Genomic DNA, 451,162 nt, shown 5'->3' on the forward strand with positions numbered 1-451,162 from the left:
CACGCCTTCGACGCCGGCACGCCCATAGACGAGGTGCTGTCGACGCTCGATGTCCTCGTCCGCGACGGCAAGCTTCGCTATGTCGGCGTCTCGAATTTCTCCGGCTGGCAACTGATGAAGTCGCTGGCCCTTGCCGACCGGCACGGCTGGCCCCGCTACGTGGCGCACCAGGTCTACTATTCGCTCGTCGGCCGCGACTATGAATGGGAACTGATGCCGCTGGGGCTCGACCAGGGCGTCGGCGCACTGGTGTGGAGCCCGCTCGGCTGGGGCCGCCTTACCGGCAAGATCAGGCGCGGCCAGCCGCTGCCCGAGGGCAGCAGGCTTCACGACACCGCAAGCTTCGGGCCGCCGGTCGACGACGAGCAGCTCTACAGAATCGTCGACGTGATCGACGCGATATCCAAGGAAACCGGCAAGACGGTGCCGCAGATCGCGCTCAACTGGCTGCTCCAGCGCCCGACCGTATCTTCCGTCATCATTGGCGCGCGCAACGAGGAGCAGCTACGGCAGAACCTGGGAGCCATCGGGTGGTCGCTCACGAAGGAGCAGGTCGCACGCCTTGACGCGGCAAGCGAGGTCACCGCGCCCTATCCCTATTCTCCCTACCGGCGCCAGGAGGGATTTGCGCGGCTTAATCCGCCCGCCGTCTGATCGCAGCCCAGCGGAAACCGAAGCACATGAGAAAGGCCGGGATCTCTCCCGGCCTTTGCATCCAACATTCCGCCTCGACCAGCGCGACGAGGGCCTTGCGGTAACGCTCTGGGTCACAGGCTCGCAAATGCTGGCCCATCTGGAAACGAAACGATCCGTTCCTATTTGTTCGAAGTCAAAGACTTTCAGCAACTGGAAGCTTCCGGAGTCCTCCCATGCGATACAAGCAACTCGGCAATACGGGCCTGTTCGTCTCCGAACTGTGCCTGGGAACCATGACCTTCGGCCAGGCCGGGCAGAATGCCCAGTGGGGCCAGATCGCCAGCCTCGACCAGAAGGGCGTCGACGCGATCGTCCAGCGCTCGCTCGCTGCCGGCGTCAATTTCATCGACACCGCCGATGTCTATTCCTTCGGCCAGTCCGAGCACTTGCTCGGCCAGTCGCTGAAGAACCTCGGCATCGCCCGTGAGGAAGTCGTCATCGCCACCAAGGTACACGGCGCCATGGGCAACGGCCCCAATCAGCGCGGCTCCTCGCGCGGCCACATCATGGATTCGATCGACGGCAGCCTGAAGCGTCTGCAGACCGACCACATCGACCTCTACCAGCTGCACGGCACCGACACCGTGACGCCGATCGAGGAAACCCTGCGTGCGCTCGACGATCTCGTCGCCAGCGGCAAGGTCCGCTATGTCGGCGTGTCCAACTGGCAGGCCTGGCGCATCGCCAAGGCGCTGGGCGTCTCCGAGCGGCGCGGCTTTGCCCGCTTCGAAACTGTGCAGTCCTACTACTCGATCGGCGGCCGCGACCTCGAGCGCGAAATCGTGCCTCTGCTTCAGGAGGAAAAGCTCGGCCTCATGGTGTGGTCGCCGCTTGCCGGCGGCCTGCTGTCGGGCAAATACGGCCCCGGCGCGCCCGGCAACGGAGAGGGCCGTCGCGCCAGCTTCAATTTCCCGCCGGTCAACGAGGACCGCGCCTGGGCGGCTGTCGCGGCGATGCGCGAGATCGCCGCCAAGCACAATGTCTCGGTCGCCACGGTTGCGCTCGGCTATGTGCTGGCAAAGCCCTTCGTGATGAGCGTCATCATCGGCGCATCGAGCCTGGCGCAGCTCGACCAGAACCTCGCCTCGACCGATCTTGCGCTCGATGAAAGCGACATCGCCCGCCTCGATGAGGTCAGCGCCTTGCCTTCGGAATATCCGGGCTGGATGCTGGAGCGCCAGGATGCCGGCCGCCGCCCTGCGCCATTCTCGGCCAGGGCCTAAAAGCAAAAGGGCCGGAGTCTCTTCCGGCCCTTTCCAATCACGCTTCGAAGAACTCAGTCCGCCGAGACGATCTTGCCGCCTTCCCATTTGAACAGCGAGAAGCTCGGCGAGGACAGGTCGCCATTTTCGCCGTAGGTCAGCTTGCCGATTGCCGTCTGGATCGGCTCGCCCGACTTGATCGCGGTTGCGACAGCGGCCGGATCGTCGGCCTTGCCGGCCTTTTCGATGCCCGCCTTGAGAACCTGCACGGCGGCATAGGCGTTCAGCGTGAAGGCTTCCGGCGGAATGCCCTTGTCCTTCAGCACCTGCACGGCTTCGGCCGAATCCGAATTCTTCAGCGCGTCGGTGGCGTTGGTGAAGAGCGTGCCGGCAGCGGCCTCATTGCCGATGGCCCAATACTCGGTGTTGGAAAGACCTTCGCCGCCGATGATCTGCGCCTTCACGCCGCCATCAGCGAGCTGGCGGGCAAGCAGGCCGCCCTCAGGGTGGTAGCCGCCGAAATAGATGACCTCCGCACCGTCCTTCTTCAGACGGCCGACGAGCGCGGTATAGTCCTTGTCGCCGGGCGTCAGGCCTTCATAGAGCACCTCGGTCACACCGCCGGCATTGAGGCCCGCCTTGAACGCATTGGCCAGGCCCATGCCGTAGGTGCCCTTGTCGTGAATGATCGCAACCTTCTTGTCCTTCAGATGCTCGAGGACGTATTTGGCGGCGACTTCGGCCTGCTGGTCGTCGCGGCCGCAGGTGCGCAGTATGTTGGTCAGGCCGCGATTGGTGAGATCGGGCGCGGTCGCGGTCGGGGTCACCATCAGCACGCCGTTCTCGGCGAGGACGTCAGAAGCGGGGATCGCCACGCCCGACGTCACCGGGCCGACGACATAGTGCACGTCATTGCCGACCAGATTGTTGGCGGCCGACACGCCCTGCTTGGGATCGCCCGCGTCGTCGGCGAGCTTCAGCACGACCTTTTCGCCAAGGATGCCGCCATTCTTGTTGATGGTGTCGACGGCGGCTTCCGCGCCGTTCTTGACCTGATCGCCATAGGCAGCCACGGGGCCGGTGAGCGGCGCAATCAGGCCGATCGTGATATCGGCGCGGGCCGATGCAGCGACGACCAGGGACGCGGCGAAAGCAACGCCGGCAAGTAATTTCTTCGTGTTCACGTCAATCCTCCTCAAGCGAACCTCGGGAACTCCAAGTAGAAACCTTCGGATTCGACCGAAAGCCTGACTCGGCGCATAGCCATTGATTGCCGCCTTGGCAATCGGCCAGACAAGACAAGCTGATTGGCTCGCCAGGCAGTCTAGCATGAACTGAGCGAAGACGTTCCCGGCGCCAAGTAAATTTGACCCAGCGTCAATACAACACATGGAAAACGGAGCCCGCGCACCCAATCTCCGGTAAAGCACCCACGCGACGGACGGGCCGCCTTTGCGATGCGAAGGAGGGCATCATGAACAAATACCCTGTCCACACGACGGACCGCCTCCACCCCTTCGTCTATGCCGCCCTGGTTGCGCTCGCGGCCTTCTATGTCATGGCGGCATGGATCGGCTTTGGCGCGGGCGAAAACACCGACTATCTGCTCGCCGTCATGACGGCCTTCTTCGTCATGATCGTGGTGCTGCCGACCATCGTCTGGCACACCTGGCGCGCACAACGCCGGCGCCGCGCACCGCATGAGAAGATACCGACATTTTCGGAATGGGCCTCCGAGCAATTCTACACCAGCCGGGACCATATGAGCGGTACGTCGGCTGCCATCCAGGTATTGCTGCCCATAGCCGCGGTTGCCTTCGGCATGCTCGCCTTCGCCATTGTCGCGCGGCTGTCTGGCTGAAAACGCCGTCAGTGCAGCACGAACTCGCCCTTCACATTGCGCCATTCGTTCGGCGCGATCAGCAGCCTGTGCGTGTAGCGCACCGAATGCAGCGGCCCGTCCAGCCGGCTCGTCCAGAACCTGATGAATTTGAACAGGCCCGGGAATTCCGGCGCCAGGTCGTAATCCTGCCAGACGAAGGTCTGCAACAGATGGGGATGATCGGGCATGTGGTAGAAAAACTGCGCCGTGGTCAGCCCGTACCCCTTCAGCATCAGTTCCAGTTCGGAAACGTCGCGCATGGCTCTCACCCGCTTACAACCGTCCCCTCTAATATAATCAGTCTTGTGCCAGGATGCTTAACCCGACATGAACGCCAGAGCACCGACGGATCAATTTTCGCTCACAAAATCAGGAGCTTGGCAGCACTCAGCGCATTGAGTGCCAGCGCCCATGCGTGAGGCCCATCGCTACCGCCTTTTGTTCGAAGCCGGGCAAATCCAAGGTCTAATATTGTCCCCCACGGCGGAATGATATTAATTCGAACCGAACATCTGTGCGCCCACCTGCGCAGCGGGCCCCTTTCAGGCGGTCCGACACTTCTGGGGAGAAAAAATGTCCGACGAGAAAGTCTACCGCGTTCAGCCGGCGTGGAAGAAAAATGCGCTGATCGACAATGACACCTATCTCAAATGGTATGCCGACAGCATCAAGAATCCGGACAAGTTCTGGGGCAAGCACGGCAAGCGGATCGACTGGTTCAAGCCCTTCACCAAGGTCAAGAACGCCTCCTTCACCGGCAAGGTATCGATCAAGTGGTTCGAGGACGGCGTCACCAACGTCTCCTACAACTGCATCGACCGGCACCTGAAGAAGCGCGGCGACCAGACCGCCATCATCTGGGAAGGCGACAACCCCTACGACGACAAGAAGATCACCTATAACGAGCTTCACGAGCGCGTCTGCCGCCTCGCCAATGTGCTGAAGAAGCACGGCGTCAAGAAGGGCGACCGCGTCACCATCTACATGCCGATGATCCCCGAGGCGGCCTATGCGATGCTCGCCTGCACGCGCATCGGCGCCATCCATTCGGTGGTCTTCGGCGGCTTCTCGCCCGACGCGCTGGCCGGCCGCATCGTCGACTGCGAATCGACCTTCGTCATCACCGCCGACGAGGGCCTGCGCGGCGGCAAGGCCGTTCCGCTGAAGGAAAACACCGACAAGGCCATCGACATCGCCGGCCGCCAGGGCGTGATCGTCAAGAACGTTCTGGTGGTGCGCCGCACCGCCGGCAAGATCGCCTGGTTCGCCAATCGCGACCGCTGGTACCACGAGGAGACCGCCTCGGTTAAGCCGGACTGCAAGCCCGAAAAGATGAAGGCGGAGGACCCGCTGTTCATCCTCTACACCTCCGGCTCGACCGGCAAGCCCAAGGGCGTGCTGCACACCACCGGCGGCTATCTCGTCTACGCGTCGATGACCCACCAGTACGTCTTCGACTACCATGACGGCGACGTCTACTGGTGCACGGCCGATGTCGGCTGGGTCACCGGCCACAGCTATATCCTCTATGGTCCGCTCGCCAACGGCGCCACCACGCTGATGTTCGAGGGCGTGCCGAACTATCCGTCGGCCTCGCGCTTCTGGGACGTGGTCGACAAGCACCAGGTCAACATCTTCTACACCGCCCCCACCGCCATCCGCGCGCTGATGGGCGCGGGCGACGACCACGTCAAGAAGACCTCGCGCAAGAGCCTGCGCGTGCTCGGCTCGGTGGGTGAGCCGATCAATCCCGAGGCCTGGGAGTGGTACTTCAACGTCGTCGGCGAGAAGAAGATACCGATCGTCGACACCTGGTGGCAGACCGAGACCGGCGGCATCCTGATCACCCCGCTGCCAGGCGCCACCGACCTCAAGCCCGGCTCGGCGACGCGTCCGTTCTTCGGCGTCGTGCCGCAGCTGGTCGACAATGAGGGCAAGGTGCTGGAGGGCGCGGCCGACGGCAATCTCTGCATCACCGAATCCTGGCCGGGCCAGATGCGGACGGTCTATGGCGACCACGAGCGCTTCATCCAGACCTACTTCTCCAACTACAAGGGCAAGTATTTCACCGGCGACGGCTGCCGCCGCGACGCCGACGGCTACTTCTGGATCACCGGCCGCGTCGACGACGTCATCAACGTCTCGGGCCACCGCATGGGCACGGCCGAGGTCGAGTCGGCGCTGGTCAGCCACGACAAGGTGTCCGAGGCCGCCGTCGTTGGCTATCCGCACGACATCAAGGGCCAGGGCATCTACAGCTATGTCACGCTGATGGCCGGCGTCGAAGCCACCGAGGACCTGCGCAAGGAACTCGTAGCCCATGTGCGCAAGGAGATCGGTCCGATCGCCTCGCCCGACAAGATCCAGTTCGCGCCCGGCCTGCCCAAGACGCGTTCCGGCAAGATCATGCGCCGCATCCTGCGCAAGATCGCCGAGGACGATTTCGGCTCGCTGGGCGACACCTCGACGCTTGCCGATCCGGCGGTGGTCGACGACCTGATCGAGCACCGGCAGAACAAGAAGGGCTGATCCAGCTTCCGATCCTGTCAAGGCGCCTCGCTCGATCCGAGCCGGGCGCCTTATTCATGTCGCCCACCGCGAAATGAACCCTTGACTTAGAGTGTACTCGAAGCCCTAGCTTGCCTGGCGTCGAGACGAAACAGGGTTGTTCATGAAGATCGGCGAACTGGCAAAACGCAGTGGGCTGACGGCATACACGATCCGCTATTACGAGCGGATCGGGCTGTTGCCTTATGCGGATCGCGACCGCTCGAGCCAGCGCGACTACGACGCATCCATCCTGACCTGGATCGAATTTCTCGGCCGCCTCAAGGCGACCGGGATGCCGATCCGCGAAATGCTGCGCTACGCGGCGCTGCGTGAACAAGGCGCGGCAACCGAAGCCGAACGCCGCGCACTTCTGGAAAAGCACCGCGACCGGGTTTACGCCAACCTGACGGAACTTCAGGCCAATCTCCTCGTCCTCGACAACAAGATCGCCGGCTATGCCGCAGCAGAACAGAGGATAGAAAATGGTCACTCTCACAGAAAAGCCCGATAGCGAAACCCGGTACGACCGCGGCTTGCGCGCGCTGGCTGAAATCGACGGCCATGGCGGCCAGCAGGTGGTGGACGCGCTTGCCGACATCGCCCCCGACTTCGGCCGTTATCTCATCGAGTTCCCCTTCGGCGACATCTATTCGCGCCCCGGCCTCGATCTGAGGTCGCGCGAGATCGCCACCATCGCGGCGCTCACCGCGCTCGGCACCGCCCAACCGCAGCTGAAGGTCCATATCCAGGCCGGACTCAACGTCGGCTTGAGCCGCGTCGAGATCGTAGAGACGATCATGCAGATGGCCGTCTATGCCGGGTTCCCGGCAGCACTCAACGGCCTGTTTGCAGCCAGGGAGGTCTTTGCCGCAAACGAAGCGGCCTGACGACTGCTGCAATTTGTCTCTTGCCAAGCCGCAACGGTGTTCCCACATTGGGCCGCATGTGCAACCAATTGAAAGGAGGTGATCCGATGTCGAGTGATTTCGTTTTCCAGCGTGAGGTCTCGGCGGATTGCCTTCGCGGGGAGCAGCCTCTCCGTTGAAGTGCATGACGTGCGGCAGGCCAGCCCTCACGGGCCCTTGCTGACGACCGCACGCCGGACGAAAGAACGGGGCCGCCAGCTTCGCAAGAAGCGGCGGCCTTTTCTTTTGCGCGAAAGGTTTCCGATCAGCCGCACCAGCCGTCGCGGTGGCCGCCCCAATAGGGCCGCGCCAACCCGAGATGGAGCATGATCGGCCCCACCTGCTCGCCGTCGCGCGTGACGACGTCGGCCAGCACGCGGCCGTAATATTTGGCGCTGCCTATATTGGAGATCGACACCTCGCCGCCCTGCAGCAGCTCGGCCAGCACATCCCGCGCCTCGAGCGCGGCTGAATGCTCGGTGGCGCAGCGGCTCTTCATCTCCGGCGCGTCGATGCCCCGTATGCGGATATTCATGCGGATCGTCTGGCCCGGCCAGACATGGGCGTCCGCGACAAATGTGTCGCCGTCCAGAACCTCGACGACGCTAGCCGCCACCGGCCCCGCAAAGTCCTTGCCAGCCAAAGCGGGCATCATGCCAAGGCCGGACGCCGCCAGCAGGCTGGCGGGCAGCACGCGCATCACCTTGGCGAATCGTCGCGATTCCATGCCAAGGCATTTATTCCTATTTCAATGATAGCGCAACGCAGGGCGGCCGCCCCGGCGCGCCCGCCCTCAAAAATCGGCGGCGATGCCCTTGATCTCCCAGTCGCCGTAGCGCACCGGCTCCTTGCCGCCGCGTCCGCCCAATTCGCGCGGCACGGCCGCCTCCTGTTCGAGATAGGCCTTGCGGCGGGCTTCGGCCTCCTTCAGCGCGCGTTCGGCCGCCGGCGTCAGTTTCTTCGGTTCGGGCGTGGCCTCGGCGGCCTCCGTTTCGACCCCTTTTGTGAGCTGTTCGGCCATGGAAACTCCTGGCTATGTGATTGAAACCTGACGGGTTGCTACCCATCATATAGCGAAACATGGAGCGGGGATCGACCCGTTCCGCCGGCCCCCGAAAGGAGACCTCGATGAACATTATCCGCACCGCCATGCTGCTGGCCTTCATGACCGCACTGTTCATGGCGGTCGGCTATCTGATCGGCGGCGCTCACGGCATGTTGATCGCCTTCCTGGTCGCCGCCGCAATGAACCTCTTCAGCTACTGGAATGCTGACAAGATGGTTCTGCGCATGAACAACGCGGTCGAGGTCGACGAGCGCAGCGCCCCCGAATACTACGCCATCGTGCGCGAGCTGGCTCGCCGCGCCGGCCTGCCGATGCCCAAGGTCTATCTCATCGACAACCCGCAGCCCAATGCATTCGCCACCGGCCGCAATCCGCAGAACGCCGCGGTTGCCGCCAGCACCGGCCTGCTTGAGCGCCTGTCGCATGAGGAGGTGGCGGGTGTCATGGCGCATGAGCTTGCCCATGTGCAGCACCGCGACACGTTGACCATGACGATCACCGCCACGATTGCCGGCGCCATCTCCATGCTCGCCAATTTCGCCTTCTTCCTCGGCGGCGGCAACCGCGAAAACAACAACCCGCTCGGCATGGTGGGCATGCTGGTGGCGGTGCTCGTTGCCCCGTTTGCCGCCATGCTGGTGCAGATGGCGATCAGCCGCACGCGCGAATATTCCGCCGACCAGCGCGGCGCCGAGATCTGCGGCCAGCCGCTCTGGCTGGCTTCTGCCCTTGACAAGATCGCTCGCAACGTCGAACGCATCCCCAATCCCGAAGCAGAGCGCAATCCCGCAATGGCGCCTCTCTTCATCATCAATCCGCTATCCGGCGAGCGTATGGACAATCTGTTTTCCACCCATCCCAACACCGAAAACCGCATTGCCGCGCTCGAAGAGATGGCGCGCAAGGGCATGGGCAGCGGCGGCATGACCAGCCGCGATGTCAATGCTCGGCCGAGCGCCGCACGCGACACCACTCCGCGCGGCGAAAGCGGGCCCTGGGGCGCATCGAAGCCTTCCGAGCCCGATTCGGGACCGTGGGGACGTAAACCCACCGGGCCGAAGGGTCCCTGGTCGTGAGCGTGGACGAGCGGCGGCGCACGAAACCGAAGAAGTCATTTTCCAAACCGGCCGCTTCCGACCGCGAGGACGGCAACGGTACGCCCGGCCTTGCCGCGCGCAAGGCGGCGGCCAAGCTGCTGGCTGCGGTCATCGACGCGCATACCTCGCTTGACGGGCTGACCGACCATGACCACGGCCATCCGCAGTTCCGCGCGCTCGACATGCGCGATCGCGGGCTGGTACGCGCCATTCTGGTCACGGCGCTGCGCTATCGTCGCACCATCGGCAACCTGATCGCAGCGCGGCTGGAGCGGCCGCTGCCGACCAATGCCACGGCACTTTCGCACATCCTCAATGTGGCGGCTGCCCAGATCCTGTTCCTCGACATTCCCGACAGCGCCGCCGTCGACCTTGCCGTCACCCACGCCAAGGCCGACCCGCGCACGGCCCGCTTTTCCGGCCTGGTCAACGGCGTGCTGCGCGCAATCGCCCGCGGCAAGGAGGCAGAGCTTCCGGCCATGCTGGCGCGCACGCAGGATGCGCCCGACTGGTTCGCCGGTCGCCTCGTCGACGCCTATGGCGCGGACACCGCCGCGCGTATCCTCGACATCCAGCGCATCGAGGCCCCGGTCGATTTCACCGTGAAATCCGACCCCGAGGGCTGGGCGCAAAAGTTCGGCGGCATCGTGCTGCCCACGGGCTCTGTGCGCGTTTCCCGGCTTCCCGCCGACGTGCCCGACCTGCCCGGTTTTACCGAAGGCGCCTGGTGGGTGCAGGATGCCGCAGCCGCCCTGCCCGCGCGCCTGTTCGGCGATGTCGCGGGCCTGCATGTCGCCGACCTCTGCGCCGCCCCCGGCGGCAAGACGGCTCAGCTTCTCGCTGCCGGCGCACGTGTCACGGCAATCGACAGCTCGAAGAACCGTCTGGCGCGGCTGGAACAGAACCTCGCGCGCCTAGGCTATTCGGCCAAGACCGTGCAGGCCGACATTCTGCGCTTCGAGCCGGAAGAACTGTTCGACGCGGTGCTGCTCGACGCGCCCTGCTCGTCCACCGGCACCGTTCGCCGGCACCCCGACGTGCCCTGGACCAAGACGCCCGAGGACATCGCCAAGCTCGCCGACCTGCAAAGCCGGCTGCTTGCGCGCGCCGTCTCGCTGGTCAAGCCCGGCGGCCGCATCATCTTTTCCAACTGCTCGCTCGACCCGCTGGAGGGCGAGGAGATGCACGCCGCCTTCCTCGCCACGCCGGGTGTCGCGGACGATCCCATCCGGCCCGGCGAGATCGCGGGCGTTGACGCATTCCTGACGCCGAAGGGGCAGCTCCGCACCACGCCGGCCGACATGGACATGGGGTCGCAGGACCTTTCAGGACTGGACGGATTCTTCGCCGCCCGGCTACAACGCGTGTCCTGATTCGAAACAACAGCACGACGTGCCCAAGGCCGGAAACGATCGTTTCCGGCGCTGAGGCCTTGCAACTATAGAAATATCGGCAGTTGTAGCCAGTCGACTAATTTCACCTTCGCAGATAACTTTGAATCGTATACTTCTAATTATTTGCGGACTTTCATTCTGGAGGGACTACTTGTCGATTGCTGCAGGCAACACGACAGGCCTTTGGGCGCTGGTCGCAATGGAGCTCTGGCGCAAGACGCGCCGGCGGCTGCGCGCCGGCCCGGTCTATCGCTGGCGCTTTACCGGCCGCACGCCCGAGCGCGTACTGATCGCGCCGCCTGACCTGCGCCTCGCCGACCAGCAGATCGCCCTCGAAATCTATTACGGCCGCTATCCCTTCGCCGGTCATCTGGTCGAGACCGGCGGCAAGTCGCCCTTCCAGATCGCGGATGCAAATCGCCGCTGGCAGCGCTCGCTTCATGGCTTCCGCTGGCTGCGCCACATGCGCGCCGCCGGCACCGAGCTTGCTGCCGCCAATGCCCGCGCCCTCGTCGGCGACTGGATCGCCACCCATGGCAGCCGCATCAACGGCGTGGCCTGGGAGCCGGCGATTACCGCCCGCCGCATCATTGCCTGGCTGCAGCACTCGTCCGTCGTGCTGCAGGGCGCCGAGTTCCCCTTCTATCGCGGCTACCTGAAGTCGCTGGCGATCCAGATCCGCTACCTGCGCTCGATGGCGCGCGAAATGCCCGATGGCGAGGAAAAGCTGCGGGCGCGCATCGCGCTTGCCTTTGCCGCGCTCTCGCTGCCCGCGCCGGCCTCGGCGCTGCGCAGTGCCACGCGTAACCTCAGCGAGGAGCTCGACCGCCAGATCCTGCCCGACGGCGGCCACATCTCGCGCAACCCGATCGCCGTGCTGGAGCTTTTGGCCGACCTTCTGCCGATGCGCCAGACCTATGCCAACCAGGCCGAGTCGCCGCCCGAGGCGCTGATCGGCGCTGTGGAGCGCATGCTGCCGGCGCTGCGCTTCTTCCGCCACCAGGACGGCTCCATCGCCCGCTTCAACGGCATGGGCGTCACCATTCCCGACCGCATCGCCTCCGTAATGCGCCATGACGACACCGTCGGCGCGCCGCTGCTGCATGCGCCCCATTCGGGCTACCAGCGTTTGTGCATGGGCGGCACAACGGTCATCGCTGACACCGGCGCGCCGCCGCCGAGCCAGGCCTCTTACAAGGCGCATGCCGGCTGCCTGTCCTTCGAGATGTCGGCCGGCCGGCAGCACTTCGTCGTCAATGCCGGAGTCGACGCCTATGGCGCGGAAGAGTTCCGGCCGCTGTCGCGCGCCACCGCCGCCCATTCGACCGCAGCCCTCAACGACACCTCGTCTGCCCGCTTCAGCCATTCGCCGCGCGTCAACGACCTGCTCGGCTCGCCGCTGATCGCGGGCCCCAAGAACGTGTCCAGCCGGCGCACCGATACGCACGGCATGCAGGGCTTCGTCGCCAGCCATGACAGCTACGTGCCGCGCTTCGGCATCTACCACGAGCGCGAGATGGCGTTGTCCGGCGAGGGCGCGGTGCTCAGCGGCGCCGACCGCTTCTTCCGCAATGGCGGCGCCCGCGCGCCCGACGACGGCCGCGACCACGTCACCATCCGCTTCCACCTGCACCCGGATGTCGAGCTGTTTCAAGCCGACAAGGGCCGGCTGGTGCTGGCGGCACCGAATGCCGACCGCTGGGTTTTTTCCTGCCGCGAGGTGGCGCCGCAGGTGGAGGAGTCGATCTTCTTCGCCGGCCTCGGCGGCCCGCGCCGCAGCCGCCAGATCGTGCTTGCCTTCAAGGCCTCGCACCTGCCCGAGGTGCACTGGCAATTGACCAAGGCAAGCAGCTGAGATCCGCTCGCGGCCGCAAAATTGACAATGCAGCGCGGCAGCGTCTAGAGCCGTCTTGAAAGGGCTCTCTCATGGACAACAGCGACAAGAAGGCCGCGATTGCGGCCTACAAGAACCGCGAGGCGAACGCCGGCGTATATGCGCTGCGTTGCGCCCAATCCGGCCAGCAATGGGTCGGCTATACGCCGGATTTCGACGCGATCATGAATCGTGTTACCTTTTCGCTCCGTCTTGGAAACCATGTTTCACGGACCCTCCAGGCCGCGTGGAACCAGCATGGCCAGGACTGCCTCGTTCTTGAGCAAGTCGAACGGTTCGATCCGAAGATGATCCCCACCGGCGAGGCGCTGAAGGCAAGGCTCGCTCACTGGCAACAGAAGCTGGACGCCTTGCCACTCTGACGGTTAAGCGGGGCGTCGGCGCTTGATTTCCGGCCCTCATGTGGTAGGGCCGGGCCTTGCTCACCCAGCCGCAGAAAGGCCCGCTCCCATGGCCGTCGCCTCCAAGAAAATCCCCGCCCCAGACCTGGTTCCCGTTCGCCGCGCGCTGTTGTCGGTTTCCGACAAGACCGGCCTGATCGACTTCGCCGCCGCCCTTGCCAAGGCAGGCGTCGAGCTGGTCTCCACCGGCGGCACCGCCAAGGCCATCGCCGCCGCCGACATCGCCGTGCGTGACGTCTCCGAACTCACCGGCTTCCCCGAGATCATGGACGGCCGCGTGAAGACGCTGCACCCGTCGGTGCACGGCGCGCTGCTTGGCGTGCGGGACGACCCCGAACATGCCGAGGCCATGCTGGCCCACAACATCCAGCCCATCGACCTCGTGGTGGTGAACCTCTACCCGTTCGAGGAAGTCCGCCAGTCTGGTGCGGACTACGCCTCGATCGTGGAAAACATCGACATCGGCGGCCCGGCCATGGTGCGCGCCTCGGCCAAGAACCACGCCTATGTCACCATCGTCACCGACCCGGAAGACTATGCCGCCGTCCTGAACGCACTCGAGCTGAACACCGGCAGCCTCTCCTACGAGTTCCGCCAGAAGCTGGCAGCCAAGGCATTCGCCCGCACCGCAGCCTATGACGCGGCGATCTCGGGCTGGTTTGCCGATGCGCTGGCAATCGAGCACCCCACCTGGCGCGCCTTCGGCGGCAAGCTCGAAAACGTCATGCGCTATGGCGAGAACCCGCACCAGCAGGCCGGCTTCTACGTCAACGGCGAGAAGCGTCCCGGCGTTGCCACGGCAAAGCAGTTGCAGGGCAAGCAGCTCTCCTACAACAACATCAACGACACCGACGCCGCCTTCGAGCTGGTCGGCGAGTTCGACCCGGCCCGCTCGGCCGCGGTCGCCATCATCAAGCACGCCAATCCCTGCGGCGTCGGCGAGGGCGCGAACCTGAAGGACGCCTATCTCAAGGCGCTCGCCTGCGACCCTGTCTCCGCCTTCGGCGGCATCGTCGCCGTGAACCGGCTGCTCGACGCGGAAGCGGCGGAAGAAATCGTAAAAACCTTCACCGAGGTCATCATCGCGCCCGAGGCCAGCGAGGAAGCGCAGGCCATCATCGCCGCCAAGAAGAACCTGCGCCTTCTGGTGACCGGCGGCCTGCCCGACCCGCGCGCGCCCGGTATGGCGGTCAAGTCTGTGGCCGGCGGCCTGCTCGTCCAGTCGCGCGACAATGCGGTGGTCGACGATTTCGAGCTGAGGGTGGTGACCAAGCGCGCGCCGACCGAGCGCGAGATGGAAGACCTGCGCTTTGCCTTCCGCGTCGCGAAGCATGTGAAGTCCAACGCCATCGTCTATGTGAAGGACGGCGCCACCGTCGGCATCGGCGCCGGCCAGATGAGCCGCGTCGACTCTTCGCGAATCGCCGCCCGCAAGGCGCTGGATGCGACCGAAGCCGCCGGCATAGCCGAGCCGCTGACCAAGGGCTCAGTGGTGGCGTCCGACGCCTTCTTCCCCTTCGCCGACGGCCTTCTGTCGGCCATCGAGGCGGGCGCCACGGCTGTCATCCAGCCGGGCGGCTCGATGCGCGACGACGAGGTGATCGCCGCCGCCGACGCTCACGGCATCGCCATGGTGTTCACCGGCATCCGGCATTTCAGGCACTGAGGTCGTACCCTCCCGCTAGAGGGCGCCGGCGCCCACCTCCCCCTTGAGGGGAGGTCGCATCCGAGCATAGCGAGGGATGCGGGTGGGGTCGTCGCGGCAGTGCGCGGCATGAACCGCCCCCTCCCGGCCCTTCGGAACCTGCCCTCCGCCATGGCTCCGGGCGTTCGTCATTCGAAAAGCCAAATCGTTGGCTTTTCGTGCCCTTCGGCCACCACTCCTCACCCCCACTCAAGGGGGAAGGATATCCCTCACTTCGCCCGATCCGCCGGATAGGGCGTCGGCAACAGCAGCGCCATGCCCACTACCAGGAACACGATGATCACCGTCATGCCCAGCCGCGGCGAGCCGGTCACTGCCGTGATCGTGGCGTAGAGGAACGGCGCCAAAAAGCTGGTGGCGCGGCCGGCCAGCGCATAGATGCCGAAATAGCGCCCGGCCTCGGCGGGCGTCACGCTGCGCGCCAGATAGGAGCGCGACGAGGCCTGCACCGGCCCGAAGGCCACGCCGATCAGCAAGCCGTAGAGGATGTAGGCCTTTTCCGCGGGCGTGGCGAAGAAGCCGCCGGTATCGGCGCCATCGAGCTGCAGCGCGCCGAACAGCGTGTAGCCCGGCCCGGTGGACAGGATGCCAAGCGTCGCCACGATCAGCAGGGTCAGCGCGATCATCACCACCTTCTTGGAACCGAGCGACGTGTCGAGACGGCTCGCCGCGAGACAGCCGAAGATCGCCACCACATTGAGGATGATGCCAAACAGGCCGATCTCGGTGATCGACCAGCCGAACATCGCCGCCGCGAACACGCCGCCCAGCGCCAACAGCGCGTTGACGCCGTCCTGATAGATCATGCGGGCAATCAGGAAGCGGAGGATGCCGCTGCGCCGGCGCACTTCGCCGAGCGTCGACTTGAGCTCCGAGAGGCCGTCGCGCACCGCGGGTCCAAGCGCCTTGCCCTTGGCGCTGTCGGGCGTGAACAGGAACATCGGCAGGATGAATACGAGGTACCACAGCGCCGAAAGCGGCCCGGTGGCGCGCGCATCCTCGCCGAGCTTCGGATCGAGGCCGAACAGCGGCTCGGTGCCGATCAGCGTCAAGCCTGTCTCCGGCGAGCCGGCCAGCAACAGGATCACGAACAGCAGCGCGATCATGCCTCCGACATAGCCGAGCCCCCAGGCGATGTTGGAGATGCTGCCGATCTCGGCCTTTGGCACCAGGCGCGGCATCATGGAATCGTTGAAGACGATGGAGAATTCCGCCGCCACCGAGGCGAGCGAGAAGAACAGGATCGTCGGCACAAGCGGCGAGCCGGGCGCCGCATACCAGAGCATGCAGAGGCTGAAAATCTTGATCACAGCGAAGAAGGCGATCCACGGCTTGCGCTGGCCGGTGTGGTCGGCGATCGAACCGAGCACCGGCGAGAGGATAGCGATGACGAAGCCGGCCGCGGCGATGCCATAGCCCCAGGCCGCCTGCCCCACCGCCGGGTCGGTCGCCATGCGCGAGACGACATAGGGGCCGAAGATGAAGGTGGTGACCACGGTGAAGAAGGGCTGCGCCGCCCAGTCGAAGAACATCCAGCCCAAGATGCCGGCGCGCGACGCCCTCGTGCTCTCCATGCTTGCCTCGGCCATGTCCCCTCCTGTCCGCTTTGTCCTGCTTGCGGTTCGCGCCATGTCTGCATGTTTTTGGGGGCGGCGCAAAGGGGGAGATCTGCGGACGCTCGGCCACACTGGGGAAGAAATGCAATTTACGTTCCGTTTACCATGGCCTACACCGCAGCCCGGTTGGTAGGACTATCTGTGAACTGAGTCGCCCCCCAATGCAGAATAAGTCCATACGCTTTCGCGCCCGATCATTCGTCGCCTTCGCGCTCGTGCCAGAAGCGCCGCTGGAAGAGTGGCTGCAGGACCTCGACCGCTGGGTCGAGAACTCGCCTGGCTTCTTCGCGGGCCGCCCCGTCGTGCTCGACCTCAAGGCGCTGAAGCCCGAGCCGGCCGAGATCGCCGGTCTGGTTTCGCAGCTCGCCGAGCGCGGGATAAGGGTCTACGCACTCGAATCGAAGGACATCGACGCCCTCGGCCCAGAGCTGCCCCCGCTTCTCAAGGGCGCCAAGGAAACGACGATCGAGGAAGCGGCCGAAGAGGAAGCCTCGCCGGCCCATGCCGAAGAGACGAGGCAATCGAACACGCTGATCATCGAATCGCCGATCCGCTCGGGCCAATCGATCAATCACCCGGATGGTGACGTGATCATCCTCGGCTCGGCGAGCTCGGGTTCCGAGATCCTCGCCGGCGGGTCCATCCACGTCTACGGAACCTTGCGCGGGCGCGCCTTTGCCGGCGCATGGGGAGATCGCACCGCGCGCATCTTCTGCCGCAAGAACGAGGCGGAGCTTCTGGCGATCGACGGCTGGTATCGCACTGCGGAGGACATGGAGCCTTCCACGCGCGGCAGGCCGATACAGGCCTACCTCGACGAAGGCGTAATTCTGGTCGCGCCCCTCAAATGACAATTGGAGACAAGAACATGGGCAAGGTAGTGGTCGTCACATCTGGCAAGGGCGGCGTCGGCAAGACGACCTCGACTGCCGCCCTCGGAGCCGTTCTAGCCCAGACCGGCAAGAAGGTGGTGCTCATCGACTTCGACGTCGGCCTGCGCAACCTCGACCTGGTCATGGGGGCAGAGCGGCGCGTGGTGTTCGACCTCGTCAACGTCACCCAAGGCGTGGCCAAGCTTTCGCAGGCGCTGATCCGCGACAAGCGCGTGGAGACGCTGTTCCTGCTGCCCGCGTCGCAGACGCGCGACAAGGACGCCCTGACCGAAGAAGGCGTGGCCAGCGTCGTCGGGATACTGCGCGAAAAATTCGACTACGTTCTATGCGACAGCCCGGCCGGCATCGAGCGCGGTGCCCAGCTTGCCATGCGCTTTGCCGACGAGGCGGTCATCGTCACCAATCCGGAGGTGAGCTCGGTCCGCGATTCGGACCGCATCATCGGCCTGCTCGATTCCAAGACCTTGAAGGCAGAGCAGGGCGAGAGCGTCACCAAGCATGTCCTCGTTACCCGCTATGATCCGGCCAGGGCCGCGCGCGGCGAGATGCTGAGCATCGACGACGTCCTGGAAATCCTCTCCACGCCGCTGCTCGGCATCATCCCCGAGAGCCAGGGCGTATTGCGCGCCTCCAATGTCGGCTCGCCGGTGACGCTGAACGAACCCACCAACGCTGCCGCCCGCGCCTATGCGGACGCCGCCAAACGCCTGCAGGGCGAAGACGTGCCGATGGTCCTGCCGGTCGAAAAGAAAGGTCTCCTTAACCGTCTTCTGGGAAGGAGAGTGGCATGAGCCTATTAGACATCTTCAAACGTCGCGCCAGTGCGCCTGTGGCCCGCGAACGCCTGCAGGTCCTGCTGGCCTATGAGCGCAACAACCGCAACCAGCCAGATCTCGTCGCCATACTGCGCGAGGAGATCATGGCCGTGATCGCCAAGCACGTCCAGGTCAGCCAGGACGACGTCAAGATCACCATGGAACGCGGCAAGACAACGTCGACGCTGGAGATCGACATTCATATTCCCAACGGGGGAGCAGCCGCCTCGCCCGCGTTCTGACGGGGCCGTGGCGGTTCAAGTCCCGTTTTTCCACTAACGCGGAACTTGAACTGCCTTCGCCGGACCAAAGACACGGAGCCCTGTCCGCTCGCGATGAACTGCGGCGTCGATTCCGGGGCGAGCCCGTTCCTCCACATTGACCCGCCGCTTGCGCATGCTATCGTTGCCGGGCATGGGCTCGACTTCACGATCCGCCGACATCTTCTGACAGCCCATCCATCAGCGTCGTTTCACTGCATCAATTCCTGACCTGCGGCACGTTTCCGAACTGGCCGGTTGCGTATTCGGAAAACCCGAATGGGATTTGAGGGATGGAAGGCGCTCAAGACTGGGGCCCGATCCGTGACAGATCAATGCCAAGATGCCCTGCCTCGCCCCGTCCTGAGCTCGACTTCGGCGCAGTTGTTCGTCGCCGACATCGGGGCCTCGTGTGATTTTTTCGCCGCCAAACTCGGCTTCACGGTCGACTTTGTGTATGGGGACCCGCCATTCTATGGACAGGTGATCCGCGACAAGGCGCGACTCGGCTTAAGAATGGTGTGCGAGCCGGTGTTCGTTGGCGATATACGAAAGCGCGAACACTTGCTTTCCGCCTCGATCACCGTCGACACCGCAGACGAGATCAAGCAGCTCTTCCTGAGTTTTCAGGCTAAGGGGGTACCCTTCCATCAAGCCCTTAGGAAAGAACCTTGGGGCGCTAGAAACTTCATTGTTCTAGATCCAGATGGAAATCTCATCTTGTTTGCTGGCCCAGCCGACTGAGCTGTCGCCACTTAATCCCGATCCCAAAGGACAATGCCGGTCTGCCCGGCATGGTCTTGGTCCGCAACGGGTCGTCGCCGACCGGATTAAGCAGTACCCCTCAAGCGCTCTTGCCGTTCGAAGCGAGGCGCATGGTTTCCTGGCCGCCGTTCGGCACAACGATGATCTGCTTGACCTTGCCCTGCTTGAACGCCGCGAGGAAACGCTTGTAGTCCTTGAAGGCGACGCAACCGTGCGACTGCGCCTGGCGGCCGCGCAGCAGGTAGCTGTGGGTGAGGAAGCCGTCGCGACCGTACTTGTTCTTGCCGTCGGCGGGCAGCATGCGGATCGCCTCGACGCCATGGAAGCGCGCTTCACGCATCTTGAGGTTATAGGTGTGCGGCGGCGTCGGTCCGTTCATCTTGACGTTCACATAGCGCGGGTCGTCGGCCATCTTGCCGACGCCGGAATGCGCCTCGAGCACGCTGCCGTCGGGCATGTAGACCTTGGCGGCACTGATATCGTAGACGGCCACGCCATGTCCGGGCTTGGTGGTGCCGCCGAACATGTTGCGCAGCCTCTGGCCGATGCCACCGCCGGTCGACCTGTCCTCCGGATAGTCCGGACGCGCATAGGCAAGCTGCTGCTGCTTCTTCGGCGCATCGGCTTCATCGGCCTTCTTGGCGTCGTCGCTCTTCGGAGCTGCTGCCTGCTCTTCGGGCTGCCGAGCGACCGGCTTCTCCGCCTCAGCGGCTTTCTTGGGGGCCTGGTCGCCCTGGGGCCGAAGCTGCGGCAGCGGGGCGTCGGACGGCGTGTCTTCAAAGCCGGGTAAGCCAGCTGCGGCATCGTCCATGTCGAGTTCCTGCTTCTGCGAAGCGAGGTCTTCGGTCGACGGCGCGGCCAGCAGGGCCGACAGCGCGGCGCCGGCTGCGCCGCCCGGGTTGGGATCGGCATAGGCGAGCACGTGCTGCGACTGGTTGGCCGGGGCGGCCGCCAGCGACGCGACCCGTTCCTTCGTGGGCGCGCCGGCCTTTGCGACAACCGGGCCATGCGACTTGCTGGAACCGGAGCCGGAACTGGTGAACAGGCCGGCAAGTTTTTCGGGCGTCAGCGCGGCCTTTTTCACGACTTCGTCGAAGCGTGCTCCGGCGCCGCCTGCATCGGCGGTTCCCAGAATATCGGAATAAAGGGCGGAATCCGTTTCGGCGGAGGCCAGCTTCGCGGCCACGTAGGCACGCGCTGCCGCGGCGGGCAGTCTAGGCGCCTTGCCGATCTTGGCCTGGTCATCGGAGAGCCGCGCCTGCATGCTCTTGGCCGAGTAGAACTGCGGCTTGGGCAGGAAGGGGCTCGAGCCGAGGGCAACGGAGCTGCTGCCTACCGCCACCATGCCGGTCACCGACCACAGGGTCATGCCGGCAAAAGCGGTTCCAAAGCAGGTAATCAGCAGCGGGCGCACGAGACGGCGCAAGGACTGTGTACGAATGGTTTTACTCACTAACGCGTATCCAAACCGGCATCCCCGCAAAGGGCTCAAGGTCGGCGTGCGACCTCAAATGCGAGACTTTCGGCTTGTCCCCATCTTGAACGAGTGATGGAGAAAGGATGGACAATTATGGTTAAATTTTGCTTTCGATCCGACATGGAAAGTCACATGCCGGCGCCAAAACTTGAATTTCGCGCTCTGAAATCTTGGATATAGGACGGCAGATCAAAGACTTAGCGATAGCTAGGCAAAACTGCTTCCAAAGCGCTTTGGATGAGCATTTTTAGCAGAAGCAGCACCGACCGGATGCCCGCCAGAGACACGGAATTGTTGCAGATAAAACGAGGAAGCTCGCATGGCTTGCAAAAATAGTGAGGGCGACGGCCGGGCCTCAAGGGCGGCGATGAGCGCTAGGCCTTGGCCAGCCCAGTCGATCATCGGGCTCTATTCAAGGTCATCACGGCACGGATGAGCGCGCTGAAGGCGCCATCCATCTCGTCGCCCTCAAGTCGATGGCACGCCCGATTGATGACCGGATTTGAACAGACTGAGGAGCCCGAGCGAGGCGCCCTTGGCGAAAGTCAGCCTCACGACGCCTGCCAGGTTTCCCAGGTGCAGGTGCATTCCCGACCGCTCGACGTTCGCCTGATTGAAAAAAAGGAACGGCGGACATGGACGAGCATCTCGCCCATCCAGTCCGCCGTTCCTTCGTAAGCCGCTCAGGCGGGCTAAGACACGTTCAGTGTCTCATGCCCCCGTCAGATCGCTCATCAGCCCGGAAGCCACCGAAAGCCGCGACACGGTGATGTCGCCGCCCTCGGTCAGTCCCTGCAGCCGCTCGCGGATGCGCGTGACGCGCCCGCCGCCGGCTTCCAGCCATGCCGCAACCGGATCGGCCGCCTTGCCGAAGCCGGTCAGTGCCGCCACCGCAATGCCGCGCCGTGCGACATCGATGGTGTCGGTGGCGCGCGAAAGCGCCAGCTCGTCATAGTAGTCGGACGGCATGATGGTCCGGGCCGCATCCTCGATGCGCGCGATGCGGAAGACATCGCTGACCGCGAAGAAGGCCTTGGCCGCCGTTGCGATGTCGGACTTGGCGGCCTGTGCCACCAGCGAGATATCCGGGATCAGCTCGGCGACATCGGCCAGCGCCAGCCGCTCGGCCAGCCCTTCGGGCGCACCGGCGGCGACGAAGCCGTCGCGGCGGTCGGCCAGGCGTGCCTTGTTGAAGGCCGGCAGAAGCTCGGCCAGCTTAGGCTCCAGCGCCCGGCGGGCTTCGGAGAGTGCGGCGATCTCCTGGTCGATCGGGGCTTCGCCAGCGGCATTGCGCAGATACCAGTTGGTTGCGACGAAGATCAGCCGGCCGACCGACTGATAGAGGTCGATCTGAACCTGTCCGTCGATGCGGTTGTCGAGCGCGTCGATTTCACGATAGAGCGCCGGCAGTTCGAAGCCCGCCCGCACCGCCACGAAGGCGCGCACCACGTCAGCCGCGCTGCGGCCGGTGGCTTCCTGTAGGCGGTTGACGAAGGAAGGACCGCCGCGATTGACCACGTCGTTGGCCAGCACGCGCGCGATGATCTCGCGGCGCAGCCGGTGGCCCTTGATCTCGTCGGCATATTTCTTCGCCATCTTTTCGGGGAAGTACCCCATCAGATCGCGCTCGAAATGCGGATCGTCCAGGAGGTCGCTGCCGACGATGTCGGAGAACAGCACGATCTTCGCATAGGCAAGCAGCACGCCGAGCTCGGCCCGGGTGAGCGGCTCGCCGCGCGCCTCGCGTTCGGCCAGAGCTGCCGCCGAAGGTAGGAACTCGACCGCACGGTCGAGCAGCCCGCGCGTCTCCAGCGCGTTCATGAACCGGCCCTGGTGGGCGATGTCGGCCAGGCCGCGCTTTTGCTGCAAGGACAGCGCCAGCGGCTGCTGGTAGTTGTTCGACAGCACCAGCTCGGCCACCTCGTCCGTCATCTCGGCGAGCAGCTTGTTGCGGGCGGGCCGGGTCAGCGCACCCTTACGCATGGCCGACGCCAGCGCGATCTTGATGTTGACCTCGACGTCCGACGAATTCACGCCGGCCGAGTTGTCGATGGCGTCGGAGTTGCAGCGCCCGCCCAGCAGGCCGAACTCGATGCGCGCGCGCTGGGTGACGCCAAGGTTTGCGCCCTCGCCGATCACCTTGGCACGCGCTTCCGCGGCCGTGATGCGGATCGCGTCGTTGGCGCGGTCGCCGACTTCCTGGTTGGTTTCGCCGGTGCCGCGCAGATAGGTGCCGATGCCGCCGAACCAGAGCAGGTCGACATCCGCCTTGAGGATGGCCTTGATGACCTCGGTGGGCGAAGCGGTGGTCTTGGCAAGGCCGATGGCCTTGGCCGCCGCAGCCGGCAGCGTCACCGACTTCTGGTTGCGCGAGACGATGATGCCGCCCGCCGACAGTTTTGTCTGGTCATAGTCCTGCCAGCTGGAGCGCGGCAGCGCGAACAGCCTTTTGCGCTCGGCGAAGGAAGCCGCGGCATCCGGATCTGGATCGATGAAGATGTCGCGATGGTCGAAGGCAGCGATCAGCTTGGTCTGCTCGGAAAGCAGCATGCCGTTGCCGAACACGTCGCCCGACATGTCGCCTACGCCCACGGTCGTGAAGGGCGAGGTCTGGATGTCGCGGTTCATTTCGCGGAAGTGCCGCTTCACGGCCTCCCAGGCGCCGCGCGCGGTGATGCCCATCTTCTTGTGGTCGTAGCCGGCCGAGCCGCCGGAAGCGAAGGCGTCGTCCAGCCAGAAGCCATGCGCCTCGCTGATGGAGTTGGCGGTGTCGGAGAAGGTGGCCGTGCCCTTGTCGGCAGCAACGACGAAATAGGGATCGTCGCCGTCGCGGCGCGTCACGCCCGCCGGCGGCACGACATGATCGCCCTCGATGTTGTCGGTCACCGAAAGCATGCTGGAGATGAAGTTGATGTAGGCGGCCTTGCCGGCCTCGAACACCGCGTCACGGCTGCCGCCCACGGGCAGGCGCTTGGGATAGAAGCCGCCTTTGGCGCCCACCGGCACGATCACCGCGTTCTTCACCTGCTGCGCCTTCACCAGGCCCAGCACCTCGGTGCGGTAGTCCTGCGCACGATCCGACCAGCGCAAGCCCCCGCGCGCGACGGAGCCGAAGCGCAGATGCACGCCCTCGACCTCAGGCCCGTAGACGAAGATCTCGCGCCACGGCCTCGGCTCGGGCAGGCCTTCGATGGCCCGCGAGTCGAGCTTGATCGCCAGCGACTGGCCCTTCTCCTTCGTGTCGGCCACGAAATGATTGGTGCGAACCGAGGCCTCGATGAGGTTGAGGTAGCGCCGGATGATGGTGTCGTCGTCGATGTTCGGCACCTGCTCCAGCGCATCCTTGATCGACGCCTTGAGGTGCATCGCCGTCACCTCGCCGTCCTTCACGGCCGGGTCGAAGCGGGCGACGAACAGCTCGAACAGCGCGCGCGCGATCTGCGGATAGCGGTTCAGCGCAGCCGCGATGAAATCCTGGCTCTGCGGAATGCCGGCCTGCTGCAGATAGCGGCCATAGGCGCGCAGGATGCCGATTGCAGAGGACGTCAGCGCGGCGGTCTGCGCCAGCGCATTATAGCCGTCATTGTCGGCATCGCCACGCCACACCGACAGGAACACCTCGTCGAACAGCGCACCGTCGTCGGAAAGGTCGATCGGCTTGTTGAAGCCGTTCTCCAGCTCCATGTCGTGGATGAAGATCGAGCCTGCCGCTCCGTCACGCACTTCGAAGGTGCGCTCGCTGATGACGCGGAAGCCCGCGTTTTCCAGGATCGGCACGCGCCGCGACAGCGCCACCGGCGCGCCGTGGTGATAGATCTTCAGCGAAGCCTGCTCGGCCGTCTGGCCGTGATCGCGGTAGAAATCGATGGCGATCGGGTTCTCGGCACTGATCGTTGCGAGCTGGCCGGCATCGACCAGTGCCTGCTCGGGCGTGAAGCTGTTGCGATAGCTGTCGGGGAAGCGGCCGGCGATCTTGGCAAGGCCGACATCGGCGCCGGATGCCGCTTCGGCTTCCGCCAGCGCGTCCTCCCAGGTCCGCACGATGTCGCGGATGGCCGCCTCGATCGTGGCCTGCTCGACCTCGGGCGTCTTACCTCCCGAACGGCCGATGATGAAGTGAATGCGGGTCAGCCCGCCTTCGGGGAAGGCCGGGTAGTAGGCCGACAGCCGCCCCTCGAACACGGTCTTCAGATAGGTGCCGATCTTCTCGCGCACGTCCGAATCGTAACGGTCGCGCGGCACGAAGACGAGCACCGAGACGAAGCGGTCGAACTGGTCGACGCGCACCAGCGCGCGCACGCGCGGCCGCTCGATCAGGCCAAGGATGGCCTCGGCGTTCTTGCTCAGCGTCGGGATCGAGGTCTGGAACAGCTCGTCGCGCGGATAGCCTTCCAGCACGTTGATCAGCGCCTTGCCGGAATGGTCGGCGCGGTCGAAGCCGGAAGCGTCGAGCACGGTCTGCGCCTTGGAGCGCAGATAGGGGATCTTCATCACCGAGCGCGTGTAGGCGGTGGAGGTGAACAGGCCCACGATGCGCAGCTCGCCGGCCAGCCGCCCCTTCTCGTCATAGGTCTTGACGCCGATGTAGTCGAGATAGGCGCGCCGGTGCACCACCGACTTGCCGTTCGCCTTGGTGACGATCAGCGGCTCGGGCCCGTGCAGGAAGGCACGGATTTCGGGCGTGGTGATGTTGTCGCCGTCGGCGTCGCGCCGCAGCACCAGCACGTCGGAGCTGGCGAGGATGCCGAGGCCGGGCTTGCCGGCGCGGTCGAGCGTTCCGGTCTTCTCGCCGCCGGTGTAGTGGAACTCGCGCATGCCGAGGAAAGTGAAATTGTCGTCGCGCAGCCATTCGAGGAAGGCGATAGCCTCGGCCACCGCATCCTTCTCCAGCGGAATCTCGCCATAGCGGAATTGCGAGATCGCCTGGTCGAGCCGGGCCAGCATCGGCTTCCAGTCGGCAACGGCCAAATGCACTTGCGCCAGTACGTTGCGCAGCCGCTCCTCGAGGCCGGCTGCCTGCTCGTCGCTCAGCGCACGGATATGCACGTGCACGACGCTCAGCCGATCGGCGCCGCGCTCGTCTTCCTTGTGCGGGCCGCTTTCGCCCAGCACTTCCTCGACCCCGTCCTTGCCATGGCGCACCAGCACCACCGGGTGGGTGACCAGCGAGGCCTCGCCGACGCTGTCGTTGATCTCGCCGAGGATCGAATCGAACAGGAAGGGCATGTTGTCATTGACGACGGTGACCGCCGTCAGCTGGCGCCCGTCGAGCTTGATCTCCGGATCGCGGTCGATGGCGATCACGGTCTCGCCCTTATGGTGGCCGGCGACGGCGCGTTCGGCCAGTTCCGCCGACCGCTTCAGAACGGATGCGTCATAGGCGGCGACGTCCTCGGACGGCGCCCGCGCCAGTAGATAGTCGGCAAGCCTGCCCGGCCGTTCGACGGCCTTTGCTGTCGGAGATGACTTATTGGTGGCGGTGGTGGCTTTGGTTGCCATGGTGCTGAAACTCTCCCCAACCCATGCAGTGGCTACGACTATCGTAGCAGATGACGCCTCTTTAGCGACACGCTGTTCGCGGGCAAGCGATAATTGCTTTGCTGCGGCGTAGCTTGTCGCTAATTCATTACTACGACCCGAAGATGACGCCTTCCAAGCGACGGAATTGCGGCATCACATTCAGGCGAAATGCCATATCCCCAGGCTGCTTGCCGAAGGCCTAACGCGCGGCGATTGCCGCGGCGGCGCCGGCCATGGTGGTGGCGCTCAGGCGGTTGGCAATACGCATGGCGTGCGGGCTCCGGAGCAGTCGCCGCGCCTGAGCGGCGGCAATCACCCAGGCGATATCGATGGCGATCAGCACGATCGCCATTGTCGCCGTGAGTTCCATCCAGCCGATCACGCTGACGCTTGCAAGGTCGATGATGGTAGGCAGAAGCGCCAGGTAGAACATCATGATCTTCGGATTGCCGAGCGTCACGGCCATACCGGCGAAGAAGAGCTTTGCGGGGGAATCGGCCCGCGGCATCTCCTCGGCACCGGTCGCCACCGGCGCGGTCCACATCTTCCAGGCCAGGAAGGCGAGATAGGCAACGCCCAGCCACTTCACGATCACGAAGGCAAGATGGAATGTCTGCGCCACGAAGGCCAGGCCGAAAACGGCAAGCGTCAACCAGATCGCCTCGCCGATCCACATGGCGGCGAGGAATGGCAGGACATCCCGGAACCCCTTTGTGATTACGCGGGCCACCAGAGCGGCGATGCTCGGCCCGGGCGATCCCGCCGCGACCAGCAGTGCACCGGCAAAGATGAGAAGCGAGGTTAGCTCCATGCCCGATCTCCCGAACCGCAGTTGCCTCAAGACATTAGGCCCATCGCCGGCCGATGCAATGGGCGCGGGCGCGTAGTCATCGGGCGGGCAGCGCGTCCACCGCCGGGAAATGTGGATGGATTTGGCGGAGTTCGGCGGACCGAGTGCCGCAAACCATTGAAATTGTTGTCTCCGGGAGAAAATCTCAGCTTCTTTTCTCCCCCACCTTTTCACCTCCCGCATAATCACCCGCATCGGCCTCACCGGGAACACGGGTCATGAACCGGATGAACGTGGAGGGCGACGATGTCCGGGCTGGTGGCGCTAACGGTGGCGCTGCTGGGTGATGAACCCCCAAGTCCGGGCCCAGGGTGTGGCTGGCCGCGCGAATGCGGAGGCGAACAAACCCAGGCAAGCGCATCGAACGGGCGGTCGAAGGACCGCAAGATTTACCTAAACGAGCGCGTCCGACGACCGCCCGTCTTCCCAGGTTCTTTGAAATGGCCAGACGGTGAAAACCGGGCGTGGCAATGAATAGGTGCGTTCTTCGAGGCTCGCCCTCCGGGCGAGCACCTCAGCATGAGGAAGCTTGGCGCGGCGATAGCCCTCATGGTGAGGGTGAGGAATGGTGCGCGGAGCGCACGAAAAGCCAACGATTTGGCTTTTCGAATGACGAACGCCCGGAGCCATCCCCAAATGAAAAGGGCGGGGAATTCCCCGCCCTTAAAGACTTACGCAGCGCCGAGCGTCGTCTTGGCCTTTTCGAACCGCTTGCGATCGTTCGGGTCGAGATGAAGCTTGCGCAGGCGGATCGACTTCGGCGTCACCTCGACCAGCTCGTCGTCCTGGATCCAGGACAGCGCGCGCTCCAGCGTCATGCGGATCGGCGGGGTCAGCTTCACCGCCTCGTCCTTGCCGGCGGCGCGGATGTTGGTGAGCTTCTTGCCCTTGAGCACATTCACCTCGAGGTCGTTATCGCGGGAGTGAATGCCGATGATCATGCCCTGGTAGACCTTCACGCCGGCGTCGATGACCATCGGGCCGCGGTCTTCCAGGTTGAACAGCGCATAGGCCACCGCTTCGCCCTGGTCGTTGGAGATCAGAACGCCGTTGATGCGGCCCGGCAGCTCGCCCTTGTAGGGCTGGTAGGCGTGGAACAGGCGGTTCATCACCGCCGTGCCGCGCGTGTCGGTGAGCAGCTCGGACTGGTAGCCGATGAGGCCGCGCGTCGGCGCATGGAACACGAGGCGCTGACGGTTGCCGCCCGAGGGGCGCAGCTCGGTCATGTCGGCCTTGCGCTCCGACATCTTCTGCACGACGACGCCGGCATGTTCCTCGTCCACGTCGATGACGACTTCTTCGATCGGCTCGAGCAGCTGGCCGTTCTCGTCCTTCTGCATGACGACGCGCGGACGCGACACGGCAAGTTCAAAGCCTTCGCGGCGCATGGTCTCGATGAGAACCGCAAGCTGCAGTTCGCCGCGGCCGGAAACGTAGAAGGAATCCTTGTCGGCCGATTCCTCGATCTTCAGCGCAACGTTGCCCTCGGCCTCCTTGAGCAGGCGGTCGCGGATGACGCGGCTGGTGACCTTGTCGCCTTCGGTGCCGGCGAGCGGCGAGTCGTTGACCAGGAAGGACATGGTGACGGTGGGCGGATCGATCGGCTGGGCGGCCATGGCTGCCGAGACGCTCGGGTCGCAGAAGGTGTCGGCGACGGTGCCCTTGGAAAGGCCGGCAATGGCGACGATGTCACCCGCCTGCGCTTCCTCGATGGGCTGGCGATCGATGCCGCGGAAGGCGAGGATCTTGGAGACGCGGCCATTTTCCAGCAGCGTGCCGTCATGGTGCAGAACCTTGACCGGCTGGTTGGGCTTCAGCGTGCCGGCCTCGATGCGGCCGGTGATGATGCGGCCGAGGAACGGATTGGCTTCCAGGATGGTGCCGATCATGCGGAACGGGCCTTCGGCGACCTTGGGCTCCGGCACATGGTCGAGCACCAGATCGAACAGCGGCGCCAGGGCCTGGTCCTTCGGGCCTTCCGGGTTAGCGGCCATCCAGCCGTCGCGGCCCGAGCCGTAGAGGATCGGGAAGTCGAGCTGTTCGTCGGTGGCGTCGAGGGCTGCGAAGAGGTCGAACACCTCGTTGATGACTTCCTGGTGACGGGCGTCCGGACGGTCGATCTTGTTGATCGCAACGATGGGCTTGAGGCCGACCTTGAGCGCCTTGCCGACCACGAACTTGGTCTGCGGCATCGGGCCCTCGGCGGCGTCGACCAGCACGATGGCGCCGTCGACCATGTTGAGGATGCGCTCGACCTCACCGCCGAAGTCGGCGTGGCCGGGGGTATCGACGATATTGATGCGGGTGTCTTTCCATTCGACCGAAGTGGCCTTGGCCAGAATGGTGATGCCGCGTTCCTTTTCGATATCGCCCGAGTCCATCACGCGTTCTGCCACGCGCTGGTTCTCGCGCACGGAGCCGGATTGCTTCAGGAGCGCATCGACCAGGGTCGTCTTGCCATGGTCGACGTGCGCGATGATCGCGATATTACGGAGTTTCATATGGGTTCCGAGGAGGTTTGGCAGGACCAGCCGTCGGCACGCCCCGCGTTTGACTTGCGCGCGCTCTTACATGGTTTTTCGCAAATGCGAAAGGGGCACGGGCAAAACGGCCCGCAGAAACGGGCCGCCGACCGTCAAAGAATATCGTCAGGGCAAATGGAGTCGGCGGAGCCCTCAGACCAGCCCGCGCTTTTCCATCATCGCGTCCGGCGTCGGCATCTTGCCCCGGAAATGCGTGTAGAGCTCTTCCGGGTCGGCCGAACCGCCCGCCGAATAGATGTATTTGCGCAGCCGCTCGGCCATGGCCGGGTCGAAGGCATTGCCGGTTTCCTCGAAGGCGGAGAATGCGTCGGCATCGAGCACCTCCGACCACATGTAGGAGTAATAGCCGGCCGAATAGCCCTCGCCCGAGAACACGTGCTGGAAATGCGGCGTGCGGTGGCGCATGGCAATCGTGTCGGGCATGTTGAGCGCCTTGAGCGTCTCCGCCTCGAAGGCGAGCGGCTCCTTCGGAGCATCAGCGCGTGCGTGATAGGCCATGTCGACCAGCGCGGATGCGGCGAACTCGACCGTGGCAAAGCCCGCGCCAAAGGTCTTGGCCGCCAGCATCTTGTCGAGCAGCTCCTTGGGCATCGGCTCGCCGGTCTTGAAGTGCAGCGCATGCTTTTCCAGCACCTGCGGCACAGTCAGCCAGTGCTCGTAAAGCTGCGAGGGCAGTTCGACGAAGTCACGCGACACGGAAGTGCCCGAGACCGACGGCCAGGTGACATTGGTCAGCATGCCGTGCAGCGCATGGCCGAACTCGTGGAACAGCGTCTTGGCCTCGTCGAGCGAAAGCAGAGCGGGCTCGCCCTCCGCCGGCTTCGCAAAGTTCATGATGTTGTAGATGATCGGGCTGGAGCCCTTGCCCAGCTTGTAGCCGGATTGCAGCGAGCTCATCCACGCGCCCGAACGCTTAGAGGCCCGCGCGAAATAATCGGCCAGGAACAGGGCGCGGTGGCTGCCGTCGGCGTTCTTCACTTCGAAGACCCGCACATCAGGATGCCAGGCCGGTATGCCCTTTTTCTCGACGAAGCTGACGCCGAACAGCCGGTTGGCGACGTCGAAGCAAGCATCGATGACGCGCTCGAGCTGGAGATACGGCTTCAGCTCCGCCTCATCGAAGGCATATTTTTCGGCGCGCAGCTTTTCCTGATAGTAGCGCCAGTCCCAGGCAGCGAGCTTGTCGTTGGAGCCGGAGGCGGCGGCGATGCGCTGCAGCTCGGCCTCGTCGGCTGTCGCCTTCTCGCGTGCCTTGTCCCAGACGGGTTCCAGAAGCGCCATCACGGCGGACGGCGTCTTGGCCATGGTGTCATCGAGCTTCAGCGCCGCATAGCTTTCGTAGCCGAGCAGCTTTGCCTTTTCGGCGCGCAGCGCCAATGTCTTGCGAACGATCTCCGCGTTGTCGGTGGCGCCGCCATTCTCGCCGCGCATGATGAAGGCCCTGTAGGCCTTTTCGCGCAGGTCGCGGCGCTCGGAGAAGGTTGTAAAGGGCTCGTAGATCGAGCGCGACAGCGTCACCGCATAGCGCCCCTTCTGGCCGCGCGACTCGGCTGCCTGGGCCATAGCGCTCTTCACGAATTCCGGCAGGCCGGCGAGGTCGTCCTCGTCAAGGAACATCGCCCAGTCCGCCTCGTCGGCCAGCACATTCTGCCCGAAATGCGCGCCGAGACCGGCAAGCTCTTCGTTGATCGACGCCAGCCGCTTCTTGCCTTCCTCGTCGAGCCTCGCGCCGGCGCGAACAAAGCCCTTCCAGGTCTTTTCCAGAACCCGCAGCGTCTCGGCATCGAGGCCGAGCGTGTCGCGGCGCTGGTAGAGATCGTCTATGCGGGCAAAGAGTTTTGCGTTCATCGAGATCGCCGAATAGTGCCGCGCCATCTTCGGCGAGATATCGCGCTCCAGCGCCTGGATGGTCTTGTTGGTGTGGGCCCCTGCCCGGCACCAGAAGATCGCCGAGACACGGTCCAGCGCATCGCCCGAAAGCTCCAGCGCGGCAAGCGTGTTTTCGATCTTCGGCTTTTCAGGGTTTTCGGCGATCGCCTTGATCTCGGCGTCATGCGCCTTGAGCGCCACCTCGAAAACCGGAGCGAAATCGCCATCGCCGATGCGCGAAAAGTCCGGCAGGCCGAGCGGCCCGCTCCACAGCGTCAGCGGATTGCTTTTCAGGTCGACGGCGGTTTCGGAAGACATCGGCAGCTCTCTCTCATGGCGAATGGTCTGGCGGGTCGGATGCCGTTGCAAACAGGCAACCTCGACCGATGTAAGGCGGCGACCTGCCCGGTGCAACTCTTGACGCCGCCAAGACCATTTCCTAAGGACACCTGATAATAAGGGAGTCTTACTATTATGCCCTACAAGGTGAACCCGGACAGCTTTGGCTTCCTCGTCACCGACGTGTCGCGGCTGATTCGTGCCGAGATGGATCGGCGCATCGGCGAAGCCGGGCTTGGCCTGACGGCCGCCGAAGGCCGCACGCTCTCGCATGCCGCCCGCGCCGGCGTGGTGCGCCAGAACGTGCTGGCCGAGCGCATGGGCGTCGAGGCGATGACACTGAGCGCGACGCTCGATCGTCTCGAGGCACAAGGGCTGATCGAGCGGCAGCCCGACCCCACCGACCGCCGCGCCAAGCTCGTGCACATCACCGGGAAGGCGGACGAAATTCTGGAGCGCATGGCGCCCATAAGTGCCGCGCTGCGCGCCGACGCCTCACTCGGCATGGCCCCGGACGACTGGGACCGCCTGCTCGACCTTCTCAAGACCGTGCGCGCCACGCTGTCGGCCGCGAAATCCGAACTGGCCGCCAAGGAAAGCACGCCTGAATGAACATGCAGTCCACCCTCGCGCCGGCTCCGGTCATGAGCGAGCGCCGCGTTGCGCTGATCGGCGGCCTGATGGCTGCCATCGGCCCCATTTCCATGGCGCTGTTCACGCCCGCAATGCCCCAGATCGTGCATGCCTTCGGCACGACGCCCGCGGCGGTGAAGATGACCTTGTCGCTCTATTTCGGCGGCTTCGCCTTCGCCCAGCTCGTCTGCGGCCCGCTGTCGGACGCGTTCGGCAGGCGGCCGGTGACGATCGCCTTCATGGCCATTTATCTGGCCGGCAGCATCTTCGCGCTGCTTTCACCGACCATCGAGCTGCTGATCGCGGCGCGCTTCCTGCAGGGCGCGGGTGCTGCGGTAGGCGTTGCCGTATCGCGCGCTTTGGTGCGCGATCTCTTCACCCATGAGCGCTCGGCGCGCATCATGAACCTCATCGGCATCATCCTTGCCATCGGCCCCGCCGTCTCGCCCACGCTCGGCGGTTTCACCATGCAGCTTTTCGGCTGGCACGCCATCTTCCTGCTGATGGTGGGCATGGGCGGCCTGATCGTGCTAGTGGCCCTGTTCGTCATGCGCGAAACAGTGCTGCGCGATCCGTCGCGCCTGCAGCCGCGCGCGCTGCTGCGCAGCTACGGCACGATCCTTTCCACCCCCTATTTCACGCTGGCGAGCCTTGCGATCGCCGGTTCCGCCGGCGCGATCTATGCGCAGGCAAGCGTGTTGCCCTTCATCCTGATGGAACGCGTCGGGCTGACGCCGCCCCAATTCGGCGCGGCGATGCTGATTCAGTCCCTGAGTTATCTCGGCGGCGCGGTGGCAGTGCGTACCGTCATCGGCCGCTTCGGCGCTTTCCGACTGGTTCCCGCTGGCCTGATTTGCATCGGCATCGCGAGCCTGGCGCTGGCGCTGGGGTTGCGGGTCCTCGAGCCGAGCTTCCTGGGCGTGATGCTGCCGGTCGGCGTCTATGCCTTCGGCATCGCCTTCGTCATGCCGGCGATGAGCACGGCAGCGATGGCTCCCTTCCCCAAGAATGCCGGGGCCGCCTCGGCCATGATGGGCTTTTTCCAGATGGGGGCAGGCCTGCTCGGCGGCGCATGCGCAGCGCTTATCGGCGATCCCGTCACCGCCATGGCGACAATCATCCCGACGATGGGTCTGATCGCCATCACGTCATGGGTGATCTGGCGTCGCCTGCCCGAACCGGCGATCCTGGTGACGCGGCACAGTTAGGAATCAAAGGGCCTCGGGGCGCTCGAAGTCGCCCGTTTCCTTGTTCATGACCCAGAGTTCGCCGGTCGAGATGTCGAACCAGGCGCCGTAGAGGGTCAACCGCCCCTTGTCCTCGAGGATTTTCACGCAAGGGAACGTCCTGAGATTGGCGAGGGAGTAGCGGATCGAGATGCGCTCGAGCGAGGTCTGGCGCTCCACGGGCGTCATCATCGTGTTGTTGACCACGGCCTCGGTGGCGGGCGACAGAAGACTCATCCAGCGGCCGATGAAATCGCCCGGCGACAGCGGCGCGGCCTCGGTGTCGAGGGCTGCCTTGATGCCGCCGCAGCGGCCATGGCCCATGACGACGATGTTCTTGACCTTGAGCGCCTGCACCGCGAATTCGAGCGCGGCCGAAGTCGCATGAAACTCGCCGTCAGGCGCATAGGGCGGCACGAGGTTGGCAACGTTGCGCACCACGAACAGCTCGCCCGGTCCGGAATCGAAGATGGTTTCGGGCGCGGCGCGCGAATCGCAGCAGGCGATGACGAGCGTTTCCGGCGACTGCCCCTCGCGCGCCAGCTGTTTGTAGCGATCGGTCTGGGCCTGGAATTGGCCACTCATGAAGTTGCGATAACCGTCGAGCAGCTTTTCGGGCAGATGGGTCATGACCCATCGCAATAAGGCCAAAGCCGCCTTCGATCAACGAAATTGCAAAAGGCCGCTGCGGTCACGCCCAAATTGCGACTGGCAAGCCGTGCGCATCGGTGCCCGGAGGATCGGGAAAACACACAGCCTCGCCGCGCGAAAAACGCTCCGCGACCAGCATGACGGCCGCCGCATCGAGAAAGTCATCCTCCGCCGCACCGCGTGGCGGCGCGCAGTCTAGGAAGCTGCGCGGCAAGCCACGATCAGCCAGAAGCGCCTTGCGCTCGGCCATGCCGGCCGGATTGACGCGCCCCTTGATCTTCTTGGGCAAGACCATCGCGCGACGGCCGTTCAGCGCCCAGAACGCAACTTCGGGATGAGACTCCATGATGCGACTGCGCAGTTCCTCTCGCTCTCGCAGCAATCCGTCCAATTCGCGGATCTTGGAAAAGATGCCGAAGGCTTGAATCGAGATAGCGCGCGGCGGATTGGAGGAGGCGCGCGCCACCTCGCTTGCCTTGCGATGCGCCTCATACCAGGCATCGAGCGTGGTGAACTCGGCCGTCTCGGCATAGAGCGCCGCGCGTGAGGGTATGGAAAAGACACTCGACTGCCGCTCGCCCAGCAGCGGGCGCACCAGCGCTTCCGGCCCGCGCCCGCCATGCCCCGAAAATTCCGGCAGGCCGATGGGCATGTCCACGGCAATCACTGCATCCGCCGGCAGGAAGGCGACCAGCTCGGCAAAGCTCGCGAAAACACCGGTCTGGGGCACTTCGCCGGGATGACGCCACACCGCGATCCATCCGGCTCTGCAGCCGTCGGCGCCGGCAACCGTGCGCGCGGCGTGCCGCTCTCTCACGCCCGCTTGTCTCGCCCCGGCCGCAACAGACGGCGCATGTGAACCATGGCCATGGGGTTCGACAGGCTTTGCGCGTCGGTCTCGAGCTGAAGCTCATCGCCACCGCGCTTGGAGGTGCGGGCAAGGATTTCGAACACCGCCGCCGTGGTGGATTGCAGCGCAGCCTCCATCGGCTGGCCCGAAAGCAGCCGCGCGAGGAACACCGCGCCGGTGAGATCGCCCAGCCCGTTGGGCGGGCGCTCGACTGTTCGGTGTTCGGCCAGGAAGGCGGCTGTCGGCGTCACCAGCAGGTTGGCGGTGCTGCCGGCCATCATCGCCGGGGCTGACGTGATAAGCATGTTGGGCGGACCGGCGCGCATGGCTGCCTCCATCACCGCGCGCTGGTCGTCGAGCCCTTTCTGGCCGACGATCCATTCCAGCTCATAGCGGTTGGGGGTGGCGATATCGGCCAGCGGCAGCAGCGTGTCGCGTAGCGCCACCGCAAGCTCTTCGGGGACGTAAAGCCCGCCGAGATCGCCCATCACCGGATCGCAGACATAGAGCGCGTCGGGGTTCTTCGCCCGCACCGCCTTCACCAGTGAAGCAACGGCGGCCGCCTGGCTGGCGTTGCCCAGATAGCCCGACAGCACGCCGGCGACTTCGCCCAGCCAGGGCGCATTTTCGAGATCCTTCATCAGGGCCGAAAACTGCTCCTGATCCGGCACGATGCGCGTGGCGCGGCCATGGCCGGGATGCCAGGGCAGGATGACGGTCGGCACCGCCCACACGGGATAGCCGAGCGTTTCCAGTGCAAACACCGCAGCGCGATTGCCCACCGAGCCACGCGCGACATGGCTGGAGATGACGATGACCGCACGCGGCGAGTCAGGATTTTCGGAAGTCATGGGATTTAAGCGCCCCGCAGCAAGAACATCACCAGCCAGACGAGAAGTCCGACACAGATAGCAAGTCCGAGCACGCGGCCGATCCGCGTGCCCCATTGTTCGATCCAGTCATCCTGGTCGGCGTCCGTCGCCGACACATGGTTGCGGGCCCGTTTTGTGGCGCGCGACACCAGCGACGCACCGCCTGTATCTGCCTCGCGCGATATGCGCTCCAAGATGCGCCGCGATTCGGCGGCTTTATCCCTGTCGCGATCGACCAAGATCCGGCCCTCGTTTCACACGCAAGTCTAATGGCTCGATCGGCGCAATGACAGCGCAAACGGCGCCGGCCGGCACTGCCCATTTCCTTGACGTGAGACTGTGCTACTTATCAATCGTTCATCAATGAACCAGGGGAATTTAAATGTCCGCCCAGCGCACCCTCCCGTTTCCCTCCCTTCGCCTGCTGCCGGCTTTCCTGCTGATGGCGCTTGCCCTGCCGCTTCTGGCCGCTTGCGGCTACAACACCATTCCGACGCAAGAGGAACAGGCCAAGGCGGCATGGAGCGAGGTGCTGAACCAGTACCAGCGCCGCGCCGACCTGATCCCCAACCTGGTCGAGACGGTCAAGGGCTACGCCAGCCACGAAAAGGAAACGCTCGATGCCGTGGTCGAGGCGCGTGCCAAGGCGACGCAGACGACGCTGCCGGCGGACATCCTCAACGATCCGGCAAAATTCAAGGCGTTTCAGGACAGCCAGGCCAATCTTACCAGCACACTTTCGCGCCTGCTGGCCGTGGTCGAAAACTATCCCGACCTGAAGGCCAACCAGAACTTCCTCGCCCTTCAGGCGCAGCTCGAGGGCACCGAAAACCGCATTGCGGTCGCCCGGCGCGACTATATCGAGGCGGTCAGGGTCTACAACACCACGCTCAAAACCTTCCCCTCGATCCTCTGGGCGAAATTGTGGTTCACCGACGCCCAGCCGCTGCCGAACTTCACCGTGGCCGAAGACAAGCTCCAAGCGCCCAAGGTGAATTTCAACTAGGTTTGACTTGGGGTGCACTGTTTGGCTTAGGATGCGCGGGGGAAACGCAGAGAGGCGACGCTTGAACAGGATTGCGCAGCCATCTTTGACCGGCGGCCTAAAGAGCATCATGCGCCTTGCCGGAGTGCTCCTGTTCGCGCTCGTTGCATCCGTGGCCTTGGCCGCGGAGCTGCCGGCGCTGACGGGCCGTGTGGTCGACAATGCCGGAATGATGACCCCGTCCGAGCGGGCAGCGCTTGAACAGAAGCTGGCCGACTACGAGAAAAAATCCTCCGACCAGATCGTCGTTGCCACCATAAACAGCCTCGACGGGGAGGCAATCGAACCCTACGCCAACCGCCTGTTCCGCGCCTGGAAGCTGGGACAGACCAGCGAGAACAATGGCATCCTGCTGCTTGTGGCCAAGGACGACCGCAAGATGCGCATCGAGGTGGGCTACGGCCTCGAAGGCACGCTGACGGACCTCCATTCGCGCCTGATCATCGAAAACGACATGGTGCCGGCATTTCGAGCCGGCGACTTTTCGGGCGGCATCACCAAGGCCGTCGACGACATCATCATGGTGCTGAACGGCAATGCGGCGGAGCTGGAAGCCCGCGCCAAGCGCAACCAGCGGAACGAATCCGAGCCGATCGACTACATCCCCCTGTTGTTCTTCCTCCTCTGGGCTTCGCTGTTCTTCGGCGGCTTCGCTACGGCTGTCCTGCCGCGCATGTTCGGCCGCAAGATCGCCCCCGGCCGCTATCATTGGCTCGGCATGGACTTCAATTACAACAACCGCGGTTCCGGCGGCGGCTGGATGGGCGGTGGCGGCGGCTGGTCCGGCGGCGGCGGTGGCTGGTCTGGCGGTGGCGGCTTCTCCGGCGGAGGCGGCTCCTCCGGCGGCGGCGGATCTTCGGGGAGCTGGTGAATGGCGAAGCCTCCACAGGGCATGAAACCCGAGGAACATGAACGCATCGCCACCGCAATCCGCGAGGCCGAAAGCAAGACTTCAGGCGAAATCTACTGCGTCGTTGCCCGATCGAGCGGCAGCTACTTTTTTCCGGCGACCTGTTTCGTGCTGGGCGCGATCCTGCTTCTCAGCCTGCCGGTGGCGCTGGCCCTTGAATATTGGTGGATCAGCCTGCGCTTGCCCGTCTTCGTCGCCGCGCAACTTCTGGCCGCGCTGGCCGCGCTTGCCCTGCTCTGGCTGGTGCCTGCGTCGCGCCTGTGGTTCGTGCCGCGCCGGCTGCGCTATCGCCGTGCCCACGACAATGCTCTGAAGCAATTCATCGCCCGCAACGTCCACATTACCGCCAACCGCACCGGCGTGCTGATCTTCGTTTCGCTGGCTGAGCGCTACGCTTCCGTGGTCGCCGACAGCGGCATCAACCAGCATGTGCCGCAGCACGCATGGGACGGCGTGATTCGCGACCTCATCGCGCACGCCAGCCAGGATCGGCTGGCCGACGGCTTCGTCGTTGCGATCGGTTCGGTCGGCGAGCTCTTGGCCACGCATTTCCCGGCCAAACCGGACAATGTCAACGAGCTCGACGACCACGTCGTGGAGATCTGAGCGTCGGTCAAATGCTCGCGAGCCGCCATCGGCTTCTTGCCATGACCACGGCACGGAGTTTATGGTTAATGAACCATGAACACGTTGACAATCGACATACGCAGGGCCGTGCCGCGCGACGCCGAGCAGATCGCCGACGTCCACCACCTGGCTTGGCAAGGCGCCTATTCGGGCATCATCCCGCATCGGGCGTTGACTGCGATGATCAACCGGCGTGGCAGCGCGTGGTGGGCCAATGCGATCCAACGCGCAGCGACGGTTCTGGTCGTGGAGATCGGCGGAAAGATCGCCGGCTATGCCACTGTCGGCAGGAACCGCGCGCGCGAACTGCCGCAGCAGGGCGAAATCTACGAGCTCTATCTGCGGCCCGAATATCAGGGCGTTGGCCTGGGCAGCCGCCTGTTTGCCGCCGCGCGCGAAAAGCTGGCCGCTCACGGGTTGAAGGGGCTGGTTGTCTGGGCCCTAGAGGAAAACGAAAATGCGTTGGCCTTCTATGCCGGCGCCGGCGGACGCGATGTCGCTGAAGGCGTGGAGGTCTTCGACCAGAAGGCGTTGCGCAAGATCGCCTTCGTCTGGGACTGAACTCACCGGAAATATCGGTAAAAACGCAATAGTTGAGGCGCCGGGACAGCTTGCCGCTGTTGCGTGATGCGCCTGCGGCGGCTATTTCCTGCGCCGAAAAGGAGACCTTGCGGACATGCGCATCGAAGCAATACCCACGGGCAAGAACCCGCCCGAAGACGTCAACGTCATCATCGAGGTTCCGGTCGGCGGCGAGCCGATCAAGTATGAGATGGACAAGGAAGCCGGCACGCTCTTCGTCGACCGCTTCCTCTACACGCCGATGCGCTATCCCGGCAATTACGGCTTCGTTCCCCACACCCTATCAGGCGATGGCGACCCGATCGACGTGCTGGTCTGCAACACGCGCGCACTGGTTCCCGGCTGCGTCATCAGCGTGCGCCCGATCGGCGTTCTGGTGATGGAAGACAATGCCGGCGAGGACGAAAAGGTGATCGCTGTGCCGTCGGCCCACATCACCCGTCGCTACGAGAACGTCACCGAATACAACCAGCTGCCGGAAATCACCCTGCAGCAGGTGCAGCACTTCTTCGAGCACTACAAGGACCTCGAGCCCGGCAAGTGGGTGAAGATTGGCGGCTGGAAGGATTCGGCCCACGCCAAGAAGATGATCCTGGATGCCATCGAGCGCTACAACGCGCAGCAGGGCTGATACACTCGGATCGTCAGGATATAGGGCCGTCTCCCCGGAGACGGCCTTTTTCTTTGCCGGGCAAGCCGGCGTGGCCTATCAGCCCCGCGCTTGCCTTACCAACTCGTCGAGCCTGACAGACAGCTCGGCCCCGCTGCCCGCCACTCGCACCGTCTTCAACCGCGAGGTGCCGCCGGCGACCACCGAGACATCGCTGCGTGCGACGCCGAGCCAGCCGGCCAGCAGCTTTTCCAGTGCCGTATTGGCCGCCCCCTTTTCCGGAACGGCGCGCACCCGGGCGGCGAGATGGCTGCGCCCGTCGGACGAGGTTTCGACGCCTTCGACCGCATCCTTCGACGAGCGCGGCGTCAGCCGCACATGGATATCGACGCCCTTGTCATGGGCCCGATGGAAGCCGCTCACGAAGCAGTCGTCAGAGGACGAGCTGCACCACTGTCGTCAGCAGGAACTGGCGCAGGAAGAAGATGATCAGCAAAACGATGATGGGCGAAATGTCGATGCCGCCGAGGTCGGGCAAGACGCGGCGGATGGGCGCCAGGACCGGCTCGGTGGCCCGGAAGAGAAAGTTGCCGATCGCGCCGACGAGCTGGTTGCGCGAGTTGACCACGTTGAACGCATAGAGCCACGAGAAGATGGCTGCGCCGATGATAATCCACCAGTAGATATCCAGCGCCAGAACCAGGGTCTGAATGAGCGCGATCATGCCATTCTCCGTTGAATTGGCGACATGTAGCGGCTGGACGCGCACGCGGCAAGTCCCGGCCGCTCGCGGCTTCATCACTCCCTTGACAGGAAACGGCCGCAACAATAAATACGGCCCATCCGCTGACTGGGGCTGTAGCTCAGCTGGGAGAGCGCGTCGTTCGCAATGACGAGGTCAGGAGTTCGATCCTCCTCAGCTCCACCAGCGGATCAATTCTTCCCATAAATTTCGTATGACTTGGCGTCGGAAGCAAATTCCGCGATCGCATAAAGTCTTGTCGCCGCCATTCACATTGTATTCACGTAGCGTCAGCATATAACCGTCCGGCTCAATTTCGGGCCGGGAGCAGGGGAATATTATGGGTTTTTGGAAGTTTGCCGCGGTTTTTGCAGCGGCGGGTTTTGTTTCGGCGGGCAGCGCTAGCGCGGACGATCTGGTTTTCACGCTGAAGAACGGGACGAATTCCGTCATGACGCGTTTCTACACCTCCCCGGTCAGCGTGAACGAATGGGAAGAGGACGTTCTCGGCCAGGACGTGCTGAAGCCCGGCGAAACCGTGCGCGTCACGATCGCCGACGGCCGCCGGACCTGCAAGTATGACATGAAGTTCGAGTTCACCGAGGATTCGGATCTGGACACGACCACCGACACGCAGGATCTCTGCGAACTCGGCGAATACACCATCACGGAATAACAAATCAGTTCATTGGACTGACCAAAAGGGCTGCCCAGGGAGCCCTTTTTTCTTGAACCTGCCGGTTCGCGGACTGCCAGTCACTCCAGCGCAAACCGTATCACGAACAGCACCGCCACAATCCAGGTTGCCGGATGAACCTGGGCCGGACGGCCAGTCAGCGTCTTCAGCACGGCGTAGCTGATGAAGCCGAAGGCGAGGCCGTTGGCGATCGAATAGGTGAAGGGCATCATCAGCGCGGTGAGCGCGGCCGGGGTCGCCTCCGTCACGTCGGCCCACTCCACATCGACCACTTCGCGCAGCATGAGGCACGCCACATAGAGCAGTGCCGGCGCGGTGGCATAGACCGGCACGGCGCCGGCCAGCGGCGAGACGAACAGGGCCGCGATGAACAGGACCGCCACCACCAAGGCTGTGAGCCCGGTGCGGCCGCCTGCCTGCACGCCTGAAGCGCTTTCGACATAGGCCGTCGTGCTGCTGGTGCCGAGCAGCGAGCCGGCGACGATCGCGGTACTGTCGGCAAGTAGCGCACGGCCGAGGCGGTTGGGCTTGCCCTCCGGGATCAGCCCCGCGCGCTTGGCGACGCCGATCAGCGTGCCGGTGGCATCGAACACCTCGACCAGCACGAAGACCAGGATGACATGCGCGAGCCCGCTGTGCAGGGCGCCGGGGATGTCGAGTTGCAGAAAGGTCGGCGCGATGCTCGGCGGCATGGAGACGATCCCCCCGAACTTGCTGACGCCGAGTGCGATCGACAAGGCGGTAATCACGAGGATGCCGATGAGGATGGCCCCCCTCACCCTGAGCCCGTCCAGCGCCGCAATGACGAAAAAGCCGAGTATGGCCAGGAGTGGCCCGGTCTTCGTGAGATCGCCCAGCGCCACATAGGTGGCTTCGCTGGCAACAACGATGCCAGAACTCTTCAGCGCGACGATGGCAAGGAAAAGACCGATACCGGCTGCAACGGCGCTGCGCATCGAGTGCGGTATGCCGGCGATCAGCCAGCTTCGTATGCCGCTGATCGTCAGGATGAGGAAGATGACGCCCGAAATAAAGACGCAGCCCAGAGCCTGCTGCCAGGTGAAGCCCATGACGCCGACAACTGTGTAGGCGAAGAAGGCGTTGAGCCCCATGCCCGGAGCCATGGCGATCGGCCATCTCGGCAACAGCGCCATGATCAGGGAGCCCAGAGAAGCGGCAAGGCAGGTGGCGACGAAGACCGCGTTGCGATCCATCCCCGTCGACGACAGGATCTCGGGGTTGACGAAAATGATGTAGGACATCGTGAGGAACGTGGTGATGCCGGCAAGCACCTCGATGCGGACTGACGTCCCTTGTTGCTTGAGGCCGAAAAAGTCTTCCAGCACTGGCTTCTCCTCCCTGCAGCGCCCACCACCTGCGGCAGCGTGTTGACGGGGATCATCGCCCTGCAGCCGCAAGTCTCGGCAGCGGAACTTGGTCGCCTGCGATCGGTGGCACCCCGGGGAAGCCCTCTACGGCCGGCTGCAACCGATCGATCGGCACACAACGATAGCGTTAGCTTCCGCCCATTGCCGTGCCGGCACAAGGCCGCAAATAGGGCACCCTTGCTTTCCGATCTGATCGACAACCCTGGACATGACGCTTGGGAACCCTAGGGCGGTTCGCGCCTTATCCACTCGATACCGCCGATGGCTATCGCGGATTCTTCATCCGGCCATCGCTCTGCAGGCGCCCTTTGGCGCCTGCTTTTCAAACCCGCAAATCGCAAGAGCAAGAGGAGGAGTTAAGCGATGCGAGTCTTTTTTCAGGCCCTGGTCGCCCATGCTCTCAGCCGCATTGTGGAGGAGAACAGCACCGTCCCGGCAAGCGGACGTGCAATGCACTTTGGGTCTTCCGAGCCCCCGCGTCGGAGCCAAAGGTCATGAGCGCGCTGAAATTCACTCTGTGCCTGGCGATTTGCTCACTCGTCGGATTGATCATCGGCATAGCGAGCGGCAACGCGCCCATGGGATTCACGATCGGGCTGGCCGCAGGAGCGGCAATCGCCAGCGTGCTGATCGCGCTGGCGGACGAACCGACGTGACGAAGAAAGATTTGCTGTAGCCACATCGCCTGAAGGCCCCGACCGGCAGCGAACGCGTGCGCGCCTAAAGCGGGCTTTTGTTTTTGGGGCATGATCTTGTCCGAAAAGTCTGCAACTTTTCGGGATCATTCCCAAGTCAGCCGCGCGCCGGCTGCCCAAAGACGTGGTGCAGAAAATCGACCAGCCACCGCTTGAGGTGCATGTCCCAGATCAGCCGGCCACCGAGATGGTCGCGGCCGGGCTGAGCGCCGGGCAGCTCGAAGCGATGGGCGCCATGCACCACCCAGCGGTGCATCATCAAGCGCGTCAGTTCGGCATGGAACTGGATGCCCCACGCGTTATCGCCATAGCGAAACGCCTGATTGGGATAGGTCTCGGCAGTAGCAAGCAGGGTCGCGTCCGAGGGCAGCGAAAACCCCTCGCGATGGAACTGGTAGACCATTTCCGGCCAGTGCATCATCTTCTTGCCGGCCTCGGTTGCCTTGAGCGGATACCAGCCGATCTCGACCTTGCCCTCGCCATGGCCGGCGACCTTGCCGCCGAGATGATTGACCAGCATCTGCGCGCCCAGGCAGATGCCGAGGAAGGGCCGGTTTTCCTTGAGCGGCACCGACAGCCAGTCCGTTTCGCGGCGAACGAATTCGTCGCTGTCATTGGCGCTCATCGGGCCTCCGAAGACCACCGCGCCGGCATAGTGCTCCAATGTTTCCGGTAGCGGGTCGCCGAGCGGCGGCCGACGTATGTCGAGGTCGAAACCGGTTTCCAAAAGCAGATGGCCGACGCGGCCGGGGCTGGACGTTTCCTGATGCAGAACGACGAGAATTTTCGGCCGGTGGGCTGGCGACATGGACGGCATCAGCCCCTATTCATCGGAAGATTTGTCGGCTTCGTGGCTCGCCCGCCGGGCGACCTCCTGGCGCATGGCAATGCGGTCGCGCCTATCCACGCCCAGCAATTCGGCAACGCGCCATATCGTGTTCTCCTCGAGCTCATGCGCCTGGTCGTCGGCGTAGACGACCTCCCACATCAGCCGGATGAACTCGATCCGTCCTGCCTCGTCGAGGTGACGCATGAGGACGCTGGTGAAGGCATAGAGATCGATCGCCTCGCTGTCGGCCTTCTCCCCGGCAGCCAAAAGCGCAGCGAGTTCGGCGCCGCTTACGCCATAGGCCTCGGAGACGACCTGCTTCAGCCGCTCCCATTCGACGTCCTGGCGCATGCCGTCGGCACCCATGACATGGTAGAGCAGCGCGGTGGCGGCCACCCGCGGATCATCGGCACTCAGCGCGCCTGACGAGATGCAGGGCAGATCCCTCAGAAAAGCAAGAACGCGTTCGAACATCGCTGTTTCCTTCGAATCGGCAAGCTACTTCCGCCGTGCCGCACCTGTCCATTGCGGCACGGCGGACCAAGATGGAAATCTCTGTTGGTACAGTTTCCTGTGCGCCGCCTGTCAGAACAAACGGAAGCGTCGTTGCGTTTGTTCCGCCTGCTCTTCGGGCGTCACGCCCGGATCGTCGGGCAGCCGCGCGGGATTTTTGTCCTCGCCCTCTGCCACGGCGTCGGCCACCGGCGCAGCAGCGATTCCCTCTTTCTTCGGCTTTGACGAGGGTTCGGAGGGAGCGGCGCCAACCGGCTCGGGCGCGATCTCGACGATCTCTTCCGCCTCTTCGACCGCAGGCCTTGCCGGCGCCTCGATTGCCGGCCGCAGGGAGACGGAAAGCTCTTCGTCCTGCTCGATCAGCTGGCCTAGCCGCTCGACGGGCACACGCCACTCGAACGCATCGATCTTGCCGGTGACCGGCGAGGCAGGCGCCCAACGCTCGGACGCGAAACCGTCGGCAACCCAGGCCGGATCGCGCGGCGCGCGCATTGCCTTGCCGAGAAGCTGGCGCACCTTGCCCTGATCGCCCGTCTCGACCTCCTCGATGTCGGCGAGCACCAGATAGGCGCTCTCGCTCGGCCGCATGCGGATGGCAGCCTCCGCCTCCTCACGCGCGCGCTTGAATTCGCGGGCATCGAGCGCCGCACGCGCCACGGCGAGAGAGGATTCGGGATTGTTCTGCTTGAGCGACTGCAGCCGCTCGGCACGCGCCAGACGATCCAGCGGCGCATCGGCTGACCGGGCACGGACATAAAGCTCGGCGAGTTCAGGATGCGGCTCGGCCTTCCAGGCCGTTTCAAGGATCTTGGAGCCCTTGCGGATATCGTCCTGGCGGAAAAGGGCGCGCGCGGCAACCGCAGCAGCCGGCGCAAAGCCTGGCGCCAGCCGGTCCGCCTCGATCGCGGCCTGTTTGGCGGCGGGAAGATCGGTGTCGAAAATGGACATCGCTTTAGCCGTCAGCAGCACGGCGCGGCGGCGGTTCGCGGCGGCCGGCTCCATTTGGCGCGTCGACTTCTGCGTCTCGACGATCTTCAGCGCGCCGTCCCAGTCGCCCTGCTCGACCTTTTCCTCAAGCGTCGATTCGGACGCCCAGCCAAGCTGCGGCGCGACATCGGCCGCGCGGCTCGCATAGTGGCGGGCGGCCTCGCGATGGCCGAGGCGCTCGGCTTCGAGATAGAGCCCGCGCAGGCCAAGCAACCGCATCTCGGGGTCGTCCAGCATCTCCTCGAACTTGGTGCGTGCCGCCTCGTGGTCGCCCTCGAGCAACGAGGCCTGCGCGTCGAGCAGCTGGATCAGCGGCTCCTGATCGGAGCGGATCAGCTTGGCCGCCTGCTTGTTCATCTTGCGCGCAAGCGCGGCGTCCCCGGCACCGGCGGCGATCATGCCGGTCGACAGTGCCTGATAGCCGCGGTCGCGCCGGCGCACGCGGAAATAGCGCGCGATCGTGTAAGGGCTGTTCCAGATCGACTTGGTCAGCCACCAGAGCAGCATGACTGCCGCCGCAATTGCGGTGACGGCAACGGCTGCGGTGATGAGCTTCACCTCATATTCATAGCCGTTGAAGGTCACCACCATGTCGCCGGGGCGGTCGGCCAGCCAGGCAAAGCCGAGCCCGAGCAGGAAGACGACGAGCAGGAAGAAAAGGATGCGGATCATCGGCCTTTTCTCCCCCTCAAGCCTTCATTGCTTCAGCCACGGCCTGATCGACCAGTTTCTGCGCTTCGACGCGGGCGCGAATCTTGTCGGCGAACTCGCTGCCTGCCGCCTTGGCCGCTTCGGGAAGCGTGTCATATTCGGCCAGTGCCTTTTCGAGGTCGCCCGACTTGATCTCGAATTCCATGCGCGCCGTGGTTTCCGGCACGCCGGAACCCTCGACCGGCCCGACCGGGCGCACCGACACAAGCGACTGCGCGCTGGAAACCAGCCTGTCGAGCACGCCCGCCTTCTCGTCGACCGGCTTGGCGGCGGCAATCATCGCCTGGATGGCGGGCTTGGTCTCAGCCTGGATGTCGGCAAGCGTGGGAACGCCCTTTTCCGCATAGGTCCGCAGTTGGGCGATGCCAGGTGCATTGGGCGCAATGGCCGCGAAGGTCTCGATCTCGGCTTGGAAGGGTGCACCACGCTCGACGGCCGATTTCAGCGCCGAGGCCGCGATCGCCAGCGCCACCTTGGGCTGGCCGGCCTGTGCTTCCACCTTGCCGGACAGATCGTTCACCTTCTGCTCCAGGGCGGAAAGTTTGCCGTTCGCGGCGGTGACGGCGTCGCCGCTGCTCTTGGCCAGCGCCTCGACGCCGGCAACCCGCTCGACAAGCGCTGCAAGATCACCGGAAGCGGTCTGGTTTGCGCCCTGCTGTTCGCGCAAGGCTGCAACTGAAGTCTCAAGCTCCTTGAGGCGGCCATCGAGCGCCTGCAGGCCGGCCTGGTCGCCGGAGGCAGACGCAACGCTCTGGCGGAGACTGCCCAGGTCGGTTTTCACCTCGTCGAGCGACTTGGTGACCGACTCGACCTGCCCGGCAAGCTGCGTATCGGGCTGGCCGCTGGCGTTCTTCAACGCCAAAATGTCCTGCTGCATGCCGGAAAGCTCGGCGCGCAGCGAATCGACCTCCGTCATCGCTGCGCCGGCGTTCGAGCCGGGAGCAGGCAGCAGGCCGGCAAATTGCAGCGCGCCCGCGCCGGCAAGCGCGATTACCCCACCAACGATGCCAGCAGCCAAGGGCGAAAAACCATTGCGCCGGGACTGCGGCTCAGGTGCGGGAGCCGGCTTCGGCGACTGACGCTCGGGCGCGGCCTGGGAGGACTGTGATTTCGGCGCTTCCCGGGAAGTGCCGGGGGCAGCGCTTTCCGGCTTCGGCGCTGCGTCGGGTTTTGCGGCGGTCTTGGTCTGTTCGGCTGCCTTGGGCTGCTCATCTGGCTTGGCCGAAGCGGATGGCGTCTCAGTGGTCTTCCCGGTCATTGCGGATTCCTGCGGCTTGGACGTCTCGGCGGTGGCTTGAGCTTCGGCCTGTTCGGACGACCTCTTTTTCGGGTCCGAAATGCGCGAGACCTCGCCCGGCTGCAACTCGATCGTCACCGGTTCCCGATGTGTCTTTGAGTGCCGCGTGCTCGGCGTCTTGACCATGTGAGAACTCCGCAATGAGTGTCGATGTAAAAAGGAATTCCTGAAAGGGAACCGCCTACAGGATCAGTATCACACCAGCATGATGTGAAAAGGGGCGCGGTCATGGCGCGGGCGGACAGACCTCCGTCAACAGCGCCATCAGCGCGTCTTCCGTCGGCTCAGCCGACACGAAAACCCTTTCGTGTTCAATATGTTGCAAGCTCCCGGCAACCCGTTCGGACAAGCAGATGCAGCAGGCATCGGCCAAAAAGGGATTTCCGTCCGTGAGCTGCGAAAAGGCCTGCGCGGCCTTGGCCGAATAGAGCAGCACCGCGTCGAGCGGGCCATCCGGCAGGGTGGCATCAGTAACGAAAACGGTGTCGTAGGTTTCAATGACGGAAAGCCGGTGGCCCGACGAAGCCAGGCTCCGTTCGAAGTCCGGCAGCCGGACCCGCCCCGTCAGATAGACAAGCATCGCGTTTTCGGGAAGTTCGGCCGACACCAGCTGCGCGAGCCCAACGGCTTCGCCCGGTCCCTCGACCACGTCGCTGAAGCCAGCATTGCGCGCGGCAATCGCCGTCTTCCGGCCAACCGCAAAGCACCGTTTGCCGGCAAGCTTTGCGATCAGTTCAAGCGACGCATGCCGGATCGCATTGGCGCTGGTGACGGCGACCGCGCCGACAGATTCGGGGACGACTGAAAGGTCAACGCGAAGTGCCTGCGTCTGCGAAAGCGGCAGGACGACCGACTCGAAACCCGCATCCCGGAGCCTGGACGCCGTGGCGGATGCGCCCGGCTCCGGCCTTGTCACCAGGACGCGGCGGGCCATTCAGCCCCAACCCTCGAAGAACTTCGTGCCGGCCTTGGCCCGCACCTCTTCGCCGGCAGCGTGGCCGATGGCTTCGGCGTCCACCGCCTTGCCCTCGCGCTCCACCTCATACGCCTCCTGCCCGTCGAGCGACAGGATGATGCCCTTGAAGAACAGCCTGTCGCCCTCGACCACGGCGTGGCCGGCGATGGGCGTGCGGCAGGAGCCATCCAGCACGCGCAGATAGGCGCGCTCGCAAGCAAGCGCATAGCCTGTAGGCGCGTCGTGAATGGCCGACAGCATGTCCCTGATCGACTTGTCGGCCGAGCGCATCTCGATGCCGATGGCGCCCTGCCCCGGTGCCGGCGGGAAGATGTCGAGCGGCATCAGGTCGGTGATGATGTGGGTGAGGCCCAGCCGGCGCAGCCCGGCATTGGCGAGAATGGTGCCTGCTGCAATGCCCTCCTCCAGCTTGCGCAGGCGCGTCTGCACATTGCCGCGGAAGATGATCACTTCCAGGTCGGGCCGCATGCGACGGATCAGCGCCTGCCTACGCAGCGACGACGAGCCAACGGTCGCGCCATGCGGCAGTTCGGCGATCGAGGGCGCCAGCTTGCCGATGAAGGCGTCACGCACGTCCTCGCGCGGCAAGAAGGTGGTGACCTCCAGCCCCTCGGGCAGCGTGGTCGCCATATCCTTGGAGGAATGGACGGCGATGTCGATGCGACCATCGAACAGCGCCTCCTCCAGCTCCTTGGTGAAAAGCCCCTTGCCGCCCACCTCGGAGAGCGGGCGGTCGAGGATGCGGTCGCCACTGGTCGTGAGCGGTACGATCTCGAAAGCGTCTTCGCTGAGCCCATGCGCGGCCATCAGCCGATCGCGCGTTTCATGGGCCTGAGCCAGCGCCAGCGGGCTGCCGCGCGTTCCGATTTTCAAGGCTTTTGTTTGCATGGCGCTCCGTCCGTGATACCCACCCGGCGAACGGGGTATTCTCCCCTATCCTCCTATCGAGGAAAAGACGGCCGGGCAATGGAACGAAATGACGCCATGATCCGCATACTCGGGATCGAGACAAGTTGCGACGAGACCGCCGCCAGCGTGGTTGCGCTGGGCGAGGGCGAGCCGCAAATCCTGTCGAGCGTCGTGCTGAGCCAGATCGAGGAGCACGCGGCCTTCGGCGGCGTGGTGCCGGAAATCGCCGCGCGCGCCCATGTCGAAGCGCTCGATGGCATCGTGGAAGCAGCCCTTGCCGATGCCGGCACCTCGCTTGCCGAGATCGATGCGGTAGCCGCCACCGCCGGGCCGGGCCTGGTGGGTGGGCTGATCGTCGGGCTGATGACGGCCAAGGCAATCGCGGCGGCCGCGCACAAGCCACTGATCGCGGTCAACCATCTCGAAGGCCATGCGCTGACCGCGCGGCTCACCGACGGCCTTTCCTTCCCCTACCTGCTGCTGCTCGTCTCCGGCGGCCATACGCAGATTCTTCTGGTGCGCGGTGTTGGCGACTATCAGCGCTGGGCGACGACGATCGACGACGCGCTCGGCGAAGCCTTCGACAAGACCGCAAAAATGCTCGGCCTGCCCTACCCGGGCGGCCCAAGCGTGGAAAAAGCAGCGGCCAGCGGCGACGCCACCCGTTTTGCGTTCCCACGCCCGATGAAGGGCGAGGCACGACCGGACTTTTCCTTCTCAGGGCTGAAGACCGCCGTGCGCCAGGCCGCGACGGAGATTGCGCCGCTGAGCGAACAGGACGTGGCCGATATCTGCGCCTCCTTCCAGGCGGCGGTGTCAGATGCGCTCGGCGACCGCGTGGCGCGCGCGCTTGCCCGTTTTCGCGGAGAATATCCTAACGTGAAGACGCCAGCGCTGGTGGTGGCCGGCGGCGTCGCAGCCAACAAGACGATCCGCGCCACGCTGGAAGCGCTCTGCCGCGACAACGGATTTGACTTCGTCGCGCCGCCGCACGCGCTTTGCACCGACAATGCGGCGATGATCGCCTGGGCAGGCATCGAGCGCATGCGCGCCGGGCTGGTCGAGCCTGACGCGATGGATTTCGTGCCGCGCTCGCGCTGGCCGCTCGACAGCGTCTCAGCGCCGGTCGTCGGCTCGGGCAGAAGGGGAGCAAAGGCATGAGCGCCTATCGTGTAACCATTCTGGGCGGCGGCGCCTGGGGCACCGCCCTTGCACTGACAGCAGCGCGCGCAGGCAACGACGTGCGCATATGGGCACGCGACCCCGAAATGGTTGAAGCGCTGAAGCAGGGCAAGAACCCGCGCTACCTGCCGGGCATCACTCTTGAACCGGCGCTCAACGCGACGGCCGACCTTGCCGCCGCGCTCGACGGAGCGGACTGCGTACTGGTCGTCACGCCTGCGCAGGTGCTGCGGCAGGTTCTGGCCGAAGCAAAGCCGCACTTGCCAGCCGACGTTCCGCTGGTGCTCTGCGCTAAGGGCATCGAGCGTGAGACCGGCACGCTGCTTTCCGAGATCGCCGAGGAGATCGTGCCGGATCATCCCGTTGCCGCGCTTTCCGGCCCGAGCTTTGCCTCGGACGTCTCGCGCGGCCTGCCGACGGCGGTGGTGATCGCCGCGCGCGAGGAAGAGCTTGCCGCCGAACTGGCGCAGCGCTTTTCCACGGAGAGCTTCCGCTGCTACTCGACCGACGACCTGATCGGCGTCGAGATCGGCGGCGCGCTGAAGAACGTCTTCGCCATCGCCGCGGGCGCCGTCATCGGCGCCGGTCTGGGCGCAAGCGCGCAGGCCGCCACCGTCACGCGCGGCTTTGCCGAGCTGCGGCGCATCGGCGCCGACTTCGGCGCGCGGCCCGAAACGCTGATGGGCCTTTCCGGCTTCGGCGACCTGATGCTGACCTGCTCGTCTTCGCAATCGCGCAATTTTTCCTATGGGCTGGCGCTGGGACGCGGCGAGTCGCTGGAGGGCAGGCCGCTGGCCGAGGGCGTGGCCACCGCTGCGATTGCCGCCCGGATCGCGCAGGAGCGCGGCATCCGCGCGCCGATCATCACCACGGTTTCGCAGATACTTGGCCGCGCGATCACCCTTCAGGAAGCAGTAACGGCGCTGATGACGCGCCCGCTGCGCCACGAGGCGGAATAGAGACTTTTTCAGACAGGAGGGGAATGCCAATGCTGTTTGCGTTCATCTGCAAGGACAAGACAGACCACCTGCAACTTCGGCTGGATGTTCGGCCCGATCACGTCACTTTCCTCAACGGGCTGAACGCCGAGGGCACGCTGAAATTCGCCGGCCCCTTCCTCGATAACGACGGCAAGCCTTGCGGCAGCCTGGTCGTAGTCGAGGCAGCAGACAAAAAGGCCGCAGCCGATCTCGCGGCAAAGGACCCTTACGCGAAAGCAGGGCTGTTCGAATCCGTCGAGATCCGCCCCTGGAACTGGGTGTTCAACAATCCGGCAAGCGCCTGAGGACGCACGACATGAACTACTGGCTGTTCAAATCCGAGCCGTTCAAGTTCTCTTTCGACATGCTGAAGGCGCTTGGAGACAAGGGCACGCAGTGGGACGGCGTGCGCAACTATCTGGCGCGCAACAACATGCGCGCCATGCAGATCGGCGACCTCGGCTTCTTCTACCATTCCAATGAAGGCCTTGAGGTCGTGGGCATTTGCGAGGTCTGCGCGCTTGCTCATCACGACACCACGACCGAAGACCCGCGCTGGGAATGCGTCGATGTGCGCGCTGTCCGCGACATGCCGCGCCCGGTGACGCTTGTCGAAGTGAAGGCCAATCCGAAACTCGAGAAGATGTCGCTGGTCACCTCGATGCGCCTTTCCGTACAGCCGGTGACGCCGGACGAGTGGAAGGAAGTCTGCCGCATGGGCGGGCTCGACCCCGCGCCGTGACACCCGAAGACGCAAAGCGCTTCATCCGCGCCAACACGGGCCTGATGGCGCCGCCGCATGTGCCTGAAATCCGGCTGCATCTGGCCGACGAAGCGCATGAGCTTTGGGAGAAGACGGAGGAAGAGCTGGCCGAGATCGGCCTGCCGCCGCCCTTCTGGGCCTTCGCCTGGGCAGGCGGGCAGGGACTTGCCCGCTATATCCTCGACAACCCAGACACCGTGCGCGGCAAGCGCGTGCTCGATTTCGCCTCCGGCTCCGGCATGGTCGCGATTGCCGCGGCGATGGCCGGCGCGCGCGAAGTGATCGCCGCCGACATCGACCGCTTCTGCGAAGCGGCTGTCACGCTGAACGGCGAGGCCAATGGTGTTTTGCCGCTTTTCGTCGGTACCGACACGATCGGCACAGACGACGACTGGGACATCGTGCTGGCCGGTGACGTGTTTTATCAGAAGGATTTTGCCGAGAGGCTGATCAACTGGTTTTCCGGTCTGCGCCAACGCGGGGCCGACATTATCGTCGGCGATCCCGGCCGTTCCTACCTGCCCAAGGAAAGGCTGTCCCCGCTGGCTGTCTACGAGGTGCCGGTCACGCGCGCCCTGGAGGATGCCGAGGTCAAGCGCACCACCGTGTGGCGATTTGGTTGAGCCTCCAACCGTTCAGCGCACCACCTTCAGCACCGTCCGGTCGTTGAGATAGGGCACCAGCCGCTCCACGTTGATGAAGCCTTGCGCGGGTGGCCGGGACGCTGGCGGACGGTCAATATCCGCAAGCTTTTACTGTTTTTTGCAACCGTCCCGTTGCGTTGACGTTTTTTGGAGTATGATTGCATTGGAACAAATCACCGTGATCGGCTTTTCTGGAGATCAGCTTCCTCATAAACCTGCACCGGTCAACAGAAGAACGCATGTAAAACAACGGATTGATCCATGAGCTCACGCACCATCCTGATCGTCGACGACGACGAAGACCTGCGTTCAACGCTTGTCGAGCAACTTTCCCTCTATGAAGAGTTCGACGTGCTGCAGGAAGCCTCTGCTTCCAAGGGCGTGGCGATTGCACGCGGCGGCCTCGTGGACCTCCTCATCATGGATGTCGGCCTGCCTGACATGGACGGCCGCGAAGCGGTGAAGATCCTGCGCAAGGGCGGCTACAAGGCCCCTATCATCATGCTGACGGGGCATGACACTGATTCGGACACGATCCTTGGCCTCGAGGCGGGCGCCAACGACTATGTCACCAAGCCTTTCCGTTTCGCAGTGCTGCTTGCCCGCATCCGCGCCCAGCTGCGCCAGCACGAGCAGAGCGAGGACGCGACCTTCTCGGTGGGACCCTATACGTTCAAGCCGAGCCAAAAACTCCTGCTCGACCAGCGCGGCGCCAAGGTCCGCCTGACCGAGAAGGAAGCATCGATCATCAAATATCTGTACCGCGCCGACCAGAAGGTCGTTACCCGCGACGTGCTGCTCGAAGAGGTCTGGGGCTACAACTCAGGCGTCACGACGCACACGCTGGAGACGCATGTCTATCGGCTGCGCCAGAAGATCGAGCGTGATCCTTCCAATGCTGAAATTCTTGTGACAGAAAGCGGCGGATACAAGCTGGTTCCCTGACGGGTCTGCGGTCCGAGCGCGGACCGCCTCCGGGGGAACTCCAGGCCAGGCATTTCGGGGACACTATGGCGCTGGATGACGACATCCGCATTCTGTCCGGCGTGAAGCTTTTCGAGGGCTTCAGCCAGGAACAACTGCGCCTGCTCGCCTTCGGCACCGAGTCGATGCGGCTGCCGGCAAGTCGTAAGCTCTATCTCGAGGACGACGAGGCCGACTCGGCCTATGTCGTCATCAGCGGCAGCATCGTCCTGTATCACGAAAGTGACCAAAATCGGACCCCGATCGCTTCGGTAAAGCCCGGAGAAATCCTCGGCGAGCTAGCGCTGATCGCCGACACCAGGCGGCTGACCAGCGCGGCTGCGGAAACCGATTCGGAAGTGCTGCGCCTGAACCGGAAGATGTTCCACCGCATACTCGAGGAATATCCCGAGCTGGCCGTTCACCTGCACCGGCGCGTCACCGAAGAGTTGCAGGCGCTCATTCGGCGGATAGAGGCACTGGCCTCGCGCTTCACGCCCTGAACTGCGCGCCGCGTCCCGCGGCGTGCCGACCTATTCCAGATCGAAGCGTGCGATCACCGGCACATGGTCGGAAGGCCGGTCCCAGCCGCGCGCCTCACGAAGGATTTCGTAGCCGGTGAAGCTCGAAGCCAGGTTCTGCGACGACCAGACATGGTCGAGCCGTCGGCCGCGATCCGAGCTTTCCCAATCCTGGGCGCGGTAGCTCCACCAGGTGTAGATCTTCTGCTCGTAGGGCACGTTGAGGCGCATGAGGTCGACCCAATCGCCGGCCTTGCGCATCGCCTCGAAATTTTCCGTCTCGACCGGCGTGTGACTGACCACTTTCAGAAGCTGCTTGTGCGACCAGACATCGTGCTCCAGCGGGGCAATGTTGAGATCGCCGACCAGGACCGAACCGGAAGTCGCGTCATGGTCCGCGCGGATCGCGTTCATTTCGGCCACGAAGTCGAGCTTGTGGCGGAACTTCGGATTGATCCCCGGATCCGGCTCGTCGCCGCCCGCCGGGACGTAGAAATTGTGCAGCAGAACCTTCTTGTCGCCTGCCGTGACCCGCACCGACAGATGGCGGCAATCGCCCATGGTGCAGAAGTCACGCTTCTCGACCAGTTCGATCGGCCGCCGGGCAACGGTGGCCACGCCGTGATAGCCCTTCTGGCCGCTTATGACGATGTGCTGATAGCCGAGCTTGCGGAATGCCGTCGACGGAAACTGGTCGTCAGGGCACTTGGTCTCCTGCAGGCAAAGCACGTCCGGGGCTTTCTCGAGCAGGAACCGCTCGACAAGCGGCATGCGCAGCCGCACGGAGTTGATGTTCCAGGTAGCGATCGAAAAAGACATGGGAAATTCCGGCGCAGAAAAGGACGACCGGAAATTGGCAGGCAAGACCGGCAATTACAAGCGCGGGCACCCCTGGGGGCGCCGCGTCTTACTCTGTCCACAGATTGAAAAGCCCAAAGGCAGCGTCACTGCCTGCCTTTGCGGTTGACCTCGATGTTGCGGCGGTAGTCGATCTTGAACAGGCTGGGATCGAGCTTCACTCCCTCCTGTACGTTGAAGACCATGACGGTCGTGTCCTTGCCCTGCGCATCCGTGATGGTCCACTGGCGCAGTTCGTAGGTCTTCGGATCGAACATCATGGTGATGCGCGAACTGCCGAACACGGACCTGTCGGCAAGCTGGATCGTGGTCAGGTCGTCATCTTCCTTGACGCTCTTGACCTTGTCGCCCGACAGATCGATGCGCGTGTCGAGCAGCAGCTTGAGCGGCGTCTTCGACAACGGATAAAGATCCATCGTGTTCATTTTCTTGTTGTCGAGGACAACAGATTCGCCATCGGAAATTACCTTGAAGCCGGAGCCACCCTCGTAGTTGAAGCGGATCTTGCCTGGCCGTTCAATGTAGAACTTGCCGCCGGTCTGTTCTCCGCGCGGACCGAATTGCACGAACTCGCCGGTCATCGTGCGTACGCCGGCAAAATGGTCGGCGATCTTCTGTGCGGCCTCACTGGGGGCAGCCTGGGCAAAAGCATCAAAACCTGGAAGCGTCGGCATCGCCGATAGGCCGAAAGCGGCAATAGCAATGCCAATGAACCGCTTGCGTGCCCTGTATGTCCAGGTCGGGGTCAAAGCGTCTTGGGTCATGCTGGGTTACCTTTGATTGAAATTTCGTTCGACGAGCAGATAGGGAGGTAGTTGGGCTGAAGTTTGGCCTTGGCAAGAGCAACCGAGATCAAACTCGCGTCACTGTTCCACCTCAGAACTTATCCTCTTCTGTCGGAACGAGGATTTCGCGTTTGCCCGCATGGTTTGCCGGTCCAACAATGCCTTCGTTTTCCATTCGCTCGATGATCGAGGCTGCACGATTATAGCCGATACCAAGGCGGCGCTGGATGTAGCTGGTCGAAGCCTTGCCATCGCGCAGCACGACGGCCACGGCCTGATCGTAAGGATCATCCGAGTCTTCGAAGTTGCCGCCACCGCCCTTCGACGACGAGGAATCGGCTTCGTCCTCGCCATCGTCTTCGGTGATGGCGTCGAGATATTGAGGCACGCCCTGCAGCTTGAGGTGCGCCACCACCTGCTCGACCTCGTCGTCGGAGACGAAGGGCCCGTGCACGCGCTGGATACGGCCGCCGCCGGCCATATAGAGCATGTCGCCCATGCCAAGCAGTTGCTCGGCGCCCTGCTCGCCCAGAATGGTGCGGCTGTCGATCTTCGAGGTGACCTGGAAGGAGATACGGGTCGGGAAGTTGGCCTTGATGGTGCCGGTGATGACGTCCACCGACGGGCGCTGCGTTGCCATGATGACATGGATGCCGGCAGCACGTGCCATCTGCGCCAGGCGCTGCACGGCGCCTTCGATATCCTTGCCGGCGACCATCATCAGGTCTGCCATCTCGTCGATGATGACGACGATGTAGGGCAGCGGCTCGAGATCCAGTTCCTCGGTCTCGTAGACTGCCTCGCCGGTCTGGCGGTCGAAGCCGGTCTGCACCGTGCGCTGGATCTGCTCGCCCTTCTTCTTGGCCTGCGCGACGCGGGCGTTAAAGCCGTCGATGTTGCGCACGCCGACCTTGGACATCTTGCGATAGCGGTCTTCCATCTCCCGTACCGTCCATTTCAGCGCCACCACGGCCTTCTTCGGATCGGTCACAACGGGGGTGAGCAGATGCGGGATGCCGTCATAGACCGACAGTTCCAGCATCTTCGGATCGATCATGATCAGGCGGCACTCTTCCGGCGTCATGCGGTAGAGCAGCGACAGAATCATGGTGTTGATGGCGACCGACTTGCCCGAACCGGTAGTGCCGGCCACCAGAACGTGAGGCATCTTGGCGATGTCGACGATGACGGCCTCGCCGTTGATCGTCTTGCCGAGCGCCAGCGCCAGCTTGGCCTTGGTCTGCTCGAAATCGCGGCTGGCCAGGATTTCACGGAGATAGACGGTCTCGCGTTTCGTATTCGGCAGCTCGATGCCGATCGCGTTGCGCCCCGGCACCACGGCGACGCGCGCGGCGATCGCGCTCATCGAGCGGGCAATGTCGTCTGCAAGGCCAATGACGCGCGAAGACTTGATGCCCGGCGCGGGCTCCAGTTCGTAAAGCGTGACCACTGGACCGGGGCGGACGTGGATGATCTCGCCCTTGACGCCGAAATCCTCCAGAACGCCCTCCAGGAGGCGCGCATTCTGCTCGAGCGAATCCTGCGACAGGCTGGGATCGCGCGAGATGTTCTTTGGCTCGGCGAGAAAGTGCAGCGACGGCATCTCGAATGCATTGGAACCGATAAGCGACGTTTGCGCTTCGCGCTGGACGCGCGCGCCCTGCACCGGGCGCGGCGCAGGGCCTTCCACACGCGCGCTTGGCGCGACGGCCGGCGTGCCGGCAGGCGAGCGGAAGTTCTGCACCCTCGTCGGCCGTGGCGCAGGGTCGGCAATGATGCCGTCCGGAACGAAGTCGAGCTCGTCCTCGTCTTCGTCTTCGTCCTCATCGATCCCCCGCCGGGCTGCGGCGTTGCGGCCCTCGGCAACCATGCTGGCAAAGAACTCGGGTTCAACGCGAGCACGGCCCTGCGGACTGACGCGCGCCTCGGCCATTTCAGCGACTTCGACCCTCTCGGCGGCACGGCGCCAGGCGCTTGCCGGCCGCGCTTCGAGATCGCCATAGTCTTCGTGCTTGCGACGGCGCGCCATCTTCCGATGCAGGAAAGCCCTGAACGACAGCCACCAATGCGCAATCGCGCCCAGCGCCAGGTTGCCGTCGTCCTCATCGTCCTCGTCGAAGATCGCGGCCAGGTCCTGCTCGCGCATATCCTTCTCGAGCTGATCGTCGACGGAACCGCTGTTCCGCAACAGGAGGCCAGAGCCGTAGCCGAAAAGCCAGAGCGCTGGAGCGGCGAGGGCTGCGATCACGCCACTGGCGACAAAGCCTTTCGGGTAGCCGCCGGTGAGCATGCCCGGGATCTTCAGCACCATGTCGCCGAAAACGCCGCCGAGGCCGGTCGGCAGCGGCCAGGTCTGCGGCGGCGTGGCGCAACCGGCGATAGCCGCGAAAAGAAGCGAGGCGCCAAACCAGGCGAACGCCCGGCGCGGCATCCTGGTGACGCCGCGCGCGGTGGCGAAGAAAAAGCCCCAGATCACGGCAGGTACCAGCGCTGCCACCGAGGAAAGACCATAGAATTGCATGGCAAGGTCGGAGAAGACTGCGCCGGGATAGCCCATGGCATTGGTGACCGGATTCTCGGTCGCGTGGCTGAAGCTTGGGTCGGCGACATTCCATGTGCCAAGGCTCGCCAGCGCAAAAACAACGAAGCCGAACATGGCCAAGCCGGCCAGACGCGCGGCCTGCTTCCTGGCAAAATCCTTCAATCCATGGCTCGTATCGGTGAGCGCGAGCTGTGTGGCTGAGCGCATGCTGCTTCCCCGTCCGCAATCAGGTTGCCCGGAGCGCGAACGCATCTCGGGCAGAGTCGGACATCAAATTAGCGGCGGGAAGGTTAAGGCGGCATTAACCATGAGCGAAAACGAATTCCAAACGTGCGGACCGTCGCGGAATCCACAAAACGTCAGTTCGAAACTGCCGAGAAAGTCGCCGCAGCTCCCTTGCATGGCATTGCCGCAAACAAAAAAACCCGGCGGTTGCCCGCCGGGTTTCTCAAATCGACCGTTGAGCCGATTAGAACGAACGCTGGAAGCGAACCATGCCGCCGAAGCCGTCGCGGATCTTTTCCTTGGTAACGTCGGTGTGGACCGAGTTCCAGGCAACTTCCGGGGTGATCGTGAAGCCAGGAACCAGCGTGTAGGCAACGTTGGCAACCACGGCGACGTCCTTGTTCTGCGACCAGGAAGCCTGGACGTTGAGAGCAGCCTTCTCGTTGACCTTGAAGGTACCGCCGCCCCAGACGGCCCAGTGACCGCCCCAGCCCTTGTAGAAGCTGCGGGTGATGTTCTTCTCGGTGCCGTAGCCGGCCATCACGAACAGCGCCAGCTGGTCGTTGACGTTGACGTCGAGGCGAGCCTTGCCAGCCCACTCTTCCCAGACCGAGTCGTAGCCGACGACGCCGGACACGCCGCCCCAGCCCTGCGTGAAGGCAGCACCGGCAACCACGTGCGGAGCGTAGGAGTCGATCGTGTAGAGCTTCCCAGCGCCATCTTCGACGGCGACTGCGGCCGAGAAGCCATTGCCGCCCGTGAAGGTGTAGGCGATCTGGTGCGTACCGTAGTCGGCGTCAGCGCCGCCAGCGTACGAAATCAGGTCGTCCTCGATCACGTTGCCAGCATAGCCGGTGAACGTGGCGAACAGCGAGTCGGTCTTGCCAACGCGGAAGCCGCCGAGCTCGATGAAGGCGTGCTCGATGCCATACGTGTCGGAGGTGGAGGTCGCCGCGCCGACGACGTCCTTGTTCGCGTCGACGACGTCAACAGTGCCCGTGGCGAAGTTGAAGTCGACGTGCATGTAGCCGCGCAGGGTGCCGAGTTCGGTTTCCGAACGGGCGTCGAGCTGCACAGCGGCGCGGGCGCGCTGGTAGTAGGTGTCATGACGGCGAGCTGCTGCAGCAGCGTCCGTAACACTAAGACCGTCAGCGATACCCTGAGCAAAGTCCTTCTTGTCGATCACGTCGTTCAGGCCGCCGTAGCCGCCCTTGCCGCCGCGGACGTCGTAGCGGAGGTAGCCGCCGACGCGGAGGCAGGTCTCGGTGCCCGGGATGTAGTAGAAGCCGGCGCCGTAGACGTCGCAAACGCGGACGTATTCAACGGGTTCGGGCTCAGCAACGACGACAGCGTCGGCAGCGCGAGCGCCCGAAACTGCTGCCAGCGCAGCAGCGGAGCCGAGAAGAAGGCTCTTGATGTTCATTTCTGACCTCCAGTCAAAAAAGCATTTCAAAAATGGGTCTGGGTTTTCTTTGCTGAAGGACAGCAGTTCCTCGACCGGTTCCGAGGAGTGGCCCGGGGGCGTCCTTCCTCGCGCTTTGGATCACCCAGAGCGCCGGCCCTTCTCAACCCTTGAATGCGTTTTTAGCCGCCACATAAGAGGCCTATCTGAGGCAACTGTGGCAGATATGTCATAATCGGAGGGCCTGACTAAATTAGTCATTTTTTCCATACTTAGGTAGTCATTTTTTCCATACCAGCAAGCCAAACAGCCCAGAGAACGCCGAATCGGCAGGCGATTCGTTTCGCCGGGTAAAGACCGCCGATTCGGTCACATTCCGAATAAAAAGGAGGCCCGGACGAACCGGGCCTCAAGCGCGTGACACGGTTCCTTCAATCCGGTCACGACGGGATCAGTTTCCGGCGGTCGCGCCGCCGGATGAAGCTCAAGCGTGGTAGGCAACCTCGCCATGCGAGGTGAGGTCGAGACCCTGGGATTCGGCTTCCGCGGTCGGGCGCAGGCCGACGATCATGTCCACGATCTTGTAAAGGATGAACGAGCCGATGCCGCACCACACAATGGTGACGAGCACCGCGATGACCTGAGTCCGCACCTGGCCGGCCATGGTCACGCCATCGGCATAGCCGACGCCGCCAAGCGCCGTAGAGGCAAAGACACCGGTGCCGATCGCGCCGATCATGCCGCCGATGCCATGCACGCCGAACACGTCGAGCGAGTCGTCATAGCCGGCCCGGATCTTCACGACCGTTACGAAGTAGTAGCAGACGACGCTGGCAATTGCGCCGAGGACAATGGCCCCGACCGGCCCGACATAGCCGGCGGCCGGCGTGACGGCGACGAGGCCGGCGATCATGCCGGATGCCGCGCCCAGCATCGAAGCCTTCTTGCGGGCCAGCGATTCGACCACCACCCAGGCGATGATCGCGCCGGCCGTCGCGGTGAAGGTGTTGATCATGGCAAGTGCCGCGCCGCCATTGGCCTCGAGGTTCGAGCCGGCATTGAAGCCGAACCAGCCCACCCACAGGATCGAGGCGCCGACCATGGTCAGTGCCATCGAATTCGGCGCCATGTTGTCACGCCCATAGCCTTTGCGCTTGCCGACAAGGAGCGCGCCGACGAGGCCAGCGATACCGGCATTGATGTGGACGACGGTGCCGCCGGCGAAGTCCAGCGCGCCCCAGTTGAACAGCAAGCCATGCGAATCCCAGACCATGTGGGCGATGGGGAAATAGACGAAGGTCACCCACAGGATCACGAACAGGATCACCGCCGAAAACCTGACGCGCTCGGCGAAGGCACCGATGATGAGAGCCGGCGTGATGCAGGCGAAGGTCATCTGGAAACAGATGTAGACGAGTTCGGGAATCACCACGCCATTGGTGAAGGTGGCCGCGGTGCTGTGTGGGGTCACGCCGGCAAGGAAGAGCTTGCCTAGCCCACCCCAGAAGGGGCTGGTGCCGCCGCCGAAGGCGAAGGAATAGCCGTAGAGCACCCAGATAATGATAACGACGGCGACGATCATCGTGCACTGCATGAGAACCGAAAGCATGTTCTTGGCCCGCACCAGCCCGCCATAAAAGAGCGCAAGCCCCGGCAGCGCCATGAACAGCACCAGCAGGCTCGACACCAGCATCCAGGCAGTGTCGCCCTTGTCGGGCACGGAAGTCGCTGCAGCCGCGCCCGCGGCAGCCGGCGCTGCCTCCTGCGCGAAGGCCGAAAGCGTGCCCAGGGCACCGAGCGCGAGCGCGAGCGCGCTTAAAAGAACATTGCGCGCCGTTGGCACAAGGAGGGTCGGAATCTTCATCGAAATCTCCATCGGATGTGGGTTGTCCGTCTGCGGCGCTTTTCGTGGCTTGAAAGCTGCGGGTGTCGCGAAGGCGCCTGACCCCGAAAATTCAGAGCGCGTCGGCATCGGTTTCGCCGGTGCGAATGCGCACGGCCTGGTCGATTCCGAAAACGAAGATCTTTCCGTCGCCGATCTGGCCGGTCTTGGCTACGGCAATGATTGCCTCGACGGTCTTCTCCGCCATCTCGGAGGGCACGGCGACCTCGATCTTCACCTTGGGCAGGAAGCTCACCGCGTATTCGGCCCCGCGATAGATCTCCGTATGTCCCTTCTGGCGCCCGTATCCCTTGACCTCGGTGACGGTCAGCCCCTCGACGCCGACGGCGGTGAGCGCTTGCCGCACCTCCTCCAGCTTGAACGGCTTGATGATTGCCATCACGATTTTCATCAGGTTCACCCCTTGCTGGTGCGGTATCCCGCGCTTGCACGACGTCGCCGGCGCGCATGGGTGCCGCCGGAGAGCGTTTAGGGTAAATCAAGCTCCGTGCCAGTTTGGCCGAAGGCTTTTAAGACATTGAAAACAAAATAATATTTTCCGAGAGGCGAGCCTATCGGATCAAGGAAAAGCACTCTGCCTGATTATTAATTAGGCAGTTACAAAGAACTGCCTATTCTGTGGGCGAATGCCGAAGCCGGATAAGACCTTCCTGGGCTACGGAGGCAATCAACGTGCCGTCCTGCGCATAGAGCGCGCCGCGCGTAAAGCCGCGCGCGCCTGAGGTCGAGGGGCTGTCCTGCGTGTAGAGCAGCCACCCGTCAAGCGGATGCGTGCGATGGAACCACATGGCGTGGTCGAGGCTGGCCGCCTGGATGTCGCGATCGAAGATCGCTCGGCCATGCGCGAAGGTCGAGGTGTCGAGCAGCGTCATGTCGGATAGATAGGCCAGCACCGCTGCCTGCGTGGCCCGGTCGGACGGCACCGGCCCGGTCGTGCGAATCCAGATCTTCTGTTCCGGCGCAAGCTTCTCGCGGCTCGTATAGTGCTTCAGCATCACCGGCTTCATTTCGATGGGCCGGTCGCGTTCCCAATAACGACGAATGCCCTCGGGCACGGCGTCGCCGAATCTGGCGATCAGGTCCTGCTGCGTACCAAGCGTCTCCGGCGCGGGCACGTTGAGAGGCATCGGCAATTGGTGGTCGAGACCGTCTTCATCCACCTGGAAGGATGCCTCCAGCGAAAAGATGGCCTTGCCATGCTGGATCGCGACCACCCGGCGCGTGGTAAAACTGCCGCCATCGCGGATGCGGTCGACCTCGTAGACGATCGGCACCTTGGTGTCGCCGGGGCGCATGAAATAGCCGTGCAGCGAGTGTACATGCCGATCTGGCGACACCGTGCGCTGGGCAGCCACCAGAGCCTGGGCGATGGTCTGTCCACCGAACACGCGCTGCCAATCGGACTGGGGGCTGCGACCACGATAGAGGTTGTGTTCCAGCTCCTCGAGGTCGAGAATGGCGAGAAGCTCTTGCATGGCCGCCGTCATGTTTCGCACCTTTCAATGCAACGCGAACAGTGACGGTTTCGGACAGAACGTTCGGCCGAGTCAAGGCGACTGACAGAATTGAAGATGCGAGACCCGGAGGACAGGGCGATGGGCGAAACAGAAACCGCGACCGGAATGCACCCGACACTCGACGTGCTGATTGCCGGCGCCGGCTATGTCGGGCTTGCCGCCGCGGTGTCACTGAAGCAGGCGCGGCCCAATCTTGCGGTCGCAATCGTCGACGCAGCCCCCAAGGACGCATGGAAGCGCGACACCCGGGCCTCGGCCGTGGCCGCCGCCGCCTGCCGCATGCTCAGCCAACTCGGCTGCTGGAACGAGATTCTGCCCGAGGCGCAACCCATCACCGACATGGTGATCACCGATTCGCGTACCGCCGATCCGGTCCGGCCGGTCTATCTGACCTTCGACGGCGAGGTCGCGCCTGGCGAGCCCTTCGCCCACATGGTCGCGAACAAGGTTATGAACGGTACGCTGCGCCGTCGCGCTGCCGAACTCGGCATCGACATCATCGAAGGCGTTGCGGTTCAGGCCTTTGAAACCGGCATCGCCAGCGTGACCATCCACCTTGCCGACAGCACCTCGCTCAACGCCAGGCTTCTGGTCGCGGCGGACGGCGTCAACTCCCGCCTGCGCGACATGGCCGGCATCAAGGCGGTCAGATGGGAATATGGCCAGTCGGGCATCGTCTGCACCGTCGCCCACGAGCGCCCGCACAATGGCCGCGCCGAAGAGCATTTCCTGCCAGCCGGCCCCTTCGCCATCCTGCCGCTCAAGGGCAACCGCTCTTCCATTGTCTGGACGGAGCGCACAGAGGACGCCGAACGGCTGGTCAACAGCGATGAACTGGTATTCGAAACCGAACTGGAACATCGCTTCGGCCTGCAACTGGGCGAGCTGCGCGTGGAAGACAAGCCGCGCGCCTGGCCGCTCGGCCTGACGCTGGCGCGCGATTTCGTGGCGCCGCGCTTCGCGCTCGCGGGCGACGCTGCCCACGGCATCCATCCGATTGCCGGACAGGGGCTCAATCTCGGCTTCAAGGATGTCGCCGCACTTGCCGAGACCCTCGTGGAAGCAGACCGGCTTGGCCAGGACATCGGCGCACTCGACGTCCTGCAGCGCTACCAGATCTGGCGGCGTTTCGACACGGTGCAGATGGGCGTGACCACGGACGTGCTCAACCGGCTTTTCTCCAACGATTTCGGTCCGGTGCGGGCAATGCGCGATTTCGGGCTCGGCCTGGTCGACCGCATGCCGCGCCTGAAATCCTATTTCATCCGCCAGGCATCCGGCCTCGAGGGAGACATGCCCAGGCTTCTCAGGGGCGAGGCGATCTAAAGCATGATCCCGAAAAGCTGCAGACTTTTCGGACAAGATCATGCTTTAAAAACAAAATCTTAGCGCGAGATTAGGGGCTCTGGGATAAGTTGCCTCGCGCTGGCGCCTGCCGATAAGGCTGCGTTTGCCAAAATCCCCGTAGCCCGCCGCGTTCCAGGCCCTATATTCGCCAAATCGCCGGATCGATTGCCGGCGCCATCATGAGCCAGGAGGAACGCGCCATGCATCGCCAAGCAACCGCTATCTGGAAAGGAACGCTGACCGAGGGAGGCGGCACGCTGGATACGCAAAGCGGCGCCTTGTCCAAGGTACCGTACTCGTTCAAGGGACGCTTCCAGGACGAGAGCGGCAAGTCGGGCACCAACCCGGAGGAGCTGATCGCCGCTGCCCACGCCGGCTGCTTCGCCATGCAGCTGTCGTACTTCCTTGCCGAGAACGGGACGCCCGCCGAAAATCTCGACGCGACGGCGGTGGTGACCTATGGCCCGGCCGCCGATGGCGGCTTCGAAATCACCGAAAGCGCAATCACGTTGGTCGGCACCGTGCCGGGCATCGATGCGGCAAAGTTCAAGGAATTGGCCGAAACGGCGAAGGCGGGCTGCCCGGTTTCCAAGGCACTCGGGGCGATCAAGGTTTCGCTCGACGCCAGGCTCGCTTGAATCGCGCCTGAAGACACGGGTGCGCCGGCTTGCGCCGGTCGCCCTTAATCCCAAATCTGGCAGCCGCAGTATTCGGTTGCCTAAAAATGCCAACGGCCCGCTACGAAGCGGGCCGTCTTTGTTTCGCAAACAAGCATTACTGCGCGGGCACCGCCGGTGCGGGTTGTGCCGGTGCGGCCGGGGCCGCTGGCTGCGCAGGGGCCGGAGCGGTTGGGGCCGGCGCATTTGATTGCGGTGCTGGCGCTGCCGGTGCGGGTTGTGCCGGGGCAGCCGGCGTCGCAGGCTGGGCAGGCGCCGGAGCGGCATGGGTCGTAGCCTGGGGCGCGGGAGCTGCGGGAGCTGCGGGAGCAGCTGGCGTCTGTGCCTGAGGCGCCGGGGCTGGAGTTGGGGCGGCAGGTGCCGCCGGCGTCTGTGCCTGGGGCGCCGCCGGAGCAGGAGCCGGAGCAGCGGGCGCTGCCGGAGTTTTGGTCTCCGGCGCGGGCGTGGCCGGAGCGGCGGGAGCCGCCGGCGTTTTGGCTTCCGGCGCTGGCGCGGCTGGAGCAGCGGGTGCCGCCGGAGTTTTGGCTTCCGGCGCCGGTGCAGCCGGAGCCGCAGGGGCCGCCGGGGTCTTGGCCTCGGGCGCTGGAGCAGCCGGCTGGGTCGTGGTGGGCTGGCCCGTCGTCTCGACTGGCGTCTGCGACCGCGGGAAGAAGATGAAATAGGCGATCACGGCCAGGACGAGCACGATTGCCGCGATGAGAATGCTGCTGCCGCCGCTGACTGTCTGCGACTGATCCTCCGCGTTCGCCGCACTCCTTGACCTGCGCGGCGTGGAGTGAGAGGCATCGGCCGTATGTGGATCCGCAGCCTTGGCCATGATCGGGCTCCGTCAGTTGCGCGGCAACTTAACGAACATAAACGAACAAGGCCTTGTTTGGTTTCATTTGCCGCAAGAGGCTAACCAAATGAAAGTTGGCCGACTGCTCAGTTTACGGCAGTGACCGTGTAGCCGTCCTTGCGCAGCAACTCGACGAGGCCGTCCGAGCCGGGCAGATGCATGGCGCCGACCGCGATGAAGGCATTGCCCTTGGCAAGGATCGGTTCGGCCCGCTCGGCCATTACGTGGTTGCGCGACTTGACCATTGCCTCGTCGAAGGCGGCATAGCCTTCGTCGCCGCCCGATTCATCCGGCAGCACGGCGCGGAACAGCGGCCAGAACATGCCGGTATCGCCCCGCTGGTAGAGCACGATCATCGTTTCGACCACATCGTCCATGCGGTCGCCGAGCTTCAGCGTGTCGACCAGGCCCCTCACGTGAAAATCCATCGGCAGCGAAGCCATGGCGCGAAGCTGGTCGGCAACGGTCTCCAGCCCGTCGATCTCCTTGCCCTCGGACTTGCCGTCCTGCGCCAGCTTGATGTCGAGCACCGGCTCGCCCTCGGACTTGCGGGCGAGTTCGCAGGCCGGCAGCGCGACCATGGCCGAAAGCATCCACGGCTTCATCTTGGCAACGCTTGCCAGCGAAATGCCGCGGTCGGTAAGCGCCTTGTCGACGATGGCCGCATCCTCCGGCGACAGCAGCGACGCCAGCGTCGTGCTGTCGGTGAACATCGTCAGCTCCGGTTCCTTCATGATGGCGGCGACCATCTTGGACTGGTCGAGGATTTCCGTCGTCTCGATCACCACCGTGCCCGACACGTCGAAGGCTTTTTGCGCGGCGGGCGGCAAGGCGGTCACGCGCGGGTCGGTCATGTGCATGGTGCCGAAGAGGAAGGACGGCGTCTCGCCTGCCTTTTCGATCTTCCACAAGAGGCCCCTGCCATTCGGCGTCGCGGCCGCCTCGGCTTTGATCTTGTCGAGCAGCGCCGGATCGCTCTTCTGCAAGGCGGCCAGCATGTCCGTGCCCTTGCAGGCCTCGGCCCCGGCGTGCGCCTCGCCCATGGCGAGCACGGTCATGATGAGGAAGGAAATGAAAAACAGCACGTTGAGCGCCGCGAGCAGCAGCAGGGCCTTGTGCGCGGTACGGTCAGCAATGGCGATAGCGCGTTTCATGCCTTAATCGTTAAACGCAAAAAACGGCCAAACCGTTAACTGCTGCGGCCAAATTGTCGCGTTGCGATCATGCTCGCGGATGCGCTGCCTCATAGATGTCGAGCAGCCGGGAGGTGTCGACGCCGGTATAGATCTGGGTGGTCGACAGGCTGGCGTGGCCGAGCAGTTCCTGGATCGTGCGCAGATCGCCCCCACGGCCGAGCAGATGAGTGGCGAAGGAATGGCGCAACGCATGCGGCGTGGCGGTGTCCGGCAGGTTCAGCGCCGAACGCAGCTTTTGCATCTCGCGCTGGAGGATAGCCGGATTGAGCGGGCCGCCCCGCGCGCCGCGAAACAGCGGCGCCTCGGGCCCGAGATGAAACGGGCAGAGTTTTCGATATTCGGCAACCGCCGCCAGCGCCGCCGGCAGCACCGGCACCAGCCGCGTCTTGCCACCCTTGCCGGTGATGCGCAGCACCCTGTCTTCGGACGAGGCGAGTTCGGCGCCATTGAGCCCGAGCGCCTCGGAAATGCGCAGGCCGCAGCCATAAAGCAGGGTCAGGACTGCCGCATTGCGGGCCGCGATCCAGGGCTCTTCGGCAAGCTGCTCCTGTGCTGAGACGACGCGCTTGGCATCCGATGCGGTCAAGGGCTTGGGCAGCGATTTCGGCTGCTTGGGAGCCCGCAAAGCCGCTGCACCCGCGGCATTGGCAAGGCCGCCGCGCTCGAGAAAACGCAGGAAAGAGCGTACGCCCGCAAGGCCGCGCCCCAGCGTGCGCGCGCCGACACCATCGCCACGCCGTGCCGCAAGAAAGGCGCGCAGATCGGCGGGCCGCAGTTCCTTGATGTCGGCAATGCCTGGCGCTCCACCGCAATGCCCGGTCAGGAACTGGAAGAATTGGCGCGTGTCGCGCTCATAGGCTTCCACCGTCAGCGCCGATAGCCGCCGCTCGCCGGCGAGCGCCTTCAGCCAGCTTTCGCGGGCCTCACGAAGGTCGGGGCGGGCGTTGATCAGAAATTCCTGCTGCATGGTCCGTCTGTGATTTGCCTCCGTCGCATGCTGAGGCCTGCCGGTTAGCAACGGGTGAAGGCATCGTTGAAATCGGCGAACGGCGGGGATAGAGACGGGCAAAGGACAAAACACCATGCCAAAGCTTGAAAATCCCATCCAGATGGCCGTGATCGGCGCTCCGCACGGCGTGCGCGGCGAACTGCGCGTCAAAACCTTCACCGGCGATCCGCTGGCGCTCGGAGATTACGGGCCGCTCTTCGCCTCGGATGGACGCGCCTTCGAGATCGTCGACATCAGGTCGGCGAAGACCGTCGTGGTCGTGCGCTTCAAGAATGTGAACGACCGCGGCGCGGCCGAGGCACTGAATGGCACAGAGCTCTTCATCGACCGCTCGGCGCTTCCCGACGATGGCGAGGAGGACGAGTTCTACCACGCCGACCTGATCGGGCTCGCTGTGAAGGACGAGACCGGCGCATCGGTCGGCAAGGTGACGGCCGTGCAGAATTTCGGTGGCGGCGACATTCTCGAAATCATCCATGCCGGTAAGAAGGGCGTGCTCGTGCCCTTCACCGAAGCGGCCGTGCCCGAGATCGACATCAAGGCCGGTTTCCTGCGCATCGACACGCTGGCCGCCGGGCTTGTGGAGGAGCCTGAAGAGGACTCCGACGAAGAAGCGACGCGCGACCAGAAGGAAGCCGGAGGCGACCGGTGAGTGGCTTTCGCGCCTCCGTCCTGACGCTCTACCCGGAAATGTTTCCGGGCGCGCTTGGGCTGTCGCTGGCCGGGCGCGCGCTTGAACGGGGCGACTGGTCGCTCGAAGCGGTTCAGATTCGCGACTTCGCCACCGATCGCCACAGGACCGTGGACGACACGCCCGCCGGCGGCGGTGCCGGCATGGTCATGCGCGCCGACATCCTTGCCAAGGCGATAGACGCCACCGCCCCTGCCGATGACCCGCGCCCGAAGCTTCTGATGAGTCCGCGCGGAAAGCCGCTGACGCAAGCGCGGGTGCGCGAGCTGGCGGCGGGACCGGGCGTGATGATTCTGTGCGGACGCTTCGAGGGCGTCGACCAGCGCATCATCGAGGCGCGCGGCCTGGAGGAAGTGTCGATCGGCGATTTCATCCTGTCGGGCGGTGAGCCGGCGGCGCTCGTTCTGCTCGATGCCGTGGTGCGCTTGCTGCCGGGCGTCATGGGCAACGACACGTCGGGCGACGAGGAGAGCTTTGAGAACGGCCTGCTTGAGCACCCGCATTATACGCGGCCGCAGGAATTCGAGGGCCGACCGATTCCCGAAGTGCTGGTGTCGGGCAATCACGCAAAAATCGCCGCCTGGCGGCGCGAGCAGGCCGAGAGATTGACCAAGGAGCGGCGCCCCGACCTGTTTGCGGCCTACGAATTGAGCGAAAGCGCCAAAAAACCAGCACCCAAGAGGTGACAATGCACGCGGAAGCGTGTATGTGCGCCCCGCAACTGGGAGTATGATGCTCCTTTAGCCCGTCAACAAAGACGGTGAAATCGCCCCTGCCTCGGCTTCTCGGCGAGAAGTAAAGGCATAGCCAAGCGGTCTTCGAACTGGGTGGCAAGTGCCGGGCGCTCTGGCTGTTGAGAACGAAGAAGAGGTTATTGCGATGGACATCATCCGTCAGCTCGAGGCCGAACAGGCCGCCAAGATCGAAGCAAAGCGCAAGCTCCCCGAATTCCAGCCGGGCGACACCGTCCGCGTCCTGGTCCGCGTCACCGAAGGTTCGCGCACCCGCGTTCAGGCCTATGAAGGCGTCGTGATCGCGCGCTCGGGCTCGGGCTTCCAGGAAAACTTCACCGTCCGCAAGATCTCCTACGGCGAAGGCGTGGAACGCGTGTTCCCGGTCTACTCGCCGATGGTCGAGGGCGTCGAGATCGTCCGCCGCGGTAAGGTTCGCCGCGCCAAGCTCTATTACCTGCGTGATCGTCGCGGCAAGTCGGCCCGTATTTCGGAGAACACCGGCGTGCGCGCCCGCAAGCTGAACGATGCCGAGCGCGACGCGCTGAACGCCGAGAAGGCGCGTATCGAAGCCGAGAAGATCGCTGCTGCCGAAGCCCTCGCCGCCGAGAAGGCTGCGCAGGAAGCCGCCGAGAAGAAGGCTGCTGCCGAGGCTGAAAAGGCCGCCGAATAGTTTTCCCCGCACAGGGATAGCTTTCGAAAAGGCGGCTTCGGCCGCCTTTTTGTTTTTGCGATGTCGGGAGGGGATCATGGACGAATTCACAGAGGCCAATCAGCGGAACTGGAACAACCGCGCCGAGCTTCACTCCACGGATACCACCGGCAGCTACCGCATCGCCGAGGTGCTGGCCGGCGGATCGTCCCTGCATGCGCTCGAAGCGGGCGAGATCGGCGATATCCGCGGCAAGGATATCGTCCATCTGCAGTGCCATATCGGTCTCGACACGCTGAGCCTGAAGCATCTCGGGGCGAAGAGCGTCACTGGTCTCGATTTTTCCTCCAAGGCGATTGCGGCCGCTCGGGACTTTGCCGTCCGGGCCGGCACCGAGGCCCGGTTCGTCGAGGCTTCGGTCTACGACGCACCGCAGGCGCTGGGCGACACCTACGACATGGTTTTCGTCACCTGGGGCGCGATCAACTGGCTCGACGACATCTATCGCTGGGCCCGCGTGGTTGCCGCGCTGCTGCGCCCCGGCGGCAGGCTTTATCTGCTCGAAGGGCACCCGCAGCTGAACCAGCTCGAAGCAAGCGATGGCGCGTTCAGAGTGCACTATGGCTGGCGCACGCCCAAGGACAGCCCGCTGACGTGGGACAACAGCCAGACCTACACCGGCGACGAGCGGCAACTGACAGACACCCGCCACTATGAGTGGGTTCACCCGCTGAGCGACATCGTCAATGCGCTGATCAAGGCGGGCCTGAACATCGATTTTCTCAACGAACATGAGATCGTCGTCTGGCGCGCCTTTCCCGATCTCGTCGAGCTTGGAGGGAACCAGTTCGCGCTGCCGGATTCCTATCCGAAATTCCCGCTATCCTTCTCCATCGGCGCCACGAAACCACCGAAGTAGACGCGCGGTCGCGCTTGCAGCCGGCGGCAGGGCCTATTTTTTGTTGTGACCGGCCTCGGGCAGCATGCCCGTCTCTTGCAAGCCGGCGGCAGTTGGCTAATCTTGCGCGCAATTCTTCCCTTTAGACCCAAGATATTTCCTGAACTGGAGCGCCTCATGAACAGGTTCAAACTCGTACTGGCCGGCCTGCTGGCTTGCGTCCTTTCGCCGACGCTGGCGTCCGCCGACACGCTGCCTGATCTGGGCGGAAAGACCGTGACGGTGGTGACCGAGAATGCCTATCCGCCGCTGCAGTTCATCGACCCCAAGACCGGCGAGCAGATCGGCTGGGAATATGACGCCATGAACGAGATGGCCAAGCGCCTGAACTTCAAGGTCGAGTACCAGAACACCTCCTGGGACGCGATGATTCAGGCCGTGTCCGACGGCCAGTACAACATCGGCATGACCGGCATCACCATCAAGGATGACCGCAAGGAGAAGGTCGACTTCTCCGATCCTTACATGCGTTCGCAGCAGTTCATGCTGGTGCGCAGCGACGAGAGCCGCTTCACCGACGCCAAGAGCTTCGGCGCCTTCAAGGACGGCCTGATCGCGGCGCAGCCGGGCACCTCGCCCTTCTACACCGCCGTCTACGAAATCCTCGACGGCAACGAGCAGAACCCGCGCATCAAGCTGTTCGAGACCTTCGGCGCGACCGTTCAGGCGCTGAAGTCGGGCGACGTCGACCTGGTTCTGACCGACAGCGTGGCGGCAAAGGGCTATGTCGATTCCTCGAACGGCGCGCTCAAGGTAGTGGGCGAGCCGCTCGGCACCGAGGATTTCGGCTTCATCTTCAAGAAGGGCTCCGACCTCGTTGCGCCGATCAATGCCGCCATCGCCTCGATGAAGGCTGACGGCACCTTCGATACCCTGAACAAGAAGTGGTTCCTCGACTACAAGATGGGCGAGTGACGGACCCAGTGAAGGCCGGGCGGTTTCGGCAAAAACGCCGAACCTCCCGGCCTTCGCATGTTCAGATGCTGCTTCTTCCCACGACTTCGTCCGACAAGAAGGAATTTCCCTGGTGGCTGGCCGTCGCGATCGCGATTGCCGTCGCCGTGGCAATCTTTATCGTCAGCAACGACATCTACAGCCAAGTCTTCCAGACGGTTGCCAAGGGTATCGGCATAACCGTCTTCGTTACGCTGGTCGGCTTCTCCCTCGCCTCTCTCCTTGGCCTCGGCATCGCGCTGATGGGCCTGTCGAATTCGGTCTGGCTGCGCCAGGTCGCACGCTTCTACGTCGAGATCATCCGCGGCATCCCGATCCTGGTGCTCCTGTTCTGGATCGCCTTCGTCGGCGCGCCCGCCTTCGTGGCCGGCTGGAATGCGCTGACCGCGCCGCTGCAGGACGCCGGCCTCATCTCGCCGCTGCAGGTGCGCGACGTCTCCCTGCTCTGGCGCGCCATCATGGCGCTCACCATCGGCTACTCGGCCTTCATCTCCGAAGTGTTCCGGGCCGGCATCCAGTCGGTCGATGCGGGACAGATCGAGGCCGCCAAGGCACTCGGCCTGACGCGCTACCAGCGCTTTCGCCTCGTCATCCTGCCTCAGGCTATCCGCACCATCCTGCCGCCGCTCGGCAACGACTTCGTCGCCATGGTCAAGGACTCCTCGCTGGTTTCGGTGCTGGGCGTGGCCGACATCACCCAGATGGGCAAGGTTTACGCTTCAGGCTCGTTCCGCTTCTTCGAGACCTACTCGATGGTGGCCTATATCTACCTGATCCTCACCGTCGGCCTGTCGCTGGCGCTTCGGGGCCTGGAACGGAAGCTGCGCCGCCAGCACGCCTGACGGGCCCCTCTAACGCTTCGGCCGAAACGGGATCGAAGGCCCACGCCGTCCTGGCCGATTGCCGATCCGACAAAAGATTGCTATTTAGCGGGCATGGAAGAACTTTTCGGCGATCCGGCCTACAAGGGTTTCGTGCTGCAGGACAAGAAGCGCCTGCCGGCCCGTTTCTTCGCGCGGATTTCCGGCGCACGGACCAGCCGACTTATCTAGCCGCCCTTGCCTGCTCGCGCCTCTGGCCGGCAGGATTTTCGGCATGGCCGGCCCCTTTCCATTCCTTACATCGACGGATTTACGCAAATGAGCGCACCGCGCACCCTCTACGACAAGATTTTCGATGATCACGTTGTCGACCGCCAGGACGACGGCACCTGCCTGCTCTACATCGACCGCCACCTCGTCCACGAAGTGACGAGCCCGCAGGCCTTCGAGGGCCTGCGCATGTCCGGCCGCCAGGTTCGCCACCCCGAGAAGACGCTCGCCGTCGTCGACCATAACGTGCCGACGTCGCCCGACCGCAAATTGGGGATCAAGAACGAGGAAAGCCGCATCCAGGTCGAGGCGCTGGCCAAGAACGCCGCCGATTTCGGCGTGGAGTATTACTCGGAGAACGACGTCCGCCAGGGCATCGTCCACATCGTCGGCCCCGAGCAGGGCTTTACCCTTCCGGGCATGACCATCGTCTGCGGTGACAGCCATACCTCGACGCATGGAGCCTTCGGTGCGCTGGCCCACGGCATCGGCACCTCTGAGGTGGAGCACGTTCTGGCTACCCAGACGCTGATCCAGAAAAAGGCCAAGAACATGCTGGTGCGTGTCGACGGCCAACTGCCCGAGGGCGTGACCGCCAAGGACATCGTACTCGCCATCATCGGCGAGATCGGCACCGCCGGCGGCACCGGCTACGTCATCGAATATGCCGGCGAAGCGATCCGCGCGCTGTCGATGGAAGGCCGCATGACCATCTGCAACATGTCGATCGAAGGCGGTGCCCGCGCCGGCCTGATAGCGCCGGACGAGACGACTTTCGCCTACGTCAAGGACAAGCCGCGCGCCCCGAAGGACAAGGCCTGGGAAATGGCGCTCGACTACTGGAAGACGCTGCACACGGACGAAGGCGCGCATTTCGACAAGGTGGTCATGCTCGACGCCGCCAAGCTGCCGCCCATCGTCACCTGGGGCTCCTCGCCTGAGGACGTCGTTTCGGTTACCGGCGTGGTGCCGAACCCGGAAGAGATCGCCGACGAAAACAAGCGCAACTCGAAGAAGCGCGCGCTCGAATATATGGGGCTGGCCGCCGGCACCAAGATCACCGACATCGCGATTGACCGCGTCTTCATCGGCTCCTGCACCAACGGCCGCATCGAAGACTTGCGTGCGGTTGCCAAGGTGGTCGAGGGCAAGAAGGTGGCTTCGACCGTTTCAGCCATGATCGTGCCTGGCTCCGGTCTGGTGAAGGAACAGGCCGAGGCCGAGGGTCTCGACAAGATCTTCATCGAAGCCGGCTTCGACTGGCGCGAGCCGGGCTGCTCGATGTGCCTGGCCATGAACGACGACCGCCTCAAGCCGGGCGAGCGCTGCGCCTCGACCTCGAACCGTAACTTCGAAGGCCGCCAGGGCTTTAAGGGCCGCACCCATCTGGTGTCGCCGGCCATGGCCGCTGCCGCCGCGATCGCCGGCCATTTCGTCGACATTCGCGACTGGCACTAATCCAGATTTCCGGGCCGGGCGTCATCATTCGCGCGGCTCGGGTCTCCTGACGATTTCGTGGAATTCGTCACGCACGCCCGGCCGGTCCACCGGCACGACCAGCGCAAGATGACGCTTGTCGAAGAGCTTGAACCACTCATCCCAATCGATCAATTCGATGGCTCCGGTCGCCTCGGTTCGTTCAGGCTGGTCTTCGTCCTCATAGGCGATCTGGCCGAACATGATGCGCAGAACCGGCTCGTCGCCCGCCGAGGTCGCCTCTTGAAGCGCCGGGCTTCCGGCACGGGCCGCAACCCAGTCTCGAATGGCTTCATGGTCGACGAGCATGATGGTTTTCGTCATGACAAGCTCTCCCTGTGTCGCTCGCCGCGCAACGCGGAGAAGACATGGGAGTTCCCAACATTTTGATGAACGGACCGTGTGCGTTTCCCCCAACCTCCCGCTGCGTTAACGGCTTTTTCGTCTAACGCTGCTTTAATGCACCCCAGCCGCATTTCACGGACGGGCTGAACCGGCCGACGAAATGCGCAAATTCACGCCACGCGCTTCCTTCCGTGTGGGAACGAAGCGCGCCGGGGAGCACAACCGAATGAGCGGGGCGGTAGCTGTCCTTGTAATCAACCTGGTCGTCGCCGGGCTGCTTTCGGCGTCCTTTGCCATGGTTGCCGCCTATGACCGCAAGCAGGTCGCCGCCTCCTGGCTGGCCTTCGCATACGGCCTCGGCGCCGTTTACTATTCCATCGAGTTCGGCATTTCGACCATCGGCGCCCCGCGCCCGGCGGTCGTCGTCTCCTTTGCCGTCGTTCTGGCCGCCATGTTGCTCTTCAATGTGGGCGTCGCGCGCAAGTTCGAAGTGCCTGTGCCTTGGCGGTTGCTCAGCATCGTCTTCGTCATTTCGACGGTGGCATGCGACATCATCCAGGACATGCCGCGCGAATCCTTCACGCGAATGATGATCTACCAGACCCCCTATTTCGTCATGCAGGCGCTTGGCGCATGGATCCTGTGGTCGGCGCGATCGCGGAGGTGGCTGGACACGATCCTGATGTGGCTACTCGCGGCAAGTTCGCTGCAATTCCTGAGCAAGCCATTTCTTTCGTACAGTTTGGGCGGCACCGGCGCCACGCCGCAACACTATCTCCAGACGCAATACGCACTGATCTCGCAGTCGATGGGGACGATCTTCGCAGTCGCCATCGCGCTGCTGTTCCTCGTCATTCTGGCGCGCGACGTCATCGCGGACGTCACCAAGCTGTCGAATACAGATGCGCTGTCCGGCCTGCTCAATCGTGGCGGCTTCGAACGTCACGCCACGGCCGTTCTGCAAGCCGAACGACACAAAGGCCGGTCGCTGGCGTTGGTCATCTGCGACCTCGACCACTTCAAGGCGATCAACGACACTTTCGGCCACGCTTCGGGCGATAAGGTCATCAAGACCTTTGCCGGCTTCCTGAGGACGATTGCCGTGGGCGAATATTTCGCCGGCCGCATCGGCGGCGAGGAATTTGCCATCATCCTGCCCGGCAGCAACCTCGTGGCGGGGCGTCTCTTTGCCGAAACCGCGCGCAGCGCATTTTCGGGCTTGCCGGTTGATGGGTTGCCGGAGGACCTGCGTTTCACCGCCAGCTTCGGCGTCGCCGAACTCGTTTCAGGCGAAGACCTCTCGGAACTGCTCTCGCGTGCCGACAAGGCCCTTTATGAGGCCAAGGAGAACGGCCGCGACTGCGTTCGCACCGCATTGCCGACTTTCGACGGCATGCGTGCCTTCCGATCCTTCTGAGCGGACGCAGCTTTAGCGGCAGGGGGCGCCCAGCAGCGGCATTGCCCCCCTGGTAGAAGCCGTACATGTAGCTGCGCCCTTTGACGTAATAAGGCTGATAACAGTCCGAAAAGCCATTTCCGCCGGAATAGGCCATCTTTGACTGCTTGGGATGCATGTAGTTCGACAGCTTGCGCGCGTTATGCCCCTGGCCGACGATGATGCGCTTGTAGCCGGCTGCACTGTTTACGATGAGATTGCCGAAGGAGTCAGCATAGACATCGTCCTGGGTGTAGCCGTCGGCGACAGCGGGCAGACCTGCCCCGGCAAATAGACAAGCCAAAAGCACAGGCAGCGGGCGAATTTTCGATCTGTTCTTCTGCATGACGCATTCTCCTCTGCCGGGACGCTGCTTCGCCTAGATCGAAAATTAATCAATTCTTAATCTTTGTTAAGAGCAGGTGCGCCAAAAAAATTGACTGGCATGATTGTTGAACGCTAATGCGCGGAACAAGTTGCTGCTGTGTTCCCGTTGATCTGGTCGTGCCGAAGCAGATAGCCTGCATCGATGATACAACCTCGACCTAACAGCCGCGCACGCATCGGCGCAGCGCTAGCCCTTTTCCCGCTTCTGCTGGCGGCCTCCTGCGTGTCGGAGAGCAATGCCGGCGGCGCGGCAACGACGCTGGCCACAGGAGCGGTAAAGCCCGCCGCGCTCGCCACGGCCGAATTCGGCGCGCCGCAGCCGGCCCACGCCACCTATAGCTGTGGCCAGCGCGGCTCCCTGACCATCGACAATTTCCGAACTTCCGTGCGGCTCGTCGACCCCGAAGGCGACAATGTCGAACTGCCCGCCGCACCCGCTACCCAACAGTCACGCTACGGACAGGCACCCTATGCGCTGGTGCTCGACGGCAACGAGGCGCTCTACATGAAGAACGGCAAGGAACCCGTGACCTGCAACCGCTGATTCGGCCGACGCTGCGCTGCAACATGGCAGATGGCGGGCAAAGGCAAATGCCGCATTTCCGCCGTTGCTTGCGAGCTTCCCGCCAGCTTCAATCGATTGAAGCGGAAACAATGGCTTGACCGCTCCTGCCGCAGGAGCAAATTGCCATCACGAAACCATCATCCGGCTTTGACGCGGTGCAAAAAGCGCATTAGAACGCCGCTTGTCCAAGTCGCATTCCGAGAAGGGCACGCCGTTTTTGCGCATCGGAATGTCCGGCGCCGGAAAGGGGAGCCATGAGCAAGATACCAGCCACCCAGGCAAGGCCGCTGTCGCCGCACCTGACGATTTACAAGCCGCCGATCACGATGACGACGTCGATCCTGCATCGGATCACCGGCGGCGCACTATATTTCGGCACGCTACTCGTCGCCTGGTGGCTGATCGCGGCGGCGACGACCGAAAGTCACTTCAATTTCGTCAACTGGATCTTTGGCTCCTGGATAGGCCGTCTCGTCCTGTTCGGCTACACCTGGGCACTGATGCTCCATATGCTGGGCGGCATCCGTCACCTCATCTGGGACACGGGCGCAGGCCTTGAGAAGCACACGGCTTCCAAGATCGCCTGGGCCACCGTCGTCGGGTCGGTCGTGTTGACCTTGGCGATCTGGATCGTCGGCTACATGGTGCGGGGAGCCTGATCATGACGGACATGCGTACGCCTTTGAAGAAGGTCCGCGGCCTGGGTTCGGCCCATGAAGGCACCGACCATTTCTGGCGCCAGCGCCTGACGGCGATCGCCAACGTGCCGCTCACGCTCTTTTTCGTTGGGCTTCTGGTTTCGCTGAATGGCGCCGACTACGCGCAGGTGCGCGCGGTGCTCGCCAATCCCTTCGTGGCGTTGATCCTGATCGCGATGCTTTTGTCGGCGCTCTACCACATGCGGCTCGGCATGCAGGTCATCATCGAGGACTATGTCCATGGCGAGGGCGGCAAGCTGGTGCTGCTCATGCTCAACACATTCTTCACGATCGCGGTTGGCGTTGCTTCGGTTTTCGCCCTGCTCAAACTAGCATTCGGGGGCTGACCAGTGGCCAAGGACAACAAAGGCACGGCATCGGCAGGCAAGGGCTATACCTTTGTCGACCACAAATTCGACGTGGTCGTCGTGGGCGCGGGCGGCTCTGGCCTGCGCGCAACGCTCGGCATGGCCGAGCAAGGGCTGAAGACGGCCTGCATCACCAAGGTTTTCCCGACCCGCTCGCACACGGTTGCGGCACAGGGCGGCATCGCCGCCTCGCTTTCCAACATGGGCCCCGACAACTGGCAGTGGCACATGTACGACACCGTCAAGGGGTCGGACTGGCTCGGCGACGTCGACGCCATGGAATATATGGTGCGTCAGGCGCCGGCCGCCGTCTACGAGCTCGAGCACTACGGCGTACCCTTCTCGCGCACCGAGCAAGGCAAGATCTATCAGCGCCCCTTCGGCGGCCACATGCAGAATTTCGGCGACGGCCCGCCCGTGCAGCGCACCTGCGCGGCTGCCGACCGTACCGGCCACGCCATCCTGCACACGCTCTATGGCCAGTCGCTCAAGAACAACGCGCAGTTCTTCATCGAGTATTTCGCGCTCGACCTGATCATGACCGACGGCGTCTGCACCGGCGTCGTGGCCTGGAACCTCGATGACGGCACCATCCACCGCTTCGCGGCCAAGATGGTCGTGCTTGCGACCGGCGGCTATGGCCGCGCCTATTTCTCGGCGACCTCCGCCCACACCTGCACCGGCGACGGTGGCGGCATGGTGGCGCGCGCTGGCCTGCCGCTGCAGGACATGGAATTCGTGCAGTTCCACCCGACCGGCATCTACGGCTCGGGCTGCCTGATCACCGAAGGCGCCCGCGGCGAAGGCGGATATCTCGTCAACTCCGAAGGCGAGCGCTTCATGGAGCGCTATGCGCCGTCGGCCAAGGACCTTGCCTCGCGCGACGTGGTTTCGCGGTGCATGACGCTGGAGATCCGCGAGGGCCGCGGCGTCGGCAAGAACAAGGACCACATCTACCTGCACCTCGACCATCTCGACCCGGCCGTTCTGCATGAGCGCCTGCCGGGCATCTCGGAGAGCGCGAAGATCTTCGCCGGCGTCGACGTGACCCGCGAGCCGATCCCGGTTCTGCCGACCGTGCACTACAACATGGGCGGCGTTCCCACGAACTACTGGGGCGAGGTGCTGAACCCGACCGCGGACAATCCCGATCGCGTCCAGCCCGGCCTGATGGCCGTGGGCGAAGCCGGTTGCGCCTCGGTTCACGGCGCCAACCGCCTGGGCTCCAACTCGCTGATCGACCTGGTCGTGTTCGGCCGCGCCGCCGCCATCCGCGCCGGCGAGGTGATCGACCGCGCAGCGCCCATTCCGGCGATCAACGAACAGGCCGTCGAGAAGATCATGGATCGCTTCGACCGTCTGCGGAACGCCAATGGCGGTACGCCGACGGCCGTGCTTCGCGAGAAGATGCAGCGCACCATGCAGGAAGACGCCGCCGTGTTCCGCACCCAGGAGTCCCTGGAGCAGGGCTGCCAGCGCATGTCGGCTCTGTGGGGCGAACTGAAGGACATCAAGGTCACCGACCGCTCGATGATCTGGAACTCGGATCTGGTCGAGACGCTCGAGCTCGAAAACCTCATGGCCAACGCGCTGCCGACCGTCTATGGCGCCGAGGCCCGCAAGGAGAGCCGCGGCGCGCATGCCCGCGAGGACTTCCCCTCGCGCGACGACGCGAACTGGCGCCAGCACACGCTGGCCCATGTCTCCGAGGACGGCAAGGTGACGCTGAACTACCGCCCGGTGCACACCGAGACGCTGCTGCCGGAATCGGAAGGCGGCATCAGCCTCGCCAAGATCGCGCCCAAGGCGCGCGTGTACTGATCGAGGGAGATCGAGATGGTTGAACTGGCTCTTCCCAAGAACTCCCAGATCAAGCAGGGCAAGACCTGGCCGAAGCCCGAGGGCGCGACCAACCTGCGTGAGTTCCACATCTACCGCTGGTCGCCGGACGATGGCGAGAACCCGAGCATCGACACCTATTTCGTCGACATGGACGATTGCGGGCCGATGGTTCTCGACGCGCTTCTGTGGATCAAGAACAAGATCGACCCGACGCTGACGCTGCGCCGCTCCTGCCGCGAAGGCATCTGCGGCTCCTGCGCCATGAACATCGACGGCTCGAACACGCTGGCCTGCACCAAGGGCTGCGACGACATCTCCGGGTCGGTCAAGATCTACCCGCTGCCGCACATGCCGGTGGTGAAGGATCTGGTGCCCGACCTCACCAACTTCTACGCCCAGCACCGCTCGATCGAGCCGTGGCTGAAGACGGTGTCGCCGGAACCGGCCAAGGAATGGCTGCAGAGCCACGAGGACCGCGCCAAGCTGGACGGCCTCTACGAGTGCATCCTGTGCGCCTGCTGCTCGACATCCTGCCCGAGCTACTGGTGGAACGGCGACCGTTATCTCGGCCCGGCCACGCTGCTGCAGGCCTATCGCTGGCTGATCGACAGCCGCGACGAAGCCACCGGCGAGCGCCTCGACAACCTCGAGGATCCGTTCCGCCTTTATCGCTGCCATACCATCATGAACTGCGCGCAGACCTGCCCGAAGGGACTTAATCCCGCCAAGGCGATTGCCGAGATCAAGAAGATGATGGTGGAGCGCCGGGTCTAAGACCCTCGCCTCCATTCCGCGCGAGCGGAGCAGGCTTGAACAACTGGAGCGCGATGACCAGGCGTCATCGCGCTTTATTTTTGGCCGAGCACGATCCTTTCCGATGGCCGTAGGTTCTTGTCCGGTTTGCGAGAACATTGTTGCCAAGGCCGTTTTGTGCCAATAGCTGCAGCATGGAATCCACGACAGACCTCCCCATCCTCACCCCTATCGAAGCCCGCGTGCTTGGCTGCCTGATCGAGAAGAAGGAGCTGACGCCGGACGTCTATCCGCTCACGCTCAATGCAGCCCACGCCGCCGCCAACCAGAAGACGGCGCGAGAGCCGGTCATGGCGCTTGAGCAGGTGGAGGTGCACCGCGCCCTGAAGACGCTTGAGCAGAAGGGCCTGGTGCGCCAGGTCTTCGGCTCGCGCGTCGAGCGCTACGAGCATCTTACCGCACAGCGCTTTTCGCTGACCTCGCCGCAGATCGCCATTTTAGGCCTGCTCCTGCTGCGCGGGCCGCAAACAGCCGGCGAGTTGATGGCGCGCAGCGAGCGCATGGCGCGTTTCCAGTCGATGGAAGACCTGCGCCAAGAACTCGACATGCTGATCGGCAAGCGCCCGCCGCTGGTGCAGGAAATCGGTCGCGGCCCCGGCCAGCGCGAGGACCGCTATGCCCATCTCCTGAGCGGACCTATCGATGTTGCCGCGCTTGCAGCGCAGCGCGGCCCGTCGGCCATGCCTGCGTCGGATCTCGAGGCGCGGCTGCAGGCGCTCGAGGAAGAGGTCGCCGCCCTGCGCGTCCGTCTCGACGCGCTGGGTGCCTGATCAGGCGGGCCCTGACGCACTCAACCGCCGAAAGAGAAGCCGCACGGGTCGCCCGAGCGGCTTTTTTCTTGGGCGTTTCATCACATCAGCGTGTCCAGGCTTGATTTCAAAGCCCGGTGCTATTCCCATAAACATGCGGCAGGAGGAGTTCGCATGTTCCGCTATATCCTGACCTTTAGCATGGCTACTCTCGGCTTGGCGGCATTGTCCAGCAGCGCCCAGGCGGGCACGCAGACGGCGATCTTTGCCGGTGGCTGCTTCTGGTGTGTGGAAAGCGACTTCGACCATGTGCCGGGCGTAGTCTCGACCACCTCCGGCTATATCGGTGGCAGCAACGACCATCCGACCTATGAGAACCACACCGCCGCCGGCCACCGCGAGGCGGTGAAGATCGAATTCGACGACAGCAAGACCAGCTATGCCAAGCTGCTCGACGCCTTCTGGCATTCGGTCGACCCGACGGACGGCGGCGGCCAGTTCTGCGACCGGGGCCACAGCTACACGACAGCTATCTACGCGGTGAACAAGGACCAGCTCACCGAAGCCGAGAAATCGAAGGCGGCGATCGAGGCCGCACTCAAGAAGCCTATCGCCACCGAGATCGTCATGGCGCCGACCTTCTGGCCGGCGGAGGAATATCACCAGAAATATTACAAGAAAAACCCGATCCGCTACCGCTACTACCGCTACGCCTGCGGCCGAGACGCGCGCGTGGAGGAGGTATGGGGCAAGGCAGCCCATCAGGGCATTGCAGCGCACTGACCCACCAAATGAAAACGGGCGCCCGCGAGGCGCCCGTTTCGATTTGTGTGAAGCTGCGACCGATCAGATGTGGATCGGCTTGAAGAAGGCCCCCAGCGCCGCTTCCTTGACCGCTTCCGACATGGTCGGGTGCGCGTGGCAGGTGCGGCCAAGGTCTTCGGCCGAGCCGCCGAATTCCATCAGCACCGCCGCTTCGTGGATCATCTCGCCGGCGCCGAAGCCGACGATATGGGCTCCAAGCACCTTGTCAGTCGCCTTGTCGGCCAGGATCTTCACGAAACCGTCCGTGTGCAGCATGGCGCGCCCGCGGCCATTGGCGGTGAAGGGGAACTTGCCGACCTTGTATTCGATGCCGGCCTTCTTCAACTCCTCCTCGGTCTTGCCGACGGAAGCCACTTCCGGGCTCGTATAGACCACGCCCGGAATGACGTCGTAGTTCACATGGCCGGCCTGGCCGGCGATGATTTCGGCGACCGCCACGCCCTCGTCCTCGGCCTTGTGCGCCAGCATCGGTCCGTCGATGACGTCACCGATGGCGTAGATGCCCGGCACGTTGGTGCGCAGGTGGCCGTCGACCTTCACGCGGCCGCGCGCGTCCATCTCCACGCCCGCTTCCTTGAGGCCGAGGCCTTCGGTGTAGGGGCTGCGGCCGGTGGCCACCAGCACGACATCGGCCTCGATGGTCTCGGCATCGCCGCCCTTGACCGGCTCGAAGGTTACGCTCGCGCCCTTGGCCGTCTTGGCAACGCTCGTCACCTTGGAGCCGAGCTTGAAGGTGAGACCTTGCTTGGCCAGCATGCGCTGGACTTGCTTGGCCACCTCGCCGTCCATGCCGCCGAGGATGGTGTCGAGATATTCCACCACGGTGACCTTGGCGCCGAGACGCGCCCAGACCGAGCCGAGCTCGAGCCCGATGACGCCGCCGCCGACCACGATCAGGTTCTCCGGCACCTTGGGCAGCGACAGCGCGCCGGTGGAGGACACGATGACCTGCTCGTCGAATTCGACCTTCACACCCGGGATACCGGCAACGTCCGAACCGGTGGCGATGACGATGTTCTTCGCCTCGATCTCCTGCACGCTGCCGTCATCGGCGGTCACGGAAACCTTGCCGGCCGAGACGACCCGACCGGTGCCGCGGAAGCTATCGATCTTGTTCTTCTTGAACAGGAAGGCCACGCCGTTGACGTTGGAGGTGACGGTGGCGTCCTTGTGCGCCATCATCTTTCCAAGATTGAGCTTCGGCTCCACCTCGACGCCCAGCGTGTCGAAGGAATGCTGCGCCTCGGCGAGCATTTCCGAAGCATGCAGCAGCGCCTTGGAGGGGATGCAGCCGATATTGAGGCAGGTGCCGCCAAAGGTCTCGCGCTTCTCGACCACGGCCGTCTTCAGGCCGAGCTGAGCAGCCTTGATGGCGCACACATAGCCGCCAGGTCCCGATCCAATCACCACCACATCATATGCCATTTCTTGTTCCTTCAGCTGATGTCAGCGTCCGCCGCTTACGTTCAAAATTCCGCCCGTCGTGTAGGATGCCTCGTCCGAGAGCAGCCACAGCACGGCATTGGCGACCTCGTCTGCCTTGCCTTCACGCTTCATCGGCACGAAGCCGCGTATCGCCGCTATGCGATCCGGCTGGCCGCCCGACGCGTGGATTTCGGTGTCGATGATGCCCGGCCGCACGGCGTTGACGCGCACGCCCTCGGTGGCAACCTCGCGGGCAAGGCCGATGGTGAAAGTGTCGATCGCGCCCTTGGAGGCCGCGTAGTCGACATATTCGCCCGGCGAGCCGAGCTGTGAGGCAGCCGAGGAGATGTTGACGATCGCCCCGCCCTCCCCGCCACGCAGCGTCGACATGCGCTTCACCGCCTCGCGGGCGCAGAGCATGGAGCCGATGACGTTGATGCGCATCATGCGCTCCAGGCGCGCCGCGCTCATCTCGTCCACGCGCGCCTTGGCGTCGACCACGCCGGCATTGTTCACAAGCGCATCCAGCCTGCTGAAGCGCGCATCCACGGCCGCGAACATGGCGAGCACATCGGCCTCGCTGCCGACGTCGCCCTTGATCGCAATCGCCTCGCCGCCGCCGGCTTCGATCTCCGCAACGAGTGCGGCAGCTGCCGCTTCGTTGGAAGCGTAGTTGATCGCAACGCTATAGCCGGTCTTCGCAGCCTGCCGGCAGATGGCCGCGCCAATCCCGCGTCCACCGCCCGTGACCAAAAGAACCTTTTTGTCCCCGCTCATTCCTGGCACCCCTGCAGACCGGTCATTGCGTCCTCAAGGCTGCTGCTGCACGGCAAGCTTGATGCCGAGCCCGATGAAGACGAGTCCGGTGAAGCGGTCGAACCAGCGGCCCAACGCGACGAAACGGTCGCGCACCGACTTCATCGTGAAGAAGATCGATACGATCACGAACCAGGAGATCAGGAACGCGGCCATAAGCAGACCGTAGACGCCCTGGACCAGCACCGGCGTTTCGTAGCTGACGAGCGCCGAGAACAGCGACAGGAAGAAAAGCACTGCCTTGGGGTTCAAAGCGTTGGTCACAAAACCCATCAGGAAGTTCTTGAAATCGGTGCGGCGCGACGAGACCGGCATTTCGGCCGGCTTGTCCTCCTCAACGGTCAGGGTGCCGCCGGTGCTGCGCAGCGCCTTGATACCGAGATAGAGCAGATAGGCCGCACCTGCCCATTTGAGGATACCGAACAGGAACAGCGACTTTGAAACGATAAGGCCGATGCCGAGGACGGTGTAGGTGATGTGGAACATCAGCGACGTGCCGATGCCGACGCTGGCGGCGATCGCCGCGCGACGGCCGCGCGTGATGCTCTGGCGCACGACCAGCGCGAAATCCGCCCCCGGCGCAACCGCCAGCAGCGAAAACACCGCCATCAGGCCGGCGAATTCCCAGACGTAGTTCATTCCGGCTGCTTCTCCAGCGGCGCGTTGAAGGCCCAGACATGGCCGAAGGGATCGGTGATCTTGGCGTAGCGCGCACCCCAGAACATGTCGGCTGCCGGCATGGTCACGGTCGCGCCCGCGCTCACCGCCTGCTCGACCGCGCGATCGACGTCGCCGGGCTTCGGCAGGTTGATGTTTATGGTCAGGCTCGCCCCACCCCGACTCGTCGGCGACAGCACATCGCCGCCGAATTCCGGAAACTCGTCATGCAGCATGACTTCGGAGCCGAACATGGAGAGATTGGCGTGCAGCACGCGCTCGCCGTCCTCGGCCATCTGCTCATAGGTTTCGACCGCGTCGAAAGCCTTTTCGTAGAAGGCGATCGCCTCGCGGCCGCCCTTGACGCACAGATGCACCTGGATGGGGGGAATGTTCGGTTCGAAGGCCATGTCTTCAGCCCGGGATGTTGTTGTCGACTATCCAGACAGCTGCGAGGAAGTAGTCAATCTCAAAGACTACATTCCTTTCCCCACTGACCGGCAGCGTTTGGAGCTCATATCTCAATTCCACCTCACGCGAGCCATTCAATAGCCTGACGGAAATGTCCCGCTCCTGACCACCTCCCATTGGCCCAGTCAAACCCGCTTCGTGGAAAAACCTCAACGCTCGCGGGAGTGTATGTATTTCGATAGGCTCGCTCCCGGCGAATGTCGCAGGGTGTCGGCCGATCCGCAAGTCGAGGCCACCATTCCAAGTCATCATCAATCCTCCGAGACCAAAGGTCGGCAGATGGGGAATGATCTTGATGTGCCTGAGAAGAAAATCCGGACTGAAAAAGAACTCGCAGTTTTCGCCATAGATGCACCACGGCGAATCCACGTCGTGATGAACATAGTGGTTATCGGCGCGCAGATCATCAGGATCGATCAGGTCGCGGACGACCTGCCGACCACTTTTGCCAAGTTCTATCGGGCCCGATCGACCCGTCTTGAGCAACTCGACGAGATCTATCGGTTCGACCTGCGCGCCCACTTGCTTAGAGGTCCAGCACCAGGCGTTCCGGATCCTCGAGGCTTTCCTTGACGCGCACCAGGAAGGTCACGGCTTCCTTGCCGTCAACGATGCGGTGGTCGTAGGAGAGCGCCAGATACATCATCGGGCGGATGACGATCTGACCGCCGACCACCATCGGCCGCTCCTGGATCTTGTGCATGCCGAGGATACCCGACTGCGGCGCGTTCAGGATCGGCGTCGACATCAGCGAGCCATAGACGCCGCCATTGGAGATGGTGAAGGTGCCGCCCTGCATGTCGGCGACCGACAGCTTGCCGTCGCGCGCGGCGATGCCGAGGCGGCCGATTTCCTTCTCGATCTCGGCGATCGACATCTGGTCGGCATCACGCACCACCGGCACCACCAGGCCCTTCTCGGTGCCCACTGCCACGCCGATATGGGCGTAGTTCTTGTAGATGATGTCGGTGCCGTCGATCTCGGCGTTGACCGCCGGGATTTCCTTCAGCGCGTGCGTCACGGCCTTGGTGAAGAAGCCCATGAAGCCGAGCTTCACGCCGTGCTTCTTCTCGAACACGTCCTTGTACTTGGAACGCAGATCCATCACCGCCTTCATGTCCACCTCGTTGAAGGTGGTGAGCATGGCTGCGGTGCTCTGCGCGTCCTTCAGCCGGCGCGCGATGGTCTGGCGCAGCTTGGTCATGCGCACGCGCTCTTCACGGGCTTCGTCGCTCGGAGCAGAAGGCGCACGGGCGGTGACCGGCGCCGGCGCAGGAGCGGCGGCCGGAACAAGCGAGATGCCGCGTGCGACGGCTTCCAGCACGTCACCCTTCAGCACCTGGCCGCGCTTTCCCGAACCAGCTATCTGGTCCACCGAGAGATTGGCCTCGGCGATCAGCTTGGCGGCAGAGGGCGCCGGCGGCATCTTGCGCTCTTCGATCGGCGACGAGCCGGCAATCGCGGCGGTCTTGGCCACGGCTTCCTTGACGGACGCAGCGCCGGCAGCACCCGCCGCCTGGGCCACAGCCTCGGGCTTGGTGGCCGGCTTGGCGGCAACTGCGCCGCCTTCGGAAAGAGTGCCTAGGATCGCGCCGACGCCGACGCTCTCGCCTTCCTGGGCGGTGATCTCGGCCAGCGTGCCGGCGGCCGGCGCCGGCACTTCGATCGTCACCTTGTCGGTTTCAAGCTCGACCAGCGGCTCATCGGCAGCGATCGCATCGCCGACCTTCTTGAACCACTTGCCGATGGTCGCCTCGCTGACGGATTCGCCAAGGGTCGGGACGCGGATTTCGGTAGCCATCTTTTGCCTATCCGTTTTCTTCTGAACTGTGGAACTATTCGCCGAGCGCGTCGTCGAGGAACGCCTGGAGCTGCGCCAGGTGCTTCGACATCAGGCCGGTCGCGGGCGACGCGGCCGCCGGACGGCCGGTGTAACGCACGCGCTGATGCTTGGCGTCGATATGAGCGAGCACCCATTCCAGGTAGGGGTCGATGAACGACCAGGCGCCCATGTTCTTGGGCTCCTCCTGGCACCACACCATCTCCGCGCCGCGGAAGCGCGACAGCTCGGTGATGAGCGCCTTGGCCGGGAACGGGTAGAGCTGCTCGACGCGCAGCAGGTAGATGTCGTTGATGCCGCGCTTTTCGCGCTCCTCGTAGAGGTCGTAATAGACCTTGCCAGAGCAGAGCACGACGCGACGGATCTTCGAGTCCTTGACCAGCTTGATCGGCTGGTCGGGCAGCAGCTGGGCATCGTCCCACAGCAGGCGGTGGAACGAGCTTTCGCCCGACAGTTCCGCCAGCGTCGAGACGGCGCGCTTATGGCGCAGCAACGACTTCGGCGTCATCAGGATCAGCGGCTTGCGGAAGTCGCGCTTCAACTGACGGCGCAGGATGTGGAAGTAGTTAGCCGGCGTCGTGCAGTAGGCGACCTGCATGTTGTCTTCCGCGCAGAGCTGCAGGAAGCGCTCCAGGCGAGCCGATGAGTGCTCCGGCCCCTGCCCTTCATAGCCATGCGGCAGCAGGCAGACGAGGCCCGACATGCGCAGCCACTTGCGCTCGCCCGACGAGATGAACTGGTCGAACACCACCTGCGCGCCGTTGGCGAAGTCGCCGAACTGGGCTTCCCACAGCGTCAGCGCCTTGGGGTCGGCAAGGCTGTAGCCATATTCGAAGCCAAGCACCGCCTCTTCCGAAAGCATCGAGTTGATGACTTCGTAATTGGCCTGTGCGGGCGAGAGGTTGTTGAGCGGGATGTAGCGGTTCTCGTCGCGCTGATCGTAGAGCACCGAATGGCGCTGCGAGAAGGTGCCGCGCTCCGAATCCTGGCCCGAAAGGCGGATCGGATTGCCGTCGAGCAGGATCGAGCCGAAGGCCAGCGCCTCGGCGGTCGACCAGTCGAGCCCCTCGCCCGATTCGATCATCTTGCGACGTGCATCGAGGAAGCGGCCGATGGTCTTGTGGACCTCGAAGCCGGACGGAACCTCGGTCAGCTTCTTGCCGACCTCCTTCAGGATCTTCACCGGCACGGCGGTCTTGCCGCGGCGCAACTCGTCCTGATTGTCAGCCGCGCGCAGACCCGACCATGCGCCGTCCAGCCAGTCGGCCTTGTTGGGCTTGTAGGACTGGCCAGCTTCGAACTCGGCCTCGAGATGAGCGCGCCAGTCGGCCTTCATCTGCTCGAACTCGGCTTCGGTCACCAGCCCTTCGCCGATCAGCTTGTCGGCGTAGAGCTGCACCGTCGTCTTATGGACGCGAATGTTGCGATACATGATCGGCTGCGTGAACGCCGGCTCGTCGCCCTCGTTGTGGCCGAAGCGGCGGTAGCAGAACATGTCCACAACCACCGGCTTGTGGAACTTCATGCGGAATTCGGTCGCCACCTTTGCCGCGAAGACCACGGCTTCCGGATCGTCGCCATTCACGTGGAAGATCGGGGCCTCGATCATCTTGGCCACGTCCGACGGATAGGGCGACGAGCGCGAGAAACGCGGATTGGTCGTGAAACCGATCTGGTTGTTGATGATGACGTGCAGCGTGCCGGCGACGCGATGGCCGCGCAGGCCCGACAGCCCGAGGATTTCGGCGATCACGCCCTGGCCGGCAAAAGCGGCGTCGCCATGGATGAGCAACGGCAACACCTGCGCACGCACCTCCAGCGGCACGATCTCGTGGCGCGGATTGCGGCCGTAGAACTGGTCCTGCTTCGCACGCGCCTTGCCCATCACGACGGGATCGACGATTTCGAGATGCGAGGGGTTTGCGGTCAGCGACAGGTGCACCTTGTTGCCGTCGAATTCGCGATCCGACGAAGCGCCCAGATGGTACTTCACGTCGCCCGAACCCTCGACGTCGTCGGGTGCGTAGGAGCCGCCCTTGAACTCGTGGAAGATGGCGCGGTGCGGCTTGGCCATCACCTGCGACAGCACGTTGAGGCGGCCGCGATGGGCCATGCCGAGCACGATCTCCTTCATGCCGAGCGAGCCACCGCGCTTGACGATCTGCTCCAGCGCCGGGATCAGCGACTCGCCGCCGTCAAGGCCGAAGCGCTTGGTGCCCTTGTACTTGACGTCGATGAACTGCTCGAAGCCTTCTGCTTCGACGAGCTTGTGGAGGATCGCCTTCTTGCCCTCGGCGGTGAAGGCAATGCCCTTGTCCGGCCCCTCGATGCGCTCCTGGATCCAGGCCTTCTCCTCGGGGTCGGAGATGTGCATGAACTCGACGCCGATCGTCGAGCAGTAGGTGCGCGTCAGGATGTCGAGCATCTGACGGATGGTCGCGTATTCCAGCCCGAGCACATGGTCGATGAAGATCTTGCGGTCGTAGTCGGCTTCGGTGAAGCCGTAGGAAGCCGGTGAGAGCTCGTTGTAGTCCTCGATCGGCTTGGCAATGCCCAGCGGGTCGAGCTGGGCATGCAGATGGCCACGCATGCGATAAGCGCGGATCATCATGATGGCGCGCACCGAGTCACGGGTCGCCTGAAGAACATCGGTTTCGGACAGGACCTCGCCCTTGGCGACGGCCTTTTCCTTGACCTTCTTCTCGATTGTCTTTTCGACGAGGCCCCAATTGCCATCCAGCGCGGAGACCAGCTCGCCATTGGCCTGAAGCGGCCAGCTCGGCTTCGACCAGGAGGCGCCTCGCGCGTTCTTGCGCACGTCGTCGGCGCTGTCCTTCAGCGAAGCGAAGAAATCCTGCCACTGCGGATCGACCGAGGAGGGATCCTCCTCATAGGCCGCGTAGAGGGCATCAATGTAGTCGGCGTTACCGCCGTAAAGAAACGAAGTGAGGGAAAATTGGTCGTTGGCCTGATCTTGTCGCGCCATTTTTACTCTCGGAGCCTCGGCTCCGTCTCCTTGTCTTGACTGCGGCCGTGCCGCACTCGAACGGTTTCCCGTACCTTTTCCCCTCCAATGTGCCGGACCTGTGACGGTCTGGCACATTGCCGGGCGATCAGCCCTTGATCGCCTCGACGAGCGTGGTGCCGAGCCGCGCCGGCGACGGCGACACGCGGATGCCCGCGGCTTCCATTGCCGCGATCTTGTCTTCCGCGCCGCCCTTGCCGCCGGAAATCACGGCGCCGGCGTGGCCCATGGTGCGGCCGGCCGGTGCGGTGCGGCCCGCGATGAAGCCGGCCATCGGCTTCTTGCGGCCGCGCTTGGCCTCGTCGATCAGGAACTGGGCGGCGTCCTCTTCAGCTGAACCGCCGATCTCGCCGATCATGATGATCGACTTAGTCTCGTCGTCGGCGAGGAACATTTCGAGCATGTCGATGAATTCAGTCCCCTTGACCGGATCGCCGCCGATGCCGACTGCCGTCGACTGGCCGAGCCCGGCATTCGTGGTCTGGAATACCGCCTCATATGTAAGCGTGCCGGAGCGCGAAACAACGCCGACAGAGCCCTTGCGAAAGATGTTGCCCGGCATGATGCCGATCTTGCATTCGTCCGGCGTGACGATGCCGGGGCAGTTCGGTCCGATCAGGCGGGACTTCGACTTTTCCAGCCGGGCCTTGACCTTGATCATGTCGGTGACCGGAATGCCTTCGGTGATGCAGACGATCAGCGGGATCTCAGCCTCGATGGCCTCGATGATCGCTTCGGCAGCGCCTGCCGGCGGCACATAGACGACCGATGCGTTGGCGCCGGTCTTTTCCTTGCCCTCGGCAACGCTGGCGAAAATCGGCAGCGTCTCGCCCTTGGAGCCGGTCCAGTTCTCGCCACCCTTCTTGGGATGGATGCCGCCGACCATCTTGGTGCCGTGATAGGCCAGCGCCTGTTCGGTGTGGAACGTGCCGGTCTTGCCGGTCAGGCCCTGCACCAGGATCTTGGTGTTCTTGTCGATGAGAATGGACATGAATTAGTTCCCCTTCACCGCAGCGACGATCTTCTTTGCCGCGTCGTCGAGGTCGTCGGCCGAGATGACGTTCAGCCCGCTCTCGTTGATGATCTTCTTGCCAAGCTCGACATTGGTACCCTCGAGACGGACAACCAGCGGAACCTTGAGGCCCACTTCCTTGACCGCTGCGATGACGCCCTCGGCAATGACATCGCACTTCATGATGCCGCCGAAGATGTTGACGAGGATGCCTTCGACCGCCGGATCGGCGGTGATGATCTTGAAAGCCGCCGTCACCTTCTCCTTGGAGGCGCCACCGCCCACGTCGAGGAAGTTGGCAGGCTCGGCACCGTAGAGCTTGATGATGTCCATCGTGGCCATTGCCAGGCCCGCGCCGTTGACCATGCAGCCAATGTTGCCGTCGAGCGCCACATAGGCGAGGTCATACTTCGATGCCTCGATTTCCTTGGCGTCCTCTTCGGTGGTGTCGCGCAACTCGAGAATATCGGCGTGGCGGAACAGCGCGTTGTTGTCGAACGACACCTTGGCGTCGAGCACGCGCAGGCGGCCGTTGGTCATGACGATCAGCGGGTTGACCTCGAGCAGGCTCATGTCCTTCTCGATGAAGGCCTTGTAGAGGACCGGGAACAGCTTTTCGCCGTCCTTGGCCGCTTCGCCCGAAAGCTGCAGCGCCTCGTTGAGCTTGGTCACGTCGGCGGCGGTGACGCCCGTGTCGGGATCGATCGCAACCGTGATGATCTTTTCGGGCGTGTCATGCGCCACCTGCTCGATGTCCATGCCGCCTTCGGTCGAAACCACGAAAGCCACACGGCCCACGGTGCGATCGACCAGGATCGACAGATACAGCTCGCGATCGATGTCGGCGCCATCCTCGATGTAGAGGCGGTTGACCTGCTTGCCGGCCGGGCCGGTCTGCTTGGTCACCAGCGTATTGCCGAGCATTTCCTTGGCAAAGGCCACGACCTCGTCGATCGACTTGGCGAGCCGAACACCGCCCTTGGCATCAGCGGGCAGCTCTTTGAACTTGCCCTTGCCGCGCCCGCCGGCGTGGATCTGGCTCTTCACCACATAAAGCGGCCCGGGCAGCGACTTGGCAGCAGCTTCCGCCTCGCCTGCGTTGAAGATGGCAACGCCACCGGCCACCGGCGCGCCGAATTCCTTCAGCAGCGCCTTGGCTTGATATTCATGGATATTCATCGGTCGATGACCTTTACTTGTTGCCGAGGTTCGGAGCGATGGCCACGCAGGCTTCGCAGAGCGCCTTCACGGCATCGACCGACTTCTCGAACATCTTCTCTTCGGTCTTGTTGAAGTCGAGCTCGATGATGCGCTCGACGCCGCCGGCACCGATCACGACCGGAACGCCGACATACATGTCCTTGAGTCCATACTGGCCGCTGAGATAGGCCGCGCAGGGCAGCACGCGCTTCTTGTCCTTGAGGTAGCTCTCGGCCATGGCGACTGCCGAGGCAGCCGGGGCGTAGTAGGCCGAGCCGGTCTTGAGCAGGCTGACGATCTCGCCGCCGCCCTTGCGCGTGCGCTCGACGATGGCGTCAAGCTTCTCCTGGCTGGTCCAGCCCATCTTGACCAGATCCGGCAGCGGGATGCCGGCAACGGTGGAGTAGCGCACCATCGGTACCATGTCGTCGCCGTGGCCGCCGAGCGTCATGGCGCTGACGTCCTCGACCGAAACCTTGAACTCTTCGGCCAGGAAGTAGCGGAAGCGCGCGGAGTCCAGCACGCCGGCCATGCCGACGACGTGGCTCTTGGGCAGGCCCGAGAACTTCTGCAGCGCCCAGACCATGGCGTCGAGCGGGTTGGTGATGCAGATCACGAAAGCATTGGGAGCATACTTCTTGATGCCGGCGCCGACCTGCTCCATGACCTTGAGGTTGATGCCCAGGAGGTCGTCGCGGCTCATGCCGGGCTTGCGCGGCACGCCAGCGGTGACGATGCACACATCCGCACCCTCAATGCCGGCATAGTCATTCACGCCGACATAACGGGTGTCGAAACCGTCGACGGGCGAGGACTCGGCAATGTCCAGCCCTTTACCCTGAGGAATGCCTTCCGCGATGTCGAACAGGACGACATCGCCAAGTTCCTTGAGACCGATCATGTGGGCGAGCGTGCCGCCGATCATGCCGGAACCGATGAGGGCGATCTTGTTGCGTGCCATGTGAGGATATTTCCCTTTGCTGTGGCCCGGCGGGGTGATGCCGGAGGAGAGCTTTTAGGCCAGAATGAGCGTGCGTATGCAGCCAGAATTCCGCAGGTGAGATAGCGCCAAGACTGTGGAAATTCAACCGATTATTTTGACCCCAAATATTTCAATCGGTTAGAAATGATGGGATTTACGTAAACGTCAAAATTTTGCAGCAAAACGCTTTCAAACGGACATTGTTTTGCCGACTTCGAGTGAAGCTCGCTTCCCATGACGCTCCGTCCAGCCGTCGAGCCAATCCCGGCTCTGCATCTCCATCAATCTGGAGACTGTTCGGTCGAATTCAAATGCCTCGACGCCGCGCTTGCCGGTATACAGCGCCTGGGGCGGGGCCGCGGCACTGACGACCAGCCTGATCTGATGGTCATATAGAGTGTCGATCAGCAGGATGAAGCGCTTGGCCTCATTTCGCTTGCCTTCGGCCAGCACAGGAACGTGATCGATAAAGACAGTCGAGTAACGCGCGGCAATAGCCAAGAAATCGCGCGCGCCATGCGGCTGCTCGCAGAGATCGGCGAAGGTGAAGCGCGCCGTGTCTTCCGTCGCCAGCGGCACCGTGATGTGGCGGCCCTTGAGCGAAAGCGTTGCCGGCGCGGCCGGACGCCCAGCGGTCACGGCCTGCCAGGCCTCGTCCATCTGCCGGTCGGCATCGGGCCCCAGCGGGCTCATATAGACCGGGAGACGGTTCAGCTTCTCAAGGCGATAGTCCTTGTCGGCATCGAGGTCGAGCACATCGACATGGCGCTTCAGCACATCGACGAAAGGCAGGAAAAGACCGCGATTGAGGCCGTCCCGGTAGAGGTCATCGGGCGCCACATTGGAGGTGGCCACCAGCACCACGCCATTGGCGAACAGCGCCGAGAAAAGCCGCGACAGGATCATCGCGTCGGCGATATCGGTCACGGTGAATTCGTCGAAGCAAAGTACCCAGGCCTCTTCTGCCAACGCCGCCGCCACCGGCGGGATCGGATCGTCGTCCTTCGTCTCGCCGTTCTTGCGCGCCAGCCGGTGCTTCTGGATGCGGTCCTGCGCGTCGGCCATGAAGTCGTTGAAATGCATGCGCCGCTTGCGTTTCACTGGCACCAGTTCGAAGAACATGTCCATCAACATGGTCTTCCCGCGGCCGACATCGCCATGGATGTAGAGGCCTTTAACCGGAGCGCTCCGCTCGCGCTTCTTGCCGAACAGCCAGCCGAGCGCGCTGGATTTCTTCGCCAGCCGCTTTTGGGAAATATCGTCGATGAGATGGTCGAGTGCGGCGACGATGGGTTCCTGCGCGGGGTCGCGCGCGATCGCCTTGGTCTCGACCAGATGGTCGTAGCGCTGCCTGACCGTCACACGCGTCTGAATACCTTCACGCAGATGCATCGGCCATGTCTCTGGAAAGTCTGTCGTTCATCCTAGCCGCGGCCAGCGCCCCCTTGGACTTGCCGGCCGCGCGGGACCACTGCCGTCAGCGGCTGAGCGAAACCGGAACACCGCTCTCGGTCTGACCAGAGAATTTCTCCGGACCCGACGAGGAGAGCCGTGCCAGCGGGCTGCCGTTCTCATCATAGAGGGTAAGTTGGCTTCCGGCGACGCTCCAGGATTTTACCGCATCGATCGGCGACGGGCAGCGCAGCGGGCCGGCGCGGTAGCCCTGGCCGAACTTGGTCTGCGGCGTCGCCACGCGGCAGTTCTGACCGCCCACGGACGCATTCCAGACGCCGGCGACGCTGCCGGCCGTAATGGCCGGCCCATTGGCGGCCGGTCCGGATGCCGGCGGCAGCCCGGCAACCTGCGTGCCACCTGCACCAGGGGCCGCGGGGAATTGCGAGGGATCGGTGACGCCGGGAGCAACCGGCGGCGGCAACTGACCACTCGTGACCTGTCCGGTCGGCGCAGGAACCAGCGGTGCGGGCTGGGTATCCAGCGAAGATATACGCGAACTCTGGCAACCGCTTGCCGCCAATGCCATCACCGATACGGCCAACAGGCCCGTTCTCGAAAAAATCATGCCATACCTCCGTCGGAACCGGTCACCCGCCCGATCAAAATCATCGGCCCCACAAACAGGCCGATGTTGGCCAAATTTCAACCGTCTATGGTTAATATCCGGTTTGCATTGTGGCGCTGTTGCAGAAATATCGCATGCGTTTCTGGCTCGCGCAGTCAAATCCACACCCGCATCGGGCTGGATTATCGTTGGCGTTCAACCGGTTACCCGCCGATTGCCAGGCTAGGCACGAAGATATAGCCGTCCGGGCCCACTATATGGCACTCGCGCAAGCCATGCGGCTTATCGACCGCTCCAGACAGCACAATGTGGTCGTGCTTGCGAGCGAGAGCTTCGACCGTGTCGGGATCGCTGCCATAGAGCCTGATCTCCAGCCCAGCCCCGCGCACCTCGACGCCGGTCACCGTCCCGCGCATCGGATTGTCGCTATAGGAGTGGTCGGCATGCAGCATGAAAACCGATCCCAGGAGCTGCACGGCAGCAAAATCCTCGTCGGCATAGATGATCGTGGCGCCCAGCACGTCGCGGCAGAAGGCCTCCATGAGCGCAACGTCACGAACCAGAAGATTGATGCCGACACCGCGCGGCAATGAGCGGCCGAAATCGTCCGCCGCCATCCACGGCTGCTTCGTCCGTTTCATGACCATCTTCGTGCCTCCCGGTCGCCCCCGCCCGCGGGCAGGACATCGATAGATCGCGACCCTAGCAAACCCGATGAAGCGCTGTTGGCACTTGCCCCGGCAAAAGCTTGCGCCAGCCTTCCCCGTCACTATCCTTTATCTACTCCGCAACGATTGCCCAGGAGCCCGCATGGCCAGACGGCCGAAACCTGCCAATCCATATTACCGAGGACCTGTCAGCGACCACTTCGATGGCCGCGTCTTCTTCAATCCCAATGGAAAAGCGCCACGAGGCCTTTCCGCATTGCTGAGGTGGCAGTTCGGCGGCGGCCGCGCCAAATGGCCGTCGTCGTGGCCAAGCCCCTTTCCGAGAACGACGCCCGCGCAGGCCGTGTCGGACGGCAACCTCAGGGTTACGATGGTCGGCCACGCCTCGCTGCTGGTGCAGATCGAAGGGATAAATATCCTCACCGACCCGGTCTGGTCGGCACGGGTCTCACCCCTGCCCTTCGCCGGGCCGAAGCGCGTCAACCCGCCCGGGATTTCGTTTGAGGAGCTGCCGCGGATCCACATCGTCCTGCTCAGCCACAACCATTACGACCACCTCGACCTGGCGACGCTGAAGCGGCTGCAGGCGGCACATGACCCGCTCATCATAACGCCCCTGGGCAACGACACGATCGTTCGAAGCCGCGCCCCGGAAATGCGGATCGTGACCGGCGACTGGGGCGACCGCTTCGAGTTCGACAGCATCGCCGTGCATATCGAACCGGCGCACCATTGGTCGGCCCGCGGCACCAAGGACAGACGCATGGCGCTCTGGTCGGGCTTCGTCATCGACTCGCCATCCGGCAAGATCTATTTCGCCGGAGATACCGGCTTTCACGGGGGCGAAAACTACCGGCTGATGGCCGAGAAGCATGGCGGATTCCGCCTCGCCATCCTGCCGATCGGCGCCTATGAGCCGCGCTGGTTCATGGCCCCGCAACACCAGGATCCGGACGAGGCGGTGCGTGGCATGCGGCTTTGCAACGCCGCCTTCGCCGCCGGCTGCCACTGGGGCACCTTCCATCTTACCAACGAGCCGATCGAAGAACCGCGCGCCAAGCTCGAGCAGGCGCTGGATGACCAAGGGATCGCACGAGAACGTTTTCGCGCGATGCTGGCGGGAGAAGTCTGGGACGTCCCGAAGCAGGCAAGCGAATAAATCAGGCGCCCGGCAGGCCAAACCGCGGCGCTTTTGGGAACGGAGTTCGACGGTCTGCATTTCTGAATGGCAACGCACACCATGAGGGAGCTCTATCATGCCGGACACCAGCACCGCCGCCAAAGCCCATCGCAAGGCGCCTCTCACCACACCGACCGGGCTTGGCGACAATGCGCGCCGCGACATCACGGCCGCGCTCAACGCACTCCTGGCCGACGTTTTTGCGCTTTATCTGAAGACCAAGAATTTCCACTGGCACATGAGTGGTCCACACTTCCGCGACTACCATTTGCTGCTCGACGAACATGGGGACCAGATCTTCGATATGACCGATGTGCTGGCCGAACGGGCCCGCAAGCTCGGCGGTATCACGCTGCATTCCATTGGCCAGATTTCCCGGCTGCAGCGTATCCAGGACAACGATGCCGATTTCGTCACGCCGGAGGACATGCTGAGCGAATTGCGCGAGGACAACGAGGCGCTGATCGCGTCCATGCGCGAGGTGCACGACACCTGCGAAGAAGAAAATGACGTCGCCACGGCGAGCATTCTGGAAAACTATATCGACGAGGCCGAGCGCCGCGCCTGGTTCCTGTTCGAGTCGACCCGGAAGATGTGAAGCTTCCCGTTGGAGAACCGCTGCGGGAAACCGGGGCCGTGGCGCAATAGCCGCACGGCCCTTCTCTATACTGGTAATTCGCCGGCGTTTCCGCCATATAGGCCGGATGAGCATGACTGCGCCTTTCGCCAAGATGAATGGGCTCGGCAACGAGATCATCGTTGCCGACATGCGTGGGCGCGCGGATCGCGTGACCCCGGCAGCGGCGATCGCGCTCAATGCCGATCCGGCCACCAAGTTCGACCAGATCATGGCCATCCATGATCCGCGTACCGCCGGCACGGTCAACTATATCGAGATCATCAATTCCGACGGCAGCCAGGCACAGGCCTGCGGCAACGGCACCCGCTGCGTGGTTCAGGCGCTGGCCGCCGAGACCGGGCAGAAGGTTTTTACTTTCGAGACGGTCGCCGGCATCCTGAATGCCCAGGAACATGAAGACGGGCTGATCTCCGTCGACATGGGCATCCCCCGTTTCGGCTGGCAGGAGATTCCGCTCGCCGAGGAATTTCGCGACACGCGCATGATCGAATTGCAGATCGGACCGATCGACGCGCCAGTGCTGCACTCGCCTTCCGTCGCTTCGATGGGCAACCCGCACGCCATCTTCTGGGTCGACCGCGACGTCTGGTCCTATGAGCTGGAGCGCTTCGGCCCGATGCTCGAGAACCACCCGATCTTCCCCGAGCGCGCCAACATTTCCATCGCGCAGGTCACCGCGCGAGACGCCATCACACTACGCACATGGGAACGCGGCGCGGGCCTGACGCGTGCCTGCGGCTCGGCCGCCTGCGCGGCTGCCGTTTGCGGAGCGCGCACGCGCCGCACCGACCGCAAGGTCACCGTCACCGTGCCCGGCGGTCCGCTGGTGATCGAATGGCGCGACGATGATCACGTCGTCATGACCGGCCCCGCTGAGTGGGAATTCTCGGGCAGCTTCAACCCCGCCACCGGCGTATGGCAGCGCGACCAGCAGGACGTCGCCTGATGGGTATCGACATCGTCACATTTGGCTGCCGGCTCAACACCTATGAGTCGGAAGTGATGCGCCGCGAGGCGGAAGCCGCCGGCCTTGGCGCGCTGAAGAACGGCGCGGTGATCTTCAATACCTGCGCCGTCACCGCCGAGGCGGTGCGTCAGGCCAAGCAGTCGATCCGCAAGGCCCGGCGCGAAAACCCTGACGCGCGCATCATCGTCACCGGCTGCGCCGCCCAGACCGACCCGGACGCCTTCGCCGCCATGGGCGAGGTCGACCTCGTGCTCGGCAATGAGGAAAAGCTGAAGGCGCACAATTATCGCGCGCTGCCCGATTTTGGCGTCAACGACACCGAGAAGGCGCGCGTCAACGACATTTTTTCCGTGCGCGAGACGGCTGGCCATCTGGTGGATGCGATCGAAGGGCGTGCGCGCGCTTTCGTGCAGGTGCAGAACGGCTGCGACCATCGCTGCACCTTCTGCATCATCCCCTACGGGCGTGGTAATTCTCGCTCGGTGCCGATGGGCGCGGTGGTCGAGCAGATCAAGCGGCTGACCGGCAATGGCTATGCCGAAGTGGTGCTGAGCGGCGTCGACATGACCAGCTATGGCGCCGACCTGCCTGGCGCGCCGAAACTCGGCAAGCTGGTTAAGACCATTTTGCGGCAGGTGCCCGAGGTACAGCGGCTCAGGCTGTCGTCCATCGATTCCATCGAGGCCGACGACGACCTCATGGACGCGATCGCCACCGAGAAGCGGCTGATGCCGCATCTGCATCTGTCGCTGCAGTCTGGCGACGACATGATCCTGAAGCGCATGAAGCGGCGTCATCTGCGCGACGATTCCATCCGCTTCTGCGAGGAAGTGCGCAGCCTGCGCCCCGACATCGTCTTCGGCGCAGACATCATCGCCGGCTTCCCCACTGAGACCGAGGCGATGTTCGAGAACTCGCTGAAGATCGTGGAAGAGTGTGGCCTGACCCATCTCCACGTCTTCCCGTTCAGCCCGCGCGAGGGCACGCCTGCCGCACGCATGCCGCCGGTGAACGGCCGCGCCATCAAGGAGCGCGCCGCGAGGTTGCGTGCTGCGGGCGAAGCGGCCTATCGCCGGCATCTCGAAAGACTGGTGGGCACCAGCCAGTCGATCCTGATCGAGCGCGACGGGCTCGGTCGCACCGAAGGTTTTACGCTTGCGGCCATTGAAGGCGGCGCCCCGGGCAGCATCGTTGCCGCCACCATTACCGGCCAGGACGGCGCCCGGCTGATCGCCGCGCCTGCCGCCATGGCCGCGGCCTGAGTAGAGACAGCATGGCATTCGGCTTCATCAAGAAAGTCTTCTCCTTCGGCAAGAAACCGGCCGAGGAAGCCGCTCCGGAGACGGAAGCTCCAGTAACACCAGTTCTGGAGCAGCAAGCGCACGAAACTGAGGCGCCGGCCGCCTCGCCCGTGAGCGAAGAATCGATCGAAGCTGTCGATCGGGTCGCCGAAGCGTCGAGCGCGGTCGAAGCCGCTGATGTCACCGAGGCTTCTGTCGTTGCGCAAGCGCCGGCGACGGTTGAACCGATCCCCTCCGGCCCTGCGGACCACCTTCCCCTTGCGAAGGAACAAGAGCCGAGTCCGCAGGAACCCACCCCCCTGCCCGATGAGCCGGCGCCCGCTCCGACTCCTGCCGAGCCTACTCCGGCTCCATCGGAGGTTCCGCCCGAAGTTCCTTCGGAGGTTCCGGAAGAGCCAGCGGAGCAGCCCGAAGAGCTGCCGGTCGAAATTCCGGAGCCCACGCCCGGTCCCGGCGAACCCACATCCGAAACGGCCGAGCCTATAGTCGCTCCGCCGGCGCCGGCCCGAGAGCCTGCGATCGAATTGCCGGTTGCGGAGGTGCTGCCGCCGCTTCGCCAGCCCTCGCCCGTGGAAGTCGATCCGCTGCGCGACGAGGTGGCGCCTGAAATCACGCCGATAGAAACGATCGCGGAAGCCGAAACTGCTGCACCCGCGAAGGAGGCATCGCACTCTGCCCCGGTTGCAGTGGCGGAAACCGCCGCTACACCCGTGCCGTCTACGCCGCTTGCCCCCGCCCCTGCGGGCAAGGTGACGGTGTCCAAAAAAGTCGAGCAGAAGGCCGAGCCGGTCGCCCCCACCGCGCCAGCGCCAAGACTAACCTGGTTCCAGCGCCTGAGGCAGGGCCTATCCCGGTCCTCGAAGGAGCTGTCCGGCAGCATCGCCGGCGTCTTCACCAAGCGCAAGCTGGACGAGGACACGCTGCAGGAACTGGAGGACGTGCTGATCCGCGCCGATCTCGGCATGGAGACGGCGATCCGCATCACCGATGCGCTGTCGTCCAGCCGCTACGGCAAGGATGTTTCCGACACGGAAGTGCGCGCCGTCATGGCCGAGCAGGTCGAGAAAGTGCTGAAGCCGGTCGCCATGCCGCTCGAGCTCGACCTGTCGCACAAGCCGCATGTCATTCTGGTGGTCGGCGTCAACGGCACCGGCAAGACCACGACCATCGGCAAGCTCGCCGCCAAGCTCACCGAGGGCGGGCTTTCGGTCATGCTTGCTGCCGGCGACACTTTCCGCGCCGCGGCGATCGAGCAGCTCAAGATCTGGGGCGAGCGTACCGGCTCGCCCGTGGTCTCCTCGAAACTTGGTGCCGACGCAGCGGGTCTTGCCTATGACGCCTTCGAGAAGGCCAAGGCCGCCGGCTCCGACGTGCTGATCATCGACACCGCCGGCCGCCTCCAGAACAAGGCCGAGCTGATGGCGGAACTGGAGAAGATCGTGCGCGTTCTGGGCAAGCTCGATCCCGAAGCCCCGCATACCGTGCTGCAGACCGTGGACGCCACCACCGGCCAGAACGCGCTGAACCAGGTTGAGATTTTCCGCAACGTGGCCGGCGTCAACGGTCTGGTAATGACCAAGCTCGACGGCACCGCGCGCGGCGGCATTCTGGTCGCCATCGCCGCCAAGCACCGACTGCCGGTCTATTTCATCGGCGTCGGCGAGCAGGTCGACGACCTCGAACCATTTTCCGCAGGCGATTTCGCAAAAGCGATCGCTGGAGTAGCCTAGGCATGATCCCAAGGAGTCGCGCACTCTTTGGTCAAGATTATGCGCAAGAAAGAGACCATGAACGCACCAGTCTTTGAACGCGACCCGGCCGATCCGAAGAAAAAGGAAATCAACCCGCTGCTGAAGCTTGTGCTTGAGCTTGGGCCGTTGCTCGTCTTCTTCTTCGCCAATGCCCGCGGCACATGGCTGGTCGAGAAATTCCCGGTCCTCAGCGACTTCGGCGGCCCGATCTTCATCGCCACCGGCCTGTTCATGATCGCCACCGCGATTGCGCTTATCGTCTCATGGCTGGTGATGCGCAGCCTGCCGATCATGCCGCTGGTGTCGGGCGTCGTGGTTTTCGTGTTCGGCGCGCTGACGCTGTGGCTGCAGGACGATGTCTTCATCAAGATGAAGCCGACCATCGTCAACACGCTGTTCGGCGTCACCCTGCTCGGTGGCCTTTTGTTCGGCAAGTCGCTGCTCGGCTACGTCTTCGACAGCGCTTTCAGGCTCGACGAGGAGGGCTGGAAGATCCTGACCCTGCGCTGGGGGTTCTTCTTCCTGTTCCTGGCCATCGCCAATGAGGTCGTGTGGCGGAACTTTTCGACCGACACCTGGGTCGCCTTCAAGGTCTGGGGCATCATGCCCATCACATTGCTTTTCACCTTCAGCCAGATGCCGCTGATCATGCGGCACTCGCTGGACGAGCGGTTCAAGAAGTAGGTTTTTAGGGGGAAGGTGCCGTGGAGTTCGTCGAAACGCGCGCGGCCTCGATAACCCCGAAGCGACAGGGCCGCCCGCGATGAGACTGCTCTGCATCTGCGGCAGCCTGCGCGCGACCTCGACCAACATGGCGCTGCTGCACGCCTTGCGGGACACCGCGCCGCCGGGATTCGAGCTTGCCATCTATGACGGGCTCGGAGAGCTACCTATTTTCAGCCCGGATGACGAAGGCGAGCGCACTCCGCCACAGGTGTCACGCCTGACCGAGGCGGTCGCCAACGCCGATGGCCTGATCATCGCCTGCCCGGAATATGCCCATGGCGTGCCGGGCGGGCTCAAGAATGCGCTCGACTGGCTGGTTTCTGGAGAGGCGCCGATCGGCAAGCCGGCCATGCTGGTTCACGCCTCGCCGCGGTCGATGTTCGCTCGCGCGGCCCTGCGCGAGATCCTGAAGACCATGTCTCTGACGGTTTTCGACGGCGCGGAACTGGAAGTGTCTCTGATCGGCAAGAAGCCTCCCGACTTCGAGCCGATCCTGCATGATCCGGTGATCCGCGACATGATGCGGGCAAGCCTGGTCGAGTTCGGCCGATTCATCAACCGTTAACCCGGCATGCAATCGTCGCATTGCTGCGATGCAGCGATGCTTGTTGCACCGCAGCATGACTGTGGCAGACTTTGCTTGTGATCAGGGAGGATCCGAACCGTCGCCGGAATGCGTCGGCCCAGAAGGAGAACTCGCCATGATCTTTGCAAACGCCGTCGCGGTCGCCAAGGACGCCATTGCCAAGCGCCGCCGCTACAATGCGCTCGTAGCCGAAATCCAGAGCCTGACCTCGCGCGATCTTGCCGATATCAACGGCAACCGCAGCGAGATGCTCTACCACGCCTATCGTCAGGTCTACGGTTGATCCAATTCTGCGCGGCGTCTCGCAATCGAGGCGCCGCGCTTCCGGCAATGGGAGTGCTGGAAACTACTGCCACTCGATCCAGCGGCCGTGATAGTCGCATTTGGCGAGATGTCTGGTCTCGCCGCCCGGCCATTGGGTCAGGCTGAGCGTCGCATAGGGGTCGCTGGTCGACAGCGGCTCCATGCGCAGCCAGGCAATGGGTGCATCGCCGGAAGCTTCCTTTCCCGCTTCTTCCAATGCCTCAGTAATCGCGTTTCGCGTCGACCGCGGCATGTATTGCCACATGATCGAATGGAAGAGCACGAAGACCGAACCAGCCTGACGCGATTCCAATTCCGCACGCACGAAGTCGGCCGCATCGGCCTTCTCAAGCCTGAAAGCGGTGCTCGCCGCAAGGTCGATGGCAGCATCGAGACGTTCGAGCCGCAGCGCCTGATCGGCCCAGATGTAGGAGCGCAGGCGCAAGCGATCCGCCGCCTTGCCGATATCGACCGGCGCGACATCGCAGCCACGGCGAGACGCGACGGTTATCTTCCCCTCCAGCGGCGGCAGCTTTCCGCGCAATTCCGGCGCCAGCCGAACCGGGGAGGCGGCATCGCCCCATTCGGCTTCGCCGTAGCGATAGAGGAATCGGTCGAACTGTAGATTGAGCGCCGCGCTCGAGCCGATCTCGTGCAGGGCAAAGGGCAGTCCGGTTTCACGCGCAATGGTCAAAAAGCCGGGGAGCAGCATGCCCGAGCGGGCGATCTCGTTGGTTTGCGGCGCGTTGTCGAGCGCCGTAAAGAGCGCTTCGTCGTTACGCTGGATCGCCTCTTTCAGCACCAGTCGCATCGTCTCGCCGCCGACCTGTTGCGGCGGATAGATGGCGGCGAGCTGTCGATCCGAGCCCGAAAGAACGAGGGCATGCAAGCCGCCGCAAAGCCTCAGCGCCAGGGCATCGTCGCGTGGATTGCCCGGCCACTGCAAGAGACGCCGGCCGGTCCGCGTGCCTTCGTCAAGCAGGCCGGCAAGTGAGCGGCACAGCCTTGCGGTAAAGGGAGAGCCAAGCCCATCGCAGGCCCTGGCCTGCATTTCAAAGTGGTCCCGGATGACCGGAGCAGCAGTCGAAGAAATTTCGTTCATGCAACACTCCGGATTTGAAGACTGCAGCCTCAGGATGTCGGTGCAGCCAGCGCCTTCTCGATTTCGGGCAACAGCACCTTCTGCGCCGACTCGGCCGTGATCGGGCCGACATGCTTGAAGGCCACCTTGCCGTCACGGCCGATCACGAAGGTTTCGGGCACGCCATAGACGCCCCAGTCGATCGCGGTGCGGCCGGCCTCGTCGGCGCCGATGGCCCGATAGGGATTGCCGAGATCGCCCAGGAAACGGCGGGCATTCTCAGGCTTATCCTTGTAGTTCATTCCGACGAGATCGAAGCGCTTGTCCTGCGACAGCGCCATCAGCACCGGATGCTCCTCGCGGCATGGGGCGCACCAGGAGGCAAAGACATTCACAAGCGTGACCTTGCCGGCAAAGGCGGAGGAATCGAGCCCCGGCAATGCGATACCGTCGAGCGGCGGCAGCTTGGTTTCGGGAGCCGTGCGGCCGATCAAGGCCGAGGGCACGGCCGAGATATCGCGCCCCGATAGAAGCTGGGACAGGAACACGGCAGCCAGAACGAGGAAGATCGCCAGCGGCAGCAGCACCAGCAGCTTGCGGCGCGGTTTGGGCTGTTCGCTCTGGATGCTCATGCTGCGGGCCCTTTGCGGTCGGAGCGGCGGCGCGCACCGCTGGCCTCAAGCTCGGCCATCTCCCGTCGCCGCGCGCGCTGGTCGACGAATATCCACGCCACCAGCCCGGCGAGTACCAAGGCTGAAATCCCATAGGCGGCGGAAACGTAAAGCGCATGCACGGTCATAGAGGTCTCCTGCCCGGCAGCCCGGGGGCGAGGCGTTCTGCGCTGTGAGAACCTGTCTTGCTCATGGCCGTTACATAACCGCGCCGCTCAAGCTCCGCAATCGAATCGCCCTGCGACGAATTCGGGATGACCCGATCGTGATGCCCTAGTCCGCGCCGGAACGCAGGGCCAGCGCCGCGGCCACCGGACCGATGACGGCCAGGAACAGGGTCAGCGCGCAGAGGATGAGAAAGGGCTGCAGAAAGGGATTTGGATGGTTCACCGCGCCATAGCTGGCCGAAACGCCGAAGATCAGCACCGGAATAACCAGCGGCAACACCAGCACCGACACCAGCAGTCCGCCGCGCGGCAGTGACACCGCGACCGCCGCACCCGCCGCACCGATGAAGGTGATGGCGGGCGTGCCAACCAGCAAGGTCAGCGCGGTCGCACCGATGCCGACCGGCTCCATGTTCATGAACAAGCCAAGCAACGGGGCCGCCACAACCAGCGGCAGCACGCTCGCCGTCCAGTGCGCCAGGCATTTGACGAACACGGTCAGCGCCAGCAGGTGGCGATCGTGGTTCAGCACCATCAGGTCCAGCGAGCCATCCTCGCGTTCGGCCTGGAACAGCCGGTCGAGGCCAAGCAGCGAGGCCAGCAGCGCGCCGATCCAGAGAATGGCCGGGCCGATGCGCGCAAGCAGGTTGAGATCCGGCCCGACGCCAAAGGGAATCGTGACGATGACGGCAAGGAAGAACAGCACGCCGGTCAGCGCGCCGCCGCCGGCGCGGATGCCAAGCCTGACATCGCGGAGATAGAGGGCCAGCATCAATGTCCCCCCATCCTAAGCTCCTGCACGCCTTCCAGTCCGAGCGGCAGGTGAGTAGCGGCAACGATCATGCCGCCCCCGAGAAGATGCATCCGCATCAGTTCGGAAAACTGCGCCTCCGAGTGCTTGTCGAGACCCGAGGTCGGCTCGTCGAGCAGCCAGACCGGGCGATGGCTGACCATGAGCTTGGCGATCGAGACGCGCCGCCGCTGCCCGGTCGACAGATAGCCGAAGGGCAGGTGGCCGATCGTTTCCAGCCCGACCATCTCGAGCGCCTCGAGGATCGAAAGATGCGGCCTCCCGAAGAACGACTGCCAGAAGGCGAGGTTTTCCGAAACGGTCAGCGCGGTCTTCATCGCATTGTCGGGCCCGAGATAGTGGCAGGCTGATTCGACCGAAGGAAAGTCCTCGCCTCCATCTTCGAATTCGAGCCGACCATGGGCCAGCGGCAAAAGGCCCGCCACCACGCGCAGCAAGGTCGATTTGCCGGCTCCATTCGGACCGGTGACGATCAGGCCATCCCCCTCGCCGAGCGTAAAGCCAATGCCCGAGAAGATAGTCTCGCCGGCGCGCCGCCCTTCAATTTCTTCGGCGATCAGCCGCATCCTATCCCCTTCGCCAAGCCGCGCCCCACGACCGATGTGCGTTGCAGCAAATTTGCTTTTATCGCTCTAGAACTATTCCAGGAAATTCTCTATATCCCAGCCAACCATGCCAGCGGTCGGCGTGGTAACACTTTTAGCGCCGAACCAGCGCGCGCGCCGCCTTGAACGGCCGGGACGCATGGAAGCGGACAGCGGAAATGGCCGTACCCGCACCTTTGCGCGTGATTGCATGCACTGGCGTCCGTTTCCCAAATCGGCAACCGACAGTTAGGGATCGCACGTGTCCAAATCTCTCGACAGCTTCAATTGCCGCAGAACCCTCAAGGTAGGGGATGCGGAATATGTCTATTACAGCCTGCCGGAGGCCGAAAAGAACGGCCTGACTGGCGTCGCCCAGCTGCCCTACTCGATGAAGGTGCTGCTGGAAAACCTTCTGCGCAACGAGGACGGCCGCTCGGTCACCAAGGAGAGCATCCAGGCGATCGCCGGCTGGCTCGTCGACCGCGGCACCGCCGGCGTCGAGATCGCCTATCGCCCGGCGCGCGTTCTGATGCAGGACTTCACCGGCGTTCCGGCCGTGGTCGACCTTGCCGCCATGCGCGATGGCATCAAGAACCTCGGCGGCGACCCCGAGAAGATCAACCCGCTGGTGCCCGTCGACCTGGTCATCGACCACTCGGTCATCGTCGACGAATTCGGCAGCCCGCGCGCCTTTGCCCGCAATGTCGAGCTCGAATACCAGCGCAATGAAGAGCGCTACAAGTTCCTCAAGTGGGGCCAGCAGGCGTTCCGCAACTTCCGCGTGGTGCCGCCCGGCACCGGCATCTGCCACCAAGTCAACCTCGAATATCTCGCCCAGACGGTGTGGACCAACGCCGAAGACGGCGTGACCACGGCCTACCCGGACACCTGCGTCGGCACCGATTCGCACACCACCATGGTCAATGGCCTGGGCGTTCTGGGCTGGGGCGTGGGCGGCATCGAAGCCGAGGCGGCCATGCTCGGCCAGCCGGTTTCCATGCTGCTGCCGGAAGTCATCGGCTTCCGCCTCACCGGCAAGCTCAAGGAAGGCGTCACCGCCACCGACCTCGTGCTCACCGTCACCCAGATGCTGCGCAAGAAGGGCGTCGTCGGCAAGTTCGTCGAGTTCTTCGGCCCCGGCCTCTCCAACATGACGCTGGCCGACCGCGCAACAATCGGCAACATGGCGCCGGAATACGGCGCGACCTGCGGCTTCTTCCCGGTCGATTCGGAAACCGTCCGCTACCTCACCATTTCCGGCCGCGCCGAGAACCGCATTGCGCTCGTCGAGGAATACAGCAAGGCGCAGGGCATGTGGCGTACGGTCGATTCGGCCGATCCGGTCTTCACTGACACGCTCGAGCTCGACCTCGGCGACGTCGTGCCGTCCATGGCCGGCCCGAAGCGCCCCGAAGGCCGCGCCGCGCTCGAAACCATCCCGGCCGGCTTCGCCAAGGCGATGGAGACCGAGTACAAGAAGACCGTCGACGTGGCCAAGCGTTACGCCGTCGAAGGCACCGACCACGATCTCGGCCACGGCGACGTGGTGATCGCGGCGATCACGTCGTGCACCAACACCTCGAACCCGAGCGTGCTGATCGGCGCGGGCCTGCTGGCGCGCAACGCCAATCGCCTTGGCCTCAAGCAGAAACCTTGGGTGAAGACCTCGCTCGCCCCCGGCAGCCAGGTCGTGGCCGAATATCTGGAGAAGTCGGGCCTGCAGAAGGAGCTCGACCAGATCGGCTTCAACCTCGTCGGTTTCGGCTGCACCACCTGCATCGGCAATTCCGGCCCGCTGCCGGCGCCGATCTCCAAGACCATCAACGACAAGGGCCTGATCGGCGCGGCGGTGCTTTCCGGCAACCGCAACTTCGAAGGCCGCGTGTCGCCTGATGTCCAGGCCAACTATCTCGCCTCGCCGCCGCTGGTCGTCGCCTATGCACTGGCCGGCACGGTCACCAAGGACCTCACCACCGAGCCGATCGGCGAGGACAAGGACGGCAAGCCGGTGTTCCTCAAGGACATCTGGCCTTCGACCCAGGAGATCGACGAGTTCATCGCCAAGAACGTCACGCGCGAGCTGTTTGCCCGCAAATATGCCGACGTCTTCAAGGGCGACGAGAACTGGCAAAAGGTGCAGGCCCCGAGCGGCCAGACCTACACCTGGGACGACGCCTCGACCTATGTGCAGAACCCGCCTTACTTCGTCGGCATGGGCGCAAAGCCCGGCGCGATCGGCAAGATCGAGGGCGCACGCGTGCTCGGCCTGTTCGGCGACAAGATCACCACCGACCACATCTCGCCGGCCGGTTCGATCAAGGCTGCTTCGCCTGCGGGCAAGTACCTCACCGACCATGGCGTGGGCGTTGCCGACTTCAACCAGTACGGCACGCGTCGCGGCAACCATGAGGTGATGATGCGCGGCACCTTCGCCAACATCCGCATTCGCAACCACATGCTGGGCGAAAACGGACGCGAAGGCGGCTACACCATCCACTACCCGTCCAAGGAAGAGATGCCGATCTACGATGCGGCCATGCAGTATCGCGCCGAAGGCGTGCCGCTGGTTATCTTCGCCGGCATCGAATACGGCAACGGCTCCTCGCGCGACTGGGCTGCCAAGGGCACCAACCTGCTCGGCGTGCGCGCCGTGATCGCCCAGTCCTTCGAGCGCATCCACCGCTCGAACCTGGTCGGCATGGGCATCGTCCCCTTCGTGTTCGAGGAAGGCACATCCTGGGCCTCGCTCGGCCTCAAGGGCGACGAGACCGTGACGATCGAAGGCCTGGAGACCATCCGTCCGCGCCAGAAGATGATCGCCAAGGTCACCTTCGCCGACGGCACGGTGAAGGACGTGCCGATCCTCTGCCGCATCGACACCGTCGACGAGCTCGACTACTTCAAGAACGGCGGCATCCTGCAATACGTGCTGCGCGATCTGGCTGCCTGAGCCAGTCGCCTCGGCTAGCTCTTTGAAGACCGCCGGCGTTCGCGCCGGCGGTTTTTTCATGGCCCCGCGGTAGAAAATTGCGGATTTGCGGCGCGATTTGTCTAAACTTTGCGCTTGCCGTCCCCAGTTGTCACCGCAACGTGACTTCACCTTGATGTCTGCATCTGGCTATTGTTTCAGAAACGAGAACGGGCCGGCATAACCGGCCGGCATCTTTTGGAACGGTCATGAAATCGCGTTTGGGTTTACGGCTAGCGGTGTTGGCGCTGGCATTGCCGATTTTCGCGGCTACGGCTGGCGCAGGGACGCGTCCTGGCGGCGTGATTGAACTGTTCACCAGCCAGGGCTGCAGCACTTGTCCGCCCGCCGACAAGCTTTTTGAGGAATTCGCGACCAACAGCGACCTGGTGGCGCTGGCCTACCATGTCGATTACTGGGACTATCTCGGCTGGCGCGACACGCTAAGCAACCCGGACAGCACCGATCGCCAATATGCCTATTCGCGCTCCTTCGGCACTCGCTCCGTCTATACCCCTCAGGCGGTGATCAACGGCCGGATCCACGTCAACGGAGCCAAGCGCGCCGACATTGCCGATGCGTTCGACGAGCTCAACAAGGCCGGCCAGGGACTGAGCGTCGACGTGTCGGTCCAGCAGGTCGGCGACAGCCTCATGATCGAGACCGGCGGCGCCAATGGCGCGGCCCCGCGCAAGGCGCATGTGGTGCTGGTTTTCTTCGCGCCCCCTCAGCGCGTGGACATGAAGAAGGGCGAGAATGAAGGTCGCTCGATCACCTATTGGAACTCGGTGACCGATGTGAAGACGGCCGGCGTGTGGCGCGGCGAAGCTGCCAAATACGAATTCCCGGCCAGCAAGATCGCCGAGAACGGCGGCTGCGCAGTGCTGCTGCAGGCGGTTGGAAAGGACGGCGTGCCCGGCCCGATCCTGGGTGCCGCGATCTTTCGCAAGACGGACGAGCAGCAGTCCCTGAAATAATCAGGCAATAAAAAAACCGGCGCCCAATTCGATGCCGGCACCGGTTAGTTGGTTTGGGATCGTCGCACTCGGCTTCTTACGGAAAAGCCGAGGTTGGTTCGATCCGACCCAGACCCGTGGGCGGGGGGCTTGGGGTTTACAGGCCAGTGCCGGACCGAACCGTCTCAGGCAACGCGTACAAACTCGTCTGACAATGGGGCGCGAACGCGGATAAAAAGCGGCAGAAATATGGCGCGGAATCACCAATGAAAACAGGATGTACGCGTTCGTGAGCACCCCGCCAGGAACGCAAATCCCCTTTTGATTGAGGGGCATTCGATTTATGGATTACCCCTGGTTGTATACTCGATGGTTCCAGGGCTTGCAATTCGCAAATGAAAGCGCGACCCTTCTTGTCACTCAGTTGTCATGGAAGGCACATCCGGATGATCGATCGCGGAAAGGCAGGGGAGGGTGGGGAGGAATCGGCAATATTGATTCCGCTTCATGAGGCAAGACGCGAAAGACAGAACGCCTTGGTTTCCTTCGACCGGCGCGAATTGGACCAGATCCTCAGGGTGTATGGACGCATGGTGGCCGCCAATGAATGGCGCGACTATGCCATCGACCATCTCTCCGACCGCGCCGTGTTCTCCGTCTTCCGCCGCGCCTCGGAGACCCCCCTGTTCCAGATCGTCAAGGACCCGAAGCTGGCCAAGAAGCAGGGCGCCTTCAGCGTCATCGCCGCCGGCGGACTGATCCTCAAGCGCGGGCATGAACTCGCCCGCGTCCTGGGCATCTTCGACAAGAAGCTCAAGCTGGTCCACCAGGCCTGAGCCGCCGGTTATCAGGCGCGGAAGCTAGCCGCGGCTGGCCACAAAATTCCGCTCCGGCAGCGATTCGGGATCCGGCGCGACGCTCGTACCGCCATTCATCTCATACTGCATGAACACGGTGTCCAGCCATCGGCCGTGCTTGTAGCCGGAGCCGACGAGCACGCCGGTATGACGGAAGCCGGCTCGCTCGTGCAGGCGCACGGAAGGGCTCTGCGGCGAGCCGTCGCCGATCACTGCAATCATCTGGCGGAAGCCGAGCGCAGTCGCCTCCGCCAGCAGGCGCTCGAGAAGCCGCCGGCCGACGCCCTGTCCCTTGGCGCTCGGCGCAACATAGATCGAATTCTCGACGATGAACCGATAGGCCGGCCGGCTCCTGAACGGGCCGGCATAGGCATAGCCGACGACCGAACCGTCACGCTCGGCGACGAAATAGGGATAGCTTTCCAACTGCAGCGCCGCGAAACGTTCCGCCATCTCTGCGCGGGACGGCGGCTCGAGCTCGTAGCTTGCGGTGCCGTGCACAACTGCATCTTCGTAGATCGAAGTGATCGCGTCGAGATCGCTCAGCACAGCCGGCCGAATGATAATACTGCTCATTATTTAGGCACCTCTGAATTGTGCCCGAATTCAAGCAGGTTGCGCGCCAAAAGAAAAGGGGCGACCCAAGGGCCGCCCCGATCTTGTTGCTGCTCCAGTCGCAGCCGTCAGGCTGCGAGGTTCCGCTTACTCGCGGTTGCCGAGGAACTGCAGCAGGAAGGTGAACAGGTTGATGAAGTCGAGGTAGAGCCTCAGCGCGCCCATGATCGCCTTGCGGCCGGCGACCATAACGTCGTCGTCCTCGAAATACATCTCCTTGATGCTCTGCGTGTCGTAGGCGGTCAGGCCGGCGAACACCAGCACGCCGATCGACGAGATCGCGAACTGCAGCGCCGAAGACTGCAGGAAGATGTTAACGACCATCGCGATGATCAGGCCGAACACGCCCATCACCAGGAAGGTGCCCATGCCGCTCAGGTCACGACGGGTCGTGTAGCCCCACAGCGACAGCGCGCCGAAGGCGGCGGCCGTGATGAAGAAGGTCTGGACGATGCTCTGCGCCGTGTAGACCAGGAAGATCGACGACAGCGACAGGCCCATCAGGCCCGCGAAGACCCAGAAAGCGGTCTGCGCACCGGAGACGGTCACGGTCTGGATGCGGGCGCTCAGAAAAAACACCATGCCGAGCGGCGCGAGCATGACCACCCACTTCAGCGGCGAGCCGTAAAGCGCCACACCGGCGCTGGTCAGCATCTTGCCGTTGGCGAGCGTGGCGACAGCGGTCGCCGGATCATTCGTCGTGGCCAGCATCATGGTGGCCAGTGCGGCCACGCCGGTAATTGCGAGGCCGAGCGCCATCAGGTTGTAAACCTTTAGCATGTAGGCGCGCAGGCCCTCGTCGATGACGGCGCCGGCGCGGGCGCCCGCAGGCGCGACGCGCGTCTGATAGTTGCGAAGGTCAGCCATTGATTTCCTCTATTGCTTCTGCCCCGTCCGGTGTCGGATTCATTAAAACCCAGGCGCCGCTGGCGGGACTCCAGCATGCCTGCGGCAAATATGATGATTCTTTCCGGCGAGAACAAGACCCGTTACAGACCGAAACGAGGCGTGATTGTCCTGAAAAGCTTAGAAAAAACGCTTCATTAACGAGATTTAATGCTTTTTGACCGGCGGATGCCTCGCCGCCGGTCTCCCCTTTCTAGAGGTTTCGCAGCACCGGCGCCGCCTTGTGCCCAAGCACCCGCCAGGTGCCGAGCAGCCCGATGCCGACCGTAACGGTGAGCGCAATCAGTAGCGTCGCCACCGCCACCTCCGGCAGGAAGACCGCCGGAAGCTTCATGATACGAGCGACAACGAACCACGCAGCAGCCCCGCCCGCGGCGAGCGCGAAGATAGCCGTCGCCAGTCCGATCAGCATGTATTCGAGCGAGAAGGCGGCAATCAGCGTGCGCCTCGTCGCGCCAAGCGTCTTCAGCACGACGGCATCGTGGATGCGGGCTCTGTTGCCGGCGGCAAGCGCGCCCGCCAGCACCAGCACCGAGGCGATCAGCGCGACGCTTGCCGCGACGCGGATTGCCGTGCCGAGCTGGCCGACCAGATGGTTCACCACTTCCAACGCGTCCTTGACGCGCACGCTCGTGACCGCCGGAAAAGTCTTGGTGACGGAATTGAGAATGCGCGCCTCCTCGCTGATGGGCGCATCCGGGATCGACAGCGTCGCCAGCCAGGAATGCGGCGCGCCGGCGAATGTGTTGGGCGAAAACACCATCACGAAGTTGATGCCCATCGATTCCCACTTCACCTCCCGGAAATTAGCGATCTTTGCCGTGACGTTGCGGCCAAGCACATTGACCGTCACCGTGTCCCCGAGCTTGAGCCCGAGCTCGTTGCCTTCCTCAGCGGAGAATGAGACCAGCGGCTCGCCCTGATAGTCCTGCGGCCACCAGGTGCCGGCCGACAGCGTCGAGTTTTCAGGCTGGTTCTTGGCATAGGTCAGGCCGCGATCGCCGCGCAGCACCCAGGCGCCGGCGGGCGGCACCTTCAGCTTCTGCACTTCCACCCCGTTGAGCGCCATCACACGGCCGCGCAGCATCGGCACCCGCACCAGCTTGCCCTCGGGCGCCTCCTTTTCGATCAGCGCGGAAAACGCGTCGAGGTCGCTCGCCTGGATATCGACGAAGAAGAAGTTCGGCGCCTGCTCCGGCAGGCTGCCGGCAATCTGCCGACGCAAGTTGCCGTCGATCAGCGCCAGCGTCACAAGAAGTGTCAGCCCCAGCCCGAGCGAGAGCACGACCGACGGCGTCAGCGCGCCGGGGCGATGGATGTTGCCGATGGCGAGCCTCAGCGCGGTCGAGCGAACGCGCGGACTTTTGCGCGCAAGCCACTGCACGCCGAAACCGACCGCGCGCAGCACCACAAAGGCGAAGATCGTCGCGCCGACAAAGATCAAGGCGATGCGCCGGTCGCTGGAGAACCAGATCGACAGGGCCGCAAGCAGCACTGCGAGGCCTGCGGCCACCGCAACGTAGCGCAAGGGCGCGAGACCGCCGCCGCCAAAACCCATTTCGCGAAACAGCGCCGTTGCCGGCACATTGCGGGCCCGTCCGAGCGGCAGCAGCGCGAAAGCCAGCGTCACCAGGAAGCCGAACAGGGCGGCCATGGCGAGCGCGCCGGGATAGATGCCGCCCTGCGCAGGCACCGGTATGACACTCGCCAGCGCGGCCGCCGCGGCATAGGGCATCAGCGCGCCAAGCACGAGGCCGATCGCCACGCCGATCGCCGCGATCATCATGATCTGCACCAGATAGACGGTGAAGACGAAACCGCCGGAGGCGCCAAGGCTCTTGAAGGTGGCGATCACGCCACGCTTGCCGTCGAGATAGGCGCGCACGGCATTGGCGACGCCGACGCCGCCGACGATCAGTGCCGTCAGCCCGACCAGTGTCAGGAATTGTGAAAACCGTTCGATATTGGCAGAAAGTGCAGGCGCGGCATTGGTGCGGGTGCGGATGCTCCAGCCCGCCTGCGGGAATTGTTGCCCCGCCTGCTTGCGGATTGCGGAAGTCTGGGCCTCGGTCGCACCCTCGGGCAGCCGCACCTTGTAGGCGTGTTCGACCAGGCTGCCCGGCTGAACCAGGCCCGATGCGGCAAGCCCGGCGCTGGACACCATAAGGCGCGGCGCAAAGCCAAAGCCTTCGGAAATGGCGTCCGGCTCGGTGATGATCTTTGCCCGCAGCTCGAAGGTGGCATTGCCCAGCTTGACCCGATCGCCAACCTTCAGCCCGAGGCGTTCGAACAGCAGGTCAGCCGCAGCCGCTCCAAAAACGCCGGCCTTTTCGCCAAGCAGTTCCTCGCGCGGAAGGGCCGGATCCGTAACCAGTGTGCCGAACAGCGGGTAGGCGCCGTCGACCGCCTTGACCTCGGCCAGCGACTGGTCGGAACCATCCTCCAGCCGCACCATCGAGCGCATGTTCGAACTTTCGGACAGCGTTCCAAGGCCCTTCAGAAACGCAAGTTCGTCAGGGTTCGCTTCGCGCTGGTTGAGCTGGAAGCGCACGTCGCCCCCGAGCAGCACCTGGCCCTGATTGGCAACGCCGGCGGTGATCGAGCGTGCCACCGAATTGACGCCGCCAATCGCCGCAACGCCAAGCGTGATGCAGGTGAGGAAGATCAGGAAGCCGCGCAAGCCGCCGCGCATTTCGCGTAGCGAGAAGCGGACGGCAAGCTTGAGCGTCTGCGAGAAGGGCATGAGCGGCCGCCTCACGCCGAAACGACGGCGAGCGACGGTTCGGCCTCGATCCGACCCGAACGCATCGCAACCTGGCGCGTGCAGCGAGCGGCAAGCGCCGGATCATGCGTGACCAGCACCAGCGTCATGCCGCGCTCCTTCGCCTTGGCGAAGAGCAGGTCGGCGATCTGCCGCCCCGTGGCCTGGTCGAGATTACCCGTCGGCTCGTCGGCAATCAGGATTCGCGGCTCGGGCGCCAGCGCGCGGGCTATCGCCACGCGCTGCTGCTCGCCGCCCGACAGCTCGCCCGGATAGTGCGTCACCCGATCGGCGAGACCTACGGCCGCAAGCTCGCGCTCGGCGACCGCAAAGGCGTCGCGGTGACCGGCAAGCTCGAGCGGCACCGCAACGTTTTCCAGCGCGGTCATGTTGGGAATGAGGTGGAAGGACTGGAAGACGATGCCGACATTGCGGCCGCGAAACGCGGCGATCTGGTCTTCGGTCTTGCCGTTCAGCAGCTCACCGGCGATCCGCACCGTTCCCGCATCGACCCCTTCGAGCCCGGCCAGAACCATCAGCAGAGTCGACTTGCCCGAGCCGGACGGCCCGACAATGCCCGTGGCCTCACCCGCAGTCACCGAAAGGCTTACCCCTTTCAGCACATGTACGGCGGAAGCACCGTGGCCCAGCGTCAGGGATACATCCTTCAGGTCGATGACGGCTTCTGTCACGGCGTTGCGGTCCTATATGAGAGGGGATAGGCAGAATTTTTCGTCATATGGGTTTTGCGTCATGGCATTCAAACATTTGATTTCCCCGCTTTTTGCCGCATTTTTCGCCCTTCTTATGCTCGCGCCGGCATACGCCGATCCCTTTCGCATCGTCGGTTTCGGCGACAGCCTGATGGCGGGCTATGGTCTCGATGCCGGCCAGAGCTTCCCTGAAAAGTTGGAGGCCGCGCTACGCAAGAATGGTCACGATGTCGTGATCTCCAATGCGGGCGTTTCCGGCGACACAACGAGCGGCGGCCTGGCGCGGCTCGACTGGTCGGTGCCGGACGGCACGCAACTGGTGATCCTCGAACTCGGCGCCAACGACATGCTGCGCGGCGTTTCGCCGGAGATCGCCGAGAAGAATCTCGACGCCATGATCGCCAAGCTGAAGGCGCGCAACATCCCCGTGCTGATCGCAGGCATGCTGGCCGCGCCCAATCTCGGCGATGGCTACGCCAAGGCGTTCGACGCGATCTATCCGACGCTGGCCGAGAAGTATGGCGCGCCGCTCTATCCGTTCTTCCTCGACGGCGTGGCGGCCGACAAGACCGCGCTGCTGGACGACGGCATGCACCCCAATGCCGCCGGCGTCGACCGCATGGTCGAGCGCATGCTGCCGCTTGTCGAGAAGACGCTTGCCGCTCACCAGGGCAATTCCTAGGGAGCATCTGAAAATCGACATCAATGCATGTTGAGTGGAAAGGGCGAATTACAGCTTGCCCAGGCGGGTGATCGATGATTCGCTAGGTACACGAATTCGATTCGGGGAGGCAGCGATGCCACGACTGTTTACCGCCCTCGAAATTCCGCGAGACGCAGCACTTTCCTTATCATTGCTGCGCGGAGGTCTCCCGGGAGCCCGTTGGATCGATGTCGAAAACTACCATCTGACCCTGCGCTTCATCGGTGACATCGAAGGCCACCTGGCCGACGAGATCGCTGGCGCGCTCGACCGCGTGCAGCGCCCGGCGTTTCAACTCCAGCTTTCCGGCGTCGGCGCCTTCGGCTCCAAGAAGCCGCATGCGGTGTGGGCCGGCGTGGCGCCCTCGCCAGACCTGCTCGCACTCCAGGCCGAGATCGAGCGCATCTGCCAGCGCCTCGGCGTTCCGGCCGATCCGCGCAAATTCTCGCCGCATGTCACGCTGGCACGGCTGCGCAATCCAAGCGCGCACGATGTGGCAAAGTATCTGTCGGCGCATGGCAGCTTCTCGGCCGTGCCGTTCAAGGTCGGCCGCTTCGTGCTGATGTCCTCGCGCGATTCCGTGGGCGGCGGCCCTTATGTGATCGAGGAGGCCTGGCCGCTCTCCGGCGCCGGCTCGCGCTCCAACAACCTGTCCGCCAGCGCTTCGGACGCGCTGCGGATCATGCGGTAGACCTCGGCAAACCCCTCCGGCCCGCCATAATAGGGGTCCGGAACATCCGCCCGCCTACCGGTGGCGTATTCCAGGAACAGGTGGATCTTTTGCCGCGCCTCCGCTGGCGCGATCCGCCGCAGATCCTCGACATTGGAGCGATCCATGCCGAGGATGAGATCGAAGCGATCAAAATCCTCGGCCACCACCTTGCGCGCCCGCTGCCCAGAAATATCCACGCCATGATGCGCGGCAATAGCGATCGAGCGCGGATCGGGCGAGGAACCTGCATGCCATCCTCCGGTGCCGGCCGAATCGAGCAGGAAGGCGCCTTCCACCTCTTGCTCGGCACAGACCGCCCGGAACACACCCTCCGCCAGTGGCGAGCGGCAGATATTGCCGAGGCAGACGAAGAGGACGGACATTTCGGGCTTTGCGGACATGACCGGGACGCTATGATCGAGGCAACTCAAGCCCGATAGCACGGATGCACCTATGACGAGACAGAAACTTGACACGGCGGCAGTCGAAACGGCGCTTGCCGCACTCGATAACTGGACGCTCGACCGCGACGGCACCGCGATTTCAAAGAAATTCGTCTTCGGCGATTTCAGCGAAGCCTTTGCCTTCATGACGCGCACGGCGATGGCCGCCGAGACGCTGGACCATCACCCGGAATGGTCGAATGTCTACAAGACCGTCGACGTTACGCTCACCACCCACGCGACGGGCGGCCTCAGCCGTCTCGACTTCGAGCTTGCCGGCAGGATGGACGGCTTCGCCCGTCCCTGAAATCTTGCGTTCGGCCTTGGATCTTCCCACATGTCGCCGCGACAGGAGAGACCGAATGGCCAAGGCCGGAAATTTCGACAGCCGCGATTTTGCGCGCGACGAAAAGAACGTGCGCAACAAATTCTGGAGCACCGCAAGGCGTGCAGCCAGCCACATCCCCTTCATGGAGGAAGTGGTCGCGGGCTATTATTGCGCCATGGACAAGCAGACGCCGCTGAAGGCGAAAGGCATATTGCTGGCCGCGCTCGCCTATTTCGTCATGCCGTTCGATGCCATTCCGGACGTCTTCCTCGGCATCGGCTTCACCGACGACATTGCGGTGTTGGCAGCCGCGCTGGCAGCCGTCCGCACCAACATTACGCCGGCTCATCGCCTGGCCGCCAGGGAAGCGCTGGCCGGGCTTGAATGAACCTTCCCGCACGGTCGGCAAACTCTGCCGCGCTCGTGCCGCCACGTCAGTTGGCATGAACATTGCACACTCGCACAATCAGTCAAATTCTTGCCGTTTTCCTGCCGTTCAACCTCAACAGGGACGGTGCTTTCCTCTATTTCAGGGGTTTGCGAATGGCGGCGATACCATGGCGAAAATGAACCCTTTTCAGATCCATTCACGCTTTGGTAACCCAGATTAAATCAAAATGAACCAACCGGGCAGCGCGAATCTGCCCGCTCCCCGCATACTGCAAAGAACAGGGAACCAAAAAACAATGCGCCCATTCATTGCTCTCGCTTCGAGCCTGTTTCTGGTTGCCAGCGCCGCCCCCTCGCTTGCCCAGTCGGCCACCAAGATCGGCCAGCACAATGCATGGGGCACCTACAGCTATCAGGCCAACACCGGCAAGGTCTGCTACGTGCTGACGGTTCCGACCGACAAGCAGCCGCCCAGCCTCGACCACGGCGACATCTTCTTTTTCGTCAGCCAGCGCCCCGGGCAGTCGGTCTCCTACGAGCCGCAGTTCATCGCCTCCTACGACCTGCAGGCCAATTCCAAGGTGACGGTCACGGTCGGCGACAAGAGCTTCACCATGTTCACGCGCGGCAAGTCGGCCTGGGTGGAAAACGCCGCCGAGGAGCCGCTGCTGATCGCCGCCATGAAGAACGGCGCCGACATGAAGATTTCGGCAAAGTCCGGCCGCGGCAACCCCACCAGCTACACCTTCTCGCTGAAGGGCATTTCGGCAGCGCTGCAGTCGATCGCGGCCTGCAAGTAATCGCAAGCTTCCCTGATTTTTCGAAGGCCGGATCAGCCGATCCGGCCTTTTTTCGTTTCAGGCGGGCTGCGCGGCGGCCTCGGCACGCCGGCGCCTGACCGCGTCGGCTATGAAGACGCGCGACAGGGCGTGATAGAGCGGCTCGCGCGAGATTATCCGCGCCGTGCCATAGCCGAGCATGGAGGCCAGCATCAACGGAATGACGTTGTCGTGGTTGCCGGTCATTTCGAGGATGATGACGAAGGCGGTCATCGGCGCCTGCACGACGCCGGCGAAATAGCCGGCCATGCCAAGCACGGAAGCCAGCGCGACATTGGACCCGAACAGCAGGCCAAGCGAACTGCCAAGCCCCGCGCCAACGGCAAGCGACGGCGCGAAAATGCCGCCGGGGATGCCCGACACCATCGAAAGCAGGCCGGCCAGGAATTTCACCAGGAAAAAGAACCAGGGCAGGGGCGTTCCCTCGACGGCGCCCCGCGCCTGCTCGTAGCCGGTGCCGAAGGTGAGCCCGCCGGACGCCAGGCCGATGGCCGCCACCGCCAGCCCGCAGCCTGCGGCCAAAAGCAGCGTGCGGGCGAGCGGCGAGGGCGCCAGCCAACGGCGCACGCGGGGCGACGCCTTCAAAGCAAACAGGCTGAAGCATGCGCCGAAGGCGCCGCCGACCACGCCGCAAGCGACGATCAGCGGCCAGTCGTAAGGGAAGGCGGCGGTGACATCGGTGACGCCGAAATAGGTGTAATTGCCCAGCAGGCCGAGCGAGGCGAGGCCTGCCAGGATGACGGCCGAAAGCACCAGCCCGTTGGTGCGGGCCTGATAGGCCCGGCCCATTTCTTCGATGGCAAAGACGATGCCGGCGAGCGGGGTGTTGAAGGCGGCCGCGATGCCGGCGGCCGAACCGGCGAGGATCAAGCCCCTTGCCTGCGCCATGCCGCCCCAACGCGCGGCCTGCAGCATAAGCGACGCGCCCACCTGCACGGTCGGGCCCTCTCGCCCGATCGAGGCGCCGCAAAACAGGCCGACGAGCGTGAGCAGGATTTTGCCTGCCGCAAGCCGCAGCGAAAGCAGGCGGCTGCGTTCTTCGTTGTCGCGCAGATGTCGTGCTGCAATTGCCTGCGGAATGCCGCTTCCCTGCGAGCCGGGAAACAACACGAAGGCCGCCCAGGCGCAGGCGACGAAACCCAGCGGGGTGACGACGATCGGCAACCAGGCGTTCCAGCCCTCGCCCGCCGTCATCAGCTTGAACAGGTGTTGCGCGGCATCCGCCAGCTTGGCGAACAGCACGCTGACCAGCCCGATGGCGATCGCGCCGGCCCAGAACACCAGGCGTGGCTGCCAGACACGACGCGAGGCGAACATCGCCCGCGAGCGCCGGAGCATCGGAATTTGCTTCTTGCTGCGAGCCAAAGTCGGTGTCCTCTCGCGCGGTTTCGAGCGCCATGAACAGGAGGCGCATTTTGCCTGTCAACCATTGCTCGAACACAGCTAAATGATTGCGCACTTGGAATGGCATTCCGACAACACCATCTCACAGGCCGTGACGCGGGCGCCAAGTCGTGATATGTGCGCCTTTCGGACCGCTTGAGGCGGCTGCCCAAACTCCAGAAATTCCGACACCATGGCCTTTTCGCTCGATCTCACTGCCGACAGCACACGCAACGCATTGCGCCCCAGCGCCGCGCCCGAGAAGCCCTCGCTGATCGGCCTGACGCGCGCCGAGATGGCCGAGGCGCTGGTCAGTTCCGGCATCGTGCCGGAAAGACAGGCCAAGATGCGCGTGCAGCAGCTCTGGCACTGGCTCTATGTGCGCGGCGTGTCCGATTTCGCGCATATGTTCAACATCTCCAAGGATCTGCGCGGGGCGCTTGCCGAGCATTTTGCCATTTCGCGGCCGGAAATCGTCGAGGAGCAGATTTCCAACGACGGTACGCGCAAGTGGCTGTTCCGCTTCCCGCCGCGCGGCGCGGGCCGCCCGGTCGAGATCGAAACTGTCTACATTCCCGAGGAAGGCCGCGGGACGCTGTGCATTTCCAGCCAGGTCGGCTGCACGCTAACCTGCTCCTTCTGCCACACCGGCACGCAGAAGCTGGTGCGCAACCTCACCGCCGAGGAAATCCTCGCCCAGCTTCTGTCCGCCCGTGACCGGCTGGGCGACTTCCCCGACCGCGACACGCCAGCCGGCGCCATCGTGCCGTCGGAAGGACGCAAGGTGTCCAACATCGTCATGATGGGCATGGGCGAGCCGCTCTACAATTTCGACGCGGTGAAGAAGGCGCTGCTGATCGCCTCCGATGGCGACGGGCTTGCACTGTCGAAGCGACGCATCACCCTTTCCACCTCTGGCGTCGTGCCGGAAATCTACCGCACCGGCGAGGACATCGGCGTCATGCTGGCGATCTCGCTGCATGCCACCAATGACGACCTGCGCGACCTGCTCGTGCCGATCAACAAGAAGTTCCCGCTGAAGGAGCTGATGAAGGCTTGCCGGGAATATCCGGGCCTCTCCAATGCGCGCCGCATCACCTTCGAATATGTGATGCTGAAGGACGTCAACGACAGCCTCGAAGACGCCAAGGCGCTGGTGCAGCTGCTCAAGGGCATTCCGGCCAAGATCAACCTGATCCCGTTCAACCCCTGGCCCGGCAGCAACTACCAGTGCTCGGACTGGGAGCAGATCGAAAAGTTCGCCGACTACATCAACGCGGCCGGCTACGCCTCGCCGATCCGCACGCCGCGCGGCCGCGACATCCTTGCCGCCTGCGGCCAGCTCAAGTCGGAATCGGAGCGCCTGAAGAAGTCCGAGCGCCTGGCGCTCGAAGCCATGATGATCGCGGGGCACGGCGAAGCGTGAGCAAGGTGCTGGCCCTCATCTTCCGGCTGGCAGTCATCCTTCTCGGCTATATCGGCGCGTCGCTTGCCGCGAGCGCCTTCATCAACATCCTGGCGCTCGGCGCACTGGGGGCCGAGCCGAGCGATCCGGTCGCCACCGCCTCGCTGGTCTTCACCATTCCATTCACGGCGCTGTTCGTCGCCTATTACGCGTTCTTTCCGGCCGTGGTGGCGATCTTCATCACCGAATATCTCGGCAAGAGCGACTGGCTCACTCATGCGCTGGGCGGCGGCGCCGCGGCGCTGGTGGTGGTCGGGGCGCTGCTTGCAAACGGCAATTTCTGGCTGGGCCGGTTCGAAACGGACGACTTCGAGGCCTACTGGCCGCCATTCGAGGAGCCGCGCACGGCTCTGCTGCTCCTGGGCGCCGGGCTGATCGGCGGCATCGTCTACTGGCTGATCGCCGGCCGCTCTGCCGGAAGCTGGCAGCAGGACGCCCGGCAGCTACCCTAAATCCTAGCGCGCCTGCGCTGTAAGGATCTTCAGCGCGAAGGCGGAAAAGACGCCGGCGAACAGATAGTCGACGACGCGCGTCACCCGCGGGCTCTTCTTGAGCAGGCGCGCGAACTTGTCGGCCGCGATCACCATGGGTGCCGTCAGCGGCAGCGACAGCGGGATGAACAGCATGCCGAGGAAGAACAGCTTGCCCGGCGCATGCGGATCATGCGCCGAGACGAACTGCGGCAGGAAGGTCATGAAAAACAGGATGATCTTCGGATTGAGCAGGTTGATGCCGAGCCCAGTCGCCCAATTCTGGAACAGCGAGCGCGGTGCGCGCTGAACCGTCTCCGGCGAGAAGGCGGAGCCGTTGCGGATCGCGTTCCAGGCGAGCCACACCAGATAGCCGGCGCCGCCGACCTTGAGCGCCATGAAGGCCTGCGGCGACGCCACGATCAGCGCCGACAGGCCGAGCGCCACCAGCGAGGTGTGGATGACGATGCCGGTGAAGGCGCCGAACATGCAGGCAAAGCCGGCGGTGCGTCCCTCCGAAAGCGCGCGCCCGACAAACAGCGTCATGTCCGGTCCCGGCGTGATGGCGATGATGAAGGTGGCGACTGCGAATTGCAGGATGATAGCGGCTTCGGGAACGAAGGACATTTTCTTGCAGGCTCGGCTGAGGACGGTGCAAAATAGTTGAAACGCCGCATCCGCACCAGCACTAAAGCAGGGGCGGACAAAGCTTGCCCGCATCGCGGTTCCTGCATAAAAGTGCCGCGGAAGCGCGGTGCCGCAAGGGCGGCGCGCGGCAACGGGAACCGGATCGACTATGTCCAAGTGGAAAGACGTGAAAAAGGTCGTGCTCGCCTATTCCGGCGGCCTCGACACCTCCATCATCCTGAAGTGGCTGCAGACTGAGCTGGGCGCGGAGGTCGTGACCTTCACCGCCGACCTCGGCCAGGGCGAGGAGCTCGAGCCGGCTCGCAAGAAAGCCGAAATGCTCGGCATCAAGGAAATCTTCATCGAGGACGTGCGCGAGGAATTCGTGTGCGATTTCGTCTTCCCGATGTTCCGCGCCAATGCCGTCTATGAGGGCGTCTACCTGCTCGGCACCTCGATCGCCCGTCCGCTGATCTCCAAGCACCTGATCGACATCGCCAAAAAGACCGGCGCCGACGCCATCGCACATGGCGCCACCGGCAAGGGCAACGACCAGGTCCGCTTCGAGCTGTCGGCCTATGCGCTGAACCCCGACATCAAGATCATCGCCCCGTGGCGCGACTGGTCGTTCAAGAGCCGCACGCACCTGCTCGAGTTCGCGGAACAGCACCAGATCCCGGTGGCCAAGGACAAGAAGGGCGAGGCTCCCTTCTCCGTCGACGCCAACCTGCTGCACTCCTCCTCCGAGGGCAAGGTGCTGGAAGACCCGGCGCAGGAAGCGCCGGAATATGTGCATATGCGCACCATTTCGCCGGAAGCCGCGCCCGACAAGGCGACGATCATCAAGATCGGCTTCGAGAAAGGCGACGCCGTCTCGATCAACGGCGAGCGCATGAGCCCGGCGACGCTGCTTGCCAAGCTCAACGACTACGGCCGCGACAACGGCATCGGCCGCCTCGACCTGGTGGAGAACCGCTTCGTCGGCATGAAGAGCCGCGGCGTCTACGAGACCCCGGGCGGCACGATCCTGCTGGCCGCGCACCGGGCAATCGAGTCGATCACGCTCGACCGGGGTGCCGCGCACCTCAAGGACGAGCTGATGCCGCGCTATGCCGAGCTGATCTACTACGGCTTCTGGTTCTCGCCGGAGCGCGAGATGCTGCAGGCGGCGATCGACCTCAGCCAAAAGAACGTCGAAGGCGAAGTGACGCTCAAGCTCTACAAGGGCAATGTCATGGTCATCGGCCGCGAGAGCGCAAAATCGCTCTACTCGGACAAGCTGGTCACCTTCGAGGACGACCAGGGCGCCTACGACCAGAAGGACGCCGCCGGCTTCATCAAGCTCAACGCGCTGCGCCTCAGGACGCTGGCGGCCCGCGACCGCCGCTAAGCCTTCACAGGCCGCTCAAAGAAAAACCCGGCGCAAGACGCCGGGTTTTTTTTATTGTCCGCCGAACGCATACCCGCAAGGAACATGCGCGGGGAGAAATTCGTCAGATCAGTGCGCGATCTGGGTGGCGAACCTGGACAGCGCCTGCTGGTAGATCGTGGCGCGGTTCCATTCGTTCCAGATGCGGTAGTTGGGCTCGCCGGGGCCGTAGCCTGCACCGGCCTGCCAGCCGTGACCCTTGAGGAAGTTGGCCGTCGACGCGAGCACGTCGCCCGTCGAATGGATCAGGTCGCGGCGGCCGTCGCCGTCGAAGTCGACCGCGTACTGCAGGTATTTTGACGGCAGGAACTGGGTCTGGCCGAGTTCGCCGAAGCCGGCGCCCTTCATCTGGCTGGCCGAGATATAGCCCTTCTGGGCAATCTCGAGCGCCGAATCGAGCTCGTTGGTGAAATAGGCCGAGCGGCGGCAGTCATAGGCCAGCGTCGCCAGCGGCTGGAACACGCTCTTGTTGCCCGAATTAGCGCCAAAACCGGTCTCCATGCCCCAGATCGCCAGCAGGACCTCGGGCTGCACGCCGTAGCGCTGCTCGATCTTGGCGAACGTGCCGGCATTGGCCTTCCACAGCGACTTGGCCCGCTTGACGTAGGAGGCAGGCGCGCGGCGCGCCATGAACTGATCCAGCGTGCCCTTGAAGGCGCCGTGCTGGTTGCGGTCGATGTGGATCACGCCCGTGTCGTATTTGACGCCGGCCAGCGGCGCGGTGTCGATGCCGCGCGCCTTGGCTTCCGCCTTGTAGCTTTCCAGCCACGTCGCAAAACCGCCGGCATCGTTGCCGCACTGCGGCGCGGCATACGCGCTGCCCGCGGTCAGACCGAGCATGGCGAGAGCGGCGGCCGCAAAAATCTGTCCTTTGGCAATAAGTGCCATGCTGTTCTCCTCGTTGCCTAAATCATAACGCAAATCGCCAGCGGAACGCTTGGCGTATCATGGTTAAGATGCAGTTTACGTTTGTCTATTCGGTGTGTGGGGGCCAAATTCCCTACGATCAAGGGCATAATGTGGCAAGTCAGGTTTTTACCTGCTGCGATCGGCCAAATGAAGTAAGCCTCCGGCGCACTTCATACCGCCCTCGTGGTTCGAGGCTCGCCCTGCGGGCTTCGGCCCTCCGCTATGGCTCCGGGCGTTCGTCATTCGAAAAGCCAAATCTTTGGCTTTTCGCGCGCTCCGCGCACCATTCCTCACCCTCACCATGAGGGCTACTGTCTGCGCCAACCTGCCCCACTGAGGTTTGAGCGGCGCCAGCCTCCCTCATCCTGAGGTGCGAGCCCGCAGGGTGAGCCTCGAAGGACGCACCTATTCATCGCCACGCCCGCTTTCGCGTCTGGCCATTGTCATCCTTCGACAAGCTCAGGATGAGGAGCTGGGAAGACGGGCGGTCGTTGGACGCGCTCGTTTAGGTAAATCTTGCGGCCCTTCGACCGCCCGTTCGATGCTCTTGCCCCGCTCAGTCGCCTCCACATTCGCGTGGCCAGCCGCCGCAAAGGCCCGGACTTGGGGATTCATCATCCAGCAGCGCCACCGTTGCACCACCAGCCCGGACACCGTCGCCCTCCACGCTCATCCGGTTCATGACCCGTGTTCCCGGTGAGGCCGATGCGGGTGATTATGCGGGAGGCGGAAATGTGGGGGAGAAAAGAAACTGAGATTTTCTTTCGACGCAAATGATTTCAGGGAGTTAGATCGGGTCAACCTTGGAATTCTCAGGAATCCATCCCCGTTTCCTGGCCGCCGCCCCCCCGTCGCGCTTCGCGCACCACCATTCCGGGGCGAGCCACGGGTCTCGCCCGTCCTTCGGACCCCCCGCTTTGCGGGGGCGAGGAACCCAAGTTCTGAGAGGTCGCGACTTTGGCGGGTGCCGGTTCCTCGCCCCGCTTGCGGGGAGAGGTGGCTCGGGTGAAGCCCGAGACGGAGAGGGGGCGACGCCGTGCGTCACCCCGGCTCAAGCCGAGGATGACGAAGGTGGGGCAGCCGGGCGTTTGCTTCGCCTTCGGCCGATTGGCGAACGCCCCCTCGCACCCTGCCGTTCTTGATGGTTCCCTGTACGGCGTATAGGATCGCGCCATCATGAGCCAAACCACCACCGCCCAGAGTCGCCGGGAGCGCCACAAGGCCGAGCTGCGCGCCGATCTTCTGCGCGCCGCCCATGAGCTCATCAAGGAAGAGGGCTATGAGGGCCTGACGATCCGTAGTCTCGCCAAGCGGGTCGGCTATGCGCCGATGTCGGTCTATTCCTATTTCGCCGACAAGCACGCCATTCTTCTGGCGCTGGCGGAAGACGCCTTCGAAACGCTGGCACAGCGCATGGAACGCGACGCGCCGGCCGACCCGCTGGCGGCGCTACGCAAGGTCATGGATGAATATGCGACCTTCGCGCTGGAGAACCCCAACGAATACCGGACCGTGTTCATGTCGCGCGACCACGCCAACCGCGCGCCACGCGAGGTTGCCGAGGTCGAAGAGGTCGAGGGCAAGAACCCGGCGCTGCGCATCCTGCTGAAGCGCGTGCAGGCCTGCATCGACGCCGGCATATTCAAGGGCGACGCCCACGCGATTTCAACGCTTGTGTGGAGCTTCGGCCACGGCGCGATCTCGCTGCAGATCACCTTCCCCTACTATCCGTTCGGCGAGCCGAGGAAATATCTCGAAGCTTCGATGGAAGTGGTCCTGGCCGGGCTGATGGCCCGACAGGTGGACGCCCTGGTGCCACCGTCGGAACGCTGCTAGAGCATGATCCCGAAAAGTTGCAGACTTTTCGGACAAGATCATGCTCAAAAAAAGAGCCACTTTTTCCAAAATCCCTAGCTCGACATCGCTGCATTGCGTGGCCGGATGGCGCTGTCGTCCGGTCTGCTGCCCGTATGCGCCTTTCAACTATTCGTGATCGAGACGGATTTCGTACATGTACGAAATCTCCTTGCGGGCACGCACATCAACTCGTATATGTACATCATATCGTACACGTACAGAATTTGATGACCTGGAGAATGATCATGAAGAAGACGCTTGTCAGCCTCGCCGCGCTCATTGCCCTGTCCGGAACCGCTTTCGCCGGCGACTTCGCCAACACGCTGCAGTACCCGGCTTCGCCGCGTGTCGAAGGCGCGGCCGCACTCGACTATTCCGGCACCGCGTCGATCAAGGCCGGCAACCATGAGCAGCGCCAGAGCACACAGGCGACGTCGGCGCGCCAGGGCGACAGCGCCGCTCCCGTGATGCTGCCAATGGGCAACGCGCGCTAACACCCCCTCCCAAGACAAGCCCAAACGAACAGGGCGGCGGAGTTTTTTTGCTCCGCCGCCCTGTTCGTTTCAAAAGCCCTTGTGGCTCGCCCTGCTCAGGCGACCTGGCTCGGGCGCTCGAAAAAGGCGTCGATGATGTCGCCGACCTTGGCGCTCGCCACCGGCGGGCTGAACAGAAAGCCCTGCAACTCGCCGCAATTTTCCTGCCGCAGTGCATTGAGCTGTTCCACCGTCTCGACGCCTTCGGCCGTGGTGTCGATGCCCAGGCTGGTGCCGAGACCAATGATGGCGCGCACGATGGCCAGCGATTCGGGGCTGCCGCCGATCTCGCGGATGAAGGAGCGGTCGATCTTCAGCCGGCTGAACGGGAAGCGGCGCAGATAGCTCATGCTCGAATAGCCGGTGCCGAAATCGTCGAGCGCAATGCGCGCGCCGAGCTCGCGGATGCGGCGCAGGATCGCCAGATTGGCCTCGGTGTCGGCCAGCAGCACCGATTCGGTGACCTCGATTTCCAGCCGCGTCGGCGTCAGCCGCGAGCGGGCCAGCGCCTCACCGATATTGGTGACCAGATCGCCGCGGCGGAACTGCACCGGCGAGACGTTGACGGCCACCACCAGCCGCTCGGGCCAGCCGGCCGCCTGGCGGCAGGCCTCCGCGACCACCCAGCGGCCGAGCTCGTGGATCATGCCGGTTTCCTCGGCGAGCGGGATGAAGACGGCGGGTGAAACCATGCCGCGCTTCGGGCTGTTCCAGCGCAGCAGCGCCTCGAAACCGCGCAGCTGGCCGGTCTGGACGGCGAAGATCGGCTGGAAATGCAGCTCGAACTCCTTTTCGATGTCGGCGCCGCGCAGCTCCATTTCCAGCGCGCGGCGTTCGCGCACCTGGCTGTCCATCTCGGGCTCGAAGAAGCGAAGCTGGCCCTTGCTGCTGTTCTTGGCGCGGTAGAGCGCAAGGTCCGCGCATTTGAGCAGGCTTTCGGTGCCGGACGCGTCATTGGGCGACAGCGCCGCGCCCACGCTGGCGGTGATCGAAACCTCGGCACCGTCGATGGTACGGATTTTTGCGATGTCGCCGATCAGCCGCGAGGCGAGCCGGTCGATCACCGTACGCGACGCGGCACCGGGCAGCAGCACTGCAAACTCGTCGCCGCCGAGACGGGCGACGATGTCGGAACCTCGCAGGATTTTTCGCAGGCGGGTGGTGACTTCGATCAGCAGCGCATCGCCGGCCGCATGGCCGAGCGTGTCGTTGACCACCTTGAAGTCGTCGAGATCGAGGAGCAGCACCGCAAACGGGTTGCCCTGGCCTGCCGCCCGCTCGAGCTCCCGCGTGAACAAGGTGCGGTTGGCAACGCCCGTCAGCGGGTCGTGGAGCGCAAGGTAGGTGACATGTTCCTCGGCGCGCTTGCGCTCGGTCACGTCGACGATGGTCGACAGCGTGGCGGGGGCGTTATCGACCACGATATCGCGCGTATATTCGACGACGTCGAGCACCCGGCCATCGGCCGCGACGTGGCGGCAGCTCGTCTCGCCGGAGGGCTGGCGCGTGACGTCCGCATCCAGGCGGAGCCCGGCGAGGCCGCGAGCGAAGAAGGCGTCGCGGTCGAAGCCGTAGAGGCGCAGGGCGGCCTCGTTGACGTTGAGAAAGTTCTCGCCGCTGGCGTCGCGCACATACATCGGCACCGGGTTCTCGTCGAACAGCGAGCGGAACAGCGTCTCGCGCGCCTTCAGCTCGCCGATGTCGGTAAGCGTGACGGCGAGGATGTCGTCGGCGACCGCCACGCCGACCTGCAGCGATACGCGCCGGTCCTCGATGCCGTATTCGAGCTCGAAGGTCGTGGTGCGCCGCTTCTGCGCGGCCTCGCGGAAATGCGCCAGCGCCGGCGACAGGCCGGGCTGCGCCAGCGCCTCGGACAGGAGCGTGAACTGCAGCTGGTCGGCGCGCGAGCCCAGATGCTGGGCGGCGGCGTCGTTGATGCTGAGGATGGAGAAGTCGCGGATGGCGCCGTTTCGCTCGATGGCGCTGAGCGCGATGATGCCTTCATGCGTGGCATTGATGAGCAGGCGTGCCAGGTTGAGCTGGCTGCGCCGCGGACGCAGGAACAGCAGGAAATAATCGCCCGACCAGCGGCAGGCCAGCGGCAGCGCCAGCGTCTCGACGGTGGAGACCATGCCGTCGACCAGCGCCCGGCTCAGCACCATGGCGGGGCTGGCGGCCTCGCAGGCCGCCTCCAGCGCCTCGCCTACGGAGATCGCATGCACCGCGGTGAGGGAGGACGTGGTGCGGCCGATGCAGGCCGTGCCGACGATCGCCTCGAAGCGGGGACCGGCGCGCAGGATTGTGGGCTGGCCGCCCTCCAGCCGCCGCACCACCGCCAGCTCGTCGGCGAAACGGCCGATGCTGCCGAGCGCGATCTCCTCATATTGCGGCAAGCCTCCCGATGCGGGACGCATCGAGTGCCAGCGGCGCAGGATGAGCCTGACGTCGTCGAATTCGGTTTCTATGCGGAAGGGATCCCGTTCGATGCCATCGCCCTCGGGCGTGAGGCTGGCGCTTTCCGGTGCGCTGTCGTCGACATGTAGCAGCCGCGGTCTCATCGGCATGGGAACTCCAGGATCTGTCATTTCCAAGCCGACCGCGCACAGGAGCAGGATCGCCGTCGCACGCAAGCGCCGGACAACTGCCGCTGTCGAGGATCGATTGGATTGCATACCGGGCGCGGCCGGTCCAGAAGCGCGGCATCATGCCTCCGCGCCGGATCCTGCGCGGGCTGTCCTACTGCATCCTAGAAAGGGCCACTTACCATTCGATTAAGCGCGATGTCACACTTGCGTCATAGTTCGAAATGCAACACGCATGACGACGCGCGCCGTCGCAGATCGTGCTATCCGGCCGCGTCGGGATCGCCATGATGCGAGCGGTTCGAGGCCATGCTGTCTCGAGGGCTGCGAGAGGGGAGCCAAAAAAACGATGATCGTTCGTCCGCGCCCGGGGCTGCTAAAACTGTTTTTCGTCATGCGCGGCTCGATCGTGCCGCGCATCATGCCGCAGATCATCGGTTTCGGCATCTATGCGGCGGTGGTCGTCGGCGTGATCAAGGCGCTGGGGCTCGATTTCGGCAATTACGGCCTGGCGCCCTTCGGCCTGCTGGGTGTCACGCTGTCGCTCTATCTCGGCTTCCGCAACAACGCCGCCTACGACCGCTGGTGGGAGGCGCGCAAACTGTGGGGACAGCTGGTCTATGACATGCGCAACCTTTCTCGCGCGGCGCTGGCGCTGGTGCCGGCCGATAGCGGCCAGGCCCGGCCGCTCCTGATGGAGGCGCTGGCCTTCTGCCATCTGCTGCGCGGCCAGCTGCGCAATGTCGACGCAACGGCGGAGGCGAGAACCTTCATCGGCGCCGAGGCCGACACGCTTTCCAGCGTGGTCAACAAACCCGATGCGATGGTGCGCCGCATGGGCCGGCGCATCGGCGCGCTCAAGACCTCGGGCGCGATCGAGGTGATGGACTTTCGCATCCTCGACGAGCGGCTCGCCTCGCTTGCCGCGCTGGAGGCCGGCTGCGAGCGCATCGCCGGCACGCCGCTGCCCTTTGCCTATACGCTTTTGCTGCAGCGCTCGGCCTATATCTTCTGCCTGCTCTTGCCCTTCGGCCTCGCCTTTTCGGCCGGCTGGGCCACACCGCTGTTCACGGCGCTGATCGCCTATTCCTTCTTCGGCCTCGACGCGCTCTCGGAAGAGCTGGAAGACCCGTTCGGCACACAGGCCAACGACCTGGCGCTCGATGCGCTCTGCCGCGTCTGCGAGATTTCCGTCTTCGAGGCGCTGGGCGAAGCCGCCCCGAAAATGACCGCGCCGAAACGTTATTATTATTCGTAAAGCCGCCGAATAGCCGGCTAACCCGGCTCAATCGACAACAGACGCGCCGGCAAGCCGGTGGCCGGCCGCCGGGATGTTCATGGCCCGTGCATAGCCATGCGGCGCAAAGCGCAGCGAAAGCACCGCGACCAGCAAGGCGCAGCCAAGATGCATGATCCATCCCGCGGCAAAGCTGCCGGTCAGGTCTTGCAGCACCGCGACGATCCAAGGCGGGATGGCGGCGATGAGAAAGCCGCCGCCCTGCATCAGCGCCGACAGCGCGCCGGCATTGGCCGCGTCCTCGATATGGTCGAGCGCCACCACCATGGACAGGGCAAAGCAGCCGCCCAGACCCGCCCCGACGAGGGCCGCCGAAACAGCCGGCGCGGCCTCGGGCCAAAGCGCAAGGCTTGCGAAGCCGGCAACCTGCATGGAGAGCGTGAGCCAGATCCAGGGGCGGCGGTCCTTCGACCGCGCGGCAAGCACGGGGATGGATAGCGCCGAGATCGCCTGGCTGGTGGCCATCGTTGCCAAGAGGCTGCCGCTCGCGGCGGTCGACCAGCCGAGCGTCTGATAATAGGGCGCGAGCCAGGCGATGATGGATGAATAGCCGCCATTCACGAGGCCAAAGCAGGCCATCAGCAGCCAGGTGCGCGGCCGGCTGAGAAGGACGGCTATCGGCAGCGCTCCCGCCGGCCGTGACCCGGCTCGCGGCAGCGCGAATGCACGGCCAGCCAGCCAAGGCCCGCATTCCAGCTTCCGGTCGCGTTGGCGACGAGAGGCGCAAGCTGTGCCCCGAGCGCTCCGCCACCCATGAGCATCGACGAATAGAGCCCCATGACGACCGGCACGCGGCCCGGGAAATGTTCCTTGATGATGCCCGGGAAAACGGCCTGCACGACGGCGACGCCCAGGCCGCACAGCGCAGCCGTCCCTATCAAGTCAACACCGTTCGACGTGAACAGCCGCAAGGCGCAGCCCAGCGCAAGAACGATAAGCGCCCCGATCACGGCGCGCCGCGCACCGACGAAGCGCTGCAGCAGCGGGCCGGCAAAGGCGCAGACCCCCATCAGCAGCATCGGCACGAGGGTGAAGAGCGACATGCTCTGATAGTCGAGCCCGGTCGTCTCCCTGATGCTCGTGGCAAGCGGGCCGATCGCCGCGAGAAACGGCCTGAGATTGAGGCCGACCATTGCCACGACCGCGAGAAGCAGCAGCCGGGAAGGGGAGAGACTGTCCGTCCGCATGCCGCCCTAAGCCTGCTTGGCCTGTCTGTTCTTCCACTGATCATAAAGATCGGGGCCGGGTTCCGGGCGGACCGGCACATAGCTGATCTTCATCGACTGTTCGGAAAGGGGTTTTGCCAGGTCGGCATAGATGGCTGCCGTGGAAAGGCCGTAGGGCGCGCCATCGTCGTTGGAATAGGCGTAATACACCTCGCCGACACCGGCGAGGCGCATTGCGGCCATGCACATGGGGCAGGGGTGGCCGCTGGCATAGACGGCACAGCCTTCGAGATTCGGCGAGCCGAGCTTCTGGCTCGCCGACCGAACCGCCATCATCTCAGCGTGTGCTGTGGGGTCGTTGGTGCCGACGATCTCGTTGACGCCGGTTGCGACGACCTCGCCGTCCCTGACGATAACCGCTCCGAAGGGCCGGCCGCCGCCTTCGAGATTGGTCCGCGCGAGCTCGATCGCCTGGCAAAGATAGCGTTCGGTATTGCTCATTCGTCGTCTCCTTCAGTGCGCGCCGGCCGCCACCAGCATCTGCTCGATCTCGGAATAGCCACGGCTGCGGGCATGCTGGAGCGGCCTGACGCCGTCGCGGTCGGCAAGGTTCACATCCGCTTTCGCATCCAACAGCAACCGCACGATCTGCTGATGCCTTTCGCCACCATCGCTCAGGATGATCGCCTCCAGCAGGGCGGTCCAGCCGAGCTTGTTGACGTGATCGATATTCACGCCCGCCTCGATCAGCGTGCGGACGGTTTCGACATGGCCGCGCTCGGAAGCCGGAATAAGTGCGATGCCGCCATAGCGGTTCGTGCTTTTCAGGTCGGCGCCGTGCTCGAGCGTCAGCTTGAGAATTTCAAGATGACCGCGCGCACCGGCATAGAGATAGGGGCTGTCGTTGATGTTGTCCTTGGCGTTGACGTCGGCGCCCGCCTCGATCAGCGCCCGGGCAGCGTCGATCCTGTTGCCATGGGTGGCAACCAGAAGGGCGGTGCGGCCTTCGCCGTCGCGCGCGTCGATCGCCGCGCCACTGGCGAGAAGCTGGGTGATGGCTGCGTCGTCACCGTTTGCGGCGGCTGCATGTAGTCGGGTGTCGGTCATGTCTTGTCCAGATGCAACGAAGGGCAATGACGCCAGGGTGAATATAAGGAACGCGAGGATCGCCGCAGGTCTAAGCATTTTTTCGGGTCCGCAAATCACTCGGCAAGGCGCAACGCCTTCTGATTCGGCTCGCCCTCGGCTTTGCATGCCGGCCTGAGCCAAGGCGGTCGGCTCCCATTCCGAACCATCCCGAAGATAGGCGCGAACGCCTTCATCTGGAAATTAAATGTTCTGATAAATATCAGTGCGAATGTGAATGATGCGCAATCGATGCGGGTCTATAATGGCGCGATGCTCGATCCACGCCTTCTCCGCTCTTTCGTGGCCATTGCCGACACCGGAAGCTTCACCCAGGCCGCCGAACGGCTCAACATGACTCAATCGACCATCAGCCAGCAGCTTGGCCGGCTGGAGGAAGCAGTCGGCCGCGACCTCATCGACCGCGCCGCGCGGCCGGTTCGGGCAACGGCTTCGGGCGAGCGCCTGCTGGGCTATGCGCGTCGAATCCTGAGCCTGCAGCACGAAGCCGAGAGCATGCTTGCCGACCCGGCCGGCACGGCATCCATTCGCATCGGCGTTCCGGAGGATATCGTCAGCGGGGCTATGGCAAAGGTTTTTGCCGGCTTCGCGAAACAGCACCGGGAAATCCGGCTGGATGTCATCGCGGGGCTGAGCCGCGACCTGACCAAGCGGTACCGCGCAGGCGAGTTCGATATCGTCATCGTCAAGGAACCCGCTGCCAGTTCGGACTTTCGGGCGACGTTCCCGGAAGCGATGGGCTGGTTCGAGAGCGCCGACCGGGTCGAGGATTGGCCCGATCCCATCCCGCTGGTCGCCTTTCCACCCGGCGGGCTTTATCGCGATGCCATGTTCGAGCGAATCGAGCGCGAGCGCCGCCGCTGGTATGTCGCGTTCTCGGGCAGCAGCCTGCACAACGTGCTTGTCGCGGTCGAAGCCGGGCTTGGGCTGTCGCTTCTGCCCATAGGCACGACGGCCGGCCGTCGCGTCCGGCAATACGCGCCCTTCGGCACGGAGCCTTCGATGGTGGTGTCGGTCTATTCCTGGGAGAACAGCGGGCCGGTGGCGGCCCTGGTCGAAAGCATGAGCGCTGTGCTAGCCGACAGGTGTTTTGTCCCCGGCAAGTCGTGAGTCTGAATTTTGGGACGGCGTCCGTTTATCGAATCGGTCGCAGATTGCCACACGGGGGCTCTGCGATTCGACAGCCGCAAAAGCAAAAGGCCGCCCGAAGGCGGCCTGTTTGTTTGCTTAGCTTCCCGAAGGAAAACTGGAGCGGGTGAAGCGATTCGAACGCTCGACCCCAACCTTGGCAAGGTTGTGCTCTACCCCTGAGCTACACCCGCTCGCCGGTCTGTCTCGACCGAAGCGACGCCTATATGGCCGAAGCGCTGGCGGATTGCAACAGGGAAAATCGCGCTTTTTGCAACTTATGTGGACGCGCCCGGCAAACCCTTTACGGACGTTGGGTCATCTGGCGCGTCACGACAAATGCAGCTGGGGGATTGTCTCGCGCGCCGCCTTGGCCAATAACCGGCCGATACCGACAATCAGCCCGGAAACGCCGTTTCATGCCCAAAACCCCCGACGAACTTTTCGCTTTTCTCGATTCGCTGGGAATCACCGTGACCACGAAAACGCACGCGCCGCTGTTCACGGTCGCCGATTCGCAATCGCTGCGCGGCGAGATCGCCGGCGGCCACACCAAGAATCTGTTCCTCAAGGACAAGAAGGACAATTTCTTCCTCGTGACGGTGGATGAGGAGGCTGAGGTCGACCTCAAGCAGATCCATCATCTGATCGGGGCCTCGAGCCGCGTGTCCTTCGGCAAGCCGGAGGCGCTGATGGAGATGCTGGGCGTGGTGCCGGGTTCGGTGACGGTGTTCGGCCTGATCAATGATACCGACAAGCGCGTAAAGCTGGTGATCGACGCCCCGCTGATGGAAAATGAGATCGTCAATGCGCATCCGCTGAGCAACGAGGCGACGACTTCGATCGCCAGCGGCGATCTCCTGACCTTCGTGAAGGCGACTGGACACGAGCCGCTCGTCTTGAAAGTCTCGGCATGATCGCCACATGGATGACGAAACGCGGCTTGGCCGGTAGTCTCGGCAGCAAATAGGTTGGAACGCGCCGCTGCGGCGGCCGGAAGGGCAGTTATGAGCAACAATTCATTCGGCGGTGCCGGCAATTCCTATACGACCAATGTGACCTATGGCGGGGCGCAGCCGCAGGGCGATGGCGCAGCCGCCGGCGCGGAGGCATCCGTCGTCAAGGACACGACCACGGCGAGCTTTGCGGCGGACGTTCTGCAGGAATCGCGGCGCCAGCCGGTTCTGGTCGACTTCTGGGCGCCCTGGTGCGGCCCCTGCAAGCAGCTGGCGCCGGCGCTGGAAAAGGCGGTCCAGGCGGCCGGCGGCAAGGTCAAGTTGGTCAAGATGAACATCGACGACCACCCGGCCGTGGCCGGTCAGCTCGGCATCCAGTCGATCCCGGCGGTCATCGCCTTCAAGGACGGCCAGCCGGTGGACGGCTTCATGGGCGCCGTTCCTGAAAGCCAGATCCGCGAATTCATCGACCGCGTCGGCGGCAAGGGCGGCGGCCCGCAGATCGAGGAGGCGCTTGCCGCCGCAGCCGAGGCGCGCGCGGCCGGCGACGTCCAGGCCGCAGCCGGCATCTTCGATGCGGTGCTGCAGCAGACGCCCGACAATATCGACGCCATCGCCGGTCTGGCCGAGGTGCTGTTCGAGGCGGGCGACACCGCCGGCGCCGAAGAGGTTCTGGCGCGTGCGCCGGCCGACAAGGCCGAGGCACCGGCGCTGGCCGGGGTGCGCGCCAAGCTCGCCCTTGCCGCCCAGGCCGCCTCGCTCGGCAATCCGGCGGAGCTGCAGGCGCGGCTGGCGACCAATCCGAACGACCACCAGGCCCGTTATGATCTTGCCATGATCCAGAATGCGCTTGGCAATCGCGCGGAAGCCGCCGACAATCTTTTGACGATCGTGAAGGCGGATCGCAGCTGGAATGACGACGGCGCCCGTGCCAAGCTGCTGCAGCTGTTCGAGGCCTGGGGCATGACCGACGAGGTGACGCTGGCGAGCCGGCGCAAGCTGTCGTCGCTTTTGTTTTCCTGATCGCCTGACGGCGGCGAAGCGCGCCGGTCGCCCTTGTACTGGTCGACCGGCGCACCAGATGACTAGGCAATGTCCGGGGGCGCCCGCCAGCGGGAAACGCAGCGTTTCAAGCTGATCGGGCCGCTTCAGGGATGGAGCGGGGAGGAGAAATTGCAGGCGGGAAACGCGTACTATCGATTCGGTAAGGACATCCCGGCGACGATACCGGTGTTTCCGCTGGTCGGCGCACTTCTCCTGCCGGGTGGGCGCATGCCGCTCAACATTTTCGAACCGCGCTACCTCCAGATGGTCGATGAGACGATCGGCGGATCGCGGCTGATCGGCGTCGTCCAGCCTGCGCTCGACGGTTCGCTGCGCATGGACGGCGAGCCGGAACTTTCGAGCATCGGCTGCATCGGGCGAATAACCTCCTTTTCCGAGACCGGCGACGGTCGCTACCTGATTTCTCTGCAAGGCGTCTGCCGGTTCCGCCTCGCGCAGGAACTGACGGTGAAATCGCCGTACCGCCAGTGCCGCATCATGCCTTTCGCGACGGACCTTTCCGATGATCCGACCGGCGAAGAGGTGAACCGGCTGGCGCTTTTGAAGGCGTTTCGCGCCTATCTCGAGGCCAACGAGTTGCAGGCCGACTGGGACAGCGTCAGCCGCGCCGACAACGCGATGCTGGTCAATGCGCTGTCGATGATGGCGCCCTATGGCGCGGCCGAGAAGCAGGCGCTGCTGGAGGCGCCGGACCTGAAGACCCGCGCCGACACGCTGATCGCCATCACCGAAATGGTGCTGGCGCGCGAAAACGACGATTTCGGCTCTGGCCTGCAATGAGAGACGAGCGGCGATGAGACAGGAAAAGCCCGCGCCCGCCGTGGACGTGAAAATGCTGGAGCTCCTGGTCTGCCCGCTGACCAAGGGAACGCTGGTGTGGGACGAGACGCGGCAGGAACTGATATCGCGGTTGGCAAAGCTCGCCTATCCGGTCCGCGACGGCATTCCCGTCATGCTGCCGTCCGAAGCGCGCACGCTCGATCCGACCGACGAAATCCGGCCATCCACTGGACTGCAGGCGGGCGGACGCGGCTGACAAGCTCGACTGCAACATCGGTTCCGCTGCACGCACCCGCCGATCTTGCCACATCTTTTCCCATGACGGCGCCTGTGGCGCCCTACTGAAAATTGCGCCCCTTGGGCATGACGTCGTGCGTCTCGCGGGATAGGGCCTCGCGGTCGCGCGCGGCAATCGGCGAGGCGTTTGGGGGCTGCCGTCCCGAAAGCCGGGAATCCGGACGCGCGGCCGCAGCCTGTGCTTCCTCGGAAAGTGCGGCCAGCCACAGTGACAGATCCTCGATCTTGTCGGCGACTATGTGGATCACTCCGGATTCCGACTGCAGCTTGCCGCTGACGCGGATGAAGCGTGCGCCCATGATGACCGGACGAAAGCGGTCGAACACCCTTGTCCAGATGATGACATTGGCAATGGCCTTTTCATCCTCGAGGGTAAGGAAGATGGCTTTGCCATTTCCGGGCCGCTGCCGCACCAGCACCAGGCCGGCGACCGAAACGCGCCGCCCATCCGGAATTTTGGGCAGCAGCCAGTTCGGCGTGATGCCGACGCGGTCCAGCCTTTCGCGCAGGAAGGAGACGGGATGCGCCTTTAGCGAAAGGCCGAGCGAGCGATAGTCGTGAACGACGTGCTCGCCCATCGGCATCTGCGGCAGTTCGGTCTCGGGCTCCATGTCCGCCAAGCGGATTTCCGGACGGTCGAACAGCGGCAGGCGCTCGACTGCCCTGCTGCCAAGCGCACGCACCGCCCATAGCGCCTCGCGCCGGTCTAGCCCCAGCGAACGGAAGGCATCGGCCCCAGCCAGCCGTTCAAGCGCATCGACGCGCAGCCCTGAGCGCAGCCAGACGTCGCGCACCGAATCGTAGCCCGCCCCACGCGCGGCGACGAAGGCGCGCATGTCGTCTTCGCTCAGTCCCTTGATCTGGCGGAAGCCGAGCCGCACCGCGCGCGCCGTCTGGATCACGCCACGCATCTCGGCGTGACGCGCGATGATCCGCTTGGGATCGAAGGAGGCTTCTTCCAGCGTACAGTCCCAGTCCGAGGCGTTGATGTCGATGGGCCTGACCTCGACGCCATGGTCCTGCGCATCGCGCACCAGCTGGGCGGGCCGGTAAAACCCCATGGGCTGCGAGTTCAGGATCGCGGCGCAGAAGACATCCGGATAAAAAGTCTTGAACCAGCAGGAGGCATAGACCAGCAGCGCGAATGAGGCGGCGTGGCTTTCGGGGAAACCGTACTCGCCGAAACCCTCGATCTGCTTGAAGCAGCGTTCGGCGAAATCCTTCGGATAGCCCCTCTCGACCATGCCTTGGATCATGCGGTCGCGATAATTGCCGATCGTACCATTGCGCCGGAACGTGGCCATGGCCCGGCGCAGCTGGTCGGCCTCGCCCGGCGAGAAGCCGCCGGCTTCGATGGCGATGGCCATGGCCTGCTCCTGGAACAGCGGCACGCCGAGCGTGCGTTTCAGGATCTTTTCCAGTTCAGGCTTGTGATACTCCACCTTTTCCTTGCCCATGCGCCGGCGCAGATAGGGATGCACCATGTCGCCCTGGATCGGGCCGGGGCGCACGATCGCCACCTCGATGACGAGATCGTAGAACTCTCTTGGGCGCAGGCGCGGCAGCATCGACATCTGAGCGCGCGATTCGATCTGGAAAACGCCGAGCGTATCGGCCCGGCAGATCATGTCGTAGACGGGTTTTTCTTCCGCCGGGATAGTGGCCAGCGTCAGCCGCCGGCCATAAGGGTCGCGGACGCGATAATGATCCTCCAGCAGATCGAGGGCGCGCTTGAGGCAGGACAGCATGCCGAGCGCGAGGATGTCGACCTTGAGGATGCTCACCGCATCGAGGTCGTCCTTGTCCCATTCGACCATCTTGCGCTCGTCCATCGCCGTCTTCATGATCGGCACGATCTCGTCGAGCCGGTCCCGGGTGATGACGAAGCCGCCGACATGCTGCGACAGGTGACGCGGAAAGCCGAGGATCTCGTTGGAGCGGGCGATCACATGTTTTGCGGAAGGGTCCGATTTGTCGAGGCCGCCCGCCATGGCTTCCTTCTCGCCCAGCTCGCTGGACGACCAGCCCCAGATCGAGCTCGACAGTGCGCCGCGCACGTCGTCCGAAAGCCCCATCGCCTTGGCGACTTCGCGGAGCGCCGAACGCCCCCGATAACTGACCACCGCGGCAGCGAGCGCGGTGCGCTTCTGGCTGTATTTTTCGTAGATGTAGGCGATGATTTTCTCACGTTTCTCATGCTCGAAATCGACGTCGATGTCCGGCGGCTCGTCGCGCTCGGTCGAGACAAAACGCTCGAAGAGGACCTGCACCCCCATGCGCTCGGGATCGACCTCGGTGATGCCGAGGCAATAGCAGATCACCGAATTGGCGGCCGAGCCGCGCCCCTGGCAGAGCACGTTGCATTCCTCCGAGCGGGCAAAGCGGACGATGTCGTTAACGGTGAGGAAGTAGCGCGCGTATTTCTTCCCGGCGACGATTGCGAGCTCGTGCCGGATCAGGCCCTGCACCTTTTCGGGAACGCCTTCCGGATAGCGGTTCGCCGCGCCCACCCAGGTCAGCCTTTCCAATTCGTCCTGAGGGTCGACGCCTTCTTCCGTCGTTTCCTCGGGATAGTTGTGCTTCAGTTCGTTCAGCGAAAAGCTCAGGCTTTCGGCAAAACGCAGCGTCTCGGCCAGCGCCTGCGGATAGGCGCGGAAAAGCCGCGCCATCTCGACTGGATGCTTCATGTGGCGTTCGGCATTGGCGGCAAGCTCGAAACCCGCCTCGCCGACCGGCCTGTTCAGCCGGACAGCGGTGAGCACGTCCTGCAGCGGACGCCGGTCGACCGCATGGTAGAGCACATCGTTGGTCGCCATCAGCGGCACGCCCGCGGCATCAGCCATCGCAGCGGCCTGCGCGATGCGGAAACGGTCGTCGCCGAGATAATGAGGCGCGACGCCAAGGCGCAGGTTCCTGCCAAAACGGTCCTTCAGCTGACGGACGAGGGCAAGCTGGTCCGCACCCGCTGCCTCCGAAAGGTCCGGCAGCAAGGCAAGCGACATGAGATCGCCCCATTCGAGAAGGTCTTCGCGCCTCAGAAGCGTGGCGCCCTTTTCGGTTTCGGGCCGCAGATTGGCTTCGGTGAGCATGCGGCACAGATGCCCCCAGCCCTCGCGGGTTTGCGGATAGGCGAGCACATCGGGCGTGCCGTCGTTGAACACCAGCCGGCAGCCGGGATGGTAGGCGAGCCGCACGGGCTCGGCATCTTTCGACAGCCTGATGCATTTCGACTGGGTCCAGGCGCGCACGACACCGGCCACCGTATTGCGGTCGGCAAGGCCCATGCCGGCATGACCCAGGAGGCAGGCGGCCACCACCAGTTCCTGCGGCTGGGAGGCGCCGCGCAGGAAGGAAAAGTTCGACTGCGTGCCGAACTCGACATAGCCCGGCGAAGCGATGGGCGCATGGGGGAACGACTCTTCTTTCATGAAAACAGCCCCTGCATGAACCAGCACGGCCCGGCTTTGTCTTCGCCATAAAAGCCTTGCCGGAACAGCCAGTAGCGGCGGCCGGCGGCATCCTCGACGCGGAAATAGTCGCGCGTGGGGCTCTCGACGTTTTCCAGCCACCACTCCGCGGCGATGCGCTCGGGTCCTTCGGCGCGCACCACATCGTAAAGCACGCGGCGCCAGCGGAAGCGGGCAGGCGGGCCCTCCGGGATCTCGGCCGCCATGACCTCGATCTGCTCGGGATGGGCGAGCAGGCGGATGGGGCGCTCTGCCGCTGCAGGCATGACGCGCAGCGCCGTGGCGCCAACCGTCATTGCATAGGATTGCCGCGCGACCGCCCGTTCCGGCAGATGGCTTTCGACGGTGACCGGCCGATGCACGGCCTCGGTGCCGAGGCGCGCCGAGATGCGGTCGACAAACAGGGCAAGGTCTTCCTCGCCTTGCAGGACATCGCCGGCAAGGTCTGTCTGCGCCATGTCGAAGGGGGCGGCGGCCAGCACCGATAGACGGACGAGATCGAAGCCGTAGCCGGCGTCGAGCACATCTTCCAGCGCCGCCAACCGCTCGTGGAACAGCCTTGCAATCTGCGCCGGTGCGCGCTGCGGTCGCGAGGTACCGACGCTGATGCGGCTGACCACGCCGTCGACCCGGAACAGCAGAAGCTGCAGGGCGCGCGCGCCCTCGCCGCGCCGCTCCAGATCGGTCTTCAGGCTCGTGGCCAGCAGAAGCACGAGCCGTTCGATGTCTTCGATGAGCCCAACCGGTTCGGCCAGATGCCGCTCCACCGAAAGGGCGGCGACCGGCAGGCGCGGCGAGATCGCTTCCTCGATGCGGCCGAGCGCCTGGTCGATGCGCGCCAGAAGGGCGGCGCCGAAACGACGCGCCAGCGGCGCGCGGGGGCTGCGCAATATGGCGCCGGCATTGCGCAGCCCCACGCTTTCGAGACCGGCGATCGTGACCGACTCGAGCCGTAGTGCTGCCAGCGGCAGCGGCTCGAGCATTTTTTCCTCGGCGCCCGGCTCGACGATGTCGGGGCTGCGGAACCGCGCCACCGCCCAGGCCGCCCCCGGCGTCGAGGCCAGCCCCGCCCGCACATCGAAGCCCTGGTGGAAGAAGCGCGCCAGCAGATCGTCGAGCAGCGCCTTTTCGCCACCGAACAGATGGGTGCAGCCGGTGATGTCGAGGAAGAGGCCGTCGGCTCCGTCTAGCGCCACCAGCGGCGTGTAGCGGTCGCACCAGTCGGCCAGTCCTTCCAAAAGGCGGCGGTCGGCGGCCGGGTCGGCCTCGACGACCTCGATGCCCGGATGCATGGCGCGCGCGTCGGCGATGCCCATGCCGGGTTTCAGCCGCAGCCGCTCAGCCTGTTCGTCGAGGGCTGCGATGCGCTGCGCGTTCTTTTCGCGATGGCTGATGACCAGCGGCGGCCGCGGCGCCTGCGGCTGCAAACGCCAGGACCGTCCCAGACGCTGGCGCAGGATGCGCTCGGTGCCGAGATAGGGAAACCACAGCGCCAGTATCCGCTGGCCCGAGGGCCTGCTTGTGTCTTTCGGCGAATGAGCGTTCATCGGCGTTCCATTCCAGGGTGAACTGTCCGGGCAGGGCAAGGCGGCTTTTGTCGATGCTGACGGCAAAGCCCGGTGGGCCGATCGATCCTGCCAGCGGACCGGCAAGGGTATGTCTGGGAGCGGCGGTCGCCGGCGAAACGACGAGCCGCACCGGCGCGGCCGTGGGCTCTGCCTGCCCGGCCTGCCGCAGCAGGAAGACCGGCCGGCCCGCGCCGAGCGCGCGCCGATGCAGCCGGCGCGTGGCGGTGAGGTCGAGTTTTTGCGGATTGCCGCGGATTTCGAGAATGACGGCCGAAAACCCTTTCAGATCGGCAGCCTCCTCGGCGATCCAAAGCGCATCCAGAAGATTGGGCGCCTCGGCGATCAGCAGTTCGTCCGGCTCGATGCCGAAGCGACTGCGCAGGCCCGGCGCATAGGGCATGCCGGCCTCGCGGAAGATCTCGGTGGTGCCGATCCAGAGGAGCGGGACCCTTCGCGCCGCCCGCGCCAGCAAAAGCCCGGCCAGTGCCAGGGCAAAGCCGCTTGCGGACCCGGCATCGCGCGTCTCGGTGCCGTGGATCTCGGTCAGCGCGGCCAGCGGCAGCCCGCCGCCAAGGGCCGCGTCGAAGCCTGCCGCACCGGTGGCAAGGCACCCGGCCGCATCCACGGCCCCGTTTCGCCGCAGCACCACCGCGCCCTCTTCCGGACGCGCCTTGGCCGGCGCAGCCAGGCGTTCCGGCAGCGTGCCCTCGATACGTGCGATTTTCTGGCGCAAGGCAAAAACAGTCGCCTGCGCCACGGCGGACGTCGCCATGACGATGTGCTTTCCGATATTTGTTCCTGTTATGTTCCTATAGATTCCAGAGCGACCCGGAAGAGTCAAGCAACTCGAAGGAGAATTTATTCCTCTCCCGAAATGTTGAACAAGCCGCGTAAAAGTGCCGGAAGGGCCATTTTCCGGGCGCCGGCGCAAAAAGCTCGAAAGGCAACCGCCAAAAGGCTATATGCGGGCAAAAGGAAACAGAATGGCCCGTATCTACAAGAACCGCTCATGGCATGAGCAGCTTTCGCCGTCGCTGGACGAGCTGGAATTCCTGGCTATCGAGGCCTATGCCCACCTGCCGGAAGAGTTTCGCAAGCTGACCGGCGAGGTCGTCATCCAGGTCACGGAATTTCCCACCGAAGAGATCATGGACGACCTGTCGCTGGAAACGCCCTTCGACCTGCTCGGCCTGTTCGAAGGGCGCGGCATTGCCGAGCGGTGGAATCCGCAGACCGGCGACGGCCCCAACAGGGTCACGCTCTATCGCCGCGCCATTCTCGACTACTGGGCCGAAAACGAGGAGACGCTGGGCGACATCGTCACCCATGTGCTGATCCACGAGATCGGCCACCATTTCGGCCTCAGCGACGACGACATGGAACGCATCGAGGAATCAACTTAGCGGCTCAATCACCGCTAGGACTGGGATTCCCTCTTTTCGTACGCTGTCCTGATGAGCGATGAGATGCGCAAGGTCTCATCCTCAACCGGGTATGAAAACTCTTCCATCACACCCTGAAATGGCCTCGCAAACCCGATATTTTCACGCATATCAGCATGGAACCGTTCGAATTTTTCAAACTTTTTCTTTTCAAACTGCGGCTCTGCCTGTCGAGCCAGCGGGAAAATATGTATCGGCTTTCCTGACATCGAAGCCTCGCAGACCATCGTCACCGTGTCTGCCGTAATGATGAAAGCGTCGGCGGCAGCAAGATAGTCGATGTAGGGATTGTCGCCGGTGCGGTCCCAAAGCATCATCCGCGGGCTATTTAGTTCCATCAGCCGAGCAAGAATTTCCGGCTCGGAGCGGCGGGACGTCGATGCGAGGACGACGTAACCTCGTTCAACCAGATCGGTCGCTGTGGCGATAATCCTTTCTATTGTCTGCCGATCGAAAGCATAGGCCCAGGTCGATCCGCCGATAAGCAAGGTTACGACAGGCTCCCCGCCAGGAGCAAAGCGGGCCCGCGCCCCCTCCCGCCGTGCCGCGAGGAGATCCGGGCTGATCCGATGCGGGACGCCGACCATCTTAAAATATTTTGGATCGTGTTCCATTGCCTCCGTCCAGTCATGACGGGAGACGAACACCATATCGAACAAGCCCGGGTCGCGCCGCGGTGGTTGCAGGTGCACCGTAAACGACCGGCCGCCATACGCCTTCTTGATATCCGCAACATAACGCTCGGAAATGCTTCCGCACGAGATGACGATGTCCGGAGCTTTTTCCGCGGCGATTTGCCGAAACGCAGAAAATATCCGCTCCGCTCGGGTTTGCTTCCTGAAAATCCTGGCAGTCGGGTTCCTGTCCAGATTTTGCGCGACGCCGAGGCACTGGGTCAGCGTTCCCGCCTTTTCCTCGCTTACAGTCCACACTCTCATGCTTATTATTGATCCCCAAGCTTCATGCCGGGATCGTATTCGACGCCATCGACATCCTTCACCACCGCCTGGCCGCATTTCATCGTCTTGGTCTCGGCATCGTAGGAATAAGTCGGCGAGCCGAACAGGTGCCAGCCCTTGTTCAGAGCCGCCGTCACCTTGTGGCAGAAGCTGGCATCGTCCGGGCCGGTCAGGAAGCGGTAGAGTTTCATGTCGTCATTCCCCGTCTTGGCACTATTGCCTTGAACGTAGTTGCGGCCGCGGTCGCGGAAAGCCTACGGCCATAATATTCTGTTTTTGAACCACTATCCGGAAGGCGGCTTCCGGGCGACCCATTCCACGCCTTTTCCGGTCACTTGGCAATCATCGCCGCCTTGGCGAGCAGCCTTTCGGCCTGCGCGCGGTGCAAGAGCTCCACCATGCGGCCATCGAGGCCGATGGCGCCCTTGCCGGCGTTTTCGGGCAGTGCGAAAGCGGCCACGATCCTTTCCGCATCGGCAAGCGCCTCGGGCGAGGGCGAGAAGGCGGCCTCGGCCGGGGCGATCTGGGCGGGATGGATCAGCGTCTTGCCGTCGAATCCCATGGCGAGGGCCTGGCCGCAGTCGGCGGCAAGGGCATCGAGGTCGCGAAAATCGTTGCTGACGCCATCGAGGATATCGAGCCCGCCGGCGCGGGCGGCCAGCACCATCTGCATCAGCCAGGGCATCAGATAGCGCCTATCAGGCGTGGCGAGCACGCCGGTCATGGCAATCAGATCATTGGTGCCGGCAACGAGGCAGGACAGGCGCGAGGCCGCATCGCGGCCGAGTTCGGCGATCGCGCCTATGTTGAGCACGGCGCGCGGCGTCTCGATCATCGCCCACAGCAAAGGCTCTTGCGGCGCATCGCTGTCTTCCAGCATGTCGGCGGCTTCCAGCACGTCGCGCGGCGTCTCCACCTTGGGCAGCAATATGCCGTCGGGCGCGCAGGTAATTGCGGCGGCAAGGTCGTCGGCACCCCATTCGCTGGAGAGGGCGTTGATGCGCACCACCACCTCGCGCACGCTGGCGGGGCGGTTGCCAAGGATGCCTGCCAGCTTTGCACGAGCGGCGGCTTTCTCGGAAGGCGCCACTGCGTCCTCGAGGTCGATCACCACCGCATCGCAGGAAAGCGAGGCAAGCTTGGCCAGCGCCTTGTCGTTGGAGGCGGGCACATAGAGCACAGAGCGGCGCAGATGGATGGGAGGCTGGATCATGCGGTCTTTCTTGCCTTTCAACCTCGTCTCTTGCAATACGTCACCCGAAAAGGCTGATAAGGCCTGCAACCAGATATCGGGAAGAGACATATGGCGCGCTACGACGTCATCATCATCGGCGGGGCAATCGTCGGCAGCTCGATCGCCTATTACCTGCGCGAAGAAGGATTTTCGGGTTCCATCGCGCTGATCGAGCGCGACCCGCAGTTCACCTACGCGTCCACGACGCTGTCCTGCGCCTCCATCCGCCAGCAGTTCTCGATCCCGGAAAACATCCGCCTGTCGCAGTTCACGCTCGGGCTGTTCCGCCGGCTGGAGCAGGAGTTCGGCGCCGGCGCCGACATCGGTTTCCGCGAGGGCGGCTATCTCATCCTTGCCGGTGAGAACGGCCAGTCGATCCTCGAGCAGAACCACGCCGCGCAGATGGCCGAGGGCGCCGATATCGTGCTTGAAGATGCGGATGCGCTGCAGAAGCGCTTCAGCTGGATCTCCACCGAAGGCATCACGGCCGGCGCCTATGGCCGCTCGGGCGAGGGCTGGTTCGACGCGCATGCCATGCTGATGCTGTTCCGCAAGGCGCTGCGCGAGAGACAAGTCGACTTCATCACCCATGCCGTCGCGGGTATCGAGCGCGAGGGCAATCGCGTCACCGCCGTGACGCTCGACAATGGCGAGCGGCTGGAGGCCGGCATCGTCTTCAACGCCGCCGGCCCCTCGGCCGGCAAGGTCGCGGCCATGGCCGGGCTGGTGCTGCCGGTGGAGCCGCGCAAGCGCAACGTCTTCGTCTTCGAGGCGCGCGACAAGTTTGCCGACATGCCGCTGATGGTCGATCCAAGCGGCATCTATGTCCGCCCCGAAGGCAGCGTCTACATCGCTGGCGGCGCGGAGGACGAGGCGGGCGAAGGCCCGGCCGATCCGAAGGATTTCGATCCCGACTGGTCGCTGTTCGAGGAGAAGATCTGGCCCGTTCTGGCCACCCGCGTGCCGGCCTTCGAGGCGATCAAGGCAACGCGCGCCTGGGCCGGGCACTACGACTACAACACGCTCGACCAGAACGCCGTGATCGGGCCGCATCCGGAGGTCGAAAACTTCATCTTCGCCAACGGCTTCTCCGGCCACGGCCTGCAGCAGGCGCCGGCGGTGGGCAAGTCGCTGGCCGAACTCTTGGTCCATGGCGGCTATCGCACCATCGACTGCTCGGCCTTCGGCTATGCCCGCATCGCCGAGAACCGCCCGTTCCGCGAACTCAATGTGATTTGATCGCTAGCGTCATCGCCGCAAGGTCGAGCGCATTGCCAAGCGCGTGACCTTGCGCGGTGTTGTCGAAGATGCACCAGACTTCTTGAGCGGCCCGCGCGGCCTCGTCCATTTGCCGCTCAATGACGCCGAGGCTTTCGGGCGGATAGTCCGAATGGTAGACGCGCGGCGATCCGTGCAGCCGGAAATAGGCAAGGCCGCGCCAGCCCGCCGGCATGTCGGCGCCGTCGAAATTCGCCGGATCGGCGGCTACCCGCGCCACAAGGTGCCGCTCCAATAGCGCCTCGGCTTCTCGCTCGAACCAACTCGCATGGCGTGGCTCCAGTGCGATTCCCGCATCACTTTGCGCGCGCAGCTCGGCAAGGAAGGCCTCCGCGATCGAGGCGTCGAAGGCGAGGCTCGGCGGCAACTGCACCAGAAGCACGCCGAGCTTTTTGCCCAGGCCGCCCACATGCGCCAGAAATTCGCCGATGAGGGCGGAAGTGTCCGCCAGCCGGTGATCGTGAGTGATGGTGTTGGGCAGTTTTACCGAAAAGCGGAAATCGGCCGGCGCGCTGTCCGCCCAGCGCTCATAGGTCTCGCGCCTGTGCGGGCGGTAGAAGCTCGAATCGATCTCGACGGCGTTGAGGCCGCGGGCATAGCGCGCAAGCTGCGTGCCCGTGCCCGGCAGCCGTGGCGCGTGGGCCGCAGCGATGCCCCAACCGGCGGTTCCGATGAAACAATGTTGCTCCGCCATGCGCACCGATGTGGCGGAGGTGCCCGTGAAATCAAGACCTAGCCGCGCGGCCTACCGGAACATGTCCCCTTTGATTCGCCGCATGCTTTGTGTAAAGCAGGTGACGAAACATTCCCCGGAACCGGATCGGGTCAGATATCATGGAAAAGTTCACCAAGCTCACCGGCGTCGCCGCCCCCCTGCCGATCGTCAATATCGACACCGATATGATCGTCCCCAAGGATTATCTGAAGACGATCAAGCGCACCGGGCTCGGCACGGGGCTTTTCGCCGAGATGCGCTACAATGAGGACGGTTCGGAAAACCCCGATTTCGTGCTCAACAAGCCGGCCTATCGCAAGGCGCAGATCCTCGTCGCCGGCGACAATTTCGGCTGCGGCTCGAGCCGTGAGCACGCGCCCTGGGCGCTGCTCGACTTCGGCGTGCGCTGCGTGATCTCGACCAGCTTCGCCGACATCTTCTACAACAACTGCTTCAAGAACGGCATCTTGCCGATCACGGTCAGCCAGGAAGACCTCGACAAGCTGATGGACGACGCCTCGCGCGGCGCCAATGCGACGATCTCGGTCGATCTCGAGGCCAAGGAAATCCACGGCCCCGATGGCGGCGTGGTCAAGTTCGACCTCGACGACTTCAAGCGCCACTGTCTGCTGAACGGCCTCGACGACATCGGCCTGACGATGGAGAAGGCTCCGGCAATCGCGACCTTCGAGCAGAAATACGCCGAGACCCGCCCCTGGGCGTAAGTCTTGCAAGCCGCTTCCGGCGGTTCTCGTTTTCGAAAGGGCCGCCTCGTGCGGCCCTTTTGCTTTTTCTGGCCCCGAACGGCGGCGCTTGCACGCGGGCGACCTCGCCTCAAGGGCTGACGCGCCCGCGGGGCTGTGGCATGGTCAGGGCATATTCACCGCCGGAAGCCTGGATTTCCGGCCGTTTTGAAACTCCCTGATTCGGAGTTGCCATGAGCCGGACCGCTTTTTCCCTCGCCGCCGCACTCTTTCTTGCCGCTGGCGCGTCAGCCTTCGCCCAGGACGAAAAACCGACCGTCATCCCCTTTGCCGGCGGCAAGCTGACCATCAAGCAGACAAAGGAGCTCGAAAAGGTCCTCGCCTTCAACGGCAAGGAACTCGCGCACAACTATGTCGTGCTCTACGACCGCACGGTCGAGCTGCAGGGCACCAAGGTGGCGCTGTTTTCGATCGGCGACGGCGGCAATGCCTGCGGGACCTCGACGGTGATCGTCTGGAAGCCCGCCGGCGACCAGCTGAAAACAGAGACGGTGGGCAAGGAATGCGGCTCGCCGCCGGCGGCCGCCACCCAGGACGGCCTCTTCTTCGTGCCCTATCTGCGTCCTGGCGAAACAGCCGAGGTGCAGAGCTGGACGCCCGACCAGGGCCTGCGCGTTTCCGGCGAGCTCGCTTATGTGCCGCAACCCAACACCAGCTGGGCCGACCTCGACCCGGCCAAGGTTACGCACCCTTACGACCTCTTCGCCAACGGCGATTTTTATGAAGCGGCCAAGAAGGTGCTGGGCGACAAGCTGCCCGATGTGGCCCTGGCGCTCTCGGTGTCGGGCGGGCTGGACAGGACCGCCACCGGCGTCTTCTACGGCAGCGGCTGCATTCCGCATTCCTGCGGCGAGGGCAACGGTTTTGTTGCCTTCGACCCGCAGGCCAAAACCGTCTATTTTGCACAGCAGACCGAAACGACGCCCGACGCCTGGCCGCCGCTCGACACCTGGCCGGCCGAAATACGCACGGCAATGACCAGATCCTTCAACCAATAGGTAGGGAGCCAATCCCATGCGCAAATTGATTTCAACCGGGTCGCCTTTTGAAAAGACCGCCGGCTATTCGCGCGCCGTCGTGCAGGGCGACTGGTGTTTTGTCTCCGGCACCACCGGCTACGACTACTCCACCATGACCATGCCGCAAAGCATAGAAGACCAGACCCGCAACTGCCTCGGCACCATCGCCAAGGCGCTGGAGGAGGGCGGCTTCTCGCTCGCCGACGTGGTGCGCGCGCACTACTACATCACCGACCAGCGCTGTGCTGACATCGTGTTCCCGATCCTCGGCGAGATCTTTGGCGAGATCCGGCCGGCGGCGACCATGATCGTCTGCCAGCTCAACAAGCCGGAAATGAAGATCGAGATCGAAGTGACGGCGCTGAAGCGAGCGTGACCCTAAGCGGAGGCAGGCCGTTATCGGCGCCCATGACCGGAGGGAGACTTCCTTAGAGCGTCGCTCCGTACGCTACCGGCATACGCATCGTGCAGACTTCTCCAGGCGGAGCCCAAGTTCCACCGGGACTTTGCGCACTCGGTGACGGTCAGGCGCCTGAGCCACATCCCAGCTTCGAGTTTGCGACAGGGATTCGGATTGGCCAGGGCGGCCTTCATCCGCAGTATTAAGCACACCACAAAAGTAGACCCTAAAGTAGTATATCCCAGAGGCATGCGCAAAAAAGGACTACTTTCAAAACTCGACCCAATAATGCAGGATTTTTCTCATCGAGAGGGGACTTTCCTTATACACTCGCAATAGAGCGATGGGGTCGAGATGCGGATAGCCTTCGTACACGAGTGGCTTGTAACCTATGCCGGTTCCGAGAAGGTATTGTCCGAGATGCTCAAGGACTTCCCGGAAGCGGACTTGTTCTGCCTGGTCGATTTTAGCAATGGGCGATTCAAGCCGCATTTCATGGGAAAGACGTTTCGGACAAGTTTCCTGCAAAAATTCAAAACGCTCTCCGGAATATACAGATATTTGTTTCCATTGATGTCCATTGCGGTCGAGCAATTCGATTTGTCCGGCTATGACATCGTCATCTCGAACAGTCACGCTGTTGCAAAAGGGGTGATCACGGGTCCGGATCAACTGCATATATGCTATTGCTATACACCGATGCGGTATGCCTGGGATCTGCAGCATCAATACCTAAGAGAACAACGTTTCAATGGCAGGCCTCGGGGGGTCGTCGCCAGGGCAGTACTGCACAGAGCCCGCATCTGGGACACAAGGACGGCAAATGGCGTTGACCATTTCATTGCCTGTTCGCAATATATCGGGCGCCGTATCTGGAAGGCCTACCGACGGAACTCGGACGTTATTTATCCCGGCGTGGATACGAACTATTTCCAGATCGGCGGAGCGAAGGGTGATTACTATTTCACCTCATCGCGCATGGTCCCTTACAAGAAGATTCCGTTGATCATCAAGGCCTTCCGGCAGATGCCGGACAAGAAGCTGGTCGTGATCGGCGACGGGCCGCAATACAAGGACGCCTTGAGGGAGGCCGGCCCCAATGTCTCCGTCCTCGGCTATCAGCCGGACGACGTTCTTCTGAAGCACATGCAGGACGCCAAGGCCTTTATTTTCATGGCGGAGGAAGATTTTGGTATCGCCCCGCTGGAAGCGCAAGCCTGCGGCACGCCTGTGCTTGCCTTCGGGCGCGGAGGGGCTTCGGAGACCGTCATCGATGGCGTGACCGGCTTTCATTTCTGGGAGCAAAGCGCTCAGGCCGTCTGCGATGTGGTCGCGAAGTTTGAAAATTCAACCATCACATTCGATCCGACGACGATTCGTCAGCATGCCGAGCGATTTTCCATCGCTCGCTTCCGGACCGAATTCAGGGATCTGGTCATGGCCAAGTGGCAGGCACATAGCCGCGCCAATGCCGGCGTGAAGGAAAGGGCGAAGTATGAAGCGGGCCTTCGTGACAGGGATAACGGGACAGGACGGAGCCTACCTCACCAAGCACCTGCTTGATAAGGGCTACCGAGTCTTCGGCGGACACCGCAGAACGAGCACGCAGAACTTCTGGCGTCTCGTTGAACTCAAGGTAGCCGATCACGAGAATTTCTCGCTCATTGAACATGATCTGACTGATCCTGGCTCGAACATCCGCGCGCTCACGGCCACTGAACCCGACGAGATTTACAATCTGGCAGGTCAGAGCCATGTCGGCGTATCCTTCAAGGAGCCGACGCTGACGGCGCAGATTTCCGCCGTTGGTGCCTTGCAGGTCCTGGAAGCGGTGCACACCGTAAATCCGAAAATTCGGGTTTATCAGGCCTCGTCGTCCGAGATGTTCGGCAAGGTCCAGTCGACCCCTCAAACGGAAGAGACGTTCTTCTACCCCAGGAGTCCCTACGGCGTCGCCAAGCTGTTCGGGCACTGGTCCGTGGTGAACTACCGGGAGTCTTACGGGATCTTTGCAAGCTCAGGCATCCTGTTCAATCACGAGTCGCCCTTGCGTGGGCCGGAATTCGTGACGCGCAAGATCAGCATCGGCGCAGCCCGCATCCGCCTTGGCCTGCAATCGAGCCTGACCTTGGGGAATCTCGACGCCAAGCGTGACTGGGGCTTTGCGGGCGAGTTCGTGGACGGCATGTGGCGCATGCTGCAGGCCGACGAGCCCGACACTTTTGTCCTTGCAACGGGTGTTGCCACGACCGTTCGGGATTTCGCCACCCAATCCTTCGCGGCGGCGGGGATCGATCTTGAGTGGATTGGCACCGGGGACAATGAAGTGGGCCGCTGTTCCGAGACCAAGCGCCATCTCATCCATATCGATCCGGCATTCCGCCGGCCCTCGGAGGTCGATCTGCTGCTGGGTAACCCTGCCAAGGCGAGGCGGATCCTGGACTGGAAGCCCACCACAACGGTGGTGCAGCTCTCTCAGATGATGGTTGCGGCCGACCTCGCCCGTGAAAAGGCGCAGGCCCAACTGGCCCATTGAGGAATCGGCAAGCCGCACGAAAAAACTTCCCTTGCTGCACCAAGCCATTCCGTCTTGCGCGTTGGCCGCGTGGGGTTTAGCAAGGCCGCGGTTCACGGCTTTCCGAAAGGTTTTCTCTGATGGCAACGCGCAAGCTCCTCCTCCTGCCGGGCGACGGCATTGGCCCCGAGGCGATGAACGAAGTCCGCAAGCTCATTGCGGCCATGAATGAAAAATTCGGCAGCGGTTTCGAAACCGAAGAAGGCCTGGTCGGCGGCTCTGCCTATGACGCCCACGGCCAGTCGATCTCCGACGCCGACATGGCGAAGGCCATGGCCGCCGATGCGGTTCTGTTCGGCGCCGTCGGCGGCCCGAAGTGGGCCGACGTGCCCTATGAAGTCCGCCCCGAGGCCGGCCTGCTGCGCCTGCGCAAGGACATGCAGCTGTTCGCCAATCTGCGTCCGGCGATCTGCTATCCGGCGCTGGCTTCGTCCTCGTCGCTCAAGCCCGAGGTGGTCGAGGGTCTCGACATCCTCATCCTGCGCGAACTGACCGGCGGCGTCTATTTCGGCGAGCCCAAGGAGATCATCGATCTCGGCAACGGCCAGAAGCGCGGCATCGACACGCAGGTCTACGACACCTACGAGATCGAGCGCATCACAGGTGTGGCCTTCGAGCTGGCGCGCACGCGCGGCAACAAGGTCACCTCGATGGAAAAGCACAATGTGATGAAGTCGGGCGTGTTGTGGAAGGAAGTGGTCACCCAGACCCACAAGGCCAAGTATGCCGACGTCCAGCTCGAGCACATGCTGGCCGACGCCGGCGGCATGCAGCTGGTGCGCTGGCCCAAGCAGTTCGACGTCATCCTCACCGACAACCTGTTCGGCGACATGCTGTCGGACGTTGCCGCCATGCTCACCGGCTCGCTCGGCATGCTGCCCTCCGCCTCGCTCGGCGCGCCGGATGCCACGACCGGCAAGCGCAAGGCGCTCTATGAGCCGGTGCACGGTTCGGCTCCGGACATCGCGGGCAAGGGCATTGCCAACCCGATCGCCATGATCGCGTCCTTTGCCATGTGCCTGCGCTATTCCTTCAACATGGTGGCCGAGGCCGACCGCCTCGAGGCGGCGATTGCCGCCGTGCTGGACGACGGCCTGCGCACAAAGGACATCATGTCCGAAGGCAAGACCGAGGTCAGCACCACCCAGATGGGCGATGCCATCGTCGCAAAGTTCCTGTCGCTGGCGGCGTGACATGGAGATCGAGGTCCGCTGGGCAACGCTTGACGACGCCCCGGACCTCGCGGTCGTTCTCTGCGAAATGGCCGTTCATTACCGGCAGCCGGAGCTTCCCTTCGAGGTGGCTCTGGCAAAGGCGCGGGGCTGGCTGGCCAGCGAAAGCCCCGCCTATCCGCATTTCGCACTGGCCCATGCCGGCGGAGAGGTCGCCGGCCTTGCCTCGGTCGCGATCGCGCATCCGGGCGTCGATCTCGAAAGGCTGCTGTTCCTGAAGGACCTGTTCGTGCGCAACGGCGCCCGCAACAGCGGGACAGGACAGGCGCTGATCCGTTTCCTTGCCCAGCATTGCCTTGCCGGGGGCATCGGCCGGATCGACCTCACCACCGAGAACTGGAACGAGGGCGCATTGCGCTTCTACGATCGTCTCGGCGCCGAGCGCCACGACCAGAAGATCTTCCTCCGTTTCGGCAGCGATGCGCTTGCAGCGCTTGCTGGCGAAGAAGAACGCTGACGGCGCTTCATTGCTCTTCGCGCTCGATTGACTATTTACGCAAAGTGCGTAAAAGCAGCGGCGAACAGGGAACCCTCCGATGCGCGGCCATTTTTCGGCTTTCTTCGCATTCGATTTCCCCGGCCATGATGCGAACCATCGGGCCGGGCGCGGAGACGCATCCCTGCTTTCGACCAAAACTACGGCCAAAAAAACGACCACTACGGTCTGATTTCCCTTGGCCTGCTCACCCTCTCCCGGGTCTGGCCCGGGGGTGAAGAGCCCGCAACGGCCGGCGGGCTTTCTCCAAGAAGCGAGCGGAGAGGGACAGGAGTAATCTCAAGATGGGTTTCAAGGTAGCGATCGCTGGCGCCACGGGCAATGTGGGCCGGGAAATGCTCAATATCCTCGAGGAACGCGGCTTTCCCGCCGATGAGGTGGTGCCGCTGGCCTCCCGCCGCAGCCAGGGCACCGAAGTGTCCTATGGCGACAAGACGCTGAAGGTGAAGGCGCTCGACACCTATGACTTCTCCGACACCGACATCTGCCTGATGTCGGCCGGCGGCAACGTCTCCAAGGAATGGTCGCCCAAGATCGGCAAGCAGGGCTGCGTCGTCATCGACAACTCCTCGGCCTGGCGCTACGACGCCGAAGTGCCGCTGATCGTGCCGGAAGTAAACCCGGATGCGATTGCCGGCTTCTCCAAGAAGAACATCATCGCCAACCCGAACTGCTCGACCGCCCAGCTCGTCGTCGCGCTGAAGCCGCTGCACGACAAGGCCAAGATCAAGCGCGTCGTGGTCTCCACCTACCAGTCCGTCTCGGGCGCCGGCAAGGAAGGCATGGACGAGCTCTTCACCCAGACCCGCGCCGTCTTCGTCGCCGATCCGGTCGAGGCCAAGAAGTTCACCAAGCGCATCGCCTTCAACGTCATCCCGCACATCGACGTGTTCATGGAAGACGGCTACACGAAGGAAGAGTGGAAGATGATGGCCGAGACCAAGAAGATGCTCGACCCCAAGATCAAGCTGACCGCCACCGCCGTTCGCGTGCCGGTGTTCATCGGCCACTCGGAAGCCGTCAACGTCGAGTTCGAAAACCCGATCACGCCGGACGAGGCGCGCGACATCCTGCGCGAGGCGCCGGGCTGCCTGGTCGTCGACAAGCATGAGAACGGCGGCTACATCACCCCGATCGACGCCGCCGGCGAAGATGCCACCTACATCTCGCGCATCCGCGAGGACGCGACCGTCGAGAACGGCCTTGCCATGTGGGTCGTCTCCGACAACCTGCGCAAGGGTGCGGCGCTGAATGCCGTGCAGATCGCCGAGCTTCTGGTCGCGCGCGGCCTGATCACGCCGAAGAAGAAGGCGGCCTGATCGCTATCCTGTACCCGCAGCGCGCCTGACCCGGCGCGCTGCTCGCTTCAAAACCGGCGATTTATTGAAGCATGGATCTTGTCCGAAAAGTCTGCAACTTTTCGGGATCATGCTCTGAAGCGCCGGTTTTCTCGTTTCCCAAGCCGCGAAATCCGTGGTTTGCCTTGACTCTGCCCTCGTTTTCCTATCTACACGCCGGCAATTCCGCGACGAGTAGATCACTCCGAGCAGCCGACCGGGACCCATAGCGGTATAGACGATCCCGGAGGTCAACACCCGGCAGCGCGATGCGCCCCCGGGTGCCATACGGCTTTGGGCATTGCTCGAATGCTTGGCTCTTGGCCGCGGAACCATTACCTCTGGCGGGGAAACCAGTCAGAGACAGAAGGAAGAACGATGTTCGATTCGCTGCAAGAGCGACTTGGCTCCATTCTCAACGGCCTGACCGGCCGTGGCGCGCTGTCGGAAGCCGACGTTTCGGCTGCCCTGCGCGAGGTGCGCCGTGCCCTCATCGAGGCCGACGTGGCGCTGGAGGTCGTTCGTTCCTTCGTCGACCGCGTGCGCGAGAAGGCCGTCGGCGCGACCGTGCTGAAGTCGATCAAACCCGGCCAGATGGTCGTCAAGATCGTCCATGACGAGCTGATCGAGATGCTGGGCGCCGAGGGCGTCGCCATAGATCTCAACGCGCCCGCCCCGGTCGTGGTCATGATGGTCGGCCTGCAGGGCTCGGGCAAGACCACTACCACCGCCAAGATCGCGAAGCGGCTGACCGAGCGCCAGGGCAAGAAAGTGCTCATGGCCTCGCTCGACACGCGCCGCCCGGCCGCGCAGGAGCAGCTGCGCCAACTCGGCGAGCAGACCAAGGTCGCCACGCTCCCCATCATCGCCGGCCAGACGCCGGTCGACATCGCCAAGCGCGCCGTGCAGGCTGCCAAGCTTGGCGGCCATGACGTCGTCATCCTCGATACCGCCGGCCGTACGCATATCGACGAGCCGCTGATGGTCGAGATGGCCGACATCAAGAAGGCCTCGAACCCGCACGAAATCCTGCTCGTCGCCGACAGCCTCACCGGTCAGGACGCCGTCAACCTCGCTAAGAACTTTGACGAGCGCGTCGGCATCAGCGGCCTGGTGCTGACCCGCATGGACGGCGACGGCCGCGGCGGTGCGGCCCTTTCCATGCGCGCCGTCACCGGCAAGCCGATCAAGCTCATCGGCACCGGCGAGAAGATGGACGGGCTGGAGGAGTTTTATCCCAAGCGCATCGCCGACCGCATCCTCGGCATGGGCGACATCGTCAGCCTCGTCGAGAAGGCCGCCGAAACCATCGACGCGGAAAAGGCCGCGGCGATGGCCAAGAAGATGCAGTCGGGCAAATTCGACCTGAACGACCTCGCCGACCAGCTCGGCCAGATGCAAAAGATGGGCGGCATGGGCGGCATCATGGGAATGATGCCCGGCATGGGCAAGATGAAGGACCAGATCGCCGCCGCCGGCTTCGACGACAAGATGTTCGGACGCCAGCTCGCCATCATCTCCTCGATGACCAAGGCCGAGCGCGCCAACCCGGACATGCTCAAGCACAGCCGCAAGAAGCGTATCGCCGCCGGCTCCGGCACCGACGCGGCCGAGATCAACAAGCTCTTGAAAATGCATCGCCAGATGGCCGACATGATGAAGGCCATGGGCGGCAAGGGCAAAGGCGGCGGCTTGATGCGCGGCCTGATGGGCGGCATGGCGCAGAAGATGGGCCTTGGCGGTCTCGCTGGTGGGATGGGCGGGATGCCCGACCTCTCCAAGATGGACCCCAAGCAGCTCGAAGCGCTTAAGAAGCAGGCAGAGGCCGCCGGCCTCGGCAAAGGCCTGCCGGGCGGTCTTCCCGGTCTCGGCAATGGCGGCGGGCTTCCAGGCCTGCCCGGCGGCATGAAGCTGCCCGGCCTTGGCGGCGGACTTCCGGGCCTGGGCAAGAAGAAGTGAATGCTGCGATGAACGAAGCCGACGTGAAAAACCTGCTTTCCCAGTATCGCGCCTCGATCGACAATATCGATGCAGCGCTGGTCCATATGCTGGCCGAGCGCTTCCGCTGCACCCAGGCGGTGGGCGTGCTGAAGGCCACCCACGGCCTGCCGCCGGCAGACCCGGCGCGTGAGCAGACCCAGATCGCACGCCTGCGCCGACTTGCCGACGAGGCGCAGCTCGACCCCGATTTCGCGGAAAAGTTTTTGAACTTCATCATCCGCGAAGTGATCCGCCATCACGAAGCGATCGCTGCTTCGTCGAACGGCACCGAGAATTCCGCCGCATCGAGCGGCGGCCAACAGACCAGCTGAACAGAACGAACCCTAGGAGAACAAAATGTCGTTGAAGATCCGTCTGGCCCGTGCGGGCTCCAAGAAGCGCCCCTACTACCACATCGTCATCGCCGACGTGCGCAGCCCGCGCGACGGCCGTTTCATCGAGACGATCGGCGCCTGGAACCCGATGCTGCCCAAGGACGGCGAGCGCGTGAAGCTCGACGCCGACCGCGCCAAGCACTGGCTGTCCAACGGCGCCCTGCCGACCGACCGCGTTGCCCGCTTCCTGGCCGACGCTGGCCTTGCCACGCGCGAAGCCCGCAGCAACCCGACCAAGGGCGAGCCGGGCAAGAAGGCGCAGGAACGCGCTGCCGCGATCAAGGCTGCCCAGGAAGCCGCTGCTGCTGCCCTGGCCGCCGCTCAGGAACCCTCGGCCGAGTAATCTCTCGGCTTCGGCTGGAATTGCAGACGGCGGGTTTTTGGCCCGCCGTTTTCATTTCCGGCATCATCGGAAACTTGTCCGGCTCCGGCGCTCGTCGCCGGTGCCCGCACGTCCACCTCCACAGCGTCTGAAATCATGATTCGCATCGAAAACGTCAGCAAGCAAAGCAGCCACCGGCTTCTGTTCATCGAGGCCTCCGCGACCCTGCAGAAGCAGGAGAAGATCGGCCTGGTCGGCCCCAACGGCGCGGGCAAGACGACGCTGTTCCGCATGATCAATGGCGAGGAACTGCCCGACGAGGGCCAGGTTTCGACCGAGCGCGGCATCACCATCGGCTATTTCAACCAGGACGTCGGCGAGATGGCCGGCCGCAGCGCGGTTGCCGAAGTGATGGAAGGTGCGGGCCCGGTAAGCGAGGTGGCCGCCGAGCTGCGTGAGCTCGAATCTGCCATGGTCGACCCCGACCGCGCCGACGAACTTGACGCGGTTATCGAACGCTATGGCGAGGTGCAGGCCCGCTACGAGGAGCTGGACGGCTATTCGCTCGACGGCCGCGCCCGCGAGGTGCTGGACGGGCTCGGCTTCAGCCAGGAGATGATGGACGGCGATGTCGGCGACCTTTCGGGCGGCTGGAAGATGCGCGTGGCGCTCGCCCGCATCCTGCTGATGCGGCCCGACGTGATGCTGCTCGACGAGCCCTCGAACCATCTCGACATCGAAAGCCTGATCTGGCTGGAGGAATTCCTGAAGGGCTATGACGGCGCGCTTTTGATGACCTCGCACGACCGCGCCTTCATGAACCGCATCGTCAACAAGATCATCGAGATCGATGGCGGCTCGCTGACCAGCTATTCCGGCGACTATGAGTTCTACGAGCAGCAGCGCCAGCTTGCCGACAAGCAGCAGCAGGCGCAGTTCGAGCGCCAGCAGGCCATGCTCGCCAAGGAGATCAAGTTCATCGAGCGCTTCAAGGCGCGCGCTTCGCATGCCTCGCAGGTGCAAAGCCGCGTGAAGAAGCTGGAGAAGATCGACCGCGTCGAGCCACCCAAGCGCCGCCAGACCGTGAGCTTCGAGTTCCAGCCGGCGCCGCGCTCGGGCGAGGACGTTGTCACGCTCAAGGATGTGCACAAGCGCTATGGCAGCAAGGTCATCTATGAGGGGCTGGACTTTCAGGTCCGCCGCAAGGAACGCTGGTGCATCATGGGCATCAACGGGGCGGGCAAGTCCACGCTTTTGAAGCTGGCCGCGGGAACCTCCGAGCCGGATCAGGGAACGGTGACGCGCGGCCCCAGCGTCAAGATGGGCTATTTCGCCCAGCACGCCATGGACCTGCTGGACGGCGACTTGACCGTGTTCGAGCAGCTGGAACACAGTTTCCCGCAGGCAGGGCAGGCGCCGCTGCGCGCGCTTGCCGGCTGCTTCGGCTTCTCCGGCGACGAGATGGAGAAGAAGTGCCGGGTGCTTTCGGGCGGCGAGAAGGCGCGCCTCGTCATGGCGATCATGCTGTTCGATCCGCCCAACCTCCTGGTGCTGGACGAGCCGACCAACCACCTCGACATCGCCACCAAGGAAATGCTGATCGAAGCGCTGTCGCGCTACGAGGGCACGATGCTCTTCGTCTCGCACGACCGCCATTTCCTGGCAGCACTTTCAAATCGCGTGCTGGAACTGACGCCCGACGGCATCCACACCTATGGCGGCGGCTATACGGAATATGTCGAGCGCACGGGTCAGGAAGCCCCCGGCCTGCGGCACTGAACGGCTTCTTTCACACGACCCAAAGTAATCGGGGACGGCATTGCCGTCCCCGCTCTGTTTCAGGTGGCCTCGCGCACTTCGATCCGAGCCGCCTTGCGCGTCGCACGGACGAAAGCGGCGATGAAGACCACCGTCAGCAGCACCACGATGGTCGGCGCAGGGGCACTGTCGATGAAGAACGACAGATAGACGCCGAAGAAGGACGCCAGCACAGCGACAACCACCGAAAGCATCAGCATCCCGCTGAAGGTCCTGGACAGCAGGAAGGCGATTGCGCCAGGGGCGATCAGCATGGCGATGGCCAGAATGATGCCGACGGCCTTGAGAGCCCCAACGATGGTGAGCGACAGGATCGACAACAGACCATAGTGCAGCAGCCGCACCGGCAGGCCGATGGCCCGTGCCTGCGCCGGATCGAAGGCGTGCAGCAACAGGTCGCGCCATTTGACGAGGAGAATGCCGACCACGAGTGCGGCGATGACGCCGGTCTCGACGATATCGCCCCAGCTCACGCCCAGCATGTCGCCGAACAGGATGTGGTCGAGATGCACGTCCGTCTCGATCTTGACGTAGAGCACCATGCCAAGCCCGAACATGCCGGAAAACACCACGCCCATGACGGTGTCCTGCTTGATGCGGCTGTTTTCCTTGAGAAAGCCCGTGGCGAGCGCGCAGGCCATGCCGGCGGCGAAGGCGCCGAGCGCCAGCGGCAGGTTGACGATATAGGCCAGCACCACGCCGGGCAGGATGGCGTGGCTGATCGCGTCTCCCATCAGCGACCAGCCCTTGAGGACGAGGAAGCAGGACAGGAGTGCGGCGGGCACGGCCACCAGCACCGAGATGATCAGCGCATTGACCATGAAGCCGAACTGGAACGGCGTGAGCAGCGCGTCGGTGAAGCTCATAGGCCGGCCTCCAGGGCTTGTGCCGCGCGCCGTCGGGCGGCGAGCATGCCGTGCTTGGGCGCGAGGAAGAAGACGACAAGGAAGATCGCCGTCTGCAGCACCACGATGACGCCGCCGGTCGCCCCGTCGAGGAAATAGCTGACATAGGCGCCGACGAAGCTGGTGACCGCCCCGATGACGACGGCGATGGCGAGCAGGCGCGGAAAGCGGTCGGTCAGCAGATAGGCGGTGGCGCCCGGCGTCACCACCATGCAGATGACCAGGAACGCGCCGACCGTCTGCAGCGCCGCCACGGTGGAGGCGGAGAGCAGCGTGAAGAACATGATTTTCAGCAGCGGCGGGTTGAGGCCGATCGAGCGCGCATGGCTCTCGTCGAAGAAGGTGACCATGAGGTCCTTCCATTTGACCAGCAGGATGGCCAGCGACGCGAAGCCGATGACGGCAAGCTGGAGCGTATCCTCCGGCGTGATCGCCAGGATGTTGCCGAGCACGATGGTCTGGATGTTCACCGAGGTGGGCGACAGCGACACCATGAACAGGCCAAGCCCGAAGAAGGACGAGAAGATCAGGCCGATGATGGCGTCTTCCTTGAGCTTGGTGCGCTGGTTGAGGAAGAGCATCGCCGCCGCGGCCATGCCGCCCGAGAAGAAGGCGCCGATGGAGAAGGGCAGGCCCAGCATGTAGGCGCCGGCCACCCCCGGCACGATTGCGTGCGAAAGCGCGTCGCCAATCAGCGACCAGCCCTTCAGCATCAGATAGGCCGACAGGAAGGCGCAGACGCCCCCGACCAACGCCGAAACCCACATGGCATTCACCATGTAGCCGTAGCCGAACGGCTCAAGCATGACGGACATCACCCCTGGCCTCCATTCGGGCCGGACACTTGCGCAACCGGCCTGTCGCCGCGCAGAACCAGCGGGCGCTCGTCGTCGGTGATCACGCCGACGGACTGAGACCTGTCCGCCTCGTTCAGCACGAAATGGCGCAGCACGCCGCCGAAGGTCCGTTCGAGATTGGCCTGGGTGAAAATCTCCTCGGTCAGACCATGGGCGAGCACGGTGCGGTTGAGCAGCACGGTGCGGTCGCAGAATTCCGGCACCGAGCCGAGATTGTGCGTGGAGACGAGCATCACGCGGCCCTCGTCGCGCAGCGAGCGCAAGAGCTTGATGATGGCGTCTTCGGTCTTGACGTCGACGCCGGTGAAGGGCTCGTCGAGCAGGATGACGCGCCCGTCCTGGGCCAGCGCGCGCGCGAGGAAGACGCGCTTCTTCTGCCCACCCGACAGCTCGCCGATCTGGCGCTTGCGGAAGTCGCTCATGTTGACGCGGGCAAGCGCGGCCGACACCGCCTCATGGTCGGCACGGCGGGGAATGCGCATCATGCCCATATGGCCGTAGCGCCCCATCATCACCACGTCCTCGACCAGAACGGGGAAATTCCAGTCGACGTCCTCGCTCTGCGGCACGTAAGCGACGAGGTTCTGCTTCAGCGCCCGGCCCACCGGCTGGCCGAGGATGGAGATTTCCCCATGTGCCAGCCGGACAAAACCCATGATGGCCTTGAACAACGTCGACTTGCCCGAGCCGTTGACGCCGACCAGCGCGGCGATAGTGCCGGTGGGGATCGCGAAGCTGGCGTCGCGCAGCGCCGTGTGGCCGTTGCGGTAGGTGACCGTCGCGTTCCTTACCGCGAGGCCTAGCCCCGCATCTTTCGATGCGGGGCTGAAGGTGGCTGCACGCACATTCATTGCGTGAGCCCCTTGGCAATCGTGCCGGAGGTCACGCGCAGAAGGTCGATATAGGTGGGCACCGGGCCGTCGGCTTCGGTAAGCGAATCGACATAGAGCACGCCGCCATATTTCGCGCCGGTCTCACGCGCCACTTGCCTGGCGGGCTTGTCGGAGATCGTGCTTTCCGAGAAGACGACGGTGATGGCGTTCTTCCTCACCGCGTCGATCACCTTGCGCACCTGCTGCGGCGTGCCCTGCTGGTCGGCGTTGATCGGCCACAGATAGAGCTCCTTCAGCTCGAAATCGCGGGCCAGATAGCTGAAGGCGCCTTCGCTCGAAACCAGCCAGCGCTTGTCCTCGGGGATGGCGGAAAGCTCGGCCCGGATCGGATCGATTGCCGCGTTGATCTTGGCCTTGTAGGCTTCGGCATTGGCCTTGTAGGTCGCGGCATTGGCCGGATCGTACTTCACGAAGGCGTCGCGGATGTTGTCGACATAGATCAGCGCCGCCGACGGCGACATCCACGCATGCGGGTTGGGCTTGCCGGTGTAGGGGCCCTCGACAATGCCCATGGGCTCGACGCCTTCGGAGACGACGGCACTCGGAACATCCTTCAGGTTCTGGAAGAACTTTTCGAACCAGAGTTCGAGGTTGAGGCCGTTCCACAGGACGAGCTGCGCGCCCTGCGCCTTCTGGATGTCGCCCGGAGTGGGCTGGTAGTTGTGGATCTCAGCATCGGGCTTGGTGATCGATTCCACGATCGCGGCATCGCCGGCCACGTTCTGCGCCATGTCGGCAATGACGGTGAAGGTCGTCACCGCCTTGAATTTTTCCTGAGCCGTTGCCGGTGCAGCCATGAGGACGGCGGCAAGGGCGCTTCCTACCATGCCGGCGAGAACCGAGCGCCTGAGCTTGTCGAACACATTTTTCTCCTTCTTGCGATTGCTTCTCAACTGCGGCTGTAAGGCACCTAGCTAAAGATTGCAATTGCAATTCGTTTGCAAAAAGACTTGACGGAAACCCCAGCTCTCATATCCTCAGCTGCAAATCGTTCGCAGGGAAGAGGACCAAAATCCGATGAAACAAGGTGCGGCCAGTTCCAGCGCTGCCGATCCCGGACCGGGCAGGCCTGAAGGCTGTTCCACAACAATCGCCTGTCACCCCATCGGATGATCCAATGCTTCTCGTTCCCGAAGAAACCCGAAAACGATTGCTAGCCGAACGCGCGTTGCCCCGCGCATCAGAGCCCGAGGTCGAGCAGAGACTGAAAGACGCCGGGTTGCGCCCCACCCGGCAGCGCGTCGCGATCGGCCGGCTGCTGTTTGGCTCCGCGCATCGCCATGTGACGGCGGACGACCTGCTCCAGGAAGCGAACTTCGCCGGCGAGATGCTGTCGCTCGCGACCATCTACAACACGCTCGGCCATTTCAGCGAAGCAGGGCTTATTCGCCGGATCAGCGTCGACGACGAGCGGGCCCATTTCGACACCGACACCGGCAACCATCATCATTTCTACATCGAGGCGGAGGGGCTGGTGCTCGACGTTGCGCCCGGCGGGATCGCGGTGGAGCGATTGCCCACTCCGCCGGAGGGTTACGAGATCACCAGGGTCGATGTCGTCGTGCGGCTGACGCAAGTGCAACCCGAGCCGCCCGCCGGGCAGGCAATGCCTGACAGCGGGCCTCGAAGTCTGCGCTGAAGCCCGCTTTGCCGGATCAGGCCTGAAAGTGAGGCGAGCCGGCGCCCTTTTCGGCCTTCAGCAGTTCGACAAAGTCACTCCTCCTTGCCGGGTCCCGCCGGTGGCGAATACACCAACAAGAACTGCCACACCGCGTAGCCGGCGAAGCAGAGAGCGATGACGCCCCAACTCGGCGCGCCGGTGACGAATTCGAGGGCGGCCCATGCAAGGCAGACGACCACCAGCGCGATACGCCGCCACAGCGGCCGGAAGAAGGGATGTTGGGAATCCTTGGTCAAATCGGGCCAGCCTCGGTGCGGGGAACTTCGGGTTACAACCGACACCTTCGACGGTTTTGCCGGTGCGATCAAGCGGCGGGAAAGCCTTGCGTCTCGAGCATCTAGGCGGCGTCGGTGGTCACTCACATCGGTTCCTGTGGCCGACCTCGGCCATCGGCAAAATCGTCGCTGATCATCAGGCGATGACGATTTCCGATGGAAAGACTCTCACCATTTCCAAATCAATCGTGGCATGAAAGATGGACGTCGAAGAACGTTGGAATGCGGCTTTCACCGGAGGGTCTAGCGAAGTGCGAAACAGAATGATTTGCGGAACCGCGTTTCATACGCCGGTGCGCGGCAAGCTCGAAATTCTGGAAGGCGTGCTGATCTCGGTCGATGGCGCCGGGCGCATCGCGGAAATCATCAGCCCCCAAAACCCTGACTTTGCGGAGGCAAAGACGCGCGCGGAGGCTGAGGGCAGGCTTCTGGAGCTGCCGGCAAACCAGGTTCTCCTGCCCGGGCTGGTGGACCTGCACATCCATGCGCCGCAATGGCCGCAGCTAGGGAAGGCGCTGGACGTTCCGCTCGAAGTCTGGCTGCAGAAATACACTTTTCCACTTGAGGCCCGTTATTCCGACCTCGGCTTCGCCCGCGAGATATATGCGGATCTGGTCGCGGGGCTTCTGGCGAACGGCACCACCACGGCGGTGTATTTTGCCACCATCCACATGGAGGCCTCGCTGGCGCTCGCCCAGACATGCCTCGAAAAGGGGCAACGGGCCTTTGTCGGCAAGGTCGCCATGGACGACCCCGACCAGTGCCCGGATTTTTATCGCGACAAGGACGCGGCCACGGCGCTGGACGAAATGCGCCGCTTCATCGACGCCGTCAGGGAGCTTTCACCGGCGAACGATCCGCTCGTGCGGCCGGTCATTACCCCGCGTTTCATCCCGAGCTGCACGGATGAGCTTCTGCAAGGGCTGGGCAAGCTCGCCGCGGAGACGGGCTGCCTCATCCAGACCCATTGTTCGGAGAGCGATTGGGAAAAGGATTTTGTCAAAGCCCGCTTCGGCAAGACCGATACGGAAGTGCTTGCCGATTTCGGCCTGCTCCGGGAGCACACGATCCTTGCCCACTCCAACTTCGTCACCGATGGCGATCTGGACCTGATCCGCGAGCGGGGGGCCGCGGTGGCGCATTGCCCGCTGTCCAACATCTATTTCGCCAATGCGGTGTTCCCGCTGCGCGCGGCGCTCGACCGCAATGTCCGCGTCGGCCTCGGCAGCGATATTTCCGGCGGGCACAGCCCGTCGATCCTCGACGGCTGCCGGCACACACTGATGGCCGCGCGGGCGCGGCAGGGTGGGGTAGACCCGGCGCTGTCGCCTGCCGACCGCGGCGTCGCTCATTCGCAGATTACGGTGGCCGAGGCGTTCTGGCTGGCCACGGCCGGCGGCGGGGAGGCGCTGGGCCTGAAGGTCGGCAAGTTCGAGCCGGGCCATCAGTTCGACGCCCTGCTGATCGACCAGGACGCTCCGGGCTCCAACATCCGGACATGGCCGGAGCTGGACAGCCCGGAAGACGTGTTCCAGAAAATCGTGCTGAACGCCATGCGCGCCAATATCAAGCGCATTTGGGTCAGCGGCGATTATGTCGGCCGATCGGACTGACCGGCCGACGGACGCGGGTACCTAACGCCGACGCAGATTGACGATAACTACGCCGCCCAGAGCCAGCACCCCGCCGATGAGGCCGAGCAGTCCCGGCACCTCGCCGAGCCACACAAAGCCGATGAGGGTCGCGACCGGCGGCACGCAGTACAGAAAGTTCGAGGCGCGCGAGGCGGGCAGGCGCGACAGCGCCACCGCCCAGCTGGCATAGGCGATCAGGCTCGGCACAATGCCGAGATAGATCGCGGCGCCCAGCGCCTGAGTGTTCGCAGTCGATGCCTGGGCAAGTGCGCTGGGCAGGGCCGGCGCCAGGCAGATCCCGCCGATCACCATGTTCCAGGCGGCGACGGTGAGGGGGCTGTGGCGCGCAAACAGCGGCTTTTGCACGACCGTGTTGATGGTAGTGCAGAGCGCCCCGCCAAGGATGAAGAGGGCGCCCTGGTTGATCTCGAAACCCTGGCCTTCGCCCAGAGCAATGATGCCCACGCCGGCAAAGGACAGGAAAGTGCCGACCCAAGCTGCGCCAGAAAAGCGCTCGCCAAGCGTGACCGTCGCTAGAATGGCGGTGAGGATCGGGCTGACATTGATGATGAAGCTGGCGGCGCCGGCCGAGACGGTCTGCTCGCCGATGTTGAGCAGCACGGTGTAGAGCGCAACGAAGAGCACGCCGCCGCAGACGAAACGCCAGGCCTCCTTGACGCGCGGCAAAGGCGGGCGCGTGACGAGCAGGAAGATCGCGGCCGGCACCGCAGCGATGCCGAAACGCATCGCGCCGAGCTCCAGCGGACCGAAGGCGGCAAGCCCCGCGCGGATGGCCGGAAAGGCGGAAGCCCAGGAAAGGACCGTGATCGCCACGGCCGCGGCGGTGACGGCGCCAGCGGGACGGCTGCTCTCTGAAACTGCTGTGTTGATGCTCATGATACGGCCTCGTCTGATACGCGTCATAAAAAGCGCCACGCGAGCTGATTGACAATCGAATAAATCGGCGTTCTGCTGTGAGTATGGATCACAGCTCGAACCCAATCCTGCCGCTTGAGACACTGCGCGCTTTCGAGGCCGCGGCGCGCACGGGCAGCTTTTCCGCCGCCGCCGACAAGCTGAACCTCACCCATGGCGCGATCAGCCGGCAGATCGCCAAGCTGGAAAACTGGCTCGGCTCGCGCCTTTTCGAGCGCGGCGCGCGCGGCGTGTCGCTGACGCCGGAGGGCCAGCGCCTCTACCTGCGCACATCCGAAGCCTTTGCGCTGATCGCCAACACCACCGAGCGCTGGAGCGAGCCGCGCGGCGCGGCCGTGGTGCGGCTGACCTCCATCCCGTCCATCGCCAGCCTCTGGCTGATGCCGCGGCTGTCGGCACTGGAACAAGGCTCGACCCAGCTGCGCATCGTGCTCGACGTGGACAACCATCAGGTCGACCTCGCCGAGGAAGGCATGGACCTGTCGGTGCGTTGCGGGCGAGGGCGCATCCCAGGCCGCGTCTCGCTGCAGCTTTTCGAGGAATGGTGCTTTCCCATCGCTTCGCCGCAGCTGGCGAAGGACATCGGGCAAGGGGCGACGGAGCGGCTGCTGGAATTTCCGTTGATCCACGATTCCGACGCATCTGGCTGGCGCGCCTGGTTCGGCGCCCAGGGGATCGACTATCGTCCGCGCGCGCAGGATCGGCGCTTTGAAGACTACAACCTGGTGCTCGATGCGGCGGCCTATGGGCTCGGCATCGCGCTGGCGCGGCCGCCGCTGACGGTGAACCAGCTTGCCAGCGGCCGGATCGTCCGGGTCGACCAGGGCGAGGTCTTGAACCCGGTGGCTTATTGGCTCGACCGCCCCACCGGCACGCCGCGGCCGGCGGCGGCCGAGCTGGCGCGACGCATCGCCCGCGAGGCGGGTGTGGAGGCCGACACAGTGGAGGCCTTCTTGCAGGCAACTGCCTGAGGCAGCCTCCGCCGAACGAACCTGCTCCTGTAACGAGCCCGCCCGGAACGGAATTTCTCATCCGCCGATGGATCGTGGCAATTCCGTCGCTGGCTTAATGCCCGGCCATATCGATAATCGCGATATTCGATTAGTCTCGTCGACAATTTCGGTCATCAGCACGTCGAATGCCGGCCCTGGAGAGGGGGCGGACGTCAACCTCAATGGAGCATGTGATGTCAGATTTCAGGATTTCCCGGCGCGGCGTTCTGGCCGGTTCTGCCTTCTTGCTTGCCTCGACCGCCCTGCCGGGCACGCTGTGGGCGCAGACGCCGACCAAGGGCGGACGGCTGATCGTGGCGTCGGATTCGGAGCCGCGCAATCTCAACCCGGCGATCGTCGCCTCCAACGGCGTGTTCTTCATCGCCAGCAAGGTGATCGAGCCGCTGGCCGAAGCTTCCTTTGACAGCAAGGACGGGCTGGAGCCGCGCCTGGCGGTCAGCTGGGAAGGCTCGGAAGACGGGCGTAGCGTCACCTTCAAGCTGCGCGAGAACGTGACCTGGCATGACGGCAAGCCCTTCACTTCGGCCGACGTCGCCTTCTCAGCACTGCAGGTGTGGAAACCGCTGCAGAATCTCGGCCGCGTCGTGTTCAAGGATCTTGAGGCAGTCGACACGCCTGACGCGCACACCGCCGTGTTCCGCTTCTCCAAGCCCACGCCCTTCCAGCTCATCCGCAATGCGCTGCCGGCGCTCACCAGCGTTGTCGCCAAGCACATCTACGAAGGCAGCGACATCGCCGAAAACCCGGCTAACACCGCACTCGTCGGCACCGGGCCGTTCAAGCTCGCCGAGCACAAGGCCGGCGAATATTACCGGCTGGAGCGCAACGACAAATATTGGGGCGAGGGCGAGCCACATCTCGACGAGATCGTCTATCGCGTGCTGCCCGACCGCGCAGCGGCCGCCGGCGCGCTGGAGGCGGAGGAAATCCACCTTGCCGCCTTCTCGGCCGTGCCGCTGGCCGACTTGGCTCGCATCTCCAAGGTGCCGGGCATCGAGGTGGTGACAAAAGGCTATGAGGGTCTCACCTACCAGCTGGTGGTCGAGATCAACCACCGCCGCAAGGAGCTGGCCGACCTCAAGGTGCGCCAGGCCATCGCGCATGCCATCGACAAGGACTTTGTCGTCAAGACGGTCTTCCTCGGCTATGCCGCGCCCGCGACCGGGCCGGTGCCGCAGAACGACAAGCAGTTCTATACCAAGGACGTACCGGCCTATGCCTTCGACCCGGCCAAGGCCAATGCGCTGCTCGACGAGGCCGGCTACAAGCGCGACGCCAACGGCACCCGTTTCAAGCTGAAGCTCCTGCCCGCGCCCTATTTCAACGAGACAAAACAGTTCGGCGACTATCTGCGCCAGGCGCTCGCCGCCATCGGCATCGACGCCCAGATCGTCAACAACGACGCGGCCGCGCATCAGAAGGCGGTCTACACCGACCACGATTTCGACCTGGCGGTCGCGCCGCCGGTGTTCCGCGGCGATCCGGCCATCTCCACCACCATCCTGGTGCAGAGCGGCATTCCGGACGGTGTGCCCTTCTCCAACCAGGGCGGCTACAAGAACGCAGAGATCGACGCGCTGATCGAGAAGGCCTCCGAAACCATCGATGCCGAAGCCCGCACCGGGCTCTACCGCGAGTTCCAGAAGAAGGTGGTGGAAGACCTGCCGCTCATCAACGTGGCCGAATGGAGCTTTATCACCGTCGCCCGCGACACGGTGAAGAACGTCTCCAACAATCCGCGCTGGGCGGTGTCGAACTGGGCGGACACCTATCTCGAAACATGACATCATCGGGCAATTCGTTTCCCGAGGATATGTGACGAGACGTGAGACGCGCCTTGCTCCTCCTGCGCCGGCGGCTGATCGGCGCCATTCCGGTGCTGCTGATCGTCGTCATCGGCACCTTCCTGCTGCTTGAGGCGGCGCCTGGCGACGCGGTCGACGCCTATGTCGGCATGACCGGCGGCGACGCCGGGCTGATCGCCGAGTTGCGCCAGACGTGGGGGCTCGACCAGCCGGCGCTGGCGCGGCTCGCGGCCTATTTCTGGTCGCTGGCGCATCTAGATCTCGGCTATTCGGTCACCTTCTCGCGGCCGATCCGCGACGTGATCCTGGAACGGCTGCCCAACACGCTGCTTCTGATGGGCAGCGCCACCGCGCTCTCCTTCGGCGTCGGCTCGTTGCTCGGCATCGCCGCCGGCGCGCGGCCGGGCAGCTTTCGCGACAGGTTTCTCTCCATCGGTCCGCTGGCGCTTTACGCCGTGCCGGGCTTCTGGCTCGGGCTGGTCCTGACCGTGCTGTTTTCGGTGCAGCTACGCTGGTTTCCTTCGAGCGGCATCGAGACCATCGCCTCGGGGAAGACCGGCGTTTCGCGCGCGCTCGACATCGCGCAGCATCTGGTGCTGCCGGTGACGGCGCTCGGCATCATCTATCTGGCGCTCTATCTGCGCGTCATGCGCGCCGGCATGGCCGAAATCTGGCGCATGGATTTTGTGCTGGCCGCGCGCGCCAAGGGCATTTCGCGCCGGCGCATCGTCTGGCGGCATGTCGCCCGCAATGCGCTTTTGCCGCTCGTCACCATTCTTGGCCTGCAATCGGCAGCCATGCTGGGCGGCAGCGTGGTGATCGAAAGCGTGTTTTCCATTCCCGGCCTCGGCCGGCTGGCGCAGGAGGCGGTCGGCTCACGCGACACGCCGCTGCTGCTCGGCATCATCCTGGTCAGCGCCGTGCTGGTCATCCTCATCAATCTCGTGGTCGACATGCTATATGCCGTGCTCGACCCGCGCGTCGGCGCAAGCGAGGAGAGCTCATGAGTTTGTTGCGCCGCTTCCTGCGCACGCCCGAGGCGGTGGCCGGCGCGCTGATCCTCGCTGCACTTGTCGCCATGGCGCTGGCGGCACCGCTGCTGTTCCCCCGCGATCCGCTTTCGATCGCTGGCCCTGCGCTTTTGCCACCCTTCCAGGACTGGTCGCTGCCGCTCGGCACCGACCGGCTCGGCCGCGACGTGCTAGCCGAACTATTTCACGGCGCGCGCACCTCGATTGCCGTCGGCCTCGCGGCAGCGGCGACCTCCATCGCCATCGGCGCGACCGTCGGCACCTTGGCCGGCTTTGCCGGCGGCCTGACCGACGAGGTGTTGATGCGCATCACCGATGCCTTCCAGACCGTGCCGGGCTTTCTGCTCGCGCTGGCCTTCGTCAGCGTCGTCGGGCCGTCGCTGGCCGTGGTGGTGATCGCGATTGCGCTCGGCGCCTGGACCGGCCCGGCGCGCGTCGCCCGCGCCGAAGTGCTGTCGATCCGCGAACGCGACTATGTCGCGAGCGCCCGCGTGATCGGCATGCATCCGCTGGAGATCGCCTTCCGCGAGGTGCTGCCCAACGCGCTGCCGCCGGTGCTAGCGCTGTCGTCCATCATCGTCGCAGCCGCCATCCTTGTCGAAGCAGCACTATCCTTCCTCGGCCTGGGCGACCCCAACCGCGTGACCTGGGGCGGCATGATCGCCGAGGGCCGCGCCGTGCTGCGCTCGGCACCCTTCCTGTCGATCATCCCCGGTATCGCACTCGTGCTCACCGTGCTCGGCGTCTATCTCGCCGGCGAAGGTTTTGTCGAAGCCTCCGCGGCAAGGAAGCGCCAGTCATGAGCGTGCGTCTCACTGTCGAAAAGCTGGGCGTCAGCTATCGCGGCGACGGCCGCGAGACCGAGGTGCTGAAGGATGTCTCCTTCGAGCTCCGGGCCGGCGAGCGGCTGGCCATCATCGGCGAAAGCGGCTCGGGCAAGAGTACACTGGCGCTCGCCATTGCCGGCCTGCTGCCGCCCGGGTCGCGCGTCGACGGCGACGTCCGCTGGCCGGAACTCGAGCGTCGGCCAGTCAATGGCCGCGACCTCGGTTTTGTCTTCCAGGACCCGTCCTCCAGCCTCAACCCGGTGCTGACCATCGGCGAGCAGATCGCCGAGGTGGCGCGCGCGCATCTCGGCAGGAGTTGGCGGGAGGCTTATGAACACGCCGAAATGCTGCTCGGTCGTGTGCACCTGCCCGATCCGGCCTCGGCGCTGAGGGCATTCCCGCACCAGCTTTCCGGCGGTCAGCGCCAGCGCGTGGCGATTGCCGAGGCGATTGCGGCACGGCCGGGCCTACTGATCGCCGACGAGGCAACCAGCGCGCTCGACACCATCGTGCAGGCCGAGATCGTGCGGCTGCTCGAGGAACTGGTGGCCGAGGACGGCATGTCGCTCCTGTTCATCAGCCACGACATCGCACTCGCCAGCCAAATCGCCGACCGGATCGCGGTGTTCCGCCATGGGCGGCTGGTCGAGATAGGCGATGCGGGGCAGATCGTCGATGCGCCGCGCGAGGCCTACACCAAAAGCCTGCTCGCCGCGCATATGGGGCTCGACACGCCGTCGCTGCTGGCGCCAGAGGCTGTCGCATGACCGCGCCGCTTCTCGCAGCCACCAACCTGCGCAAGCGCTTCGACAGCCGCGGCCGCGCCGTCGCCGCGCTGGACGATGTCAGCTTCGAGGTCGCGCCGGGCGAGACGCTGGCGCTGGTCGGCCCCTCAGGCAGCGGCAAGACCACCGCCGCGCGCGCTTTGATGCGGCTGACCGAACTCGATGGTGGCGAAATCTGCTTCGACAGCGAGGACCTTCTGGCGCTCAAGGGCGCTCGGCTCCGCGCCGTCCGCGCCCGGCTGCAAATGGTGTTCCAGGACCCGCGCGCCGCCTTCAACCCGCGCGCGACCGTCGCGCGGGTGCTGGACGATCCGCTGCGCATCCATGGCATCGTGCCGCGCGCGGAGCGGCCGGAGGCGATCGCGCAGCTTCTGCAACGCGTCGGCCTGTCGCCCGATCTCGCCACCCGCGCGATCCACGAGATTTCTGGCGGCCAGCGCCAGCGCGTTGCGATCGCCCGCGCCATTGCCACGCGTCCGCGGCTGATCGTGCTGGACGAGGCGGTGTCGGCGCTCGACGTTTCCGTGCGCGGGCAGATCCTCGAGCTGCTGCTCGACCTTCAACGCTCGCAAGACATCGCATATCTGTTCATCTCGCACGATCTCGGCGTGGTGCGCGCCATCGCCCATCGCGTCGCCATCATGGACAAGGGCCGGATCGTGGAGACAGGCAAAGCCGCCGAAGTGATCGCCAACCCGCAGTCCTCTACCGGGCGGGCGCTCGTGGCGGCTGCGCCGAAGCTCAGGCACGGCGCCTGAAGCGAGCTCTCGAAGCTTTGCGTTTTGTCCGCGCGCGCGGGCGTGCTAACCGAGAGCCATGGCACAGAAGAAAGCGCACGAAGTCGATTCCTGGCTGGCGCGGCCCGATCCCAGGGCCGTCATCGTCCTGATCTACGGGCCGGACCGCGGCCTGGTGGCCGAACGCGCTCGTGCCTTCGCCGAAAAGACCGGGCTGCCGCTGGACGATCCCTTCACCGTGGTGCGCCTCGAAGGTTCGGAGGTGGAGAAGGAGAGCGGACGCCTGCTCGACGAGGCGCATACCGTGCCGATGTTTTCGAGCCGCCGCCTGCTCTGGGTGCGCAACGCCGCCGGCCAAAAGGGGCTCGCCGACGACGTGAAAGTGCTTTCCAAGGAACCCCCGCGCGACGCCATCGTGCTGATCGAGGCCGGCGACCTGAAAAAGGGTGCGGCCCTGCGCACGGTGGTCGAAGGCTGCGACTGGGGCATGGCGCTGCCCTGCTACGCCGACGAAGCGCGCAGCATCGACCAAGTGATCGACGAGGAAATGCAAAAGGCCGGCATGTCGCTGACGATGGAAGCGCGCCAGGCCCTGCGCAAGAATCTCGGCGGCGACCGGCTCGCCTCGCGCGGCGAAATCCAGAAACTCGTGGTCTATGCCATGGGAAAGAGCCAGATCGACCTCGAGGACGTGAAGGCGATGATCGGCGACGTGTCCGGCATTTCCTTCGACGACGCCATCGACGCCGTGCTCGAGGGCAAGATCGAGGCCTTCGACACCGTCTTCACCCGTCACACGCAGACCGGCGCCCAGCCATTCCTGATGCTGGCAGCGGCGATGCGGCAGTTCCAGGCAATCCAGCTCATGCGCGGCGCGATGGAGAACGGCGGTACCCGAAACGCCGCCGCGATCGTTGCCGCCGCCCGCCCGCCGGTCTTTTTCTCGCGCCGCAAGATCGTGGAGGGTGCGGTAGAGCGCTGGACGGGTCCTGCCTTGGCTCGTGCGCTGGCTCGGCTGCAGGATGCGGTATTGCAGACGCGGCGCCGCCCCGATCTTGCTGCGGCTATCGCCCGGCAGGCGTTGCTCGGCATTGCCGTCGAAAGCGCCCGACTGCGTCAGCGACGCTGACCAATCCGGAGCGGGCCTTCTGCCGTCGCATCTAGCGTCGGAACCCGCCAACTCCCGATCCATACTGCTAGATTGGTCCCAAAAGACTTCAAGCGGACGATCGCTCGCCCGCCTGAATAAGATTCATATGAATCAATAAGTTAGATGGATAACAAAACCTGAATGTCAGGCCTTGAGGCGCCGACACAGATCGTCGAGCTGCTCGAGCGTCTTGTAGCCGATGCGAAGCTCACCGCCCTTGGCCTTGTGCGCGATGGCGACCCGCATGCCGGTCACATCGGAAAGCAGCTTTTCCAGCGCCAGCGTGTCGGCATCCTTCTCCACCGGAGCGGAAACCTTGGCTTCCTGCACCACTTCCGGCGGCAGCTGTGCCAGCATCTCCGCCTGGCGCACGGAGAGACCTTCCTCCACGATGCGCTTGGCAAGCCCAACCGGATCGGCGGCGGTGACCAGCGCGCGCGCATGGCCGGCCGACAACTGGCCATCAACCAGCATATCGCGGATCACGTCAGGCAGCTTCAACAGGCGCAGCGTGTTGGCGACGTAGCTGCGGCTCTTGCCGATCACCTGGCCAAGGTCGGCCTGGGTATAGTTGTGGTCATCAATCAGCTGCTGGTAACCGAGCGCTTCTTCGACCGGGTTGAGATCGGTGCGCTGGACGTTTTCGATAATAGCCAGTTCGAGCGCGGTTCGGTCGTTGACGTCGCGGACAATGACCGGGATCTCGGCCAGACCTGCGCGCTGCGCCGCCCGCCAGCGACGCTCGCCGGCGATGATCTCGTAGCGCCCTGCCTGCCCGGCGGTAGGGCGAACCACGACCGGCTGGACGACGCCATGCTCGCGAATGGACTGCGCCAGATCGGTCAGTTCCGCATCGCCGAAATGACGGCGCGGGTTCTTCGGATTGGGTGCGACTAACTCGATCGGCACATGTCCGTCCGAGGAAACGACCGGCTGAGCCGCAACCGCAGGCTTGTCGATTTCGCCGATCAGCGCGGCGAGGCCACGTCCGAGCCGCTTCTTGGAAATATCTTCGTTCATATCCCGTCCAGACTGTTTCGCAACCGAATCTATGCCGCCTTGAGCTTGCGTTCCTGCCGAATGACTTCGGAGGCAAGCTGCAGATAGGCCTGGCTGCCAGAGCATTTGAGATCGTAGAGGATGGCCGGCTTGCCATGCGACGGCGCTTCCGAGACGCGCACATTGCGCGGAATGATGGTGTCGTAGACCTTTTCGCCCATATGGGCCCGCACGTCCTCAACCACCTGGTTGGCGAGGTTGTTGCGGCCGTCATACATCGTCATCACGATGCCCTGGATGACCAGGTCCGGATTGATCGAGCCGCGCACCTGCTCGACCGTTTCGAGAAGCTGGCTTAGACCTTCGAGTGCGAAGAACTCGCACTGGAGCGGCACCAGCACAGAATCCGCGGCAGCCATTGAGTTCAGCGTCAGCAGATTGAGGGAAGGGGGGCAGTCGATCAGCACATAGGAATATTTGCCAACCCGCTCGGAAGAAGCGCGCACGGCATTGCGCAGGCGCAACACGCGATCGGGTGCACCGGCGATCTCCATTTCGACGCCGAGAAGATCCAGCGTTGATGGGACGATCGAAAGTCCTGGCACGGCGGTGGCCACAGCGGCATCTTCGAGCGTAATGTCGCCGGTCAGCACGTCGTAGGACGAAACCGCGCGGTCGCGCCGGTCGATGCCGAGCCCGGTGCTCGCATTGCCCTGCGGGTCAAGGTCTACGATGAGGACCTGTTCGCCGATCGCGGCGAGCGCGGTAGCCAGATTAATCGCGGTGGTGGTCTTTCCGACGCCACCCTTCTGATTTGCCACGGTGATGATACGAGGCCTGGTCATCATGATCATGCTTCTGTTGTAATCCTGTTCAACGGAACGCAATTTACACTCGACGCAGACTGGAAATTTCCAGAACAATGCTCTGCGGATCGATCAAGCTCTTATGTTCTACCAGCTCGAACGACCACAGTTTAGAGCTTTCTTCGACCTCGGCCCGGTAATCCCGTCCTTTATGGAACAGGGCCTTCGCCCCAGAGGTCAGCCACGGTGCCGAGAGCTGCAAAAGCAGGGGCAGGGGTGCCAGAGCACGCGCCGTGACCACCTCGACATCTCGAATCACTTCGTAAGTGTCCTCGATTCGCTTGGCATGAATATGGGCGGGCAGCCGGAATTCGCCGCAAACCATCTGCAGGAAGGACGTTTTTTTCCGGTTGCTTTCGACCAGATCGATGCTCGCGCCGTCGCGTTCCATGAGCAGGAAGCCAAGAACCAGCCCGGGGAAACCGCCGCCGGAACCGAGATCGACCCACCGCTTGGCCTCAGGTTCGAGGCGCGCCAGCTGCGCGCTGTCGAGAATATGGCGACGCCAAATGTCGTTCAGCGTCGAGGGTGCGGACAGGTTGATGCGTGCCGCCCACTTTGCGAACAGGCTTTCGAAGGCTCGCAACCGCTCATAAGTTTCACGTGAAACAGGACCGGCCAGGGCACAGAGTTCTTCAAATGTCTCTGCGGTCACGCTGCACCCTTACGCTGCAAGGTGGTTTCAGCATGACGAACATGCGCGACGATGATGGCCAGAGCTGCAGGCGTCATTCCATCAATGCGTTGCGCATCGGCGATCGAACGCGGCCGCCTGTCGCGCAGCTTCTGCTTCAGCTCGTTGGAAAGACCCGGAACCGAATCGAAGCTTAGATCCTGCGGGATCAACCGCTCTTCCTCACGCCGGATCTGCGCGGCATCTGCCTTTTGGCGATCGAGATAGACAGCGTAGCGAGCTTCGATTTCAAGTGCCTCCGCTGTCCGCCCATCCAATTCGTTGAACTGCGGCCAGATGGTAGCCAGTTGCTCAAGGCCGACATCCGGGTAGGAAAGCAGGTCATAGGCCGAGCGGCGTACGCCATCCATATTCACAGTCAGGCCGTGCTTGCGGGCTTCGTTCGGCGTCACTTCGATCGATCTTGCTATCTGGCGCGCCTGGTCAAGACGATCGGAAATAGCGCGGAAGCGTGCAACCCGCTCATTGCTGGCAATGCCAAGTTCGATTGCCTTTGGCGTCAGACGCTGGTCGGCATTGTCTGCCCGCAGCGACAGGCGGAACTCGGCACGCGAAGTGAACATGCGATAGGGCTCGGTGATGCCGCGGCTGGTGAGGTCGTCCACCATCACGCCGATATAGGCGTCGGTGCGGCTGAACACGATGCCGTCTCCACCACTCGCCTTGCGCGCTGCATTCAGCCCGGCCAGAAGACCCTGCGCCGCCGCCTCCTCATAGCCGGTTGTGCCATTGATTTGTCCGGCTAGGAACAGGTCGCTGACCCGACGGGTCTCCAGCGTGAGTTCCAATTCGCGCGGATCGACATGGTCATATTCGATCGCATAGCCCGGCTGCAGCATCGTCGCGCGCTCCAGACCAGGTATTGTCTTGAGCAGTTCGAGCTGGACATCTTCCGGCAACGAGGTCGAGATGCCGTTGGGGTAGACGCGGTGATCGTCGAGCCCTTCCGGCTCCAGAAATATCTGGTGGCCCTCGCGGTCGCCGAACTTGACGATCTTGTCCTCGATCGAGGGGCAGTAGCGGGGTCCGATGCCTTCGATCGAACCCGAGTACATTGCCGAGCGACCGAGATTTTGCCGGATTAGCTCATGGCTCGCCGGCGTCGTCCGGGTGATGCCGCAATCGATCTGCGGGTTGGCGATCTTGTCCGTCATCAAGGAGAAGGGGACAGGCTGCTCGTCTGCCGCCTGGCTATCCAGGCTGGCCCAATCGATGGTGCGACCATCGAGCCGCGGCGGTGTGCCGGTCTTGAGGCGACCGAGCTTGAAGCCGGCGCGAGTCATCGAGGCCGAGAGCCCGACCGACGCCTGCTCATTCATCCGGCCCGCCGGGAATTTGCGTTCGCCGATATGGATCAGACCGCGTAGGAAGGTTCCGGTGGTGAGCACCACGGCCCCGCAGGGCAGGCGGCGGCCATCGGCCAGGACGACGGCAACGACACGTCCGTCCTCGATCTCAAGATCGAAGACTTCGCCTTCAACGACGTCGAGATTTGCTTGCTCCGCAATCGCTGCCTGCATGGCTAGGCGATAGAGCTTCCGGTCAGCTTGGGTGCGAGGACCGCGCACGGCGGGACCCTTTTTGCGATTGAGCAAACGAAACTGGATGCCCCCGGCATCGGCTACACGGCCCATGAGGCCATCAAACGCGTCGATCTCGCGAACGAGATGTCCTTTGCCGAGGCCGCCGATTGCGGGGTTGCAGGACATCACGCCAATGGTGTCGGCACGCAGCGTCACGAGCGCCGCGCGCGCGCCCACGCGCGCTGCCGCGCTAGCCGCTTCACAGCCTGCATGCCCGCCACCGACAACGATGACATCGTAGTTGCCGTTCATACGCTTGCTCCGGAGTTCGGCCATTCCATGTTGCCGTTCGCCTCCGAAGTCAAGCCGAGTGTGCGCAATATTGTTTCACGTGAAACAGGGAGGGCGGGTATGCCCGTGTTTCACGTGAGTCATTTCATGTGGAGAGTGCGTTTCACGTGCGTCACCAGACGGGCGAATGTTTCACGTGAGTCATTTTCCGATGCAGAACTGCGAGAAAATGACGTCCAAGAGATCTTCCGGATCGACGGCGCCGGAAATGCGTCCAAGCCGGTCCGAAGCAAGTCTCAGATTTTCGGAGCGCAGCTCAAGCTGGTCATCGGGAAGCCCGAGGCTGCTTTCCAGAAACTCGACCGTCTTGGCGAGCAGGCTGATATGCCTTTGGCGCGACGGCAATATATCGCCAATGTTGCCAACGGCTTCGACGGCCCGGCTCGTGACGAGCTCGAGCAAGCCATCTATGCCGTCGCCGGTCGCTGTCGATATCAGAGCGTCGTAGGAGTTGACGCTCCCTCTGTGCCCATCATTGAGCAGGTCGATCTTCGTGCCGATCCGAAGCGTATCTCCCTTCACCTCACTATCCGATATCGATTGAGGGGAGGTGGTGTCCTCCAGGTTCAGGACAAGATCCGCCACCCGCGCTCTATCGAGCGCCCGACCGATGCCGATCGCTTCCACCTTACCCGGTGCTTCGCGAATGCCTGCGGTGTCAGTGAGGCGGACCTTCACCCCATCGAGGTCCAGAACGACTTCAACCAGATCGCGAGTCGTGCCAGGCTCGTCGGTGACGATCGCCACTTCCCGCCGTGCAAGCGTGTTCAACAAGCTCGACTTGCCGGCATTCGGTGCACCGAGGATGACCACGTCAAAACCGTCGCGAATGATTTCTGCGCGATGAAAGCCACGCACATGGCTTCGGATCTCATCGATCATCTTGCGGACATCCGCCCAGACGGTTGCCGAAACCGAGCCGGGTATGTCAGCCTCATCAGCGAAATCCATTTCGGCCTCGATCATCGCACGAGCATGGATCAGACGGCGGCGCCAATCCAGATAAAGCTCGCCTTGCCGGCCTTCGCCATTCAGCACGGCAAAACGGCGCTGCGCTTCGGTTTCCGCGGTGACGAGGTCCGCCAGCGATTCCGCTTCCAGCAGATCGACCTTGCCATTGAGAAAGGCGCGTCGCGTGAATTCGCCCGGTTCGGCCAAGCGCAGACCATCAAGTGAAACAATCGCTTCGGTGACCGCCTGCACGACAGCGCGACCGCCATGCACATGCAGCTCCGCCGAGTCCTCGCCGGTGAAGCTGGCAGGGCCAGGGAAGAACAAGGCGATGCCTGAATCGAGCAAAGCGCCGTCGTGCGAATGGAACTGGCTGTAGCTTGCATGACGCGACGCCGGGACCTTGCCTGCGATCGTTTCGAGGACGAATCGTGTCTGCGGGCCTGATATGCGAATGATGGCGATGCCCGATGGCAGGCGGCCGCTGGACAAGGCAACGATCGAATCCTGGAATATCATTTGCCCGCCATCCTCATGCGCTCTAAGCTTTCGTGTTTCTGTGTTCATGGGTTGTGAGATCGTGACGCTGCCAGCTGCAAACCTGCTTTCCGACGAGACCAGTCCCTATCTGCGGCAGCACAGCCACAATCCCGTGCACTGGCGCGCCTGGTCTCCGGAATCCCTGGCCGAAGCCGAAAAGACCCAGAAGCCGATCCTGCTTTCGGTCGGCTATGCCGCCTGCCATTGGTGCCATGTCATGGCCCATGAGAGCTTCGAAAGCGAAGACGTTGCCGCCGTCATGAACCGTCTGTTCGTGAATATCAAGGTCGATCGGGAGGAGCGGCCGGACATCGACCAGATCTATATGGCGGCCCTGACAGCAATGGGAGAGCAGGGCGGCTGGCCGCTCACCATGTTCCTTACGCCCGATGCCAAGCCGTTTTGGGGCGGAACCTATTTTCCCAAGGAGCCGCGCTACGGGCGCCCGGGCTTCGTTCAGGTGCTGGAAGCAGTCAACAAGGCCTGGCAGGGAAAGCGCGAAAGCCTGACCAACAGCGCCGATCAGCTTCAGGCTCATGTCTCGGCGCGCCTGGCAACAGCCCAGCCGTCGGCACAGCTAAGCGGAACTCAGCTAAAGAGCCTCGCTGAGGGCATCTACGGCATGATCGATCAAGAAGCCGGGGGCCTACGTGGCGCACCGAAGTTTCCCAACGCGCCTTTCATGCAGGCGCTTTGGCTCAACTGGCTGATCAACGGCGTCGAGCAACATCGCGAGGCCGTCGTCAACAGCCTGGAGCATATGCTGCGCGGCGGCATCTACGACCATGTCGGCGGCGGTCTTGCCCGCTATTCGACAGATGCGGAATGGCTGGTGCCGCACTTCGAAAAGATGCTTTACGACAATGCCCAGCTGCTGCGGCAGGCCAATTGGGCTTTTGCGGCAACCGGAAATGAATTGTTCCGGATACGAATCGAAGAGACAGTCGCGTGGCTCTTGCGCGAAATGCGGGTCGAAGGCGGCGGTTTCGCCTCGAGCCTCGACGCTGACAGCGAAGGCGAGGAGGGGCTTTTTTACACTTGGGACAAAGACGAGATCGGGGCCGCTCTAGGCGGCGACGCTTCCGCTTTTTTCGAAACCTTCGAGCTGGCTGCGCCAGCCAATTGGGAAGGCAAGCCGATCATTCGCCAGACACCGTCGCAAAGCCGCTTTGAGCTTGCGCATGCGGAAGAAGCTGCGCGCATGAAACAGCGCCTGCTTGCGGTTCGTGAACAGCGCGTTCGTCCTGGGCGAGACGACAAGGTGCTTGCCGACTGGAACGGTTTGCTCATCACGGCGCTGGCTGAGTGCGGCCGCACATTCGGCCGTGCCGAGTGGATTGCTGCGGCCGAACAAGCATTCAATTTTGTTGTCGCGCATGAGGATGCATCAGGCCGCCTGCCGCACTCCATTCTCGGCAGCCGCGCGCTTTATCCGGCGCTCTCCAGCGACTACGCGGCGATGGCAAATGCCTCGGTTGCGTTGTTCGAGGCTACTGGAAATGGCGCATATATAGAGCAGGGGCAGCAATTCCTTGCCGCGCTGGATCGCTGGTATTCCGATGCAGACGGTACCGGCTATTTCCTGACCGCATCCGATAGCGCCGATGTTCCCATCCGCATCCGTGGCGATGTCGACGAGGCTATTCCTTCGGCGACCAGCCAGATCATCGAAGCGATGGTGCGGCTCGCAAGCGTCGCCGGTTCAGTCGAGCTTCAGGACAAGGCCTGGAAGGTGGCCGAACACGCAGCCGGCCGCGCCGCCCACCAGCAATACGGGCAGGCCGGCATCGTCAACGCCTGCGCGCTTGTGCTGGAACCCATGAAACTCGTCATGGTGGACAATAAAAGCGCGCCGCAATTCATTCCGGTAGCGAATCGAAGCCCGGACCCGAGGCGAGTCGACATTTTTGTCCCGCTTGGCGCCGATGGCGAACTGCCGAGCTTGCCCGGCGAGGTCGTGCCATCAACGACAAAGGCCGGCGCGTATCTCTGCACCGGCCTGAGCTGTTTGCCGACGATAACCGATCCCGCCGAACTCGAGCGGGCTCTGCATCGCTGAGCCCGCTGTTCGATCGGTTCGATCAGGTGTTCATCGAATCGAAGAAATCCGAATTGGTCTTGGTCTGCTTGAGCTTGTCGATGAGGAACTCGATCGCGTCGGTCGTGCCCATCGGCGCCAGGATGCGGCGCAGAACAAAAATCTTCTGCAGGTCCTGACGCTGCACCAGCAGGTCTTCCTTACGCGTGCCGGACTTGAGGATGTCCATGGCCGGGAAGATGCGCTTGTCGGCGACCTTGCGGTCGAGCACGATTTCCGAGTTGCCGGTGCCCTTGAACTCTTCGAAGATCACTTCGTCCATGCGGCTGCCGGTGTCGATCAGCGCGGTGGCGATGATGGTGAGCGAGCCGCCTTCCTCGATGTTGCGCGCCGCGCCGAAGAAGCGCTTCGGGCGCTGCAGGGCGTTGGCGTCGACACCGCCGGTCAGCACCTTGCCGGATGACGGCACGACGGTGTTGTAGGCGCGGCCGAGGCGGGTGATCGAGTCGAGCAGGATGACCACGTCGCGGCCGTGCTCGACCAGGCGCTTGGCCTTCTCGATGACCATCTCGGCCACCTGCACGTGGCGCGCGGCCGGCTCGTCGAAGGTCGAGGACACGACTTCGCCCTTCACCGAGCGCTGCATGTCGGTGACTTCTTCCGGACGCTCGTCGATCAGGAGAACGATCAGGTAGCATTCGGGATGATTGGCGGTGATCGAATGAGCGATGTTCTGCAGCAGCACCGTCTTACCGGTGCGCGGCGGCGCCACGATCAGGCCGCGCTGGCCCTTGCCGAGAGGCGCCACCAGATCGATGACGCGGGCCGACAGATCCTTGGTGGTCGGATTGTCGGTTTCCATCTTCAGCCGCTCGTTCGGATAAAGCGGCGTCAGATTGTCGAAGTGGATTTTGTGCCGGATTTTTTCCGGGTCGTCGAAATTGATCGTGTTGACCTTGAGGAGCGCGAAATAGCGCTCGCCTTCCTTGGGACTGCGGATCGGGCCCTCGACCGTGTCGCCGGTCTTCAGCGAGAAGCGGCGGATTTGCGAAGGCGAGATATAGATGTCGTCCGGACCCGGAAGATAATTGGCATTGGCCGAGCGCAGGAACCCAAAACCGTCCTGCAGCACCTCGACGACACCGTCGCCGATGATCTCCACGTCCTGAGCCGCCAGCTTCTTCAGGATCGCGAACATCAGCTCCTGCTTGCGCATGACGCTGGCGTTCTCGACCTCCAGCGATTCGGCGAACGCGACGAGATCGGTCGGTTTCTTGTTCTTGAACTCCTGGAGTTTCATTTCCTGCATGGACGGACTCTGAATGGGGATTTGGAAAGATATCGACGAATGCGATGGGGCGCCGTGCGCGACCGGACAGTCAGCAGAAGGCGGCACGGGCGGGAAGGAAGACTTGTCTTTTATCCGCCCCAGCGGCAAAGGGCAAGGTGCCTTTTTTGCCTTGCCGATTGAGATGGGTTCATTGCCAGATGGAACCGATTTAAGGCGTCAGAACGGTTTTACAACCACCAGAATGACGATGAGGATCATAAGAACGGTGGGAATCTCGTTCACCATCCGCCAGTGACGGGCCGGCTTGGTGTTGCGGTCTTCCGCAAAGCGGCGGACCGACGCGGAAAGATAGCCGTGCACGCCCGACATCAGCACCACCAGCGCAATCTTGGCATGGAGCCAACCGCCGTGGAACGCAAATCCCTTCCACGCCAGCCACAGGCCGAAAACCCAGGTCAGGATCATTGCCGGATTGATGATGCCGCGCAGAAGACGCCGCTCCATCACCTTGAAGGTTTCCGACTGCACCGAGCCCTTCTCGGCGTCGGCGTGGTAGACGAACAGCCGCGGCAGATAGAGCATGCCGGCCATCCAGGAGATCACGGCGATCACATGGATCGCCTTGACCCAGAGATAGAGATTGTCGGGCGCGAACCAGAACAGAAGTCCTGCCAGTATGACGAGGATGCCGATGGCTGCCGCGGCACGCTGCATGGCCTTGGCGCCGCTTGTCTGAGGCGTGTTGCTCGTCGCGCTCATTTGCCCGAATAGCTCCTCACCTGGCGGATCATCGCCTCGACATGCTCGATCGGCGCTTCCGGGGTAATGCCGTGGCCGAGATTGAAGATCAGCGGCCCTTGTCCGAGCACATCCAGAATGGCGGCAACGCCTTCGCTCAGTGCCCGCCCGCCGGCCACCAGCCGCAGCGGATCGAGATTGCCCTGAACGGCACCGCCGGCCTGCAGTTCGCGCGCCTGCGCCAGTGGCACGGTCCAGTCGAGGCCAAGCCCATTCACGCCGGTGCCGGCGCGGTAGTTCTGGTAGCGGCTGCCGGCGCCCTTCGGAAAGCCGATGATCGGCACGTTGGGATGAACCGCGTGAACCTTGCGCACGATCTCGGCCACCGGCTTCACGCAGCAGGCCTCAAATGAGGCTTCGTCGAGCACGCCGGCCCAGGAGTCGAAGATCTGCAGCACATCCGCGCCCGCCTCGACCTGACGGATGAGATATTGCGCCGAATGGTCGACGAGCACCGAAAGCAGGCGCTGCATGGCCTGCGGGTTGCGATAGGCGAACAGCCGGGCCGGCGCCTGGTCGGGCGTGCCGTGGCCGGCAATCATATAGGTGGCCAGCGTCCAGGGCGCGCCGCAGAAGCCGATCAGCGTCGTCTCGGCCGGCAGCTCGGCACGTAGCCTCCTTACCGTCTCATAGACCGGCGCAAGGTGCTGGTGGAAATTCGAGCCGTCGAGCCTGTCGACGTCAGAGGCGCTCATAGGCGTCATCAGCGGACCACGACCCTCCTCGAAGCGAAGGTCGCGGCCGAGCGCATGCGGCACAACCAGGATGTCGGAGAAGAGGATCGAGGCGTCGAAGTCGAAGCGCCGGATCGGCTGCAAGGTCACTTCGACGGCGAAATCGGGATTGTAGCAAAGGTCGAGGAAACTTCCGGCCGTCTTGCGCGTTTCCCGGTACTCCGGAAGGTAGCGGCCTGCCTGGCGCATCATCCAGAGCGGCGGCGGGAAGACGGTTTCGCCCTTCAGGACATCCAGCATGGCGCGTCTTGCGGTCATGGAGCGTCGTCCTCCCCAGTTCGTCCTGAAAATATAATTTCTTAGAGAAGAGTCTTCTGATTCTTAGACTCTGTTGGAATCGAGAATTAGCACTTATCCCCGTGGGCCCTCTGCCCACCAGAAAGCATATTGTCGCGCTTTCTCCGGTGTGGATTGGACAAGTCTGGGGATTATCCGAATTGGCCGAGCAATTACAAGAGCTTGCGCGGGCCCCAATTTGAGGCCGGGAGATGGTCGTGGAAAGGCAGTCTGCCTTATCCCCATTTTCATCCCCGGCCGGATTCCGGAACTGACAGTGGGTCGAATTGTGGACAAGTCGCGATCTGATACAGTCGTGGACATCGATCGGGCGAAAAAGCCGCCCTTATCCACATTTGACCACAGACCCCGGACCAGCTTGTGAACAAACCCCAGAGCTTCTTCCATCTTCACCTGATTTCGGACGCCACGGGCGAAACGCTGCTCGCGGCGGGACGCGCCGCATCCGCGCAATACAAGGACGCGCGCGCCATCGAGCACATCTACCCGCTGATCCGCACCGAAAAGCAGCTGATGAAGGTGTTCGAGGACATCGAGGAAGAGCCCGGCATCGTGCTCTACACGGTAGTGGACCAGAACCTTGCGCGCATGATCGACAGCCGCTGCGCCATGCTGGGCCTGCCCTATGTTTCGGTGCTGGAGCCGGTGCTTTCGGTGTTTCAGTCCTATCTCGGAACGCCGGCGGGCCGCCGCGTCGGCGCCCAGCACGTGCTCGACGCCGAATATTTCCGCCGCATCGATGCGCTCAACTTCACCATGGAACATGACGACGGCCAGTTGCCGAGCGACATCGAAGACGCCGACATCGTGCTGATCGGCATTTCGCGCACGTCGAAGACGCCGACCAGCATCTATCTCGCCAATCGCGGCATCAAGACCGCCAATATCCCCATCGTTCTTGGCGTGCCGCTGCCGGAAAGCCTGACCTATGCGAAAAAGCCGCTGATCGTCGGCCTGATCGCCACGGCCGAACGCATCTCGCAGGTGCGCCAGAACCGGCTTCTCGGCACCACCGTGGGCTTCGACGCGCAGAATTACATCGACCGCGCGACGATCACGGAGGAGCTCGCCTATGCGCGTCAGATCTGCACGCGCCACAGCTGGCCGATGATCGATGTCAGCCGCCGCTCCATTGAGGAAACCGCGGCGGCCATCGTTGCCCTGCGGAACAAGACGCGATAACGCATCGTTTGGATGTCTGGGAACCGGCTTTCGCGAATAGCGCGCAGGCTGTGCGTTCCGGAGATGCCGGGCTTGCGTGTTGTCGCGGGACAGGCGCGGGTTTCGGAAAAGCAGCCGAGGGTCGCGCGATGGAAAAGATCATACTGGCGTCGGGAAGTCCGTTTCGCAAAGCGTTGCTTGCCAATGCGGGGGTGCCGTTCACGGCCGTGCCGGCAGACGTGGACGAACGCGCGGTCGAGGCGCCGCTGGAAGACAGCGGCACGACGCCGGAAGAGGTGGCGCTGATCCTCGCCGAAGCCAAGGCGCTGAATGTCAGCGAAAGATACCCCGGTGCGCTGGTGATCGGCTGCGACCAGACGCTGTCGCTCGACGACAGGATCTTTCACAAGCCGCGCGACAAGGAAGATGCGCGCCGGCATCTGCTCGACCTGTCGGGCAAGACCCATCAGCTCAACAGCGCGGTGGTGCTGGTCCGCGATGGTGAGGTGTTGTGGAGCGACGTGCCGATTGCCCGGCTGACCATACGCAAGCTCGATCCGGGCTTCATCGGCCGGCATCTGGCCGCCGTCGGCGACAAGGCGCTCGACAGCGTCGGCGCCTACCAGATCGAAGGGCAGGGCATCCAGCTGTTCGAGAAGATCGACGGCGACTATTTTACCATTGTCGGGCTGCCGCTTCTGCCGCTGCTCAAGGAATTGCGCAAACTCGGGGCCATAGATGGCTGAAACAGCAAAGAAGGCATTCGTCTGCGGTCACCCGATCGCACATTCGCGATCGCCGAAGATTCATGGCTTCTGGCTGAAGCAGTATGGCATCGAGGGCAGCTACACCGCCATCGATGTGGCGCCCGATGCCTTTGGGGACTTCCTGAAAGCCCTGGCCGCCGATGGTTTCGCTGGCGGCAACGTCACCATTCCGCACAAGGAGGCGGCTTTCCGCCTGGTCGAAAAGCGCGATGCGGCAGCCCAGGCTATAGGCGCGGTGAATACGCTGTGGTTCGAGAACGGCAGGCTGTGGGGCGGCAACACCGACGCCTATGGCTTTGCAGCCAATCTGGATGAGCGGGCGCCGGACTGGGACAAGGCGGATACAGCGCTGGTTCTTGGCGCGGGCGGCGCGGCCCGCGCCATCATCCACGCGCTCAAGGAACGCGGATTCAAGCAGATCCGCATCGTCAACCGCACGGTCGAGCGAGCGGAGGCACTCGCCGACCAGTTCGGCAAGGGCGTTTCGGCGCATCCGCTGGCGGCAAGCGGCGAGTTCCTGCCCGAAACGGGCCTGCTCATCAACACCACCTCGCTGGGCATGCACGGGAATATGGAAATTCCAGTGGACCCCTCGGCCCTGCCGGACGACGCCACCGTCACCGACATCGTCTATGTGCCGCTCGAAACGCCGCTGCTTGCCGCGGCCCGGGCGCGCGGGCTGAAGACGGTCGACGGGCTCGGCATGCTGCTGCATCAGGCGGTGCCAGGCTTCGAGCGCTGGTTCGGCGTCAAGCCGACCGTGACGCGCGAACTGCGCGACATGATCGTTGCCGATCTGGGGCCGACTGCATGATCGTCCTGGGGCTTACCGGCTCGATTGGCATGGGCAAGTCGACCGCAGCGAAGATGTTCGCCGAGGCAGGCGTTCCGGTGCATGATTCCGATGAAGCGGTCCACCGGCTCTATGCAGGTGTAGCGGCGCCGCTGGTTGAAGCGGCATTTCCGGGAACGGTGCGCGACGGCGTCGTCGACAGGGCGCTTCTCGCCGGCTACGTGCTCGGCAAGCCCGAAGCGCTGAAGAAGCTCGAGGCGATCATCCACCCGCTGGTGCGGGCGGATGCCGACGCCTTCCTGGCGCGCCACCGCGCTGCCGGCGCGCCATTGGCCGTTCTGGACATACCGCTCCTGTTTGAAACCGGCGGGCGCGACCGCGTCGACAAGGTGGTGGTGGTGAGCGCGCCGGCAGACGTGCAGCGTGAGCGTGTGCTGTCGCGGCCCGGCATGACCGAGGAGAAATTCGCCATCATCCTGTCGCGGCAGGTTCCGGATGCCGAAAAGCGCAGCCGTGCTGATTTCGTCATCGACACCGGGGGCGAACTGAGCGAAACACGGCGCGCGCTGCGCGAAGTCGTGACGGCCCTTGTCGGGGAAAAGCTCTGACCTGCTGCCAAATGTCCCTTGCGGGGCGACCCCAACGGGTATCATCATCGGCGGCGTTCCCACATTCGGGGCAGCTTTCGAAGAAATTGTCGCGAAAGCAAAAAATGCGGCGGCCTTGTGCGCATGATGCTGCACACGCCGCAAACGAGGAGTGATTCGTTGCGCGAGATCATTTTCGATACGGAAACGACAGGCCTCGACAACAAGGAAGACCGCATCATCGAAATCGGTGCGGTGGAACTGGTCAATCGTTTCCCGACCGGCAACACATTCCACGTCTTCATAAATCCGCAGGGCCGGCAGGTGCATCCCGAAGCGCTGGCCGTGCACGGCATCAGCAACGAACGGCTGGCCAACGAGCCGACATTCCCCGAGATCGTCGACCGCTTCCTGGACTTCTTTGACGGTGCCAAGCTGATCGCCCACAACGCCAATTTCGACATGGGCTTCATCAATGCCGAGCTGGCGCGGCTCGGCCAGCCAGCGCTGGATCCCGACCGCGTGGTGGACTCACTGGCGCTTGCCCGGCGCAAGCACCCGATGGGACCGAATTCGCTCGATGCGCTCTGCCGCCGCTATGGCATCAACAACAGCCACCGAACTTTTCACGGCGCGCTTCTCGACTCCCAGCTGCTGGCCGAAGTCTATATCGAGCTGATCGGCGGCAAGCAGGCGGCGCTCATTCTCGAGGCCGGCAACGAACGTGGGGCAGTCGAGACGAGCGGCGGCGCGCAGGTGGAAATCGCCATCGCGCAACGCCCGGAACTTTTGCCGTCGCGTATTAGCGAGGCCGAACGCGCCGCACATGCCAAGCTGGTCGAGGGGCTCGGTGAAAAGGCCATTTGGGCCAAGATCCTGGGTGGCCAGTCAGGCGAGGCCGAAGCGGCCGAACAGCTTCAGGCCTGAGGCATGATCCCGAACCGAAGGTCGGCGTAGCGAAAAGTTGCGGACTTTTCGGATAAGATCATGTTCCAGAAACGAAAAAACCCGGCGCCAGGCCGGGTTTTTTGTAATTCGTGATCGCGATCAGAGATTAGCTGACCTGAACCTTGGATGCAGCCTGGTCTTCGGCGATCTTCTGCTGGAACATCTGCGCGAAATCGATCGGGTCGAGCATCAGCGGCGGGAAGCCGCCATTGCGGGTCGCGTCGGCGATGATCTGGCGCGCGAAGGGGAACAGCAGGCGCGGGCACTCGATGAAGAGCAGCGGCAGCATGTGCTCCTGCGGGAAGCCTTCGATCTTGAAGACGCCGCCATAGACCAGCTCGACGTTGAACAGCACGTCCTTGTCGAAAGCAGCCTTGGCCGACAGCGTCAGGTTGACGTCGAATTCCTTGTCCGAGAGCGGATTGGCGTTGACGTTGACATTGATGTTGATGCCGGGAGCCTTGTCGCGGCCGCGCAGCGAGTTCGGTGCGCCGGGGCTTTCGAACGACAGGTCCTTCACATACTGCGCAAGCACGCTGAGCGACGGCTGCACGCCTGCGGCGTTGCCGTTCCCGTTGCCCACCGGCTGGTTCTCGTTGTTGGCCATGAGCCATGTTCCTCTTTGGTTCAGCCGCCCGGCGGCCGGCGTTGAAAACGTGCGTTGGCTAGCATGGCCTTGGAATCAAGACAAGGTTTTGCCGCGTCAGGCCCGATTTCCTCTCATTCGTCGCCGATCTGCTTCCAGGGCGAGTGCGGGTTTTGCGGGCCGGGGCGCCTCGAATAGTCCTCTTCGTCGAGGTCGATCGTCTTGCCGCGGCCAGACTTGCGCGAAAAACCGCCCATGCCGCCATAGTCGACGGTAAAATCGACGCGGCGGCGCAGGAAGTTCCAGCCAAGATCGCGAACGGGCGGCAGAAACAGCAGGATGCCGATGATGTCGGTGAAGAAACCAGGCAGCAAAAGCAGGATGCCGGCCAGCAGCACCATCACGCCATGGGCGAGCTCGCGGCTGGGGTCGCGGCCCGCCGCAACCTCGTTGCGGATGCGGGTCATCACGCCAAAACCTTGATGTTTCAGCAACATGCCGCCGGCAATGCTCGTCGCGACCGCCAGCGCCAGCGTTGGAAACACCCCGATCTGCCGCCCGACGATTATGAATCCAGCGATCTCGATGAGAGGGAGCAGCAGGATGAAGAAGGGTATGGACGAAGCGCGCACGAACCTGCCTGAGTTGGGTTGCATCAAAATGCCCAGCATCGATGCTGGCACATTGTACGTTAGATAGGTATGCAGGCCTTTGATTTGAATGATGGCCGCATGCGTTCTATATGCATGGATTGAGGCGCGGAAGGCGACGGAACGCGGAAAACGCCGGGTCGACGTAGCCGAAGAATAGAGATTGGATGGCGACAGATATGGAATTCTTCGACTTCGGCACACTGTTCTTTCTTATCGCGGCCGTGGTGATCTTCTTCCAGCTGCGCAACGTGCTCGGTCGGCGCACTGGCAACGAACGCCCGCCTTTCGATCCCTATACGGCCGGCCGGACCCAGAACAAGGATTCTGCGACCGCGAAATCCGACAACGTCGTTTCGCTGCCGCGCAAGCGCGCCGACAATGACGAGGCCTATGCGGCCATCGACACTTTCGCCCAGCCCGACACCGAGCTGAACAAGGGCCTGCGCGCGATCAAGGATGCCGATCCGAGCTTCGACCCCAAGGGCTTCGTCGAAGGCGCCAAGATGGCCTACGAGATGATCGTCATGGCCTATGCCGACGGCGACCGCAAAACCCTCAAGAACCTGCTTTCGCGCGAGGTCTATGACGGTTTCGTCGCGGCGATCTCCGAGCGCGAGGCCCGTTCGGAAAAGATCCAGTCGTCCTTCGTCGGCATCGACAAGGCCGATATCGTCTCGGCCGAGATGAAGAACAACGAGGCGCACATCACGCTGCGCATCGTCAGCGAACTTATTTCGGCCACGCGCGACAAGTCCGGCGAGGTGATCGACGGCGACCCCGAGACGGTGGCCGAGGTCAAGGACGTGTGGACCTTTGCCCGCGACGCCCGCTCGCGCGACCCCAACTGGAAGCTCGTCGCGACCGAAGAAGAAGAATGATTTTCGGGCGGGGGCCGGCCGGTGGCGCTATCGCCTGTTTTCCGCATCGTTTCATTCGATGATCTTTCCGGCTGGCGCACGGATGATCAGTCCGGCGCCTATGCGGCCTTTCGCCGTTCGGCTTTCCATGTGCTGAGCAAGCCCTACCGCACCGGTTCGCTGGGCGTAGAATTTTCCGCCTTCGTCGACGCTTATGCCGAGGCCCGCGCTTCCCAACAGCAGGATGCGCGGGCGTTTTTCGAGCGGCATTTCGTGCCGACGCTGATTGCGCCCGAAGATGGCGCTAAAGGTTTTGTCACCGGCTTCTATGAGCCGGAAGTCGAGGCGTCGCCCGTCCGCACCGACAAATTTTCTGTTCCGCTTCTGGCGCGGCCGGCCGATCTGGTCGATGTGGACGATAGCAACCGTCCCGCAGGGATGGATCCCTATCTCGCATTTGCGCGCAGCACGTCGGAAGGCCTTGTCGAATATTTCGACCGGCCGGCGATCGAGCAGGGGGCTCTGGCGGGGCAGGGGCTGGAGATTGCCTGGCTGGCGGACCCAGTCGACGCCTTTTTCGTCCACGTCCAGGGCGCGGCACGGCTCAACATGACGGATGGCTCGTTGCGGCGGATGACCTATGCCGCGAAATCCGGCCAGCGTTTCACCGGCCCGGGCGGCGTGCTCGTGGAAATGGGCGAAATCCCGTTGGAAAAGGTCACCATGCAGTCGATCCGTGCATGGTTCAAAGCCAATACGCAGCGGGTGAACGAAATTCTCTGGCGTAACCGCTCCTACATCTTCTTCCGCGAAGCGGCCGTCGAGCAGCCGGACCTCGGGCCCATCGCGGCGGCAAAAGTGCCGCTGACGCCCGGGCGCTCGGTCGCGGTCGACCGCCTGCTCCACACCTTCGGCACGCCCTTTTTTATCGACGCTCCGACGCTGACGGCATTTGACGACGCGCCTTTCCGTCGCCTGCTGATCGCGCAGGACACCGGCTCGGCAATCGTCGGATCGGCGCGCGGTGATCTGTTCGCCGGGTCCGGCTTCGCTGCGGGCGAGATTGCCGGCGTGGTGCGCAATAGGGCCGACTTTTTTGCGTTCATTCCCCGCGCCCTTGCAAACGGAGCAGGCTGGTGAGCGGTCGTTCGGAAAAGTCGCTCAGCGAGGAAGACCGCGTCCTCTGGAGCCTCGTTGCGCGCTCCGCCAAGCCGCTCAAGGGGCGTGCGGCGGTGGAATTGCCGCCCGAGCCGCCCATGACCATGGAACAGGCCATGGCGGAAAAGGTCGTCACCACACCTCCGGCCCCGACAAAGGCCAAGCCAAAGCAGACTGTTACCCAGTCCTTCGATGCGCCGACGCATGACAAGCTTGCCAAGGGGCGCCTGCCGATCGAAGGCCGGGTCGACCTGCACGGACTGACGCAGGAGGAAGCCTATTCGCTGCTCCTGTCCTTCCTCAACCGCGCCTATGCCGGCGGGGTGCGCTATGTGCTGGTGATCACCGGCAAGGGCTCGTCCTCGGGCGGGGAAGGGGTGCTGCGGCGCGCTGTGCCTGCCTGGCTGGCCACGCCGCCGTTCCGCATTCTCGTCAGCAGTCACGATCATGCCGCGCGTAATCACGGTGGGGCAGGTGCGCTTTATGTGCGGCTGCGCCGCCACCCGGTGCAGCGGCCATGACCCCGCTCGGCGAAAAGCTGCGGCAGCTGCGGCGCGAGCGCGGCGTTAGCCAGAAGGAGATGGCGGCCGCCATCGGCGTCAGCCCGGCCTATCTTTCGGCACTTGAGCATGGCCGGCGCGGCGCGCCGACCTGGCCGCTGCTGCAGAAGATCATCGGCTATTTCAACGTCATCTGGGACGACGCCGAGGAGCTTCAGCTGCTGGCGGAAACCTCGCATCCGCGCGTGGTGATCGACACCTCCGGCCTGTCGCCGGCGGCGACGGCTCTTGCGAACCGGCTTGCCGGCTGCATCGGCCGGCTGGACGAGGATGATATCAACGGCCTGATCGCGCAGCTGGACGAGGCGAAGAAGCGCCGGCGCTGAAACTGGCGAACAAGATCAGCTAAAACAGCGCCCGCAGGTCGGCCAGTTTCTCGTTGACCAGCCAACCGTAGTAATTTTCCTCGGGTAGCTTTTGCTCCTGGCCCTCGGTTTGGCGGCGCTCGTTTTCGAGCTTCAGCGCATGCGCGCGGATTTCAGGATTGCCGACATTGTAGAGCGTGGCGGTGATGCCCGGATTTTCCGAAATGTCGAAGCCGGCAATGTCGCGATAGACGTCCATGGAGGTTTTCACCGTCGCCGCCACATAGGGGATCGTCAGGTCTGGGTCCATGATCGTCTCATAGACCTGATTGGGCTGGCCGGCATCGAGCTTCGGCAGGCCGGAGATGCGGTGCACCATGTCGCTCACTTCGAGCGCGGTCAGCGGATTGAGCTGGCCGATGCCAAAAGTCTGGCCGGCATAGAGCGGCTGGAAGAAGGTGGCGCTGAAGCGGTCGTCGGGAAAGCTGGTGCCGCCCACCGTCTTGCCACGGAACTGGTGGTTCCACACCGCCTCGCGGCACGTCCAAAGATCAAAGCTGTCGGCCTTGTCGGCGCAGCCGGAGAATTCGGGCCGCTTGACGAAGTCTTGGACATTCTCGCCGCCATAGCTGAAGCTCAGCCCGCTGCCGAGATAGGAGGCAGCCTTGACGTAGTAGGTCTGCAGCCGGTCATAGGCGTCGACATTGTAGGTGTGCTCGCCGACGATGGCGCCCACGATATGCATCGGGTCGATGTGGTAGGCGGCGGCCGTCTCGATGATCTTGGCGCGCAGCTTGGCGTCGTTCTTCAGAAGCGCATAGACCTTGCGGTACTTGGCGTCGAACGTCGTGTTGCTGGCCTTGGTGCGCCGGGAGGAAGCGCCGGGAATGGCGGGCTGCTCCGCATTGCGGTTGCCTGGCGGCACGAGCGTCGTCGCGCCAGCCGGCTGGAACCAGCCCGCAAGCGTAAGGGCCAAGGTCGAGAGAATGAGTTTTTTCATGCGCTGCCGCACCCGGGGGAAAGTCATAGGGCCGGCAAACTAAAAAATGCGACCGGTGGAGTCGAGTGCATTTGTGTCACGCCCGCCGGCAACGCCGGCGGGCGTGGTCAATCCTTATCACAGGATGAAACGCGACAGATCGGTGTTGCGCGACAGATTGCCGACATGCTTCTGGACATAATCGGCGTCGATCGTGATCGTCGTGCCGAAGCGATCGGGCGCGTCGTAGGAGATCTCGTCGAGCACCCGCTCCATCACCGTCTGCAGGCGACGGGCGCCGATATTCTCGACGCTGTCGTTGAGCTCGACGGCGATGCCGGCCAGCGCGTCGATCGCGTCGTCGGTGAACTCGAGCTTGACGCCTTCGGTCTCCATCAGCGCGATGTACTGCTTGATCAGGCTCGCTTCCGTCTCGGTCAGGATGCGGCGGAAGTCGTCCTTGTCCAGCGCGCGCAGCTCGACGCGGATCGGCAGGCGGCCCTGCAACTCCGGCAACAGGTCGGAGGGCTTGGCCACATGGAACGCGCCCGAGGCGATGAACAATATGTGGTCGGTCTTCACCGGCCCATATTTGGTCGCCACAGTCGTGCCTTCGACCAGCGGCAGCAGGTCGCGCTGCACGCCCTCGCGGGAGACGCCGGCGCCTACGCCGCCGTCACGCGCCGCGATCTTGTCGATCTCGTCGAGGAAGACGATGCCGTCATCCTGCGCCGAGGCCAGCGCCCGCTGCACCACCTCTTCCTGGTCGAGCAGCTTGTCGGATTCGTCGGCGATCAAGAGCGCGTAGGAGTCCTTGACGCTCGTCTTGCGCGTCTTGGTGCGGTTGCCGCCCATCGCCTTCGACAGCATGTCGCCGATGTTCATCACGCCGATATTGGCGCCGGGCATGCCGGGGATCTCGAAACCGCCGATCGGGCCGCCCGTGTCGGCGACCTCGATCTCGATCTCCTTGTCGTCCAGCTCACCGTCGCGCAGCTTCTTGCGGAAGGAGTCGCGGGTGGCCGGGCTGGCGGTCTTGCCAACCAGCGCTTCCAGGACGCGCTCCTCGGCGTTGAGATGGGCGCGGGCCTTGACGTCCTCGCGCATCTTCTCGCGCACCAGCCCGATTGCCGCCTCGACCAGATCGCGCACGATCTGCTCGACGTCGCGGCCGACATAGCCGACCTCGGTGAACTTGGTCGCCTCGACCTTGACGAAGGGCGCGCTCGCGAGCTTGGCCAGGCGGCGCGAGATCTCGGTCTTGCCGACGCCGGTGGGGCCGATCATCAGGATGTTCTTCGGCATCACCTCTTCGCGCATCTGGCCTTCCAGCTGCTGACGGCGCCAGCGGTTGCGCAGGGCAATTGCCACGGCGCGCTTGGCTTCCTTCTGGCCGATGATGTAGCGGTCGAGTTCCGAAACGATTTCGCGTGGGGAAAAGGTACTCATGATCCTACTGCAACCCGTTTTGCCACTGCTTGATGAACTCGAACGGATGCAGCAGCATGATCACGTTGAGCGTTAGATTGTCCCGGATGATGTAGCCGACGCCAATCTCGAAAACGACGGCGAGGCTTATGATCAACCATATAGGTAGCCTTGCGGCCATCACAAACCCCAGTACCATCGCCAGCGTGTCGGACACCGAATTGACGATGCTGTCGCCGTAATAGTCGAGCGAGATCGTCCCTTCCCGGTAGCGGTTGATGATGAAGTCGCTGTTTTCCAGCACCTCCCAGGCGCCTTCGATGAACATGGCCAGCGTAAGCCTCAGCCAGATCGACCGCCCCGGCAGCACCAGCCACGCCAGCAGATAGAACAGGAAGCCGTGGATGATGTGCGAGAAGGTGTACCAGTCGGCAATGTGCTGCGAGTTCTCCGAGCTGTTGACGATGCCGTGCCAGAGTTTCACGTAGCCGCATTCGCAGATCGGCGTCCGCCCCATCAGATAGAGGATCACCGCCTGCGTGGTGATCAGCCCGGCTGCGATGGCCAGGCCCACCGGCCACGAGATCTGCCAGCTTTTGTCCGTCGCGCTCGTTGCGCTCATTCTTCGTCGTCCCCCTCCTCATTGTCGATCGCCATCAGCAGAACCTCGCCATGCTCGGTCTGCCTGCGGCCGAGCGGCTGGAAGCCGACCTTTTCATAGACCCGGATCGCGACTGCATTGGCCGGATCGGGATCGATGATGACGCGAGGCGCGCCTTCTTCGAACAGCATCTCCACGAACTCGGCGATGAGCTGAGTGCCGTGGCCCTTGCCGACCAGCACCGGCTCGCCGATGAACTGGTCGATGCCGAGCGTGCCGGTGGGCTGGTCCTGGTAGGGGTTCTCGTCCTCCAGGTGCGGATCGTAGCTCTGGATGTAGCCGATCGGGCGTCCGTCCAGCTCCATAATGAAGGGCTCGACGGAGATGCTGTCGATGCTTTCGGCGATGCCTTTCAGCTCGGTTTCCCTGTCACCCCACCAGGCCGCGACATGCGGCTCGGCGAGCCAGCGAGCGAGCAAGGGCATGTCCTTGCCCGTGAGCGGGCGGAACCCGTAGGCATGGGCCATGTTACGCGGTTTCCAGCGTTTCGATGACGAAGTTGTGGTTGGTGTAGACGCAGATGTCGGCGGCGATTTCCATCGCCTTGCGGGCGATCTCTTCGGCGTCCTTGTCGGTGTCGATCAGCGCGCGGGCCGCGGCCAGTGCATAGTTGCCGCCCGAGCCGATGGCCATCACGCCGCTCTCGGGTTCGAGCACGTCGCCATTGCCGGTCAGCGCCAGAGAGACGTTCTTGTCGGCCACCAGCATCATCGCTTCCAGCCGGCGCAGGTAACGGTCGGTACGCCAGTCCTTGGCGAGTTCGACGCAGGCGCGCGTCAGCTGGTCCGGATACTGTTCGAGCTTCGTTTCGAGGCGTTCGAGCAGGGTGAAGGCGTCAGCCGTTGCACCGGCAAAACCTGCGATCACATTGCCCTTGCCGAGGCGGCGGACCTTGCGGGCGTTGCCCTTCATGATGGTCTGGCCGAGGCTGACCTGGCCGTCGCCGGCGATCACCACCTTGCCGCCCTTGCGCACGGTCACGATCGTCGTGGCGTGCATCGTCAATTCATTGGACATATGAAGCTCCGATTTCGCGCTATCCCTTTGAGGCAATTGGCGCGGTACGAGGAATATTGGCACCATATGTATGTCCGGTCGGTGCGATTGCAAAGGGCGTGCGCCGCACCCTGTCGCAGACCCGTCACGCAACTGGAAATCGCGCGCCCATGCTGTTAGAAGGCTCGCGTTCTTAGACATCGCAAGGATCAGCTCGATGAGCGCTCGCGCCGCCGAAGTCAGCCGCAAGACCAAGGAAACCGAGATCGCCGTTTCCATCGATATCGATGGTGCCGGCCGGCCTGATATATCTACCGGCGTCGGCTTCTTCGATCATATGCTCGACCAGCTGTCGCGCCATTCGCTGATCGACATGAAGGTGCGCGCCAAGGGCGACCTGCACATCGACGACCACCACACCGTCGAGGATACCGGCATCGCGCTCGGCCAGGCGCTGGCCAAGGCACTGGGCGACCGGCGCGGCATCATGCGCTACAGCTCGATCGACCTCGCCATGGACGAGACGCTGACGCGGGCCGCCATCGACGTGTCCGGCCGTCCGTTCCTGGTCTGGAACGTCAGCTTCTCGGCGCCCAAGATCGGCACCTTCGACACCGAACTGGTGCGCGAATTCTTCCAGGCTTTCGCGCAGAACGCCGGCATCACGCTGCATGTGACAAACCATTACGGCGCCAACAATCACCACATCGCTGAGACCTGCTTCAAGGCGGTGGCGCGCGCACTACGTATGGCGCTTGAAACCGACCCGCGCCAACCCGACGCGGTCCCCTCAACCAAGGGTTCGCTGAAAGGCTGACGCCGATGGCCATCTATGTCGTGATGGAGCCGCCGCTCGGAAGCGCCAGGTCCGCAACCGAGCGCGCGGTTCTGGTGCGTGACGGCTTTTCGTTGCTCGCGTTCCTCGTGCCGCCGCTTTGGCTCCTGTGGCACCGGCTCTGGATCGAGGCTGCGCTTACGTTTGCGATCGCTCTGGCATTGACCGCGCTGGCTGAGGTTGCCGGCTTCGGCGTGACCGGTTCGCTGCTGTCATTCCTTGTCTCGCTCTATGTCGGGCTCGAAGGATCGGCGCTCCGTCTTGCGGCACTGCGCCGGCGCGGCTGGCGCGAATGGGGCGTCGTGGAAGGCCGCAATATGGGCGAGGCGGAAATCCGCTATCTGACCGAAGCCGAGCCTGCGGAGGTGGAGAAAGCGGTTCTGCCCTTTGCGGACACGTCGCGCCAGCAGCCGCCCGCAACACCCGCCAGGCAGCAAGGCCCGGCGCTTGGTCTGTTTCACTACCCAGGGAAGGCCTGAACATGCGCGTCGCCATCATCGACTACGGCTCGGGCAATCTGCGCTCGGCCACCAAGGCGTTCGAACGCGCCTCGCGTGAAAGCGGGATCAATGCCGAGATCGAGCTGACAGCCGATGCCGAACGGGTCCGCACCGCCGACCGCATCGTGCTGCCGGGCGTCGGCGCCTATGCCGACTGCCGCGCCGGCCTCGATGCCGTGCCGGGCATGGTCGAGGCGATCGAGGAGGTCGCAGTCAGGAACGGCCGTCCGTTCCTCGGCATCTGCGTCGGCATGCAGCTCATGTCCGAGCGCGGTCTTGAGAAGACGATCACGCATGGCCTCGGCTGGATTGCCGGCGACGTCAAGGAAATGCAGCCGGCCGACCCGGCGCTGAAAATCCCGCAGATCGGGTGGAACACGATTCACGTGAAACATTCGCACCCGCTGTTCGAAGGAATCCAAACGGGCGAGGGCGGTCTGCACGCCTATTTCGTGCACTCCTATCATCTTGCTGCGACCAATCCGCAGGACGTTCTGGCCGAGGCCGACTATGGCGGCCCGATCACAGCGGCGGTGGCGAAGGACAATGTCGCCGGCACGCAGTTCCATCCCGAAAAGAGCCAGGCGCTGGGCCTTGCTCTCATCGCCAATTTCCTGAGGTGGAAGCCATGACCAAGAAGGGCTACTGGATCGCGATGGTCGATATCACCGACCCGGAGGTCTATCCGCGCTATGTCGCGGCCAATGCGGTGGCCTTCGAGAAATATGGCGCGCGTTTTCTTGCGCGCGGCGGCCGGCATGACGATCCCGAAGGACCGACCGGCCAGCGCCACGTCATCATCGAGTTCGAAAGCTACGAGCAGGCGCTGGCCTGCTACAATTCACCCGAATATCAGGAAGCGCTGAAGCATCGGCTTGCCGCCTCGACCGCGCATTTTTCCATCGTCGAAGGGGTTTAGCCCAATGATTCTTTTCCCGGCCATCGACCTCAAGGACGGCCAGTGCGTGCGCCTGAAGCTCGGCGATATGGAGCAGGCGACCGTCTACAACACCGATCCCGCCGCGCAGGCGAGGGCCTTCGAGGAACAGGGTTTTGCGTGGCTGCATGTGGTCGATCTCAACGGCGCCTTTGCCGGCGAGAGCGTCAATGGCGCGGCGGTCGAGGCGATCCTGAAGGCGACGAAGAACCCGGTGCAGCTTGGCGGCGGCATCCGCACCCTCGCCCATATCGAAAACTGGCTGGAGAAGGGGCTGGCGCGCGTCATCCTCGGCACGGTCGCGGTGCGCGATCCTGAGCTGGTCAAGGAAGCCTGCCGCCTCTTCCCCGGCGAGGTCGCCGTCGGCATCGACGCCAAGAGCGGCAAGGTGGCGGTCGAGGGTTGGGCCGAAGCCTCGAGCCTCGGCGTCATCGAGCTTGCGAAAAAATTCGAGGGCGCGGGCGTCGCGGCCATCATCTACACCGACATCGACCGCGACGGCGTGCTGGCCGGCATCAACTGGAATTCCACCATCGATCTTGCCGAGGCGGTGTCCATCCCGGTCATCGCTTCGGGTGGCTTGGCCTCCATCGCCGACATCGTACGCATGACCATGCCCGATGCGCAGAAGCTGGAAGGCGCGATCTCGGGTCGCGCGCTTTATGACGGCCGCATCGATCCTGCCGAGGCGCTGGCCATTTTGCGCGGCGAGCTCAAGCCCGAACCCGCATTGTTCGAGGAACGTCCATGACCCTCAAAGCCCGCGTAATTCCGTGCCTGGACGTCAAGGACGGCCGTGTCGTCAAGGGCGTCAACTTCGTCGACCTGATCGATGCTGGCGATCCGGTCGAGGCGGCGCGGGCCTATGATGCCGCCGGCGCCGACGAGCTCTGCTTCCTCGACATCACCGCTTCGTCGGACAATCGCGAGACCATCTTCGACGTGGTCGCGCGCACGGCCGAACAATGCTTCATGCCGCTGACGGTTGGCGGCGGCGTGCGCCAGGTGTCCGACATCCGCAAGCTGCTTCTGGCTGGCGCCGACAAGGTGTCGATCAACACGGCGGCGGTGAAGAATCCGGATTTCGTTGCCGAAGCCGCCGACAAGTTCGGCAACCAGTGCATCGTCGTGGCCATCGACGCGAAGAAGGTGTCGACACCCGGCGAGGCCGACCGCTGGGAAATCTTTACGCATGGCGGCCGCGAAAAGACCGGCATCGATGCGATCGAGTTTGCTCAAAAAGTCGTCGATCTCGGCGCTGGCGAAATTTTGCTCACCTCGATGGACCGCGATGGCACCAAGGCCGGCTACGACATCGCGCTGACCCGCGCGATTTCCGACGCCGTGCGTGCGCCGGTCATCGCCTCGGGTGGCGTCGGCACGCTGGATCATCTGGTCGAGGGCATTCGCGATGGTCATGCCAGCGCGGTTCTGGCCGCCTCGATCTTCCATTTTGGCACCTACACCATTGCGCAGGCCAAGGCCTACATGGCAAAAGCAGGTCTGCCGATGCGGCTCGACAGCGCCGCGTGATTTTGACGCCGAAACGCGAAGAACGCGAATGACCGGGTTTTCCCTCAACGATCTCGAACGCATCGTTGCCGAACGCGCCCGCTCGGGCGATGCCGATTCCTGGACCGCGAAGCTTTATGCGTCCGGCATGGAGCGAGCGGCCAAGAAGCTCGGCGAGGAGGCGGTGGAAACCGTCATCGCCGCGGTCAAGGGCGATGCCAAGGAGCTCGTTTCCGAAAGCGCCGATCTTCTTTATCATTTGCTCGTCGTTTTGGCGGTCGCGGGCGTGCCCTTCTCGGACGTGCTCAAGGAGTTGGAGCGGCGGACGGCCCAATCCGGCATCGCCGAAAAGGCATCGCGCAGCCAGGGCTGATCGTGGACGAGGGTAGGCGATGGATCAACTCGCTCCGACCGTAAAATACTCACCCTACAGGTTCTTCTCGGCGGAGCGATGGGCGGGCTTTCGTGCCGACACGCCGCTGACGCTGTCGGAAGACGAAGTCCAGCGGCTGAGTTCGCTCTATGATCCAATCGATCTGGACGAAGTGCGCCGTATCTACCTGTCGATGTCCAGGCTGCTTTCGGCCCATGTCGAGGCGAGCCAGCTGCTGTATCGGCAGCGCAAGGCCTTCTTCGGCGACGAGGCGACCAAGACGCCCTATATTATCGGCATGGCCGGTTCGGTGGCGGTCGGCAAGTCGACCACGGCGCGCATCCTCAAGGAGCTTCTGGCGCGCTGGCCGTCGACGCCGAAGGTCGATTTGGTCACCACCGACGGTTTTCTTCTGCCCAACGAGGTGCTGCGCCGCGAGAACCTGATGGAGCGCAAGGGCTTTCCCGACAGCTACGATGTCGGCGCGCTGCTGCGCTTTTTGTCCGCGATCAAATCGGGCGAGCGCGACGTGCGCGCGCCGCTCTACTCACATCTCACCTATGACGTCATGCCCGGCGAATATATCACCATCGATCGGCCCGACATTCTGATCTTCGAGGGGCTCAACGTGCTGCAGCCGCGCGACTTGCCGAAGGACGGCAAGTTCGTGCCGTTCCTGTCTGATTTCTTTGATTTTTCGATCTATATCGACGCCGACGAAGAGCTCATCCACGCCTGGTATATCAAGCGTTTCATGCGGCTCCGGGAAACCGCCTTCCGCAATCCGGAATCCTTCTTCCACCGCTACTCGCAGTTGTCGGAAGAAGCCGCCCGCGCCATCGCCGAAGGGCTGTGGAGCAACATCAACCTGAAGAACCTGCGCGAAAACATTCTGCCCACGCGCCCCCGCGCCGATCTGATCCTACGCAAGGGGCCGGATCACCGCGTCGTGGAAGTGGCGCTCAGGAAGCTGTGAAGCTTAGAGATTAGGTTTCGTCACCCGCCGCAGCGTCAGATTGATCCGGCCGCCGTTCTTCAGAAGCGTCGAAGTTGCCGGATAGATGCGGTCGACGCCGTGATAGCTCAGCCGGCCTTCGCCGCCCAGGATCACCAGGTCGCCGCTTTCGAGGCGGAATGAAACGGTGGGGCCGCTGCGGCGCGTCTCGCCGACGCGGAACAGGCAGGCATCGCCCAGCGAGACAGAGACCACCGGCGCGGCGAGCTCAGCCTCGTCGCGGTCCTGGTGCAGGCCCATTTTGGCGGTGTCAGTGTAGAAATTGACCAGGCAGGCTTCCGGCGGCAGCGGATAGCCCGACACCTCATCCCAGATGCGCATCAGGGTTTCCGGGATCGGCGGCCAGGGAAGGCCGGTCTCGGGATGGGTGGGCTGGTAGCGATAGCCGCGCTCGCGGTCCGTCACCCAGCCGAGCGCGCCGCAATTGGTCATGCGCACGCTCATCTCCTTGCCGGTGCCGGGCATGGTCGGCAGATAGAGCGGAGCTGCCTGCACCACCGCGCGGATGTTCTCCACCAGTGCTTCCTGCGCGGGGCGGTCGAGATAGCCGGGAATGTGTCTGACGCCTGGCGGCAGGGCGAACATGGTCTCTTTCGATCCGGTTCCTGAAGATGATAGGTCGGCGATCGCGCCCGGCGAAATGAAATCGGCAGGCTTCGCGCCAGTCGCTATCAACCGAGGGACCGGCATGGCAGCAATGTCTCGCGGTTGCCACCCGAAACCTGTCGGGTCGTGAGTTGCCTTTGCAGCTAGTCGCTGTCGACCCGGCCGCGCAGCTTTTTCACGGTCGACCGTCCCGCCTTGGTCTTCAACCGCCTTTCGATCGCCCCCTTGGAGTGTTTTGTCTTCTTGCGCGGCGGGGGCGGCGGCTCGGCCGCCTTGGCCACCAGCGTCGTGAGGCGCGCGCGGGCATCGGCGCGGTTCTGCTCCTGCGTCCGATAGCGGCCGGCCTCGATGACGATCACACCGTCCTTTGTAGCTTTTTGGCCGGCGAGCTTGATGGTGCGCTCGCGCACGCGCTCGGGCAGGCCGGGCGCGTTTGCCGCATCGAAGCGCAATTGCACCGCCGTCGCCACCTTGTTGACGTTCTGGCCGCCGGGCCCGGAGGAGCGGATAAAGCTCTCCTCGATGTCGTCGGGGTGGATGACGACGCCATTGGCGATGATGATCTTTTCGTCCGTATTCATGGGCTAGGCATGATCCCGAAAAGTTGCAGACTTTTCGGACAAGATCATGCCCGAAAAACAGCTCTACTGATGCCGCGCGGCGCCGAAAAAGAAAAGGCCCGGCGTTTGCCGGGCCTTTCCGCGTCCGTCCCTGCCAGAATTTTATTCGGCGGCGTCCTGCATGCGCGGTGCTGCACCCAGCACGGTTGCATCGACGTGGGATTCGAACTTGCCGAAATTGTCGATGAACATGCCGACCAGCTTGCGCGCCTGGCGGTCATAGGCTTCGCGATCGGCCCAGGTCGAGCGCGGATCGAGGATTGCGGTGTCGACGCCCGGCACGGCCACCGGCACGGCAAAGCCGAAATTGGCGTCAGTGCGGAACTCGGCATCGTTCAGCGAGCCGTCGAGAGCGGCCGAAAGCAGGGCGCGCGTCGCCTTGATCGGCATGCGCTTGCCGACGCCGTAGGCGCCGCCGGTCCAGCCGGTGTTCACCAGCCAGCAGTCGACGCCGTGCTCGGCGATCAACTCGCGCAGCAGGTTACCGTATTCCGACGGATGCCGGGGCATGAAGGGTGCGCCGAAGCAGGTCGAGAAGGTGGCTTCCGGTTCGGTCACGCCACGCTCGGTGCCGGCAACCTTGGCCGTGTAGCCCGACAGGAAGTGGTACATGGCCTGCGCCGGCGTCAGCTTGGCGATCGGCGGCATCACGCCGAAGGCGTCGGCCGTCAGCATGATGATGTTCTTGGGATGCGCGGCGCGGCCGGTGGCGCTGGCGTTCGGGATATAGTGCAGCGGGTAGGCGCAGCGGGTATTTTCGGTGCGCGAGCCGTCGTCGAAATCGGGCACGCGATTTTCGTCGAGAATGACGTTCTCGAGCACCGTGCCGAAGCGCCGCGTCGTGGCGAAGATCTCGGGCTCGGCTTCGGCCGAGAGCCGGATCGTCTTGGCGTAGCAGCCGCCCTCGAAGTTGAAGATGCCGTCCGGGCCCCAGCCATGCTCGTCGTCACCGATCAGCGTGCGCTTGGGATCGGCCGAAAGCGTGGTCTTGCCGGTGCCGGAGAGGCCGAAGAAGACTGCGGCATCGCCGTCGGGGCCTTCATTGGCCGAGCAGTGCATCGGCATGACGCCCTTGGCCGGCAGGATGTAATTGAGCGCGGTGAAGACCGACTTCTTCATCTCGCCGGCATATTTCGTGCCGCCGATCAGCACGATCTTGCGCGCCAGGTCGACGGCGATCAGCGTTTCGCTGCGGCCGCCGTGACGCGCCGTGTCGGCGCGGAAGGAGGGCAGGTCGATGATCGTCATCTCGGGAACGAAGCTGGCCAGTTCGGCCGCTTCGGGGCGGATGAGCAGATTGCGGATGAACAGCGAATGCCAGGCATATTCGGTGACGACGCGCGTCGGCAGGCTAAGAGAACGATCCGCGCCGCCGATCAGGTCCTGGACGAAGAGATCTTTTTCGGCCGCATGGGCGAGGAAATCGGCATGCAGGGCATCGAACTGAGCCCGCGTCATGGCGTTGTTGTTGTCCCACCAGACATTGGCTTCGGTGTTCTCGTCACGGACGACGAACTTGTCCTTGGGCGAACGGCCGGTGTACTGGCCGGTATCGGCAACCAGCGCGCCATGGGCGGTCAGCTTGGCTTCGCCGCGACGAATTGCCTCTTCGTAGAGGTCGGCGGCGCCGAGGTTGTAATGGACCGTGCCCGAGGTTTTCAGCCCGCTCTCGTCGAGCCCATGGGTCGGATTTCGTTTGCCGATTTCACTCATTCGGCGCTTCCTCCAATATGCATTGTCGCCAGTGCCCGGACAGATCGCCGAACGTCACATGTCCTCATTATGTAGGACGAAGCCGCTCAGAACCAGAAAAGATTAGCGATTTCAAATCATTAATCGATTTAAAGATTTTATAAATTTTTTAAATCGTTTAAAACTGTTTCTGGACGGCAAGGGTTGCACAGCAAGCAGGCAATTTCCTATCTTGTGCGTGGGTGCGACGGAAGCGCCGGGCTGAACCGAAAAGTGCAGGCGCCCTGTGACAAGGGCCGGTTTCTATGCCACATTTTGTACCCAATTTGTCCTGCAATACCCCTTTCCGCCACAGGATAGGGACACAAGCCCATGAGGGAGCCGCTTGATATGGCAACAATCGCGCTTGTCGACGACGACCGCAACATTCTGACTTCAGTGTCGATAGCACTGGAATCCGAAGGCTATCGCGTCGAGACATATACCGATGGTGCCTCGGCGCTAGAGGGACTGACCGCGCGTCCGCCGAACCTGGCGATCCTCGACATCAAGATGCCGCGCATGGATGGCATGGAACTCCTGCGTCGCCTGCGCCAGAAGACCGATCTGCCGGTCATCTTCCTGACCTCGAAGGATGACGAGATCGACGAGCTGTTCGGGCTCAAGATGGGCGCCGACGATTTCATCCGCAAACCCTTCTCGCAGCGCCTGCTGGTCGAGCGCGTGAAGGCAGTGCTGCGCCGGGCGAGTGCCCGCGATGCTGCCGCGAAGACCCCCAGCCAGCAGTCCCGTTCGCTAGAACGCGGCCAGCTGGTGATGGACCAGGAGCGCCACACCTGCACCTGGAAGGGCGAGCCGGTCACGCTCACGGTCACCGAATTCCTCATCCTGCATTCCCTTGCCCAGCGCCCCGGCGTGGTGAAAAGTCGTGATGCGCTGATGGATTCGGCCTATGATGAGCAAGTTTATGTTGACGACCGCACCATCGACAGCCACATCAAGCGCCTGCGCAAGAAGTTCAAGGCAGTCGACGACGATTTCGAGATGATCGAAACCCTGTATGGTGTTGGCTACCGCTTCCGAGAGGCGTAGGCACTAGCGAGTAAGCCGGAGCCGGCCGATGCCCTCGGCGATATTGGGGCTCCAGGGGTTTGTGCCTGAATGGCCATGGAGATTGATCTGAAGAAACCGTTGGAGGCCTCGCGCAGACTGCGTGCGCCGGTTCCAGCGTTTCTGTCGAAGGTCACCGTGCCGCTCAGGCGCTTCCTGGGCCACCACGTCTTTTCGAGCCTCACGCGCCGCATCCTGTTCCTCAACCTGGCCGGGCTTGCGGTTCTGGTTGCCGGCATCCTCTATCTCAACACTTTCCGCGATGGGCTGATCGACGCCCGCGTCGAAAGCCTGATGACGCAGGGCGAGATCATCGCCGGCGCGATCGCGGGTTCGGCAACCGTCGAAACCGATTCCATCAGCATCGACCCCGAAAAGCTGCTCGAGCTGCAGGCCGGCGAGAGCCTCGGCCCAGGCTCCGATCAGCTCGACAGTCTCGATTTCCCGATCAATCCCGAGCGCGTCGCCCCCGTTCTGCGGCGGCTGATCTCTCCGACCCGCACCCGCGCGCGCATCTATGACCGCGACGCCAACCTGCTTTTGGACTCGCGCCACCTCTATTCGCGCGGCCAGATCCTCCGCTACGACCTGCCGCCGGTGGCCGAGGAAGATCCGAGCACGGTGGAGAAGATCGAGAAGTACGTCTTCGACCTGTTCCGCAGCAACGAACTGCCGGTCTACAAGGAACAGCCCGGCGGCAATGGCGCCGCATTCCCGGAAGTCATGAGCGCGCTGACGGGCAGCCCCTCCACGGTGGTGCGCATCAGCGAGCAGGGCGAGCAGATCGTTTCGGTCGCCGTTCCCATCCAGCGTTTCCGCGCCGTTCTCGGCGTGCTGATGCTGTCGACGGAAGGCGGCGACATCGACAAGATCGTCGCCGCCGAGCGCAAAGCGATCCTGCGCGTCTTCGGTATCGCGGCACTGGTGATGGCGATCCTGTCCATGTTGCTCGCCTCGACCATCGCCAATCCGTTGCGTCGGCTTTCGGCGGCGGCGGTGCGGGTGCGCCGCGGCATCAAGAACCGCGAGGAAATCCCGGACTTTTCCGATCGCCAGGACGAGATCGGCAATCTCTCTGTCGCTGTGCGCGACATGACCAATTCGCTCTATTCGCGCATCGAGGCCATCGAAAGCTTCGCCGCCGACGTCAGCCACGAGCTGAAGAACCCGCTGACTTCGCTGCGCAGCGCGGTCGAGACATTGCCGCTGGCCAAGACCGACGCTTCACGCAGCCGGCTGATGGAGATCATCCAGCACGACGTGAGGCGTCTCGACCGCCTGATCACCGACATTTCCGATGCCTCCCGCCTCGATGCCGAATTGGTTCGCGAGGATTCCACCAAGGTCGACCTGAAGAAGCTGATCGGCGATCTCGTCGCCGTGTCTCAGGACGTCGGCCGCCACAAGCGCAAGGTCGAGATCGAGTTCAGGGCCGAAAAGCTGCCGCAGGGCGCGAAGGGCTTTTACACCTCGGGCCACGATCTGCGTATCGGCCAGGTCATCACCAACCTGATCGAAAACGCGCGCTCCTTCGTGCCCGAGCACACCGGCCACATCACGATTACGCTGGAGCGGGCCGGCAAGTTCAACATCATCACCGTGGAAGACAACGGCCCGGGCATCCGCGCCGACAATATCGACCGCATCTTCGAGCGCTTCTACACCGACCGCCCGTCGAGCGAGGCCTTCGGCCAGAACTCGGGCCTCGGCCTGTCCATCAGCCGCCAGATCGTCGAGGCGCATGGCGGCACGCTGACGGCCGAGAACATCGCAGGCGTGAAGCCCGGCGACATCAAGGGCGCGCGTTTCGTCATGACCCTGCCGACCGAGAACTGACCGACGTGGCTGCGCCAAACCTGCATGGCACAGCGCTTGTGATCGGCGATCGCGGCCTTCTGATCCTCGGTCCTTCCGGTTCGGGCAAGAGCACGCTGGCGCTGGCCCTGCTGTCGCGCTTTGGCGGCGAGGGTCGCCTAGCGCGGCTGGTTGCCGACGATCAGGTGCTGGTTTCGGTGAGGAACGGCCGCCTGCTGTGCCGAGCGCCCGCCACGATAAGCGGACTTGCGGAAGTGCATGGCGTCGGGCCGAGCAAGGTCGCCTTCGAGCCAGCGGCCGTGATCGACCTCGCCGTACGGTGCATGCCCAAGCACGAAGTAGAACGCCTTCCCGACGAGGCTTTCGAGAACGTCGCCGGCTGCTCGCTGCCGCTTCTGGCCGTGCGCGAGCGCGAGGTGGAGCCGGCGCTTGCGGCAATCGCCACCCGGCTTTCTTTGCCGCCTTTCGGCTGAGACGAGTCGAGAATAGGTCACACTATGCGGCAAAATGGCCTTGGCCAAAGCGTTTTAGGGCTTGTAAACGCCACCCGCGTCGACAAGATAGCGCTCCTCTGTCCAGCAAAAGGGCAAGACGGGCGCGGGGATGCGCTCGTGAATAGGCCATGACGGGAGCCAAAGAATAATGATCGGACTCGTGCTCGTAACGCACGGTCAGCTGGCCGCGGAGTTCCGCAACGCCGTAGAGCACGTGGTCGGACCCCAGGATTATTTCGAGACCATCGCCATCGGTCCGGACGACGACATGGAACAGCGCCGCCGGGATATCGTCGAGGCGGTGGCCAGGACCGACACCGGAAGCGGCGTCGTGGTGCTCACCGACATGTTCGGCGGCACGCCCTCCAATCTCGCGATTTCGGTGATGGAAGCCGGCCGCGTCGAGGTGATCGCCGGCATGAACCTGCCGATGCTGATCAAGCTGAGCAGCGTGCGCAAGAGCGACGACATGAGCCTGGCTCTTGACGAAGCCCAGGCGGCTGGTCGCAAATATATCAATGTCGCCAGCCAGCTTCTGAGCAGCAAATGAGTGATCTCTCCGCAGACGGCACGGTCACCCGCGAACTTCGCATCATCAACCAGCGCGGCCTGCATGCGCGCGCTTCCGCCAAATTCGTCCAGGTGGCGGGCGGCTATCAGGCCTCCGTCGTGGTCGAGAAGGACGGCATGAAGGCCGGCGGCACGTCGATCATGGGGCTGATGATGCTGGCTGCCAGCCCCGGTTGCAGCATCCATGTCACGGCCAATGGCCCCGACGCCAAGGAAGTCGTCGACGCGCTCGAGGAACTGGTCGCCGACCGCTTCGGCGAGGAGATGTGACTATCCTCGCTGAGGATATGCACGAATAAAGATTTCTTTATATCCCATTGTCGTTCGGCCGGCGATCTGCTAGTCAGCCGGCATGATGGCGCAGCTCTTGTGGGGGCGCGTCCATAAACCCGCACACCGGAGCACAGCCATGTCTGGTAACAAGGACTACGTCGTCGCCGATCTTTCGCTTGCCGGCTGGGGCCGCAAGGAAATCGAAATCGCCGAAACCGAAATGCCCGGCCTGATGGCCTGCCGCGAGGAATTCGGCGAGAAGCAGCCGCTGAAGGGCGCGCGCATCACCGGCTCGCTGCACATGACCATCCAGACGGCGGTGCTCATCGAGACGCTGAAGGCGCTCGGCGCCGAGCTCCGCTGGGCCTCGTGCAACATCTTTTCGACGCAGGACCACGCCGCGGCGGCGATCGCCGAGGCCGGCATCCCGGTCTATGCCGTCAAGGGCGAAACCCTTGAGGAATACTGGCAGTACACCGACAAGATCTTCCAGTGGGCCGATGGCGGCACCTCGAACATGATCCTCGATGATGGCGGCGACGCCACCATGTACATCCTGCTCGGCGCCCGCGCCGAAGCCGGCGAGGACGTTCTGTCCAAGCCGGGCAGCGAGGAGGAAGAGATCCTGTTCGCGCAGATCAAGAAGCGCATGGCCGAAACGCCGGGCTTCTTCACCAAGCAGCGCGAGGCGATCCGCGGCGTGACCGAGGAAACCACCACCGGCGTCAACCGCCTCTACCAGCTGCAGAAGAAGGGCCTGCTTCCCTTCCCGGCGATCAACGTCAACGACAGCGTCACCAAGTCGAAGTTCGACAACAAGTATGGCTGCAAGGAATCGCTGGTCGACGGCATCCGCCGCGGCACCGACGTCATGATGGCCGGGAAGGTCGCCGTCGTCTGCGGCTATGGCGACGTCGGCAAGGGCTCGGCCGCCTCGCTCAAGGGTGCCGGCGCGCGCGTCAAGGTCACCGAAGTCGACCCGATCTGCGCCCTTCAGGCCGCCATGGACGGTTTTGAGGTCGTCACGCTCGAGGACGCTGCCCCGACCGCCGACATCGTCATCACGACGACTGGCAACAAGGATGTCGTGACCCTCGACCACATGCGGGCGATGAAGGACATGGTCATCGTCGGCAACATCGGCCACTTCGACAACGAGATCCAGGTCGCCGCGCTTCGCAATCTGAAGTGGACCAATGTCAAGCCGCAGGTCGACATGATCACCTTCCCGGGCGGCAAGCGCATGATCCTTTTGTCGGAAGGCCGCCTGCTCAACCTCGGCAACGCCACCGGCCATCCGAGCTTCGTGATGTCGGCTTCCTTCACCAACCAGGTGCTGGCCCAGATGGAGCTCTTCACCAAGGGCAACCAGTACAAGAACGAGGTCTATGTTCTGCCCAAGCACCTCGATGAAAAGGTCGCCCGCCTGCATCTCGACAAGCTCGGCGCCAAGCTGACCGAGCTTTCGAACGAACAGGCCTCCTATATCGGCGTGACGCCGCAGGGTCCGTTCAAGCCTGAGCACTACAGATACTGATCTGAACACACAAATATACTACATGTTGAGGCCGGGCGATTGATGTTTCGCCCGGCTTTCTTTTTGCCGCTGCAGCTTCTTCACGAGGATTCGACCAGGGGGTATTGTCTTCGTGATTCGCGACGTTTCGTGCTCCGGGGGCGGGACGCGAGGGGCTGACATCGAGGCGGTCTTGCATTCAGGCGGCGGCGGAGAGGAACAAGACATGCCGGGCGATAACCCGCTGCTGGTGGGAAAGGCCGTTTCCGGCGGCCACAGGGATTCGAACGAGAAAAGCCCCAAGGCGAAGGCCTGGCGGATGGGCTTTTCTGCGCGATCGCTGAAGCGGGTTCTGCTGGCTGCCACGTCTCTGGGCGGTATCAGCCTTGCAGGCCTTGCGCGGGCAGAGGAGTCCGCAATCGCTGCTTCCGCCAGCCTGCCGGTTGGTGCGGTCGATGTCATGCAGCTGGCCGTTTTCGTCGGCGTGATGGGCGCGGCCCTGCTTTCGGCCGTGGCGCTCATCCGCGAGCGTGGCCGCATTGCTGCCGAGAACATCGAGCTGCGCACCCGCATCGGCGACCTGAATGCCTCGCTGCAGCGCTCCGATGCCCTGCTCAGCCTGCGCGACCAGCGCATCGTTATCTGGGCCGACAGGCAGAAACCCGAATTGATCGGCGCGCTGCCGGCCGAAACAGCCGCGCCGGAAGACCGCGCTGCATTCCTGGCCTTTGGCCGCTGGCTGACGCCACGCTCGGCGGCAGCACTTGACCGCGCCGTGGCCGGGCTGCGCGAAAAGGGCGCCCAGTTCGATCTCGTCGTGGAGACGCACACCTCGGCGCCGCTGGAAGTGCAGGGCCGCAAGACGCCTTCGCATACGCTAGTGCGCTTCATCTCTCTATCCGATACGCAGCGCGAGCGGGCGCGCCTGAAGCTCGACAACCAGCGGCTGGCCGCCGACTACGACAACATGATCGGCCTCGTCGACGCGCTGAAGATGCCGTTCTGGCTACGCGGTTCCGATGGCCGGCTGCGCTGGGTGAACCGCGCCTATGCCGAGGCCGTAGAGGCAGCGACGCCGGAAGCAGTGCTGCGCGACGGCAAGGAGTTTTTGGGCACGCCAGCGCGCGAGACGATCGCGCAGCATCATGCAGCCCATCCGGTCTTCGAACAGACGCTGTCGACCGTGATCGGCGGCGACCGCCGCATGTTCGCGGTGAGCGATTTCGCCAGCGCCGAGGGCTCGGCCGGCATCGCCGTCGACATGAGCGGCGTGGAAGCCAGCCGCGAGGAATATGAGCGCGCCGTGCGCAGCCATGCCGACACGCTCGACCAGCTGACGACGGCGGTGGCCATCTTCGACGAGCAGCAGAAGCTGCGCTTCTTCAACCAGGCGTTCCAGAAGCTGTGGGACCTCGACGTGGGCTTCCTCGACAGCGCGCCCGACAATGCGCTGCTGCTCGACCGCCTGCGCAGCGAGAGCAAGCTGGCCGAGCAACCGGAATGGCGGCGCTGGAAGGAAAACCTGCTTGCCGCCTATCGCGCGGTCGAGTCGCAGGAGCATTGGTGGCATTTGCCCGATGGCCGCACCCTGCGCGTCATCGGCAATCCGCAGCCCAAGGGCGGCGTGACCTGGGTGTTCGAGAACCTGACCGAGCGGATCAATCTCGAAAGCCGCTACAATGCCGCCGTGCGCGTGCAGGGCGAGACGCTCGACAACCTCACCGAGGGTGTGGCCGTGTTCGGCCCGGACGGGCGCGTCCGCCTGTCCAATCCGGCCTTTGTCAGCCTTTGGGGGCTGTCGCCGGAGCTGGTGCGCGCCAATGTCCACATCTCGGTCATCCGCGCCCAGTGCGATACGCTGGCGAAGGAAAGCCCATGGGCGCATTTCGTGGCTGCCGTCACCGGCTTCGACGAGGAGCGCCGCGACGGCCGCGGTCAGACCGAGCTCAGCAACGGCACCGTGCTGCGCTACGCCGTGATCCATCTGCCGAACGGGCAGGTGATGATCACCTTTGTCGACGTCACCGACAGCGTCAATGTCGCCCGCGCGCTCAAGGACAAGAACGAGGCGCTGGAGCGTGCCGACCAGCTCAAGAACGATTTCGTCCAGCACGTTTCCTATGAACTACGTTCGCCGCTCACCAATATCATCGGCTTCACTGAGCTCTTGGCGCTGCCGACCACCGGGGCGCTGACGTCGCGCCAGCGCGAATATCTGGAGCATATCGGCTCGTCGTCCTCGGTGCTTTTGACCATCGTCAACGACATTCTCGACCTTGCTACGGTAGATGCTGGTATCATGGAGCTGGAGGTCGCCGAGGTGCGCATCGACCAGACCATAGCCGCCGCAGCCGAACTGGTCGCTGACCGGCTCGAGGAGCATGGCATCCGCCTTTCCGTCGATGCCAGCCAGGCGCCGATAAGCTTTCATGGCGACGAGATCCGCGTCCGCCAGATACTCTACAATCTGCTGAGCAACGCCGCCAACTATGCGCCGGAGGCGAGCACCATTCAGCTCACCTGCCGGCAGACGGCGCAGGGCGTCGAATTCGCCGTGCATGATGACGGCCCCGGCATGCCGCCGGAAATCCTCGACACCGTCTTCCGCCGCTTCGAGCAGCGCGCCAATGGCGGGCGGCGGCGCGGGGCGGGCCTCGGCCTGTCGGTGGTGAAGAGCTTTGTGGAGCTGCATGGCGGCTCGGTGCGTATCGAAACCGGGACGGATCGCGGCACAACCGTGATCTGCCTGTTCCCCAACACGCCGACCGGCGTTCGCCAGGCGGCGGAGTAGCGGTCTCGATGACCGAAACGGTTCTTGAGCGCTTCCTGCCCGACGAGCGGGCAACCCTCAGGCTGGGCGAGGATCTGGCGCTGGCCCTTCGCCGCGGCGACGTGCTGGCGCTGCATGGCGATCTCGGCGCCGGCAAGACCACGCTGGCACGCAGCCTGATCCGCGCGCTCGCCGGCGATCCAGAACTGGAAGTGCCGAGCCCCACATTTACACTGGTGCAGGTCTATGAGGGTCGCCTGCCGATCCAGCATTTCGATCTCTACCGTCTGTCTTCGGAAGAGGAGCTCGACGAACTCGGCTTCGACGACGCGCTGGAGCAGGGGGCTGCCCTTGTCGAATGGCCGGAAAAGGCCGGCCACCGTATGCCGCAAACCGCCATTCGCGTCGAACTGAGCGAGGAGGGCGACGGCCGCCGTGTTCGTATCGTCGCGCCGGATCCGGCCGCGGGCGCCCGTATTTCGCGTTCTTTCGCCATTCGCGATTTTCTCGAACGATCCGGCTGGGGCGAGGCATCGCGCTCACACCTCACGGGCGACGCTTCGGCGCGCTCTTACGAAATCGCTTCGCTCGAAGGCCAGGCGCCGCGCGTGTTGATGAACTCGCCCGAGCTGGTGCTGGGGCCTGCCGTCCGTGACGGCAAGGCCTATGCCGAGATCGCCCACACCGCGCGCACCGTTGCCGCCTTCGTCGCGCTGGACCATGTGCTGCATGAGGGCGGCGTCAGCGTGCCGGAGATTTATGCGCAGGACCTCAAAAACGGTTTTCTGCTGATCGAGAATCTCGGCTGGGAAGGCTTTTTGGTCGACGGCAAGCCGGTCGCTGAACGCTATGTCGCCGCCGCCGAGCTGCTGGCCATGCTGCACGGCAAATCATGGCCCGATCGCATCGAGGTTGCGCGCAGCGTCGTGCACACCGTGCCGCCTTTCGACCGCGACGCCATGCTGATCGAGGTCGAGCTGCTGCTTGACTGGTATGTGCCGGCAGCGACCGGCGAGCCGGCCGATGCCGAGCTGCGCCGGGAATATCTTCGGCTCTGGAACGAACTGATCGACCGGCTGGAGCACGCGGAAAAGAGCCTCGTGCAGCGCGATTTCCACTCGCCCAACATCATCTGGCGGGCTGAGCTGAGCGGCTTCGACCGCCTCGGCGTGATCGATTTCCAGGACGCGCTGATCGGGCCATCGGCCTACGACGTCGCCTCGCTCGCCATGGATGCGCGCGTGACCGTGCCGGAGGAGATCGAGGCGGCCACGACAAAGGCCTATGTCGCGGCCCGGCAGGCCGCCGGCGATTTCGACGCGGAAAGCTTCGCCAAGGCCTATGCCATCATGGCGGCGCAGCGGAATTCCAAGATCCTCGGCATCTTCGTGCGGCTCGACCGCCGCGACGGCAAGCCCGACTATCTGAAGCACCTGCCGCGCATCCGCGACTATCTGCGCCGGGCACTAGCCCATCCCGCCCTTGCCGAATTGCGCGATTTCTATCAGGTTCACGGCTTCACCGGGGACGTAGAACTTTGACCGAACGCATGCCTGAAACCGCCATGGTCCTTGCCGCTGGGCTGGGCAAGCGCATGCGGCCGATAACCGACACCATGCCGAAACCCCTGGTGCGCGTTGCCGGTAAGACGCTGCTGGACTGGGGGCTGGACAGCCTCGCCGAGGCCGGCGTGGCGAAGGCAGTGGTGAACGTGCACTACTTCCCGGAGCAGATCGTCGCCCATTTGGCCGGGCGTCAGCAGCCGGCCGTCACAATCTCCGATGAAAGGGAAGGGCTGCTCGATTCCGCCGGCGGAATCGTGAAGGCATTACCGCAACTCGGCGCCGACCCCTTTCTGATCATCAACGCCGATACCTTCTGGATCGACCGTGACCAGCCCAATCTCGAACGCCTGGCCCTTGCATGGGACGCGTCGAGCATGGATATTCTGCTCATGCTGGCAGATCCTCCCTCGGCCACGGGCCACAGCGGCAGCACTGATTTCCTGCTTGGCCCTGACGGCACGCTCGGCCGCGCGGCAGGCGACCCGACCGGCCTGATCTATGCCGGCGCGGCCATCATCCATCCGCGCGTCTTTGCCGGCGCCGAGGCTGTGCCGCACTCCCTCAATCTCTATTTCGACCGCGCCATCGCCGCAGGCCGGCTTTACGGCATGAAGATGGAAGGCCGCTGGATCACCGTCGGCACGCCCGACGCCATCGCGCCTGCGGAAGCGGCGGTCGCCGGCACCATGGCGCAGGACGCATGAGCGGACGCACCGTCCCACGCCTGTTTTCCATTCCGCCCGGTGCCGCCTTCTTGCCGACGCTGGCCGAAAGCCTGCTCGACGGCCGCCTGATCCCCGATTTCCGCTTCGACGGCGATCCGCTGGCGCTGGCCGATGTCACCATCTATGTGCCGACGCGCCGCGCCGCGCGCGAGCTGCGCAGCGTGTTCGTGGAGAAGGCCAAGGGTGGCTCGGCCATCCTGCCCACCATCCGGCCGCTCGGCGAATTCGACGAGGACGAGGCGCTGTTCGCGCCGGAAGGCGCAGGCGAGATCGACCTCGCGCCGCCGATCGCGGCGATTGACCGGCTGCTCCTGCTCGCGCCCCTGGTGCGCAGCTGGAAACGGCGGCTGCCGGCCCATGTCGCGAGCCTCTTCGAGGAGGAAATCGTCGTTCCGGCCTCAGCGGCAGATGCGGTGTGGCTGGCGCGCGATCTGGCCGGGCTGATGGACGAGATCGAAACCGAAGGCTCGGACTGGGCGCGCCTGCATGACCTGGTTTCCGGCGACCTCGCCAACTGGTGGCAGGTGACGCTCGATTTCCTCGAAATCGTCATGACCGCCTGGCCGAACCTTCTGGCGGAGCTCGACCGCTCCAACCCGGCCGCGCATCGCAATGCTCTGATCCGGCTGGAAGCGGAGCGGCTGCGCCAGCGGCCACCGCAGGGGCCGGTCATCGCCGCCGGCTCCACTGGCTCCATCCCCGCCACCGCCGAGCTCTTGTCGGCCATCGCGCGGTTGCCGCGCGGCGCGGTGGTGCTGCCCGGCCTCGACCGGGGCATGGACGAGCGCTCCTGGTCGATCATCTCGGCCGACGTTCAGCCCGCCGCAGTGCTTGGACATCCGCAATACGGCCTTGCCAAGTTGTTGAAAAAGGTAGGCATTTTGCGCGCGGACGTCGAGGAACTCGGCGAGGCAGCGCCGGCTTTGGCTTTGCGCGATGCGCTGGTCGCGCAGGCCTTGCTGCCGGCCGAAACCACCGATGCCTGGGCCGGCCAGAGGGCAGGGGTTTCCGAGACGGACGTTGAAAGCGCCTTTGCCGGCGTGACCCTTTTGGAAGCGGCGAGCGAGCGCGACGAGGCGGTGGCGATCGCGCTGGCCCTGCGCCAGGCGATTGCCCAGCCCGGCCACAAGGCGGCCCTCGTCACCGGCGACCGCAACCTTGCCCGGCGCGTTTCGGCCGAGCTTTTGCGCTTCGGCATCCTGGCCAACGATTCCGGCGGCACGCCGCTGGCCAACACGCCGCCCGGCGCGCTGCTGCGTCTCATGCTGCAGGCCGCGTTCCGGCCGGGCGATCCGGTCTCGGTGCTGTCGCTCCTAAAACATCCGCTGCTGTCGCTCGGCATGGAGCGACGCGCTGTCCGCCATGCCGCCGAGACCATCGAGCTCGTGGCGCTGCGCGGCGGCACCGGCAGGCCGGATGTCGCTCATCTGGGCACCCTGTTCGAGGAGCGTCTTGCGGGGCTGGCTGGCGAAACGCGAAAACCGTTCTGGGAAACGCGGCTCAGCGAAAGGCGGCTGACCGACGCGCGTGCGATGCTTGCCCGCCTCGACGAGGCGCTGGCGCCGCTGGTCGCCTTCCGGGGCGAGGGCGAGGTGGAGCTTTCGGCCATCATTCGCGCCACAGTCACGGTGCTGGAAGCACTCGGCCGCAGCGCCGATGGCAGCCTGACCGAGCTCTACAACGGTGAGGCCGGCGAAAAGCTGGCCGACCTGCTGCGCGGACTGGTTGCCGCCACCGCGCCCTTCGCATTCGCGGCCGACGAATGGCCCGATGTGGCCGAGGCGCTGGTCGCGCCGGAGGTGGTGAAGCCTGCGCATGGCGGCGATGGCCGCGTCTCTATCTGGGGCGCGCTGGAAGCCCGTTTGCTGAGCGTCGACACGCTCATCGTCGGCGCACTGAACGAGGGCGTGTGGCCGCGCAAGGCACAGGCCGATCGGTTCATGTCGCGCCTGATGAAGACCGGCATCGAGCTCGAACCGCCGGAACGGCGCATCGGCCAGTCGGCGCATGATTTCCAGATGGCGCTGGGGACGCCGCGGGCCATACTCACGCGCTCGGCGCGTTCGGGCGATGCGCCGGCCGTGCCCTCGCGCTGGCTGCAGCGCATCCTCACCTTTGCCGGGCCGGCTACGGCCGTGGCCATGCGCGTCCGCGGCGAAGAACTGCTTGGCTGGGCGCGCGCGCTGGATGCCGGCCCGCAGATCCCCTTTGCCGAACGTCCGCAGCCGAAGCCGCCGGTGGATGCCCGGCCGCGCCATTTCTCGGTCACCGAGATCGAGACGTTGCGCCGCGACCCTTATGCGGTCTACGCCAAACGCATCCTCAAGCTGATGCCGCTGGAAGAGCTGGTGCGCGATCCGGGTGCGGCCGAGCGCGGCACGCTGTTCCACGACATCATGCAGCGATTTACCGTCTCCGGCATCGGTCCGAGGGCAGACACCGCGCTCGACGTGCTGCTCGAGGCGGGCCGCGCCGCCTTCGATGAGGCCAATCTGCCGGAGGATGTGCGCGCCGTGTGGTGGCCGCGCTTCGAGAAGCTGGCCGAGAACATCATCGTCTGGGAGCGCAGCCGCGCGCTGGGAACAAAGGCCCGCCACCCGGAAGCGCGCGCCGAAAAGACGCCGGTCGGCGCTTCGGGCGTGACGCTGTCCGGCTATGCAGACCGCGTCGATCTGCTCGCCGCCGGCATGGCCGATATCATCGACTACAAGACCGGTTCCTCGCCCTCCAAGGCGCAGGCGCACACGCTGCTTGCGCCGCAGCTGGCGCTGGAAGGGGCGCTTTTGAAACGCGGCGCGTTCCACGATCTTGGATCGCTACAGCCGGCGGATCTTGCCTTCGTGCGCTTCAAGCCCAATGGCGAGGTGTTCGAGGAATCGATCCTCGATTACAACCGAAAGCCCCGGCCGGCGGGCGATCTGGCGGAGGAAGCCTGGCGGCGGCTGGAAGAATTGCTGCATCACTACAACCGTGTCCAGACCGGCTACCTGTCCCGTGCGCTGCCGTTCCGCGAGGGCGAGACGGATGGCGACTATGACCATCTGGCGCGCGTGCTGGAATGGTCGGCCGGCGGCGACAATGCGGGCGAATCCGGGGGCGACGAATGAGAAAAATCTTCTCCGTTCCCACCGAAACGATCGAGCGGCAAGCCAAGGCGGCCAACCCGCAAAACTCCGTCTGGGTGTCGGCCAATGCCGGCTCAGGCAAGACGCATGTGCTGTCGCAGCGCGTCATCCGGCTTTTGCTTGAGGGCACCGACCCGTCGAAAATCCTGTGCCTGACCTATACGCGCGCGGCCGCCGCCAACATGTCCAACCGGGTCTTCGGCAATCTGTCGAAATGGACCATGCTGGACGACGAGGCCTTGCGCGCCGAGATCGAGAAGCTGGAGGGCCGGGCGCCCAACGCCGAAAAGCTGCGCCGCGCACGCCGGCTATTTGCCGAGGCTTTGGAAACGCCGGGCGGCCTGAAAATCCAGACCATCCACGCATTCTGCGAATCCGTGCTGCACCAGTTCCCGCTGGAGGCCAACATCGCCGCCCACTTCCAGATGCTCGACCCGCTGATGGAAGAGACGCTGTTTGCCACCGCGCGCCGCGAAATGGTGACGGGTGCTGTGGCCGCCGATCATCCCGAGCTTGCCGAAGCCTTCGCCATGGTGCTCGAGCGCGGCGGCGAGGCCGGGCTTGATGCGCTGCTTTCCGAGATCGTCGCCAAGCGCGACGGCTTGCGCGCCTTCATAGACGCTATCGGCCACGATCCCGACTATCCGGCACTGTTCGAGGAATTCGGCTTTTCGCCTGACGACACTGCCGAGGGCATCGCTGACTCCATCTGGCCGCTGCCTGGCTTTCGCGCCGATGTCTTTACCGAGTTCGCGCTGGCAGCGGAGGCCGTCGATGCGCGCCGGGCGCTCGACAGCATCATTCCCGACGCCGCGCGCGCCTTCGAGGAACGCGACCCGATCGCGCGGCTGAAGCTGCTGGCAAAAGGTTTCCTGAAGTCCGACGGCGATCCCTACGACCCGGTAAAAACCTTCAAGAAGGCGCTGCACGACCGCATGCCGGACCTCGCCGAGCGCTATTCGGCGGCGGCCGCTGCTATCATCGCCACGTCCGACCGGCTGGCCATGTTCCGCATGCTCGAAGGCACGCGCGCCGCGCTCACCATCGCCGACTGGCTAATCGGCCGCTACGAGCGGCTGAAGACCGGGCGCGGCTTCCTCGATTTCAACGATCTCATCACCCGCACCGTGCGCCTGCTCGCGCGGCAGGATGCTGGCCCCTGGGTGCAATACAAGCTCGACAAGGGCATCGACCACATCCTGCTCGACGAGGCGCAGGACACCAGCCCCGACCAGTGGGAGGTGGTGAAGCGCCTGGCCGAAGAGTTTTTCGCCGGCCACAGCGCGCGCGACAATGTCCACCGCACAGTCTTTGCCGTCGGCGACGAAAAGCAGTCGATCTATTCGTTCCAGGGTGCGGCGCCGGAATCCTTTGCCCGCACCGGCCATGAATTCTCGCAGCGCGTGCGCGCCGCCAACGGCAATTTCGAGCCGGTCAAGCTCACGCTCTCCTTCCGCTCCACCGACGACGTGCTGCAGGCCGTCGACACGGTTTTTTCGAGCGAGGAGACGCGGCGCGGAATCACGCTCGACCCCGGCCCCGTGCAGCACAATGCCATCCGCGCCGGCGCGCCCGGCTATGTCGAGGTCTGGCCGTCCATCGGCGCGGACGTTGCCGAGGAGCCTGACGACTGGACGCAGGCCATCGACCACGCCCATGCGCCGGCCGTGCGCGTGGCCGAAAATGTCGCCGCCACCATCCAGAACTGGATCCGCTCGGGCGAGATCATCGAGGGCAGCGGCAAGCTTCTGTCGGCCGGCGATGTCATCGTTCTGGTGCGCAAGCGCGATCGGTTTGTCCATGCGCTGGCGCGTAGCCTGAAGAACCGGGGCATTGCGGTGGCCGGCGCCGATCGCCTCAGCCTGCCGGGCCATATCGCGGTGAAGGACCTGATGGCGCTGGGCCGCTTCCTCATCCAACCCGAGGACGATCTTTCCCTTGCCGCGATCCTCAAAAGCCCGATCTTCCGGCTGAGCGAGGAAACGCTGTTCGATCTGGCGTACGGTCGTCCCGCTGGCGTTTCGCTCTACACCTCGCTCCGCCGCAAGGCGGAGAGCGCTCCGGAACTCGCCGCGGTGACGAAACGGCTCGACGACTGGGCGACCGAGGCCGCCTACAGACCGGTTTTCGAATTCTATTCGGGCCTTCTCGGCCGCGATGGCGTGCGCAAGGCGATGATTTCGCGGCTGGGGCAGGATGCCGGCGATATTCTCGACGAGTTTTTGTCATTCTGCGTCGCCGAAGAGCGCACCGGACTGCCGGGGTTGGAGTCGTTCCTCGCGACGCTGGAAAACGCCGGGCCCGAAATCAAGCGCGAGATGGACCAGACGCGCGACGAGGTGCGCATCATGACCGCGCATGCCTCCAAGGGGCTCGAGGCGCCGGTGGTGTTCCTGGTCGATGGCGGCGCCACGCCCTTCAGCGACCAGCACCTGCCGCGCCTGATGCCCTTCGAGGCCAAAGGCGAGGAACTGCGCCGGACCAAGGGTTATCTCTGGCGCTCGGGCAGCGACGTGAAAAACCTCTATTCGCAGGCGATGTCGGACACGCTGAAGGAACGCGCCGACGACGAATATCGCCGCCTGCTCTATGTCGGCATGACGCGCGCCGAGGACCGGCTGGTCGTCTGCGGTTATCACGGCAAGCGCGCCCCGAACCCGGCCACCTGGCATGCTTTGGTCAGCAAGGCGCTGATCGCGTCGGGCAAGTGCGAGGAACGCGCCCATCCCGTCGCGCCGGACACGACCGTGCACCGCTTCCGCGTGACGCCGCTGCCGTCGGTCCAACTGATGGCCGAACCGCCGGTCGCGAAGGAAGCGGAGCAGCTGGCGGCTGTCCCGGCAGAACTGTTGGAAAAGCTGCCCGCGGTCGAGCTCCTGCCGCGCCCGCTGTCGCCTTCCGGCGCTTCAGCGCTGATCGAAGAAACGGTTGAGCCGGTGGCCTCCACGCGTTCGCCCGTGCTCGATCCGGAGGTCGAGCCCGGCTTTGCCATCGCGCGCGGCCTGGTGCTGCACAGGCTGTTGCAGATGCTGCCCGGCATGGCCGAGCAAGACCGCCGGCCGGCGGCGCTGCGCTACCTCGCCCGTGCCGGCGCGACATGGAAAGACGAGGAGCGGCAGGCGCTGGTCGACTCTGTCGAGGCGATCCTCGCCTCGGAGGAGTTTGCGCCGCTGTTCGCGCCCGGCTCGCGCGCTGAAGTGGCGATCATGGGCAGCGTCACGGTGAAGGGCAAGGAGCGCACCGTCTCCGGCAAGATCGATCGACTGGCCGTGACGCCCGACGAGGTGCTGATCGTCGACTACAAGACCAATCGGCCCGCGCCTGCCACCTTCGAGCAGGTGCCGCTCGCCTATGTTGCGCAGCTGGCGCTCTATCGCGCGCTGCTGAAATCGCTTTATCCGGGCCGGCGCGTGTCGGCCGCACTTCTGTTTACCGAAATCCCTGGACTGATCCGGATTCCTGAGGCGGCAATGGACGATGCCCTTGCTCGACTCAACGCGTCGTGACACAAACTCTGCTTGAACGCCTGCTCAACTGGCACCATATCTAGCGCGACTTCTTACTCCCGAAAGGATTTCATCATGGCCACGGTCAAGGTCGACAAGAGCAATTTCAAGTCTGACGTGCTGGACGCTGAAGGTCCGGTTGTGGTGGACTTCTGGGCCGAGTGGTGCGGCCCGTGCAAGATGATCGGCCCGTCGCTGGAAGAGATCTCCAACGAGCTCGCCGGTAAGGTCAAGATCACCAAGCTCAACATCGACGAGAATCCGGAGCTGGCCGCGCAGTATGGCGTGCGCTCCATTCCGACCCTCATGATCTTCAAGGGTGGCGAAGTGGCCGACATCAAGGTTGGCGCAGCGCCCAAGACCGCTCTTGCAAGCTGGATCGGCAACGCCGCCTGAGCCTTGCCTGAGATACCAAAAAGCCCGGCCAAGTGCCGGGCTTTTTCTTTGGCGCGTCGGTTTTCGTGCGGCTGGCTCTCGTCAGACGGCTGCCCCTACAGTCTTATGCAGTATGCATGAGAGGGATCAAAAAATGTCCGAGTCTGCCAAATCGACCGTCTTCATCGACAATGACCGCGTCGTCGTCACCGAATGGCGCTTTGCGCCGGGCGCCAGCACCGGCTGGCACCGCCACGGCCACGACTATGTCGTCGTGCCGCTGATGGACGGCAAGGTGAAGCTCCTGACCAAGGACGGCGAGTCGCTCGCCGAGATGAAGCAGGGCGTGCCCTATTACCGCCCCGAGGGCGTCGAGCACGACGTCATCAACGCCAATGACGGCGAATATGCTTTTATCGAGATCGAGCTGAAGTAGCCCGGGTCACACCGGCGGCGTGCCGTTTTCGGCCAACACCGCGCCGGCGAGATAGAGCGAGCCGCCGATCAGGATGCGCGGCGGCGGCTCGGAATGATCCCAGGTGTCGCGCAGCAGCATCAGCGCATCCGCCACCGAACTGACCGGCTCCGCCGAAAGCCCGGCGTCGGTCGCCCGCACGGCGAGCTCCGCGTTGGGGACGCTGGCGTCGCTGAAGGCCACCGGCACCGTGTAGACATGCCGGGCAATGCCCTTGAAGGCGCGGAAATAGCCGGTCTGGTCCTTGGTGTTGATCATGCCGCTGATCAAAAACAGCGGCCGCGCAAACTTTTCTTCCTGCTCAGTCAGCGCTTCGGCGATCACCATGCCGGCGCCGGGATTGTGGCCGCCGTCGAGCCAGATCTCGGCTCCGGCAGGCGCAAGCTCGGTCAGCCTGCCCTGGGGCAGGCGCTGCATACGGCCCGGCCAGCTCACGGTCGTCATCGCTTTATCCGCCGCGTGCTCGTCAAGCTCGAAGCCAGCGGCGCGCACGGCGGCGATTGCGGCTGCGGCGTTGGCGAACTGGTGGCGGCCGGGCAGGCGCGGCGGCGAAAGGTCCAGCAGGCCTTCCTGGTCCTGATAGATCAGCCGGCCGTGCTCTCCCGTCGCAATGAAATCCTGGCCGTAGACGGATAGCGGGCAGCCCAGCCGCTCCGCAGTCGAGACCAGCACCTCGCGTGCCGCGTCGCTCTCCTGCGAGCCGACGATCACGGGGCATCCCTGCTTGATGATGCCGGCCTTCTCCGCCGCGATCAGCTCGACCCGGTCGCCCAGATAGGCTTCGTGGTCGAGCGAAACCGGCATGATCACCGAAACTGCCGGGTTCTTGATGACATTGGTTGCGTCGAAGCGGCCGCCGAGGCCCACCTCGATGATCGCCGCATCGGCCGGATGCTCCGAAAACAGCAGGAAGGTGACGGCTGTGAGGATCTCGAAGACCGTGATGGTCTCGCCGCGATTGGCGTCGGCCACGCGCCCGATGGCGTCGGCCAGCACGTCGTCGGCGACGAATTTCCCGCCGCCTTCGGCCGCCAGCCGGTAGCGCTCATGCCAGTTCACCAGATGCGGCGAGGTGTGCACATGCACCTTGTAGCCCGCCGCTTCCAGCAGCGCGCGCGAGAAGGCCGCGGCCGAGCCCTTGCCGTTGGTGCCGGCAATGTGGATCACCGGCGGCAGCTTGTCCTGCGGATTGCCGAGACGCTCGAGCAGGCGCGATATGCGATCCAGCGAAAGGTCGAAACCTTTCGGATGCAACGTCATCAGATGCTCGATCTGGCGGTCGGCAAGAAGCGTGGACATGGACATAAAGAGCTCCTCCCCCGGAGCGAAAGTCACGGGACGGCGCGGCGCGCTGTCCCGTCCAGGTCAGGCCTGCGGCCGCGCCTCTGTCGGCAGCGCCACCAGCGGCATGGGCACCGCTTCGGCTTCGGCATCCACCGGCATCTTCAGCAGAATCTTCAGCAGCTGCGCGATGGTCGCCTTCATCTTGAGGCGCGAGACCACCATGTCGACCATGCCGTGATCCATCAGATATTCGGAGCGCTGGAAGCCGTCAGGCAGCTTTTCGCGGATCGTCTGCTCGATGACGCGCGGTCCGGCAAAGCCGATCAGTGCGCCGGGCTCGGCAATGTGCACGTCGCCCAGCATGGCATAGGAGGCCGTAACGCCGCCCGTGGTCGGGTTGGTCAGCACCACGATATAGGGCAGGCCGGCTTCCTTCAGCCGGTCCAGAGCCACGGTGGTGCGCGGCAGCTGCATCAGGGACAAGATGCCTTCCTGCATGCGCGCGCCGCCCGAAGCGGCAAACAGGATCAGCGGCCGGCGCCTCTCTAGCGCCGTCTCGAAGGCCTTGATGATGGCGTCGCCCGCCGCCATGCCGAGCGAGCCGCCCATGAAGGCGAAGTCCTGCACGGTGACGACCACCGGCAGGCCCTCGATCGTGCCGAGCGCACTGAGGATCGCGTCCTCCATGCTGGTCTTGGTCTTGGCGTCCTTCAGCCGGTCGACATAGCGCTTCTCGTCGCGGAATTTCAGCGGGTCGACCATGACCTTCGGGTTCTCGATGGTCTCGTACTCGCCGTCGTCGAAGAAAAATTTCAGCCGCTCGCGCGCCGAGATCTTCATGTGATGGCCGGACGAGGGGATGACGTACTGGTTGTCTTCCAGATCCTTGTGGAAGACCATCTCGCCGCTCTCCGGATCCTTGATCCAGAGGTTTTCCGGCATGTCGCGCCGGCCAAGCATCGAGTTGATCTTCGGGCGAACGAAGTTGGTGATCCAGTTCATGGCATCCAGTCCTGTGATGTCAAAGACATGGGAATATTATCAGGCAACAGCAAGGCGGGCCGAACGCACGCCGCTTGCCAGGTCTTCGACCAGCGCCGACACGGCCTGCACAGCAGCCGTCCCGCCAGCAGCATTGGCGATTGCATTGACGATCGCGGTGCCGACCACCACGCCGTCGGAGGCTGCGCCGATGAGGCGGGCCTGCTCGGCGGTCTTGACGCCGAAGCCGACGCAGATCGGCAGGTCGGTGTGGCCCTTGATGCGGGTGACAGCAGCGGCCACCTTGTCGGTGTCAGCGAGTGCGGCGCCGGTGATGCCGGTCATCGAGACATAATACACGAAGCCCGAGGTGTTCTGCAGCACCTTGGGCAGGCGGTGATCGTCGGTGGTCGGCGTCGCAAGGCGGATGAAGTTGATGCCCGCCTTCAGCGCCGGCACGCAGAGCTCTTCGTCCATTTCCGGCGGCAGGTCGACCACGATCAGGCCGTCGATGCCGGCTTCCAGCGCATCGGCAAGGAAGCGGTCGACGCCGTAGATGTAGATTGGGTTGTAATAGCCCATCAGCACGATCGGCGTGTCATTATCGCCCGAGGCGCGGAAGTCGCGCGCCATCTGCAGCGTCTTCTTCAAGGTCTGGCCGCCCCTCAGCGCGCGCAGGCCAGCCGCCTGGATCGCCGGGCCGTCGGCCATCGGGTCGGAGAAGGGCATGCCGAGCTCGATCACGTCCGCGCCTGCCTTGGGCAGTGCCTTCATGATGGCAAGCGAAGTGTCATAGTCCGGGTCGCCAGCCATGAAATAGGTGACGAGTGCCGGACGGCCTTCGGCCTTGAGCTTTTCGAAGCGACGGTCGATGCGGGTGTTGGTCATCTTCAGATCTCCATGCCCAGCATCTTGGCGACCGTGTGCACGTCCTTGTCGCCGCGGCCCGAAAGGTTGACGATCATGATCTGATCCTTGCCCATGGTCGGCGCGATCTTCATCGCATGCGCGATGGCATGGGCCGATTCCAGCGCCGGGATGATGCCTTCGACGCGCGTGGTGACCTGGAAGGCTTCGAGCGCTTCGTCGTCGAGGATCGGCACATAGTCGACGCGGCCGCTGTCGCGCAGCCAGCTGTGCTCGGGCCCGACGCCCGGATAGTCGAGGCCGGCCGAGATCGAATGGCCGTCGAGGATCTGGCCGTCGTCGTTCTGGAGCAGGTAGGTGCGGTTGCCATGCAGCACGCCGGGGCGGCCGGCGCTCATCGAGGCGCAGTGCTCGACGCCTTCGAGGCCGCGCCCACCGGCTTCGACGCCGATGATCTTGACGTTGCGGTCGTCGAGGAAGGGGTGGAACAGGCCAATCGCGTTCGAACCGCCGCCAACAGCGGCGATGATGACATCAGGCAGGCGGCCTTCCTGCTCAAGCATCTGCGCGCGCGCTTCGGTGCCGATCACCGACTGGAAGTCGCGGACGAGCTCGGGATAGGGGTGCGGGCCGGCGGCGGTGCCGATCAGGTAATAAGTGTCCTCGACATTGGTCACCCAGTCGCGCAGCGCCTCATTCATGGCGTCCTTGAGCGTGCCGTGGCCGGATTCGACCGCGCGCACCTCGGCGCCAAGAAGCTTCATGCGGAACACGTTGGGCTTCTGCCGCTCAACGTCGGTGGCGCCCATATAGACGATGCAGGGATAGCCGAAGCGCGCGGAGACCGTGGCCGAGGCCACGCCGTGCTGGCCGGCGCCGGTTTCGGCGATGATGCGCTTCTTGCCCATGCGCTTGGCGAGCAGAATCTGGCCGAGGCAGTTGTTGATCTTGTGGCTGCCCGTGTGGTTCAGGTCCTCGCGCTTGAAATAGATCTTCGCGCCGCCGAGATGCTTCGTCAGGCCTTCGGCATAATAAAGCTTCGAGGGCCGGCCGGCATAGAAGGTGGAAAGCGCGTTGAGCTCCGCGCGGAAAGCGGGATCGTTCTTGGCCGCGTTCCAGTGCTGCTCCAGGTCGAGGATCAGCGGCATCAATGTTTCGGCGACAAAACGGCCGCCGAAAATGCCGAACATGCCCTGCTCGTCGGGACCGGTGCGGAAGGAATTGGGCTCTGCCGGCTGGTTCACGGCCGCTCTCCTAAGACTGGTTCGAACACATCCGGCCGGAAACGCTTCCGCCTGCCAGACATGTCCCGGATGGATCAGGCGGCGCGGTTGTCGGTTGCTGCCCGCACGGCCCGGAAGAAATTCTCGATCAGCGCCACGTCCTTGACGCCCGGTGCGCTTTCCACGCCCGACGAGATGTCGATGGCGGGCGGATTGGCAAGCCTGAGGGCATCGCCGACATTTGCGGCGTTGAGCCCACCCGAAAGCATGTAATCGACTCCAGCGTCAAGGCCCGCCAGCACCTGCCAGTCGAAGGACACACCATTGCCGCCCGGCAGCTCCGAGCCGACGGGGGGCTTGGCGTCGAACAGGAAGCGGTCGGCAAGGCCGCGATAGGGCTCGATCGCGGCGAGATCGGCGGCCTCGCGAACGGCGAAAGCCTTTATCACCGGCAGGCCGTAGCGCTGCTTCACCGCCGCGAGGCGTTCGGGCGTTTCCTTGCCATGCAGCTGCAGCATGTCGGGCGCCATCGCGGCGACGATTGCGTCGAGTGTCGCGTCGTCGGCGTCGACGGTCACCGCCACTGCCTTGGCCCGGCCGTTTGCCGCCTGGCGCAGCCTCGCGGCTTCGTCCGGGGTGATGTGGCGCGGGCTCTTAGGAAAGAAGATGAAGCCGATATGGCTTGCGCCGCCCGAAAGCGCCGCAGCAATGGCCGCGTCGGTCTTCAGGCCGCAGATTTTGATGTCGAGTGCCATGTGTGCGGAGTGCCACGAAATGGTGGCGGAGTCGAGGAAAAGCGTCTGTTGCGGGGCGATATCCGCGGCTTACTCGAACACGATTGCCTGAAGGGCCGTGCCGTTACGCTTCAGCCAGGCCTTGCAGCGCTCGGTGTCGGGGCAAAGCTCCTCGCAGAGCTGCCAGAAGCGCGGGCCGTGGTTCATCTCGCGCAGATGCGCCACTTCATGCGCGACGAGATAGTTTATCACCGGCGGCGGCGCCATCATGATGCGCCAGGAGAATGACAGCGCTCCGTCCGAGGTGCACGATCCCCAGCGGCTCGATGTGTCGCGAAAGCGGATCGCCTTGGCCCTCCGGCCAGCCGCCGTGCAATGCTTTTCCACCAGCGCCTCGATGTCGCGCTTGGCCTCGCGCTTGAGGAAATCGGCAACGCGGCGCGGCAGATGCGAAAGCTCGCCATGCACGGTCAGCGTCGGACCGTTCGCGTCGCGGCCCATCTTGGTGGTGCCGCGCTTGTCCGGTTCGTGCACGATCATGTGCGGCACGCCGCGGATCGGCACCTTGATGCCGGGGCGCACCTGCGGGCGGTCGGGGATCTTTGCCAGCCGCTGTTCCAGCCAGCCCTGATGACGGGTGAGAAAGCGGTCGACCTCGCCGCGCGCCAGCCCCGGTGGCACGGTGATGCGCAGGCCCCGCCCGCCGGCGTCGATGCGCAGCGTCAGCCGCGTGGCGCGATCGTTCTCGACGATGCGCAAGGGCAGGGTGCGGCCGGCAACCTTGTGCTCGCGCTGCCGCACGGGCGACGGCGCGGGGCGGGACTGCAATGATCTCAGGAAACCGAACGGCATGGGGCGACAATAAGTGATTCGGCGTTGAACTCGATCCGCAACAACCCGGAAATCCGGGGGATTTCGAGGCGCGCGCGCTGGTTTCTACCGGGATATCAACGAAAACGGCGCCGCAGATAGCGGCGCCGTCGGAATGCTATGTCGGGCAGAGGCTCAGCCCTCTTCGGCTACGCCGGGGGTCGACTTGCCGCGCCGGGTAGGCGCGGTGGCGCGATTGCGGTCGGCCATGAAGCGGTCGAACTCTTCCTGGTCCTTGGCGCGGCGCAGTTCACGCATATAGTCGTCGAACTCCGTCAGCGTCTCGTCGAGTTTGCGGCGCTCTTCGGCGAGGCGTTCGAGTTCCTTCTCGCGCCAGTCGTCGAAGGCCACGTTGCCGGTGCGCGAGGTCGCGCCATAGCCGGACTTGCGGCAGCCGGCGAAAATGCCGTCGGTCGCCTTGTTGACATTGCGCTTGAAGCCGTCAAGCCGGTCGCCCCAGATGATATAGGCAAGCATGGCGAGGCCCAGCGGCCAGAACACCATGAAGCCGATCACCATCAGCGCGATGGTTGCCGGCGTCCAGGCCGGGCGGATCAAAGCAGTCGTGTTCATGTTTTTCCGGTTCCTTCGGTTCGGGCGCAGCCTTCCCGGCTGCTCCACAACGACATGGGAACGGAAAAACGGCTATTCAAGCCGGATTCAGCGAAAACCGGACAAGCGTCGGTCAGGCCGTGCGCTTTTTGAGAACCTTGGCGACGTCGAGCCCCAGCACCATCAGGCCCGCCATCAGCCCCCAGAAGGCGGCGCCGACGCCGAACATGGTGAGGCCCGAAGCGGTGACGGCGAAGGCTGTGGTGGCTGCCATGCGCTCGTGCTCGTCCTTGAGCGCAATCGTTAGCGCATTCGCCAGCGGCGCCATCAGCGCCAGTCCCGCCACCAGCACGATCAGGCTCTGCGGCAGTACGGCGAACACCGCCACCAGCGAAGCGCCGAAGAGTGCGAAGATGAGGTAGGCGAGCGAATAGAAGGGGCCGGTCTTCCAGCGTTCGGCCGGGTCGGGATGGGCGTCGGGGCCGGTGCAGATCGCCGCCGAGATCGCAGCCAGATTGGTGGTGAGCGCGCCGAATGGTGCGGACAGCAGCGAGAACAGGCCTGTCACCGAGATCAGCGGCCCCGGCTCCGGATGGTAGCCCGCGGCACGCAGCACGGCGAGGCCGGAGAGGTTCTGCGAGGCCATGGTGACGAGGTAGAGCGGCACCGCGAGCCCGATGATGCTCGAAACGGAAAAGGTGGGCGCAATCAGGGTCAGCGTCGAAAGTTCGGGGGTTGGCAGTCCGCCGACGCGCTCCGTCAGGAAGGCGAGAGCTCCGCCGCCGACCAGGACCGCCAGCACCGACAGCGCCGGATTGAAGAGACGAATGACGAAGAAGGCAGCGACTAGGGGCAGGATCAGCACCGGGTCGACCGGTATGGTCTTGGCCGCGTTGATCGCAAAGGTCACCACGACGCCGGCCAGCATGCCCGACGCCACCGAAGCGGGAATGCGCGAGATCAGCCGGGTCAGCGGCTTGAACAGGCCGGTGACGATGAGAAGCAGCGCCGCTACGATGAAGGCGCCGACCGCGTCGCTCATGGAAAAGCCGGAGCTCGCCGCCACCAGAGCCGCGCCGGGCGTCGACCAGGCGGTGATGACCGGCATTTTCGTGCGCCAGCTCAGCCAGGCGGTTTCGAGCGCCATGGCGAGACAGATCGCCGTCACCCAGCTTGCGGTCTCGGCCCGGGTGGCGCCAACGGCATCCGCCGCGGCGATGATGACGGCAAGCGTGCCGCCAAAGCCGACGATGGCCGCGACAAATGCCGAAACCGGAACCGAAAGCCGCATCGTCTACCCCCCTTGCGCGCTGATCGCCTCGACCGCGCGTATCAACATGTCGAGATCCTGCGGCCGCGACAAGCGGTGGTCGCCGTCGGGAATGAGCGAAAGCGTCACGTCGTCGGCAGGCAGCAGGCTCACCAGCCTGAGCGCATGGGCGTGCGGCACGTCCGGGTCGGCAAGGCCCTGCAGCACATGCACGGGGCAATGCGTGTCGATGGGGCCGCTCATCACGCGGTTTAGCCTGCCGTCTTCGATCAGGGCGCGCGTATAGACATAAGCCTCCGATGAGTACTCGGAAGGAACTCCGAAGAAACCTTTCTCGGCGAGGTCGCGCTTGTGCGTGGCGGTCAGCTTCGGCTCGACCAGTTCGGAGGTGAAGTCCGGCGCGGGTGCCAGCAGCACAATGCCGCCCACGCGCTCGCCTTCGCCGGCCTTGCGCAATTCCTGCACCATGCGGAGCGCGATCCACGCACCCATCGACGAGCCGACCAGGACCTGAGGCCCCTCGGTGAAGGCGCGAAACACCGCAAGGCTTTCGCCGAGCCATTTGGAGATCGTGCCTTCGACGAAATCGCCGCCGGACTCGCCATGGCCGGAATAATCGTGCCGCAGGTAAGCCCGGCCGTTGCTCTGAGCCCAGCTGCTCAGCGTCTCGGCCTTGGTGCCCAGCATGTCGGAGCGGAAGCCGCCCAGCCAGACCACGCCGGGCTGGGATCCGGCAAGCCGGCGCAGGGCGATTGCCGTGCCGTTGACGTCGAGAAATTCGGGGGGCGTGTCGGTCATGTCATTTTCCTGTCGGCTGCAGCCCTTTTGACACAGCTCGAATCAGCCGCAAAGTCCGTAGCGTTGGCCCAGCGAACCGCGCGCTTTCTCATGGATTCAGGTGATTTCTTGAATTTCATGTGCTATTGACTTGCGCCGCGCCTTACCGAAATAGGCGCAATACAGACATTGAACGTCAACGGTTCGAGGAGATAACGACCATTCGCAGACCTTTCAAAGCAGCGGCGCCCACCAAGGACGGCCCGCGCTCAAATCGCGACATCCGGGTGCCCCGGGTTCAGCTCATCGATGCAGATGGCAACAATCGCGGCGAAATTTCGATCAATGAGGCACTGTTGGCCGCCGAAGAGGCAGGCCTCGACCTCGTTGAGATATCCCCCAACGCGCAGCCGCCGGTCGTCAAGATTCTCGACCTCGGCAAACTGAAATACGCAAACCAGAAGAAGGCCGCCGAAGCACGCCGGCACCAGAAGACCATCGAGATCAAGGAGATCAAGATGCGTCCGAACATCGACATCCACGATTACGAGGTGAAGATGAAGGCTGTGCGCCGCTTCTTCGAGGAAGGTGACAAGGTCAAGCTGACGCTGCGTTTCCGTGGCCGCGAAATGGCCCATATGGAACTCGGCATGCAGCTTCTGAACCGCGTGCGCGACGAAGTGGCGACGATTGCCAAGGTCGAGGCGGAGCCCAAGCTCGAGGGTCGCCAGATGATGATGGTGCTTTCGCCGCGCTGATGCGGCGTGAGTTGCGACTGCGCCGTCGCTCCCGGGCGGCGTCCAAGACTGGTCCCGCAAAGGGCGGCGGCCCTCAGACCTTGAGAGCCGCCCCTTTTTTGTTCTCAAGGCAATCATGTCAGCATCGTCCGATCTAAGCCGCTTCCAGCATCACAGGCGCCTGGCACTCGCCGCACTCATCACTGTGGCCCTGGTGGCTCTCCTGTTCGTGCAGTCCGCGCTGCCGTCCGGCAGCAAGGCGCATGAATATGTCGAAGTCGTCGGCTTCGCGCTCATTCTGGTCGCAATCCTGGGCCGAACCTGGTGCACGCTCTATATCGGCGGGCGCAAGAGCGCCGAGATCGTCGACAAAGGCCCCTATTCGGTGACGCGCAACCCGCTCTACGTCTTCAGCGCGATCGGCGCGGCGGGCGTGGGCGCCATGGTGGGCAGCGTGACCGTGGCGGTCATCTTTGGCGTTCTCACCTATCTGTCCTTCCTTTATGTCATCCTGGTCGAGGAAGACTATCTCAGGAAGACGTTCGGCGAGGTCTATCTCAGCTACCTGAACAGGGTGCCGCGCTTCTTCCCGAACTTCAGCCTCTTCAAGGATGCCGAGATGCTCTCGGTGCGGCCGAAGACGCTCTATCGCACCTTCTCCGACGGGCTCATCTTCCTGGTGGCCTATCCCTTCTTCGAGTTCGTCGAATATCTGCAGAACATCGGCTTCCTGCCGGTCCTGTTCCACCTGTACTGAGTAGCTGGCATCGCGCGATTCAGCGGTTGCGCTTTTTCGGCGTCGTCGCTATAAGGCCGCGTCCAGAACCGTCCGGCAGGGCATGCCGTGGCGGTTCCTGTTGCTTTTCGGGCTTTGGTCGGCCCGAAGCGAAAATAGCGCAATCCAGCGCAGCAGAAAGGAAAGCAAAATGCCCAAGATGAAGACCAAATCGGCCGCCAAGAAGCGGTTCAAGATTACCGCCACTGGCAAGGTCCTGTCGGCTGCTGCCGGCAAGCGCCACGGCATGATCAAGCGCAGCAACAAGTTCATTCGCGATGCCCGCGGCACCATGGTTCTCGCAGAGCCGGATGCCAAGAAGGTCATCAAGAATTTTCTGCCGAACGGCCTCTGAGCCCGGCTAACGCGTTTTAAGGAGATCATGACATGGCACGCGTAAAGAGAGGCGTTACCGCCCACGCCAAGCACAAGAAGGTCCTGAATGCCGCCAAGGGCTTCTACGGCCGTCGCAAGAACACCATCCGCATCGCCAAGCAGGCGGTCGAGAAGTCGCTGCAGTACGCCTATCGCGACCGCAAGGTTCGCAAGCGCAATTTCCGCGCCCTCTGGGTCCAGCGCATCAACGCCGCCGTGCGCGAGCATGGCCTGACCTATGGCCGCTTCATCGACGGTCTCAACAAGGCCGGCATCGAGATCGACCGCAAGGTCCTGTCCGACATGGCCATCCACGAGCCGCAGGCTTTCGCCGCGCTCGTTGCCAAGGCCAAGGTCGCGCTGGAGTATCTGAAGAACACCACCCCGAACGCTTTTGAAAGCGCAGTCGCTTAAAGACCAGCGCTTCCCAAGCTTCGACATCACTGACTGGGAAACCCGCGCTGGCAGGGCTGGCGCGGGTTTTTCGCATGAAAAAGGCATGATGCCGGAAACGGCAGCCGGGCGACCGGCGATACCTCGGATCACAGGCCGCAATCGGCCGAAGGGATGACGATGACAGAAATTGATCAACTCGAACGATCGATCACCGAGGCCATTGCCGCGGCCTCCGACGAGCAGGCGATCGAGGCCGTGCGCGTGGCCGCACTTGGCAAGAAGGGCACGATCTCCGAAAGGCTGAAGACGCTCGGCGCCATGAGCCCCGAAGAGCGGCAGTCGATGGGCCCGGTCATCAACGGCCTCAAGAACCGTGTCACCGACGCGCTTGCCGCCCGCAAGGCCGAGCTGAAGGACGCCGCGATTGCCGTGCGCCTCGCCGCCGAGAAGGTCGACGTGACGCTCCCCGTTCGCCAGTCGCCGGCCGAGCGCGGCCGCATCCATCCCATCAGCCAGGTCATCGACGAGATCGCGGCGATCTTCGGCGACCTCGGCTTCTCGATTGCCGAAGGCCCGGACGTCGAGACCGACTACTACAACTTCACCGCGCTGAATTTCCCGGAAGGCCATCCGGCGCGCGAGATGCACGACACCTTCTTCTTCAATCCGGACGCCAATGGCGACCGCAAGGTGCTGCGTACGCACACCTCACCGGTGCAGATCCGCACCATGGAGACGCAGAAGCCGCCGATCCGCATCGTCATTCCCGGCAAGACCTACCGCCAGGATTCGGACGCCACCCACTCGCCGATGTTCCATCAGGTCGAGGGCCTGGTCATCGACAAGACGGCCAATGTCGCCAACATGAAGTGGGTGCTGGAAGAGTTCTGCAAGGCCTTCTTCGAGGTGCCGTCGGTCAAGATGCGCTTCCGCCCGAGCTTCTTCCCATTCACGGAGCCGAGCCTGGAAGTCGACATCCAGTGCGACCGCTCGCGGCCGGGCGAAGTGCGCTTCGGCGAGGGCAGCGACTGGATGGAGATCCTCGGCTGCGGCATGGTGCACCCGAATGTGCTGCGCGCCGGCGGCCTCGACCCCGACGAATACCAGGGCTTTGCCTGGGGCATGGGCATCGACCGCATCGCCATGCTGAAATACGGCATGCCGGACCTGCGCGCCTTCTTCGACGCCGATGTCCGCTGGCTGGCCCATTACGGATTCCGTCCGCTCGACATGCCGACCTTGTTCGGCGGACTGAGCAACTGATCGAGCGGCGAGGGATAGAAAAATGAAATTCACACTCTCCTGGCTGAAGGACCATCTCGAGACCGACGCGACGCTCGAAGAGATCGTCGAGCGCCTGACCTCGATCGGCCTTGAAGTCGAAGCCGTCGACGACAAGGCGGCGCTGAAGCCTTTCGTCATTGCCAAGGTTCTTACGGCCGCGCGTCACCCCGACGCCGACAAGCTGCAGGTGCTTTCGGTCGACACCGGCGCGGGCGCGCCTATCCAGGTCGTCTGCGGTGCTCCCAATGCGCGCGCCGGCCTGATCGGCGCCTTTGCAGCCCCCGGCACCTATGTGCCCGGCATCGACGTCACGCTGTCCATCGGCAAGATCCGCGGCGTCGAAAGCCACGGCATGATGTGCTCCGAGCGCGAGCTTGAGCTGTCGGACGAGCACAATGGCATCATCGAGCTGCCGGAGGATGCGCCGGTCGGCACGTCCTATGCTGCCTATGCCAAGCTCGACGACCCGCTGATCGAGATCAACCTGACGCCGAACCGCCCCGACGCCACCGGCGTCTACGGCATTGCGCGCGATCTGGCGGCCTCCGGCCTCGGCACGCTGAAGACGGCGCCGGTCGCGCCGGTTGCCGGCAAGGGCGCAACGCCGGTGAAGCTCACCATCGAGGCGCCGGAACTGTGCCCCGGCTTCGCGCTGCGCCTCGTACGCGGCGTCAAGAATGGCCCGTCGCCGAAGTGGATGCAGCAGCGGCTCATCGCCATCGGCCTGCGCCCCATCAACACGTTGGTCGACATCACCAACTACATGACCTTCGATCGCGGCCGGCCGCTGCATGTGTTCGACGCCAAGAAGGTCGCCGGCAATCTCGCCGTGCGCCGCGCCAGGGATGGCGAGAAGGTGCTGGCGCTCGATGGCCGCGAATATGAGCTGACGTCCGAGATGTGCGTGATCGCCGATGCCGAAGGCGTCGAGTCGATTGCCGGCATCATGGGCGGCGAGCATTCGGGCTGCGACGAGAACACCACCGACGTACTGATCGAGTCCGCCCTGTGGGAGCCGCTGAATGTCGCTCGCACCGGCCGCCATCTCGGCATCATCACCGATGCGCGCTACCGCTTCGAGCGCGGCGTGGACCCCGAATTCATGGTCCCCGGTCTGGAACTGGCGACCCGCATGGTGCTCGACCTCTGCGGCGGCGAGCCGGCGGAGACCGAGGTTGTCGGCTATGCCGGCCACAAGCCGAAGGTCGTGTCCTTCCCGGTGTCCGAGGTGAAGCGCCTGACCGGCATCGAGGTGCCGAAGGATGAAAGCCTCAACATCCTTTCGCGCCTCGGCTTCAAGCCGCTCGGCAATGGCGATGTGGTCGATGTCGAGGTGCCGTCCTGGCGCCCGGATGTCGACGGCAAGGCCGACCTGGTGGAAGAGGTGATGCGCATCCACGGCGTCGACGAGATCGCGCCCCAGCCGCTCGGCAGCCACGATGCGGTCAACGGCAAGATCCTCACCACGCTGCAGATCCGCAGCCGCTCGACGCGCCGTGCGCTCGCCGTGCGCGGCATGATGGAGGCCGTTACCTGGTCGTTCATCTCGGCGAAGCAGGCCGAGCTGTTCGGCGGCGGCAAGCCGGAGCTGAAGCTCGCCAATCCGATCGCGGCCGACATGTCCGACATGCGCCCCTCGCTGCTTCCGGGCCTGCTGACGGCCGCGCAGCGCAATGCCGACCGCGGGCTTGGCGACGTCGCGCTGTTCGAGGTTTCGGGCACCTATGAGGGCGACACGCCCGAGGCTCAGCACCGCGTTGCCGCCGGCGTGCGCCGCGGTACGGCCAAGCTGGACGGCGCTGGCCGCAGCTGGGCCGGCAATGCCGGCGCAGTCGGCGTGTTCGACGCCAAGGCCGATGCGCTCGCTGCCCTCGAAGCCGCCGGTGCGCCGGTGGACAAGCTGCAGGTCGAGACGGGGGCACCCTCGTGGTACCACCCGGGCCGCTCGGGTGTAATAAAACTCGGGCCCAAGACCGTGCTCGGCACTTTTGGCGAGTTCCACCCGAGGACACTGGAAGCGCTCGACGTTTCCGGCCCGGTGGCCGGCTTCGAAGTGTTCATCGACGCCATCCCCGAGCCAAAGGCCAAGCCCACCCGCACCAAGCCGAAGCTCGAGCTTTCGGCCTTCCAGGCCGTAAAGCGCGATTTCGCCTTCGTGGTCGACAAGTCGGTCGAGGCCGGCACGCTGACGCGCGCGGCGGCCGGCGCCGACAAGAAGCTGATCACCGGCGTTTCGGTCTTCGACGTGTTCGAGGGCGCTTCGCTCGGCGAGGGCAAGAAGTCGATCGCCATCGAGGTTTCGATCCAGCCGGTTGAGCGCACGCTGACCGACGAGGATTTCGAGGCACTGGCAGGCAAGATCGTCGAGAACGTCAAGAAGCAGACCGGCGGCGTGCTGCGCAGCTGACCGCTTCTCAATGGGAACACCAAAAGGGCGCCATCCGGCGCCCTTTTTGCTTGGTCTGTCATCTGGCTGTCAGTTGACCGGGGCTCTTACGCGGTGTCGACTTTGATCGATTCGTGCCGAGCGGAGCCTTCATGACCCACCTGCGCCTTTCGGGCCTGCCCTTCGAGCAGCAACGCGAGCATCTGGCCTCGATCCTGCTGGCCGATACGCTGGTCAGCGAGGCCTTGCACCGCGCCCATGTGCTGGACTTGCCGGATTGGTGGATCGTCTCGGGTGCGCTCTACAACACCGTCTGGAACCATCTGACGGGCAAGCCCTCGGGCTATGGCATCAAGGACGTGGACCTGTTCTATTTCGACGCCAGCGATCTGTCCTGGGAGGCCGAGGACGTCGTTATCCGCAAGGGTGCCGAGCTTTTCGCCGGCCTGAGCCACCCGGTCGAGATCCGTAACCAGGCGCGGGTTCATCTGTGGTTCGAAGAGCACTTTGGCCAACGTCGGGAGCCGCTCGTCTCCAGCGCCGTGTCCCTCGGCCATTTCGCCGCCAAAACGCATTCTGTCGGCGTCAGGTTAGATGCGGCTGGCAGGATGGAAGTCTGTGCGCCCTTCGGGCTGGACGACATCTTTTCCCTGCGCATGGTGCCGAACCGCGTGCTCGACAACCGTGCGACCTATGAAACCAAATCCGCACGCTCCAAGGCGATGTGGCCGGAGCTCGCAGTCGAGCCCTGGTGAGGCTTTCCTTCCGGCGCAACTGCCTTTAGCTTCTTCCTATCTTTGCAGAGGGGGGAGTAGGACAAAAATGTTTCGGTGGGGAGTTTTGTCTACGGCCAAGATCGCGCGCGAGCAGCTGCTGCCGGCGATCGCCGATGCCGAGAACGGCGTGGTTGCTGCAATCGCCAGCCGCGATGCCGGCAAGGCCCGTGCGTTGGCCGACCGTTTTGGCGCGCCGCATGCCTTCGGCTCCTATGAGGAGTTGCTGGCCTCCGATGCGATCGACGGCGTCTATATTCCGCTTCCCACCTCGCAGCATGTCGAATGGGCGGCCAAGGCGGCCGAGGCCGGCAAACATGTTCTGGTCGAGAAGCCGCTGGCGCTGAAGGCCGAAGACATCGCCCCCCTCATCGAGGTCCGTGATCGGAAAAAGGTGCTGATCAGCGAAGCCTTCATGGTGTTTTACCACCCGCAATGGCGGAAGGTGCGCGAGCTGGTCGCCGATGGCGCCATCGGGCGGCTACGGCATGTGCAGGGCGCCTTCAGCTATTTCAACGTCGATCCGGGCAACATGCGCAACCAGCCTGACCTCGGCGGCGGCGCGCTGCTCGACATCGGCGTCTATCCCACGGTGGTGACCCGGCTGGTGACCGGCCAGGAGCCGCAGCGCATCCAGACAAGGATCGAGTGGGACAGGGCCTTCGGCACGGACATCTATTCCTCGGTGAAGGCCGATTTCGGCGACTTCGAGCTCAGCTTTTATTGCTCTACCCAGATGGCACTGCGCCAATCCATGGTGTTCCACGGCGAGGCGGGTTTCATCGAGGTGCATGCGCCCTTCAATGCCGGTGACTACGACCACCACCGGATCGAGTTGCACAACCAGAAGCGCAATGAGGCGACTGTCTTCCGCTTCCCCGGAACGCGCCAGTATCGGCTGGAGGTCGAGGCTTTTGCCCGTGCCGCGCAGGGCAGCGGCGAGCCGGTTTTCTCGCTGGAGAACTCCGTACTCAACCAGAAGACGATCGATGCCATCTTCCGCGCCAGCGAACACGACGGCTGGGAAAAGGTCTGATCGATAAGGTGCACCCTAGTTACCTACAACGCTGGAACTTATTCCAGACGCCGCCAAACTCGATATTATACCTATTATGAAAGCCAGCACTATACCTGAGTACACGATCTTTCTAGTCGATCGTTTCTGAGACCAATAATTGGATGTTTTATCATTCAGTTCTACCGTTCGATACGCAGCAAACAGCGGAGCGACAAAGAGAAACGCGGATGCAATTATGAATGCTAGAAAACGATAGGTCGCTCTATCAAGCATGTCTCTGTTGTCGAACGCTCGCCTGATGGAGAAAAGATGATTGAATTCTATTCGGGTGTGGCGGCGAGTGCTGATTAGATCAGTAAAAAAATCGCGAAAATGGGATTTTGATACACGAAAAACGTGTTGATCGGTGTGATCTGTATCAATTGCTATTTCTGTTGACATATACATCCCGCACGTGTGAGCACAAAGACGTGCGAGCCCCTTACCGTTGAAGTATATTTTGTTGATAATCTATAGATCATACGTTTCTTGATAGTGCAACGCCCACACAGATTCTGGTCTTACCAGTAGACGCCGCCGCGCATCACCCGAATGCGCGGACGCCCCTTTGGCGGGTTGAGCGGCACGTCGCTGGCCGGTCGGTCGTGATCGCTGTCGGGTTCCATGGCAAAAAACGCAGGAAAATTCCCCATTCCGCCGAAATCCGGGCCCGATGACGGGCGGATATGCGGAACCAGCGAATGGCTTTTCCGGCGCGGCGACATTGCAAAGGCGTCGAGGGGCGCTTCGCCGCTCCCCGTCGACTTCAACGCCATCAGCCGAGCGATGCGGTCCTCGGTGCGGGGATGGGTGCGTAGCACTGACGGATCGGGAATGCGCCCGCCGGGCAGCAGGAGGCTCTCCCAGCGCCGGCCCTGCGCCTGTTCGAGCTTGGTCAGCGCCGAGGCAAGGCCGTCGGGGTCGCCGGTCAGGGTCGCGGCGCCAAGGTCGGCGTCGAATTCGCGGGTGCGCGACAGCGCCATCTGCAAGAGCCCGCCTATCGTCGGGGCCAAAAGCAGCACGATCACGCCCAGCCACGGCACGTGATGGCCGGTGCCGCCGACGAACCCGCCGATGTTGAAGAACAGCGAGAACAGGCCGACCGTCGACATGATCGAGGTGAAGCGGGCCACCATGTCGGCGAAGGCCATCACCTTCACGTCCTCATTGGCGATGTGGCTCATCTCATGGGCAAGAACGCCGGCCAGTTCGCGCGTCGACAGGTTGCGCGCCAGCGCGTCGGTGATGGCGATGGCCGAATCCTCGCGACGGCCGACGGCGAAGGCATTCATCATCTGCGAGGGGATGATGTGCAGCTTGGGTATGCTCGGCAGGCCGGCGCGCCGGGACAATTCGGAAACGATTCGCAGGCCCGCCGGGAAGGTTTCGGGCGATACGGGCCGGGCCTTGTACATGCTCAGCACCATCTGCGGGGTGATCCGGCGGATCGCCGCCATCGAGATCGCGCCGAAGATCAGCGCGCAGATCATTCCGGTAGGTCCGCCGAAGGCCCAGGCCGTCACTGCCAGCAGGAACAACCCAGCCGCGCCGAGCAGCCACGTATGCATCGTGTTCGCCATGCGATTGCGGCGCTGCGCAAAGAGATCGATCATCCGGTTGCGGCTCATATATCCAATATGGTGTGGCCGGATCGATTTGCCCAATATGCACCTTGGAGGGGCTCGTCTGGGCGCTTGCGCAGTGTGAGACCTCTTCTTATATACGCCCGATGATCGTCCCGATTGTCGCAACCGAGGCGGCGTCGGGTGTATTTTCTTGTGAACCAAGGAGCTGCCGCAGGAACGCCTGATGGGTCCTGGCAGCTTGCTAAGTGGAGAGAACAAAATGGCAAAAGTAATCGGTATCGACCTCGGAACGACCAATTCCTGCGTCGCCGTCATGGATGGCAAGGACGCCAAGGTCATTGAAAATGCGGAAGGCGCGCGTACGACCCCTTCCATTGTCGCCTTCACCGATAACGACGAGCGACTCGTCGGCCAGCCGGCCAAGCGCCAGGCGGTGACGAATCCCGAAAATACTGTTTTTGCGGTCAAGCGCCTGATCGGCCGTCGCTATGACGATCCGGTCACCGAAAAGGACAAGAAGCTTGTGCCGTACCACATCGTGCGCGGCGACAATGGCGATGCCTGGGTCGAAGCCGGCGGCAAGAAGTGGTCGCCCTCGCAGATCTCGGCCATGATCCTGCAGAAGATGAAGGAAACGGCGGAAGCCTATCTCGGCGAGAAGGTCGAGAAGGCCGTCATCACCGTTCCGGCCTATTTCAACGACGCCCAGCGCCAGGCCACCAAGGACGCCGGCCGCATCGCCGGCCTCGAGGTGCTGCGCATCATCAACGAGCCGACCGCGGCCGCCCTGGCCTATGGCCTCGACAAGAAGGAAGGCAAGACCATTGCCGTCTTCGACCTCGGCGGCGGCACCTTCGATATTTCCGTTCTGGAGATCGGCGACGGCGTCTTCGAAGTGAAGTCGACCAATGGCGACACCTTCCTCGGCGGTGAAGACTTCGACATGCGCCTGGTCGAGTACCTGGCCGACGAGTTCAAGAAGGAGCAGGGCATCGACCTGCGCGGCGACAAGCTTGCGCTGCAGCGCCTGAAAGAGGCTGCTGAAAAGGCGAAGATCGAGCTGTCCTCGGCTTCGCAGACCGAAATCAACCTGCCCTTCATCACGGCCGACGCCACCGGCCCGAAGCACCTGACCATGAAGCTCACGCGCGCCAAGTTCGAGAGCCTCGTGGACGACCTTGTCCAGCGCACCATCGAGCCCTGCAAGGCGGCGCTCAAGGATGCCGGCCTCAAGGCGGGCGAGATCGACGAAGTCGTGCTCGTCGGCGGCATGACCCGCATGCCCAAGGTGCAGGAAGTCGTGAAGCAGTTCTTCGGCAAGGAGCCGCACAAGGGCGTCAACCCCGATGAGGTCGTCGCGATCGGTGCTGCCATCCAGGCCGGCGTTCTGCAGGGCGACGTCAAGGACGTGCTGCTGCTCGACGTGACCCCGCTGTCGCTGGGCATCGAGACGCTGGGCGGCGTGTTCACCCGCCTGATCGAGCGCAACACCACGATCCCGACCAAGAAGAGCCAGACCTTCTCGACCGCCGAGGATTCGCAGTCGGCCGTGACCATCCGGGTCTTCCAGGGCGAGCGCGAAATGGCGGCCGACAACAAGATGCTCGGCCAGTTCGACCTGGTCGGCATTCCGCCGGCACCGCGCGGCGTGCCGCAGATCGAGGTCACCTTCGACATCGACGCCAACGGTATCGTCAACGTCTCGGCCAAGGACAAGGGCACCGGCAAGGAGCACCAGATCCGCATCCAGGCTTCGGGCGGCCTCAGCGACGCCGACATCGAGAAGATGGTCAAGGACGCCGAGGCCAATGCCGAGGCCGACAAGAAGCGCCGTGCGCTGGTCGAGGCCCGCAACCAGGCCGAGTCGCTGGTGCATTCGTCCGAGAAGTCGCTCAAGGACTATGGCGACAAGGTCTCCGAGGCCGATCGCACGGCCATTTCCGACGCGATCGCCGCGCTGAAGACGGCTGCCGAGGGCGAGGACGTGGCTGACATCGAGGCCAAGACCCAGACGCTCGCCGAAGTTTCGATGAAGCTCGGCCAGGCCATGTATGAGGCTTCGCAGAAGGAAGGCGCCGAGGCTGGCGCTGCCGGCGGCGAAGCGGCCAAGGACGGTGACGTTGTCGACGCCGATTTCGAGGAAATCAGCGAAGACGACGACAAGAAGAAGTCGGCCTGACGGGTTCGACCCAAGTCTCACCAAAAGGCCCGGCGCGGTTTGCCGGGCCTTTTTGCAACTGAGCGGAAAAATCCAACCCCTCGAAGCACTGTAACACTGGTATCGGCGCGCAAGGATTACTAAATCGGATGTTGTGCGCCGAAGATGACGGACGAAACGATGCATCAAGACATTGAAAATCCGGGTCGCGGGATACAATGAAAGCCGACTTTTACGAAACACTTGGCGTCCAGCGGGGCGCGGACGAAAAGGAGCTGAAGAGCGCCTTTCGCAAGCTCGCCATGCAGTTCCACCCCGATCGCAATCCGGGCGACGACGCTTGCGAGCACAAGTTCAAGGAAATCAACGAAGCCTATGAGTGCCTGAAGGACCCTCAGAAGCGCGCGGCCTATGATCGTTTCGGCCATGCAGCCTTCGAGAATGGCGGCATGGGCGGCGGCAACGGCTTCGCCAATGGGTTCGGAGCCGGTGGTTTCTCCGACATTTTCGAGGACATCTTCGGCGAGATGATGGGCGGCGGGCGCCGTCGCTCCTCGGGCGGCCGCGAGCGCGGCGCCGACCTGCGCTACAATATGGAGATCTCGCTGGAGGAGGCCTTCAGCGGCAAGACGGCGCAAATCCGCGTGCCGACCTCCATCTCCTGCACCGAATGCTCCGGTTCGGGCGCCAAGCCCGGCACGCAGCCGGTCACCTGCTCGATGTGCTCCGGCTCCGGCCGCGTGCGCGCCAGCCAGGGCTTCTTCTCCATCGAGCGCACCTGTCCGCAGTGTCAGGGCCGTGGCACGATGATCAAGGATCCCTGCGGCAAGTGCGCCGGCCAGGGCCGCGTCACCGAAGAGCGCACGCTGTCGGTCAACATTCCGGCCGGCATCGAGGATGGCACGCGCATTCGCCTGGCCGGCGAGGGCGAGGCGGGCTATCGTGGCGGTCCGGCAGGCGATCTCTACATCTTCCTGTCGGTCAAGCCGCATGAGTTCTTCCAGCGCGACGGCGCCGACCTTTACTGCAAGGTGCCGATCTCGATGACCACCGCCGCGCTTGGCGGCTCCTTCGAGGTGGCGACGCTGGATGGCACGCAGACACGCGTGAAGGTGCCGGAAGGCACGCAGAACGGCCGCCAGTTCCGCCTGAAGGGCAAGGGCATGCCGGTGCTGCGCCAGTCGACTATCGGCGATCTCTACATCCAGACCGTGGTCGAGACGCCGCAGAACCTGACCAAGCGCCAGCGCGAGCTGCTGGAGGAGTTCGAACAGCTCTCCTCGCAGGAGAACAGCCCGCAGTCGAGCGGCTTCTTCGCCCGCATGAAGGACTTTTTCGAATCCTTTGGCGAGTGACAGGCCCGCAACGCATTGTTGGTTTTGCGATGCGCGGCCCTATTTTACCTTGCGTGTGCTGGCTGGCTAACGCTAGGTAAGGCTTCTCGGGGGCGAGACGCAGGAGACGGTGCCGATGGCAAGTGGATCTGGTTTGCGCAAGTCGCTCGCCATGAGGTTCGACGACGAGTTGCGCTTCTTCAAGGGATGGATCGACAAGCCAAAGGCCGTCGGCTCAATCGTCCCGACAAGCTCCATCACCGCCAAGCGCATGGCATCGGTCGCCAACCCGGCCTCCGGCCTCCCGGTTCTCGAACTGGGGCCGGGCACAGGCGTCGTCACCCGCGCCATCCTGGCGCGTGGCATTGCCCCGCAGAACCTTTACGCCGTCGAATATTCCGCCGAGTTCGCCGAACATGTGCGCCGGATCTATCCGGGCGTGAACGTCATCCAGGGTGATGCCTTCGACCTCGATCGCACGCTAGGCGAGTTCGCCAACCTCAAATTCGACTGCGCCATTTCCGCCGTGCCGCTGCTCAACTTTCCGACCAGCAAGCGGGTGGACTATATCAACGGCGTGCTCGACCGGCTGCCGGTCGGCCGGCCGGTCATCCAGATCACCTACGGGCCGCTTTCGCCGGTTCCGGCGCGGCGCGGCGAATATACGGTCGAACATTTCGACTTCGTCATCCGCAACATTCCGCCGGCCCAGCTGTGGATCTACCGCCGCGTCGGCAACGCCTGAGCGAGAACCAAACCCGATCGGACGGTTGATTCGGAGGCCAGTTCGCCTATACCCGAGGGCGAACAGGAGATGCCGATGACCGTTCGAATCCTCGTCTTTGCCGGATCAATCCGTACAGGCGCCTATAGCGTCCAGACTGCCGACGCCGCCCAGCGGGAACTCGCGCTGCAAGGCGCCGAAGTCACCCGCATATCGCTGGGCGACTATCCGCTGCCGATCATGGACCAGGACCTGGAAAAGGAAAAAGGCATCCCCGAGAACGTCTTCAAGCTGGGGCATCAGATCGCGGCGCATGACGGCTTCCTCATCGCCAGCCCCGAATACAATTCCTCGATCCCGCCGCTACTGAAGAACGCCATCGACTGGGTCAGCCGCATCCACAAGGAGGGCGGCAAGCCCTTCCATCCCTATGCCGGCAAGGTGGCGGCGCTGTGCTCCTCCTCCGATGGCAATTTCGGGGGTGCGCGCGGTCTCTATCACCTGCGCTCCGTGCTGATGAACTGCCAGGTCGAGATCATAACGCCGCAATGCTCGGTGGCGCACGCCAGTGAGGCCTTCGACGAAAACGGTCAGTTCAAGGACGAGCAACTGCGCAAAAGAATGGAACTCGTCGCCGGCACCTTGATAGAGCGCGCCCGGATGCTGTCGACGCGAGTGGAGATCTGACCATGGCTGCTTCGATGCGCGACCGCCTGATCGTTGGCCTCGACGTGCCGACGGTGAAGGAAGCGGAGGCCGTGGTGCGCGACCTCGACGGCGTCGCCTCCTTCTACAAGATCGGCTATCAGCTCGCCTTTGCCGGCGGGCTCGATTTCGCCCGCGAACTGGCAAGCGGGGGCACCAAAGTGTTCCTCGACATGAAGCTGCTCGACATCGACAACACGGTCGCCAAGGGCGTCGAGAACATCGTCAAGATGGGCGTGTCGATGCTGACCTTGCATGCCTACCCCAAGGCGATGCGTGCGGCGGTGGAAGCCGCCAAGGGAAGCGACCTCTGCCTGCTCGGCGTCACGGTGCTGACCTCGATGGACGCACAGGACATGATCGACGCCGGTTATGAATATGACCCGCACACGCTTGTGCTGCGCCGCTCAGAACAGGCGCTTGCTGCGGGCATGGGCGGCATCGTCTGCTCGGCTGCGGAAGCAAGTGCGGTGCGCAAGGTCGTCGGGCCGGAGCTTGCGGTGGTGACGCCCGGCATCCGCCCCGCCGGCGCCGAGCATGGCGACCAGAAGCGCGTTGTGACGCCGGCCGACGCCCTGCGCAACGGCTCCAGCCATCTGGTGGTCGCGCGTCCCATCGTCGGCGCGGTTGACAGACGGGCGGCGGCGCAGGCTATCTTGCACGAAATGAGCGCGGCATAGGCTTGCCGTGCGTCCTTCGAGGCTCGCTTCGCTCGCACCTCAGGATGAGGGCAGCAGGTGCGCAATTCTCCCCATCCCAAGGTGCGGGATGCGGTCAGACTCGCTCTTCTTTGAGGGGCGAGCCTCGAAGGACGCACAAGACCAATGGAGGAGGAACCAATGGCGAAGGGATACTGGATCGCGCGTGTCGATATTCGCGATCCCGAGGGCTACAAGGACTACGTCGCCGCAGCCAAGCTGGCCTTCGAGCGCTTCGGCGCCAATTTCCTCGCCCGCGGCGGTGCGCATGAGGTCGTGGAAGGCCCCGGCCGCGCCCGCAATGTGGTGATCGAGTTTGCTTCGCTCCAGGCTGCCCACGACTGCTACAACTCGCCCGAGTATCAGGCCGCACGCGCCATCCGCCAGAAACACGCCGACGGCGAGATCGTTCTGGTGGAAGGCATTTGAAGCCACGCGCGCGAAACGATCGCCTCGAAAATTGCTGCAGTGCACAAAGAATTGTCGCGCCGTCGCCCTCTGACGACAACGTATTGTCAATCTTTGGACCAAACTATGTTACATGTTGCGTGACATGACATATTGCGCCGCAGCATATTCACGCTACGCTGCAGCCATCTGAAGGGACTCCCGACCGGCTCAATAGCGTTGGAGCCGGAGAAGGCATTCGATGTTCTACCAGTTCTACGAGATGAACCACGCCGCGCTGCAGCCCGCCCGGGCCTATGCGGACGCGGTGCGGATGTTCTATTCCAATCCGCTCAATCCGGCGTCGAAAACCCCTTGGGGCCGCTCTATTGCGGCCGCCGCCGAGCTCTTCGAGCGCACCACGCGCCGCTACGGCAAGCCGGCCTTCGACCTGCCACAGACCACGGTCGACGGCAATGTCGTTGCGGTCACCGAAAAGGTGGTCTGGTCGCGACCCTTCTGCAACCTGCTGCATTTCGAACGCGACCTGCCCGCCGCACGCCGGGCCGATCCCAAGCTGCTCGTCGTCGCGCCGATGTCGGGCCACTATGCCACCCTGCTGCGCGGCACAGTGGAGGCTCTGATGCCCCATGCCGACGTCTACATCACCGATTGGGCCGACGCCCGCATGGTGCCGGTTTCGGACGGCAAGTTCGACCTCGACGACTATATCGACTATGTCATCGAGATGCTGCATGCGCTCGGGCCCGACACCCACGTCATGGGCGTCTGCCAGCCTTCGGTGCCGGTGCTAGCCGCCGCCGCCATCATGGAAGCGCGCGGCGACCGTTTTGCGCCGGCAACCATGACCCTGATGGGCGGGCCCATCGACACCAGGCGCAACCCCACGGCCGTCAACCTTTTGGCCGAGGAAAAGGGCACCGACTGGTTCCGCGACAATGTCGTCATGCAGGTGCCGTGGCCCGCGCCCGGCTTCTCGCGCGACGTCTATCCGGGGTTCCTGCAGCTTTCGGGCTTCATGGGCATGAATCTCGACCGGCACATCATCGCCCACAAGGACTTCTTCATGCATCTGGTGAAGAACGACGGCGACGGTGCCGAGAAGCATCGCGACTTCTACGACGAATATCTCGCGGTGATGGACCTGACCGCCGAGTTCTACCTGCAGACGGTCGAGGCGGTGTTCGTCAAGCACGCGCTGCCCAAGGGCGAGATGACGCATCGCGGCGTGCCGGTCGATCCGGCCGCCATCCGCAATGTGGCGCTGCTGACAGTCGAGGGCGAGAACGACGACATATCCGGTCTCGGCCAGACCGAGGCCGCGCACGACCTTTGCGTCAACATTCCCGCGAGCATGCGCCAGCATTACATGCAGCCGAAAGTCGGGCACTACGGCGTGTTCAACGGCTCGCGCTTCCGCGCCGAAATCGCGCCGCGCATCGTCGATTTCATTAACCGCCACGGCAAGGAACACCGGGCCAGGCCAAAACCTCGGCTCGTCCGCTCGGCAAAGGCCTGACGCCGCAAAACGGGTTTTTGGACCTCCGAAGGCATCATGGTCGCGCGCCCAATTGTGTCGCAATTGTGCGGCGCGGCCGATCCCCCTTTGCTGCAAAGGGTCTTTAGGACCTGAGGCCCAGCCACCTCGACCATGTGCACTTCCGCCTCTGCCTGGGCGAGGCGTACTCCATCACACAACCCGTTGAAAAGTCGAACTTTCCGGCCGCGGGCGATGTCGATTTCAGGGGGGCGCACTGGCTCACCTGTTGCAGAATCGTCGCTACGCGCCGCCCTCCGGTAACCATAACTGCAATCGGCGACCCCCTCGGAATTGACATCGCCCACCCGCGGCCGTTAACCTTTCGTTAATAATAATTTACTGGGCACGGGATAGGGGATGACTTCCTCACCTTTAGCATGGCGTGCGCGCAAGCGTGCGGCCTATCTGACTTGGCTATTGATCAGTACGCTACCGGCAGGGCACGCCCTTGCTGGCGCGTCGATGGTCACTGGTGGCCTGACTTCGCAGCCCATCGGCCATTACGACTTCTGCAAGACGCATCAGGACGAATGCTCGATCCGGCCGATCGATAAAGGCCCCGAGCACATGACCAATGCGCTGCGGAAGCTGATCATGGATGTCAATCTCCATGTGAACACCACCGTCAAGCCAATGAGCGATTTCGAGAACTACGGCCAGGAAGAGTTCTGGGCCTATCCGGACAACGGCTACGGCGACTGCGAGGACTATGTGCTCGAAAAGCGCCGCGAGCTGATGCATGACGGCATTTCGCTCTCCAACCTGCTGATCACGGTGGTGCGCAAGCCCGATGGGGAGGGCCACGCCGTTCTCACCGTGCGCACCGACCAGGGCGATCTTATTCTCGACAACCTGAACGACTCCGTGCGGCAGTGGTACGAGACAGGCTATAGTTTCCTCAAGCGGCAGGCGACTGACCACACCGGCCATTGGGTGACCATACGTGAAGGCCAGGCTCCGCTCGTCAGCTCTGTGAAGTAGCGGGGCGGGCGATCAACTGCGGTTGTCCGCCTAAGCTGCTGCCTGGGCCAGCCTGTCGCCGACGATCCGGTGGGAAATCGCCTCGGCGAGGTGGATGCGCCCCACACTGTCGCTGCCGTCGAGGTCTGCGAGCGTGCGCGCGACCTTGAGCACGCGATGATAGGCGCGCGCCGAAAAGCCGAGCTTTTCGCTGGCGTCGCGCAGCAGCGCCAGCCCCGCGGCATCGGGGGCTGCGATCTTCTCGATCAGCGACGTCGTGCAATGGGCGTTGGTCATCGCAGCCATCGATCCGACGCGCGCATAGCGCTCCTGCTGGATGGCGCGCGCGGTTGCCACGCGAGCTGCCACCGTCGCGCTGCTTTCGGCCTTGCCGGGCTGGATCAGGTCGCTGGCCGAAACGGCCGGCACCTCGATGCGCAGGTCTATGCGGTCGAGCAGCGGCCCGGAAATCCGCGCCTGGTAGTCCGTCTGGCAGCGCGGCCCGCGTGCGCAGCGATAGCCGGGCTCGCCTGCCATGCCGCAACGGCACGGATTCATCGCCGCGATCAGCTGGATGCGCGCCGGATAGCTGACCCGGTGATTGGCGCGCGCGATCACGCACTCGCCGGTCTCGATGGGCTGGCGCAGCGAATCGAGCACCTGTGGCGTGAATTCGGGCAGTTCGTCCAGGAACAGCACGCCGTTATGCGCGAGCGAGACCTCGCCGGGCCTTACCCGCAAACCGCCGCCGACCATCGCCGCCATGGAGGCCGAGTGGTGTGGCGCGCGGAATGGCCGCCGGTCGGTCAGCCGGCCACCGGCCAGCTCGCCTGCAATCGATGCGACCATGGAAACTTCGAGCAGCTCTTTCGGCGCAAGCGGCGGCAAGATGGACGGCAGGCGCTGCGCCAGCATGGACTTTCCGGACCCCGGCGGCCCGACCATCAGAAGATTGTGGCCGCCGGCGGCCGCCACTTCCAGCGCGCGCTTGGCGCTCTCCTGGCCCTTGATGTCGGCGAGGTCCGGCAGGTCGGAGGCGGGCTTGTGGATGCTTGCCTCGGGCCTCGCCAGAACCTGCGTACCGCGAAAATGGTTGGCGATGGCGATCAGGCTGCGCGGCGCCAGAATGTCGATCTCCGAACCCGCCCAGGCCGCCTCCGGCCCCGAGTCGGCGGGGCAGATCAGCCCCTTGCCTTCGGCATTGGCGCCGATGGCCGCCGGCAGGGCGCCGGCCACCGCCGCGATCGTCCCGTCGAGCGACAATTCGCCGAGCACGACATAGCCGCCGAGCGCGTCGCCCGGGACCGCGCCCAGTGCGGCCATCAGCCCGAGCGCGATCGGCAGATCGTAGTGGCTGCCCTCCTTGGGCAGGTCCGCAGGCGCCAGATTGACGGTGACCTTCTTGGGCGGCATCGACAGGCCCGAGGCGTGCAGTGCTGCCTGCACCCGCTCGCGGCTTTCGGCCACCGCCTTGTCAGGTAGTCCGACGATGTGCATGCCCATCTTGCCGGGCGCGACCATCACCTGCACGTCGACAGGCACCGCCTCGATGCCCTGGAACGCAACCGTGCGCACACGCGAAACCATGCCATCCCCCAACCTGCCCGCCGGCCATGCCACACACGTCGGCTTGCAAATGACGTTAGGTCAGACAAGCATAGATTTCAGGGTAAATCAAGAACAAGTAGGGAACAAAATAGACGTCGAGGTTGTGACCCGGTAGAACCAGGTTGCAGACCCGGAACATCGGCGATTGTGCCAAGAATTCCGGGTCGCCTAAATTGGATGCTAGAGCTCAGCGGCGCTTGTCTTCCACTGCGTCCCAGAAGATTGCCGCAATGTCCGCGCCGCCAAAACGCTTCACCTCGCGCACGCCGGTGGGCGAGGTGACGTTGATCTCGGTCAGATAGTCGCCGATCACGTCGATGCCGACCAGGATAAAACCGCGTTCCTTGAGCGAAGGCCCGATGCGCGTGCAGATTTCGCGCTCGCGGGTCGTCAGCTCGGTCTTCTCGGCGCGGCCGCCGACATGCATGTTGGAGCGGGAATCGTGCTCGGCCGGCACGCGGTTGATGGCACCCACGGGTTCGCCGTCGATCAGGATGATGCGCTTGTCGCCCTTGCGCACGTCCTTGAGATAGCGCTGCACGATGAAGGGCTCGCGGAACATCTGGCCGAACATTTCCAGCAGCGCGGCAAGGTTGCGGTCGGCCTCGTGCAGGTGGAAGATGCCGGCGCCCCCATTGCCGTAGAGCGGCTTGACGATGATGTCGCCGAATTCACGCCGGAACGCCGCCACCTCCAGCGGGTCCTTGGTGATCAGCGTTTCCGGCATCAGGTCCGGAAATTCGGTGACGAAGATCTTTTCCGGGCTATTGCGTACCCAGGCCGGGTCGTTGACCACCAGCGTCTTGGGGTGGATGCGCTCCAGGATGTGCGTGGTGGTGATGTAGTTCATGTCGAAGGGCGGGTCCTGGCGCAGCAGCACCACGTCCATCTCGGTCAGCTCGGTGCGCACCGGCTCGCCGAGCGAAAAGTGATTGCCCTTCTCGTCGCGCACTTGCAGCTCTTCCAGCCAGGCAAACACCCTGTTGTCGCGCATGGAAAGCCGGTCGGGCGTGTAGTGGAACAGCCGGTGGCCGCGGCGCTGTGCTTCCAGCGCGAGCGCAAAGGAGGTGTCGCCGGCGATCGAAATCGTCGCGATATGGTCCATCTGAATAGCGATATTGAGCGGCATGCGGGTCTCCGGCAATGACAGCGTGTTGCCCCGTGGATGTATAGATTAGTCTGCCGCCTGCCAATGGTGACTTCTGGTCCGCGGCCCACGAGGACCGACTTCCCTTGGCCGCGGGGTAAGCAGGGCGCTACCGCCGTTAACAGCGTGCCAATCATTCTCGGCTAAGAACGGCCTCGACAAGTCAGAAAATGCGCAGTGATCGAGGTCGCCATGAATGCAGCCACGCCGATCCGGGCGGTTTCCGAGGTTCAACCGGAACTGACCATCCTGATGCCTTGCCTCAACGAAGCCGAAACGCTTGCGACCTGCATCGGCAAGGCGCAAAGCTTCCTGCGGGCCTCAGGCATTTTGGGCGAAGTCCTGATTGCCGACAACGGCAGCACAGACGGCTCCCAACTTATCGCAACCGGCCTCGGCGCCCGCGTCGTTAAGGTGCAGGCAAAGGGCTATGGGGCTGCACTGCAAGGCGGCATTGCGGCGGCACGTGGCCGCTACATCATCATGGGCGATGCCGACGACTCCTACGATTTCTCTGCGCTCGATGCCTTCGTTCAGCGTCTGCGTGGCGGAGCGGACCTGGTAATGGGCAATCGCTTCCAGGGCGGCATCGAGGCCGGCGCCATGCCGGTCCTGCACCGCTATCTCGGCAATCCTGTGCTTAGCTACCTGGGCAGGCTTTTCTTCCGCATCAAAGCGGGCGACTTCCATTGCGGCCTGCGCGGTTTCAATGCCGAGCGCATTCGGGGGCTGGACCTGAATACCGCCGGCATGGAGTTCGCCAGCGAAATGGTCGTGCGCAGTGCGCTTGCCGGGCTGCGCATCGAGGAGGTGCCGACCACACTCAAGCCCGACGGCCGAAGCCGCCCGCCGCATCTGCGGACCTGGCGGGACGGTTGGCGCCATCTCAAGTTTCTGCTGATGTACAATCCGCGCTGGCTGTTTTTCATTCCGGGCATGACGCTTTGCATGCTCGGCTTGGTGTTATCGGCCCTTCTTTTCCTTGGCCCGCTGCAGGTCGTCGACAATTTGTCGCTCGATCTCAACACCTTCGTCGCGGCCTGTTTCATGATCGTTGCCGGCGTCCAGCTCGTCACATTCGGCGTTCTGTCCCGATACTACGCGGACATAACCGGGATATTGCCACGCAATGCCCGCTCCGGCTGGATCGCGCGTCATGTCAGCACCGACAGGTTGGCGATCGGGGCCGGGGTTTGCATGGCCGCGGGATTGACCTTGTTCGGCTATGCCATCCTCTCATGGGCGCGGCTGAATTTTGGCCCGCTGAACGATCCCGAGATTCCACGCGTGGTGGTCTTCGGGCTGACGCTCATCGTGATTGCGCTACAGGCATTCTTTTCCGCCTTCCTGCTTGGTATCCTGGAGATTCCAGTCATGCGCCGCAAGTCCGGTGAGCCCGTGGTGGTGAGTATTCCAGCTTGATGGCCGGCTTGCTGCGATTGGCGTTTCGCCAGCGGTTGGTGCGCTTCGTCACAGTCGGCGTGGGTGCAGCCGCTCTGCTGCTCGTTCTTGCCTATCTGTTCATGTCGGTAGGGCTGCCTCCCTTTGCGGCGGGGCTGGTGGCCTATGGCGGAGCATTTTTGGCGGCATATACAGCCCAGCGCTGCTGGACGTTCGGGGCTGCACATGGTCACGGCCATGCGCTGCCGCGATACTTCGTGCTCCAGGCGGGATGCGCGCTCGCCTCAGGCGGGCTCGCCCACATCGCGATAGACCTCCTCGGCATGGCTCCGCTGACAACTTCGGTTCTCATCACAATAGTGACTAGCGCGGTCAGCTACGTGGTTTCTTCATGCTGGGTTTTCCCGAACGAGGCGGCATAGGCCGACGTGTCGGCAGTCATGGGCGAAGGGGGGCCGCTTTACCCTTTGTTGAGCGGCCCGGAATAAGCTCCCTTTCAGGCAACTGCGGGGTTCAGCCGAATGAGTGTGTTCCATTCGACAGGTGCATTGCAGGCAAGGCGCGTTTCACCGGCGCTGACAGATATTGCCTTTGCTTTGGTCGCGACCCTTCTGATGCTCGCCGTCCATGCAGCGTCCGGCTTCAGGACGCTGTCCGATTTCGGCGGCGACAATGACAGTCTGCTGCGCCTGGTCGAGGTCCGCGATCTGCTTGGCGGGCAGGGCTGGTTCGATCTCCATCAATACCGGATGGGACCGCAGGGCGGCTTCGTCATGCACTGGTCGCGCTTCGTCGATGCGCCCATCGCGGCGATCATTCTTGCCGTGACGGCACTGGGCGGAAGCATGGCCTTCGCCGAGGCAGTCGCACAGGTGGCCTGGCCGGGCTTGCTTTTCGGCCTCACCGTGTTCTGCATCCTGCGCAGCGCACGTTTGTTCGGCGGGGAGAGGGCGGTCCTGCCAGCGGCGGTCATCGGCGCTGCCGCGCTGCATTTCATCGGCATCTTCACGCCGGGCGCGCTCGATCATCACAACGTCCAGCTTCTGCTAACGCTGGCCAGCCTCTACTTGCTCCTGATCGCACCGGACAACGCCGCTGCTTCATTGTTTTCCGGTGTCTGCGCCGCCCTCATGCTCGCGGTTGGCATGGAGACGGCACCTTATGTCGCCGTGCTTGGCCTATGCGTGGGCGGCCTGTTCCTCTTCGCTGGCGAAGGCGAAAGGGTCGTAGCCCGGAATTTCGGCCTGGGGTTTGCGGGCGTTTCGGCATTCGTATTCTTCGCGACCATCCCGGCGACGGGCCGGGGCGAAGTGCAATGCGATGCCTTTTCCGTGGTTCACTTTGTGCTGGCCGTGCTGGCGGGCCTCGGGCTGGCGGGCGTGGCGTCGAGCCGATTTGTCTGCGGCAGGTTCGGGCGACGGCTGGCAGCCCTCGGCCTGCTCGGCGTCTTCATGGGGCTTGTTGCGGTCGCGGCCTTTCCGCAGTGCCTTGCGGCTCCCTATGCCGAGCTTGACCCGCGCCTCAAGGAGAACTGGCTCGACCATGTCCAGGAGGCGCGCTCGCTGTTTCAGCTTGTCAAGGAAGAACCTGCCGTCGTGGTGGCGCGCTATGTCACGCCGCTTCTCGGCCTCCTCTGGCTGCTGGGCCGCCTTCGCCGCGAGGGCTGGCGGCGGCAGGACTGGTTGGTCGGCGCGCTGCTCATTGTCGCCTTTCTGGTCAGCGTCTGGCAGGTGCGCGGCTCCACCTTCTCGATCACGCTTGCCACGATCCCGCTGTCCGCCTGGGTCGCAAACTGGCGCTCCCGGGCCGAGGCCAATCCCTCCTTCGTCGTCACGGCGAGAATGGCAGCCGTCTGGCTGGTCTCGATGAACGTGGCTTGGACGGGCGTTGCGGCCGCGGCGACCATCGCGCTCGAAGGCAAGTCCCAACAGGCTGCAGCCTCCCAAGAGGCGGCGTCGGCTTGCCAGCGTGTGGACGATTACGCCGTGCTTGCTTCGCAGCCGGATGTCACGGTGCTAGCCGTTTCCAATCTGGGGTCGCCGATCCTGGCCTATAGCCGCCACCGGGTCTTTTCCGGCCCCTATCATCGCAATATCGCCGGCAACCTCATTGCGCTGGATGCCTTCATGGGCTCGTCGGAAGAGGCTCGGCAGATCGCGGAGGCCAATGGCGTCGGTCTGGTGGCGCTTTGCCGGGGCAATGCGGAAAGCCGGCTTCTTGCCGCGCTGGCGCCCGACGGGCTGCTGGCCGATCTGATGCGCGGCACCGTGCCGGAATGGCTCGAGCCGATGCCGGAAAGTGCGCGGCAGCCGCTCGAACTCTATCGGGTGAGGCTGAATCGGTGACGTCCCGTTCGCGCCCTTCCAAGGGGCTGACAATTAGCCAGTGAAAAATTCTTTCACGATACCTTTCCTAAACGCTTTTTCGGCAACATCCCTCAAACTGCAGGGAAGAGCATAGGAATAGCGTGATGCAGGCGCCATTTGGCATGAGCCGGTCAGTCAACGAAAACAACGATCTTGCCTTTACCGATCCGCTGACCGGGCTCGGCAACCACCGGCGCTTCTTCGACAAGGTCGACCGCCTCATCAGCGACCGCGCCGACGATCCGGCGCCCTTTGCCGTCGGCATCCTCGACCTCGATGGTTTCAAGCCCATCAACGACCTGTTCGGCTATCGCGCCGGCGACGACATCCTGATCCAGGTGGGCATGCGCCTGCGCGCCGCGATGGACGGCCAGGCGACGGTCACCCGCGTCGGTGCCGACGAGTTCGCATTCCTCTATCCGATGGTGTTCTCGGAAGAAGCGGCCACCGAAAAGGCCAAGATGCTGATCGAGATCCTGTCGGCGCCCTATGACGTTGGCGAGCGCACGGCGCGCCTGTCCGCCTCGGTCGGCTGCTCGCTGTTCTATTCGGGCGACGAAACCACCGAGATCCTGCTCAGTAAGGCCGAAACCGCGCTCTACCAGGCCAAGCGTTCCGGCCGCGGCCGCGTCGTAGTCTATACGCGCGAGATGGAGGAGGCGGCCAAGCGCGTCACCCGCATCGAGCAGGCGCTACGCCGCGCTGTGTCGGCGGGCGAGGTGGAGCCGCATTTCCAGCCCATCGTCGACCTCAAGACGCGCAAGACCATCGGGTTTGAGACGCTGGCGCGCTGGACCGACCCCGATCTCGGCCACGTCTCACCGGCCGTGTTCATCCCCATCGCCGAGGAGCGCGGCATCATCGGCCCGCTGTCGCAGTTGGTGCTGCGCAAGGCTACCGAAGCCGCCCGCAGCTGGCCGCAGGACCTGTTCCTGTCGTTCAACCTGTCACCGTCGCAGCTCGTCGACCAGAACACCGGCCTGCACATCCTGTCGATCCTCAAGCGCACCGGCTTCGATCCGCGTCGGCTCGAAATCGAGATCACCGAAACCGGCCTGATGACCGATCCCGCCTCAGCCGAGAAGATCGTCAGCGACCTGCGCCGCTGTGGCATCCGCGTCTCGCTGGACGATTTCGGCACCGGCCAGTCGTCGCTTGGCCGCCTGCGCGAATTCCACTTCGACAAGCTCAAGATCGATCGCGCCTTCGTCTCCTCCATCCTGGAGGACCGGCCGTCCGAGCACATCATCCGGGCGATCCTCGCCATGTGCGAAGGGCTGGGCATGGATGTGGTGGCGGAAGGCATCGAGGAGGAGGCCCAGGCCGACCGGCTCATCGAGTTCGGCTGCGCGGGCGGACAGGGCTATCTGTTCGGCAAGCCGGCCGATGCCGATGCCACGCTCGGCTATCTGCGCGACTCCTTTCGCGGCGCGTCGCGGGTCAAAGCGATCTGAATTCGATCCCTGACGTCAGCGCAAGCGCGCGCCGCTTTCCGCATCGAACAGGAAGGCGCGGGCCGGGTCGAAGCCGGTGTCCAGCATCGTGTCTTCGCGCAGGCCCCGCACGTTCTTCTGCTCGATGACGAGCGGCGCCTCGCCGGCCGCGCGTGAATAGGCGTAGGAAACCCCGCCGAGATCCTCGACGACATCGATCTGCGTGCGGATTTTTATCGCGCCGCCGGGCTCGAAATGCTCGGGGCGTATGCCGAGCAGCAGCTCGCGCCCGGCGTCCGGCCGCTTGCCCGAAAGCCTCATCGGCACCTGCGTGCTGTCGAATTCCGGCAGCGCGACGGTGGTGACGCCGCCATTGGCGGCCACCAGCCGGGCCTTCAGGAAATTCATCTTGGGCGAGCCGATGAAGCCGGCGACGAAAAGGTTGTCGGGGTTGTCGTAGAGCTCCAGCGGCGTACCGATCTGCTCGACCCGGCCTGCTCTCAGCACCACGATCTTGTCGGCCAGCGTCATCGCCTCGACCTGGTCGTGGGTCACATAGATCATGGTCGCGCCCAGGCTCTTGTGCAGCTTGGCGATCTCCAGCCGCATCTGCACGCGCAGTTCCGCGTCAAGGTTCGAAAGCGGCTCATCGAACAGGAAAACCTTCGGCTCGCGCACGATGGCGCGGCCGATGGCAACGCGCTGGCGCTGGCCGCCCGAAAGCTGCTTGGGCTTGCGTTTCAGCAGCTCCTGCAGGTGCAGGATGTTTGCCGCTTTGGCCACGCGTTCGGCGACGACCTTCTTGTCGGTGCCGGTCATGCGCAGGCCAAAACCCATGTTTTCCTCCACCGTCATGTGCGGGTAGAGCGCATAGGACTGGAACACCATGGCCACACCCCGGTCGGCGGCATCCACGCGCGTCACGTCGCGCCCGCCGATGGCGATCTCGCCGCCGCTGGCGTCCTCCAGCCCCGCGACGAGCCTGAGCAGGGTCGATTTCCCGCAGCCTGACGGCCCGACGAAAACGACGAATTCGCCGCTCGCTACCTCGAGATCGACGCCATGGATGACATCGACGCTGCCGAAGGATTTTTTGATGCCCTTGAGTTCCAAACCGGCCATGGTTTCCTCCCTCCGGTTTTGTTCTGCTTCCCTGCTATGCCTTGGGGCCGAGCCGCGCAGCCATGTCCTCCATGATCGCGGCGGCCGTCTCCCTCACCAGCGGCCCCCAGGCCGTCAGCTGTTCCATGCTGATGCGATAGGCCGGCGCGGTGGCCGAAACACCCGCCACGAAGTCGCGATCACGCGAATGGATGGGCGCGGCCACGCAATGGATGCCGACTTCGTGTTCCTGCCGATCGAAGGCGAGGCCCGACGCCCGGATCTCGGCGATCTCGCCGCGCAATGCGGCAAGGTCCGGCAGCGTGGTCTCGGTGTGGCGCTTGAAGACGATTGCAGCAAGCCGCTTTTCCAGTTCCGCATCGGGCAGGGCCGACAGTGCTGCCTTGCCGACGCCGGTGCAGTAGACCGGCGAGGCATTGCCGATCTGCGAATACATGCGCACCGCCTGCCGGCTCTCGACCTTGTCGAGATAGATCACTTCGACGCCCCTGAGCACGCCCAGATGCACCGTCTCGCCGGTCAGTTCGTGCAGGCGTTTCAGATGCGGCTCGGCAATCGCGCGGAACTGGTTGCCCGACCAGGCACGCGAGGCGAGCTTTAGCAGCGTCAGGCCGAGTTCGTAGGAATTGTCGCGCCGGACCGACAGCAGCCCTTCCTCGATCAGGTTCGAAATCTGCCGGTGCAGCGTGCCGCGCGGCTGGTCGACGAGCTTCAGGAGGTCGGTGAAGCGCAGCGGCTCTGGCGCGGCGGCCACCGCCTCCAGCACGTCGATCGCCTTGCCGAGGGTTCCGGTCCCGACATGTTCGTTGGCTGCAGTCATTCCTAATCCGACAGGCTGATCTCTTGACAAGCCGCCAAGCTAGCCAAATAATTCTGAATAGTCAAATTGAGTTCCACATAATGGAACTTAAGAGGACTGTGCGGGCTTGCCCGTAGGGCTGGCCCGACCCGCGGAGGAGCTTCCGGCAGCCGGAGGTGCGGGGACTGCCAAACCTTGGGAGGAACCATTGCCATGAAAGTCCTGCTGAAATCCGCATTACTTGGCGCGGCCGCCGGCATGCTGCTAGCAGCGCCCGTGCTGGCCGGCGAACTGGTCATCAACACCGACACCACCGACCCCGCACCGAAGAAGGCCTTCGAAGAGCTGATCAGCGACTTCGAGGCGGCCAATCCGGGCATCAAGGTCAAGTGGAACAATTTCGACCACGAAGGCTACAAGAGCTCGATCCGCAATTTCCTGACCGCCGACGCGCCAGATCTCGCCAACTGGTATGCCGGCAACCGCATGGCGCCCTTCGTCAAGGCCGGCCTGTTCGAGGACGTTTCGGACGTCTGGAAGGAAAACGGTCTCGACGACACGCTGAAATCCGCCGCCGCTTCCATGACCATCGACGGCAAGAAATGGGGCGTGCCCTACACCTACTACCAGTGGGGCATCTATTACCGGAAGGACATCTTCGAAAAGCAGGGCATCGCCGTTCCCAAGACCTGGGACGAGCTGAAAGCGGCATGCGCCAAGCTGAAGGCCGCCGGCATCGCGCCCTTCGCCATCGGCACCAAGCCACTGTGGCCGACCGGCGGCTGGTTCGACTATATGGACCTGCGCGTCAACGGCTACGAGTTCCACATGGACCTCACCGCCGGCAAGGTGCCCTACACCGACCCGAAGGTGAAGGCGGTGTTCGCCAAGTGGGCCGAACTGGTCAAGCCTGGCTATTTCGTCAAGAACCACGCCGCGCTCGAATGGCAGGATGCCGTGCCGCTCTTCGTGCAAGGCAAGGCGGCCATGTATCTGATGGGCAATTTCGCCGTCGACGTGATGAAGAATGGCGGCCTCAAGCCCGAGCAGATCGGCTTCATGCAGTTCCCCGAAATCACGCCCGGACTGCCGATGGCCGAGGATGCGCCGACCGACACGATCCACATCCCTTCGGGCGCCAAGAACAAGGAAGACGCGAAGAAGTTTTTGGCCTTCCTCGCCAAGCCCGAGACCCAGACCAAGATGAACGCCACGCTCGGCCAGCTGCCGGTCAACAACAAGTCGGAAAAGCCGAACGACCCGTTCCTCGAGCAGGGCTTTACCATGCTGTCCAACGCCTACGCGCTCGCCCAGTTCTACGACCGCGACGCATCGGCCGAGATGGCCAAGGCCGGCATGGAAGGCTTTCAGCAATTCATGGTCAAGCCGGACAATGTCGACAAGATCCTGGACAAGCTTGAGAAGACCCGGGCACGTCTGGCGAAGTGATCCGAGTTGAACCAAGGTGTCCGGGCGGCTTGATCGGCCGCCCGGACTGACCTTGAGCCGCGAATGGAGGAACTGCGGTGGCGAATTCGGCGACGATTGCGCTTCCCGATGTCAGGACGACGACCTACTGGCGGCGCAACCAGCGCAAGCTCGCGCCGGTCCTTTTCCTGGCGCCTGGCGTGCTGATGTTCCTCGTCTATGTCATTGCGCCGATCTTCCAGTCTATCTGGATCTCCTTCTACGACTGGGACGGCATCGGCGCGAAGACATGGATCGGCATCGGCAACTATGTCGAGCTGTTCGATGACGACGCCTTCTACACCTCGCTGCAGAACAACATCCTGTGGCTGGTGCTCTACATGCTGGCCGTGCCGGCGGGGCTGTTCATCGCCATCTTCCTCAACCAGACGGTCACCGGCATCCGCATCTACAAGTCGCTGTTTTTCTTCCCCTTCGTCATCAGCCAGGTGGTGGTGGGGCTGATCTTCTCGTGGTTCTACGCGCCGGGCTTCGGCCTGTTCTACCTGTTCCTGGAAGAGGTCATCGGTACGCCCATCGCCATCCTCGCCGACGAGCGCTTCGTCACCTATGGCATCATCGCCGCCGGGCTTTGGCCGCAGATCGCCTATTGCATGATCCTCTATCTCACCGGCCTCAACAACGTCTCGCCCGACCAGATCGAGGCCGGCCGGCTCGACGGCGCCAAGGGCTGGCGCATGCTCTGGCATGTCATCCTGCCGCAATTGAAGCCGGCTACATTCATTGCCGTGGTCGTGACCGTCATCGGCGCGCTGCGCTCCTTCGACCTCGTCTCGATCATGACCGATGGCGGGCCCTATGGCTCGAGCCGCGTGCTCTCCTTCTACATGTATGAGCAGGCGCTGTCGGAATACGGCTTCCGCATGGGCTATGGCGCGGCGATCGCGGTGGTGCTCTTCGCCATCATGATGGTGTTCATCTCGGGCTTCATCTGGCGCATGGTGCGCGACGAACGGTCGGGAGGCTGAGAAAAATGTTTCCCGCCCCCGTCGAACGCGCCTCGCCGATCATCCGCTACGGCTACCAGATCGCACTGCCAGTCGCGCTGGTGCTGTGGCTCTTGCCGCTCCTCGGCGTGGCCGTGACCTCGCTGAAGCCGACCGGCGATCTCGCCGCCGGCAATTATTTCGGCCTGCCGTCGCACATCGCCTTCGAGAACTATGCCGACGTCTTCCGCAATTCGCTGATCGGCCAATACATATTGAATTCGTTCAAGGTCACGATCCCGACCGTCATCGGTGCTGTGGCGCTGTCCTGCCTCACCGGCTTTGCGCTTGCCGTCTACAATTTCCGCTCCAACCTCATCGTCTTCTTCATGTTCGTGGCCGGCAATTTCGTGCCCTTCCAGATCCTGATGGTGCCGGTGCGCGAGCTGACGCTGAGGCTCGGCATGTATGATACGACCGCCGGGCTGGTGTGCTTCCACATCGCCTTCCAGACCGGCTTCTGCACGCTCTTCATGCGCAATTTCATCAAGGCGCTGCCGCACGAGCTGATCGAGTCCGCGCGCGTCGAGGGCGTCTCGGAGTTCCGCATCTTCCGGTACATCGTGCTTCCGCTGATGCGCCCGGCGATTGCCGCACTTGCGGTGCTGATCTTCACCTTCATCTGGAACGACTATTTCTGGGCTACCGTGCTGGTGCAGGGCAGTCATGCGCTGCCAGTCACCGCCGGGCTCTATGCGCTTAACGGCCAGTGGATAGCCGCCTGGAACCTGGTTTCGGCCGGCTCCATCGTTGCAGCACTTCCGCCGGTGCTCATGTTCTTCCTGATGCAACGCCATTTCATCGCCGGCCTCACGCTCGGCGCCACCAAGGGCTGACGATATGACCAGAAACCCGAAAATCGCCTTCATCGGCGCTGGCTCCACGGTGTTCATGAAGAACATCATCGGCGACACGCTGCAGCGGCCCGCCCTTGCCGGCGCCACCGTCGCGCTGATGGACATCGACCCGGGACGGCTGCCCGAGTCCGAACTCGTGGCCAAAAAGCTCGCGCGCTCGCTCGGCGTGCCGGCGAAAATAGAAACCTATACCGACCAGCGCCGGGCGCTTGAAAAAGCCGATTTCGTCGTCGTCGCCTTCCAGATCGGCGGCTACGAGCCGGCCACCGTCATCGACTTCGAGGTGCCGAAGCGTTTCGGGCTGCGCCACACAATCGCCGACACGCTTGGCGTCGGCGGCATCATGCGGGGCCTGCGCACCGTGCCGCATCTCTGGAAGATCTGCGAGGACATGCTTGAGGTCTGCCCCAATGCGATCCTGCTGCAATATGTGAACCCGATGGCGATCAACACCTGGGCGATCGCCGAAAGATATCCGGCGATCAAACAGGTGGGGCTCTGTCATTCGGTGCAGGGCACCGCCGAGGAACTGGCGCGCGACCTCGACATCCCGGTCGGCGAAATCCGCTACCGCGCCGCCGGCATCAACCACATGGCCTTCTACCTCAACTTCGAGCACCGCCAGCCCGACGGCAGTTTTCGCGATCTCTACCCGGCGCTCAGGCGCGGCTATCTCGAAGGCCGCTTCCCCAAGCCGAGCTCGTGGAACCCGCGCTGCCCCAACAAGGTGCGCTATGAGATGCTTATGCGGCTCGGCTATTTCGTCACCGAAAGCTCGGAGCATTTCGCCGAATACACGCCCTATTTCATCAAGGAGGGCCGCGACGACCTGATCGAGAAATACGGCATCCCGCTCGACGAGTATCCAAAACGTTGCATCGAGCAGGTCGAACGCTGGCACGCCCAGGCCGAGGACTATCGCAAGGCCGAGACGATCACCGTCCAGCAGAGCCGCGAATACGCTTCCTCGATCATGAATTCGGTGTGGACCGGCGAGCCGTCGGTCATCTACGGCAATGTGCGCAACAATGGCTGCATCACGTCTTTGCCGGCTAATTGTGCGGCCGAAGTGCCCTGCCTGGTGGACGACAACGGTATCCAGCCAACCTTCGTCGGCCAGCTTCCACCCCAGCTCACCGCGCTGATGCGCACCAATATCAACGTCCAGGAGCTGACGGTCGCGGCGCTGATGACGGAGAACCCCGAGCATGTCTATCACGCCGCCATGATGGACCCGCACACCGCCGCCGAACTCGATCTCGAACAGATCTGGCAGCTTGTCGACCAGCTCATCGCCGCCCATGGCGACTGGCTGCCCGAATGGCTGCGGCCGAGCGGCAAGAGAAGGGCGGCATCGTGAAAGCGTCCCCCTTGGCCTTCTCCGCCGCGTCGTGCATTCCATGGCGCATAACAAACGATCGGAGAGGGGACCTGCCATGATGCCATCGGCGAAATTTCCAGACCTCGAGGGCGCCTCGGTGCTGATCACCGGCGGCGGCTCCGGCATCGGCGCAGCCCTCGTCGAGGGTTTTGTCCTGCAGGGCGCCAAGGTCGCCTTCATCGACATTGCCGACGCTGCAAGCCAGGCCGTGTGCGATCACGTCGAGCAGGAGACCGGTGCTCGGCCGCTGTTCCTGAAGGCCGATCTGCGCGACATTGAGGCCCTGCGCGTCGCAGTGGCGCGTGCAGCCGAAGCGCATGACCGGGTAACGGTGCTGGTCAACAATGCCGCGTTGGATGATCGCCACGCGATAGAGAACGTCACCGCCGACTTTTGGGACAACAACCAGTCGATCAATCTGCGCCCGCATTTCTTCACCGCGCAGGCGGTGGCGCCGGACATGAAGGAGGCCGGGCGCGGCTCGATCATCAACTTCACTTCCACCTCCTTCATGATCAACCATCCCAATATGCCGTCCTACACCACGGCCAAGGCGGGCATCATCGGCCTCACCAAGGGGCTGGCCGGTGAGCTCGGCCCGCACGGCATCCGCGTCAACGCGATCGCGCCGGGCTGGGTCATCACCGAGCGCCAGCGGGATCTGTGGGTCACCGACGAGTCGCTCGCCACCCATGTCTCGCGCCAATGCATCAAGGAGGTCATGCAGCCGGCGGACATGGTCGGCCCCTGCCTTTTCCTGGCGTCGGATGCCTCGCGCATGCTGACGGCGCAGACGCTGATCGTCGACGGAGGTTTTCTGTGACATTGCATACCAACCCGGCGGTCGCGGCGGTCGACTGGGGCACTTCGCATTTCAGGATCTGGCTGCTTGACGCTAACGGCACGGTGCTTGCCGAGCGGCGCAGCGCGGAGGGACTTTTGTCCGTGCCGCCGCAAGGATTTGCCGGCATTCTGGAAACGCATTTGGCAGAGTTGCAGGCGCCGCCATCGCTGCCGGTCGTCATCTGCGGCATGGCCGGCTCGCGCCAGGGCTGGGTCGAGGCACCTTATGCCTCAACGCCCGTCGCCTTGGATGCCGTGCAGGCCGGCGCGGTCGGGGTCGCGAGCACCGCGCGAAAAATCCGCATCGTGCCGGGCATCGCCCAGCACCAGCCGGACGCGCCCGACGTGATGCGCGGCGAGGAAACCCAGCTTGCCGGCATCGCAGCCCTTGCCTCAGGCAACCATCTCGTCTGCATGCCGGGCACGCATTCGAAATGGGTCGAGATGCGCGACGGCACGGTTACTGGCTTCTGCACCTGGCTCACCGGCGAGCTTTTCTCGCTGCTGTCGAGCCAGTCGATCCTGCGCCATTCGGTGATCGGCGCGGAACATGTGTCCCCCGACGCTGCACCGTTTCACAAGGCCTGCGCCGAGGCGCTGGCGCAGGGCGGCGACATTGGCGCGCAGCTTTTCCGCATCCGCGCCGCCGGCCTGCTCGCCGGACTTTCGCCGGATGACTCGGCAGCCACGCTGTCCGGCCTGCTGATCGGGGCCGAGATCGCCTCGGCCACGCGCCGCTTCGCAGCCGGGGACAAAATGCCGGTCACGCTCGTCGGCTCTGCCGCTCTGGCACCGCTCTATCGCGCGGCTTTGGAACTGGCTGGCCATGAGGTTCGCATCGCCGATGGTGATGCCGCCGTGCGCGCGGGCCTGTTCGCGGCAGCCCGACATCTCGACATGGTCGAAAGCAAGGACAGGGCAACCGCATGAGCGCCATTCCCTTTCCAAAACTGCGGCGCGGCCTTGTCGCCATCCTACGCGGGCTCAAGCCCAACGAGGCAGCGGGAATCGGCAGTGCGGTCTTCGAGGCCGGCATCGAGGCGATCGAGGTGCCGCTCAATTCGCCCGAGCCCTTTGCCTCTATCGAGACGCTGGCGCGTCTGTTGCCCGATGCGCTGGTGGGCGCCGGCACGGTGCTCACACCGCAGGATGTGGACCATCTGCACGACGCGGGCGGCCGCCTGCTGGTCAGCCCTAACATCGACGCCGAAGTGATGCAGCGCGCAAACCATCGCGGCATGGTCACCATGCCAGGCGTCTTCACGCCCACCGAGGCGCTGCTTGCGCTGCGGCTCGGCGCTTCGGCGCTGAAATTCTTTCCGGCGAGCGTGCTCGGGCCTTCCGGCATCGCCGCGATCCGCGCGGTGCTGCCGCTGGATGCGATCATCGGCGCGGTCGGCGGCGTTTCAGAGGCAAATTTTGCCGATTACAAAAGGGTCGGCGTGCGCACCTTCGGCCTCGGCTCCAGCCTGTTCAAGCCGGGCATGACCTCGGCTATGGTGCGCGAGCGCGCTGAGGCTGCGGTGCGCGCCTATGATGCGGTTTTCGGGGAGGAATGAATGGAAGTGGGCGTTTCGATCCTGTCGGATCACATCTGCCATCTGGGCGAGGGGCCGACCTACGACCCCGGCACCGACACGTTGTTCTGGTTCGACATTCTGGGCCAAAAACTGCTTGAAAAGCGGATCGGTGGCGGCGAGACGATCGTTCGCGACCTGCCCGAAATCATGAGCGCGCTGGCGGTCGTCAATGAGGGCAACCAGCTCCTGTTCGGCGAAAGCGGCCTTAGCCTGCGCGACGTGAACACCGGCGCGATCACCCCCTATTTCGCCATCGAGGCCGACAATCCCGTCACCCGCTCCAACGATGCGCGCGTGCATCCCTGCGGCGCGTTCTGGATGGGCACCATGGGCAAGAAGGCCGAGCATGGTGCGGGCTCGATCTACTGGTTCTTCAAGGGCGAGCTTCGCAAGCTGGTCTCCGATATTTCGATCCCCAATTCGATCTGCTTTTCGCCGGACGGCACGGCCGCCTATTACACCGACACGATGGTGAACCATCTCTACCGCATCCCCTGCGATCCCGAGACCGGCTTGCCGACAGGCGAGCGGCAGCTGTTCTTCGACCATAGCGGCCAGCCAGGCGGGCTCGACGGCTCGGTGGTCGATGCCGACGGCACCTTGTGGAATGCGCGCTGGGGCGCGGCCTGCCTCGATGCCTATTCGCCCGATGGCCGCCGCATCCGCACCATTCCCTTGCCCACCAGTCAGCCGTCGTGCCCGGCCTTCATTGGCGCCAATGCCGATCGGCTGGCGATCACCAGCGCCTGGGAACATATGGACGAGGCGGCGCGCAAGGCCGACCCACAGGCGGGCATGACCCTGCTGCTCGACCTGCCGGTCAAGGGACGCTTCGAGCCGCGCGTGCTGATCTAGGAAAAAACCGCCATGACCACCGGCCAGAAACTCGGCGTTTGCTACTACCCCGAACACTGGCCGCCCGAGCGCTGGGCCACCGACGCGCGGATGATGCGTGAGGCCGGCATCGCCTACGTCCGCATCGGCGAATTCGCCTGGTCGCGGCTGGAGCCGGAGCCCGGCCGCTACGATTTCGACTGGCTGGAGAAGGCCATCGACACGCTGCATGGCGAGGGGCTGCAGGTGGTGCTGGGCACCCCCACCGCCACGCCGCCGAAATGGCTGGTCGACCGGATGCCGGACATGCTGGCCGTCGATGCCGAGGGCCGCGTGCGAAAGTTCGGCTCGCGTCGGCATTATTGCTTCAGCCACCAGGGTTATAGGCGCGAATGCGCCCGCATCGTCACAGCCCTTGCCCAACGCTTCGGCGAGCACCCGGCCCTCGCCACCTGGCAGACCGACAATGAATATGGCTGCCACGATACGGTCGAGAGCTATTCGGCGGCGGCACTTGCCGGTTTTTGCGATTGGCTTTCGCAAAAATACCAGTCGCCCGATGCGCTGAACCGCGCCTGGGGCACGGTGTTCTGGTCGATGGAATATCGCTCCTTCGACGAAGTCGAGTTGCCCAATCTCACCGTCACCGAGGCCGCGCCCGCCCATCGCCTCGATTTCCAGCGCTATTCGTCGGACCAGGTGGTCAGCTTCAACCGGCTGCAGACCGACATCATCCGCAAGCATTCGCCGGGCCGCACGATCCTGCACAATTTCATGGGCTCGTTCCTTGCCTTCGACCATTTTGCCGTCTCGGCCGATCTCGATGCGGCGTCGTGGGATTCCTATCCGCTTGGGTTCCTCGGACGCGACACGACCGACCCAGAGCGCAAGCAGCGCTACATGCGCGTCGGCGACCCCGACCTCCAGGCCTTCCATCATGACCTCTACCGCGCCTGCGGCCGCGGCCGCTGGTGGGTGATGGAGCAGCAGCCCGGCCCGGTGAACTGGGCGCCGCACAATCCCGCGCCCGCGCCCGGTGCGGTGCGGCTCTGGGCCTGGGAGGCATTCGCGGCGGGCGCGGAAGTGGTCAGCTATTTCCGCTGGCGGCAGGCGCCTTTCGGGCAGGAGCAGATGCACGAGGCGCTGCTCTTGCCCGACACGACGCCCAACGAGGCCTATCACGTGGTCAGCGCCGTTTCGCGCGAGATCAAGGCCATGGGGGCGACGGTCGCCACGACCAAGGCGCCGGTGGCGATTGACTTCGACTATGAAAGCGCCTGGGCCTGGGCGATCCAGCCGCAGGGAAAATCCTTCGACTATCTGCGGCTGGTGCTTCTGTTCTATCGGGCGCTGCGCGCGCTCGGCATTTCGGTCGACATCGTGCCGCCGCAGTCCGATGCGGTACGGGGCTACGGACTGGTATTGCTCCCGGGACTGTTTTCGCTGTCCGATGATCTTGCCGAGGCGCTCGGCGCCGACGGGCAGGTGGTGCTGGCCGGCCCGCGTACAGGCTCGCGCACGCCCGATTTCCATATCCCCGACACGCTGCCGCCAGGCGCAGGCTTCCAGGCGCGCATGCATCTAAAGGTGCGGCGCTCCGAGACGCTGGCGCCGCCTTTCGCCGTAGGCATCGACGAGCCGGCCAATGTCTGTGCCTTCGAAACCTGGCGCGAGTTTTTGTCATTCGGCGACGGCGTGCGCGTCATCGACAACACCCAGGACGGCGCGGCGGCCTTCTGCTGCGACGCCACGGAAAAGTTCCACTATCTTGCCGGCCAGCCTAACGCGGCCTATGCGGCGCGCGTGGTCGAGTATCTGTGCGGCAAGGCCGGCCTGGCCGTCCACCGCCTGCCGCGCGATATCCGCATCCGCGACAACGGCCCCACGCGCTACATCTTCAACTATGGGCCCGAGCCGATCGACATCAGGCAGTGGACCGACGGGCACGCGTTGCTGCTCGGCAACGAGATCCTGGAGCCCTGCGGCGTGGCGGCTTTTGTGCGCTAGCAGAATGCGCCCGGCACGCTGCGGCCGATGTCGCTCGAACATCTGGCCGAGGTCGATTTCGCGCAAAGCCCGTTGCGGCGATGGTGCGATGCTGGTTCAGCCGGCAGAAGCCTTGGCCGGTCGAGGGGTAAGAAAAAACATGCCGGACCAGTCGCCAACGCTGCTTTTCGTCTATGAGCCCGAGCGGGCTTGCTTCGACCGACTGGTTGCCCATGGCGTTCCGCCCACTCGCGCCGCCGAAGTCGCCTCCTATCTCGCCCAATCGACCGACATTGCGCCCGAATTCGACGCCATGGCGCAGGCTTGCGCCCGACGCGGCCTTCGCTTCGAGCCAGTGGCGCTCGACGATGCGCCGCAGGCGCTTGCTGGCCGCGACCCCGAGCGGACGCTGGTCTGGACGATCAGCGACGGCATCGCCTATTTCCGCGGCAGCGCGGGGCCCGCGCTGGCGCGGCTCAACGACCTGCCGACGCTCGGCACCGACGATTCCCTCTTTGCGCTCTGCCAGGACAAGTTCCGTTCCGGTGCGGTGCTGCGCGCACTCGGATTGCCGGTGCCCGAAGCGGGCCAGGCGCGCAATGGTGCCTGGCTGGTTGAGCCGCAGGCTTCGCCGACCGGCTATTTCGTCAAGCCGAACCGGCTCGGCGCCAAGATCGGCATTTTTTCGGATTCGCGGTGCCATTCGCTGGAGCACGCGCTGGACCTTAGCCGGCGCGTCTTTGCCGCCTATCGCGACGATGTCGTGGTGCAGCCCTATGTGGCCGGGCGCAATGTGCGGGTGAGTTTTCTTGGGCTCGAGCCAGAGACGGGGATCGAGGCGCTCGGCATCTTCTTCGTCGACTCCGGCGGTGACTTCCAAACGATGGAGGACAGCCTGGCGCTCTATGGCGACACCGGTGCCGAGGCGAAGGCGACGGGCACTTATGCCGAGCCGGAACTGGTGCCGGTGGCCGCGAGCCAGCCGCGTGCCGCCGAACGCATCAGCGCCATCGCGGGCCGGCTCATGCAGGCGCTCGGCCTGCGCGACGTGTTTTCGATGGATTTCCGGGTGGAGGCGGACGACACCGTCCACCTCATCGAGTTCGAGGTCTGCCCCGGCCTGCCATGCTTCGATTTCCGCGCCTATTGCAAGGCGCAATGGGGACTTGGGCTGGCCGAGGCGATCGCCGAAACGGCGTCGAACAGGTTGAACGGTCAGCTCTCGCGGGCGAGGCAGATAGCGGTCTGACCCGAGCTGATGAAGCCGAGCTTCTGGGCTGCGCCCTTTGAAAGGTCGAGCACACGGCCTTTTACGAAAGGTCCGCGGTCATTGATGCGCACGACCACGCTGCGGCCGTTGCTCTGATTGGTGACGCGCACCTTGCTGCCGAGTGGCAGGGTGCGGTGGGCTGCGGTCATGGCCGATGGGTTCATGCGCTCGCCTGACGCCGTCTTGGAGGTGAGGGCGTACCAGGAGGCGCGGCCGCATTGGGCCGAGGCGGTTCCGGTGGAGGCGGCAATCATCAGGCCGGCCGTCACCGTGACCGCGGTGAACGCAGTCTGAAACTTCTTCATATTTCGGTTAGGCTCCGTTAATCGGTGCCGAAGCGGGTACGGGCGAAATGCGGCGGCAAATGCGGCGAACTACTGTCGGTTCCGTGGCCGGGAGACAACTTTGGAGTCACTTGGAAACAGTTTGTCAGGCGGCTGCGCGGATTCGTATCACGGCAGAACTTACGTAATTAACCTGACTTTAACCTATTAGATCATTCAGCTATGCTTGGCCGGTGACCTTGTACTGGGCTAAGCCGTCGGTCGTAGGTTGGCCCGTCCACGGTCCACGCCCACGACCGAACGACGGAGGCAAGGCGCCGTCGGTACCTCCTCCAGCCGTGCCCCGCGCCACATCAGGCGCGTTGGAAGACCCGGTAACATTTTGATTCCATGCGTAATTATTCCCGAAAATCGTCCTCGATTTCGGGTTCATGCGCCGATTGTGGGTAGGGTGGCGGCGTCGCGCGCCGCGTGTCTATCGCCGAGCCAGTTCAAAAGGCGCCCAAAATGGCGCCTCAGGACAAGGCGTCGGCCTCGCGCTTCGTGGCCTGCCGCGCCACCGCCCAGCCGAGCAGCGCCGCCAACAGGAGCACGAAAGAGGCGATCAGGAACGCCGCGCCCGGATAGGGCAGCCACGAGTTTTCCCGCAAGGTGAAGGCATAGACCGCGCCGAAGAACAGCGGCGAGACCACGCCGGCAATGCTCGCCACGCTCATATTCGCGCCCTGCAGTTGGCCCTGCTCGGATTCGGAGACGCGCTGGGTCATCAGCGATTGCAGGGTCGGCATGGCTAGGCCCCAGAGCGCGTTGGGGAACATTGCGAGCGTGAACAGCAGGCCCGTCGGCGCCAGCCCCATCCAGGCGATGCCGATGGCGCCGCCGAACAGGCCGAACACCATTGTCGTGCGATCGCCGAAACGCTTCACCATCGGCCCGACCAGCACGCCCTGAACCGTCATGTCGAGCACGCCCACCATCGCCAGCAGCACGCCCACTTCCCAGGCATGCCAGTTGAAGCGGTAGGCGGCATAGAGCACGAAGACCGCCGAGAACACGTGATGGGCGAAGTGCAGCAGGAAAGTTACCAGCGCAAGGCCCGTGAGTTCACTGTGCGAGCGCAGCAGCAGCATCGCGCCGAACGGGTTGGCGCGCTTCCATGAGAACGTCATGCGCTTTTCCGGCGCAAGCGACTCCGGCAGGATCAAAAGCCCGTAGAGGAAGGCCAGCCCGCTCATCGCCGCCGCAACCCAGAACGGCGCGCGCGGCGAAATCTCGCCCAGCACGCCGCCCAGAAGCGGCCCGGCCACGAAGCCGGCGCTGAAGGCCGCGCCGATGAGCCCGTAGCCGCGCGCGCGGTTTTCGGGCGCGGTGATGTCGGCCATATAGGCAAAGACCGTGGTGAAGCTGGACGAGGTGATGCCGGCGATGATGCGGCCGAGCGCCAGCCACCACAGGTTCGGCGCCACGGCCATCAGCACATAGTCTGCCGCCAGGCCCACCGTCGAAAGCAGGATCACCGGACGGCGGCCATATCGGTCGGACAGCGAACCGATGATCGGCGAGGCGACGAACTGCATGCCCGCCCACAGCGCCACAAACACGCCGTTGATCCAGCCGGCCTGGGCATTCGAGCCCGCGAATTCCTCGATGAGCGACGGCAGCACCGGAATGATGATGCCCATCGCCACGACGTCGAGCACCGCGGTCACGAGGATGAAGGCAATGGCCGCCTTGCGGCGGGAGCCGGATATGCTGGACATGGCGGTTGCTCGCTTCGAAAGGGAGCGGACTTATACAGGCAGTTTGTGACAGTGCAATCCCAAGACGAAAAGTATCCTGACAATCACCCGGCAGGATTGCTTGCGGCTGGTCCAGTCATTTTCCCGCCGCACCCGGTTTGAACGGCTACGTCTTCATTGCTACTTATCGGGCAACCAATCTTGTCGTAATCATCGCGGAAAGACGGGCGGCAAAGCGCTACGTCTGACAAGACTGCCGTTGCAAAGGAGAGCTTCATGCTGCGCAAGACCGATTTCTTCATCGACGGACGCTGGACCGCGCCGATCACGCCCAAGGAGCTGGAGGTCATCAATCCGGCCGACGAGCAGCCCTTCGCTGTCATCTCGCTGGGCTCGGCCGCCGATGTCGACAAGGCCGTGGCTGCCGCCCGCAAGGCCTTCGAAAGCTGGAGCCGCACCAGCCGCGAGGAGCGCGTCGAATATCTCGAAAAGCTGCTCGCCGCCTACAAGCGCCGCCTGCCCGACATGTCGCAGGCGATCTCGAGCGAAATGGGCGCGCCGATCAAGCTCGCCACCGAATCCCAGGCCTCCGTCGGCGCCTATCACATCAAGAACTTCATCCACGCGCTGAAGAATTTCGAGTTCGAGCACCAGCTCAGCGAAATCGCCCCCAACGACCGCATCGTGCATGAGCCGATCGGCGTCTGCGGCCTGATCACGCCATGGAACTGGCCGATGAACCAGGTGACGCTGAAAGTGGTGCCGGCGATCGCCGCTGGCTGCACGGTGGTGCTGAAGCCGTCCGAGATCGCGCCGATGTCGTCCATCGTCTTTGCCGAGATCATGGAAGAGGCTGGCTTCCCGGCCGGCGTGTTCAACATGGTCAATGGCGACGGCCCGACCGTGGGTGAGGCGATGTCGCGCCACCCCGGCATCGACATGATGTCGTTCACCGGCTCGACCCGCGCCGGCATCGCCGTTACCCGCGCCGCGGCCGAAACGGTCAAGCGCGTGACGCTGGAGCTGGGCGGCAAGTCGCCCAACATCGTCTTTGCCGATACCGACGTTTCGGCGGCCGTGAAGCGCGGCGTGGCGCACTGCTTCGAAAACACCGGCCAGTCCTGCAATGCGCCCACGCGCATGCTGGTCGAGCGGTCGATCTACGACCAGGCCGTCGAGGTCGCCCGCGAAGCCGCCGAGCAGACGGCGGTCGGCAACCCGGCCGAGGATGGCGACCATATCGGCCCGGTGATCTCGGCCGCCCAGTTCGACAAGATCCAGGGCCTGATCGAGGTCGGCATCAAGGAAGGCGCCCGCCTCGTCGCCGGCGGCACCGGCCGTCCGGAAGGGTTCAACCGCGGCTACTTCGTGCGCCCGACGATCTTCGCCGACGTCTCCAACGACATGCGCATCGCGCAGGAGGAAGTGTTCGGGCCCGTGCTGGCCATGATCCCCTTCGATAGCGAGGAAGAAGCGATCGCGATTGCCAACGACACGCCCTACGGCCTGTCGGGCTACATCCAGACCGATAGCCAGGAACGCGCCCACCGCGTGGCGCGCCGCCTGCGCTCGGGCATGGTGCAGCTCAACGGCGCCTCGCGCGGCCCGGGAAGCCCGTTTGGCGGCTACAAGCAGTCCGGCCTCGGCCGCGAAGGCGGCAAGTGGGGCCTCGAAGACTTTTTGGAGGTCAAGGCCATCGCCGGCTGGAACACCGGAGCATAAGCTTCGGCTGACACGCAAAAAGAAAAATGCCCCGCTTGCCGGGGCATTTTTTGTTTGAGCTACTTGGCGAGGTAGTCGTCGATGATCTCGCGCATGCGCTTTGCATCGAAGCTCGGCCCGTGCCCGCCATGGCCGATGCGGATCGGCAGCGTCTTCAGGCGCTCCATGGTGCGCCGGTAGGCGGCGTTGTCCGACCCCGGAATGTCGTCGAGCAACTCTTCGTCATAGATCGCATCGCCGCCGAAGAAGACGCCGTTCTTTTCATCGAACAGGCCGATGCCGTCGGGCGAATGGCCGGGCAGTTCCAGCACCCTAAAACTGCGGTCGCCGAGGTCGATCACGTCGCCTTCGTCCAGAATGCGGGTCAGCGGCGCTGGCATCAGCCGGTAGTCGGCTGGCACCCAGCCGGGTGAGGGGAGCCGGCTCACCGGCTCGGCGATCTCGCGATACTCATCCGCAAAGGTCAGCGCGTCGGGCATGGTGGCGAAGGCCTCGGCCGATTGGCGCGGGCCAAGCCGATGCCCGAATTCGGCAAGCCCACCGACATGGTCGAGATGGATATGCGTTGCCAGCGCCAGCACCGGCTTGCCGGGCGTCAGGTCGAGCACCGGCCGGAGCGGCCTCAAGCCCATGCCGGTATCGACGACCAGATCGACCTCCGACCCACGCACCAGCCAGATATTGGCGCTGAAATAGGAGTCGACATAGGGTTCGGTCAGCAGCGTCGTCTGCCGGTCCACCGATCTCCTTACGAACCAATCATCGGACATCGGCACCCCCAAAAAACTTGCCCTTATGCGGCTACGCCCTTTTGCGCCTCGGCAAGCGCTGCTTTCAGCGCATCGGCACCCGCCTGCACGGTCTCGGGCCGCGGCGAGAAGCCCGCGCCCAGCATCTTGCGGCCGAGCATGTGGTCGGCCGGGCGGTTGACGGACTCAATCGCGATCAGCCGGCTGCCGGCATAGTGGTAGACGGAGAACTTGTTGTCGGCCACGTCGCCGACCACGACGTTGCTGTCGCTCGCCGAGGCCAGGCCAACCATCTGCAGCTTCATGTCGCCGATATCCGACCAGAACCACGGCACGCTGTCATAGTGCCCCTCATGGCCGGTGATGATGCGCGCGGTGAGCTTGGCATGGTCGGTGGCGTTCTGCACCGATTCCAGCCGCACGTCGCTGTTGGAGAACACGTGGCGATAGCTGGCGACGTCGCCGATGGCAAAAATCTCGGGCTGCGAGCTGCGCAGCTGGCCGTCGACCCAGATGCCGTTGGCGATTTTCAGGCCCGCGGCCTGGCCAAGCTCGACATTCGGCACCACGCCGATGCCGATGATCGCCATCTGCGCCGGCAGCCGCTCGCCGTGCGAGGTGAGCGCGCCGCTCAGCTGGCCGTTCTCGCCTTCGAGCCGCTCGATCGTGGTCTGCGTCAGGATCCGGATGCCCATGGCCTCGAGCCGCTGGCGCACATGCGCTGAAATCGAAGGCGCCACCGCGCGGCCAAGCAGGCGGTCCTGCGCCTCCACCACCGTCACGCGGCGGCCGCCGAGCGTCAGGGTGGCGGCGATTTCCAGGCCGATGAAGCCGCCGCCGAGAATGACGACATCTTCAACCTTGGCGCTGAGATCGCGAATGGAACGCGCGTCCGCCACCGAGCGCAGCGACAGCACCCCGGCAAGATCCGAGCCGGCGAGCTTCAGTTCGCGCGGCCGCGATCCGGTCGCCAGGATAGCCGCGTCGAACGGAATATGGCTGCCGTCGCCGAGTTCCAGCCGCTTGCCGACAAGGTCGATGTGCTCGACCGAGCTGCCGAGTCGCAGGTCTATCTTGTTGTTGCTGTAGAAGATGTCGGCGCGCAGCATCTGCGGCTGGGCTGCCGGGTCCTTGATAAAAGTCTTCGACAGCGGCGGCTTGTGATAGGGCAGCTCGGCCTCGTCGCCGACGAGCGTGACCGGCCCGTCATAGCCTTCTTCTCGCAGGCTGGCTGCCGCCTGGACGCCGCCGTGACCCGCACCGACAATGACAACGCCGTTCTTCATGGGACCTGAACTTGCTTCTTCATAGCCAGAATAGAGCCCTGCACCGGCGGTAAGCCGTCTGGTTCCGACAGTGCGAGCGGCAATTGGGTCGCACCTTGGCCATGCCGGTGTCAAGCCAAGGTGTGCGGCGCAAGACTTTGGACACTTTGTTGCCGGCAAATAGCCATAAACTTGACGCTTGTAGTTTAGAATAATTCTAAACTATTGATTTATATAGGCTTTTCTCCAGAATCCTGTTGACTCTTGGTTTGGTCATGCCCTTTATGGCAGCGCGCCCGAGGGTGCAGCCTTTGATGTCTGGGCCTTAAACCCGTTCGATTGGAGGAATCGGTGTCCGGTTTCCAAAGTCCGCGCCCTGATGCGGCGTTCGCGCGAAAATTCGCGTCCCCTTTTGAAGTTTTCATTGCGGTCTTCATCCCGCCAGCTCGCGCACAGACGTGCGCGATGACGCCCCCCACCAAATCCTTCCCCGCGAAGATCGATCACTAACCCCAGCCAAACGGCCGAGAGAGCGCCGTCAGCCACCAGGGCAAGAAATGCTTGTATGCCACTGTAACCTGATAACCGAGAAGGAGATCGAAGAGGCGATCATCGACCTTCTGGAAGCCGATCCCTGGCACCTCATCGTGCCGGCGAAGGTCTATCATTCGCTCCAGAAGCGCGGTCGCTGTTGCGGCTGCTTTCCAAATGTGGTGGAAACAATCATTCGCGTTACCGAGCATTATCACCGCAGCTCGGCCACTAACGAGGCCGATATTGTTTCACACATGGACCGCGTGAGGGAACTGCGCGTCCAATATGGGAGCAGAAGCTATGAAGGGCGAAAAGCAGGTCATCGAGCGGCTTAATGAAGCGCTGTTTCTGGAGCTAGGCGCGGTCAACCAATATTGGCTCCACTATCGACTGCTGGAAGACTGGGGCTACAACAAGCTCGCCAAGAAAGAGCGTGAGGAATCCATCGAGGAGATGCATCACGCCGACAAGATCGTTCAGCGCATCATTTTCCTCGAAGGCCACCCCAACCTGCAGACGGTCGCGCCGCTGCGCATCGGCCAGCACGTCAAGGAAGTGCTCGAGGCCGACCTCGCCGGCGAATATGACGCCCGCACCTCCTACAAGAAATCGCGCGAGATCTGCCAGGAGCTGGGCGACTACGTGACCATGAAACTGTTCGAGGATCTGCTGAAGGACGAGGAAAGCCATATCGACTTCCTCGAAACCCAGCTCGACCTGCTCGCCCAGATCGGCGAGGAGAAATACGGCCAGCTCAACGCTGCTTCGGCCGACGACGCCGATTGATTTTTTTCCCACGCGGCGCGCAGGTTAGCTGACGCGCCGCTTTCTTTCCATAGGCCAGGATTTACCGGGACCGGCGATGGCTTGAAGCCTGAAAGGCTGTCAGCTCCGCTGGAGGGCGAGATGCACGCCGAGCCCCACCAGAACCGCCCCACCTGCGCGCTGCACCAGGCGCTGCGCGCGGCTCGAGCGCCGCAGCCGGCCGACCACGAAGCCCGCCAGAACCACGCATACTACGTCGGCGAAGGAAAACATCAGGTTGACGATGGTGCCGAGCAGCACGAATTGCAGCCACACAGGGAGTGCCGCGGACGCATCGACGAACTGCGGCAGGAACGCCATAAAGAAGATCGCCGTCTTGGGGTTCAGCACCTCGACGGTGATGCTCTCGAAAAAGGCGCGGCGCGCGGATTTCGGCCCGATGACAGCAGCCGTAGCATTGTCGCCTTGCGCCTTGGCGCGAAACAGCGAAATGCCCAGCCAGACGAGATAGGCCGCGCCGACGAACTTCACCGCCATGTAGAGCCACGGCACGGCGTGGAAGAGCATCGACAGGCCGGCTGCCGCAGCAATCACATGCGCATAGCCGCCGATATGGATGCCGAGCGTGGCCATCAGCCCCGGCCACCTGCCGCGCGCCATGGTCTGGGCGGCGGCGTAGAGCATGGCCGGGCCCGGCATGAAGGCGAAGATGGCCGCCGTGACGATGAAGGCGACGAGCAGTTCGGTGGACGGCACTTTTTTTGACTCCCCTGTCGCGGTTCGGCGGTCTTGCCGGCGAGCCATAGACGCTATCGCGCTTCACGGCGGCCTGTCCAGTGAGCGGCGACGCCATGGTTGTATATTGCCTTTGACGCAACCCTGGGATATGGCCGACGGAGCATTTTTGAGCCGCACGGAGAAGACGATGGCCAGGCTGACGATCGAAAAGTTCATCGACGGCAAGCGCGAGACGGCCTTCACCATGCCTGCCTTCGTCCTCGGCCTTGCCAGGGCCATCATGCCCAAATCCGCTCTTGCCTCGCTCGAAAGCCAGGGCCTCGACCTGCCGGGCCTGCTTGAAGCAAAGCGCGCCGGAAAACCCTGCACGAAGTCTTTTCACGTGTCCGAAAAGGGCGTGAGCAAGAAGATCGTCGTTTCGCTGGCTTAACCCAAACCGCAGCCAGCGGGAAACACCCCCGCATTGCAGATCATTGCCGGCCTTGATAGCGTCGCCGTGGCTTGAGTTTGAGCCATATGGGGCCGCTTCACTGGACAGCGTCGACATACAAAAATTCATCCGGGCAAAACTGCCGGTCGGGCCGGTGCCCGCCATTCCCGAAATACGCTTGCACAGGGCCGGCCCGTCGAGCGGGCTTTGGCGACTCGCCGAAGCGGATGACCAGGGTTTCGGCTCGCCTTACTGGGCCTATTGCTGGGCAGGCGGCCTTGCGCTGGCGCGGCACATTCTCAACCGTCCGCAAACCGTTGCCGGCCGCCGCGTGCTCGATCTTGGCGCGGGCTCCGGCATTGTCGGCATCGCCGCAACCAAGGCCGGCGCGGGCGCGGTGATGGCGGCGGAGGTCGACCGCTATGCCATCGAGGCGCTGAAGCTGAACGCCGCCGCCAATGGCGTGGCGCTGGAGGCGATCCACGCCGATCTGACCGCCGGCCCGCCGCCTGCCGTGGATATGGTGGCCGTTGGCGACCTCTTTTATGACCAGAGCCTGGCCGAGCGGGTCACCGCGTTTCTCGACCGCTGCCTCGACGCCGGCATCGAGGTGCTGATCGGCGATCCTTGGCGCGCCTGGCTGCCGCGCAGCCGGCTTCGCGTCATCGCCGAATATTCGGTGTCGGACATGGGTGTGGCCGAGACAGGCGATATCAGGCCGAGCGCGGTCTTCGCCTTCGAGCGCCTATAGCGACCGCGCTTCCAGAGTAAGTGCCGGAAAATCGGCGCTGTCGCACGCGCCGGAATCTCTATAGCCTCGCGGCTTCGAAACGGGACAGATCTATGACGTCCGAAACCTCTGGCACCACGCGCATGCTGACCGGCGGTTGCCTCTGCAGGGCCGTGAAATATGAGGTGGCGGACGCGTTCCGCTACGCAATGAACTGCCATTGCTCGAACTGCCGGCGCACCACCGGCTCGGCCTTCAAGCCCTTCGCCGGCATCGAGCGCGACCGGCTGCGCATCACGGAAGGCGAGGGGGCCGTCTCGATCTACGGCGACGAGGCCGCGCACGACGTGCATTGCAGCACCTGCGGCTCGCTACTCTATTCGGTCGTCCGCGAGGCAACGTACGTCCATGTCGCCATGGGTACGCTGATGGACGAGCCCTCCATCCGCCCTTCGATGCACATCTTCGTCGGCTCGAAGGCGAAGTGGCACGAGATCACCGACGACCTGCCCCAGTTCCAGGAATTCCCCGACTAGTTTTTGAAGCATGATCTTGTCCGAAAAGTCTGCAACTTTTCGGGATCATGCTTTAGAACCGTCCGACATCGGCAAAGGCGATGGCCTTGCGGATGATGGCGACAAGCCGCTCGCCGGCGATTTCCTTTTCCCCGCTGTTGTCGATGGTCGACACGCCCGCGCCCGAAAGCTCCACCGCGCTTGCGCGGGCGAGCCGGGCCAGCACTTCCTCGCGGGACTCGCGACCGCGTGCGGAAAGCCGTTCGGCGAGGATTTCCGGCCGCGCGGTGATCTCGACCACGGCGACGTTCTCGTAGCGCGCCCGCAGCGCGGGGATGGCGCCGCGCGAGGCGTTGGCAATCGCCACGCGCCCGTCGGCGATGGTGGCATCCACGCATGCCGGAATGCCATATCGCAGCCCGTGCGCTTCCCAGGAGAGCGCAAACGCGCCGCGCGCCTCAGCCTCGATGAAGGCTGCCTCGGCCAGCGTGTCATGATCTTCCGTGGCACCATCGGATGGGCGGGTGATCACGCGGCGCACGAACTCGACGCTGTCCTCGCTCACAAACCGCTCGCGCGCATAGGCCATGATCGTGTCCTTGCCGGCGCCGCTCGGGCCGACGACGGCAATGAACACGCCGTTGCGAACGGGAAAGGCGCTGCTTGCCTGCTCGCGTTCGATGAGGGCCGAGACCATCATGCCACGCGGCGCCCTTCGCGCCACACGGTGCGCACCACCGGCACATGCTCGTCCACCCGCACCCGTACCATGTCGGCGCGGCGGCCCGCCTCGATCACGCCGCGGTCGGTGAGGCCCACGTGCTCGGCCGGCGTCTTCGACACCATGGCCACGGCCTGCGGCAGCGAAATCGCGTCCACCACTTCGCCGAGGAAGAAGGCCGACTGGATCAGGCTGAAGGGGATGTAGTCAGAGGACAAGATGTCGAGCAGGCCGTTTTCGGCCAGCTCGCGGGCGGAAACATTGCCCGAATGCGAGCCGCCGCGCATCACATTGGGCGCGCCCATCAGCACGCCAAGCCCGGCCTGCTTGGAAGCGCGCGCCGCCTCCAGCGTGGTCGGGAATTCGGCAACGCGGATGCCCTGCGCGATCGCTTCGTCGACATGGGCGGTGGTGGCGTCGTCATGGCTTGCCAGCACGATGCCGCGCTCCTGGCAGGCGGCGGCGATCGCTTCGCGGTTCGGGGCGGAATTGGCGGCCGACTGCGCCATGCGCTTTTCGCAATAGGCGCGGAACTGCTCCTCCGTCATCTTCATCTTGCCCATGTAGTAGACAGCATAGGCTTCGAAGCTGGCGAACTGGCGCTGGCCCGGCGCATGGTCCATGAGCGAGGCGAGCCGCACGCGTTCGTCGCCCGTGAACAGCTCGAAACCGCTCTGGCAGTCCGGCGCCGAAACCTCGCAACGCAGATGGATAAAATGGTCGGCGCGCAGACGGTCGTTGCGCACGCTGTCTTCGATGGCGTCGGCCAGCTTGCGCATATCGACGGCGGTGATGTCAGAATCGATGTCCAGCCCCACGCGCAGCGCATCGAGCACGGTGGTGATGCCGGCGGTCGCAACTTGCGCATCGTGCGCCAGCACCGAGGCGATCGGGTTCCACCGCACTTTCGGGCGCGGCGCATAGTGGCCTTCGAGATGGTCGGTGTGCAGTTCCACCAGGCCGGGGATGACATAGTCGCCTTCCATGTCCTCGCCCGTCCGGACATTGCCGGCGGAGACATCGGCGATCTTGCCGTCGCGGATCAGCACCGAGCCGTCGACGATCTCGTCGGCAAGCACGATGCGGGCATTGGTCAATGTCGTTTCGGTCGTCATCTCAGGCGGTCTTTCTTTGGGTCTGGCGGCCGAGCGCATAGTGGGAATGTACCATGAAGGGGGCACCGGGCTCGCGCTCGACAAATAGGGCTAGCCCGTCCACGGCGAAGGGGCGGTCGAGTTCCTCGGCGAACATCGCGTCGATGCTCGCGCGCAGTTTCGTGCTGTCCTCGCCGTTCACGCGGCCGGTCAGCGTCATGTGGAAGCGGAAAGTGTCGAAGACGTAGGGGTAACCCCACTGGCACAGGTTCTGGAACTCGATCTGGCTCAGCGCATCGGGGTTGCGGCGCTCGATCTCCCTTTCGGTCAACGGCGCGCGGAAGCGGTCGAAGGCGGACACGATGTCGCCGGCGAATCGGTTCAGCGCCGGCGAGAATTCGCCCGGCACCAGCGCGAAGAAGCCGTCGATCTGCCCCACGACGAGGCGCGGCAGCACCACCGGCTCGAGCGTGGCGGCATAGGTGGTCAGCGCCTGGTCGAGCGAAGCTTCGGTTTCGCCCTCCGCCAGCCGGAACGGGGCCTTCAGCGTGGCGTGGAAGCCGTAGCGGCGCGGCGCAGCGGTGTGGAAGGCGATCTCGTGCGCCGACATCTGTTCGGTCGCCGGCGCCTCGTGGTGCGCGCCGGTAAAGGGGTCGCGGCCAAGCCAGTTCGCTGCGATGCGGGTCAGCGCATCGTCGGGGCCGGGGGTGAAGTAAATCGCATAACGCATGGTGTTTTCCTCGCCTGCGCCCGATGCCATAGGCGATTTGCATGACGGATTGACGAATGTCTGAATAATTTGTCGGTGTTATCAGACAAGTCATGCCAAGTCATCTGCCGCCGGGGCAGGGCGCAAGGCAGGCGGGTGGCGCCTCTGGCCCGTTTCTCACGTTGAAGTGAGCGCGGGTGGGGATGCCGCGCATTGACCGGATTTCGTGTGAAATGCTCAATCTTGCGAGCAGGGACGCCATTTTCGAAGGGGGATTTCGATGAAACGACTGCTTCTGGCTGCGATATCCTTGTGTGGGCTGACGCTTCAGGCGCTGGCCGGCAATCCTGATCCCGCGAAGTGGGACGAGGTGCTGGCTGAGGCCAGGGGCGAGACCGTCTATTTCAACGCCTGGGGCGGCTCCGAAAACATCAACGCCTATCTCGAATGGGCGGGCGGCGAGCTGCAGAAGCGCTACGGCGTCAAGCTCGTCCAGGTAAAGCTCGACGACACCGCCAATGCGGTCGCAAAGGTGGTGGCCGAGAAGGCCGCCGGTCGCAATGACAACGGCACCGTCGACCTCATCTGGATCAATGGCGAGAATTTTGCCGCCATGAAGCGGCAGGACCTTTTGATGTCGCCCGGCTGGGCCGAAAAGCTGCCCGACTGGAAATATGTCGACGTCGAAAACAAGCCGACCATTCGCACCGACTTCACGGTCCCCGTCGAGGGGCTGGAGAGCCCCTGGGGCATGGCCAAGCTGGTGTTCTTCTACGACACCGCGCGCACCGACTCGGCCAGCCTGCCGAAATCGGCCAAGGAATTGCTCGCCTGGGCGAAGGCGCATCCCGGGCGCTTCTCCTATCCGCAGCCGCCGGACTTCATGGGCCTGTCCTTCCTCAAGCAGGTGCTGTCCGAGCTGGTGGCCGACCGCTCGGTGCTGCAGAAGCCGGTCGACGAGGCCTCGTTCGATCAGGTCACGGCGCCGCTCTTTGCCTATCTCGACGAGCTCAAGCCGGTTCTTTGGCGCGCGGGCCGCGCCTATCCGCAAAACTATCCGGCAATGAAGCAGCTTCTGGCCGATGGCGAGCTCGACATCATCTTCGCCTTCAATCCCTCGGAGGCTTCGAGCGGCATCGCCAATGGCGAGCTGCCGGACACGGTGCGCTCCTTCACCTTCCCGGCCGGCACGCTTGCCAACACCCATTTCCTCGCCATTCCCTACAACGCCTCGGCCAAGGCCGGCGCGCTGGTGACGGCCAACTTCCTGCTGTCACCCGAGGCGCAGGCCCGCAAGCAGGACCCGAAAGTGTGGGGCGACCCGACCGTTCTTTCCATGACCAAGCTCGACGCCAGCGATCGGGCCCGTTTCGAGGCGCTCGATCTCGGCGTCGCCACGCTGAAGCCGGACGAACTCGGCCCGGCAATCGACGAGCCACATCCGAGCTGGATGGTCCGGCTGGAGGCGGAATGGAAGCGGCGTTACGGGGTGGGCGACTGAGGGGGCGGCAGTGCCTTTCTTTTCGTCACATTGTCTGCTGGCGGGACAGCGCCCCCCTCTGCCCTGCCGGGCATCTCCCCCACAAGGGGGGAGATTCGCAGCTTCGGCGACACCGCGCGTTCTCCGCCGCTCAAGATTGGCGAAAGCTGTGCTGAGAGCCGATCTCCCCCCTTGTGGGGGAGATGGCCGGCAGGCCAGAGGGGGGCAACGTAGAGCGCCTGTACCGGCAGGTGCAGCGCCATTGCCATGCTAGCCCGGCTTGGCCCGCCGCTGGCGATCCTGCTTTTGGCCGGCCCGATCCTTGCCGGGCTTGCCGGCACGCTGCTGCCGGCCTTTGGCTATCTGCCGGCGCTGGGCGGCGAGGCTTTTACGCTGGCGCATGTGACAAAGCTGCTTGCCCAACCCGGCCTTGCAACCTCGATGCTGCTCAGCCTCGTCCCCGGTCTGATCACCACCATTGTCTCGCTGGGCGTAGTCGCCTTCTTCATCGCCGGCTTCGCCGGGACCAAGACTTTTTCGCGCGTCCAGCATCTCGTCTCGCCGCTCTTGTCGGTGCCGCATGCGGCGGCGGCCTTCGGGTTGGCCTTCCTCATCGCGCCGTCGGGCATGATCGCGCGGCTGGTTTCGCCCGGTCTCACCGGTTGGCAACAGCCGCCCGACCTGCTGATCGTCAACGACCCGCTCGGCCTGTCGATGATGGCCGGGCTGGTCATGAAGGAAGTTCCCTTCCTGTTGCTCATCGCGCTTGCCGCCCTGCCGCAGGTCGACCTTTTTCGCACGCGCAGGCTGGCGGCCGCGCTTGGCTATGGGCGCATCGCCGGCTTTGTCTACGGCGTCTGGCCGCCGCTCTATCGCCAGATCAGGCTGGCGGTGTTCGCGGTCATCGCCTTTTCGAGTTCCGTGGTCGATGTCGCCGTCATCCTCGGCCCTACCACGCCCGCGCCGCTTGCCGTGCGGCTCCTGCGCTGGATGAACGATCCGGAACTGTCGATGCGCTTCTTCGCCTCCGCCGGCGCGCTGCTGCAGCTTGGCGTGACGGCCGCAGCCATTCTCCTCTGGATCGGCTTCGAGCGGTTGGGCGCATGGCTGCGCGACCATGCCTGCGCGCGTGGTTTGCGCTTTCGCCGCGATACTTGGGCAGGCCGCGCCGCCTTTGCTGGCATGTCCCTTGCCGCGCTGCTCACCTTCGCCGGCCTGGCCACGCTGGCGCTGTGGTCGGTCGCCGGGTTGTGGCAATTCCCCAATGTGCTGCCGGACAGTTTTACGCTGAAAAGCTGGATCGCCGCTGCGCCGCGCATTGCCGGCCCGCTTGCCAGCACGCTTCTGGTTGCCACGCTCTCGACGCTGATTGCCGTGGCGCTCACCGTGCTTTGCCTCCTCAACGAGAACCGCACCGGCCGCATCGCCGGCCGCCGCGCCATGTGGCTCATCTATCTGCCGCTGATCGTGCCGCAGGTCGCCTTCCTGTTCGGGCTGCAGCTTTTGTTCGTCTTCACCGGCACGGTGGCCAGCCTGCCGGCGCTGGTGCTGGTGCATCTCGTCTTCGTCATGCCTTATGTGTTTCTCTCGCTCGCCGACCCGTGGCGCGCCTTCGATCCGCGCTTCGAGGCCGTCGCCGCCGGGCTCGGCAAATCGCGCCTCAGCACGCTCCTTGCCATTCGCCTGCCGATGCTGCTGCGCGCCATTCTGGTCGCTGCCGCCGTCGGCTTCGCGGTGTCCATAGGGCTCTATCTGCCCACCGTGCTTATCGGCGCCGGCCGGCTGGAGACGGTCACCACCGAGGCGGTGGCGCTGGCCTCGGGCGGCAACCGCCGCATCATCGGTGTCTACGCCTTCGTGCAGATGGTCCTGCCAGCTATCGGCTTTGCGGTTGCAACAGTCGTGCCCGCGCTGATATTCCGGCACCGCCGCGCCATGCGGGTGTGACAGCCTGCGCCAGCGCGCGAGAGGACAAAAAACCGGTTGGGGTGATGGCCGAAAACGGGCTCTTCCTGGACGACGTGACGATCGCGCTGAACGGGCAAACGCTCGTTTCGGTCACGCATCGCGTCGCGCCCGGCGACGTGCTCACCGTCATGGGGCCGTCCGGCTCCGGAAAATCGACGCTGCTCGCCTATATCGGCGGTTTTTTGCCGCCGGCCTTTGAGGCGTCGGGCCGCGTCTTTTCCGGCGATATCGAGCTCACCGCCCTGCCGGCAGAGGATCGCCATGCCGGCATCCTGTTCCAAGACCCGCTGCTGTTTCCGCATATGTCGGTCGGCGGCAACCTCGTCTTCGCCATTCCTGAAGCCGTGAAGGGCAAGGCCGCGCGCGCGGCATTGGCCGAAACCGCGCTCGAAGGCGTCGGCCTCGCCGGCATGGCCGGGCGCGACCCCGACACGCTGTCGGGCGGGCAAAAGGCGCGGGTGGCGCTGGCGCGAGCGCTTCTGTCCTCGCCGCGCATGCTGCTGCTGGACGAGCCCTTTTCGAAGCTCGACGCCAATCTCCGCGGACAGATGCGCGAACTTGTGTTTTCCAAGGCACGCGACGGCAGCCTGCCGGTTCTGTTGGTGACGCATGACGAGGCCGACGCCCAAGCTGCGGGCGGCGCCGTCATCCGGATCGGGGCGGCGTAATGCCGAGTTTACCCGAGCTTCCCGTCACCGCCGTTCTGCCGTTGCTCGCCGATGCACTTGCGGCCAAGTCGAGCGCGGTGCTGGTTGCGCCGCCCGGTGCCGGCAAGACCACGTTGGTGCCGCTGGCGCTGCTCGAAGCCCCGTGGCTGGGCGATGGTAAAATCCTGCTGCTCGAGCCGCGCCGGCTGGCTGCCCGCGCCGCCGCGCGCCGCATGGCGCAGCTTCTGGGCGAGGAGCCCGGCGGCACGGTCGGCTATGCCATGCGCATGGAAAGCAAGCAGTCGGCGCGGACAAGAGTCCTGGTCGTCACCGAAGGCATTTTGGCGCGCATGATCCTCGACGACCCCGAGCTGACGGGCATCTCGGCGGTGATCTTCGACGAGTTCCACGAGCGCTCGCTGGACGGCGATTTTGGCCTGGCGCTGGCGCTCGACGTGCAGGGCGCGCTGAGGCCCGAGCTTCGCCTGCTGGTAATGTCCGCGACGCTCGACGGCGCGCGGGTGGCCAGCCTGCTGGGCGACGTGCCGGTCATCGAAAGCGAGGGCCGCAGCTTCCCCATCGACATCCGCTATCAGGAGCGGCCCGCCGGCACGCCCATCGAGGATGCGATGGCGAAGGCCGTGCGCGAGGCGCTGGCCGACGAGCCCGGCAGCGTGCTCGCCTTCCTGCCCGGCCAGCGAGAGATCGAGCGCACGCGCGAACGTCTCGAAGGCCGCGTCGGTGCCGACACCGACATCGTGCCGCTCTACGGCATGCTGGATGCGAAGACGCAGGACGCCGCGATCAAGCCTGCGCCTGCCGGCCGCCGCAAGGTGGTGCTGGCCACCGCGATTGCAGAAACCTCCATCACCATCGACGGCGTGCGGGTGGTGATCGATTCCGGCCTGTCGCGCCTGCCGCGCTACGAGCCGGCCAGCGGCCTCACCCGGCTGGAAACCGTGCGCGTCTCCCGCGCCTCCGCCGACCAGCGCGCGGGCCGCGCCGGCCGCACCGAACCGGGCGTCGCCGTCCGCCTCTGGCGCGCCGAGCAGACAACCGCACTTCCTGCCTTCACGCCGCCGGAAATCCTCGAGGCCGACCTGTCGGGCCTGATGCTCGATTGCGCCGCCTTCGGCGTCGCCGATCCGGCCAGCCTCGCCTTTCTGGACCCGCCGCCCGCGCCCGCGCTTTCGGAAGCGCGCACGCTGCTCACCGAACTCGACGCCATCGACGCGAACGGGCGCCTGACCGAGGCAGGTGCTGCCATGCGCAAGCTGGCTCTACCGGTGCGCCTCGCGCATATGGTGGCCGAGGCGGCGCGGGAAGGGCAGGGGCTCGAAGCCGCCCAGCTTGCGGTATTGCTAACCGAGCGCGGGCTTGGCGGCGACAGCGTCGACCTGGAGCGACGTCTCTCGCGCTTCATGGGCGAAAGATCGCCGCGCGCGGTGGCGGCGAAACAATTGGCCGAGCGGCTGGCACGGGCTGCAAATGGTGGCGGCCGAGCCTCGGCGCCGGAAGCGGCCGGCGCCCTTCTTCTCCGGGCCTGGCCCGACCGCGTCGCCAAGGCACGCGGCGAACGCGGCCGTTTTGTCCTTGCCAATGGCAGCGGCGCGATGCTCGATGCCGCCGATCCGCTTGCCGGCGAAACCTATCTCGTCGTGGCCGACATGCAGGGCAAGGCGCAGAATGCGCGCGTCGCCGCGGCTGCACCTGTCTCGGAAGCCGAGATACGCACAGTGCTCGGCCACCACGTGGAAAAAAGGCTGGAAAGCGCCTTCGATCCCGAAAAACGCGCGGTGCGCGTGCGCGAGATCGTTCGGCTCGGCGCCATCACCTTGTCCGAGCGCATGCTGCCGGCGCCTTCCGGTCCCGATGCCGACCGGGCAATCATCGCAGCGCTGAAGACACACGGCCTGTCCCTGCTCAACTGGGGCAAGGAAGCCGAAATCCTGCGCCATCGCCTGCAATGGCTGCACACCGGCCTCGGCGCGCCCTGGCCCGACATGTCCGACGAGGCGCTGATCGCCTCGCTCGACGACTGGCTGCTGCCCTTCCTCTCCGGCGAGGCCAGCTTTGCCCGTGTCAGTGCCGGCGTGCTGCACGATGCGCTTCTGTCTCTGGTGCCGCACGATCTGCAGCGCAAGCTGGCCTCGCTTGCGCCGACTCATTTCGACGCACCATCGGGCAGCCGCGTGCCGATCGACTATGAGGGCGAGTGGCCGGTGCTGGCCATCCGCGTCCAGGAACTTTTTGGCCTCGACAAGCATCCGTCGATCGCCGGCGGCACGGTGCCGCTCACGCTGGAACTGCTGTCGCCCGCCCACCGGCCGATCCAGACCACGCGCGACCTGCCGGGCTTCTGGCGCGGCTCCTGGGCCGATGTGCGCTCCGACATGCGCGGCCGCTATCCCAAGCATGTCTGGCCCGACGATCCCTTGTCGGCGCAGGCCACGGCGCGCGCAAAACCCCGCGTCAAATAGCGCTTGGCGCGCGGTGCCTGTCCGGCGCATAAACCCTTCCATGGTCAAGACACAGAAGATGCCCGACTTCCAGCAGAGCGCCCGCTTGCGTCTCAACACGCTGATCCGGTTGCGCTGGCTCGCCATCATCGGCCAGAGCATCGCGGTCATCGTCATCGCCTACTGGTTCAACTTCCCGATGCCGGTCAGCCTGTGCTTTGCGCTCATCGCCTGCTCGGCCTGGCTCAATCTTCTGCTCACCTTCCGCTTTCCCGCCGCGCACCGGCTGCAGCCGCTGCCGGCGCTGGGCATCCTCACCTTCGACGCGCTGCAGCTTGCCGGCCTGCTCTATATGACGGGCGGCCTGACCAACCCCTTCTCGCTGCTGATGACTGTGCCGGTGGTCATTTCCGCCACCTCGCTGCCGCTCAGCCTGACCGCGATCCTCGGCGTGTTCGTCATGGCGCTCACCACGTTGCTCGCCTTCTTCCATCTGCCGCTGCCATGGTTTGCGGGCACCGAGCTCGCCATGCCCTTCCTCTATGTCGCCGGCATGTGGATGGCGGTTTCGTCGAGCATCGCCTTCACCGCGATCTATGCGTGGCGCGTGGCGGAGGAAGCGCGGCTGCTTGCAAACGCGCTCTCGGCCACCGAGCTGGTGCTGCAGCGCGAGCAGCATCTTTCCGCGCTCGACGGGCTGGCGGCGGCTGCCGCGCATGAGCTCGGCACGCCGCTCGCAACAATCGCGCTCGTGGCCAAGGAGATGGAGCGGGCGCTCGGCAACGATCCGAAATTCCACGAGGACGTGACGCTGCTGCGCTCGCAGAGCGAACGCTGCCGCCAGATCCTGAAGCGGCTCACCAGCCTGTCCTCGGAAAGCGAGGTGCATCTGGCGCGCTTGCCGCTTACCTCGCTGGTGGAGGAGGTGATCGCGCCGCACCGCGATTTCGGCATTTCCATCAAGCTGGAGCCGGGCGAGCAGATCGGCCCCGAGCCGGTCGGCCACCGCAATGCGGGCGTCATCTACGGCCTCGGCAATCTGGTCGAGAACGCCGTCGATTTCGCCGTCGCCACGGTCGTCATCCGCTGGAAATGGAACGAGCGCACCGTCACATTCGACATCGTCGATGACGGCCCCGGCTTCCCGCCCGAAATCATCGACCGTATTGGCGAGCCCTACATGACGACGCGGCAGGGCGGCGGCGAGCAGGGCGGCGGGCTCGGGCTCGGTCTGTTCATCGCCAAGACGCTGCTAGAACGCTCCGGCGCGACGCTCACTTTCTCCAACGCCAACGAGCGCGGCAAAGGCGCGGTCGTGCAGATCGAATGGCCGCGCGAGGTGTTCCTGAACCCCATGTCGGCTGCATCGTCCATGTTCGACACCGCCTGATGCCTTCCCGCCCGGCCGTGGGTAGAAAATTGTGCCTCCGGTACTTATATTGCTGAAAAAACAATCAAGAAAAACAGATAGAACGGACCATACGATTATGAACGGCGAAGAAACAGTTGATGCCAACATCACCGGTGGCGACACGTCGCTGCTGATCGTGGATGACGACAAGCCGTTTCTGACCCGTCTGGCCCGCGCGATGGAGCAGCGCGGCTTCCAGGTGGAGACCGCCGAAAGCGTCGAGGAAGCGGTCGCCAAGGCGCGCGCCAATCCGCCGGCCTATGCGGTGGTCGACATGCGGCTCGGCGACGGCAACGGCCTCGACGTGGTCGCGGCGATCCGCGAGAAGCGTGCTGACGCGCGCACCATCATCCTCACCGGCTACGGCAACATCGCCACCGCGGTCACGGCGGTGAAGCTTGGCGCCGTCGACTACCTGTCCAAGCCCGCAGATGCGGACGACGTGTTCGCGGCGCTGACGCGCACCTCCGGCGAGCGCGCCGCGCCGCCGGAAAACCCGATGTCGGCCGACCGCGTGCGCTGGGAGCACATCCAGCGGGTCTACGAGATGTGCGAGCGCAACGTCTCCGAAACCGCGCGCCGGCTCAACATGCATCGCCGCACCTTGCAGCGTATTTTGGCCAAGCGCGCGCCGCGGTAAGCGGCAGCGTCGCGAAAATCCCCCTCTCCGTCGCGCTCCGCGCGCCACCTCTCCCCCATTTCATGGGGGCGAGGAACCCAAGTCCTGCGATGCCGCGACCTCGGCGAGTGCCGGTTCCTCGCCCCCGCAAAGCGGGGGAGAGGTGGTTTGCGAAGCAAACCGGAGAGGGGGTTGCACCAGGACTGCCTTGGCGGGAAATTCTACTCGCTCTCGCCATCCAGCACCGGCACTGAAACGCCGGCAAGCTCGGCTGCCAGCAGGCGCGAGGCACCCGCGCGCGCGATCCGCAACATCAGCGCCTTGCGCGTGGCGGCGGCCATGCGGTGCTCCGGCGCTTCGCGCAGGATTTCCGCGCCATAGCCGTCGGAGAGGATAAAACCGCACTCCTCCGGAAAAATCTCCGCCGGCACCTCGGGATGGGTGGCGAAGAAAAAACGGTCCGAATGCAGCCGGTAGTCGGGCCATTTGCGGTCGACGCGAAAATCCTCGATCGACGATTTGATCTCGATGATCCAGATGTCGCCCTGACGGGTCAGCGCAACGAGATCGGCGCGCCGGCCGGTCGCCAGCGACAGTTCCGGCAGCACATGCATGCCCATCTGCATGAGCAGGCGCTGCACGCCGCGCCGCACGACCATGGCGCGCTCGGACTGGCGCCCGTCGACGAGGGGATTGGCGGGGAGGGGGGATATGATCGGCATGGCCGCACCATGCCATGTTATGTTCTCGTTTTGAACCCGTCATGGCGGGTGCGCAGTTATTTGCCGCGCCGCGATATGAGAGCGCCGCGAGAGCCGTGGATTACCGTGTCATCCACGCCCTCGCAGCGCTGTCGACAGGCGGTCGCTGACCATCGGCAAGCACGGGCCAAAAGTCTGGTTTCGGTCGTCCTTCGGTCAGTTTCGGCGATTTTCGCTTCAGTAGTGGCTAAATCTGTTGCCAAAATACCATAGCAGGCGATCTACCCTTGCATTTGGCTCTGCTTGGTCCGTTCAAGCACTTGGCAAGCAACAAACCGCTCTCATAGAAATAACGGCGAAAATACGGCCCGAATCGGGCTGTAGATGGTCGGGATCGGAGCTGCGGATTTTCCAATGCGCATGAAGCCAATTTTTGTCGCCGCTAGTCTGATGCTCGCGACGGCCCTTGCCGGCTGTACGAGCGACGGCTCTTTCCAGATGTTCAACTCGGATTACGGCTCTGTTTCGGACGCCGGCTACCAGTTGCCGGCCGTGCCGATCTACAAGGTGGAGAGCAAATACCGCCGCCAGATCGTGAGCTACGACACGTCGGAGAGGCCCGGCACCGTAGTCGTCGATACGGCCAACAAGTTCCTCTATTTCGTCATGCCCGGGGGCAAGGCGGTGCGCTACGGCATCGGCGTCGGGCGTGAGGGATTTGAATGGCACGGCACGGCGCGCATCGCAGCCAAGCGCGAATGGCCGACCTGGACGCCGCCTTCGGCGATGATCGGCCGCCAGCCGCAACTGGCCAAGTGGCGCGGCGGCATGCCGCCCGGCCTGATGAACCCGCTCGGCGCCCGCGCCATGTATCTGTTCAACGGGAGCGGCGATTCCGGCTATCGCCTGCACGGCACGCCCGAATGGTTCTCCATCGGCAAGGCCATGTCGTCGGGCTGCATCCGCCTGATGAACCAGGACATCATCGATCTCTACAACCGCGCCGAAGTCGGCGCCAAGGTGGTCGTTATCTAGGAGCATGATCCCGAAAAGTTGCAGACTTTTCGGACAAGATCATGCCCAAACAAAAGCCCCCTGGGTCTCTCCGATCAGGGGAGGCTTGGACAGAAGGATTTATGCGAGCCGTCTCGGCAACAAGGACGTCGCAAATGAAAAACCGGGCTCAAGGCCCGGTTTTTTGTTGTCTGCTATTTGTCGGAAGGTCGCTCAGGCGATCTGTTCGACGTGCTCGACCTCGGGCACGAAATGGCGCAGCAGGTTCTGGATGCCGTGCTTCAGCGTGGCGGTCGAGGACGGGCAGCCGGAGCAGGCGCCCTTCATGTGCAGGAACACGGTGCCGTTCTCGTAGCCGCGGAAGGTGATGTCGCCGCCGTCCTGCGCCACAGCCGGGCGCACGCGAGTGTCGAGCAGCTCCTTGATGGTGGCGACGATCTCGGTGTCTTCCTCGGCGTAGAATTCGCCGCTCTCATCGTGCTGGGTGGCCGAATGGCCGCCTGCCGCCATCACCGGCGCGCCCGACATGAAGTGCTCCATGATGGCGCCGAGGATCGCCGGCTTCAGGTGCTGCCAGTCCGGGCCGTCCTTGCTGACGGTGATGAAGTCGTAGCCGAAGAACACGCCGGTCACGCCGGGAATGTCGAACAGCCGGCCGGCCAGCGGTGAGGCCTGTACTGCCGTTTCGGCGTCGCGGAAATCGGCCGTGCCCTGCGTCAGCACTTCCTTGCCGGGCAGGAATTTCAGCGTGGCGGGATTTGGGGTCGCCTCGGTCTGGATAAACATGGCCGCATCTCCGTGCGTGTCTGGGCAGTTTGGAACGGTTCTAGGTCCTGCGCCAGGAGCATTCAAGCAAAACCGACGGGCCCTGCCGGACAGATGATTTGTTCAGGCCAGACTTTCAAGGTCTTCGTCGGATAGATTCTGCGGCACCACCGTCACCGGGATGGGGAAAGCGGCCCCTTTGCCGGCGATGGAAGTCACCAGAGGGCCCGGGCCCTCTTTGCCCGCGCCTGCTGCCAGCACCAGAATGGCGATGTCCTGGTCGTCCTCGATCAGCTGATGGATCTGTTCGGCGGGCTTGCCTTCGCGCACCACCATTTCGGGCTCGATGCCGATCGTTTCGCGCACCTTCCGCGCGCTGCCGTCGAGCGCGGCACTGGCTGCGGCGATCGCCTCTTCGCGCATGATCTTCTCGACGCCGAGCCAGTGCTGGAAGTCGCCCGGCTCGATCACATAAAGCAGCACCACCCCGCCGCCCGTGTTCTTGGCGCGGTGCGAGGCATAGGCCACCGCCCGCTCGCATTCGGGGGTGTCGTCGATGATCGCCAGGAACTTTCGCCGGTGCCCGGCTTCGCGACTGAGACGCTTGGAGACCATTTGTTAACCCTGCTGGCTGTTCCGGCGCAATCTGCCACCGACGCCAGCCAACCGCAAGCTGGCCGAACCGGCAGGCGCGTTGCCTCGACGATGGAAGCAGGCACGCCATTTTCCATGCAAAGAGACAAAAGAGCCTCGATGAGTTTCCCCATCGAGGCTTTGGCTGGTTCCTAGTTGTCGAGCAGGCCGATGATGTGCCGCACGTTCTTCATCGTGCCCTCGGCGATCACGCGTGCACGGTCGCCGCCGTCGCGCAGCACGCTGTCGATATAGCCGGGATCCGCGATCAGGCGGCGCATCTCGTCGGCGATCGGCGCGAGTTTTTCCACCGCGAGGTCGGCCAGCGCCGGCTTGAACACCGAGAACTGCTGGCCGCCGAACTCCTTGAGCACGTCCTGCTTCGACATGTCGGCGAGGCCGGCATAGATGCCGACGAGGTTTTCGGCCTCGGGACGGCTGGCAAGCCCATCAAGCTCGCTCGGCAGCGCTTCCGGATCGGTCTTGGCCTTCTTGATCTTCTTCGAGATCGTGTCGGCGTCATCGGTCAGGTTGATTCGCGACAGGTCCGACGGGTCCGACTTCGACATCTTCTTGGAGCCGTCGCGCAGCGACATGATGCGCGCTGCCGGCCCGCCGATGATCGGCTCGGTAATCGGGAAGAAGCCGTTCACCGTCTCCTCGCCCATCTGCATCTCGACGCCGAGGCCGAGTTCCGCGATGCGGGCGGAGAAGTCGTTGTTGAACTTCTGGGCGATGTCGCGGGTCAGTTCCAGGTGCTGCTTCTGGTCGTCGCCGACCGGCACATGCGTGGCGCGGTAGACCAGAATGTCGGCCGCCATCAGGCTCGGATAGGCGAGCAGTCCCAGCGAGGCATTCTCGCGGTCCTTGCCGGCCTTGTCCTTGAACTGCGTCATGCGGTTCATCCAGCCGATGCGCGCAACGCAGTTGAAGATCCAGGCAAGCTCGGCATGCTGCAGCACCCGGGCCTGGTTGAAGACGATGTGCTTCTTGGGGTCGATGCCCGACGCCAGGAAGGCCGCGGTGATCGAGCGCGTCTGACCTTCTAGATCGTCATGGACGAGCTGGGCGGTCAGCGAGTGCAGGTCGACGACGCAATAGATGCAGTCGTTGGTTTCCTGCAAGGCGACGAACTTGCGGATGGCGCCGAGATAGTTGCCGAGATGGAGATTGCCCGTGGGCTGGACGCCGGAAAAGACGAGCGGCTTGAATTCGTTCATTTTGTCCTCGTGGCTTGTGGAGGGCCGTTTCGCGCGCGGCGAAAATCGATACGCGCTTATGGCCGATGGCGGGGGCGAGAGCAAGATATCAGGGGCGACAATAAAGGGGGCTCGAAGACGCCGTTGATGACTACTTATACATCGTGGTATGTAGATAGGGAGGTGTTGATATGACGATTAACATCACGAACAAGGATGCCGACAAGCTCACGCGCACTTTCGCGCAGATGGAGGGCGTCGGGCTCACCGAGGCGATCGTCATCGCCATGACCGAGGCGCTGGCGCGTCGCCGCAGCAACGAGAGCCCCGTCGAAACAGCAGCCCGGCTTCGGGCCGAATTCGGGGTCGAGTTGACAGAACGGGCGCGCAAGCCTTTGCCACGTTCCGTCTATGACGAATTGTCCGGTGACGAATGATGTTCATCGATGCCGCAGCCATCGTTGCAATTCTGAGCGATGAGGCGGAGGCCGGGCGCTGCGCCGAGGCGATAGTCGACGCCACCAATCCGTTCACCTCGGCCATTGCGGTCTGGGAAGCGGCGATGGCGCTTGCACGGCCCGAGAAGCTGGCCGCACCGGTCGAACTGACGTCTAAGATCGTCACGCGGTTTCTCGACGAGCGCGGAATTGCAGTTCGCGAACTGCCGCCGGCTGAAGAGTCCGTCTCGCTCTCCATCGAAGCGGCCTCGCGCTTTCGCAACAATGCGATCCGCCTGAACATGGCGGACTGTTTCCACTACGCCTGCGCCAGATATTACGGTGCGCCGATGCTCTCCACCGCCGACGAATTCCGGCTCACCGATCTACAGACGGTTGCCTAGGTTCGAGCGAAACCCGGATCATTCATCCGCGGTGGCATTCGCCGCCGGTGCCTGCTGCGGCTTTGCTTCGCCGCGCTTGATGTTGCGGCGGATCATGCCGAGATCGGCGCCGCCGATGCCGAACGCCACGCCGAAATAGATCACGGTGGCTCCGGCGACGAGCGCAAGAAGCGTTGCGGCCTGGGTGTGGAGCGGCGCGGAGGAGGCGAGGTAGGGCGCCAGCCTGCCGATCGCCACATGCAGCGCGCCGGCCATCACGGCGGCGGCGATCACCAGGCGGGGAATGCGGGTGAGAAGCGGAATGTCGGCGCCCCAGTGGCCGCGCCTTACCAGCACGACGAGCAGCATTGCGGCATTGACCCAGCCGGCGATGGCCGAGGCCGTGGCGATGCCCGGCGCGCCCATGACCGGAAACAGCGTCAGCGCCACCGAAATGTTCACGGCCACGGAGATGGCCGCAAAAATCATCGGCGTGCGTGTGTCCTCGCGCGCGAAATAGCCGGGGGTAAAGGCTTTGATGAGCACGAAGGCCGGCAGGCCGAGGCCGAAAATGGCGAGGATGGCGGCCACGGTCGGCGTGCTGTTGCCGGCGGCGAACTGGCCGCGCTCATAGAGCACGCGCACGATCGGCTCGGACATCACCAGCAGCGCTGCCGCCGCGGGCAGGGTCAAGAACAGCGTAAACTCGACCGAGCGGTTCTGCAGGTTGGCCGCTTCCTTCAGGTTGCCGGATTTTAGCGCACGGGCCAGTTCGGGAAGCAGCACGATGGCAACCGCCACGCCCACCACGCCGAGCGGCAGTTGGTAGACGCGATCTGCCAGCGCCAACGAGGAGACGGCGCTGTTCTGCCCGGAGGCGATTGCGGTGCCGATGAGCTGGTTGATCTGGGTGATGCCGCCGGTGATCGCCGCCGGCAGGGCGAGGATCAACAGCCGCTTGACGTTGGGCGTCATGCGCGGGCGGCGAAAGCCGATCGAAATGCCGGCATGGCGCACGGCAATCCAGACGATGGCAAGCTGCACGACGCCTGCGGCCAGCACGCCCCAGGCCAGCGCATAGCCGACGGTGAGGTTGTCATGGCCTTTGTACCAGGCATTGGCCAGCACCGCGATCAGGATGATGTTGAGGAACACCGGCGCGATCGCGGCGGCGAAATAGCGGCGCAGCGAGTTCAGCATGCCGCTCATCATCGCTGCCAGCGACATGCAGATGAGATAGGGGAACATGACCGTGGCCAGCGCCACGGTGAGATCGTATTTCTGCGGCTCGTCCACGAAACCCGGCGCGATCAGGAAACGCACCAGAAGCGGCATGGCCAGTTCCATGGCGATGGTGAGCACCAGAAGCGTGGTGAACAGCACGCCGAACACTTCTTCCGAAAAGCGCTTGGCGCCCTCGGTGCCGTTGGCCTCGATCTCCTTGGCGAAGAGCGGCACGAAGGCGGCGTTGAACGCGCCCTCGGCGAAGAGCCGTCGGAAGGTATTGGGAAACTGGAAGGCCGCATAGAAGGCATCCGCCACCGGGCCGGTGCCGATCGCCGCCGCCATCAGCATCTCGCGCACGAAGCCGAAGGCGCGGCTCATCAGCGTGCCGGATGCGACGGTGGCGAATTTCTTTATCAGGCTCATGCGTGCCGTTCCGGTTGATGCGGGCGAGGAATCATGGCGCTCACTACACCGTCGCCTTGACCTTGGCACTGCGCTGGGCGGTCTCGCCCTGCAGCGTGGCCAAAAGCCTGTCGCGGATCGCCTGCTGCCGCGTCGGGTTGTCGATTTTCTGGCCGGTGAGGTCGGTGACGTAGAATGTGTCGATCACCTTCTCGCCGAAGGTGGTGATATGGGCCGAGGCGATGTCGAGCGACAGGTCCGACAGCGCCCCGGTGATCTCGGAAAGCAGGCCCGGCCTGTCCAGGCCCGACACGTCGATGACGGTAAAACGGTTCGACAGCGTGTTGCGGATGTCGACGCGCGGCTCGCGGCGGAAAGCCTTGGCGCCGCGCTTCTGCTTGGTGCGCTTTTCGATCATCTCCGGCAGCCAGGCCCGGCCCGACAGCACGTCCTCGATGAGCTTGCCGACGCGCTCGCCGCGCCGCTGCTCGTCCTCGTCGCGGTCGAATTCGCGGTTGATCAGGATGGTGTCGAGCGCCCTGCCGTCCGAGGTGGTGAAGATCTGTGCGTCGACGATGTTGCCGCCGGCCGCCGCACAGGCGCCGGCTATCACCGACAGGAGGCGCGGATGGTCGGGCGCCAGCACCGTGATCTCGGTGACGCCTTCGAACTCGTGCGTCTTCACCATGGTCGAAAGCTTGCGCTTGTCCGCATCCGCCGCACGGATGAACTCCGCGTGGCGGACCTGGTCCTTGAGATCGACGGCGAGCAGGTAGTTTTCGTAGTGCAAATCCACCAAGCGCTGGCGTTCGGCCTCGGGCCAATCGGCAAGGGCTGCGGCAAGGCCCGCGCGCGCTTCGGCGGCGCGCTGCGCGCGCGACACTTCGGAGAAGCCGCCGGTCAGCAAGAGCTCGGTTTCGTAATAGAGCGTGCGCAAGAGCTGGCCCTTCCAGCCGTTCCACACGCCGGGGCCGACGCCGCGAATGTCGCAGACGGTGAGGATGAGCAGCAGCTTCATGCGCTCCACCGTCTGCACCACGTCGGCGAAATCCTCGATGGTCTTACGGTCATTGAGGTCGCGCGACTGCGCCACCATCGACATCACCAGATGGTTTTCGACCAGCCAGGCAACCGTCTCGGTCTCGGCGGCCGAAAGCCCCATATGCGGGCAGATGCGCCGGGCGATCTTTGCGCCGGCCTCGGAGTGGTCCTCCGGGCGGCCCTTTGCGATGTCGTGCAACAGAACGGCCACGTAAAGCGCCTCGCGCTTCTTCTTCAGCCCTGTCATCAGCGAATGCGACAGCGGATGGACCTTTTCGCCGTCGCCGCGCTCCAGCTCCGAAAGCACGCCGATGCAGCGCAGCAGATGCTCGTCCACCGTGTAGTGATGATACATGTTGAACTGCATCATGGCGACGATACGGCCGAAATCCGGGATCAGCTTGCCCAAAAGCCCGGCCTCGTTCATGCGGCGCAGGTTGAGCTCGGGGTTGCGGTCCGAGGTCAGGATGTCGAGGAACAGCCGGTTGGCTTCCTTGTTGCGGCGCAGGGTCTTGTCCACCAGCGAGAGCGAGCGCGTCAGCAGCTTCAGCGCGTCGGGGTGGAACTCCAGCCCGTGCTTGTCGGCGAACCAGAACAGGCGAAGCATGTTGACCGGGTCGCGCACGAATACCTGGTCGTCGGCCACGTTGATGCGATGGTTGTCGACGATGAAGTCGCTGGTGCCGGCAAGCTTGCGCTGGCGGCGCGAGAAGGTCAGGAAAATGCGGTCGAAGCCCGGCACATATTTCGCCTGCTCCTCCTCCAGCCCGGCGCAGAAGATGCGCGTCAGGTCGCCCACCGTCTTGGCGATCAGGAAGTAGTGCTTCATGAAGCGCTCGACGGCCGAGAGGCCGGGGTGGCTGGTGTAGCCGAGCCGCTCGGCGATATCGCGCTGGATGTCGAAATGCAGGCGTTCCTCGCCCTTGCCGGTCAGGAAGTGCATGTGGCAGCGCACGGCCCAGAGGAAATCCTCGGCCTTCAGGAACTGGTTGTATTCGGCGCGGGTGAAGACCTCCTTCTCCACCAGTTCCTCGCCGGTGCGCACCCGATAGAAGTATTTGGCGATCCAGAACAGCGTGTGCAGGTCGCGCAAGCCGCCCTTGCCGTCCTTGACGTTTGGCTCGACCAGATAGCGGCTTTCGCCGGCCTTGGCGTGGCGCTCGTCGCGCTCGGCGAGCTTTGCCTGCACGAATTCGGGGCCGGTGTGCTTCACCACGTTCTTGTCGAAGCGGACCAGCAGTTCATCGAACAGCTTTTCCTCGCCCCACAGGAAGCGGGCGTCGAGGATGGCGGTGCGGATGGTGATGTCCTCGCGCGACAGGCGCAGGCACTCGTCGATGTTGCGGGTGGCGTGGCCGACCTTCAGCCCCATGTCCCACAGCATGTAGAGCATGTATTCGACTATCTGCTCACCCCAGGGCGTCTGCTTGTAGGGCAGCAGGAACAGAAGGTCGATGTCGGAGCCCGGCGCCAGCGTGCCGCGGCCATAGCCGCCCACGGCCACCACTGCCATGCGCTCGGCCGACGAGGGATTTCGCGCGTGGTAGACGTGGGTGGCGGCAAAGTCGTAGAGCGCGCGGATGATCTCGTCCATCAGGTGGGAGATACGCGCCGCGCAGGCCGTGCCGCCGCCGTCTTCGCGCAGCATCCGCTCGGCCACCGCTCGGCCTGCCGCCCGGCGCTCCTTCAGAAGCTGCAGCACGCGGCCGCGCACCTCCATGCTCGAGCCGTCGCCGCCGGTTTCCTTGGTCAGCGCGGTGAGATCGCGGCGCAGGGCCACGCCGTCGATAAGTTCCTCGAGCTTCAGGGGTATCTTCGCCATGCCTGACTAAAAAGCCTCGCTTTCCGGGCGGCGTCTATAGCTCTTTTTTCGCCGGCTGGGTATGGGGCGCCACTTTGCGGCGCTTTTGGGTCGGATAGAAAAATTTGGCCCGCCGCCTCGACATTGCCGCGCAGCTTGTGTAACCGCACACCTCCCCCGCGCCGGGCCGTCATCTCATACGCAAGGATCCCCCATGAAACCGATCAGCGGTGGCATCGACTTTGGCACGTCCAACTCCACCGTCGGCTATATCGCTGACGGCCGCCCGAAACTTGTGCCGCTCGAAGGCGATCATGTCGCCATGCCCAGCGCCGTCTTCTACAATTTCGAGGACAACAACACCTATTTCGGCCGCCGGGCGATTGCCGACTACACCGAGAACGCCGAGGGCCGCCTGCTGCGCGCGCTGAAGAGCGTGCTCGGCTCCTCGCTGATCCATGAGAAGACGCGCATCAAGGCGCGCTATCTCGCCTTCTCCGACATCATCGGCACCTTCGTCGCCTATCTGAAGGAGCGGCTGGACAGCGAACTGGGCCAGGACATCGAGCAGGTCGTCCTCGGCCGCCCGGTGCATTTCGTCGACGAAGACGAGGCTGCCGACCGCGACGCGCAGAACCAGCTAGAAGCCGCCGCACGCGCGCAGGGTTTCAAGCACATCGCCTTCCAGTTCGAGCCGATCGCGGCCGCACTCGACTATGAGCAGAGCGTGACCCGCGAGGAGCTGGCGCTGATCATCGACATCGGCGGCGGTACCTCCGACTTCTCCATCGTCCGCGTCTCGCCCGAGCGGGCGCGCGCGGCCGACCGCAAGGACGACATCCTCGCCAGCACCGGCGTGCATATCGGCGGTACCGATTTCGACCGGCTGCTGTCGGTCGCGCATCTGATGCCCGAGCTCGGCTACAAGACCCAGACCAAGGACGGCAAGCGCAACCTGCCCGCCGGCTATTTCAACGACCTCGCCACCTGGCAGCGCATCAACATGCTCTATACGCCCAAGGCCATGACCGACCTGCGCCAGATCCGCTACGAGGCGGCAAAGCCCGAGCTGGTCGACCGCATGATCGACATCGTCGCCAACCGCCAGGGCCACGCACTGGCCGGCACGGTGGAGCGCGCCAAGATCGACCTCACCGACCGCGACGACACCTCGATGACCGTCAAGCTGACCGAGGAGACGCTGTCGCTGCCGGTCACGCGCGCCGGCCTCGACGAGGCGATCGACCTGGCGGTCGAGCGGGTTGCGAACACCGTGCAGAAGACGCTCGCCGACGCCGGCGTCGAGGCCCAGCGTATCACCACGCTCTTCCTCACCGGCGGCTCGACGGCCATTCCGATGCTCAAAAACCGCCTGCTGTCGCTTTTTCCAGGTGCAACGGTCGTGCAGGGCGATATGTTCGGCTCGGTCGGGCTCGGGCTGTCGCTCGATGCGGCCCGCAAATTCGGGACAGCTTAAGAGGCTTCATGGAACTTCCCGCAGCCCTTCGCCAGGCGGTCGACAAGGCGCTCGAAGGCGTGCCGCTGCCGGTGCTGAAGCAGGCGGCGGAGGTGCTGTCGCGTCGCTACCGCGCCGAGACGCGCGACGGGCGGCTGCACCTGTCCGACGACCTGGCGGCAAAGGCCTATTTGGCCACACGCCTGCCGGCAACCTATGCGGCGGTGCGCGCCAGCCTTGAAGCAGTGACCGAGGCGCGGGAAAATTTTGCGCCGCGCAGCCTCATCGATGTCGGCGCCGGCCCGGGCACTGTGTTTTGGGCGGCGCGCGACTGCTGGGACAGTCTTGAGGACGCAATGCTGGTCGAGACCAGCCCCGCGATCCGCGCCGTAGGCACGGATCTCGCCCGCCACGCCGAGCCCGTCACCGCGCGCTACCTTGCCGCCGATGTGTTGGGAAAATTCCCTGATTTAAAACCCGCCGATCTGGTCACGCTCGCCTATGTGCTGGACGAGCTGCCGCCTGAAAAGATCGAGCCGCTGGTCGACCGGCTGTGGGCGCTGACGGGCGACACGCTCGTCATCGTCGAACCCGGCACGCCGGCCGGCTGGCAGCGCATTTTGCGCGTCCGCACGCGACTGATCGAGGCGGGTGCGCATCTGATTGCCCCTTGCCCGCACAGCCAAGAATGCCCGCTGGTCGCGCCCGACTGGTGCCATTTCTCCCGTCGCGTCGCCCGCTCGCGCCTGCATCGGCTGGCCAAGGGCGGCGAAGTGCCGTGGGAAGACGAAAAGTTCATCTATATCGCCGCCTCGCGTCATGCGGGCGAGGCTTTTGAGGCGCGTGTTCTGGCGCCGCCGCAGGCCTCAAGCGGCATGGTGCGGCTGAAACTGTGCGATGCTGAAGGCACCGCCGGCGAACGTCTTTTGACCCGCCGCGATGGCACAGCCTTCAAGGCCGCGCGCAAGCTTGATTGGGGCGATGCGATCTATTCGGAGTAGGCGTTGCCTGCTTTGGCAGACGCTGCTGCCCCCTCTCCGTCTCGCTGCGCTCGACACCTCTCCCCCACTTCGTGGGGGCGAGGAACCGCGGCGGCGATCTTGGCGCCTTTCCTCGCCCCGCTTGCGGGGAGAGGTGTCGAGCGCAGCGAGACGGAGAGGGGTTTTGTCCAGCTAGCGATCAGGTCCGAGCGCTCGGCTAACCCCGCGCCGCCAGTTCCTTCAGCCGGTAAAGCTCTTCCATCGCCTGGCGCGGGGTCATCTCGTCGAGATTGAGCGCGGCAAGGGCGGCACCCACGACATCCACCTTCGCCGGCGCGGGCGGCTCCTTCTTCATCGCCGCCGAGAACAGCGGCAGGTCGTCGACCAGCCGGTCGGCCTTGCCGGAGGTTTCGCCAGCCTCGAGCTGATGCAGCACGTCCTTGGCGCGTTGCACCACGGCGTCCGGCAGGCCGGCCAGCCGCGCCACTTGCACGCCGTAGGAACGGTCGGCCGCGCCCTTGCCGACCTCATGCAGGAAGACCACGTCGCCTTCCCACTCTTTCACCCGCATGGTCACGTTGGAGAGGCGCTGCAGCTTCTCGGCCAGCGCCGTCATCTCGTGGAAATGGGTGGCGAAGATCGCGCGGCAGCGGTTCTTCTCGTGCAGATATTCCACCGCCGCCCAGGCGATCGACAGGCCGTCGAAGGTCGCCGTGCCGCGTCCGATCTCGTCCAATATGACCAGCGCGCGCTCGCCCGCCTGATTGAGGATCGCCGCCGTCTCCACCATCTCGACCATGAAGGTCGAGCGGCCGCGCGCCAGATCGTCCGAGGCGCCGACGCGGGAGAACAGCCGGTCGACGACGCCGATATGGGCGCTTGCCGCAGGCACGAAAGACCCCATCTGGGCGAGGATTGCGATCAGCGCGTTCTGGCGCAGGAAGGTCGATTTACCGCCCATATTGGGTCCGGTCAGCAGCCAGATGGCGCCGGCCTTGGCGCTGCCTTCGGGCGACAGGTCGCAGTCATTGGCAACGAAGGCGTTCTCGCCTGCCGCCCGCAGCGACTGCTCGACCACCGGGTGGCGGCCGCCGACGATCTCGAAGGCGAGGCTGTCGTCAACAACAGGCCGGCACCAGTTCTCGCTGGTCGCCAGCACCGCAAGTGCGGCCGACACGTCGAGCGAGGCAAGGGCCGCCGCACCGGCGCGGATCGTCTCGGCCTCGCCGACTGCCTCGGCCACCAGCCTGTCGAACGCCGCAAGCTCGATCGCCAGCGCGCGGTCGGCGGCATTGGCGATCTTGGTCTCCATCTCGGCCAGTTCGGTCGTGGTGAAGCGCATGGCGTTGGCCATGGTCTGGCGATGGATGAAGCGCGCCTTGGCCTCGTCCGAGCCATTCATGATCGCCTGATGGTTTGCCGTCACCTCGATGTAATAGCCCAGCACATTGTTGTGCCGGATTTTTAGGGACCGGATACCGGTTTCCTCGATCAGGTCGCGCTCCATGCCGGCAATCACGCGCCGCGACTCGTCGCGCAGCGCGCGCATCTCGTCGAGCTCGACATTGTATCCGGCACGCACGAAACCGCCGTCGCGCTTCAAGAGCGGCAGGTCGTCGTCCAGCGCCCCGGTCAGATGCTCGGCAAAGGCAACCGGCAGCGCGGAAATCGCTTCCAGCGCTTCGGAAACTTCCGCCGAAACTTCGACTTCGGCGAACAGCGCGCGTATCGCAAGCGCCGCCTCGAACCCCGAGCGCAGCGCGCCGAGATCGCGCGGCCCGCCGCGGTTCAGCGCCAGCCGGGTCAGCGCGCGCGGCATGTCGGACACGCCCTTCAGGCAGGCGCGCAGGGCCTCAATCAGTCGCCGCTCGGCGAGGAAGAAGGCGACCGAATCCAGCCGCTGGGCGATTGCCCTCGGGTCGGTCAGCGGCGACATCAGCCGGTCGGCCAAGAGCCGCGCGCCGGCGCCGGTCACCGTGCGGTCGATGGCCTTCAGGAGCGAGCCGTCGCGGCTGCCGCCGGTGGTGCGCAACAGTTCCAGATTGGCGCGCGTCGCCGGATCGATGAACAGGGTCGAGCCCGACTGCTCGCGCTCGGGCCGCGACAGCGGCGGCCGCTCGGCTTTTTGGGTCTTCTCCACATAGGCGATGACGCCCGAGATGGCCGACAGCTCGGCGCGCGAAAACGTGCCAAAACTGTCCGGCGTCGCCACCTCGAAGAAGCGCGCGATGCGGCCCGGCGCCGAGGCCGAGTCGAACAGGCTCGACGGCTGCGGATTGGCCACCCGCCCCACCAGATCGAACACCGGCTTCAGCTCGGCGTCGTAAAACACCGGCTCGGGCAGGACCAGCTCGCGCGGGTCGATGCGGAAAATGTCGGCCAGCAGATTGTCGGCGCTGGTCTCGGCCACGCGAAAAATGCCGGTCGACAGCTCGATCCAGGCCAAGGCATACGCATTGTCGGAGCCGCCCTTCACGCGCCCCAGCGCCATCAGGAAATTCGATTCCGCCGGCGCCAGCAGCTTGTCCTCGGTGATGGTGCCGGGGGTGACCACCCGCACCACGTCGCGCTTCACCACCGATTTCGAGCCGCGCTTCTTGGCCTCGGCCGGGTCCTCGATCTGCTCGCAGACGGCAACGCGGTGGCCGAGCCCGATCAGCTTCTGCAGATAGTCGTCCGCCGCATGGATCGGCACGCCGCACATGGGGATGTCCTGGCCCTGGTGCTTGCCGCGCTTGGTGAGCACGATGCCCAGCGCGCGGCTGGCGATCTCCGCGTCATCGAAGAACAGCTCGTAGAAATCGCCCATGCGATAGAACAGAAGCGAATCCGGATTCGCCGCCTTGATCTCGAGGAACTGTTCCATCATCGGCGTGGCGGCGCCGCTGCCCGGCAGAGGCGTGCTGGCGTCGGTGCGGATCGGCGTTTCGTCGTTCACTGTCTCGTCCAAAAAAGAGCTTCGTCCTGATTGGCGGTTTACAGGGCCGAAGTGTAGCCTTAATCCCGAACACTCCACAAAAAAGGGCTAGGGAAGGGACCCCGCGACACCATGGCATCCGGCAAGAAATCAGACAATGTAGGTCCCTCCGTCGGCGCGCAGGAGGCGTTGGAGTTCCACGCCATGGGCCGCCCCGGCAAGCTGGAGATCAGCCCCACCAAGCCAATGGCCACGCAGCGCGATCTGTCGCTCGCCTATTCGCCGGGCGTCGCGGTGCCGGTGCTCGCCATCGCGGAAGACCCGAGCCGCGCCTTCGACTACACCACGCGCGGCAACATGGTGGCCGTCATATCCAACGGCACGGCCATCCTCGGCCTCGGCAATCTCGGCGCGCTGGCCTCCAAGCCGGTGATGGAAGGCAAGGCGGTGCTGTTCAAGCGCTTCGCCGACGTCGATTCCATCGACCTCGAAGTCGACACCACCGACGTCGACGAATTCATCAACTGCGTGCGCTATCTGGGCCCCTCCTTCGGCGGCATCAACCTCGAAGACATCAAGGCGCCCGACTGCTTCATCATCGAGCAGCGCCTGCGCGAGATCATGGACATCCCCGTCTTCCACGACGACCAGCACGGCACGGCAATCATCGCCGCCGCCGGCCTCATCAACGCGCTCGAAATCACCGGCCGCGACCTCAAGACGACAAAGCTCGTCTGCAACGGCGCCGGCTCGGCCGGCATCGCCTGCATCGAGCTCATCAAGTCGATGGGCTTTGCGCCCGAAAACATCATCCTCTGCGACACCAAGGGCGTGGTCTACCAGGGCCGCACCGAAGGCATGAACCAGTGGAAGTCGGCGCACGCGGTGGTCACCGACGCCCGCAGCCTGGCCGACGCCATGGACGGCGCCGACGTGTTCTTCGGCCTTTCCGCCAAGGGCGCGCTGACCACCACCATGGTCCAGTCCATGGCCAAGAACCCGATCATCTTCGCCATGGCCAATCCCGATCCGGAGATCACGCCCGAAGAGGTCGCCGAGATCCGCACCGACGCCATCATGGCCACCGGCCGTTCGGACTATCCGAACCAGGTCAACAACGTGCTTGGCTTCCCCTACATTTTTCGCGGGGCGCTCGACGTTCGCGCCACCACCATCAACGACGAGATGAAGATCGCCGCCGCCCACGCGCTGGCCGACCTCGCCCGCAAGGACGTGCCCGACGATGTCGCCGCCGCCTACCAGGGCAACCGGCCGAAATTCGGCCCCAACTACATCATCCCGGTGCCGTTCGACCCGCGCCTCATCTCGGCCATCCCGGTCGCGGTCGCGAGAGCCGCGATGGACACCGGCGTCGCCCGCCGGCCGATCCTCGACCTCGACAAATACGCCAACGAGCTGTCGGCCCGCCGCGACCCGATCGCCTCAACGCTGCAGCGCATCTATGACCGCGTGCGCCGCCAGCCCAAGCGCATCGTCTTCACCGAAGGCGAGGAAGAGCAGATGATGCGCGCGGCCGTGTCCTATGTGAACCAGAAGCTCGGCACCGCCATCCTGCTCGGCCGCGACGACGTCATCAAGGAAAACGCCCGCAACGCCGGCGTCGACCTCGACAAGCCCGGCATCGAGATCATCAATGCGCGCCTGTCGCGCCGCAACGCCATCTATGCCGACTTCCTCTACGAGCGCCTGCAGCGCAAGGGCTTTTTGTTCCGCGACTGCCAGCGCCTGATCAACAACGACCGCAACCATTTTGCCGCCGCCATGGTGGCGCTGGGCGATGCCGACGGCATGGTCACGGGCGTCACCCGCAACTACTCCACCGCGCTGGAAGACGTGCGCCGCGCCATCGACGCAAAGCCCGGCCACCGCGTCATCGGCGTGTCGATCGCGCTCTGCCGCGGCCGCACCGTGCTGGTGGCCGACACGGCCGTGCACGACATGCCGAATGCCGAGCAGATCGCCGACATCGCCGAGGAAGCCGCCGGCTTCGCGCGCCGCATGGGCTATGAGCCGCGCATCGCCATGCTCGCCTATTCCACCTTCGGCCACCCGGCCGGCGAGCGCTCCGAGCGCATCCAGGAAGCGGTAAAAATCCTCGACAAGCGCCGCGTCGATTTCGAATATGACGGCGAAATGGCCGCCGACGTCGCGCTCAACCCGCGCCTCATGCAGCAATACCCCTTCTGCCGCCTGTCGGGCCCGGCCAATGTGCTGGTCATGCCGGCGTTCCACTCGGCCTCGATCTCGACCAAGATGCTGCAGGAACTCGGCGGCTGCACGGTCATCGGCCCGCTCCTGGTCGGCCTCAACAAGCCGGTCCAGATCGTGCCGCTCAATGCCAAGGATTCCGACATCGTCAACATGGCGGCGATCGCGGCGTTTACGGCGGGTGCTTGAAGCAGCGGTCGGCCCCGAGCTTTTGCGAGGGGCCGATCAATCGACAACGATTTGTCGATTGAAGCGCTTCAAGGCCCGGAGCCATAGCGGAGGGCATGGCGCCAGCCCTCTATACTGGCGCTCGAACAGCGATAGAGACTGTCGGGGACCGGGAGGAAAAGCCCGACCGTGCAACGGTTGACGCAAACAAAGTTTGCGTGCAACTTCCCGTTGAGAAAACGGGGGCTATGATGGCATTCAGGGCAGTCCAGTGGAAGCGAAACCTCAATAAAATCCCGCAAACGGTTACGACATCCCTCGCGGATATTAAGACTGATCTTGTCGTGGCGGCTGTCACAAAACTGATCCGGCCATCGGAAATCAGAAGTACGTATCGGCACCTAGCATTTCCTTCTCAAAAAGGTGAGGTGCAAACCTCTCTTCCGTCGCTCGACATGGGGAAGTACTCGACCCGGAACCAGCACGGTTGGGACGTTGTTCGGCGCGACCTGCCGATGATCACAAAGACCTACTATTGGGAAACGCCGAACTTTGGCGATGCGTCAACGTATGGAACTCACCTCCACTACCAAGATCGTGAGGTGTTTCAGCGCGAGTTCCATGAGCCGCGCATGTACCGGCTGACAATCGAGATGCTTCGCGATGGGGCAGGGGGGGATAACCCAAGCGCGTACCGCGTCGCTCTAGATCATCAGCTTGATCGCGGAACCCCGGCATTCGATCAGGAACTGCTCTTCATGTTGAACTTGTTGCAGGAGAACGTGGGCGCGGCGGGCGTTTTTAGCAGCGGTGCGAGTCGAGAAGATTATCTTGGCACCCTTCATCTTGATTGGCAGGTTTTCCCTCCAGGAAACCAAGCTGAGATCGTGAGAGCTATGGCAGGAGGACGGCGAGCATCGCGAGAAGAAGAAGCCATTGTTACGAACAGAGTTGCATTGTTTTCCCGCCTTCGGCCGCGAGCATTTCTCAGGGGTAGTGGCGGGCTGAGTTCCTACGTCGGCGCGCAGTATGCAGACGACTTGGTTGTGTTCGAAAACATCAAATACGGTAACGCGCTCTATATTCTGTACGATAACTGGGAAGAGGTGTCACAGCGATCCCGCCTGGAATTGCTGCGAGGTACTGACGTGAGTTTCGACCGCGTTGTTCATGCCGAAGGTTGGGAGGGTATCTTCCAAAGAATTCTTCAAAAGGAGAAACGGCGTCGCCGGATTCGGGACTAGGCGGATCGGCACCACGCCGTAGACAGTTTGCGCTGGCGGTAGCCTTCCTGGACGCCAGCGCGCTTTCCTGCAACTAAGAAAAAGTGGATAAACTCAGCCCGCTCCCCAATCCAACCATTTGAAAAGATTGAGGGATGGAAAAAATCGTCTCTGATTTTCTCCCCCACCTTTTCGCCTCCCGCATAATCCTCCGCATCGGCCTCACCGGGAACACGGGTCATGAACCGGATGAGCGTGGAGGGCGACGATGTCCGGGCTGGTGGCGCTAACGGTGGCGCTGCTGGGTGATGAACCCCCAAGTCCGGGCCCAGGGTGTGGCTGGCCGCGCGAATGCGGAGGCGAACAAACCCAGGCAAGAGCATCGAACGGGCGGTCGAAGGACCGCAAGATTTACCTAAACGAGCGTGTCCGACGACCGCCCGTCTTCCCAGTTCTTTGAAATGGCCAGACGCGAAAGCGGGCGTGGCAATGAATAGGTGCGTGCCCTGAGCTTGTCGAAGGGCGAGGCTCGCCCTGAGGGCGTGGCAAAGATGAGGTGCGTCCTTCGAGGCTCGCTACGCTCGCACCTCAGGATGAGGGAGGTTGGCGCGGCACCTCAACATGAGGGACGTCGCCGCCAAGGGTAGCCCTCAAGGTTAGCAGGGCGGGCGCCAACGGTAGCCCTCATGGTGAGGTGTGAGCCCGGAGGGCGAGCCTCGAACCACGAGGGCGGGTCAACGCCCTACAGCAACCCCGCCTGCTCGGCCTGCTCGCGCAGGTTTTGGCGCGGGCGGGGGCCGATCTGCTGGATGACGAGGCCGGCCGCCAGCGAGCCGAGCTTGCCGCAGTCTTCCAGGCTGCGCCCGGCGGTGTAGCCGAACAGGAAGCCGGCGGCGTAAAGATCGCCCGCGCCGGTGGTGTCGACCAGCTCGGCGATCTCGATGGCGTCGACGGCAACCGTCTCGTCGCCGCGCACGATGACCGAGCCGAGCTCCGAGCGGGTGACGGCGGCGAGCTTGCAGTCCCTGCGGATCAGCTCCAGCGCCTGTTCAAAAGATTCGGTCTGGTAGAGCGACTTGGCCTCGCTCTCATTGGCAAACACGATGTCCACCGTGCCCGAGCGCATGAGGTCCAAAAACTCGTCGCGGTAGCGGTCGACGCAGAACGGGTCCGACAGCGTCATCGAAACTTCGCGGCCGGCGGCATGGGCATGCGCGGCGGTGAGGCGGATGGCTTCCTTGGCCAGCGGCGGGTCCCAGAGATAGCCTTCGAAATAGGTGACCTTGGCGCCGCTCGCCTTGTCGGCCTCCACGTCCTGCGGCCCCAGCTCCACGCAGGCGCCGAGATAGGTGTTCATCGAGCGCTCGCCGTCTGGCGTGACAAAAATCATCGAGCGCGCGGTGGGCGGCGTGCCGGTCAGCGGGCTGGTGTCGAAGGCCACGCCCTGCGCCTTGATGTCGTGGGTGAAGATGCCGCCGAGATGGTCCTGGCTGACCTTGCCGAAATAGGCCGCGCGCCCGCCAAAGCTCGCCACGCCCGCCGCCGTGTTGCCCGCGCTGCCGCCGGAAGCCTCGATGGCCGGGCCCATGCGGCTGTAGAGCAGCTCGGCGCGCTCGGCGTCGATCAGGTTCATGGCGCCCTTGATGATGCGGTTCTCCACGAGGAAATCGTCGTCGCACTGGGCAATGATGTCGACAATGGCATTGCCGATGCAAAGCACGTCGTATTGGCTCATGAAGCTCTCCGCAAAAGCCGGGCAGATAGGTTTTGGCACGCAGGCCGCCGGCGGGTCTAGCCGTTCGGGCAGATTTTGCAAAGCTGCAAAAGCGCATTCTTGCGGGGGCGCCGGCGCCCGCCTATCTCTGGGCGGCAACGGCCCCGACGTGAAAGGAGACGCCGCCGATGATATTCGACGCCGCCCGTGCCGCCGCCGGCAGGCTGTTCTCGCCCGAATTCCGCGCCGTGTTTTTGAAAACGCTGGGCATCACGCTGCTCGCGCTGGTGGCGTCGTGGTTCGGGCTCTACAAGCTGTTCGACGCGCTTGCCTTGCCCTGGATCGACGCACTGCTGCCCGGCTTTCCCGCCTGGGCCGGCTGGCTCGGGCTGATCGCGGCGATCTTCGCCGGCGTCGGGCTGGCGCTCGGTCTTGCCCTGCTGATCGCGCCGGTGACGGCGCTGGTTGCGGGACTGTTCTTGGATGACATTGCCGAAGTGGTCGAGCGCACCGACTATCCCGCCGACCCGCCCGGCCGGGCTTTGCCCATCGTGCCGGCCATCGTCATGACGCTGAAATTTCTGGGCGTGGTCATCGTCGCCAACATTTTGGCGCTGTTTCTGCTTCTGGTGCCGGGCATCAACATCGGCGCGTTTTTCCTGATCAACGGCTATCTGCTCGGCCGCGAATTCTTCGAGTTCGCCGCCATGCGGTTCAGGCCTGAAGCGGAGGCCAAGGCGCTGCGGCGCAAATATGCCGGCACGGTGTTCATGGCTGGTCTGGTGATCGCCGCCTTCCTTGCGGTGCCGCTGCTCAACCTTCTGACGCCGCTCTTCGCCGCCGCCATGATGGTGCATCTGCACAAGGCCGTCTCCGCGCGCGAGCTTTCGCCGGCGCGGCCCGAGCGTGTGGCGGCGCGGGCGGGGTAGGGCTCACCGGCTAGAGAACATGTCCTGAAGCGTGCCGAAGGGAACGCCATCGCGCGAAAATTCGAAGGTGCCGTCTTCAAGCATCTCGCGCGAAGCCTTCTGCAGCATGCCGAAAGCGTAGGTCGTCAGCTTGGAGCCGAGCGAGATGCGTTTTGCGCCGGCTTCGGCAAGGGCAGCGACGCTGAAGCCCGGCACCGCCAGAATGTTGACCGGCTTCGACACGGCCGAGCAGATTTTTCGCACCGTCTCGACATCGCTGATGCCCGGCGCATAAAGCACGTCGGCGCCGGCCTTCTCGAAGGCCTGCAGCCGCTTGATGGTGTCGTCGAGATCCGGGCGGCCGTGCAAAAAATTCTCGGCGCGCGCGGTGAAGACAAAGCCGCGCCGCAGCGCGTGCGTAGCCTCGGCGGCTGCCGCCACGCGCTCGACTGCGGCGGAAAAATCGTAGATCGGCTTATCGGGGTCGCCCGAAAAATCCTCGATCGAGCAGCCGGCCAGCCCGGCGGCGCTGGCCGCAAAAATGGTTTCGGCCGCACTTTCGGGGGTGTCGCCCTTGCCCTTTTCCAGGTCGGCCGAAACCGGCAGTTCGGTGGCCGTGGCCAGTTCCTTGCAATGGGCGATCATGACCTCGAAAGGCACGCCGCCATCGGGCAGGCCGCGCGAAAAGGCAAAGCCGGCGCTGGTCGTGGCCAGCGCCTTGAAGCCGGCGGCGGCGAGAAGCTTCGCCGTGCCGATGTCCCAGGGATTGGGGATGACAAAGGCGCCAGGCGCCTCATGGAGCTTGCGAAATACCGCGCCGTTATCCATTGCACCGACCTCGAAACAGGATGGAACGGCGCGATATTAGCGGCGAGCGGGCAGGGTCGCAAACCCGATTTAATCGAGCGGAATCAATCCTGCCAATTCGCGCATGTCGTCGAACAGAATGCCGCCTGCGGCTGCCAGGCCGTCGCGATTGGTGTGCGGGTCGCCATGGTAGGAGAAGACGCGCATGCCGGCGGAAATGCCAGCCTGCGTGCCGGGCACGCTGTCCTCGATGACGATGCAATCGGCCGGGTCGAAGCCCATGGTGGCAGCCGCATGCAGGAAGAGATCCGGAAACGGCTTGGCGCGGCCCACCATGCTGGCGCTGAACAGCACGTCCTCGAAATAGGGCAGGAGCCCGGTTGTGCCGAGCGTCACATGCATCTTGGAGACCCGCGCCGAGGAGGCGACGCAATAGGGTATGTCGCGCGCCCGCACTGCCTCGATGAAGTCGCGCACATGCGGAATGGCTTCCACGCCGTGGGTGGCGAACAGATCCGGCAGGCCGGCGTTCCAGCGCTCGACGAAATCCTCGCCAAGGCTGTAGCCCTGTGCCTCGACCTCCTTCTGCACCGAAATCATGCTGCGGCCGGAGAAGGTCTTACGGCAATACTGGTAGTCGACATCCATGCCGGCCTTGCGCAGCCAGCCGGACAGCTCCTTGTTGACGGTGTTTTCGGTGTCGACCAGCACACCGTCGCAATCGAAGATGACGAGCTTGGGCTGCTTCATGCGTGCCCCGTCGAGCCGAAGCCGCCTGCGCCGCGTCCTGTCGAGTTGGCGAGGCTCTGCTCCTCGAGCTTCACCTGCGTGACCGGGGCGAAGATGATCTGCGCGATGCGCATGCCGCGCTCGACATAGAACTCCTCGTCGCCGTGGTTGATCAGCAGCACCTTCACCTCGCCGCGATAGTCGCTGTCGATGGTGCCGGGCGTGTTGAGGCAGGTGATGCCGTGCCTGAAGGCAAGACCCGAGCGTGGCCGCACCTGGCCTTCAAAGCCTTCGGGGATTTCGAAGATCAGGCCGGTCGGCACCAGCGCGCGCCGGCCGGGCAGGATGAGAAGCGGACGATCATCGGGCACTGCCGCGCGCAGGTCCATGCCGGCGGCACCAGCCGTCTCATAAGCGGGCAGGTCGAGACCCTTAGCTTCGGGAAGTCGGACGACGCCGACGATGGGGGAATTTTGGGAGGGCGTGTTCATGGCCGCGATCTATTGTCCGCTTCTCGGCTTTCGTCAATTCGCAAGCATGGCATGCGACGGATTTTGGCGGGCGTGGAATGGTCGCCCTGTTGAATAGGCCCTAGCGCTCCGATTGCGGAATCCCATGGATGGCTGCACGCTGGCGGAACTGGACCTGACTCGACCTGCGCGAGTCCGCCATCGTTTGATTCGATGCGATCAACCTAAGGTAGATGAATCCTTAGTATATTCTCGCTAAAGATGTTGCTATCGAATTGAGTTATGATAATATTCCTACGGGTGGGATTACATGACAGCGGTAAAGCCTATCAAGTATACTGCCCATGCGGAGACGGTCATATATGAGCGTCAACTCGAGAGAGCTTGGATCGAGGATGCCGTCCATATGCCGGATTGGCGAGAAGCAGATTCGTCCAGTTCAGCGGTCGAGCGGCGCTTTCGTATTATTCATGAAAGAGGCGACCGCGTCTTACGCGTGGTCTGTGTGGAAACAGCGGATGAAATCCGTATAATCTCGGCATTTCTGGATCGCCGTGCAAAAAGGCCGACATGACGCTAAAACTTGAGTACGACGCGGAAGCCAATGCTGCTTACATCCGTTTCTCGTCAGAGCCAGTCGAGGAAAGCGAGGAAGTGTCCGCAGGCATTATCCTCGATTATGATGTGCAGGGGCGGATCGTCGGAATGGAAGTGCTCGGCGCGCGCGAGCATCTTCCACCAACCGTTCTGACAAAGGCGGCATAAGCCAAAGAAACAGCAATTCGCGAACATATCGCAAAGACGTAAGATGCGGGTCGCGGTCTACTCGCGCAGTGCCGACACCAGCAAAAACATCGGGCGCTCGCGCTCTTCGGCCAATTCCGCATTGGCGGCGACCTGTGCGTCGGTCGGGCCCCATTCCTCGACATGGGTGATGGTGAAGCTGGTGCGGATCAAGAGGTTGAGCGTGGTGCCCAGGGTGCGGTGCTGCTTCACCACCCCTTCGGCCAGCCAGTTGGTCACACGCGCGCCTTCCATCTGGTAGCTGTCCACCGGCCACGTCTTGCGGCCCTGCGCGTCGACCTTCCAGCCCGGATGCATCGGCGCCATCAGGATGGGATGCTCGATCGAAAAGGTGAATTGCCCGCCTGGCACGAGCGCGCGATGAACCGTCGCCAACAGCCGAGGCAAGTCCACGATGTAGTGCAGGGCGAGCGAACTGTAGGCGAGATCGAACGACGCCTCCGGTAGGTCCAGATGCTCGAGATCCGCCCGCTCATAAATCACGGTATCGTCGGTGGTGGCGGCGCGAGCGCGGGCCAGCATGTTTTCCGACACGTCGAGGCCGAGCACTTGCGCGGCACGATTTTCGCGCGCCCAGCGACAAAACCAGCCGAAACCGCAGCCGAGGTCCACGACACGCTTGTCGGCGAGGTCAGGCAGCAGCGCCTGCAGCGACGGCCATTCGGGTGCGCCCTCCAGCCCGCGCACGGAACGGCCAAGGCGGCTGTAGCCCTCGAAGAAATCGGGATTGTCGTAGATGTTCTGTGTCACGTCCCGGTCCCTCGCTTGAGCTCTGCTGCTTGTGAAGAATTCTGCGCAATATCGCCTATATGTGGCGGACGTATATGACGAGGCTTGGGCGACAAGGGCCAGATCGTCCCATTTTCTCGACAGCGGCTCGACCTCCTGCTAGAAGCCGGCCCATCAAACAGGATCATCACGACATGGCTGAAGACATAGCCAAGGCGGTCGGACGCCGCCGCACCTTCGCGATCATTGCCCACCCGGACGCCGGCAAGACCACGCTGACCGAAAAACTCCTGCTGTTCGGCGGCGCCATCCAGCTTGCGGGCGAAGTGAAAGCGAAGAAGGACCGCATCCAGACCCGCTCGGACTGGATGAAGATCGAGCGCGAGCGCGGCATTTCGGTCGTCACCTCGGTGATGACCTTCGAATATGGCGACAACGTCTTCAACCTGCTCGACACGCCCGGCCACGAAGACTTTGCCGACGATACTTATCGGACATTGTCCGCGGTCGATAGCGCGGTCATGGTCATCGACGCCGCCAAGGGTATCGAGCCGCGCACGCTGAAACTGTTCGAAGTTTGCCGTATGCGCGACATCCCGATCGTCACCTTCGTCAACAAGATGGACCGCGAGGCCCGCGACACCTACGAGATCCTCGACGAGATCGAACAGAAGCTGGCGCTCGACACCGCGCCCATCACCTGGCCCATCGGCCAGGGCAAGACCTTTGCCGGCACCTATCACCTGGCCGAAAACGCGGTGCGCCGCAGTGACACGGAAGAAGAGCGCACGCCGGTGCACGGCCCGGACTCCAACTGGGCTGCGGGCCTGTTGCCCGACAACGACCGCCCGGCCTTCATCGAGGAGCTTGAACTGGCGCGCGAGGCCTGCCGGCCTTTCGACCTCGAGGCCTTCCGCCAGGGCCATCTGACGCCGGTCTATTTCGGCTCGGCGCTGCGCAATTTTGGCGTGCGCGACCTGATCGAGGCGCTGGGTGCCTATGGCCCGGCCCCGCGCGCGCAGGAAGCCGATACGCGCAAGGTCGAGGCGACGGAGGAGAAGATGACCTCCTTCGTCTTCAAGATCCAGGCCAACATGGACCCCAACCACCGCGACCGCATCGCTTTCGTGCGCGTCTGCTCGGGCACGCTCCAGCGTGGCATGAAGGCGAAGCTCGTGCGCACCGGCAAGCCGATGTCGCTGTCGGCGCCGCAGTTCTTTTTCGCCCGCTCGCGCATCACGGCTGACGAGGCCTATGCCGGCGACGTGGTGGGCATTCCGAACCACGGCACGCTGCGCATCGGCGACACGTTGACCGAGGGCGAGGACATCCTTTTCCGCGGCGTGCCGAACTTCGCGCCGGAAATCCTGCGCCGCGTGCGCCTGGGCGATGCCATGAAGGCCAAGAAGCTCAAGGAAGCGCTGCAGCAGATGGCCGAAGAAGGCGTGGTTCAGCTCTTCCAGCCGGAGGACGGCTCGCCGGCGATCGTCGGCGTGGTCGGCGCGCTGCAGATCGACGTGCTGAAGGAGCGCCTCAACGTCGAATATACTCTGCCGGTCGATTTCGAGATGTCGCGCTTCTCGATCTGCCGCTGGATCGATGCCGACGACAAGGCCGACCTGCAGCGCTTCGTCGAAGCCCATCGCGGGGACATTGCCCGCGACCTCGACAACGATCCGGTGTTTTTGGCCCAGCACCAATTCTCGCTGAACTACGAGGCCGAGCGCTGGAAGGCGATCCGCTTCGCCGCAATCAAGGACTATCAGGTCCGCGACAAGGCGGCTTGAGCTGACAGAGCCAAGAACAAAAAAAGGCCGGGTTGATCCCGGCCTTTCATTTTTGGCGATCGGGCAAATGTCAGCGCTCGGCTGAGCGCGCCCAAAGATTGATGTCGGCCTCGCGGGCGTACTGATCGATCTCGGCCAGTTCCGCATCGCTGAAGTCGAGATTCTTCAGCGCGCCGACGCAGTCGGTAACCTGCTCGGGACGGCTGGCGCCGATCAGCGCCGAGGTCACGCGGCCCTTGCGCAGCACCCAGGCGATGGCCATCTGCGCGAGCGTCTGGCCGCGACGTGCGGCGATCTCGTTGAGCGCGCGGATATTGGCCAGCGTCCGTTCGTTGAGGAAGTTCTGCTTGAGCGACTTGCCCTGTGCGGCGCGGCTGTCCTCGGGCACGCCCTTCAGATATTTGGTCGTCAGCATGCCCTGCGCCAGCGGCGAGAACACGATCGAGCCGACGCCGAGTCCGTCCAGCGTGTCGAGCAGACCATCGTCTTCCACCCAGCGGTTGAGCATCGAATAGCTCGGCTGGTGGATGAGGCAGGGCGTGCCGAGTTCGCGCAGGATGTGCGCGGCCTCGCGCGTGCGCTGCGAGTTGTAGGACGAGATGCCGACATAGAGCGCCTTGCCTGAACGCACCGCATGGTCCAGCGCCATCATGGTCTCTTCCAGCGGCGTTTCGGGGTCGAAGCGGTGCGAGTAGAAGATGTCGACATAGTCGACGCCCATGCGCTTCAGGCTCTGGTCGAGGCTGGCGAGCACATATTTGCGGCTGCCCCATTCGCCGTAAGGTCCGGGCCACATGTCGTAGCCGGCCTTGCTGGAGATGATCAGCTCATCGCGCAGGCCAGCGAAATCGGTGCGCAGGATCTCGCCGAAGGCGATCTCGGCCGAGCCGGGGGGCGGGCCGTAATTGTTGGCGAGGTCAAAATGGGTGATGCCGAGGTCGAAGGCCGTGCGGCAGATGGCGCGCTTGGTCTCGTGCGGCGCGTCGTCGCCGAAATTGTGCCACAGGCCGAGCGAAACCGCCGGCAGCTTCAGGCCGGAACGCCCGCAGCGGTTGTAGAGCATGTTTTCATAACGGTTTTGGGCGGGAACATAGGACATGAAATCTCCTTTAAACGGACCCCCAAACCCGGCCTGCGGCAATCCACTTCTCCCCACAGAGGGCCTCGTGGCCCGGCTCCGGGTGGTGATCGCGAAGCGACCGGATGAGGGGGCAAATCGAGGGCGACGATGGCCCATGCGGGCGCCGTTGTCGACTGCCCGCCGTGCAATTTCTGCGCTGCCAGCGGCCTTGCCGCAGGCCAAATGTCTCAGAAATTGTTCGCCGCCTCGATCGAGCGGCGCGCGAAGCGCTCGTAATCGGACGGATTGTCGTGCTCGAGCACGTAGTAGCGGGCCCGGGTGCGGTTGCGCAGCCCCTTGATGATCATCGGCCAGTTGATGGTGCCGTAGCCGACATCGGTCCAGCCATCTTCCGTCCGCGCATGGCCGGCGGCTGCCATGTCCTTGACATGGACGGCCACGATGCGGGCGCCGTGACGCTCGATCCAGTCCATCACGTCGGCGCCGGCGCGCACCACCCAGGCGACGTCGATTTCCCAGCCGATGTTCGGCGCCGCGTCGAGAACATGCGCCAGCGGCACCGAGCCGTCCGAAAGCGGTATGAATTCGAAGTCGTGATTGTGCCAGCCGAGGTGGAAACCGGCCCCGGTGGCGGTGTTGCCGATACTGGCAAGGCGCCTGCTGAACTCACGCCAGCTGGCCGCGTCATAGGGCCTGTCGCGCGCCTCGAGATAGGGGCAGATCAAGAGATCGATGCCGAGCGTTCTGGCGATGCGCTCGACACTGGCAAAGTCGCGCTCGAGCATGTCGATGGGAAAATGTCCGCTCGGCATGGAAAGGCCGTTGCGGTCGAGCTCGGCGCGCATGCCGGCGGGATCGTCATAGACCCCGCCATAGCCTTCGATCTGCCGGTAGCCCAGCCGGGCGAGCGTCTGCAGCACGTTCGGCCAAGGCTGGAAGTTGCGGGCGCTGTAGAGCTGGAAAGACCAATCCATGAACTCCTCCAACCTGGCGCCCGCTTCGTGGTTGATCCTTCAGCCGCTGTCGCCCCACGGGCCGTGGAAGGCTCCCTTGGCATCGATGCGCTCGAAACCATGCGCACCGAAGAAATCACGCTGCGCCTGGATCAGATTGGATGTGCCGCGGCCCTGGCGGTAGCTGTCGAAATAGGCCAGCGCCGAAGACATTGCCGGCATCGGCAATCCGGCCTCGGCCGCGCGCGCCAGGATGCGTCGCAGCGATGGATGCGCTTCCTTCATCATGTCGATGAATGCCGGCGCCATCAAAAGGTTCGGCAGCGTTCCGCTTTGCTGGAACGCCTCGGCCAGCGTGCCGAGGAACTGCGAGCGAATGATGCAGCCGGCCCGCCAGATCTTGGCGATGGTGGGCATTGGCAGCCGCCAGTCGAATTGCTTCGAGGCTGCGTCCATTACCGCAAAGCCCTGCGCATAGGCGGCAATCTTGCCGGCGAACAGTGCGAGTTCCAGGTCGCGCAAGATGGCCTGCCGGTCGCCCGAGAATTTCGGCAGGTCGGAGATGGCATAGGCCTTTTCGGCCGCCAGCCGCTCGTCCTTGAGCGAAGACAGGATGCGTGCCGAAACCGCCGCTTCGATCGCCGTTGCCGAGACGCCGAGCGTCTGGGCCTCGATCGCCGACCATTTGCCGGTGCCCTTCTGGCCGGCGCGGTCGAGGATCATGTCGACCATCGGCTTACCGGTCTGCGGATCGTCGGCGGCGAGCACCTTGCCGGTGATCTCGATGAGGTAGGAGTTCAGCCGGCCCTTGTTCCATTCGTCGAAGACGGCGCCGATCTCCTTGGGCTGCATACCGAGCCCGTCACGCAACACGCCGTAGATTTCGGCGATCATCTGCATGTCGGCATATTCGATGCCGTTATGGATGGTCTTCACGAAATGGCCGGCACCGTCCGGCCCAAGCCAGGCGGCGCAGGGCTCGCCCTCATACTTTGCCGAAATGTCGGTCAGCACTTTCTCGACGCGCGCATAGGCGTCGCGCGGGCCGCCGACCATGATCGAGGGACCATGGCGCGCGCCTTCCTCGCCGCCGGAAACGCCCATGCCGATGAAGGTGAGGCCTGAATCCTTCAGCTCCGAGAAGCGGCGGATCGTATCGCGGAAATTGGCGTTGCCGGCATCGATGACGATGTCGCCGTCCGAAAGCACGCTGCGCAGCGCCGCGATCTGTTCGTCGACGGCCTGGCCGGCCGCCACCATGATGATGATCGCGCGCGGCGGCCGAATCGATGCCGCCAGGTCCTGCAGTGTCGTGCAAGGCACGATCATCTCGCGCAGATTGCCTGCGGCCTCGAAGAACTCTCCGGTGCGCGAGGTGGTTCGGTTGAAGACGGCGACCGGATGGCCCTTTTCGGCTATGTTCAGCGCCAGATTGGAGCCCATCACGCCAAGGCCGATCAGGCCGATTTCGGCTTTTTCCATTACAATGTCCCGCTGAGTTGTGACTAAAATCCAATCTCCCCCCAAAGAGAGATGATTGCCCCGCACCGCGGTCGCGTCAACCTGTCGCTGTGCGATTGCCGAATAGTGATCGAGCGCAGCGGATGCCGAGGTGTCGGCGGAGATCGTTAAGGTGCCGCTCAGCTGGCCTTGCGCTTGCGACCGTAGAGTTCGAGCCGGTGATGCACGATGTCGTAGCCCAGCGCTTCGGCGATCTCGTTCTGCAGATGCTCGATGCGGTCGGACTTGAACTCGATCACGTCGCCCGTGTCGAGGTCGATCAAATGGTCGTGATGTTCGCCGCCGGCCTGCTCGAAGCGCGACGGCCCGCCTTCGAAGGCATGGCGATGGATCGCGCCCAGACCCTCCAGTACCTTCATGGTGCGATAGACCGTCGACAGTGAAATGCTGGAATCGACTTCGGCGGCGCGCCGGAAGATTTCCAGGGCATCCGGATGGTCTTCGCAGTGCGTGAGAATCTCCACGATCGCGCGGCGCGGCCGCGTGATGCGCACGCCTGCCTTGCGCAGCATCTTCTCGTAGTCCGGCTTTTGATTCTGCTGCTTTGTCATGGCCCTGAATATGCGCCAGATGACACTCAGTTGCAAAAGATTGTCTAAGGCAAACCCCAATTTTGGGGTGCCGTAAGGCGACCTTTTTCGCGCTTGGGAGAGTGCGGGTTTAGAGACGCCGCGAGCCCGGTCGCAGCGCCCTGTCGGGTGGTGTCGGAGATGCGCCGGTAAGATCAGCCGACGAAGGCGCGCTCGACCACGAAGCTGTTCGGATGGCTAAGCGAGCCTTCCTCGAAGCCCAGGCTTTCGGCCAGTTCCTTGACGTCCTTCAGCATGTGCATCGAGCCGCAGATCATGATGCGGTCGGTCTCGGGATTGAGCTTTTCGATGCCGAGGTCGCTGTAGAACTTGCCCGAGCCGATCAGCGCGGTGATGCGGCCCATATAGGTCGACTCTTCGCGCGTGGTGGTCGAATAGAGCGTCACGCGGCCATGGGTCAGCTCGCCGATCAGCGGGTCTTCAGCCAGTGCCGCCACCAGCTCCTTGCCGTAGGTCAGCTCGGCCACGTCGCGGCAGGTATGGGTGAGATAGACCTGCTCGAACTTCTCATAGGTGTCGGGGTCGCGCAGCAGGCTGGCGAAGGGCGCAATGCCGGTGCCGGTCGAGATCATGAACACCCGCTTGGCCGGGGTCAGCGCGTCGAGCACCAGCGTGCCGGTCGCCTTCGGGCGCAGCAGGATCGTGTCGCCCGGCTGGATCTTCTGCAGATGCTGGGTCAGCGGACCGTCCGGCACCTTGATGGAGAAGAATTCCAGCTCCTCGTCCCAGGCGGGGCTGGCGACGGAATAGGCGCGGAAGACCGGCTTCTCGGCATTGGGCAGGCCGATCATCACGAACTCGCCCGAGCGGAAGCGCAGCGACTGCGGCCGGGTGACGCGGAACGAAAACAGGCGGTCGGTATAATGCTTCACCGAAACCACGGTTTCGGCATGGACATTGGCCGGAATGGGGAAAGCAAGCGGCTTGGCCTCGGCAGTGTTGAGGGCTGCTGTGGTGTTCATGAAAATCCGGCCTTTCACCAGAAGCGGCGCAAAAACTTCACCCCTGGCGAAGCCGGACGATGGCGTCCAAGCGAGCTGCCGCAAATTCCGAAACGGTAGACTGTCGTGCGGCGGATTTATTAGTATGCGAAGCAGATCGGGGTCAAGGCGCCCGCATGGAACAGCCTTCCAAAGTCCCTGCGATCCTTGGTCCCACTTTCCGGTTTTCGGGCGACACCAGCAAAGATCCGGCGCATCGGCTAAATGAGCGTTACCCGGACCGCCTGGACGTCGGAATTTGGCGTCGCTTTTTCAGCAGCAGGCCAGTTGACGAGCGACCCCTTCTGGCCGAGTTTCGGCGCTCTGGTTCGGGTGGAAATGGCATGAGCGAAGAAGCACTGATCGTCATCGACGTACAAAACGACTTTTGCCCGGGCGGCAACCTGGCAGTGGCCGAAGGCGACAAGATCGTGCCGCTGATCAATGAGATGGTCGGACGCTTCGACCATGTGATCCTGACGCAGGACTGGCACCCGGCTGACCACTCCAGCTTCGCTTCAAAACATCCCGGCAAGCAGCCCTTCGAGACCGTCGAGATGCCCTATGGCACCCAGACCTTGTGGCCGGATCACTGCATCCAGGGATCGGGCGGGGCGGCGTTCCATCCGGCGCTGAAATGGACCAAGGCCGAGCTCGTTGTGCGCAAGGGGTTTCGCGCCGGTATCGACAGCTACTCGGCTTTCCATGAGAACGACCGCACGACGCCCACCGGCCTTGCCGGCTATCTGAAGGAGCGCGGCATCGGCAAGATCACGCTGGTCGGCCTCGCCACCGATTTCTGTGTCGCCTATTCGGCGTTGGACGCGGTGAAGCTTGGCTTTGACACGACGGTGCGGCTCGATGCCTGCCGCGCCATCGATCTCGGCGGCTCGCTGGAAACGATGCTGGGCAAGATGCGGGAGGCCGGCGTCAAGCTCGCGTGACGGCGGGCTCGCCGCTGCAGCCCTTGCGTGCAATCCGCCGGTCGTTATTCTCGCCGGCATGACGCTTCGCCCGACATGGCCGCTAGGCCGGACAGCCATGAAGAAGGCCCGCTGATGGGAGGCTATGTCTGTGCCGTCGATGTCGGCACCGGCAGCGCCCGCGCCGGCATTCTCGATGCATCCGGAAACCTGCTCGGTCGCGCGGACCACCGCATCGCCATGCATCAGCCCAAGCCCGGCCATGCCGAGCATGATTCGGAGGACGTCTGGCGTGCAGTCTGTGCCGCCGTGCGTGCCGCCCGCGAAAATGCCGGCGTGGCGGCCGAGGACATAGCGGGCATCGCCTTCGACGCCACCTGTTCTCTGGTGATGCGCGATGTCGAAGGCAAGCAGCTATCGGTTTCGACCAGCGGCGAGGATCGGTGGGACACGGTGGTCTGGCTCGACCATCGCGCCATCGCCGAGGCTGGCGAATGCACCGCGTCCGGGCACCGCGTGCTCGACCATGTCGGCGGCGTGATGTCGCCGGAGATGCAGATCCCCAAGCTGATGTGGCTGAAGCGCCATCTGCCGGGGCAATGGCCTAAAACCGGCTATTTCTTCGACCTGGCCGATTTCCTAGCCTGGAAGGCTTCGGGCTCGCTCGCCCGCTCGCAATGCACGCTTACCTGCAAATGGACCTATCTGGCGCATGAAGCGTCGGGCTGGCAGATGGATTTCCTCAATAAGGTAGCGCTCGGCGATCTCCTGCAGCGCGGAAACCTGCCGCAGCGCGCAAGCCCGGTCGGGACCGATCTCGGGCCGCTCTTGCCGGAGGCGGCGGCAGCGCTCGGCCTCACCACCGCCTGCCGCGTCGGTACGGGACTGATCGATGCCTATGCCGGCGCGCTGGGCGTGCTGGGCGGCTTCGTCGGCGATCTCGCTGGCATCGAGCGGCATCTGGCCCTGATCGCTGGCACGTCCAGCTGCGTCATGGCGATGTCGCTGGAACCGCGCCACTTCGTCGGCGGCTGGGGACCCTATTTCGGAGCCACCCTTGCAGATTGCTGGATGAGCGAGGGCGGCCAGTCCGCCACGGGCGCCTTGCTCGATCACATAATCCGCTGGCACGGCGCAGGCGGTGAGCCGGATGCGGCCGCACACCGCCGCATCGCCGAGCGTGTGGCGGAACTGCGTGCGACGGAAGGCGAAGCCTTTGCATCACGGCTGCATGTGCTGCCCGATTTCCACGGCAACCGTTCGCCGCGGGCCGATCCGCACGCGGTCGGCGTCATTTCGGGGCTGACGCTCGATGCCACCTTCGACAGCCTGTGTCGGCTCTATTGGCGGACGGCCGTCGGCATCGCGCTCGGCATGCGCCACATCCTCGAGACGCTGAACGACAGCGGCTATGTCATCGACACGCTGCACGTCACCGGCGGCCACACCAAAAACCCGCTTCTGATGGAGCTTTACGCCGACGCCACCGGGTGCACCGTCGTCGAGCCGGTCGTCGACGATGCGGTGCTGCTCGGCACCGGCATGGTGGCCGCGCGCGCGGCGGGCCTTTACCCCTCGCTGGCGGCCGCCTGCACAGGCATGCAGCAGACCGGACGCGCGCGCCGTCCCAATCCGGTCAGGCGCGCCAGCTTCGATCGTGACTATCGCGTTTTTCTCGAAATGCACCGCCAGCGGCAGGTGCTCGAAGCGCTGTAGAATTTTCAGAGAATGCCGACAGTATCTGTCGGCAGTGTCGTCTCTGGCTCAACCATTGGCCAAGGTGAAGACTTGTTTCACGCGAGGCTTTGGTTCAAAAAGCGCAAAAGATTCGGAAAGACCATTCCGTTTTTCCGCCAAGAACGAGATCGGCGGTGCGCCATTGTCGCCGCCCGATCCTGAAAGTTAGGAAACATGTCTGCGAATGAAGCCGGCGTCCGCGCGCCGGTAAGTCCTTGGCGCCTCGAATTTCGGGCGATGCTGGCTTTGGCCTGGCCGATGGTGCTGACCAATCTCGGCCAGACAGCCATGACTGCGACCGACGTGATGATGATGGGGCGGCTTGGCCCCGACACGCTCGCTGCCGGCGCGCTGGGCTCGAGCCTCTATTTCGCGCCGCTGATCTTCGGGCTCGGCCTGATCCTGGCGACCTCGCCGATGATCGCGACCGAGCTTGGCCGCAAGCGTCATTCGGTGCGCGACATTCGCCGCACGGTGCGCCAGGGGCTGTGGCTGGCGGTTCTGGTTTGCATCCCGATCTGGGCCGCGCTCTGGCAGGCCGAGAAACTGCTGCTTGCGATGGGGCAGGAACCCGAACTTGCCAGGCTGGCGGGTCATTATGTGCACTGGCTGCAATGGGCCTTGCTGCCCTTCTATGGCTACATCGTGCTGCGCTCCTTTATCTCGGCGTTGGAGCGGCCTGGCTGGGCGCTGGCCATCGTGTTCATTGCGGTCGGCTTCAACGTGCTGGGCAACTGGTGCTTCATGTTCGGCAATCTCGGCTTTTCGCCGATGGGCATTGCCGGTTCCGGACTGGCAACGAGCCTGTCCAGCCTGCTGATGTTCGTCGGCTTGGCGACGGTGGTGACGGTGCAGCCGAAATTCCGGCGCTACCGGCTGTTCGGACGCTTCTGGCGGCCCGACTGGCCGCGCTTCTTCGGCCTCCTCAAGCTCGGCCTGCCGATTGCCGGCATCATGGCTTTCGAGGTCACCATCTTCAACGCGGCGGCAATGTTCATGGGCATGATCGGCGCCGCTTCGCTGGCGGCACATGCGATCGCCATGCAGATCGCCTCGATCAGCTTCATGATTCCGCTGGGTCTCAGCCAGGCGGTGACCGTGCGCGTCGGCCTTTCCCATGGGGCGCGCGACAAGGAAGGCATCAGCCGCGCGGGGTGGACTGCCTTCGTGCTGGGCGTCAGCTTCATGGCGCTGGCGGCGCTATTGATGATTTGCTGGCCGCGGATGCTGATCGGCGCTTTCATCGACCTCGCCGATCCGATCAATACCACCGTGATTGGTCTGGCGGTATCGTTCCTGGTCTTTGCCGGCCTGTTCCAGATCGTCGACGGCGCCCAGGCCGTGGCCGCCGGCATGCTGCGCGGGCTGCACGACACCAAGATCCCGATGATATATGCGGCTGTCGGTTACTGGGGCATCGGCTTGCCGCTCGGCCTGCTTTTGGCATTCCCCTTCGGCATGAATGGCGTCGGCATCTGGATCGGCCTGTCCACCGGGCTGGCGGTGGTCGCGGTGCTGCTGCTCTCGCGCTGGCTGCGCCGCGACAGGCTGGATCTGGCAAGGGCGGGCACTGCCTGATCTGGCACTTTCCGTGCTCGCCGGCTGTCAGGGACGCAACCGTCTTGCCGCTGGGGAATTTTTGTCGGTCCAGCGGCGCATTGATGAGGCAAGTTAGCCGTTTCGATGTTAAGAGGCTGTCGGACAAGCGAAAAGAGGCTCGAAAGGCTCTTGTGAATGACCAAGACGGATATTGCGCGACGCGTCTACAACCATACCTGGAAGTTGGACCCGATCGTTCGCAGCCTGCTTGATACCGACTTCTACAAGCTGCTCATGCTGCAGATGATCTGGGGCATGTATCCCGATGTCGACGTCACGTTTTCGCTGATCAACCGCACCACCTCGGTCAGGCTGGCCGACGAGATCGACGAGCAGGAGCTGCGCGAGCAGCTGGACTATGCGCGTACGCTGCGCTTCACCAAGAAGGAGATGATCTGGCTGGGCGGCAACACCTTCTATGGCCGCAAGCAGATCTTCGAGCCCGAGTTCCTGGCCTGGCTGGAGGATTTCCAGCTTCCCGAATACGAGCTCACCAAGCGCGACGGGCAGTATGAGCTCGAGTTCCACGGGCCCTGGATGTACACCACGCTGTGGGAAATCCCCGCGCTCGCCATCATCAACGAATTGCGCTCGCGCTCGGCCATGCGCCCCTTCGGCCCCTTCGCGCTCGACGTGCTCTATGCGCGCGCCAAGGCCAAGCTGTGGGCCAAGACGGAACGGCTGCGCCAACTGCCGGGCCTAAAGGTTTCCGATTTCGGCACGCGCCGCCGCCACTCGTTCATGTGGCAGCGCTGGTGCGTCGAGGCGCTGAAAGAGGGCATCGGCGAAGCGTTCACCGGCACTTCCAACGTGCTTTTGGCCATGGACACCGACCTCGAGGCGCTCGGCACAAACGCGCATGAACTGCCGATGGTGCTGGCGGCTTTGGCAAACAACGACCGCGACGTGCGCCAGGCGCCCTACAGGGTCCTGCAGGAATGGCAGCGCTACTATGGCGGCAATTTGCTGATCGTCCTGCCGGACACGTTCGGCACCAGCGCGTTCCTGAGCAAGGCACCCGACTGGGTGGCCGACTGGACCGGCTTCAGGCCCGACAGCGCTCCAGCGATCGAGGCGGGCGAAAAGATCATGGCCTGGTGGCGCGAAAAGGGCGTCGACCCGCGCAACAAGCTTCTTATCTTCTCCGACGGCATGGAGGTCGACACGATCGAAGAGGCGTATCACCACTTCCGTGGCAAGGTGCGCGTGTCCTTCGGCTGGGGCACCAACCTGACCAACGACTTCGAGGGTTGTGCGCCGATGGAGACACAGGGCCTCAACGCGATCTCGCTGGTCGCCAAGGTCACCAAGGTGAACGGCCGCGAGGCGGTAAAACTCTCTGACAACCCCGCCAAGGCGACGGGCGATCCCGAGGAGATGAAGCGCTACCTGGGCATCTTCGGCGAAAAGGACCGCGTCGAACACCTCGTCAAGGTGTGAGCCGCTTCGGAATCCGACCGCCCAGTGCGCGGGGACCCCTCGTTAGCAATAGTCCGCTTCCGTTTACACAGGCGGCGCTGTTGTAAACGGAAGCGGATGCCGATCTGGCTTCAAGCTGCTACCGCGGCTGCCGCGCCGTTGCGGGCGAAGGAACTGCCGCTTTCGTTGAAGATGTGCAAATTGTCCGCATCGGCCGTCAGGCGCAGGACGGTGCCGCGCTTGACCATGGCATTGCCGGGCAACTTCGCCACCAGCGGCTGGCCGGTGTGGCCGAGTTCCAGATAGACGAGCTGGACCTCGCCGAGCTGCTCGACATAGTCGACCACGCCTTCGAACAGGAAGTCGCCGCCATTGGCGATGTAGAGGTCTTCCGGGCGCACGCCGAAGCTGATCTTCGCGCCCGCCGTGCCGGCCAGCGTGGCAATCGGAACCTCGACCTTGCGGTCACCGACATGCGAAACCGTCGTTCTCGGCCCCGCCTGTTCGATTTTCGCCGGCAAGATATTCATTGCCGGGGAGCCTATGAACTGCGCCACGAACAGATTGCCGGGGTGGCGATAGAGCTCCATGGGTGTACCGACCTGTTCGACGCGCCCGTCCTTGAGGACGACGATCCGGTCCGCCAACGTCATCGCCTCGACCTGGTCGTGGGTGACGTAGATCATCGTCGTGTTGGGCATGCTTTCCTTGAGCTTGGCGATCTCGATGCGGGTTGCAACGCGCAGTGCCGCATCGAGGTTGGACAGAGGCTCGTCGAACAGGAAGACTTTGGGGTTGCGCACGATGGCGCGACCGATGGCGACGCGCTGGCGCTGGCCGCCGGACAGCGCCTTGGGCAGGCGCTCGAGATATTTCGTCAGCTGCAGGATTTCGGCTGCCTGGCGCACGCGGCGGTCGATCTCGGCCTTGCTTTCGCGCGCGATCTTCATGCCGAAGGCCATGTTGTCGTAGACCGTCATGTGCGGATAGAGCGCATAGGACTGGAACACCATGGCGATGCCGCGCTTGGAGGGCGGCACGTCGTTCACCGTCTCGCCGGCGATCTGCAGGGTGCCGCCGGTGATGTCCTCGAGCCCGGCGATGGTGCGCAAAAGCGTCGACTTTCCGCAACCCGAAGGTCCGACGAAGACGATGAACTCGCCCGATTTGATGTCGAGGTCGATGCCGTGAAGGATGTTGAGGTTGCCATACGCCTTCTTGACGTTCCTCAGCGTGAGATCGGCCACGATTATTCTCCCCTCTGTCTTCGTGATCAGGCGCGCCGCCCGAACCAGGCACCATAGGCGCCAAGCCTGATTGTGCCTGCTTCGGCCTTGCCTGAAAAGCCGTGACCGGAGAAAGGCTGCAGCGCCGCCGATCCGCCAAGCTCGACCACGGCCGGTTGCGAGCCCAGATTGAAGGCGCAGACGATTTCTTCATTACCCTCCCGGCGCGTAAAGGCAACCGTGTCGCCGTGGCTCGGCAGGAAGGCGATGTCGCCCTTGGCCAGTGCCGGGTGCCCCCGGCGGAATGCGAGGAAGCGCCGGTAGTGCTCGAGAAGCGAGTTCTGGTCGCCCATTTGGGTGTCCACAGCCAGGGCCTTGTGCTCGGCCGGCACCGGAAGCCAGGGCTTGGCGGTCGAGAATCCGGCATTCTGTGCCTTGCTCTCCCACACCATTGGCGTGCGGCAGCCGTCGCGGCCCTTGAATTCTGGCCAGAAGCGGATGCCGTAGGGGTCCTGCAGGTCCTCGAAGGAGAGCTCGGCCTCGCCGAGGCCGAGTTCCTCGCCCTGGTAGATGCAGACCGAGCCGCGCAGCGACATCAAAAGCGCGGACAGCACCTTGAGATAGGCCGTGCGGTCGGTCTCGCCTTCGCCCCAGCGCGAGGCGTGGCGCATCACGTCATGGTTCGAAAAGGCCCAGCACGACCAGCCGTCGCTCGCCTCGCGGCCGAAGGTTTCGAGCACGTTGCGCACCTTGGGAGCGCTGATCTTCTCAGGCCCGAGGAAGTCGAAAGAGTAGCACATCTGCACCCGGTGATCGCCGGCGGTGTAGGCGGCAACGATTTCGAGCCCGCGCTGCGCGTCGCCCACTTCGCCGACCGCCGCCGCGGCCGGATATTCGTCAAGGAGTGCGCGGAACCGCTCCAGGAAGCCTAGATTGTCCGGCTGGCTCTTGTCGTAGAGATGGTCCTGGTAGTTGTAGGGATTGACCGAGGGCGCGATGGAATCGTTGCGCTGCTCTTTCGGCAGGGCCGGGTTGTTCTCCAGCCCGACCGAGTGGAAGTAGAAATTGATGGTGTCGAGGCGGAAGCCGTCGACGCCGCGCTCAAGCCAGAAGCGCGTGGCGTCCAGCACTGCGTCCTGAACCGCCGGATTGTGGAAGTTGAGATCGGGCTGCTCGGCAAGGAAATTGTGCAGGTAATATTGCAGCCGGCGCGTATCCCACTGCCAGGCCGAGCCGCCGAAGATCGACAGCCAGTTGTTGGGCGGCGTGCCATCCGGCCTGGCGTCGGCCCAGACGAACCAGTCCGCCTTGGGGTTGTCGTGCGAGGCGCGGCTTTCCTTGAACCAGGGATGCTCGTCGGAGGTGTGGGAGATGACCTGGTCGATCATCACCTTCAGCCCGAGCCGGTGCGCCTCGTCCACCAGCGCATCGAAATCGGCAAGCGTGCCGAACATCGGGTCGACGTCGCAATAGTCCGACACGTCGTAGCCGAAATCCTTCATCGGCGATTTGAAGAAGGGCGAGATCCAGATCGCGTCGGCACCGAGGGAGGCGATGTGCGGCAGGCGGCGGATGATGCCCCGGAGGTCGCCGATGCCGTCGCCATTCGAGTCCTGATAGCTGCGCGGATAGATCTGGTAGATCACCGCGCCGCGCCACCAGTCGCGGTCCACCGCCGGTTCGGGTCGTTCGATCTTGCGTGCGGCTTGCATGGCGGTCAGCCTCCTTTGACGGAGCCCGCGAGCAGGCCGCGGACGAAGTAGCGTTGCAGTGAGAAGAACACGGCAAGCGGCACCAATATGGTGACGAAGGCCGAAGTTGTCAGGATTTCCCAATTGCCGCCGCGCGAGCCGAGCAGGTTGTTGAGCCTGGCGGTCAGCACCATCTGGTCGGCATCGGTGCGCAGGAAGACCATCGCCACGAGCAGATCGTTCCAGACCCAAAGGAACTGGAAGATGGCGAAGGATGCCAGCACGGGGAACGACAGAGGCAACACGATCTTGACGAAAATCTCGAAGTCGCTGGCGCCGTCGATGCGCGCCGATTCCATGATCTCGCGCGGCAGTCCGGCGATGTAGCTCCTGAGCAGGTAGATCGCGAAGGGCAGGCCGAAGCCGGTATGCGCCAGCCAGATGCCGAGATAGGTCTTGGCCGGCACGCCGAAGAAGGCGCCGACGCCGTTGTACATCTTCAGAAGCGGGATCAGCGACATCTGCAACGGCACCACTAGCAGGCCGATGATGGTGGCGATCAGCAGCGCGCGGCCGGGAAAGCGCATCCAGGCCAGTGCATAGGCGGCGAAGGCCGCAATCAGGATCGGGATGATGGTGGCGGGCACGGTCACCGTCAGCGAATTGATGAAGGAGCGGCCGATGCCTTCGGAAAGTAGCACTGTCTTGTAGTTCTCGGCGGTGAAGTCGGGCGGGATCGACGCCGCATAGTAGATGCGCCGGGCGCGATCGCCTTCGAAGGCCACCGGCGAGGACATGACATAGGAGCCGTCGTTATTGACCTGTAGCGTCACGCCGTCGCCGAGATCGGCGACAGAGCCGGCCGGGAATTCGGCCGGCGCCTGCGCCTTGATGCCGAAGGCAGTCAGCGTGCGGCTGTCGCCGGCGCCGAACAGGTTGCCCATGATGAGGAACTTGCCGTCCTTCTCGACCTGATTGGCCGCGCCGCCGAGCCGGCCGGCATCGGTGTGGCTCGCGGTGGTCAGAGCCGTCCACCAGCCCGAGGCGACGATCTGGTCCTTCGCGCGCAGCGACGAGACCAGGATGCCGAGCGTCGGGATCGTCCAGATGATGACGAAGGCGGCAACCGCGATATGGACGCCGAAGCGGCCGAAAAAGGACTTTCCGGGCGAGCGCGCCATCTCAGTGTCCTCCGCCTTCGCGGGTTGCCTGGCGGATGTTCCAGATCATGATCGGCACCACTGCCAGCATGATGACGATGGCGATGGTGGCGCCCCGGCCGTAATCGGTGCCGCGGAACATCCAGTCGAACATCAAGTTTGCCAGCGTGTTTGTGTTCCACTGGCCGTTGGTCATGGTCAGGATGATGTCGAACACCTTCAGCACCAGTATGGTGATCGTGGTCCACACCACCGCAATGGTGCCCCAGATCTGCGGGATCATGATCTTCCAGAAGATCTGGAAGGGGCTTGCGCCATCGATCGTCGCTGCCTCGATGGTTTCTTCCGGAATGCCGCGCAGCGCCGAGGACAGGATCACCATGGCAAAGCCGGTCTGGATCCAGATCAGGATGACCATCAGGAAGAAATTGTTCCAGAACGGCGTCGAAACCCACACCTGCGGATCGCCGCCGAAAAACTGGACGAGCGCGTTGAGGATGCCGATCTGGGTCTGGCCGTCGCCGCGATATTCGTAGACGAATTTCCAGATGACGCTGGCGCCGACGAAGGAGATGGCGAGCGGCATGAAGATCAGGCTCTTGGCGATGGTGCCCCACCAGATGCGGTCGGTTAGAACCGCAATCACCAGCCCGAGGAAGGTGCAGGCGGCGGGCACGACCAGCAGCCACAGCAGATTGTTGAAGATCGCCTGACGGAATTCGCGGTCGCCCAGCGCCCATGAATAGTTGGAGAGGCCGACGAAGCTCTGGCCGCCGCGATCGTGGAACGAATAGTAGAAGGTCGCGATGGCCGGGTAGATCAGATAAACGGTGAGGATGATCAGCGCGGGGCCGACGAACAGCCAGGGCCGGATGTAGCCCTGCCTGCGCAAGTTGTCGATCGCGGCCGCACCCGACACGCCGCGCGAGGGAAAGACGAGGTCGATCAGGCGGTTGGCGCCCCAGAAATAGATCACACAGCCACCCACGCCGATGAGCACCGTTATGATCGCCGAGAGTATCTGTGCCGTCATGGGATCGTTCCCTGTTCAACGGACTGGTTCGTTACGTCACCGGAAGAAATGCCCCCTCATCCGGCCGCGGCGCCTGTCCCCGGGCTTGCCAAAGGCAGACCCCAGGGCGGCCACCCTTCTCCCCGGCGGGGAGAGGGGGGCTGAGCGCAGCGGAGGGCCGGTGAGGGGGCATGGGCGGGAGGATGCCGCCGCTACTTGATCGCGTCCCAACTCTTCTGGATGTCAGCCGCCACGTCCGCCGCCGGCTTGCCGCCGACCAGATCGATCATGCCCGTCCAGAAGGAGCCGGCGCCGATCTTGCCCGGCATCAGGTCCGAACCGTCGAAGCGGAAGGTCGAGGCCGTGGCAAGGATCTCGCCCTGCTTCTTCAGCGCGGCGCTGGCATAGGCGTCGGTGTTGACCGACTTGAACGGGGTGACGAAGCTGCCCTGCGCCATCCAGAGCTCATGCGCCAGCGGCATCTTCAGGAATTCGATGAAGGCGCGCGCCGCCTTCGAATCCTTGGTGATCATCGCCAGCGTGCCGGCGCCCTCGACTGGCGTGCCGAGTTCCGGCTTCGACGCATAGGCCGGGAAGTAGAAAAAGTCCGCGTCCTGGCCGAGCTTGGTGCCTTCGGGGAAGAAGGAGGGGATGAACGACGCCTGATGGTGCAGATAGCACTTCGGCGGCACCGCGAAGAGGCCCTTGGGGCTGTCGCGGAAGTCGGTTGCGGCCACCGCCGCAGCGCCGCCGTCGACCATCTTGTCGTCGGTCGCGATCTTGGCGAAGATTTCGAGCGCATTGACGACGCGTGCGTCGGTGAAGGGGATTTCGTTGGTGGTCCACTTGTCGTAGACATCCGCCGGCTGTGTGCGCAGCATGATGTCCTCGACCCAGTCGGTCGCGGGCCAGCCGGTGGCGCCGCCCGATCCCAGGCCGATGCACCACGGCTTGTGGCCGTCGGCGACGATTTTCTGCTCCAGCTCGGCAAGCTCTTCCTGCGTCTTCGGGACCTTGTAGCCGGCTTCCTCGAAATTGTCGGGCGAGTACCACACCAGCCCCTTCACGTCGGCCTTGTAGGGGAAGGCGAAGAAGCCGGACTTGCCGTCCTTGTCCTTGTAGGTGCCGAGATCGGCCCAGGACTGGCCGGCGGCGTAGTTCTCCTTGATCCAGGCGGCGGTATCGTCACCGAGGGGCGTCAGGAAGCCCTTGGCGGCGAGGTCCTGGATCAGGCCCGGCTGCGGCAGGATGGCGATGTTGGGCGGGCTGCCGGCCTGGGTGTCGATGACGATCTGCTGCTCGTAGTTTTCCGACGACGAGTATTTCAGGTCGACGCCGGTGGCCTCGACGAAATATTCGAGCACGCTGCGCACCAGTGCCTCGTCCTCGCCGCGCCAGGGGCCGAAGATCGTCAGCGTCTCGCCCTTCAGGTCGAACTTCTTGAGGTCGTCAAGGTTCGCCCAGTGGAAGCGGGCGTCTTCGCCCGGCTTGAACTTCAGTTCCGCATGCGCAGGCGCACTGGCGAGCGCGAGTGCGGTCAGCGCTACGCCCAGCAAAAAGCCGTTCTTCATCGATTGTCCTCCCGTTCGGTCATCTCCCCGGACGAACCTCCATTCGTCCCGCCGACACTGCCCCGGGCATTCCGCCTCAAGCGGAACTGCAGCTTCCGAAAGAACTTTCTCTCGAAAGTTTCCAAAGCGCTTTGGCTGACAATATCATCGGCTCGAAACGAGAAACGTGTCAAGCGGCATATTGTACGAATCGATTTAAATCGCGGTTTCCGGTGCATTGCAGCAAGTTTTTAGCGCTGCACCAGCAATTTCCGCTTCTGAAATGCGGCTGTCCGGCCTATTGTGATTGCTGTTAACGGGGAAGTAACTTTCCGTATTTTGAAAGCGCTTTGGGAATGCGAGGCCAGCGGTGAACCTCAAACAGCTCGCGCTCATGCTCGACCTGTCACAGACCACGGTCAGCCGGGCGCTCAATGGGTATCCGGAAGTCAGCGAGGAAACGCGCCGGCGCGTCGCGGACGCCGCCAAGCGGCATGGCTACAGGCCCAATCCGAGCGCGCGGCGGCTGGCAACGGGCAAGGCCGGGATGATCGGCTATGTCATGCCCGCCGGCGGCAGCGTCGACATCGATCCGCATTTCGTCGAGTTCCTGTCGGGTCTCGGCGACTATGCGCGGGCGCACGAACTCGATCTCGTGCTGTCTCCGGCCGAGGCGGGCGACGAGGAGACGACCTATCGGCGGGTGGTCGCCAACAAGCAGGTCGACGCCCTCTATATTTCCGCCCCGCGTCATGCCGACGGGCGCATCGTGCTCGCCCAGCAACTGGGCATCCCCTACATCGTCCACGGCCGCAGCGAAGGGCTCGACTTCGAGTATCCGTTCCTCGACATCGACAACGAGGCCGCCTTCCATTCGGCAACGCGGCTGCTGCTGCAACTCGGCCACAAACGCATCGCGCTGATAAACGGTGATGAAACGCAGACCTTTGCCATCTTCCGCGAGCGTGGCGTGCAGCGTGCGCTCGCCGCGCGCGAGCTAGCCCTACCGCCGTCGCTGGTGCGCTCGGTGGCGATGACCGAGGAGAACGGCTACCGCGCGACCCGCAGCCTTTTGGAGCAAGGCGAGGCGCCGACGGCAATCGTCTGCTCGAGCCTTATCATGGCGCTTGGCGTCGTGCGGGCTGTGCGCGATCTCGGCCTGACCATCCCCCGCGATCTGTCGCTGGTCGCCCATGACGACGTCTTCCCGTGGCTGAAGCCGGAGAGTTTCCCCGTGCCGCTGTCCACCACGCGCTCTTCGATCCGCGCGGCGGGCCAACGGATAGCCGAGCGGCTGGCCGCGCGCATTTCAGGGCTCGAAACGGGAGCGCGCGGCGAGATATGGCCGGTCGATCTCGTGGTGCGCGGCTCGATCGGCGGAGCGCGGGCCTGAGGACGAGAAAGTCCGCGCGGATTTGACTATCGACAATCGCCACGCAGGGCATTAGGGCGGTCGGAACAAAACAGTCTCGACCCTGAAAGGCCCGGACATGACCGCAAAAACCCTGATCGCCCCCTCGGTTCTGTCGGCCGATTTCTCCCGCCTCGGCGACGAGGTCGAGGCGGTCGCCGCCGCCGGCGCCGACTGGATCCATCTTGACGTGATGGACGGCCATTTCGTTCCCAACATCACCTTCGGCCCGCAGGTCATCAAGGCGATCCGCAACCGCACCGACAAGGTGTTCGACTGCCATCTGATGATCGCGCCCGCCGATCCCTATCTGGCGGCCTTTGCCGACGCCGGTTGCGACATTATCACGGTGCACGCCGAGGCCGGCCCGCATCTCGACCGCTCGCTGCAGGCGATCAGGAACCTCGGCAAGAAGGCGGGTGTCTCGCTCAACCCGTCGACGCCGGAAAACGTCATCGAATATGTGCTCGACCGGCTCGACCTGGTGCTCTTGATGACGGTCAACCCCGGCTTCGGCGGCCAGGCCTTCATTCCGGCGGTGGTGGAGAAGGTGAAGCGCGTCAAGGCGCTGATCGGCAACCGGCCGATCGACATCGAGATCGATGGCGGCGTGACGCCCGAGACCGCGCCGCTGGTCACGGCCGCCGGCGCCAATGTGCTGGTGGCGGGCTCGGCCGTGTTCAAGGGCGGTAGCGCGGACGCCTATGCCAAGAACATCGCCGCCATCCGGGCAGCCGGCGACGGCGCGCTCTGACACTTTTGGCGAGGGTTACCCCTCGCCATCAGTTTCTAGAGCGAGATGAACTTTTCGTTGAATCGCAATCTCGCTCTAAGCTTTTGTTTTTGGGGCATGATCTTGTCCGAAAAGTCTGCAACTTTTCGGGATCATGCTCTAGTTCGAAAACACTTTTGTTCCCTCGATCCAGACGCCTTGTACCGAGAGGTCGTCGGAGAGGTGGACGATGTTTGCCGCAGAACCCGTCATCAGGCGGCCCAGCCGGCCGTCCTGCCCGACAGCCTCGGCCGGATAGAGCGAGGCCATCTTGAGCGCATCTTCGAGCATGAGCCCGATCGTCTTGTGCATGAAGCGCACGGCCGAGATCATGTCGAGATCGGCGCCGGCCAGCGTGCCGTCCTCCAGCCTCAGGCTGCCGTTTTCGCGCTTGATGAGGCGGCCGTTCAGGGTGAACGACTTCATGTCGGTGCCGATGGTCGCCATGGCGTCGGTGACTAGGAAGATCTTGCCGTCGCCCTTCTTGGCCTTCATCGCGATCTGCATCGCTGCCGGATGGACGTGGATGCCATCGGCGATCAGCCCTGCGTAAAAGCTTTGCCCGTCTATCGCAGCCCCGACCACGCCCGGCTCGCGATTGCCGATCTGGCTCATCGCGTTGAAGAGATGGGTCACCATCGTGGCGCCGGCCTCGGCGAAGGCCTGCGCGGTCACATAGCCGCTGTCGGTGTGGCCAAGGCTGACCACCACATCCGCCTGCGCAAGGCGTGCGACGCGGCCCGGCTCGACGGATTCGGGCGCGATGGTCGTCAGAAGCACGGGCAACTTTTCGCGGGCTGCGACAAGTGCTGCCTCGTCGGCGTCGGTCATCGGGCGGATTAGCTTCGGATCGTGAGCGCCCTTGCGTGCGAGCGAAAGATGCGGGCCCTCGAGATGCAGGCCGAGGAAGCCCGGCACTTTCTCCCGCGCTGCTTCGGCGCCGGCGGCCACCGCCTCCGCCGTCAGTTCCGGCGTGTCGGTGATCAGCGTCGGCAAAAGTGCGGTGGTGCCGAATGGCGCATGGGCTTCGCAGATGGTGCGGATCGCCGCGACCGAAGGCGCGTCGTTGAGCATCACGCCGCCGCCGCCATTGACCTGAAGGTCGACGAAGCCCGGCGCGATCATGCCGCCGTCGAGCTCCACCACCTCCAGCCCTGCCGGCACCTCGCTGCCCGCTTCGATGCGCTCGACCACACCTTGGCGAACGATCAGGGCCGAGCGGTTGTGCCAGGCCTGGCCGTCGAAAATGCGCGCGCCGACGATGGCGAAATTCTCGGTCATATCGTCTCGGTCACCTTGTTGAGGAAGGGCGGCACGTCGGGGTTGAGGCCGCGATGCCGCGCGAAGGCCTCGACGAAACCGTAGAAGGAAACGATCAGCGCCAGCGGATCGGTCAGCGGATGGCCGGTCGGCGCAAAGGGCAGGCGCACGGCCTTGCCGGCCTTGTCCGAGGTCATGAACACCGAGGCGCCCTTGTCGGCCAGCTGGTCGCCGACCTGGGCGACGGACGCTTCCGAGGCGTCGCGCGCGGCCAGCGCCAGCACCGGGAAGCCGGGGCGGACCAGCGCCATCGGCCCGTGGATCACTTCGGCGGCGCTGTAGGATTCCGCATGCATGGAGCAGGTCTCCTTGAACTTCAGCGCCGCCTCGTTGGCGATTGCGAAGGAAGGCCCGCGCCCCAGGATGAACAAGGAGTTGGCGCCGTCGAGCGCGCCGGCAAGCTCCATCCAGTCGCAGTCCACCGCCTTGCGGAAATGCCCCGGCAGTTCGGCCAGCGCTGCAAGAAGCGCCTGATCGTCGGTGCAGTGCGCCATCAGCGCCACCGCAGCCACTGCCGAGTTCACGAAGGTCTTGGTCGCCGCCACGCTCTTCTCGACGCCGGCAAGGATGTCGATCGTGTGCTCGCAGGCCTTGGCAAGCGGCGAGCCGGGCGTGTTGGTGAGCGCAATGGTCAGCGAGCCGGCCTTGCGGGCGGCCCCTGCCATGGAAACGATGTCCGGGCTTTTGCCGGATTGCGAGATCGCCACGCAGGCCGAGCCGTTCAGCTTCAGCGGTGCGCGATAGATCGAGGCGACCGAGGGGCCGACGGAGGCAACCGCCAACCCGGCGGTCAGCTCGACCGCATATTTCAGGAACGAGGCCGCATGGTCGGAGGAACCGCGCGCGACGGTGACGACAAAGCGCGGATCGCGCTTGGCGATATCGTGGCCCGCCTCGGTGAGCGCAGCCTTGGAACCGTCGAGAAGCCGCGCCACCGCATCGGGGATTTCCTCGATTTCGCGGCGCATATGGGTCATTTCAGTCAAGTAGTGCCTCCGGATTCTTCGCCTGGACCCGCCAGCCTGAGTTCGGCGACAAAGTCATAGGCGTCGCCGCGATAGATGGAACGGGTGAATTCTATCACCTTGCCGCTGGCAAGATAGGAAATACGCTCGATGTGCAGGCAGGCCGAGCCTTCCGGCACCTCGAGCAGCCGCGCATCCGCGCCGACCAGATTGACCGCCGAGATGCGCTGCACGGCACGCGCCGGGCGGCTGCCGGTTTTATCGAGGGTGCTGTAGAGCGACGAGCCCACGGCCTCGGGATCGGGAAGCGCGGCAAGCGAAAGCGAGGCCCGCTCGATCGCCATCGGCGTTTCATTGGCGATGCGCAGCCGGCTCACGCGCGCTACCAGTTCCTTTGCCGACAGGCCGAGGATCATGATCTCGTCGGGCGAGGGCGGATAGATGCCCTTGTCCAGCCAGACGGAACTGGCCGACATGCCGCGCCGGGCCATGTCGTCGGTAAACGAAGTGAGCCGGGACAGCGATTGCTCGACGCGTTCCATGCGCGGCGCCACGAAGGTGCCGGAGCCGTGGCGCTGCACCAGTATGCCGCTTTTGACGAGATCCTGCACCGCCTTGCGCACGGTCACCCGCGAAATGTCGGCCTTGATCGCGATGTCGCGTTCCGAGGGCAGCGCATCGCCTGGCCCGATAACGCCGCGCTGAACCGCATCCTCGATGTTCTTCTTGAGCTGCAGGTAGAGCGGTGCGCCGCCCTCCGACGCCTTGACGAGCGAGAAGATGCTTTCGGCCGCCTCAGACATGCGCCGGCACTCCCGCAGTGCCGAACAGCTTGGCCGCCATGGCGACCGCACCGCCCAGCGCGTCCTGTTCCGGCGCGTGCAGCATCGGCTGGTATCTTGCCGACAGATGCGGGCCAATCAGGGCAGCCAGGCCGCCCAGCAGGCAGAGCCACTGATCTGGCGAGAGCTTTAGCGCATCCAGCGCTTCCTCGATGTCCGCCACCGCCCGGGCCAACACCTTGGCAGCCACCGCGTCGCCCTGTGCGACATACTCGAACACCATCGGCGCAAAAGTGCCGAAATCGGCCGGCTTTGAGGCGGCCGCGAATTTGACGATCTCGCGCGGGTCGCCTTCGAAGTGCTCCAGAACGGCCTGCGTCAGGGCCGAGGCGGGGTGGATGTCGTCATGGGCGAGCAGGGTTTCCTGCAGCAGGTCGCGGCCGATGCGCGCGCCGCCGCCGAGATCGCCGACCATGAAGCCCCAGCCGCCGATGGTCTGCATGGCCTTGCCCTTGCGCGACATGAAAATCGAGCCGGTGCCGATGATGGCGATGGCGCCGTCATGGTCGCCGAGTGCGCCGTTAAGCGCAATCAGCGCATCGCTTTCGACGAGGCTGCGACGGAAGGGCAAGATGTCGAGAAGCTGCTGCTTGTAGCCGCCGACATTGGTGCCGGCTAGGCCCAGCACCGCGTCTGTCTCAGGGATGAGGGCCGGGTCGCGGCCGGCGTCGACGAAGGCCAGTCGCGCTGCGTCGACGATGTTGTGACGCGCACCCTGAAGGTCGGTCATGATGTTGGCCGGACCGCTCTTGCCGCGGCCGAGGACGACGCCGGACGCAGTCGCCAATGCGGCCCTGCAGCTCGTGCCGCCGCCATCTATCCCAAGCACCAGATCCACGACTGAAATCTCCTCGCGAGCAATGATACCAATAAAATACCAATAGCCAAGGGGTTAATTTTCCCAAGGTGAGTTCCGGGCGAAGATCTGTTGAATACCAAGCATTTTAACGAGTTTTGGAGATGTGTTGCGACAAATTCGTTAACGCGGGTGGACAAGTGGTATTTTTTTGGTATCGTCACAAGCAAAGGGGGGATTTCAATGGCCGAAGCTGCGCGCTCACATCTCTACTTACGGGAAGCGCAGTCCTGCTCGGTCATGTTTCATCCTTTTGCAGTGATCGAAAAGCAGCCGTCCGCATGCGGGCGGCTGGAGCCGAATTGTCCGACGCCGCGGGGGAGCTTCCGGCGCGCGGCTTCGGAAATCCGAGGGGAGCAGCGGGCGGAAGCCTGAACTCTCAGCACAATCGAGCCTGAACGGTTCAACAGGGAGAAACGACATGAAGACCCAGGCACTGACTGCGCTTCTGATGGCATCCAGCATCCTCGGCTCGGCGGGCATGGCCCTTGCCGACACCACGCTGACCATCGAAAGCTGGCGCAACGACGACCTCTCCATCTGGCAGGAAAAGCTGATCCCGGCCTTCGAGGCCAAGAATCCCGGCATCAAGGTCGTGTTCTCGCCTTCCGCGCCGACCGAGTACAACGCAGCGCTGAACGCCAAGCTCGATGCGGGCTCCGCCGGCGACCTCATCACCTGCCGTCCGTTCGATGCCTCGCTGGAGCTCTACAACAAGGGTCATCTGGCCGACCTGACCAGCCTGGCCGGCATGGAGAACTTCTCCGACGTCGCCAAGTCCGCCTGGACCACCGACGACGGCAAGGCCAGCTTCTGCGTGCCGATGGCTTCGGTGATCCACGGCTTCATCTACAACAAGGAAGCCTTCGACAAGCTCGGCATCACGCCGCCGGCCACCGAAGCCGAGTTCTTTGCCGCTCTCGACAAGATCAAGGCCGACGGCACCTACGTCCCGATGGCCATGGGCACCAAGGACCTCTGGGAAGCCGCAACCATGGGCTACCAGAACATCGGCCCGACCTACTGGCACGGCGAGGAAGGCCGCCTGGCTCTCATCAAGGGCGAGCAGAAGCTGACCGACGCGCAGTGGGTCGAGCCCTTCGCCACGCTCGCCAAGTGGAAGGATTACCTCGGCGACGGTTTCGAGGCGCAGAGCTATCCGGACAGCCAGAACCTGTTCACGCTCGGCCGCGCTGCCATCTATCCGGCCGGTTCGTGGGAAATCTCGGTGTTCAACACCCAGGCCCAGTTCAAGATGGGCGCCTTCCCGCCGCCGGTTAAGAACGCCGGCGACACCTGCTACATCTCCGACCACAACGACATCGGCATCGGCCTCAACGCCAAGAGCAAGAACGCCGATGCGGCCAAGACCTTCCTGTCCTGGGTCGCCTCGCCGGAATTCGCCACCATCTACGCCAACGCCCTGCCGGGCTTCTTCAGCCTGAACTCGGCTGCGGTGAAGATGGAAGATCCGCTGGCGCAGGAGTTCGTCTCCTGGCGCGAGAAGTGCAAGCCGACCATCCGCTCGACCTACCAGATCCTGTCGCGCGGCACGCCGAACCTGGAGAACGAGACCTGGGTCGAGTCGGCCAATGTGATCAACGGCACCTCGACGCCCGAAGCTGCGGCCAAGAAGCTGCAGGAAGGCCTCGAGAGCTGGTACAAGCCGGCAAAGTAAACGCATAGCATGCATATGCCGGGCCGCCATCGGCGGCCCGGTTCCTTTATCCGGGGACAAGACAGCGCATGGCGGAAGAAACTGAACGCAAACGGCGACGCTGGCACATCGCCGTTTTCCTTGCGCCGGCCATCCTCGTCTATACGGCGATCATGATCCTGCCGCTGTTCGGCACGCTGCAGCTTTCGCTGTTCACAGCTGACGGCCAGTCGCGCGTCTTTGCCGGACTTGCCAATTTCCGCCAGCTCTTCCTCGATCCGCGCTGGTCGGCCAGCTTCTGGAATGCGCTGGGCAACAATGTCTGGTTCTTCATCATCCACATGCTGGTGCAGAACCCGATCGGCATTCTACTTGCCGCATTGCTTTCTAGCCCCAAGCTGCGCTTTTCGCCCTTCTACCGCACCGCGATCTTCATCCCGACCATCCTGTCCTTCGTCATCGTCGGCTTCACCTGGAAGCTGATCCTGTCGCCGCTCTGGGGCGTGGCGCCCAATCTGCTCGACCTCATCGGGCTGAAGAGCCTGTTCGTGCCGTGGCTGGGCAAGGAGCAATATGCGCTGACCACGCTCGGCCTGATCTCGGTGTGGCAGTTCATCGGCATTCCGATGATGCTGATCTATGCAGCACTGCTGTCGATCCCCGACGAGGTGATCGAGGCCGCCGAATGCGACGGCATCACCGGCATGGCGCAATTCTGGAAGATCAAGCTGCCGCTGATCCTGCCCTCCATCGGCATCATTTCGGTGCTGACCTTCGTGGGTAATTTCAACGCCTTCGACCTGATCTATTCGGCGCAAGGCGCGCTTGCGGGGCCGAACTATTCGACCGACATTCTCGGCACCTTCCTCTACCGCACTTTCTTCGGCTTCCAGCTGCAGACGGGCGATCCCTATATGGGCTCGACCATCGCCTCGATGATGTTCTTCATCATCCTCGCCGGCGTGTGCCTCTATCTCTTCGCCATCCAGACGCGCCTGCGTCGCTACCAGTTCTGAGGCGCGCGATGGCCAAGGCGACAAATTCACTCCCGCGCACCATTGCGGCCCACGCGATCCTGCTTCTTTACACGGTCATCGCGCTGGCCCCGGTGGTGGTGATCGTCATCAACTCGTTCAAGTCGCGCAACGCGATCTTCCGCACCCCGCTGGCACCGCCCACCGCCGAGACGTTCGACCTGATCGGCTACCAGACCGTGCTCGGGCAGGGCGACTTCCTGCTCTATTTCCAGAACAGTTTTATCGTCACCGTTGGCTCGCTGTTTTTGGTGCTGCTGTTCGGCGCCATGGCGGCCTTCGCGCTGGCCGAATACCGCTTCAAGGGCAACACGCTGATGGGGCTCTATCTGGCGCTGGGCATCATGATCCCGATCCGCCTCGGCACGGTCGCGATCCTGCAGCTGATGGTGGCGAGCGGCCTGGTCAATACGCTGACGGCGCTGATCCTGGTCTATACGGCGCAAGGCCTGCCGCTCTGCATCTTCATCCTGTCGGAATTCATGAAGCAGGTTTCCGACGACCTGAAGGATGCCGGCCGCATCGACGGGCTTTCCGAATACCGCATCTTCTTCCGCCTCGTGCTGCCGCTGGTACGGCCGGCCATGGCGACGGTGGCGGTGTTCACCATGATCCCGATCTGGAACGACCTCTGGTTCCCGCTGATCCTGGCGCCATCCGAGTCGACCAAGACAATCACGCTCGGCGCGCAGCTCTTCATCGGCCAGTATGTCACCAACTGGAACGCCGTGCTGGCGGCCCTGTCGCTGGCCATCCTGCCCGTGCTCATCCTTTATGTGATCTTCTCGCGGCAATTGATCCGCGGCATTACTTCCGGAGCCGTCAAGTGAGTGGAAACAACGAAAAACCCCTGCGCGTTCTCGTCGCCGGCCTCGGCAATATGGGGCGCAGCCATGCGCTGGCCTATCACCGCAACCCGGGCTTCGAGATCGCCTCGCTGGTCAATCGCTCGCAGGTGGAACTGTCGCCGGAAATGTCCGGCTACGAAATCCGCCCGTCCTTCAAGGAGGCGCTGGCCGAGCTGAAGCCGGATGTCGCCTCGATCAACACCTATTCCGACAGCCACGCCGACTATGCGGTCGCAGCACTCGAGGCCGGCTGCCACGTCTTCGTGGAAAAGCCGCTGGCAACCACCGTTGCCGACGCCGAGCGCGTCGTTGCAGCCGCCAAGGCCAATGGCCGCAAGCTGGTCATAGGCTACATCCTGCGCCACCACCCGTCCTGGGTGCGCCTGATCGCGGAAGCGCGCGATCTTGGCGGGCCTTATGTGTTCCGCATGAACCTCAATCAGCAGTCGAGCGGTCACACCTGGGAGACGCACAAGCAACTGATGAAGACGACCTCGCCGATCGTCGACTGTGGCGTGCACTACCTCGACGTCATGTGCCAGATCACCGACGCCAAGCCGGTCGAGGTGCGCGGCATGGGCCTGCGCCTGTCAGACGAGGTCGCGCCCGACATGTACAATTACGGCCACCTTCAGGTGCTGTTCGAGGATGGCTCGGTCGGCTGGTATGAGGCCGGCTGGGGCCCGATGATGTCGGAAACCGCCTTCTTCGTGAAGGACGTGATCTCGCCCAATGGCTGTGTCTCCATCGTCATGGACGAGAGGGCAAAGTCGGACGACGTCGACGCCCACACCAAGACTAATATGATCCGCCTGCATCGCGCTGCAACCGGACCGGACGGCCGCTTTGCGGCTCCGGACGAAAACCTCTCCATGACCGGCGAGCCGGGCCATCAGGAGCTGTGCGAGCTGGAGCAGGCCTTCTTGCTCAAGGCCATCCGCGAGGACATCGACCTCACCCGCCACATGAGCGACGCTGTAAAATCGCTGGCCGTGTGCCTCGCCGCGGACGAAAGCGTGCGCACCGGCAAGGCGGTGCGGCTGTGATGCGCGAAAGAGCGGTCTTTTCTATCGGGAGTAGCGCATGGGCTCGCTGAAAATCGAGAACGTCAAAAAGTCCTTCGGCAATGTCGAGGTGCTGAAAGGTATCGACCTCGAGGTCGAGGACGGCGAATTCGTCGTCTTCGTTGGCCCCTCGGGCTGCGGCAAGTCCACGCTGCTGCGCGTCATTGCGGGGCTGGAGGACGCGACCTCGGGCAATGTGCTGATCGACGGCCGCAAGGTCGATGCCGTGCCGCCGGCCGATCGCGGCATTGCCATGGTGTTCCAGACTTACGCGCTCTACCCGCACCTCACTGTGCGCAACAATATGAGCCTGGGTCTCAAGCAGGCGAAGACGCCGTCGGACGAGATCGCGCGGCGCGTGACGACAGCCTCCACCATGCTGTCGCTCGATCCCTATCTGGAGCGCCGGCCGGCCGAACTGTCGGGCGGCCAGCGCCAGCGCGTCGCCATCGGTCGCGCGGTGGTGCGCGAGCCAAAGCTCTTCCTGTTCGACGAGCCGCTTTCCAACCTCGACGCCGCGCTGCGCGTCAACACGCGGCTGGAGATCGCGCAACTGCATCGGCGCCTGTCGGCCACGATGATTTATGTCACGCACGACCAGGTCGAGGCGATGACGCTGGCCGACAAGATCGTGGTGCTGAATGGCGGCCGCATCGAGCAGATCGGCAGGCCGATGGAGCTCTACAATTCACCGGCTAATGAGTTCGTTGCCGGCTTCATCGGCTCGCCCAAGATGAATTTCATCGAGGGCGCGCGGCTGAATGAAAGCAAGGCTAAGACGGTCGGCGTACGGCCCGAGCATCTGACCGTGGATGCCAAATCCGGCACCTGGAAAGGGACGGTGGTGCACGCGGAACATCTCGGCGCCGACACCAATCTCTATCTCGACACAGAACAGGCAGGCTTGCTGACCGCCCGCATCTTCGGCGTCTACGACGCCGAGCCGGGCGCGACGCTTTATGCCACGCCGCATCCGGAAAAGACCTATCGCTTTGGAGCGGACGGCCGGACGATCTAAAACGCACCCCCAAGGCGTCCCGAAGATCGATCTTCGGAAGGCTGCCGCGTGTCAGCCCAAAAAGCGCCTCAGCGTTTCGCGGGCGCCGATCTGCCACAGCGTATTGAGGTGGCCCGCAAAGGCTGCGGCAAAAAGCGAGCTGCGGCCGACCTCGCCATAGATGTCTTCCATGGCAAGCCAGGCGGACGGGTCGTCCTTGGCGGCGTGAGCGGTGGCCTGCAAGCGGTCCCAATTCGGGTCGTTGGGCTCGATCACGGCGCCGGAATCGGTGGTGCCATGGCAATAGCGGCACCAGAGTGCGGATTCGAGCGCAAGGCCCGCGATGCCCTTGCCCGCCTTCAGGCGGTCGGCAATCGTCGGGATGATGAATTTGGGCTGGCGATTGGAGCCGTCGAGGCAGAGCCGGCGCACCGTGTCGCCGATCTTCGGATTGGAAAAGCGCTGCTGGATCAGTGTGAAATAGTCTTCGATCGCCACGCCGGGCACGGGCGGCACGGTGGGGATGATTTCGTCATGTTCCAGCTTCTTCAGGAACGCCGCGATCAGCGGCTCCTGCATCGCCTCATGGACGAAATGGATGTTCATCAGCCCTGCCGGATAGGCGATCACCGCGTGGCCGCCATTGAGGATGCGGATCTTCATCTGCTCGAAGGGTGAGACATCGTTGACGAAGGTCACGCCGACTTTTTCGAGCGCTGGCCGTCCAGCGGGAAAACGATCCTCCAGCACCCACTGCCGGAACGGCTCGCAGAACACAGGCCAGGCGTCCTCGATGCCGAATTCTTCGGTGAGGAATTTTTTCTCGCGCTCGGTGGTGGCGGGGGTGATGCGGTCGACCATGCCGTTCGGAAACGCCACGTTGTGCTGCACCCACTCGGCCAGCTCGGGATCGAACAGTCTTGCCAACCCGATGACGGCATCTGCGGTGACGCGGCCATTGTGGGGGATGTTGTCGCAGGACATGACCGTAAACGGCGGCGTGCCGACCGCCCGCCGGCGGGCGAGCCCGGCGAGCACCAGACCGAAGACCGTCTTCGGCGCTGACGGGTTCTTCGCGTCCGCGACGATCTCGGGGCTCTCCGGATTAAACTTTCCGGATGCCGGATCGATGAAATAGCCGCCCTCGGTGATGGTCATCGAGACTATGCGGATTTTTGGTTCGGCGAGCCGCGCAACGATCGCCTCGACATCGCCGGGCACGAGATAGTCGATCATCGCCGATGTCACGCGCGCCGCCACATGGCCGCTGTCCTGCTCGACCACCGTGGTCAGCCAGTCCTGCGCCTTCAGCTTTTCGCGGGCGGCGGCATCTGCCGGCAGTACGCCCGCGCCGACGATGGCCCAATCGTGGTCGAGCCCAGCATCGAACAGGTCGTCCAGATAGACCGCCTGATGCGCGCGATGGAAATTGCCGACGCCGAAATGCACGATGCCGGGTTTCAGGTCGGCCTGGCGATAGTTGGGGCGCGCAACCCTCTCGGGCAGCTTGTCGAGATTGGCGAGGGACAGTTTGACACTCATGGGAACTCATTCCTTGCGGATGCGTGGGCCGGCGGGCGCTTGCGCGGCCGGCATGGTGGACCGCAGCCCTCAGCTCATCCAGTTGCCGCCGTCGACATTGTAGGTCTGGGCGACGATGTAATCGGCCTCGGGCGTAGCGAGTAAAATCGCCATGCCGGTCAGGTCCTCGGCCCGGCCCATGCGGCCAAACGGCACTTCCTGGCCGACCAGCCGTTTCTTCTCGCCGATCGGCCGATTCTCGTATTTCGCGAACAGCGCATCGACGCCGTCCCAGTGCTCGCCGTCCACCACGCCGGGCGCGATGGCGTTCACATTGATGCCGTGCTTGATGAGGTTCAGTCCCGCCGACTGGGTAAGGCTGATGACGGCGGCCTTTGTGGCGCAATAGATGGCCACCAGCGGTTCGCCGCGCCGGCCGGCCTGGCTTGCCATGTTGATGATCTTGCCGCCCTTGCCGCGCTTGATCATCGAGCGCGCTGCCGCCTGCAGCGTGAACAGAGTGCCCGCGACATTGATGGAAAAGAGCTTGTCGTAGCTTTCGCGGGTGATCTCGATGATGGGGGCGAGGTCGAACAGCGCGGCATTGTTGATGAGTATGTCGATGCCGCCGCTCTTCTCCTCGACCGCGCTGATGGCGGCGTCGATGGAGGCCTGATCGGTCACGTCGAGCGGAACCGCATAAGCCGCCGGCCCGATCTCGGCGGCGGTCTTCTTCGCCGCCTCGAAATTGATGTCGCCAATGGCGACCGTCGCGCCCTCGCGAACATAGGCCTCGGCAAACGCCCGGCCGATGCCGCGTGCGGCGCCGGTGATGAGGGCCGATTTGCCCTTTAGTCTCTCAGTCAAAGTGCTCTCCCGTCGGCACCGAAACGGTGCAGCTTGGTTTGATCGGGGGTGAGGTAGACGGTCTCGCCATGGTCAAGGCCGACCTCGCCGTCGGCACGCACCGTCACGGGGCCAATGCCGTCGGCTTGGACATGCAGGAACGTGTCGGAGCCCAAATGCTCGGCAACGCCCACCGTTCCCTTCCAGTCGCCGGCCGTCTTCGAAACGACTATGTGCTCCGGGCGCACGCCGATGGTCTTTGCCGCCTTGGCGTCGGCTGCTGCCCCCTCGATCAGGTTCATTCGCGGCGAGCCGATGAAGCCGGCCACGAACAGGTTGGCGGGCTTGCGGTAGAGTTCGAGCGGAGAGCCGATCTGCTCGACATTGCCGCCGTTCAGCACCACGATCTTGTCGGCCAGCGTCATCGCCTCGACCTGGTCGTGGGTCACATAGATCATCGTCGTCTTCAGCTGATGATGCAGCTCGCTGATCTCCAGCCGCATCGTGCCGCGCAGGGCCGCGTCGAGATTGGAAAGCGGCTCGTCGAACAGGAAGGCGGTGGGCTGGCGCACGATGGCGCGACCAATGGCGACGCGCTGGCGCTGGCCGCCGGAAAGCTGGCCGGGCCGACGCTCGAGATAGGCGGCGAGGTTCAGCACGCGAGCGGCTTCCCGCACCTTCTTGTCGATCGTCTCCTTGCCTTCGCCCGCCATCTTCAGCGGGAAGGCGATGTTGTTGTAGACGCTCATATGCGGATAGAGTGCATAGGACTGGAACACCATCGCAAGCCCGCGCTTGGCCGGCGCCACGCGCGTCACGTCGCGCCCGTCGATGGCGATGTTGCCGCCGCTCACGTCCTCCAGCCCGGCGATTAGACGCAGCAGCGTCGACTTGCCCGACCCCGACGGGCCAACGAAGACCACGAATTCCCCGTCCTCGATCTCCAGGTCCACCTTGGGGATGATGACCGTGGCGCCGAAGGACTTTGTCACGTTTTCGAGCTTGATGGTGCCCATGGTCTTACTCCCCCTATACATCGGTCGCGCCGCGCATCATTTCACCGCCCCGAAAGTAAGGCCGCGCACGAGCTGCTTCTGGCTGAACCAGCCCATGATCAGGATCGGCGCGATGGCGAGCGTGGAAGCGGCGGACAGTTTTGCCCAGAACAGCCCCTGCGGGCTCGAAAACGAGGCGATGAAGGCCGTAAGCGGCGCGGCATTGGCCGCCGAGAGCCGGATCGTCCAGAAGGACTCGTTCCAGGCCAGAATGATGTTCAAAAGCATGGTGGAGGCGATGCCCGGCACCGCCATCGGCGTCAGCACATAGACGATCTCCTTCAGCGTGGAGGCGCCGTCCATGCGCGCGGCTTCCAGGATCTCGCCCGGAATCTCGCGGAAATAGGTGTAGAGCATCCACACCACGATCGGCAGGTTCACCAGCGTAAGCACGATGGTGAGGCCGGTTCTGGTGTCGAGCAGGCCGGTGTCGCGGAAGATGAGATACATCGGCACCAGCACGCCGACGGCCGGCATCATCTTGGTGGAGAGCATCCACATCAGGATGTCCTTGGTGCGCCGCGCTGGCGAAAAAGCCATCGACCAGGCGGCCGGAACCGAGATCAGAAGCGCGATCAGCGTCGAGCCGAGCGAGATCACCACCGAGTTGAGGAACGGCCTGAAATAGTCGCGTTGCGCCTGCACCTCGATATAGTTTTCGAACGTGCCCGACGGAATGAGGCTGATGCCGGCAATCGCCTCCGGCTCGGTCTTGAAAGAGGTGATGATGGTGTAGAGGATCGGGAAGAAGATGATCAGGGCGACCAGCCAGGCCACCACGGTCGTCACGGTCTTCCTACGGGTCGAGATTGCGCGCGCCATGATCGCCTCCTACCGCTCCAGGTTTCTGCCGACGGCGCGCATCAGGAAGATGGCGACGATGTTTGCCAGCACCACGGCGATGACGCCACCCGCCGACGCCCCGCCGATGTCGTAGGACAAGAGCGCGGTGCGGTAGATGAGGAAGGCGAGGTTGGTCGTGGCATAGCCCGGCCCGCCATTGGTGGTGACGAGGATCTCCGCATAGACTGCGAGCAGGAAGATGGTCTGGATCAGGATCACCACCGTGATCGCGCGCGCCAGATGCGGCAGTGTCAAATAGCGGAAGCGGTTGAAGAAATTGGCGCCGTCCATCTCGGCCGCCTCCTTCTGCTCCTCGTCGAGGGATTGTAGCGCGGTGAGCAGGATGAGCGTCGCGAAGGGCAGCCACTGCCAGGAGACTATGATGACGATCGACAGCAGCGGATATTGCGCGAACCAGTCGACCGGCTGCAGCCCGAGCGATCTGGCGACATCGGCCAGCACGCCATAGCCGGGGTGCATGATCATGTTTTTCCAGATCAGCGCGGCGACCGGCGGCATGACGAAGAAGGGCGAGATGACCAGGATGCGCACGATGCCCTGGCCGAAGATCGGTTGGTCGAGCAGCAGCGCCAGCAGGATGCCGCCAATGACCGTGATCAGCAGAACGCCCACCACGATGGCCAGCGTGTTGGCGATCGATTCGAAGAAGGCGGGGTCGGTGTAGAAATAGCGATAGTTGTCGAAGCCGGCAAAGCTGCGCATGACCGGATTCAGGAGATTGTAGTTCTGGAACGAGTACCACAGCGTCATCGCCAGCGGCACGATCATCCAGATGAGAAGCAGGACGACCGAGGGCGCCAACATCAGGCGGGCCAGCGATCGGGTCTGTCGGGTTGCCATGGTTGTCTCCGTGCCGAACGCAGTCGGCCTGCGGAAAAGGCGGCCGCCCGAAGGGGATCAGGCGGCCGAGGCGGGAGGAATTACTTGATGTAGCCGGCGCGGGTCATCTCGCGCACCGAGACCTGCTGGGCCTGGGCGAGCGCGTCATCGACCGACATCTGGCCTGCGACCACCGCCGAGAACAGCTGGCCGACCGTGGTGCCGAGGCCCTGGAATTCAGGGATCGCCACGAACTGGCCGCCCGTATAGGGCACCGGCTTCACCGAAGGCTTGGTGATGTCGGCCGCATTCATCGCCTCGAGCGTCGGGGCGGCGAAGGGCGCGGCCTTCTCATAGTTCTCGTTCTTGTAGAGCGAGGTGCGGGTGCCGGGCGGAACGTTGGCCCAGCCCTCCTTCTCGGCCACCAGTTCGGTGTAGTGCTTGCTGGTCGCCCAGGCGATGAACTTCTGCGCCGCTTCCGCCTTCTGGCTGCCTGCCGGCACGCCGAGGTTCCACGACCACAGCCAGTTGCCGTGGTTGTTGATGCCTTCCTTGTTCGGGAAGATCGCGTAGCCGACCTTGTCGGCGACGGTCGAGTCCTTCGGATTGGAAACAAAGGAGGCCGCGACGGTGGCGTCGATCCACATGCCGCACTTGCCCTGCTGGAACAGCGTCAGGTTCTCGTTGAAGCCGTTGGACGAGGCGCCGGAGGGGCCGGCATCCTTCAACAGCTCGGCATAGGACTGCAGCGTGTTCTTCCATTCCGGCTGGTCGAACTGCGGTTGCCACTTCTCGTCGAACCAACGCCCGCCGAACGAATTGTCCATGGCGGTCAGGAAGGCCATGTTTTCGCCCCAGCCGGCCTTGCCGCGCAGGCAGATGCCGCTGATGCCGGCATTGCGGTCGGTGATCTTGCGTGCGGCTTCGCCGATGAACTCCCAGGTCGGCTTTTCCGGCATCTTCAGCCCGGCCTTCTCGAACAGGTCGGTGCGATACATGATCATGGCGGATTCGCCATAGAAGGGCGCCGCAAAGAGCTTGCCGTCCAGGGACAGGCCGCCGCGGATCGCCGGCAGCAGGTCGTCGACATCATAGTCGGCGCCGAGATTGTTGAGTTCCAGAAGCCAGCCCTGCTTGGCCCAGATCGGCACTTCGTAGTTGCCGATGGTCATCACGTCGTACTGGCCGCCCTTCGTGGCGATGTCGGTGGTCACGCGCTCGCGCAGCACGTTTTCCTCGAGCGTGACCCACTGCAGCTGGATGTCCGGATTTTTGGCGGTGAAATCGTCCGTCAGCTTCTGCATGCGGATCATGTCGCCATTGTTGACGGTGGCGATGGTCAGCGTTTCGGCATGCGCGGCGAAGGCGAGCGCGCTCGCCGAGCACAGCCCGATAAGGAGCGTGGTCAGTTTCATCAAATTCCTCCCAAAACCAAGATGAGCATTTGCCTTGGCTGTGAGCAATTATTCATTCAGTCAGAATTATGTCAAGCTGCAAACCATGTTGCAGCGCGGCGCGCGCCACAGCCGTCCCGGCATGGAAACGCTTGGCGCCGGCATTTCGTTGCGCAGCCGGCACTCCGACAAAAGGCGTAAGCGAGGGATTATGCGCCCTGCGGGCCGAGCGAGGCGGCGAAGGCCGCGAGCAGCCAGTCGCGGAAGGCGCGGATCTTGGGCACGTTGCGCCGTGCCTCGGGATAGACCAGCCAATAGGAATTGCCGTCATTGGCAACGAGATCGAATGGCTGGATCAGGCGCCCGTCTGCGAGCTCGCTCGGGAACAATGCGCCGGTGAGGATAGCCACGCCATGTCCGGCCATGGCGGCGTTGGCTTCATAGGCCTGGGCGCCCATGCTGCTGCGCGGTCGGGCGGCCAGCGCGTCGGTCGGCACGCCCGCAGCGGTGAACCACTCCCGCCACCAGGGATCGCCGGGGTCGAGGATCGGCAACCGCAGAAGATCGGCCGGCGCCTTCACCCCGCCGATGCTCGCGGCAAGCTTGGAGCTCAGCATCGGGCTGAATTCGGCCTTGAAAAGGAAATGCTTGGCAAGGCCGGGCCAGTCGCCGCTGCCGGACCGGATTGCGACATCGACATCCTCGCGGGCAAAGTCGATCAGGCGGCTCGACGTGTCGACCCGCACCGCAAGCGAAGGGTGCTGCACCTGGAACGCACCAAGGTTGCGCGCCAGCCAGCTGGAGGCGAAGGTCAGGATGGTGCTGACGCACAAGACGCCCTCGGCGCCCGAGCGGGCCTGGGCATAGGCCTCGCCGATCAGCGAAAAGGCCTCGGTAAAGGCCGGCGCCAAGCGCTGGCCTACTTCGGTAAGCGTGACCTGGCGCGGCTTGCGCAGAAACAGCGGCGCTCCGACGCGTTCTTCCAAAACCTTGATCTGGTAGCTGACGGCCGCCTGCGTCATGCCGAGCTCCTCTGCCGCCTTCGTGAAGCTGCCATGGCGGGCGGCCGCCTCGAAGGCGCGGACGGCGGGCAGGGGCGGCAAGGGCAGGGTCATGATGGATTAATAGGCCTTATGCATGCCAATCGACGTTCGATTGGAAAATAAAGCTTTTCGCCCGCAAATAGAAGGCCAATCCATAAATCGGGAGCGGTTCTCTCCGAGAGAGGCCGATTGAGTGCGATGGCTTATGCTTGGCTTGCGTCTACCTCCAGCCGTGACGGGCTTTCTCGTCGGCGCGCGTGGTTTGCATGGCTGCTTTCCCCGCGGCGGCCCTGTCTCGATGTCCGGACGCTGTCCCGCCATCTCCAGCGCGACATCGGCTATCTGGACGGAAACGATCCGGCGGGCCGACGCGAATGAGCATCTCCGGCCCCTGATTTTTCGCGTGCGCGCCTTCTGTCCGTGATTCCGAGCGCTATTTCAGGCCGCAACGCACAACCTCAGAGGCGGGGCTGTGCGTTGCGGCTGTTTGGGGCCCCGCAAGGGGATAGCGCGGCTGCTTCATCGATCAAACTTCAACCAGGGAGTTCGCCAGATGAGCATGTTCACGACCAAGGACGGCACGAATATCTATTACAACGACTGGGGCAGCGGACAGCCGGTGGTGTTCAGCCATGGCTGGCCACTTTCCGCAGACGCCTTTGAAGACCAGATGTTCTATCTCGCCCAGCACGGCTATCGCTGCATCGCGCATGACCGGCGCGGCCACGGCCGCTCCAGCCAGCCCTGGCAGGGCAACGACATGGATACCTATGCCGACGATCTCGCGGCCCTGGTCGAGGCGCTCGATCTCAAGGACGCCGTGCATGTCGGCCATTCCACCGGGGGCGGCGAGGTTGCTCGCTATATCGGCCGGCACGGCACCAAGCGCGTCGCCAAGGCGGTGCTGATCGGCGCGGTTCCGCCGGTGATGGTCAAGTCGGACAAGAACCCCGGCGGCACGCCGATCGAAGTCTTCAACCAGATCCGCGCCAATGTCCTGGCCGACCGGTCGCAATTCTGGAAGGACCTTTCCATGCCGTTCTACGGCTACAACCGGCCCGGCGCGAAAGTGTCGGAAGGCGTCCGCGAGTCCTTCTGGCTGCAGGGCATGATGGCGGGAATGCCGGCGAGCTATTTCTGCGTAAAAGCCTTCTCCGAAACCGACATGACGGAAGACCTCAAGAAGTTCGATGTGCCGACGCTGATCATGCACGGCGACGACGACCAGATCGTTCCCTTCGCTGACGCCGGGGCTCTGTCGGCCAAAATCGTCAAGGGAGCCGAATTGAAGGTCTATAAGGGCGCCCCGCATGGCATGTGCACCACGCTGAAGGACGAGATCAGCGCCGACTTGCTGGCCTTTATCCGCGGATAATTCGGACAATTTCTAACCGGCCGGGCAAACTCGGCCGGTTAGCGTTCGACCAAGGCGCGCAGTCGCGACAGCGCGTCGTCCCACTGCCGGGAAACGCTGTCGAGATAAGCCTTTGCCTCGGCAACGGCTTCCGGCTGGAACGCAAAGCGGCTTTCGCGGCCGGTTCGGCTGGACTTCACCAGGCCGGCATTTTCGAGCACATGCAGATGCTTTGTTACGGCCTGCCGGGTCAGTTGCGTGTCGGCCGAAAGGCTCGCGATCGAGCGGCTTTGCCCGTCGCTCAGCCTGGTCAGCAGGGAGAGGCGCGTCGGATCCCCGAGGGCCGCGAAGATCGGGGCGGGATCGGTCCCGCGGGATTCAAGCAGCGACATATTCCTCTATGTTCTTCATTTGCTCGGCCCAACCGCCGTCGTTCATGCGCAGCGCATCCGGCCGGCGATGCGGGGGCAGGGCGTCGAAGCCCGATTCGGTTACCGTCAGCCGCGTGCCGCTGCCGGTCGGCGCAAGCCTGAATTCGACCAGCGTCGGGGTCTCGCCGGAATAGTCGACGTCGGGATCGACGGCATAGGGATGCCAGGTGAAGGAGAAATAGTGCGGCTCGTCCATCCGCGTGACCATGGCTTCCCAGCGCACATGTTCGTAGCCTGGATAGGTAATGTGGCCGCGCGAAATCTCGCCCGGCACGAATGGGCCATCCAGCTTCACGCGGAACCATGTGCCGAACTCGTCGTGGTCGGTCAGCGCGGTCCAGACGCGCTCGATGGGTGCCTTGAGCTCAACGCTTTTCTCGATGCGATCGGTCATGATGCAACCTCCTGGTTGCCTTTTAACATGCCAATCTTGCAGCAGATATGCAACCAAAAAGTTGCCAATTCGCCAGAGCTGTGCGGACCCTGGCAGTGTTGGCGCTTAACGAGTTTCCAGCAAAGCCGCGGCCGTGCGCTCGTCGGTGATCAGTCCGTTCACCAGCCGGCGCGTGATCGCGGCCTGTATGCCGGGCAGCTTGCGCTCGCCCATGGCCAGCGCAATCACCAGCGATTTTTCACGCGAGGGGATCGGTGCCGAGGCCACGCGCTCATTGGTGATGCCATCGATCATCCGGCCGTCGCGATCAAAGGCCCAGCCGACGATTTCGCCCACCGCGCCCGCCTTCTGTAGCGCCTTGAGTTCGGACTCGGTGATAAAACCGTCCTCGTAGAGCGGGGCCTTGGTCCCAAGGTCACCGATGCCGACGAAGGTCACATCGGCGTGTGCCGCCAGCGCCAGCGTCTGCTGGATCATCGGCTGGCCGAGCAGCATTTCGCGCTCTTCGGGCGAGGAGGCGATGACCGGCAGCGGCATGGGGAAGCTGCGCGCCTTGATCCTGTCGGCCACGGTGAAGATGACGTTGTAGAAGGCGGCGGAGCCGTCCGGCGAGATATTGCCGGTCAGCGATACGACCTTGTGCTGCGGGCATTCCATGGGCGGCAGCTGCTCGATCGCCGCCTTCAGCGTACGGCCGGTGCCGATGGCCATGACGATGGGCTCGGTCGAGCGCAGCCGCCGCTCGATTTCAGCCGCCGCCGCTTCCGCGATGCCGATTGTAGTGGAGGTCGAATCGGGATCGCTTGGTACGACTTCGACGAGATCGAGCGCAAAGCGCGATTGCAACCGCTCCGCAAGATCGAGGCAGTTGGCGATCGGATGATCGACCCGGACCCTTATCAGCCCCTCGGAAACCGCGAGCGACACCAGCCGCTGCGCTGTTTGGCGCGATACGCCGAGCTTGCCGGCGATCTGGTCCTGGGTGTTGCCGGCGACATAATAGAGCCAGCCGGCGCGCGCCGCATCGTCGAGCCGTCCGCTGCCGTGTTCCTGCCGGGTATTCATCTTCGTCCGTTCTGCAAAGGCTGTTCGGACGGCAGTGTCGCAGGCTTTTTTGCCATGCGCAATTGCTATCGCAGCTGGCAATTGTTCACAGATCGGAACGAGCAAACGCGTTTCGTTGCGGGGGCTCAAGGCTGGAACAACTGGACGAGGTTGCCGCAGGTGTCGTCCAGAATCGCCACCGGGGATAAACTTCGTCCCTCGGCCAATTCCGTCGACATTTCGCCGCTATGAACACGCAGTCGTTTCAGGTGTATCGTCGCGGCCATTGACATCGGCCGCATCGTCCTCCACGTCAGGCGCAAATGTCTTTCGCTTTTTTGCAAAGAGGCTGCCGGCAATGACCGGGTACTTTTCCTCTCCCTTCCCCCGCCGCAAATCGGTCGGCGTGGATGTCGGCGGCGTGATCGTCGGCGGCGATGCCCCGGTGGTCGTCCAGTCGATGACCAACACCGACACGGCCGATATCGACCAGACGGTAGCGCAGGTCGCAGCACTCCATCGCGCCGGCTCGGAAATCGTGCGCATCACGGTCGACCGTGACGAGAGCGCGGCCGCAGTGCCGAAGATCCGCGAGCGGCTGGAGCGGCTGGGCGTCAACGTACCGCTGGTGGGCGACTTCCACTATATCGGCCACAAGCTTTTGGCTGACCACCCGGCGTGCGCCGAAGCGCTGGCGAAGTACCGCATCAATCCCGGCAATGTCGGCTTCAAGGACAAGAAGGACAAGCAGTTCGCCGACATCGTCGAAATGGCGATAAGGCACGACAAGCCGGTGCGCATCGGCGTCAATTGGGGCTCGCTCGACCAGGAACTGCTGACGAGCCTGATGGACGAGAACCAGGCCAAGGGCTCGCCCATGACCGCGCAGGAAGTGACGCGCGAGGCGATCGTGCAGTCGGCGCTGATCTCCGCGGACCTCGCGGAAGAAATCGGCCTTGGGCGCGACAAGATCATCCTCTCGGCCAAGGTCAGCCAGGTGCAGGACCTGATCGCTGTCTACACCATGCTCGCGTCGCGCTCCGACCATGCGCTGCATCTCGGCCTTACCGAGGCGGGCATGGGCACCAAGGGCATTGTGGCGTCGTCGGCGGCCATGGGCATCCTGCTGCAGCAGGGCATTGGCGACACGATCCGCATCTCGCTGACGCCGGAGCCCGGCGGCGACCGCACCCGCGAGGTGCAGGTGGCGCAGGAACTGCTGCAGACCATGGGTTTTCGGCAGTTCATCCCCATCGTCGCGGCGTGCCCTGGCTGCGGCCGCACCACGTCGACCGTCTTCCAGGAGCTGGCACAGAACATTCAGGCCGACATCCGCAAGAACATGCCGGTGTGGCGCGAGAAATATCCGGGCGTCGAGGAACTGAAGATCGCGGTGATGGGCTGCATCGTCAATGGGCCGGGCGAGTCGAAACATGCCGATATCGGCATCTCGCTGCCCGGCACGGGCGAAACGCCGGCCGCCCCTGTCTTCATCGACGGGCGCAAGGCCACCACGCTGCGCGGGCCGCAGATCGCCCAGGAATTTGAGAAGATGGTCGCCGACTACGTCGAGCAGCGCTTCGGCCGTAGCGGCAAGCAAGCGGCCGAATAGGCCATGCGCAAACTCGCCAAAGCGGCAGTGCTGCTTTGTGCGATGGTTTGGAGCGACGTGGCATCAGCCGATCCGCCGGGGCGGTCGCTGCCGGTCACGATTGGTCGCATCTGTGATCTCATCGAGAAGGAAGCCGACCGCAACCGCGTGCCGCGCAATTTCTTCGCCCGGCTGATCTGGAAGGAAAGCCGGTTCGATGCCAATGCGCTAAGCCCTGTGGGGGCGCAGGGCATAGCCCAGTTCATGCCGGGCACGGCCAAGCTGCGCGGCCTCGGCGACCCTTTCGACATCGACCAGGCCATTCCCGCATCGGCGAAATATCTGAGCGATCTCAAGCAGAGCTTTGGCAATTTCGGGCTGGCGGCCGCCGCCTACAATGCCGGCGAGAACCGCGTCTCGCGCTGGTTGACCCTCGGCGGTTTCCTGCCGCTCGAGACGGAAAGCTACGTGCTCGACATCATGGGCGAGCCTGCAGATACCTTCACCAACCGCGACTATGCCGGCAGCTTCCCGCCGCTAAAAGCAGGCAAGCCTTTCGGGGAAGCCTGCCGCCTCCTGCCCGTGATCCGCTCTGCCACCATCCCCATGGCCGCCATCAACATAAAGCCCTGGGGTGTGCAGGTGGCCGGCAATTTCCGCCGCGCCGCGGCAGTCAACCAGTGGCAAAGAGTGCAGTCGCAGTTTCCGGCATTGCTGAAGTCCTATGAGCCGGTGGTGAGCCGGGTGCGCACGCCGATGGGGCGGGCGGGTGTCTATGCCGTGCGCATCGGCGCTGACAACCGGGCCGATGCTAACAATATCTGCAGCAAGCTGCATAGCGCCGGCGGCTTTTGCGTGGTGATGCGCAACCGCTAGGGCGGTTTCTCCGATCACGTCTGTCTAGACCGGGCTTGTAATCGGGCCCGTTCCGTATTAGATAGCGAGTAGATAATTAGCTTCCTACATGTATGGCGACTACCTAATGACGGCAATCCCGGCACGTGAGCTGCTTCTTGACGAACTCTCCAAGGTGAGCCGCAAGATGCGCACGCTTTTCGACGCTCGCGTTCGCGAACGCGGGCTGACCCTGGCCCGGGCGCGCACCCTGATGCGCATCTCCGATGGCCAGGCCGTCAATCAGAAGGAACTCGCCGAGGAACTGGAGATCGAGAACGCGACTCTCGTGCGCCTGATCGATGGCCTGGAAACGCAGGGCCTGATCGAGCGGCGCGCGGTCGACACCGATCGGCGAGCCAAGCAAGTCGCCATGACGACGGCAGGCGAGGCCGCCGCCGATCTCGTCATGGAGATGGCGCGCGGACTCAGACGCGATCTGTTGGCCGGCATCGACGATGCCGACCTCGACGTGACCCTCGATGTCCTCCGTAGGATGGCGCAGAACATTGAGGGGTCAGGCACGGCCTGACCGTGAACGCATAAGATGAACATGTCCGCGCAAATAGCAGCGACCGCTGACGCGCCCGCAGAGCCGGAGACGCCACCCGCCCAACCTGCCGAACCCGCTCAACCTGCTCCTGCATCCGCAGCGTCTCCGTCGGCGGTTCTGACGATGCCGCCCCTGCGGGCCGCGGCCTACATCGCGGCCTCCTTCCTGCTCGCCATGACGCAAGGCCTCGGCATGAACATGCTGTCGGCGAATATCCCGCAGATCCAGGGTTCGCTTGGCGCCACGAACATGGAGGCAACCTGGCTGGTGGCGGCCTATATGGCGCCGAATGTCAGCATGTCATTGGCGCTGATCAGGATTCGCACCCAATACGGCCTGCGCAATTTCGCCGAGCTCAGCATTCTCGGCTTCGTGCTGGTCTGCGTGATGCACTTCTTCGTCTCGGACCTGAACAGCGCGATCATTGTGCGCTTCTTCAGCGGCGTGGCCGCTTCGCCCATGTCGTCGCTGGCGTTCCTCTACATGCTCGAGCCGTTTGCGCCGGCCAAGAAGCTCAATTTCGGGCTCTGCCTGTCGCTCACCAACACGGCCATCGGCGCCCCTCTAGCGAGGCTGGTTTCGCCGGGTCTCTTGGATATCGGCCCCTGGCACGGGCTGTTTACCTTCGAGCTGTCCTTCGCGCTGATGGCGTTCGGCGCCATCTACCTGCTTCCGCTGACGCCGCAGCCGCGCGCCAAGGTCATCACCAAAGTCGACATCGTCAGCTACCTGTTCATTGCCTTCGGCTTCGGATCGGCGGCAGTGGTGCTGGTGATGGGACGCCTTTATTGGTGGACCGAGGCCCCCTGGCTCGGCATGCTGCTGGCGTTCTCGATCGTCTGCCTGACCATCGCGGCGGTCATCGAACTCAACCGCCAGACGCCGCTCATCGACATTCGCTGGCTGGCCAGCCCCGAGATCGTCCATTTCACAGCCGCCTTGCTGACCTTCCGCCTGGTGCTTGCCGAGCAATCCTCGGTGTCGACCGGCTTCTTCCAGGCGCTCGGGCTGCAAAATCAGCAGATGGCGATGCTCTATTGGATCATCATCGGCTCGTCCGTCGTGGCGGGATTTGCCTGCGCGCTGGTCCTGAAGCCGGGGCGTGAGCCGACGATCCACGCCGTCGCGCTCACTTTGCTGATGGTCGGCGCCTACATGGACAGCCACTCCACCAACCTCACGCGGCCGGCAGAGATGTACCTCAGCCAGGCGATGATCGCCATGGCCGGCGCCCTGTTCCTGCCCACCGCGATGGCGGCCGGCCTGATGAACGCGCTGAAGAAGGGGCCGAACTACATCCTCTCCTTCATCATCGTGTTCCTGACCACGCAGAGCATAGGCGGCCTGCTCGGCTCGGCCATCTTCACCAGCTTCGTCACGCTGCGCGAAAAGTACCATTCCAACATTCTGGTCGAGCACATCAATCTCGGCGACCCGATGGTTGCCCAGCGCGTCGCCCAGCTCACCGGCGCCTATGGCAAGGTTCTCACCGACAAGACCCTGCTCAACGCCGAGGGTCTGGCCCTGCTCAACCAGCAGGCAACGCGCGAGGCCAATGTGCTGGCCTACAACGACGCTTTCCTGATGATCTCGATCATCTCGTTCATCGCCCTCGTGGCTCTGCTTATCCACATGGCTGCGATCCATCTTGCCCCGGCTGCCGCCGGCTCCGCGCAGGAATCTCCGCAGGCCGCTTAATTCGAACCGCCAAGATTGAAAGATGTTCAAGTTTATTCGTTCCACCGCCACCGTGCTTGCTGTTGTTCTGGGTATTGCCGGCCTGTCCCTGGTTCTTTACGCTTGGCGGCTGCCACCATTCACCGGCGGCGTACAGGTCACCGAAAACGCCTATGTGCGCGGCTACGTGACGATCGTCAGCCCCCAGCTCAGCGGCTATGTCACCGAAGTTCCGGTAAGTGACTATGAGACGGTGAAGGCTGGGCAGCTGCTGGTCCAGCTCGACAAGCGCATTTTCGAGCAGAAGCTCAAGCAGGCGCAGGCAACGCTTGCCAGCCAGAAAGCGGCACTCACCGGCTCGACCCAGCAAGAGCTGTCAGCCAAGGCCAACATTCAGGTCAGTGAAGCTCAGCTTGAAAGCAGCAATGCGGCACTCAAGCGAGCCCAGGCCAACTGGAACCGCGTCGAGCCGCTGGTGAAGAAGGGCGTCTCGACCGTGAGCGATTCGGATCAGGCTCGCGCCGCGCTGGATCAGGCTCGCGCCGCGGTCAGCCAGGGTGAAGCCGCGCTTGAGGTTGCGCACCAGCAGCTGGAAACGATCCTTGTAAACCGCGGCTCGCTGCAGGCGGCAGTCGCCAGCGCCGAGGCCGCCGTCAAGCTTGCCGACATCGACCTGCAAAACACGCGGATCGTGGCGCCGCGCGACGGCCGGCTCGGCGAGGTAGCGGTTCGCATCGGCCAGTACGTATCAGCCGGAACACAGCTGATGACCATCGTGCCCAAGGACGCCTGGGTGATCGCCAATTTCAAGGAAACGCAGATCCACGGCCTGACGATCGGTCAACAGGTTACCTTCACCGTCGATGCACTGGAGAACAGGACGATGCGCGGCCATGTGGAGCGGCTGTCGCCCGCTGCCGGCTCCGAGTTCAGCGTGCTGAAGCCCGACAACGCGACCGGCAACTTCACCAAGGTGGCGCAGCGGATTTCGGTGCGCATATCGGTCGATCCCGACCAGGATCACGTTGCCGATCTGGTGCCGGGCATGTCGGTGGTGGTCAGCGCCGGCAGCTGATCGAGCCGGCGCCTAAGCCGTCCTCGCCAGTTCCGTCGTCTCGCTCAGCCACGCGCCGATCTTGCGGCCGAGCCGGTCGGGCGACACGGGCTTGGGCAGGTAGTCGTCCATGCCGGCCTCGATGCACTTTTCGCGATCGCCCTTTAGCGCATGCGCCGTGACCCCGATGATCGGGGTGTGGGTGCTGTTCTTGGCCTCGATCTGACGAATGGCCTGGGCCGCCTCATAGCCATTCATCTCGGGCATCGAGACATCCATCAGCATGAGGCGCGGCTTGAAGCTGCGATACATCTCCACAGCCGTACGTCCGTTAGCGGCGATCTTGTAGCTCAAGCCTAGTCCGTCGAGAATCTGGCCGAAAACAAGCTGGTTCACCTCATTGTCCTCGGCGACGAGGATATCGAGCGGGGTGGCGGTCGCGGCCACATGCGGGGCTTCGCGTTCGGGCGCGGCGGCGCGCAGCAGCGTCAGGGTTGAGGCAAACTCCTGCCGCTGGATCGTCGGCTGGACCGGCTGTGCGGGCTGCGCCGGCTCACGCACGAAGGCGGCCTTGCCGGCCTGCACGCGCGCCTTCTGGATAGCCCCGATGACGGTTCCGAGCAGTACGGCCGAACGCGCCGGCTTGGTGAGATGGGCGGCGATGCCGAAGTCGATGACGAGGCGGCCAAAATCGATCTGATCGACCGACGTGAGCAACACGACCGGGATGGATGATAGGCGGCTGTCCGACGACATAGCCTTGGCGACGTCCGCGCCGTTCATGCCGGGCATCTGGTAGTCGAGGATGACGCAGTCCACCCGCGCGCCGAGCTGGAAAGCACGGTCGAGGAAGGCAAGGCCCAGAGCGCCACTTTCGGCAGCGGCGCAGTCGAAGCCCCAGCTGCGCAGCTGTTCGAGCAGGATTTCGCGGTTGACCGGATTGTCGTCGATGACGAGCACGCGCGCGCCGGTGACGTCGGTCGGCACATTGTCGCTGTTGTCGGTCAAGGCATGGACCGGCAGCGGCACTGTGAACCAGAACACCGAGCCGCGCCCGACTTCGCTTTCGAGGCCGATCTTGCCGCCCATCAGATCGACCAGGCGGGCGGCGATGGCGAGCCCGAGGCCGGTGCCTTCATGGCGGCGCGTCGAGGAGCCGTCGACCTGCGCGAATTTCTCGAACACGGTCTGCAGCTTGTCGGCGGGGATGCCGATGCCGGTATCTTCGACCCGCACCCGAAGCTGCACGACATTGTCGACAGCTTCGCCGCTCACGTCGATCAGCACATGGCCTTTCTCGGTGAACTTCACCGCATTGCCCAGCATATTGGTGATGATCTGGCGGAAGCGCCCCACGTCACCGATGACGCCCGCCGGCAGGCGCGGATCGATGCGCACGATCAGCTCGAGATTCTTTTCTGCCACGCGCGCGGAGATCAGCGTGGCGACGTCCTCCACGGCTTCGGCGATGTTGAAGGGCGCCGGATCTAGGGTCAGCTGGCCTGCATTGATCTTCGAGAAATCGAGGATGTCGTTGATGATCGTCAGCAGCGCATTGCCGGATTTCACGATCACGTCGGTGAATGTCTTCTGACGGGGCGTCAGTTCGGTGCGGGCCAGCAACTCGGCCATGCCAAGCACGCCGTTCATCGGGGTGCGGATTTCATGGCTCATATTGGCCAAGAATTCCGACTTGGCGCGGTCGGCCGCTTCGGCCTGCATCAGCGCCCGTCTGGATTCGGCGAAGGCGCGGCGGATCGCCTTTTCCATCGGCCGGAAGATCCAGAAGGCGACCAGCGCCAGCACTGCGATCATCAGCACGCTTGCATAGGACAGTATCTGGTCGCTGCGCCGTTCGGCAAGCGCGCGCTCCTGGTCGAGCGCGGCGCGGGCGCGGATGAGCATGGGCTGCACGAACAGATTGTTCTGGTTGCGGATTTCGCGACTGCTCCACTCGTCGATCTTGCTGATGCCGGCGAGCAGCCCAAGGTTGCGCACCATGTCACGAGCCGACCAGAACAGGTCGCCGTTCACCGACGCGCCGTCGAGATTGTCGATGGTCGAGGCCGACAGGTCCGGCCGGATCCCGGCCAGCGCATCGCTTAGTGCCTCTATCTGCGCCGTCAGCCGCGTGGCGTGGCCGCTGGCCGCGTTGCCGAGTTCCACGCGAGTATCTTCGCGCCAGGCGCCCGTCGTCGTCTCGGCGAATGCGGTGGCGTTGTGCAGGTCACGCGCCAGGGTGGCGAGGTCGCCGCTGATGCGGTCGATCTCGTTGCGGACGGCGTTCGTGCCGCTTATCGCGTAGAGGATAATTCCAACGGATAGCGCAAAAACCAGCAAGCCCGACAGATACCGAACCCGGACTGAACGGATAAACGAGGAATAGTCGGGCACGCAGAAGCACTCCGAGCACAAAGGTACAATTTTACCGTGTCGGATTACGCTCGATTTACATTAAAAATTCGTTCAGCCTCTAAGGCTACGGAGCCGAATCTCCTACTTGCTCCGCTCGGCGATAAAACTTGCCGCCTGTCTGAGCAGATCGGCGCGCTCGCCATAGGGCTCGAGCAGCGCATGGGCCTGTGCGACCAGGCCGCGAAGCTGGGCGCGCGTCCAGTCTATGCCGTGAAGTGCTGCAAGCGTGGCCTTGCCCGCCGCGGCGTCCTTGCCCGTGGCCTTGCCCATGGTCTCGGCGTCGGCGGTAAGATCAAGCAGGTCGTCGGCAAGCTGGAAGGCAAGGCCGATGGCCGAGCCGAATTCGGCAAGCCTCTCTCGGTCCTCTTCCTGAGCCCCGGCCAGGATTGCGCCCGCCTCGCAAGCATAGCGGATCAGCGCGCCGGTCTTCATCGCCTGCAACCTGATGATCCCGGCTTCGTCGGGCGAGCTGCGTTCTGCTTCAAGGTCCAGGGCCTGGCCGCCGGCCATGCCTCCGGGGCCGGCTGCGCGGGCAAGACCCAGCACGAGCGCCAGTTTGCGCTCGGCGGGCAGAGCGGTTGCCGTGTCGGCAAGGATGTCGAAGGCGTAGGTGAGCAGGCTGTCGCCGGCCAGGATGGCGCTGGCCTCGTCAAAGGCCTTGTGCACGGTCGGCTGGCCGCGGCGCAGATCGTCGTCGTCCATCGCCGGCAGGTCGTCATGGATCAGCGAATAGCAATGCACGCATTCGAGTGCTGCCGCCACCCGCAGCGCAGCTTCCGCGTCTGCCTCGAACAGCGCCGCGCTTTCGAGCACCAGGAAAGGCCGCAGGCGCTTGCCGCCATTGAGAACGCCGTGCCGCATCGCCGAGAACAGCTGCTGCGGCCGGGCTATCTCGCCGGGCAGCAGCCTGTCGTCGAGCAGGCGCCGCAACAGGGCCTCGACTTGTTCCGCGCGAGCTTCGAGACGGGCTTCGAAAGGTATGGTGTCAGGGGCCATCATGGTCGGCACGGTTTACGTCAAACGTGGGCGGGGTCAAGCACGGCCTTGCCAAAACTCGTTTGTGATGGGGCTTAAGGAGGTGGATTGCCCCCTCAGGCGTTGCGCATCCGGCCAAGCGCTATTATGCCGAAGGGAGAGGGGACCAAGGGGCAGACGGCTTGGACGAACCGATGATCGATCCGGAAGCGCAAGGGCTCACTATGGCGCCGAGGCGAAGAACGATGTCGCTCGGTGACGCCCGTCTTTGGATTCGACGCGGCGTCGTGGCTGTCGTCTGCCTGGCGCTGGTGCCGATTGTCCTGACCTTCCTCTATCTGCCTCCCTTCGTTCATCCGGTTTCGACCCTGATGCTCAAGGACATCGTGTCGCTGCAGGGCTACGACCGGCAGTGGATTGCGATCGATGACGTTTCCCCTGTCCTCGCCCACTCGGTGATCATGTCGGAGGATGGGCAGTTCTGCTCGCACCGCGGCATCGACTGGGGCGAGCTCAAGGGCGTCATCGACGATGCGCTAGCCGGCGAGGCGACGCGAGGGGCCTCGACGATCACCATGCAGACGGTCAAGAATCTCTTCCTCTGGCCGGGCCGTTCGATGATCCGCAAGGGGCTGGAAGTGCCGCTGGCGGTGTATTTCGACGCGGTATTGCCCAAGAAGCGGATCATGGAGATCTATCTCAACATCGCCGAATGGGGGCCGGGCATCTATGGCATCGAGGCGGCGGCCCAGCACCATTTCGGCGTCTCGGCCAGCAAGCTGACGGCCCGCCAGGCGGCCTTGCTGACGGTGGCCCTGCCCAATCCCATCGACCGCAACCCGGCCAAGGCCGGCCCAGGCCTGAAGCGTGTCGCCAATGTCGTTCAGCGCCGCGCTTCGCGCGCGGGAGGCTATGTCGGCTGCGTGGAATAGCGCCTGGCCGCAAGGGTTCTCAAAGTTCGGGCGAGATTTCCCGGCGGCGTCTCGAAAAAAAATATCGGTGACGCTGGCCTTTTGCCGGATAGGTGTGTATAGCCACGCCACTTATCTCAGATTCCGGCCCGAGACGTGCGGCCCTTTCACGAGGGCAGACGGGGTCTTTACGATGGATGGAGCACTTCCATGGCTGTGCCAAAACGAAAAACCTCGCCGTCCAAGCGCGGCATGCGCCGTTCGGCCGATGCGCTGAAGGCCCCGACCTATGTCGAGGACAAGAACTCGGGCGAAATGCGCCGCCCGCACCACATCGACCTGAAGACCGGCATGTATCGCGGCCGCCAGGTTCTGACGCCGAAGGAAAGCTGAGAAGCTTCCAAGCGCGTCTAGCGAACAGAAAAAGGACCGGTCTCGCACCGGTCCTTTTTGTTTGTCTGCAGCCAAGCGGGATCGCTTGGCGTGGCACAAATGCGGCTGAAGCAACGAGATGGAGCGGATCAGGGGCATCCGTCAGGATGACCACCGCTCCAAGGTTTGTTGAGGGCTGGCGACAGCCACCTCAGCCGCCGTCAGCTTCGAAGCCAGCCGCCACGATGCCGGCAATGGCCGCAAGCTCGTCATTGTCGGACGTATCGCCGGTGATGCCGACGGCACCGATGATCTGGCCGCCCGACCGCACGAGCACGCCGCCGGGCACCGGTACCACCTTGCCGCCGCTCACGCCCGACAGGCCTTCCATGAAATGCGGGCGCTCCTTGGCGAGAAGTTCTAGCTTCCGCGAGCCCATGCCGACCGCCAGCGCGCCGTACGCCTTGCCCGACGCGATCTCGAAACGCAGCATGGACGAGCCGTCCTGCTTCTGGAAGGCGATCACATGACCGCCGGCGTCGAGCACCACGACCGACAGCGGCTTGAGGTCGGCTTCCTTGGCCTTTGCGAATGCGGCCTCGATGATTGCGTTGGCTTTTGCGAGCGTAATCGGGCTCATGAAATTCTCCAGTTGGCTTCCGTCGGCAGAATCGCTTGTCTGATGTAGCGATACACTGATCTGCGTTGAAGTTGATTGCGAATTCGCGACCGGGTTGGTCGGCGAGCCATTGCTCACGCGAGCGGACGCGAAGGCGCCGACGTTGCCTGAGGAGGAAAACGCTACGGAGATGTCGGCTTTTGGTCGGGCGCTGGCCCTGCCGGGTCCCCGCTCCCTGCGGCAGCGTCGCGGTCCGTCCCTGCCCTCCGCTATGGCTCCGGGCGTTCGTCGTTCAAAAAGCCAAACCGTTGGCTCGGCACGGCCCTGCCGGGTCCCCGCTGCCTACGGCAGCGTCCCGGCGTTCGCGCCCTTCGAAACGTCCAGCGGACGTTTCGATCCGCCCATAGGGCGGACCGGGCGCTCACCCCATCGAATCGATCTTGCGCTGCATGGCAGCGATCTGTTCCTTCAGCTCCTGAAGGTCGTCCGTCTTTTCGGGCTTCTTCTCGCTCTCGGGCTGCGCGCCTTGCGGGAAGGCGGTGAACATGCGCATGGCGTTCTGGAACATTTCCATGTTGCGGCGCGTCTGTTCTTCCAGCGCCTGCATGGGGTTGAGCTTCATCATGTCCATCGGCGTCTTGCCGAAGGCGGCCTTCATCTGCTCGCGAAACCGTTCCTGCTCCTTGGCGAAGGCGGCCATGGACTGCTCGAGGAAGCTCGGCACGATCATCTGCATCTGGTCGCCGTAGAAGGCGATCAGCTGGCGCAGGAAGGGGATGGGCAGCATGTTCTGCCCGTCCTTGTTCTCCAACTCGAAAATGATCTGGGTAAGGACCGAATGGGTGATGTCCTCGCCGGTCTTGGCATCCTGCACGCTGAACTCTTCGCCCTTCTTGACCATCTCGGCGAGGTCTTCGAGCGTCACATAGGTGCTGGTCCCCGTATTGTAGAGGCGGCGGTTGGCGTATTTCTTGATCACCACCGGATCGTCTTTTGCGGGCATCGACTTCCTCCCCGGAGACCGGTGTGCCCTGAGAAGCAGCCGGCAACGATTGTGCTTCGGGGCAGGATATGCGCAAAGCTGCTGCAATTCCAAGAAGTTTGTGCAGTGCGGGATCATTCGGGCGCGAAAGATCGTGTTGAACGGTGTCGCGAGCGGCGACCGGCCCGGTTCGGGCCATTTCCAATTTGACTCGGGTCTGGGAAAGGGCAAGAAAAGTCGACGGAGAGAACCTTGCGGCAACCCATTCTGGAGACGAAAATGTCAGCCTCGAACGCAATCGTAATTGCCAGTGCCGCCCGCACCCCGGTCGGCTCCTTCAACGGCTCCTTCGCCACCATGCCTGCCCATGAGCTTGGGGCTGTCGTGATCCGGGAAGTGCTTGGACGTGCATCGGTCGAAGCTCAGGAAGTGGACGAGGTCATCCTAGGCCAGGTGCTGCAGGCAGGGCAGGGCCAGAATCCGGCCCGGCAGGCCTCCATCGGCGCCGGCCTGCCCAAGGAGACGACCGCCTGGAGCCTCAACCAGGTCTGCGGCTCGGGCCTGCGCGCCATCGCGCTCGGCATGCAGCAGATCGCGACCGGCGACGCGAAGATCATCGTTGCCGGCGGCCAGGAATCGATGTCGCTGGCGCCGCATTGCCAGTATCTGCGCGCGGGCGTGAAGATGGGCGACTATTCGATGATCGATACGATGATCAAGGACGGTCTGTGGGACGCCTTTAACGGCTACCACATGGGCATCACCGCCGAGAACGTCGCGCGCCAGCACCAGATCACCCGCGAGGATCAGGACGCCTTCGCGCTCGCCTCGCAGAACAAGGCCGAGGCCGCGCAGAAGGCCGGCAGGTTCAAGGACGAGATCGTCCCGGTCACGGTCAAGTCGCGCAAGGGCGACACGATCGTCGAGCATGACGAATACATTCGCCACGGTGCGACGCTCGAGGCCATGCAGAAGCTCAAGCCCGCCTTCGACAAGGAAGGCACGGTGACGGCGGCCAACGCCTCCGGCATCAATGACGGCGCCGCAGCCGTTGTGCTGATGACCGAAGAAGAGGCCGCACGTCGCGGCATCAAGCCGCTCGTGCGCATCGTTTCCTGGGCGACGGCGGGCGTCGACCCGAGCATCATGGGCACCGGGCCGATCCCGGCTTCGCGCAAGGCCTTGGAGAAGGCCGGATGGAAGCCGGAGGATCTCGATCTGGTCGAGGCCAACGAGGCCTTCGCCGCCCAGGCCTGCGCCGTCAACAGGAGCATGGGCTGGAACCCGGATCTCGTAAACGTCAATGGCGGCGCGATCGCCATCGGCCACCCGATCGGCGCCTCGGGCGCACGCATCTTCAACACGCTGGTCTACGAGATGGGCCGGCGAGGGGCCAAGAAGGGGCTCGCCACCCTATGCATAGGCGGCGGCATGGGCGTGGCCATGTGTGTCGAAGCACTTTGATAGAGGGATTGACGGGCGGCTGAGGCCGCCCGTTTCGTTTTAGGCCCCAGGGAACGGGCTGTGACTGTCAACTAAAACAATGGGAAGGCAACGTCATGACCAGAACTGCAATCGTCACCGGCGGGTCGCGCGGCATAGGTGCTGCGATCTCCATTGCGTTGAAAAATGCCGGCTACAAAGTAGCGGCCAACTATGCCGGCAATGATGAAGCGGCGGCGAAGTTCAGTCAGGAGACGGGCATTCCGGTCTACAAATGGTCGGTCGCCGATTACGATGCATGCGCGGCGGGCCTCTCGAAGGTCGAGGCCGATCTCGGCCCCATCGACATTTTGGTCAACAATGCGGGCATCACCCGCGATGCCATGTTCCACAAGATGACCCGCGAGCAGTGGAACGAGGTGATCGGTACCAATCTCAACGGCGTCTTCAACATGACCCATCCCCTTTGGAGCGGCATGCGCGACCGCAGGTTCGGCCGGGTGATCACCATCTCTTCCATCAACGGGCAGAAGGGTCAGGCCGGCCAGGCCAACTACTCCGCCTCCAAGGCCGGTGATATCGGCTTCACCAAGGCGCTGGCGCAGGAGGGCGCGCGGGCGGGCATCACCGTAAACGTCATCTGCCCCGGCTATATCGGTACCGACATGGTGATGGCCGTGCCCGAGAAGGTGCGCGAGGCAATCGTTGCGCAGATCCCCGTGGGGCGCCTCGGCGAGCCAGAAGAAGTCGCGCGCTGCGTCCTGTTCCTCGCCTCCGACGAGGCCGGCTTCATCACCGGCTCGACGATTACCGCCAATGGCGGCCAGTATTTGTCGTGAGCCGGCGGCATTGGCATGTGCCCGGCATACAAGGAAAAACGGCGCCCGAGGGCGCCGTTTTTATTTGGGGCTTGGCTGCCCTCAATCTTTCTCGAACAGCGTCTTGTGCGCAATGCCCGCGAGCAGAGCGCCGACCATAGGAGCGACCCAGAACAGCCAGAGCTGCTGCAGCGCCCAGCCGCCGACGAACAGGGCCGGACCGGTCGACCGGGCCGGATTGACCGAGGTGTTGGTCACCGGGATCGAGATCAGATGGATCAGGGTCAGCGCTAGGCCGATGGCGATGCCGGCAAAGCCGGCGGGGACACGGCCGTGGGTGGCGCCGAGGATGATCATCACGAACAGGAAGGTCAGCACGACCTCCATCAGCAGCGCCGAGCTCAACGGGTAGCCGCCCGGGGAGTGCTCGCCATAGCCGTTTGCCGCAAAGCCGTTGGCGAGCGTGAAGTCTGCCTTGCCGCTGGCGATGACGTAAAGAACGGTCGAAGCAATGATCGCGCCGACCACCTGCGCGATTATGTAAGGAACCAGGTCCCGGGCCGGCAGGCGGCCGGCAACCGTCAACCCGACCGACACGGCCGGATTGAAATGGCCGCCGGAGATTCCGCCGACCGCATAGACCATCGTCAGGACTGTCAACCCGAACGCCAACGCAACGCCAGCGAACCCGATGCCGAGACCGGGGTATGCCGCGGCGAGAACGGCACTGCCGCAACCACCGAATACAAGCCAGAAAGTGCCGAGGAGTTCGGCCAACAAACGTTTGGACATTGTCTAGCCTCCTGATGCCAAGCCTTGAAAAGGAGTCATGAAATCGGCACGAAGACAATGCGGTCCAGGCCAGTGCTCGACTGCTCGAGGCAATTGTCACAATTATTTCGCTATAGAGGGCCGTGATCTTGCCGATCTTTCGATTTGTTGTGCCGAAATGAGGCGATATTGTTAACGCGACGCGACGCAGTTGTCGGTCGAGGCGGGGCGGTTCGGCGGCGATTGGTATGTGGCTCTGCCCGTGTCGCAACATGTAGCGGTGAACAAAGCGGGAAACGGCCCCTATCAGCGATTCGTCGCTGCTTCGTTCTTCCTTTGGCCGGAACGTTAACGCGGACTGCGACAGATGCCGCCTGCTGCGGCAATCTCTGCTTAATCTCCGTAAAGGATTTACTTGCGCCGGCTTGCCGGGAACTGGGTCGGAGACAGGGCCGCGCCAAAGGTTAATACCTGCGGCGAAGAAGCGGCAAAAGGGCGGTTCTCCGATTCAGCATATGGATGCGCAAATCCTGTCAAGGCGCACATCTAGTGGTGAACAAAAGGGGAAAAGATGGGAATCAGCGATTCGTCGCCGATTCGTTCCTCCTTTGGCCGATCCGTTAATGCGGATTGCGCTAAGCCTCGATGGAGGCGCTATAAAATCGTTATATTTCAATCTGTTAATGTGCTTTTCAGCTAGTGCAACGGCGAGCGGTCGATGCCGATGTCGGCGCGCTGTCCTCGCCGATTCAGCATGTGGTGTGATGGGCGCCGATTCCGCCTAGATGTGGCCGTGAACAAAAGCTGAATCTAATGGAGTCAGCGATTCGTCGCCGATTCGTTCCAGAGTCGTTCCAGCCGTCAAATTGCCGAAGATTTAGGGCTTTTGTTTCCGGGCCCAAGCCACTATCTGTCGTTATCAAAGCGACCCGATCATGAGTTCATCGTCCTCGCCTCAAGAAAGCCGCCTGTCCTGCTCCGCCGGATGCCAGCTTAACGTCGAGCCAGAAAGGCCGCCCAGCTCCCGATGAATATGCATCCGAAGCAGAATGCCCCGCTCGTCCTTTCCGGGCGTGACGTGACGGCTGTGCTGGGGCCGACCAATACCGGCAAGACGCATCTGGCGATCGAGCGCATGGTGGCGCATGAGAGCGGTGTCATCGGCCTGCCGCTCAGGCTGCTCGCGCGCGAGGTCTACACCCGCGTCTGCGAGAAAGTGGGCGCCCACAACGTTGCGCTCGTCACCGGCGAAGAGAAGATCATCCCGCCCACGGCGCGCTATTCGGTCTGCACGGTCGAGGCGATGCCACGCGAGACCAATGCCGCCTTCGTCGCCATCGACGAAGTGCAACTGGCCAACGATCTCGAGCGCGGCCACATCTTCACCGACCGCATCCTGCATCTGCGCGGCAAGCAGGAAACGCTGCTCTTGGGTGCGGCCACCATGCGCGGCATCCTGGAAAAGCTACTGAAGGGCATTTCGGTGGTGACGCGGCCGCGCCTGTCGCATCTTGCCTATGCCGGCTCCAAGAAGCTGACGCGCCTGCCGCGCCGCTCGGCCATCGTCGCCTTCTCGGCCGACGAGGTCTATGCCATCGCCGAGCTCATCCGCCGCCAGCGCGGTGGGGCAGCTGTCGTGCTGGGCGCGCTTTCGCCCCGCACCCGCAACGCCCAGGTGGCGCTCTACCAGTCCGGCGACGTCGACTATCTGGTCGCCACCGATGCCATCGGCATGGGTCTCAACCTCGATGTCGACCATGTTGCCTTCGCCCAGAACCGCAAATTCGACGGTTTCCAGTTCCGCAACCTGACAGCTTCGGAGCTTGGCCAGATCGCAGGCCGCGCCGGCCGCCACATGCGCGACGGCACCTTTGGCGTCACCGGCCAGGTCGATCCCTTCGACGAGGAGTTGGTCGAAAAAATCGAGGCGCATGATTTCGATCCGGTGAAGGTGCTGCAATGGCGCACCGCCCAGTTCGATTTCGCCAGCATCGATGCGCTCAAGCGCTCCATCGACACGATTGCACCCGTTGAGGGGCTGACGCGGGCGCTCCCGGCGGTCGACGCCCAGGCGCTCGAGCATCTGTCGCGCGATTCCGACATTACCCGGCGCGCCAGCCGCCGCGATCGCGTGGCCCTGCTGTGGGATGTCTGTGCGCTGCCGGACTACCGCCGCATCGCGCCGGCGCAGCATGCCGATCTCGTCGCCTCGATCTTCGTCGATATTGCCGATCGCGGCCATGTCGACGAGAATTACATGGCCGAACAGGTCCGCCGCGCCGATACGACGGACGGCGATATCGATACGCTGTCACACCGCATTGCCCAAATCCGCACCTGGACCTATGTGTCAAACCGCCCTGGCTGGTTGGCCGATCCGCTACATTGGCAGGAAAAGACACGGGAAATCGAAGACAGATTGTCCGATGCACTGCATGAACGGTTGACGAAACGCTTCGTAGATCGCAGGACTTCCGTCCTCATGCGCCGCCTTAGAGAAAATACAATGCTAGAAGCCGAAATCAGCTCAACCGGAACCGTCCTCGTCGAAGGCCATCACGTCGGGGAATTGCAAGGATTCCGTTTCACGGCCGACCAGAGTGCGGGCGGCGAAGACGGCAAGGCCATCCGGGCAGCCGCGCAGAAGGCGCTCGGCGCCGAGTTCGAAACGCGTGCCGAGCGTTTCTCGGCCTGCGCCAATGGCGATCTTGCGCTGGGCTCCGACGGCACGCTGCGCTGGATCGGTGCGCCGATCGGCACGCTGGTGTCGACCGAGGATGCGCTGCGTCCGCGCGTCATCCTGCTTGCCGACGAGCAACTGACCGGCCCCGCCCGCGACAAGGTCGCGGCTCGCGCCGAACGCTTCGTCAATTTCCAGATCGAGACCGCGCTGAAGCCGCTGTTCGACCTGCGCGGCGCCGAGCAGTTGACCGGCATTGCGCGCGGCATCGCCTTCCAGCTCGTCGAGAATTTCGGCCTGATCAACCGTCGCGACATCGCGGAGGAGATCAAGTCGCTCGACCAGGAGGGCCGCGCCAGCCTGCGTCGGCTGGGCGTGCGCTTCGGCGCCTACCATATCTTCGTGCCGACCCTGCTCAAGCCCGGCCCGGCCGGTCTCATTACGCTGCTATGGGCGCTGAAGAACGACGGCAAGGACAAGCCCGGCTTTGGCGACGTGGTGCATGCACTGGCCGCCGGTCGCACTTCGGTGGTGGTCGATCCCGCCTTCGACAAGGCCTTCTACAAGCTCGCCGGCTTCCGCATGCTCGGTCGCCGCGCCGTGCGCGTCGACATTCTGGAACGTCTGGCCGACCTCATCCGCCCGGCGCTGGCCTGGAAGGCCGGCATTGGCGCGCGTCCGGACGGCGCCTTTGACGGCAGCGCCTTCCTGGTGACGCCGGCCATGATGTCGATCCTCGGCGCCACCGCCGACGACATGGAAGAAATCCTCAAAGGCCTGGGCTATCGCGCCGACGCCAAGCCCGCAGCCGATGTGAAGGCCAAGCTCGAGGCGCTCGACGAGACCGCCCGTCAGGCCGCTGCCGCGGAAGCGGCACGGAAGGCGGCTGCCGAGCAGGCTGCCGCGGCTCCGGAGGGCGAGGCACCTGCGGCGGAAGGCGAAGCACCTGCGGCGGAAGCTGCAGAAGCGGCTGTGGCCGATGCCGAGCCCGCCCAGCAAGCTGCCGAGGCAGTTGTAGCCGAGCGCGACGAACAGGCCGCTGCGCCAGCTTCCGAGCCCGTTGCCGAGGCTGTCCCAGAGGCTGCGGCTGCTGCTGAAGCGACTGCAGTCGCCGCGGCTGAACCGGCTGAGGCCGCGTCCGAAGCCGGCGAAGAGCCCAAGCCGATCCTGCTGTGGCGCGTTGCGCGCTTCGAGCAGCGTCCGCGCCACCGGCACGACAATCGCCAGCGTGGCGGCCAGGCCGAAGCGCGCGGCGATAACGCCAACCGGCGCAATGAGCAGCGTGGCGACGGCCAGGCGCGCGAAGGCGGCAAGGAACGGTTCGAACGCAAGTTCAACAAGGGCAAGCCCGGCGGCCGGCCGAACGGCGAGGGCGGGCGCCCCGACCGGCGCGACGATCGCGGCGGGAAGGCCCAGGGCAAGGGCGGTTTCCAGCAAAAGCCGCGTGAGGAGCGCCCCGTCCGCATCGATCCGGATTCGCCCTTCGCCAAGCTGGCTGCGCTGCGCGACCAGCTCAAGAAGTAGGTGTAGGCGTCGATGGCTGCCGAAGGTCGCCAGCGCATCGACAAATGGCTGTTCTTCTCGCGTGCGGTGAAATCGCGGTCCCTGGGCGCCAAGATCGCCCAGATGGGCCGCGTGCGCATCAATGGCGAGAAGACGAGCCAGGCAGCGGATTCCGTTAAGCCAGGTGACGTCCTGACCATCACGCTCGACCAGCGCATCCTGGTCTACAAGGTGCTGCTGCCGGGTACCCGGCGCGGCCCGGCCGAAGAGGCGCGGCTGCTCTACGAGGATCTGTCGCCGCCTCAGGCTGCCCGCGATCCGGCCTTGCCGGACGCTCTGGTGCCCGTGCGCGACGCCGGCAGCGGCCGCCCGACCAAGCGTCAGCGCCGTCAAATCGACCGATTGCGCGACAACTGAAGATCATCGGCGCGCGTCCTGGCGGGTTTGTGAAAAGACATTCCCCGATGTCGCCCTTATGCGACATGGCCGCCCTTGCAAGACCTTCGCAAAGCGGTTACCTGACCCCCATATTATCAGGAGTGGACCAGAGTCCCGGAGCAGCACCATGACCTATGTCGTGACCGACAATTGCATCAAGTGCAAATACATGGACTGCGTCGAGGTGTGTCCGGTCGACTGCTTCTACGAAGGCGAGAACATGCTCGTCATCCATCCGGACGAGTGCATCGACTGCGGCGTCTGCGAGCCCGAATGCCCCGCCGACGCCATCAAGCCCGATACCGAGCCCGGTCTTGAGAAGTGGCTTGAGGTCAATACCGAATACGCTTCGAAGTGGCCGAACATAACGTCCAAAAAGGACGCGCCTGCCGATGCCAAGGAATTCGACGGGGTCGAAGGCAAGTTCGAGAAATTCTTCTCGCCGGAGCCCGGCGAAGGAAACTGACAACTCGCCTGCGCGCGCTTGCCCTTCGCAATCCGCGCTCTAGATCACGAGTCGACATGACGGCCCTGCATCGCGGGGCTGCGCCCGCGCATGCGGCAAAATCTTGATTCTTTCAACTTTTTGTGGTAGGAAAGGGTCAACATGCCGCTGACACGCTGTCGATTTATGGCGCAACGCCCTAATCACTGAAAGGTGAACACGAACTTCGGACCAAGGTGACTTGGGCTGGGCAAACGCAATGCATGTCGTTTGCCGGTCCCCGGCTTCTTCCCGGAGCGCGTTTGCCTGTTTTGTCTTGCGGTATCCCGACTACACGGCCAGTTCGGCCGTGCAACAGGTGTGCCGGCCGAGCCGGCGCCACAAAAGGAGTTCAGGGCGTAATGGCAACCGCAACCACGCAGAAGAAATCCGCAGCAGGCCGTCACGGCTTCAAGACCGGCGAGTACATCGTCTATCCGGCACACGGCGTTGGCCAGATCATGGCGATCGACGAGCAGGAAGTGGCCGGCCACAAGCTGGAGCTCTTCGTCATCGATTTCCAGAAGGACAAGATGCGCCTGAAGGTGCCGGTCGCCAAGGCGACGTCGATCGGCATGCGCAAGCTGTCGGAGACGGACTATGTCGATCGTGCGCTGAAGGTGCTGCAGGGCCGCGCCCGCGTGAAGCGCACCATGTGGTCGCGCCGCGCGCAGGAATACGATGCCAAGATCAACTCCGGCGACCTGATCTCGATCTCGGAAGTCGTGCGCGACCTCTATCGCGCCGAGAACCAGCCCGAGCAGTCCTATTCCGAGCGCCAGCTTTATGAAGCCGCGCTGGACCGCATGGCCCGCGAGATCGCGGCCGTCAACCGCCTGTCGGAGACCGAGGCAGTGCGCATGATCGAGACCAACCTCGCCAAGGGCCCCAAGCGCGGCTCCAAGGCCGAGGCCGACAACGAGGAAACCGAGCAGGAAGAAGCGGCATAAGCCGCGCCTGCGAAGCTTTCACGGCTTTAAGAAACCCGGCGGCGACGCCGGGTTTTTTTGTTCGTGACCTGAGCATTGACTCCTTGGGAAAGCGATAGGCATCCCACGGTGATTGATGCCGCGACGTCTTCTTTGCCTTCCGCCTGCATAGGCCTAAGATCGAAGACCTTCGCAAGACAGGAGGCCGGCCATGGACGAAGACGTCTTCAACATGTCGATCCGCAAATTCCTGAAGCAGGTCGGCGTCACCTCCCAGCGCGCCCTCGAAATGGCGGTGCGGGACGGCAAGATAAAGGGCGGCAATCTGCGTGTGCGCATGACGCTGACGGCCGAAGGCGTCGATCTTCATCACGTCGTGGATGGCGAGATCAGGCTCGACTGAGACCTCGATAGGCTGAGCAGCGGAGGCGGGTGTTCGTCAGAACCACTGCGGCTTCATCGCCAGCGTGGTGTCGTCGAGCTTGTCGAGCAGCGCGCGCTGGGTTCGTGCCTTGGGCAATTCATAAAGAAAGAAGTAGCGGCAGGTGGCCAGCTTGCCGTCGATAAAATCGGCGTCGACGCCTTCGCCCCGTTTGCGCAGCGCGGCCATGGCCTGGCGAAGCCACATCCAGGCGATGACGACATGGCCCATCATGTCGAGATAGAGGCTCGCATTGGCAAGGCCGAGCCGCGGGTCGGTGCCGACGGTGCCGGCGAGCTTGCCGGTGGTGGCCACCGCTTCGCCAAGATGCGCGGCGAGCTCCTCGGCATGGGCAGCGAGCTCGCGATGGGTATGAGCCTGGGTCACGTCCGCCATGATGCGTGCCGCCAGCACCTTCATGCCGGCACCGTTCTCCTGCATCACCTTGCGCCCGAGCAGATCGATCCCCTGGATGCCGTGCGTGCCTTCGTGGATGGAGTTGGCGCGGTTGTCGCGGTAGAGCCGCTCGACGGGATAGTCGAGGGTGTAACCATAGCCACCGAGCACCTGGATGGCGTGCTTGTTGGCTTCGAGGCAGAATTCCGACGGCCACGACTTGGCGATGGGCGTGAGCAGGTCGAGCAATAGCCGGCTGTCATGACCGGCTTCGACATTGGGTGCCGCCTTGATGGCATCGACAAGGAAGGCAGCATAGAGCAACAGCGCCAGCGCCCCCTCAACCGCCGCCTTCTGCGCCAGCAGCATGCGCTTGACGTCGGCATGCTCGATGATCGTCACTGGCGGGCTCTCCGGGTTCCAGTTGCCGGGCAGATGGCCCTGCGGTCGCTCCTTCGCATAGAGCAGCGAGGCACGGTAGCCGGCGGCACCGAGTGCGGTGGCGCCGAGCCCGACGCCGATGCGCGCTTCATTCATCATCTGGAACATGTAGCTCAGCCCCTTGTCAGGCTCGCCGACCAGATAGCCGATGCAAGGCGTGTCCTCGCCGAGATTGAGCGCGGCATTGGTGGTGCCGCGATAGCCCATCTTGCGGTTCAGCCCGGCAAGCGCCACGCCATTGCGCGCACCAAGCGAGCCGTCGTCTTCGATCAGGAATTTCGGGACGATGAAAAGCGATATGCCTTTCACTCCGGCCGGACTGTCGGGGATCTTGGCCAGCACCATGTGAATGATGTTTTCCGACATTTCGTGGTCGCCGCCGGAGATCCACATCTTGTGACCGGTCAGCTCGTAGCTGCCGTCGCTGCGCGGCTCGGCCCTAGTCGTTAATTCGGCCAGCGACGATCCGGCTTGCGGCTCCGACAGGCACATGGTGCCGAAGAAGCGCCCCTCGATCATCGGCTTCATGAACCGCTCCTTCTGCTCGTCGGTGCCGAAGCTCGCGATGAGGTGGGCCGCGCCCGCCGTCAAAAGCGGGTAGGCCGCAGTCGAAATGTTGGCCATGGAGAAGATGAAATTGACGGCGCCGAGCAGCGTCTCGGGCATCTGTGCGCCGCCCCATTCGCGATCGAAGCCGGCGCCGAAGAAGCCGGCTTCCCGGTAGACAGCAAGCGCCGCACCCACCTGCGGGTCCATGACAACCTTGCCATCCTCGAAGCGCGGTTCGTTGAGATCGAGCGCCGCCGCATGCGGCTGGAAGTGCTCCATGGCGATGCGTTCGGCCGTGTCGAGCACCTCATCCATAGCGGTTCGATCATAGTCGGCGAAGCGTGGCAAAGCGGCGAGACTCGCGGTCGGCAGCGCGTCGAAAAGCTGGAATGCGAGGTCGGCGCGGTCGACGGATATCATGGAACATTCCTTCGGTCTGGGCGTTGCAAAGCTTGTAGGGCGGGTAGGTGTCACTTCAATCCCACGCCGGAAACGGCAGCGTAAAAGAGTAGAAGCGTAATTGCGCCAGAGTTTGGGAGCGCACAGCATGACCGAAGATAAGGCTAGGCGTACCATGATCAGGGCGGCCATGCGGGCCCCCTATCTCGAGCGCGGTGAGGAGCACGAACTTGCCCTGCGCTGGAAGGAGCATCAGGATCAGGCCGCGATGCACCGCATCACCACTGCCCACATGCGACTGGTCATCTCGATGGCGGCCAAGTTCCGCCATTTCGGCCTGCCGATGGGCGATCTCATACAGGAAGGCCATGTCGGCCTCCTGGAAGCGGCAGCTCGCTTCGAGCCGGGCCGTGATGTGCGTTTCTCCACCTATGCGACCTGGTGGATCAGGGCCTCCATGCAGGACTACATACTGAAGAACTGGTCGATCGTGCGCGGCGGCACCAGCTCGGCACAGAAGGCGCTGTTCTTCAATCTTCGCCGCCTGCGCGCGCGCCTGGCGCGTGGACAGGACGTGCTGTCGAGCAGTGATCTCTACAAGGAGATTTCAACTGCGCTCGGCGTTTCGGAAGCGGATGTGGCGATGATGGATGCGCGGCTTTCCGGCCCGGATGCCTCGCTCAACGCGCCATTGATCGATGACAGCGGCGGCTCGGCCGACCGCATGGACTTCCTGGTTTCGGAAGATCCGTTGCCCGACGAGGTTGTCGGCGAGGCGATCGACGTGGAGCGCCGCCTCGACTGGCTGAAGAAGGCGCTTGGCGTGCTCAACGAGCGTGAGCTGCGCATAATCGAGGAGCGCCGGCTACAGGACGAAGGCGCAACACTGGAGGCGCTGGGCGAGACGCTCGGCATCTCCAAGGAGCGCGTTCGCCAGATCGAAAGCCGGGCGCTCGAAAAACTGAAGACGGCGCTGGTGAAGGAAAGCCCGGCGTTCCTGTCGGCCTGACTTCGCGATCGCATCCGGAAGGCTGGACCAGCCCTCCCGTGATTCAACGTTCGGCGCCCCTCGCGGGCGCCGATCTTATTTGTCCGTGACGATCTTGACCTTGTCGCCGGCCGAGACGGTCGCGCCGGGCGCAAGGCCGTTCAGCACGCGGAACAGGTCGAGCTTGCGGTCCACGCCCACCATATTGGCGGCCAGCGTGCCGATGGTCTGTCCCGGCTGCACGGTGACGATGCGGATGCGCAGCGGCTTCAGCGCTGCCTTCTCGTCCGGCGTCAGCACACGGAAACTGTCGCTGACCGAGCGCGACACCGAAGTGAGCGAGGTGCTGGCAAGCGGAGCTGCCGTGAGCAGGCGGTAGACCTGGTCGCCGGCGCGGATGACGGTGATGCCGAACTGCCAGCCGTCGGCGCGCGCGGTGGCGGTGGCCGCCTCGCTGCCGTTGATCGTCTCCGGGCGCACGCTGGTGCCGTCGAGGCCGGCCACCCAGCCGCTGCGCAGATAGTCGGGCAGCGACATCTTGCGATCGATGCTGACCCCGTCGAAACGGATGGCCATGTCGCCGGGACCGGTGGCGGTGACGGCGGCTGCCGTATTGTCGATGACGAAGCCGGTCGGCACCGAGAAGGAGACGCCAAGCCGCGGGTGCAGGAAGGTGGTGCCCCGCACATAGCCTTCTTCCGGCGTATCGCCGTAAAGCATGCCGTCGATGCCCGCGAGGAAGGAGTCGCGATCGCGCATGCCGGTGCCGAGCGGGCCGACCAGCTGGGCATGGCGCTGCGCCAGCTCGATGCGCTGCGGCGTGTTGGGATGGCTGGCCAGGAAGTCGAGGCTCGGGTCGGTCGCGCCGCTGACCGAGCGGAAGTCGCTATAGGCGGCCATGGATTGCAGGAAGCGGCCGGCGGCATAGGGGTCGAAGCCAGCCTGGCCGCTGGCCTTGATGCCGATGGCATCTGCCTCCAGTTCCTGGTTGCGCGAGAACTGGGCGAGCCGCAGCTTGCCGCGGATCAGCGCGACCCTGGCCGAAGGGCTCTCGCCGAGCACGTCGGTCACCACCTTGTTGGCCAAAACCTCCTCGGCTTCCTTCTGCTGGCGCTGGATGCCGTGATTGGCGGTCACGTGGCCCATTTCATGGGCGATGACGGCGGCAAGCTCGGAGGAATCGTTGGCGAGCGCCAGAAGGCCGCGCGTGACATAGAGATAGCCGCCCGGCAGCGCGAAGGCGTTGACGTTGGGCGAATTCAGGATGGTGATGCGGTAGGTCTGGGTCGGGTTGCCCGACACGGTGGTCAGGTTGCCCACTACCTTGGCCACCATGCGCTCCAGCTTGGGGTCGGAATATTCGCCGCCGTAGGTGGCAAGAATGCGCGGATGCTGGCTCTTGGCGAGCTCGGCCAAGCGGTCGTTGCGCGAGACGCTGTCGACCGTGATCGGATTGTTCGAAGGCTGGAACCCGGATTCCTTGAGGTCACCGCCGCTCAGCACCTGGCAACCGGCGACCAGCGACAGCAGGCCGACAGCGATCGCCCGGCGCGCGTTCACGCGCACCGGCGAGAGAGATTCTCCGGCAGGGATCAGGCAGATCGTCAGAGCCGCATTCCTTTCGTCACGTCGCGGGTCGCAAAGCATAGCGAACCGCTACTACAGGGACCTAGACATACTCCTCTTGGCAAAACAAGAATCCATGTCGGTCCCTTGGGCTGCTCTGGCCATAAATTATGTCGGCTTCCGGGCGAATTCTTGGCTTTGTGGCTCTGCGTTGCCGGTTCCGATGTAGTTTCTGAAGGCTTCCGGGCCGTTTTTGCCGAAAAATTCCTCGGTTTTGCCGGCCGCAATGACCTTTCCCTGTTCGAGAAACAGCAGGTTTCCGCCGATTCGCCTGGCGTCCTCCGGCTGGTGTGTCACGAATACAACAGTCATGCCTCGCTCTCTATGAACGGACATAACGAGATCGACCATGTCCTCCCGCAATGCGGGGCCCAGCGAGGCAAAGGGCTCGTCCAGCAACAGTACGGGCCGGTCGCGCACCAGCACGCGAGCAATCGCCACGCGCTGGCGCTCGCCGCCGGACAATTCTCGTGGAAGCCGCCTTTCCTTGCCGGCCAGGCCGGTGCGGCCAAGCGCATCGGCTATGTCAGTGCGGTCGGCCTCGGCTAGCTTCAAGGCCGGCGAGCGGCCGAGCCCGACGTTCTGCTCGACCGTCAGATGGGCAAAGAGGTTGTTCTCCTGGAATACCATCGATATCGGCCGCGCCGAAGGCGGCGCGGCGGTGACGTCGGCGCCGCCAATCAGCACGCGGCCGGAAGTTGCCGTTTCGAAGCCGGCTACGAGATTGAGGAAAGTCGACTTGCCCGCGCCGCTCGCCCCCATCACCGAGGTAATCTGGCCTGCCTCGATCGTAGCATCGAAGCGCATGCGCATGTCCTCATAGGTGAAGGTCACCTCTTCCAGCCTGATGTCGACGCCTCCGGGCCGCATGGGCGAGTTCATTGCGCGGTGTCCTTTCCGAGCCGGTCGGCAAGCGCCATCAGCGCCAGGCAGATGAGGCCGAGCAGCAGGGCAAGCCCTGCGGCATCGGCCGTGCGGTATGCACCCATGCGGGCAAGCAGCAGATAGGGCAGGGTCTGCACAGAATCGCTGCCGAACAGTGCGATGACCCCGAGATCGCCGAGCGACAGGGCCATGGCAAACGCAAAGGCCGTGGACAGCGGGCGGCGCAGCACCGGCCATTCGATCAGCCTCAGCCGGCTCCAGCCGCGGATGCCTAGTTGGGCACACAGCCGCTCGTGCCGCTCGCTGGCTGCATCATAGGCAGGGCGCACGGCGCGCAGCGCAAACGGCATCGCCATCACGGCATTGACCGTCACCACCATGACCGGCGCCAGCGCGAAGACATTGCCTGCGTGGCGCAGGAGCACGAACCAGCCCGCGCCGATGACGATGGGCGGCACGACCAGCACGAAGCCTGCGCCGGTATCGGTCATGTGCTCCAGGAAGCTCTTTTCGCCGGCGGCTTTGCGCTGCAGCTGCAATGCACGGCGCGCCATGGCGAGCGCAAGCGTCAGCATCACGCAGAGCAGGGCCGCCAGGCAGGCGAGGATCAGGCTGGTGGCGGCTGCACTTTGCACCGTTGCCTCGCCGGCGAGGCGCATAAGGTCAGACTCCAGCCCCGACAGAACGGTCGCGAGCATCGGCCCGGCGACGAAGGCGAGCCCAAGCGCGATCAGGGCAGCGTCGAGCGCGGTTTCGCCCCGGCCCGACGAAATGTAGCGGCGTGGCGCAACCGAGAGGTTGGCGTCGCCGGTGACATTGGCGCCGAGCCGCATCAGCACGGCGACCACGGCCAGGGTAAGCAGGATCTGCAGCAGCGTCAGTGCCACCGCCCGCGCCGGATCGAAGTCGAAGCGCAGCGACTGGTAGATCGCCACCTCAAGCGTCGAGGCACGCGGCCCGCCACCTAGCGTCAGCACGATGGTGAAGGAGGTGATGCAGAGCATGAAGACGAGCCCGGCCACGCCCGGCAGGCTGGCGCGCAGCGCGGGCCATTCGATCAGCCGGAAGCCGGCGCGGGCACTCATGCCGAGCTGGCTCGCCAGCCGCCACTGGTCGGTCGGCACCGCGTTCAGCGCTTCGAGAAACAGCCGCGTGGCGAGCGGCAGGTTGAAGAACACATGCGCGACCAGAATGCCCGACAGGCCGTAGATGCCCGGCCAATCTCCGCCGGAGATTTTTGTGAGCAAGCCGGCCAGATAGCCAGCGCGGCCATAGAGCGCGAGCACGCCGAGCGCGGCGACTATGGCCGGCAGCGCCAGCGGAACGGCAAAGAGCCGGAGGATCAGGCCGCGTCCCGGAAAATGCGGATGCCGTGACAGCGCGCGTGCAACGAACAGCGCCGGGACGACCGAGAACAAGGTCGACAGTGCCGCCTGCCACAGGGTGAAGCGGGCGACCCGGAACAGATAGCCGTCGAAGGCGGCAATCGCGCCGGAGAGATCATTGACACCTTCGAGGATCAGCCCGACGAATGCGCCGCCGATGAGAATGGCAATTGCCCCCAGCGCGATGACGCCCGCCGTGATGCGGGAGTCGCGCGCCTCCCTCCCCCTTGAGGGGAGGGTCCGGCCGAAGGCCGGGGGAGGGGGCGATGCGGCCGTGCTCGACTTTGGATCAAGCCCCGCGCTGCCTCCGGCACCCCCCTCCGTCGCCTGCGGCGACACCTCCCCCTCAAGGGGGGAGGATATGCTGCGGCTTCCGCTCACTTGCTCATCACGCCGAGCCACTCTTCCACCCATGCCTTGCGGTTGGCGGTGATGTCCTCGGCGCTGATGGCCAGCGTCTTGGCCGGCTTGACCAGTCTGTCGAAGGCGGGGTCGAGCGGCTTTTCGGTCTTGCCGGCTGGGAACATCCAGTTGGTCTCGGGGATGGTGTCCTGGAAACCGGGACTGACCATGAATTCCATGAATTTCTTCGCCAGCGGGTTTTCCGCGCCGGTGGTGGTGATGCCGGCGACCTCGACCTGCAGATAGTGGCCTTCCTCGAAGGGCGCGGCCTGATACTTGTCGGTTTTCTCCGCGACCATGTGATAGGCGGGCGAGGTGGTGTAGGACAGCACCATCGGCGCTTCGCCCTTGGTGAACAGGCCGTAGGACTCGCTCCAGCCCGGTGTCACCGTCAGCACGCGATTCTTCAGCTTGGCCCAGGCTTCCGGCGCCTTGTCGCCATAGACGGACTTGACCCAGAGCAGCAGGCCGAGACCCGGCGTCGAGGTGCGCGGATCCTGGATCGCGATCTTCTCGTTCGCGTCGCCGTCCACCAGTTCCTTCAGGCTTTTCGGCGGGTTCTTCAGCGTCTCGGTGTTGTAGATGACGGCGAAATAGCCATAGTCGAAAGGCACAAAGGTGTCGTCGCTCCAGCCGCCTGGTACTTTCACATTGGTGAGATCGACGCCCGAGGGTGCGAACAGGCCGGTTTCCTTGGCTTCGGCCGTCAGGTTAGTGTCGAGGCCGAGCACGATGTCGGCTTTGGTCGACTTGCCTTCGAGCTTGACGCGGTTGAGTAGCGCCACGCCGTCGGCCACCGAGACGAAATCGACTTCGCAGCCGCATTCGGCTTCAAAAGCCTTCTTCACCTGCGGGCCGGGGCCCCATTCGGAGGTGAAGCTTTCATAGGTGTAGATGGTGAGCTTGTCGGCGGCGAACGCCGGCAAAGCGGCCGCAACGGCCAGGGTCGAGACGAGCGAGAACAGCATTGTGCGCATCGGCGCATCCTTCTTCACGTGTTGAAAGGGAATTGAAGCGCCGGGCATCCGATGCGTCTAATCCCTCCGCCGGTACAAACCGGATCAGGTTCAGCGGGTTGGCCGGGTGTCCCCCTTTGCCTCTCAGCCGTTCGCGAAACCGCGTCCGGCACCCCGTTAGAGCTTTGTGAAACTAGGGCGAAGCGGGCCCGGGCGCAAGCGGGTGTTGATCGCAACTCAACGCAAAGGCGTAACGTGCGCCTTCCGTTCAGGGTGCGGGGCGTGATAGGAGGCGAGCCACCATGAGCCGATTTCTCATCCTGCTTGGCGGCGATCTCGTCCGCACCGCGCGCCTCGACGCCCAGATCGCCGGCGCCCGCGTGATCGCGGCCGACTCCGGCATCCGCCATGCCGAGACGCTGGGCGTGACGCCGGAGCTTTGGGTCGGCGATTTCGATTCCGCCGACAGCGAGCAGTCGAAGCGCTTTGAGAGCGTCGAAAGGCTGACTTTCCCGGCCGACAAGGACAAGACCGACGGTGAGCTTGCCATAGCAGTCGCGCTCGAGCGTGGCGCGACCTCGCTTGTGCTGGCAGGCGCCTTTGGCGGCTCGCGCGGCGACCATGCCTTCCTGCATCTGGCGCTGGCGCTCAAGCTGGCCGAGGCCGGCACGCCGACGCTGTTGACCAGCGGTACGCAGGAAGGGCATCCCCTGCTGCCGGGCACCACGGCTTTCGACTATGCCGACGGAACGCTGTTTTCCGTGCTCGGGTTTTCCGAACTTTCCGGCCTCACCGAAGAGGGGGCCAAATGGCCGCTCGACCGGGTCGAGGTGCCTTTCGGCTCGTCACTCACCCTTTCCAACGAGGTGCGGGGCACCTTGCGCATCTCGCTTGAGCGCGGCCGCGCCATCCTCGTTGCCCATCCCGATCCACTTTCTCAGCATTGAAGACGACATGGCGCCACCGCTTCTCAATCTCGACGGCATCAAGCTGACCTTTGGCGGCACGCCGCTGCTCGACGGAGCCTCTCTTTCGGCTGCTGCCGGCGATCGCATCGCGCTCGTCGGCCGCAACGGCTCGGGCAAGTCGACTCTGCTCAAGATCGCCGCCGACATGGTGGAGCCGCAGGACGGCGAGGTATTCCGCCAGCCCACTGCCACCATCCGCTATTTGCCGCAGATGCCGGACATGGACGGCTTTGCCAATGTGCGCGCCTATGTCGAGGCGGGTCTTGGACCGGCCGACGATCCGTACCGTGCGACCTACCTCTTGGAGCATCTCGGCCTCACCGGCGACGAGCGCCCGGACGACCTTTCCGGTGGCGAGGCGCGGCGCGCAGCACTTGCGCGCGTCATGGCGCCGGAGCCCGACATCCTGCTGCTCGACGAGCCGACCAACCATCTCGACCTGAAAACCATCGAATGGCTGGAAGACGAGCTTGTCCGTTCTTCCTCCGCGCTGATCGTGATCTCGCACGATCGCCGTTTTCTCGAGCGCGTCTCGAAAGCCACCGTCTGGCTGGATCGCGGCCAGACACGTCGGCTCGAAAGGGGCTTTGCGCATTTCGAGGAATGGCGCGACGCAGTGCTGGAGGAAGAGGAGCGCGAGCAGCACAAGCTCGGCCGTCAGATCGTGCGTGAGGAGCACTGGCTGCGCTATGGCGTCACCGCGCGGCGCAAGCGCAACATGCGCCGCCTGGGCGAGCTGCAGACCATGCGCCAGCGTTTCCGCGGCCACAAGGGTGCCGAAGGCGTGGCAACCATGGTGGCAAGCGATGCTGCCGAGTCCGGCAAGCTGGTGATCGAGGCGAAGAACATTTCGAAGAGCTTCGACGATCTGACGGTGGTGAAGGACTTTTCCACGCGCATCCAACGCGGCGACCGCATCGGTCTGGTCGGGCCGAACGGTGCCGGCAAGACGACGCTCTTGAAGATGCTGACCGGTGAAATGCAGCCCGACACCGGGTCGGTGCGTCTCGGCACCAATCTTGAGATCGCCACGCTCGACCAGAAACGCGAGTCGGTCGACCCGCAAGAGACGCTGGCGCATTATCTGACAGACGGCCGCGGCGAAAACCTCGTCATCAATGGCGAAGAGCGCCATGTCGTCTCCTACATGAAGGACTTTCTGTTCAAGCCCGAGCAGGCGCGCACGCCGGTGCGCGAGCTTTCCGGTGGCGAGCGCGCTCGGCTGCTCCTGGCGCGTGTGCTGGCACGGCCGGCGAACCTTCTGGTGCTCGACGAACCGACCAACGACCTCGACATGGAAACGCTGGAACTGCTGCAGGAACTGGTGGCGGGTTTTGCCGGCACTGTCATCCTCGTCAGCCACGACCGCGACTTCCTCGACCGCACCGTCACCAGCGTGATCGCGCCGGAAGGCGACGGGCGCTGGCTGGAATATGCCGGCGGCTATTCCGACATGCTGGCCCAGCGCGGCGGCACGCATCTGAACGATCGCCGGGATACGCGCAACAAGCAGGCGGCGGAGACGCCGCGCGCGGAAGCGGCTGCATTCACGCCCAAGGCGCCGTCCAAAAAACTGTCCTTCAAGCAGAAATTCGCGCTCGAAAACCTGCCATCGAAGATGGCGGCGGTGTCGGCTTCCATCGCGGAGCTGGAAAACCACATTGCCGATCCGGCTTTTTACGATCGCGATCCGAAGGGTTTTCAGAAGACCATCGCGGCGCTCGACAAGGAGCGCGCCTCGCTTGCCAGCATGGAAGACGAATGGCTGGAGCTCGAAATGCTGCGCGAAGAACTGGAGGGGTGAGACATGTCCGACCGTAGGTCGGCGAAAAGCCAACGATTTGGCTTTTCGAATGTCGAACGCCCGGAGCCCTAGCGGAGGGCCGGGAGGCGGTGCCAACTCGTTGGCGAGTCGACCAACCCAGATACAAAAACGGCCCCTTTCGGGGCCGTTTTCAACTTATACCTCAGCCATTTCCGTTGCCGGCGGAGGCCTGCCAGGCCTTGATCGCCTCGTCGAACACCTTCTGGCCCGGAATGCCCTTTTCCATGGTGAAGAGAGCACGGCGGCCGGATTTGTAGATGATCGGCACGTCGATCCAGCTCTGGCTGCGCAGCAGGCTCAGATTGGCTTCCATCTCCGGCTTGCCGTCGTTGAGCGCGATCAGGAAGAAGCCGTCGGCGATCTTGGCCGGAATGCCGATCAGCGGGCTGCCGGCTTCCTGCTCCGATCCCTTCATCGACACGCGCAGCACGTTTTCGATGCCGCCGCCCTCGAAGCCTTGCGGCGTCAGGAAGATCACCTCGACGATATGGCTGGCCGGCAGGGTCTGGTCCGCGTTGCGGCGGATGGTCATGCGCAGCTGCAGGTCCTTGCCCGGAATGACCGCCTCGGCGCGGATGGCCGGCTCGGGCGGCAGGTCGCCGCCTGGCGATTCCTTCACCACCGACCAGACGATGCTGCCGGGCTCGGCCGAACCTTGGGCGACGTTGGTGCGCTCCTCATAGAAGATCGCGCGCTGGCCGACGGCCACCGCAGACTGCGCGGCAGGCGTACCTGTTTGCGCCGGCGGCGTCTGGCCCGGTGCGGCTGTTCCCGTCTGGGCGGCGGGCGGTTGCGTGGCGGTCGCGACAGAGGTGCCTTCGCCAATCGAAGCGCCGCCGCCGGCCGGTCCGGGATCGATCTCGGTGCCGTCCGTATTCAGCCGCTGGGTGAGTTTCGGCTCGCCCGCCGGTGTCGAGGGTGCCGTCTGCTGCGCGTGCTCAGGCGTGGCTGGGGCAGCCGCCGTCTTGGTTTCAGGCGCGGCGCCGGAAGCAGCAGGCGTCTCGGCATGCTTGCCGGAGCCGCTGAAGAGGTTGGACAGGGCGCCCTTGCTTGCCCACACGCCATAACCGCCGCCCGCGACCACCACCAAGGCGATTGCCGCGGTAATCAGGCCGCCATAGCTGCGCTTGCCCTTGGGCTGTTGCTGATGGGCTTCCCGCGGCGCGTCGTATTCGTCGTCGTCATCCCGGTCGTTGGCCGCGTCGAAGAAGTCGTCCTTGACCGGTTCGATGGCGGGTTGCGGCTTGGGCGCAGCCGGTGCCGGCTGCAGCCAGTCATCCATCTCGGCCGCCGGGTCGGTCTTGGGCTTGTCGTCCGCGCGGGGCTGGGCCGCGGGCTTGGACGCCGGCGCGGCCGCCGGGGCCGCTGGCTTGTATGCCGCGGCTTCAGGCTTTGCCGCGGCCGTCGGCATGGTCTTCGGCGCCGTGTCGAGCCACGACGCGAAGTCTGACTTCGGTGCGGGAGCCGGCGCAGGCGCCGGGGCGGGAGCAGGCTTGGCGACAGGCTCGGGACGCGGCGCGGGGGCTACCGGCTTCGGCGGCGCGCTCTTCTGGCGTTCGATGGAGGCAAAGACGTCCTCCAGCTCCTGCAGCGGGTCGACGCCCGCTTTCGGACGTTCCTTGTCGGCATATTCCTTTTCGAGCGAGGCGATGGCGTCTTCGAGCGACTTCCTCTGGCGATCGGCGACGGCCTGGGGCGGCGGCGGGTTTATTGCCGCAAGCTTCGCCTCGATGGTCGCACGGGCCTTGTCGTACACTTTCTGGCGTAGCGGCGGCGTTGCCTCGCTAAGCCCGTCCAGCGCCTTTTTCAGAACCGCAACGAAATCTGCCATGCTTTTGTCGACCTGTGGTTTCTCTCCCGGCCGGCGTCACGCCGACCGCAGGAAGGCGCAAAATTAATCTTGGAAGGGATCGGTCACAAGGATGGTGTCGTCCCGCTCGGGGCTGGTGGAAAGCAGCGCCACCGGCGCTCCGATCAGCTCCTCGATGTGACGGACATATTTGACTGCCTGGGCAGGCAGATCGTTCCAGCTGCGGGCGCCCTGGGTCGAGCCCTTCCAGCCTTCGAGCGTCTCGTAGACCGGCTCGACGCGCGCCTGCGCGCCCTGGCTCGCCGGCAGGTAGTCGATCAGCTCGCCGTCGAGCATGTAGCCGGTGCAAACCTTGATCTCGTCCAGCCCGTCGAGCACGTCGAGCTTGGTGAGCGCGATGCCCTTGATGCCGTTGACGGCCACGGCCTGGCGCACCAGCACGGCGTCGAACCAGCCGCAGCGGCGCTTGCGCCCGGTGACGACGCCGAACTCGTGGCCCTTGGTGCCGAGGAACTCGCCGATCTCGTTCTTCTGTTCGGTAGGGAAGGGGCCTTCGCCGACGCGGGTGGTGTAGGCCTTGGTGATGCCGAGCACGTAGTTGATCGCGTTCGGTCCCATGCCCGAGCCGGGCGCGGCCTGGCCGGCCACGGTGTTGGACGAGGTGACGAAGGGATAGGTGCCGTGGTCGATGTCGAGCAGCGTGCCCTGTGCGCCTTCGAACAGGATGCGCTCGCCGGCGCGGCGGCGGTCGTCCAGGACCTTCCAGACCCGGTCCATGTAGGGCAGGATCTTGTCGGCAACGGAGGTCAGTTCCTCCATGATCGTCTCATGCGCTACTTCCGGATGGCCGAGGCCGCGGCGCAGCGCATTGTGGTGCGTCAGCAGCCGGTCCACCTTCGCGGGCAATGTGCTCAAATCTGCCAAATCCATCACCCGTACGGCGCGGCGCCCGACCTTATCTTCGTAGGCGGGGCCGATGCCCCTGCGGGTCGTGCCGATCTTGGTGCCGGAATTGGAGGCTGCATCTTCACGGAATCCGTCGAGCTCCCGGTGGAGCGACAGGATAAGCGCGGTGTTTTCGGCAATTTTCAGGCGTTCCGGGGTCACTTCGACGCCCTGGTCACGCAGCTTCTGCGCCTCGGCGACGAAGGCATGCGGGTCGAAGACCACGCCGTTGCCGATGACGGACAGCTTGCCATCGCGCACGATGCCGGACGGGAGAAGCGACAGCTTGTAGACCTTGCCGTCGACGACCAGCGTATGGCCGGCATTGTGACCGCCCTGGAACCGCACCACCACATCGGCGCGCTCCGACAGCCAGTCGACGATTTTGCCTTTGCCTTCGTCGCCCCACTGCGAACCGACGACAACCACATTGGCCATGATTTCTTCCCTTCCATGCCGCGCTAGGCGGCGCAAACCTATAGGACGACAGGCCTCTATAACGGCAAGATTCCCGAAACGCGACCATTCTTTGGGGCAAAGGGCAAGACAATTTCGTCACGCCGCAACCCTTGCCTGTGCACCTATTGCCCGGCCGCGGCCATAGTGAGGCATGCACCAAAGCGCCCGCGACTTTCACCGGGCACAGTATCGCATAGATATGCAAACAAGAAGGCGCCGGTTGCCCGGCGCCTTCTGAAAAAACGAGCGTGATCTACCAGTCTCAGATGCCGTTCACGTCGAAATGCAACGGCTTGGCCGAGTCGATCGACTTGTGCGCCCGCACCTTTTCCAGAACGTCCTCCGGGAACGGCGCGTCGAGATAGAGCAGCGCGATCGCGTCGCCGCCTGGCCGGTCGCGGCCCAGCGCGAAGTTCGCGATGTTGACGCCGTTCTCGCCACAGACGGTGCCAAGCAGGCCGATGATGCCCGGCGCGTCGGCATTGGTGGTGTAGAGCATGTGCTGGCCGACCTCGGCGTCGAGATTGATGCCCTTGATCTGGATGAAGCGCGGCTTGTGGTCGGAGAAGCAGGTGCCTGCGATGGAGCGGGTCTGCTTCTCGGTCTTGACTGTCAGCTTGATGTAGCCGTCGAACACGCCCGACTTGTCGCGCTTGACCTCGGCGACAATGATGCCGCGCTCCTTCACCATGATCGGCGCGGACACCATGTTCACGTCGGCGACCTGCGGACGGATCAGGCCGGCAAGTGCCGCGCTAATCAGCGCCTTGGTGTTCATGCCGGCGGTCGAGCCGTCGAACAGGATCTCGACTTCCTTGATCGGCTCTTCGGTGACCTGGCCGACGAAGGCGCCCAACACCTCGGCGAGCTTGACGAAGGGTTTTAGCCGCGGCGCTTCCTCGGCGGTGATCGAGGGCATGTTGATGGCGTTGGAGACCGCACCCTTGATCAGGTAGTCCGCCATCTGCTCGGCGATCTGCAGTGCCACGTTCTCCTGCGCTTCCGTGGTGGAGGCGCCCAGATGCGGCGTGGTGACGACATTGTCCATGCCGAACAGCGCGTTCTCGGTCGCAGGTTCGACCTCGAATACGTCGATGCCGGCGCCGGCCACCTTGCCGCTCTGGAGCGCGGCGATGAGGTCAGCTTCCACGATGAGACCGCCGCGCGCGCAATTGATGACGCGCACGCCGTCCTTCATCTTGGCGATGGCATCGGCATTGATGATGTTGCGCGTCTTGTCGGTCAGCGGCGTGTGCAGGGTTATGAAGTCGGCACGGGCGAGCAGCGTGTCGAGATCGACCTTTTCCACGCCCAGTTCGGAAGCGCGGTCTTCCGACAGGAACGGATCGAAGGCGATGACATGCATCTTCAGGCCGACGCCGCGCGAGGCCACGATCGAGCCGATATTGCCGCAGCCGATCACGCCCAGCGTCTTGCCGGTGATCTCGACGCCCATGAAGCGGTTCTTCTCCCACTTGCCGGCATGGGTGGAGCTGTTGGCTTCCGGAATCTGGCGCGCCAGCGCGAACATCATGGCAATGGCGTGCTCGGCGGTGGTGATGGAATTGCCGAAGGGCGTGTTCATCACGATGATACCGCGGCGGCTGGCGGCCGGGATGTCGACATTGTCGACGCCGATACCGGCGCGGCCGACGACCTTGAGATTGGTCGCGGCGGCGATCAGCTTCTCGGTGACCTTGGTGGCCGAGCGGATGGCGAGACCATCATACTGACCGATGATTTCGAGCAGCTTTTCCTTGTCCTTGCCGACATCGGGCAGATAGTCGACTTCGACGCCGCGATCCTTGAAGATCTGCACGGCGGTGGGGGAGAGTTTGTCGGATACGAGTACGCGAGGTGCCATAAAGGCCTCCATCAGGTGAAATTCAGACTTGGGGGAATGAGGCGACCGTCCCAACCCGGTCGCCCAAAAACCTTGAACTCAGGCCGCCTTTTTCAGCGCGGCCTTCTGGTTCTGGAACGCCCATTCGAGCCAATGCGTCAGTGCCTCGACGTCGGACGCCTCGACGGTCGCGCCGGCCCAGATGCGCAGGCCCGACGGCGCGTCGCGATAGGCGCCGATGTCATATGCCACGCCTTCCTTGTCGAGGGCGGAGACGATGGCCTTGGCAAAGGCGGCCTGCGCCTCGGCGTCGAGCGCGGTCACTTCCGGATCGATGATGGTGAGGCAGACCGAGGTGTTCGAGCGCGTCGCCGGATCGGTCGCCAGATTGGCGAGCCAGGGCGTCTTCTCGACGAAGGCGTCGAGCACCGCGAAGTTGCGGTCGGCGCGGGCGATGAGGGCATCGAGGCCGCCGATCGACTTCGCCCAATTGAGTGCGTCGAGATAGTCTTCCACCGCCAGCATGGACGGGGTGTTGATGGTCTCGCCCTTGAAGATACCTTCGATCAGCTTGCCGCCCTTGGTCAGGCGGAAGATCTTCGGCAGCGGCCAGGCCGGCTTGTAGGTCTCGAGCCGTTCTACGGCGCGCGGCGAGAGGATGAGCATGCCATGCGCGCCTTCGCCGCCCAGCACCTTCTGCCAGGAGAAGGTGACGACGTCGAGTTTCTGGAAATCGAGGTTCTGCGCGAAGGCGGCGGAAGTCGCGTCGCAGATGGTCAGGCCCTGGCGGTCTGCCGGGATGAAATCGGCGTTCGGCACGCGCACGCCGGAGGTCGTGCCGTTCCAGGTGAAGACCACGTCGCGGTCGAAATCGACCTTGGAGAAGTCGACGAGTTCGCCATAAGGGGCTTCGAAGGTGCGGGCATCCGGCAGCTTCAGCTGCTTGACGACGTCGGTCACCCAGCCGGCGCCAAAGCTTTCCCAGGCGACCATGTCGACGCCGCGTGCGCCGAGCAGCGACCAGAGCGCCATTTCGACGGCGCCGGTGTCGGACGCGGGCACGATGCCGATGCGATAGTCGGCCGGAACCTGCAGGACTTCACGGGTGAGGTCGATGGCCTGCTGGAGCTTGGTCTTGCCGATCTTGGCGCGGTGGGAGCGGCCGAGGGCTGCGTCTGCGAGAGCTTGGAGGGACCAGCCGGGGCGCTTTGCGCAGGGGCCGGATGAGAAATTGGGATTGGCCGGACGCAAGTCCGGCTTCGGCAGTACAGTCATGTTGATCCTATCCTTCCAGATAGCACGCCCCTCGTTGGGGAGGGGTGGCCCACTGGCGGAGATAGCGGAACGTCCCGCGGACGGCAAGTGGCAATATTGCGACAGTTGCTTGCCTGTCAGCGACTGTCACCTGCGATAATGCCGAGGCGTCGGGAAAACATGCTAGGAAAATCAAGGAGCTGCGGGCGCATGTGGCTAGCCAGGACGCTGCGCAAATTTGTGATCGGATCAGTTCGCCAGCGGCACGGTGAAAGTGCAATCCAGGCCCTGCGCGAGCCAGTGGAACTCGATCTCGCCGGCGAGGTCGTTCCGTATCATCCGGGAGATCAGTCGGCTGCCGAAGCCCGCCTTCGTGGGCGCCACAACTGGCGGACCGCCGCGCTCGCGCCACAGCACCGACAGGCGAGGGCCGCCGCCATTGGTGCGCGTGGACCAGTTCACCGAAACGGCACCGTTGCGGTGCGAGAGCGAGCCGTACTTTGCGGCATTCGTCGTCAGTTCATGGATGACAAGCCCGAGCGGGGTGATCATCTCCGACGGCAGCATCAGGTCCGGGCCGTCGAGGGTGATTCGGCTGCCGGCGATCGTCTCGAAAGGGGCTGTCTCGGTCTTTACCAACTCGGCAAGCGCTACGCCCCGGCCCTGATGACTGACGATGAGATCGTGGGTCGTGGCGAGCGCGTTGAGCCGCGCCTGAAAGGTCGAAAGGAAGCCGTCGAGAGAGGTCGCCTGATGCGCCGTCTGGCGGGCGAGAGCCTGCACGATCGCGAGAACGTTCTTCACGCGGTGGTGCATCTCGCGCACGATCTCCTGCTTGCGCTCGTCTTCCCTGAAGCGGTCGGTGACGTCGACCGCAAAACCGTCGAGCCCAATCAGCTCGCCGGTGCCGTCGCGGGTGGCGGTAACGGAAAACTCCAGCCAACGAACCGCCTTGTCCGGCCTGACAATGCGGTAGTGGGTCTTGTAGGTCTCGGTTTTGGTCGCCAGAGCCTCTTCCAAAGAGGTTTGGGCAATGTGTCGGTCGTCCGGGTGGACGAGCTCCAGCCAGTCCGAGAAGCTCATATCGGTCACGGGCTGACCGATCATCTTGGCGAAAGCCGGCGACCAGCGGCCACGATCTTGCGCCAAATTATACGAAATGGTTCCGAGGTGCCCGGCCTCGAGAGCCGCGCGCAACCTGCGTTCGCCTTCGCGGACGTCCTGCAGTGTCCGGTCCGCACGCTCTACGGCCGCCTGCAGAACTGCACCCACAAGAATCATTGCAGCACCGCAAAGGGCGAACAGCACCAGATCGATTGCGGTCGCTGTCGTGTTGATCTCGAGGCTGCGTAGAGGCTCGAGAAAGAAGTACCATGCCGATGCCCCTGAAAGAACAAGCGCCAGCGTCCCCGGACCCGTTCCGCCGAGGACGGCTGCCAAGAGCACTGCTGGAAACAACGTCACAAAGGGTGCGACGTCTGTCGTAATAACTCCTGCGGCAAGGCGCAGGAGGGTGGCAATGACCACGCAGCCTATGGCGAACGCATAGGCGTACATAGGGTTTGTAATGAAGATGGTGTGGTATGCTCTGATAAGGCGGTCCATTGCAGGTCCTTTGCAATGACGGGTTGCTGATCTGCGCCAGAAGCGGTCAACCGGCATTGCTCTCGGGGGCGAGATGAGACCACTTGGGGCAGGCTCATGCGGGCGTGGTGGGCCTGCTACAATTGCGAACTCGGCAGTTTGTTCCGTCGTGCTCTCACCGGCGGGCTCCGGGCTGTCGCCCTCGATCCAGTTTTCTCGCGCCACTCCCTGGAACGCCGGGTTGCGAGAGCGGCGCATCAAGCGAAATGGTCCGCCCGGCCTTTGGCAGCCCATGCGAAGTTTCGATTCCGTGGTATAATTTGCGGTGATTGGAGAGCGTAGCGGGGGATAGGCAGGTAGCGCCGTGAGGCGCGCTGCACGTCGATTCATGGGAGATAACCATGCGCAAATATATCGACTGCCGAGAGTTCCCGAGCGAAATGAAATGCACTGTGGCGATCGTGGCGGACAGCGATGAAGAGTTGATCAATGCTGCCGTTCAACATGCCGTCGCGGTTCATGGCGAGCACGACACGCCGGAATTTCGGGCCGAGATCAAGAAGGCCATACATGAAGGCTCGCCGCAGGCCTGACGACGCCAGCGCGCCGCCTCGGTGAAGCGTCGATGCAAGCGCCTATTGGCGAAGCTGCTTGGGCCGCCCGGGAATGGCGGTGACGATCACTGAAACCGGGTCGCTGCCGGGAAAGGTGTCTTCAAGGCCTTCTTGAAGCTGCTCTTCAAGCGTTGCCCGATCTTCCGCGCGGCCTTCGGTGCGCCGTTTGGCGGTTTGCTTGACCTCGGGGGCCGGACGTTGCGCTGTGCTCATCCTCGTCTCCTGTTCCCCCTCAGGAAAGGTCGTGCTTCGCATGGCGGTATTCAAGCATTTGCCGTCGCCAGGCACGGGGGAGGCCATCGCGCGGGAGCAGGATCGGTTTCCAAACGCAAATGGCGGGCCAAGGCCCGCCATTCCTGTCGTTCGCAGATTGCGCTTTTACCAGAGGTCGTAGCGCAGGCCGACCTTGACCTGGTGGAAGTCGAGCCCCTTGCTGAGCCTCGGACCAGTGCTGTCATAGGAGACAAATTGGGCGTTCGGCACGGAAAAATACTCGTAGCCAACATCAACTGAGCCATTCGGGCTGAAGCGATAGGAAAGACCCGCGCCGAGCGAATAGGCCAAGTTGTAGCGGCGTTCCGAATCCACTTTGCCCTTGTAGGCGTCGGAGTCGTCGCACTCGAAGACCGACGTTGTCGATCCGCCAGCGCCATTGGGGACGCTCGTCGTCTGGTTCCGGCAGTGCCGATCCCCCTCTGCTACGCGACGCGAGACATAGGCCACGCCCAAGCCTCCGCCGACATAGGGCGTGAAGCCCGCGAAAGTGCCCAGATCGAAATAGGCGTTCGCCGTGCCGGAGTAGCCCTTGTTCTTGGCATTGTCCGAGCCTGGGCAGTCGCGAGTCTGGCGACCGCTGTGAACGGTCGTGTTACCCGAACCGTCGGTGTTCGAAACGGTTAGCGTCCCGTCACACGAGCTTACATATTCGTTGGCAAAGCTGTTGGATGGAAGAATGCCGAAATTCAGCTCCCCGCGCAGATAGTCGTTGAAGTGATAGCCCATGCCGATATTGGCCAGGACGGGCGTTTGGTTGGACGTGAATCCAACTGGAGTTTCGAAGTTCTTGAATGGCTTGTTGAACGCAAAACCCACGTCGCCGCGCAGGTACCAGCCTGAGCCGACCTCGACCGGCACATATTCTGGGCCGCTTTCGACATAGACGGGCGGCTCGTAGTCTGCGGCCATGGCCGGTGCCGAATGCCATAGCAGCGCTGCGGCAAGGGGCAGAAGGATACGCGATTGCAGGCTCATTATCACAAACTCCCGAATGCGCTGGCGTGGGACGGGCCCAGTCATCTTTCGGGGTTGATTGTTAACCATATTGGTTAAGTGCCGGTTAAGGATAATGAAAGGAATTGGGGCGCGCCGTGGGAGAGGCCCAAAAAACGCCAAAAGGCCCCGACGAAGCGGGGCCTTTCTCGAAAATCTTCGCCGTCCGAACTCAGTTGAAAGCGTACCGGATACCGAGTTTCAGATCGTGAGACGTCAGCCTGTGGAATTGCACGCCGTCGTATGGTCCTGGGTTGGCGACAGGATCGTAGTTGATCTCGGGCCCGGTACGGGCATTACCAAGATTGACGAAGCTGTAGCCCAGGTCGATGGTCATACGATCGGTGGCCTTGATGCCGAGACCTGCGTGCAGCGCCCAGGCGAAGTTCCATTGCGCGTCGCTGTCTGCCCAAGCGCCGCCTCGGTTCATCACATTGACGTCCCGGAATTGCGAAATGGTGTTGCGCGACGTGCCGATGCCGGCACCGACATAGGGCACGAACGGACCGAACTCGCCGAGATCGACATAGCCGTTTGCCAGGAACAGCCATTCGGATTTTTTGGCATGGAATTCGTTGGTGTAGGCGTTGCCGCCGCCGTGATCGACCCAATCAAGCGCGTTGAAGTCTGCCGCGCCGCGATATTCGAGGGTCACGTCGCCACGGACCCAGTCATTGTACTGATAACCGATGCCGCCGCCGAACAGCGGCGAGGAGCTGAAGCCGCCCTTGTCGTGCCAGCCATAGGCAACGATGGTCGGATCGTTGTAGAGATCCGAGCGCAGTTCGCCGAGCCGTTGGTTGGTCATGCCCAGATAGCCGCGAATGTACCAGGCGCCGATAGCCGGGGCCACGACGACTGGCTGTTCGACGAGATCGGCCGCCATTGCGGGAACCGACATGCCGCCAGCCATCAGCGCGGCGAGTGCCGTGAGAAACTTACGCATCTTCATCACCCTTGCGATTCCCCGCGCCGGACGGCCGAGGATGATTGAATTCCGCATGGACAATGAATCAGAAAGATTAAGGTCGCCTTAACTACGTTTATTCACCAAGGCAGTGAAAAACGAATGGGTTGATGTTGGTTATTTGCTATTTTCTAACTTCTGAACCGGCGGCGGTTAATGGTCGTCTATGGAATTAACTGACCGCGAACATTGCTTTTTCAAGCAGGCGCAACCTCTACAGGCCACGCCGAAAAGCCCGCCGGAAGGCAGGCTTTTGTGCATCGATGGCAATCGTGGATCAGGCGGCGGTCTTGACTTCGGAAATCACGCCGACGATCTGGTCGACCACGCTCTCGACCAGCTTGGGGTCGTCGCCCTCGGCCATCACGCGGATCAGCGGCTCGGTGCCGGATGGGCGGATAACCAGGCGTCCCGACTTGCCGAGACGCCCGCGAGCATCCTCGATCGCGGCCTTGACCGGCGCTGCCTCCAGCGGCTTGCCGCCCGAGAAGCGCACATTCTTGAGAAGCTGCGGCACCGGTTCGAACCTCCGGCAAAGTTCGCTCACCGGCTTGTTCTGGCGCTTGACGCAAGCCAGCACCTGCAGGGCCGATACAAGGCCATCGCCCGTGGTCGAGAAATCCGATAGCACGATATGGCCCGACTGTTCGCCGCCGACATTGAGGCCGTGCGCGCGCATGTGCTCGACCACGTAGCGGTCGCCCACCTGGGTGCGGTGCAGTTGCAGGCCGATGTCGCCCAGGAAGCGCTCAAGGCCAAGATTGGACATGACCGTCGCCACCACGCCGCCGCCGGCGAGGCGGCCGCTCTGGTGCCAGGACTCGCCGATCAGCGCCAGAACCTGATCGCCGTCGACGACATTGCCGCGCTCGTCGACGATGACCATGCGGTCAGCGTCGCCATCGAGCGCAATGCCGATGTCGGCGCGCACTTCATGCACCTTCTTGGCGAGGCTCTCCGGATGGGTCGAGCCGCACTCTTCGTTGATGTTGAAGCCGTTGGGGTCGTCGTGGATCGTGATGACCTCGGCGCCGAGTTCCCACAGGGCAGCAGGCGCCACCTTGTAGGCCGCGCCGTTGGCGCAGTCGATGACGATCCTGAGGCCCGCCAGCGACATGGAGCGCGGCAGGGTACGCTTGGCGAATTCGATATAGCGGTCATGCACGCCGTCGATACGTTTGGCGCGGCCGAGCGCATCGGCATCCGCGAGCGCGATGTCGATATCCTGGTCGAGCAGCGCCTCGATGCGCATCTCGATCTCATCCGAGAGCTTGTAGCCGTCGGGGCCGAACAGCTTGATGCCGTTGTCGTAGTAAGGGTTGTGCGAGGCCGAGATCATGACGCCGATGTCGGCGCGCAGCGAGCGGGCGAGCATGGCGACTGCCGGTGTCGGTACCGGCCCGAGCAAGAACACGTCCATGCCGGCGGCGCAGAAGCCGGACACGAGTGCATTCTCGATCATGTAGCCGGAGAGGCGCGTATCCTTGCCGAGCACCACACGGTGGCGATGGTTGCCCCGCTGGAAGGAAAGACCGGCCGCCATGCCCACCTTCATGGCGACCTCGGCAGTCATCGGAAATTTGTTGGCCCGTCCCCGGATTCCGTCCGTTCCGAAATAGCGTCTGCTCATACCTATCCAGTTTCCCCAGCCGTGGGCTCGCTCCCGCTACTCAGCTTCTGCCACAGCCAGCCAGCGCGCACAGATCACATTGTGTGATTATTTGTTACGAATCCTTGGAATTTTCTTACGTCTCCCTTTATTTTTCTTGAACTTGGCGGTTCACGAAAACGCCGGTCACATTTCGCGCAAAGGCACATTTCCTGGCTTTAGTGGACCTGAAATAACCAAAGCCCGCTCCCATTCCCTAACCGACGGCGCTTGCCGCATGGCTACAGCCGAAGAATTCCGCGCAATTGCACTAGAAAAGTGACGATTGTCTGTAATTGTTGCGGAACACGTCGCGGTCTTGCGCATTACTAGACATCTGGCGCCTTCGGACGTTGCAGGCACGATCTTGTGCATGGTGCTTGTGGGGGCGGCAGCAACGGAGAGAAAAACGCCATGCTTATCATGCGAATTGCCACCCTGTCGGGCCTCGCTCTTGCAGCCGCGTTGTTCGCGGCGCCGGCGAGCGCGCTCACGATGAAAGAATGCAGCGCCAAATATCATGCAGCCAAAGACGCCGGCACTCTAAACGGACAAAGCTGGAAGGAGTTCCGTAAGACCGAATGCGCGGCGAATGCGGGCGCTGCGGCGACCGAACCGGCTGCGCCGGAGAAGAAATCTTCGAAGTCGAAGAAGGCGACCGACACCAACGCCGCCACCACTGAGGGCGCCAAAGGGCTGTCGATGCAGGAGTGCAGCACCAAGTACAATGCTGCGAAGGATGCAGGCACTCTGGGCGGCAAGACCTGGAACCAATTCCGTAAGGCCGAATGCGGCGCGGGCGCCAGCGCGGCGACTGCGACCAAGCCCGAAACCAAGCCGAGCACCGCGGCGGCCGCTGGCGGCGGCAAGGGCCTGACCATGAAGGAATGCAGCGCCAAGTACAGCGCCGCCAAGACTGCCGGCAAGCTGAACGGCCAGAACTGGAACCAGTTCCGCAAGGCTGAGTGCAGCGCTGCGGCCGCCGAGGACGAGACCCTGCCGAGCCCCGACCAGGCAAACTACCAGGGCGAGCCGGAGAAGCCCACGACGGTGGCGCCGAGCAGCGTCAAGTTCCCGACCGCGATCTCGCAGAAATATGTCAACGAGACCCCCGGCAAGGCCCGCCTGCACACCTGCCTCGACCAGTACTATGCCGCCAAGGACGCCAACCAGCTGGGCGGCCTGAAGTGGATCCAGAAAGGCGGCGGCTACTACAGCCTGTGCAACGCCAAGCTGAAGGGCTGATCGTAGGCAGAACCAAAACCCGCGAGCTAGTCCCTCGCGGGTTTTCCAATTCTCTTCAGGGCTTGATTGCCGAGAAGAAGAGGAAGCGGGGTTTTTTCGTCAGGCTCCGGTAGGCCTCCGGAAAGAGATCGCGCGCCCGGGGATCCGGTTGCGGCTCGCTTAGCCGTTCTAGGCGAAAGCCCGCTGCCAGCAACGCATCGACCATGGCATGCAGCGACCGATGCCAGAAGCGCATCTTGATCGTCCTGTCGCCCCGCTGCCATTCATCTTCGAAGCTATATGTGGCGAAGTAGTCGTCTGCGTCGGTCAGCTGATGATCCATGAAGGGATGGTGCGTCGAAAATACCAGGCGTCCACCGTTCCGAAGCAGCCGGTGGAATTCCGCCAACGGCTGCGACCAATCTTCCAGATAGTGCATGACTAGCGCCGACAGGATCAGGTCAAATGAGCCGCTCTCGAAGGGCAGCGGCTCTCCAAGGTCTGCTTGCACAAGACGGGCCTGGTCTCCGAGCCTTTCCTTGGCGATGGCCAGAAGGCCTGCGCTCTTGTCGATGCCGGTCACGACAGCGCCCCGTTCGATAAGCGCCTGCGCATGGGCACCGCCGCCACAACCGGCGTCGAGCACGTGCAGCCCCGAGACGTCGCCCGCAAGCTCCAGGATCGCCGGGCGCTCGTAATAGGCATTCCAGGCATTGGCCTCGTTGTCGGCCACGTAGGACTCCGCAAAGGAATCATAGTCGTTCTCGGACATCGCCCCGCTCCTCTCCAATTCAAGCTCCGCCGCGAAAAACGCGGGCGCCAAAAAAAGAACACCGCAGCAATGCCGCGGTGCTCGAATGTCATGAAAAGACTGGCTTGTGGAAGCCCTAGCCCTGCGGCTGAGGCTCCATTCCGCTTTCGGGCTCCTCGCCGCCCTTCTTGCGGCGGCCGCCGCTGGAGCCTGCCTTCGGCACGGCCGAGCCACGGCTCGGCGGCGTGTCGTCGCCCAGGTCGCGCGCGGGCTTCTGGCCGGCGATCAGCTGCTTGATCTCGTCGCCCGACAGCGTTTCGTACTCCAGCAGGCCTTCGGCCAGCGCGATCCAGTCCTTCTTCTTCTTGGTCAGGATGTTGCGGGCGGTGGTGTAGGCCTCCTCGATCAGGCGGCGCACTTCCGCGTCGATGATCTGCGCGGTCTCTTCCGAGACGTTCTGGGTGCGCGCCACCGAATGACCCAGGAACACTTCTTCCTGGTTCTCGCCATAGGCAACCTGGCCGAGCTTGTCGGAGAAGCCCCAGCGGGTCACCATGGCCCGAGCCAGTTTGGTCGCCTGGTCGATGTCGGAGGAGGCGCCGGAGGTGATATTCTCCTTGCCGAACTTCAGCTCCTCAGCCACGCGGCCACCCATCATGATCGCAAGGCGCGAGATCATGTATTTGTAGCTCATCGAATAGCGGTCGCCTTCGGGCAGCTGCATGACCATGCCGAGTGCACGGCCGCGCGGGATGATGGTTGCCTTGTGCAGCGGGTCTGCAGACGGAACGTTGAGCGCCAGGATTGCGTGGCCGGCCTCGTGATAGGCGGTCAGCTCCTTCTCGGCCTGGGTCATGGCCGAAGAGCGGCGCTCCGCGCCCATCATGATCTTGTCCTTGGCGTCCTCGAACTCGGCCATGGTCACCAGGCGCTTGTTGCGGCGCGCCGCCATCAGGGCAGCCTCGTTGACGAGGTTGGCGAGGTCGGCACCCGAGAAGCCGGGCGTGCCGCGTGCCAGCACCTTGAGGTCGACATTGGGTGCCAGCGGCACGTTGCGCACATGCACCTTCAGGATCTTCTCGCGGCCGACGATGTCCGGGTTCGGCACCACGACCTGGCGGTCGAAGCGGCCCGGACGCAGCAGCGCGGGGTCGAGCACGTCGGGGCGGTTGGTCGCGGCAATGAGGATGATGCTCTCATTGGCCTCGAAGCCGTCCATCTCGACCAGCAGCTGATTGAGCGTCTGCTCGCGCTCGTCGTTGCCGCCGCCGAGGCCGGCGCCACGATGACGGCCGACCGCGTCGATTTCGTCGATGAAGATGATGCAGGGCGCGTTCTTCTTGGCCTGCTCGAACATGTCGCGCACGCGGCTCGCGCCGACGCCGACGAACATTTCGACGAAGTCCGAACCCGAGATGGTGAAGAACGGAACGTTGGCTTCACCGGCCACCGAGCGGGCCAGCAAGGTCTTGCCGGTGCCGGGAGGGCCGACGAGCAGCACGCCGCGCGGGATCTTGCCGCCCAGGCGCTGGAATTTTTGCGGATCGCGCAGGAACTCGACGATTTCCTCGAGATCCTGCTTGGCCTCGTCCACGCCGGCAACGTCCTGGAAGGTCACGCGGCCATGCGCCTCGGTCAAAAGCTTGGCCTTCGACTTGCCAAAACCCATGGCGCGGCCGGAACCGGACTGCATCTGGCGCATGAAGAAAATCCACACGCCGAGAATCAGGATCATCGGCAGCCACGACAGCAGCATGCCGAAGATCGAGCTCGAGCCGTCGTTTTCAGGGCGGGCGTTGATGGTGACGTTCTTGTCCTGCAGGCGCTGCACCAGCGAGGAGTCGCCCGGCGAATAGGTCTGGAAGCCGTTCGAGCTGTCGGTGTAGGTGCCGGAGATGCGCTCGCCCGCAATGGTCACCGTCTTGACACGGCCGGCCGCGACATCCTTCAGGAAATCCGAGTAGGCGACGTCGCTGGAAGCACCTCGCGTTTGCGGCGTCTGGAACAGGTTGAACAGGGCAATCAGAAGCACTGCTATGATCGCCCAGAGCGCGAGGTTGCGATAATTCGGATTCATCGAGTTTCCCGTTGTGCCCGAGGCCGGACACCTGTCGTTGTTGGAAGCGTGGACCTAACATAGGCAGCCCCATGGGCTATGCCAAGCAGTAGAGCACGGTTCGGTTAAGCTTTACTCCCAATATGGCTTCGCAATGGCGGCGCCGGCGGTGTTTCCGCAAAGATCAATTCGGCAATGGCTGTAGCCGGCGCAAGATCGAAGCCGGGCAGGAACAGCGCCCAGGGGGCGGCGATCGGCATGGCCGAAACCCCGTACGGTTCACTCTTCGCGGTCAGCACGCCGAGGCATTCGCCGCCCCGCCAAAGCGCCGGCAGCGTCGCTTGGGCGGCGCGGATCAGGCTGGCAGGGGCGTTCACGCCTTCGATTCCGGCCTTTTTTGCCTGGGTGGAGCCCAATGGCGCAACGAGCGCGTCGCTTGGCGGGCGTTCAACGCGAAGGCGGAAGCGCCCGTCCCAAGCCGCGTTGTCCGCGGGTGTGAGCGGGGCCGGCAAATTGCGCGCCTCGCGACGCAGGAAGATGCCGTCGCGTCTGGCGTCCAGCGCGGTCCGCGACAATGTGGCGCAAAAAAATTCCCGGCCGAACCGCCCAAACAGCGCCGCGGCGCGTGCAGCGTCCGGCAGGTGAGGGGTGCCGCCCGCGACGCCGAGCAGAATGCGCAGCGCATAGACGGCTGTCGTGGTTTCCGCTCCCGCAAAGGTCGGATCGAGGCGGATGAGCCCGGGCAGGCTCGCATGTGCGCGAATGAGAGCGGCCGCGCCGTCGCCCAGGCGCAGCCGCTCCTCGCCGACCTGCGCGGCCATGTCCAGCGCCGTCTCGACGCGCCCGTCCTCGGCGCCTGTGAGTGCTGCGCGGACGCGCGGGCGTTCGAAGAGCTGATTGACGTTGGTCGGATCGTCCAGCCACGATTCGCCGATGCCGCGCAGATAGTCGCGCAGCGCCCGCCGGCGCGTGCCGAGCAGCGGCCGCACGATCCATGTCGCGCCGTCGAACAAGGTGACGGGCGCCATGCCGGCCAGGCCGCGCGCATCGTCATCGGAGGTGCCGCGCTGGCTGCGCATCAGCACCGTTTCGGCTTGGTCGTCGGCCGTGTGGCCGGTCAGGATCACGTCAGTGCCCTCAAGCCGGGCAGCTTCGGCAAGCAGACGATAGCGCGCCAGCCGTGCGGCGGCCGGAACGCCGGTTTTCGGCTTTTCGCCGGTCCAGGTCATGGTGCGATGGGCAACGCGGTGCCGCGCGGCAATTTTTGCCACTTCTTCGGCCTCGGCGGCGGAGCCCGGCCGCAGGCCATGATCGACGGTCACCGCCACGAGCTTGGTGTCGGGGGCGATGCGGTCGAGCCAGGATTTGGTGAGAAAGAGAAGAGCGAGCGAGTCGCTGCCGCCGGAAACCGCCGCGACAAGCGTGCGGTGCTCGGCAAAATCAAAGGTCGAGTAGAGCCGAAGGGGGTCGAGATCGGCTCGCAGCGTCAGCACGCCGAACGCGCCTGTTCCTGCTTGACGCGGTCTTTCAACGCAGTGGTGATGTCGGGGTAGCGCTTGCCGATTTCGTTGAAGGTTGCGCAGGCCACGTCGCGCTGTTTCAGGCCGACCAGCGAGATGCCGAGCTTGAGCAGCATTTCGGGGGCCTTCTTGGATTTCGGATAGGCCTTGTTGGCGGCCAGGAAGGTTTCCGCCGCGTCGCGGTACTTCTGCTGACCGAGCAGGGCTTCGCCGAGCCAGAAATGCGAATCGGCCGTCTTGGGGTCGTTCGGGAAGCGCTCGATGTGCTGGCGGAAGCCGGTCTCGGCCGTGCCGTAGTCGCCCGAAAGGATGAACTGGTAGGAATTGCGGTAGAGCTCGTCGGGACTGTTGGTCTCGGGCAGGGCGGCCACGACGGTGCCCTGGCTGGCCGGGGCCGTGTTGCTCTCGACCGGAGCGGAGTCGGCGCTCGCCGCATCGCCGATGCTGCCGCTCTTGACGTTGCCGTTGGCGTCGAAGGTGATCGTGCCGAAGGTCTTGGGCGGGGTGCCCTTGCCGGGCGTGCCGGTGGCAGGCTGCGAGCCGCCATTTTCAGTGATGATCTCCTCCACATTGGCAGAGGAGTTGCTTGCAGCCTGGCCGGCCGGTGAGGCCAGCGGCTCCGAGGCGGAAGACGCCGCGGAATTCTCCGCGACGCTTCTGTTGGTGTGGCCGGAACCAGCGTCCGACTTCTTCTTGTTTTCCAGCTCCTGGAAGCGGAACTCATTGTCTTCCTGCATCTTGCGCAGCTGTTCCTGCATCTGCAGGACCTGGAAGTTGAGTTCCTCGATGGTGCCGTTCAGGGTGCGGACCTGCTCCTCGAGCGTCTGGACGCGCGGATCGCTGGCCTGGGCGACCTGAACAAGGCCGGCCTTCTGGCCGCTGAACACGCCGGGAAGGCCTGTCGCGGGCATCGGAACGGCAATGCCTTGATTGCCGGTCATTGCCGGGGCAGCAGTCGTCGAAACGTCGCGCGCATAGGCTGCACCCGACAGAAGAAGCGCGGCCAGGGTGCCACTCAGGATAGATCGAAAATACATGTGCCTCTCGCCAATAAAACGGGAATTGCAAATCGCAACGATTGCGCTCTGCCTTTTATCAGCGCCAGAGACTTCGGCCAAATTTTGTTTGCGTGAATGGCCGAAGTGCCTGCAAAAACGGCTTCTTGGGGCGGTGATGCAGGAAGGCAACAGTGCCCCATGACGCGTGGTCTGAAACGGGCAGGTCGCAAGGAAAAGGCGGCCACATGGACCGCCTTTTTTGTCTACGCCACTGACTGGCTGGCTTTCGGCATAGAGCGAGATGACTTCTCGTTGAATGGCTATCTCGCTCTAAGCCTTTTTCTTGAAGCATGATCTTGTCCGAAAAGTCTGCAACTTTTCGGGATCATGCTTTAGCTGCCGGCGCCGCCCAGCGTGGTAACGGCGCGGCGGTTCTGCGACCAGCAGGAGATGTCGTCGCAGACGGCAACCGGGCGTTCCTTGCCGTAGGAGATGGTGCGGATGCGGTTGGCGGCAACGCCGCGGCCGACCAGGTAGTCGCGGGTGGCGGCGGCGCGGCGGGCGCCGAGAGCCAGGTTGTACTCGCGGGTGCCGCGTTCGTCGGCGTGACCTTCGACCACGATCGCATACTGCGAGTACTTGTTCAGCCACTGGGCCTGGCGGGCCAGGATGCCCTGGGCGTCGGCGCGGATCGACGTGGAGTCGGTGTCGAAGAAAATGCGGTCGCCGACATTCACGGTGAAGTCCTGGGCGGAACCCGGCGTCGCGGCGCCGGCGCCACCGAGGCCAAGATCGGCCGCGCTGTTCGGGGTCTTCTTCGAGGCGCAGCCGGCGAGCGCCAGCGATGCCACCAGGGCAATGGCCACGGGGTTGGTTGCAAGTTTAGCGATGCGGCGCATCCCGCCTCTCCTTCGCATTCGAGTGATTTCGTTGATCGACCAGTAACCACATTGAGGTTAACCGGCGTACAAGAAACATGGTTAACGTTTGATTGCGGCCGCCCGTCCGCGACCCTGTGCCTATGTCTCATTTCGCGCGCACCCTAGGCCTAAATGCGGCGGAAGCGCGGCGATTCGGTGAAACGTCGCGCTTCGCAAGGCATTGCTACTCGAGCAGCGGGGACCAGGCCGGGTCGGAGGCGAAATTCGCCGTCGGGATCGCCTGCTCGTTGCGGCCGGTCAGGTCGATCGAGTAGAGGCGCGGACCGCCCGAGCCGGCGGCCTCGCGGAAGAACATGAGCACGCGGCCGTTCGGCGCCCAGGTCGGGCCCTCCTGCTGGAAGCCGCTCGTCAGGATGCGCTCGCCCGAGCCGTCGGTCTTCATCACGCCGATCTGGAACTGGCCGCCCGACTGCTTGGTGAAGGCGATCAGGTCGCCGCGCGGCGACCATACCGGCGTCGAATAGGTGCCTTCGCCGAAGGAGATGCGGGTCTGGCCCGAGCCATCGGCGCCCATCACGTAGATCTGCGGCCGGCCGCCACGGTCGGAGGTGAAGACGATCTTGGAGCCGTCCGGCGAATAGGAGGGCGAGGTGTCGATGGCGCTGGAATTGGTCAGGCGCGTGGTGGTGCGGCTGCGCAGGTCCATCGAGAAGATGTTGGAGTTACCGTCGTCGCGCAGCAGGCTCATGATCACCCGCTGGCCGTCCGGCGAGAAGCGCGGCGCAAAGGTCATGCCCGGAAAATTACCGACGAGCTCGCGCTGGCCGGTTTCGATCTGCAGCAGATAGACCTGCGGCTGACCGCTTTCATAGGACATGTAGGTGATTTCCTGGCGCGACGGCGAGAAGCGCGGCGTCATGGCGATCGAGCGGCCGTCCGACAGGTAGCGCACATTGGCGCCGTCCTGGTCCATGATGGCCAGGCGCCGCTTGCGCTGGGTCTTGGCGCCGGATTCGTCGACGAAGGCGATGCGCGTGTCGAAATAGCCCTTTTCGCCGGTCAGCCGCTCATAGATGGCGTCGGCGATGATGTGGGCCACGCGACGCGAATTGGCCTTGGAGGAGAAGAACTGCTCGCCCACCAGCTGCTGGCCGGCAAAGGTGTCCCAGAGGCGGAACTGCGCGCGCAAGCGGCCGTCGGCCTCCTGGGTCACGCGGCCGGTGACCAGCGCCTGGGCGTTGATGACCTTCCAATCCTCGAAGCGCGGCGAGGCGTCGGGATTCGAGATCTTTTCGATGAAGGCGCCCTTGTCGATCGGCGCAAACAGGCCCGACCGCTTCAGGTCGGCGGCGACGATGCTGGAGATCTCCGCACCGATGCCGTCGCCCGACAGGAAGTCGGTGATGGCGATCGGGAGCGGCTCGACCGTGCCCTTGTTGACGTTGATCTCGACGAGCGCGCGCGCCGGCAGTGTCGCCACGGCGCTCATCCCGGCGGCCAGCGCGCCCATCAGCATGATCGATTTCAAAAGATGTTTCATATAGTTCGGCCTCTTTTGTTCAGACGCGCGTACGCGGGATCAGAACATCTCGCTTGGATCGAAATTGACGATGACGTCCGCCCAGGCGTCGTATTTGTCGGCGGGAAGGTTGTAGGGCGAGCACTTCAGAACGGCGCGTCGTGCCGATTCTGCCGCAGCGCGCTCGACGCCGCTGGCGCCGCCACCCGATACGACCTGTGCATCGCCCTCGACCGCGCCATTGCGGTCGAGCTTGAACTTCACCGAAACGCGCAGGTTCTGCGCGTCGGCCGCACCGGCCGGGATGTTCCAGCAACGCTGGATCTGGCCACGCAGCGCATCCATCTCGCTTTGCGAAAGCTTTGCGCCGCTGTTGTTGCTCTTGTCGCCGCCGAGCGAAGCCTGTTCGCTCGAGCGCTTGGCGCCGCCGCCGGACGCCTTCTCCTTGTTGAGAAGGGCCGTGATTTCGTCGGCGTTGAACGACTTCTCGTCCGACTTCGGGCTCGATGAAGCCTGCTTGGTCGGCTTATCGGGTTCCTTGCGGTCGGGCGTCTTGGTGGTCTGCGGCTGCTGCGGCTTGGGCTTGGCTTCCGGCGACGGCGCCGACTTGGGCAGCTGCACGGCCTCCGCGGTCGGGCTCTCGGCGGCGATCGCCTCGGCCACCTGGTCAGGCTTGGGCTCTTCCTTGGGCTGCGGCTGCGGTTGCGGCGTCGGCTCCTTGACCGGTTCCGGCTTGGGCTCGGGCTTCGGTTCGGGCTGCTTCACCGGCTCGGGCTTCGGCTGATCCGCGGGCTTGGGCGTTGGCTCGGGTGCCGGCGGCGGCGCGTCGGCGGTTTCAACCGGCTTGGGCTTGGCCTCCGGTGTCGGCTTCTTGTCGGTGTCGACACTATTGTCGCCCACCTTCTGCGCATCGGGCACGGTGTCGGGCCGCTTGGTCGGCTTGGGCGCAGGCTTGTCCTTCATGGGCGATTTCTTGTCGCCCTGCTGGATCTGGGTAATCGATTCGATCGGAACGATATCGACGGGCAGGGATTCGACGTCCGTCACGTCGAAGGCGCGCGGCGCCGACAGGGTCAGCAGGCCGAAGCCCAGCGCCACAGCATGCAGGACAACCGATGTTGTAAGACCGGCTCGCATGCCTGGTTACTTGTCCTGTTCCTGGAGCGTCACCAGGCCGAGATTCTTGTAGCCGGCGGCGGAAATGCGCGCCATCACCTTCATCACGGTGCCATAGTCGGCGGTCTTGTCGCCGCGCACGAAGATGCGCTCTTCATAGCCGGTCTTCGAGATCGCCTCGAGCTTGGCCACGATTTCCTCGAGCTGGATCTCGGTTTCCTGCAGAAAGATCTGGCCCTTGTCGTTCACCGAAACGGTGATCGGCTGTGTATCGGCATTCATCGCCTTGGCCTGCGTTTCGGGCAGGTCGATCGGTACGCCAACGGTCAGCATCGGCGCTGCCACCATGAAGATGATGAGCAGCACCAGCATCACGTCCACCATCGGTGTGACGTTGATTTCGGAGATGGGGCCCTTGCGGCCGCGTCGTCTGCCGCGTCCCCCGCGCCCGGCCCCGCCTGCGCTTACAGACATTCCCATGATTGCGTCCCCTTAGGCCTTCGGGCCCACCTTCTCATCGATTTGGCGCGACAGTATGGCGGAGAACTCGTCCGCGAAGCCTTCCATGCGCATGCTGAGCTTGCCTGCATCCGCCGACAGCTTGTTGTAGGCGATGACGGCGGGGATGGCGGCCAGAAGGCCGATTGCGGTCGCCAGCAGCGCCTCGGCGATACCGGGGGCCACGACGGCCAGGTTGGTCGATTTCGAACCGGCGATGGCCTGGAACGAGGTCATGATGCCGACCACAGTGCCGAACAGGCCGATGAACGGAGCCGCCGAGCCGATGGTCGCGAGGAAGCCGAGCCGGCCTTCCATGCGTTCCATCTCGCGGGTCAGTGCCAGGTCCATTGCCTTGTCGATGCGGGTCTGCAGCGCCAGCGGCGACTTGGCGCCCTTCTCAAAGCTCTTCTTCCACTCGCGCATCGCGGCCACGAAGATCGCGCCCATGCCCGTCGTCTTGCGGTCGGAGAGGGTGCGGTAAAGCTCCTCCAGCGACTGGCCGGACCAGAAAACCTGCTCGAAGCGGTTCAGCGCCGCGCGCATGCGGTTATAGGCGATGGTCTTGTCGACGATGATGGCCCAGGTCCAGATGGAGGCGCCCAGCAGGCCAAGCATGACCAGCTTGACGACCCAGCCTGCCTGCCAGAACAGCGCCCAGATAGACAATGATGCGCTCGGTTCGGCGAGTGCGAGATTTTCCATGATTAGACAGTCCTTAATACTTTCCGGGCCCGGCTCGTGGCTTTGCCCATGCGCATCATCCCATGTGTGGTCCGTTCGCGCGAAGCTACCGGAATTGTCCCCAAATGCGCCGTTATCGGCCTTTTCGGGGCGAAATTTGGTGAAAGGAAGGCGCTAAATCCGCACAATCCTCACCAAGTTCTTCATGGACCGTTATGGTTAAAGATGAGTTAGGAATAGGGCAGGCGAAGCGATCGGCGGTAAGATTATCGGCGCCGCTTGCTGGGGCTCATTGCTTGCCGTTGCGAGACGTCTGTCGATTCCGTGCGTCCGGCTCTGGTATCCCGCCGCGCGGCATTCTATATTCGCCTCGGCGGTCTGCGCCTCGCGGCAGGAGTAACATTTCCCCGGGGCCTTATCGATCCTTAAGGGAGCTGTCCCTGGGAAGACTCGTGGGTTTTCTCAAACGGCGCCCACCTACTTTGTAGGTTCCCGGGATCGACTTCTCCACCGGTTGCGTGGATCGCCCCTTTCCCTAAAATCCGGCGGCAGACAGGGTGCAGGTGTCGCTCTGGCGACGACTTGCGGCGATCGCTTCTTCTATTCTTGTGAGAAGCGACTGGAAGGAGTGGATGAAGCAGTGACCGAGATGAAGGCCCTCAAGAAGGAACTGCGCAATCAGGCGCTGGCGCGCCGCGACGCGCTGCCGGTCGATTGGCGCATCGAAATGTCCCTGCAAATGGCCGACATGGCCGCCAGCATCCCCGTCGAACCCGGCATGATCGTCTCCGCCTTCTGGCCGATGCGTTCCGAGGTCGACATCCGCCCGCTGATGTTTGCGCTGCGCGACAGGGGCGCGCGTCTTTGCCTGCCGGCCATCCTCGACAAGACGACCATCGTGTTTCGCGAGCTGGTGCGCGGCGCCGAGCTGGTCGAGATGAGTTTCGGCACCACTGGACCGGCGGAAGACGCCCCGGTGCTCGATCCCGAATTGATGCTCATCCCGCTCGCCGCCTTCGACAGGCGCGGCCACCGCATCGGCTACGGCGCCGGCTACTACGACCGCGCCATCGCGCGCCTGTACGAACAGGGTATGCGCCCGCGCATGATCGGTATTGCCTTCGATTGCCAGGAAGTTCCGCTGGTGCCGGACGAGCCGCACGACGTCATCATCCCGGAAATCCTGAGCGAAAGCGGGTTGCGCCGCTTCGGCTCCACTCTATAGAAGGGGGGCCGGCTGCCCGGCATCGACATTTTCCGCGGTATCAAGGCTTTCTGTTTATATGAGACTTCTCTTTCTGGGTGACATGGTCGGCAAGTCCGGTCGGACGGCGGTGTGGGAAAAGCTGCCGGGACTGATCGTCGACCTCCGACTGGATTTCGTCATCGTCAACGGCGAGAACGCCGCCGGCGGCTTCGGCATCACCGAGGAGATCTTTCGCGAGACGGTGAATGCCGGCGCCGACGTCGTCACCACCGGCAACCACGTCTGGGATCAGCGCGAGGCGCTGACCTTCGCCCCGCGCGAAGAACGCTTCCTGCGCCCGGTCAATTTCCCGAAAGGCACGCCGGGCCGCGGCTCGGGCCTTTACATCGCCAAGAACGGCGCGCGCGTGCTGGTGTCCAACATCATGGGCCGCGTCTTCATGCATCCCGAACTGGATGATCCCTTCCAGGCGGTCGAGCGCGAGCTTGCGGCCTGCCCGCTGGGCGAGCAGGCGGATGCGGTGGTCATCGACTTCCACGCCGAGGCAACCAGCGAGAAGATGTGCTTTGCGCATTTCGTCGACGGGCGCGCCAGCCTCGTCGTCGGCACCCACACCCACCAGCCGACCGCCGATCACCAGATCCTCAATGGCGGCACCGCCTATCTGACGGATGCCGGCATGTGCGGCGACTACGACTCCTCGCTCGGCATGGACAAGGAGGAGCCGCTCAACCGTTTCCTCTCCAAGGTGCCCAAGGGACGCTTCGAGGCGGCCAGCGGCCCGGCCACGATCTGCGGCGTGGGCGTCGAGATTTCCGACCGCACCGGCCTTGCCGAAAAGATAGCGCCGCTCAGGCTCGGGCCCCGGCTGGAAGAAACCGTACCTTCCTTCTGGAGCTGACGTTGACGTAAGGCGAGTGCGTTCCTACCTCTGCCGGAAATCTTCACCGGACAGGGGACAACTCCGCAGATGCCGATCATCGAATTTCTGGCGCCGCATTTCGCCTTCCTGAGCGAACCTACGGCCTGGGCGGCCCTTGTCACGCTTGTGGTGATGGAGGTCGTGCTCGGCATCGACAACCTCATCTTCATCTCGATCCTGACCAACAAGCTGCCCAAGGAGCAGCAATCGCGCGCCCGCCGGTTGGGCATCAGCGCCGCGCTCGTCATGCGGCTTCTGCTCCTGGCGACCATCTCGTTCATCGTCCAGCTGACCACGCCGGTCGTCACCCTGTTCGACCATGGCCTCTCCTGGCGCGACATCATCCTGATCGCCGGCGGCCTGTTCCTCGTCTGGAAGGCCACGACCGAAATCCATCACTCCATGGATCCCAACCACGACACCAGCGAGGCGCAGGTCAGCGGTACGCTAAAACTGTCGCTGGGCGCGGCGATCTTCCAGATCCTGCTGCTCGACCTGGTGTTCTCGGTCGATTCCATCATCACGGCCGTCGGCATGACTGACGAGATCGTCATCATGTACATCGCCGTCATCGCGGCGGTGACCGTCATGCTGGTGGCCGCCGATCCGCTGGCGAAGTTCATCGGCCAAAACCCGTCCATCGTCATGCTGGCGCTGGCCTTCCTGTTGATGATCGGCATGACATTGATTGCCGACGGTATGGGCTACCATGTGCCCAAGGGCTATATTTACGCGGCGATGGGTTTCTCGGCGCTGGTCGAGACGCTCAACATGCTGGCCCGGCGCCGAAGGGCAAGCGGCGAACAGTGACTTTTTTGCCGTTTGCCGGCGTCTTCAAAGTGCCGGCAAACCGGTTTTTCTGGACGTTGGACGGCGATTTATCTATAAGCCCGGCCATTCCAGATAGCCAAAATCCTATAGCGAACAGGGGTCCCATGGCCGGCCATTCACAATTTAAGAACATCATGCACCGCAAGGGCCGCCAGGACGCGGTGCGGTCCAAGATGTTTTCCAAGCTCGCGCGCGAAATCACGGTTGCGGCCAAGCAGGGCCTGCCCGACCCGGCGATGAACCCGCGCCTGCGCCTTGCCGTGCAGAACGCCAAGGCCGAGTCGATGCCCAAGGACAACATCCAGCGCGCCATCAACAAGGCCTCGGGCGGCGATGCCGAGAACTATGAGGAAGTGCGCTATGAGGGCTACGGCCCGGGCGGCATTGCCGTCATCGTCGAGGCGCTGACCGACAACCGTAACCGCTCCGCTTCCAACGTCCGCGCTGCCTTCACCAAGGCCGGCGGGGCGCTCGGCGAAACCGGCTCGGTGTCCTTCATGTGGGATCGCGTGGGCGAGATCGTCTATCCGACCTCGGCCGGCAGCGCTGACAAGGTCATGGATGCGGCCATCGAGGCTGGCGCCGACGACGTCCAGTCGGACGAGAACGGCCACACCATCCTCTGCGCCTTCGAAAGCCTCGGCGAAGTGTCCAAGGCGCTCGAAACCTCGCTGGGCGAAGCCCAGTCGCTCAAGGCGATCTGGAAGCCGCAGAACAACATCCCGGTCGACGAGGACCGCGCCCAGTCGATCCTCAAGCTCATCGCCACCCTCGAGGACGACGACGACGTGCAGAACGTCTACGCCAATTTCGAGGTCGACGAAGCCACGCTCGCCAAGCTCAGCGCGGCCTGATGACCTCTGCGCCGAAAGCCCGCATAGCCATCACCTACTGCACCCAGTGCATGTGGATGCTGCGTGCGGGCTGGATGGCGCAGGAACTTCTTTCGACATTCGGCACCGAACTTGGCGAGGTGGCGCTGGTGCCGGGCACCGGCGGCATCTTCGAGGTCACCTGCAACGGCGAGCTAATCTGGGAGCGCAAACGCGACGGCGGTTTTCCCGAAGCCAAGGTGCTCAAGCAGCGCGTCCGGGACATCATCGATCCCGAGCGCGATCTCGGCCATTCTGATCGCAAGGCGGGCGACCCGGCCTGAATCTGCCTTAGATTTTCACAGCAGGCGCGTGCGCAGCCCTATCGCCACAGATAAGCGCGAATCGCCTTCCATTCGATGTGCTCACTGATCTTCAGGCAGCAACTCGTCGAGAGCGGAGCCAGGCATGACATCGAAACCACGCGTTGCAGTTCTCTTCGGCGGTCGCTCCGCCGAGCACGAAGTTTCCATCCTTTCGGCAAGCAATGTGGTCAAGGCGATCGACCCCGCCAGATACGAGGTCGTGCCGATCGGCATCGGCCGCGACGGACGGTGGTTCCTGACCTCGCTCGGCGCAGACGGCGCATTGCCCAAGGTGCCCGAAACCGGCACGGAGGCGAGCCTTCTGCCCGGCGGCCAGGGGCGCCTGGTCGCTGTTCCTGACAATGGTGCGCCTTACGAGCTGCCGAAGATCGATGTCCTCTTTCCCGTGTTGCACGGCCCGTTCGGCGAGGACGGCACGGTGCAGGGCCTGGCCGAGGTCGCGAACGTGCCTTACGTCGGCTGCGGCGTGCTTGGCTCTGCCAACGCAATGGACAAGGACGCTGCCAAGCGGCTGATGAGGGATGCGGGGCTGCCCGTGGCGCGCGCCGTCACCGTTCATGCCGGCGAGCGGCCTTCCTTCGAGGCGGTGAAGGCCGAACTCGGCCTGCCGGTCTTCGTCAAGCCGGCGCGCCAGGGCTCTTCGGTGGGCGTGAGCAAGGTCGAGACGGAAGCACAGTTCGGCGCGGCGCTGGGTGAGGCCTTCAGGCACGACCGCAAGGTGCTGGTCGAGGAATTCGTCGCCGGCCGCGAAGTCGAGTTTGCCGTGCTCGAGCAGGCCGACGGAACGTATATCGTTTCGGTGCCGGGCGAGATCGTGCCGGCCGCGAGCCATGGCTTCTACACCTATGAGGCCAAGTATGTCGACGCCGCCGGCGCTGCGCTGCGCATTCCCGCCGAGCTGCCGGAGGCGGAGATGAAGGCACTACAGGACATCGCCCGCAAGGCATTCCTGGCGCTTGGTTGCGAGGGCATGGCGCGTGTCGATTTCTTCGTCCGCGCTGATGGCAGCGCGCTCGTCAACGAGCTCAACACCATCCCTGGCTTCACCAATATCAGCATGTATCCCAAGACGCTTGCCGCGAGCGGCATCGCCTATCCCGACCTGGTCGGCCGGCTGATCGAACATGCCGTGGCGCGGTGGCAGCGGCAGGGCTGACCGGGACGTCAGCCTCCGCTCACTTTTAGAGCGAGATGACTTTTCGTTGAATCGCCGTCTCGCTCTAAGCTATTGTTTTGGGGCATGATCTTGTCCGAAAAGTCTGCAATTTTTCGCTGACGCGGACCTTCGGTTCGGGATCATGCTCTAACGCAGCGCCATGATGAAACTGGCAAGCGCTGCTATGCCGCCCATTGTGCGCACATGGTTCCAGGGCACCCATTCGGCCAGATAGCGCGTCCAGAACGTCGCGGCTTCGTTCGTTTGCGGCGGGACGGCGGCCAGCGCATCGTTCAGCGGCACGTTGAAGGCTGCCGTCACCATGAAGATGCCGATCAGATAAGACAGGCTGCCGGCCATCAGCCAGGCCGAGCCCGCCTCGCTCCAGTTCAGAAACGCCCTGACGGCCAGGATTGCGCAGGCGAGCGTCGTGCCCATGAACACGCTCAAGAAGACCGGATTGAGGATCACCACATTGATGGCGTTCATGGCGGCTGCCCCGCTCTCCGCCGGCAGCTTGGCCAATGCGGCCATGACGGAGGTGGAGAAGGCGAAGAACAGGCCGGCCATCAGCCCGCTTCCCAATGCCGCGAGGAAGGTGAGGGCGAGGAAGAACAGCGCGATCATTTGCCGTCTCCCCGGATGCGGATGACGACGGTGTTGCGCGACGTAAGCCCTTCGACTACGAGCCGGCCGGTCTTGCCGCCACCGAGGATATGGATGGGCCTGTAGACGCTGGAATTTGGGGTGTTCATACTGCCTCCACGTTGAACATGAGTAGTCCTCACATTTGCAAATGTGATAAACCCTCATATTATGGCTGTCAACCGGGATCGCATCGAGGACGACCATGGATGAGAATGAGGCCTTCACCTCCAAGCGGCGCCGGGCGCCGAGCCAGAAGCGCAGCCGCGAACGGGTGGAGGCTATTCTTGAGGCGGCCACCGGCCTCATCGCCGAGACGGGCAGCGACGCCATGCGCATGAGCGAGGTGGCGGAAAGAGCGGGGATTTCGATCGGCTCGCTCTACCAGTATTTTCCCGACAAGAGCGCGATCATCCGCACACTCGCCGAGCGCTACAATGCGGATGGACGCCAATGCATCGAGTCAGCACTGGACGAAGTGCGCGACATGGCGGGGTTGCGCGAAGCGTTCGGTGGTCTGATCGACACTTACTACGGCCTGTTCCTTGCCGGGCCGGTGATGCGCGACATCTGGTCTGGCATGCAGGCCGACAAAAGTCTGCGCGAGGTGGAACTGCTTGAGAGCCGCGCCAATGGTGAATTGCTGGCCGCGGTGTTGAAGCGCCTCAAGCCCGGCGCCGACCCCGAAATGCTTGCCCGTTCCGCATTCCTGATCATGTCGCTTGGCGAGTCGACGATGCGCCTGGCAATCTCGGTCGATCCTGATGAAGGTGCTGCGCTGGTGGAAACCTACAAGCGCATGGTGCTGCGGGAATTGGCGGAGATTTAGCGGCGCAGATGACAGGCATAAAAAAACCCGCCTTGAAGGCGGGTTCTTGCAATTGGCAGCTCTACGGTTCGGCCATTTAGTTGGCCGCATTTGTGCGACGCGAGGTGTTTCCACCTCGCTGCAAAATGCTTAGATGCCGAGGCCTTCGTAGCGCTTCTTGAACTTCGACAGACGGCCGCCGCGGTCGAGCAGAGTCTGCGTGCCGCCGGTCCAGGCCGGATGGGTCGACGGATCGATGTCGAGGTTCATCGTGTCGCCTTCCTTGCCCCAGGTCGAGCGGGTCGTATACTCGGTGCCGTCGGTCATGACGACCTTGATGACGTGGTAGTCGGGATGGATATCGGCCTTCATCGCACTTTTCCTGCTTCTGGGGGCGCGGTTCGCGGCTTGCGCCTGCGGCGATGCGCCTCTTTTGAAAACTCGAAGCCGCAGCTATTGAGGGGCCACGGCTTCTAAAACGGTCGGCGTGGCTATACATCAGGCCGATTTGAATCACAAGGCCGCACCGGCGGTTTCGCGCCGCACGACCGAAAGGACGGACAAGATGGCTGAGAGCGGGCGCAACACGGAAAAAAACAACCGCCGTTCGCTCAAACCGCTGCAGCGTCTTTCGCCCTATATCGGACGCTACCGCGGCCTCGTCGTCGGCGCCGGCGTGTCGCTGGTGATGGCGGCTGTGACCACGCTGACGCTACCGATCGCCGTCCGACGGATGATCGATCACGGCTTTTCCAATTCCGATTCCGGCTTTATTGCCAACTACTTCTCCATGCTGGTGATCATGGCGGCGATTTTGGCAGCCGCCTCGGCCGGCCGCTACTATTTCGTGATCACACTGGGCGAGCGCGTGGTGGCCGATATCCGCCGCGACGTCTTTGCCCACGTCACCAGGCTGTCGCCGGCCTTTTTCGACACCGCCCAGTCGGGTGAGATCGTCTCGCGCCTGACGGCCGACACTACGCAGGTGAAATCGGCTGTCGGGGCCACGGCCTCGGTGGCGCTGCGCAACGTCATCCTTTGCATCGGCGCCATCGGCATGATGGTGGTGACCAGCCTGAAGCTGTCCGGCCTGGTGCTTGTCGCGATTCCGCTGGTGGTGTTGCCGCTGGTCGCCTTCGGCCGCTCGGTGCGCCGCAAGTCGCGCGCGGCGCAGGACACGCTCGCCGACGCCACGGCCTACGCCAGCGAGCAGATCGGCGCCATGCGCATCCTGCAGGCCTTCACCAACGAGAAGCTGGTGACGGGACGCTTCGCGCGCGCGGTGGACATTTCGTTCGAGGCGGCGCGCTCGTCGATCCTGGCGCGCTCCATCCTCACCTTCGTCGCCATCTTCATCATCTTCGGCTCGGTGGTGGCGGTTCTGTGGTTCGGCTCCCGCGACGTGCTCAATGGATCGCTTTCGGCCGGCACGCTCGGCCAGTTCCTTCTCTATTCGGTCTTCGCCGCCGGCGCACTTGGCGCGCTTTCGGAAGTGTGGGGCGATCTCAGCCAGGCGGCCGGCGCCGCCGAGCGTCTGACCGAGATCCTGGCCGAAGAGCCGCAGATCGTCGCGCCTCAGAACCCGCTGCCGCTGCCGGCGAAGTCCGAGGGCAGGGTCGAGTTCCGCGACGTCTCCTTCGCCTATCCGGCGCGCCCCGACAGGCCGACCCTGCACAATATCAGCTTTGCCATCGAGCCGGGCGAAACCGTCGCCATCGTCGGCCCATCGGGCGCCGGCAAGAGCACCGTCTTCTCGTTGATCCTGCGCTTTTACGATCCCGAATCGGGTTCGGTGCTGGTCGACGGCGTCGATGTCGCCAAGGCCGACCCGATAGCCGTGCGCGCCCGCACGGCCATCGTGCCGCAGGACATCACGATTTTCGCCGCGACCGCAGGCGAAAACATCGGCTTCGGCAGGCCTGGCGCTTCACAGGACGACATCCGCACGGCGGCGCGTGACGCGCTCGCCGACGAGTTCATCGAAAAGCTCGCAAAAGGCTACGACACGGAAGTGGGCGAGCGCGGCGTCATGCTGTCGGGCGGCCAGCGCCAGCGCATGGCCATTGCCCGCGCCATTCTGCGCGATGCGCCGATCCTGCTGCTCGACGAGGCAACTTCCGCGCTCGACGCCCAGAGCGAGACGGCGGTGCAGACCGCGCTCGAACGGCTGATGAAAGGCCGCACCACCATCGTCATCGCCCACCGCCTGGCGACTGTGCTCAAGGCCGACCGCATCCTGGTCATGGATGGCGGCCAAATCGTCGAAGAGGGCACCCACGCCACGCTGGTGCGCAAGGGCGGCGTCTATGCCGAACTCGCCCGGCTGCAGTTCGAAAACGGCGCGACGGCTTTCCAGGCGGCGGAGTAGAGCGGGCGCTCTTCGAGCATTGGGCAAAGTGCCGGCCAAGTTCAAACGGCGGACCGCTCAAGATTGGGTGCGAAGCCGCAGAGCGCGCAATAGAGTCACATCAATAATAAAAGAAGCCCCGGTCGCCCGGAGCTTCTTTTTTGACTTGCCGATCGATCAGAACTTGTAGTTCAGGCCGGCTCTAACGGTGTGGAATTTGAATTTCCTATCAACGCTCACGCGGGTAAAGTCGTCGATGTTGTCGTCGAAGACGTTGGAATTGCCCAGGTCCGTGTAGAGATACTCGGTTTTGAAGGTGAGGTGATCGGTGATGGCATATTCGGCGCCCGCACCAATCGTCCAGCCAGCCTTGGTCTTCGAACGGCTCTCATGAAAGTTGAGGTTTAAATCAGGTATGTCTGCATCGATAGAGGTCTTGGTCCGACCATAGGCGAGACCGCCAGTTGCGTACACCAGGAAGCGCTCGGTTCCGAGAACGCCGGCGCGAGCGCGCAAGGTGCCATACCAGTCCAGCTTGGTACTGATCGTGGCGTTGATAGGGTCATTGCCCATCATGTCAATGTTGAATGATGTTTCGCCCTTAATGTTGGCGCCCTGGAAGTCCGTTTCAACACCGAGGACCCATCCGTCCGTCTGCCAGTTGTAGCCGGCCTGGACGCCTCCCAGGAAGCCACTGGTCCTAAAGTCCAGCTCACCGTTCCCGACATTGTGCCAATCCGGCTGCTCTTCGTCGCGGCTATAGTATCCGCTGACGTCAAACGAATGGTTGGCCTTGTCACCGCCGTAGCCGAGATTCACGCCGACATAGGCGCCGGTCCAGCTGAATACCGGAATGACTTCCGGAACAACCACGTCAGCCGCAAAGGCCGCAGACGAAAAAAGAGTTGCGGCGATAGCAATGCCGCCAACGTACTTCAGCTTCATTATTCTAGCCCTCCAGGAAACTCATATACTGTTCTTATACGCGACGTCGGGTGAGTCTGATGTAGTAAAAGTGCAACAAATCAGAAAATGGTTGAGTCAATTGGCGTTGACATCCTTCACAACCGCTGATGTTGAGTTGAATTGAATGTATCGGGTGGCTGTAAATGCAGACCAGAAAATACTCTGCAAAAGCCGTTACTTTGAAAGTTCTTGCATATGCAATCATTGGAATCATTTAAAAGAATCAGTGATTTGTAAGAAAGTTCACGATTCTGTGATCGCTTGGTGCGCATCAAGTAGCGCGTTACGAGAGCTGCCATTTCGTGCCGCGCCAAAGCACTCGGCGAGCAATTGTGATGTCGCCCACCGACGCTTGCTTTCCAAAAATATGACGTTCAGTTCGGCCTTGAATCCATTAGCAAGGGCGCGATCGACCAGTTAGTCGGCGCAAAAAAGAAGCCGAGCGCACCGGTCAGCCCCAGCCGGAGATAAGGTTCAACGTTGACGGCTGCTCGATCCTGTCACCGCTCCGCCGCGTGCCTCCCGGCGGCGCGGCCGGAGAATATACACCCGCCGAGAAAAGTGCCTTCGAGCGCGTTGTAGCCGTGATAGCCGCCGCCGCCGAAGCCCGCCACTTCGCCCGCCGCATAGAGGCCGGGGATTGGCTCGCCGTCCGCGTCGAGAACCTGGGCGTCGAGGTTGGTGTGCAGCCCACCCAGAGTCTTGCGGGTGAGGATGTTGAGCCGCACCGCGATCAACGGGCCGTTGGCGGGGGCGAGGATCTTGTGCGGCTTGGCGGTGCGCACCAGCCGGTCCCCGAGATAGTTGCGCGCGCCACGTATGGCCGTGACCTGCGCGTCCTTCGAGTACGGATTGTTGATCTCGCGGTCGCGCGCCTCGATCTGGCCGCGCAGATAGTCGTGGTCGATCAGTTGTTCGCCCGCCAGCGCATTCATGCCGCCTACGAGGTCGGGAAGATTGTCGCGCACCACAAAATCCTCGCCGTGCTGCTTGAAGGCTTCTACTGGCGCCGGCGCGCCAGCCCCGCGCCGGCTTTTCAGCACCGCGCGCCAGCTTTTCGAGGTGAAGTCCGGGTTCTGCTCGGAGCCGGATAGTGCGAACTCCTTCTTGATGATTTTTTGAGTCAGCACGAACCAGGAATAGTCGTAGCCGCTGGCCAAAATCGCCTTCAGCGTCGAGAGCGTGTCGAAGCCGGGCAGGCAGGGCGCGGGCAGCCGGTTGCCGCGCGCGTCGAACCACAGCGACGACGGCCCGGGCAGGATGCGGATGCCGTGGTTCGGCCAGATCGGCGCCCAGTTCTTCACGCCCTCCGTATAGTGCCACATGCGGTCTGCGTTGATGACGGCAGCGCCCGCCTCCTGGGCGATCGCCACCATGCGCCCGTCGACATGATGCGGCACGCCGGCCACCATGTTTTCCGGCGGTGGGCCAAGGCGGTCCTGCGGCCAATTCTTGCGCACCAGCTCGAAATTGCCCCCGATGCCGCCCGAGGTGACCAGCACCGCACCGGCGCTGAACTCGAATTCGCCGACTGTGCCGCGCCCGGATTTCTGGCCGCGCTCAACAGAGGAGGGCTCCAGTATTTCGCCGGCAACGCCAGTGACTGCACCATTGGTTCTGACCAGGCGACTTGCCTGATGGCGGAATTTCAGCTCGATCCTGCCGGCCGAGGCGTGTTCGCGTACGCGGCGCAGAAACGGCTCCAGCACGCCTGGCCCCGTGCCCCAGGTGATGTGGAAGCGTGGCACGGAATTGCCGTGGCCGGTGGCAAGCGCGCCGCCGCGCTCGGCCCAGCCCACGACCGGAAACCAGCGCATGCCCTGCGCATGCAGCCATGGGCGCATTTCGCCGGCCGCGAAGTCAACAAAAGCTTCGGCCACCTTGCGCGGCCAATAATCCTCGGGCCGGTCGAACTGTGCCGATCCCAGCCAGTCCTGCATTGCGAGCCCGCGACTGTCCTTGATGCGCATGCGCCGCTGTTCGGGACTGTCGACGAAGAACAGCCCGCCCAGCGACCAGAATGCCTGCCCGCCCAGCGAGTTTTTGCCCTCCTGTTCGAGGATGATCACACGCCTGCCGGCATCTGCCAGTTCGGCCGCTGCGACCAACCCCGCCAGCCCGCCGCCCACGACGATCGCGTCCGCATGTTCCGCCATTTTTTGGCCCCCCTGCCTAAGCGCAGTTTCGGCGAAAGGCGGGGGAGATCAAGCATTAAGTGGGGGGAGGGGACTACGCCCCGTAGCGCTGCTTCAGGTGCTCCGTGAAATACTTCGCGTTCAGCTTCTCGCCCGTCGCGCGCTCAAGCAGCTCCGGCGTCGAATAGCGCGAGGCCTGTGACCAGATGTTGTCGCGCCGCCAGCTGTTCACCGTCTCGAAATCGCCCTTGGCGATGTGGTCGTCTACTGCCGGATGCTGCCGCTTCAGCGCCGCCCATTGCTGCGCCGCCATCATGGCGCCGAGCGTATAGGAGGGGAAATAGCCGAAGGCGGCGCTCGGCCAGTGCACGTCCTGCATCGGCCCGTCGGCGGGGTTGTCGATGGTGGAAAGGCCGAGATAGTCGCGCATCTTGGCGTCCCATGCCTCGGGCAGGTCGACCGGGCTCAGCCTGCCGCTCACCAACTCCTGCTCCAGCTCGAAGCGCAGGATGACATGCAGCGGATAGGTCACCTCGTCGGCGTCGACGCGGATCAGGCCCGGCTCCACGCGGTGGACATGGGCGAGGATGTCGGACTTGTTCCAGTGCTCGCCGAGATGCTGCTCGACCAGCGGCAGGCCCCAATCCCAGAAGGCGGGATTGCGGCCGAGCTGCTTTTCCACGAACAGGCTCTGGCTTTCGTGCACGGCCATGCCGCGCGCCTTGCCGAGCGGCCAGTGCGCCCATTCCTGCGGCAGGTTCTGCTCGTAGAGTGCATGGCCGGTTTCGTGCAGCACGCCCATCAGCGAGGACAAAAAGTCGGTGGTCTTGTAGCGGGTGGTGATGCGCACGTCGGTCGGCACGCCGCCGCAGAACGGGTGGTGCGAAACCGAGAGGCTGCCGCGCGTCAGGTCGAAGCCTACCGCCGCCATCATTGCAAGGCCCAGCTCGCGCTGCCGCTCGATCGGATAGACGCCCGACAGCGGCTTGAGCGGCGTCTTCGCCAGCCGCTGTGCCTGCGTTTCCAGCGCCTCCGGCACGAAGGTTTTCAGGAAGGCCTTCAATTCCGCGAACACGGGCGCGATGTCGGCGGCGCGGTTGCCGGGGTCATACTGCTCCATCAGCGCGTCATAAGGCTGAAGCTTTAGCGCGTCGGCGCGCATCGCTGCTTCCTCGCGCGTCAGGGCGATCACGCCTTCCAGCGCCGGAAGAAAACCCGCCCAGTCGTTCTTGGCGCGCAGGTCGCGCCACAACTGCTCGCAGCGCATGCGCGCCACCGTCTGCCGCTCGACGAATTCGGAAGGCAGGCAGGTCATGTTGGTGTATTGCCGCTTGAATTCGCGCAGTGCCGCCTTCTGGTCGGTGTCCAGCGCCTCGCCTTCGGCGGCGCCGATCCAGTCGCCGATTTCCGGCGCGGTCGCCTGGCGATGGTGCATGCCCGCAAGAGCGGCAATCGCCTCGGCGCGCTTCTCGCCGCCGCCCACGGCCATGTGCGTGGCCTCGTCCGCTCCGAGAATGGCGAGCGCGTGTTCCAGCGCCTCGAGCTTGCGGCCGAGCTGATCGAGTTTTGCGAATGACATGGTGCCTCCGGATATCGTTGCAGGCCGGCGAGAGGACACCAAGTCGAGCCTGATCGCAAGGCTTATGGACGATCGGCGCTCGGACCATCAAGCAGATGGCGAAGACCCGCCGCGGTGCTGCCGGCAATGTGTCCGAGGGGCCTTACTGAAATCCTGCCTGCATTCTTCGGAACACAAAGCCAAAAAACGAAATTGTCGAGATGACTATCAAGGACCCTGCGATCAGCGAGGCACCTGCGTCATAGTATACGGGTTCCGCGTCCTTTTGCGTGAAGTCGTATATCCATTCGCCATTGCGCTTAATCTCGTCGACCGACTTCAGATAATTTTCGATTGTGGCGGCAGGCACCTGGTCAGCCAGGGTTCGAAAGTTCCAGACGATCTCCAGTTCGTTCGGCGTGCTTGCCCAACTGACTTTCAGCGAAAGCTCGGGCGTCATCACATCTGCGTTCCGCGGCCCGGCAAACCTGGTCTTCAGGTTCGTGATTGTCACCTTGTGACGCCGGAAAACCGGTTCTCCGAGAGAAATGGGCGCGGCCCGTCCTAATTTGGCAGGGGTCGGCAGGTTGGAGTCACCTATGTCGGCCCTGACCGAAAATTTCCGGATCAGCCCTTTTTCTTTGAGAATGGCACCGGACAGTTCGTAAGACTCGAATACGGAAATGATGTTCGCGTCGCGATCATCCTTGGTCTCAAGCGGAGCGCTGCTTCTGATACCAGGGTATTGGGCGGCATAGTATTCGAGGTAGCCATCAGCGATCTTCGTGGCGCCCTCGCGCGCAAGCTTTCGACGCATAGAGTCGCCGTCGGCACCGGAATAGTTCGTGGCGACGGTAAGCTTCAGCGCGTCGCCGTCGCTTGGGGGGAGCACAAACCGCTCTTCCACCGAAATGCTGGGTTCCGACGGTTGGCTCGTCGGCATTTTCTCCAAGGCTGCCCCGGATGACACCATGGGGAGCGCAAACCCATAGGCGGGGACCGTAAGATTATCGGCCCTCCCGCCGTTCAAGTAGGACGTCGCATCCAGCCAATGAACCCTATCTGCGATGATCGCCTTGACGATGACATGGTCGAAGGCCCAGAGGGACGGTGGCAGCCGATCCAGGCTCTTGCCGGCGTCGAGGTTGGCTAAGGCTATTTGAGCATCGATTCCGAGGTGTCCAAGCGCAGAAACCAGAAGAAGCGCCTTGTCCTTGCAATCGCCGAAGCCGCTCGCCAGTACGGCCTCCGGCCTACGTGGAATGTAGGCGCCAGGCCCGATCGACCGGCTGACATAGCGAATCTCATCCTGAACCAGCCGAAGCGCTTCCACCATGCGATCCGCCGGTTCCGGGTATCGCGAAGCGATGTCATCCAATCTGGCGACGAAGCTCGCGGGAAGAGAAGTCTCAGGTTGGTAAAAGGGCAGCACCGCGTCGACCACGTCCTGCCAGTCCCCGGTGGACGAAATGTCGACGACTGCGAGGGAGGGATAGTCGGCTGGCAGATCCTCCTCATATTTTACGGGATCGGGGTTCCTTATTTCCCAAAGATAGGTCGTATCAGTGTCGGTCGAGCTTACCGAGGGTTTGATGCTGGTGTTCCGCTCGCGGATTTCGAGCGGCTGTACCTTGGGCCAGATGATCTTTTCGCGGATGAGCGATACGGGCTCATGCCACACGACCGGGAAGCGCTCGGCGAACAGGTTTTTCCCGACGACCGGCGTGGTTTTATAGGTTGTCGCGTAGTCGATAATGTCGCCGATGCGCACGTCGGCGATATCGACATGAGCCGTCAGCCGGCCGTCGTAGACGCCGTTTTCCGAATCCTTTTCGCGGCGGAACATATCGAACCTTGTTTCCGGCAGCCGATCGAGCGTCACACCATCGCGAATGATGTTGAGGCGATTGAGCGTTACCTGGTGACGCGACGGATCGAATTCGAGATCGATGCCAGCCCCTTTCTCGAGGCCAGGACGGTCCATGATCTGATAGGCGTAGCGGTCGAAGCGCGTGTAGCCGCCATCGCGATGCTTGAACTGGTAGTCGGAAAGAAGATTGACGATCCCGTTTCTGATTTGGCTGCGGCGCTCGGGATCAGCCTTCGGGATTTCGACAAACTCGATCCAGCCCGCCGCTGGCCCCTTGTCTACGGTCTCGTCGGCTATTGCATGCGCTATAGGCAGGACGAGTGCGATGAAGAAGAACACAAAACGCCGCGCACAAACGAATACTGACTGCGCCATTATAAATGTCACCCCCGCTTGGGTGACAAATTTCAATGGTTTGATGGGAATGTAAAGCGGAGAGCTTAAAACACGTTCTACCCAAATCTCCTGGAATTGCAGGCGTAATTCGGACTATCGCGAACGTGACGAGATAGATTTACTCGCAGGAATTCTAATTAATCAGGTGCTAAAATCGGCCGACGCAGGCAAAACTGCCTGCGTCCCGGATGAGCACGACTAACGCTCGGTCAGCTTCAGCTCGATGCGGCGGTTGCGCGAGCGGGCTTCGTCGGTGCCGGCGGTGTCGAGCGGCTGGTATTCGCCGAAGCCGGCCGCCAAGAGCCGGTTGGCCGGCACGCCGTTCTCGATCAGGAACTTGACCACCGAGGTCGCGCGGGCCGACGAGAGCTCCCAGTTGTCGCGGTAGCGTCCGGTGCCGGAAAGCGGGCGGTCGTCGGTGTGGCCGTCGACGCGCAACACCCAGTTGATCTCCGGCGGGATCTCGTTCTGCAGCTCGATGATCGCGCCGGCCAGCTTCTTCATCTCGACGCGGCCGGCCTCGTTGATCACCTCGGAGCCGACCGGAAAGAGCACTTCGGACTGGAAGACGAAGCGGTCGCCGACGATGCGGATGTTCTCGCGGTCGGAGAGGATTTCGCGCAGGCGGCCGAAGAAGTCGGAGCGGTAGCGGTTCAGCTCCTGAACGCGCTGAGCCAGCGCCACGTTCAGCCGGCGGCCGAGATCGGCGATCTTGGTGTTGGATTCGCGGTCCTTGGCCTCGGCGGCGCCCAACGCATCCTCCAGCGCGCCGATCTGCTTGCGCAAGGCGGAAATCTGCTGGTTGAGCAGTTCGACCTGCGAAAGCGCGCGCTGGCTCATCTGGCGCTGCTCGTCGAGTTCGCCGGTCAGCGTGCCGATGCGCGCATCGGCGGCCGCGCCGGCACCGGCGCCCTGCGACAGAAGCTGTTCCAGCCGGCTCTTCTCTGCTTCGGCGGCCGAAAGCGAGGCCTGCAGGTTGGCAAGCGAATCCTGCGCGTCTTGGGTGTTGGATTTCTCCAGCGCCAGAAGCTGCGTCAGCTCGTTGATTTGCGAGTTGAGGCGGTTCAGCACCTCGTCCTTGCCGGTGATCTCGCGGCTGAGCAGGAACTGCGCCAGCACGAAGACCGACAGCAGGAACATGATGGCCAGAAGCAGCGTCGACAGCGCATCGACGAAGCCCGGCCAGTAGTCGATACGGCGGTCGCTGCGCCGGCGGCTCAGCGCCATCTCAGCTGTGCTCCCGCTTCTTCAGCGCATCGGCGATCTTGTCGAGCGTCACGCGGATCGCCTTCTGCTCCTGCGCCTGTGCCTCCACCCAGTCGCGCATGATCTGCTGTTCGCTGCGCATATTCTTGACCAGGCCGGATATGCCGTCGGCCAGATTGGCCATGGCGGTGGCCACGCGCGGGCTGGCGCCGCCGCTCTCCTGAAGGCTGCGCAGCCGCTCGGTCAGCACCCGCAGCTCTTCGGACGAGCTTGTATTGGCGGGGTCGATGGTCTGGACGGGCTGGATGTCGGAGGAAAGATCGGTCACCGAGGACAGCCAGTTTTCAAGCTCGGTGTAGAAGCGGGTCTGAGCGCGGCCCGCCTGCAGGTCGAGGAAACCCAGGACCAGCGAGCCGGCAAGACCGAACAGCGAGGACGAAAACGCGGTGCCCATGCCGGCAAGCGGCGCGGAGAGGCCGGCCTTCAGCGCTTCCAGCACGGCAGCCGTGTCGCCGGTGCCTGGGTCGAGCGACTGGATCGTGTCGCCGATGGAGCCGATCGTGTGCAGCAGGCCCCAGAAGGTGCCGAGCAGGCCGAGGAACACCAGAAGCCCGATGAGGTAGCGCGAGATGTCGCGTGTCTCGTCAAGACGGGTTGCGATGGAGTCGAGCATGGTGCGCATCGAGTTGGTCGAAAGCGCCATGGACGACGAGCGGCTGAGCAGCGCCTTCATCGGCGCCAGCAGAACGGGTTCGGTCGTCTCCTCGCCGGCGCGGAAGGAATTCACCCAGCGCACCTCGCGGAACAGCCGCGTCACCTGCAGGAAAGCAAGCAGGATGCCGATAAGCAGCACGCCGAGGATCAGGCCGTTGAGGCCGGGATTGGTGGAGAATGCAGACGTGATCTGCCGCGTCAGGATCGCCGCGACGAAGGCCGCGATCGCCAGGAAGATCAGCATCGAGAGAAGGAAGACCTGCGGGCTCGATAGCTTGTGCGGATCATAATCCGCATCACTGCCCGCCCTTAATTGTCTCATAAATGCCATTCGCACCCCGGCTTTTCCGATGCGCCTGCGCGCCACGCCTTATTGCCCTGCGACTCTAAACGGAATTGTGACGAAATTGAAAGACGCTTGCTGGCCTCGCCGACCAACAAGCGAAACTTAGCGCCGATTGGGTGCAAATCGACCGGCTCTACAGCCGATTGACCACCAGGCAGTCGATCAGCGCGGCGAAATGCAGGCCCGCGCCCGTCACGACAAAACCGTGCCAGACCGCGTTCTGGAAGCGCAGGCTTTGCCAGGCGAAGAACACCACGCCGCAGGAATAGACGATGCCGCCGGCCAGAAGCAGGCCGAGCGTCACCGGCGGCAGGGTCTCGAGCATGGTCTGCGCCACCATCACGCCACTCCAGCCGATGGCGAGATAGAAGACAACGGCCAGACGTTCGAAACGGCCGGGGAAGAACATCTTTAGGGCGATGCCGATAGCGGCGGCCGACCAGACCAGCACGATCATGCGGGTAGCCAGGCCTGTGTCGGCTAGCTGGGTGAGAAACGGCGTATAGGTGGCGGCGATCAGGATGAAGATCGCGGCATGGTCGAAGCGGCGCAGGACCCATTTCACCGGCGAAATCGGCCACAGATTGTAGGTGAGCGAAATCGACAGTACCGCCAGCAGCGAGACGACGTAGAAGATCGCGGCGACATATTCGCCCGGTCCCGTGTGGAAGGCCGCCAGCGCCAGCATGGCCGAGCCGGCTGCAATCGCCAGAACGATGCCGACCGCGTGCACGATGCCGTCAGCTATCAATTCGGCGCGCGAATAGTGGAAGCGCCCTCCAAAGGAGGCGCCGGCATGGGCAGTCGGGTGCTGGCTCGGCTCGGGTTCAGCTTCCATGGCCGCTGACTATGCCGCGGCCTTCGACTTTTTCAAGGCGTTACGTGCCGGGTGCGCCGGCACGTCGCGCTCAGCGCGAGGTTACCGGCTTCTTCAGCGTCTTCAGCAGCGCGCGGTGGATCAGCTCGTTGCCGGCCACGATGGTGCCGTTCTCGAGCATGTTGTTGCCGCCCTGCTTGTCGGAGACGAAGCCGCCGGCCTCGCGGATCATCAGGATGCCCGCCGCCACGTCCCACGGCGACAGCGGCTCTTCCCAGAAGCCGTCCATGCGGCCGGCTGCGACATAGGCAAGGTCCAGCGCCGCCGAGCCGAGGCGGCGGACGCCCGCGGTTTCGCCCATCACGTTGCGCAATTCGACCAGGTAGTTGCCGTGGTGGCCGCGGCCCAGATGCGGGATGCCGGTGCCGATGACGGCGTCGGAAAGCTTGCTGCGGGCGGCCACGCGCAGGCGGCGGTCATTGAGGAAGGCACCGCCGCCGCGTTCGGCGGTGTAGAGCTCGTCCATCGCCGGGTTGTAGATGACGCCGGCGACGAGCTGGCCCTGGCGTTCCAGCGCGATCGAGATCGAAAAGATCGGCAGGCCGTGCAGGAAGTTGGTGGTGCCGTCGAGCGGGTCGACGATCCAGCGGTGCTGGTCGTCCTCGCCTTCTACGGCGCCGCGCTCTTCCATCAGGAAGGAGTAGCCGGGCCGTGCCCGCGACAGCTCGGTGTAGATGATCTCCTCGGCCTTGCGGTCGGCTTGGCTGACATAGTCGCCGGGGCCTTTCAGCGAGACCTGGAGGTTCTGCACTTCGCCGAAATCGCGCGCCAGCGAACGCCCGGCCTTCATGGCGGCCTGAACCATGACATTGAGGATCGCTGAACGCGCCATTTTGGGAAACTCCAGAAGCCGTGCTTAGTCGGCGCGGCGGATATAGGTGATTTCGTTGGTGTCGACGAGGATGCGCTCGCCCGACGCGATGAAGGGCGGCACCATCACGCGGATGCCGTTCTCGAGCACTGCAGGCTTGTAGGACGAAGCGGCCGTCTGGCCCTTCACCACCGGGTCGGCTTCGGTGATCAGCAGCGTCACCTGGTCGGGCAGGGCGATGCCGATCGGCTTCTCTTCATAGAGCTCGACGGTCACCATCATGCCGTCCTGCAGGAAGGCAGCGCGCTCGCCGACGAAATCCTTGTTGAGCTCGAGCTGCTCGTAGCTCTCGGTGTCCATGAACACTAGCGATTCGCCCTGTTCGTAGAGGAAGGAGAAGTCCTTCTGCTCAAGGCGCACCTTCTCGACCGTCTCGGCCGAGCGGAAGCGCTCGTTGAGCTTGGTGCCGTTGATCAGGTTCTTCAGTTCGACCTGATTGTAGGCGCCGCCCTTGCCGGGCTTCACGTGGTTCGTCTTGACCGCTACCCAGAGACCGCCGTCATGCTCGATGACGTTGCCGGGACGGATTTCATTGCCGTTGATCTTGGCCATAGTCCTACTGATCCGGAGAGTTTGCCCGCCCGAGCGGCGGTTTCGGGGCTTCCAAGACCACAAAACGCCGTGTGAGGCAAGAGAGGGGCCCCCCGCTGCGGCTTGCTTCGACGCAAAAAACCGCCGGATCGGGGCCATCCCGGCAAACGTCTTCCGCCAGCCAACATGGTGCCGCAAGCGCCGAGGGCAACCTCTCCCGGTCGTCAGCGCAACCTGTTGGCCCGCTGCAGGGCCTGTTTCAGCTGGTCGTCGTCGAGGCCGTCGAAGAAGCTGTCCATGGCGGGATCCTTCAGGCCTGCGCGTCGTGCCACGATGTACCAGGCGGCGGCGCTGATCAGGTCGGGGTCAGTGCCGAGGCCGTTCATATAGAGCTTGGCGAGCCGGTTCTGTGCGGCGACATTGCCGCCGGTCGCTGCCTGCATCATCCAGGCAAAGCCGGCCTTCTCGTCCTTGGCGCCGCCACGGCCCTGCACCAGCCAGGTACCAAGATCCAGCTCGGCGGTGTCAAAACCCTGCCGCGCGGACAGAACCAGCCAGCGTCGCGCCTCGACGTCGTCCTTCGTCTTGCCGCCGACGCCATTGGCATAGAGCTGCGACATCGCATATTGCGCGTCGGCCAGTCCCGATTGGGCTGCGCGTTCGTAATAGACGGCCGCCTTTTCGAGCCCCTTGTCGCCGGGGTTCAGCTCGATCTGCATCTGCGCGAAGTTGAACTGGGCAAGCTGGTTGCCAGCTTCGGCGGCCGATTGCATCAGCGCGTAGGCGGCCTTGCGGTCCTTGGGGGCCAGCTGCCCGTCGAGCAGAATGAGCGCGTATTGGAACTGGGCTTCCGGCACGCCCTGTTCGGCGGCCCGGCCGTACCACTTGGCCGCTTCCTTGTCGTTGCGGGCCACGCCGAGGCCGCGTGACAGGATTTCGGCGATCAGCGTCTGCGCGGCGGCGTCGCCCGCCTCGGCTCGCGGCAGCGCCAGATTGTAGGCGGTCTTGTAAAGGCCGCGCTGGAAGGCGCCATAGGCGGGGTCCGTCTTCGGGCCGCCGAAGCGGTCGGTATCGGGTTGGCCGTCCTGCGATTTGCTGCCGCCGAAGCGTTGCTGGTCGATCACGTCGGTCGGTGCCGGCAGATGCTTCATCTCGGACGGCATGGGTGTCGTCGTGGGCAGTGGCTTCAGGTCGGGCTGCGCGGCATCCTGTTCCGGCTTGGCGGTGTCCGTGGCGGGCGCCTTGGGGTCGGACGCCGCATGGCTTGCCACCGGCGCAAGAGCAAGTGCCAGCGCCAGATAGAAAGCGGAACGGGAGTTTTGCGAAGCCGTCACGAAAATTCCCTCGGTTACTCTTCGTAGTCGAAGATGGGCGCGGTTTCGTCGAGGATAGCGTTGGCGCGCTCGATCGCCTGGCGGGGATCGATGCCCTCGCCGAACACCGCGCTCGACAGCGCCACGAAGTCGGCGCCGGTTTGCGCCACTGCCTCTACCGAGGCGATGTCGGATCCACCCATGACGATGCAGGGGACTTCGATCATCTCGGCCCACCAGCGCCCGAGCGTCAGGTTTCGGTTATGCGGTTCGGGCTTGGTGTCGTAGCCGAAGCGCCCGAAGAAAATGTAGTCGGGCCGCGTCTCGCCCAGTTCCAGCGCATCGTCGCGCGTCTTGGCGCCGCCCGCGCCCACCATCATCTTGGACTGGTAGCGCTCGATCGCTTCATCGAGACCCTTGGCATCGGTTTCGAGATGGATGCCGTCGGCGCCGATGCGGCCGGCGATGCGCGTGTCGTCGGCGACGATGACGGCGATGCCGGCATCTTGCGCGACCTTTGCCACGCGCTCGGCGAAGGCCTGGAACGAGGCTTCGTCGCGTCCATAGGGCGGCAGGATCAGCGAGGCGATGTCGCCGCCGGCAATGGCTTGGCGCAGCCGATCCTCGAACCGATCTGGCGTTTCGCCGTCGGGGGCGATCAAAACGATGCGGCAGCGATTGGGCGTCGTGGCTTCGGTCATCATGGTGTTCCGGTGTTCAGACCCATGCAGGGCGATCATGGTTGGAATTGGGCATAGAGTAAGACGAAGGCCTTGAACAGCCTTGGCCGCGCTCACGTGGCATCATGGCAACAGGGCCTCATTGTTTCAGCCGGATAACATTTTTTGACGGCAAAAAGCCGAACTTTGCCTTCTTCTTGGCGTTAGCCCGCCTTAGAGCATGAGCCCGATTGGCATGCGTTTTCGCTGTGCGCGTTGGGCTGTCTGACTTTTTTGTACGTAGCGAACTTCAAGGCGGCCATGACGATCACGAACACACCATATCAGCGGGACACCCGCATCGACGTGTTTCGGGCCCTGGCGCTGCTGACGATCTTCGTCAATCACGTGCCGGGCACGATCTACGAGTATCTCACGCACAAGAACTTCGGCTTTTCCGATTCGGCCGAGGCTTTTGTGCTCATTTCCGGCATCGCCATCGGCATTGCCTACGGTCCCAAGTTCAAGCCCGGAAACCGCCTGCTGATGACGCTGAAGGCCTGGCGCCGTGCCGGTGTGCTCTATGTCACGCACATCATGACGACGGTGGGCACGCTGGCGATCTTCGCCGGTGCAGCCGTCTATTTCGCTCGGCCCGACCTTTTGACGATGATCAACATCGAGGCGGTGATGGCCGATACGCCGCGCACGCTGGTCGGCATCGCCACGCTCGGCCATCAGCTCGGCTACAACAACATATTGTCGATGTATGCCGCCGTGCTCTTGATGCTGCCGCTGTTCCTGCTGCTCGGCAATGTCAGTCTCAAGCTGACGGTGGCGATTTCCGGCCTCATCTGGCTGGTGGCCGGTATCTGGCAGATCGCGCCGGTCAATTACCCGACGCCCGGCTATTGGTTCCTTAATCCGCTGTCCTGGCAGTTCCTGTTCGTCATCGGCTTTGCCGCCATGTTGCATGTGAAGCGCGGCGGCGAGATCGCCTTCAAGCCTTGGCTCGCCGGCCTGTCCGCCGCCTATCTGTTGCTTTCGCTGCTGTGGGTGCGCGTTCCGCTTTGGGGCGTCGATGTCTCGTTCGGCCTGCCGACGGTTCTGACCGGCTTCGACAAGACCTTCCTGTCGCTGCCGCGGCTCGCCCATGTGCTGGCGCTCGCCTATCTCATCGCGGTGATCCCGGCACTTTCCAACATGGCGCGCACCCGCGCCGACAACCCGCTCGCCGTGCTGGGCAAGCACTCGCTGCCGGTCTTCATCGCCGGCACGATCCTGGCCATGATCGGCCAAGTGATGAAGACGGTCAGCCCCGGCGGCCTGGTCTACGACACGGTGCTGATCTCCACCGGCGTCGCGCTGCAATTCGCCCTTGCCTACTATCTGGAATGGCTGCCGAAGATCGGCTGGGGCGGGCGCAAGCCTGCCGCGCCGGAGCCGCTCAGGACGATGACGGGGCCGAAGCCGCTCGGCGGCAAGTCGCCGAGCCCGCTCCCCGCGCGTTCGCCGGTTCGCTAGAGCATGACCTTGTCCGAAAAGTTGCAGACTTTTCGGACAAGGTCATGCTCCAAAACAAGAGCTTGGAGCGAGGTGGCGATCCGAAGAGACGTCACCGCTCTAAGCCATTTTGCAGCGAGGTAGAAACACCTCGCGTTGCACAGATACGGAATAAAAGGTCCGGTTGCCGAATGCCGCAGGCCGCGCAATTGAGGTGACGGCGGTGGTTGCGACCGTTAAAGTCCCGGAAAACATCGCTTCCGGGAGTCATCGTGCCCAGCATCTATGACAGCGGCCTTGACCGCAATCCAGCCAACCACCAGTCGCTGACGCCGCTCACATATCTCGAACGCGCCGCGGCCGCCTATCCAGACCAGGTCGCGATCATCCACGGCTCCAGGCACGTGACCTATCGCGACTTCTGGCGCCGCTCGCGCCAGCTTGCCGCGGCGCTGGCGGCACAGGGCATCGGCAAGGGCGACACCGTAACCGTGATGCTCTCCAACACGCAGCCTATGCTCGAGGCGCATTTCGGCGTGCCGATGGTCAAAGCGGTGCTGCATTCGCTCAACACGAGGCTCGATGCACCGGTCATTGCCTTCCAGATCGACCATGCCGAAAGCAAGATCGTCATCGTCGACCGCGAGTTCTCCGGTGTCATGAAGCAGGCGCTGGCGCTCGCCAAGCACAAGCCGCTGGTCATCGACTATGACGACCTCGAATATCCCGACGACGCGCCCTATCCGAAGGGCGAGCGCATCGGCACGCTCGACTATGAGGAATTCGTCGCTTCGGGCGATCCGGATTTCGCCTGGTCTATGCCCGACGACGAATGGGACGCGATCGCGCTCAACTACACGTCCGGCACTACCGGCAACCCCAAGGGCGTCGTCTACCATCACCGCGGTGCTGCGCTGATGGCCTACACCAACACCATCCATGCCGGCATGGGCAAGTTTCCGGTCTATCTCTGGACGCTGCCGATGTTCCATTGCAATGGCTGGTGCTTTCCGTGGACGCTCGCCGTCCAGGCGGGCACCCATGTCTGCCTGCGCTGGGTTCGCTCGAAGGCAATGTATGACGCGATTGCCGATCATGGCGTGACACATCTGTGCGGCGCGCCGATCGTAATGTCGCTGCTGATCAACGCCAAGGACGACGAGAAGCGCGAATTCCCGCAGACGGTCACCTTCAACACGGCTGCAGCCCCGCCGCCCGAGGCGGTGCTGGCCGGCATGGCCGATGCCGGTTTCGCCGTCACCCATCTCTACGGGCTGACCGAAACCTACGGCCCGGCCGTGGTCAATGAGTGGCACAGCGAGTGGGATGCCCTGCCTGCCGCCGAGCGGACGGCGAAGAAGGCGCGCCAGGGCGTGCGCTATGCCGCGCTCGAAGGGCTCACCGTCATGGACCCCGAAACCATGCAGCGCACCCCAGCCGATGGCGCCACCATCGGCGAGGTCATGTTCCGCGGCAACATCGTCATGAAGGGCTATCTGAAGAACAAGCCGGCCAGCGACGAGGCCTTCGCCGGCGGCTGGTTCCATTCGGGCGACCTCGGCGTCATGCATTCCGACGGCTACATCCAGCTCAAGGATCGCTCCAAGGACATCATCATTTCCGGCGGCGAGAACATTTCCTCCATCGAGGTGGAGGATGCGCTCTACAAGCACCCGGCCGTCGCCTCCTGTGCCGTCGTAGCCCGGCCCGACGAGAAATGGGGCGAAACGCCGGTGGCCTACGTCGAGTTGAAGCCCGGGCGCAGCGCGACCGAGGAAGAAATTCTTGAGCATTGCCGCGCGTTGCTTGCGCGTTTCAAGATTCCGAAGGCGATCATCTTTGCCGAAATTCCGAAAACCTCGACCGGAAAGATCCAGAAATTCCGGCTGCGGGAGATGGCCAAGACTCTTTGATGGTTATTCTTTAGCCGGATGAGCAGAAAATATTTTGATTTCTGCTCACTTACCCCGCGGCGGAGCAATGCAAGCTTACGCCACGCTCCGTTGGTGCACGGCCCTGTTCGATAATTTCTGTCTATGCTAATTTAGATCCGCGCCGGAGGAGGGTTTCTCCGGTCGATTGGCTGTTTCCCCATCTGCGGGAAGCAATGAGGAGGGGATAATTATGCAAGGCGTAGCGCGAAATTTCTTCATACTGGCGATCATCTATGCACTATGCGGGATGTTGCTTGGACTGGTCATGTCGATCGGCGGCGATCATACGGAAATGCCGGTGCATGCACACATCATGGTGGCGGGCTGGCTGATGTCGGCGGTGTTTGCCTTCTTCTATCACCTGTTCCCGGTCGCGCGTGCCTCGCGGCTTGCGCCGGCGCATTTCTGGCTGACGGCCGTCAGCGGCATCGCCCTGCTGGTGGGGCTCTTCTTCCTGCTGGCAGGTAATCCGGCCATCGAGCCGCTGGTGGCGCTGGGCTCGATCGGCTTCTTCGCAGGCATGCTGCTGTTTGCCTGGATCGCGATACCGGCGACCCGCGCCTATCAGGTTCAGCCTGCCCCTGCGGAATGAGATACCGAGGCGTCCCTTTTTGAGACAATCAGGCCGGAAATACCGGCTTCTTAACCAAGCATTAACTTTACGAGTGTTTACTATAACCATCCAGTGATCTGGATTCTTACCGAGTGGCTGGAGCCACTTCGTTTGACGCCTCCCTGTTAACTCCTGAGAGCCGCCTTCCAGCGGCTCTTTTTTTATGTGCGGTTGACGAGCATGTTACTGGCGCTCGCCGTTAACCTTCCGTTAAACATATGCTTGCCTTCGGGCCGGCGCGGCCGCATTTTCCACACCTATCAAGCAAGGGGTAGGCGACCGACTCGGGGCTGATATGGCACCAGTGCGGTTTCGACGTGTAGGGGCGTAAAGGATGAGCGAGCCTTCGATGGGAAGCGGCAACATGATCAGATTGGCGGAGCGGCGGGTTTTCTCGCACTCTTTCAAGCCGCTTTACGATGAAGGCATGGGCCTGGTCGAAGAGACTGCCGAGTATCTCGATGGCCAAGGCCGCATCGACGCCAAGAAGCTGTCGCGGCTGTCAGCCACCCTCTATGCCGCCGAATCCATGCGGCTGACCACGCGACTCATGCAGGTTGCCTCGTGGCTGCTGCTGCAGCGCGCCGCAAACTCCGGCGAAATGACCCGCGATCAGGTGGCTTCCGAAAAGTCCAAGGTGCGGCTCGACACGGCCTCGGCGCGCGAAGATGCGGCCGGCTGGGGCGAACTGCCAGACGCCTTCCTCGACCTCGTCAACCGCTCGCTCAGCCTGCAGGCGCTGGTGCGCCGCATGGACGACGAGATCTATGGCGAGCGCGCCGATTTCGCCGGCGTCGCCCGCCGCAGCAATCCGGTCTCCGACCAGATCATGCTGCTCAACACCGCTTTCGCGCGCGGCTGAGACGAATCTCGCAGCCTGCGAATCGTTTCCGGTTTGTTCACATATTCCTGACACATCCTTCCGGCGGAGGTACTGTCGCCGGATGAACCAAGCGATTCGCATTATCGGTATAGACCCGGGGCTTCGGCGCACCGGCTGGGGCATTGTCGAGTCGCTCGGCAATTCGCTGCGCTTCGTTGCGGCCGGCACGGTGCGCTCCGACGACAAGGCGTCACTCGCCACTCGTCTATGCCAGCTGCATGACGGTCTTGCCGAGATATTGCATCGCCAGATGCCGGACGAGGCCGCGGTCGAAATTACCTTCGCCAACAAGGACGCCACCGCCACCATCAAGCTCGGACAGGCGCGCGGCATTGCCATGCTGGTGCCGGCCCGCGCCGGCCTGCCGGTCGCCGAATATGCGCCCAATGCCGTCAAGAAGGCGGTGATCGGCGTCGGTCACGGCGACAAGAAGCAGATCCAGATGATGGTGAAGGTGCTGATGCCCAAGGCCGTCTTCGATGGCGCCGATTCGGCAGACGCTCTGGCGATCGCCATCTGTCACGCCCATCACCGCCAAAGCGTGACCTCCCGGCTTGCCGCTCTGGCCGGCTGAACTCTGATGTTCTTGACTTGTTCCGGTGCTGCGGGTAAGTAATACCGCAGAGGTATTACCATGCGCGTCACCGAAAAGGGCCAGGTCACCATTCCGAAGGAAATCCGCGACCGACTGGGCATCGGTCCCGGCAGCGACGTCGATTTCGTGGAGCGGGATTCGGTTGTGGTGCTGGAGAAGCGGGAAGCTTCGACGGAGCAGAGGGAGCAGACCTTCGAGGAATGGGCTGCGAGCGTGGCGGGCACTTTCGACACCATGGGAATGGACGGAAAGGCCTATGTCGACTGGCTGAGGGGACCGCGTGAAGATCTCGACCCTCATTGATACCAATGTCCTCATCGACGTTCTCGGCCCGGCGGAACTGGAAACGCGTCGCTGGTCGCTGGCCGCCCTCAAGCGCACGCTTGCCGAAGGGCCGGTTGTATTCAGCGCGATTGTCTGGGCCGAGTTGTCCAAACCGACCCTTGGCGAGGAAGCGCTGTCGCGTGCCTTCGCCTGGCTCCAGCCCGTGCGCGAGGACTTTCCATTCGACGCCGCATTCGAAGCCGGGGCAGCGCACACGCTTTATCGTCTCCGTGGCGGTAAGCGGGAAAGAACCTTGCCGGATTTCCTCATCGGCGCGCACGCCGCCGTCGCGGGGCATCGGCTGCTCACCCGCGATCCCGGCCGCTACCGCACTTATTTCCCCAGCCTCAACATATTGAGCCCTGAAACCTATCCCCTGGAGAACGACTAGATGATCGGCAAGCTCAAGGGCACGGTGGACGAGATCGCCGAGGACCACTGCGTCATCGACGTCCACGGCGTCTGCTATGTGGCCTATTGCTCGGCGCGCACGCTGGCTTCGCTTCCCGGTGCTGGCGAGGCGGCGGTGCTGTTGATCGAGACCTACGTTCGCGAGGACATGATCCGGCTTTACGGCTTCCAGACCGCGCTGGAGCGCGAATGGTTCCGCCTGCTGCAGACCAATGTGCAGGGCGTCGGCGCCAAGGTGGCGCTGGCGGTGCTTTCCACTTTGACCCCAAGCGACCTCGCCAACGCGATCGCGCTGCGCGACATCGCCATGGTCAGCCGCGCGCCGGGCGTGGGCAAGAAGGTGGCCGAGCGCATCGTCACCGAGCTCAAGAACAAGGCGCCCGCCTTTGCCGGCGAGGCCGTGGGCACCATCGGCCTCAAGCAGGAGCTGGGCGAGGGCGTTGCGCCGGCGCCGATAGCCGACGCCGTCTCGGCGCTGGTCAATCTCGGCTATTCGCGCGACATTGCCGCCAACGCCGTCTCCGCGGCTTTGAAGACGGCAGGCGATGAAGCGGATTCGTCGAAACTCATCCGCCTTGGTCTGAAGGAACTGGCGCGGTGAGGCTCGGCTTGCCCGCGGCCGCTGCCCATGCGAGGAGGGGCGCATGAACACCGAAGCCCGTCTCATCTCGGCCGACAAGCGCGGCGAGGACGTCGATTCGACGCTGCGCCCGCAGAGCCTTGACGAATTCGTCGGCCAGGCGGCCGCGCGCGCCAATCTCAAGATCTTCATCGAGGCGGCCAAGGGGCGCGGTGAGGCGCTTGACCATGTGCTGTTCGTCGGCCCTCCGGGCCTGGGCAAGACCACGCTGGCGCAGATCATGGCGCGTGAGCTCGGCGTCAATTTCCGCTCCACCTCCGGCCCGGTGATCGCCAAGGCCGGCGATCTCGCCGCTCTACTCACCAATCTCGAAGAGCGCGACGTGCTCTTCATCGACGAGATCCATCGCCTCAGCCCGGCGGTGGAGGAAATCCTCTATCCGGCGATGGAGGACTATCAGCTCGACCTTATCATCGGCGAAGGCCCGGCCGCGCGCTCGGTCAAGATTGACCTGGCAAAATTCACGCTGGTCGCGGCCACCACGCGCCTCGGCCTGCTCACCAACCCGCTGCGCGACCGTTTTGGTATCCCCGTCCGGTTGAATTTCTACACGGTCGAGGAGCTGGAGCTGATCGTGCGGCGCGGCGCGCGCATCCTCGGCCTGCCCATGGGCGATGACGGCGCGGTCGAGATCGCCCGCCGCTCGCGCGGCACGCCGCGCATTGCCGGCCGCCTGCTGCGCCGCGTGCGCGACTTTGCCAGCGTCGCCGGTGCCGAAATCGTCAACCGCAGAATCGCCGACGAGGCGCTGTCGCGGCTCGAGGTCGACGCGCTCGGGCTCGACCAGCTCGACCGGCGCTATCTGTCGATGATCGCGATGAATTTCGGCGGCGGCCCGGTCGGCATCGAAACCATCGCGGCCGGCCTGTCGGAACCTCGCGACGCCATCGAGGACATCATCGAGCCCTACCTCATCCAGCAGGGTTTCATCCAGCGCACCCCGCGCGGCCGCATGCTGACGGCGAATGCCTGGAAGCATCTCGGGCTGGAAGCGCCGAGGGAAGTGGCGCAACAACAGATCGCCCTATTCCAGGAGGAATAGGGCGAGGTGCCTTTCATGACCGAAATTGGCTCTCAAAGCGCTTTGATTGTGCGTTTGGCGCTTTAGCCCTTAACGAGCTCGGTCAGATCGGGGCCGGCTCCGCTGCTTAAGCATTGCTCCCAGTGACGTCATTCGGGATGCATCGATCTGCCCTCTCGACTGCGCCGCGACCGAGCGGTACCTGTCAGTGAGGCGACAGAAGGAAGGCGAGATGGACGATCATGGTGAGCGCGAACGGCTGATGGCCGGCATTGCGGGCGAGCTGACCCCCTTTGGCCACCGCATCATGGCGCGGGTCTATTATGCCGATACGGACTTCTCCGGCGTCGTCTATCACGCCCGCTATCTGGAGTTCTTCGAGCGCGGCCGCTCGGATTTCCTGCGGCTTGCCGGCGTGCACCACACCGAGCTCGCCGATGGCAAGCATGGCGAAAAGCTGGTCTGGATCGTCCGCCGCATGGAGATCGATTTCCGCTCGCCTGCTCGCATAGACGACATCCTCACCGTCGACACGCGCACCGAAGACATTTCCGGCGCGCGCATCCGCATGGGCCAGCAGCTGAAGCGCGGCGAGGAGGTGCTGGTCGAAGCTAAAGTCGAGGCAGCAATCATCGGCGAGAACGGCCGCCCGCGCCGTTTCCCGCGCGAATGGATCGAGGCCTTTTTGCCGCGCGAGCGCGCTTAACCCGAGCAATCATTTCTTACGGTTTATCTCGCGGCGCAAACCCGTTATGACCGTGCCGTAAGGAGCCAGGCATGACACCGAGAGCCGTATATTGGGACATGGACGGAACGCTGATCGACAGCGAGCCGTTGCATGAGCGAGCCTTGAGGACGGTGCTGCTCAGCCTCGGCATCACCCCGCCGGCCGACCTGCACGACCGCGTGGTAGGTGTCGCCGCAATCCCCGTCTACGAGATGATGCGCGACGAGCTCGGGCTAAAGCTGCCCTTCGACGACTGGATCCTGCGCAAATATGTCTACTACATGGAGCATGTCGCGTCGCTGAAGCCGCGCGACGGCGCCATAGAGGTCTATCGCGATCTCTGGGCGCAGGGCACGCCGCAGGCGGTGGTGTCGAATTCCGATCGGCTGATCGTTGAGGCCAATCTGCGCGTGCTGGGCATCGACCGGCCGGGCATGAAGAGCGTCACCCGCAACGATGTGCGCAACGGCAAGCCCGATCCCGAGCCGTTCCTGCGCGCGGCCTGGCTCACCGGCATCGACCCTGCCGAAACCTTCGTGATCGAAGACAGTCATGCCGGCGCCACTGCCGGCGTCGCGGCGGGCATGAAGGCGCTGTTCTGGCCGCAGCAGCCGGTCGACCACGTGCCCGACGGCGCTATCCTCGTCTCGAGCCTTGCGGAATTGCGCGGCCATCTCGGGCTTTATTGAGCGGGCGGGCGGCGCTTCCGCCCGCCATTCGCGTCGCTATCAGTTCCGATAGGCGGGTTCCTGCTCGTCGAGGATCGCCTTCAACTCGGCCAGATGCTTGTCGGCCTGGCCGGGATAGTCGTCCATCTCGCTCGCAGCCTTTTCGGCGATCTCGTCCGAGAGAACACGCAGCGGGCGGCCAGTCCAAAGCGCTTTGATGTAGGTTTCGGCGGCCCGTTCGAAATAATAGAGCTGGTTGAATGCGTCGGCGACGTTCTTGCCGATGACCATCACGCCGTGATTGCCCATCACCATCACCTTGACCTTCGGGTCGGCCAGAAGCTTCGAGCAGCGCTCGCCCTCTTCCTCGAAGGCCAGGCCGCCATAATGCGCGTCCACCACATGGCGGTTGAAGAACATGGCCGAGTTCTGGTCGATCGGCGGCAGGCGCGAATCCGCGAGCGAGGCCAGCACGGTGGCGTGGATCGAATGCACATGCAGCGCGCAGCGCGCATGCGGGCAGTTGCGGTGGATCGCGCCATGCAGGCCCCAGGCCGTCGGGTCCGGCGCATCCGGCCGGTTCATCGTCTCGGGGTCGTTGGCGTCGATCAGGAGCA

430 protein-coding genes, 2 tRNA genes, 1 other RNA gene, 1 pseudogene and 1 riboswitch (2 of these 435 only partly in view) are annotated in these 451,162 nt (G+C 63.8%); of the genes and pseudogenes, 235 read left to right on the forward strand and 199 right to left on the reverse strand.

Going from position 1 to position 451,162, the window contains the following annotated elements; genetic code table 11:
• A protein-coding gene (locus tag C7I85_RS06450) for an aldo/keto reductase (protein ID WP_106723154.1) crosses the window boundary here: on the forward strand, positions 1–654 show its 3' portion. It extends 381 nt beyond the left edge of the window; 654 of the gene's 1,035 nt are visible here — the last part of the coding sequence; its start codon lies off the left edge, out of view; it ends in the stop codon at positions 652–654.
• Positions 655–869: 215 nt separating this feature from the next.
• Positions 870–1,919 carry an aldo/keto reductase gene (locus C7I85_RS06455; protein WP_106723155.1) on the forward strand — a complete coding sequence of 350 codons (1,050 nt, stop codon included), beginning with the start codon at positions 870–872 and terminating at the stop codon, positions 1,917–1,919.
• Positions 1,920–1,972: 53 nt separating this feature from the next.
• Here C7I85_RS06455 and C7I85_RS06460 read toward each other — a convergent pair whose 3' ends face one another.
• Positions 1,973–3,082: a branched-chain amino acid ABC transporter substrate-binding protein gene (locus C7I85_RS06460; RefSeq protein ID WP_106723156.1), complete on the reverse strand. Its 1,110-nt coding sequence runs from the start codon at positions 3,080–3,082 to the stop codon at positions 1,973–1,975.
• 290 nt (positions 3,083–3,372) lie between these two features.
• On the opposite strand from C7I85_RS06460, the gene C7I85_RS06465 reads away from it, so the two are divergent.
• Positions 3,373–3,759 carry a hypothetical protein gene (locus C7I85_RS06465; RefSeq protein WP_106723157.1) on the forward strand — a complete coding sequence of 129 codons (387 nt, stop codon included), beginning with the start codon at positions 3,373–3,375 and terminating at the stop codon, positions 3,757–3,759.
• Between the two features lie 8 nt (positions 3,760–3,767).
• On the opposite strand, the gene C7I85_RS06470 is transcribed toward C7I85_RS06465, so the two are convergent.
• A complete protein-coding gene (locus tag C7I85_RS06470; RefSeq protein WP_106723158.1) occupies positions 3,768–4,040 on the reverse strand; it encodes an usg protein in 273 nt (90 codons plus the stop codon).
• 313 nt (positions 4,041–4,353) lie between these two features.
• Between C7I85_RS06470 and acs the strand changes: the two genes are divergently transcribed.
• The 3 genes from acs (at position 4,354) to C7I85_RS06485 (ending at position 7,217) form a co-directional block, all read left to right on the forward strand.
• Positions 4,354–6,309 (forward strand): acetate--CoA ligase, encoded by a 1,956-nt coding sequence (gene acs, locus C7I85_RS06475; protein WP_106723159.1) that lies wholly within the window; start codon positions 4,354–4,356, stop codon positions 6,307–6,309.
• A 142-nt stretch (positions 6,310–6,451) separates the two neighbouring features.
• Positions 6,452–6,841 (forward strand): MerR family transcriptional regulator, encoded by a 390-nt coding sequence (locus C7I85_RS06480; protein ID WP_106723568.1) that lies wholly within the window; start codon positions 6,452–6,454, stop codon positions 6,839–6,841.
• Positions 6,813–7,217: a carboxymuconolactone decarboxylase family protein gene (locus C7I85_RS06485; protein WP_106723160.1), complete on the forward strand. Its 405-nt coding sequence runs from the start codon at positions 6,813–6,815 to the stop codon at positions 7,215–7,217. Before C7I85_RS06480 ends, C7I85_RS06485 begins: the two co-directional genes overlap by 29 nt.
• A 283-nt stretch (positions 7,218–7,500) precedes the next feature.
• Here the strand turns inward: C7I85_RS06485 and C7I85_RS06490 are convergent, their stop codons facing one another.
• On the reverse strand, positions 7,501–7,962 hold the full coding sequence (locus C7I85_RS06490; protein ID WP_245444835.1) for a thermonuclease family protein: 462 nt from the start codon (positions 7,960–7,962) through the stop codon (positions 7,501–7,503).
• A gap of 66 nt (positions 7,963–8,028) precedes the next feature.
• Positions 8,029–8,256 (reverse strand): DUF1674 domain-containing protein, encoded by a 228-nt coding sequence (locus tag C7I85_RS06495; RefSeq protein ID WP_106723161.1) that lies wholly within the window; start codon positions 8,254–8,256, stop codon positions 8,029–8,031.
• A gap of 107 nt (positions 8,257–8,363) precedes the next feature.
• Here C7I85_RS06495 and htpX point away from each other — a divergent pair, with 107 nt between their 5' ends.
• From htpX to purH, 5 genes are all read left to right on the forward strand, one after another.
• Positions 8,364–9,377, forward strand: a complete 1,014-nt coding sequence (gene htpX, locus C7I85_RS06500; protein WP_106723162.1) for a zinc metalloprotease HtpX — start codon at positions 8,364–8,366, stop codon at positions 9,375–9,377.
• Positions 9,368–10,771, forward strand: a complete 1,404-nt coding sequence (locus C7I85_RS06505; protein WP_106723163.1) for an RsmB/NOP family class I SAM-dependent RNA methyltransferase — start codon at positions 9,368–9,370, stop codon at positions 10,769–10,771. Before htpX ends, C7I85_RS06505 begins: the two co-directional genes overlap by 10 nt.
• Before the next feature lie 172 nt (positions 10,772–10,943).
• Positions 10,944–12,647: a heparinase II/III family protein gene (locus C7I85_RS06510; RefSeq protein WP_106723164.1), complete on the forward strand. Its 1,704-nt coding sequence runs from the start codon at positions 10,944–10,946 to the stop codon at positions 12,645–12,647.
• A 71-nt stretch (positions 12,648–12,718) separates the two neighbouring features.
• Positions 12,719–13,048 carry a GIY-YIG nuclease family protein gene (locus C7I85_RS06515; RefSeq protein ID WP_106723165.1) on the forward strand — a complete coding sequence of 110 codons (330 nt, stop codon included), beginning with the start codon at positions 12,719–12,721 and terminating at the stop codon, positions 13,046–13,048.
• Positions 13,049–13,136: 88 nt separating this feature from the next.
• Complete coding sequence (purH, locus tag C7I85_RS06520; protein WP_106723166.1) at positions 13,137–14,753, forward strand: bifunctional phosphoribosylaminoimidazolecarboxamide formyltransferase/IMP cyclohydrolase; 1,617 nt, start codon at positions 13,137–13,139, stop codon at positions 14,751–14,753.
• A 248-nt stretch (positions 14,754–15,001) separates the two neighbouring features.
• Here purH and C7I85_RS06525 read toward each other — a convergent pair whose 3' ends face one another.
• Positions 15,002–16,381 carry an MFS transporter gene (locus tag C7I85_RS06525; RefSeq protein ID WP_106723167.1) on the reverse strand — a complete coding sequence of 460 codons (1,380 nt, stop codon included), beginning with the start codon at positions 16,379–16,381 and terminating at the stop codon, positions 15,002–15,004.
• A gap of 188 nt (positions 16,382–16,569) precedes the next feature.
• Between C7I85_RS06525 and minC the strand changes: the two genes are divergently transcribed.
• The 4 genes and pseudogenes from minC to C7I85_RS06545 form a co-directional block, all read left to right on the forward strand.
• Complete coding sequence (minC, locus tag C7I85_RS06530) at positions 16,570–17,259, forward strand: septum site-determining protein MinC (RefSeq protein WP_106723168.1); 690 nt, start codon at positions 16,570–16,572, stop codon at positions 17,257–17,259.
• Between the two features lie 17 nt (positions 17,260–17,276).
• Complete coding sequence (gene minD / locus C7I85_RS06535; protein ID WP_106723169.1) at positions 17,277–18,092, forward strand: septum site-determining protein MinD; 816 nt, start codon at positions 17,277–17,279, stop codon at positions 18,090–18,092.
• A complete protein-coding gene (gene minE / locus C7I85_RS06540; protein ID WP_106723170.1) occupies positions 18,089–18,358 on the forward strand; it encodes a cell division topological specificity factor MinE in 270 nt (89 codons plus the stop codon). The genes minD and minE overlap by 4 nt, the downstream gene beginning before the upstream one ends.
• Positions 18,359–18,652: 294 nt before the next feature.
• A pseudogene (locus C7I85_RS06545) lies at positions 18,653–19,120 on the forward strand (VOC family protein); the annotation flags it as partial.
• Positions 19,121–19,220: 100 nt separating this feature from the next.
• Here C7I85_RS06545 and C7I85_RS06550 read toward each other — a convergent pair.
• From C7I85_RS06550 to C7I85_RS06570, 5 genes are all read right to left on the reverse strand, one after another.
• On the reverse strand, positions 19,221–20,594 hold the full coding sequence (locus C7I85_RS06550; protein WP_245444836.1) for a DUF2778 domain-containing protein: 1,374 nt from the start codon (positions 20,592–20,594) through the stop codon (positions 19,221–19,223).
• 735 nt (positions 20,595–21,329) lie between these two features.
• Positions 21,330–26,117 (reverse strand): NAD-glutamate dehydrogenase, encoded by a 4,788-nt coding sequence (locus C7I85_RS06555; RefSeq protein WP_106723172.1) that lies wholly within the window; start codon positions 26,115–26,117, stop codon positions 21,330–21,332.
• 220 nt (positions 26,118–26,337) lie between these two features.
• Entirely contained in the window at positions 26,338–26,949 is a 612-nt protein-coding gene (locus tag C7I85_RS06560) for a LysE family translocator (protein WP_106723173.1), read from the reverse strand.
• 710 nt (positions 26,950–27,659) lie between these two features.
• A complete protein-coding gene (gene typA, locus C7I85_RS06565; protein ID WP_106723174.1) occupies positions 27,660–29,489 on the reverse strand; it encodes a translational GTPase TypA in 1,830 nt (609 codons plus the stop codon).
• A 174-nt stretch (positions 29,490–29,663) separates the two neighbouring features.
• Complete coding sequence (locus C7I85_RS06570) at positions 29,664–31,718, reverse strand: M3 family metallopeptidase (protein ID WP_106723175.1); 2,055 nt, start codon at positions 31,716–31,718, stop codon at positions 29,664–29,666.
• A gap of 156 nt (positions 31,719–31,874) precedes the next feature.
• On the opposite strand from C7I85_RS06570, the gene C7I85_RS06575 reads away from it, so the two are divergent.
• Together C7I85_RS06575 and C7I85_RS06580 are read left to right on the forward strand one after the other, a co-directional pair.
• The gene (locus tag C7I85_RS06575) at positions 31,875–32,351 is read left to right on the forward strand and encodes a MarR family winged helix-turn-helix transcriptional regulator (RefSeq protein ID WP_106723176.1); all 477 of its coding nucleotides are present in this window, start codon (positions 31,875–31,877) and stop codon (positions 32,349–32,351) included.
• Positions 32,348–33,580 carry a multidrug effflux MFS transporter gene (locus tag C7I85_RS06580; RefSeq protein WP_106723177.1) on the forward strand — a complete coding sequence of 411 codons (1,233 nt, stop codon included), beginning with the start codon at positions 32,348–32,350 and terminating at the stop codon, positions 33,578–33,580. Before C7I85_RS06575 ends, C7I85_RS06580 begins: the two co-directional genes overlap by 4 nt.
• A gap of 3 nt (positions 33,581–33,583) precedes the next feature.
• On the opposite strand, the gene C7I85_RS06585 is transcribed toward C7I85_RS06580, so the two are convergent.
• The 4 genes from C7I85_RS06585 to C7I85_RS06600 form a co-directional block, all read right to left on the reverse strand.
• Positions 33,584–34,228, reverse strand: a complete 645-nt coding sequence (locus C7I85_RS06585) for a carbonic anhydrase (RefSeq protein ID WP_106723178.1) — start codon at positions 34,226–34,228, stop codon at positions 33,584–33,586.
• A gap of 61 nt (positions 34,229–34,289) precedes the next feature.
• A complete protein-coding gene (locus C7I85_RS06590) occupies positions 34,290–35,066 on the reverse strand; it encodes a DUF429 domain-containing protein (RefSeq protein WP_106723179.1) in 777 nt (258 codons plus the stop codon).
• Positions 35,063–35,950, reverse strand: a complete 888-nt coding sequence (gene pdxY, locus C7I85_RS06595) for a pyridoxal kinase PdxY (protein ID WP_106723180.1) — start codon at positions 35,948–35,950, stop codon at positions 35,063–35,065. The genes C7I85_RS06590 and pdxY overlap by 4 nt, the downstream gene beginning before the upstream one ends.
• A gap of 5 nt (positions 35,951–35,955) precedes the next feature.
• Positions 35,956–36,210, reverse strand: coding sequence for a hypothetical protein (locus C7I85_RS06600; protein WP_106723181.1), 255 nt, complete (start codon positions 36,208–36,210; stop codon positions 35,956–35,958).
• 143 nt (positions 36,211–36,353) lie between these two features.
• Here C7I85_RS06600 and C7I85_RS06605 point away from each other — a divergent pair, with 143 nt between their 5' ends.
• The 5 genes from C7I85_RS06605 (at position 36,354) to ppa (ending at position 39,766) form a co-directional block, all read left to right on the forward strand.
• A complete protein-coding gene (locus C7I85_RS06605; protein WP_106723182.1) occupies positions 36,354–36,977 on the forward strand; it encodes a LemA family protein in 624 nt (207 codons plus the stop codon).
• Between the two features lie 109 nt (positions 36,978–37,086).
• The gene (locus tag C7I85_RS06610) at positions 37,087–37,887 is read left to right on the forward strand and encodes a TPM domain-containing protein (protein ID WP_106723571.1); all 801 of its coding nucleotides are present in this window, start codon (positions 37,087–37,089) and stop codon (positions 37,885–37,887) included.
• Positions 37,888–38,532, forward strand: a complete 645-nt coding sequence (locus C7I85_RS06615; RefSeq protein WP_106723183.1) for a TPM domain-containing protein — start codon at positions 37,888–37,890, stop codon at positions 38,530–38,532.
• 75 nt (positions 38,533–38,607) lie between these two features.
• Positions 38,608–39,114 carry a GNAT family N-acetyltransferase gene (locus tag C7I85_RS06620; RefSeq protein WP_106723184.1) on the forward strand — a complete coding sequence of 169 codons (507 nt, stop codon included), beginning with the start codon at positions 38,608–38,610 and terminating at the stop codon, positions 39,112–39,114.
• 115 nt (positions 39,115–39,229) lie between these two features.
• Positions 39,230–39,766 carry an inorganic diphosphatase gene (gene ppa / locus C7I85_RS06625; RefSeq protein WP_106723185.1) on the forward strand — a complete coding sequence of 179 codons (537 nt, stop codon included), beginning with the start codon at positions 39,230–39,232 and terminating at the stop codon, positions 39,764–39,766.
• 78 nt (positions 39,767–39,844) lie between these two features.
• Here ppa and C7I85_RS06630 read toward each other — a convergent pair whose 3' ends face one another.
• Together C7I85_RS06630 and C7I85_RS06635 are read right to left on the reverse strand one after the other, a co-directional pair.
• Complete coding sequence (locus C7I85_RS06630; RefSeq protein WP_106723186.1) at positions 39,845–40,168, reverse strand: DUF167 family protein; 324 nt, start codon at positions 40,166–40,168, stop codon at positions 39,845–39,847.
• A gap of 10 nt (positions 40,169–40,178) precedes the next feature.
• Complete coding sequence (locus C7I85_RS06635) at positions 40,179–40,469, reverse strand: YggT family protein (protein ID WP_106723187.1); 291 nt, start codon at positions 40,467–40,469, stop codon at positions 40,179–40,181.
• 128 nt (positions 40,470–40,597) lie between these two features.
• Here C7I85_RS06635 and C7I85_RS06640 point away from each other — a divergent pair.
• Positions 40,598–40,673: transfer RNA gene (locus C7I85_RS06640), tRNA-Ala, on the forward strand.
• Here the strand turns inward: C7I85_RS06640 and C7I85_RS30915 are convergent.
• Positions 40,662–40,940, reverse strand: coding sequence for a hypothetical protein (locus C7I85_RS30915; RefSeq protein WP_181257126.1), 279 nt, complete (start codon positions 40,938–40,940; stop codon positions 40,662–40,664). The two genes, C7I85_RS06640 and C7I85_RS30915, sit on opposite strands and share 12 nt — an antisense overlap.
• On the opposite strand from C7I85_RS30915, the gene C7I85_RS06645 reads away from it, so the two are divergent.
• Positions 40,828–41,163: a hypothetical protein gene (locus C7I85_RS06645; RefSeq protein ID WP_106723188.1), complete on the forward strand. Its 336-nt coding sequence runs from the start codon at positions 40,828–40,830 to the stop codon at positions 41,161–41,163. The two genes, C7I85_RS30915 and C7I85_RS06645, sit on opposite strands and share 113 nt — an antisense overlap.
• Before the next feature lie 80 nt (positions 41,164–41,243).
• Here C7I85_RS06645 and C7I85_RS06650 read toward each other — a convergent pair whose 3' ends face one another.
• On the reverse strand, positions 41,244–42,530 hold the full coding sequence (locus C7I85_RS06650) for an NCS2 family permease (RefSeq protein ID WP_106723189.1): 1,287 nt from the start codon (positions 42,528–42,530) through the stop codon (positions 41,244–41,246).
• 536 nt (positions 42,531–43,066) lie between these two features.
• Between C7I85_RS06650 and C7I85_RS30920 the strand changes: the two genes are divergently transcribed.
• Complete coding sequence (locus tag C7I85_RS30920) at positions 43,067–43,228, forward strand: hypothetical protein (protein WP_181257109.1); 162 nt, start codon at positions 43,067–43,069, stop codon at positions 43,226–43,228.
• 136 nt (positions 43,229–43,364) lie between these two features.
• On the opposite strand, the gene C7I85_RS06655 is transcribed toward C7I85_RS30920, so the two are convergent.
• The 6 genes from C7I85_RS06655 to hemC all read right to left on the reverse strand — a co-directional run bounded on the left by C7I85_RS06655 (position 43,365) and on the right by hemC (position 49,468).
• Positions 43,365–44,084, reverse strand: a complete 720-nt coding sequence (locus C7I85_RS06655) for a glutamine amidotransferase (RefSeq protein ID WP_106723190.1) — start codon at positions 44,082–44,084, stop codon at positions 43,365–43,367.
• 6 nt (positions 44,085–44,090) lie between these two features.
• Complete coding sequence (locus C7I85_RS06660) at positions 44,091–44,570, reverse strand: TerB family tellurite resistance protein (RefSeq protein WP_106723191.1); 480 nt, start codon at positions 44,568–44,570, stop codon at positions 44,091–44,093.
• Between the two features lie 111 nt (positions 44,571–44,681).
• Positions 44,682–46,268, reverse strand: coding sequence for a heme biosynthesis protein HemY (locus C7I85_RS06665; protein WP_106723192.1), 1,587 nt, complete (start codon positions 46,266–46,268; stop codon positions 44,682–44,684).
• Between the two features lie 16 nt (positions 46,269–46,284).
• Positions 46,285–47,730 (reverse strand): mitofilin family membrane protein, encoded by a 1,446-nt coding sequence (locus C7I85_RS06670; protein WP_106723193.1) that lies wholly within the window; start codon positions 47,728–47,730, stop codon positions 46,285–46,287.
• 100 nt (positions 47,731–47,830) lie between these two features.
• Positions 47,831–48,538: a uroporphyrinogen-III synthase gene (locus C7I85_RS06675; RefSeq protein ID WP_106723194.1), complete on the reverse strand. Its 708-nt coding sequence runs from the start codon at positions 48,536–48,538 to the stop codon at positions 47,831–47,833.
• On the reverse strand, positions 48,539–49,468 hold the full coding sequence (hemC, locus tag C7I85_RS06680; protein WP_106723195.1) for a hydroxymethylbilane synthase: 930 nt from the start codon (positions 49,466–49,468) through the stop codon (positions 48,539–48,541).
• Positions 49,469–49,567: 99 nt separating this feature from the next.
• Between hemC and tsaD the strand changes: the two genes are divergently transcribed.
• The 7 genes from tsaD (at position 49,568) to C7I85_RS06715 (ending at position 54,524) form a co-directional block, all read left to right on the forward strand.
• Complete coding sequence (gene tsaD / locus C7I85_RS06685; RefSeq protein WP_181257122.1) at positions 49,568–50,650, forward strand: tRNA (adenosine(37)-N6)-threonylcarbamoyltransferase complex transferase subunit TsaD; 1,083 nt, start codon at positions 49,568–49,570, stop codon at positions 50,648–50,650.
• Positions 50,647–51,630, forward strand: a complete 984-nt coding sequence (locus tag C7I85_RS06690) for an NAD(P)H-dependent glycerol-3-phosphate dehydrogenase (protein ID WP_106723196.1) — start codon at positions 50,647–50,649, stop codon at positions 51,628–51,630. The genes tsaD and C7I85_RS06690 overlap by 4 nt, the downstream gene beginning before the upstream one ends.
• A gap of 29 nt (positions 51,631–51,659) precedes the next feature.
• On the forward strand, positions 51,660–51,956 hold the full coding sequence (locus tag C7I85_RS06695; protein ID WP_106723197.1) for a YciI-like protein: 297 nt from the start codon (positions 51,660–51,662) through the stop codon (positions 51,954–51,956).
• Between the two features lie 11 nt (positions 51,957–51,967).
• Positions 51,968–52,393, forward strand: a complete 426-nt coding sequence (locus C7I85_RS06700) for an EVE domain-containing protein (protein ID WP_106723198.1) — start codon at positions 51,968–51,970, stop codon at positions 52,391–52,393.
• A gap of 44 nt (positions 52,394–52,437) precedes the next feature.
• A complete protein-coding gene (locus tag C7I85_RS06705; protein ID WP_106723573.1) occupies positions 52,438–53,037 on the forward strand; it encodes a class I SAM-dependent methyltransferase in 600 nt (199 codons plus the stop codon).
• A gap of 282 nt (positions 53,038–53,319) precedes the next feature.
• Complete coding sequence (locus C7I85_RS06710; protein ID WP_106723199.1) at positions 53,320–54,003, forward strand: response regulator transcription factor; 684 nt, start codon at positions 53,320–53,322, stop codon at positions 54,001–54,003.
• A 65-nt stretch (positions 54,004–54,068) separates the two neighbouring features.
• On the forward strand, positions 54,069–54,524 hold the full coding sequence (locus C7I85_RS06715; RefSeq protein WP_106723200.1) for a cyclic nucleotide-binding domain-containing protein: 456 nt from the start codon (positions 54,069–54,071) through the stop codon (positions 54,522–54,524).
• 30 nt (positions 54,525–54,554) lie between these two features.
• On the opposite strand, the gene C7I85_RS06720 is transcribed toward C7I85_RS06715, so the two are convergent.
• From C7I85_RS06720 to C7I85_RS06750, 7 genes are all read right to left on the reverse strand, one after another.
• Complete coding sequence (locus C7I85_RS06720) at positions 54,555–55,361, reverse strand: exodeoxyribonuclease III (protein ID WP_106723201.1); 807 nt, start codon at positions 55,359–55,361, stop codon at positions 54,555–54,557.
• A 125-nt stretch (positions 55,362–55,486) separates the two neighbouring features.
• Positions 55,487–56,164: an outer membrane lipoprotein carrier protein LolA gene (locus C7I85_RS06725; RefSeq protein WP_106723202.1), complete on the reverse strand. Its 678-nt coding sequence runs from the start codon at positions 56,162–56,164 to the stop codon at positions 55,487–55,489.
• 112 nt (positions 56,165–56,276) lie between these two features.
• Positions 56,277–58,934: a DNA translocase FtsK gene (locus C7I85_RS06730; protein WP_106723203.1), complete on the reverse strand. Its 2,658-nt coding sequence runs from the start codon at positions 58,932–58,934 to the stop codon at positions 56,277–56,279.
• A 262-nt stretch (positions 58,935–59,196) separates the two neighbouring features.
• Positions 59,197–60,375 (reverse strand): porin, encoded by a 1,179-nt coding sequence (locus tag C7I85_RS06735; RefSeq protein ID WP_106723204.1) that lies wholly within the window; start codon positions 60,373–60,375, stop codon positions 59,197–59,199.
• A 463-nt stretch (positions 60,376–60,838) separates the two neighbouring features.
• Positions 60,839–62,218: an ammonium transporter gene (locus C7I85_RS06740; protein WP_106723574.1), complete on the reverse strand. Its 1,380-nt coding sequence runs from the start codon at positions 62,216–62,218 to the stop codon at positions 60,839–60,841.
• 91 nt (positions 62,219–62,309) lie between these two features.
• Positions 62,310–62,648 carry a P-II family nitrogen regulator gene (locus C7I85_RS06745; protein ID WP_106723205.1) on the reverse strand — a complete coding sequence of 113 codons (339 nt, stop codon included), beginning with the start codon at positions 62,646–62,648 and terminating at the stop codon, positions 62,310–62,312.
• Between the two features lie 220 nt (positions 62,649–62,868).
• Positions 62,869–63,744 carry an acyl-CoA thioesterase gene (locus tag C7I85_RS06750; protein ID WP_106723206.1) on the reverse strand — a complete coding sequence of 292 codons (876 nt, stop codon included), beginning with the start codon at positions 63,742–63,744 and terminating at the stop codon, positions 62,869–62,871.
• Positions 63,745–63,852: 108 nt separating this feature from the next.
• Between C7I85_RS06750 and C7I85_RS06755 the strand changes: the two genes are divergently transcribed.
• Together C7I85_RS06755 and C7I85_RS06760 are read left to right on the forward strand one after the other, a co-directional pair.
• Entirely contained in the window at positions 63,853–65,100 is a 1,248-nt protein-coding gene (locus tag C7I85_RS06755) for a ubiquinone biosynthesis hydroxylase (protein WP_106723207.1), read from the forward strand.
• 221 nt (positions 65,101–65,321) lie between these two features.
• On the forward strand, positions 65,322–65,759 hold the full coding sequence (locus C7I85_RS06760; RefSeq protein WP_106723208.1) for an OsmC family protein: 438 nt from the start codon (positions 65,322–65,324) through the stop codon (positions 65,757–65,759).
• A 136-nt stretch (positions 65,760–65,895) separates the two neighbouring features.
• Here the strand turns inward: C7I85_RS06760 and C7I85_RS30520 are convergent, their stop codons facing one another.
• The 3 genes from C7I85_RS30520 to C7I85_RS06770 form a co-directional block, all read right to left on the reverse strand.
• On the reverse strand, positions 65,896–66,615 hold the full coding sequence (locus C7I85_RS30520) for a hypothetical protein (RefSeq protein ID WP_146148839.1): 720 nt from the start codon (positions 66,613–66,615) through the stop codon (positions 65,896–65,898).
• Positions 66,616–66,722: 107 nt separating this feature from the next.
• Positions 66,723–67,790 (reverse strand): TraB/GumN family protein, encoded by a 1,068-nt coding sequence (locus tag C7I85_RS06765; protein WP_106723209.1) that lies wholly within the window; start codon positions 67,788–67,790, stop codon positions 66,723–66,725.
• A 67-nt stretch (positions 67,791–67,857) separates the two neighbouring features.
• On the reverse strand, positions 67,858–68,799 hold the full coding sequence (locus C7I85_RS06770) for a tyrosine recombinase XerC (protein WP_106723210.1): 942 nt from the start codon (positions 68,797–68,799) through the stop codon (positions 67,858–67,860).
• A gap of 115 nt (positions 68,800–68,914) precedes the next feature.
• Between C7I85_RS06770 and rimM the strand changes: the two genes are divergently transcribed.
• From rimM to leuC, 7 genes are all read left to right on the forward strand, one after another.
• Positions 68,915–69,493, forward strand: coding sequence for a ribosome maturation factor RimM (rimM, locus tag C7I85_RS06775; RefSeq protein WP_106723211.1), 579 nt, complete (start codon positions 68,915–68,917; stop codon positions 69,491–69,493).
• Entirely contained in the window at positions 69,490–70,218 is a 729-nt protein-coding gene (gene trmD, locus C7I85_RS06780) for a tRNA (guanosine(37)-N1)-methyltransferase TrmD (protein WP_106723212.1), read from the forward strand. Before rimM ends, trmD begins: the two co-directional genes overlap by 4 nt.
• 193 nt (positions 70,219–70,411) lie before the next feature.
• The gene (rplS, locus tag C7I85_RS06785; protein WP_106723213.1) at positions 70,412–70,936 is read left to right on the forward strand and encodes a 50S ribosomal protein L19; all 525 of its coding nucleotides are present in this window, start codon (positions 70,412–70,414) and stop codon (positions 70,934–70,936) included.
• Positions 70,937–71,012: 76 nt separating this feature from the next.
• Entirely contained in the window at positions 71,013–71,834 is an 822-nt protein-coding gene (locus C7I85_RS06790; protein WP_106723214.1) for a class I SAM-dependent methyltransferase, read from the forward strand.
• 156 nt (positions 71,835–71,990) lie between these two features.
• A complete protein-coding gene (locus C7I85_RS06795) occupies positions 71,991–72,788 on the forward strand; it encodes a basic amino acid ABC transporter substrate-binding protein (RefSeq protein ID WP_106723215.1) in 798 nt (265 codons plus the stop codon).
• Between the two features lie 65 nt (positions 72,789–72,853).
• Entirely contained in the window at positions 72,854–73,669 is an 816-nt protein-coding gene (locus C7I85_RS06800) for an amino acid ABC transporter permease (RefSeq protein ID WP_106723216.1), read from the forward strand.
• 297 nt (positions 73,670–73,966) lie between these two features.
• Positions 73,967–75,376 carry a 3-isopropylmalate dehydratase large subunit gene (gene leuC, locus C7I85_RS06810; RefSeq protein ID WP_106723218.1) on the forward strand — a complete coding sequence of 470 codons (1,410 nt, stop codon included), beginning with the start codon at positions 73,967–73,969 and terminating at the stop codon, positions 75,374–75,376.
• 24 nt (positions 75,377–75,400) lie between these two features.
• On the opposite strand, the gene C7I85_RS06815 is transcribed toward leuC, so the two are convergent.
• Complete coding sequence (locus C7I85_RS06815; protein ID WP_106723219.1) at positions 75,401–75,718, reverse strand: hypothetical protein; 318 nt, start codon at positions 75,716–75,718, stop codon at positions 75,401–75,403.
• Positions 75,719–75,965: 247 nt separating this feature from the next.
• Here C7I85_RS06815 and C7I85_RS06820 point away from each other — a divergent pair, with 247 nt between their 5' ends.
• The 8 genes from C7I85_RS06820 (at position 75,966) to msrA (ending at position 83,379) form a co-directional block, all read left to right on the forward strand.
• Complete coding sequence (locus tag C7I85_RS06820; RefSeq protein ID WP_106723220.1) at positions 75,966–77,156, forward strand: GGDEF domain-containing protein; 1,191 nt, start codon at positions 75,966–75,968, stop codon at positions 77,154–77,156.
• A gap of 547 nt (positions 77,157–77,703) precedes the next feature.
• The gene (locus tag C7I85_RS06830; protein WP_106723221.1) at positions 77,704–78,105 is read left to right on the forward strand and encodes a hypothetical protein; all 402 of its coding nucleotides are present in this window, start codon (positions 77,704–77,706) and stop codon (positions 78,103–78,105) included.
• Between the two features lie 275 nt (positions 78,106–78,380).
• The gene (gene sdhC / locus C7I85_RS06835; protein WP_106723222.1) at positions 78,381–78,785 is read left to right on the forward strand and encodes a succinate dehydrogenase, cytochrome b556 subunit; all 405 of its coding nucleotides are present in this window, start codon (positions 78,381–78,383) and stop codon (positions 78,783–78,785) included.
• 2 nt (positions 78,786–78,787) lie between these two features.
• Positions 78,788–79,171: a succinate dehydrogenase, hydrophobic membrane anchor protein gene (gene sdhD / locus C7I85_RS06840; protein WP_106723223.1), complete on the forward strand. Its 384-nt coding sequence runs from the start codon at positions 78,788–78,790 to the stop codon at positions 79,169–79,171.
• A 3-nt stretch (positions 79,172–79,174) separates the two neighbouring features.
• On the forward strand, positions 79,175–81,013 hold the full coding sequence (gene sdhA, locus C7I85_RS06845; RefSeq protein ID WP_106723224.1) for a succinate dehydrogenase flavoprotein subunit: 1,839 nt from the start codon (positions 79,175–79,177) through the stop codon (positions 81,011–81,013).
• A gap of 15 nt (positions 81,014–81,028) precedes the next feature.
• Entirely contained in the window at positions 81,029–81,808 is a 780-nt protein-coding gene (locus C7I85_RS06850; RefSeq protein WP_106723225.1) for a succinate dehydrogenase iron-sulfur subunit, read from the forward strand.
• A gap of 173 nt (positions 81,809–81,981) precedes the next feature.
• Positions 81,982–82,617, forward strand: coding sequence for a YceH family protein (locus C7I85_RS06855; RefSeq protein ID WP_106723226.1), 636 nt, complete (start codon positions 81,982–81,984; stop codon positions 82,615–82,617).
• 153 nt (positions 82,618–82,770) lie between these two features.
• Positions 82,771–83,379, forward strand: coding sequence for a peptide-methionine (S)-S-oxide reductase MsrA (msrA, locus tag C7I85_RS06860; RefSeq protein ID WP_106723227.1), 609 nt, complete (start codon positions 82,771–82,773; stop codon positions 83,377–83,379).
• A 63-nt stretch (positions 83,380–83,442) separates the two neighbouring features.
• Here msrA and lpdA read toward each other — a convergent pair whose 3' ends face one another.
• The 13 genes from lpdA to C7I85_RS06925 form a co-directional block, all read right to left on the reverse strand.
• Positions 83,443–84,846 (reverse strand): dihydrolipoyl dehydrogenase, encoded by a 1,404-nt coding sequence (lpdA, locus tag C7I85_RS06865; protein ID WP_106723228.1) that lies wholly within the window; start codon positions 84,844–84,846, stop codon positions 83,443–83,445.
• A 21-nt stretch (positions 84,847–84,867) separates the two neighbouring features.
• Entirely contained in the window at positions 84,868–85,623 is a 756-nt protein-coding gene (locus C7I85_RS06870; protein WP_106723229.1) for an SDR family oxidoreductase, read from the reverse strand.
• A 33-nt stretch (positions 85,624–85,656) separates the two neighbouring features.
• Positions 85,657–86,301, reverse strand: a complete 645-nt coding sequence (locus C7I85_RS06875) for a LysE family translocator (protein WP_106723230.1) — start codon at positions 86,299–86,301, stop codon at positions 85,657–85,659.
• Entirely contained in the window at positions 86,298–86,729 is a 432-nt protein-coding gene (locus C7I85_RS06880) for a VOC family protein (protein WP_106723231.1), read from the reverse strand. The genes C7I85_RS06875 and C7I85_RS06880 overlap by 4 nt, the downstream gene beginning before the upstream one ends.
• Before the next feature lie 4 nt (positions 86,730–86,733).
• Positions 86,734–87,312 (reverse strand): hypothetical protein, encoded by a 579-nt coding sequence (locus tag C7I85_RS06885; RefSeq protein ID WP_106723232.1) that lies wholly within the window; start codon positions 87,310–87,312, stop codon positions 86,734–86,736.
• Between the two features lie 4 nt (positions 87,313–87,316).
• Complete coding sequence (gene odhB, locus C7I85_RS06890; protein ID WP_106723233.1) at positions 87,317–88,591, reverse strand: 2-oxoglutarate dehydrogenase complex dihydrolipoyllysine-residue succinyltransferase; 1,275 nt, start codon at positions 88,589–88,591, stop codon at positions 87,317–87,319.
• Between the two features lie 34 nt (positions 88,592–88,625).
• On the reverse strand, positions 88,626–91,616 hold the full coding sequence (locus tag C7I85_RS06895) for a 2-oxoglutarate dehydrogenase E1 component (protein WP_106723234.1): 2,991 nt from the start codon (positions 91,614–91,616) through the stop codon (positions 88,626–88,628).
• Between the two features lie 127 nt (positions 91,617–91,743).
• Positions 91,744–92,646: a succinate--CoA ligase subunit alpha gene (gene sucD / locus C7I85_RS06900; protein WP_106723235.1), complete on the reverse strand. Its 903-nt coding sequence runs from the start codon at positions 92,644–92,646 to the stop codon at positions 91,744–91,746.
• A gap of 3 nt (positions 92,647–92,649) precedes the next feature.
• Positions 92,650–93,846 (reverse strand): ADP-forming succinate--CoA ligase subunit beta, encoded by a 1,197-nt coding sequence (sucC, locus tag C7I85_RS06905; protein ID WP_106723236.1) that lies wholly within the window; start codon positions 93,844–93,846, stop codon positions 92,650–92,652.
• A 13-nt stretch (positions 93,847–93,859) separates the two neighbouring features.
• A complete protein-coding gene (gene mdh / locus C7I85_RS06910) occupies positions 93,860–94,828 on the reverse strand; it encodes a malate dehydrogenase (protein ID WP_106723237.1) in 969 nt (322 codons plus the stop codon).
• A 210-nt stretch (positions 94,829–95,038) separates the two neighbouring features.
• The gene (zapE, locus tag C7I85_RS06915; protein ID WP_106723238.1) at positions 95,039–96,241 is read right to left on the reverse strand and encodes a cell division protein ZapE; all 1,203 of its coding nucleotides are present in this window, start codon (positions 96,239–96,241) and stop codon (positions 95,039–95,041) included.
• Positions 96,242–96,326: 85 nt separating this feature from the next.
• Positions 96,327–96,869, reverse strand: coding sequence for a protease inhibitor Inh/omp19 family protein (locus tag C7I85_RS06920; RefSeq protein ID WP_106723239.1), 543 nt, complete (start codon positions 96,867–96,869; stop codon positions 96,327–96,329).
• A 203-nt stretch (positions 96,870–97,072) separates the two neighbouring features.
• Positions 97,073–97,510 (reverse strand): hypothetical protein, encoded by a 438-nt coding sequence (locus tag C7I85_RS06925; protein WP_245444837.1) that lies wholly within the window; start codon positions 97,508–97,510, stop codon positions 97,073–97,075.
• A 169-nt stretch (positions 97,511–97,679) separates the two neighbouring features.
• Between C7I85_RS06925 and C7I85_RS06930 the strand changes: the two genes are divergently transcribed.
• From C7I85_RS06930 to C7I85_RS30525, 8 genes are all read left to right on the forward strand, one after another.
• Positions 97,680–98,696 (forward strand): MBL fold metallo-hydrolase, encoded by a 1,017-nt coding sequence (locus C7I85_RS06930; RefSeq protein ID WP_106723241.1) that lies wholly within the window; start codon positions 97,680–97,682, stop codon positions 98,694–98,696.
• A 97-nt stretch (positions 98,697–98,793) separates the two neighbouring features.
• Positions 98,794–99,315, forward strand: coding sequence for a Dps family protein (locus C7I85_RS06935; protein WP_106723242.1), 522 nt, complete (start codon positions 98,794–98,796; stop codon positions 99,313–99,315).
• Positions 99,316–99,421: 106 nt separating this feature from the next.
• Positions 99,422–100,303 carry a diaminopimelate epimerase gene (gene dapF / locus C7I85_RS06940; protein ID WP_106723243.1) on the forward strand — a complete coding sequence of 294 codons (882 nt, stop codon included), beginning with the start codon at positions 99,422–99,424 and terminating at the stop codon, positions 100,301–100,303.
• Positions 100,303–101,586, forward strand: a complete 1,284-nt coding sequence (mtaB, locus tag C7I85_RS06945) for a tRNA (N(6)-L-threonylcarbamoyladenosine(37)-C(2))-methylthiotransferase MtaB (RefSeq protein WP_181257110.1) — start codon at positions 100,303–100,305, stop codon at positions 101,584–101,586. The genes dapF and mtaB overlap by 1 nt, the downstream gene beginning before the upstream one ends.
• Positions 101,587–101,597: 11 nt before the next feature.
• Positions 101,598–103,355: a signal recognition particle-docking protein FtsY gene (gene ftsY, locus C7I85_RS06950; protein ID WP_106723245.1), complete on the forward strand. Its 1,758-nt coding sequence runs from the start codon at positions 101,598–101,600 to the stop codon at positions 103,353–103,355.
• 57 nt (positions 103,356–103,412) lie between these two features.
• Positions 103,413–104,060, forward strand: coding sequence for a septation protein A (locus C7I85_RS06955; protein WP_106723575.1), 648 nt, complete (start codon positions 103,413–103,415; stop codon positions 104,058–104,060).
• A gap of 79 nt (positions 104,061–104,139) precedes the next feature.
• Complete coding sequence (locus C7I85_RS06960) at positions 104,140–104,667, forward strand: NADPH-dependent FMN reductase (protein WP_106723246.1); 528 nt, start codon at positions 104,140–104,142, stop codon at positions 104,665–104,667.
• A gap of 136 nt (positions 104,668–104,803) precedes the next feature.
• A complete protein-coding gene (locus C7I85_RS30525; RefSeq protein WP_146148840.1) occupies positions 104,804–104,971 on the forward strand; it encodes a DUF1127 domain-containing protein in 168 nt (55 codons plus the stop codon).
• Between the two features lie 63 nt (positions 104,972–105,034).
• Here C7I85_RS30525 and C7I85_RS06965 read toward each other — a convergent pair whose 3' ends face one another.
• From C7I85_RS06965 to ccmA, 5 genes are all read right to left on the reverse strand, one after another.
• Positions 105,035–106,093 (reverse strand): DUF2332 domain-containing protein, encoded by a 1,059-nt coding sequence (locus tag C7I85_RS06965; protein WP_106723247.1) that lies wholly within the window; start codon positions 106,091–106,093, stop codon positions 105,035–105,037.
• 29 nt (positions 106,094–106,122) lie between these two features.
• Positions 106,123–106,704, reverse strand: a complete 582-nt coding sequence (locus tag C7I85_RS06970) for a DsbE family thiol:disulfide interchange protein (RefSeq protein WP_106723248.1) — start codon at positions 106,702–106,704, stop codon at positions 106,123–106,125.
• Positions 106,701–106,871, reverse strand: coding sequence for a heme exporter protein CcmD (gene ccmD, locus C7I85_RS06975; RefSeq protein ID WP_106723249.1), 171 nt, complete (start codon positions 106,869–106,871; stop codon positions 106,701–106,703). The genes C7I85_RS06970 and ccmD overlap by 4 nt, the downstream gene beginning before the upstream one ends.
• Positions 106,872–107,016: 145 nt before the next feature.
• Complete coding sequence (gene ccmB, locus C7I85_RS06980) at positions 107,017–107,682, reverse strand: heme exporter protein CcmB (protein WP_106723250.1); 666 nt, start codon at positions 107,680–107,682, stop codon at positions 107,017–107,019.
• The gene (gene ccmA, locus C7I85_RS06985; RefSeq protein ID WP_106723251.1) at positions 107,682–108,287 is read right to left on the reverse strand and encodes a heme ABC exporter ATP-binding protein CcmA; all 606 of its coding nucleotides are present in this window, start codon (positions 108,285–108,287) and stop codon (positions 107,682–107,684) included. The genes ccmB and ccmA overlap by 1 nt, the downstream gene beginning before the upstream one ends.
• Before the next feature lie 280 nt (positions 108,288–108,567).
• On the opposite strand from ccmA, the gene acnA reads away from it, so the two are divergent.
• The 3 genes from acnA to C7I85_RS07000 all read left to right on the forward strand — a co-directional run bounded on the left by acnA (position 108,568) and on the right by C7I85_RS07000 (position 113,068).
• Positions 108,568–111,258: an aconitate hydratase AcnA gene (acnA, locus tag C7I85_RS06990; protein WP_106723252.1), complete on the forward strand. Its 2,691-nt coding sequence runs from the start codon at positions 108,568–108,570 to the stop codon at positions 111,256–111,258.
• A 227-nt stretch (positions 111,259–111,485) separates the two neighbouring features.
• Entirely contained in the window at positions 111,486–112,253 is a 768-nt protein-coding gene (locus C7I85_RS06995) for a DUF1223 domain-containing protein (RefSeq protein ID WP_106723253.1), read from the forward strand.
• A gap of 425 nt (positions 112,254–112,678) precedes the next feature.
• Entirely contained in the window at positions 112,679–113,068 is a 390-nt protein-coding gene (locus tag C7I85_RS07000; protein WP_106723254.1) for a DUF2794 domain-containing protein, read from the forward strand.
• A gap of 24 nt (positions 113,069–113,092) precedes the next feature.
• Here C7I85_RS07000 and C7I85_RS07005 read toward each other — a convergent pair whose 3' ends face one another.
• The 4 genes from C7I85_RS07005 to C7I85_RS07020 form a co-directional block, all read right to left on the reverse strand.
• Positions 113,093–113,665 carry a GNAT family N-acetyltransferase gene (locus C7I85_RS07005; RefSeq protein WP_106723255.1) on the reverse strand — a complete coding sequence of 191 codons (573 nt, stop codon included), beginning with the start codon at positions 113,663–113,665 and terminating at the stop codon, positions 113,093–113,095.
• Between the two features lie 126 nt (positions 113,666–113,791).
• On the reverse strand, positions 113,792–114,571 hold the full coding sequence (locus C7I85_RS07010) for a Bax inhibitor-1/YccA family protein (RefSeq protein WP_106723256.1): 780 nt from the start codon (positions 114,569–114,571) through the stop codon (positions 113,792–113,794).
• Positions 114,572–114,803: 232 nt separating this feature from the next.
• Positions 114,804–117,353, reverse strand: coding sequence for an ABC transporter permease (locus C7I85_RS07015; protein ID WP_106723257.1), 2,550 nt, complete (start codon positions 117,351–117,353; stop codon positions 114,804–114,806).
• A gap of 11 nt (positions 117,354–117,364) precedes the next feature.
• Positions 117,365–118,063: an ABC transporter ATP-binding protein gene (locus tag C7I85_RS07020; protein WP_106723258.1), complete on the reverse strand. Its 699-nt coding sequence runs from the start codon at positions 118,061–118,063 to the stop codon at positions 117,365–117,367.
• A 61-nt stretch (positions 118,064–118,124) separates the two neighbouring features.
• On the opposite strand from C7I85_RS07020, the gene C7I85_RS07025 reads away from it, so the two are divergent.
• Both C7I85_RS07025 and thpR read left to right on the forward strand, forming a co-directional pair.
• Positions 118,125–118,766: an arylesterase gene (locus C7I85_RS07025; protein ID WP_106723259.1), complete on the forward strand. Its 642-nt coding sequence runs from the start codon at positions 118,125–118,127 to the stop codon at positions 118,764–118,766.
• Between the two features lie 115 nt (positions 118,767–118,881).
• Complete coding sequence (gene thpR / locus C7I85_RS07030) at positions 118,882–119,478, forward strand: RNA 2',3'-cyclic phosphodiesterase (RefSeq protein ID WP_106723260.1); 597 nt, start codon at positions 118,882–118,884, stop codon at positions 119,476–119,478.
• Here the strand turns inward: thpR and C7I85_RS07035 are convergent.
• A complete protein-coding gene (locus tag C7I85_RS07035; protein WP_106723261.1) occupies positions 119,382–119,900 on the reverse strand; it encodes a low molecular weight protein-tyrosine-phosphatase in 519 nt (172 codons plus the stop codon). The genes thpR and C7I85_RS07035 overlap by 97 nt on opposite strands.
• A 52-nt stretch (positions 119,901–119,952) precedes the next feature.
• Here C7I85_RS07035 and C7I85_RS07040 point away from each other — a divergent pair, with 52 nt between their 5' ends.
• The 3 genes from C7I85_RS07040 (at position 119,953) to C7I85_RS07050 (ending at position 121,460) form a co-directional block, all read left to right on the forward strand.
• Positions 119,953–120,249, forward strand: coding sequence for a 4a-hydroxytetrahydrobiopterin dehydratase (locus C7I85_RS07040; RefSeq protein WP_106723262.1), 297 nt, complete (start codon positions 119,953–119,955; stop codon positions 120,247–120,249).
• Between the two features lie 55 nt (positions 120,250–120,304).
• On the forward strand, positions 120,305–120,658 hold the full coding sequence (locus C7I85_RS07045) for a YkvA family protein (protein ID WP_106723263.1): 354 nt from the start codon (positions 120,305–120,307) through the stop codon (positions 120,656–120,658).
• A 298-nt stretch (positions 120,659–120,956) separates the two neighbouring features.
• Complete coding sequence (locus tag C7I85_RS07050; protein WP_106723264.1) at positions 120,957–121,460, forward strand: invasion associated locus B family protein; 504 nt, start codon at positions 120,957–120,959, stop codon at positions 121,458–121,460.
• A gap of 57 nt (positions 121,461–121,517) precedes the next feature.
• Here the strand turns inward: C7I85_RS07050 and C7I85_RS07055 are convergent, their stop codons facing one another.
• The gene (locus tag C7I85_RS07055; RefSeq protein ID WP_428832832.1) at positions 121,518–122,837 is read right to left on the reverse strand and encodes a chloride channel protein; all 1,320 of its coding nucleotides are present in this window, start codon (positions 122,835–122,837) and stop codon (positions 121,518–121,520) included.
• Between the two features lie 238 nt (positions 122,838–123,075).
• Here C7I85_RS07055 and rlmN point away from each other — a divergent pair, with 238 nt between their 5' ends.
• Positions 123,076–124,308, forward strand: a complete 1,233-nt coding sequence (gene rlmN / locus C7I85_RS07060) for a 23S rRNA (adenine(2503)-C(2))-methyltransferase RlmN (protein ID WP_106723266.1) — start codon at positions 123,076–123,078, stop codon at positions 124,306–124,308.
• On the forward strand, positions 124,305–124,799 hold the full coding sequence (locus C7I85_RS07065; RefSeq protein ID WP_106723267.1) for a hypothetical protein: 495 nt from the start codon (positions 124,305–124,307) through the stop codon (positions 124,797–124,799). Before rlmN ends, C7I85_RS07065 begins: the two co-directional genes overlap by 4 nt.
• A 3-nt stretch (positions 124,800–124,802) precedes the next feature.
• Here the strand turns inward: C7I85_RS07065 and C7I85_RS07070 are convergent, their stop codons facing one another.
• Positions 124,803–125,444 (reverse strand): LysE family translocator, encoded by a 642-nt coding sequence (locus tag C7I85_RS07070; protein WP_106723268.1) that lies wholly within the window; start codon positions 125,442–125,444, stop codon positions 124,803–124,805.
• A 169-nt stretch (positions 125,445–125,613) separates the two neighbouring features.
• On the opposite strand from C7I85_RS07070, the gene C7I85_RS07075 reads away from it, so the two are divergent.
• A complete protein-coding gene (locus C7I85_RS07075; protein WP_106723269.1) occupies positions 125,614–126,834 on the forward strand; it encodes an argininosuccinate synthase in 1,221 nt (406 codons plus the stop codon).
• A 108-nt stretch (positions 126,835–126,942) separates the two neighbouring features.
• On the opposite strand, the gene C7I85_RS07080 is transcribed toward C7I85_RS07075, so the two are convergent.
• Positions 126,943–127,761: a lytic murein transglycosylase gene (locus C7I85_RS07080; RefSeq protein ID WP_106723270.1), complete on the reverse strand. Its 819-nt coding sequence runs from the start codon at positions 127,759–127,761 to the stop codon at positions 126,943–126,945.
• A gap of 1,197 nt (positions 127,762–128,958) precedes the next feature.
• On the opposite strand from C7I85_RS07080, the gene C7I85_RS07090 reads away from it, so the two are divergent.
• Together C7I85_RS07090 and C7I85_RS07095 are read left to right on the forward strand one after the other, a co-directional pair.
• Positions 128,959–129,618, forward strand: coding sequence for a TetR/AcrR family transcriptional regulator (locus C7I85_RS07090; RefSeq protein WP_106723272.1), 660 nt, complete (start codon positions 128,959–128,961; stop codon positions 129,616–129,618).
• A 266-nt stretch (positions 129,619–129,884) separates the two neighbouring features.
• The gene (locus C7I85_RS07095; protein WP_106723273.1) at positions 129,885–130,133 is read left to right on the forward strand and encodes a hypothetical protein; all 249 of its coding nucleotides are present in this window, start codon (positions 129,885–129,887) and stop codon (positions 130,131–130,133) included.
• 95 nt (positions 130,134–130,228) lie between these two features.
• On the opposite strand, the gene C7I85_RS07100 is transcribed toward C7I85_RS07095, so the two are convergent.
• On the reverse strand, positions 130,229–132,736 hold the full coding sequence (locus tag C7I85_RS07100; RefSeq protein WP_181257111.1) for a putative bifunctional diguanylate cyclase/phosphodiesterase: 2,508 nt from the start codon (positions 132,734–132,736) through the stop codon (positions 130,229–130,231).
• A 367-nt stretch (positions 132,737–133,103) separates the two neighbouring features.
• On the opposite strand from C7I85_RS07100, the gene C7I85_RS07105 reads away from it, so the two are divergent.
• Positions 133,104–134,012 carry a bestrophin family protein gene (locus C7I85_RS07105; protein WP_106723275.1) on the forward strand — a complete coding sequence of 303 codons (909 nt, stop codon included), beginning with the start codon at positions 133,104–133,106 and terminating at the stop codon, positions 134,010–134,012.
• Positions 134,013–134,039: 27 nt separating this feature from the next.
• Here the strand turns inward: C7I85_RS07105 and C7I85_RS31585 are convergent, their stop codons facing one another.
• The 4 genes from C7I85_RS31585 to C7I85_RS07120 are packed head-to-tail and all read right to left on the reverse strand — an operon-like array spanning position 134,040 to position 136,324.
• Positions 134,040–134,630 carry an MFS transporter gene (locus C7I85_RS31585; protein WP_342587292.1) on the reverse strand — a complete coding sequence of 197 codons (591 nt, stop codon included), beginning with the start codon at positions 134,628–134,630 and terminating at the stop codon, positions 134,040–134,042.
• 35 nt (positions 134,631–134,665) lie between these two features.
• Positions 134,666–135,238 (reverse strand): MFS transporter, encoded by a 573-nt coding sequence (locus C7I85_RS31590; protein ID WP_245444838.1) that lies wholly within the window; start codon positions 135,236–135,238, stop codon positions 134,666–134,668.
• A gap of 6 nt (positions 135,239–135,244) precedes the next feature.
• Positions 135,245–135,718, reverse strand: coding sequence for a nucleoside deaminase (locus C7I85_RS07115; RefSeq protein ID WP_106723276.1), 474 nt, complete (start codon positions 135,716–135,718; stop codon positions 135,245–135,247).
• A 12-nt stretch (positions 135,719–135,730) separates the two neighbouring features.
• Positions 135,731–136,324 (reverse strand): ankyrin repeat domain-containing protein, encoded by a 594-nt coding sequence (locus tag C7I85_RS07120; protein WP_245444839.1) that lies wholly within the window; start codon positions 136,322–136,324, stop codon positions 135,731–135,733.
• Positions 136,325–136,594: 270 nt separating this feature from the next.
• Between C7I85_RS07120 and C7I85_RS07125 the strand changes: the two genes are divergently transcribed.
• Positions 136,595–137,473, forward strand: coding sequence for a LysR family transcriptional regulator (locus C7I85_RS07125; protein WP_245444840.1), 879 nt, complete (start codon positions 136,595–136,597; stop codon positions 137,471–137,473).
• A 137-nt stretch (positions 137,474–137,610) separates the two neighbouring features.
• On the opposite strand, the gene C7I85_RS07130 is transcribed toward C7I85_RS07125, so the two are convergent.
• Positions 137,611–137,685: transfer RNA gene (locus C7I85_RS07130), tRNA-Gly, on the reverse strand.
• Positions 137,686–137,910: 225 nt separating this feature from the next.
• Here C7I85_RS07130 and C7I85_RS07135 point away from each other — a divergent pair.
• The 4 genes from C7I85_RS07135 (at position 137,911) to C7I85_RS07150 (ending at position 140,548) form a co-directional block, all read left to right on the forward strand.
• Positions 137,911–138,408: a prolyl-tRNA synthetase associated domain-containing protein gene (locus C7I85_RS07135; RefSeq protein WP_106723278.1), complete on the forward strand. Its 498-nt coding sequence runs from the start codon at positions 137,911–137,913 to the stop codon at positions 138,406–138,408.
• A gap of 90 nt (positions 138,409–138,498) precedes the next feature.
• Positions 138,499–139,470, forward strand: a complete 972-nt coding sequence (trxA, locus tag C7I85_RS07140; RefSeq protein WP_106723279.1) for a thioredoxin — start codon at positions 138,499–138,501, stop codon at positions 139,468–139,470.
• Positions 139,471–139,620: 150 nt separating this feature from the next.
• Positions 139,621–140,292, forward strand: coding sequence for an LON peptidase substrate-binding domain-containing protein (locus tag C7I85_RS07145; protein WP_106723577.1), 672 nt, complete (start codon positions 139,621–139,623; stop codon positions 140,290–140,292).
• A 13-nt stretch (positions 140,293–140,305) separates the two neighbouring features.
• Positions 140,306–140,548, forward strand: coding sequence for a Trm112 family protein (locus tag C7I85_RS07150; protein WP_106723280.1), 243 nt, complete (start codon positions 140,306–140,308; stop codon positions 140,546–140,548).
• A gap of 82 nt (positions 140,549–140,630) precedes the next feature.
• Here the strand turns inward: C7I85_RS07150 and C7I85_RS07155 are convergent, their stop codons facing one another.
• Genes C7I85_RS07155 through C7I85_RS31595 form a run of 3 tightly spaced genes read right to left on the reverse strand, consistent with a single transcriptional unit; the run spans position 140,631 to position 146,396 of the window.
• On the reverse strand, positions 140,631–144,017 hold the full coding sequence (locus tag C7I85_RS07155; RefSeq protein WP_106723281.1) for an error-prone DNA polymerase: 3,387 nt from the start codon (positions 144,015–144,017) through the stop codon (positions 140,631–140,633).
• Positions 144,014–145,483, reverse strand: coding sequence for a Y-family DNA polymerase (locus C7I85_RS07160; RefSeq protein WP_245444857.1), 1,470 nt, complete (start codon positions 145,481–145,483; stop codon positions 144,014–144,016). The genes C7I85_RS07155 and C7I85_RS07160 overlap by 4 nt, the downstream gene beginning before the upstream one ends.
• Complete coding sequence (locus C7I85_RS31595; RefSeq protein ID WP_245444841.1) at positions 145,395–146,396, reverse strand: ImuA family protein; 1,002 nt, start codon at positions 146,394–146,396, stop codon at positions 145,395–145,397. Before C7I85_RS31595 ends, C7I85_RS07160 begins: the two co-directional genes overlap by 89 nt.
• Before the next feature lie 211 nt (positions 146,397–146,607).
• Between C7I85_RS31595 and C7I85_RS07165 the strand changes: the two genes are divergently transcribed.
• A complete protein-coding gene (locus tag C7I85_RS07165; protein WP_106723283.1) occupies positions 146,608–147,027 on the forward strand; it encodes a metallopeptidase family protein in 420 nt (139 codons plus the stop codon).
• A 14-nt stretch (positions 147,028–147,041) separates the two neighbouring features.
• Here the strand turns inward: C7I85_RS07165 and C7I85_RS07170 are convergent, their stop codons facing one another.
• The 3 genes from C7I85_RS07170 to C7I85_RS07180 all read right to left on the reverse strand — a co-directional run bounded on the left by C7I85_RS07170 (position 147,042) and on the right by C7I85_RS07180 (position 149,238).
• Entirely contained in the window at positions 147,042–148,004 is a 963-nt protein-coding gene (locus C7I85_RS07170) for a mitochondrial fission ELM1 family protein (protein WP_181257112.1), read from the reverse strand.
• 5 nt (positions 148,005–148,009) lie between these two features.
• Positions 148,010–148,216: a DUF1737 domain-containing protein gene (locus C7I85_RS07175; RefSeq protein WP_106723285.1), complete on the reverse strand. Its 207-nt coding sequence runs from the start codon at positions 148,214–148,216 to the stop codon at positions 148,010–148,012.
• 140 nt (positions 148,217–148,356) lie between these two features.
• Positions 148,357–149,238 carry an HpcH/HpaI aldolase/citrate lyase family protein gene (locus C7I85_RS07180; RefSeq protein ID WP_106723578.1) on the reverse strand — a complete coding sequence of 294 codons (882 nt, stop codon included), beginning with the start codon at positions 149,236–149,238 and terminating at the stop codon, positions 148,357–148,359.
• Positions 149,239–149,328: 90 nt separating this feature from the next.
• On the opposite strand from C7I85_RS07180, the gene C7I85_RS07185 reads away from it, so the two are divergent.
• A complete protein-coding gene (locus tag C7I85_RS07185; protein ID WP_106723286.1) occupies positions 149,329–150,498 on the forward strand; it encodes an NAD(P)/FAD-dependent oxidoreductase in 1,170 nt (389 codons plus the stop codon).
• Here C7I85_RS07185 and C7I85_RS07190 read toward each other — a convergent pair.
• Positions 150,485–151,231, reverse strand: a complete 747-nt coding sequence (locus C7I85_RS07190; protein ID WP_106723287.1) for a DUF72 domain-containing protein — start codon at positions 151,229–151,231, stop codon at positions 150,485–150,487. The genes C7I85_RS07185 and C7I85_RS07190 overlap by 14 nt on opposite strands.
• A 140-nt stretch (positions 151,232–151,371) precedes the next feature.
• On the opposite strand from C7I85_RS07190, the gene leuD reads away from it, so the two are divergent.
• From leuD to C7I85_RS07250, 12 genes are all read left to right on the forward strand, one after another.
• Positions 151,372–151,977 carry a 3-isopropylmalate dehydratase small subunit gene (gene leuD / locus C7I85_RS07195; RefSeq protein ID WP_106723288.1) on the forward strand — a complete coding sequence of 202 codons (606 nt, stop codon included), beginning with the start codon at positions 151,372–151,374 and terminating at the stop codon, positions 151,975–151,977.
• A 212-nt stretch (positions 151,978–152,189) separates the two neighbouring features.
• Positions 152,190–153,014 carry a hypothetical protein gene (locus C7I85_RS07200; protein WP_106723289.1) on the forward strand — a complete coding sequence of 275 codons (825 nt, stop codon included), beginning with the start codon at positions 152,190–152,192 and terminating at the stop codon, positions 153,012–153,014.
• Between the two features lie 16 nt (positions 153,015–153,030).
• Positions 153,031–153,411, forward strand: coding sequence for a RidA family protein (locus C7I85_RS07205; RefSeq protein ID WP_106723290.1), 381 nt, complete (start codon positions 153,031–153,033; stop codon positions 153,409–153,411).
• Positions 153,412–153,855: 444 nt separating this feature from the next.
• On the forward strand, positions 153,856–154,998 hold the full coding sequence (locus C7I85_RS07210; protein WP_245444858.1) for a glycosyltransferase: 1,143 nt from the start codon (positions 153,856–153,858) through the stop codon (positions 154,996–154,998).
• Positions 154,931–155,971: a GDP-mannose 4,6-dehydratase gene (gene gmd / locus C7I85_RS07215; RefSeq protein ID WP_106723292.1), complete on the forward strand. Its 1,041-nt coding sequence runs from the start codon at positions 154,931–154,933 to the stop codon at positions 155,969–155,971. Before C7I85_RS07210 ends, gmd begins: the two co-directional genes overlap by 68 nt.
• A 119-nt stretch (positions 155,972–156,090) precedes the next feature.
• The gene (gene leuB, locus C7I85_RS07220) at positions 156,091–157,203 is read left to right on the forward strand and encodes a 3-isopropylmalate dehydrogenase (RefSeq protein ID WP_106723293.1); all 1,113 of its coding nucleotides are present in this window, start codon (positions 156,091–156,093) and stop codon (positions 157,201–157,203) included.
• Position 157,204: 1 nt separating this feature from the next.
• On the forward strand, positions 157,205–157,699 hold the full coding sequence (locus C7I85_RS07225) for a GNAT family N-acetyltransferase (RefSeq protein WP_106723294.1): 495 nt from the start codon (positions 157,205–157,207) through the stop codon (positions 157,697–157,699).
• A gap of 323 nt (positions 157,700–158,022) precedes the next feature.
• Positions 158,023–159,057, forward strand: a complete 1,035-nt coding sequence (locus C7I85_RS07230; RefSeq protein ID WP_106723295.1) for an aspartate-semialdehyde dehydrogenase — start codon at positions 158,023–158,025, stop codon at positions 159,055–159,057.
• A gap of 396 nt (positions 159,058–159,453) precedes the next feature.
• Positions 159,454–161,034, forward strand: coding sequence for a signal recognition particle protein (gene ffh / locus C7I85_RS07235; protein WP_106723296.1), 1,581 nt, complete (start codon positions 159,454–159,456; stop codon positions 161,032–161,034).
• Between the two features lie 8 nt (positions 161,035–161,042).
• Entirely contained in the window at positions 161,043–161,387 is a 345-nt protein-coding gene (locus C7I85_RS07240; RefSeq protein WP_106723579.1) for a chorismate mutase, read from the forward strand.
• Between the two features lie 25 nt (positions 161,388–161,412).
• A complete protein-coding gene (gene rpsP / locus C7I85_RS07245) occupies positions 161,413–161,793 on the forward strand; it encodes a 30S ribosomal protein S16 (RefSeq protein WP_106723297.1) in 381 nt (126 codons plus the stop codon).
• A 135-nt stretch (positions 161,794–161,928) separates the two neighbouring features.
• Positions 161,929–163,551, forward strand: coding sequence for an ABC-F family ATP-binding cassette domain-containing protein (locus C7I85_RS07250; protein WP_106723298.1), 1,623 nt, complete (start codon positions 161,929–161,931; stop codon positions 163,549–163,551).
• 59 nt (positions 163,552–163,610) lie between these two features.
• Here the strand turns inward: C7I85_RS07250 and C7I85_RS07255 are convergent, their stop codons facing one another.
• The 4 genes from C7I85_RS07255 to C7I85_RS07270 are packed head-to-tail and all read right to left on the reverse strand — an operon-like array spanning position 163,611 to position 167,072.
• On the reverse strand, positions 163,611–164,456 hold the full coding sequence (locus C7I85_RS07255) for a metal ABC transporter permease (RefSeq protein WP_106723299.1): 846 nt from the start codon (positions 164,454–164,456) through the stop codon (positions 163,611–163,613).
• On the reverse strand, positions 164,453–165,310 hold the full coding sequence (locus tag C7I85_RS07260; RefSeq protein ID WP_146148841.1) for a metal ABC transporter permease: 858 nt from the start codon (positions 165,308–165,310) through the stop codon (positions 164,453–164,455). Before C7I85_RS07260 ends, C7I85_RS07255 begins: the two co-directional genes overlap by 4 nt.
• Entirely contained in the window at positions 165,310–166,203 is an 894-nt protein-coding gene (locus C7I85_RS07265) for a manganese/iron ABC transporter ATP-binding protein (RefSeq protein ID WP_106723301.1), read from the reverse strand. The genes C7I85_RS07260 and C7I85_RS07265 overlap by 1 nt, the downstream gene beginning before the upstream one ends.
• Complete coding sequence (locus C7I85_RS07270) at positions 166,200–167,072, reverse strand: metal ABC transporter substrate-binding protein (RefSeq protein ID WP_106723580.1); 873 nt, start codon at positions 167,070–167,072, stop codon at positions 166,200–166,202. The genes C7I85_RS07265 and C7I85_RS07270 overlap by 4 nt, the downstream gene beginning before the upstream one ends.
• A 290-nt stretch (positions 167,073–167,362) precedes the next feature.
• Here C7I85_RS07270 and irrA point away from each other — a divergent pair, with 290 nt between their 5' ends.
• On the forward strand, positions 167,363–167,884 hold the full coding sequence (gene irrA, locus C7I85_RS07275) for an iron response transcriptional regulator IrrA (RefSeq protein ID WP_106723302.1): 522 nt from the start codon (positions 167,363–167,365) through the stop codon (positions 167,882–167,884).
• A 74-nt stretch (positions 167,885–167,958) separates the two neighbouring features.
• Here irrA and C7I85_RS07280 read toward each other — a convergent pair whose 3' ends face one another.
• Positions 167,959–168,162, reverse strand: a complete 204-nt coding sequence (locus tag C7I85_RS07280; protein ID WP_106723303.1) for a hypothetical protein — start codon at positions 168,160–168,162, stop codon at positions 167,959–167,961.
• Positions 168,163–168,464: 302 nt separating this feature from the next.
• On the opposite strand from C7I85_RS07280, the gene guaD reads away from it, so the two are divergent.
• Complete coding sequence (gene guaD / locus C7I85_RS07285) at positions 168,465–169,814, forward strand: guanine deaminase (RefSeq protein WP_106723304.1); 1,350 nt, start codon at positions 168,465–168,467, stop codon at positions 169,812–169,814.
• A gap of 21 nt (positions 169,815–169,835) precedes the next feature.
• Here the strand turns inward: guaD and C7I85_RS07290 are convergent, their stop codons facing one another.
• A complete protein-coding gene (locus C7I85_RS07290) occupies positions 169,836–170,732 on the reverse strand; it encodes a DMT family transporter (protein WP_106723305.1) in 897 nt (298 codons plus the stop codon).
• 83 nt (positions 170,733–170,815) lie between these two features.
• On the opposite strand from C7I85_RS07290, the gene C7I85_RS07295 reads away from it, so the two are divergent.
• The 7 genes from C7I85_RS07295 to holA all read left to right on the forward strand — a co-directional run bounded on the left by C7I85_RS07295 (position 170,816) and on the right by holA (position 178,098).
• The gene (locus tag C7I85_RS07295) at positions 170,816–171,742 is read left to right on the forward strand and encodes a LysR family transcriptional regulator (RefSeq protein ID WP_106723306.1); all 927 of its coding nucleotides are present in this window, start codon (positions 170,816–170,818) and stop codon (positions 171,740–171,742) included.
• Between the two features lie 215 nt (positions 171,743–171,957).
• Positions 171,958–173,568: an ABC transporter substrate-binding protein gene (locus C7I85_RS07300; protein WP_106723581.1), complete on the forward strand. Its 1,611-nt coding sequence runs from the start codon at positions 171,958–171,960 to the stop codon at positions 173,566–173,568.
• A gap of 41 nt (positions 173,569–173,609) precedes the next feature.
• Entirely contained in the window at positions 173,610–174,596 is a 987-nt protein-coding gene (locus C7I85_RS07305) for an ABC transporter permease (RefSeq protein WP_106723307.1), read from the forward strand.
• A complete protein-coding gene (locus C7I85_RS07310; protein ID WP_106723308.1) occupies positions 174,593–175,423 on the forward strand; it encodes an ABC transporter permease in 831 nt (276 codons plus the stop codon). Before C7I85_RS07305 ends, C7I85_RS07310 begins: the two co-directional genes overlap by 4 nt.
• Positions 175,420–176,214, forward strand: coding sequence for an ABC transporter ATP-binding protein (locus C7I85_RS07315; protein WP_106723309.1), 795 nt, complete (start codon positions 175,420–175,422; stop codon positions 176,212–176,214). Before C7I85_RS07310 ends, C7I85_RS07315 begins: the two co-directional genes overlap by 4 nt.
• Entirely contained in the window at positions 176,211–176,990 is a 780-nt protein-coding gene (locus C7I85_RS07320) for an ATP-binding cassette domain-containing protein (protein WP_106723310.1), read from the forward strand. Before C7I85_RS07315 ends, C7I85_RS07320 begins: the two co-directional genes overlap by 4 nt.
• A 58-nt stretch (positions 176,991–177,048) precedes the next feature.
• The gene (gene holA / locus C7I85_RS07325) at positions 177,049–178,098 is read left to right on the forward strand and encodes a DNA polymerase III subunit delta (protein WP_106723311.1); all 1,050 of its coding nucleotides are present in this window, start codon (positions 177,049–177,051) and stop codon (positions 178,096–178,098) included.
• 165 nt (positions 178,099–178,263) lie between these two features.
• Here holA and C7I85_RS07330 read toward each other — a convergent pair whose 3' ends face one another.
• The 5 genes from C7I85_RS07330 to mnmE all read right to left on the reverse strand — a co-directional run bounded on the left by C7I85_RS07330 (position 178,264) and on the right by mnmE (position 184,022).
• Entirely contained in the window at positions 178,264–179,139 is an 876-nt protein-coding gene (locus C7I85_RS07330) for a ParB/RepB/Spo0J family partition protein (protein ID WP_106723312.1), read from the reverse strand.
• A 29-nt stretch (positions 179,140–179,168) separates the two neighbouring features.
• A complete protein-coding gene (locus C7I85_RS07335; protein ID WP_181257114.1) occupies positions 179,169–179,966 on the reverse strand; it encodes a ParA family protein in 798 nt (265 codons plus the stop codon).
• Between the two features lie 40 nt (positions 179,967–180,006).
• Positions 180,007–180,639: a 16S rRNA (guanine(527)-N(7))-methyltransferase RsmG gene (gene rsmG / locus C7I85_RS07340; protein WP_106723313.1), complete on the reverse strand. Its 633-nt coding sequence runs from the start codon at positions 180,637–180,639 to the stop codon at positions 180,007–180,009.
• Positions 180,636–182,513: a tRNA uridine-5-carboxymethylaminomethyl(34) synthesis enzyme MnmG gene (gene mnmG, locus C7I85_RS07345; protein WP_106723583.1), complete on the reverse strand. Its 1,878-nt coding sequence runs from the start codon at positions 182,511–182,513 to the stop codon at positions 180,636–180,638. The genes rsmG and mnmG overlap by 4 nt, the downstream gene beginning before the upstream one ends.
• Before the next feature lie 180 nt (positions 182,514–182,693).
• Positions 182,694–184,022: a tRNA uridine-5-carboxymethylaminomethyl(34) synthesis GTPase MnmE gene (gene mnmE, locus C7I85_RS07350; protein ID WP_106723314.1), complete on the reverse strand. Its 1,329-nt coding sequence runs from the start codon at positions 184,020–184,022 to the stop codon at positions 182,694–182,696.
• A 61-nt stretch (positions 184,023–184,083) separates the two neighbouring features.
• On the opposite strand from mnmE, the gene C7I85_RS07355 reads away from it, so the two are divergent.
• A complete protein-coding gene (locus tag C7I85_RS07355; protein WP_106723315.1) occupies positions 184,084–186,102 on the forward strand; it encodes a thioredoxin domain-containing protein in 2,019 nt (672 codons plus the stop codon).
• 22 nt (positions 186,103–186,124) lie between these two features.
• Here the strand turns inward: C7I85_RS07355 and rho are convergent, their stop codons facing one another.
• The 3 genes from rho to hemE form a co-directional block, all read right to left on the reverse strand.
• Positions 186,125–187,390: a transcription termination factor Rho gene (rho, locus tag C7I85_RS07360; RefSeq protein ID WP_106723316.1), complete on the reverse strand. Its 1,266-nt coding sequence runs from the start codon at positions 187,388–187,390 to the stop codon at positions 186,125–186,127.
• A 198-nt stretch (positions 187,391–187,588) separates the two neighbouring features.
• A complete protein-coding gene (hemJ, locus tag C7I85_RS07365; protein ID WP_106723317.1) occupies positions 187,589–188,131 on the reverse strand; it encodes a protoporphyrinogen oxidase HemJ in 543 nt (180 codons plus the stop codon).
• Positions 188,128–189,162 (reverse strand): uroporphyrinogen decarboxylase, encoded by a 1,035-nt coding sequence (gene hemE, locus C7I85_RS07370; protein WP_106723318.1) that lies wholly within the window; start codon positions 189,160–189,162, stop codon positions 188,128–188,130. Before hemE ends, hemJ begins: the two co-directional genes overlap by 4 nt.
• 399 nt (positions 189,163–189,561) lie before the next feature.
• Between hemE and C7I85_RS07375 the strand changes: the two genes are divergently transcribed.
• The 5 genes from C7I85_RS07375 (at position 189,562) to dnaQ (ending at position 193,436) form a co-directional block, all read left to right on the forward strand.
• On the forward strand, positions 189,562–190,383 hold the full coding sequence (locus C7I85_RS07375; protein ID WP_106723319.1) for a pyruvate, water dikinase regulatory protein: 822 nt from the start codon (positions 189,562–189,564) through the stop codon (positions 190,381–190,383).
• A 128-nt stretch (positions 190,384–190,511) separates the two neighbouring features.
• The gene (locus C7I85_RS07380) at positions 190,512–191,108 is read left to right on the forward strand and encodes a Maf-like protein (RefSeq protein ID WP_106723320.1); all 597 of its coding nucleotides are present in this window, start codon (positions 190,512–190,514) and stop codon (positions 191,106–191,108) included.
• A complete protein-coding gene (locus tag C7I85_RS07385; RefSeq protein WP_106723321.1) occupies positions 191,101–191,943 on the forward strand; it encodes a shikimate dehydrogenase in 843 nt (280 codons plus the stop codon). Before C7I85_RS07380 ends, C7I85_RS07385 begins: the two co-directional genes overlap by 8 nt.
• Positions 191,940–192,530, forward strand: coding sequence for a dephospho-CoA kinase (coaE, locus tag C7I85_RS07390; protein WP_106723322.1), 591 nt, complete (start codon positions 191,940–191,942; stop codon positions 192,528–192,530). Before C7I85_RS07385 ends, coaE begins: the two co-directional genes overlap by 4 nt.
• Before the next feature lie 159 nt (positions 192,531–192,689).
• Positions 192,690–193,436, forward strand: coding sequence for a DNA polymerase III subunit epsilon (gene dnaQ, locus C7I85_RS07395; protein ID WP_106723584.1), 747 nt, complete (start codon positions 192,690–192,692; stop codon positions 193,434–193,436).
• Positions 193,437–193,563: 127 nt separating this feature from the next.
• Here dnaQ and secB read toward each other — a convergent pair whose 3' ends face one another.
• Both secB and C7I85_RS07405 read right to left on the reverse strand, forming a co-directional pair.
• Positions 193,564–194,064: a protein-export chaperone SecB gene (gene secB / locus C7I85_RS07400; protein WP_106723323.1), complete on the reverse strand. Its 501-nt coding sequence runs from the start codon at positions 194,062–194,064 to the stop codon at positions 193,564–193,566.
• 113 nt (positions 194,065–194,177) lie between these two features.
• Complete coding sequence (locus C7I85_RS07405; protein ID WP_245444842.1) at positions 194,178–194,699, reverse strand: FxsA family protein; 522 nt, start codon at positions 194,697–194,699, stop codon at positions 194,178–194,180.
• Between the two features lie 173 nt (positions 194,700–194,872).
• Between C7I85_RS07405 and C7I85_RS07410 the strand changes: the two genes are divergently transcribed.
• From C7I85_RS07410 to C7I85_RS07425, 4 genes are read left to right on the forward strand one after another with little or no spacing between them, the layout of a single operon-like run.
• A complete protein-coding gene (locus C7I85_RS07410; protein WP_106723585.1) occupies positions 194,873–195,574 on the forward strand; it encodes a Tim44/TimA family putative adaptor protein in 702 nt (233 codons plus the stop codon).
• A gap of 21 nt (positions 195,575–195,595) precedes the next feature.
• Positions 195,596–196,693 (forward strand): murein transglycosylase A, encoded by a 1,098-nt coding sequence (mltA, locus tag C7I85_RS07415; protein ID WP_106723325.1) that lies wholly within the window; start codon positions 195,596–195,598, stop codon positions 196,691–196,693.
• Positions 196,690–197,232, forward strand: a complete 543-nt coding sequence (locus C7I85_RS07420; RefSeq protein ID WP_106723326.1) for a Smr/MutS family protein — start codon at positions 196,690–196,692, stop codon at positions 197,230–197,232. Before mltA ends, C7I85_RS07420 begins: the two co-directional genes overlap by 4 nt.
• Positions 197,229–197,597, forward strand: a complete 369-nt coding sequence (locus tag C7I85_RS07425; protein WP_106723327.1) for a helix-turn-helix domain-containing protein — start codon at positions 197,229–197,231, stop codon at positions 197,595–197,597. The genes C7I85_RS07420 and C7I85_RS07425 overlap by 4 nt, the downstream gene beginning before the upstream one ends.
• Positions 197,598–197,616: 19 nt before the next feature.
• Here the strand turns inward: C7I85_RS07425 and C7I85_RS07430 are convergent, their stop codons facing one another.
• The 5 genes from C7I85_RS07430 to hslV form a co-directional block, all read right to left on the reverse strand.
• Positions 197,617–198,576, reverse strand: a complete 960-nt coding sequence (locus C7I85_RS07430) for a DUF1402 family protein (protein WP_106723328.1) — start codon at positions 198,574–198,576, stop codon at positions 197,617–197,619.
• Positions 198,577–198,693: 117 nt separating this feature from the next.
• Positions 198,694–200,004 carry an ATP-dependent protease ATPase subunit HslU gene (hslU, locus tag C7I85_RS07435; protein ID WP_106723329.1) on the reverse strand — a complete coding sequence of 437 codons (1,311 nt, stop codon included), beginning with the start codon at positions 200,002–200,004 and terminating at the stop codon, positions 198,694–198,696.
• A gap of 4 nt (positions 200,005–200,008) precedes the next feature.
• On the reverse strand, positions 200,009–200,605 hold the full coding sequence (locus C7I85_RS07440; protein WP_106723330.1) for a DUF2585 domain-containing protein: 597 nt from the start codon (positions 200,603–200,605) through the stop codon (positions 200,009–200,011).
• Positions 200,602–201,111: a GNAT family N-acetyltransferase gene (locus C7I85_RS07445; protein ID WP_106723331.1), complete on the reverse strand. Its 510-nt coding sequence runs from the start codon at positions 201,109–201,111 to the stop codon at positions 200,602–200,604. Before C7I85_RS07445 ends, C7I85_RS07440 begins: the two co-directional genes overlap by 4 nt.
• 1 nt (position 201,112) lies before the next feature.
• Complete coding sequence (gene hslV / locus C7I85_RS07450) at positions 201,113–201,661, reverse strand: ATP-dependent protease subunit HslV (RefSeq protein ID WP_106723332.1); 549 nt, start codon at positions 201,659–201,661, stop codon at positions 201,113–201,115.
• 196 nt (positions 201,662–201,857) lie between these two features.
• Between hslV and hisB the strand changes: the two genes are divergently transcribed.
• The 8 genes from hisB to coaA are packed head-to-tail and all read left to right on the forward strand — an operon-like array spanning position 201,858 to position 206,773.
• On the forward strand, positions 201,858–202,457 hold the full coding sequence (hisB, locus tag C7I85_RS07455) for an imidazoleglycerol-phosphate dehydratase HisB (RefSeq protein WP_106723333.1): 600 nt from the start codon (positions 201,858–201,860) through the stop codon (positions 202,455–202,457).
• 5 nt (positions 202,458–202,462) lie between these two features.
• Positions 202,463–202,954, forward strand: coding sequence for a DUF2628 domain-containing protein (locus C7I85_RS07460; protein WP_106723334.1), 492 nt, complete (start codon positions 202,463–202,465; stop codon positions 202,952–202,954).
• 2 nt (positions 202,955–202,956) lie between these two features.
• Positions 202,957–203,607 carry an imidazole glycerol phosphate synthase subunit HisH gene (gene hisH, locus C7I85_RS07465; RefSeq protein ID WP_106723335.1) on the forward strand — a complete coding sequence of 217 codons (651 nt, stop codon included), beginning with the start codon at positions 202,957–202,959 and terminating at the stop codon, positions 203,605–203,607.
• Positions 203,604–203,894 (forward strand): DUF1330 domain-containing protein, encoded by a 291-nt coding sequence (locus C7I85_RS07470; protein ID WP_106723336.1) that lies wholly within the window; start codon positions 203,604–203,606, stop codon positions 203,892–203,894. Before hisH ends, C7I85_RS07470 begins: the two co-directional genes overlap by 4 nt.
• 4 nt (positions 203,895–203,898) lie before the next feature.
• The gene (gene hisA / locus C7I85_RS07475; protein ID WP_106723337.1) at positions 203,899–204,663 is read left to right on the forward strand and encodes a 1-(5-phosphoribosyl)-5-[(5-phosphoribosylamino)methylideneamino]imidazole-4-carboxamide isomerase; all 765 of its coding nucleotides are present in this window, start codon (positions 203,899–203,901) and stop codon (positions 204,661–204,663) included.
• Positions 204,660–205,445: an imidazole glycerol phosphate synthase subunit HisF gene (gene hisF, locus C7I85_RS07480; protein ID WP_106723338.1), complete on the forward strand. Its 786-nt coding sequence runs from the start codon at positions 204,660–204,662 to the stop codon at positions 205,443–205,445. Before hisA ends, hisF begins: the two co-directional genes overlap by 4 nt.
• Before the next feature lie 28 nt (positions 205,446–205,473).
• A complete protein-coding gene (locus tag C7I85_RS07485) occupies positions 205,474–205,797 on the forward strand; it encodes a phosphoribosyl-ATP diphosphatase (protein ID WP_106723339.1) in 324 nt (107 codons plus the stop codon).
• Between the two features lie 19 nt (positions 205,798–205,816).
• Entirely contained in the window at positions 205,817–206,773 is a 957-nt protein-coding gene (coaA, locus tag C7I85_RS07490) for a type I pantothenate kinase (RefSeq protein ID WP_106723340.1), read from the forward strand.
• A 3-nt stretch (positions 206,774–206,776) separates the two neighbouring features.
• Here the strand turns inward: coaA and C7I85_RS07495 are convergent, their stop codons facing one another.
• The 3 genes from C7I85_RS07495 to C7I85_RS07505 form a co-directional block, all read right to left on the reverse strand.
• Positions 206,777–207,397 (reverse strand): alpha-ketoglutarate-dependent dioxygenase AlkB family protein, encoded by a 621-nt coding sequence (locus C7I85_RS07495; protein WP_106723341.1) that lies wholly within the window; start codon positions 207,395–207,397, stop codon positions 206,777–206,779.
• A 164-nt stretch (positions 207,398–207,561) separates the two neighbouring features.
• On the reverse strand, positions 207,562–207,999 hold the full coding sequence (arfB, locus tag C7I85_RS07500; protein ID WP_106723342.1) for an alternative ribosome rescue aminoacyl-tRNA hydrolase ArfB: 438 nt from the start codon (positions 207,997–207,999) through the stop codon (positions 207,562–207,564).
• Between the two features lie 141 nt (positions 208,000–208,140).
• The gene (locus C7I85_RS07505; protein ID WP_106723343.1) at positions 208,141–209,751 is read right to left on the reverse strand and encodes a phosphoenolpyruvate carboxykinase; all 1,611 of its coding nucleotides are present in this window, start codon (positions 209,749–209,751) and stop codon (positions 208,141–208,143) included.
• A 369-nt stretch (positions 209,752–210,120) separates the two neighbouring features.
• Here C7I85_RS07505 and C7I85_RS07510 point away from each other — a divergent pair, with 369 nt between their 5' ends.
• From C7I85_RS07510 to C7I85_RS07570, 13 genes are all read left to right on the forward strand, one after another.
• Complete coding sequence (locus C7I85_RS07510; protein ID WP_106723344.1) at positions 210,121–210,822, forward strand: response regulator transcription factor; 702 nt, start codon at positions 210,121–210,123, stop codon at positions 210,820–210,822.
• A gap of 69 nt (positions 210,823–210,891) precedes the next feature.
• Positions 210,892–212,676, forward strand: a complete 1,785-nt coding sequence (locus C7I85_RS07515; protein ID WP_106723345.1) for a sensor histidine kinase — start codon at positions 210,892–210,894, stop codon at positions 212,674–212,676.
• Positions 212,677–212,681: 5 nt separating this feature from the next.
• Positions 212,682–213,128 (forward strand): HPr kinase/phosphorylase, encoded by a 447-nt coding sequence (locus tag C7I85_RS07520; RefSeq protein ID WP_106723346.1) that lies wholly within the window; start codon positions 212,682–212,684, stop codon positions 213,126–213,128.
• 169 nt (positions 213,129–213,297) lie between these two features.
• Positions 213,298–213,699, forward strand: a complete 402-nt coding sequence (locus C7I85_RS07525) for a PTS sugar transporter subunit IIA (RefSeq protein WP_106723347.1) — start codon at positions 213,298–213,300, stop codon at positions 213,697–213,699.
• A complete protein-coding gene (locus tag C7I85_RS07530; RefSeq protein ID WP_106723348.1) occupies positions 213,696–213,989 on the forward strand; it encodes an HPr family phosphocarrier protein in 294 nt (97 codons plus the stop codon). Before C7I85_RS07525 ends, C7I85_RS07530 begins: the two co-directional genes overlap by 4 nt.
• A 139-nt stretch (positions 213,990–214,128) precedes the next feature.
• A complete protein-coding gene (gene ahcY, locus C7I85_RS07535) occupies positions 214,129–215,529 on the forward strand; it encodes an adenosylhomocysteinase (protein WP_106723349.1) in 1,401 nt (466 codons plus the stop codon).
• A 205-nt stretch (positions 215,530–215,734) separates the two neighbouring features.
• Positions 215,735–218,299, forward strand: a complete 2,565-nt coding sequence (locus C7I85_RS07540; protein WP_106723350.1) for a sensor histidine kinase — start codon at positions 215,735–215,737, stop codon at positions 218,297–218,299.
• Positions 218,300–218,307: 8 nt separating this feature from the next.
• Positions 218,308–219,819 (forward strand): tRNA (adenosine(37)-N6)-threonylcarbamoyltransferase complex ATPase subunit type 1 TsaE, encoded by a 1,512-nt coding sequence (gene tsaE, locus C7I85_RS07545; RefSeq protein WP_106723351.1) that lies wholly within the window; start codon positions 218,308–218,310, stop codon positions 219,817–219,819.
• A gap of 8 nt (positions 219,820–219,827) precedes the next feature.
• The gene (locus C7I85_RS07550) at positions 219,828–220,547 is read left to right on the forward strand and encodes a nucleotidyltransferase family protein (RefSeq protein ID WP_106723586.1); all 720 of its coding nucleotides are present in this window, start codon (positions 219,828–219,830) and stop codon (positions 220,545–220,547) included.
• A complete protein-coding gene (addB, locus tag C7I85_RS07555; protein WP_106723352.1) occupies positions 220,544–223,675 on the forward strand; it encodes a double-strand break repair protein AddB in 3,132 nt (1,043 codons plus the stop codon). The genes C7I85_RS07550 and addB overlap by 4 nt, the downstream gene beginning before the upstream one ends.
• Complete coding sequence (addA, locus tag C7I85_RS07560) at positions 223,672–227,199, forward strand: double-strand break repair helicase AddA (protein WP_106723353.1); 3,528 nt, start codon at positions 223,672–223,674, stop codon at positions 227,197–227,199. Before addB ends, addA begins: the two co-directional genes overlap by 4 nt.
• 75 nt (positions 227,200–227,274) lie before the next feature.
• Complete coding sequence (trxA, locus tag C7I85_RS07565; protein ID WP_106723354.1) at positions 227,275–227,595, forward strand: thioredoxin; 321 nt, start codon at positions 227,275–227,277, stop codon at positions 227,593–227,595.
• Between the two features lie 133 nt (positions 227,596–227,728).
• Positions 227,729–228,010, forward strand: coding sequence for a cupin domain-containing protein (locus tag C7I85_RS07570; RefSeq protein ID WP_106723355.1), 282 nt, complete (start codon positions 227,729–227,731; stop codon positions 228,008–228,010).
• A gap of 6 nt (positions 228,011–228,016) precedes the next feature.
• Here C7I85_RS07570 and C7I85_RS07575 read toward each other — a convergent pair whose 3' ends face one another.
• The 9 genes from C7I85_RS07575 to C7I85_RS07615 all read right to left on the reverse strand — a co-directional run bounded on the left by C7I85_RS07575 (position 228,017) and on the right by C7I85_RS07615 (position 236,628).
• Positions 228,017–229,348 (reverse strand): bifunctional folylpolyglutamate synthase/dihydrofolate synthase, encoded by a 1,332-nt coding sequence (locus C7I85_RS07575; protein ID WP_106723587.1) that lies wholly within the window; start codon positions 229,346–229,348, stop codon positions 228,017–228,019.
• Between the two features lie 66 nt (positions 229,349–229,414).
• Positions 229,415–230,335: an acetyl-CoA carboxylase, carboxyltransferase subunit beta gene (gene accD / locus C7I85_RS07580; protein WP_106723356.1), complete on the reverse strand. Its 921-nt coding sequence runs from the start codon at positions 230,333–230,335 to the stop codon at positions 229,415–229,417.
• 39 nt (positions 230,336–230,374) lie between these two features.
• Positions 230,375–231,202, reverse strand: coding sequence for a tryptophan synthase subunit alpha (trpA, locus tag C7I85_RS07585; protein ID WP_106723357.1), 828 nt, complete (start codon positions 231,200–231,202; stop codon positions 230,375–230,377).
• A gap of 2 nt (positions 231,203–231,204) precedes the next feature.
• Positions 231,205–232,425, reverse strand: coding sequence for a tryptophan synthase subunit beta (gene trpB / locus C7I85_RS07590; protein ID WP_106723358.1), 1,221 nt, complete (start codon positions 232,423–232,425; stop codon positions 231,205–231,207).
• Between the two features lie 74 nt (positions 232,426–232,499).
• Entirely contained in the window at positions 232,500–233,159 is a 660-nt protein-coding gene (locus C7I85_RS07595; RefSeq protein WP_106723359.1) for a phosphoribosylanthranilate isomerase, read from the reverse strand.
• Between the two features lie 69 nt (positions 233,160–233,228).
• On the reverse strand, positions 233,229–233,990 hold the full coding sequence (locus C7I85_RS07600; RefSeq protein ID WP_106723360.1) for a M48 family metallopeptidase: 762 nt from the start codon (positions 233,988–233,990) through the stop codon (positions 233,229–233,231).
• Between the two features lie 153 nt (positions 233,991–234,143).
• Positions 234,144–234,581: a DUF2852 domain-containing protein gene (locus tag C7I85_RS07605; protein WP_106723361.1), complete on the reverse strand. Its 438-nt coding sequence runs from the start codon at positions 234,579–234,581 to the stop codon at positions 234,144–234,146.
• Between the two features lie 112 nt (positions 234,582–234,693).
• Positions 234,694–235,851: a benzoate/H(+) symporter BenE family transporter gene (locus C7I85_RS07610; RefSeq protein ID WP_106723362.1), complete on the reverse strand. Its 1,158-nt coding sequence runs from the start codon at positions 235,849–235,851 to the stop codon at positions 234,694–234,696.
• 3 nt (positions 235,852–235,854) lie between these two features.
• Positions 235,855–236,628 carry an alpha/beta hydrolase gene (locus C7I85_RS07615; protein ID WP_106723363.1) on the reverse strand — a complete coding sequence of 258 codons (774 nt, stop codon included), beginning with the start codon at positions 236,626–236,628 and terminating at the stop codon, positions 235,855–235,857.
• A 200-nt stretch (positions 236,629–236,828) separates the two neighbouring features.
• Between C7I85_RS07615 and infC the strand changes: the two genes are divergently transcribed.
• From infC to C7I85_RS07655, 8 genes are all read left to right on the forward strand, one after another.
• Positions 236,829–237,365, forward strand: coding sequence for a translation initiation factor IF-3 (gene infC, locus C7I85_RS07620; RefSeq protein WP_106723588.1), 537 nt, complete (start codon positions 236,829–236,831; stop codon positions 237,363–237,365).
• 115 nt (positions 237,366–237,480) lie between these two features.
• Complete coding sequence (locus C7I85_RS07625; RefSeq protein ID WP_106723364.1) at positions 237,481–238,101, forward strand: methyltransferase family protein; 621 nt, start codon at positions 237,481–237,483, stop codon at positions 238,099–238,101.
• 169 nt (positions 238,102–238,270) lie between these two features.
• Positions 238,271–238,474, forward strand: a complete 204-nt coding sequence (gene rpmI, locus C7I85_RS07630; protein WP_091915627.1) for a 50S ribosomal protein L35 — start codon at positions 238,271–238,273, stop codon at positions 238,472–238,474.
• A 32-nt stretch (positions 238,475–238,506) separates the two neighbouring features.
• Positions 238,507–238,908, forward strand: coding sequence for a 50S ribosomal protein L20 (gene rplT, locus C7I85_RS07635; RefSeq protein ID WP_106723365.1), 402 nt, complete (start codon positions 238,507–238,509; stop codon positions 238,906–238,908).
• Between the two features lie 159 nt (positions 238,909–239,067).
• Positions 239,068–240,153 (forward strand): phenylalanine--tRNA ligase subunit alpha, encoded by a 1,086-nt coding sequence (pheS, locus tag C7I85_RS07640; RefSeq protein WP_106723589.1) that lies wholly within the window; start codon positions 239,068–239,070, stop codon positions 240,151–240,153.
• Positions 240,154–240,175: 22 nt separating this feature from the next.
• Complete coding sequence (gene pheT, locus C7I85_RS07645) at positions 240,176–242,581, forward strand: phenylalanine--tRNA ligase subunit beta (RefSeq protein WP_106723366.1); 2,406 nt, start codon at positions 240,176–240,178, stop codon at positions 242,579–242,581.
• 131 nt (positions 242,582–242,712) lie between these two features.
• On the forward strand, positions 242,713–243,315 hold the full coding sequence (locus C7I85_RS07650) for a nucleotidyltransferase family protein (protein ID WP_106723367.1): 603 nt from the start codon (positions 242,713–242,715) through the stop codon (positions 243,313–243,315).
• A gap of 67 nt (positions 243,316–243,382) precedes the next feature.
• The gene (locus tag C7I85_RS07655) at positions 243,383–244,369 is read left to right on the forward strand and encodes a Gfo/Idh/MocA family protein (RefSeq protein ID WP_106723368.1); all 987 of its coding nucleotides are present in this window, start codon (positions 243,383–243,385) and stop codon (positions 244,367–244,369) included.
• A gap of 542 nt (positions 244,370–244,911) precedes the next feature.
• On the opposite strand, the gene C7I85_RS07660 is transcribed toward C7I85_RS07655, so the two are convergent.
• Positions 244,912–246,003: a zinc metalloprotease HtpX gene (locus C7I85_RS07660; RefSeq protein ID WP_245444843.1), complete on the reverse strand. Its 1,092-nt coding sequence runs from the start codon at positions 246,001–246,003 to the stop codon at positions 244,912–244,914.
• A gap of 232 nt (positions 246,004–246,235) precedes the next feature.
• Here C7I85_RS07660 and dnaK point away from each other — a divergent pair, with 232 nt between their 5' ends.
• The 8 genes from dnaK (at position 246,236) to C7I85_RS07700 (ending at position 254,524) form a co-directional block, all read left to right on the forward strand.
• Positions 246,236–248,155 (forward strand): molecular chaperone DnaK, encoded by a 1,920-nt coding sequence (dnaK, locus tag C7I85_RS07665; RefSeq protein ID WP_106723370.1) that lies wholly within the window; start codon positions 246,236–246,238, stop codon positions 248,153–248,155.
• 197 nt (positions 248,156–248,352) lie between these two features.
• Positions 248,353–249,489 (forward strand): molecular chaperone DnaJ, encoded by a 1,137-nt coding sequence (gene dnaJ / locus C7I85_RS07670; RefSeq protein WP_106723371.1) that lies wholly within the window; start codon positions 248,353–248,355, stop codon positions 249,487–249,489.
• Positions 249,490–249,604: 115 nt separating this feature from the next.
• The gene (pmtA, locus tag C7I85_RS07675; protein ID WP_106723372.1) at positions 249,605–250,213 is read left to right on the forward strand and encodes a phospholipid N-methyltransferase PmtA; all 609 of its coding nucleotides are present in this window, start codon (positions 249,605–249,607) and stop codon (positions 250,211–250,213) included.
• A 75-nt stretch (positions 250,214–250,288) separates the two neighbouring features.
• Entirely contained in the window at positions 250,289–250,879 is a 591-nt protein-coding gene (locus C7I85_RS07680) for an NADPH-dependent FMN reductase (protein WP_106723373.1), read from the forward strand.
• A gap of 2 nt (positions 250,880–250,881) precedes the next feature.
• Complete coding sequence (pyrF, locus tag C7I85_RS07685) at positions 250,882–251,577, forward strand: orotidine-5'-phosphate decarboxylase (RefSeq protein WP_106723374.1); 696 nt, start codon at positions 250,882–250,884, stop codon at positions 251,575–251,577.
• 159 nt (positions 251,578–251,736) lie between these two features.
• A complete protein-coding gene (locus tag C7I85_RS07690; RefSeq protein WP_106723375.1) occupies positions 251,737–252,024 on the forward strand; it encodes a DUF1330 domain-containing protein in 288 nt (95 codons plus the stop codon).
• A gap of 220 nt (positions 252,025–252,244) precedes the next feature.
• The gene (locus C7I85_RS07695) at positions 252,245–253,522 is read left to right on the forward strand and encodes a polyhydroxyalkanoate depolymerase (RefSeq protein ID WP_106723376.1); all 1,278 of its coding nucleotides are present in this window, start codon (positions 252,245–252,247) and stop codon (positions 253,520–253,522) included.
• Between the two features lie 378 nt (positions 253,523–253,900).
• A complete protein-coding gene (locus C7I85_RS07700; protein WP_106723377.1) occupies positions 253,901–254,524 on the forward strand; it encodes a transglutaminase-like cysteine peptidase in 624 nt (207 codons plus the stop codon).
• 30 nt (positions 254,525–254,554) lie between these two features.
• Here the strand turns inward: C7I85_RS07700 and C7I85_RS07705 are convergent, their stop codons facing one another.
• Positions 254,555–256,090, reverse strand: coding sequence for a YifB family Mg chelatase-like AAA ATPase (locus C7I85_RS07705; RefSeq protein WP_106723378.1), 1,536 nt, complete (start codon positions 256,088–256,090; stop codon positions 254,555–254,557).
• Between the two features lie 208 nt (positions 256,091–256,298).
• A complete protein-coding gene (gene gshB, locus C7I85_RS07710) occupies positions 256,299–257,240 on the reverse strand; it encodes a glutathione synthase (protein ID WP_106723379.1) in 942 nt (313 codons plus the stop codon).
• A gap of 210 nt (positions 257,241–257,450) precedes the next feature.
• Between gshB and C7I85_RS07715 the strand changes: the two genes are divergently transcribed.
• The 4 genes from C7I85_RS07715 to C7I85_RS07730 all read left to right on the forward strand — a co-directional run bounded on the left by C7I85_RS07715 (position 257,451) and on the right by C7I85_RS07730 (position 262,479).
• Positions 257,451–258,680, forward strand: a complete 1,230-nt coding sequence (locus C7I85_RS07715; RefSeq protein ID WP_106723590.1) for a glycosyltransferase family 2 protein — start codon at positions 257,451–257,453, stop codon at positions 258,678–258,680.
• Positions 258,680–259,081 (forward strand): GtrA family protein, encoded by a 402-nt coding sequence (locus C7I85_RS07720; RefSeq protein ID WP_106723380.1) that lies wholly within the window; start codon positions 258,680–258,682, stop codon positions 259,079–259,081. Before C7I85_RS07715 ends, C7I85_RS07720 begins: the two co-directional genes overlap by 1 nt.
• Positions 259,082–259,180: 99 nt before the next feature.
• Complete coding sequence (locus tag C7I85_RS07725) at positions 259,181–261,004, forward strand: polysaccharide biosynthesis protein GtrA (RefSeq protein ID WP_106723381.1); 1,824 nt, start codon at positions 259,181–259,183, stop codon at positions 261,002–261,004.
• Positions 261,005–261,129: 125 nt separating this feature from the next.
• Entirely contained in the window at positions 261,130–262,479 is a 1,350-nt protein-coding gene (locus tag C7I85_RS07730) for a putative bifunctional diguanylate cyclase/phosphodiesterase (RefSeq protein ID WP_106723382.1), read from the forward strand.
• 15 nt (positions 262,480–262,494) lie between these two features.
• On the opposite strand, the gene C7I85_RS07735 is transcribed toward C7I85_RS07730, so the two are convergent.
• Both C7I85_RS07735 and C7I85_RS07740 read right to left on the reverse strand, forming a co-directional pair.
• Entirely contained in the window at positions 262,495–263,580 is a 1,086-nt protein-coding gene (locus C7I85_RS07735) for an ABC transporter ATP-binding protein (RefSeq protein WP_106723383.1), read from the reverse strand.
• A gap of 34 nt (positions 263,581–263,614) precedes the next feature.
• On the reverse strand, positions 263,615–264,400 hold the full coding sequence (locus tag C7I85_RS07740; protein WP_106723384.1) for an IclR family transcriptional regulator: 786 nt from the start codon (positions 264,398–264,400) through the stop codon (positions 263,615–263,617).
• Positions 264,401–264,637: 237 nt separating this feature from the next.
• Here C7I85_RS07740 and C7I85_RS07745 point away from each other — a divergent pair, with 237 nt between their 5' ends.
• The 10 genes from C7I85_RS07745 to C7I85_RS07790 all read left to right on the forward strand — a co-directional run bounded on the left by C7I85_RS07745 (position 264,638) and on the right by C7I85_RS07790 (position 275,583).
• The gene (locus C7I85_RS07745) at positions 264,638–265,828 is read left to right on the forward strand and encodes an ABC transporter substrate-binding protein (protein ID WP_106723591.1); all 1,191 of its coding nucleotides are present in this window, start codon (positions 264,638–264,640) and stop codon (positions 265,826–265,828) included.
• Positions 265,829–266,013: 185 nt separating this feature from the next.
• A complete protein-coding gene (locus C7I85_RS07750) occupies positions 266,014–266,835 on the forward strand; it encodes a carbohydrate ABC transporter permease (RefSeq protein WP_106723592.1) in 822 nt (273 codons plus the stop codon).
• 5 nt (positions 266,836–266,840) lie between these two features.
• On the forward strand, positions 266,841–267,689 hold the full coding sequence (locus tag C7I85_RS07755) for a carbohydrate ABC transporter permease (protein ID WP_106723385.1): 849 nt from the start codon (positions 266,841–266,843) through the stop codon (positions 267,687–267,689).
• Positions 267,690–267,693: 4 nt separating this feature from the next.
• Entirely contained in the window at positions 267,694–269,070 is a 1,377-nt protein-coding gene (locus tag C7I85_RS07760; protein WP_106723386.1) for an alpha-glucosidase/alpha-galactosidase, read from the forward strand.
• A 76-nt stretch (positions 269,071–269,146) separates the two neighbouring features.
• On the forward strand, positions 269,147–269,914 hold the full coding sequence (locus C7I85_RS07765; protein ID WP_106723387.1) for an SDR family NAD(P)-dependent oxidoreductase: 768 nt from the start codon (positions 269,147–269,149) through the stop codon (positions 269,912–269,914).
• On the forward strand, positions 269,911–270,864 hold the full coding sequence (locus C7I85_RS07770; protein ID WP_106723388.1) for a 2-dehydro-3-deoxygalactonokinase: 954 nt from the start codon (positions 269,911–269,913) through the stop codon (positions 270,862–270,864). Before C7I85_RS07765 ends, C7I85_RS07770 begins: the two co-directional genes overlap by 4 nt.
• On the forward strand, positions 270,861–271,493 hold the full coding sequence (locus C7I85_RS07775; RefSeq protein WP_106723389.1) for a 2-dehydro-3-deoxy-6-phosphogalactonate aldolase: 633 nt from the start codon (positions 270,861–270,863) through the stop codon (positions 271,491–271,493). The genes C7I85_RS07770 and C7I85_RS07775 overlap by 4 nt, the downstream gene beginning before the upstream one ends.
• Positions 271,494–272,369, forward strand: coding sequence for an SMP-30/gluconolactonase/LRE family protein (locus C7I85_RS07780; protein WP_106723390.1), 876 nt, complete (start codon positions 271,494–271,496; stop codon positions 272,367–272,369).
• 12 nt (positions 272,370–272,381) lie between these two features.
• Positions 272,382–274,355: a beta-galactosidase gene (locus C7I85_RS07785; RefSeq protein ID WP_106723391.1), complete on the forward strand. Its 1,974-nt coding sequence runs from the start codon at positions 272,382–272,384 to the stop codon at positions 274,353–274,355.
• 139 nt (positions 274,356–274,494) lie between these two features.
• Positions 274,495–275,583 (forward strand): D-alanine:D-lactate ligase-like protein, encoded by a 1,089-nt coding sequence (locus tag C7I85_RS07790; RefSeq protein WP_106723392.1) that lies wholly within the window; start codon positions 274,495–274,497, stop codon positions 275,581–275,583.
• Here the strand turns inward: C7I85_RS07790 and C7I85_RS07795 are convergent.
• Both C7I85_RS07795 and C7I85_RS07800 read right to left on the reverse strand, forming a co-directional pair.
• Entirely contained in the window at positions 275,550–275,909 is a 360-nt protein-coding gene (locus tag C7I85_RS07795; protein ID WP_106723393.1) for a septal ring lytic transglycosylase RlpA family protein, read from the reverse strand. The genes C7I85_RS07790 and C7I85_RS07795 overlap by 34 nt on opposite strands.
• Before the next feature lie 494 nt (positions 275,910–276,403).
• Positions 276,404–277,648, reverse strand: coding sequence for a TCR/Tet family MFS transporter (locus C7I85_RS07800; RefSeq protein ID WP_106723394.1), 1,245 nt, complete (start codon positions 277,646–277,648; stop codon positions 276,404–276,406).
• Between the two features lie 255 nt (positions 277,649–277,903).
• On the opposite strand from C7I85_RS07800, the gene C7I85_RS07805 reads away from it, so the two are divergent.
• Positions 277,904–279,349: an aldehyde dehydrogenase family protein gene (locus C7I85_RS07805; RefSeq protein WP_106723395.1), complete on the forward strand. Its 1,446-nt coding sequence runs from the start codon at positions 277,904–277,906 to the stop codon at positions 279,347–279,349.
• Positions 279,350–279,408: 59 nt separating this feature from the next.
• Here the strand turns inward: C7I85_RS07805 and C7I85_RS07810 are convergent, their stop codons facing one another.
• The gene (locus tag C7I85_RS07810; RefSeq protein WP_106723396.1) at positions 279,409–280,119 is read right to left on the reverse strand and encodes an MBL fold metallo-hydrolase; all 711 of its coding nucleotides are present in this window, start codon (positions 280,117–280,119) and stop codon (positions 279,409–279,411) included.
• Positions 280,120–280,142: 23 nt separating this feature from the next.
• The gene (locus C7I85_RS07815; protein ID WP_106723397.1) at positions 280,143–281,384 is read right to left on the reverse strand and encodes an NAD(P)/FAD-dependent oxidoreductase; all 1,242 of its coding nucleotides are present in this window, start codon (positions 281,382–281,384) and stop codon (positions 280,143–280,145) included.
• Positions 281,385–281,920: 536 nt separating this feature from the next.
• Between C7I85_RS07815 and C7I85_RS07820 the strand changes: the two genes are divergently transcribed.
• Positions 281,921–282,232, forward strand: a complete 312-nt coding sequence (locus tag C7I85_RS07820; RefSeq protein WP_106723398.1) for a (2Fe-2S)-binding protein — start codon at positions 281,921–281,923, stop codon at positions 282,230–282,232.
• Positions 282,198–282,683 carry a bacterioferritin gene (gene bfr, locus C7I85_RS07825; RefSeq protein ID WP_106723399.1) on the forward strand — a complete coding sequence of 162 codons (486 nt, stop codon included), beginning with the start codon at positions 282,198–282,200 and terminating at the stop codon, positions 282,681–282,683. The genes C7I85_RS07820 and bfr overlap by 35 nt, the downstream gene beginning before the upstream one ends.
• Positions 282,684–282,782: 99 nt before the next feature.
• On the opposite strand, the gene C7I85_RS07830 is transcribed toward bfr, so the two are convergent.
• Positions 282,783–283,418, reverse strand: a complete 636-nt coding sequence (locus C7I85_RS07830; protein ID WP_106723400.1) for a LysE family translocator — start codon at positions 283,416–283,418, stop codon at positions 282,783–282,785.
• Positions 283,419–283,587: 169 nt separating this feature from the next.
• Here C7I85_RS07830 and C7I85_RS07835 point away from each other — a divergent pair, with 169 nt between their 5' ends.
• The 3 genes from C7I85_RS07835 (at position 283,588) to C7I85_RS07845 (ending at position 285,096) form a co-directional block, all read left to right on the forward strand.
• A complete protein-coding gene (locus C7I85_RS07835; RefSeq protein ID WP_106723401.1) occupies positions 283,588–283,830 on the forward strand; it encodes a hypothetical protein in 243 nt (80 codons plus the stop codon).
• Between the two features lie 178 nt (positions 283,831–284,008).
• Entirely contained in the window at positions 284,009–284,581 is a 573-nt protein-coding gene (locus tag C7I85_RS07840) for a class I SAM-dependent methyltransferase (RefSeq protein WP_342587293.1), read from the forward strand.
• Between the two features lie 92 nt (positions 284,582–284,673).
• On the forward strand, positions 284,674–285,096 hold the full coding sequence (locus C7I85_RS07845; protein ID WP_106723402.1) for a GFA family protein: 423 nt from the start codon (positions 284,674–284,676) through the stop codon (positions 285,094–285,096).
• A 52-nt stretch (positions 285,097–285,148) separates the two neighbouring features.
• Here C7I85_RS07845 and phnN read toward each other — a convergent pair whose 3' ends face one another.
• From phnN to C7I85_RS07860, 3 genes are read right to left on the reverse strand one after another with little or no spacing between them, the layout of a single operon-like run.
• Positions 285,149–285,775: a phosphonate metabolism protein/1,5-bisphosphokinase (PRPP-forming) PhnN gene (gene phnN / locus C7I85_RS07850; protein ID WP_181257116.1), complete on the reverse strand. Its 627-nt coding sequence runs from the start codon at positions 285,773–285,775 to the stop codon at positions 285,149–285,151.
• Positions 285,772–286,911 (reverse strand): alpha-D-ribose 1-methylphosphonate 5-triphosphate diphosphatase, encoded by a 1,140-nt coding sequence (locus C7I85_RS07855; RefSeq protein WP_106723403.1) that lies wholly within the window; start codon positions 286,909–286,911, stop codon positions 285,772–285,774. The genes phnN and C7I85_RS07855 overlap by 4 nt, the downstream gene beginning before the upstream one ends.
• 1 nt (position 286,912) lies before the next feature.
• Entirely contained in the window at positions 286,913–287,620 is a 708-nt protein-coding gene (locus tag C7I85_RS07860) for a DUF1045 domain-containing protein (protein ID WP_106723595.1), read from the reverse strand.
• 259 nt (positions 287,621–287,879) lie between these two features.
• On the opposite strand from C7I85_RS07860, the gene C7I85_RS07865 reads away from it, so the two are divergent.
• From C7I85_RS07865 to C7I85_RS07895, 6 genes are all read left to right on the forward strand, one after another.
• Entirely contained in the window at positions 287,880–289,100 is a 1,221-nt protein-coding gene (locus tag C7I85_RS07865; protein ID WP_106723404.1) for an ABC transporter substrate-binding protein, read from the forward strand.
• A 246-nt stretch (positions 289,101–289,346) separates the two neighbouring features.
• On the forward strand, positions 289,347–291,026 hold the full coding sequence (locus tag C7I85_RS07875) for an ABC transporter permease (protein WP_106723405.1): 1,680 nt from the start codon (positions 289,347–289,349) through the stop codon (positions 291,024–291,026).
• A 44-nt stretch (positions 291,027–291,070) separates the two neighbouring features.
• Positions 291,071–291,715 carry an ATP-binding cassette domain-containing protein gene (locus tag C7I85_RS07880; protein WP_106723406.1) on the forward strand — a complete coding sequence of 215 codons (645 nt, stop codon included), beginning with the start codon at positions 291,071–291,073 and terminating at the stop codon, positions 291,713–291,715.
• On the forward strand, positions 291,715–294,174 hold the full coding sequence (gene hrpB / locus C7I85_RS07885; protein ID WP_106723407.1) for an ATP-dependent helicase HrpB: 2,460 nt from the start codon (positions 291,715–291,717) through the stop codon (positions 294,172–294,174). The genes C7I85_RS07880 and hrpB overlap by 1 nt, the downstream gene beginning before the upstream one ends.
• Before the next feature lie 40 nt (positions 294,175–294,214).
• Positions 294,215–295,543 carry an ActS/PrrB/RegB family redox-sensitive histidine kinase gene (locus tag C7I85_RS07890; protein WP_106723408.1) on the forward strand — a complete coding sequence of 443 codons (1,329 nt, stop codon included), beginning with the start codon at positions 294,215–294,217 and terminating at the stop codon, positions 295,541–295,543.
• A gap of 97 nt (positions 295,544–295,640) precedes the next feature.
• Positions 295,641–296,204 carry an ActR/PrrA/RegA family redox response regulator transcription factor gene (locus C7I85_RS07895; RefSeq protein ID WP_106723409.1) on the forward strand — a complete coding sequence of 188 codons (564 nt, stop codon included), beginning with the start codon at positions 295,641–295,643 and terminating at the stop codon, positions 296,202–296,204.
• A 200-nt stretch (positions 296,205–296,404) separates the two neighbouring features.
• Here the strand turns inward: C7I85_RS07895 and C7I85_RS07900 are convergent, their stop codons facing one another.
• Positions 296,405–296,905: an MmcB family DNA repair protein gene (locus C7I85_RS07900; RefSeq protein ID WP_106723410.1), complete on the reverse strand. Its 501-nt coding sequence runs from the start codon at positions 296,903–296,905 to the stop codon at positions 296,405–296,407.
• Positions 296,906–297,298: 393 nt separating this feature from the next.
• Here C7I85_RS07900 and C7I85_RS07905 point away from each other — a divergent pair, with 393 nt between their 5' ends.
• Positions 297,299–297,919 (forward strand): L,D-transpeptidase, encoded by a 621-nt coding sequence (locus tag C7I85_RS07905; RefSeq protein ID WP_106723596.1) that lies wholly within the window; start codon positions 297,299–297,301, stop codon positions 297,917–297,919.
• 192 nt (positions 297,920–298,111) lie between these two features.
• Here the strand turns inward: C7I85_RS07905 and C7I85_RS07910 are convergent, their stop codons facing one another.
• From C7I85_RS07910 to trpS, 3 genes are all read right to left on the reverse strand, one after another.
• Positions 298,112–298,684, reverse strand: coding sequence for a NifU family protein (locus tag C7I85_RS07910; RefSeq protein ID WP_106723411.1), 573 nt, complete (start codon positions 298,682–298,684; stop codon positions 298,112–298,114).
• A gap of 102 nt (positions 298,685–298,786) precedes the next feature.
• Complete coding sequence (locus C7I85_RS07915; RefSeq protein WP_106723412.1) at positions 298,787–299,278, reverse strand: universal stress protein; 492 nt, start codon at positions 299,276–299,278, stop codon at positions 298,787–298,789.
• A 170-nt stretch (positions 299,279–299,448) separates the two neighbouring features.
• Positions 299,449–300,516 carry a tryptophan--tRNA ligase gene (gene trpS, locus C7I85_RS07920; protein WP_106723413.1) on the reverse strand — a complete coding sequence of 356 codons (1,068 nt, stop codon included), beginning with the start codon at positions 300,514–300,516 and terminating at the stop codon, positions 299,449–299,451.
• A gap of 170 nt (positions 300,517–300,686) precedes the next feature.
• Between trpS and C7I85_RS07925 the strand changes: the two genes are divergently transcribed.
• Positions 300,687–300,932 (forward strand): type II toxin-antitoxin system VapB family antitoxin, encoded by a 246-nt coding sequence (locus C7I85_RS07925; RefSeq protein WP_106723414.1) that lies wholly within the window; start codon positions 300,687–300,689, stop codon positions 300,930–300,932.
• Entirely contained in the window at positions 300,929–301,336 is a 408-nt protein-coding gene (locus C7I85_RS07930) for a type II toxin-antitoxin system VapC family toxin (RefSeq protein ID WP_342587294.1), read from the forward strand. Before C7I85_RS07925 ends, C7I85_RS07930 begins: the two co-directional genes overlap by 4 nt.
• A gap of 18 nt (positions 301,337–301,354) precedes the next feature.
• On the opposite strand, the gene murJ is transcribed toward C7I85_RS07930, so the two are convergent.
• Both murJ and C7I85_RS07940 read right to left on the reverse strand, forming a co-directional pair.
• Entirely contained in the window at positions 301,355–302,965 is a 1,611-nt protein-coding gene (murJ, locus tag C7I85_RS07935) for a murein biosynthesis integral membrane protein MurJ (protein WP_106723416.1), read from the reverse strand.
• A 43-nt stretch (positions 302,966–303,008) separates the two neighbouring features.
• Positions 303,009–305,807, reverse strand: coding sequence for a [protein-PII] uridylyltransferase (locus C7I85_RS07940; RefSeq protein WP_106723417.1), 2,799 nt, complete (start codon positions 305,805–305,807; stop codon positions 303,009–303,011).
• Positions 305,808–306,000: 193 nt separating this feature from the next.
• Between C7I85_RS07940 and C7I85_RS07945 the strand changes: the two genes are divergently transcribed.
• Positions 306,001–307,263, forward strand: a complete 1,263-nt coding sequence (locus C7I85_RS07945) for an Hsp70 family protein (RefSeq protein WP_106723418.1) — start codon at positions 306,001–306,003, stop codon at positions 307,261–307,263.
• An 8-nt stretch (positions 307,264–307,271) separates the two neighbouring features.
• On the forward strand, positions 307,272–308,243 hold the full coding sequence (locus tag C7I85_RS07950) for a small ribosomal subunit Rsm22 family protein (RefSeq protein ID WP_106723419.1): 972 nt from the start codon (positions 307,272–307,274) through the stop codon (positions 308,241–308,243).
• 196 nt (positions 308,244–308,439) lie between these two features.
• Here C7I85_RS07950 and mutS read toward each other — a convergent pair whose 3' ends face one another.
• Positions 308,440–311,091, reverse strand: a complete 2,652-nt coding sequence (mutS, locus tag C7I85_RS07955; RefSeq protein WP_245444861.1) for a DNA mismatch repair protein MutS — start codon at positions 311,089–311,091, stop codon at positions 308,440–308,442.
• Between the two features lie 180 nt (positions 311,092–311,271).
• Between mutS and C7I85_RS07960 the strand changes: the two genes are divergently transcribed.
• Together C7I85_RS07960 and C7I85_RS07965 are read left to right on the forward strand one after the other, a co-directional pair.
• Complete coding sequence (locus C7I85_RS07960) at positions 311,272–313,557, forward strand: NADP-dependent malic enzyme (protein WP_106723420.1); 2,286 nt, start codon at positions 311,272–311,274, stop codon at positions 313,555–313,557.
• Between the two features lie 95 nt (positions 313,558–313,652).
• Complete coding sequence (locus C7I85_RS07965) at positions 313,653–314,780, forward strand: hypothetical protein (protein ID WP_106723421.1); 1,128 nt, start codon at positions 313,653–313,655, stop codon at positions 314,778–314,780.
• A 721-nt stretch (positions 314,781–315,501) separates the two neighbouring features.
• Here the strand turns inward: C7I85_RS07965 and C7I85_RS07975 are convergent.
• Positions 315,502–316,494 carry an adenosine kinase gene (locus C7I85_RS07975; RefSeq protein ID WP_106723423.1) on the reverse strand — a complete coding sequence of 331 codons (993 nt, stop codon included), beginning with the start codon at positions 316,492–316,494 and terminating at the stop codon, positions 315,502–315,504.
• Between the two features lie 167 nt (positions 316,495–316,661).
• Here C7I85_RS07975 and C7I85_RS07980 point away from each other — a divergent pair, with 167 nt between their 5' ends.
• Complete coding sequence (locus C7I85_RS07980; RefSeq protein ID WP_106723424.1) at positions 316,662–317,402, forward strand: sulfate transporter family protein; 741 nt, start codon at positions 316,662–316,664, stop codon at positions 317,400–317,402.
• Positions 317,403–317,405: 3 nt separating this feature from the next.
• On the opposite strand, the gene C7I85_RS07985 is transcribed toward C7I85_RS07980, so the two are convergent.
• The 3 genes from C7I85_RS07985 to dut form a co-directional block, all read right to left on the reverse strand.
• Positions 317,406–318,209 carry an isocitrate lyase/PEP mutase family protein gene (locus tag C7I85_RS07985; RefSeq protein WP_106723425.1) on the reverse strand — a complete coding sequence of 268 codons (804 nt, stop codon included), beginning with the start codon at positions 318,207–318,209 and terminating at the stop codon, positions 317,406–317,408.
• Positions 318,210–318,278: 69 nt separating this feature from the next.
• A complete protein-coding gene (locus tag C7I85_RS07990; RefSeq protein WP_106723426.1) occupies positions 318,279–318,938 on the reverse strand; it encodes an HAD family hydrolase in 660 nt (219 codons plus the stop codon).
• Positions 318,935–319,408 carry a dUTP diphosphatase gene (dut, locus tag C7I85_RS07995; RefSeq protein ID WP_106723427.1) on the reverse strand — a complete coding sequence of 158 codons (474 nt, stop codon included), beginning with the start codon at positions 319,406–319,408 and terminating at the stop codon, positions 318,935–318,937. Before dut ends, C7I85_RS07990 begins: the two co-directional genes overlap by 4 nt.
• A gap of 289 nt (positions 319,409–319,697) precedes the next feature.
• On the opposite strand from dut, the gene C7I85_RS32240 reads away from it, so the two are divergent.
• Together C7I85_RS32240 and C7I85_RS08005 are read left to right on the forward strand one after the other, a co-directional pair.
• Positions 319,698–319,961 (forward strand): DUF4258 domain-containing protein, encoded by a 264-nt coding sequence (locus C7I85_RS32240; protein ID WP_106723428.1) that lies wholly within the window; start codon positions 319,698–319,700, stop codon positions 319,959–319,961.
• Positions 319,958–320,152 (forward strand): DUF2283 domain-containing protein, encoded by a 195-nt coding sequence (locus C7I85_RS08005; RefSeq protein ID WP_106723429.1) that lies wholly within the window; start codon positions 319,958–319,960, stop codon positions 320,150–320,152. Before C7I85_RS32240 ends, C7I85_RS08005 begins: the two co-directional genes overlap by 4 nt.
• A 57-nt stretch (positions 320,153–320,209) precedes the next feature.
• On the opposite strand, the gene C7I85_RS08010 is transcribed toward C7I85_RS08005, so the two are convergent.
• Positions 320,210–320,941: a class I SAM-dependent methyltransferase gene (locus tag C7I85_RS08010; RefSeq protein ID WP_106723430.1), complete on the reverse strand. Its 732-nt coding sequence runs from the start codon at positions 320,939–320,941 to the stop codon at positions 320,210–320,212.
• 173 nt (positions 320,942–321,114) lie between these two features.
• Between C7I85_RS08010 and C7I85_RS08015 the strand changes: the two genes are divergently transcribed.
• Entirely contained in the window at positions 321,115–322,707 is a 1,593-nt protein-coding gene (locus C7I85_RS08015; protein ID WP_106723431.1) for a peptide chain release factor 3, read from the forward strand.
• A 70-nt stretch (positions 322,708–322,777) separates the two neighbouring features.
• Here C7I85_RS08015 and mgrA read toward each other — a convergent pair whose 3' ends face one another.
• From mgrA to C7I85_RS08040, 5 genes are all read right to left on the reverse strand, one after another.
• Positions 322,778–323,806: an L-glyceraldehyde 3-phosphate reductase gene (gene mgrA, locus C7I85_RS08020; RefSeq protein ID WP_106723432.1), complete on the reverse strand. Its 1,029-nt coding sequence runs from the start codon at positions 323,804–323,806 to the stop codon at positions 322,778–322,780.
• Between the two features lie 209 nt (positions 323,807–324,015).
• Entirely contained in the window at positions 324,016–324,762 is a 747-nt protein-coding gene (locus C7I85_RS08025) for a sugar phosphate isomerase/epimerase family protein (protein ID WP_106723433.1), read from the reverse strand.
• A gap of 39 nt (positions 324,763–324,801) precedes the next feature.
• Entirely contained in the window at positions 324,802–326,223 is a 1,422-nt protein-coding gene (gene gndA, locus C7I85_RS08030) for an NADP-dependent phosphogluconate dehydrogenase (RefSeq protein WP_106723434.1), read from the reverse strand.
• 158 nt (positions 326,224–326,381) lie between these two features.
• Complete coding sequence (locus tag C7I85_RS08035) at positions 326,382–326,813, reverse strand: Fur family transcriptional regulator (RefSeq protein WP_106723435.1); 432 nt, start codon at positions 326,811–326,813, stop codon at positions 326,382–326,384.
• Positions 326,814–326,986: 173 nt separating this feature from the next.
• Positions 326,987–327,814, reverse strand: a complete 828-nt coding sequence (locus tag C7I85_RS08040) for a ferredoxin--NADP reductase (protein ID WP_106723436.1) — start codon at positions 327,812–327,814, stop codon at positions 326,987–326,989.
• Between the two features lie 362 nt (positions 327,815–328,176).
• On the opposite strand from C7I85_RS08040, the gene pncA reads away from it, so the two are divergent.
• The 4 genes from pncA to pncB all read left to right on the forward strand — a co-directional run bounded on the left by pncA (position 328,177) and on the right by pncB (position 333,531).
• A complete protein-coding gene (pncA, locus tag C7I85_RS08045) occupies positions 328,177–328,776 on the forward strand; it encodes a bifunctional nicotinamidase/pyrazinamidase (protein ID WP_106723437.1) in 600 nt (199 codons plus the stop codon).
• A gap of 114 nt (positions 328,777–328,890) precedes the next feature.
• A complete protein-coding gene (locus tag C7I85_RS08050) occupies positions 328,891–330,471 on the forward strand; it encodes an FGGY-family carbohydrate kinase (protein ID WP_210203029.1) in 1,581 nt (526 codons plus the stop codon).
• A gap of 195 nt (positions 330,472–330,666) precedes the next feature.
• Positions 330,667–332,070, forward strand: coding sequence for an MATE family efflux transporter (locus C7I85_RS08055; protein ID WP_106723438.1), 1,404 nt, complete (start codon positions 330,667–330,669; stop codon positions 332,068–332,070).
• Between the two features lie 156 nt (positions 332,071–332,226).
• Positions 332,227–333,531: a nicotinate phosphoribosyltransferase gene (pncB, locus tag C7I85_RS08060; protein ID WP_106723439.1), complete on the forward strand. Its 1,305-nt coding sequence runs from the start codon at positions 332,227–332,229 to the stop codon at positions 333,529–333,531.
• Positions 333,532–333,641: 110 nt separating this feature from the next.
• Here the strand turns inward: pncB and C7I85_RS08065 are convergent, their stop codons facing one another.
• The 5 genes from C7I85_RS08065 to C7I85_RS08085 form a co-directional block, all read right to left on the reverse strand.
• Positions 333,642–334,757, reverse strand: coding sequence for an ABC transporter ATP-binding protein (locus C7I85_RS08065; RefSeq protein ID WP_106723440.1), 1,116 nt, complete (start codon positions 334,755–334,757; stop codon positions 333,642–333,644).
• A gap of 26 nt (positions 334,758–334,783) precedes the next feature.
• Positions 334,784–336,448: an alpha-glucosidase family protein gene (locus C7I85_RS08070; protein ID WP_106723441.1), complete on the reverse strand. Its 1,665-nt coding sequence runs from the start codon at positions 336,446–336,448 to the stop codon at positions 334,784–334,786.
• A gap of 5 nt (positions 336,449–336,453) precedes the next feature.
• A complete protein-coding gene (locus C7I85_RS08075) occupies positions 336,454–337,608 on the reverse strand; it encodes a carbohydrate ABC transporter permease (protein ID WP_106723442.1) in 1,155 nt (384 codons plus the stop codon).
• A 1-nt stretch (position 337,609) separates the two neighbouring features.
• Positions 337,610–338,620: a carbohydrate ABC transporter permease gene (locus tag C7I85_RS08080; protein WP_106723443.1), complete on the reverse strand. Its 1,011-nt coding sequence runs from the start codon at positions 338,618–338,620 to the stop codon at positions 337,610–337,612.
• A gap of 191 nt (positions 338,621–338,811) precedes the next feature.
• Complete coding sequence (locus C7I85_RS08085) at positions 338,812–340,170, reverse strand: ABC transporter substrate-binding protein (protein ID WP_106723444.1); 1,359 nt, start codon at positions 340,168–340,170, stop codon at positions 338,812–338,814.
• A gap of 349 nt (positions 340,171–340,519) precedes the next feature.
• Between C7I85_RS08085 and C7I85_RS08090 the strand changes: the two genes are divergently transcribed.
• Both C7I85_RS08090 and rpe read left to right on the forward strand, forming a co-directional pair.
• On the forward strand, positions 340,520–341,542 hold the full coding sequence (locus C7I85_RS08090; RefSeq protein ID WP_106723445.1) for a substrate-binding domain-containing protein: 1,023 nt from the start codon (positions 340,520–340,522) through the stop codon (positions 341,540–341,542).
• Between the two features lie 97 nt (positions 341,543–341,639).
• Positions 341,640–342,314 (forward strand): ribulose-phosphate 3-epimerase, encoded by a 675-nt coding sequence (gene rpe, locus C7I85_RS08095; protein ID WP_106723446.1) that lies wholly within the window; start codon positions 341,640–341,642, stop codon positions 342,312–342,314.
• Between the two features lie 138 nt (positions 342,315–342,452).
• Here the strand turns inward: rpe and nagA are convergent, their stop codons facing one another.
• Genes nagA through C7I85_RS08115 form a run of 4 tightly spaced genes read right to left on the reverse strand, consistent with a single transcriptional unit; the run spans position 342,453 to position 346,297 of the window.
• Positions 342,453–343,613 (reverse strand): N-acetylglucosamine-6-phosphate deacetylase, encoded by a 1,161-nt coding sequence (nagA, locus tag C7I85_RS08100; protein ID WP_106723447.1) that lies wholly within the window; start codon positions 343,611–343,613, stop codon positions 342,453–342,455.
• Complete coding sequence (locus C7I85_RS08105) at positions 343,610–344,620, reverse strand: SIS domain-containing protein (protein ID WP_106723448.1); 1,011 nt, start codon at positions 344,618–344,620, stop codon at positions 343,610–343,612. The genes nagA and C7I85_RS08105 overlap by 4 nt, the downstream gene beginning before the upstream one ends.
• Before the next feature lie 14 nt (positions 344,621–344,634).
• The gene (locus C7I85_RS08110) at positions 344,635–345,420 is read right to left on the reverse strand and encodes a GntR family transcriptional regulator (RefSeq protein WP_106723449.1); all 786 of its coding nucleotides are present in this window, start codon (positions 345,418–345,420) and stop codon (positions 344,635–344,637) included.
• Entirely contained in the window at positions 345,413–346,297 is an 885-nt protein-coding gene (locus C7I85_RS08115) for an N-acetylglucosamine kinase (protein ID WP_106723450.1), read from the reverse strand. Before C7I85_RS08115 ends, C7I85_RS08110 begins: the two co-directional genes overlap by 8 nt.
• A gap of 439 nt (positions 346,298–346,736) precedes the next feature.
• Between C7I85_RS08115 and C7I85_RS08120 the strand changes: the two genes are divergently transcribed.
• The 5 genes from C7I85_RS08120 to C7I85_RS08140 all read left to right on the forward strand — a co-directional run bounded on the left by C7I85_RS08120 (position 346,737) and on the right by C7I85_RS08140 (position 351,936).
• Positions 346,737–347,993, forward strand: a complete 1,257-nt coding sequence (locus C7I85_RS08120) for an ABC transporter substrate-binding protein (RefSeq protein ID WP_106723451.1) — start codon at positions 346,737–346,739, stop codon at positions 347,991–347,993.
• A 68-nt stretch (positions 347,994–348,061) separates the two neighbouring features.
• On the forward strand, positions 348,062–348,988 hold the full coding sequence (locus tag C7I85_RS08125) for a carbohydrate ABC transporter permease (protein WP_106723452.1): 927 nt from the start codon (positions 348,062–348,064) through the stop codon (positions 348,986–348,988).
• 8 nt (positions 348,989–348,996) lie between these two features.
• On the forward strand, positions 348,997–349,836 hold the full coding sequence (locus C7I85_RS08130; RefSeq protein ID WP_106723453.1) for a carbohydrate ABC transporter permease: 840 nt from the start codon (positions 348,997–348,999) through the stop codon (positions 349,834–349,836).
• Complete coding sequence (locus C7I85_RS08135) at positions 349,833–350,900, forward strand: Gfo/Idh/MocA family protein (RefSeq protein WP_106723454.1); 1,068 nt, start codon at positions 349,833–349,835, stop codon at positions 350,898–350,900. The genes C7I85_RS08130 and C7I85_RS08135 overlap by 4 nt, the downstream gene beginning before the upstream one ends.
• 37 nt (positions 350,901–350,937) lie before the next feature.
• Entirely contained in the window at positions 350,938–351,936 is a 999-nt protein-coding gene (locus C7I85_RS08140; RefSeq protein ID WP_106723455.1) for an ABC transporter ATP-binding protein, read from the forward strand.
• A gap of 51 nt (positions 351,937–351,987) precedes the next feature.
• Here C7I85_RS08140 and C7I85_RS08145 read toward each other — a convergent pair whose 3' ends face one another.
• From C7I85_RS08145 to C7I85_RS08175, 7 genes are all read right to left on the reverse strand, one after another.
• Positions 351,988–353,457: a mannitol dehydrogenase family protein gene (locus tag C7I85_RS08145; protein ID WP_106723456.1), complete on the reverse strand. Its 1,470-nt coding sequence runs from the start codon at positions 353,455–353,457 to the stop codon at positions 351,988–351,990.
• Between the two features lie 69 nt (positions 353,458–353,526).
• Positions 353,527–354,303, reverse strand: coding sequence for an L-iditol 2-dehydrogenase (locus C7I85_RS08150; protein WP_106723457.1), 777 nt, complete (start codon positions 354,301–354,303; stop codon positions 353,527–353,529).
• On the reverse strand, positions 354,300–355,298 hold the full coding sequence (locus tag C7I85_RS08155; protein ID WP_106723458.1) for an ABC transporter ATP-binding protein: 999 nt from the start codon (positions 355,296–355,298) through the stop codon (positions 354,300–354,302). Before C7I85_RS08155 ends, C7I85_RS08150 begins: the two co-directional genes overlap by 4 nt.
• Positions 355,299–355,334: 36 nt before the next feature.
• Positions 355,335–356,159, reverse strand: coding sequence for a carbohydrate ABC transporter permease (locus C7I85_RS08160; RefSeq protein WP_106723459.1), 825 nt, complete (start codon positions 356,157–356,159; stop codon positions 355,335–355,337).
• 9 nt (positions 356,160–356,168) lie between these two features.
• A complete protein-coding gene (locus tag C7I85_RS08165; protein WP_106723460.1) occupies positions 356,169–357,041 on the reverse strand; it encodes a carbohydrate ABC transporter permease in 873 nt (290 codons plus the stop codon).
• Between the two features lie 80 nt (positions 357,042–357,121).
• Positions 357,122–358,435 carry an ABC transporter substrate-binding protein gene (locus C7I85_RS08170; RefSeq protein ID WP_106723461.1) on the reverse strand — a complete coding sequence of 438 codons (1,314 nt, stop codon included), beginning with the start codon at positions 358,433–358,435 and terminating at the stop codon, positions 357,122–357,124.
• 188 nt (positions 358,436–358,623) lie between these two features.
• Positions 358,624–359,529 (reverse strand): LysR substrate-binding domain-containing protein, encoded by a 906-nt coding sequence (locus C7I85_RS08175; protein WP_106723462.1) that lies wholly within the window; start codon positions 359,527–359,529, stop codon positions 358,624–358,626.
• Positions 359,530–360,010: 481 nt separating this feature from the next.
• Between C7I85_RS08175 and C7I85_RS08185 the strand changes: the two genes are divergently transcribed.
• On the forward strand, positions 360,011–360,832 hold the full coding sequence (locus C7I85_RS08185) for an alpha/beta fold hydrolase (RefSeq protein WP_106723464.1): 822 nt from the start codon (positions 360,011–360,013) through the stop codon (positions 360,830–360,832).
• A 38-nt stretch (positions 360,833–360,870) separates the two neighbouring features.
• Here the strand turns inward: C7I85_RS08185 and C7I85_RS08190 are convergent, their stop codons facing one another.
• The 3 genes from C7I85_RS08190 to C7I85_RS08200 form a co-directional block, all read right to left on the reverse strand.
• Positions 360,871–361,203 carry an ArsR/SmtB family transcription factor gene (locus C7I85_RS08190; protein ID WP_106723465.1) on the reverse strand — a complete coding sequence of 111 codons (333 nt, stop codon included), beginning with the start codon at positions 361,201–361,203 and terminating at the stop codon, positions 360,871–360,873.
• Positions 361,190–361,636: an SRPBCC family protein gene (locus C7I85_RS08195; protein ID WP_106723466.1), complete on the reverse strand. Its 447-nt coding sequence runs from the start codon at positions 361,634–361,636 to the stop codon at positions 361,190–361,192. Before C7I85_RS08195 ends, C7I85_RS08190 begins: the two co-directional genes overlap by 14 nt.
• A gap of 105 nt (positions 361,637–361,741) precedes the next feature.
• Positions 361,742–362,701: a sugar-binding transcriptional regulator gene (locus tag C7I85_RS08200; protein WP_106723467.1), complete on the reverse strand. Its 960-nt coding sequence runs from the start codon at positions 362,699–362,701 to the stop codon at positions 361,742–361,744.
• A 337-nt stretch (positions 362,702–363,038) separates the two neighbouring features.
• Here C7I85_RS08200 and ispG point away from each other — a divergent pair, with 337 nt between their 5' ends.
• From ispG to C7I85_RS08225, 5 genes are all read left to right on the forward strand, one after another.
• Positions 363,039–364,292, forward strand: coding sequence for a flavodoxin-dependent (E)-4-hydroxy-3-methylbut-2-enyl-diphosphate synthase (gene ispG / locus C7I85_RS08205; RefSeq protein ID WP_106723468.1), 1,254 nt, complete (start codon positions 363,039–363,041; stop codon positions 364,290–364,292).
• Positions 364,293–364,295: 3 nt separating this feature from the next.
• Entirely contained in the window at positions 364,296–365,147 is an 852-nt protein-coding gene (locus C7I85_RS08210) for a lytic transglycosylase domain-containing protein (protein WP_106723469.1), read from the forward strand.
• A gap of 106 nt (positions 365,148–365,253) precedes the next feature.
• The gene (locus tag C7I85_RS08215) at positions 365,254–365,697 is read left to right on the forward strand and encodes a MarR family winged helix-turn-helix transcriptional regulator (protein ID WP_106723470.1); all 444 of its coding nucleotides are present in this window, start codon (positions 365,254–365,256) and stop codon (positions 365,695–365,697) included.
• Between the two features lie 144 nt (positions 365,698–365,841).
• Complete coding sequence (locus tag C7I85_RS08220; protein WP_106723471.1) at positions 365,842–367,416, forward strand: MFS transporter; 1,575 nt, start codon at positions 365,842–365,844, stop codon at positions 367,414–367,416.
• Between the two features lie 22 nt (positions 367,417–367,438).
• Entirely contained in the window at positions 367,439–368,470 is a 1,032-nt protein-coding gene (locus C7I85_RS08225) for an HlyD family secretion protein (RefSeq protein WP_106723472.1), read from the forward strand.
• A gap of 12 nt (positions 368,471–368,482) precedes the next feature.
• Here the strand turns inward: C7I85_RS08225 and C7I85_RS08230 are convergent, their stop codons facing one another.
• Positions 368,483–370,843 (reverse strand): response regulator, encoded by a 2,361-nt coding sequence (locus C7I85_RS08230; protein ID WP_106723473.1) that lies wholly within the window; start codon positions 370,841–370,843, stop codon positions 368,483–368,485.
• 102 nt (positions 370,844–370,945) lie between these two features.
• Positions 370,946–371,863, reverse strand: a complete 918-nt coding sequence (locus C7I85_RS08235; protein ID WP_106723474.1) for a polyprenyl synthetase family protein — start codon at positions 371,861–371,863, stop codon at positions 370,946–370,948.
• A 200-nt stretch (positions 371,864–372,063) separates the two neighbouring features.
• Here C7I85_RS08235 and mtgA point away from each other — a divergent pair, with 200 nt between their 5' ends.
• Both mtgA and rpmF read left to right on the forward strand, forming a co-directional pair.
• Positions 372,064–372,771 carry a monofunctional biosynthetic peptidoglycan transglycosylase gene (gene mtgA, locus C7I85_RS08240; RefSeq protein ID WP_181257125.1) on the forward strand — a complete coding sequence of 236 codons (708 nt, stop codon included), beginning with the start codon at positions 372,064–372,066 and terminating at the stop codon, positions 372,769–372,771.
• Positions 372,772–372,960: 189 nt separating this feature from the next.
• Complete coding sequence (rpmF, locus tag C7I85_RS08245) at positions 372,961–373,143, forward strand: 50S ribosomal protein L32 (RefSeq protein ID WP_008834724.1); 183 nt, start codon at positions 372,961–372,963, stop codon at positions 373,141–373,143.
• Between the two features lie 190 nt (positions 373,144–373,333).
• Here the strand turns inward: rpmF and C7I85_RS08250 are convergent, their stop codons facing one another.
• Positions 373,334–373,762, reverse strand: a complete 429-nt coding sequence (locus C7I85_RS08250) for a GlcG/HbpS family heme-binding protein (protein WP_106723475.1) — start codon at positions 373,760–373,762, stop codon at positions 373,334–373,336.
• A gap of 400 nt (positions 373,763–374,162) precedes the next feature.
• The gene (gene phaR, locus C7I85_RS08255; protein ID WP_106723476.1) at positions 374,163–374,744 is read right to left on the reverse strand and encodes a polyhydroxyalkanoate synthesis repressor PhaR; all 582 of its coding nucleotides are present in this window, start codon (positions 374,742–374,744) and stop codon (positions 374,163–374,165) included.
• Positions 374,745–375,002: 258 nt separating this feature from the next.
• Here phaR and C7I85_RS08260 point away from each other — a divergent pair, with 258 nt between their 5' ends.
• Both C7I85_RS08260 and C7I85_RS08265 read left to right on the forward strand, forming a co-directional pair.
• The gene (locus tag C7I85_RS08260; protein ID WP_106723477.1) at positions 375,003–376,187 is read left to right on the forward strand and encodes an acetyl-CoA C-acetyltransferase; all 1,185 of its coding nucleotides are present in this window, start codon (positions 375,003–375,005) and stop codon (positions 376,185–376,187) included.
• Between the two features lie 95 nt (positions 376,188–376,282).
• Positions 376,283–377,005, forward strand: a complete 723-nt coding sequence (locus tag C7I85_RS08265) for a beta-ketoacyl-ACP reductase (RefSeq protein WP_106723478.1) — start codon at positions 376,283–376,285, stop codon at positions 377,003–377,005.
• Positions 377,006–377,086: 81 nt separating this feature from the next.
• Here the strand turns inward: C7I85_RS08265 and aqpZ are convergent, their stop codons facing one another.
• The gene (aqpZ, locus tag C7I85_RS08270; RefSeq protein WP_106723479.1) at positions 377,087–377,776 is read right to left on the reverse strand and encodes an aquaporin Z; all 690 of its coding nucleotides are present in this window, start codon (positions 377,774–377,776) and stop codon (positions 377,087–377,089) included.
• A gap of 1,006 nt (positions 377,777–378,782) precedes the next feature.
• Between aqpZ and C7I85_RS08275 the strand changes: the two genes are divergently transcribed.
• From C7I85_RS08275 to C7I85_RS08295, 5 genes are all read left to right on the forward strand, one after another.
• Entirely contained in the window at positions 378,783–381,959 is a 3,177-nt protein-coding gene (locus C7I85_RS08275) for a helicase-related protein (RefSeq protein WP_106723480.1), read from the forward strand.
• 12 nt (positions 381,960–381,971) lie between these two features.
• Positions 381,972–382,355, forward strand: coding sequence for an RNA-binding S4 domain-containing protein (locus tag C7I85_RS08280; RefSeq protein ID WP_106723481.1), 384 nt, complete (start codon positions 381,972–381,974; stop codon positions 382,353–382,355).
• A 148-nt stretch (positions 382,356–382,503) separates the two neighbouring features.
• Complete coding sequence (fdxA, locus tag C7I85_RS08285; protein ID WP_106723482.1) at positions 382,504–382,842, forward strand: ferredoxin FdxA; 339 nt, start codon at positions 382,504–382,506, stop codon at positions 382,840–382,842.
• Between the two features lie 380 nt (positions 382,843–383,222).
• Positions 383,223–383,810: a CarD family transcriptional regulator gene (locus tag C7I85_RS08290; protein WP_106723483.1), complete on the forward strand. Its 588-nt coding sequence runs from the start codon at positions 383,223–383,225 to the stop codon at positions 383,808–383,810.
• A gap of 190 nt (positions 383,811–384,000) precedes the next feature.
• Positions 384,001–384,192, forward strand: a complete 192-nt coding sequence (locus C7I85_RS08295) for a DUF6494 family protein (RefSeq protein WP_106723484.1) — start codon at positions 384,001–384,003, stop codon at positions 384,190–384,192.
• 36 nt (positions 384,193–384,228) lie between these two features.
• Here C7I85_RS08295 and C7I85_RS08300 read toward each other — a convergent pair whose 3' ends face one another.
• The gene (locus tag C7I85_RS08300; protein WP_106723485.1) at positions 384,229–386,016 is read right to left on the reverse strand and encodes an acyl-CoA dehydrogenase; all 1,788 of its coding nucleotides are present in this window, start codon (positions 386,014–386,016) and stop codon (positions 384,229–384,231) included.
• 127 nt (positions 386,017–386,143) lie between these two features.
• Between C7I85_RS08300 and C7I85_RS08305 the strand changes: the two genes are divergently transcribed.
• Entirely contained in the window at positions 386,144–387,004 is an 861-nt protein-coding gene (locus C7I85_RS08305; RefSeq protein WP_106723486.1) for an RNA polymerase factor sigma-32, read from the forward strand.
• A 75-nt stretch (positions 387,005–387,079) separates the two neighbouring features.
• Here C7I85_RS08305 and C7I85_RS08310 read toward each other — a convergent pair whose 3' ends face one another.
• The 4 genes from C7I85_RS08310 to thiB all read right to left on the reverse strand — a co-directional run bounded on the left by C7I85_RS08310 (position 387,080) and on the right by thiB (position 392,258).
• Positions 387,080–388,630 (reverse strand): M48 family metalloprotease, encoded by a 1,551-nt coding sequence (locus C7I85_RS08310; RefSeq protein WP_428832835.1) that lies wholly within the window; start codon positions 388,628–388,630, stop codon positions 387,080–387,082.
• A gap of 87 nt (positions 388,631–388,717) precedes the next feature.
• Positions 388,718–389,491 (reverse strand): thiamine ABC transporter ATP-binding protein, encoded by a 774-nt coding sequence (thiQ, locus tag C7I85_RS08315; protein ID WP_245444845.1) that lies wholly within the window; start codon positions 389,489–389,491, stop codon positions 388,718–388,720.
• Complete coding sequence (thiP, locus tag C7I85_RS08320) at positions 389,488–391,080, reverse strand: thiamine/thiamine pyrophosphate ABC transporter permease (protein WP_106723601.1); 1,593 nt, start codon at positions 391,078–391,080, stop codon at positions 389,488–389,490. The genes thiQ and thiP overlap by 4 nt, the downstream gene beginning before the upstream one ends.
• A 176-nt stretch (positions 391,081–391,256) precedes the next feature.
• Positions 391,257–392,258: a thiamine ABC transporter substrate binding subunit gene (gene thiB, locus C7I85_RS08325; RefSeq protein ID WP_106723603.1), complete on the reverse strand. Its 1,002-nt coding sequence runs from the start codon at positions 392,256–392,258 to the stop codon at positions 391,257–391,259.
• Between the two features lie 44 nt (positions 392,259–392,302).
• Positions 392,303–392,424: riboswitch (TPP riboswitch) on the reverse strand.
• A gap of 115 nt (positions 392,425–392,539) precedes the next feature.
• Here thiB and C7I85_RS08330 point away from each other — a divergent pair.
• Together C7I85_RS08330 and C7I85_RS08335 are read left to right on the forward strand one after the other, a co-directional pair.
• On the forward strand, positions 392,540–393,184 hold the full coding sequence (locus tag C7I85_RS08330; RefSeq protein ID WP_106723487.1) for a thiamine diphosphokinase: 645 nt from the start codon (positions 392,540–392,542) through the stop codon (positions 393,182–393,184).
• 7 nt (positions 393,185–393,191) lie between these two features.
• Positions 393,192–395,009, forward strand: coding sequence for an ABC-F family ATP-binding cassette domain-containing protein (locus C7I85_RS08335; RefSeq protein WP_106723488.1), 1,818 nt, complete (start codon positions 393,192–393,194; stop codon positions 395,007–395,009).
• Between the two features lie 163 nt (positions 395,010–395,172).
• On the opposite strand, the gene C7I85_RS08340 is transcribed toward C7I85_RS08335, so the two are convergent.
• From C7I85_RS08340 to C7I85_RS08360, 5 genes are all read right to left on the reverse strand, one after another.
• Positions 395,173–396,861, reverse strand: coding sequence for a hypothetical protein (locus C7I85_RS08340; protein WP_106723489.1), 1,689 nt, complete (start codon positions 396,859–396,861; stop codon positions 395,173–395,175).
• 63 nt (positions 396,862–396,924) lie between these two features.
• Positions 396,925–398,223, reverse strand: coding sequence for an adenylosuccinate synthase (locus tag C7I85_RS08345; protein ID WP_106723490.1), 1,299 nt, complete (start codon positions 398,221–398,223; stop codon positions 396,925–396,927).
• Between the two features lie 283 nt (positions 398,224–398,506).
• The gene (gene serA, locus C7I85_RS08350) at positions 398,507–400,108 is read right to left on the reverse strand and encodes a phosphoglycerate dehydrogenase (protein ID WP_106723604.1); all 1,602 of its coding nucleotides are present in this window, start codon (positions 400,106–400,108) and stop codon (positions 398,507–398,509) included.
• Between the two features lie 78 nt (positions 400,109–400,186).
• On the reverse strand, positions 400,187–401,362 hold the full coding sequence (locus C7I85_RS08355; protein WP_106723491.1) for a phosphoserine transaminase: 1,176 nt from the start codon (positions 401,360–401,362) through the stop codon (positions 400,187–400,189).
• Positions 401,363–401,590: 228 nt separating this feature from the next.
• Entirely contained in the window at positions 401,591–402,946 is a 1,356-nt protein-coding gene (locus C7I85_RS08360) for a sensor histidine kinase (RefSeq protein ID WP_181257117.1), read from the reverse strand.
• A 380-nt stretch (positions 402,947–403,326) separates the two neighbouring features.
• Between C7I85_RS08360 and C7I85_RS08365 the strand changes: the two genes are divergently transcribed.
• Positions 403,327–403,518 carry a DUF1059 domain-containing protein gene (locus C7I85_RS08365; protein WP_106723493.1) on the forward strand — a complete coding sequence of 64 codons (192 nt, stop codon included), beginning with the start codon at positions 403,327–403,329 and terminating at the stop codon, positions 403,516–403,518.
• 42 nt (positions 403,519–403,560) lie between these two features.
• Here C7I85_RS08365 and C7I85_RS08370 read toward each other — a convergent pair whose 3' ends face one another.
• The 4 genes from C7I85_RS08370 to glmM all read right to left on the reverse strand — a co-directional run bounded on the left by C7I85_RS08370 (position 403,561) and on the right by glmM (position 407,405).
• Positions 403,561–403,752 (reverse strand): hypothetical protein, encoded by a 192-nt coding sequence (locus C7I85_RS08370; protein ID WP_106723494.1) that lies wholly within the window; start codon positions 403,750–403,752, stop codon positions 403,561–403,563.
• Positions 403,753–403,917: 165 nt separating this feature from the next.
• Positions 403,918–404,790, reverse strand: coding sequence for an outer membrane protein (locus C7I85_RS08375; protein WP_106723495.1), 873 nt, complete (start codon positions 404,788–404,790; stop codon positions 403,918–403,920).
• A 190-nt stretch (positions 404,791–404,980) separates the two neighbouring features.
• Entirely contained in the window at positions 404,981–405,754 is a 774-nt protein-coding gene (locus tag C7I85_RS08380) for an outer membrane protein (protein ID WP_106723605.1), read from the reverse strand.
• A gap of 298 nt (positions 405,755–406,052) precedes the next feature.
• A complete protein-coding gene (gene glmM, locus C7I85_RS08385; RefSeq protein ID WP_106723496.1) occupies positions 406,053–407,405 on the reverse strand; it encodes a phosphoglucosamine mutase in 1,353 nt (450 codons plus the stop codon).
• Between the two features lie 432 nt (positions 407,406–407,837).
• Here glmM and C7I85_RS08390 point away from each other — a divergent pair, with 432 nt between their 5' ends.
• Positions 407,838–408,668, forward strand: coding sequence for a hypothetical protein (locus C7I85_RS08390; protein ID WP_106723497.1), 831 nt, complete (start codon positions 407,838–407,840; stop codon positions 408,666–408,668).
• 55 nt (positions 408,669–408,723) lie between these two features.
• Here the strand turns inward: C7I85_RS08390 and C7I85_RS08395 are convergent, their stop codons facing one another.
• The 4 genes from C7I85_RS08395 to ybgF all read right to left on the reverse strand — a co-directional run bounded on the left by C7I85_RS08395 (position 408,724) and on the right by ybgF (position 414,011).
• Positions 408,724–409,419: a class I SAM-dependent methyltransferase gene (locus C7I85_RS08395; RefSeq protein WP_106723498.1), complete on the reverse strand. Its 696-nt coding sequence runs from the start codon at positions 409,417–409,419 to the stop codon at positions 408,724–408,726.
• 115 nt (positions 409,420–409,534) lie between these two features.
• Positions 409,535–411,475: an ATP-dependent zinc metalloprotease FtsH gene (gene ftsH / locus C7I85_RS08400; protein ID WP_106723499.1), complete on the reverse strand. Its 1,941-nt coding sequence runs from the start codon at positions 411,473–411,475 to the stop codon at positions 409,535–409,537.
• A gap of 104 nt (positions 411,476–411,579) precedes the next feature.
• Positions 411,580–412,947, reverse strand: a complete 1,368-nt coding sequence (tilS, locus tag C7I85_RS08405) for a tRNA lysidine(34) synthetase TilS (RefSeq protein WP_245444846.1) — start codon at positions 412,945–412,947, stop codon at positions 411,580–411,582.
• The gene (gene ybgF, locus C7I85_RS08410; protein ID WP_106723500.1) at positions 412,941–414,011 is read right to left on the reverse strand and encodes a tol-pal system protein YbgF; all 1,071 of its coding nucleotides are present in this window, start codon (positions 414,009–414,011) and stop codon (positions 412,941–412,943) included. The genes tilS and ybgF overlap by 7 nt, the downstream gene beginning before the upstream one ends.
• A gap of 159 nt (positions 414,012–414,170) precedes the next feature.
• Between ybgF and C7I85_RS30925 the strand changes: the two genes are divergently transcribed.
• The gene (locus C7I85_RS30925) at positions 414,171–414,326 is read left to right on the forward strand and encodes a hypothetical protein (protein WP_181257118.1); all 156 of its coding nucleotides are present in this window, start codon (positions 414,171–414,173) and stop codon (positions 414,324–414,326) included.
• A gap of 38 nt (positions 414,327–414,364) precedes the next feature.
• On the opposite strand, the gene pal is transcribed toward C7I85_RS30925, so the two are convergent.
• From pal to tolQ, 5 genes are all read right to left on the reverse strand, one after another.
• A complete protein-coding gene (gene pal / locus C7I85_RS08415) occupies positions 414,365–414,871 on the reverse strand; it encodes a peptidoglycan-associated lipoprotein Pal (RefSeq protein WP_106723501.1) in 507 nt (168 codons plus the stop codon).
• 205 nt (positions 414,872–415,076) lie between these two features.
• Positions 415,077–416,393 (reverse strand): Tol-Pal system beta propeller repeat protein TolB, encoded by a 1,317-nt coding sequence (gene tolB, locus C7I85_RS08420; protein WP_106723502.1) that lies wholly within the window; start codon positions 416,391–416,393, stop codon positions 415,077–415,079.
• A 39-nt stretch (positions 416,394–416,432) separates the two neighbouring features.
• A complete protein-coding gene (locus C7I85_RS08425; RefSeq protein WP_106723503.1) occupies positions 416,433–417,509 on the reverse strand; it encodes a hypothetical protein in 1,077 nt (358 codons plus the stop codon).
• 6 nt (positions 417,510–417,515) lie between these two features.
• Complete coding sequence (tolR, locus tag C7I85_RS08430) at positions 417,516–417,968, reverse strand: protein TolR (protein ID WP_181257119.1); 453 nt, start codon at positions 417,966–417,968, stop codon at positions 417,516–417,518.
• 12 nt (positions 417,969–417,980) lie between these two features.
• The gene (gene tolQ / locus C7I85_RS08435) at positions 417,981–418,691 is read right to left on the reverse strand and encodes a protein TolQ (protein WP_106723504.1); all 711 of its coding nucleotides are present in this window, start codon (positions 418,689–418,691) and stop codon (positions 417,981–417,983) included.
• A 351-nt stretch (positions 418,692–419,042) separates the two neighbouring features.
• On the opposite strand from tolQ, the gene ssrS reads away from it, so the two are divergent.
• From ssrS to C7I85_RS08470, 7 genes are all read left to right on the forward strand, one after another.
• Positions 419,043–419,199, forward strand: a non-coding RNA gene (gene ssrS, locus C7I85_RS08440) — 6S RNA.
• Between the two features lie 111 nt (positions 419,200–419,310).
• Entirely contained in the window at positions 419,311–419,895 is a 585-nt protein-coding gene (locus C7I85_RS08445) for a 5-formyltetrahydrofolate cyclo-ligase (RefSeq protein WP_106723608.1), read from the forward strand.
• Positions 419,896–419,953: 58 nt separating this feature from the next.
• Positions 419,954–420,778, forward strand: coding sequence for a TIGR00282 family metallophosphoesterase (locus C7I85_RS08450; protein ID WP_106723505.1), 825 nt, complete (start codon positions 419,954–419,956; stop codon positions 420,776–420,778).
• Positions 420,779–420,847: 69 nt separating this feature from the next.
• A complete protein-coding gene (locus tag C7I85_RS08455) occupies positions 420,848–421,609 on the forward strand; it encodes a TerC family protein (RefSeq protein ID WP_106723506.1) in 762 nt (253 codons plus the stop codon).
• A gap of 125 nt (positions 421,610–421,734) precedes the next feature.
• Positions 421,735–422,484, forward strand: a complete 750-nt coding sequence (locus C7I85_RS08460; RefSeq protein ID WP_106723507.1) for a YebC/PmpR family DNA-binding transcriptional regulator — start codon at positions 421,735–421,737, stop codon at positions 422,482–422,484.
• Entirely contained in the window at positions 422,484–422,786 is a 303-nt protein-coding gene (locus C7I85_RS08465; protein WP_106723508.1) for a SelT/SelW/SelH family protein, read from the forward strand. Before C7I85_RS08460 ends, C7I85_RS08465 begins: the two co-directional genes overlap by 1 nt.
• A gap of 124 nt (positions 422,787–422,910) precedes the next feature.
• Entirely contained in the window at positions 422,911–423,984 is a 1,074-nt protein-coding gene (locus tag C7I85_RS08470; protein ID WP_106723509.1) for a D-alanine--D-alanine ligase family protein, read from the forward strand.
• Between the two features lie 147 nt (positions 423,985–424,131).
• On the opposite strand, the gene C7I85_RS08475 is transcribed toward C7I85_RS08470, so the two are convergent.
• Both C7I85_RS08475 and C7I85_RS32010 read right to left on the reverse strand, forming a co-directional pair.
• Entirely contained in the window at positions 424,132–424,611 is a 480-nt protein-coding gene (locus C7I85_RS08475) for a DUF1772 domain-containing protein (protein WP_106723510.1), read from the reverse strand.
• Complete coding sequence (locus tag C7I85_RS32010) at positions 424,608–424,739, reverse strand: hypothetical protein (RefSeq protein WP_280954351.1); 132 nt, start codon at positions 424,737–424,739, stop codon at positions 424,608–424,610. The genes C7I85_RS08475 and C7I85_RS32010 overlap by 4 nt, the downstream gene beginning before the upstream one ends.
• Before the next feature lie 95 nt (positions 424,740–424,834).
• Here C7I85_RS32010 and C7I85_RS08480 point away from each other — a divergent pair, with 95 nt between their 5' ends.
• Entirely contained in the window at positions 424,835–425,458 is a 624-nt protein-coding gene (locus C7I85_RS08480) for a TetR/AcrR family transcriptional regulator (protein WP_106723511.1), read from the forward strand.
• 129 nt (positions 425,459–425,587) lie between these two features.
• Here C7I85_RS08480 and rpmE read toward each other — a convergent pair whose 3' ends face one another.
• Complete coding sequence (rpmE, locus tag C7I85_RS08485; RefSeq protein ID WP_106723512.1) at positions 425,588–425,809, reverse strand: 50S ribosomal protein L31; 222 nt, start codon at positions 425,807–425,809, stop codon at positions 425,588–425,590.
• 193 nt (positions 425,810–426,002) lie between these two features.
• Between rpmE and C7I85_RS08490 the strand changes: the two genes are divergently transcribed.
• On the forward strand, positions 426,003–427,805 hold the full coding sequence (locus C7I85_RS08490) for an ABC transporter transmembrane domain-containing protein (protein WP_106723609.1): 1,803 nt from the start codon (positions 426,003–426,005) through the stop codon (positions 427,803–427,805).
• A 156-nt stretch (positions 427,806–427,961) separates the two neighbouring features.
• Here C7I85_RS08490 and C7I85_RS08495 read toward each other — a convergent pair whose 3' ends face one another.
• From C7I85_RS08495 to C7I85_RS08545, 11 genes are all read right to left on the reverse strand, one after another.
• Entirely contained in the window at positions 427,962–428,729 is a 768-nt protein-coding gene (locus C7I85_RS08495; RefSeq protein WP_106723513.1) for an outer membrane protein, read from the reverse strand.
• Positions 428,730–429,250: 521 nt separating this feature from the next.
• The gene (locus C7I85_RS08500) at positions 429,251–430,906 is read right to left on the reverse strand and encodes an FAD-binding dehydrogenase (protein ID WP_106723514.1); all 1,656 of its coding nucleotides are present in this window, start codon (positions 430,904–430,906) and stop codon (positions 429,251–429,253) included.
• A gap of 73 nt (positions 430,907–430,979) precedes the next feature.
• A complete protein-coding gene (locus C7I85_RS08505; RefSeq protein WP_106723515.1) occupies positions 430,980–432,464 on the reverse strand; it encodes a carboxypeptidase M32 in 1,485 nt (494 codons plus the stop codon).
• A gap of 142 nt (positions 432,465–432,606) precedes the next feature.
• Complete coding sequence (locus tag C7I85_RS08510; RefSeq protein ID WP_106723516.1) at positions 432,607–434,688, reverse strand: DUF3857 domain-containing transglutaminase family protein; 2,082 nt, start codon at positions 434,686–434,688, stop codon at positions 432,607–432,609.
• Positions 434,689–434,907: 219 nt separating this feature from the next.
• Positions 434,908–435,936 (reverse strand): peptidoglycan -binding protein, encoded by a 1,029-nt coding sequence (locus C7I85_RS08515; RefSeq protein WP_106723517.1) that lies wholly within the window; start codon positions 435,934–435,936, stop codon positions 434,908–434,910.
• A 1-nt stretch (position 435,937) separates the two neighbouring features.
• Entirely contained in the window at positions 435,938–436,960 is a 1,023-nt protein-coding gene (locus tag C7I85_RS08520) for a MotA/TolQ/ExbB proton channel family protein (RefSeq protein ID WP_106723518.1), read from the reverse strand.
• Positions 436,961–437,108: 148 nt separating this feature from the next.
• Entirely contained in the window at positions 437,109–437,813 is a 705-nt protein-coding gene (gene trhA / locus C7I85_RS08525) for a PAQR family membrane homeostasis protein TrhA (protein WP_106723519.1), read from the reverse strand.
• A 70-nt stretch (positions 437,814–437,883) separates the two neighbouring features.
• On the reverse strand, positions 437,884–438,684 hold the full coding sequence (locus tag C7I85_RS08530; RefSeq protein ID WP_106723520.1) for an inositol monophosphatase family protein: 801 nt from the start codon (positions 438,682–438,684) through the stop codon (positions 437,884–437,886).
• 24 nt (positions 438,685–438,708) lie between these two features.
• Positions 438,709–439,275, reverse strand: a complete 567-nt coding sequence (gene efp, locus C7I85_RS08535; protein ID WP_106723521.1) for an elongation factor P — start codon at positions 439,273–439,275, stop codon at positions 438,709–438,711.
• A 203-nt stretch (positions 439,276–439,478) separates the two neighbouring features.
• Positions 439,479–440,588: a tetratricopeptide repeat protein gene (locus C7I85_RS08540; protein WP_245444847.1), complete on the reverse strand. Its 1,110-nt coding sequence runs from the start codon at positions 440,586–440,588 to the stop codon at positions 439,479–439,481.
• A 14-nt stretch (positions 440,589–440,602) separates the two neighbouring features.
• Positions 440,603–441,268 carry a thiamine phosphate synthase gene (locus tag C7I85_RS08545; RefSeq protein WP_106723611.1) on the reverse strand — a complete coding sequence of 222 codons (666 nt, stop codon included), beginning with the start codon at positions 441,266–441,268 and terminating at the stop codon, positions 440,603–440,605.
• Positions 441,269–441,547: 279 nt separating this feature from the next.
• Between C7I85_RS08545 and C7I85_RS08550 the strand changes: the two genes are divergently transcribed.
• From C7I85_RS08550 to C7I85_RS08600, 11 genes are all read left to right on the forward strand, one after another.
• A complete protein-coding gene (locus tag C7I85_RS08550; protein ID WP_106723522.1) occupies positions 441,548–442,750 on the forward strand; it encodes an OpgC family protein in 1,203 nt (400 codons plus the stop codon).
• 251 nt (positions 442,751–443,001) lie between these two features.
• Positions 443,002–444,642: an acyl-CoA synthetase gene (locus C7I85_RS08555; protein ID WP_106723523.1), complete on the forward strand. Its 1,641-nt coding sequence runs from the start codon at positions 443,002–443,004 to the stop codon at positions 444,640–444,642.
• 211 nt (positions 444,643–444,853) lie between these two features.
• Positions 444,854–445,255, forward strand: coding sequence for a hypothetical protein (locus tag C7I85_RS08560; protein WP_106723524.1), 402 nt, complete (start codon positions 444,854–444,856; stop codon positions 445,253–445,255).
• 355 nt (positions 445,256–445,610) lie between these two features.
• Complete coding sequence (locus C7I85_RS08565; protein WP_106723525.1) at positions 445,611–446,138, forward strand: DUF1465 family protein; 528 nt, start codon at positions 445,611–445,613, stop codon at positions 446,136–446,138.
• Positions 446,139–446,220: 82 nt separating this feature from the next.
• Positions 446,221–446,733 (forward strand): crossover junction endodeoxyribonuclease RuvC, encoded by a 513-nt coding sequence (ruvC, locus tag C7I85_RS08570; protein WP_106723526.1) that lies wholly within the window; start codon positions 446,221–446,223, stop codon positions 446,731–446,733.
• Positions 446,734–446,793: 60 nt separating this feature from the next.
• On the forward strand, positions 446,794–447,057 hold the full coding sequence (locus C7I85_RS08575) for an AbrB/MazE/SpoVT family DNA-binding domain-containing protein (protein ID WP_106723527.1): 264 nt from the start codon (positions 446,794–446,796) through the stop codon (positions 447,055–447,057).
• Positions 447,035–447,469 carry a type II toxin-antitoxin system VapC family toxin gene (locus tag C7I85_RS08580; RefSeq protein ID WP_106723528.1) on the forward strand — a complete coding sequence of 145 codons (435 nt, stop codon included), beginning with the start codon at positions 447,035–447,037 and terminating at the stop codon, positions 447,467–447,469. The genes C7I85_RS08575 and C7I85_RS08580 overlap by 23 nt, the downstream gene beginning before the upstream one ends.
• A complete protein-coding gene (gene ruvA, locus C7I85_RS08585) occupies positions 447,470–448,090 on the forward strand; it encodes a Holliday junction branch migration protein RuvA (protein WP_106723529.1) in 621 nt (206 codons plus the stop codon). It begins immediately after the preceding gene.
• Between the two features lie 43 nt (positions 448,091–448,133).
• On the forward strand, positions 448,134–449,171 hold the full coding sequence (gene ruvB, locus C7I85_RS08590; protein ID WP_106723530.1) for a Holliday junction branch migration DNA helicase RuvB: 1,038 nt from the start codon (positions 448,134–448,136) through the stop codon (positions 449,169–449,171).
• 211 nt (positions 449,172–449,382) lie between these two features.
• Complete coding sequence (gene ybgC, locus C7I85_RS08595) at positions 449,383–449,856, forward strand: tol-pal system-associated acyl-CoA thioesterase (protein ID WP_106723531.1); 474 nt, start codon at positions 449,383–449,385, stop codon at positions 449,854–449,856.
• A 71-nt stretch (positions 449,857–449,927) separates the two neighbouring features.
• Positions 449,928–450,566 (forward strand): HAD family hydrolase, encoded by a 639-nt coding sequence (locus C7I85_RS08600; protein ID WP_106723532.1) that lies wholly within the window; start codon positions 449,928–449,930, stop codon positions 450,564–450,566.
• A 39-nt stretch (positions 450,567–450,605) separates the two neighbouring features.
• Here C7I85_RS08600 and C7I85_RS08605 read toward each other — a convergent pair whose 3' ends face one another.
• On the reverse strand, positions 450,606–451,162 hold the 3' portion of the coding sequence (locus C7I85_RS08605) for a class II aldolase and adducin N-terminal domain-containing protein (RefSeq protein WP_106723533.1). The gene runs 211 nt beyond the window's last position; the window shows 557 of its 768 coding nt (coding positions 212–768); its start codon lies beyond the right edge, outside the window; the stop codon is at positions 450,606–450,608.

Origin of the sequence: Pseudaminobacter soli (ex Li et al. 2025) (assembly GCF_003012705.1) — a bacterium.
Lineage (GTDB): Bacteria > Pseudomonadota > Alphaproteobacteria > Rhizobiales > Rhizobiaceae > Pseudaminobacter > Pseudaminobacter soli.

Bases quoted from the DNA above. Each gene is read 5' to 3' on its own strand.
- C7I85_RS06455 (WP_106723155.1), top strand. From the start codon at position 870: ATGCGATACAAGCAACTCGGCAATACGGGCCTGTTCGTCTCCGAACTG.
- C7I85_RS06465 (WP_106723157.1), top strand. From the start codon at position 3,373: ATGAACAAATACCCTGTCCACACGACGGACCGCCTCCACCCCTTCGTC.
- C7I85_RS06470 (WP_106723158.1), bottom strand. From the start codon at position 4,040: ATGCGCGACGTTTCCGAACTGGAACTGATGCTGAAGGGGTACGGGCTG.
- acs (WP_106723159.1), top strand. From the start codon at position 4,354: ATGTCCGACGAGAAAGTCTACCGCGTTCAGCCGGCGTGGAAGAAAAAT.
- C7I85_RS06480 (WP_106723568.1), top strand. From the start codon at position 6,452: ATGAAGATCGGCGAACTGGCAAAACGCAGTGGGCTGACGGCATACACG.
- C7I85_RS06485 (WP_106723160.1), top strand. From the start codon at position 6,813: ATGGTCACTCTCACAGAAAAGCCCGATAGCGAAACCCGGTACGACCGC.
- C7I85_RS06490 (WP_245444835.1), bottom strand. From the start codon at position 7,962: ATGGAATCGCGACGATTCGCCAAGGTGATGCGCGTGCTGCCCGCCAGC.
- C7I85_RS06495 (WP_106723161.1), bottom strand. From the start codon at position 8,256: ATGGCCGAACAGCTCACAAAAGGGGTCGAAACGGAGGCCGCCGAGGCC.
- htpX (WP_106723162.1), top strand. From the start codon at position 8,364: ATGAACATTATCCGCACCGCCATGCTGCTGGCCTTCATGACCGCACTG.
- C7I85_RS06515 (WP_106723165.1), top strand. From the start codon at position 12,719: ATGGACAACAGCGACAAGAAGGCCGCGATTGCGGCCTACAAGAACCGC.
- purH (WP_106723166.1), top strand. From the start codon at position 13,137: ATGGCCGTCGCCTCCAAGAAAATCCCCGCCCCAGACCTGGTTCCCGTT.
- C7I85_RS06525 (WP_106723167.1), bottom strand. From the start codon at position 16,381: ATGGCCGAGGCAAGCATGGAGAGCACGAGGGCGTCGCGCGCCGGCATC.
- minC (WP_106723168.1), top strand. From the start codon at position 16,570: ATGCAGAATAAGTCCATACGCTTTCGCGCCCGATCATTCGTCGCCTTC.
- minD (WP_106723169.1), top strand. From the start codon at position 17,277: ATGGGCAAGGTAGTGGTCGTCACATCTGGCAAGGGCGGCGTCGGCAAG.
- minE (WP_106723170.1), top strand. From the start codon at position 18,089: ATGAGCCTATTAGACATCTTCAAACGTCGCGCCAGTGCGCCTGTGGCC.
- C7I85_RS06555 (WP_106723172.1), bottom strand. From the start codon at position 26,117: ATGGCAACCAAAGCCACCACCGCCACCAATAAGTCATCTCCGACAGCA.
- C7I85_RS06560 (WP_106723173.1), bottom strand. From the start codon at position 26,949: ATGGAGCTAACCTCGCTTCTCATCTTTGCCGGTGCACTGCTGGTCGCG.
- typA (WP_106723174.1), bottom strand. From the start codon at position 29,489: ATGAAACTCCGTAATATCGCGATCATCGCGCACGTCGACCATGGCAAG.
- C7I85_RS06570 (WP_106723175.1), bottom strand. From the start codon at position 31,718: ATGTCTTCCGAAACCGCCGTCGACCTGAAAAGCAATCCGCTGACGCTG.
- C7I85_RS06575 (WP_106723176.1), top strand. From the start codon at position 31,875: ATGCCCTACAAGGTGAACCCGGACAGCTTTGGCTTCCTCGTCACCGAC.
- C7I85_RS06580 (WP_106723177.1), top strand. From the start codon at position 32,348: ATGAACATGCAGTCCACCCTCGCGCCGGCTCCGGTCATGAGCGAGCGC.
- C7I85_RS06585 (WP_106723178.1), bottom strand. From the start codon at position 34,228: ATGACCCATCTGCCCGAAAAGCTGCTCGACGGTTATCGCAACTTCATG.
- pdxY (WP_106723180.1), bottom strand. From the start codon at position 35,950: ATGACTTCCGAAAATCCTGACTCGCCGCGTGCGGTCATCGTCATCTCC.
- C7I85_RS06605 (WP_106723182.1), top strand. From the start codon at position 36,354: ATGTCCGCCCAGCGCACCCTCCCGTTTCCCTCCCTTCGCCTGCTGCCG.
- C7I85_RS06610 (WP_106723571.1), top strand. From the start codon at position 37,087: ATGCGCCTTGCCGGAGTGCTCCTGTTCGCGCTCGTTGCATCCGTGGCC.
- C7I85_RS06615 (WP_106723183.1), top strand. From the start codon at position 37,888: ATGGCGAAGCCTCCACAGGGCATGAAACCCGAGGAACATGAACGCATC.
- C7I85_RS06620 (WP_106723184.1), top strand. From the start codon at position 38,608: ATGAACACGTTGACAATCGACATACGCAGGGCCGTGCCGCGCGACGCC.
- ppa (WP_106723185.1), top strand. From the start codon at position 39,230: ATGCGCATCGAAGCAATACCCACGGGCAAGAACCCGCCCGAAGACGTC.
- C7I85_RS06635 (WP_106723187.1), bottom strand. From the start codon at position 40,469: ATGATCGCGCTCATTCAGACCCTGGTTCTGGCGCTGGATATCTACTGG.
- C7I85_RS06645 (WP_106723188.1), top strand. From the start codon at position 40,828: ATGGGTTTTTGGAAGTTTGCCGCGGTTTTTGCAGCGGCGGGTTTTGTT.
- C7I85_RS30915 (WP_181257126.1), bottom strand. From the start codon at position 40,940: ATGACGGAATTCGTCCCGTTCTTCAGCGTGAAAACCAGATCGTCCGCG.
- C7I85_RS30920 (WP_181257109.1), top strand. From the start codon at position 43,067: ATGAGCGCGCTGAAATTCACTCTGTGCCTGGCGATTTGCTCACTCGTC.
- C7I85_RS06655 (WP_106723190.1), bottom strand. From the start codon at position 44,084: ATGCCGTCCATGTCGCCAGCCCACCGGCCGAAAATTCTCGTCGTTCTG.
- C7I85_RS06660 (WP_106723191.1), bottom strand. From the start codon at position 44,570: ATGTTCGAACGCGTTCTTGCTTTTCTGAGGGATCTGCCCTGCATCTCG.
- C7I85_RS06665 (WP_106723192.1), bottom strand. From the start codon at position 46,268: ATGATCCGCATCCTTTTCTTCCTGCTCGTCGTCTTCCTGCTCGGGCTC.
- C7I85_RS06670 (WP_106723193.1), bottom strand. From the start codon at position 47,730: ATGGTCAAGACGCCGAGCACGCGGCACTCAAAGACACATCGGGAACCG.
- C7I85_RS06675 (WP_106723194.1), bottom strand. From the start codon at position 48,538: ATGGCCCGCCGCGTCCTGGTGACAAGGCCGGAGCCGGGCGCATCCGCC.
- hemC (WP_106723195.1), bottom strand. From the start codon at position 49,468: ATGCAAACAAAAGCCTTGAAAATCGGAACGCGCGGCAGCCCGCTGGCG.
- C7I85_RS06690 (WP_106723196.1), top strand. From the start codon at position 50,647: ATGAGCGCCTATCGTGTAACCATTCTGGGCGGCGGCGCCTGGGGCACC.
- C7I85_RS06695 (WP_106723197.1), top strand. From the start codon at position 51,660: ATGCTGTTTGCGTTCATCTGCAAGGACAAGACAGACCACCTGCAACTT.
- C7I85_RS06700 (WP_106723198.1), top strand. From the start codon at position 51,968: ATGAACTACTGGCTGTTCAAATCCGAGCCGTTCAAGTTCTCTTTCGAC.
- C7I85_RS06705 (WP_106723573.1), top strand. From the start codon at position 52,438: ATGGCGCCGCCGCATGTGCCTGAAATCCGGCTGCATCTGGCCGACGAA.
- C7I85_RS06710 (WP_106723199.1), top strand. From the start codon at position 53,320: ATGAGCTCACGCACCATCCTGATCGTCGACGACGACGAAGACCTGCGT.
- C7I85_RS06715 (WP_106723200.1), top strand. From the start codon at position 54,069: ATGGCGCTGGATGACGACATCCGCATTCTGTCCGGCGTGAAGCTTTTC.
- C7I85_RS06720 (WP_106723201.1), bottom strand. From the start codon at position 55,361: ATGTCTTTTTCGATCGCTACCTGGAACATCAACTCCGTGCGGCTGCGC.
- C7I85_RS06725 (WP_106723202.1), bottom strand. From the start codon at position 56,164: ATGACCCAAGACGCTTTGACCCCGACCTGGACATACAGGGCACGCAAG.
- C7I85_RS06730 (WP_106723203.1), bottom strand. From the start codon at position 58,934: ATGCGCTCAGCCACACAGCTCGCGCTCACCGATACGAGCCATGGATTG.
- C7I85_RS06735 (WP_106723204.1), bottom strand. From the start codon at position 60,375: ATGAACATCAAGAGCCTTCTTCTCGGCTCCGCTGCTGCGCTGGCAGCA.
- C7I85_RS06740 (WP_106723574.1), bottom strand. From the start codon at position 62,218: ATGAAGATTCCGACCCTCCTTGTGCCAACGGCGCGCAATGTTCTTTTA.
- C7I85_RS06745 (WP_106723205.1), bottom strand. From the start codon at position 62,648: ATGAAAATCGTGATGGCAATCATCAAGCCGTTCAAGCTGGAGGAGGTG.
- C7I85_RS06750 (WP_106723206.1), bottom strand. From the start codon at position 63,744: ATGACGGCGGCCATGCAAGAGCTTCTCGCCATTCTCGACCTCGAGGAG.
- C7I85_RS06755 (WP_106723207.1), top strand. From the start codon at position 63,853: ATGGGCGAAACAGAAACCGCGACCGGAATGCACCCGACACTCGACGTG.
- C7I85_RS06760 (WP_106723208.1), top strand. From the start codon at position 65,322: ATGCATCGCCAAGCAACCGCTATCTGGAAAGGAACGCTGACCGAGGGA.
- C7I85_RS30520 (WP_146148839.1), bottom strand. From the start codon at position 66,615: ATGGCCAAGGCTGCGGATCCACATACGGCCGATGCCTCTCACTCCACG.
- C7I85_RS06765 (WP_106723209.1), bottom strand. From the start codon at position 67,790: ATGAAACGCGCTATCGCCATTGCTGACCGTACCGCGCACAAGGCCCTG.
- C7I85_RS06770 (WP_106723210.1), bottom strand. From the start codon at position 68,799: ATGCAGCAGGAATTTCTGATCAACGCCCGCCCCGACCTTCGTGAGGCC.
- rimM (WP_106723211.1), top strand. From the start codon at position 68,915: ATGCCAAAGCTTGAAAATCCCATCCAGATGGCCGTGATCGGCGCTCCG.
- rplS (WP_106723213.1), top strand. From the start codon at position 70,412: ATGGACATCATCCGTCAGCTCGAGGCCGAACAGGCCGCCAAGATCGAA.
- C7I85_RS06790 (WP_106723214.1), top strand. From the start codon at position 71,013: ATGGACGAATTCACAGAGGCCAATCAGCGGAACTGGAACAACCGCGCC.
- C7I85_RS06795 (WP_106723215.1), top strand. From the start codon at position 71,991: ATGAACAGGTTCAAACTCGTACTGGCCGGCCTGCTGGCTTGCGTCCTT.
- C7I85_RS06800 (WP_106723216.1), top strand. From the start codon at position 72,854: ATGCTGCTTCTTCCCACGACTTCGTCCGACAAGAAGGAATTTCCCTGG.
- leuC (WP_106723218.1), top strand. From the start codon at position 73,967: ATGAGCGCACCGCGCACCCTCTACGACAAGATTTTCGATGATCACGTT.
- C7I85_RS06815 (WP_106723219.1), bottom strand. From the start codon at position 75,718: ATGACGAAAACCATCATGCTCGTCGACCATGAAGCCATTCGAGACTGG.
- C7I85_RS06820 (WP_106723220.1), top strand. From the start codon at position 75,966: ATGAGCGGGGCGGTAGCTGTCCTTGTAATCAACCTGGTCGTCGCCGGG.
- C7I85_RS06830 (WP_106723221.1), top strand. From the start codon at position 77,704: ATGATACAACCTCGACCTAACAGCCGCGCACGCATCGGCGCAGCGCTA.
- sdhC (WP_106723222.1), top strand. From the start codon at position 78,381: ATGAGCAAGATACCAGCCACCCAGGCAAGGCCGCTGTCGCCGCACCTG.
- sdhD (WP_106723223.1), top strand. From the start codon at position 78,788: ATGACGGACATGCGTACGCCTTTGAAGAAGGTCCGCGGCCTGGGTTCG.
- C7I85_RS06850 (WP_106723225.1), top strand. From the start codon at position 81,029: ATGGTTGAACTGGCTCTTCCCAAGAACTCCCAGATCAAGCAGGGCAAG.
- C7I85_RS06855 (WP_106723226.1), top strand. From the start codon at position 81,982: ATGGAATCCACGACAGACCTCCCCATCCTCACCCCTATCGAAGCCCGC.
- msrA (WP_106723227.1), top strand. From the start codon at position 82,771: ATGTTCCGCTATATCCTGACCTTTAGCATGGCTACTCTCGGCTTGGCG.
- lpdA (WP_106723228.1), bottom strand. From the start codon at position 84,846: ATGGCATATGATGTGGTGGTGATTGGATCGGGACCTGGCGGCTATGTG.
- C7I85_RS06870 (WP_106723229.1), bottom strand. From the start codon at position 85,623: ATGAGCGGGGACAAAAAGGTTCTTTTGGTCACGGGCGGTGGACGCGGG.
- C7I85_RS06875 (WP_106723230.1), bottom strand. From the start codon at position 86,301: ATGAACTACGTCTGGGAATTCGCCGGCCTGATGGCGGTGTTTTCGCTG.
- C7I85_RS06880 (WP_106723231.1), bottom strand. From the start codon at position 86,729: ATGGCCTTCGAACCGAACATTCCCCCCATCCAGGTGCATCTGTGCGTC.
- odhB (WP_106723233.1), bottom strand. From the start codon at position 88,591: ATGGCTACCGAAATCCGCGTCCCGACCCTTGGCGAATCCGTCAGCGAG.
- C7I85_RS06895 (WP_106723234.1), bottom strand. From the start codon at position 91,616: ATGGCGCGACAAGATCAGGCCAACGACCAATTTTCCCTCACTTCGTTT.
- sucD (WP_106723235.1), bottom strand. From the start codon at position 92,646: ATGTCCATTCTCATCGACAAGAACACCAAGATCCTGGTGCAGGGCCTG.
- sucC (WP_106723236.1), bottom strand. From the start codon at position 93,846: ATGAATATCCATGAATATCAAGCCAAGGCGCTGCTGAAGGAATTCGGC.
- mdh (WP_106723237.1), bottom strand. From the start codon at position 94,828: ATGGCACGCAACAAGATCGCCCTCATCGGTTCCGGCATGATCGGCGGC.
- zapE (WP_106723238.1), bottom strand. From the start codon at position 96,241: ATGCATCTGCGTGAAGGTATTCAGACGCGTGTGACGGTCAGGCAGCGC.
- C7I85_RS06920 (WP_106723239.1), bottom strand. From the start codon at position 96,869: ATGATTTTTTCGAGAACGGGCCTGTTGGCCGTATCGGTGATGGCATTG.
- C7I85_RS06925 (WP_245444837.1), bottom strand. From the start codon at position 97,510: ATGAAACGGACGAAGCAGCCGTGGATGGCGGCGGACGATTTCGGCCGC.
- C7I85_RS06930 (WP_106723241.1), top strand. From the start codon at position 97,680: ATGGCCAGACGGCCGAAACCTGCCAATCCATATTACCGAGGACCTGTC.
- C7I85_RS06935 (WP_106723242.1), top strand. From the start codon at position 98,794: ATGCCGGACACCAGCACCGCCGCCAAAGCCCATCGCAAGGCGCCTCTC.
- dapF (WP_106723243.1), top strand. From the start codon at position 99,422: ATGAGCATGACTGCGCCTTTCGCCAAGATGAATGGGCTCGGCAACGAG.
- mtaB (WP_181257110.1), top strand. From the start codon at position 100,303: ATGGGTATCGACATCGTCACATTTGGCTGCCGGCTCAACACCTATGAG.
- ftsY (WP_106723245.1), top strand. From the start codon at position 101,598: ATGGCATTCGGCTTCATCAAGAAAGTCTTCTCCTTCGGCAAGAAACCG.
- C7I85_RS06955 (WP_106723575.1), top strand. From the start codon at position 103,413: ATGAACGCACCAGTCTTTGAACGCGACCCGGCCGATCCGAAGAAAAAG.
- C7I85_RS06960 (WP_106723246.1), top strand. From the start codon at position 104,140: ATGAGACTGCTCTGCATCTGCGGCAGCCTGCGCGCGACCTCGACCAAC.
- C7I85_RS30525 (WP_146148840.1), top strand. From the start codon at position 104,804: ATGATCTTTGCAAACGCCGTCGCGGTCGCCAAGGACGCCATTGCCAAG.
- C7I85_RS06965 (WP_106723247.1), bottom strand. From the start codon at position 106,093: ATGAACGAAATTTCTTCGACTGCTGCTCCGGTCATCCGGGACCACTTT.
- C7I85_RS06970 (WP_106723248.1), bottom strand. From the start codon at position 106,704: ATGAGCATCCAGAGCGAACAGCCCAAACCGCGCCGCAAGCTGCTGGTG.
- ccmD (WP_106723249.1), bottom strand. From the start codon at position 106,871: ATGACCGTGCATGCGCTTTACGTTTCCGCCGCCTATGGGATTTCAGCC.
- ccmB (WP_106723250.1), bottom strand. From the start codon at position 107,682: ATGCTGGCCCTCTATCTCCGCGATGTCAGGCTTGGCATCCGCGCCGGC.
- ccmA (WP_106723251.1), bottom strand. From the start codon at position 108,287: ATGCGGCTGATCGCCGAAGAAATTGAAGGGCGGCGCGCCGGCGAGACT.
- C7I85_RS06995 (WP_106723253.1), top strand. From the start codon at position 111,486: ATGAAATCGCGTTTGGGTTTACGGCTAGCGGTGTTGGCGCTGGCATTG.
- C7I85_RS07000 (WP_106723254.1), top strand. From the start codon at position 112,679: ATGATCGATCGCGGAAAGGCAGGGGAGGGTGGGGAGGAATCGGCAATA.
- C7I85_RS07005 (WP_106723255.1), bottom strand. From the start codon at position 113,665: ATGAGCAGTATTATCATTCGGCCGGCTGTGCTGAGCGATCTCGACGCG.
- C7I85_RS07010 (WP_106723256.1), bottom strand. From the start codon at position 114,571: ATGGCTGACCTTCGCAACTATCAGACGCGCGTCGCGCCTGCGGGCGCC.
- C7I85_RS07015 (WP_106723257.1), bottom strand. From the start codon at position 117,353: ATGCCCTTCTCGCAGACGCTCAAGCTTGCCGTCCGCTTCTCGCTACGC.
- C7I85_RS07025 (WP_106723259.1), top strand. From the start codon at position 118,125: ATGGCATTCAAACATTTGATTTCCCCGCTTTTTGCCGCATTTTTCGCC.
- thpR (WP_106723260.1), top strand. From the start codon at position 118,882: ATGCCACGACTGTTTACCGCCCTCGAAATTCCGCGAGACGCAGCACTT.
- C7I85_RS07035 (WP_106723261.1), bottom strand. From the start codon at position 119,900: ATGTCCGCAAAGCCCGAAATGTCCGTCCTCTTCGTCTGCCTCGGCAAT.
- C7I85_RS07040 (WP_106723262.1), top strand. From the start codon at position 119,953: ATGACGAGACAGAAACTTGACACGGCGGCAGTCGAAACGGCGCTTGCC.
- C7I85_RS07045 (WP_106723263.1), top strand. From the start codon at position 120,305: ATGGCCAAGGCCGGAAATTTCGACAGCCGCGATTTTGCGCGCGACGAA.
- C7I85_RS07050 (WP_106723264.1), top strand. From the start codon at position 120,957: ATGCGCCCATTCATTGCTCTCGCTTCGAGCCTGTTTCTGGTTGCCAGC.
- C7I85_RS07055 (WP_428832832.1), bottom strand. From the start codon at position 122,837: ATGCTCCGGCGCTCGCGGGCGATGTTCGCCTCGCGTCGTGTCTGGCAG.
- rlmN (WP_106723266.1), top strand. From the start codon at position 123,076: ATGGCCTTTTCGCTCGATCTCACTGCCGACAGCACACGCAACGCATTG.
- C7I85_RS07070 (WP_106723268.1), bottom strand. From the start codon at position 125,444: ATGTCCTTCGTTCCCGAAGCCGCTATCATCCTGCAATTCGCAGTCGCC.
- C7I85_RS07075 (WP_106723269.1), top strand. From the start codon at position 125,614: ATGTCCAAGTGGAAAGACGTGAAAAAGGTCGTGCTCGCCTATTCCGGC.
- C7I85_RS07080 (WP_106723270.1), bottom strand. From the start codon at position 127,761: ATGGCACTTATTGCCAAAGGACAGATTTTTGCGGCCGCCGCTCTCGCC.
- C7I85_RS07090 (WP_106723272.1), top strand. From the start codon at position 128,959: ATGAGCCAAACCACCACCGCCCAGAGTCGCCGGGAGCGCCACAAGGCC.
- C7I85_RS07095 (WP_106723273.1), top strand. From the start codon at position 129,885: ATGAAGAAGACGCTTGTCAGCCTCGCCGCGCTCATTGCCCTGTCCGGA.
- C7I85_RS07100 (WP_181257111.1), bottom strand. From the start codon at position 132,736: ATGCCGATGAGACCGCGGCTGCTACATGTCGACGACAGCGCACCGGAA.
- C7I85_RS07105 (WP_106723275.1), top strand. From the start codon at position 133,104: ATGATCGTTCGTCCGCGCCCGGGGCTGCTAAAACTGTTTTTCGTCATG.
- C7I85_RS31585 (WP_342587292.1), bottom strand. From the start codon at position 134,630: ATGGCCTGCTTTGGCCTCGTGAATGGCGGCTATTCATCCATCATCGCC.
- C7I85_RS31590 (WP_245444838.1), bottom strand. From the start codon at position 135,238: ATGCGGACGGACAGTCTCTCCCCTTCCCGGCTGCTGCTTCTCGCGGTC.
- C7I85_RS07115 (WP_106723276.1), bottom strand. From the start codon at position 135,718: ATGAGCAATACCGAACGCTATCTTTGCCAGGCGATCGAGCTCGCGCGG.
- C7I85_RS07120 (WP_245444839.1), bottom strand. From the start codon at position 136,324: ATGACCGACACCCGACTACATGCAGCCGCCGCAAACGGTGACGACGCA.
- C7I85_RS07125 (WP_245444840.1), top strand. From the start codon at position 136,595: ATGCGGGTCTATAATGGCGCGATGCTCGATCCACGCCTTCTCCGCTCT.
- C7I85_RS07135 (WP_106723278.1), top strand. From the start codon at position 137,911: ATGCCCAAAACCCCCGACGAACTTTTCGCTTTTCTCGATTCGCTGGGA.
- trxA (WP_106723279.1), top strand. From the start codon at position 138,499: ATGAGCAACAATTCATTCGGCGGTGCCGGCAATTCCTATACGACCAAT.
- C7I85_RS07150 (WP_106723280.1), top strand. From the start codon at position 140,306: ATGAGACAGGAAAAGCCCGCGCCCGCCGTGGACGTGAAAATGCTGGAG.
- C7I85_RS07155 (WP_106723281.1), bottom strand. From the start codon at position 144,017: ATGAAAGAAGAGTCGTTCCCCCATGCGCCCATCGCTTCGCCGGGCTAT.
- C7I85_RS31595 (WP_245444841.1), bottom strand. From the start codon at position 146,396: ATGGCGACGTCCGCCGTGGCGCAGGCGACTGTTTTTGCCTTGCGCCAG.
- C7I85_RS07165 (WP_106723283.1), top strand. From the start codon at position 146,608: ATGGCCCGTATCTACAAGAACCGCTCATGGCATGAGCAGCTTTCGCCG.
- C7I85_RS07170 (WP_181257112.1), bottom strand. From the start codon at position 148,004: ATGAGAGTGTGGACTGTAAGCGAGGAAAAGGCGGGAACGCTGACCCAG.
- C7I85_RS07175 (WP_106723285.1), bottom strand. From the start codon at position 148,216: ATGAAACTCTACCGCTTCCTGACCGGCCCGGACGATGCCAGCTTCTGC.
- C7I85_RS07180 (WP_106723578.1), bottom strand. From the start codon at position 149,238: ATGATCCAGCCTCCCATCCATCTGCGCCGCTCTGTGCTCTATGTGCCC.
- C7I85_RS07185 (WP_106723286.1), top strand. From the start codon at position 149,329: ATGGCGCGCTACGACGTCATCATCATCGGCGGGGCAATCGTCGGCAGC.
- C7I85_RS07190 (WP_106723287.1), bottom strand. From the start codon at position 151,231: ATGGCGGAGCAACATTGTTTCATCGGAACCGCCGGTTGGGGCATCGCT.
- leuD (WP_106723288.1), top strand. From the start codon at position 151,372: ATGGAAAAGTTCACCAAGCTCACCGGCGTCGCCGCCCCCCTGCCGATC.
- C7I85_RS07200 (WP_106723289.1), top strand. From the start codon at position 152,190: ATGAGCCGGACCGCTTTTTCCCTCGCCGCCGCACTCTTTCTTGCCGCT.
- C7I85_RS07205 (WP_106723290.1), top strand. From the start codon at position 153,031: ATGCGCAAATTGATTTCAACCGGGTCGCCTTTTGAAAAGACCGCCGGC.
- C7I85_RS07210 (WP_245444858.1), top strand. From the start codon at position 153,856: ATGCTCAAGGACTTCCCGGAAGCGGACTTGTTCTGCCTGGTCGATTTT.
- gmd (WP_106723292.1), top strand. From the start codon at position 154,931: ATGAAGCGGGCCTTCGTGACAGGGATAACGGGACAGGACGGAGCCTAC.
- leuB (WP_106723293.1), top strand. From the start codon at position 156,091: ATGGCAACGCGCAAGCTCCTCCTCCTGCCGGGCGACGGCATTGGCCCC.
- C7I85_RS07225 (WP_106723294.1), top strand. From the start codon at position 157,205: ATGGAGATCGAGGTCCGCTGGGCAACGCTTGACGACGCCCCGGACCTC.
- C7I85_RS07230 (WP_106723295.1), top strand. From the start codon at position 158,023: ATGGGTTTCAAGGTAGCGATCGCTGGCGCCACGGGCAATGTGGGCCGG.
- ffh (WP_106723296.1), top strand. From the start codon at position 159,454: ATGTTCGATTCGCTGCAAGAGCGACTTGGCTCCATTCTCAACGGCCTG.
- C7I85_RS07240 (WP_106723579.1), top strand. From the start codon at position 161,043: ATGAACGAAGCCGACGTGAAAAACCTGCTTTCCCAGTATCGCGCCTCG.
- rpsP (WP_106723297.1), top strand. From the start codon at position 161,413: ATGTCGTTGAAGATCCGTCTGGCCCGTGCGGGCTCCAAGAAGCGCCCC.
- C7I85_RS07250 (WP_106723298.1), top strand. From the start codon at position 161,929: ATGATTCGCATCGAAAACGTCAGCAAGCAAAGCAGCCACCGGCTTCTG.
- C7I85_RS07255 (WP_106723299.1), bottom strand. From the start codon at position 164,456: ATGAGCTTCACCGACGCGCTGCTCACGCCGTTCCAGTTCGGCTTCATG.
- C7I85_RS07260 (WP_146148841.1), bottom strand. From the start codon at position 165,310: ATGTCCGTCATGCTTGAGCCGTTCGGCTACGGCTACATGGTGAATGCC.
- C7I85_RS07265 (WP_106723301.1), bottom strand. From the start codon at position 166,203: ATGAATGTGCGTGCAGCCACCTTCAGCCCCGCATCGAAAGATGCGGGG.
- C7I85_RS07270 (WP_106723580.1), bottom strand. From the start codon at position 167,072: ATGGTAGGAAGCGCCCTTGCCGCCGTCCTCATGGCTGCACCGGCAACG.
- irrA (WP_106723302.1), top strand. From the start codon at position 167,363: ATGCTTCTCGTTCCCGAAGAAACCCGAAAACGATTGCTAGCCGAACGC.
- guaD (WP_106723304.1), top strand. From the start codon at position 168,465: ATGATTTGCGGAACCGCGTTTCATACGCCGGTGCGCGGCAAGCTCGAA.
- C7I85_RS07290 (WP_106723305.1), bottom strand. From the start codon at position 170,732: ATGAGCATCAACACAGCAGTTTCAGAGAGCAGCCGTCCCGCTGGCGCC.
- C7I85_RS07295 (WP_106723306.1), top strand. From the start codon at position 170,816: ATGGATCACAGCTCGAACCCAATCCTGCCGCTTGAGACACTGCGCGCT.
- C7I85_RS07300 (WP_106723581.1), top strand. From the start codon at position 171,958: ATGTCAGATTTCAGGATTTCCCGGCGCGGCGTTCTGGCCGGTTCTGCC.
- C7I85_RS07310 (WP_106723308.1), top strand. From the start codon at position 174,593: ATGAGTTTGTTGCGCCGCTTCCTGCGCACGCCCGAGGCGGTGGCCGGC.
- C7I85_RS07315 (WP_106723309.1), top strand. From the start codon at position 175,420: ATGAGCGTGCGTCTCACTGTCGAAAAGCTGGGCGTCAGCTATCGCGGC.
- C7I85_RS07320 (WP_106723310.1), top strand. From the start codon at position 176,211: ATGACCGCGCCGCTTCTCGCAGCCACCAACCTGCGCAAGCGCTTCGAC.
- holA (WP_106723311.1), top strand. From the start codon at position 177,049: ATGGCACAGAAGAAAGCGCACGAAGTCGATTCCTGGCTGGCGCGGCCC.
- C7I85_RS07330 (WP_106723312.1), bottom strand. From the start codon at position 179,139: ATGAACGAAGATATTTCCAAGAAGCGGCTCGGACGTGGCCTCGCCGCG.
- C7I85_RS07335 (WP_181257114.1), bottom strand. From the start codon at position 179,966: ATGATGACCAGGCCTCGTATCATCACCGTGGCAAATCAGAAGGGTGGC.
- mnmG (WP_106723583.1), bottom strand. From the start codon at position 182,513: ATGAACGGCAACTACGATGTCATCGTTGTCGGTGGCGGGCATGCAGGC.
- mnmE (WP_106723314.1), bottom strand. From the start codon at position 184,022: ATGATATTCCAGGATTCGATCGTTGCCTTGTCCAGCGGCCGCCTGCCA.
- rho (WP_106723316.1), bottom strand. From the start codon at position 187,390: ATGCAGGAAATGAAACTCCAGGAGTTCAAGAACAAGAAACCGACCGAT.
- hemJ (WP_106723317.1), bottom strand. From the start codon at position 188,131: ATGAGCGCGACGAGCAACACGCCTCAGACAAGCGGCGCCAAGGCCATG.
- hemE (WP_106723318.1), bottom strand. From the start codon at position 189,162: ATGACCGCAAGACGCGCCATGCTGGATGTCCTGAAGGGCGAAACCGTC.
- C7I85_RS07380 (WP_106723320.1), top strand. From the start codon at position 190,512: ATGGAAAAGATCATACTGGCGTCGGGAAGTCCGTTTCGCAAAGCGTTG.
- C7I85_RS07385 (WP_106723321.1), top strand. From the start codon at position 191,101: ATGGCTGAAACAGCAAAGAAGGCATTCGTCTGCGGTCACCCGATCGCA.
- coaE (WP_106723322.1), top strand. From the start codon at position 191,940: ATGATCGTCCTGGGGCTTACCGGCTCGATTGGCATGGGCAAGTCGACC.
- secB (WP_106723323.1), bottom strand. From the start codon at position 194,064: ATGGCCAACAACGAGAACCAGCCGGTGGGCAACGGGAACGGCAACGCC.
- C7I85_RS07405 (WP_245444842.1), bottom strand. From the start codon at position 194,699: ATGCAACCCAACTCAGGCAGGTTCGTGCGCGCTTCGTCCATACCCTTC.
- C7I85_RS07410 (WP_106723585.1), top strand. From the start codon at position 194,873: ATGGAATTCTTCGACTTCGGCACACTGTTCTTTCTTATCGCGGCCGTG.
- C7I85_RS07425 (WP_106723327.1), top strand. From the start codon at position 197,229: ATGACCCCGCTCGGCGAAAAGCTGCGGCAGCTGCGGCGCGAGCGCGGC.
- C7I85_RS07430 (WP_106723328.1), bottom strand. From the start codon at position 198,576: ATGAAAAAACTCATTCTCTCGACCTTGGCCCTTACGCTTGCGGGCTGG.
- hslU (WP_106723329.1), bottom strand. From the start codon at position 200,004: ATGAGTACCTTTTCCCCACGCGAAATCGTTTCGGAACTCGACCGCTAC.
- C7I85_RS07440 (WP_106723330.1), bottom strand. From the start codon at position 200,605: ATGAGCGCAACGAGCGCGACGGACAAAAGCTGGCAGATCTCGTGGCCG.
- C7I85_RS07445 (WP_106723331.1), bottom strand. From the start codon at position 201,111: ATGGCCCATGCCTACGGGTTCCGCCCGCTCACGGGCAAGGACATGCCC.
- hslV (WP_106723332.1), bottom strand. From the start codon at position 201,661: ATGTCCAATGAATTGACGATGCACGCCACGACGATCGTGACCGTGCGC.
- hisB (WP_106723333.1), top strand. From the start codon at position 201,858: ATGAGCGCTCGCGCCGCCGAAGTCAGCCGCAAGACCAAGGAAACCGAG.
- C7I85_RS07460 (WP_106723334.1), top strand. From the start codon at position 202,463: ATGGCCATCTATGTCGTGATGGAGCCGCCGCTCGGAAGCGCCAGGTCC.
- hisH (WP_106723335.1), top strand. From the start codon at position 202,957: ATGCGCGTCGCCATCATCGACTACGGCTCGGGCAATCTGCGCTCGGCC.
- C7I85_RS07470 (WP_106723336.1), top strand. From the start codon at position 203,604: ATGACCAAGAAGGGCTACTGGATCGCGATGGTCGATATCACCGACCCG.
- hisA (WP_106723337.1), top strand. From the start codon at position 203,899: ATGATTCTTTTCCCGGCCATCGACCTCAAGGACGGCCAGTGCGTGCGC.
- hisF (WP_106723338.1), top strand. From the start codon at position 204,660: ATGACCCTCAAAGCCCGCGTAATTCCGTGCCTGGACGTCAAGGACGGC.
- C7I85_RS07485 (WP_106723339.1), top strand. From the start codon at position 205,474: ATGACCGGGTTTTCCCTCAACGATCTCGAACGCATCGTTGCCGAACGC.
- coaA (WP_106723340.1), top strand. From the start codon at position 205,817: ATGGATCAACTCGCTCCGACCGTAAAATACTCACCCTACAGGTTCTTC.
- C7I85_RS07495 (WP_106723341.1), bottom strand. From the start codon at position 207,397: ATGTTCGCCCTGCCGCCAGGCGTCAGACACATTCCCGGCTATCTCGAC.
- arfB (WP_106723342.1), bottom strand. From the start codon at position 207,999: ATGAATACGGACGAAAAGATCATCATCGCCAATGGCGTCGTCATCCAC.
- C7I85_RS07505 (WP_106723343.1), bottom strand. From the start codon at position 209,751: ATGAGTGAAATCGGCAAACGAAATCCGACCCATGGGCTCGACGAGAGC.
- C7I85_RS07510 (WP_106723344.1), top strand. From the start codon at position 210,121: ATGGCAACAATCGCGCTTGTCGACGACGACCGCAACATTCTGACTTCA.
- C7I85_RS07515 (WP_106723345.1), top strand. From the start codon at position 210,892: ATGGCCATGGAGATTGATCTGAAGAAACCGTTGGAGGCCTCGCGCAGA.
- C7I85_RS07525 (WP_106723347.1), top strand. From the start codon at position 213,298: ATGATCGGACTCGTGCTCGTAACGCACGGTCAGCTGGCCGCGGAGTTC.
- C7I85_RS07530 (WP_106723348.1), top strand. From the start codon at position 213,696: ATGAGTGATCTCTCCGCAGACGGCACGGTCACCCGCGAACTTCGCATC.
- ahcY (WP_106723349.1), top strand. From the start codon at position 214,129: ATGTCTGGTAACAAGGACTACGTCGTCGCCGATCTTTCGCTTGCCGGC.
- C7I85_RS07540 (WP_106723350.1), top strand. From the start codon at position 215,735: ATGCCGGGCGATAACCCGCTGCTGGTGGGAAAGGCCGTTTCCGGCGGC.
- tsaE (WP_106723351.1), top strand. From the start codon at position 218,308: ATGACCGAAACGGTTCTTGAGCGCTTCCTGCCCGACGAGCGGGCAACC.
- C7I85_RS07550 (WP_106723586.1), top strand. From the start codon at position 219,828: ATGCCTGAAACCGCCATGGTCCTTGCCGCTGGGCTGGGCAAGCGCATG.
- addB (WP_106723352.1), top strand. From the start codon at position 220,544: ATGAGCGGACGCACCGTCCCACGCCTGTTTTCCATTCCGCCCGGTGCC.
- addA (WP_106723353.1), top strand. From the start codon at position 223,672: ATGAGAAAAATCTTCTCCGTTCCCACCGAAACGATCGAGCGGCAAGCC.
- trxA (WP_106723354.1), top strand. From the start codon at position 227,275: ATGGCCACGGTCAAGGTCGACAAGAGCAATTTCAAGTCTGACGTGCTG.
- C7I85_RS07570 (WP_106723355.1), top strand. From the start codon at position 227,729: ATGTCCGAGTCTGCCAAATCGACCGTCTTCATCGACAATGACCGCGTC.
- C7I85_RS07575 (WP_106723587.1), bottom strand. From the start codon at position 229,348: ATGTCCACGCTTCTTGCCGACCGCCAGATCGAGCATCTGATGACGTTG.
- accD (WP_106723356.1), bottom strand. From the start codon at position 230,335: ATGAACTGGATCACCAACTTCGTTCGCCCGAAGATCAACTCGATGCTT.
- trpA (WP_106723357.1), bottom strand. From the start codon at position 231,202: ATGACCAACACCCGCATCGACCGTCGCTTCGAAAAGCTCAAGGCCGAA.
- C7I85_RS07595 (WP_106723359.1), bottom strand. From the start codon at position 233,159: ATGGCACTCGACATCAAAATCTGCGGCCTGAAGACCGACGCGGCCATT.
- C7I85_RS07600 (WP_106723360.1), bottom strand. From the start codon at position 233,990: ATGCCGTTCGGTTTCCTGAGATCATTGCAGTCCCGCCCCGCGCCGTCG.
- C7I85_RS07605 (WP_106723361.1), bottom strand. From the start codon at position 234,581: ATGAACACGACTGCTTTGATCCGCCCGGCCTGGACGCCGGCAACCATC.
- C7I85_RS07610 (WP_106723362.1), bottom strand. From the start codon at position 235,851: ATGCGGCTTTCGGTTCCGGTTTCGGCATTTGTCGCGGCCATCGTCGGC.
- C7I85_RS07615 (WP_106723363.1), bottom strand. From the start codon at position 236,628: ATGACCGACACGCCCCCCGAATTTCTCGACGTCAACGGCACGGCAATC.
- C7I85_RS07625 (WP_106723364.1), top strand. From the start codon at position 237,481: ATGTCAGCATCGTCCGATCTAAGCCGCTTCCAGCATCACAGGCGCCTG.
- rpmI (WP_091915627.1), top strand. From the start codon at position 238,271: ATGCCCAAGATGAAGACCAAATCGGCCGCCAAGAAGCGGTTCAAGATT.
- rplT (WP_106723365.1), top strand. From the start codon at position 238,507: ATGGCACGCGTAAAGAGAGGCGTTACCGCCCACGCCAAGCACAAGAAG.
- pheS (WP_106723589.1), top strand. From the start codon at position 239,068: ATGACAGAAATTGATCAACTCGAACGATCGATCACCGAGGCCATTGCC.
- pheT (WP_106723366.1), top strand. From the start codon at position 240,176: ATGAAATTCACACTCTCCTGGCTGAAGGACCATCTCGAGACCGACGCG.
- C7I85_RS07650 (WP_106723367.1), top strand. From the start codon at position 242,713: ATGACCCACCTGCGCCTTTCGGGCCTGCCCTTCGAGCAGCAACGCGAG.
- C7I85_RS07655 (WP_106723368.1), top strand. From the start codon at position 243,383: ATGTTTCGGTGGGGAGTTTTGTCTACGGCCAAGATCGCGCGCGAGCAG.
- C7I85_RS07660 (WP_245444843.1), bottom strand. From the start codon at position 246,003: ATGATCGATCTCTTTGCGCAGCGCCGCAATCGCATGGCGAACACGATG.
- dnaK (WP_106723370.1), top strand. From the start codon at position 246,236: ATGGCAAAAGTAATCGGTATCGACCTCGGAACGACCAATTCCTGCGTC.
- dnaJ (WP_106723371.1), top strand. From the start codon at position 248,353: ATGAAAGCCGACTTTTACGAAACACTTGGCGTCCAGCGGGGCGCGGAC.
- pmtA (WP_106723372.1), top strand. From the start codon at position 249,605: ATGGCAAGTGGATCTGGTTTGCGCAAGTCGCTCGCCATGAGGTTCGAC.
- C7I85_RS07680 (WP_106723373.1), top strand. From the start codon at position 250,289: ATGACCGTTCGAATCCTCGTCTTTGCCGGATCAATCCGTACAGGCGCC.
- pyrF (WP_106723374.1), top strand. From the start codon at position 250,882: ATGGCTGCTTCGATGCGCGACCGCCTGATCGTTGGCCTCGACGTGCCG.
- C7I85_RS07690 (WP_106723375.1), top strand. From the start codon at position 251,737: ATGGCGAAGGGATACTGGATCGCGCGTGTCGATATTCGCGATCCCGAG.
- C7I85_RS07695 (WP_106723376.1), top strand. From the start codon at position 252,245: ATGTTCTACCAGTTCTACGAGATGAACCACGCCGCGCTGCAGCCCGCC.
- C7I85_RS07700 (WP_106723377.1), top strand. From the start codon at position 253,901: ATGACTTCCTCACCTTTAGCATGGCGTGCGCGCAAGCGTGCGGCCTAT.
- C7I85_RS07705 (WP_106723378.1), bottom strand. From the start codon at position 256,090: ATGGTTTCGCGTGTGCGCACGGTTGCGTTCCAGGGCATCGAGGCGGTG.
- gshB (WP_106723379.1), bottom strand. From the start codon at position 257,240: ATGCCGCTCAATATCGCTATTCAGATGGACCATATCGCGACGATTTCG.
- C7I85_RS07715 (WP_106723590.1), top strand. From the start codon at position 257,451: ATGAATGCAGCCACGCCGATCCGGGCGGTTTCCGAGGTTCAACCGGAA.
- C7I85_RS07720 (WP_106723380.1), top strand. From the start codon at position 258,680: ATGGCCGGCTTGCTGCGATTGGCGTTTCGCCAGCGGTTGGTGCGCTTC.
- C7I85_RS07725 (WP_106723381.1), top strand. From the start codon at position 259,181: ATGAGTGTGTTCCATTCGACAGGTGCATTGCAGGCAAGGCGCGTTTCA.
- C7I85_RS07730 (WP_106723382.1), top strand. From the start codon at position 261,130: ATGCAGGCGCCATTTGGCATGAGCCGGTCAGTCAACGAAAACAACGAT.
- C7I85_RS07735 (WP_106723383.1), bottom strand. From the start codon at position 263,580: ATGGCCGGTTTGGAACTCAAGGGCATCAAAAAATCCTTCGGCAGCGTC.
- C7I85_RS07740 (WP_106723384.1), bottom strand. From the start codon at position 264,400: ATGACTGCAGCCAACGAACATGTCGGGACCGGAACCCTCGGCAAGGCG.
- C7I85_RS07745 (WP_106723591.1), top strand. From the start codon at position 264,638: ATGCTGCTAGCAGCGCCCGTGCTGGCCGGCGAACTGGTCATCAACACC.
- C7I85_RS07750 (WP_106723592.1), top strand. From the start codon at position 266,014: ATGTTCCTCGTCTATGTCATTGCGCCGATCTTCCAGTCTATCTGGATC.
- C7I85_RS07755 (WP_106723385.1), top strand. From the start codon at position 266,841: ATGTTTCCCGCCCCCGTCGAACGCGCCTCGCCGATCATCCGCTACGGC.
- C7I85_RS07760 (WP_106723386.1), top strand. From the start codon at position 267,694: ATGACCAGAAACCCGAAAATCGCCTTCATCGGCGCTGGCTCCACGGTG.
- C7I85_RS07765 (WP_106723387.1), top strand. From the start codon at position 269,147: ATGATGCCATCGGCGAAATTTCCAGACCTCGAGGGCGCCTCGGTGCTG.
- C7I85_RS07775 (WP_106723389.1), top strand. From the start codon at position 270,861: ATGAGCGCCATTCCCTTTCCAAAACTGCGGCGCGGCCTTGTCGCCATC.
- C7I85_RS07780 (WP_106723390.1), top strand. From the start codon at position 271,494: ATGGAAGTGGGCGTTTCGATCCTGTCGGATCACATCTGCCATCTGGGC.
- C7I85_RS07785 (WP_106723391.1), top strand. From the start codon at position 272,382: ATGACCACCGGCCAGAAACTCGGCGTTTGCTACTACCCCGAACACTGG.
- C7I85_RS07790 (WP_106723392.1), top strand. From the start codon at position 274,495: ATGCCGGACCAGTCGCCAACGCTGCTTTTCGTCTATGAGCCCGAGCGG.
- C7I85_RS07795 (WP_106723393.1), bottom strand. From the start codon at position 275,909: ATGAAGAAGTTTCAGACTGCGTTCACCGCGGTCACGGTGACGGCCGGC.
- C7I85_RS07800 (WP_106723394.1), bottom strand. From the start codon at position 277,648: ATGTCCAGCATATCCGGCTCCCGCCGCAAGGCGGCCATTGCCTTCATC.
- C7I85_RS07805 (WP_106723395.1), top strand. From the start codon at position 277,904: ATGCTGCGCAAGACCGATTTCTTCATCGACGGACGCTGGACCGCGCCG.
- C7I85_RS07810 (WP_106723396.1), bottom strand. From the start codon at position 280,119: ATGTCCGATGATTGGTTCGTAAGGAGATCGGTGGACCGGCAGACGACG.
- C7I85_RS07815 (WP_106723397.1), bottom strand. From the start codon at position 281,384: ATGAAGAACGGCGTTGTCATTGTCGGTGCGGGTCACGGCGGCGTCCAG.
- C7I85_RS07820 (WP_106723398.1), top strand. From the start codon at position 281,921: ATGCTTGTATGCCACTGTAACCTGATAACCGAGAAGGAGATCGAAGAG.
- bfr (WP_106723399.1), top strand. From the start codon at position 282,198: ATGAAGGGCGAAAAGCAGGTCATCGAGCGGCTTAATGAAGCGCTGTTT.
- C7I85_RS07835 (WP_106723401.1), top strand. From the start codon at position 283,588: ATGGCCAGGCTGACGATCGAAAAGTTCATCGACGGCAAGCGCGAGACG.
- C7I85_RS07845 (WP_106723402.1), top strand. From the start codon at position 284,674: ATGACGTCCGAAACCTCTGGCACCACGCGCATGCTGACCGGCGGTTGC.
- phnN (WP_181257116.1), bottom strand. From the start codon at position 285,775: ATGATGGTCTCGGCCCTCATCGAACGCGAGCAGGCAAGCAGCGCCTTT.
- C7I85_RS07855 (WP_106723403.1), bottom strand. From the start codon at position 286,911: ATGACGACCGAAACGACATTGACCAATGCCCGCATCGTGCTTGCCGAC.
- C7I85_RS07860 (WP_106723595.1), bottom strand. From the start codon at position 287,620: ATGCGTTATGCGATTTACTTCACCCCCGGCCCCGACGATGCGCTGACC.
- C7I85_RS07865 (WP_106723404.1), top strand. From the start codon at position 287,880: ATGAAACGACTGCTTCTGGCTGCGATATCCTTGTGTGGGCTGACGCTT.
- C7I85_RS07875 (WP_106723405.1), top strand. From the start codon at position 289,347: ATGCTAGCCCGGCTTGGCCCGCCGCTGGCGATCCTGCTTTTGGCCGGC.
- C7I85_RS07880 (WP_106723406.1), top strand. From the start codon at position 291,071: ATGGCCGAAAACGGGCTCTTCCTGGACGACGTGACGATCGCGCTGAAC.
- hrpB (WP_106723407.1), top strand. From the start codon at position 291,715: ATGCCGAGTTTACCCGAGCTTCCCGTCACCGCCGTTCTGCCGTTGCTC.
- C7I85_RS07890 (WP_106723408.1), top strand. From the start codon at position 294,215: ATGGTCAAGACACAGAAGATGCCCGACTTCCAGCAGAGCGCCCGCTTG.
- C7I85_RS07895 (WP_106723409.1), top strand. From the start codon at position 295,641: ATGAACGGCGAAGAAACAGTTGATGCCAACATCACCGGTGGCGACACG.
- C7I85_RS07900 (WP_106723410.1), bottom strand. From the start codon at position 296,905: ATGCCGATCATATCCCCCCTCCCCGCCAATCCCCTCGTCGACGGGCGC.
- C7I85_RS07905 (WP_106723596.1), top strand. From the start codon at position 297,299: ATGCGCATGAAGCCAATTTTTGTCGCCGCTAGTCTGATGCTCGCGACG.
- C7I85_RS07910 (WP_106723411.1), bottom strand. From the start codon at position 298,684: ATGTTTATCCAGACCGAGGCGACCCCAAATCCCGCCACGCTGAAATTC.
- C7I85_RS07915 (WP_106723412.1), bottom strand. From the start codon at position 299,278: ATGGTCTCCAAGCGTCTCAGTCGCGAAGCCGGGCACCGGCGAAAGTTC.
- trpS (WP_106723413.1), bottom strand. From the start codon at position 300,516: ATGAACGAATTCAAGCCGCTCGTCTTTTCCGGCGTCCAGCCCACGGGC.
- C7I85_RS07925 (WP_106723414.1), top strand. From the start codon at position 300,687: ATGACGATTAACATCACGAACAAGGATGCCGACAAGCTCACGCGCACT.
- C7I85_RS07930 (WP_342587294.1), top strand. From the start codon at position 300,929: ATGATGTTCATCGATGCCGCAGCCATCGTTGCAATTCTGAGCGATGAG.
- murJ (WP_106723416.1), bottom strand. From the start codon at position 302,965: ATGAGCCTGATAAAGAAATTCGCCACCGTCGCATCCGGCACGCTGATG.
- C7I85_RS07940 (WP_106723417.1), bottom strand. From the start codon at position 305,807: ATGGCGAAGATACCCCTGAAGCTCGAGGAACTTATCGACGGCGTGGCC.
- C7I85_RS07945 (WP_106723418.1), top strand. From the start codon at position 306,001: ATGAAACCGATCAGCGGTGGCATCGACTTTGGCACGTCCAACTCCACC.
- C7I85_RS07950 (WP_106723419.1), top strand. From the start codon at position 307,272: ATGGAACTTCCCGCAGCCCTTCGCCAGGCGGTCGACAAGGCGCTCGAA.
- mutS (WP_245444861.1), bottom strand. From the start codon at position 311,091: ATGATGGAACAGTTCCTCGAGATCAAGGCGGCGAATCCGGATTCGCTT.
- C7I85_RS07960 (WP_106723420.1), top strand. From the start codon at position 311,272: ATGGCATCCGGCAAGAAATCAGACAATGTAGGTCCCTCCGTCGGCGCG.
- C7I85_RS07965 (WP_106723421.1), top strand. From the start codon at position 313,653: ATGGCGCCAGCCCTCTATACTGGCGCTCGAACAGCGATAGAGACTGTC.
- C7I85_RS07975 (WP_106723423.1), bottom strand. From the start codon at position 316,494: ATGAGCCAATACGACGTGCTTTGCATCGGCAATGCCATTGTCGACATC.
- C7I85_RS07980 (WP_106723424.1), top strand. From the start codon at position 316,662: ATGATATTCGACGCCGCCCGTGCCGCCGCCGGCAGGCTGTTCTCGCCC.
- C7I85_RS07985 (WP_106723425.1), bottom strand. From the start codon at position 318,209: ATGGATAACGGCGCGGTATTTCGCAAGCTCCATGAGGCGCCTGGCGCC.
- C7I85_RS07990 (WP_106723426.1), bottom strand. From the start codon at position 318,938: ATGAAGCAGCCCAAGCTCGTCATCTTCGATTGCGACGGTGTGCTGGTC.
- dut (WP_106723427.1), bottom strand. From the start codon at position 319,408: ATGAACACGCCCTCCCAAAATTCCCCCATCGTCGGCGTCGTCCGACTT.
- C7I85_RS32240 (WP_106723428.1), top strand. From the start codon at position 319,698: ATGACAGCGGTAAAGCCTATCAAGTATACTGCCCATGCGGAGACGGTC.
- C7I85_RS08005 (WP_106723429.1), top strand. From the start codon at position 319,958: ATGACGCTAAAACTTGAGTACGACGCGGAAGCCAATGCTGCTTACATC.
- C7I85_RS08015 (WP_106723431.1), top strand. From the start codon at position 321,115: ATGGCTGAAGACATAGCCAAGGCGGTCGGACGCCGCCGCACCTTCGCG.
- mgrA (WP_106723432.1), bottom strand. From the start codon at position 323,806: ATGTCCTATGTTCCCGCCCAAAACCGTTATGAAAACATGCTCTACAAC.
- C7I85_RS08025 (WP_106723433.1), bottom strand. From the start codon at position 324,762: ATGGATTGGTCTTTCCAGCTCTACAGCGCCCGCAACTTCCAGCCTTGG.
- gndA (WP_106723434.1), bottom strand. From the start codon at position 326,223: ATGGAAAAAGCCGAAATCGGCCTGATCGGCCTTGGCGTGATGGGCTCC.
- C7I85_RS08035 (WP_106723435.1), bottom strand. From the start codon at position 326,813: ATGACAAAGCAGCAGAATCAAAAGCCGGACTACGAGAAGATGCTGCGC.
- C7I85_RS08040 (WP_106723436.1), bottom strand. From the start codon at position 327,814: ATGAACACCACAGCAGCCCTCAACACTGCCGAGGCCAAGCCGCTTGCT.
- pncA (WP_106723437.1), top strand. From the start codon at position 328,177: ATGAGCGAAGAAGCACTGATCGTCATCGACGTACAAAACGACTTTTGC.
- C7I85_RS08050 (WP_210203029.1), top strand. From the start codon at position 328,891: ATGGGAGGCTATGTCTGTGCCGTCGATGTCGGCACCGGCAGCGCCCGC.
- C7I85_RS08055 (WP_106723438.1), top strand. From the start codon at position 330,667: ATGTCTGCGAATGAAGCCGGCGTCCGCGCGCCGGTAAGTCCTTGGCGC.
- pncB (WP_106723439.1), top strand. From the start codon at position 332,227: ATGACCAAGACGGATATTGCGCGACGCGTCTACAACCATACCTGGAAG.
- C7I85_RS08070 (WP_106723441.1), bottom strand. From the start codon at position 336,448: ATGCAAGCCGCACGCAAGATCGAACGACCCGAACCGGCGGTGGACCGC.
- C7I85_RS08075 (WP_106723442.1), bottom strand. From the start codon at position 337,608: ATGGCGCGCTCGCCCGGAAAGTCCTTTTTCGGCCGCTTCGGCGTCCAT.
- C7I85_RS08080 (WP_106723443.1), bottom strand. From the start codon at position 338,620: ATGACGGCACAGATACTCTCGGCGATCATAACGGTGCTCATCGGCGTG.
- C7I85_RS08085 (WP_106723444.1), bottom strand. From the start codon at position 340,170: ATGAAGAACGGCTTTTTGCTGGGCGTAGCGCTGACCGCACTCGCGCTC.
- rpe (WP_106723446.1), top strand. From the start codon at position 341,640: ATGACCGCAAAAACCCTGATCGCCCCCTCGGTTCTGTCGGCCGATTTC.
- nagA (WP_106723447.1), bottom strand. From the start codon at position 343,613: ATGACCGAGAATTTCGCCATCGTCGGCGCGCGCATTTTCGACGGCCAG.
- C7I85_RS08105 (WP_106723448.1), bottom strand. From the start codon at position 344,620: ATGCGCCGCGAAATCGAGGAAATCCCCGATGCGGTGGCGCGGCTTCTC.
- C7I85_RS08110 (WP_106723449.1), bottom strand. From the start codon at position 345,420: ATGTCTGAGGCGGCCGAAAGCATCTTCTCGCTCGTCAAGGCGTCGGAG.
- C7I85_RS08120 (WP_106723451.1), top strand. From the start codon at position 346,737: ATGAAGACCCAGGCACTGACTGCGCTTCTGATGGCATCCAGCATCCTC.
- C7I85_RS08125 (WP_106723452.1), top strand. From the start codon at position 348,062: ATGGCGGAAGAAACTGAACGCAAACGGCGACGCTGGCACATCGCCGTT.
- C7I85_RS08130 (WP_106723453.1), top strand. From the start codon at position 348,997: ATGGCCAAGGCGACAAATTCACTCCCGCGCACCATTGCGGCCCACGCG.
- C7I85_RS08140 (WP_106723455.1), top strand. From the start codon at position 350,938: ATGGGCTCGCTGAAAATCGAGAACGTCAAAAAGTCCTTCGGCAATGTC.
- C7I85_RS08145 (WP_106723456.1), bottom strand. From the start codon at position 353,457: ATGAGTGTCAAACTGTCCCTCGCCAATCTCGACAAGCTGCCCGAGAGG.
- C7I85_RS08155 (WP_106723458.1), bottom strand. From the start codon at position 355,298: ATGGGCACCATCAAGCTCGAAAACGTGACAAAGTCCTTCGGCGCCACG.
- C7I85_RS08160 (WP_106723459.1), bottom strand. From the start codon at position 356,159: ATGGCGCGCGCAATCTCGACCCGTAGGAAGACCGTGACGACCGTGGTG.
- C7I85_RS08165 (WP_106723460.1), bottom strand. From the start codon at position 357,041: ATGGCAACCCGACAGACCCGATCGCTGGCCCGCCTGATGTTGGCGCCC.
- C7I85_RS08170 (WP_106723461.1), bottom strand. From the start codon at position 358,435: ATGAAACTGACCACGCTCCTTATCGGGCTGTGCTCGGCGAGCGCGCTC.
- C7I85_RS08175 (WP_106723462.1), bottom strand. From the start codon at position 359,529: ATGACCCTGCCCTTGCCGCCCCTGCCCGCCGTCCGCGCCTTCGAGGCG.
- C7I85_RS08185 (WP_106723464.1), top strand. From the start codon at position 360,011: ATGAGCATGTTCACGACCAAGGACGGCACGAATATCTATTACAACGAC.
- C7I85_RS08190 (WP_106723465.1), bottom strand. From the start codon at position 361,203: ATGTCGCTGCTTGAATCCCGCGGGACCGATCCCGCCCCGATCTTCGCG.
- C7I85_RS08195 (WP_106723466.1), bottom strand. From the start codon at position 361,636: ATGACCGATCGCATCGAGAAAAGCGTTGAGCTCAAGGCACCCATCGAG.
- C7I85_RS08200 (WP_106723467.1), bottom strand. From the start codon at position 362,701: ATGAATACCCGGCAGGAACACGGCAGCGGACGGCTCGACGATGCGGCG.
- ispG (WP_106723468.1), top strand. From the start codon at position 363,039: ATGACCGGGTACTTTTCCTCTCCCTTCCCCCGCCGCAAATCGGTCGGC.
- C7I85_RS08210 (WP_106723469.1), top strand. From the start codon at position 364,296: ATGCGCAAACTCGCCAAAGCGGCAGTGCTGCTTTGTGCGATGGTTTGG.
- C7I85_RS08215 (WP_106723470.1), top strand. From the start codon at position 365,254: ATGACGGCAATCCCGGCACGTGAGCTGCTTCTTGACGAACTCTCCAAG.
- C7I85_RS08220 (WP_106723471.1), top strand. From the start codon at position 365,842: ATGCCGCCCCTGCGGGCCGCGGCCTACATCGCGGCCTCCTTCCTGCTC.
- C7I85_RS08225 (WP_106723472.1), top strand. From the start codon at position 367,439: ATGTTCAAGTTTATTCGTTCCACCGCCACCGTGCTTGCTGTTGTTCTG.
- C7I85_RS08235 (WP_106723474.1), bottom strand. From the start codon at position 371,863: ATGATGGCCCCTGACACCATACCTTTCGAAGCCCGTCTCGAAGCTCGC.
- mtgA (WP_181257125.1), top strand. From the start codon at position 372,064: ATGGCGCCGAGGCGAAGAACGATGTCGCTCGGTGACGCCCGTCTTTGG.
- rpmF (WP_008834724.1), top strand. From the start codon at position 372,961: ATGGCTGTGCCAAAACGAAAAACCTCGCCGTCCAAGCGCGGCATGCGC.
- C7I85_RS08250 (WP_106723475.1), bottom strand. From the start codon at position 373,762: ATGAGCCCGATTACGCTCGCAAAAGCCAACGCAATCATCGAGGCCGCA.
- phaR (WP_106723476.1), bottom strand. From the start codon at position 374,744: ATGCCCGCAAAAGACGATCCGGTGGTGATCAAGAAATACGCCAACCGC.
- C7I85_RS08260 (WP_106723477.1), top strand. From the start codon at position 375,003: ATGTCAGCCTCGAACGCAATCGTAATTGCCAGTGCCGCCCGCACCCCG.
- C7I85_RS08265 (WP_106723478.1), top strand. From the start codon at position 376,283: ATGACCAGAACTGCAATCGTCACCGGCGGGTCGCGCGGCATAGGTGCT.
- aqpZ (WP_106723479.1), bottom strand. From the start codon at position 377,776: ATGTCCAAACGTTTGTTGGCCGAACTCCTCGGCACTTTCTGGCTTGTA.
- C7I85_RS08275 (WP_106723480.1), top strand. From the start codon at position 378,783: ATGAATATGCATCCGAAGCAGAATGCCCCGCTCGTCCTTTCCGGGCGT.
- C7I85_RS08280 (WP_106723481.1), top strand. From the start codon at position 381,972: ATGGCTGCCGAAGGTCGCCAGCGCATCGACAAATGGCTGTTCTTCTCG.
- fdxA (WP_106723482.1), top strand. From the start codon at position 382,504: ATGACCTATGTCGTGACCGACAATTGCATCAAGTGCAAATACATGGAC.
- C7I85_RS08290 (WP_106723483.1), top strand. From the start codon at position 383,223: ATGGCAACCGCAACCACGCAGAAGAAATCCGCAGCAGGCCGTCACGGC.
- C7I85_RS08295 (WP_106723484.1), top strand. From the start codon at position 384,001: ATGGACGAAGACGTCTTCAACATGTCGATCCGCAAATTCCTGAAGCAG.
- C7I85_RS08300 (WP_106723485.1), bottom strand. From the start codon at position 386,016: ATGATATCCGTCGACCGCGCCGACCTCGCATTCCAGCTTTTCGACGCG.
- C7I85_RS08305 (WP_106723486.1), top strand. From the start codon at position 386,144: ATGACCGAAGATAAGGCTAGGCGTACCATGATCAGGGCGGCCATGCGG.
- C7I85_RS08310 (WP_428832835.1), bottom strand. From the start codon at position 388,630: ATGCTTTGCGACCCGCGACGTGACGAAAGGAATGCGGCTCTGACGATC.
- thiQ (WP_245444845.1), bottom strand. From the start codon at position 389,491: ATGAACTCGCCCATGCGGCCCGGAGGCGTCGACATCAGGCTGGAAGAG.
- thiB (WP_106723603.1), bottom strand. From the start codon at position 392,258: ATGCGCACAATGCTGTTCTCGCTCGTCTCGACCCTGGCCGTTGCGGCC.
- C7I85_RS08330 (WP_106723487.1), top strand. From the start codon at position 392,540: ATGAGCCGATTTCTCATCCTGCTTGGCGGCGATCTCGTCCGCACCGCG.
- C7I85_RS08335 (WP_106723488.1), top strand. From the start codon at position 393,192: ATGGCGCCACCGCTTCTCAATCTCGACGGCATCAAGCTGACCTTTGGC.
- C7I85_RS08340 (WP_106723489.1), bottom strand. From the start codon at position 396,861: ATGGCAGATTTCGTTGCGGTTCTGAAAAAGGCGCTGGACGGGCTTAGC.
- C7I85_RS08345 (WP_106723490.1), bottom strand. From the start codon at position 398,223: ATGGCCAATGTGGTTGTCGTCGGTTCGCAGTGGGGCGACGAAGGCAAA.
- serA (WP_106723604.1), bottom strand. From the start codon at position 400,108: ATGGCACCTCGCGTACTCGTATCCGACAAACTCTCCCCCACCGCCGTG.
- C7I85_RS08355 (WP_106723491.1), bottom strand. From the start codon at position 401,362: ATGACTGTACTGCCGAAGCCGGACTTGCGTCCGGCCAATCCCAATTTC.
- C7I85_RS08360 (WP_181257117.1), bottom strand. From the start codon at position 402,946: ATGGACCGCCTTATCAGAGCATACCACACCATCTTCATTACAAACCCT.
- C7I85_RS08365 (WP_106723493.1), top strand. From the start codon at position 403,327: ATGCGCAAATATATCGACTGCCGAGAGTTCCCGAGCGAAATGAAATGC.
- C7I85_RS08370 (WP_106723494.1), bottom strand. From the start codon at position 403,752: ATGAGCACAGCGCAACGTCCGGCCCCCGAGGTCAAGCAAACCGCCAAA.
- C7I85_RS08375 (WP_106723495.1), bottom strand. From the start codon at position 404,790: ATGAGCCTGCAATCGCGTATCCTTCTGCCCCTTGCCGCAGCGCTGCTA.
- C7I85_RS08380 (WP_106723605.1), bottom strand. From the start codon at position 405,754: ATGCGTAAGTTTCTCACGGCACTCGCCGCGCTGATGGCTGGCGGCATG.
- glmM (WP_106723496.1), bottom strand. From the start codon at position 407,405: ATGAGCAGACGCTATTTCGGAACGGACGGAATCCGGGGACGGGCCAAC.
- C7I85_RS08390 (WP_106723497.1), top strand. From the start codon at position 407,838: ATGCTTATCATGCGAATTGCCACCCTGTCGGGCCTCGCTCTTGCAGCC.
- C7I85_RS08395 (WP_106723498.1), bottom strand. From the start codon at position 409,419: ATGTCCGAGAACGACTATGATTCCTTTGCGGAGTCCTACGTGGCCGAC.
- ftsH (WP_106723499.1), bottom strand. From the start codon at position 411,475: ATGAATCCGAATTATCGCAACCTCGCGCTCTGGGCGATCATAGCAGTG.
- ybgF (WP_106723500.1), bottom strand. From the start codon at position 414,011: ATGTATTTTCGATCTATCCTGAGTGGCACCCTGGCCGCGCTTCTTCTG.
- C7I85_RS30925 (WP_181257118.1), top strand. From the start codon at position 414,171: ATGACGCGTGGTCTGAAACGGGCAGGTCGCAAGGAAAAGGCGGCCACA.
- pal (WP_106723501.1), bottom strand. From the start codon at position 414,871: ATGCGCCGCATCGCTAAACTTGCAACCAACCCCGTGGCCATTGCCCTG.
- tolB (WP_106723502.1), bottom strand. From the start codon at position 416,393: ATGAAACATCTTTTGAAATCGATCATGCTGATGGGCGCGCTGGCCGCC.
- C7I85_RS08425 (WP_106723503.1), bottom strand. From the start codon at position 417,509: ATGCGAGCCGGTCTTACAACATCGGTTGTCCTGCATGCTGTGGCGCTG.
- tolR (WP_181257119.1), bottom strand. From the start codon at position 417,968: ATGGGAATGTCTGTAAGCGCAGGCGGGGCCGGGCGCGGGGGACGCGGC.
- tolQ (WP_106723504.1), bottom strand. From the start codon at position 418,691: ATGGAAAATCTCGCACTCGCCGAACCGAGCGCATCATTGTCTATCTGG.
- C7I85_RS08450 (WP_106723505.1), top strand. From the start codon at position 419,954: ATGAGACTTCTCTTTCTGGGTGACATGGTCGGCAAGTCCGGTCGGACG.
- C7I85_RS08455 (WP_106723506.1), top strand. From the start codon at position 420,848: ATGCCGATCATCGAATTTCTGGCGCCGCATTTCGCCTTCCTGAGCGAA.
- C7I85_RS08460 (WP_106723507.1), top strand. From the start codon at position 421,735: ATGGCCGGCCATTCACAATTTAAGAACATCATGCACCGCAAGGGCCGC.
- C7I85_RS08465 (WP_106723508.1), top strand. From the start codon at position 422,484: ATGACCTCTGCGCCGAAAGCCCGCATAGCCATCACCTACTGCACCCAG.
- C7I85_RS08470 (WP_106723509.1), top strand. From the start codon at position 422,911: ATGACATCGAAACCACGCGTTGCAGTTCTCTTCGGCGGTCGCTCCGCC.
- C7I85_RS08475 (WP_106723510.1), bottom strand. From the start codon at position 424,611: ATGATCGCGCTGTTCTTCCTCGCCCTCACCTTCCTCGCGGCATTGGGA.
- C7I85_RS32010 (WP_280954351.1), bottom strand. From the start codon at position 424,739: ATGAACACCCCAAATTCCAGCGTCTACAGGCCCATCCATATCCTCGGT.
- C7I85_RS08480 (WP_106723511.1), top strand. From the start codon at position 424,835: ATGGATGAGAATGAGGCCTTCACCTCCAAGCGGCGCCGGGCGCCGAGC.
- rpmE (WP_106723512.1), bottom strand. From the start codon at position 425,809: ATGAAGGCCGATATCCATCCCGACTACCACGTCATCAAGGTCGTCATG.
- C7I85_RS08490 (WP_106723609.1), top strand. From the start codon at position 426,003: ATGGCTGAGAGCGGGCGCAACACGGAAAAAAACAACCGCCGTTCGCTC.
- C7I85_RS08495 (WP_106723513.1), bottom strand. From the start codon at position 428,729: ATGAAGCTGAAGTACGTTGGCGGCATTGCTATCGCCGCAACTCTTTTT.
- C7I85_RS08500 (WP_106723514.1), bottom strand. From the start codon at position 430,906: ATGGCGGAACATGCGGACGCGATCGTCGTGGGCGGCGGGCTGGCGGGG.
- C7I85_RS08505 (WP_106723515.1), bottom strand. From the start codon at position 432,464: ATGTCATTCGCAAAACTCGATCAGCTCGGCCGCAAGCTCGAGGCGCTG.
- C7I85_RS08510 (WP_106723516.1), bottom strand. From the start codon at position 434,688: ATGGCGCAGTCAGTATTCGTTTGTGCGCGGCGTTTTGTGTTCTTCTTC.
- C7I85_RS08515 (WP_106723517.1), bottom strand. From the start codon at position 435,936: ATGGCGCTGAGCCGCCGGCGCAGCGACCGCCGTATCGACTACTGGCCG.
- C7I85_RS08520 (WP_106723518.1), bottom strand. From the start codon at position 436,960: ATGGCATTTATGAGACAATTAAGGGCGGGCAGTGATGCGGATTATGAT.
- trhA (WP_106723519.1), bottom strand. From the start codon at position 437,813: ATGGAAGCTGAACCCGAGCCGAGCCAGCACCCGACTGCCCATGCCGGC.
- C7I85_RS08530 (WP_106723520.1), bottom strand. From the start codon at position 438,684: ATGGCGCGTTCAGCGATCCTCAATGTCATGGTTCAGGCCGCCATGAAG.
- efp (WP_106723521.1), bottom strand. From the start codon at position 439,275: ATGGCCAAGATCAACGGCAATGAAATCCGTCCCGGCAACGTCATCGAG.
- C7I85_RS08545 (WP_106723611.1), bottom strand. From the start codon at position 441,268: ATGACCGAAGCCACGACGCCCAATCGCTGCCGCATCGTTTTGATCGCC.
- C7I85_RS08550 (WP_106723522.1), top strand. From the start codon at position 441,548: ATGACGATCACGAACACACCATATCAGCGGGACACCCGCATCGACGTG.
- C7I85_RS08560 (WP_106723524.1), top strand. From the start codon at position 444,854: ATGCAAGGCGTAGCGCGAAATTTCTTCATACTGGCGATCATCTATGCA.
- C7I85_RS08565 (WP_106723525.1), top strand. From the start codon at position 445,611: ATGAGCGAGCCTTCGATGGGAAGCGGCAACATGATCAGATTGGCGGAG.
- ruvC (WP_106723526.1), top strand. From the start codon at position 446,221: ATGAACCAAGCGATTCGCATTATCGGTATAGACCCGGGGCTTCGGCGC.
- C7I85_RS08575 (WP_106723527.1), top strand. From the start codon at position 446,794: ATGCGCGTCACCGAAAAGGGCCAGGTCACCATTCCGAAGGAAATCCGC.
- ruvA (WP_106723529.1), top strand. From the start codon at position 447,470: ATGATCGGCAAGCTCAAGGGCACGGTGGACGAGATCGCCGAGGACCAC.
- ruvB (WP_106723530.1), top strand. From the start codon at position 448,134: ATGAACACCGAAGCCCGTCTCATCTCGGCCGACAAGCGCGGCGAGGAC.
- ybgC (WP_106723531.1), top strand. From the start codon at position 449,383: ATGGACGATCATGGTGAGCGCGAACGGCTGATGGCCGGCATTGCGGGC.
- C7I85_RS08600 (WP_106723532.1), top strand. From the start codon at position 449,928: ATGACACCGAGAGCCGTATATTGGGACATGGACGGAACGCTGATCGAC.